This window comes from Microbulbifer elongatus (genome assembly GCF_021165935.1).
GTDB classification, from domain to species: domain Bacteria; phylum Pseudomonadota; class Gammaproteobacteria; order Pseudomonadales; family Cellvibrionaceae; genus Microbulbifer; species Microbulbifer elongatus.
On the sequence record NZ_CP088953.1, the window covers coordinates 1597501 to 2058873 of the forward strand.

Below are 461373 nucleotides of genomic sequence, written 5' to 3' on the forward strand. Positions count from 1 at the left end.
AGCTGGTTCTCCTCGAAAGCTATTTAGGTAGCGCCTCGCGTCTCACCCACGGGGGTAGAGCACTGTTTGGGCTAGGGGGTCATCCCGACTTACCAACCCCATGCAAACTCCGAATACCGTGGAGTGCAATCGCGGGAGACACACGGCGGGTGCTAACGTCCGTCGTGAAAAGGGAAACAACCCAGACCGCCAGCTAAGGTCCCAAATATCAGTTAAGTGGGAAACGATGTGGGAAGGCCCAGACAGCTAGGAGGTTGGCTTAGAAGCAGCCATCCTTTAAAGAAAGCGTAATAGCTCACTAGTCGAGTCGGCCCGCGCGGAAGATATACCGGGGCTCAAACTGATAACCGAAGCTGCGGATGCTCTTTGAGCATGGTAGAGGAGCGTTGTGTAAGCCGCTGAAGGTGAACTGTGAGGTTTGCTGGAGGTATCACAAGTGCGAATGCTGACATGAGTAACGACAAGGGGGGTGAAAAACCTCCCCGCCGGAAGACCAAGGGTTCCTGTCCAACGCTAATCGGGACAGGGTTAGTCGGCCCCTAAGGCGAGGGCGAAAGCCGTAGTCGATGGGAAACAGGTTAATATTCCTGTACTTGCAATTGCTGCGATGGAGTGACGGAGAAGGCTAGGCCAGCACGGCGATTGGTTGTCCGTGTTTAAGGTAGTAGGCTGGGGACTTAGGCAAATCCGGGTCCCTAAGGCCGAGAGCTGACGACGAAGCTTACTTCGGTAAGTGAAGTGGTTGATGCCATGCTTCCAGGAAAAACTTCTAAGCTTCAGGCAATTGCGAACCGTACTCTAAACCGACACAGGTGGTCAGGTAGAGAATACCAAGGCGCTTGAGAGAACTCTGGTGAAGGAACTAGGCAAAATGGTACCGTAACTTCGGGAGAAGGTACGCCGGTTTTGGTGATGGGACTTGCTCCCTAAGCTGAGGCCGGTCGAAGTGACCAGGTGGCTGCGACTGTTTATTAAAAACATAGCACTCTGCAAACACGTAAGTGGACGTATAGGGTGTGACGCCTGCCCGGTGCCGGAAGGTTAATTGATGGGGTTAGCGTATGCGAAGCTCTTGATCGAAGCCCCGGTAAACGGCGGCCGTAACTATAACGGTCCTAAGGTAGCGAAATTCCTTGTCGGGTAAGTTCCGACCTGCACGAATGGCGTAACGATGGCCACGCTGTCTCCACCAGAGACTCAGTGAAATTGAAATCGCTGTTAAGATGCAGTGTACCCGCGGCTAGACGGAAAGACCCCGTGAACCTTTACTACAGCTTTGCACTGAACTTTGAGCCTACTTGTGTAGGATAGGTGGGAGGCTTTGAAACTGTGACGCCAGTTGCAGTGGAGCCATCCTTGAAATACCACCCTGGTATGTTTGAGGTTCTAACTCTGGTCCGTTATCCGGATCGAGGACAGTGTATGGTGGGTAGTTTGACTGGGGCGGTCTCCTCCCAAAGAGTAACGGAGGAGTACGAAGGTGCACTCAGCATGGTCGGAAATCATGCAATGAGCATAATGGTATAAGTGCGCTTGACTGCGAGTCAGACATGACGAGCAGGTACGAAAGTAGGTCATAGTGATCCGGTGGTTCTGTATGGAAGGGCCATCGCTCAACGGATAAAAGGTACTCCGGGGATAACAGGCTGATACCGCCCAAGAGTTCACATCGACGGCGGTGTTTGGCACCTCGATGTCGGCTCATCACATCCTGGGGCTGAAGCCGGTCCCAAGGGTATGGCTGTTCGCCATTTAAAGTGGTACGCGAGCTGGGTTTAGAACGTCGTGAGACAGTTCGGTCCCTATCTGCCGTGGGCGTTGGAGATTTGAGAAGAGTTGCTCCTAGTACGAGAGGACCGGAGTGAACGAACCTCTGGTGTTCGGGTTGTCACGCCAGTGGCATTGCCCGGTAGCTATGTTCGGACGGGATAACCGCTGAAAGCATCTAAGCGGGAAGCCTCCTTCAAGATGAGATCTCCCTGACTCCTTGAGAGTCCTGAAGGGCCGTGGAAGACTACCACGTTGATAGGCTGGGTGTGGAAGCGTTGTGAGGCGTTGAGCTAACCAGTACTAATTGCCCGTGCGGCTTGACCATACAACAGAGATGGTTACTAACGATTACTGATCGAACGAGAGATCAGCGGATTGTGCGCGAGACGAGACATACAGTTCTTGCGGTGTATTACTACAGAATGTTTTACCGACTTATTTGGGGTTATCGCCGATCAGAAAGCTGATCGAGGCAAACAGCGATAACAGGCAGGCCGAGCCAAGTGCTTATAAGACCACGCCAACCCAAGCCAGTTTGCCTGACGACAATAGAGTTGTGGAACCACCTGATCCCTTGCCGAACTCAGAAGTGAAACGCAACATCGCCGATGGTAGTGTGGGGATTCCCCATGTGAGAGTAGGTCATCGTCAGGCTTCTATTCCAAAAGCCCTGATCGCTCACGCGGTCAGGGCTTTTTTCATATGGGATACGATGAAATTCTCTCACTACCTGGCAGCGCGAAGCACTGCTATATTCAAAATCGCCCAGCCAATATGACGTTTTTTTAGACGCTTCTCCAATCCCAGTAACCACGCCACTCACATCCAATATCCCGCACTTACCCACAGCTCTGTCCAAGGTTTCTGTGCGTAACCGGCCTGTGCATAAGTTTTAATTTGTTTATTAAATCAATCGCTAAGGATATGCACAGGTAGTTCCATATTGCCTGTGAAGAGAATACAGACCTGTGAATTGTCTTGCGCTGTGTGATGCACGCGATATATTCACTCACTAAATTGACCACAGAAACTTAGGGAGTCATTCCATGGCGGATATCTTCAACATCCCGGTGCGTACCAGCGAAGGCAAAAAAATGACGCTGGGGGAGTTCGAGGGGAAGGTATTGCTGGTAGTGAACACGGCGAGTCAGTGCGGCTTCACTCCACAGTATCAGGGGCTGGAAGATCTGTACCGCAGATACAAAGATCGAGGACTGATGGTGCTCGGATTTCCCTGCAACCAGTTTGGTCACCAGGAGCCCGGCAGTGATAGCGAGATTCAGGAGTTCTGTACGCTCAACTTTGGAGTGAGTTTTCCGATCTACGCGAAGGTGGACGTCAACGGGAGCGATGTGCACCCGCTATTTTCGCACCTTAAACAAGAGGCTCCGGGGATATTTGGCACTGAGCGAATCAAATGGAACTTTACCAAGTTTCTGGTAGGGAGAGACGGGGCTGTGGTGAAACGTTACGCACCCAAGGATAAGCCGGAGGCGCTGGCGGCTGATATCGAGGCACTGTTGTAAGGCGGTCAGGGGTAGCCGTTCTCTGCCATCAGTAAGTTCCGGACATCGAAACGTTAACCGATATGTCCTATTTTTGATGTTTATATTGGTTGATTTTTTGCTTAAATGCTCAGTGAATACCTGTTTATTAGGATGGGCGTTGATGTGTCGGGGGTGTTGGGTCTATAGTTTGCAGCGTCAGAGTGGGCTACATGTGTAGCCCCTTAGCTGGCAGCTAGTGAACTATTTATTCTGATATACGGATACAGACATGAACCCCAGTCAATCCGCCGGCAATTGGTTGTCGGGCGTACGGCACCGGGTCTCCTGCGTCTTCGCGGAGACGATCCAAACCATCTTTACACGTCATCGCGCTGCAAATTCTCCTGCCCTCCTACGACTAGCAAGCCTGCTACGACTGCTGCAACGCGGCATATAATTTTATCCCCATACCTCTCTACAGAATTCCGTACTTAATTTGAGCAGCGCGTAGACAGCGGCGGTACCGCTGTTTAGCCTCGGGCCAGACTAGGAGAAGAGCCCCAATGAACGCTAAAAAAGATAAATTAGTCATTTTTGATACGACCCTGCGTGATGGTGAGCAGAGTCCCGGCGCTTCCATGACCAAGGAAGAGAAAATCCGTATCGCCTCCATGCTTGAGCGTATGCGTGTGGACGTGATCGAGGCGGGTTTCGCGATCGCCAGTCAGGGGGATTTTGAAGCCGTGCAGGCTGTTGCAGAAACCGTAAAGGATTCCCGTGTCTGCAGCCTTGCCCGCGCGGTCGGCCCGGATATTCTGCGTGCCGGCGAGGCGTTGAAAAAAGCCAATGCCTCGCGTATCCACACATTTATTGCCACCTCTCCCATTCATATGAAGTACAAGCTTCAGATGGAGCCGGAAGATGTGTTGCGACAGGCCGTGGAGGCCGTGAAAACCGCGCGTCAGTTTACCGATGACGTGGAGTTTTCTCTGGAGGATGGCAGTCGCTCGGAACCGGAGTTCATGTACCGCATCATTGAAGAAGTGATCAAGGCGGGTGCGGGTACCATCAATATTCCGGATACCGTAGGGTATGGCGAGCCCGGTGAATACGGGGCCATGTTCAAACGGGTCATCGAAAATGTGCCCAACTCCGATCGGGCCATCTTCTCCACCCACTGTCACAACGATCTGGGGCTCGCAGTCGCCAACTCCCTGTCCGCCGTCATGAACGGTGTGCGGCAGGTGGAATGCACCATCAACGGTCTCGGGGAGCGCGCGGGTAATGCCTCCCTCGAAGAGATTGTGATGGCTGTGCGCACGCGCCAGGATCTGTATCCGGTGGAAACCGGTATCGACACCACTCATATTGTTCCCACCTCCCGCCTGGTGTCCTCGATTACCGGTTTTCCGGTACAACCGAACAAGGCCATTGTTGGCGCCAATGCGTTTGCCCATGAATCCGGAATCCACCAGGACGGCGTACTGAAGCATCGCGAGACCTATGAAATCATGCGCGCGGAAGATGTCGGCTGGGGGCAGAACCGACTGGTTCTCGGTAAGCATTCCGGGCGGGCGGCGGTCAAAGCCCGCTATGAAGAGCTGGGAGTCACCTTTGCAGATCCGGCGGAATTCAACGTGCTGTTCCAGCGGTTCAAAGATCTTGCTGACAAAAAGCACGAGATCTTCGATGAGGATTTACAGTCACTGATATCCGGTGCCGCAGACCCGGTTGAACACTTTCAGCTGGCGGACCTTGAGGTGCGCAGCAAAAGTGGCAGTAACCCGCAGGCCCAGCTGGAGCTGGTGATCGACGGGGAGAGAAAAACCTGCAGTGCCGAAGGTAGTGGCCCGGTGGACGCAACCTTCAAGGCCATTGAATCGGTTGTAGGCAGTCAGGCCGACCTGCAGCTTTACTCGGTGAATGCGGTCACTCAGGGTACGGATTCTCAAGGTAGTGTGACGGTGCGACTGGAGCGTGATGGCCAGCTGGTCAATGGCGTCGGTGCCGATACAGATATTCTGGTGGCGTCCGCCAAAGCCTACCTGGATGCGTTAAACTTGCTCGCCAGTAAAAGCAGTAAGCCAACCGGCGTCTGATTCAGAAGCCAGCGGGGAATCACGTGAACGAGTTACAGCGGACGGAATACCTGATGGCACTGGGCGTGACCAGCTATATGCCCAGGTTCCGTCTGCCACTTGCGGCAGAGCCTAGCCAGGCGCAGCTGCCCCCGCCGGTTCAGCCTGAGTCTGAACCCCGGCCCGCGTCCGCGGACGCGCTGATGCAGTCGATGGGTGCACCGGTGCCGCCCGCCGCCGACGCGCCGGCTCAAGCGCAGGTAGCGCCAGCGACGGTGCCAGTGGAAGTGGAGCGGGTTGTTGGCAGTCTGACCGCGGAGACCAGGGTACCCGCTCCGACCAAAGTGGTGCCCGTGGCGGCGCCGGAGAAGCCGGTATCACCGTTTGTGCTCAGCTGCTGGTGGTTGGGCGAAGAATTACTGGCGGTGGATAGCCGGGAACCGGGTACCGCACTGCCGGTGGAATCCCTGTTTGGTAATATTGTGCGGGCGCTGGGCTGGCATCAGTTGCCTACTGAGCGCGATAAGCTCAAGTGGCCACTGGCCGAAAACCCGTTTGCGACCGCCGCTGGCGCCAGTGACGCGCGGGAGACCTGCGGAAGTTGGCTGGAGGCGGCCTGTGGGCGCCGTTCAGTGAAGCGGATCTGGTTGATGGGGGCGCAGGCACAGGCCTACTGCGCACCCGTACCGCTCGCGGCTGCGGCCAACGACTGGCAGGGAACGTCCGTGGTGGCAATGCCCAGTCTGACGGAGCTACTCAAGGAACCGTCGCGCAAGCGGGACCTCTGGCAGTTGCTGCGCAACCTCTATCCGGAACAGACTCGCAGCCGTTAAGTGCACAGACCCGGCAAACGATTCTTGCTGATCACGGAAGCCGCTCTTGAATCCTCCAAACCCATATACCGCACCCGCTCTGCAAAGGACGTCGCCGTTGGATTTCGAACGCGCCGGCGAGGAGGATTGCGAAATTCTCGCCACACTCGCTCGCAGTGCCCACAGTCACCCCTGGAGCGCCGGGCAATACCGCGATAGCCTGAAGGCCGGCCACCATTGCTGGGTACTGCGCTCTACAGAAGCTGCAGATTTACAGACGAGACCGATTGTCGCCTGCTGCGTAGTGAGCCGCCTGTTTGACGAGGCCGAAATTCTGGATGTCGCCGTGGCTCCCAATTATCGAAATCTTGGTATCGGCGCTCAATTGTTGCAGCATGTCTTCGCGCAATTCCCGGAAGATGTGGCGCGCGTGCTGCTTGAGGTCCGGGCGTCCAACCGACCGGCGCGGGCGCTGTACCGCAAACTCGGCTTTTCGGAAGATGGTCGTCGTAAAAATTACTACCCCAAGCCTGACGGCAGCCGGGAAGACGCGCTGCTGATGAGTCTGGTACTGTAAGTGGCCGTTCAGTTGCCCTGCCGAACGGATAATCCTCACTAACCCCGGAATCTGAATGGCTACCCATCAGTCTCAGCCGTCACTCCTGGAGGGCGCTGTTGCCGCACACCTGCAGCGGCTCGCTCTTCCCATGGTGTGGGGGATTCTCGCTACTATGTCATTCAACGTGGTAGATACCTATTTTGTCTCTCAGCTGGGTGACGGGCCGCTAGCGGCGATGAGCTTCACCTTTCCCGTGGTGATGGTGATCAATGCGCTCGCCATCGGGCTGGGTGCTGGCACCTCTTCGGCCGTTGCTCGCGCCTACGGTGCAGGTGATATGTCGCGAGTGCGCAGGCTGGTAACCGATGCAACATTGCTGGCCCTGCTGCTCGCGGTGTGTGTCAGCGTGCTTGGACTACTTACCCTTGAGCCTCTGTTCCGCCTGCTCGGTGCGCCGGAGAAACTGCTGCCGCTAATTACCGAGTACATGGTGCCCTGGTACTGGGGAGCGCTGTTCGCCGTGGTGCCCATGGTATCTCTGTCGGCGCTGCGAGCCATTGGCAACAGTGCGCTTACCGGTCGCATCATGATGGCGGTGGCTCTGTTCAATCTGATTCTTGATCCATTGCTCATTTTCGGGCTGCTTGGCTTCCCGCGTCTCGAACTACAGGGTGCAGCCCTCGCCACCGTGATTGCACGGGGTGTCAGCTTTTTTATCGCACTGTATGTTCTGGCGCGGCGCGAACAGTTGCTGTCGGTACCAACGGTGAAATGGCGTTTGCTGAAAGACTCCTGGTCGAGCCTGTTGAGAGTGGGGCTCCCGGCCATCGCCACCAACGTCATCATTCCCATATCGGGTGGTGTGGTCGTGGCACTGGTAGCGGCGCACGGTGCGGATGCAGTGGCCGGCCTCGGTATCGCCCTGCGGATTGAGCCTCTCGCATTGATCGTTTTCTATGCGCTGTCGTCGGTAGTGGGGCCTTTTATGGGACAGAATGCCGGAGCGGGAAAACGGCAGCGACTGGACGAAACCATCGCGGTGCTTGCTCGTTTCTGTATTCTGTTCGGGGTTGCACTGGGGGTTTTGCTCTGGCTTGTTGGCGGGCATATCGCGACCTTATTCAGTGACTCGCCGCAAGTGCTCGCGGTGGCCGTGGCTTATTTGAGCCTGGTGCCGTTCAGTTACGCGGGCTATGGGTTTGTAATGTCTGCCAACGCGGCATTCAATGGTCTTGGCCATCCGCTGCCCGGAACGATTATTTCCTTTCTGCGCGTGCTCGGGCTGTATCTGCCCCTGGCCTGGGTGGGTAATTATTTTTGGGGAATTTACGGACTGTTCGTCGCCACGCTTATCGCCAACCTGGCCGTTGGCGCGCTGGCCTGGTGGTGGCTACGCCGTTACCTTGCGGCCAGCACCGAGCGAGCTGAACAGTTGTTAGCGAAATAAAACGGTGAGGTTGACGATGCGCAAGGGGTGCGGGTGGCGAAGTATGTATCGGGCCATGTTGTTGTGGATGGGGTTGGCAGCGCAGACTATCGCTGCTGAAAGCCCGTTTGACCGGTATCCGATCCACTTTACTACGGTGGGGCAAACTTCCATCGCCTATCAGGATATGGGGCCGCAGGACGGTGAGCCGGTCCTGCTGATCATGGGACTGGGCGCCCAGATGCTGCACTGGGGAGACACCCTGGTGCAGGGGCTGCTCGATCAGGGCTACCGTGTGGTGTTGCTCGACAACCGGGATGCCGGCCTGTCGCAAAAATTTTATCGCCTATCGGCTCCTCCGGTGTGGTGGACCATGGTGCGGGCAAAAGTCGGTCTCGCCCCCGCGCCCGCCTACAGTCTGAGCGATATGGCTGCGGACGCCGTGGGCGTATTGCAGGCGCTGGATATCCAGCGGGCACACATTGTGGGTGCCTCGATGGGGGGAATGATTGCGCAGGTTCTGGTGGCGGAATATCCCCAGCGGGCGATAACCCTTACCTCGATCATGTCGAGCTCCGGCGCGCCCGAGCTCAGCGAGCCGCGACCTGAGGCGATGTCCGCGCTGGCTTCCGGGGCAAAATCAGGTCTGGCGCGAGAGCAGGAGTTGGCCAATCGGATCAGTATCGCGCGTACTATTGGCTCACCAGAGTTTTTCTCCGAAGCCTATGCGCGACAGCTTGCGCAACGGGTACTGAATCGCGGCAGTTATGGTCCGGGTACCGTGCGACAGTTCCAGGCTATTCTGGCAAGTGGTGACCGCACCGCGTTGCTGAATACCATCGCTGTGCCTACGCTGGTGCTCCATGGCGAGAGTGATCCTCTGCTGCCTCTGGATCATGGCCGCGATACTGCAGAAAAAATCCCCGGCGCACGATTTGCAGCAATTTCCGGTATGGGGCATGCCCTGGAGCCGGAGGTCAGCCGGCGGGTGCTGGCTGAGATGCTGCCTTTCTGGCGGGAGCGACCGGGTAGCGGTGACCTGAGTGAGGAATCGGACGCACCCGTAGAGAGGGCGCCCAGCCCATCAACCACTGCTGTCACTGCGCCCTGATCGGTGCCGTTGCCGCAACAAGCCAGTCGCGAGTGCTCTCGCTTACCAGCGGCTCCAGCGTCTGGCGTACCTTGTGGTGGTAATCGTTCAGCCACTGGATCTCCTCGGCGGTGAGCAGTGTTGGATCAATCAATTGCTGGTCGATGGGTGCCAGGGTCAATTCCTCAAATTCCAGAAACCCGGGATAGCGACTGCTGTCTTTGATGAAAACCAGGTTCTCGATCCGGATTCCGTATTCGCCGGTTAGGTAAAAGCCCGGCTCGTTGGAAAGAATCATGCCGGGTTCCAGCGCCACCTGAGAGCTGGCTTTGCCGATGCGCTGCGGCCCTTCGTGCACACTGAGAAAGCTGCCGACACCGTGTCCGGTACCGTGCGCATAATCGAGGCCGGCATCCCACAGGGACTTGCGCGCGAAGGCATCGATCTGCTCGCCGAAAGTTCCCTTGGGAAAGCGCAGAGATGCGATGGCGATATGTCCCTTGAGTACACGGGTAAAGTGTTCCCGGGCGCTCGGGGGGAAGGCCCCAAGGGCAAGGGTGCGCGTGACATCAGTGGTGCCATCGGGATACTGGCCGCCGGAGTCGATCAGGTAGATGCCCTCGGCGCGCATCGTCTGGCTGGACTCCGGTGTGACCCGGTAATGGACGATGGCGCCATTGCCGCGATAGCCGGAAATGGAGTCAAAACTGTCGTCGGTGAACCCCTCCCGCTGTTCCCGCTTGCGGCGCAGTAGTTGTACCGCTTCCAGCTCCCCGAAGTCGTCATCCTGCACCGCATTCGGCAGCGCCGCGAGAAACTCACACAGCGCGGCGCCGTCGCGAATATGTGCTGCGCGGCTACCTTCCAGCTCGACGGGATTTTTACACGCCTTGGCGCTGGTGATCGGATCCGGCTCGAGAAATACCTGCATGTCGCGTTCGCGGAATTGCTGCAGGCTCCAGCAGTTGCTGAGTAGTGGGTCTGCCCAGACCCGCTGCACGTGCTGCTGTTCGGCCGCATGGAACAGTGCGCGCTTGTCGTGAACCAGCTTGACGTCATTTCCCAGATGCTGACGCAGGGCATCACTGACCGCCTCCCGGGCGAGATACAGTGTGGCACTGCCATCCCGGTACAGTAATCCCATGGACAGGGCGACCGGCAAGTGGGGGATGTCGCTGCCACGGATATTGAACAGCCAGGCGCAGACCTCCGGGTTTGCAAGCCAGAGTGCGTCCTGTTGGCGTTCGGCAAGTTGGCTGGCAATCCGGGCGCGTTTGTCCGCGGATTCCTCGCCACTGAAGGCCAGAGGATGTGGCCGGGCCGGGCCGCTGGGGGCGGCGGGGCGGTCCGTCCAGATTGCGTCGATGGGATGCTGGTCCAGGGGGCGCAGTTGAATTCCCTGATCCTGCAGCGGTTGGCGCAGGGGCGCGAGACCGCGCTCTGTATGCAGGCGCGGATCGTATCCGAGGGTATCGCCCGCTGTCAGCGTTGTGCATAACCAGCGCGCAATCTCATTGGCGGACAGGTTTTTCTGCGCGATGGACTGATCGCCAATCTGTTGCTGTGCCTGCAGGGTGTAGCGGCCATCAACAAAAAGCGCGGTGCGCTGGTGGGCCACCGCCGCGAGCCCGGCGGAACCATCGAAGCCGGTCAGCCAGGCGAGTCGCTCATCGCAGGGTGGGACATATTCGTTCTGGTACTCGTCACACCGGGGAACCAGAAAACCCTGGACTCCCTGTTCCTGTAATGCCTGATACAGTGCATCCAGCCTTTCCTGACTCATTATTCACCTCGATCACTAATATGCTTTTTGCAGTCTAACAGCCCCCAGAGAAGTGCGCCGCCGTGTATAATGCGCGCCTGTTTTTTATCCAGCTCGATTGTGTGCATTATGGGTCAATCCTCTTCTCTGGCGGGCATCAATGGCCGCCGTACCTTTGCCATTATTTCCCACCCGGACGCCGGTAAAACCACGGTGACCGAGAAATTGCTTCTGTTCGGAAACGCCATTCAGCTGGCGGGCTCGGTAAAGGGCAAAAAGGGGCCTCATGCGCGCTCAGACTGGATGACCATGGAGCAGGAGCGCGGTATCTCCGTGACCTCCTCGGTAATGCAGTTCCCTTACAAGGAGCGTGTGGTCAATCTTCTCGATACCCCCGGGCACGAAGACTTTTCTGAAGATACCTACCGGGTACTGACGGCGGTGGACTCGGCGCTGATGGTGATTGATGGCGCCAAGGGTGTCGAGGACCGCACCATCAAACTGATGAATGTGTGCCGTCTGCGTACCACCCCGATCCTGTCGTTTATCAACAAGCTCGACCGGGATATTCGCGATCCGATCGAAGTGATGGATGAGATCGAGGAGGTACTGGATATCCAGGCCGCACCGATTAACTGGCCGCTTGCTTCCGGCAAACGCTTCAAGGGAGTGTACAACCTGTACACCGACACGATTCATGTGTTCAAGCAGGGGCAGGGGCACACCATCCCGGAAGACCTGCAGATCAAGGGGCTGGATAGTGATGAGGCGACGGCCCTGCTGGGGGACGAGGCCGAAGAGATTCGCGAAGAAATTGATCTGGTGCGGGGCGCCACTCACGAGTTTGACCTGGAAGCCTATCGCGCGGGCAAACTGACGCCGGTCTTTTTTGGTACGGCGCTGGGCAATTTCGGTGTGCGCGAAATGCTCGACGGTTTCGTAGAGTGGGCACCGGGCCCCCAGTCAAGGGATACCAACGAGCGCGAGGTGCAGCCGAGCGAAGAGAAGTTCTCCGGGTTTGTTTTCAAAATTCAGGCGAATATGGATCCCAAACACCGCGATCGCATTGCCTTTATGCGAGTGTGTTCAGGCACCTACAGTCGCGGCATGAAAATGAAACACGTACGGATTGGCAAAGATGTGAAAATTGCCGATGCTGTGACGTTCATGGCCGGTGACCGAACCCATGTAGAAGAAGCGATCGCGGGGGATATTATCGGTCTGCACAACCATGGCACTATCCAGATTGGCGACACCTTCACGGAGGGCGAAAGTCTCAAGTTTACCGGTATCCCCAACTTTGCCCCGGAACTGTTTCGCCGTATTCGCCTGAAGGATCCGCTGAAACTCAAGCAGCTGCAGAAGGGGCTGCAGCAGCTCTCGGAAGAGGGGTCTACGCAGGTATTCTTCCCGCTGGACAACAACGACATTATTGTTGGCGCGGTGGGGGTGTTGCAGTTTGAAGTGGTGGCTTACCGCCTGAAAGACGAATACAAGGTGGAAGCCATTTACGAAAATGTCAATGTGAACACCGCCCGCTGGGTTGACAGTGAAAGCGCGAAGGAGCTGGATAACTTCAAGCGCAAGGCCAGCAGCAACCTGGCCCTGGATGGCTCAGGACACCTGACGTACCTTGCTCCGACACGGGTAAACCTGCAGTTGGCGGAAGAGCGCTACCCCGAAGTTCGCTTCTACGCCACCCGCGAACACTGATTCGTAAAACCATTACGCCCTTAGTGAAAGAGATTGTTGCAGTGACAGCTGTTAAGAAAACAACGATTCCCGCACAACTACCGGAAGAAATGCCGCGCACCGGTAACTGGTTTACCCAGGCCATCGGACTACTGATTGTAAAGATGTTGGGCTGGCAATTTGACGGGGAATTTCCACCCGAGAAAAAACTGATGGTGGCGCTGGCCCCGCATACCTCCAACTGGGACTTTGTGGTGGCAATGCCATTCATCATGGCACTGAAATTGAAAGCTTCCTGGCTGATGAAGAAAGAAGCCTTTTTCTTCCCCTTCAAAGGCTTATTTATGTGGCTGGGTGGGATCCCCACCGACCGTCGTGCGGCGGGCGGCATGGCCAAGCAGGTAGCCAGCCAGTTCAAACACCACGATAAAATGTGGGTTGCCATTACTCCGGAGGGGACGCGGAAGAAAGCCACCAAGTGGAAGAACGGCTTTTTACGGATTGCCCATGCGGCCAATGTACCGGTATTGCTGGTGGCCTGGGATTTCCCCACCAAGCGAATCTGTGTAGATTCACTCTACCGCACCACGGGCAACCTGGACGAAGATATGCGTGAAATCCAGCGCCGTTTCAGCAAGTACCGTGGGCGCAATCCCGAGAACCAGACCGATTTTGTGGATGCGGACTGACTGTCGCTCGGGTGGTCATCCGCTAGCTGATGGAGGTATCACCTGTGACAATCGTCATAACGCTGTGTATTTCATTTGTCGTCTTTGCGCTGATTATCTGGGGGCTGATGCATATGCGCACCCCCCGGTTCAGAATGGAGCGCACACAGTTTCGGCAGGGACTGGAAGACGTGATCGCCGGGCAGGCGGATGACAATGAATGGCGGGTGCTTACCGGTTACCCGATGCGCCACGATCCACCTCTGGAAGCCTTGCGCCTGGCGTGCCTCAAAATCGAAGAAGAGGAATACACCGGCAAAATGCCGTATCTCTTTTCTGACCGCGGGCTCGAAAAGCTGCGCGAGGTGCGTGAGCGCTTACTTGCACTGCCGCCGCAAGACTGACTGCGGGTGCACCGGCTGAATACCTGACAGATACCAAACCCCGAGCACGAAAATAATTTCCACAAGCTGTAACTGGAGAAACCAATGTTGAACCGAGTGTTGAAACCGCTTGCCACCGTCACCGGGAGCCTTACTGCAGCGTTGCTGATCGTCGCGGCACAGGCCGCACCGTTAAAGCAGGAAGATCTGTCTGTTGCGGAAGTGCTGCGCGATCGCGCTCTGGAGTCTTCTGATGCGTACAGTCTGGTGGAGTCCCTCACCGTTGAGGTCGGACCGCGCCGCGCCGGCACCAAGGGCGACGAGCGCGCGGTGGCCTGGGCACAGCAGAAGATGCAGGACCTCGGGTTTGACCGGGTGTATACGGAGCAGATTGATGTAAAGCGTTGGGCCCGCGGTCACGCGCATGCCGAAGTTACCGCACCTTTCCCGCAACCCCTGGTGGTGTCCTCCCTTGGCTACGGCGCCTCGACGCCAGAGGGCGGACTGAATGCAGAGATCGTCGAGTTCGCGGATGTTGAGGCGCTGATGAAAGCGCCGGCACGCAAGGTCAAAGGCAAGATCGCCTTTATCAACAAGCGAATGGAGCGCGCCCGCACTGGCGAGGGGTATGGCCCGGCGGTACAGGGGCGCAGTAAGGGTATGCGTGCGGCTGCAGAGAAAGGCGCCGCCGCCCTGCTGTTGCGCTCGGTGGGCACCGACTCAGACCGGTTTGCCCATACCGGCATGATGTCCATTGACGGTGTGGCCAACCCGGTGCCGGCACTGGCCCTGTCAGCACCGGATGCGAACCTGCTGGAAGCCATGCTCGAGCGGGGCAAGCCGGTGGAGGTCAAGCTGGACGTACATAACGAGCCGCTGGCAGATGGTCCGTCCTTTAACGTGATTGGCGAACTGGTGGGCCGCGAGAAACCGGAAGAGGTGGTACTGATCGGCGCGCACCTGGACAGCTGGGATGAAGGCACCGGTGCTCTCGACGATGGCGCGGGTGTCGCCATCGTGATGGAAACGGCACGCCTGATCTCGGAACTGCCCCAACGCCCCCGCCGTACTCTGCGTGTGGTGCTGTTTGGTGCAGAGGAAATCGGTCTGGTCGGCGCCCGCCAGTATGTGGATGCCCATCAGGATGAACTGGACAACATTATCATGGTGTCAGAATCCGACTTTGGCGCGGGTAAAGTCTGGCGCTTCGACACCCGTATCCCGGAAAGCAAATTTACCATTGCTGACCAGATGATGCAGCTGCTGGCGCCGTTGGGCATTGAACGCGGCAACAACAAATCTTCCGGTGGTCCGGACAGCAGCGTATTTGTCGCCCGCGGTGTACCGGCAATGGGGCTGTACCAGGATGGTACCGATTACTTCGATTACCACCATACGCCCAACGACACACTGGACAAGGTTGACCCGGACAATCTGAAGCAGAATGTTGCGGCCTGGGTGGTTATGTCATTTCTGGCCGCAGAAATGGAAGGGGATTTCGGACGGGTGCCCGCCGAACACTGATATCCGATTCCAGTGCAGCCACTCAAAGCCCTGCTATTTGTAGGGCTTTTTTGTAACCTGAATTCTGCGGGGGTCGATTGACATTGGCATAGTGCGTCGTCATGCTCCGGTTACTTTTAACCGGCAAGTCAAGGAATACGTAAATGGCCAATATCACATTGCAAGGAAACCCGATTACCACCGTTGGTGAACTTCCGGCGGTTGGCAGTGAAGCTCCAGCCTTTACCCTGGTACAGGGTGACCTCTCTGACATCACCCTGCAGGATCTCGCGGGCAAACGCGTGGTGCTGAATATTTTCCCTTCTGTGGACACGTCCACCTGTGCAACGTCTGTGCGCACCTTCAATGAGAAAGTTTCCTCTTTAGAAAACACCGTTGTGGTGTGTGTGTCCGCGGATCTGCCGTTCGCCATGACCCGCTTCTGTGGGGCTGAAGGGTTGGACAATGTAAAACTGGGTTCCGCATTCCGCTCCGACTTTGGTCAGGACTATGGTGTCACCTTTGAAAGCGGCCCGCTCAAAGGTCTGCTATCCCGCGCGGTAGTCGTGATCGATGAAAATGGCAAGGTGCTCTACACCGAGCAGGTTGCCGAAACCGCTGATGAACCCAGCTATGAAGGGGCCATCAGCGCTCTGTAAGCCGCGTTTACCATTCGCCGCACACAAAAACGCCGCGAGAGCTATCGCGGCGTTTTTGTTTTTGCCGGGAGCCGTCTATCAGGCCGCTAAATCAGCGCGCTTCTCCGCGCAAATCCGCTACGGTCTCCTGCAGTGCTTCCGCTTTCACCTCGGCCGCCGCCAGCGGGCTCCCCGCCACCACGCAGACTCGTGACCAGAAACGCCGGGGCAGCGTGCTAAAGGCATTGCCATCCTTGTGGCTGAAAAAACTCCCCCATAACCCACGCAAAGCCATGGGGATGACCGGTACCGGTGTGCGCTGCAGGATTTTCTCGATGCCGGCTTTGAAGGGTTGTAATTCTCCATCTTTGGTCAGCTGTCCTTCCGGGAAAATACACAGCAGATCTCCATCTTTCAGCCCCTGCTCAATCTCTGCAAACGCCCGGGCATAACCTTCCGGGTCCTGCTGTTTCGAGCAGATCGGAATAGCGCGGCTGGTTTTGAAAATAAAGTGCAGTACCGGAATTTCGTAGATCGGTTTATACATGATAAAGCGTATCGGGCGGCGTATTGCCCCGGCCAGCAACAGTGCGTCCACATAGCTCACATGGTTGCAGGCAATAATGGCCGCGCCTTCTGCAGGGATGCGCTCCAACCCCTCATGGTTTACCCGATACATGGTGTGTGACAGCAGCCAGATCAGCAGGCGCATGGCGAATTCCGGCACGCGGGTAAACACGAAGATGGCTACCGCCGCATTCATCAGTGCGATAACCAGGAAGAATTGTGGAATGGTGGCGCCCAGCACATTCAGGAAAACGATGCCGAGGATGGCTGCCACCACCATGAACAACGCGTTCATCACGTTATTGACCGCGATGATGCGTGCGCGGATGGTTGCGTCGGAGCGCTCCTGCATCATTGAGTAAAGTGGCACAATAAAGAAGCCGCCAAAGATACCGATCAATGTGAGATTGATGAGAATGGCAGGTGCGCCTTCATTCGCCCAGAACGCGGCGACCGTGGGCTCTACGGGTGGCTGGTAATTACCGGTGGCTGACGCCAGTAACACGCCGACCACGGTCAGACCTGCGGCGCCAATGGGTACCAGGCCGAGCTCCACCCGTCCCCCGGAAAGGCGCCCGCACAACAGTGAGCCGATGGCGACCCCGATGGTGAAGCAGCACAGTAGAAGAGTAACCAGGGACTCACCGCCGCCCAGCACATTGCGGGTCAGGCTGGGGATCTGGGTCAGGTAGGCCGCACCCAGCAGCCAGAACCAGGAAATACCGACGATCGCGTAAAACACGGCGGGTGTTTTTGCGGCTTCTTTCAGAATGCGATTGGTTTGGGTTACCGGGTTGTAGTTGATCTGCAGATCCGGGGCGGGCGGCACTGCCTGGGGAATGGCGCGACTCACCAGGTAACCGGTAATCGCCGTGACCAGAATCACGGCTGAGATCCACAGTAGCCCGGGTTCCCCTTCACCGGTAAAGCCCGCCAGCAGGCCGCCGACGATGGTGCCGGTGAGAATCGAGACAAAGGTTCCCATTTCCACCAGGGCATTACCGCCCACCAACTCCGCTTTCCGCAGGTGTTGCGGTAGAATGGCGTACTTCACCGGCCCGAAAAAGGCGGACTGGACACCCAGTAGAAACAGCACCAGCAGGCAGAGATAATTGTTGCCGCTGTACAGGGCACCAATTCCAAACAGCACGATACCGATTTCTGCCAGCTTGATCCGGCGAATCAGGGTGCTCTTATCAATCTTGTCCGCTACCTGACCGGCGGTGGCGGAAAACAGGAAAAATGGCAGGATAAACAGGCCTGCGGCCAGGTTGATCAGAAAGTTCGCCTCCGCGGTGGCCAGGCGAAACGCGATCATTACGATCAGGGCATTCTTGAATACATTGTCATTGAACGCGCCCAGTGATTGGGTACAGAAGAAGGGCAGAAAGCGACGGCTGCCGAGTAGTTGGAATTGGTTTTTGTGGGCCATAGGGATCTTTCCAAAGTCCTTTGACGAACTATGGTAAGCCATTCACTCAGCGAGGGGCAGACGGAATTGCGGGAAATATCTGAGGCGAAGTCAATGGACTGGGGCGACACCGCCAAAGCACTGGAATCGTGCTCTGGCGGGCTGGGAATGGAGCGATAGTTACCAGATAACCACTCGCTCCTCTTCCGGCAGGTACATACCGTCGCCTTCTTTCACGTCAAATGCGGAGTAGAATGCTTCGATATTTGGCAGTACGCCCTGAACACGGTATTCCGCCGGGGAGTGCGGATCGGTCTTGAGACGCTCGCTCAGGGCCTCATCGCGCATCTTGCTGCGCCATACCTGCGCCCAGCCGAGGAATACCCGCTGGTCGCCGGTAAAGCCGTCGATCACCGGGGCTTCGTTTCCGTCCAGGGACATTTTGTACGCCTTGTAGGCAATGCCGAGTCCGGACAGGTCGCCGATATTTTCACCCAGGGTCAGCTCGCCGTTTACACGCTCGCCTTCCAGCGGCTCGAAACCATTGTATTGGGCAACCAGCTTTCCGGTGAGCTGCTCGAAATTTTTCAGGTCAGACTCGGTCCACCAGTTGTTCAGGTAGCCTTTCCCATCGAACTTGGAGCCCTTGTCGTCGAAGCCATGGCCAATTTCGTGGCCGATCACACCGCCGATACCACCATAATTGACCGCGTCATCCGCATTCATATTAAAGAATGGGGGCTGCAAAATCGCTGCGGGAAACACGATTTCGTTCATCGCCGGGTTGTAATAGGCGTTGACCGTCTGTGGACTCATACCCCACTCGCCACGATCCAGCGGTTGGCCGAGTTTGGCGCGCTCGTGCTTGGTTTCAAACAGGGTCGCGGCGATGGCGTTGCCCACCAGGTCATCGGCGCTTACCTGCAGCGCACTGTAGTCGCGCCATTTATCGGGGTACCCGATTTTGGTGGTGAAGTTGGCCAGCTTGGTCAGGGCTTCCTTCTTGGTGTCGTCACTCATCCAGGTCAGGGATTCAATGGATTCCTTATACGCTGCCTTGAGGTTGTCCACCAGTTTGACCATGCGCGCCTTGGCTTCCGGCGGGAAGTATTTTTCCACATAGCGCTGGCCCACAAGTTCACCCACGGAACCATTGACGAACTGCACTGCACGCTTCCAGCGGGGTTCCATCTGTTTAACACCGCGGATGGTTGTGCTGTAAAAGTCAAAATCAGTTTGTGCGATCTCGCTATGCAGATAGGGCGCCGCTGCAGAGAGCACCTTCAATTTCAGGTAACGCTTCCAGGTTGCCAGGTCGGTATCGGCGATGATCGTATTCGCCGCTTCCAGATACTCGGGCTGGCCGACCATGAAGCTTTCGGCCTTTTCCAGGTGCGCTTTATTCAGGTAGCTTTCCAGGTCGAGAACCGGTAGCAGCGCCTGCAGCTCGGCGACACTGAGCTTGTTGTAGTATTTGTCCGGGTCGCGGTTTTCCACCCGGGTACGATGGTGTTCGGCCAGGTTTTTCTCCAGCTGGATAATATGGTCGGCATTTTGCTCAGGATTATCCAGACCGGCGATTTTCTGCATTTTGATCAGGTAGTCGCGGTAGGCCTGCTGCAACTTCTGGCCTTTTTCGGACTCATCGAAGTAGTAGTCCCGATCGGGTAGCCCGAGGCCACCCTGCCAGACCACAGTGATGTAGTTCTCGACTTCCTTCAGATCCTGCCAGATACCGGCACTGAACGGGGTGCTGTAGCCAACGGTGTCTGCATAAGCGAAAAAGTCGCCGAGATCTTTGTGTGATTGGATGGCATCAACTTTTGCCAACTCGTCTTCTATGGCGCCCAGGCCTTTCTTTTCAATCAGCTCTTCATTCATGTAGCTGTTGTAAAGGTCGCCTATCTGTTTGGCTGCCGCACTGTTGGCGTGCTCACCGGCTTCCATGATCAGCGCTTTTACTTCTTCGGTGGCCTTATCGCGAAGGATGCTGAATCCGCCCCAGCGGGATTTATCCGCGGGAATTTCGGTATTTTCAATCCAGGTGCCGTTCACGTAGGAATAGAAGTCGTCCTGTGGGCGTACGCTGGTGTCCATGGCGCTCAGGTCGATACCCGAGCTGAGCGTGGCAGTGGCCGTCTGCTCAGCGGATGGCTTGCTCTCGGCACTTTCGACAGCGTCATTGTCAGATTTGGCGCAGCCGCCTGCAGCGGTGATGGCTGTGGCTATCGCCAGGGGTAACAGCAGTTTTTTCATGGTTGGCCTTTTGGGCTTTTATTGGAGGTAGTCCGGATGGCGGGCCGGACGAAGTTTGGATGGTACCCATAGTATGCGGCGGTGGGAGTTGGCGGCAAGCATTGCTGCGGCGAGTGGTTTCTGTCGAGCGACGGAAACTGGCAAATAAAAAAGCCCCGCTGAGCGGTAATGCTGTTCACTTAAGCATTGCAGCCTAAGGTGGGGCCCCGGAAAATCCGGTTTCCAGATCAGGAAACCGGATTTTTTTGTGTCTCTTCAGCAGTCTCTCTTCGATATTGATGCCCTCCAGTCCTTCTGTGACCTGAGTACCTTCACCCAGAACATTCCCGTTGAATGGGTGGATTCCGCTCTGCAGTTATCCTCGCAAGCCACTATTCGCCGCCGTCGACTTCCCGCCGATCAGGTACTCTGGCTCGTGCTGGGCATGGCCCTGTTCAGGAATGAACCGGTCTCAGAAGTTGCCCGCAGGCTCAATATCTGTGCTCAGGGGCTCGCGAACGATAGCCTGTTGGCGCCAAGCGGGGTATCAAAGGCGCGACAGCGTCTTGGTGCTAACCCCGTTCAGTGGCTATTTCAACGTACCGGGGTGCACTGGGGACATGAGCGTTACCCCGAAGATGAATGGCGAGGATTGCAAGTTCTCGCTGTCGATGGCGCGCTGTTGCGCACTCAAGATACTCCTGAGCTGCGAGATCATTTTGGCTCCGGTAACACGAGCACAAACCGGCAAACTCCGTACCCTCTTATGCGCCTGGTTGCTCTAATGAACGTACGTTCACATGTACTTCTGAATGCAGAGCTAAGCCCTTACCGACGCAGCGAAATACGCCTGGCCGATGAGTTTATGAATCAGGTGCCGGAAGCCTCCGTAACCCTGTTTGATAAGGGTTTTTGGAGTGCAGACCTTTTGCTGCGGTGGGCGGATCAGAACACGCAACGCCACTGGCTGATCCCCGAGCGCAAAGGCCTGGTCAGTGAGACAGTGGAGGTCTACAACAAAAATGATCGACTACTGCGAATGAAGGTCTCCCCCCAGGCTCGGAAGCGCAATCCGGCCCTTCCCGAGTACTGGGAAGTTCGAGCAGTGAGCTACAAGCATAATGGCAAAAACAAAACGGTATTTACCTCGCTACCGGCAGATACTTATGGCACTAAAGCCGTTGCGAAGCTCTACCAAGAGCGCTGGGAAATCGAAATCGGCTTCCGTGACATCAAAAGTTCCATGCAGCACAACGCCGTCACCCTACGTAGCAAGACCGTGGAACTGGTTTATCAGGAAGTGTGGGGGCTACTGTTGGCGTACAACGTGATACGTCGAGAGGCAAGCCAGGCAGCGGTCGCTCACGGGGGAAACCCAGCCAGGATACGCTTTAAGTTCGCATGCCAGTATATTGCCGCGCAGCTGATTGTCATGGCCGCGGCTCAGCCATTATCAAGGACTGGAGCGCGCTTATCGGAGCTTAGGGCGGGGATTGGGAACCTGTTTTTAGAGGACCGTCCTCGGCCTTCTAGGCCGAGGACGGTAAAGATCAGCAAAACCCGCTATCCGGTGAATCGTCGTGCTGCTCCGCTTAAGTGAACAGCATTACCGCTGAGCGGGGCTTTGGGGTGAATCGAGCTGGGCTTAGTCCGGAAGGCGGAAGGTAATGGGTACCGAGAATCGATACTTCTCCATCTTCAGCTGTGCCGGAGTGGCAGGGTAGGGCCCCGCGCGTTCCACGGCTTCAAGCGCTTCGCGGTTCAGGCTGGAGTAGCGGGATTCCTGCAGCGTGCTGACATCGGTGACGTTGCCTTTACTGTCAATGGTGACATTCAGGCGCACACTGCCTTCCTGGCCACGCTCCTGGGCGCGTTTCGGGTAGCGGATGTGCTTGAATGTGTGGCGCAGCAGCATGGAATGGTAGATCTGGCGTGCCAGAATCATATCCGCGGTCAGCGGCGCTTCGTCTTCTTCTTCCAGCTCTTCCTCTTCATCCAGCGGCGGGCTTGTCGGGCGCGTGGTGGTCGGGTTCAGTGGTTTAGGCTGGGTTGATGGTGTGGTTGTGGCGACGGCCGGCTTGGGCTCGGTGCGCGCCGGCGCCGGCTTTTCTTCCGCGGGTGCTTCGGTTTTGGCGGCAGGCTGCTGTACCGCGGCGGTGCCTATTGCAGCCAGAGTGGGCGGCGGAATGTCGGCAGTCAGTTTCGGTTTGGCGGTTGCGACCTGCGCGGGCTTGGCGGGTTCGGGCTTGGGCTCGGCGGCAGCTTCTTGCTCGGCCTCTTGTTCGTCAACCATCGCGGCGACCTGGGCCACGCGATCAGCGCCCGGCTGCAGAGACTCGTATGTAGCCAGCAGGCCGGAATCTACCTGACCTGCACCGAGGAGGTTGTCGCGAAACTCGGTCGACGGTGGCACGGGACCAATCCAGGCGCGCAGCAGGGTATTGAAGAACTCTCGGTCTTCAACCATGCCGAGCATGATGTCATTCAGGGAGACCGAGGTGGTGCCAGTATCCGGGGCGTAATCAATGCGCAGATGGTCCCCTCTCATCAGCCGGCCTTTAAAAAGGTTGGCGAAGGTAACCATGTTGTCAGCCTGGCTGGCGAGCGTGTCGCCGGCATTGTTGATCGCGATACCTTCCATCCACTGGTTGCGGAAACGGCGCGCCGAGAGCCGGTCGGCAATGACACGCACCTGCAGGCTGCGCGGCATATTGCTGTCTAACAGCGCGCTGGCATTATCGGAAAGCTGTTCCGAGTAAACGCCGACGATATAGCGGTCTTTATTGAATTGCTGCTCCAGTGCCAGTCCGTTCAGGAGCGGTGCCGCTTTGGCTGTCAGGGCCGAAGCGAACAGCAGCAGGGCAATGACGAGTTTTATCGATTTCATTTTTGCGTTGGTATCTTTTTGTCGCCGGATGGGCAGAAACCGGCAGGTAAAGCACTGAGTCCCCTTCCATATACCCCTGAGGATGGTCAGCTGCTTCGGTCGCACCTTCCCCCCGAAAGGCGCGGCCCGGGCAAAATCCGCACCTTGGTCGCGGGCAAAACACACACCGGGTTCGCCGGTTATAATTTGCCCACCTATAGCGCGATTTTGATCCAGGGTCTGCTCAACTCTACTGCAACTGCAATGGAGTTCAACCCTGAAATGGGTAAAATGTCTCGTTTTTTCAATTTCCCGAAATCCTAGGGCAGACACTCGTCACTTTGCACCTAGAATGCGTCATCGGATAGTGCACGAAAATAACGGTGGTGCGCAGGGGCGGTGCCGGGAACTTCCCACCGCCGCAATTGAAAGTCGACGCAACAGTCAAGATTTACATGGATTACAAGCTGCTTAGCGATTACCCGCGTGACGCCGTGGATCGCCTATTAAATGTTATTCACCTTTTCCGCGATATCCGTGCCACCAGCGAGTGGCAGTACGATGTTTTGCTGAAACGCTCCCGGCTGGTATCCCTCAATCCGGGAGAGGCTCTGCTGCACGCGGGTGACGTGGATCAGTGGGTATATTTTCTATTGCGCGGCGAGCTGCAGGTGCATGTGGATGACACCGCGGCCTCCCGGGGAGACCGCCCCCTGGCGGTGATTCGTCCCGGTGAGGTGTTCGGGGACCTCTCCATGCTTCTGGCCGAGCCTCGCAGTGCGACTATCGTGGCGGCACCGGTCGGACAGGAAATTCAGGTGCTGGCGGTAGACTGCACCCTGTTCGGCGACCTGGAAGACTTCTCGCTGTTACATTTGCCCACCAAGCTGGTGTTTTACCGGAATATGGTGCATTCGCTGCGCTGGAAACTTGAGGTGTACCGGTCCAAATATCCGCATCACGACCTCGCCAACAGTCACCGGCGCCTGAAGCTGTATACCGGTCCCAAAAACTGTAAGGAAGAGCTGGTGGCGCTGGCGGATCAGGCGCGGGACCTGGCGCGGATTCTGCTCGACTGGAATGCAGAGTTCGGTACGGGGCAGCTGGCCACAGAGGAAGCCGACATGTCCGATTTTCTGGAGTCGATCCTCTCCTGACACTCACAGTCTTCTCAGACCGGGCCACTGCCGATCTGGAGTGAACCCGATCCCTCGGTCCGGCGTATCTATGCCGGGCTGCCTGCCGGCGCTGCCGTTGCGCGCAGGTCCTTTCGATCAACGGTATCAACGCCTGTCCTTCATCGACTGTTCTCTGGCCTGAATTGACAGGAATCCGTGACTTTTCCCTGTGGATTTCGTAATTCGGCAGCTTTCGGCACTGCAGTCGTCATGGTTTGTGCATAAAATCCACACTGATTTTTATTTAATAATTGCAGGCAGGAATGCGGCTATGAATTTTCTGTTGGGGCTCTGGCGACAGCGCAACTATCGCGCGGCGATCATTGTAGGGGGGCTGGCCGCAATCTGGCTGCTGAGTGGCCTGTTGGGGACGGAGGACAAACCGTCGGTAAATGAACAGCGGACGCAGAGCGCAATGGCGGCGCCGGCGGAACGGGTCAAGGTGCGGGGCCGATATATCGAAGCGCAGCCCTATACCACCCGTGTCGTGGTGAACAGCCGCACGGAAGCCAATCGCAGTGTGCAGCTGCGCGCGGAGCTGGATGGCGTGGTCGCGGGGTTGCCGGTGGAGGAGGGGCAGCAGGTCCGCAAGGGCGATGTGATCTGCGAGCTGGCCGCGGAAGATCGGCCAGAGAAACTGGCGATTGCCCGGGCGGCCCTGCACAAGGCCGAGTTGGACTTTGCCGGAGCGCAAAAATTGAAAGGGCGTGGCCTGCAATCGGACTCGGCCATGGCGCAACAGCAGGTGGCCCTGTCACGGGCGCGCGCTGACTTGAAGCGCGCGCAGCTGGATGTACAGAATCTGAATATTCGCGCTCCCTTCGACGGGGTGGTGAACAGTCGCGCGGTAGAGCTTGGGGACTTTGTTCGGCGCGGGGAGGAATGTGCAACCATTCTGGACCTCGATCCCATGCTGATCGTGGGAGAAGTTTCCGAGTCCCAGGTTGCTAACCTGATGCCCGGTGCGCAGGCTAGCGCGCAATTGCAACGCGGCCCGGTGATCGATGGAAAGCTCCGCTATGTGAGCCAGCAGGCTCACCCGGTTACCCGCGCGTATCGGGTGGAGGTGGCCGTCGCCAATGGCGATGGCGGGCTGCGCAGCGGGGTGAGTGCGCGTATGGCACTGCCCACCGGTGAGCGGATGGCGCACCGTATCAATTCTTCCCTGCTGACCCTGGACGATGCGGGCTTGCTGGGGGTGAAAGTGCTCGACAGCGAACACCGGGTTGCGTTTCGCAATGTCGAGCTGGTGAGTGATGAAAATGAAGGCGTTTGGGTGTCCGGGCTGCCGGCCAGAACGCTGTTGATCACTGTGGGGCAGGAATATGTCAGCGTCGGTGAAACCGTGGACGTGGCGCTGGAGGATTCCGCTGGCGACCTGCCGCCCCCGCTCGCTGCCGATCCGGAGCAGAAAAATGCCGGGGAGGTAAGGGTGCAGCAGGCGGCTCATCCAGTGCCGCAGCCTGAGGAGTCTGAGCAATGAGACTGTTGGAAGGAGCTGTTGATCGCTTTCGCAGCAGCCTCAGCCTGATGGTTCTGATCGTTATTATGGGAATCGCCGCGCGCGGCGCCATGACGGTGGAATCCAGCCCCGAGGTGAACCCGCCCATCGTCATCGTTCAGGTGATGCACGAGGGAATCTCCCCGGAAGACGGGGTGCGCCTGCTGATTCGTCCTCTGGAGCAGGAGATCCGAGCACTCGAGGGGGTGGAGGAGGTGATGGCCACCGCCCGGGAATCTCTGGTGTACCTGGTAATCGAGTTCGACTCTGCGCTGGATATCGACGCGGCGGTGGACGAAGTGCGCAATGCGGTAGATCGGGCCAAGGCTGAACTGCCGCGGGATGCTGAAGAGCCCATCGTGGAGGAGGCCTCCGCGCAACCTTTCCCGGCGATTGTTGTTACCCTCGCCGGCGAGGGTGCGAGTGAGCGGGAACTGCTGCGCAGCGCACAGACACTCAAACGCAAAATCGAAAATGTCAGTGAAGTACTGAGCGCGGATATCAGTGGGAACCGGGAGGAAGTGGTCGAGGCCATTATTGATCCGGTGCGGCTCGAGCACTACCAGATTACCAGTGGCGAACTGATCAATGCGGTTTTGGGGAACAATCTGCTGATTCCCGCCGGCGAAATGGACGTGAGCAAGGGCCGTTTTTCGGTGAAGGTGCCCGGGCTGATCGAGACTGCCGGTGATGTCTACCAGATACCGCTCAAGCAATCCGACAATGGTGTGGTCACCCTCGGCCAGGTGACGGACATCCGACGCACCTTCAAGGACGCGACCAGTTATACCAGTGTAAATGGCAGGCAGGGGCTTTCCATTAATGTAGAAAAGCGCACCGGAGCCAGTGCTGTCGACCTGGCCGACAAGGTGCGCGCGGTGGTCAACGCAGAGCGCGATTACCTGCCGCGGGGTGTCGAAGTGGATTTCGTGTTCGATCAGTCGGACTGGGCGCGGGACATGGTCAGCGAAATGGAGGGCAATATTCTCACCGCGATGCTGCTGGTGATGATCATTGTGGTATCCGCCCTGGGGTTCCGCTCCGGGCTGCTGGTTGGGCTTGGCATCCCCTTTTCCCTGTTGTTCGGATCCATCATTACCTGGTTTCTCGGCTACTCATTCAACTTCATGGTGATGTTCGGCATGCTGCTGGCGCTGGGGATGCTGATTGATGGCTCCATCGTGATTACCGAGTTTGCGGATCGCAAAATGGCGGAAGGGTTGAGCGCCCGCGCGGCATACTCGATCGCGGTCCGGCGTATGTTCTGGCCGGTCGTTGCATCCACGGGCACCACCCTTGCCGCTTTCCTGCCTATCATATTCTGGCCCGGGGTAGTGGGTGACTTCATGCGCTACTTACCGGTAACCGTATTTGCGGTACTGGCAGGCTCGCTGGTTTACGCCCTGTTTTTTGCGCCGGTACTGGGCTCGGTATTTGGCAAAGGTGCTATGGACCTGCCGACGCAGCAGTATCTCAAGCAGCTGGAAAATGGTAACCCAGCCGAGTTGAGCGGGATCACCGGGCTCTATGCCCGCACCCTGGCGCCTGTGGTACGCCACCCTCTGATCTCCTTTGGCAGCACCATAGTCGTGCTGATCGCCATCTTCATCGCATTCGGCAAGTTCAATCCCGGGGTCGAATTCTTCACCGAAACAGAAGAGCAGTACGGCAATGTAGAAGTGCGTGCGCAGGGCAATCTTTCACTGGAAGAAAAGCGTGCGTTGGTCACCCAGGTGGAAGCCGCGGTGATGGAAGTGCCAGAGGTGCGGGTGGTATATACCGCAATCGGCTCCGGGGGGATCTCGGGCAACCAGGAAAAGGCGCCGGATCAGATTGCCAATCTTCTGGTGGAGCTTCACGCTACCGAAATGCGTGAGCGAAAAAGTCGGGAGATATTTGCGGACATACGTGAACGCACCGCCCATTTTGCCGGGATCAAGACCAGCGCAAAGGCATTCGAGGGAGGGCCGCCGGTCGGTAAAGATATCGTGCTGGAGTTGCGTAGTCGTGACTACGACCGTCTGCTCGCCGAAACCTGGCGTCTGCACCGGGCGCTGGAGAGTGATTTTGAGGGGGTGCGCGATATTGTGAACACGGCGCCATTGCCCGGTATCGAGTGGGAGGTCAACGTTGATCGCGCGAAAGCGGCTCTGTATGGCGCTGACCTCACCGGTGTGGGGCGAGCGGTTCAGCTGGTGACGAACGGCGTACTAATGGCAGAGTATCGTCCGGACGATTCCGATGAGGAAGTGGATATCCGCATCCGGTACCCCGACTACGCCCGCGGAATCACCGCGCTGGACGCACTGAAAGTGAACACGCCAGGGGGCGCTGTACCGGTCAGTAGCTTTGTGTCTACTGTCGCCGGCCCCAAGGTGGATAAGATCGAGCGTATTGATGGCATTACCCGCATGCAGGTCAAGGCAGATGTAAAAGACGGGGTCCTGGCCGATGATAAGGTACGAGAGATCCGGCAATGGCTGGAAAAGCATCCGCTGGATGATCGTGTAGAGCTGCTGTACCGTGGCGCAGACGAAGAGCAGAGCGAGTCACTGGTCTTTTTACAGGTCGCCTTCTCGCTGTCGCTATTTCTGATGTTTATCCTGCTGGTTACCCAGTTCAACAGCTTCTACCAGTCGGCCTTGATCCTCTCGTCGGTAATCATGTCTACCGCCGGGGTAATGCTTGGCCTGACCATCACCCAGAGCACCTTTAGTGTGATTATGACCGGGGTCGGGATTGTGGCGCTGGCGGGCATTGTGGTGAACAACAACATTGTCCTGATTGATACCTACAACCACGTGCGTAAATCCGAGCCGGAACTGGGGGCCGGTGCCGCAGCGGTGAAGGCCGCGGCTCAACGGTTGCGACCGGTCTTTCTCACCACCGCGACAACCATACTCGGTCTGTTGCCGCTGGCTCTGGGGGTGAGTGTGGATATGGTCGGTAGGGATGTGGTGGTCAATGGTGTCATTGCTTCTTTCTGGGTGAAGCTGGCCAGTGCCATCGTGTACGGACTGAGCTTTTCCACTCTGCTGACCCTGATCGTAACGCCGGTGATGCTGGCGCTACCGTCGGCCTTGAAGGTGCTGATTCAGGGGTTACACAGGCGGGTCCTGGCTGGCGCCTAGGTCTGGTCCCAAACGAAAAAAACCCCGGCAAGCCGGGGTTTTTTTCATTCTGCTGGTTCAGCAGTAGCCAATCAGGATTTGGCCTTTGGCGGACGGCCACGGCGAGCCGGGGTCTTCTTGGCGGCAGCCGATTTGGCTGGGCGACCTGGCTTCTTCTTGGCTGCACTTTTGGCCGGACGGCCTGGTTTTTTCTTGGTAGCGGTTGTTTTCGCTGCGCTTTTGGCAGGACGACCTGGCTTCTTCTTGGTGGCAGCCTTGGTCTTGGCTTTAGCCTTTGACGCGGCCTTTTTGGCAGCAGCGGCAGCTTTCTTCTTAGCCGCAGCGGCCTTCTTCTTCTCGGCAGCAGCTTTCTTCTTGGCAGCGGCTGCGGCTTTCTTCTTCTCTGCAGCGGCTTTCTTTTTGGCAGCGGCAGCGGCTTTCTTGGCAGCAGCGGCAGCTTTCTTCTTCTCAGCAGCGGCCTTCTTCTTGGCGGCGGCAGCCGCTTTTTTGGCAGCGGCAGCGGCTTTTTTCTTCTCTGCGGCAGCCAGCTTCTTGGTGATCGCCGCTTCTTCTTTGGCTACGGCCTTGGCAATCTTGGTGGCCAGCTTGTTGTCTGCAGCGATGGTCGCCAGTTTGGCTTTAGCATCAGCGGCAGCAGATTTGGCTGCCGTTGCCGCTTTTTTGGCGGTCGCAGCAGCGGCCTGGGCAGTTTTAAGTTGCTTCTGTTGAGCAGCGGTTTTCTTCTTCGCGCGTACCGCTTTTACCTTGTCAGCGGCAGCTTGTGCCTTTTTGGCAGCTTTGTCAGCTTCTTTGCTGGCCTTCTCTGCCGCCTTTTTGGCTTCAGCTTCCTGGCCGCTACGGGCCTTTTCCAGCTGAGCTTTCAGTGCGGAGAGTTCTGCCTCCAGTTTTGCTACGTTGTGTACGCGAGAAGCGACAGTTTTACGTGCAGCCATAAGATATCCCTGTGTCTAAATCTAGTATTTAGGTGTTATTTTGGATGAGTGGAATTCATCGCGCTAATTGCAGCTTATTTATATACTTGAATGCAAGTGTTTTCAGGGTGTTTTTACTCCGTAATGAATAAATTTAAGGCTTTTTTTACTTTTTTCGCCTTCACATGGCTATTAGTCTGCGGATTCGGTGCGCTGATCCCCTTGTTGGGCAGCGCGACCGTGTCGGAAAAGATTGCCTGGTTGGGGGTAATACTCAATGCGTTAGCGCTGCCGATCTGGATGTTGCTGCGATTTTTGCGGCCAAACAAACTGGAGGGCGATGTGCGCGAACCCATGGCATTTTTTGCGGTACTCACGGGGCTCGCGCTGGCTTTGCTGGCAGATACGCAGCGTGGTTTGCCGATCTACCTGGTGCTTTTCAATCTTTTTGTCTTTCTAATTTATATCTACCACCTGAGTGCGGTATCGCACCCGCAGATGCCGGCGGTCAATGATGTTTTCCCGGTATTATCCGCAGAGGCCGGCCGCCAGTGGCAGATCGCCGATTTTTGTGCGGCCCATGGTCTCTGCGGTGCTTTTGTAATATTCCTTCGGGGGAGCTACTGCGCGGACAGTCGCCGTCAGCTGGTGCAGCTGCGGCAGCTGCGCGGGGAACTTGAGCGCAGAAAGATCGGTCTCGTGCTGTGGAGTGCGCAACCTCCGTCTTCATGGCCAAACAAATTCACACAGCCACTTTCTGGTGCACCCGGGATGCCCGGGGGCGTTTCAACCCTGACCGGGCCCTCTCCGTTTATTGCCTGCCAGGGTGCCCCTCTATTGGTGTATCCCTGGGTTGCGGACGCGGCCCGACCAAGTGCGTGGCTGGTGGATGCTGACGGTATTATTCTGTGGCGAGAGCTTGCGCCGAACTATCGCACCCCGCCGGAAGCGGATTTATTGCGTGCGCAATGCTATCGCTTGCAGGATTGAATGTGACGTTAAACACATTTGTCGCCATGTATTAAATAAAAAGGGCGTATCGAATGTATCGATACGCCCTTTTTATTTCGATGAGCCTGGCTCTTTCGAGCCTGAAGTTTTTTCAGAGCGGCCCGTATGGCAGGTACCGATTGTCAGTATGTTCACGAATCCACATGAGCTGCGCTTTGTTTAACGGTGATTTGCGCTGACGCAATGATTTCGCCAGAGGTATGACCGGTGACTCGGCACCGCCGGGCCAATCGAGGCTCGATTCCGCCAGAGTAAAAAAGCGGATCAGGCCCCAGATCTGTTGTGGCTGCCAGTGCGAGGCTTCCTGCAGCCACTGACTGGTGGGCAAGCCCGCGAGCCAGTGGGCAGACTGGAGCGACGCCGGCAGCGTGGTCGGGTCGAGGGCGGGTGCATGCATCGCCGTCGGGTCCGCTGCGTATTGCAGGTCGGAAGCCTCTTGTGAGTCTGTGGCTGGAGCCGTAGGACACTCCATAAACTCCAGAATCTGCTCCAGCAGAGCGCGGTCAATTTGCTGACCGGATTGATCATTGGAAGCCTGATTGGCAGGCTCCCAGGCGCCGACACTCATAGTAACTCCTATATAAAAGCAGGCCCGGCGTATATGGGCCCGGGCGTGTGAGGCCCGAATTATACATAGGCCGGAGCATTTGGGCCGAAGGCCCGCGTTCCTGCTGGATGGATGCCGGGCGGGGAATTCTGCATAATCCATGTATCCTTTATGGCGCGCCCTGAACCGGAGTGGGTCTGCTATACAATCTGACCAGTTTTTACCTGGGGGTCATATGAACACAATCGACAAGCCGATCGCTGCGCGCAAACGCATAGCACTGGTTGCCCACGACAATCGCAAGCAGGGGTTGATCGCCTGGTGTGACAAGCACCGGGGGGTGCTGGAACAGCACCAGCTGCTCGGCACCGGTACCACCGGCACCCAGATCGAAGCATCCACCGGCATGCCCGTGGAAAAACTGTTCAGTGGCCCGATGGGAGGGGATCAGCAATTGGGCGCCAAGATCTGTCAGGGGGACGTGGATATCCTGATTTTCTTCTGGGACCCTTTTGAGCCCATGCCCCATGACCCGGACGTAAAGGCCCTGTTGCGGATTGCCGCAGTATGGAATATCCCGGTGGCCTGTAACGCCAGCAGCGCGGATATGATGATTCACTCCACTCTGATGTCGCAGAGTTTTGCCCGTGAAGTACCTGACTATCAGGGCTATCTGGCCGCCAGAACCGGTGAAATCACTGTTTAATTTGTAATCTTTCCGCTTGAGCTGCGTCTGTAACTCATTGATTTTTAAGGGCTTAGTGCCTGTAGCTAAGGTTGCACTTGCATTGGTGGGCATTTCCCGGCAATCTTCCCCACCTGATTAGACCGGTGAATCCGGCGAATTCGAATCAAAAACTGTACGGTGTTTTATGAGTAGACGACGCGGTAAGGCCGTAGAAGAAGAAAAAGCGGACATCGACCTGACGCCCATGTTGGACGTCGTATTCATCATGCTGATCTTCTTTATCGTGACGGCATCCTTCGTAAAAGAGAAGGCGCTGGACGTGAACGTCCCGGATCCGGATCAGCAGGTGGAAACGCCGCCGGATCCCGACAAGCAAAACATTCTGATCAGCGTCAACTCCGCTGACGAGATCTGGATGGGTCCGACCCGTATTGACAGCCGCGCCGTACGTGCCCGTATTGCCCAGCTATACGCGGAAAACCCCCAGGCCATCGTGATCATCCGTGCGCACAACAAGTCCAGTGCCGACACCTATGTGACGATCGCCGACGCGGCCAAAGAGGTGAATCCGAACATTCAGGTTTCCCTTGTACCTTACGAAGACTGATCTCCCATAGTGGGTCTTCGTCGAGAGCCCGGCTCTCACAGGATGGAAAAGCCAGCAACTGCTGGCTTTTTTTATGTCTGCGATTTCTTCCTCAGCGCTAGGGGCGCTGCCGGGACGCCTCAGAATTCCGCCCGAATCGCCCACAGGTCGGGAAAAACCGGTTTGAACAGGGTGCTCTGCAGGTAGCCTACACCGCTGGATCCACCGGTGCCCACCTTGCTGCCGATGGTGCGTTCCACCATTTTCACGTGCCGGTAGCGCCACTGCTGCAGGGAGGTGTCGATGTCGACCAGTGCCTCGCAGATCTCACTGACCAATGGGTCGTTTCGGTACACATCGATCAATACCTTCTGCACGGCACTAGAGGGCTCTGCCACCTGGCTGAAATCCCGGGTCAGCTCCGACTGCGGTATATCATGGCCTTCGTGGGCGAGGAACTGCAGGAAGGCGTCCCACAGGGTTGGGGCTTCCATGCGCTTTTGCAGACGTTGGTAGTGATCGGAGCCGGGCGGATAGTTGTCCAGTTTGCGTGCATCTTTGGCGCCAAAGAGGAATTCCAGTTCGCGAAACTGGTAGGACTGGAAGCCACTGGCGGTGGACAGGCGATCGCGGAAGGAGTTGAACTCCAGTGGAGTAAGGGTTTCCAGGATGTCGACCTGCTGAATCAGGGTACGATAGATCGCATCGACCCGTTTCAGGGTGTGCAGAGCGCGATTGCGCTCTCCCGCGTTGAACAGTCGCACCAGAAAGTCCAGTTCATGCAGTAGCTGTTTGAACCACAGTTCGTAGCTCTGGTGGATCACAATAAACAGAAGCTCGTCGTGTTCCGGGCCCTCGGAAAGTGGCTGCTGGCACTTCAGCAACTCGTCGACTTTGAGGTAAGAGCTGTATGTCACTGTCATGATCGAATCATTCCTCTCGGCGCACATGTCACCAACAGCCTGCTGTGAAGCAATAAAGGTAACGTTATCTGGCGTCTTGTAATTGTATTATTGCGCATTCGCGCGATTTATTGGTCACATTATAAGGTGGTAAGTGGTGAATGTGGAAAAATCCTATACGGCTCCTCGGCGGTCGTCCCGTCTGACCCTCGGGATTCGGAATCGGTAACCCAAACTGGTTGAAATGGACCTCGTGCCTGCTGACTTAGTGACTAAACTAGCGCTAACTGTCCTACCCCAATAACGAAGTCAGACTATCGGAGCCCCGTATGCCAAGCCCCTTACAGAGCCCCTGTGCCGAAATTGACGCCCAGTTGATTGATCGGGTGCTGGAGATCACCATCAACCGCCCGGCGCGTAAGAATGCGTTGACCCAGGCCATGTACTCGGCCATGGCGGAGCTGTTGAACGAGGCCGCGTCAAACCCCCAGGTGCGGGCCGTGATTCTCACCGGGGCCGGTGGTGCGTTTACCAGCGGTAACGATCTCGCCGATTTTCTCGGGGGCTCTGCCAGTAGTGAAGAATCTCCGGTATTCCAGTTTATGATGGCGCTGTATCAGTTTCCCAAGCCGGTCATCGCGGCGGTGAGCGGGGTGGCGGTGGGTATCGGTACCACACTGCTGCTGCACTGTGATCTGGCCATTGCCGAGGATGAGGCGGTGTTCCAGATGCCTTTTGTAAACCTCGGACTGTGCCCGGAATACGCTTCCAGTCTGATACTGCCGCGGATCATGGGGCAGTCGAAAGCCGCCGAACTTCTGCTGTTGGGGAACAAGTTTGACGCGCAAACCGCAGCCAGCGTGAATATCTGCAACGAAGTTGTGTTTTCCGGGGAGGCCCTGGGCCGCGCCAGAGCGTACGCGGCGGAGCTGGCGAAAAAAGCACCGGAAGCCGTGCGGCTGAGTAAAAAACTTTTACGCCAGGGCACGTATGAAGCGGGCCTGGCTGCGATTCGTGAAGAGGCGCGATATTTCCAGGAGCGGTTGCAATCAGAAGAGTTTCGCGAGGCGGCCACGGCTTTTATGGAAAAACGTCCGGCGGACTTTTCCCGTTTCGAGTGACTTCCCCGCCCGGTACCCGGTGCGGTGAAGGGAAAATGTCCCGTTACACAGATTTGGCATATTTAACCGGGCAATGCCTGAAAAAGGGTCGTCATTGGCGGCCTTTTTTTCGTTGCACGTCTTTCTGTGGAACATTTTGCTTCGTTTTAATCTCTTTGAAAAATTACAGTCTTTTGCTGCGTGGTTTTTGAGGTTTTGTTTCGAGGCGTGTGGCGGGAGTGAGCCGATCGTTGAGTGATTCTGACCCCGTGAGCCGGTAAACTTCCGAACCAGAACACGGCTTCCAGCGGTAATGGTCCAACCATTGCGCATGGCGCCGACATGTGATTTTTGCCCGGTTTAAAAATAATCTACGCCGGACACAATATTCAGGCGCTTCATGACAGCTCCACAAGTCCACACCGCGGCCTTTTCCCTACGCACCTGCCGATGGCCCCATTGGCAGTGGCGGTGTGCGCCGGCCCTCGTACTGATGCTGCTGATGGCCATGTGCGGTATTTCCGTACAGGCATCGACCGTCGTGGCGGTGGGGGCTGGAGAGGCGGGGGGGCAGCGTACCGGGCAGAGCGCCGTGTGGCATGATCCCAGTGGAGACGCTGGTTTGCAGGCAGCGATAACCGCGCTGCAGGCGGGGCAGTTCAAACCACTGGCGAGCGCCGGCTCCACGGGTCTGAAGAAGGGCAGCTACTGGTCCTTTTTTGAGCTGCACAATACCCGACAACAGCCGTTACCCTTGCGGCTCGAGTATGTCGACCATCAGTTGATCCGGTTGCGCGCGTATGTCCGCGATGCTGGTACCGGCGGAGAATTTCGGGAGATCGCAGATCAGGCTATGGGCGAGCCTTTCGCACGCCGCCCGGTCTTCCATAACCGGTTTGTGGTGCCCGTTACCCTGGATGCGGGAGCAATAACCGGATTTCTGGTGCGTTTCGACTCGGAAGAAGCTGGTTTCGTGTTCCCCTCCATGCGTATCTGGAGCCCGGACGCGTTGAGCAAGTCCCATACCGGAGAAACCGCCGTACTGGCTTTTCTGTTTGGTGGTATTGCGCTGATATCCCTGTTCTCGCTGATCGTGGGGGTAACCACCGGTGATTCCAGTTTCTTTGCCTATTTCGTTTACGGCATCTCCAAGATCATTGCCTGGGGCACGATTCTCGGCTTTACCCATCAGTATGTGGTGCAGAATCATTTCCACTGGAGCTATATGTCGGCAGCGGGTGCCCTCAGTATTTTCTGTGGTGTGGTTTTTGATCGCCTGTTTCTACAGACCCACAAGTACACGCCACGTCTCGACTATCTTCTGCTGCTGATGATGGTTAACGCTGGTGTGCTATTGGTGAGTGCGCTGCTTCAGCTCAAGCAGGTTGCGTTGATCAGTATTACCCTGGCACTGCTGTTCTATCCGCTCATGACGTTTGTCGCGCTGGTGCGCTGGCGACAGGGCTCCAGTGAAGCGGCAGTATTTGCCATCGGCTGGACGCTGTTGCTCACCGGGCTCTTTTACCAGGCCTTGCGAGATCTGGGGCTGGTGGAACACAACCTGCTGAACTATTACCTGCCGCCACTGAGCTCCTTTGTGGAAATGGTCACCATCATGGCGGCAATGGGAATCAAGCTGCGCCGGGTACGTTTGCAGGGGTTGGAATCTGAGCGTCAGTACCGCCGCCACCTGGAGCAATCCAAGGTGAAGCTGGAGGGCCTGGTGCGCGCTCGTACCGAAGAACTTGAGAAGGCCAAGCAGCAGGCGGAAATGGAGGCGCGTACGGATCCCCTGACGGGAATACGCAACCGCCGCAGTTTCCTGGCCGAGGCCGAGCTGTGCCTCAAGCGGGCCTACCGGAAAGGAGAGCCGGTCAGCTTGCTGATGTTCGATATTGACCACTTCAAATCCATCAATGACAACCACGGTCATGGGATCGGCGATGAAGCCCTGCGGCAGTTCAGCCACACCATTCAGGCGAAGATCCGCGAAACCGATGTGTTCGGTCGCCTCGGCGGGGAAGAGTTTGCGTTGTTGATTACCGAGACCAGGCCGGACGCCCTGCACACTGCAGAGCGGCTGCGGGACAATATCGCAGGTATCCGACTCCCCAGTGGGGAAGAGGAGGTACAGTTCACCTCGAGTATCGGCGTTGCCTGCGCCCATCAGACGCAAACTCTGGAACAGCTGATGCGTGAAGCGGATGAAGCGCTATACGCAGCCAAGCAGGGGGGGGCGCGACCAGGTGGTGGAATACGCACAATCCAACGCGGACGCGCATGCCGCGTTGTCCAGGGAAGAGCCGCAGCCGGCCTGATACCGATCCGCATGGACCACTAGTCGTTGTGCAGACTGCGCTTCTGGCGTAGCGCCCGCACCTTGTCCGGGTGATCGGTAAACAGCCCGTCGACCTTTACCTCTTCCAGATAAAAACGCGCGAAATCTTCGAAGCTGTCAAAGCGCTCGGGTACCTGTCCGGGGTCAGCACGAAAAGTAAACGGGTGCACTTTGAGGCCCAACCGCTGCGCCTCGGCTACCAGGGTGTTGACCTGGCCATCTTGACCCAGCAGCATCGGGTGCCACGGTCCAATACCCACTGCATAGGTAGATATTTTCTGCAGGCCTGTGGGGGTGCGCATCCAGTCGTAATCGTAATTGGTCCATCCGCCATCCTCCGGCAGCCGCTTTTCCTCCCATTCTGTTTCCGCGATCAGCTGTACCAGTGGCAGATCCATCTCCAGCGCCGGCATAAGCTCTGCATGTATGCGCTGTAACTCCTCCGCATCGAATGCCTGCAGGAACACCTTATTGTCGCGGCCCGTGTAGCCATAGTGTTTCAACGTCTTCAGTACTGCCCGGGAAATATCTTTCCCTTCGTGTAAGTGGAACCAGGGCTTCTTGATTTCCGGGTAAATCCCCACACCGTAGCCGAGTGACTGATTCAGCCCCTGAATCAGTTCCAGTTCTTCCTCAAAAGTGGCCAGTTCGAAACGGGACTTCCACAGCGGGAAGCGCTGCTTGTACTGTGGCAGTGGGTTCCCAAGTACGGAAACAAAGGGGCCGGTAACCTGCAGTTGCTTCAGTTCTTCAAGAGTGAAATCAATGGTATAGAAGTGGCCATCCTCACGGGCCCGTCCGGGGAACAGGTCGCGCACATTGGTGACATTATCGAGATAGATATCGTGCATCACGATCAGATGGTCATCTTTGCTCAGGACCAGATCCTGTTCGATATAGTCCGCGCGCATCGCGTAGGCCAGAGTTTTGGCTTCCAGGGTGTGCTCTGGTAAGTATCCGGAAGCCCCGCGGTGTGCGATGACAACAGGACTCCTGATCTCGCTGACGGATACCGTCGAAGCCAGGCAGAGCAGGGTGGTGATCAGCAGGGAGAAGGTGGGGCGCATGGCAGATTCAGGCGTGATAAATTTGCCCAAACATACCGCGAGTCGGGAGCCGGTAATATTAAAAAATGATGACAATGTGGGCGAGGCGGTCTGGTGAGGCGAACTCGCGGTCAAGCACACTCGGGTGCTTGACCGCTTGTCATAGGGATGGCGGCTGGTTGTGGCCGGCTACTGAACGATCTTGATCCACTCCCCGGGCTTGGGCTCGCCTCGCGGATAATAGCCATTTAACAGTCGAAGTTGTTCCTCGGCGTATTCACCAATTTCCATGTGTCGCGCCAGGGAAGAGAAGGTGGTTTTCTCGTTGGCCTGTACATAGCGCACCCGTTTGATATCGGGTTTTACAACATCGGTTTTCCGCAATGGACGGAAGCTGCGGATGCTGGTCAGAAACAGGTCGTCGTATGCGGCAACGGCTTTTTCATCATCGGTAGGCTTGGCAATCTTGCCTTCGAGTATGTATTGCCGGCTGCCGTAAAACAGTACCGCCACCCGGTCTGGTGATTCCGCATTGCGTTCGGGCAGCTTGCCCGTATGACCCTCAAGACGGTACTGCTGCAGTGCTTCGTCCTGCTCCAGGCTGCGCACGTCGTATACCCCGCGCAGTGCCATGTCAGCGGGCTGGTTTCCGTCACGTTTCGCCACTTTAATGGTGATACTGGCGGAATTATCCGGTGCCGTGCCCACGATCGCACTGCGCTGGTTCTCTACGTTCCAACCTTCCGGAAACAGTAGTGAGAAGCCGAGGCTCTGATGATTGAAGCGGTTTTTCTCGCTTTCCTGCGCATTCTGCCCGTATACGATTCCTTCGGTCTTCTCGCGATAATATTCCACCTTGGTAATTTTCTTGTCTTCCGGCAGCTCCCCGGCGGCCTCGACCACTTCTCGCAGGCGGATATCATTGCGGGGGTGTGAAGAAAATACACCGTGGTACGTCTGCTGTTTTTTACCCTCGACCCGCGCCCGTCGCCGGGCAAAGGTTTCCTGGTCTTTGAGCAGTGCGATGACGTTGATCATCGACTGCGGGTCGTAGCCCGCGTTGTACATGTACTGGGCGCCAAAGCGGTCTGCTTCGAGCTCCATATCGCGGCCGTAGCCTTTTACTGCGGCGGTGCTCCAGAGATTGGCGACATCGCCCACTACACCACTGCCGGTAACAAGCACTGACAGCACCGAAGCCACACCGGCGCCAGTGGCTGCGGTTTTCTGCCGTACCGCATGACGCGCGGTAATGTGCCCTATTTCATGGGCAAGTACCGCCGCCATTTCGGCTTCAGACTGAAGATAGGTCAGCAGCCCGCGGTTGATATACACATAGCCACCTGGCAGCGCAAAGGCATTGATATCCTGGCTGTCAATAATCGTGAAATGGTAGGTGAGCTCTGGACGATCACTGGCTTTGGCGATTTTCTGCCCCACGTGCTCGACGTAGGCATTCAGTATCGGATCGTTATATACCGGTGTACTGGCAGTCAGTTTTTCATGCATTTCGCGACCGATTCTGATTTCCTTTTCTTCCGACATCAGGACCAGGTCCGGTCGGTTAGTGGCCGGATTAAAGGCACAGCCCGCGGCAGTTGTGAGTAGAATGGCCGCCACGAATTTATTCAATGTGTGCATGAGGGGCTCCTGTTATATGTTCTCCGATCAGAATGAGTACCAGCCGTTTACCCTCAGCGGCTGGCAGATTGAGGGGGGAGTAAAAACTCTTTCAACTGTGCGGCCATGCCTTTACACGCGTTGTTCTGTACCCGGGCAATCAATGGAATGGGGACCACAATAGCCGGCATGTAGGAGGTACCCTGCGCATCGGCACTGATTTTTCCCGACAATTCCTGATCGCGGAAATCCCAAACTGATGCTTCGTAGTCGGATTCCTTGTCCCAGGTGCCGAATCCAAAACAGCCGGCCCCGGCGGTACCGATAGAGCAGCCAATAGAGCCTGCGCTGGAGGTGGTTTCCGTGGAGCCGTCAATCCATACGATGTATTTCACTCCGTACTGCTCCATGCGGCTGCGTACGTCCGGAATATCCATCAGTCTGCTCAGCGACTTGATATGCATGGGCGCTTTACGGGGCTCAAACCAGGGGTAGAGTGCATCTACGAACTGCTGCTCCGGAATCACGGTGACGCCGGACTCCGGATTGTGCAGCGTATCCCCCACACAGTTGATCAGATCCGGCTCGGTTTCGTAGTCACTGGAGTGCCGGCGACCGAGAATGACGACGGAATCGCCCACGGCCAGTTCGCCGGTGCTACGCCGGTACTCGTCAATAACCACCGTGGTGCAGCCTCCGCTGGTAAGCGCTAGGGCGGACAGTGCCAGGGTGGTGACTAATGCGCTCAGCTTTTTCACCGAACTTTCCTCCTTGAGTGGCGCGCTCTGATATGTGGCGCCAGATCCCTTAATCCATTCAGCCGAATGTGTTCGGCACAGTGTCTTTACTCGTCTTCCGTCGAGGTTTTCATGGTCAGTGCACGCTGCTTGTTGGCGATAAATGCCTGTAACTCCGGCACCTGATCGAAGCCTGTGTACAGGGTGGCTCCGGCATCCCGCAACGCGACATTGATCGCCTGAGCCAGCGCGGCCTCCTGTGACTTCAGGAAAGCGGTGGGTGTCTTGCCATAGGCGGTGATTACCCACTCCGCCACAGAGTCACCGCGCTGGTTATACGCGTGCATGTCGTATTTGATCCATACCTCGAATATGTTGACGCGGGTTTCCCGTGGCATGGTAAATTGCAGCTCGCGAACTTCGGGAACGATGACAAGATCAAGGCCCCGGGGCAGATTGCTGGGGTACTGTGCGAGGCTGATGGTTTCGCGGAACATGGAGCCGAGAACCGTTTCGAACAGGTTTTTCTGCGCCCGCCCGGTGTTGATATTCCACTCTTCCCGATCGTCTCGGTTTTCGCTGTAAGTGAACTGGCGGAAGTCGTCACTCAGGTAGACTCCCACCGTGAGAGGGTGCTGGTTTCCTACGGGCGTTGGAAACTCGCCGTCGACCGATACCGTATGTGCACAGGCGGTGAGCAGGGCGACAGCGGTCAGTGCGCCTAGCTTTCCCAGTGTTCTGAATCCCTTTCTCCAGATGCTCATGTTGTGCTCCCGGGCTATCCGTGCCCATCATTAAATCTTAATTTCAGAGTGACCGCTGGTTGTCGTGGATCGACTAGCGAAAGTCATTCAAGCCGACAAAGGTGCCACCATTGCGGTAGGTCAGTTCACGCATTAATGCGGCAAAGCGCAGGCCGGTGGTCTGCAGGTGCAGCGGGCGCGAGAACTGGATCGGGAAACCAATGGCATGGATGCGGACCATCCGCTCATTCTCCCCGCGCTGTGCATTTACCCGGTCCACGGCCATCATCACATTACGAATAGACTTTCCGGTGAATTCATCACCCAGTACATAGATACTGATTTTCTTGTTGGGATCGTAGAAGGTGCGCACGGCCTTCTGGATACCCTCGACCGGGCTGGAGTTACTGAATGGATTCCAGGAGCGCAGGCGGTCAAGCACCGCCTTGCGGCGCCCGGGAGTATCCGGAATCCAGCGATTCCGGTAGTTGGAGAACATATAGTCCCCCATATCGTTCATCACCTGAATACCCTTCACATTGGGGTACAGGTTCAGTGTGTTTACCATCTCATCGATCATTCGGTCCCAACCGTAGTTGAACATACTGCCCGAGGTATCGATGATGAACAGAATGTATTCGCTATCGACAGGAATACCACCAATCACATTATTTTTGCGCTGATAGTTTTCACCGAGCAGGCGTTTCATCTCATCGGTCATGCTTTGTAGGGCAATAGTCAATTCGCCCTTCAGCTTTCCTTCTTCTGTTTCACCTTCGGTCTTGCGGGCATACATGGCCTGCAGGGTTTCCAGTTCACCTTTCAATTTGGCGATGCGCTTGGTTTCGATGTCCAGCTGTTCCTTCTTGGCATTCAGGTCGCGGTTCAGAATGGTGGTCTCCCCCCGAATTTCCGCTAGCTGCTCCTGTAATTCCTGTACCTGGCCATCGAGGTCCAGCTCGGCTTCTTCGAGTACGATGGGTTCCACGGTTTTGGCGATCATCAGCAGTAAAACGATGGCGCCGAAGCCACAGCAGATCACATCGAGAAATGAAATGCTGAATTCTTCCTGTTGCCGTTTGGTTCGTTTGCTCATGGCCAGTCCTTAGAGGGTGCGAGGAAAGAGCCCTGAGTCTCCATGGCCAGCTTCCAGAATTCACTGGCGGCAAAGGGATCGCCTTCCATGGGAGCCAGGACGACATTCACCGGGATGCTTTTCGGTAATGCGTCAACCGCTTTGCGGAATAACTTGATCCGCTCTTTCCCGGAAACAGTGTTACCGCGGGGCGCCTTCATTCCCTGCGTGGGCAGACCGTCAGTAATCAGAATGATGTTGTCCGGGAGCGGAGACATACTGTTCACCGCGTTAAAGATCCGTTCGAGGCTGGTGCCGTTTTCTGGCACCACCTTATCCAGAGCCTTGATGGCTACGTCCATCTGGTCGCGGTCATCCACATTCAACCAGCGGTCTTCGGTTCCGACAATCGCCGCCTGAAAACCCGTGTTGAAAGTGTAGATCTGGTATTGGCTGTCCTGTGGAAACTGGGATACCAGCCAGCTCACGGTCTGCTTGGCGCGGCGCCACTTCTCGGTGTCCCGTTTTACCGAATCGGACATGTTGCGCGTCCGTATGACCTTGATAAGTTCGTCACCCAGCATACTGGCGGAGGCGTCCAGTAGGATCAGAATGCGATCGCCGCCGAGGCGCAGGCCGGTGAGGTACTGTCGGTCGCCATCGCCAACGAACTTGCGCACATTATTGCCAAGTTTGCGATTTTCCTCTTCGAGCTGCTTTTTCGCCTGCTCCAGCTTTTTGAGTTTCTCCTGCAGGCGCGCAATATCCATTTCATCGGTACTGCTGTCGACCTCCGCGATATTGCCTTTGACTTCCTCGATCTGCTCCATGATCCGTCGGGCCAGGCCCTGGGCAGTAGCAAGCTCGTCACTGGTGGTGTCCAGAGTATTTCGCGCGAGCACCATATGTTCGCGTCCGAACTGCACTTCTTCTTCTAGCAGGTTGACCTCTGCTTTAAGGTCAAGATTCTCCGCCTCGATGTCGTGATCGGAACCGTGCTTGATGATCAGAAATATCAATGCCACGGCACCGAACCCGCAGGACATGATGTCCAGGAAGGAGAGGCTGAAGGTGTTAAACCGCCGGTTTTTACGCGCCATATTGATCCACACTGATCGCTGTGATTACGCCGTCGAAATCTGCTACGCCGATACGGTCGCCAGCGGACAGGTTCACCGGGGCGGAAATGGTCTCGCCGTTCAACATCAGTTCGGCGCCGGCGTCCACACGCAAGGCCAGCCGGCCGGCGTGATTGGTGACGGTAGCGGCGGGATGCGTGGGCGGAGTTGGCGTGATATCAAGCTTGCCGTTTACCCAGCTCACAAACAGAGGCTGATGTGCAGCCAGTGCCCGATGGCCATGCAGCAAATGTGTGGCGCCCGCTTCTGCAGCAGCGTTCACCTGCACCGCCACTTCTGTGGCTGGTGCCGCGTTGAGGTTAGTGATCAGGCGCAGGTTACCGGTGTCGCTGTGGATTTCCTGCCAGTGTTTTTCCACCGCTTGCGCGACGGCGTTGTGTGGCAGCAGATGGATGCGCTCCGCCAATTGTGCGCCGCCGGGAATTTCGGCCCAGCGGTGGGATACAAATACCACGCTGTTGGCGTCGCTCAGGTTGTCGATCATGGCGCGCACCCGCGAGAGAATGGGCGTGCTGGCGTCCTGCAGCTGACGCAGGCTCACCTTGGCGGTGCGGTCGTCGAGCTCGGCCATAACCTCACCCTGGCGCATGGCGCGGGCAATCCACTGTGGCAGCAGGTCGTAGAGCTGCTGTTCCGCTTCGGCAGAGTGGAAGGGATCGAACCGGCACTGCATGATGAAAGCGTCGGTAAAGATGCGTGCCCAGGCCTCCTGGAAATGCTGCAGGCCGGCGTCGGTTACGGTCTCTGCAATATCCAGCTCGGTCTGCTCGTGGACTGCGATGCGGCTGACCAGGGTCTGGTGCCGGTGCAATTCAACGTGGAGGTGTACGCCGCGGGGAGCGCAACTGCTGAGGCAGGCACTGGCGCTGTCGACCAAGGCAACCGCATTGAATGGACTCTCTTTGACCACGCCCAGCAACAGGGCCAGTTGCTCGCGGGTGAAGTTACCGGGCACGGCAAGTGCCACTTCATCCGGCAGGTCACACAGGCCCGCAATTTCCTTCAGCTGGCAGAAGGCCAGATCTGCATGGTGGCGGCAGCCGGGGTTATCGGATTTTACCGATTCCAGGCTGAGACGTCGCCAGAACTGGTGGTTGACCTGGGTGGGATGACTGCGGGCGCGCATCAATGCCGCAGTGCCGGTGACGATTTCCCGGTTGTTGATGATGGCCACGCCAGGACTTTCGATTATTTCGTTGGTGCCGTCGAATACGCGCAGTCCGCAATCGTTGATTTCCAGTACACCTTTACTCATGGTCTTTCCTGTATCGTTCGAGGGTAATCATCCTGGTTACCCGGTGTTTCCGGGGCGTCTGTTGGTTTCGGTGGTGCTCAACTTACCTTGAGGAAACGCAGCAGTTTGTTATCGCAGTAATTTTGTGTGTCCAGTACAAGGCGCTCTTGCATCAGCTGCAGCTGGTGGGTGAAAAACATGATGACGATACTGATCACCAGGGCCACAAACGTGGAGTTGAACGCGACACCCAGGCTCACGGTCACTCCCGCAATATCGCCTTCTACCGCCCGATGGGCCTGAGCCAGAGCCTCGCCGATACCACGCACGGTGCCGATAAAGCCGATAGACGGGATAGCCCAGGTGATATAGCGGACCATGGCCAGCTCACTGTCGAGTCGATCGCCTTCGGTTTCACACACCTCTTTGACCGAGTTGGATACTGCTGCGACATTGCGCGTCGATCCGAACCTCTGCAGGGCGGTGAGTAGCGCACGGGGCAGCAGGAAATTGCGTTCATCTTCCGGCAGGGCCTGAATGGGACGGGATAGATCACGGGCGTCTTCAGGCAGTATCGGCGTCCCTTCACTGACATTGAGCAGTGCCTGGTCCAGCAATTTGCGCTCGCGCATGGAGCGGTGTGCTTTCAGCCCCATGATCGCCATGGCCCACAGCATCAGGACAAAACAGGCTTCCTGTTCATAGTCGCGCATGACGATGTACAGGGATCGCTGCTGCGCGTAGGTTTCACCGGCTTCTTCCCGCGCCATCTGTTCCTGGATCAGTGCGTCCGCATTGGGGCGGATGATGGCCACGTAAATGGCGTGTACCAGAATGATGGCGCCGAGAAGGGCGAACAGCTGGAACATAAAATCGGAAGATTTGAATTTCATGGGGTTTCCCGCTTATTTGTGGGCCATTCCATTGGCATCCGGCCCGGTATTACTATTGGCTGTGTGCGAGCGTGTGCTCCGGTATCTCGGGATACCGTTAAATATCTACTGGATACGAGACGGAAAGATCTTCGGAAATTTCCTCCGTCGCCTCGTAGCTGTCGGCTCTCCGGGCACTTTGTGCTTTGATGCTGGGTTGCGTTTTTTTCGCCGGAGTTTTTACTTCCTGCTTCACCGCTACCGGCGTGGTGTTTTCCGTTGCCTGTTCTGATTTGTCTGACTGTGCCTGCGGCTTGCTGTCTTCACTGGAGGACTGCGCCTGCAAGCCCAGTGGCTGTACGCAGAGCGCAACCGCCAGGGTGAGAGCCAGTGTGACCACAACAAAGCGTCGGCTGAACAGGGGGGCTGCCGGTAGTGTTCGTGCCTTTGTCGTTTGATCGCGTGATGATTGGTGCCGTTGCATCTGTTGTTCCTCAATTCACCCAGCGGGCGATACGGAAGCCGATATCGTTCCGCGCCTCAGCGCCATAGTCCCGGTAAGAGAGCCGTAACTCGGTCAGTCCCGCGTGTTTCCAGCTGGAGCCGCGCACCACGTGGTAATCCCCTTCCTGCGGACCCACCGGATTTTCTTCCCGTTTGAGCGACAGTCCGGTACCAATGGTGTAAAGGTCGTGAATCCACTCGGAAACATTGCCGCCCATGTCGTAAAGACCAAGGTGGTTGGCCGGGAAACTGGCGACGGGGGCTGTGGCAGCGTAGCGGTCGTTGTACGTGCGCAGTACCGCGGGAACGATTTGTCCGGCACTGCTATCGGCGTAGTTGCCGGAATTTTTCCCTACCGGCAGTGAGTCCCCCCAGGGAAACTTACGCATTGCGCCCCGCTCATAGCGCGATGCCCAGGCCCACTCCGCTTCGGTGGGCATGCGGTAGCCATTGGCGCTCGCGTCGAAACCCACTACGCGACCACGCTCGGCACGATAGACCTCTTTAAGTCCATCGCGAGCACTCAGCCAGTTACAGAAAAGTGCGGCGTCGTTCCAGCTGATATTCACCACCGGCAGGCTGTCGTTGTCCAGGCTGACGCCACTGGCGTGACTGGAGCTGTGCATGCGCTGGTAGCGACGATATTCGCGATTGGTCACCTCGGTACTGCCGATATAGAACGGGCGGTTCAGAGAAATCTTGCGCAGAACTTCGTTGGCGCGGCGGCCCTGCTCGCGGCGGGAGGACCCCATGGTAAATTCTGCGTCCGGACGCATCAGCAGCATTTTTCCGCCAGCGCCGTGAGTAATTTCTGCGGGGACATTGCTCCAGCGTGCCTGCTCGCCGGTCAGCAGTACCGCCCTTACGGACTGTTTCAACTTGCTGGAGGGGACGATGGTGGTCTGGTAATCCTCATAGCCGGCCTTGCGCACCACAATGCTGTGGCTTCGGGTGGGCAGGGTGAAGGTCTGCCCCGCTGTACCTGCCAGCTTGCCATCGATAAATACCTGGGCATCGGCTGGGCTGCTGGTGATGGCGACTTTGCCAAATACCGGTACCAGCTCCACGTTCATGTCCCGCAGATCCCCGGCGCGGACATCCACGGCGCGCTCGACGGTGCTATAGCCATCCATAAAGAACCGCAGCTGGTGGCGGCTGTTGGATGCCAGTTCCAGATCCATCGGCGTCTGGCCACGGTATTCGCCATCCACCGTGACGCTGGCGCCCGGTGGGTTGCTGACGACGCGCAGCGTGCCATCGGCCGCGGCAAGGTCCACAGTCTGCAGGGTCTGATCGACACCGGCGGTCACCGGTACCGGAACCTGTACGGTTTTGTGTTGGGGCAAGGAGATATCCACGAGACGATCTCCCTGTACCAGCTCGGCGGTCAGCGGAGTGGTTCCGAGCACCTTTCCTTCCACGCTGACGGTAGCGCCTGCGGGGTTACTGGTGATGTGCACATTGGCCCAGGCCGGGCGCAGGCTGGCATTGAGGGTTTGCGTATTGTCGAGGCCCTCGATTTCAACTTCCTTGCTGAAGGGGAGGTATCGCTCGGTGAGTACGGTAATGCGCTTGCGGCCTGCGGGGATGTCCGCGGCCAGGCCGTTGTCACTATCCACCTCGGCACCATTGACCAGAATGCGCACCGGTACATTGGGCTCGGTAACCACCTGCAGATGTCCGGGCAGGCGCTGTAGCGTTACTGCGTGACGGCTGTTGCGATCGCTGCTGACTTCTACCTCGCCGCTTTGCGAGACATACCCGGTGGCACTGATGGTGTAGTTGTAGTGACCGGGCAATACCAGATGGCCGTCACCCAGAGGCAATGCCAGGCCACTGACGGTAACCTTTGCATCCCCTGGCTGGGTTTCAAATATCAGGGAGCGGGCCACCAGCAGGTATACCAGCATCAGTGCGCCAATCAGCAGGCAGCTGACAACCGCGATCGCCTTGGGGGATAGCAGCAGTTTTCTACCGCCAGAAGAAACCGGAGCGGGGGTGAAGCCGATTGGCTGAATGACGGATACTTCTTCTTTGGCCGGCTCGCTGTCGCGTGCGGGTACCGCTTCTTTGGCTGTCATTAGTGATTCCCTGTTACTGCGCACTTATTGATTTTCCGTCGCGGCGATCATCGTTATATCCGCCTTCGGCTCAGCGGGATCATCCTTGGTGGTGAGATACAGAGCCGCGCATTTCAGCTTAGTCTGCTCTCGCCATTGCGGCCTGAGTCACTGGATGATTGGCGTAGCTTTCTCTGTTTTGGCGATACTGAGGCGACAATTTTGTCCACGCCATCCTGTTGCTAAAAGGCGCTGAAATTGACGACTGATACGTGATTGAGTATCGCGAGAGAAGCCGGCGGATCGGTTGCACAACGTGAAAAACCTGTGCATTTGGATCCGATCGCCGGGGCAGGGTTTCGGGTTTCAGGAATTATTGGCGCTGTTGATCTTCTCGGCGCACTGAATGGTAACCACGGGGGACTCTGACTGCGGCTGGACGACGAATTCCCGGCGTACATCCCGGTACCCCTGACGGGTTCCCACGGCGGTGTAACGACCGGGCTTCAGGGCGATCTGGCGCTGTGAGAAGTTGCCCAGTTTGCCCACGTGATAGATAGTGACCTGAGTGCTTGCATCCGACTGTAGCACCACGGTTACTGGAATCAGCGCCTGGGTCAGGGCCGTTTCCAGAGCCTCTACCTGTCCATTGAGTCGCGGTGTGTCTACCTTGAGCGCGCGGGCATCGGCGAGGACTTTGCGTGCGTATTGGTTGCGCTTGGCCTGACTCAGCTTGAGGGGATCCTGCAGCAGTTCCTGCAGCTGGTCGTCGAGCTTGGCACGGGCCTCGCTGCGTGCCTTTCCTGTGACCGCTTCAACCAGACTGCTGTCGACCTCGAGAAGCGCCGAATATTGCTCGGCGGCCTTGTACCAGCGTTCTTCACGTTCATTTTCTGATGCGCTGGCAAACAGCCGGTCTATACGCCCTTGCGCGACCCCATTGGCAGCCTGGCGCAGGCCGGCGTCCGGGTCGGTGGCATTGGGCTTGAGTTTTTTCGCCGTGTTGAAGTGGGATCTGGCTTTCTCGAAATTCCCGTTGCCGATCGCGGTGTAACCGGCAGACATGGCCTCGCTGTAGTCCCGCTCCCGAATGGCCGCTTTGACCTCGGGGAGTAGCGCTTTGGCCGGGGCTGTATCCGCGTCCAGCGCCAGGGCTTTTTCGAGCTCCGCTTTGGCGGTATCCAGCCTGTTTTCGGTAAAGGCCTCTTGGCCTGCGGTAAAGCGCGGCCAGACTTCTGGCAGCTTTTGTGCCCGGGCTTTTCCCTTGACACCCCGTGGGTGATCGTCAGAAATGGTCAGTACCAGATCAAAGGCCCTGGTTGCCGCCTCCTGATCCCCCGTATCCAATGCTTTATGGCCTTCGGCCAGATGCTGCTCGATCCGTTGAGGAATGCTGTCGCGCAGCGCCTGCATTCCTGCCAGCGCTTCCCGGTATTGCTCAAGCGCCTGCATAAAGCGGCGTTGGCGATAGATTCCATCAGCGCCTTCTGCAAGGGTGCGCGCCGCAAAGTACTCTTCCGCCGCCCAGGTTTCTACCCGGCGCTCCAGCAATTCCTCCTGCAACTGCAGAATATCTTGCAGTACTTTTTGCACGTCGCGGCGCTGTTGCATGATCTCCGCCTCGGTATAGGGAGATTCCTGCAGTTTGGGTTCGGCCTTGGAGCTGGTATCGGCGCTGCTGTTACTGGCAATCACCGGTGGCGCAGGGGGCTCCACTAATTGTGGCAGCACCCAGAAGACGCCGATCAGCGCGCTGAACATCCCGGCTCCGAGAGCCAGGGGAAGCCAGCTTGTCCGGTTCCTATTGCCGTTCGTTGTGGACGACCCTGAGCGTTTGCTGTTTGAGTCGGCATCACCGGCACCGGCCGAATCACCAAATGAGAAGTCGGCGGGGCGAATGAACGATGGATCTTTGGGGTCTGAATCGCGGTGTTGCATGGTAATTCCGCTGTAGTCGTCGTTATTTTCCGGAGGCCGATACCGGAAACGGTTTCCGGTATCGGCCTTCCCTGAGTCCCTTGTGACCTGCTGTGTTCCTGGCGTGTCAGATATCCTGCAGGCCGCCGGTTTCTGCCTGGTAGATCTCTTTCAGCAGCTCACGCCATTGCTGGTACTGGTTTTCCACCGAGCCGGATAGGGTAACGGTGCGGTCTTCCAGTTCCACAATTTGTGGCTCCACTTCCGCTTCGATGGAATCTCCCAGTTCCTGCAACGCCTCGATGTGCATCTTGGCTTCCGAGCGGCGGTCGAAACCGCTTTTTACCAGGTAACCGCCACCGGCAACCGCAACATTGGCAGCCTGTCGCGCAGCGCCGCCGCCGGCACCGGCGGTGGCGATACCACCGACGATGGCGGCCACACCCATAATGGTGTTGTTGCGGGCTTTCCGTTTCATTTCACGCATCTGCTTTACTTCTTCGTAGCTCATGGCGCGCCACTCCTGATAGGGCGTTTCCATGGTTTTGACGAAGGTGTCGTAATAGCCCTGCAGGGTGTCCACAAACAGATAGTCCCGCTCGCGGATCTGACGCACCCGCATCAACATGGGATCGTTGTCGGCGGGCAGAGAGGTCAGCTGATAAAGTCCCTCTTGGTCCTGAACCAGATAGCGATCGAAAGCATTGGGTGCAAAGCTTCGCGCAAACTTGATTTCCGAAATGGTCCGCAGCTCAGCGATATATTGATCCGACAGGCGCTGGCGATACATCAACATGTCATTGGAAACACGATTGTAAATACCCTGAAAGGCATCGCCTTCTGTGGGGTGTTTACGATCATAGGCATAATGAGAAGCCTGTTCGGTGTACTCCTTGGTAAACCACAGCTGCCCACGGGAGTCGCGCACGGTCACCGAGACCGTAAGTGTCTCCCCGTCAGACTGTAAAATGGTGCCGGTTACCGTCACGTCGATATTGGTGCGCTCACTGGGAATAACCCGTACAGCGCCCCAGCCCTGGCTGGATTGCAATGCGTCGGCCAGGGTGACCGCGATGTAGCGGGATTCCGCCCGTCGCAGCTCCGGGAAGACGAGCTCGTCTTCATCCAGTTCTTCCTCCTGATCGAGACCGGCATTGAATTGCACAATGCCCACGTCCAGCAGGCGGTTTTCCGCGATGGTCTGATCTTCCACGGTGAGTGGTGTGTAGGCTGTCGTGCGCACTTCGGTGGTGGTACAGCCGGCAATGATCAACAGACCGGTTGCCAGGCTGGCCAGGGCGCTGCGTGCATGTGTAAAAAACATGTCTGTACTCTCTCCCTAGTGTCCCTATATTCCCTGATGGATATTCATCGCTATTTCTGTGACTTTTTATATTTGCGGTACTCTTCCCAGAGTCTTTCGCGCAGTTCCGGGTCGGATTCGCGCATGGCCGCCTCTCGAATCTGACGGGCTACGACATCATCGTCGTCACCGGTAGGTACATCGGCGGGGACGACGGTGGCGCTACCGGTATGGTCGAACTCACCTTTGCGGCCTCTGGTGGGCAGGCCGGGCCCGGTTGCCTGACCACTGGAATTACTCTGCTCGGGCCCCGCGCCACCTTCACTCTGGCCACCGGGTGGCGGCGCAGGCAGTTCTGCCTCGGCAGACTGAATCAGGTCTTCCAGAGATTCTCCGGGCGGAACCTCCTCTTCCATGGCCTCCTGCTCTTCGGCAGAGGCGGGGCGGTTACGCACGTACTCCCGTTCGCGCAGGATCATGCCGTCATAACTTGCCATGGTGGATTCGAACTGACCTTCCAGCTCAGCCACGCGCTCGGCGCTACTCGTGGGGGCTTCATTGGGGGCGCTGCTGCCTCCCGCGGGGCCGGCTGCACTGGCGGTTGCACTGGGTGGCTGACCACCGCTCTGGCCTCCATTTTGCTGGCCGCCGCTCTGGCTTGCGCTCTGTGCAGAGGCGGGTGCACTACTGGAAGCACTAGCGCTGGATGAGGACGCACTGGACGAGGCGCTGGAAGAAGAACTTGACGAGGCGCTGCTTGAAGCGCTGCTCGCGGTGTTCTGCTCTTCAGAGAAGTCGATTTCATCCGGCGGTTCGCCTTCGCTGTTTGACGAAGGGTCCGGAGGCATGCGGGATTCATCCGGCCGGCGGTCAGAGTCGCTGTACACCGGGGTGGACGGATTACCACTGTTTGTCGGGTCTGTTTCACCGCTATTCGTCGAGCGGGACCGACGCTGCGACTCCTGCCCCTCATCGGATGCGCTGCTCGCCTGCTTACTGGAGCGATCACTGGACTCGATGCTGGGGAAGGAGGTATTCGGTTGAGCCTGGCTGCTCGACGTCGACGTACTTGGACTGCTGCGGCTGCTGCTTGGTGAGCTCGGCGACGGCATACTGCTGGCCGTCGATGGGCTCGACGAAGAGGACTGGCTGCTCGATGAACTGGAAGACTGGGACTGTGATTGCGAGGAGCTGGAAGAGCTCGACTGCGATTGTTGCGGTTGTGCGGGAGGCTGCTGCTGTGTCTGTTGGTTTTTACAGCCACTGATCACCGTGGCAAGCACCACCACGGAAGCGAGCGCTTTCCAGTTTACTCGGGACAATTCTTCGGCTGCCGGATTAAAACGGCGCGCAAACTTCCGTAACGTCATTGGCTATCTCCTGATGCGTTCACGGGCCGCAACGTATTCGTTGTGGCCCGCTTGTTCCATGTCTGTTCGACAGTTTTCCCTGGGTGAGGTTTTGAAGCCCGGCGCTATTGCCCGCCAGTTTTCCTAACCCCTCGCCGAAAGGTCCACTTACCTCGATACATCAGTCGAACACTGCCCTAATCATAGGTCGCTTTAGTCAAATACAAAGCGTTGCACTATGCCGGTTGTTTCTACCGGCTCTCCATGCTCGAAGCGCGGACGGAATTTGGCACGCTTCAGAACGTTTCGTACCCGAGATCGGATACTGACTTTGTCTTCCGGACGCGCACTGAGAATACGGATATTGCGCGCTTTACCAAATGCGGTAACGTCGTAGGACACCGTTACATAGGAGTCCGCCAGCGCTTCGCGATCCTCATCCAATAGTGGCAGGCTGGGTAGCGCAGCGGGGTGACCGAAAATCTCGTCGATCTCCTGATTGGTCGCGCCATTATCCCAAAGGGCGCGGTAGGCTTCGCCATAGGTTTCCCGCGCCGAATGCCACTTGTTGAAAAGCATATACCAGTCACCCAGTTCCACTTTCGCCTTGGCGGAAGCGGCCGGCGGTGATGCCGGATTTTTCTGGTAGACATCCATGATCTTGGTAATGGCTGTTTTTCCAGAACTGAAGCTGTTCATCCGGTAATGGTCCAGCTGCGCACGGCGCTCATTGGGCACATTGCCGCCGCCAAAACCGGTATTGATGACAATTGCCTCCTGGGGCTCCCCGGAATATGTGGCCAGATAGTAGTTGGTGGCTTTCAGCCCGCGCAGTGCTTCTACCAGGCGAAGATCATTGGCACCGAAATTCTGCGAGATAATATCGACCGCCAGTGCGTATAGATTGGTGGCATTAATCAGATGCTCGAATAAAGTCGCACCTTTTTCATCAATATAGGCTTGCAGGTGCCAGCTGCTCAGTTGATCAATGATCGGCAGCATGCGCGGATCTTTCTTGCCGTAATTTTTTGCATGTAGCCAGAAAAGATATTCGTGGTTTTCGTTGGCGTCTTCCCATGCATTCAATGCGATCTGGCTCTCAATGATGCGTTCGATCATCGGAACCTGATTGAGGGAGTAGAGCCCCTCATTCACCCGGTTGATCAGCATCGCACGGCGAAACTGAGAGATGGCTTCCTGATGCTGGCCCCGGCGTTGCAATGCATGGCCAAGTCCAAGCAGCTGTTCATCAATCCCTGCACCATAGGCACCGTGCTCGGCTTCCATATCCTCGATGCGCTGCCGGTATTCGTCGATCGCCACAGACGGCCGAAGCTGTCGTTTCGGTTTCTCCAGTGGTTTGGATGCGGCTTCTATATACGCCGCCGGTGGAGCCTTGGCATTGTCGAGCGCAGAAATTTCTTCCGCCGCAACAGAGCCACACAGCAGAGCTGAGGCTGTAAACATCAAGCCGATAGCAATTGCGTTGCTGGTATCTGTCTGTGTCACGATTGAACCACTTCCATTTCATGTTGTGCCAGACCTGCCAATTTCCGCCATGGACGAAAGTTGTCAGGCTCGATATCCACGGGGCGAAGGCTTTTTCTGGCAGCCATATGCCTGCCTGCCGCAAAGTTCGCCGCGCGGAATCTCTCTCCCTGAAGTGTGGTTCGTTCACTTTCCTGCCGGTTGCCCGGTGTGTTGTCGATATCGACGCTGGACTCTGGTGTCGCCGGAAAATCTTTGGCCAGTAGATTGGCACTTGCTTCCCTTGCAATTGGCGTTCGCCGTCCATGTATTTTGAGTATAGCCAACGAATTTTCGCGCTTTGCCTCCTCGCGTTGGCAGGCGCGCCACTGACTACTGGGGTAAATCTGTTCAGTACGATGAAGTGCGCATCCACACGGTGTTTCGCGCGCTTTTGCCTCGGCTGATGCTGGGTGGTTGCGTGTGATATCAGTGCCTGCCGGGTTGCTGGTGTTCGAGGATTGCGCTTCGGTTCCAACAGTCTGGCAGTCTGTGACGGGGTGGGGGGAAGCTCTCAATTATCCCGGTGCCAAAAATTGCCCTTTGCGGAGGGATTCTGACGGCTGTGTACACCCCAGCGGTCACCAACGGACTAGCTTGTCGGGGAGGGCATTTGGGTGGCGAGTGGGCGAATACGATGGTCTCGGCAGAGACGCGGCTCAGTTTTCCGTAATTCTTATCCTAATTTGGCCTTATTTTTGGCTTTTACTTTGCCGTGAAAGGGTTGTTGTTATTCTGGGTGTTTGGAAAAACGGTGTAATACCGCCATAATTCGCTGGATTGACCGCATCGAAAATCAGTGGGAGAGCTTTGTGACGATAAAAATACAACCGGAAGCCATTTCCAGCCTGCGCGGATTCGAGCTCCCCGAGCGACTCGGGTTCGGAACCGTTATGGCGCCGGTCATGTTCCGCGCCCGATACCAGGACGGCCGTTGGAGTGACGGAGAGCTGGTGCCCTATGGTCCGCTGGCATTGGATCCTGCGGCGAAGGTCCTGCACTACGCACAATCCTGTTTTGAAGGCATGAAAGCCTATCGCTGTGGCAGCGGGGTTGGGTTGTTCCGCCCGGAGCGCAATGCCCAGCGTATGGCGCACTCCGCCCGTCGTCTGTGCATGCCGCCAGTGCCGGAATCTCTGTTTCTGAGCGCGGTAGAGACCGTGGTGGCCCACTGCGCCAACCTGATTCCCGGCAGTAGCGGTGAATCCCTTTATGTTCGTCCATTCCTGATGGGTACCCAGCCGGATCTCGCGGTGACCGCGAGTAAGGCGTACGAGTTCTATGTGATCGCGAGTCCTTCCGAGGCCTACCACCCGGGCAATATGCGCCTGTGGGTGGAGCGGGAAGACAGTCGCGCAGCGGTAGGCGGAACCGGCGATGCGAAAGTGGGGGGCAATTATGCCGCCTCCCTGCTGAGTATCGCGCAGCTCAGAGAGCGCGGGTACGACCAGTCGCTGTGGTTGAATCCGGGCAACCGGCACACAGTCGATGAGCTGTCGGGGATGAATTTTTTCGCGGTAATGGACGGCGTTCTACACACCCCGGCGCTGAACGGCTCCATTCTTGAAGGCATCACCCGGGATTCCATACTGACTCTGGCGCGGGATCTGGGTATTGAGGTGCACGAGCGGGAAATCGATATCGACGATTTACTGGCCCTGGTTGCATCCGGTACCTGCAGCGAAGCGTTTGCCTGTGGTACAGCGGCGATCGTCAGCCCGATCAGCGAACTGGGGGACAGCGAGCAGCGTTACCGTCTTGCCCAGGCTCCAGGTCCGGTTGCTCAGCAATTGCGTGCTGCGTTACTGGATATTCAGGAAGGGCGTGCGGAAGATCGTTTCGGTTGGATGCATATGGTGCAAGTGGCGGAAGCCTGACGTGAAAGTGTTCTTTGGCCGGCAGCGGCTGGCGCAGACTTTCTGTTGCGTGTATCAAGCAGTGCCAGAAAACACTGCTGAATAATATTCGAGTGATTCCGTAGCACTCTGGTAAATGCGGTTGTTTCCTGGAGAAACGGCCGCATTTTTATTTGCGCCAATTCTGGTGTCTGCGTTGACTTGCATGACGGAGGTGTTACAAATCTAGAGTGCCCCGCATTTGAGGGTACGGGTAATCCGCCGGATATCCTCGTATCGGGGGCGTGTCTGGTGAGACAAATAAGAAACTGGAACTTCTGGGAAAGGCCTTTGGCGGTATCCCTCACTTTGACAAGTAGTATCCAGATCAAATTGAGACAGCAGAGTCGAATTGCGCTGTGGCTCAGTAAAAAGGTTTTCCCCGCGGCTTCAAGCCGTGTAGTTCCTCGCGAGTGAGGAGAACGGGAATGCTGAATCATCTCTACGGCCTGATGGTGCAACCGCGCAGGCAGTGGCAGGAAATTGCCGGCATGTCTGAAAAAAGCGTCAACCGTCAGGTGCCTTACGTCATCGTTCTGGCACTGGTACCGGCATTGTGCTGGTATTTCGGGACCACGGAAATCGGCTGGAATATCGGCCGCGGTGATCAGGTCCGTACCCTGACCAACAATAGCGCGCTGTCTCTCGTGGCGGTGTTCTATGTCACCATGATCCTTGCGGTAGTCGCAGTGGGTTATTTCATTCACTGGATGGCGAAGACCTACGGCGCGAAAACGCATCCGATGAAAGGTATTGTGATCGCCGGGTTTACTGCCACGCCCATTTTTATAGCCGGTGCAGCGGGGCTCTATCCCATCCTGTGGCTGGATATTCTGCTTGCCACGGTAGCGGTAGCCTATGCGGTATACCTTCTGTACGTGGGAATCCCCATCGTCATGAATGTTTCTGAGGAGCGGGGTTTTCTGTTTGCCAGTGCCGTAGTCACTGTGTGTCTGGTGATGGCGGTGGTGGTCATGGTGGGCACAGTTCTGTTCTGGAGCTTTGTGGCCGGACCTGTGTTCCAGCACTAACTGACATATCCGGTCCCGGGCGCAGGTGTGCTCGGGACCCTCTCTGCCGTTCCCCCCTCTCTGTTCCCCGCATCGACAGTGCCCGGCTCCTCCGGGTAAAGCCCTCACACCAAGTTTCCGACCATTCGGTCATGTTGTCTCTGGTTAAAATGAGACAAAGTTCCACCTGGCGAATTGCCGAGACTCCTACGAGGCGATAGTATCCGACAGCTGGCAGCTAAGTATTTTGCCCGTCTTAATTGGTACATCCGTACCACTTGGGAATGGTGAAGGAAGCCTGGTCACGGTTTTATGTCCGCCAGGCCCCCTCCGCTGCCGTAAATGCATGGATATCACCTCGAAGACCAATAAGAAATTTGGAGAAAAAATGAAATCATCGGCGAAATTTGGCGCGCTCCTGCTGGCCGTACTGGCGACAGCCTGTTCTCAGAAAGAAGAAGCGGGTACGGCGGATAGCGCGGGCAGTGCTGATGCCGCGGCGTTCCAGAAGCAACTGCTCAAGCAATTGATCCAGGCACAACCGGGTGATGTCATTGAAATTCCCGAGGGCCGCTATACGCTGAATCGCAGCCTTTCTCTCAACGTCGATGGTGTGACGATCCGCGGTGCGGGGATGGACAAAACCATTCTCTCCTTTAAAGACCAGATTCAGGGGGCAGAAGGTCTGCTGGTGAATGCCAGCGACTTCACCATCGAAGACCTGGCCATTGAAGACACCATCGGCGATGCGCTCAAAGTCAACGAGGGCAAAAACATCATCATCCGTGACATTCGCGTCGAGTGGACCAATGGTCCGGCGACCGAAAACGGCGCCTATGGAATCTATCCGGTACAGACTGAAAACACCCTGGTGGAAGGTACTGTGGCAATCGGCGCATCCGATGCGGGTATTTATGTGGGGCAGTCGCGCAACGTGATCGTGCGTAACAACCGTGCGGAATTCAATGTTGCCGGAATCGAAATTGAGAACACCATTGGCGCGGACGTATACGATAACGTCGCCACCAACAACACTGGCGGCATTCTCGTATTCAATATGCCGAACCTGCCTCAGCCGGGACACAGCACCCGCGTGTACAACAACAAGGTGTTCAAGAACAACTACGAAAACTTTGGTCATGAAGGGACGCCGGTCGCCGCGGTACCAGCGGGCTCCGGGGTGGTGATCAACTCCAACGATTTTGTGGAGATTTTCAATAACGAAATCTCCGATAATGACACTGCCAACGTGATCGTCAGCAGCTATTTTGCAGCGGGTTACTACAGCGACAAGTCAACACAGGAGAACTTCGACCCCTACCCGGAGGGTATTTATATTTACGACAATACCTTCACCGGCGGTGGCAAGTCTCCGGATGATCTGGAGTTGAAAGCGCTGAAAATAGCCAAGTTCGGCCTGACCGGCAGCCTGCCGGATGTACTGTGGGATGGTGCCGTCGACCAGGCAAAAATGGTAGATGGCAAGCTGCCGGAAAATCTGAAGCTGTGTATTCAGAATGAAGGTGTCGGCATCATCAATGTCGATCTTCAGGGCGGCTACAAAAACATTACCACCGATATCAGTAAACACAGCTGTAGCCTGAAAAAGCTGCCGCAGGTGGTGCTTGATTTCGACAATAAGCAGGAAAAACCTCAGGAAGAGCAACACGCAATCAATGAGGTAACCGATGCGTAAGCTTGCAGTCAGCAGATGGTTCGGGGGTGCAGTGCTGGCCCTGCTGCTCACCGGGTGCGACGCACCCCGTGAGCAGGTAACGGTACATGAACGCAGTGCCGTGCCGGACAATCTGAGTCAGTGGCATGTCGTCGAGGCCATCGACGGCAAACTGTCGCTGAACGCGCGCGTGGTGCCCTATGACCTGAACACAGCGCTGTTCACCGATTACGCGCACAAGCTGCGTACCGTGTGGATGCCGGAAGGCAGCAGTGCACGGTATGGGGAGGCGGACTTCGATTACCCGGTGGGAACCATTATCAGCAAAACGTTCTACTACCCGCTGGGGGAGAACGGCACTGTGGTGCGTACTGACGATTACAGCGGGGACTTTGCCGGATCCGGGTTGGACCTGTCGAAGGTGAAGCTGATTGAAACCCGCCTGCTGGTGAAGCGTATCGACGGGTGGCAGGCTCTGCCCTACGTGTGGAATGACGCGCAGACCGATGCGGTGCTGGAGATTGCTGGAGACGCCAAGCGGCTGCAGCTGGTCAACGCGAATGGCAGCGCAGAAGCGTTTACTTATGTAGTGCCAGACTCCAATCAGTGCGCGGGTTGCCATGCGGACAACCACGCACAGAAAGCGGTGCGTCCCATCGGCCCGCGCGCGCGTCACCTGAACAAAGTGTTCGATTATCGCGACAGCGGGGTACAGGACGGTGCGCAGAACCAATTGCTATTCTGGCAGCAGGTCGGCTATCTCACCGGTATGCCGGACCTGGCGGATGTGCCTCGCAACGTGGCCTATGAAGACACCTCAGCTTCCCTGGAGGAGCGCGCGCGGTCTTACCTGGATATCAACTGTGGCCACTGTCACAATCCCAGTGGTCCTGCAGACACGTCCGGGCTGATGTTGTACGTTGCCGAGCGCGATCGACGCAAGCTGGGTGTCTGTAAGCCCCCGGTGGCCGCGGGCACAGGCTCGGGTGATCGCTTGTTTGCGATTGTGCCCGGGAGCCCGGACGATTCCATTCTCAATTTTCGTGTGGAATCCACTGACCCCGGGGCAATGATGCCCGAGCTTGGGCGCAGTCTCGCACACGAGGAAGGTGCGGAACTGCTGAAAGAGTGGGTTGCTTCCCTACCCGGCAACTGCTCCTGATAAAGTCAGCAGGCGGAAGTCACACGCTTCCGCCTGCTGGCGATCACGGTGACGGCCCGTAAACCAGCGGTGAGTCGATGAAATTCCTCTGTGGCCTTGTTCTGGCCAGCGCCTCGGTGCTGAGGTACGGTGGATAAAGGAAGTCCAGCAGCCGGCCCGTTTCATTGTTTCTCCGCTCATAGTCTTCCAGTAGCGCAACATAGGTGCGAAAGCGCTCCTGAATCTTGCGCACATAATCGTAGGGCTCCTGTCCCCGCGCATAGCCGTAGCGCGCCTTCTCGTAATATTTCTTGTCGGACAGAAGCAGCATCGCGTTTTCGACATTATTGAACCAGACTTTTCTGTCCCAGCCTTTTTCTTCGGCAATGTCCTGTGCGTCGTACACATGACCGAGCCCGGCATTGTAGGAAGCAAGGGTAAACCACATCATGTTTTCCGGGCTGATACCCTTGTCCTCAAACTTTCGGTGCAGCCACTCCAGGTATTTGAGGCCGGCACGTACGCTGCTTTCCGGATCAAACAGATTCCTCTCGCCGACCTGCTTGCCGGTATCCGGCATTACCTGCATGAGCCCGCGTGCGCCTACCCAGGATTTTGCTTTGGGATTGAACGTGCTTTCCTGGAACATCTGAGCGACAACCAGTCGCCAGTCAAAATCATACTCGTCCGCGTATTTTTTTACGTATTCGTCATAGGGGGAAATCGTACCATTGGCATTCAGCTCATCGATTTCCGGGCGGGTGCGTTTCGGCGCATCAAAATACTTGATATAAAGAATGCGCATTTTTTTCTGCGTGCTCTTCTTGGCAAAGAATTTGTTGATGGCCTTCAGTAATTGCGGGTTGTTTTCCCGCACCATCCAGCCGTAGACGTTGTCCTCGATACCCAGGTCAAACAGCACATCCACATTGGTGCGCCAGGCGTGCTCCAGTTTCACTGACAGACGATCGGCAATGGCGAGGTCATATTCGCCGTCTGCAACCCTGTCGATAATCTCCTGGATATTCAGCTCTTCCGGTGCCAATTCAATTTTCACGCCGGGTACTTTTTTCTTGAGATCCTGTGCGACCTGGTAGTGGTTGCTGGACTTGCGCACATGAATCGTGCGACCTTCGAGTGCCTCCAGCGATTCTATGTTGTCGCTGTCCTCACCAACCAATACCACGCGCTCCTTCATGTATGGTGTGGAAAAATCCATGCCGCTGTTATCGCGTTTTTCTGTAGCTGAGAGCAGGGCCGCGGCAATATCCGCCTTGCCATCGCGCAACATGGTAAGTAGGTCGGCGTGGGTGGGAGCGACGATGATCTCAAGACGCAATTTGAGTTTTTTGGCGAACGCCTGGGCCAGTTCAAATTCATACCCCATAATGCGGCCCTTCCACATGTAATAGGTGCCCGGGTGATTGCGCGTGAGTATCCGGATGTAACCCCGTTCGCGAATCTGCTCCAGATCACCAATGGAGCGGTTCACGGTACGGGTCAGCTTGCTATGGCGGATAAAATCATTCATCGCCTGCAGCAGTTCAGGGGAGTTTTTGCGGACCGCCCAGCCCACCTGGTATTTTCCGGGAAAGGTGTAGTTTTCAATAATGTTGTCTTTAAATTGGGAAACCTGATTGAAGATGTGGTTTTCCGCGATGGTGAGGTCGATATGACTTTCCGCCACATCAATGACCAGTTCTACATAGTTTCGTTCGGAAACCTTCAGTTTTAGCCCCGGATGCTTTTCCACGAATTTCCTTGCGGCTGTTTCAAAAACAGTCCCTTTGGTGACCACCAGTGTTTTTCCCGACAGGTCTGTGGACTCTGAAATTGGTTTTGTGTCATCGCGGGAAATCAGAACCAGTTGGGTGCTGGCGGTGGGGATCGAGAAGTCGACCTTTTGCTGGCGCTCTTCATTGATCACCATGTAGTTGGCGATAAGGTCGCCTTTGCCTTCGTTGAGTAGCGGGATCAGTTGATCGAAGTTATTGGCGTAGAGTACGACCGGTTCCAGCCCCAGGCGCGTGGCCAGGCGTTTCGCTTCACTCAGTTCGAGATCCTGGAGGGTGGCCTCCCGGTGCAGTGAATCGCTGTTGGAAATATCCACCAGTATGCGGAGCTTTCCCTGTTTCAGCAGGCCCGGCAGATCACCGGTCTCGGTGTAATTGTCGTAGGCGTGGATGGGGTACTCGCCACTGGTTTCCTGTGGCCATTCCGCTTCGCGGCGCAGGTCTTCCCGGGAGGCGGGGTGCATATGCGGATCATCGGCACCGACCTCTGGGGAAGACTCATCGCTGTCTGCGTCATCGTCATCACTTTCTGCCGGGGTATCAACTGCCACATTTGTCTCAGTGTCCCCGGCAACTGGCGACTCTGGGGCGGCACCTTCATCCTCCCGCTGGCAAGCGACGATGGAGAGAAGGATAACCAGAAGGCAGCAAAACTTACGCCCAAGCACAAACAATCCCATGGTACTTCTGCAGATACATCCGATGTCGTTGTTAAAATTCTAGTCGGCGGGCTGCAGGTGTGTAGCTTGATTCCGCGGTTCGCAGATATTCGTGCGGGTATGCAATAGCGATTGTGTGCCCGGACGCGCCAACCACCGGAGGGGTTTTATCGAGGGCGACAGGTGTGGATGAACGGCGATAGCAGGAGTGGTGGAAGGCGGGCAGGCCAGAAGTTTTTTGGCGTCACGGAAGGTGGTCGGGCCCCGAGTGATGAGATGTCAGGGCCGCGAAGTCGGTAGAGACCGCAGTGTCGGTTGTGGTGGGCTGCTCAGCCTATGCCGTTTGTGTCTGCATGTTGTTCAGTGCGGTTGTGCTTGATGTGGGAATGACGCCTTTGATCATCAGGGTCACTGTACGTTCAAGCAGAGGCGAGTCTACGGAAATGGCGCCGCTCAGAATCTGGAACTCAAGATTCAGAATCGTACCGTGAGCTACCTGGGCCGCAGCCAGCGGGTCTGACAGCTGTAACAGCTCGAAGAATTCGACAATCAGATTTTCTGTGGACTGATTCGCCATGCGTACGGCACGGGTCAACTGTGGGTTGCGCAGCGCTTCATTTCTGAAGGCGAGCTCAATAATCCGGTTGTCGCGACTGCTCGCCTGGGAGCGAATGTGGTTCAACACGAAGCGAGTCAGCTGCTGAATAAGTTGGCGGCGCCCTGTGGAAGAGTGCATCTGTTCCGGCGTGAGCTGGCGAACCGCGGAAAAGCTTTCTTCCTGCAGTGTCAGGGTCTGATCAATATTCTGTTCTACGAAATAAGTGAATGCATCACTGATCAGGTCATCCAGCTGTTTGAAGTAGTAAGTGGTGGCTGCCAGTGGTACCGCAGCTTCTTTGGCGACAGCGCGATGGCGGATGCCACGAATTCCCTCTTTTACAATGAGGCGAAGAGTGGCTTCTAAAATTGCTTTGCGACGTTGGCGGCTGTCGGCACGTTGTGCGCGACGACCCTGGTAGACCAATTCAGACTTTCCGTTGTCTAACGTCATGGTTGCGAGAATTCCTTTGCAGTATGAGGCGAACAGCTATCGGGAATCGGGAAGTGGGTGTTCCAGATGAAAATAGCGCGGTGAAAAAATTGTCGGCAATACAGCCCGTTCATGTATTCCGCTCCCGTCGTGTATTCGTCTTATCTTTATGCCTCCAGTCTACCGAAAGTCACACGGCCATGGCCACGCGTACTTATGACTGACAAGACAGCTTGGGACGGTCGCTCTATTTTATCGATATGAGTCAGGTTAGCCAGCGAGGAATCGCGGATTGTGAGGGAAATCCCATTACGTTTTATTACACGGGGAATTAGTTGAAGAAAACTTCGGGAAAATGGCGAATTTGCGAGCTGAGCCGCGAGAAGCAAGTGATGTGAGTTGCTGTGTGGAAAACGAAGAAGATCCGGTCATGGAATTGAGGACATGGCTTCCGCAAAAAAATACCGGCTCTGCGGCCGGTATTTTTTTGCGGGTCGGGTCGGCACCGGAAAAGCCTGGTGCCGACCCGATCGCCTGTTAGCGGAAAACCCTGCGCAATTCAGGAAATTTTGCCCGTGGTACGCACGCGTTTGCTTCCGCTGACAACGCTGGCATTGGCATTTTTTCGGCGCTCGATACCGGTGTCGATGGCGTTTTTGGCGGCGATCAAAAGCCCGGCCACGAGAAAGGCACCCGGAGGCAGCACTGCCACCAGAAATCCGGAGTAATCCTGCCCCAGTATCGGCAGGGTCCAGTTTGCGGCCACCGGGCCGAGCAGCAGATCCATATCGCTGAATAGGGTACCGCGGCCGATAATTTCCCGCACCGCGCCGATGACAATCAGTACCGCACTGAAGCCGACCCCCATCATCAGCCCGTCCAGCAGAGAGGGCAGCACCGGGTTTTTACTGGCAAAGGCATCCGCACGGCCCAGGATTGCGCAGTTGGTCACAATCAGCGGAATGAAAATACCCAGTACCAGATACAGCTCGTAGGTAAATGCCTTCATCAACAGTTCGGCACAGGTCACGAAAGTGGCGATGATCATCACCGAGGCGGGCAGGCGCACGGTTTCCGGCATCTGGTGACGTACAAGGGATACCGCCAGGTTGGAGCAGGCAAGTACCGCGGTGGTGGCGAGACCGAGGCCAATGGCGTTGACCACCGAGCCGGTAACGGCCAGCAGCGGGCACAGGCCCAGCAGTTGCACCAATGCGGGGTTGTTCTTCCACAGGCCGTTGTGGGTAATTTCGCTGTAGTTGGGTGTCGCCATCAGTTGTCCTCCCCTTGCGTGTTTTGGGGCTGTTCGACTTCGACCGCGTGCTTGGAGACAGGGGCGCTGAAGATTTCCTGCTGATGCTCGGCGACGAAGTCCAGCACCGTGCGCACCTGGTTGACGACTGCCCGTGGAGTGATGGTGGCGCCGGTAAACTGATCGAAGGCGCCGCCGTCTTTCTGCACTTTCCACATATCGCGTCCGGGGTCCTCGAGCGACGTGCCGTCGAAGGAAAGAATCCAGTCACTCTTCTTTACCTCCACCTTGTCCCCAAGGCCGGGGGTTTCCGCGTGGCTGGTGACCCGTACGCCGGCAATGGTTCCGTCACGGTTGACCCCCACCAGCATCTGGATGGGCCCGGAGTAGCCGTCCGGCGCCACCGTGGGGACGATGACCGCATCAATGGTGCCATCGCCTTCCCGCGCCAGATTGATATTGCCCCCCTGTTTCAGCCCGAGCATGGCCCAGTACTGTTTGGGGATGGGATAGGTATCCACCAACAGGTCGTTGCTGTGACGCTCGATGGGGATGATTTCCAGCAGAGCCTTGGCGGCGGCCTCGCGGATAGCCCGCTCGATGGGCTCGCGGGTGGTGATCTGGGTGACTGCCAGGGTGCCGGCGGTGACCAGGGCAAACAGGGCCAGAATGGCGGCGTTCTTCCCGATGGAGCGCTTCAGCATTACTGTTCCTCCAGGTCGGTGGCCTTGCGTGCGGCCTTGTGGCCATAGGTACGCGGCAGAGTGTAGTTGTCGATAAAGGGCGCGGCGAAGTTCATCAACAGCACCGCGAAAGCCACCGCATCCGGGTAGGCGCCCCAGGCACGGATCACAAACACCAGCAGGCCTACACCGGCGCCGAAGATCAGCCGCCCTTTGTTGCTGGTGCAGCCGCTGACCGGATCGGTGACGATAAAGAATGCGCCGAGCATGGTGGCACCGGAGAACAGGTGCAGCAGGGGTGAGCCCTCACTCAGGGAGCTGCCGCCGTCATAGAAGACGGTGGAAAGCAGGGTCAGGGTGGCGAGCATGGCCACCGGCCCGTGCCAGGTAATCAGGCCGCGGAACAACAGGAACAGACCGCCCAGCAGGAAGCCGAAATTGGCCATCTCCCAGCCGAGACCGGCGACGGCGCCCTGGTTGAATACCGGCTCCATCTGGTACAGCTGGGCGAGGATGGTGGATTCATTGTGCCGCACGATCTCCAGCGGCGTGGCGCGGGTGAAGCCGTCCACATTCATATTGCCGAAGATCAGGTCGATGGTCTCACCCAGTCCCGGTGCGCCGTGGATCAGGTCGGCGGGGCCGGCCCAGCGGGTCATTTCCACCGGGAAGCTGATCAGCAGCACCACGTAACCCACCATGGCCGGATTGAACGGGTTGTACCCCATGCCGCCGTAGAGTTGCTTGGCCAGCAGAATGGCGCTCACGCTGCCGATCGCCGGAATCCACCAGGGGCAGTAGGGCGGCAGGGCGATGCCCAGCAGCAGGGCGGTGACCAGGGCGCTGTAGTCTTTCAGGTAAAAGCCCACGGGGCGCTTGCGCAGCTTCATCACTGCCGCTTCGGTGGCCAGTGCCGCGGCCAGGCACAGGGCGATATTGATCAATACGCCGGGGCCAAAGTAGATCACCAGCGCCAGCACACCGGGAATGGTGGCGGCGGCCACCTGCAGCATCACTTTTGAGGTGCTCTGGCCGGAGTGGGCGTGGGGGGAGGTGATTCGCATCAATGACATGGTCTACTCTCCGCTCCCGTTTTGCTCTTGCTGCTGTGCCAGCTTGTCCTGCAGCTTGCTCTGCATTTTTTCCAGTGCGGTCTCGAAGGCGCCGGTATTGGGGTCGTCTTCTTCGCGGGCTTTGGCCAGGCGCGCTTCCGCTTTCGCCACGCGTTTTTGCAGCGCGTCGATTTCCGTGGCGAGTTTTTCCTGCGGGCTCATACTGGCGCGGGCAGCGGCAGTAGCCTTGGCTTTCTCAATGGCAGCGCTGGCGGCGGAAGACGATGCTCCAGCGACAGTCAGCTTGTCTTCGGTTACGCCCGGTGCGGACGAGGGCTTTACGCCTGCGGCGGCAGGTTGTTCCCCGGCTGGGGAGCCGGTCGCCAGTTTTTTGGCTTCTGCCAGTTTTTCCCGGGCCTCTTTCAGCTTCAGCTCGGCGGTTTTCAGCTGGGCTTCCAGTTGTGGCTTCTGCGCCTCTTCCGCCTCGTTCAGTTTGCTCTGCATGCGCTCGACGCGGTGCTCGGCACTGGTGAGGGTACGCTGGGCGCGGGCCAGCTGCTGTTCCGGGGTGGCCTGTTTGGCTTTGACCCGGGCCAGGGCCGCGGCCACCACGTCGGACTCTTCCTTGGCGGCCTTGGCTTCCGGGCTGCTGGCGTCCTGCTCGCGCTTTTTGCGCGCTTCCTCGGCGGCCTTCTTGCGCGCCAGGCGCTTGGCTTCTTTTTCCTGCTCGGCCTTTTCCAGGCGCAGCTTGCGGTACTCGAAGCGCTCGCGGGCGCGGTCTGCTTTTTCTTTTTCCCGGCGCGCCTCGCGGATGTCCCCCTTGGCGGCGCGGTAGTACTGCACCAGTGGGATGCTCGAAGGGCACACATAGGAGCAGGCACCGCATTCGATACAGTCGAACAGGTTGTAGGCTTGGAGTTTTTCCCGGTCTTCCGCGCGCGCATACCAGTACAACTGCTGTGGCAGCAGGCTTGCCGGGCAGACCTCCGCGCAGAGCCCGCAGCGGATACAGGCCTGGGCCGGCGGTGGCGGTGGCAGCTCTTCGTAGGTGGGCGCCAGGATGCAGTTGGTGGTTTTTACCACTGGTGCGTTTTCATCTTCGATGGTGTAGCCCATCATCGGGCCACCGATGATGATGCGCTGCAGGCGCTTGCGGTCGAGGCCGTGCTGCTCCAGAACATGGCGGATGGGGGTGCCGAGGGGTACCTCGATATTGCGCTGGTGTCTCAGAGATTCCCCTACCACCGTGGTGATGCGGTTGACCAGCGGCTCGCCCAGGGTGACCGCGCGGAACACCGCGCGGGCGGTGCCCACGTTCTGGCACACGATTCCCACATGGGCCGGCAGCCCTTCGTTGGGAACTTCGCGGCCGGTCAAAATTTCGATCAGCTGTTTCTCGCCACCGGACGGATACTTGGTGGGAAAAACCACCACGTGGAAGCGGGTGCCTTTGGCGGCCTGCTTCATGGCGGCGATGGCTTCCGGCTTGTTGTCCTCAATGCCGATCAATACCCGTTCCGGGTGGTCCAGCAGGTGTGCGAGTATTTCCACACCTCCGATGATCTCCGCGGCGCGCTCGCGCATCAGCATATCGTCTGCGGTGATATAGGGTTCGCACTCGGTGCCGTTGATGATCAGGGTGTCGATGACCGCACCGCCGCGGGGGTTCAGTTTTACCGCGGTGGGGAAGCCGGCGCCGCCCATACCGGTGATGCCGCAGTCGCGGATCTGCTCCAGTACTTCGTCGATATCACGGTTGGCGTAGTCTTCCAGCGGAGTGAGCGCACACCATTCGTCGCGCCCGTCGGTGCGGATCTGGATACAGTCGGCCACCATGCCGGAGGGGTGGGGGACCGAGAAGGGTTCGATGGCGACCACTTTGCCGGAAGACGGCGCGTGCACCGGACAGCTCACCGGGCCGTCGGCTTCGGCGATCTTCTGGCCCTTCAATACCAGGTCTCCCAGCTTGACCAGGGGAATGGCGGTGCCGCCGATATGCTGGTTGAGGGGCACAATCAGGTCTTCTGCCAGGGGAATTGTGCCGATGGGCTCCCCGGTGGACTGATGCTTGTTCTCCGGCGGGTGGATACCACCGTGGAAATCGTTGATCTTGAGTTCCCGGGACAGGTCGCGGGCTTGTTCACTGGCAATCAACTGGGCCTCGCGGGCCGCGCGGCGCTCGCTGGCGCTCTGTCGATGGTCTACTTGGCTCATGCTGCACTCCGGTCGTCGGTGTGCAGGTCGGGTCTGTCACTGGCGATCAATTGGATACCGTCTTTGGGTTTGTTCGGGTGCCACTGCTGCAGGCTGGTTTCCAGTGGGACCATATCGATGCAGTCCACCGGGCAGGGCTCCACACACAGGTCGCAGCCGGTGCACTCGTCCACGATCACCGTGTGCATCTGCTTGGCGGCGCCCACAATGGCATCGACCGGGCAGGCCTGGATGCACTTGGTGCAGCCGATACACTCGGCCTCGCGGATAAACGCCACCTTCTTGACGTCTTCCACACCGTGCTCCGCATCTAGCGGGGTGGGCTCCACGTCCAGCAGGTTGGCCAGCTCATTGATGGTGGCCTGGCCCCCCGGTGGGCACTTGTTGATGGCCTCGCCGTTGGCGATGGCCTCGGCATAGGGACGGCAGCCGGGGTGGCCACACTGGCCGCACTGGGTCTGGGGCAGCAGGGAATCAATCTGATCCACAATGGGATCCCCCTCGACCCTGAAACGCACCGCGGCAAAGCCCAGCAGTGCGCCGAACACGAGCGCCATACCGCCGAGAATCAGCAGGGGCGTGGATACTTCAGACAGCCATTCCATTGTCGCCTCCTTATACCAGGCCGCTAAAGCCCATAAACGCCAGGGACATCAATCCCGCGGTCATCATGCCGATGGCTGCCCCCTTGAACGGTCGCGGCACATCCGCCACCGCCAGGCGTTCGCGCATCGCCGAAAACAGAATCAGCACCAGGGAAAAGCCCACCGCGGCGCCGAAGCCATACAGGGTGGACTGGAAAAAGTTGTTTGCCTTGAGGGTGTTCTGCAGCGCTACACCCAACACCGCGCAGTTAGTGGTAATAAGAGGAAGGAAGACCCCCAGTACCCGGTGCAGCAGCGGGCTGGTCTTCTCGATAAACATGCGCGCAAACTGCACCACTACCGCGATGACCAGAATGAAGGATATGGTGCGCAAGTACTCCATCCCGAAGGGCTCGAGTAAGTAAGTATTCACAAGGTAGGAGCAGATGGCCGCCAGGGTCAGCACAAAGGTGGTGGCGCCGGCCATACCGATGGCGGTTTCCAGCTTGTTGGAAACCCCCATAAACGGGCACAGGCCGAGAAACTGTACCAGCACGTAGTTGTTCACCAGGATGGTGCTGAGAAGAATGACGGTAAATTCGGTCATAGAGATTCCATTCTGCCCACTGCGCCGGGCCGCGGTTCGTGCAACAGATTCGCGCAGAAATAACAGGCAGGGCTAGGGGTGCCCGCGTCACCAGTGGCCGCATTGCCCGCCTGGCTGGCGTCGAATTTGCTGTGCTGGCGCAAAGTTTGCAGGCTGTTGGTTTGGGCACTGCAGGTCAGTGCTCAGTCTGTGTTGCCTGATCAGGGGGCGGTATTATGGGCGAGAGGGTAGGGGCGTTCAACTGACGCAGCCCGCTCTGAGCCCCGCAACCGCAAGAAAACCGGCACACCGCAATCCCGGCCCAGGCCCAAGTTGCTCACAGGAAAGATGCCCGGCACATGAAGATCGCCATTGACGACCTCTCCGGCCCCACTATCGCGGCCTTTCTACAGGAACATATAGACGATATGCGCGCCACATCGCCTCCGGAGAGTGTGCACGCCCTGGATCTCGCGGGTCTGCGCCAGCCAGGCATTACCTTCTGGACCTTATGGGAAGGCGGGGAATTGCTGGGGTGTGGCGCACTTAAAGAGCTTGCGTCAGATCACGGCGAGATCAAATCCATGCGCACCGGCGCCGCAGCGCGGGGGAAAGGGGTTGGCAGCGCAATGCTGGCGCATATAATTGATGAATCACGCGCCAGGGGTTATACCCGACTCAGCCTGGAAACCGGCTCGATGGCGTTTTTTCATCCTGCCCACCGGCTATACCGGCGCCACGGATTTACGGAGTGTCCTCCCTTCGCCGCATATACAAATGACCCGAATAGCGTTTATATGCGATTGGACCTCTGATTCGCCTTCCCCGATAACGACTCGAGCATGCAAGCCTACCTACAAGCGACCCCGATCATTGACTGGCAGCACCCGGACATCCTCGCCGCCGCCGCCGATCTGAAATGCCGCTCCGGCGCCAAATTTGGCACCGCGCGCAATACCTTTGAGTTCGTGCGCGATGAAATTCGCCACAGTGGTGACTTTGCCCTGAATCCGGTGACCTGCCGCGCATCAGAGGTACTGACCGCGGGTACCGGCTTCTGCTTTGCCGAGAGCCATCTGCTGGCCGCATTGCTGCGCGCCAACGAGATACCCTCTGGTTTCCGCTATCAGCGGTTGCTGCTGGACAAGGCGAGCGGGCGCTACTGCCTGCACGGCCTCAACAGTGTCTACCTTGAACGCTATGGCTGGTTGCGCATCGACGCCCGCGGCAACCGGCCGGAGGCGGGAATCATCGCTGAATTCATCCCACCTCAGGAACGCCTGGCCTATACACCCACCGAGAGTGGCGAGCGTGACCTGCCGGAAAACTACGCAGAGCCGCTGCCGCAGGTGGTCCAGCTGCTGCAGCGCTGTGCCGATTACCAGGCCGTGATCGATAACCTGCCAGACGTTTGAAATTCTCCCCCACCGGCTTACTCTTACGCATCAACCAGAATGCGCTAAGGAGTCACCATGTCGGATGCAAGCTACACCCCGCCGAAAGTGTGGAAATGGGACGCAGAAAGCGGCGGTCAGTTCGCCAGTATCAACCGCCCCATCGCCGGCCCAACCCACGACAAGGAACTGCCGGTGGGCAAGCACCCCATGCAGCCCTACTCCCTCGCTACCCCTAACGGCGTCAAAGCCACCGTCATGCTCGAAGAGCTGCTGGCGCTGGGCCATGAGGGCGCCGAGTACGATGCGCACCTGATCCGCATCACCGAAGGCGATCAGTTCAGCAGTGGCTTTGTGGACATCAATCCCAACTCCAAAATCCCCGCGCTCGTTGATCACAGCACAACGCCTTCCATTCGTGTATTCGAGTCCGGCTCGATCCTGCTGTATCTCGCGGAAAAATTCGGCGCCTTCCTCCCCCATACACCTGAGCAGCGCACCGAGACCCTCAACTGGCTCTTCTGGCAAATGGGCGCAGCGCCTTTTCTCGGCGGCGGCTTCGGTCATTTCTATGCCTATGCCCCGGAAAAATACGAATACCCCATCAACCGCTACACCATGGAAGTCAAACGCCAGCTCGATGTCCTCGACCGCCAGCTGGCCGAGCACCCGTTTATTGCCGGCAAGGAATACACCATTGCCGACATGGCGATCTGGCCCTGGTACGGCGCGGTGGTAAAAAACAAAGCCTACGATGCGGCAGAATTTCTCGAAGCCCACACCTACAAAAACGTAAACCGCTGGGTGGATGAGATCGGTGAGCGGCCGGCGGTAAAACGCGGAAGTATGGTCAACCGTACCTGGGGCGAGCCGGAAGAACAGCTACATGAGCGGCACGATGCCAGTGACTTTGAATTGCGCACGCAAGATAAAATTGGTGATGCCGAAGGGGAGGATTGATCGCCCGAGATATGATCGGAATGCTAAAGCAGACTCAGGGTCTGCTTTAGTGTTTGCCCAATATCTGCATTCAATTTCAGGTCAATCAGATCGTCGGCGCGGGTTTTCCCCAGATTGAGCGTCGCCATTGGCTTGCCCCACTCTTTCGCATAGCGACAGAAGCGAAACCCGGAATACACCATCAGCGACGACCCCACCACCAGCAGACCGTCACTTGCCTGCAGGGTATCCAGCGCCCGCTGCACTCGAGTACGCGGCACATTGTCACCAAAGAACACCACATCCGGTTTCAGAATCCCCGCACAGTCCGGGCAATCCACCACCTGGAAATTGCTGAAATCCACCTCCAGATCCGCATCCCCATCCGGTGCCGCCTCGGCGGTGTAATCGCGGAAGGCCGGGTTCAGCTCGTAGCTGCGATCGTGCACCTGCTGGCGCATTGCCCGGTAATCGCAATCCATGCAGCGGATTTCATCGGCGCGCCCGTGCAGGTCCAAAACCTGCTGGCTCCCCGCGCGCTGGTGCAATCGATCCACGTTCTGGGTAATCAGCAGATTGATATGCCCGCGCCGCTCCAGCTCCGCCAGATGAAAATGTGCCGGGTTCGGCGCCGAATTGCGGATCACCGGCCAACCGATCAGGGCGCGTCCCCAGTAGCGCTGCCGGGTGGCCGCACACTGCATAAAATCCCGGTGGTCCACCGGCGGTTTGCGCTTCCATTGCCCGTTGCGATCGCGGTAATCCGGGATGCCGGAATCCGTACTTACCCCAGCACCGGTGAGCACCGTCAAATGGGGGTGGCGGCGGATAAAATCCGCCAGCTGCTCCGCCGCCTCGGTACTCGAAAACGGCAAATCGGTGACACGATTGCTGTCCGGCCGGGGTGTAGAGGAAAGTGTGCTCAGGCTCATGATTCGGGTCCGTTCGCGGCAACGTTGGGTCCGGTATTGTAACGAGTCTGGCAGCGGAAGGTTGCACCGGCGTGACGCCGTCACCGCGCGGTGCAACCGCGTGGATCAGTAGGTCTTGTAGGGAAGGAATTTGCCAGACATCACCATATTCACCCGGTCGCCTTTCGGGTCTTCTTCCCGCTGGATATCCATGGAAAAGTCGATGGCGCTCATGATGCCGTCGCCGAACTCCTCGTGGATCAGCTCCTTGATAGTGGTGCCGTAGACATTGACCAGTTCGTACAGGCGGTAGATCAGTGGATCCGTTGGTACCGCCGTGGGCAGGGAGCCTTTGTAGGGGGCAATCTGCAACCAGGCAATCGCTTCGTCACTGAGATCAAACAGCTCGCCCACCACCGCGGCCTGTTGCTTGTCCAGGGTCATCTGCCCGAGGCAGGCGGCGGTGGTCCACTCTTTTGACTGGCCAATGGCATCTGCCACCTGCGCCCACTTCAGACCTTTCTGTACCTTGGCAACCAAAATAAGGTCGGTCACTTGCTGGCGGTTATTGATCATAGGAGTTCTCCATTCACAAGAGTTGGGTCAATACAGGGATCAGGTTGCCTGGGAAATCAGGCTCAACAGATAAAAGACAAAAAGCAGCAGCACGCCACTGACGGACTGCCAGAAACGCACCGGGTAGCGTTCCATCAAGGGTGGGCGTGTACTGTGGATGTATTCCGGATTGGGGTGGCGCAGTTCGTAAATAAATTCAGACAGTGCCTCGTGTCGCCGCAGCGGATTCGGTTGCAGTGCTTTTTTCAGTGTCGCATCAATCCATGCAGGTATGGCCCGGGACTCACTCAGCACGGTGCGATAGCGCAGTTTGTGCTGGGCCGCCACCGTGTTGCTGCGGGCTACCTGTGTGCCATAGGGAAATTCGCCGGAGAGCAGGTGATAGGTGAGTACCGCCAGAGAAAACAGATCGGAGCGGGGCGTGCCGCTGTCGCCGAGAAAATACTCGGGTGCACTATACAACGCGGTGCCGAGAATCAACTGGCCATTTTCCTGTGCGGTCTCTGCAATGCCTGCCACTTTTGCCGAGCCAAGATCGATCAGGGTGACGGTGCCGGCCGCGCTGATCATGATATTTTCCGGGCGCAGATCCTGATGCAGAATTTCTGCCCGGTGGAGCGCCTGCAGCCCCCGACCGACCTGCTCGATAATACCTCGCACGGTTTCCAGAGAGGGTTCCGGGTTGTCGGTCATCCACTGGCGCAGGGTCTGCCCCTCTACCACCTCCAGCGTGGTATAGAGAAAGCTGCGTGGGCGCCGGCTCTCTGCTGCGCGCACCACATGAGGGCTGTTTACCCGTCGCGCCAGCCACTCCTCCATCAACAGGCGCTGAAGGTGCGCCGGATCTTCGGACTGCTCCACAGACGGTGCTTTGAGGATCACCGGTGTGCCGCTGTCCCGGTCCGTAGCCAGATACACGTGGCTGCGGTGGCTGGCGTGGATATCCCGCTCGATGGTGTAACCGTCAACGTCGTCGCCGGCACTCAGAATCGGGGGCAGGGGAAGTTCCCCGGCCTCTAGCGCCACGGTGCGCGCGCAATCTGGCAGCTTTTCGACCTGTACCAGCTGCACGGTGAGATTGTCCCTGCTGCCGTTGGCCAGGGCGGCCGCCACCAGGTTCTCTGCGATCGAATCGAGGCCATCGGTGTGCTGCTGCAGAAGCGCGATCAATGCCTGGTGCGAAAGGTGCTCGTGTACGCCGTCGGTGCTCAGAAGAAATAGATCGCCCTGCACGAGTGGCAGGCGGCGGTAGTCGATTTCCGGATCTGTTTCCGCACCCAGGGCTCGGCCCAGATAACTCTGGTGCTCGCCCTGCCAAACGCGGTGATCGTGGGTGAGCTGTTCCAGCGTGTCGCCGCGCAGTCGGTAGATACGCGAGTCGCCGAGGTGGAATAGGTGCGCCTCATGACCTCGCAATATGACCGCACTGAAGGTGCATACATAGCCTTTGTCTTGATCGAAGCGGAAAGGGCTCTGGCGGGTCTGCTCCAGCAGCCAGCCATTGGTGGCCCTGATCACCTGCTCCGCGGCACTCTGCACACTCCAGCCATCGGACGTGCAGTAATAGTCGTCGAGAAAACTCTTGACCGCCGTTTCACTGGCGATTGCGCTGACGCTGCTGGAGCTGATGCCGTCGGCAACAGCGAAGGCGGCACCTTTCACCGCCAGCTGCGGTTCTGTGGGGAGAAAAGCGCCGTAGCTGTCCTGGTTTTCCGGTTTTGCGCCGGCACTGCTGTGCTGACCGACGGTCACTGTGAGGGAGCTGTTCATGGTAGGTGGCAAAGAATAGCCCCGCGGTGTGCGGGGCTATCGGGATCAGGCCATGGCCTCTTTGCCGGCAGTGGAGTTCTGCGCACTCAGCTGGCGCTTCGGCGCCGTCTTGTAGTGGGTGCTGTAGAGGGTCAGGCCGGTAAATGCCAGACCGCCGACCAGGTTACCCAGCGCCGTGGGAATTTCATTCCAGATCAGATAGTCCATGACCGAGAAATCACCACCCATCATGATTGCGGTGGGGAACAGGAACATGTTTACCACGGAGTGTTCGAAGGCCATAAAGAAGAACAGCATGATCGGCATCCACATGGCGATCACTTTACCGCTTACATTGGTGGAGATCATCGCGCCGACAACACCCATGGAAACCATCCAGTTACACAGCATGCCGCGAATAAAAATGGTGAACCAGCCGGCTGCGCCGTATTCCGCATAACCGAGAGTCCGCGCTTCCCCAATGGTGGATAGCTTGGCGCCCACCGCGCCGGGTTCGGTGTTGAACCCCATGGTGAAGACAAAAGCCATCATGACCGCGACGGTGAGTGCGCCGGCAAAGTTGCCGAGAAATACCAGTCCCCAGTTGCGCAGAATGCCGCCCCAGGTGACGCCGGGGCGACGGTCCAGCCATGCCAGTGGTGCCAGGACGAATACACCGGTCAGCAGATCAAACCCCATCAGGTAGAGCATGCAGAAGCCCACGGGGAACAGGATCGAGCCGATCAGGTGGGAGCCGGTCATGGTGCCCACGGTCACGGCAAAGACCGCAGCCAGCGCGAGAATGGCGCCGGCCATATAGGCCCGTACCAGAGTATCCCGCGTGGACATGTAGATTTTCGATTCCCCTGCATCGACCATTTTGGTCACAAACTCGGTTGGAGCGAGATAAGCCATAATCGTTTCCTTTATTGAGTCCTGGAGGCTGCACCACCTTTGCTGCCGTCCGCGACCGGCTGTGCGCTCGGGGGGCGGACATTCGGGCACAAAAAAAGGCGCCCACACGGACCGATCGAAATCGGTCAGTGGTGGACGCCTTTATCCAGAGTATTCTGATTGTTCGGGTGACCCCGTGTGTGCCGCATTGCACCTGCCTGCACAGGTTTCATGTAGCAAACGTGATGCCAATTTTCTCAATGGCGTATCACTGCAGGAAAACGGGCGCCTGGCGTACCGCTGCTGCAAGGATTGCGAGCGGGTTCTCAATACGTGGCCACATCGAGGTGTGTGGGTGCGCCGATCTGGTGCATGCGGGGTGGTTCGCATGAAATTGGTGCAAGTTGCCCGCGTGGCCCGATAGCACACACGGGATATCACCGGCGTCGAGTACCTTGTGGAATATAAATTGCTGGAGTAAGGGCATGTTCGTTGTCGTGAAGTCTCAGTAACAAGGAGTGGCGTGCGGGGGCACTAACATGCAGAACCACAGTGACGATGCGGAAAAATTCCTGCTTGCTGCCAAGCGGGCTGAAATCCAGGCACTGGAGCGACTCGCCGGGAGCTGTGAGCTGGTGACCACCGTTTCCGATCTTGTGCACCAACTGCAGCGCGAACGTGGCATCAGCAATATCTATCTGGTGTCCGCCGGTTTTCGCTTTTCTGAGCAGCGCGACACCCAGATCCAGACCTGCCAGCTCAGCGAAGGGCGTTTTCGTACGCTGTTGCACAATCGCTATCTGCAGAATGATCGCGGTGATACCGCGCCGGATATGCGGTTGCTGAACGGTATTGCCTATTCCCTGCACGGGCTGGATGAACTGGCGGAGTTGCGCAGACACATTGATGCGTTTGAGATAAGTGCGCTGGAGTCCACGGATGCCTACTGCCGTTTGATCGCTGGCTTGCTAAGCGTGGTCTTCGAAGCTGCCGACGTCGCGGACGATCCGGAAGTCACACGACTTCTGGTTGCCCTGTTCAACCTGATGCAGGCGAAGGAGTTCTCCGGTCAGGAGCGCGCCTGGGGCGCGCTCGGATTCGCCAGCAGTCAGTTTGATACCCGGGTGCACCAACGTCTGCAGCAGTTGCAGGACTGCCAGCGGAGCAGTCTTGAGGTTTTTGCGGAATACGCCGGTGAACAGGAAAAGACACACTGGCAGTCGATTGAGGAGAGCCAGGCGTCGCGGGACCTGCAGCGCCTGCGGCTGGTAATCGCGGGCCTGAACAATGGCGAGTCAATTGCCGCGGAGATCAGTGAGGTCTGGTATCAGCTGGCCACCGCACGCATTGATGCCATGCACCGCCTGGAAGACGCCATGGCGGAACGACTGTTGCGGGTAAGCCGTCAGCGTGTGTCTGACGCGCAGGCCGAACTCGGTCAGCATTATGCCCAGTTACAGCAGATGAAGTCCGCGGAGTGGAGCAAACTGCCGGCTCTTGCGGTGCTGTTCGATCCAGAAGTACCCGGTCTATATGGCAGTGTTACGGCCAGTGGTCTGGGCACGTTGCGTAGGCAACCCCTGGCGCACTCACTGTACGACCTGATCCGCACGCAGGTGGCACATATTCAACGGGTGAGTGCGGAGTTGGAAGAAACCCGCAGGACCCTCACCGAGCGCAAGCTGGTAGAGCGGGCAAAGGGCATGTTGATGAAGCGCCTGCGCATGAGTGAAGACGATGCCTATCGCACCATGCAGCAGCGCGCTATGGATATGAATCTGAAACTGGTGGATGTGGCCGAACGGATAATGACCGCCAGTGCGGAACAGCGCCTGGCCTGCGGGGTGCAGGACGCCCACGCAGGCAGCGACCAGGATAGTGTTCCGGCTTAAATCGCCCGTAGCGTCAGGTACCAGTTCACCAGAGAGTGTGCGGTGGGGCGATTGAAAAACCGCTGCAGCACAAAGCCACCGGCAAAGGCGCCGAGCATGGCGGCCGGCAGCGGCACTCGCCGCGCCTGCACCAGGGCGTGCGTTCGCTGCTGCCGCAACAGGGCGGTGGCGCAGTGGCGCTGCTTCAGCATCGCCAGGCTGCGTTGTTCAATCTGCCTGTTTAAAGAGCGCAGTGACATCTTCGAGAGCCTCTTTTGCCTGTCTGCGGGATTCATCAAAGCCCAGTAATTTTTTCAGGTTGTTTGCCGCCAGCAGCAGCCCGCCAATCATCAGGAGCTGCGATATGAGGAATATCCCGAAGCCTGCGTAGATGGACTGGAAGAAGTAATAGCCCAGCAGGCCGAGTCCCGCACAGATACTGACGATCAGGGATATCGCGAGGAAGAACAGGACCAGCAGCATCACCACAATACGTGAGCCTGCCTGCAGGGTGCGCTTGAATTCCAGCTGTACCAGACTGGTGAAGTTCTCTGCCCAGGCCGAAGCGAGGGTCATGGTCGCCTCCGCGCGCTCGCGCAGGGCGTAAAACTCCTGGGTCAGGCTTTCAACCTGATCAGCGCCGGTGTGGGGAGATTCATCCTGATAGGGATCGTGGTGGTCGCTCTGCGGTTCGTGCCATTGCGGCTGTTCTGAGTCCTGCGGGCCCGCCATGCAATGCCTCCAGTGGGTGAGTCCAGTGTAAAACGTGCAAAGGGAAACACCCGGCTAGCGCGCCGGGCATTGTCCGCGTAAACGAGGCAATCCAGCGGTTATTTCAGAATTTTTGCGATCAGCCAGCCCGCGGCAAAGGCGCAGCCGACACTGACCAGCGGATGTGCCTTGATGGAACTCTCCGCTTTTTCAGCGACATCCTGCGCGCGCTGTTTGCCTTTCTCCATCCCGTGCCGGGTGCGCGCTTTCATGGTGCCGGCGGTCTCCCGCGCGCGCATTTTCACGTTCGCGGCGGTATCCTGCGCGGCTTCGCCGGCCAGGTGGTACGCCTGGTGTAGCTTGTCCCGTGTGGTACCTGAATTAGGCGATGTGGAGCCGGAATTCGGGGCTTTTGCAGTTGCCATGGTTTTACCCTCCGATAGCAATCAAGGTGAGCGCGAAGGATAAGACGGGCGCAAGGCACTCCGCAGGGAAAAAGGTGCTTTGGGAAAAAAGAGTATCAGCAGGAGTGGCGACAGATCAGTCAGGTCTAAAAGGTGACTGCTGATGCGTGACGGTCAGGGTTTCAGTGTGCCGGTAATATTGGCGACCACGCCGTCGAGCAGTCGCTGCCGACTCTCACGGCTGATCCACGCATTGTGGGGCGTGATGAGTAGATTGGGTATATCGTCCGCCAGCAGCGGGTGGTCCTGTGGTGGCGGTTCAACACTCAGCACATCCAGTGCGGCGCCGGCGATTTCTCTGCTCGTCAGGGCACTGGCCAGGGCTTTTTCATCGACAAGGCCACCGCGCGCGGTGTTGATCAGAAAGGCGGAGCGCTTCATGGCAGACAGAAATGTCGGGTTCACCAGCCGATCGGTCTGCTCCGTGAGCGGGCAATGCAGACTGACCACATCGGATGCCGCCAGCAATTGCTCCAGCGGCACACGGCCGGGTTTTGATTCTCCGGTAAACGAATCCGCGATCAGAATGCGCATCCCCAGCGCTTCTCCCAGCCGCGCCACCTTGCGACCAAGGTCGCCATAGCCAATGATGCCAAGGGTCTTCCCGTCCAGTTCCATCACCGGATAATCCAGGCGGCAGAAAATCGGCGACTGGCTCCAGCGGCCATCGCGGACATCCTCATGGTACTGGTACCAGCGCGTGGCCAGAGCGAGTATCAGCGCGAGGGTATGTTGCGCGAGAGAAGTCCCGGTATAGCCGGCCACATTTTTTACCGGAATATTTTTCGCCGCTGCCGCGTCCAGGTCGATATTGTTGGTGCCGGTCGCGCAGACGCAGATCAGCTTCAGTCCGGGGGCGCCCTCGATCAGATCCCGGTCGAGAACCACTTTATTGGTAATCACCACATCCGCGTTGGCGATCCGTTCCGCCGTCTGCGTGGGTGAAGTCGTTTCAAAAAACTCCCACTGATCCAGCGAACTTTCCAGCGCGGACGTATCCAGTTCTTCCAACTTCATCGTCAACGTATCAAGAAAAACCCCACGCATAACAAAGTCCTTTTAAAAAATGAAGTTGAAGATAAGGCCCTCAGGGGTAGCCTTCTGCGGAACGATTGCCGATGAGGTTGTGGAGCAGAAGGCTACCCCTGAGGGCCGCCACTGAACCTAAAGATTGGTAGGAGCCTGTGGAGGTTCGCCTGCAAGCAGGCTCCTACATGGTGTGCGATGGTGTGCGGGTTTACATTACCCGCATACCAGGCTGAGCGCCGGCGTGAGGTTCAAGGATCCAAAGGTCCTTCCCGCCGGGGCCCGCCGCCAGCACCATGCCCTCACTGACCCCAAAACGCATCTTGCGCGGTGCCAGGTTGGCCACCATCACCGTGTGCTTGCCGATCAGATCTTCCGGGCGGTAAGCGCTCTTGATACCGGCAAATACATTGCGAGTCTCACCGCCCAGATCCAGAGTCAGGCGCAGCAGTTTGCCCGCACCTTCCACATGTTCCGCATTGGCAATCAACGCAATACGCAGATCCACCTTGGCAAAATCGTCGAACTGAATCTGCTCCGCCAGTGGGTCGTCTGCCAGAGGGCCAGAGGACGCTTTGGTTTCCGCCTGCAGTTGTGCCAGGGATTCCTTCGCCGCCTCCTGCGTGGCCTCGACCTGGGATTTCTCCACCCGCTGCATCAAAGGCTTGAACTTGTTAATGGTGTGACCCGCAAGCGGGGTCGTGGCAGTATGCCAGTCCAGCGTCACACCCAGGAAATCCTCGGCTTTTTTCGCGGTTGCCGGCAATACCGGCGCCAGCCAGGTAATCAGTGCGCGGAACATATTCACGCCCTGAGAACAGATCGCCAGCACTTCGTCTTCCTTGCCTTCCTCTTTCGCCAGAGACCAGGGAGCCTTGTCGGCAATCCACGCATTGGCGGCATCCGCCAGAGCCATGATCTCGCGGGTCGCGCGACTGTATTCGCGCGCCTCGAAAAATTCGGTAATACGCGGCGCCGCTTCCACAAACTGGTCCCACAGGGCCTCGTCCGCGAGTTCGCTCGCCAGCGCACCGCCGGACTTGCTCACAAACTTGGCGGTGCGCGACGCAATGTTCACCACCTTGCCCACCAGGTCCGAATTCACCTTGGCAATAAAGTCGTCCAGGTTCAGATCTAGGTCGTCCACACCCGCGGTCAGCTTGGCGGCGAAGTAGTAGCGCAGATACTCCGGATTCAGATTGTCCAGATAATTGCGCGCGTTAATAAAAGTGCCGCGGGACTTGGACATCTTTTTGCCGTTGACGGTGAGGAAGCCGTGCACGCACACCTTGGTGGGGGTGCGGAACTCGGCGGAGTCCAGCATGGCCGGCCAGAACAGCGCGTGGAAATTGACGATGTCCTTGCCGATAAAGTGATACACCTCGGCGGTGCTGTCTTTTTTCCAGTAGTCCAGCCAGTCCAGGCTATTCGCGTCACAATAGTTTTTCAGGCTGGCCATATAGCCGATGGGGGCATCCAGCCACACATAGAAATACTTGCCCGGCGCATCGGGAATTTCGAAACCGAAGTAGGGCGCATCGCGGGAGATGTCCCACTCCTGCAGGCCGTCTTCCAGCCACTCGGACAGTTTGTTCGCCACTTCGCTCTGCAGGGTGCCGGAACGGGTCCACTGCTTCAGAAAATCGGTGAATGCCGGCAGGGTAAAGAAGAAGTGTTCGGACTCTTTCTCGACCGCCGTTGCGCCGGAGATGGCGGAGACCGGATTGATCAGCTCGGTAGGGCTGTAGGTTGCGCCGCAGACTTCACAGTTATCACCGTACTGATCCTCGGCTTTACATTTCGGGCAGGTGCCTTTGATGTAGCGGTCTGCCAGAAACAGTTCTTTCTCCGGGTCGAATGCCTGGGTAATGGTACGCGAGGCGATATGGCCATTTTCTCGCAGGCGCTTGTAGATCATCGCCGAAAGCTCACGGTTTTCTGCGGAGTGGGTGGAGTGGTAGTTGTCCACACCAATCAGGAAGTCCGCGAAATCCCGTTCGTGCTCCGCCTGCATATTGGCGATGTGCTGCTCCGGGGTCAGTCCCAGCTGCTCGGCTTTCAACATGATGGCGGTGCCATGGGCATCGTCGGCGCACATGTACAGGCACTGGTTGCCACGGGCGCGCTGGAAGCGGGCCCAGATATCCGTCTGGATGTACTCGAGAATATGACCCAGGTGCAGGGAGCCGTTGGCGTAGGGCAGGGCACTGGTGACGAGGATGTTTCTGGGCTGACTGTCGGTGTGAGACATCATGGGTTCCAAAAGCTGCGAGATTAGTCTGTGTGGATTGTTTGAATGGTGCGGCGCCAGGGCCGGAAAAGAGCGCGGAATATAGCAGAAATGGGGGCTGTAAGGCACCCGGCAGCATCACGGGACCGATAGGTCGGGCGCTTGTCATCCGCGCACAGCTTGACCACAATGCCGCCCCAATTCCCATTGCACATCTGTTCTAGCGAGGACACCACCGTGACCGATCACCATCAAGACCACAGCGACCTTTCTCCTGAAATCCAGGCGGGGCTCGAGCGGATCGCGGAGACCGTTGGCGCTCTGGAAGACCCGTCTACCGGCGTGGTCCTCGATGCCCTGGATGCGGACATTGAGGTGGGTTTTGACGACAGCACCGTGTATGTCGGTGTGACCCTTGGGTACCCCTGTGCCAGCCAGCAGCCCCATTGGGCACAGCGGGTGCAGGCGGCCTGTGAGCCGCTGCTCCAGGGGGCACTGGCGTGCAGTGAAATTCAGTTTGATCTGTTTTCTGATATCCAGCGTACAGACGCAGGAGAGGTACCGGACTCCCTTAGGGCGGTGAAGAACATTATCGCCGTGGCGTCAGGAAAGGGCGGTGTGGGCAAGTCCACCACTGCGGTGAACCTGGCGCTCGCGCTGGCCGCCGAGGGCGCTGCGGTGGGGTTATTGGATGCGGATATTTACGGTCCCAGCCTGCCCACCATGCTAGGTACTGAAGGGTTGCGGCCGGAGGTACAGGGCGGCAAGTTTTTTGTACCCATTCCGGCGCAGGGCCTGCAGACCATGTCGCTGGGGTACCTGCTGACTGAAGATACCCCGGCGGTGTGGCGGGGTCCCATGGCCAGCGGCGCCCTGAACCAGATGCTGACTCAGACCCTGTGGGGCGCTGGCAGCGAACACGGTGAGCTGGATTATCTGGTGGTGGATATGCCTCCGGGCACCGGTGACATCCAGTTGACCCTGTCGCAGAAGGTGGCTCTGGCCGGTGCGGTCATTGTGACGACACCCCAGGATCTGGCCCTGGTCGATGCCATCAAGGGAGTCGAGATGTTCCGCAAGGTTTCTGTACCGGTGCTGGGAATTGTGGAAAACATGGCGCTGCATACCTGCTCCAAGTGTGGTCACGAGGAGCCTATTTTCGGCGCCGGTGGTGGCGACAGAATGGCGGCGGACTACGACACCCGTATGCTGGGTCAGCTGCCGCTGGCGATGGCGATCCGCCAGCAGACCGATGGTGGAAGCCCTACCGTGGCCGCGGAGCCCGAGGGCAAGGTCGCGGCGCTGTACCGTGAGATTGCTCGCGCAGCAGCGGCGCAAGTGTGGCTTGGTGCCAGTGACGATGGGATGCCGGAGATTGAACTGGATTGATCGCGTCAACAGGCGCCAGTACGAGGATCAGTCGGAACAATTCCAGCGTGGGGCTATACTCAGTGGCCGCAAATTTCCGGTAGACACTGGGATACCCGACCTGAGGTCGGGGAAACGGCGGTGGAGCGTGATTCTTCGTGAGACGCGCCTCCGCCCTGAATGTATTGGCTCAGGAGAATGCAGTTGGGCTTTCAGGTTCGATTTAACGCAACGACGCGTGTGGTCAGTGCCATCTTTTTCGACCGTGTGGATGCGGCGGAAAAACGTGCGGCGGCCCGCCAGATGGCGGAGAAGTACGGGCACCTGCATCCACTGAATGTGCTGGTGGACGTGCGCCAGGCTGATATTGAAATGTCCGTGGCCGAGCGCGAGGCGTTTGGCACCTACGTGGCCCATCTGCAGGGAGTGAAACACGGGCGCATCGCTGTGCTGCATGCGCCGGAGTACAACGCCAATGTGGTGATTGACGGTGTAGCCCGTGCGGAAGGATTGAATGTACTGGAATTTGTTACCGAGCAGGCGGCGCTGCAGTGGCTGGCGGAAGGCGAAAAGTCGCGCTCCATCACAGGAGAAGTGCTGCGTTGATACCCGGAACGTTGCTCCGCGACTTCCGTGTTCTTTTCACCTATCCTCTTCTCACTTCGCGGACCGGGCCCCGCGCCACCGCGACCTCTGTCTCATTTCCCCACCAAGGTCATATGCCCTGAACCTGACTTGGTACGCACTGTGCAGGAGCTTCCGATACGCCGGAAACGCGTATCCGGCACTGTGATGCGCGTCGCGGTTACTTCATTGGATTCAGGTTGTATACGGATCGGTTTCACAGATTTGCAACGAAGCTTGGTTTTTTGTGCCAATCAAGACGCTTTGTTCGTAGTATTCGACCATTCTTGCTCCAGAAAAAAGAATGAAGCGGTTTTTGCTGTGGCGCTTAGTCGCCCCGCGCGGATACGAGTAGTAGTTGTGAGTTTTCAGTTTCGGTATGACAACCAGAGTCGTGTGGTTTACCTCTTGCTATATGGAGAGGCAACTCTCGACAATCGAATACGGGCAGCGCGTCAACTGGTGGCCAAGTATGGACATCTCAAACCCCTGCGGATTCTCGCGGACGTTCGCAAGGTCAGCAGACTGTCCATGACACTGGATGAGCAGCGGCAATATGGCAGCTTTGTCGCCAGTGTGCCTGAGCTGCGCGCGGCGCGCATCGCGGTGCTCAACAATACGCAGCTGAATACCACCGCTGTTATGCGCAAGCAGGCACGCCAGGGTGGGTTGAATTTTTTCTCTTTTCTGACCGAGGCGGAAGCTCTGCAATGGTTGACCAGCACCGCCGATGTTCCCAGTTGACGCCGGCGGCCCGGTTGCGGGGTAGGGGTAATCAGGCGTTACGCGCCTGCTCTGCCTGCTGGCGTCGCTGAGCCTGTTTCTGCTGGCGTCGGTTGCGTGTGGCGGCCTTGGCATCTTCACCCAGGTGTTGCTCGCCGCGAATCCTGGCCAGTTGAATCTGTTTTTCCCGCTCGCGGAAGCGGGATTTATCCGCTTCGGAAACCTTGTCGTGACAGTGGGGACAGCTGACGCCCTGCTCAAACAGTTCGGAGGCCATCTCGTCCTCAGTGATCGGCATGCGGCAGGCGTTGCATTGGGCGTAGGAGCCGCGTTCCAGGTCGTGGTTGACGGTTACCCGATCGTCAAACACAAAGCACTCCCCTTTCCACAGGGTCTCGTCTTTCGGAACCTCTTCCAGGTACTTGAGAATGCCACCCTGCAGGTGGTACACCTCGTCAAACCCCTGCTCTTTCAGGTAGGCGGTGGACTTTTCACAGCGAATACCACCGGTGCAGAACATAGCCACTTTTTTATGTTTCTGCGGGTCCAGGTGTTGCTTCACATACTCGGGAAACTCGCGAAACGACGTGGTGTTGGGGTTCACCGCGTGCTGGAAAGTGCCCACCTGATATTCGTAGTCATTACGGGTATCGATCAGCAGAACCTCCGGATCGGAGATCAGTGCGTTCCAGTCCTCCGGCTTGACATAAGTGCCCACGGTACGGCGCGGGTCGATACCCTCTACCCCCATGGTTACAATCTCGCGCTTCAGTTTCACTTTACTGCGCAGAAATGGCATCTCCCGGGTGTAGGACTCTTTGTAATCCAGTGGCGCCAGGCGCGGGTCGGACTGCAGGTGTGCGAGCAGGGCATCGATGCCCCCGCGACTCCCCGCTACGGTGCCGTTGATGCCTTCAACCGCCAGAAGCAGAGTGCCGCGCACCTCATGGTCGAGCATGACCTGCAGCAGGGGCTCACGTAGGGATTCGAAGTTTTCAAGGGTGACAAATTTGTACAGTGCGCAGACCACGACGGGCGCGCTTTCGGCAGAAAAAGCGGTCATTTTGATGTCCTTTTGCAGGCCGGAGCGTAAATCCGGGGCATTCGGGGGAAAGCGGTAAAAATTCGCCGCGCATTTTAACAAATTTCTTTCCCTGCAGCGTACACTTTTTCGACAGTGAAGGACGCTGCTTGACGATGGCACACCGGAACGGGTGTCTCTGCCAATCGGCGACTTACTTCCACTTCTCCTAAGCCAGCGAGGTTACCCCATGGCCGAAGACTTCACTTCCCAGGACTCTCCCCTGAGCCGGGCATACAGCGATGGAAACCACACGGTCAGCATCGATATCTACGAAGACGGCGAGGGGGGCTGGCTTCTGGAAATTGTCGATGCGCACAACAACTCTACCGTGTGGGAAGACGTATTCGATACGGACGAAGAGGCCCTGCAGGAAGCGCTGGATGCACTGAAGGAAGAGGGTGTGGGTGCGTTTATTGGTCCGGCGGAGGAAAGTGGGAGTTGGGAAGCGCCCTGATGCCCCGACCCTGTTAGGCGTACCCTGCCAGGTCCTGGTTTGAGGCGCACGGGGAAATAATAGCCCGCTGGCCGGCAGGATTGCCGTGCTCTGCTATGGTTATTTATAGAAGGGAATCGCGACAGTGTAACAGCACTACCCAATCGCGGCGCCGCCAAGGGCAGCAAGGAAAGTTGCCCTGGCGGTGCCAACTGGCCGCGGTCTGCAGATGTATTAAGTGTGGTTGCTCTGCATGAGAATATTCCCTTACTGTCTTCTACTTCCCCTGCTGTGCTTCTCATCGGCGATGCCGGCATTTTCCGGCATTGAGCTGACGCTTTCCGATGATCGGACGATCGATGTGGATCTCGCGGAGGCCGAGCTGATTTCCGAGCTGAAAGGTTATGCCATTATCGCCGGTCGTACCTGTATCGACTGCGACGAGAATACGGCGATATTCCTTGAGAAAATTGATCGGCCCGAGGACGCGCGCCCGACGCGCGACCGGGGTGGTGATGAGCCGCCAGAGCCTGAGAAATTCCCCACGCGGGAAGATCGCGACCTGCCGTCGGCGGAGCGGCAGGACCGCTCGCAGGCACAGTTGGAAGGTAACGAAGATGGTGTACTGAATGCAGACCTTTCAGGGGAGCGCTTTACCTATCCCGGAAAATACCGCGACTACCTTACCAAGCAGCTGGTGGAAAAAACCCGAATGTTCTACGGCAAGTGCCACGAAGATGGCCCGGCCCTGCTCTGGCTGAGTGAGTATCTCACCGACAAAGGGTGGGTAAAGGAAGAGTTCCTGCTGGTTTTTCGCGATGAGGGGATAGAGCACCGCTACAATCAGAGCTATCAGCCGAGTATCTATTACATCGAGAATGAAGGGTGCCGCGAGGTGCCCGGAATAGAGGTCACCACTGAGCCCTGATATCCGGAACAACAAAAAACCCCGCGATCGCGGGGTTTTTTGTTTGACAGTGCTGGCAACTCCCAGGAGCTTCAGTCAATCACTGGTCTGTTACTTCTTGTGGTTCCAGACAATTTTCAGCTTTTTCTTGCCCCATTTGCGGGCTTTCTTGATGTCTTCTTCCATCCACACGTCGATGCGGTTTTTATAGCGCTTGTTCATACGGTCGCGCACAGTGTAGGTGCCGGGCAGACCCTCAATTTTCACTTTGGCGCCGTTGGTCAGACCGTGCTTTTCCAGGTCGCGGGACACCGCAATAATCTTGTCACCGGGACGCAGACGGTTGTTCCAGGCCGCAGTCCAGGGGTCGTCATCGGTCTGGCCTTCAACAGAATTGTAGGCGGTCGCGGTGACGGTCATGGACTTCTTTTTCTTATCCGGGGACTCCTTGATTGCGGCAAAGGCATCGCCACCGGCCAGGGCCGCAAGGGAAGCTGCAAGCACGATGATGTACTGTTTAAGACTCTGTCGCATTGGTTCTATACCTCCGGAAGCTCTCTGGTCACAGACAGTGGATGTCTGCGTGGCTCCAAGTTGATTTCTTCATAAGCGATCAATGTTTGATCAGCGAGGGCCATATTAGGGGGTGGGGGAATTCGCGCAAGGCTGCCCAGAGAACCGCTGAGTCTTCGTAAAGATTCTCGTATTCCCCGAGACGAATAGTCCACACGGTGCGTAGTGACCGAGAATGTTGGGATGTTGTCTCTGATTGTGACCACTTGATGACGAGTGGCGAAACAAACGTTTGAATTTATTGGTAAGGAATTCCTGACCACGGGAACAGGTTGACAGCGATGTCATCTAGGGTTGGTTAAAAAATCAACGACAACGGCGCCGAGAACCCGCAGACCGTAGAACATAATTTTTTTGTGATTATTTGTGACCGGCCGTTCGAAAAAGGCCAAATGTTTTGATCTTTACGCCAGAAAGCGGGTGTGAGGGCTAAATCCCCCGCGCGCAGAGAAGGTTTAGCCTATTAGGCTGATTGAAATCTCTGTTTTTTAGGTCAAACCGTTTGCGCAATATAAGGCTTTGACTAGGGGAAGTTGTACTATCGTCCTATATTCATTTCGGCGCTGTGGGCTGGGAAGGGCTCCGTGACCGCGACTCAGATCGCGGTTTTGCCCACCGGTTGTTGTGGGTTGACCAGTTCCCGCAGGGCGGTCAGGTAGGCCTGATCCTCCTCCAGGTCGGGAAAGCCGTGTTTACGGTCCAGTGCAACCGCTTGCTCCAGCCATTGAATGGCTTCCTCCAGGTTGCCCTGCCACTCGCATACCTGGCCAATATTGAACGAGGTGATCGCCAGGTTCTGCCAGTCCCCTTCAGCACGCAACTGTTCGATGGCACCGGTATACATCTGGTAGGCCCTGCGGAGCAGGAGTGCGCGGCGATTGGGCATCTCCTGCACAGCAGACTCCTGGTGGAAGGTGTGGGCAATGGCTGAGCGTACCCGCGCCGCGGAGTGCTCGAAGGGAATTCCCGGAGACGATTCGATATACAGCAGCACTGCCTCAAACTGCTCCCGCGCCAGGGGGTAGAGATCCGGGCGTTGTGCACCCAGCGCATTGAGAATGATGCCGTAGCGGTAACGCAGCTGGCTCTGCTGATGAGGCTCGGCTTTCAACTGCGCGATAGCGCGTTCGTAGAGCGGGAGTGCCAGGTCATAACTCCCTTCCAGAGCGTACTCTTCTGCTTCCATGATCAGGGGCGCGACATCGGTGCCTGCCTTGGGGGCGTTTTCCTGTGCCACTACGGAGGGCGAGAGTGGCAGGCAGAGAGCGGCTAGCAGGGCGGCGAGGCAAGCAAGCGGGCGCGTGCGGTGTTGGCAGCTGGGCAACATGGGCAGTCCGTATTCGTCGTTGTTTGCGGTGGTGCGGGCACCACCGCAAACAAGTTAGTGATTACTGACAGTAAACCCTGAATCTTCAATTTGTGCCAGTAGTGCCTGCAAGGGGTGGCGTAAATCGGTGTCAGCAAAGCGCTTGCTCTGGCAGCGACAGGAGTAGCCGGTGGCCAGTATGGCACTGGCATCGCCGGTCAGCTTGGGCGCCCAGGACTGCTGAAAGATGGTCCGTGACGTTTCCTTGTTGGCCACTTCGTGGCCGTAGGTACCCGCCATGCCACAGCAGCCCGCGGCCTGGCTGTTGAGCTCCATGCCCAGGGCACTGAACACCTGCTGCCACTGACGGGTGGAGCCGGCAGCGTTGGACTGCTCGGTGCAGTGGGGCAGCAGGGTAAAGGTGCCGGGCTGCAGCCGTTTTCGGTTGCTGGCCAGGTGCTCGGTGTGCCGGGAGAGCCACTCCTGCAGCAGGAGGACTTCCGGCGCTTTATCCCCGAGAAGCTTCCGGTATTCTCCCCGGTAAGTCATGGTCATGGAGGGGTCTATCCCCACCAGCGGAACCCCGCTTTCCGCAAGGCTGTTCAGCATGGCGCTGTTGCTGGCGGCAGTCTGGGCAAACTGGCGCAGGAAGCCGTGCACGTGCAGTGGTTTGCCGTTGGCACGAAAAGGCGCCACCAGCGGGTTGAAGTCCAGCAGCTTGAGCAGGCGCAGGGTGTCTGCGACTACATCCGCGTCGAAATAACTGGTAAACGCATCCTGCACAATCACTACGGATTTGGCCCGCTGTGCCGGGCCCATGGCACGCAGGCTTTCGCGGCTGGCGTAGGGTACACCCAGCTCGCGCAACACTTTGTCCAGGCGGGTGGCGGAAATGCTTGGTGAGTCCGCCAGGCCCAGCCCGCGCTCCATGACCCAGCGCACCGGCTTCAGCTTCAGCGGCAGGTTGTACAGCATTGGCACCCGCGCCAGATGGGGCATCATGAACTCGAGGCCGCCGACAAAGTAGTCCTTCAGTGGGCGCAGATAGCGGCTGTAGTAGAGCTCGAGAAACTTGGCGCGGAAGGTGGGCACATCCACCTTGATCGGGCACTGGCCGGCGCAGGACTTGCACGCCAGGCAGGCCTGCATGGATGCATTCACCTCGTGACTGAAGTCGTATTCGCCACGGGCGCGTGCCAGAGAATGCTTGATTCGGCTGGGCAGGCCGATCAGAAACGACTGCTCACGGCTCTTGCGTGCCACCGCTTCCGGGTCCACAGAGCGTTCGGACAACAGGCGCAGCCACTCGCGGATCAGCGAGGCGCGGCCCTTGGGGGAGTGGATGCGGTTGCGGGTGCCCTTGTAGGAAGGGCACATGGCGTCGTCCGGGTTCCAGTTAAAGCAGGCCCCGTTGCCGTTGCAGTAAACGCCCTCGGAATAGCCCTCCCACACCTGTACCGGGATCTGACGATCGTGCTCGCCACGGGTGGGTACCTCATCAATTTTGAGCAGGCCGGAGGCGGCGCTGGGGGTGGCGATCTTGCCGGGATTCAGCTGGTTGCGCGGGTCGAAGGCGGCCTTGATCTTCTGCAGCTCCGGATACAGTTCGCCGAAGAATTCCGGCGCGAATTCCGAGCGCACGCCTTTGCCGTGTTCACCCCACAGCAGACCGTTGTATTTTTTCGCCAGGGCCACCACTTTTTCGGTAATGATGCGTACCTGCTTGGCTTGTTCCGGGTCTTTCATGTCGATGGCCGGGCGCACGTGCAGTACACCGGCGTCCACATGGCCGAACATGCCGTAGGCAAAGCCGGCTTCGTCCAGGGCGGCGCGGAACTCGGCGATAAAGTCGGCGAGGTTTTCCGGCGGTACCGCACAGTCTTCCACAAACGGGATTGGACGCTGTTCGCCCTTGGCGTTCCCTAGCAGCCCCACGGCGCGCTTGCGCATGCCCCAGATCTTGTTCACCTGGGCGTGGCCGCGGGCAATGGTGTAGCCGAAGCTCTTGCCCGGCTGGCCGACCAGGCTGTCCACATGGGTGGTGAACTTGTTGAGCGCCGCCTCCAGTTCCTCTTCGGAATCCGCGGTGTATTCCACCAGATTGATCCCCTGAACGGGGCGCTCGTCCTGGGGGAAAAACTCGCTCACCTTCTCCCACACGATATCCCCCATGGCCAGCTGCAGCACCTTGCTGTCCACCGTCTCGATGGACGTGGGCCCGGCCTTCATCAGGTCGGTGGCGTCTTTGAGGGCATCCTGGAAGTGGTCGTAATTGAGATTCACCAGTGCTGCGCACTTGGGGATCTTCAGCAGATTGAGCTTGGCCTCGGCGATAAAGCCCAGGGTGCCCTCGGAACCACAAAGAATGTTGTTCAGGTTGAAGCGGCCGTCCTTGCCTTTCTCACTGTCGCGAATATGGGCCAGGTCGTAGCCGGTGAGGCAGCGGTTCAGTTTTGGAAATTTGGCATCGATGAGGTCATTTTTTTCCCGCCCGATACGGTCGACCACCTGGTGAGCCCTGCCAGCACGGGAGTCACTGCTGGTGACCTCTGCCAGTGTTTCATCGTCGATGGCCTGGGAGTGCCAGAGTTCGCCGCCCATCAGCACGGTTTTCAGTTCCAGCACGTGATCGCGGGTCTTGCCGTACAGACAGGAGCCCTGGCCGGAGGCGTCGGTATTGATCATACCGCCAATGGTGGCGCGGTTACTGGTGGACAGCTCCGGGGCGAAAAACAGGCCGTGGGGCTTCAGCGCCGCGTTCAGCTGGTCTTTTACCACGCCGGTCTGCACCCGCACCCAGCCCTCTTCGGTATTGATTTCGAGGATGCGGTTCATATGCCGGGAAATGTCCACCACGATGCCATCGGTCAGGGACTGGCCATTGGTGCCGGTACCGCCCCCCCGGGGAGAGAGCACCACGTTATGAAATTCCTCCCGGTCCGCCAGCTTCATCAGCAGTTGCAGGTCGTGGATGTCCCGGGGATACACCACCGCCTGGGGCAGTACCTGGTAGATGGAGTTATCGGTCGACAGCACCGTGCGGCTGGCGTAACTGGGGCTCGCATCGCCATGGAAGCCCTCCTGCTTGAGTGCTTTGAGAAACTGCAGGTAGAGCGCCTGTACATCGTTGATTTCGCGCAGTGCTGGAATCATTCCGGGCCCCGGGATCTGGTAAGACTGGTATATATAAGAAGGACTGGCATTTTAGCGGCGGTGGCGGGCTGCGCAACAATTACCGGGGAATTCACCGGTTGGCGTTGGATTATTGCGGTGGTGCTCCGGTATCCCGCTCTCATCCGATAAGGCGGCTGCAGCGTAGAGTAGACTTAGGTGGAAGCTTAGAGGCGATTTGGGCTGGAGAGCGGATGAAAATACAGCAACAGAGCCGAAAAATACCCATCGGTATCAGTCAGTGTGCCATGGGCGACCCGGTGCGGTTCAATGGTTGCCACAAGCACAGCAAAATATGTACAGAACTGCTGGGTCAGTGTTTTGACTACGTCCCCCTGTGCCCGGAGGTGGCGATTGGCATGGGAGTGCCGCGCAAACCGATTCACCTGCTGGTAGAGAAAGCGAGTGCGCCGGTGGATGCGGTGCGTGTGGTGGGGGTGGAAGATCCGGAAGTGGATGTCACCGAGCCATTGCGGGCCTATGCGGACTCGGTGGTGCCCCAACTGGAAAAGGTGCGCGGCTACATTTTTATGCAGAACTCCCCCAGCTGCGGCCTGCGGGGTGTGCGCCGCTATCTCGACAATGGTCACGGTATCGACAGTGAAGGCGTGGGCGTCTTTGCCCGGCGTCTGCAGCAGAAGTTTCCCCATCTCCCGATGGAAGAGGTCGGGCGATTGAACAACAGTGCATTGCGGGAGAATTTTCTGACCCGGGTTTTTGCCTACGATGCCTGGTTCCGCTACGTGGAGCTCGAGGGCGGCGACCCGGAGGAAGTGCCAGCGGATGACGCCTCCGGTCCGGTGGCGGCCGCCTCCTATCTGGCGAGGATCATCGAATTCTATACCGCCTACAAGTACCTGCTGCTCGCCCACCATCAGGACAAAACCCGTGCGTTGGGGCGATTAGTGGCCAACGCGAAGTCGTTACCCGAGGACCAGCTGGCGTTTGAAGTGCGTGGTGGGATTATGGATATTCTGTCTCGCCCCGCATCCCGCAAGGACCGCACCAATGCCCTGATGCACAGTGCCGGTCATCTGCGTGAATTTCTGGATAAAGACGAGAAAGCAGAGCTCAGCGCGCTGATCGAGGAATACCGTCTGGGGCGCAAGCCTCTGTCGGCGGTTCTGACACTGCTGCGCCACTATCTGCCGCGTAGTCCGCACAGTTTTATCCACAATCAGGTGTTGCTGGCCGCCGAACCCGCAGAGCTCGGGCTCTGTGATTTTCATTGATCAACCGGCGACTGAGTCCAGTGTATGGCTGAAACAGTGTACCAACGCGGCCTGGTGTGGTTTCGCAATGATTTGCGCATGGCAGACAACACCGCGCTTTACCGCGCAGCGAAAAGTTGCGAATGCGTGGCCGGTATTTTTATCGCCTGCCCGGAAACCTGGCGTGAACACAATGATGGCGATCATGTCGTCGCCATGCGCCTGCGCAGCCTGATGCAGCTCCAGCGCGCGCTCGAGAAAAAACATATACCGCTGTACTTTCTCGAGGTCGCCACCTTTTCTGAGGTGCCTGCGGCCCTGGACCAGATTACACAAAAGCTGAAAATCGATGCATTGTTTGCCAATGCCGAATATCCGCTGAATGAACTGCGGCGGGATCAGGCGGTAAGGGCGCAGCTGAAAAAACGTCGACTTCCGCTGGAGCTGTCTACCGACCGCACCCTCGTCCCCCCCGGCAGTATTACCACCGGCGACGGCGCCGGCTACAAGGTTTTTACACCGTTTAAGCGCGCGTTTATCGCCGCGCACGACAACAGTGGCGAGGCCTTTGCACCATTGCCTGCCCCCCGTTCCCGCAGCGACGATCACGCCGGACAGTGGCCGGAGTGGATCGCGGTGGAGGGCGACAGCAATCTGGTGCGGCGGGTCCCTGACACGGTGGGTGATTACGCCGTGGCGCCCGGCGGGAACCAGCGGGTTCGCGACTGGTCCACGGGAGAAGCTGCCGGCGCCCGGGCACTCAAGGCGTTTGCGGAAATCATCGATGACTACCACCGCTGGCGTGACTTTCCGGCACGGGAAAATACCTCGCGTCTTTCGCCCTATCTCAATTGTGGCGCTGTTTCCATTCGCCAGTGTGTACAGATGGCGACGCAAGCCAACGGCGGCCGCTGGGCCGGAGGCAGTGAAGGGGCCACAACCTGGCTAAGCGAGTTGCTGTGGCGGGAGTTTTACCAGCACCTTGTGGTGAATTATCCGAGAGTGTGCCGGAACAAACCTTTCAAGCCCGAAACCGAAGCCGTGCCCTGGTCTGATCGGGAGCAGGATTTTGCGGCCTGGTGCGAGGGGAAAACCGGTGTGCCGATAGTGGATGCGGCCATGCGGCAACTGAATGAGACCGGCTGGATGCACAATCGGTTGCGTATGATTGTGGCCTCGTTCCTCACCAAAAATCTGCTGACCGACTGGCGCAAGGGAGAGCGCTACTTCATGCAAACTCTGGTCGATGCGGATTTTGCGGCCAATAACGGTGGCTGGCAGTGGGCGGCCTCCACCGGCACCGACGCCGCGCCATACTTCCGAGTATTCAATCCTTACAGCCAGTCAAAGCGGTATGATCCGGATGGCAGGTTCATTCGCACCTATATCCCGGAGCTCGCTGAATTGGGGCATCGCGATATTCATTGTCCACCGCGGGATATCTTCGCAGATCACGGTTACCCAGCCCCAATATGCGATGTGACTGAATCCCGCAAAACCGCAATAGAAGCCTTCGCAAACTTGAAGAAATAGCGATCCTCTGATTTATTTCTTGTATTCATGCGGCAATTTGCCGGGAAAATTGCGCTCGCGGTACAGAATCCTTCTGATAAATGAGTCGCCCAATGCATTATAAAAAACTGGCCAATTTTGCCCTGTTCGTCCTCGGGTGGTGGGCGGCACTGCTGTATGGCAATGCCATGGCCCTGATCGCACTGTTTCTGGTGCTGATGCTGCACTTTCTGATGTGGCGCGACATTCAGGACATCTTCGTGGTCCTCGGGTTCATCTTTTGCGGGTTCGGGGTCGAATGGGCCTTTATGGCCGGTGGTGTTCTGGATTACGGCGCCAACCTGCCGCCCGCCTGGCCAATCTGCATCTGGGCAATGCTGTCCATCACCATACGCCATTCCCTCGCCTGGCTGGTACGCAATCGGCTGTGGTCCGTTGTGACCGGGCTCCTGGTAGCGCCGGCATTTTACGCCAACAGCATTTATTTTGGCCCGGCGAGCTGGGGGCAGCCCCTGTGGCAGAGCCTGCTGATTATCGCCCTGGTGTGGGGCCTGCTCGCCGGATGTATCAGCCAGGTAATGCTGACTTTTGTGGAAAAGGTGGAGCCTGTGCAGAGCGAGGCCTGAGCGACGGTCGAGAGAAATGGAGTGGAGCCCGTTTGACGCGACCAGGGGCAATGCCGCCTGTCGCAACTGACCTATACTTGCCACGAAATTTTGCGAAGGCAAGGAGAGCCCAGTGCTGCGAGACATGGATATATGCCAGGGACCAAGCGGAAAATTGGCGCGGTTGCCAGCGGCGATTGCGCTGGCCGTGGTAGGCGGTCTGTATACCGCCGCCGGTGCGGCGGAAGAGCCGCTGTACGGATCACTGGTGGTCTTTGGCGACAGCCTGTCGGATAACGGCAACGCGGGCGTATTCACCTCAAGCGATCCCGATGGTATTTACCCCCGGCAGCCTGCCGTATCCTTTCTTGCCGACCGTCTCGGTCTACCCAAACTGAATTCCTGCTATGGCCTGGGGCCTGCATTTGGCGGCGCGATTCCCTGTGCGCCCGCAGGGGGAGCACCGGCGCAGCAGCTGCTGCAGATTACCCAGTCGGTGCTGACCAATGGCCCCAACTGGGCGGTTGGCGGCAACCGGACGGCGGATGTGCTGCTGGATCTGGTGGGGCCGCAGCGGTTTCGTCAGTTGTTTCCCAACACCACGGTGGCCGATCACAACACCCTGAGTACCATTTTGCCGGACTCCAGTCGCTGCGGTGCCGACGGTGTCTGCGATCCGGCGATGGGAGAGAGCCCCTACCTGAGTGCGGCGGAAGTTGGCGCTGCGGTCAGCGCATTTAACGACCCGGCGGCTCTGCAGGCACTGGTGGATGACCCCAACAACAATATCACCCTCACCGGTGTGCCCTTCGCTACCGGGCAGGGTTACCTGCCGCAAAATACCGTGCGCTCCAGGGATCTCTTTTTTCTCAATGGGGGCGGTAACAACATTCTCGATGGCGTGCGCAACGGAACCATCACCCGGGACTCTATGGCCCGCGCCGCAGGCTTCCTGGCTGTGGCCGGCCGGGAGCTGCGCTTTGCCGGTGCCAATTATATTGCGATGACCAATGCGCCGCGGATCGGCAACACACCGGCGGTCTATGTGCAGGGGCCCGGGGCAATTCAATACGCCAATATGGGCACCGAGTACTTCAACAACCAGCTGCGTCGACAGGTCAATGACATCGGCAATATTCTGCTGCTGGATATGGAGGGCATTCTGGAGCTGGTGATTGATGACCCGGCGGCCTTTGGCTTCGCCGCCATCAATCAGAGTGCGACCTGCTATACCGACTGCGCGAACCCGCACCCGGTGTACGGGGCAAATGGCAGCAACCCCAATGCGGACATGCTGGTGTTTTACGACAGTATTCACCCGACGCTGGCCGGCCAGCAGCTACTGGCCGACTACTACTACGAAACGCTGACTGCGGCGGTGAACTTCGGGGTGCTGCCCGACCTGGGGTACGAGAATACCCGCCAGCACCGTATCAATATTGATCACCACCTGATCTCCCAACGCTACCGCGATCCTTATACCACCGTCTTTTTCGGGGCCAGTGTGGGCCATACCGAACTGGGCGTGACGCCGGCCATCAACGATGAGTATCCGGCCTGGGATGGCTTTTTCGGTATGAGCTTTGCGGGCTTTGAGCATCTGGAGTGGGGGCTCGGGATGTCCTATGGGGGCAGCGAGTACGAACCCACGGATGTCTTTTTCAAGGCGCGCAATTTCAACCTGAGCGCTTTTGCCCGCTGGGACAACGAGTTCTGGTTTGTCGATGGAGCTGCCACCTATTCGAACATCCAGTATGACGACGTCCAGCGCACCCTGTATCTCGGTGATCGCTTCAGTCACCGCCTGGATGGCAGTACCAATGGCGATGGGTACAGTGCGTTCGTGCGCGGCGGTTTCGATGCCACGCCAAACCTGAGTAGCCGTATGGGGCCTTTTGCCGCCCTGGAGTGGACGCGTATTGATGTGGACGGTTTCCACGAAAGAACTGCGGATCGTTACACCTATCGGGGTGCCTGGGGGCAGCGGCTGGACCCGCTGGGCCTGTGGGTGCGTGGACAGGAGCGGGATTATCGACGGGTGAAGGCCGGCTTTTTCTACAACAGCCCGGAGAGTGTCGATCACCAGTGGTTTGGTGAGGTCTGGCTTGAGCACACCGGCGGCGATGACGACCAGGACCTGGGGATCGGGGTCAATTCCATCTATCTCAACTGGGCGCGGCTGCCGTCTTACCGCAGCCGAAATGAAGGCATCTTTCAGAATGGGGTGGGCGCGATGGTGGGCGTGAGTATCAATGAAAAACTGCGGCTTGCGGCGGACGTGCTGATTCGCCCGGAGGATGCGGTGGGAGGCCTGAGTCTGAACTACCGTTTCTGAGGTGGTGGATGTCGCCGAATTTTCTGCGGCAAACGGTGGCAAATAATCGGGCTGCTGCGAAAACACCTGGGTGTAAGCCAGATGGATTGCTCCACCGGTTGTTACCTTAGAAAGCGTGAATAACAACCACCAACGATGGACCCGATGATGTACACCCCGCGATTCAGTAAACAGAGCCAGGCCCTTCACTCCGCGGATGCCGATGTTTGGGCGGTGAGCGACCGCGCCCATGAACTGGCCGATAAGGGCGAAGATGTCATCTTTCTGTGCGTGGGTGACCCCAACTTCGATACCCCTGAGCCCATCCTCGACTTTGCCCGCGCCCGCCTGGGTGTAGGCCGCACACACTATTCCCCGGCAGCGGGAGAGCTGGTACTGCGTCGTGCCATTGCCGATATTGAAAGCAAGGTCAGCCCTCATCCCTGCGATCCGGACGATGTGGTGGTGTTCCCCGGCGGCACCAATGCGATCTACGCGGTGCTCTCCTGCCTGCTGAATCCCGGGGAACAGATTGTCATTCCTGAGCCCATGTATATTGGCTACGTGCCGATCACCGATGCCCTGCAGCTGGATGTGAGAAAGGTGTCCTGTCCGGCAGACCAGGGCTTTGCGTTCGAGATCGAGTCCATCAAACAAGCCATTTCCGCCGACACCCGTGCGGTCATGATCAATACCCCGGTGAATCCCACCGGCGCCATGGCGACCCCGGAGCAATTGCGCGAACTGGCGGCATACTGCCGCGCGCGCAATATCTGGCTGATCTCCGACGAGATGTACTCCATGATTACCTTTGCCCGGCGCCACACCTCCCTGCGCGCGGCGGCGGAACATCTCGACAATGTGATCGTGATTGACGGTTTATCCAAATCCCACGCGATGAGCGGCTGGCGCCTGGGCTGGGCGGTGGCCCAGGGGGAGTTGGTCGAGCGCCTGATCGAGTACGCCGGTGCCACCATATTTGGCGTACCGCAGTTTATTCAGGAAGCCGCGGCCTTTGCGCTCGAGTTCGACACCTATTTCGTGAAGCAGATGCGCGATGCCTACGAAAAGCGCCGCGACCTGATTATCGACCGCATTGGCAAAATCCCCGGCCTCCGCTGTTACTCACCGGAAGCGGGGATGTTTGTAATGGTGGACGTGTCGGCTGTCGCCGACGATGGCGAAGCATTTGCCGGCGCTCTGCTGGACGCCGAGCGGGTTTCGGTTTTACCCGGTAAGCCCTTCGGCCCCAGTGCTGTCAATCATGTGCGTCTGACACTGGCGGCTGACGAAGTGGAGCTTACCCGTGCACTGAACCGGATAGAGCGGTTTGTGGTGGACGGCTGTCTGAAAGCGGGTTAACGGGCGCAGGAACCATACTGTGTGTTCCCGCGCGGCGGTTTTCCCGTTATGCTGCTTTAAAAATGACCCTATATAATTATTCAGTCGATAAAAATTAGCCGTGAAAATAGATCGTCACAACCTGAAGATTCTGGAAGTTCTGCAGACCAATGCCCGCATCAGTAATTTGAATCTGGCGGATCAGATTGGGCTGTCGGAAAGCGCCTGCCTGGCGCGGGTGAAAAAACTGACCAGTGAGAAGTTTATTCGCGAGTACCAGGCCGAGGTGAATCTGGACAAGGTGCGGCACGCTGAGTTCTACGTAAACGTTGCTCTGAAACGCCAGGACGCCCGCACCAGCGAAAGTTTTCGACGCGCGATCAACAAGATCGAGCAGATTGTCTCCTGCGTCAAAATGTCCGGAGAATTCGATTATATGCTGCGCTTTGTCTGCCCGGACGCGGGGGATTTCAACCGGGTTTCCGAGCAGTTACTGGCCGACGAGGATGCGGCAATTACCCGGATGACTTCACATCTGGTAATCGAGAAAACCAAGCCCTTCAACGGCTATCCGCTGGAACTACTTTTCCAGGAGTGAGTACGGACAACTGCTGTGTAGCGCATGCCTGTCACCTGACCCTGTGCGCCGCTTCATACCACCAGCGCCAGGGTCCGGTCCACCAGCCATAACGCGGAAAGACCTCCGACCAGATAGGCCACCGGCAGTGCCGAGGCGGCAGTGGCGGTGGTACCGGTGCGGATTTCCCAAAGCTGCACCGGTTTAATTCGGCGCAGAAAATACATCACTCCGGCAATTGCCGCGATAAACACCAGCTGGCCCGCCTCGACCCCCACATTAAACAGTCCCAGGGAGACCGGTATCGCGTGTTCCGGGAGGCCAATTTCGGTAAGGGCGCTGGCAAAGCCCAGACCGTGTAACAGCCCAAATCCAAATGCCACCACCCAGGGTTTGCGAATCGCCAGCGTTTTTCGCCCTTCCAGTTTGTGCAGAATCTCGGTGGCAATAAACACGATACTCAGGGCAATTGCCGCTTCCACTGGCGCCTGAGGTACGGACACCACACCCAGTACCGCCAGTGCCAGGGTAATGCTGTGGGCCAGGGTGAACGCGGTGATGGTGGTCACCAGCTGCCGCCCGCCACTGACCAGTACAACCAGTGCCAGCACGAATAACAGGTGGTCGATACCCAGCAGAATATGTTCGACTCCGAGTACGAAATAGGTGCGGGCAATCTCCATGATGCCGCTTTTTTCCTCGACCATAATGCTGGTCTGATCGGGAAGAAGCCGGGCCACCTGTTCGCGGCCATCCTGCCAACGGATACGTACCAGCGCATCGGTCATGGTATCGGCCAGTCCGTCGATGGCGATACGGCTGCCAACCAGGGCCTGTGGGTGAGAAACCTGCCAGCGCTCCACGTAGTAGCCGCCAATCATTTGCGCTGTGGACAGACTGTTTTGGTTAGTGCCCTCGTCAAACTGCACATACAGTGACAGGCGCCTATCCCCGCGGGCGGGTACCCGCCAGGTGACATCAAACTGTTCCGCCCCTGTCTGAATCAGGCTGAGCGAGGCCGGGCGGAGTTCATGGGACAAGGCATGGGCGGAATAGAATAGGGTGACAAGAAGGGACAGCAGACCGAGAAGCGTTTTCATGGTGCTGCTCCCTCGTGGCTGACAGCGGGGGTTGCGATACGAATCCGGTAGTTATCGCGCAGGGTCTGGTATTGGGCTTCGAGAATGCTTTTCTGCTCCTCGAGCTGCCAGTCCCGCAATACGTTGTCGCGGATTTCCCCGAAATCCGGTTGATGCTGGGGGGTGGCGGCGGAAATCCTGACCAGGTGCTCCCCATAGGCCGAGGTGAGAGGACCGTTCCATTGACCGATTTCCAGTCCATCGAACTGCCTGGAAAAGTCAGCGCCAAACAACCGGTCGATCCGCTCACTGGTGACCTGTTCGAATCGGTATTGCAGTAGATTGCTGTCGCCCAGTGATCTGGGATCTTTTCCTGCGGTGAGTTTGGTCAGAACGATACGTGCATCTTCCGCGACTTCGGCACGCTTGTCGCTGTCGAGAAATACCTGTTCAAAGGTGTATTGCGCGGGTGCGGCATAGTGCGCCAGATTGGCGGCGTAATAATCTTCGAGCACCTGTTCCGGCGGGGCGACGGCTTCTACAAGGTCTTTTGCGAGAAATTCCATTTTCATGCGCATTCTGCGGCGGATCACGGTGTCATTCTGATCCAGTCCCATCTTCACCGCTTCGCGGTACAATACCTCTTCCCGCACATAGTCATCAATCAGCCCCTGTAGTTCCTGAGGTTCCGGTGGTCGTTGCCAGCCGCGCTCGAAGATATTTGACAGGTGCTGAATACGATTCTGAGTGACGATTATTTCTTCGCCGTCACCCTCAGCGCCCTGCTGAAAGAAGCTGTTGATCGCAAACAGCAGGACACCAATGACGGTGAACTGGATGCTGGGATCCCTGATCCATTGCACGTTCATGCACGAACTCCGAATTTTTAATGTTATTCCGATGGCTCGTCGAGACTGGATTCCTTCGTCTCACAGGATAGTCCAACAATTGGCGGTTACGGGTTAGTTGCCGCGGGGCTATGCCGAATGGGTGAACTCCAGGTGCGCTCCTGGATACTGGCGGTGCCCTCCACAACGGGTAGATCACAGCGCACGGCGGCGTATGTACTCCGTCGGGGTGTTGGAATTGCGATGGTGCGCAGGATTTTCGCCGAAAAGTGGAGTAATAAGTTCAGAAAAACCGTGGATTTGTGGCGCTGAGTGCCAATCACTACACTGTTATCGCCGCCCGCGCCGCGGTATGGCGCCAGTGCGCTTGTTTGTTTGTGGCGTTTTACTGAGTGGCGTTCAGTTATCCAGTTGCAAAAAGGGGCTTACCTGTGAGAGCTAATCAGTGGTCGTTTATTGTTATCGCAACATTGTTTGCAGCAGCGGTGCAGGCAGATGCTGTGGCGGATAAGTACCAGAAAAGTTGTCATATCTGTCACGACACGGGGGTGGCCAATGCACCCAAAGTACACGACGTGGAGGCGTGGAAGCCCCGCATGGACAAGGGCATGGACGCGTTGCTGAATTCCGTAAAAAACGGGCTCAACGCAATGCCCCCGGGTGGTATGTGCCCGGATTGCAGTGACGAGGACTACAAGGCCTTGATCAACTATATGGCGTCGCCCAAGCCCTGAGGTTGTGGCGCGGCTGGTGGGGGTTTGAGGAACCTTCGTATGGTGGGTGCGGTAGGTTTGCAGGAACCTGAACTACAAGCGAGGTGGTGACTGGGCTAATTGCCTGCAGAGCAGGTCCTGCAAGATCTAGTTTGGTCCACAAGGCGTGATTTGGCTTGCCGCGCACAAAAAATTATGACGGCTAATTGCTCGAGAAGGGGCGCCAGATCATTTTACAAATGTCCGGTTTTCGACTTGTCTCGCGCTTGGCAGTCAATTTTTTACGATGCTGGTAACTGATCCCGGCGATATTCCGTCGGGGTTTTGTCATGCCGGCGCTTGAACGCGGCATTGAACGGGCTGAGGGATCGATATCCGATATCCAGTGCAATACTCAGTACCGGCAGGTGCGCTTCCTGTGGATCTGCCAGTCGGCGGCTCGCCTCATCAATGCGATATTGGTTCAGGTATTCATTGAAATTGCGGAACCCCAGATGCTTGTTGATCAGCGCGCGCAGCACGTGCTCTTTTGCATCCAGTTGCTCTGCCAGTTCCCGAATCGTCAGTCCGGTGCGCCGGTAACCACCCGCCTCCATATGTTGCTGGAGCTGTGACAGCAATGCGCACTGTGCCTCATCCAATGGCGGTTGCGGTGTTTCGTCAGGGTTTACCTGGAGCTCCGCTACCGTGGATTGAGGGAGGGACTCCTCGAGTGCATGGGGTGACAGGGACAGCAGCCAGAAACAGGCGCCGAAGGCCAGCAGGCTGGCAGTGACCGCGTGCAGAGTGGGGACGCCGGGCGGTGTCGGGAAGAAGCCAAATACAAATTCTGCACAGACAACCAGGATCATGTAGCCGCCGATCGCGATCAGCAGGCCGATACGCAATTGCCGGCGTTCCGCTACCAGGTCAGATTGAAACTGCTGCAGCAGGGTTGCCAGTCCTGCGCCGATGATGCCCAGTTTGTATGGCTGTGCCAGCAGATAGAAAAAGTGATGCAAATTAAGGTGGCTCGCCAGGTCCACAGCGATCTGCGTCGCGATTAGCCACCAACCCCACTTGGGAAAGGTTTCCCGATCACTGCACAGCTGGTGGCAGAACAGCCAGAAGGCGCCGGGAATCAGAATGGTGGGAATATCGATAAGGAGGTCGAGTAACGCGCTCTGGTCGTTCAGCAGGGGGCGCAGTAAATAGACAAAAACGCCCCCCAGCAACACCAGCAGCCAGCGGCTGTCTCTGCGTTTGTGGCCTGTTGCGATACGGGTTGCCGCAAGTAACAGTAATCCACAGGCCGCACCGGTAAAGAAACTGTAATCCATCGGTGGCGTACCTCTTGTTCTCTTTTTAACCGGGCGGTCAGGCACTCAGCGCCAGCGCTCTACCCACGCATCCAGTACCTTGCGGCTGTAGGTGTGACGACCGTAACTGCCGTTGTAGTAGGCCAGAGCGTTGGGCATATTGCCCTTGGCTTTTTTTATGTAGTGCTTGAGGATGGTGCAGCCGTAGCGGAGATTGGTTTCCATATCGATCAGGTTGTCTTCCGGACGGCCGATTTCATTCTTCCAGAAGGGCATCACCTGCATCATGCCCTGGGCCCCGACCCTGGATACCGCGTAAGGATCAAAGGCGCTCTCGATCTGAATCACCGCCAGCACGATTTCCGGCTGCAGACCCGCGCGTGTGGCTTCCCGGTGGATGGCCTTGAGCACGCGCATTCGCTCGCTGGGATCCTTGATATAGCGCGCCAGTGGCTGGGACTTGGCCATCAGCCACACTTCTGCATCGAAGCGGTCCACAAAGGAGTCCGCCTCGGTGACGGCGTCCTTCAGTGCGAGCAACAGCTGCGGATCCACCTCCTTGACCTGGGCGGATACCGCGCCGCTGAACAGTGTCAGCAGGAATGTGGCGATGGCTGCGCGGATCAATGGGGGATTTTCTCCAGCAGGATGTCCAGAATCTGGTCTGCGGAGAACTCCTGATTCTCGGAGTCCCGGCGGCCTTTGTACTCGACATTGCCTTTTTCCAGCCCGCGGTCACCCACCACAATGCGATGTGGGATGCCCAGCAATTCCACATCCGCCAGCATGGCCCCGAGGCGTGCTTTCGGCTCGTCCATCAGCAGTACGTCGATACCTTTGGCGGTGAGCGCTTCATAGATGTGCTCGCATTTTTGCTGTACCGCTGCGCTCTTCTGCATATTGATCGGCACGATGGCCAGCTGGAATGGCGCGATGGCCTCCGGCCAGATGATGCCTGCGTCATCGTGATTCTGTTCAATCGCCGCTGCCACCACGCGCGAAACACCGATGCCGTAGCAGCCCATGGTCATGACCTGCTCTTTGCCGTTCTCGTCCAGTACTGTCGCATTCATGGCTTCACTGTACTTGGTCCCCAGCTGGAAAATGTGTCCGACCTCAATACCGCGTTTGATTTCCAGGGTGCCGTGTCCGTCGGGGCTGGCATCTCCGGGAACCACATTGCGCAGGTCTTCGATGCGGGAAATGGCCGCATCGCGCTCCCAGTTCACGCCGGTGAGGTGGTAATCGTCCTTGTTGGCGCCGCAGACGAAGTCCGCGAGATGTGCGGCGGCGCGATCCACGATCACGTCGATGTTCAGTCCAACCGGGCCCAGTGAGCCGATACCGCAGCCCAGTTCGTCGGCGATGCGGGCTTCCGGAGCAAATTGCAGCGGGCTGGCCACCCCCGGCAGTTTTTCCGCTTTCAGTTCATTCAGGTCGTGATCGCCGCGCAGAACCAGTGCGACCAGCGGTGCGGTTGCGCCTTCCTCTTCGGTTTCGCCCAGTACGATCAGGGTTTTCACCGAGGTACTGGCGGGGATGCCGAAGGCCTCTTCCAGGGCGGCAATGGTTTTCTGGCCGGGAGTATGCAGTTCTGCCATCTCTTTGGATGGGGCAGGGCGCTCGCCGGTGGGCGCTATCGCTTCCGCCAGCTCGACGTTGGCGGCGTAGCGGCTCTCGGTGGAAAAGGCGATATCGTCCTCACCACTTTGCGCCAGTACATGGAATTCGTGGGAGTGGGAGCCACCGATGGAGCCGGTGTCTGCCAGCACCGGGCGGTAGTCCAGGCCGATACGATCGAAGATGCGGCAATAGGCATCGTGCATCACATCGTAGGTTTCCTGCAGGGAGTCTGCGCCCAGGTGAAAAGAGTAGGCATCCTTCATGGTGAACTCGCGCGCGCGCATGACACCAAAGCGCGGGCGGATTTCATCGCGGAATTTGGTCTGGATCTGATAGAAATTCGCCGGCAGCTGCTTGTAGCTGTTTACTTCGGTGCGAATCAGATCTGTGATCACTTCTTCATGGGTCGGCCCCAGACAGAAGGCGTTGTCGTGGCGATCCTGGATACGCAGCAGTTCCGGACCGTACTGCTGCCAGCGCCCGGATTCCTCCCACAGCTCGGCTGGCTGCACCACCGGCATCAGGACTTCCAGGGCCCCCGCATTGTTCATTTCTTCGCGCACAATACGCTCCACCTTGCGCAGTACGCGCAGGCCTGTGGGCAGCCAGGTGTAGAGCCCGGAGGATAGACGGCGGATCATGCCCGCGCGCAGCATCAGCTGATGGCTGATGACCACTGCGTCATTAGGAGTTTCTTTCTGGGTGGCGATCAGGTAGCGGGATGCGCGCATAGTGGTTTCTTAATTCTTTCCGGGAAATTTTCAGGGCGGCCATTTTACGCTGCCGAAGGCCCGTTTTGGTAGAGGAGCCGGCGGCAGGGGGCTGCCTAAGGGAGGGGCAGAAACAGAAAACCCCGCAAAAGCGGGGTTTTCGGGGCTGAAAGGCGGCGAGACTCAGGACTCGGCCATTTCTTTCAGCTTCTTCAGCGGGCGAACCTTAACCTGGATGCTCGCAGGCTTGGCCTTGAACATGGTTTCTTCGCCAGTGAAGGGGTTGATACCCTTGCGCGCCTTTTTGGCCGGCTTTTTCACGGTGGTGATTTTCATCAGGCCTGGCAGGGCGAATTCGCCCACCGCACGCTTCTTGATGTGGCCGTGGATCAGGTCGTTCAGTTCGTCCAGAACCGATTGCACCTGCTTGCGGGACAGATCGGTATTTTCGGCGATCTGATTCAGGATCTGGGTTTTAGTGTACTTTTCTTTGATCGCAGTCACTTTCTTGGCCGGAGCGGCCTTGGCTGCTGCTTTCTTGGCTGGAGCCTTTTTGGCTGCAGTCTTCTTGGCGGGGGCTTTCTTAGCTGCGGCTTTCTTCTTTGCGGCCATGTTAGCTTCCTTCCTTATGTAAGTGTTTTTTCCAGTGAAAGTGGGTGTACATCCAGGTTTGCCCGGCTGCGGTGCCAGGGCATACCCAAGTACTGAGCTGAAGTATATCCAGTTTTTTTCCGCGCGCACGGGGGTAAATCAGAAAAAAAGTGCTTTTTTTTAGGGTTGTGGCCGAAAAATGGCCCGTGAACCTCCCGCTCCGGGGGCGTTGTGAGCACCGGGTTGCTCCAGTGAACAGGCTCCTTCTTCCCTCGCAGGTGCTCATGTATAATCTGCGCCCCTTTATATTCCGGGTACTAGCCATGCCTATTTACGAATACCAATGCAAGGCCTGTGGGCACCAGATGGAAGCCCTACAGCGTATGAGCGACGCTCCGCTGACCGACTGCCCGGCGTGCAATCAGGCGGAATTGAGCAAAAAAATCAGTGCCGCCGGGTTCCGCCTCAAGGGTGGCGGTTGGTACGAAACCGACTTCAAAACCGGCAGCAAGAAGAATCTCGCTGGTGATGCCGCCAAGCCCTCCGGCAAATCCGGTGGCTCGGAAGCCAAAGCCAGCTAAGCTGCAAAAGCCGAACAAAGACGATACTACTAAGGGAATAAGACTCCATGCGCACCGACTACTGTGGCGCCCTGCGATCCGCCGATATTGACCGCGAAGTAACCCTGTGTGGCTGGGTAGACCGCCGCCGCGATCACGGTGGGGTGATCTTCATCGACCTGCGCGATCGCGATGGTATTGCTCAGGTGGTCTTCGACCCCGATGCCGCAGAACACTTTGAGCTGGCCGACCGCGTGCGCAGCGAATATGTCCTGAAGGTGACCGGTCGTGTGCGCGCTCGCGCCCCGGAAGCGGTCAATCCGAATATGCAGACCGGTGAAATCGAGGTCTATGGCCTGCAGCTGGAGATCCTCAATAGCGCGGAAACCCCGCCCTTCCAGCTGGACGAGCACACCGCCGTCGGCGAAGACGTACGCCTGAAGTATCGCTACCTGGACCTGCGTCGCAACGAAATGCAGCGCAATCTGCGCTTCCGCTCGCAGATTACCAACGCCATTCGCAACTACCTGGACGGCGAAGGCTTCCTGGATATCGAAACCCCGATACTGACCCGCGCGACACCGGAAGGGGCCCGGGATTACCTGGTGCCGAGCCGCACCCACGCTGGCAAATTCTTCGCCCTGCCGCAGTCCCCACAGCTGTTCAAGCAGCTGCTGATGGTGTCCGGTTTCGATCGCTACTATCAGATCGCCAAGTGTTTCCGCGACGAAGATCTGCGCGCAGATCGCCAACCGGAATTCACCCAGATCGATATCGAGACGGCGTTCCTCGACGAAAACGCCATCATGTCCATCACCGAGAACATGATTCGCAAGCTGTTCAAAGAGCTGAAAGGCGTGGAGCTGGGCGAGTTCCCGCGCATGCCGTTCAGTGAGGCCATGGCGAAATTCGGTTCCGACAAGCCGGACCTGCGTATTCCGCTGGAGCTGGTAGACGTCAAAGACCTGATGACACAAGTGGACTTCAAAGTATTCTCCGGCCCGGCCAACGATCCAAAAGGCCGTGTGACCGCACTGAAAGTCCCCGGTGGCAACGACAAGCTGACCCGCAAGCAGATCGACGACTACACCAAGTACGTCTCCATCTACGGCGCCAAGGGCCTGGCCTACATCAAGGTCAACGACAAGTCCGATCTGGAAGGTGGCCTGCAGTCCCCGATCGTCAAATTCCTGCCCAATGAAGTGCGCGCGGCGATCCTCGATCGCGTACAGGCAGAGAATGGCGACCTGATCTTCTTCGGTTCCGACAAGGCCAAGGTTGTCTCCGAAGCACTCGGCGCACTGCGCTGCAAGCTGGGTGAAGACCTGGACCTGTACGTGGCGGAATGGGCGCCCCTGTGGGTGGTGGACTTCCCGATGTTCGAAGAGAACGACGACGGCAGCGTCACCGCGCTGCACCACCCGTTCACCGCGCCTTCCTGTTCCGCAGAGGATCTGGAAAAGAACCCGCTGGAGGCCCTGTCCCGCGCTTACGACATGGTGCTGAACGGCTGCGAGCTGGGTGGCGGTTCCATCCGTATTCACGATCAGGACATGCAGCAGACGGTATTCCGCGCCCTCGGCATCGACGCCGAGGAGCAGCGCGAGAAGTTCGGCTTCCTGCTGGACGCGCTCAAATACGGTGCTCCGCCCCACGGTGGACTGGCTTTCGGCCTCGACCGCCTGGTGATGCTCATGACCGACAGTGACTCCATTCGCGACGTCATCGCCTTCCCGAAAACCCAGAGCGCCGCCTGTGTGATGACCGATGCCCCGGGAGCGGTGGACGCCAAGCAGCTGCGCGAACTGAGCATCCGTCTGCGCCAAAAAGAAGAGCAGGTAGGTTAAAGGCTGCGTTTTCCCTATCGTCATTCCGGCGCAGGCCGGAATCCAGTGAGTTGGACCCCGGCCTGCGCCGGGGAGACGAAAAGCATGAGTGCGCCAGACCCAGATTTAGATATAGAAGAAAGACCGGAGATTTATCGATGGCAGGACACAGTAAATGGGCCAACATCAAACACCGCAAGGCCGCCCAGGACGCCAAGCGGGGTAAGGTTTTCACCAAGATCATTCGCGAGCTCACCGTAGCCGCGAAGGGCGGTGCCAACCCCGATGACAACCCGGCACTGCGCGCCGCCATCGACAAGGCCCTCGGCGCGAACATGAAGCGCGACACCATCGATAAAGCCATCGCCCGCGGTGCTGGCAATACCGATGGGGACAATTACGAAGCGGTGACCTATGAAGGGTATGGTGTCGGCGGCGTAGCCATTCTGGTGGAGTGTCTCACCGACAACCGCAACCGCACCGTTGCCGAGGTGCGTCACGCGTTTACCAAGCGCGGCGGCAATCTGGGCACCGACGGTTCTGTGGCTTACCTGTTCTCGCGCAAGGGGCAGATGTACTACGAGCCGGGGGTGGATGAAGATGCGCTGATGGAAGCGGCTCTGGAAGCCGGTGCGGAGGATATCCAGACCAATGACGATGGCAGTATCGAGGTGACCACCGAGTTTACCGAGTATATGTCCGTGAAAGATGCCCTGACGGAAGCGGGCTTCAAACCGGACAACGCCGAGATTGCCATGATCCCCTCGACCACCGTGCCTATGGATAAAGAGAGTGCGGAGAAAGTGATGGCGCTGGTGGATATGCTGGAAGACCTGGACGACGTACAGAACGTGTATTCCAACGCCGATATACCAGAAGAGGTAATGGCCGAGCTGGGTTGAGCTGATCCCGGCCACTCCGGAAAAATGCCCCGCAATCGTGGGGCATTTTTGTATCTGACCGGACAGATCCGCTTCCCGCCTTGACGCCCAGTCCTCACCTTGGGAAACTTCCCGGTAACAATTGTATAAATGTACAGGGGGTAGCCCGCCGTGACCCGCATTCTGGGCATCGATCCCGGCTCACGTAAAACCGGTTACGGCCTGATCGACGTGGAGCGCTCCAATGCCCGCTATGTCGCCAGCGGTGTGATCAAACTCCCCGACGGCCCGCTGCCCGAGCGCCTGAAGCTCATATTTGACGCCGTGAGCCAGATTGCCCAGCAGTACCAGCCCCAGCAGATGGCCATCGAAAACGTATTTATGTCGAAAAGCGCCGGCTCCGCGTTAAAACTGGGTCAGGCAAGAGGCGCCGCCATCGTCGCCGCCACCCATGCGGATCTGCCTGTGTCGGAGTACGAAGCGCGCAAGGTGAAACAGGCGGTGGTGGGTAACGGTGGTGCGGACAAGCTGCAGGTGCAGCATATGGTCAAAACCCTGCTCAAACTGCCCGCTTCTCCGCAAGAGGATGCGGCGGATGCTTTGGCCGTTGCCTTGTGTCATATGCATACCATGCAGACTTTGGTTCAGTCTTCGGCTGGGTCGCGGGCCCGGTTTCGGCGCGGGCGGCTTAGCGTAACTTGAGTTTGGCTTCAGTGGTGCGGCGGGTTTCGTGGCACGCAGTCGGGACGTTGGGTGGCGGCTCCGCTACCGGGGACACCTTCGCGGGACACGCCGTAGACCCATCCCTGGGGGCTCTGCACCGCCATCCCTGGCGGTGAAGGTCCCGCGAAGGTGTCCCCGGTATCGAAGCCTTAGCCCTGTAGCACTGCTTGCTTGGCAATCACCGGGTGTACCTCGTGGAGGGATAAACAGCATTGGTAAAAATTTAAGGCGCTGCTGCCGATAAAGGTTTGCCAGACCTTCTGCGAGAGGGACCTCGCAGAAGAGCCCCCATGGATGGGTTCACGGCGTGTCTGGCAAACCTTTATCGGCAGTGGCGCCGCCACAGAATCCTATAAAATACGTACCACCGGACCTCAGGGCCCGGAAAAAATGGAATAAGAATGATCGGAAGACTCACCGGCAAGCTGGCCGCCGTACAACCCCCGCAACTGCTCGTTGATGTGCAGGGCGTGGGCTACGAAGTGTTGGCCCCCATGACCACTATTTTTGAGTTGCCACAGCTGGGTGGCAGTGTGCAATTGCATACTCACCTGGCCGTATCGGAAACCTCGCAGCAACTGTTCGGCTTTATCCGCGAGAGCGACCGGCAGCTGTTTCGCACCCTGATCAAGGTCAACGGCGTCGGCCCCAAAATGGCTCTGGCCATCCTGTCTGGCCTCGACGGCGCCGCACTGGCCCGCTGTGTAGCGGACGATAACGTGGGTGCGCTGGTGAAAGTGCCCGGTGTGGGCAAGAAAACTGCCGAGCGGCTGATTATCGAACTGCGCGGCAAGCTCACCCCGCAATCCGGCGATCTGGGGGATATCCCGCTGATGTCCACCAACGCCGAATCCAAAGTCGATCACAGCGGCGAGGCAGAAAGTGCCCTGGCCGCCCTGGGCTACAAGCCCACCGACGCCACCAAAATGGTCGCCCGCGCCGCCAAAGAGCAGCCCGACGCCGATAGCGCCACCCTGATCCGCCTGGCGCTGAAAAGCATGGCTCCGGCCTGATACTGTATCCATTTGAGAATTGCCCGTGATTGAAGCCGACCGCCTGATCGCCCCCGAACCCCAAGGGCCCACCGGCCAGGAAGAGCAGTACGACCGCGCCGTGCGCCCCAAAACCCTGTCCGACTACGTGGGCCAGCCGGTGGTGCGCGAGCAGATGGAAATCTTCATCCAGGCCGCCAAGCTGCGCAAAGAAGCCCTCGATCACACCCTGGTATTCGGCCCACCCGGTCTTGGTAAAACCACACTGGCGAACATTATTGCCGCGGAAATGGGTGTCGCCATCAAGACCACCTCCGGTCCGGTACTGGAAAAGGCCGGTGATCTCGCCGCGATTATGACCAATCTCGAACCCGGGGACGTGCTGTTTATCGACGAGATCCACCGTCTCAGCCCGCATGTGGAAGAGGTGCTGTATCCCGCCATGGAAGACTATCAGCTGGATATCATGATCGGAGAGGGGCCTGCGGCGCGCTCCATCAAGCTGGATTTGCCACCGTTTACGCTCGTTGGTGCGACCACCCGCGCGGGCCTGCTGACTTCCCCCCTGCGGGACCGTTTTGGCATCGTGCAGCGGCTTGAATTCTACTCCGTTACCGATCTCACCAGTATCGTCGCCCGCTCCGCCGGCCTGATGGGCGTGGATATGGATGAGGGTGGGGCCCACGAGGTGGCCCGTCGCGCCCGCGGCACGCCGCGTATCGCCAACCGCCTGCTGCGCCGGGTGCGGGATTACGCCGAAGTGAAAAGCGACGGTCATGTGTGTGCGGAGACCGCGGACCTGGCGCTGAATATGCTGAACGTGGATGCCAGCGGCTTCGATCAGCTCGACCGCCGCATGCTGCTGACCATGATCGAGAAGTTTGATGGCGGCCCCGTCGGTGTCGACAGCCTGGCCGCCGCCGTGAGTGAAGAGCGCGATACCATCGAGGATGTGCTGGAACCGTACCTGATCCAGCAGGGCTACCTGACCCGCACCCCCCGCGGACGGGTGGTGACCGCGTTGGCCTATGAGCACTTCGGCATTCCCAAGCCCGATCGGGTTTGACGCACAATTGAGTCTGACCACACCTGACGAAGCGGTCTGGTTCCTGTAGCATATCTCACGAGCGCTGGTAGAAATGGTCAACGGCCGTTGAAATCTGCCCGGTGTGCCCCAAACCGCTATCAACAACAAAAAGTCAGTTCGCGGTCGGCGAGTTAAGGACGGTGCGTGTCAGAACCCTTCAGTATTCCCATTCGCGTCTATATCGAGGATACGGACGCTGGCGGAATCGTCTATTACGTCAATTATTTAAAGTATATGGAGCGCGCGCGCACAGAATTGGTCCGTGCGCTCGGCTATGATAAGCCCGCGATGCCGCAGCAGGGGCTGCTGCTGGTGGTGCATTCAGCGGAGGTTCAGTACCGCCGGTCTGCAATACTCGACGACGAGCTCAGAGCCACTGCGGCAGTCGCCAGAGTCGGCCGTGCCGCGGTAACCTTTGTGCAGAAAATCTGGCGCGGCAGTGAAATTATTTGTGAGGGCGTGGTCAAAGTGGCCTGCGTGGACGACGCGAGCCGCAAACCCTGCGCATTCCCCCAACCCATCCATCAAGCTTTGAAGGCAGCGAGTCAACATTCATGAATGCCGGTGAACAACTTTCCCTGTGGGGCCTGATTTCCAGCGCCAGCCTGCTGGTACAACTGGTCATGCTGATGCTGTTACTGGCCTCGGTCATTTCCTGGGTCATGATTATCCAGCGCGGTACCTATCTGTCCCGTGCGCGCAAGTCCATGATCAACTTTGAGCGCAAGTTCTGGTCCGGTGCGGATCTGAACCAGCTGTTCCGCGACGGCAATGCCGCCGCTGAAAAAGGCAAGATTGATGGTGTGGAATCCCTGTTTCGCGCCGGGTTTACCGAATTTACCCGCCTGCGCCAGCAGGGCAAAAGCAGCCCGGCGGCGGTTATGGAGGGCACTGAGCGCGCCATGCGGGTGGCCATGTCCCGGGAGCAGGAGAAGGTGGAGATGAACCTGCCGTTCCTGGCTACTGTCGGCTCCGTCAGCCCCTATATCGGCCTGTTCGGCACCGTGTGGGGGATCATGAACTCTTTCCGCGGTCTCGCCACTATGCACCAGGCCACCATTGCCACGGTTGCTCCGGGTATTTCCGAAGCGCTGGTGGCCACCGCCATGGGGCTGTTCGCGGCGATTCCTGCGGTTATGGCGTACAACCGTTATTCCGCCAAGGCGGAATGGCTGCTATCGAGCTATGAGACCTTTGCCGAAGAGTTCTCCTCCATCCTGCACCGCAAAGTGCACGCCTCCGGTTAAGGCGGCGCTGAACGCAACGCTGTGCAAAGAGCTGAATCATGAGCAATTTTCGCAAAGCCCCGAAGCGTAAGCTGGTCTCCGAGATCAACGTGGTGCCGTACATCGACGTGATGCTGGTATTGCTGATCGTGTTTATGGTGACCGCCCCGCTGCTGATGCAGGGGGTCAAAGTGGATCTGCCGGACGCGCCCTCGGCCCCCATTGATGATACCGATGACGAGCCGCTGATCGTGTCGGTGAAAGCCGATGGCAGCTACTACCTCAACCTTGGTGACGATGAGAAGGTGGCCAAGCCGCTGAAGGAAATCAAGGAAACAGTGGCCAAAGTGCTGCGGCAGAAGCCGAAAACGCCAGTTCTGGTGTGGGGAGATACCGACGCCAAGTACGGTCTGATTGTGGGTGCCATGACGCATCTCCAGCAGGCCGGGGCCCCCAGCGTGGGCCTGGTGACCGAGCCGCCGTCGGAATGAGCTGGAGCCAGACGCAAGTATGAATCGCTCCTACGGCCCGGCCATCATTATCAGTGTCGCTCTGCACGCGTTGTTGATCGCGGTGCTGACGTTTGGCTGGGAGGCGGAACACAAACGCGAACTGAAGCCGATGCCCAAGTTTGTGCAGGCCAAGCTGGTGCAGCTGGAATCCAAGTCGAACCAGCCCAAGGCACCGCCCAAGGTCGACCTGCGGGAAAAGCGGCGTCAGCAGGAACTTGAGCGCCAGCGCAGAGCCGAGGCGGAAAGAAAGCGTAAAGCCGCGGCCGAGCGCAAGAAAAAGGAAGAGGCGGAGAAGAAACGTAAGGCAGAAGAAGCGCGCAAGGAGAAAGAGCGCAAAGAGGCCGAGCGCAAGGAGCAGCTGAAGCAGGAGCGTAAAAGTGCATTCGAAGACGCACTTGAGGACGAAGAGGCTCTGCAGGAGGCCAGCGACGACTCCGCCGCGGTCATGTCCGTTGCGCAGGCCATTCGCCAGCGCATCGTGCAGGTCTGGAGCCGTCCGCCAAGCGCCCGAAATGGTATGGTGGTGGAGGTTCAGATCAATTTTGTACCCACCGGGCGCGTGGTGGCCTCTACCATTACCAAAGGCAGTGGCAATCCCGCGGTGGATCGATCCGTGCTCACTGCGGTCAAGAAAGTAGAAGTCTTTCCGGAAGTGGAGAAGGTGGCGCGCGAGGAGCCGTCACTGTTCGAACGCCAGATTAGAACCACCAAATTGATATTCAGAGTCGAAGGCCTGCGCCAATGATGAAAAAAACAGTCTCTCTTCTCTTTGCCACCCTGCTTGGCTGCGTACTGGCGGTTTCCGCCCGCGCCCAGCTGGTGGTGGAAATTGACGATGGCAATGACAATCCCACGCCAGTCGCGGTGGTGCCATTTGATTGGGCTGGCAGCGGTGTACTGCCAGAGGATGTGTCTTCCATCATTTCCGCCGACTTGCGCCGCAGTGGCCTGATCGCACCGGTGCCGCGGGAGGATATGCTGTCTTTCCCGAAAACGCCGGAGGAAGTCAGCTTTCGAGACTGGCGTATGCTGGGTACCGAGTATGTGGTCACCGGCCGTATGCAGCCTCAGGCCAATGGCTACCTGCTGAGCTTTGATCTCACCAACATCTTCGGCCAGCGCAAGGTGTTTACCAAGCAGGTCACCGGTGGTGCACAGCAGCTGCGGGATATCGCCCACCGTGCCGCCGACGAGATCTTCGAGGCGATCACCGGTATCCGCGGTGCTTTCGGTACCCAGATGGTGTACGTGCAGGAAACCCAGCGCGGCGGGCAGCCCAGCTATGCGTTGATGCTGTCGGATATCGACGGTGCCCGCGCCCGTCAGATTCGCCGGTTCAGCGCGCCGGTAATGTCCCCCAGCTGGTCTCCGAACGGTCAGGAAGTGGCTTACGTGTCCTTCGAGACCGGCCGCCCGGCGATTTTCCGCGAGAATATCCGCACCGGCGCCCGTCAGCAGCTGACCAATTTCAAGGGGCTGAACAGCTCTCCAACCTGGTCCCCGGATGGCTCCAAGCTGGCCATGGTGCTGTCGAAAGACGGAAACCCGGAGATCTATGTGCTGGACCTGGCATCGGGTCGCTTTACCCGGATGACCCGCCACTTCTCCATTGATACCGAACCGAACTGGATGCCGGACGGAAAATCGCTGGTTTTCACTTCTGACAGGGGAGGTAAGCCACAAATTTATCAATTGACTCTTGCCACGGGTCAAGTAGACCGCTTAACCTTCGACGGCGACTACAACGCGCGTCCGCGGGTATCTCCCGATGGCAAAACGCTGGTTATGGTGCATCGTAGCAGGGGGGTATTTACTATCGCTACGATGGACATCGTATCCGGTCAAATGCGTGTCCTTACGGAGACGCGCCTGGACGAATCCCCGAGTATTGCGCCCAATGGCGCGATGCTGATGTACGCCACCAAGCGGGGGAGCAAGGGTATCCTAGCTGCGGTGTCGCTGGATGCCGGAGTGAAATACAGCCTGCCCTCTCAGCAGGGGAATGTCCGCGAGCCGGCGTGGTCGCCTTACTTTGATTGATGCAGTACCTGGCGCATTTCTTATTTTTTTGCGACAAGTGTGAGATCAAACAAATAAGAAGAAGCGAAACCCTGATTTAATCCCGGGTTTTACCCCTTACAGGATTTCCCGATAACACAAAAAGCGGAGTTGTTTATGTTCAAATCAGTAAAAACCGGCCTGGGTCTGGCTTGTGTACTGGCAGTAATGGCCGGTTGTTCCAGCACCGATACCGACGATAGCGCTAACCAGCAAGTAGTTGATCAGACCCCACCTCCGGTGGTTGAAGACACCACTCCTACCGAAACAGCCGTTCCTCTGGACAACGTCGTGTACTTCGACTTCGACCAGAGCCTGCTGAAGCCTTCTACCCGTGAGCTGCTGATCAAGCACGCTGACCGTATGCGCGGCGCCGCTGGCACCGTTCGCCTGGAGGGCCACGCTGACGAGCTGGGTACCCGTGAGTACAACCTGGCACTGGGTGAGCGTCGCGCCAACGCGGTTCGCGACTTCCTGGTACTTCAGGGCGTAAACGCTGCCAACCTGGAAGTCATCAGCTACGGCGAAGAGCGTCCGGCACAAGAAGGCTCCAGCGAGAGTGCACGTGCTATGAACCGTCGCGTGGTGATCAACTAATCTAGAAGCATGCAATTGTCTTTTCTGATTAGAAGTATCGCGATAGCCGCAGCCAGTCTGGCTGCGGCTTCGTCCGTATTCGCGCAGGCTCCGGTGGTGGATCTGTCCCGTGACAGCTCTGTCAACCAGGGTACTGCAACCCCTCCTCCCCCCGGTTACCCACAGCTGGCGGCCCGCACCAATACCTCGGCAGGTAATCTGCAGGCCAACCCCCAGGCTGAGGCCTACTACCAGATGCAGGTTCTGCAGCAGGAAGTCCAGGAACTGCGCGGTGCGGTGGAGGAGCTCCGGCACGAGGTCAAACGGTTGCGCCAGCAGCGCACCGAAGACTACATGAACCTCGATCGCCGCATATCGAAGCTTGATGGCGCGGCACCGGCCGAAGGCGCGCCCTCGGGATCAGCCTCCGGCACCAGCGACTCCGCGCCGGCTGCGGGCGCGGGTTCAGCCTCGGAAGCCAGTGAAAGCGAGCGCGATCGCTACCAGGCCAGCTTCGGCCTGGCGCGCAACGGCGATTACGATGGCGCCAGTAAGGCGTTCAAGAGCCTGCTGGAGGACTACCCCAACGGGCAGTATGCGCCGAATGCCAATTACTGGTTGGGCGAGATTGCCCTGGTGCAGGGTAATATCGAAGAGGCCCGCACCTGGTTTGTAGCCCTGTTGGATGGGTACCCCAATTCCAGCAAGGTATGGGATGGCCGCTACAAGCTCGGGACTGTCTATCACCAGCTGGGTGATAACGCCAAGGCCAAAGAGCTGTTGGAGCAGGTGGCTGCCAGCGATCAGCGCGCCTCCAATCTGGCCAAGCAGTATCTCAAGGAAAATTTCTAGGGCTGCTATCTGAGCGGCCCGGTAACCCCGCCGCTGGGTGGGGGATAAAACCAGCGGTGCTGGTTTTGTGATCAAAAAAACTCTATGATCCCGCGCCCGGAGGGTATTTACCCTCCGGGCGTTTTTGTATGTGCCGGTAGCCGCCAGGGCGTCACCGGCCAATATTTACCATCTGAGCGGTATATGGCGGAACTGAAGACCGAACCGGGCACTGAACAGAAAGGCGGGGAGCTGACCAGTGAGTCTCTTCGCATCAGTGAGCTTTTCTATTCTCTGCAGGGGGAAGCCCGTGACAGTGGCCTACCCACGGTCTTTGTGCGCCTGACCGGGTGCCCGCTACGCTGCACCTATTGTGATTCGGAGTACGCGTTTTACGGCGGCGAGCGCCTGTCGCTGGCCGATATTTTGCAGAAAGTGCAGTCGTACCCCGCGCGGCGCGTGTGCGTCACCGGCGGTGAGCCGCTCGCTCAGCCCAATTGCATCCCCTTACTAAGGGCGCTGTGTGATGCCGGTTATCGGGTTTCCCTGGAAACCAGCGGGGCCATGCCGGTGGACGCGGTGGATGCCCGGGTATCCCGCGTGGTCGACCTGAAAACACCGGCCTCCGGTGAGCAGGGCCGTAATCGGATGGAGAATATTCCCCTGTTGACCCAGGAGGATCAGATCAAGTTTGTGATCTGTGATCGCGCGGATTACGAATGGGCGCGCTTTACCCTGGACCAGTACCAGCTGGTGGAGCGGGTAGGTGAGGTGCTCTTCTCCCCGAGTTATGAGCAGTTGGCCCCCCGTCAGCTGGCGGGGTGGATTCTGGAAGATGGGCTGCCGGTGCGTATGCAGATGCAGCTGCACAAACTGCTCTGGGGCGACATCCCCGGCGTGTAACCCTATCGAATACGCTTCTCTCTTTAACTGAACCCAATTGGCAGACTTATGAGCAGCAAAAAAGCCGTTGTACTACTCTCCGGAGGCCTGGATTCCGCCACCGTCCTGGCTATGGCCCGGGCAGAGGGCTACGAGTGTTATGCCCTCGGGTTCGATTATGGCCAGCGCCACAGCGCCGAGCTGATGGCGGCACAGCGCGTGGCTGCGGATCTGGATGCCCGCGAACACAAAGTGGTAAAGCTGGACCTACGGGTCATTGGTGGCTCCGCACTCACCGATGACAGTATCGATGTGCCGGAGGAGGAGACCTCCGGGATACCCGTCACCTACGTGCCCGCGCGCAATACCGTGTTTCTGTCAATTGCCCTCGGCTGGGCGGAGGTTCTGGGAGCGCAGGATATTTTTGTGGGCGTGAACGCGGTTGACTACTCTGGTTATCCGGATTGCCGCCCGGATTATATTGATGCCTTTGAGAAAATGGCCAACCTGGCCACCCGTGCGGGTGTAGAGGGCAACAAGCTGACCATCCACGCACCACTGATGAAGATGAGCAAGGCGGATATTGTCCATCGAGGTACTGAGCTGGGTGTGGACTACAGCCTGACGGTAAGTTGCTACCAGGCCCTGCCCAATGGCGCGGCCTGCGGGCGTTGCGACAGCTGCCGCCTGCGCGCCGCGGGTTTTGCCGAGGCCGGTCTGGAGGACCCCACGGTATACGCCTGAATCGGTGCCAGCCCGGCGGGGATTTCCCAGGTATAAACCGGCCGGATACCGAGCCAGGCCGGGGATCTAACCCCTTATATTTGTTAGAAATTTTTTTGTAACCGGGACTTGTGTTTTCGGATTAGATCCGTAAGATACGCAGCTCCTCAGGTAGAGGGGTTAAGGGTCGTTAGCTCAGTTGGTAGAGCAGTTGGCTTTTAACCAATTGGTCGCTGGTTCGAGTCCAGCACGACCCACCATCTTCCCTCCTGTGCCGGTAGTCCGATATCTGATCGAGCCGGTGCTTATTAAAAAACGCGTAGCAACTACGGGTTATACAAGCAGTTTTGCCTTCCTCTGTGAGAGAAGGGCAGTCTTAAGGGTCGTTAGCTCAGTTGGTAGAGCAGTTGGCTTTTAACCAATTGGTCGCTGGTTCGAGTCCAGCACGACCCACCATTTCCTTAAGTTCCCCCTCAATTGATACCTTTCGCGCGCCCGGGGCCACCCTGTTCGCTGCATCGCATCCGCATTTGCGCCACCTTAAAATACCACTGACCGCAGGGTGTACCGCGGGATTAAGGGGCGAAGATCGGCGAACGGGGTCTGTACCGGTATAATGCCGGCCTTTTCCGTCAGCACGCAGAAACCTTACGTGGAAACTATGACAGACAGTAGCGAAAAAATTGCTTCCAACGCCCCGGCTCCCAACGCGATCGATGCACGGGATTTTGTGCAGGATCATCTTACGCACCCGGGTGCCCACGAATACTCCGCGGAAGAGCTGGCGCTGTGGCGGGAGCGTATCAAGCGCCTGCTAAAAGAGCAGAATGCGGTACTGGTGGCCCACTACTATACCGACCCGCTGATTCAGGCGTTGGCGGAAGAAACCGGTGGTTGCGTTTCCGACTCTCTGGAGATGGCCCGTTTCGGATCGCAGCATCAGGCGGATACGCTGATTGTGGCCGGTGTGAAGTTTATGGGGGAAACGGCCAAAATCCTGACTCCGAACAAACGCGTGCTGATGCCTACCCTGGAAGCCACCTGTTCGCTGGACCTCGGTTGTCCGATTGAGGAGTTTTCCGCTTTCTGCGACCAGCACCCGGATCGCACCGTGGTGGTTTACGCGAACACGTCAGCGGCGGTAAAAGCGCGTGCAGACTGGGTTGTCACCTCCAGCATCGCACTGGATGTTGTGGATCACCTGGATAGCCAGGGGGAAAAAATCCTGTGGGCGCCGGATAAACACCTGGGGAGCTATGTGCAAAAGCAGACCGGGGCCGACGTATTGCTGTGGGACGCCGCCTGTATTGTGCATGAAGAGTTCAAGGCCAAGGGTGTGGCTGATCTGAAGGCCATGTACCCGGAAGCGCTGGTGCTGGTACACCCGGAATCCCCTGCGGCGGTAGTGGAGCTGGCGGATGTGGTGGGTTCCACTTCGCAGATCATCAATGCTGCAAAAACCCGCCCAAACAAGCAGTTTATCGTCGCGACTGACCAGGGCATCTTCTACAAGATGCAGCAGCAGTGCCCGGACAAAGAGCTGATCATCGCTCCCACCGCGGGCTCCGGTGCGACCTGTCGCAGCTGCGCCAATTGCCCATGGATGGCGATGAACTCCCTGGAGAATCTGTATGGTGTACTTGAGCGCGGCGACAACGAGATCGTTGTGGATCCGGAGCTGGGCAAGCGGGCGATGATACCGCTGCAGCGGATGCTGGATTTCCGCAAGCCCCTGGATTGAGGCTTGCCTAGTGGTTTTAAAGCTGGTCCGGTGGCGGCAAAGCACCGGGTATCTGTTTTTGAAACCGCTGTGAATACATCCTTGTACGCTGCGTCGGCGACGTCCCTGTCGCCGACGCTTTCAAAAACAGATCCCCGCCACTTTGCCTTCAGTCAAAACTATTGAGCTTCGAACTTAAAGCTCCTTAGCTTTCTCCTGCATCTTGATCACATCTTTCATACGCTGTTCCAGAATCGCGTGGGTCTGGTAATCGTTTTTCGCCAGACGGACACCGTGGCGCAGGTGCTGCAGTGCCTTGTCGAACACGCCGTTCAGGATGTAATACTCCGCACGGGCCTCGTGCACACCAACAATATCCCCAGCCAAACCGTGAGTTTCCGCCAGCAAATACCAGACCGCCGGATCCTTGCGGCGCATACGGCTGTGTTTTTTCAGAATGCGCTCCGCGGCCAGATAGTTACCCGCCTTAAAGTGCGCGTTGGCCAGGCCCATGATCAGGGCGTGGTTTTTCGGACTGTCGTCCACCGCCTTCTGCAGACGCTTGGTGGCGCTGGTGTAATCCTGACGGCTCAGGTCGATATCCGCCCGGGCGAGAATGAATGCGTCCTTGTCGGGCTCTTTTTCCAACAGGGGTTGCAGCGTGTCGATGGCGGAGTCCGGCTTTCCGGCGGCGGTCTGGGCCAGGGCCAGGCCGTAGCGGGCGGCGTCTTCGTTATCGTTGATGCCGCGCAATTCCGCCTGGAAGCGTTTCACCGCCTGCTGGGGGGTGGCCTCGGCGGCAACGCGGATACGCGCGCGCATCAGGTGGTATTCACGGCTGTCCCGCAGGGGCACCTTTTCCATGCGGTTGGCACGCAGCTTGGCGTCGGCAATCCGTTTCTCGGTCACCGGGTGAGTGAGCAGGAATTCCGGTGGGCGGCGGTAGTAGCGGGTGGCCTTGAGCATCTGCTCGAACATTTCGCCGGCGGCCTGGGGGTCCATGCCGGCTTTGGCCAGGGTTTCAATCCCCACCCGGTCCGCTTCCTGCTCGTTCTGGCGGGAAAAACGCAATTGGTTATCCAGTGCCGCGGCCTGGGTGGCGGTCATGGCCGCGAGCCCTGCATCACCCCCGGCGGTCGCGGCCAGTACCAGGGCGCCCAGCATACCGGCGAGGGTGGGCAGGGTACTGTTGCGTTGGGCCTCCAGGGAGCGGGCGTAGTGGCGCTGGCTCAAGTGCGCGAGTTCGTGGGCGAGTACCGAGGCAAACTGGTCTTCGTTCTCCGCAAACAGGAACAGGCCGGTGTGCACACCCACCACGCCACCGGGAACGGCAAAGGCGTTCATGGTGTCGTTATTGACCACCACCACGTCCAGGGATTTGTCCTCCAGCGGGCTGTATTCCGCCAGGGATTTGAGTGAGTTTTCCACATACTGCTGGAGGAGGGCGTCGCTGGAGGTGCGTACCTGGCTGCGGAACATCCGCAACCACATGCTGCCCAGTTCTTTTTCCCGCGCGCGCGACACCAGGCCACTGCTGGAGTCGCCAAGCATCGGCAGCTGGATATGATGGTCGTCCTGGGCCGTGGCGGCGATCGGCGCGGCGGTCAATACCAGGCCGGTAGCCACGCTGGCGGCGAAACCGGCGGCGCACCGGCGCAGGCGCGCGCAGCCGAGTCGGATTCGGTGTCTGAATACTTTGAGGTTCTCGGTCATAATCTAACTGCGCCTGCCGGGTTTCCTACGGCTAACACTATACGTAACCCTGTGAGACTGTCGAGGTTTTGATCAATTCTGGGGCAAAAGGTTCTGCCTCATGACCCATTGACCAGGCGTCGCCGTTATAATTCGCGGCATTAACGGTTCTTTACCGCATTTTTATGACCACGACCACACAACAGGCCACACAGCGCCAGGATGTCCATTGGGAGGATGCCTTAAGGGTAGATGCCCGCGGGCTTCCCTGCCCGCAGCCTCTGCTCGCCATGCGCCGTGCATTGAAGGAATTGGCGCCGGGAGCGCTGTTGCACCTGATTGCCACCGATCCGGCATCGCAGCGGGATATTCGCAGCTTTTGCGATCTGAGTGGTGTACCTTTGGCGCGTGTCGAAACGGATGGCGAGTCCTTCCATTTCTGGTTGCGGCAGATTTAATGCGCTGAACCAATGGTCACTTTGCCGGGAGAAGCCCTCCCGCACCGACCCATCAGACAACCAAACACACTTCTACCGGAGTCTCGAGAGAACAGCTTTTATGTATGCGATTGTAAAGGGGTGGGTAAATCGCTATTTCGGTCAGGAAGAAGTGGTACTGCTGGTACTGCTGCTGTTGGCCGCCATGATCGTCCTCGCCACGCTCGGCGGTGTGCTCGCACCGGTGCTTGCAGCGCTGGTGATTGCCTTTTTGATGCAGGGTATGGTGCAGCGGCTGGAGTCGTGGAAAGTCCCCCACTGGTTGTCGGTGACCATCGCCTGCCTGGTGCTGGTGGGCACCATTGTCGGCCTGTTGTTTGTAGTGATGCCGATTATCTGGCGCCAGACCGCGCGGTTGTTCGCGGAACTCCCGAATATGATCGCCAGCGGCCAGGACCTGCTGATTCTGTTGCCAGAGCAGTACCCACGGCTGGTTACTGCCCAGCAGATCGACGAGATTTTCAACACCATCGGCAGTGAGCTGGGCAACCTGGGGCAGACGGTGCTGACTTTTTCCCTGGCCAATATCCCGGTACTGGCGGCGGTACTGATCTATCTGGTGGTGGTGCCGATTCTGGTGTTCTTCTTTCTCAAGGACTCCAACAAGCTGCTGGGCTGGTGTGCGTCCTTCCTGCCCCACCAGCGTCCGATGCTGCGCCAGATCTGGTATGAAATGAATGATCAGGTGGCCAACTACGTGCGCGGCAAGGTGATTGAAATCGCTATTGTGGCGGTGGTGAGCTACATCGCCTTTCTATTGCTGGGGGTGAATTACGCGCTGCTGCTGGCGGTTGCGGTGGGCCTGTCGGTACTCATTCCCTATATCGGCGCGGCGGTGGTCACCATTCCGGTGGCCGCCATCGGCCTCTTTCAGTGGGGGTGGAGCAGCGAGTTTTTCTGGCTGATGTTTGCCTACGGCATGATCCAGTTGCTGGACGGCAACGTGCTGGTACCGATTCTGTTCTCCGAAGCCGTCAATCTGCATCCGGTGGCGATTATCCTCGCGGTACTGGTATTTGGCGGTATTTGGGGATTCTGGGGCGTGTTCTTTGCGATTCCCCTGGCGACCCTGGCCAAGGCCATCCTCAATGCCTGGCCCACCAGCGAGCATCAGAAGGAGTGGGCGCGGGGAACGTCGGGCAGCAGCATCGAAGAGCACTGAACCGACGGGCGGACAACTGTCTCAAAAATCCCCGATTTGCTAGAATCCCGCGCCTGAAATTCCGGCCCCGCTTTCGCGGGGCTCTTATCTATTATCTGTCTGTATCCGTATTACGGCATAGGAAAGCCCATGAGCCTTGCTGACAAAGTCCTGGCGGTAAACAACGACCTGCCCATCCGTACCGATAAGCCCGTGCACAGCGGCAAGGTCCGCTCCGTGTACTGGCTGACGGAAGCCGACAGCGCTCGCCTGATCAGGGAGAAAGATTACCCGGTGGCGGCCGATGCGCCACTGGCGGTCATGGTGATTTCCGATCGCATGTCCGCTTTCGACTGCATCTGGAAAGGCGAGAATGGTCTGCGTGGTGTACCCGGCAAGGGGGCGGCGCTGAATGCGGTGGCCAACCACTGGTTCAAACTGTTCAAGGAGCAGGGACTGGCGGACAGTCATATTCTGGATATCCCACACCCGGCGGTGTGGATCGTACAGAAAGCCCGCCCGGTGATGATCGAAGCTATTGCCCGCCAGTATATTACCGGCTCCATGTGGCGCGCCTACAGCAAGGGCGAGCGGGAGTTCTGCGGCATACAGCTACCCGATGGCCTGGACAAAGACCAGAAGCTGCCGGAGCTGCTGATCACCCCCTCCACCAAAGGGATTCTCAAGGGGATCCCGGGCGTCCCGGAGGCGGACGATGTAAATATCACCCGCCGCAACATTGAAGAAAACTTCGCCGCCTTCCATTTCAGTACTATTGAAGACATCGCCCTCTACGAAGCCCTGTTGAAAGAAGGTTTCGACGTTATATCCACAGCACTGGAGAAACTGGATCAGGTGTTTGTCGATACCAAGTTCGAGTTTGGCTACGTGACCGATGCCGACGGCAACGAGAAAATGATCTACATGGATGAGGTGGGTACGCCGGATTCTTCCCGTATCTGGGACGGCGCCGAGTATCGCAATGGCCGGGTTGTGGAAAACTCCAAAGAGGGGTTTCGCCAGGCTCTGCTCAATCATTTCCCCGACCCGGATATCCTGCTGAACAAGGAGCGCTTTGGCGAGCGTGTTGCGTTGGCCCGGGATAACGAGCTGCCTGAATCCATGCTGATGGATGTCTCAAATACCTATGTAGGGATTGCGGAAAAGATTATCGGTGACAAGCTGGTAATCTCCGACAACCCCAAAGCGGAGATTGTGCAGGTGCTGCGGGACGAGTATGGACTGATCGACTGATCCATTACTACGCGTAGTTTTTAAACCGGCCTCTGCGCCGGTTTTTTACTTTTGTGCCGCGCTAACATTCGCTCCGCCACATTTCGTCATATTTGACCTCCAGTCCGCCCGATTTCACCCCGCCCGCTGCCCGATTGCCTGTGTGTAATGCCTCCATCAACCAATCTGGAGGCTCCCGTGAACCGACCCTTTTTCCACGCGCCACGCATCGAGCGCGATCTGCTGATACTCCCCACCGATGAATACTACCGGCGCCGCTACCGCAAAAATCGCACCGGCAGCTGGATGTTGCTGGTGGTTACCGCACTTGCGGTGTTGCTCGCGGCGCTCGGAGCCAACGGAGCCAAGGCATCAGAGGGCGTGAATACAGAATACGAACCGATAACGCTGGACGATGCCGGCAGCGGTGACCTTCTGTTTTCTGGCGATGTGCCGGGTCAGTATGTGCCGGCGATTCACCTGGGTACCGAAGTGGATATTCGCGTGCGTGGGCTGGTGGCCGAGGTGCATATCCAGCAGTTCTTTTCCAATACCAGCAACGACTGGCAGGAGGCGGTGTACGTGTTGCCGCTGCCGGAAAATGCCGCGGTCAACGGAATGGAAATCGTCGTCGGCGAGCGCCGCATTGTGGGCAAGGTACGGGAGCGGGAAGCCGCGAAAAAGGTCTACCGGCAGGCGAAGGCGGAGGGCAAACGCGCCGCACTTCTGGAGCAGCAGCGCCCCAATCTGTTCACCAGCCGGGTTGCGAATATTGCACCGGGTGAAAAGGTAGCGGTGGAAATCCGCTACCTGCAAACACTGCGCTTTGACAGCGGCCAGTTCAGCCTGCGCCTGCCCAGTACACTCACCCCGCGCTATATGCCCGGTACGCCCATGGCCTCGCAACAGGATGTAGCATTAAATGCGCACGGCTGGTCGCTGCCCACTGATCAGGTCCCTGATGCGGATCGGATTTCCCCCACCATGGTGCCCATGCCCGAGCTGCAAGCGCGCGGCAGCCACCAGATGTCCATTGCCATCGATCTCGGTATGGGATTGCCTCTGGCGGATATTTTCAGCCCCTATCATGAAATCAATTTTCATCGCCAGAGTGACCACCAGTATCAAATCGAACTGAAAGAGGGTTCCGTTCCCATGGATCGGGACTTTGCCCTGCATTGGCGGCCGCAAACATCCGCCATGCCATCCGCGGCAGTTTTTGCGGAGCAATCTGTCGATGCTTCCGCGCAATATCTCCAGTTGTTGCTGCTGCCTCCACACCAGTCTGCGGCCACACAAAAGCTGCCGCGTGAGGTGGTCTATGTGGTGGACACATCCGGGTCCATGAGTGGCGTTTCCATTCGGCAGGCAAAGGAGAGTCTGTTGTTGGCGCTGTCCCGGCTGGACGCTGCGGATCGCTTCAACGTGATTGAATTCAACAGTCGCCACCGCTCTTTTTATCCCCGTCCGGTAGCCGCGACCCCCGGTAATATCCAGCGCGCGCGGGACTGGGTGGAGTCCCTCGAGGCGACCGGCGGCACCGAGATGGCTCCCGCATTGAAGGAAGCGCTTTCCCAACAGCTGGACGAGCAGGCCGGCGAACTGGTGCGGCAGGTCATATTTATTACCGATGGCGCTGTAGGCAATGAGCGCGCGCTGTTTGAAATCGTGCGCCAGCGACTTGGTCAGGTGCGCCTGTTTACCGTAGGCATAGGTTCCGCACCCAACAGTTTCTTTATGACCAAGGCTGCGGAGTTTGGCCGCGGCAGTTTTGTGCAGATTGGCGATCTCGGTGAAGTACAGACCAAAATGGGCCAGCTTTTTGAAAAGCTGGAAAATCCACTGGTCACCGATCTCCAGGTGGAATGGCCGCAGGGCATCAAGGTAGAAACCTATCCAAAGCAGCTGCCGGACCTGTATCGTGGCGAACCGGTGCGGCTGGTGGCACGGGTTGAGGGCCAGCAACTGGGTAATCCTTCCAGTGGTGAAGTCGTGGTCAGCGGCCGCCTGGCGGGCAAGCGATTTTCCCGGACTATTTCTCTGGGCCAATTGGCCGTCGATAGAGGCGGGCGTGAAATTGGCAGCCTGTGGGCACGCTCGAAAATAGGTGCGCTGCGTGATGAGCAGCAACAGCGTGGCCCGCTGACGTCGTCAACAAGAGAGGGCGAAAAGGCCGAAGACCCGATCAAGCAGGAAATTATTGGCCTCGCACTGGCCTATCAGCTTGCCAGCCCTTACACCAGCTTTGTTGCGGTCGAGGAAACGCCCGTGCGTCCGGCTTCAGAGCGCTTGAAGTCTCATGGTGTGCCTAACGCCGTAGCGCAAGGACAGGTGCTGCAGCGTATGACCTATCCCTCAACCGCTACCGGCGTTTACGGTCAACTGCTGACGGCACTGCTGCTACTGGGATTGGGCGGCGCGCTGCGTGTTCGCGCACAAGTGGTGCGCGCTGCTCGCCGCATACTGCGTCGGTGCATACCGGACGTGCGCTGCTGCCGGACTCACCTCGATCAGTTTCTGGCGCGACGTCTGACGGTTGCTGCATTGAAATACCGCGAAGCGCCTGTACGCACCGGCAATGCCCGCCCGGTGGAGGTTTGAGATGATGGCGCTGCGGATTCTGAAACACTGGCTGCCGGTTATTCTGATGGGCGCGGGTATCTGGCAACTGGGTAGCGGCGGCTGGATTCTGGCCAAAGCCGAACTGGCCCAGTATCTGATCAGCGATGCCTGGCACCGACAGCTGGCCAGTGGCGAAATCCATAAGCCTTGGCCCTGGGCGGATACATGGCCGGTGGCACAAATAAAAATGGGAGAGGATAAACCGCTGATGGTATTGCGCGGTACCAGTGGACAGGCGCTGGCGTTTGGCCCGGGTATGCTGGATGGTGCGGGCGAACCCGGGAAGTTATTAGCACCGCGCACGACCGTGGTTGCGGCGCACCGGGATACCCACTTCAAAAATCTCGATAAGTTGCAGCCGGGCCATGTGATTCAACTTCAGGATCAAAGCGGACGCTGGCACAGCTTCCGAGTCAATGGGACAAAAGTGGTTGATAGCGAAAAAGAACGTTTGCCCATCGTTGCCGCGCCGGACCTGCTGCTAGTGACCTGTTATCCGTTTAACGCGATGCGCGCTGGTGGGCCTTTGCGCTATCTGGTGCACGCTGAATATGTAGAGCCGGAACCCAGGGGGCAGACGTCGACCGTACATCTGTAAAAATACACACAAAAAAAGCCCCGGCGGAAGCGCCGGGGCTTGATCGATCTGAACCGAATGATTTCAGCTCAGTTCTGTTGGTACACTACCCGAAGGATTAGCGAATCACACGAAAACGACGAGCCAGTCCGAGCATGGCAAGAAGTCCAAGCAGGAAAGTACCGGTGGAACCGCCTTTCCGTTTCTTCTTGGGTTCTTCTGGCTTAGGTTCTGGTTCCGGCTGAGGCTCCGGTTCCGGATAAGTACAGCTTTCGTCATCTACCGTGGCATTTTCGTCGTAGTTGTCCGCTTCAATATCGGTACACCCCGGCTCTTCACCGTCGGACGCCACCGTCATCATGAACGACTGGCTCGACTTGTCGGCAGGTACCTGCTCGTCGGCAACGGTTACCGTCACTTCGGTCTCACCATACCAGTTGCTTTCCGGGGTGATGGTAATCACGGAGCCGGATGCGTGACCGGAAACCGTCGCGGAAATGTGTTCGCCGCTCACGGAGATCAGGTTTGGCGCCTGGTCCTTATCGATATAGATCACTTCAATTTCCACCGGGGTGTTTTCCGCAGTGGTCTGGTCGGCGATCTCTACCAGAGTCAGGTTGCTCGGTACCACGATGATCTGGCTCTTCACTTCCTGGGCCATACCGTCGATATCACTGACGAAGGCCAGCTCCAGATCCTGCCCGGCCGCAGTTTCCGCCACACGCACCTGGAAGCTCAGGTCAAACTGGGTGGATTCCGGACCTACGTAGTCGTAGCAGACCACGAGATCTTTCTTCAGTCTGCTGTCCAGGTCGTTGTGGGCAAAGCTCTTGCCGACTTCCTGCTTGAAGTAGAACGGATAGCCCTGAACATCCAGCGGGCCGTAGTGGCCGTGCAGGCCGATAGAACCACCACCGGGCTCGCCGGCAAAATCCAGGTCACCGTAGGCCATGGTAAATTCGTATTCACCCTCGCCGTAGCGGTAGCCTTCGTGCACGATCAGGTTGAAGTTGTAACGGTCAGACTTCTCGCTGTTCAGGGTACCCCCAGACCAGCCGATATCGAGGTTCTGGGTACGGGCGTTGACCCACTCGATAATAATATCGTTGATATTATTTTCCGGGTCCTGGGCCCAGGCCAGTGCGATACCGGAACCTTCGGTTTTATTGGCTACCTGATTCAGCGGTGTGCCGAGTGCATCGACGTTGGCACCGAACCAGCTCTGGGAATTTACCGTACCTCTCCAGAATGCCCCGACAAAAGGCGTATAGGGTGCGGAGTAGTAGGGGAATTCCCTGTGCGCGATATGCGCAGCACTATCGTACTGAGCTTCCAGCGCGACGTAGCCCTGGGGTGACACTACCAGCGAGGGATAGGAGCGGTATTCCTTGTTGTTAAACAGGTTGATAGTCGCGTTCTCGCCCCAGAAGCGGCTCAGCTGAATCTGGAATTCCGGGTTCACAAAGTCGGTGGCATTACCACCAATCTCCGGAATGAAACCGTAGTTCTGGAACAGGCCAATAAAGCCACCGTTGCTGGCGCCACCGTAGTTGGGCGTGCGACACATCTGGTCCGTTTCACTGGTAGTGATTTCGTAATCGGGTTTCCAGTCGCCGGAATTTTCCTGCACGCCGTTCACGCGGATGAGATCGCCATCCACGGTGAGATTGTCGCGCATGCGCGGGTTGTTGATCTTCACCGAGCCTTCCACCAGGGTCAGGCCTTCCGGCATCTGGCTGATCAGGTCGATCTCGCGGTCGATACCGGAGTTGTTTTCCAGTACATGCACCGAGACATCGATGATGTCGCCACCGATCGCCTGGGTCTGGCTGGTGGTAATGCTGACATCGTCGGCGCCGCGGGTCAGTTTGACCGGTACGAAGCCCACACTGCCGGGAGCATTGGAGGTGCCGATATCGAAGCCTGCATAGGCTACGTCACCTTCTTTGAGATCGCTCAGGGCCCAGCTCAGATCCACACCTACGGCTTTGCTGCCGTCGGTGCTGGTCGGCCCTTCAACCTGCAGGCCTCCTGCATCGGCGGGCACAATGGCAGTGGCGACTTTGTAGGTGTCCACCAGTTCGAAGCCGTCGTACTCGGTGTTGTCTGCTGCCTTCATGCGGACGTTTTCGACCATTACCCAGTAGCTGCCGGCATCCGGATTGGTAATGCTGCAGTAGTTGAGCTCGATCTGGGTAGACGAGGCGCACAGCAGTTCAGTGTCAATATCCACTTCACCATCAGCGTCCGCATCACGGCCGATGAACACGGTGGCCCACCCGTCGAGGTAGCGTCGCTTGGCCTCGTTCCAGCCCGGTCCGCTGACATTTTCCAGTACTTCGACCACCAGGCGTGCCGTGTTTTCCGGCACCTCGAGCATGGTCACACGGGTGTGGCCCGGCCCGTGGTCTCCATCCATGTAAATGGGGTAGTGGTTGTTATCCTGGGGCAGGGTAACTTCCTCGACCTCGGCTTTTACCGGGGTATAGCCGCGGTAGGCGATGCTGTTCATCGCCGGCAGAGGCAGATCTTTCACATGGTAGCTGCCGTTGTCGCGATGGACTTCGACATTCACCATGCTCGGCAGGCCGGCGCGGTCGAAATTGATCGAAACCGGCCAGTGGGCATCCGGGATGCTGCTATCGGTGGATTCGAAGCGCACTTCACTCCACATTTCCACTTCCGGCTGATCCTCGACGTCGAGTACGCCGTTCCATTCCCACTGTACGTCGGTCAGATCGGCGCGGAATACGATGGTCTGGGTCTCACCCGCTTTCAGGCTGAAGCTCGACGGGAAGGCCGCGATTTTTGCGCCCTGAACCGGCCGTTCACCCTCGCCGGAATTCCATACATCGTAGGTCCAGTCGCCGTTGCTCACGGTCCAGTTGCCGTCGCGGGTGGCGCGCACGGTACGTATCCAGGAACAGTTGCGACGGCAGTTGTTATCCACCAGTTGTGGCAGGTTCAACTGATTTACATCGCCGCCATTTTTCGGGTTGGCGAATTCAAAGTTGGCTGCGGTTTCGTCCATCACCAGACCGGCGTCGACGGCGGCGGCCACATCGATGCGACCGGCACCGGCGCGGTAGGTATGGGCCGGGCGTGGGTCGTTATAGGCGTCGATGGGTTCGCGCACGGTCTGTGCTGCGGTCATCAGCAGTGCGGATTGCACTTCGGCTGCGGTCCAGTCCGGGTGCGCCTGGCGCACCAGGGTCAGGGCACCGGCCACATGGGGGCTAGCCATGGAGGTGCCACTGATCATGGTCCAGTCTTTGGCGAGGCCACCGGTGAACGGCTGCTCATCGGCGTAGGCAGCGAGAATATTCACGCCGGGTGCGCTGATGTGCGGTGCCAGGCTGCCGGTGAAGTGGGTGGCCGGGCCGCGGGAGGAGAAGTCCGCGAGCAGGTCGCCGGCACTTTCATCCAGGGTGCGGGTAATGCTGCCACCGGTGATGGTGATGCTGTGATCGGTGCCGCCATCGTTGACCCAGTTGACCAGTTTGGTACCCGGGTAGCTTTTGATATGCAGACCCGGCAGTGGGTAGATATCGTCGTAGACCTGGGTCTCTTCATTGCTCATACCGGGGTAGGAGTCGTTGTACAGAATAAAACCGCCGGCGCCGCCAGCCTGTACGTTGAAGGCCTTGTCGACGCGGGCGTTCTGGCCGCGTTTACAGATCACGATCTGATCGCTGGTAAAGGTATCGGCAGCAAACTCGTTCAGGCACATTTCATCGCCGAAATCCGCGGCGAGTACCGGTGTGCCGGTGACGCTGCCCTGAGAGAAGCCGGCGATGTCGTCGCTCTTGGGGTCTGTCTCGCTGACCCAGAAAGACGGGGGCGTAGTGGCGCCGCCGCTCATCTCGATTCTGTTGGCGGTAACGTCCATCACGCGGTCAGTGGTGCTCGCGGCCACCACGGTGTACCAGGGTGCGGTGTGGGACAGGGTGTAGAAGCCCTTGCCCGCGTTGCCGGCGGACGCCGCTACGGAAATACCCGCTTCACGCGCGGACAGGAAGGCCATGGCCGTGGCGTCTTCCCAGGGGAAGCGATCGCCACCGCCGATGGAGAAGTTGATAACGTCAACGCCGTCCTGGATGGCCTGGTCGATTGCCTTCAGCATGACCTCGCTGGGACAGCCGCGGTGATCCGGGAAGCAGACCTGGTAGGAAATGATGTTGGCGTGGGGGGCGACACCGGCTGCCTGTTCGAATTCGAAGCCGGTGGGAATACCGTCGCCGACGCTCGGCGTGCCGCCCAGGTAGGGCACATTGTGCACCACGTTACCGGCGGCGGTACTGGCAGTGTGGCTGCCATGACCGTTGTAGTCTTCACCGCTGGCCGGGCGCACACCCTCATAGGTGTCGGTGATAAACGGCCAGCTCCACACGCCGATCAGTTTATCGTTACAGGTGGATGTGCCGGCGGCACAGTCGCCTACGTAATTGCCACTGCCCCAGGGGTTGGTGTGGTCATAGCCGTCGTCACCCACGTCAGCGAAGGAAACGTGGTCGGTGTTGATACCGGTATCCAGGATACCGACGATCATGCCTTCGCCTTTCTGCTCCAGGCTGCTGGCACTGGTCTCACCGTTCCAGATCTTGTCCGCACCGATAAATTCCGGACCGCGGTCGGTGTGCAGTTGCAGCATATCGGAGCGTTGCACGAAGGCTACTTGCGGCAGCTTCGCCATTTCCTTCGCCTGCGCCTGGGTCATCGCCATGGTGAAGCCGTTGATGGCGTCGGTGAACTGCAGGCGCGGGGCGCGCTTCACGCCCAGGGCGCGGGCTTCCTGTACCACCGCCTGCTGCTTGTCCATAAGATAATTTTTATAGCCAACGGCGCGGTTCTGCTGGACGGTCTCCAGTCCACGGGGGCCGCGCGGTACCGCGAGTAGGCCCTGTTCCGCTTCGGCGCGCAGCACGCTCTTCGAGGTAGCGGCGTAGCCCTTAACGCGACCGTCGTAGGTGGCGACCGGCAGATCCTGCAGGCGAATGATGTACACATCCTCGCCACTGCGCGGTGGTTCCTGGGCAAATTTGTCTTCGGCTGAAGCCGGGCGAATCTGCTGGTTTACGCCGCCCGGTCGACGCGGTTGCGTTAGCACGGGGTTGTGCTGCTGTTGTTGAGCGGATGGCTGGGCGAGATCGTCGAGCTGGGCGGCTCGAATCTGCTGTATCCCCGGTGGGGCGTGACTGGCGACCGCCGCCGCGACACTGCTGGCGCAGATCGCAGAGGCGATGACCGTTGCGAGGGTTTTAACTTTCAACGTGATACTCCCGATGCATGGTTACTTATCGTTATTAGCTCCGTGGCCCCGGTGGGCTGCACGGAGGGGTCAACATGAGTATCACGGTCGCTGCGTGCTATCTGTCCTAAATTGTCTCGCTTGGTGCGTATATGGCCTTCGGGGCTGCCTGTGTCGCGAAATGATTGGTTCGTGGCGTGAAATGAAAAATGATCGGTAAACCGTTTGGATAGAATCCGGGGCTGTGGGCATTTGAGTCCGCAGTTTTTCGGATTATTGGATATGCGCGCTCAACGAATTCTATTGATCGAAAGCAATCAGCGGATTGCGCGGCGGATTTTTGGCTGCCTGCAGGATAAGGGGTTTATCGTGTGGCACGATGAGCGTGGGGAGGACATCACCCGCAGCCTTGAACACCAGGTTTTTGATGTTGTCCTCAGCAGTGTGAATACGCCAGGCGACTTCGAGCGAGTCAGTTTGATTCGGCAGGTTTTTCCCGGTCCCCTGTTGGCCATGTCCGACTTCGACGGCCTAAATACGCAGTTGCGCGCCTACGAGCTAGGGGTGGATGACTTCATTGTAAGGCCCGTCGACCTGCGAATTTTGCTGGCCAGGATCGGTGCTGTCCTGCGCAGATACCTTCCGGAAACTTCCTCGGAGCAAGTCGCCAGCGCAATACGGGTTAAAAACCTGACTATCGACCGGAAAAACCAGCGTGTCTTTATCAAAGATACGCCGGTGGCATTTTCTTCCGGTGAATTTGAATTGTTGTGGACCCTCGCTGCGCATCCGCAGCAGGCCTTATCTCGTGAGTACCTGTTCACGCACACGCTCGGGCGCCCCTATGACGGACTGGACCGCACCATCGATCGGCGCGTGAGTCGCCTGCGCAAAAAGCTCGACGCGCGCAGCGATGTGTCACTCACCGTGCGCACGGTATGGGGCAAGGGGTATATGCTCGCGGGGAAATGATCCTAACTTTCCGCCAGGTAGCCGCTTTTCTTCGACGAGCGGATTAACAAAGTGCGCAATATGCGCGGGGAAACACGACCGAGCCAGCCAGCCAGGCTTGCCATTGGGCCGGTAGGAATATGCGCGCGCCCGGAGGTTACACCGCGCACAATATCCCGAGCCACCACCTCGGGGTCTGCACCTGTTTCGCGGTAATAATGCTGCAGTTTATCCAGCTGTCGGGAGGAAATGTTTTCCCCCACCGAATGGATACCGCTGACGATAGCGGTGTTGATGATCCCGGGATAAACACATTGCACCACCATGTCACTGCCGTGCTGCTCCATCGCCAGCACTTCCGTGAAATTACGCACCGCGGCTTTTGAGGCTGCATATGCACTCATGTTCGGTGCGGGCGCCAGCGCCGCGACGGAGGCGATATTCACAATATGCCGGGGGCCACCGGCCTGCTTCATTGCCGGCAAAAATGCCTGCACGAAATGCACGACGCCCATGACGTTCACCCGGTGTATTTTTTCCCACTGATCCAGCGGATGCTCTACGACACCGGCGAGGTAAGCGATCCCGGCGTTGTTGATCAGAATATCCAGCGGGCCCTGTGCCCGGTGAATATCACCCGCAAGATTTTGGACACTATTCCAGTCAGAAACGTCGCACGGATACGTCACACAGTGCCCACCGCGAGACTCTATTATTTCACGCGCCTTTTCCAGTGCCGCCTCACTGAGATCCACCAATATGATCAGGGCACCCTGGCGGGCAAAAGCCTCGGCCGTCGCCAGACCGATACCGGCGGCACCGCCGGTTATCAAGACTTTCTTGTGCTTCAGGTTGCTGTTCGTCATGGCGGTACTTCTCGTAATGGCTCTTCATGGGGTGTCGTACGTAAGGCCTGTGGGTTTCACGGCAACTGGTAATCCTTGAATTGCTCGCGCAGATCCCGCTTCTGGATCTTTCCGGTCGCGGTGTGCGGCAATTGCTCGACCAGCTCCATTGCATCCGGCAACCACCATTTGGGCACCTTGTCGCCGAGGTAGTCGTGCATCGACGCGAGCGTTGGTGGCGTCTGCGGATCCCGCGGCACGATCACTAGAAGCGGACGCTCGGCCCATTTCTCCGAGGACACGCCAATCACCGCGGCTTCTGCTACCAGCGGGTGACCAATGGCGGCGTTTTCCAGGTCGATGGAGCTGATCCACTCGCCGCCGGTTTTGATCACGTCTTTGGAGCGATCACAAATACGCATGTAGCCGTCTCTACTGAAGCTGGCAACATCACCGGTACGGAAGAATCCTTCGCGATCAAACTTGTCTTCGTCTGCCTCGGCATCTTCGTAATAGCCACTGGTGATCCACGGGCCGCGCACCCACACCTCGCCGATGGCTTCACCATTGTGAGGTTGGACTTCGCCGTCGTCGTCCACCAGTTTCATTTCCACACCGAACACTGGCAGGCCCTGGGTGACTCGCACCGCGGAGCGCGCTTCGCGGTCGCTGTCTAACAGGTGGGACTTCAGCTTGCAGATGGTGCCTACCGGAGACATTTCGGTCATGCCCCACGCGTGGATAAATTCCACTCCCTGTTGCTCCTCGAAGTACTCGATCATGGAGCGGGGTGCCGCGGAGCCGCCGACGATCATGCGCTTCAGCGATTCCAGAAACAGGCTGTTATCGCGCAGGTGGTTCTGTAGCGCCAGCCAGATGGTGGGTACGCCAGCGGTGACCGTGACTTCTTCCTCGGCGATTAATTTGTACAGGCTTTCACCGTCGAGTTTCGGGCCGGGTAGCACCAGCTTGGCACCGTTTAACAGTGCGCTGTAGGGAATGCCCCAGGCATTGACGTGAAACAGGGGGAACACCGGCAGTACTGCATCGTGCAGGCCGATATTCAATGCATTGGCGCCGGTCACGGCCATGGAGTGCAATACCGTGGAACGATGGCTGTAGAGGACGCCCTTTGGATTGCCCGTGGTACCGGAGGTGTAACAGAGCGAGGAAGCCGAATTTTCATCCAGCTCCGGCCAGGTGACCTGTTTGCTGTGGCCCGCGATAAACGCTTCGTAGTGGGTTGTGTCGATTTCACTGGATTGGCGATCTTCATCGCCGAGCCAGATCAATTGCCGCAGGCTCGGTGCGCCGCCAGCAATGGGGGAAATCAGATCGACGAACGCCGGATCGGCAAACAGCAGGACGTCGTCGGCGTGATGGACGATATATTCCATCTGCGCGGGAAACAGACGCGGATTGATTGTGTGGCAGACGGCACCGATACCGGAGATCGCGTAGTAGAGTTCCAGGTGGCGGTGATCATTCCAGGCCAGGGTCGCCACGCGATCACCGGGTTTTACACCGGCGGCTGTCAGCGCGTTGGCCAGCTGGCAAACCCGTTCACCAAACTCGCGGTAGCTGTAGCGGAAATTGGGCTTGCCTGCGCAGACAGAGACGATAGTCTGCTCGCCATGAAATTGTGTGGCGTATTTAAAAATACGAGAGACCAGCAACGGCCACTGCATCATTTTGCCAAGCATGAGTGCTCCTAAAGTGAGTTGTGTGGCGATTTAACCGTTGATTCAGGCGTGGCTCAGATCTTTCGGTGCAATATCGTTGGCATGGCAGTACGCCAGGTAGCGATCCATCGCGCTTTTCCAGTTTTCAATGGCACAGACCTGGTCGTTTTCATCCAGGTACAACAGATCACCGGTGGTGATCTGGAAGGTAATGATTTCATCGCCATAGCCCTCGACCCCGACGGGAGTGTGGGAGCTGCCGGCTGTTTCCAATACCACGTCACCGGGTTTGGCAACCCAATCGTGCTCCAGGTATTTCCAGGCACCGGCGATGGTGTACAGCTGGACGGTGCCGGAGTGATGGTGCTTGGGTAGTTGCATGCCCACCGGTGCACGCAGCATGGTGACGGTTTCACCTTTAACCGGGTCGACGCGCAACAGTTTTACGTGCACTTCATCGGTGTAGGGAGTAAAGGGTGTCCAGGGCAGATCGTTGGGATCGATACAGGCGGTGTCGATGGTTTCAAAAAACATTTTGCTCATGGTGGTCTCCGTAGTTCTTCACTCGGTGGCCGGGGCTTATGGATAAACGTGAACCTGCACCCGGCTGCATGAAAAGTGGTCGAGTAAACGAGGAATGGTCAGTCAGCTCGCCCTGTTGTCGAAGTGGCCGTTCGGTCTCGTTTGCACATTTACGATCTCCTCAATATCCGGACAGTGCGTACACAGTCGCTATGGCGTCAGCGGTGAGGCTGACGGGTTACCGTTATGGGGTGCGCAGGCTAGGGTATTCTCAAGGAAGGCACTTCACCCTTTGTTATGATTTTGGAATGAAGTACTGGGTGTTTTAGCTGCATAGGCGTACCGGCTCCGCAGGCGTGACGGTGCGAACAGCGAGAAGCGACGAGGGTTGAGAGGTGTAATGTCGCCTCACTCCTTAGGGTGAGGCGACAGAGTCTGGCCCCTGATTAAATACCTGGCGATGTATAGCTCCCGTCGCCCCGAACGGAGAACTCGATGGTCTCTGGCACTGAAAATACTTTCGGCTCCCCGGCCCTGATCGCCACGCGCATGGCACCACCGCGGCTGGCGGATGGCAGTGTGCAGCGGGAGCGGCTGCTGCGGCGTGTCTGTAGCCGAAAAGGGCCGGTCGCGCCACTGTGTCTGGTTACGGCGCCTGCGGGCTATGGCAAATCGACGTTTATGGCGCAGTGTCTGCGCCACCTGGAAAATCTGGGCGTGAGCACCGGCTGGTTGACGCTGGAGGCGGACGACAATGAGGGGGAGACGTTCTTCTACTACCTGAGGGCGGCGTTCGGCCGGCTCAATCCGTCTTTTTCCCGCAAACTCGGCGCCCCGCCTCTCGATCTCGACACGCCCGCTGGGGTGCGACGGCTGGTCACTGAATTCCTCGGTTCACTGAAGGCCAACAAGCGCTACGCGCTGTTTCTGGATGACTACCAGCAAATTGAAAGTCCGCAGGTGCACGCGCTGGTGCAGTATCTGCTGAAGCACCTGCCGGACAACCTGGGCGTCTTTATCGGCTCCCGCAGCCTGCCCCCAATTCCCTTGTCGCGCCTGCGGGCAGCGGGCGAGCTGCTGGAAATCGACAGCCGTGCGCTCGGATTCGGCGACGACGAGACCGGTGCACTTTTGCGCGAGGCCAATCAACTGCAGGTGAGTGACGATGAAGTGGCACTGTTGCTGTCCCGTACCGGCGGCTGGGCGGCGGTGTTACAGTTGGCGGCACTGTCTATGCGAGGCTCTCCGGATCGCGGTCGATTTGTCAGTGCCTTTTCCGGCAATCACGATTCCGTCGCGGACTTTCTCGCCGAAGAGGTTGTGGTACAGATGCCAGCGGCGCTCGCCGATTTTCTGCGCCGTGCCGCCATTCTCGAACGTTTTTGCGCGCCCCTGTGTGAAGCGGTCACCGGCGACCGTCAGCACAGTGTTGATCTCGCCCGCCTGCGCGACGCGCGGCTGCTGGTGCAGAGCCTGGATGAAGTCGGTTACTGGTATCGACTACACCCGTTGTTTCGCGATTTTCTGTTGCGCCAGCTGGCGTCTGCGGATGCCAGCGAGCACGCAGAATTGCACCGCAGGGCCAGCGTCTGGTTTGAGGAGGAGGGTCTGATCCCGGAAGCCATTCAGCATGCCATCAGCGCAGGAGACCACGGTCGAGCCCTGGACCTGCTCGACGAGCAAGGGGTCAGCCAGATTGCGCAGGGGTATATGTTCCAGTTGCTCGGTCTGATCCGCCGTCTGCCAGAAGCGCTGTTGGGGGACAGCCTGAATGTGTTGATTCAATTGACCTGGCTGCAGGTGCTGAGCAATCAGTTGCACCAGGGACGACGTATGCTGGATGAATTGAAAGCGCGCAGCGCCACGCTCGATCTGGCGCAGAAAGTGGAAGTGCACCTGATCGAGGCCAATCTATACACCATCGACGATCAGGTAGAAAAGGCCGGACAGCTGGCTGAACAGTGGCTGCCACAGGCACCCGCAGATCCGGTATATCTGCGGCCTACTTTTCGCCTGATACAGGGGTTTGTGTGTTATCACCGGCGGGATTTCGCTGGCGCACAGTCGGTGGCACAAGAATTACTGGCAACCGCGACAGAGGCCGACCTGGTCTACAACCAGGCCTACGCGAGCTGTCTCGACGCTCTGGTTTACCTGGTTGGCGCCAGGCTCAAGCAAGGCGTGGACGCGATGGAAGTGCAGTTGCGTAACTTACTGCGCTTCGTTTTGCCCAGCTCGCAATTGATCGCTTTGGTGGAATCCATGCTGGGGGTGCTGTATTACTATCGCGGCGATCTGCAGCGGGCTGAGAGTTCCTTTCAGCGTGGCCTGGATGCGCAGCGTGTCATCGCTACGTTAGACCTGGTTATTGCCGTCACCCGCGCGCGCGTTCAGCTGCTTTTCAGGCAGCAGAAACACGAGGCCTTGCTGGACTACTTGCGGGAGACAGAGCAGCTGGCGCAAGCGCGGGGCTGGAAGCGGCTGCTGGCGTGCCTGATTCACGAGCGGGTGCGCATTCTGCTGGCACTGGGCGAACTGCCCCAGGCGCGAAGCCGATTTGATCAGTGGCAGCGCGAGCGGGCGACGTTTGACGGACTTCCCGGGCATACCAGGGATAGCCTGGACTACTGGTCGAGTGTTGCAGATGCGCGCCTGCGCCTTGCAGAGGGCGATATCGAGGGCGCCGAGGTTCAGCTGCAACCGGTTTTGCGCGAGTTTCTTAATGGCGAGAACCGGTTTCGCGCCATGGAATTGCATTTATTACTGGCCCGCATCCGCCTGGCAGCCAAACGCGATATGCTGGCGAAGCAGTCGCTGGAAAGTGCCCTCGCTCTGGATACCGATCACAGTACGGTGCAGCTCTTTCGCGATGAAGGCGAGGAAATTATTGGCGCGTTGCAATCCCTGAAAATGGACCTGCAACAAGCGCCGGATAACTCCTGTCACCAGATCTGGCAACGACAGATCGAAACGATCATTACCCCCTTCGAGGGTGCGCCCTCCGCGGGTGTTCCGGGGCGTCCCACCGAGCTTGCTGAAACCACTTCGGTCAATGAACTGACCAAAAAAGAACTGGCGACACTTGCGCTACTGGTGGAGGGGCTTTCGAATAAAGAAATTTCAGATCGCCTGTGCGTTTCCATCAATACGGTGAAAACCCATTTGAAATCCGCCTATGGAAAGCTTGGCGTCTCAAGGCGCACACAGGCGGTGCGCACGCTAAAACGTCTGGGGGTATTCGAGTAAGTTCGTTTCTGTGAAGGGCGCAATTATTATTCGAGACCAAGTCAAAATATCTGCACTACCCGCTCGCAAAACCAGAAGGTTGCCAGACAGCCGATTCCATAGGTGGTGGCCGTCAGTGAATGCCGTCTTGCGGTATCCAATGCGCTGAAGCGGCGGGCCAACGCAATACTGCCGAGCACGATGGCAATAAATATCAGCTGACCGAGCTCCACGCCGAGGTTAAAGGTAAAAAGGGCCAGCGGAATATCACCCTCTGGAAGCCCGAGCTCATTTAGCGCGCCGGCAAACCCGAATCCGTGAAGCAGGCCGAATGAGAAGGCGACCAGCCAGGGCCAGCGCGCGGTGGCGCTGGGCTTGCCTTCCCGCGCGCGAATAATCTCGGTTGCCAGCAACACAATACTCAGCGCGATCACAGACTCCACCGGGATGGAAGACAGCCGCACCACACCCAGGGTGGACAGTGTTAGGGTGATCGAATGCGCAAGGGTAAAGGCGGTGACAGTCCACAGCAGGGTGCGGGTATTGCGCACAATCAGCAGAATAGCCAGTACGAACAGCAGGTGGTCAAATCCAAACAGAATATGATCGACCCCATGGCGAAGGTAGCTGATCGCAATACCTGTGGTGGATTGTGGTTGTGGTATCTCTACCCAGGGTTGGCTGGGTTGTACCAGCGCGGTGGACTGGGAGCCATCGTGATACTGAACGCGCACCAGCACATCGGTAATGGTCGCCTGCAGTCCATTGAAGTCGATACGCTCTCCGGCGAGGCCGGCAGCGAGGCGGATACGGCGGCGCTCGATCAGCGAATCCTGCAGGTGCTGGGTAACTGGCTCACCGAGTGGTTGTGTATTTTCTGGCAACCCCAGTGCGACCGGTAGCAGGCGCCCGGATTTTACCGGCGTGCGCCACAGCAGGGTGTATTCGCCAGTGGCCGTTTCGTCGCATTGCAGATAGGCGGGGCGGGCGTCGTGCGCCGCCACCGAGCCGGCGAAACAAAGCAGCAGAAGAAGAAACAGTGTGTTGATCAGTTTGCGCATCATGACTTGCATTATTGGCCGCACTCCGTCAACTATTCGGCCGCGAGCTGCGGCGCTGGCTCGGGGAGTACGACTTCATACTTCTCACGCATTGCCTGATAGGCGGCCTGCTTGAATACGTCGCGCTGATTGGCTGTCCAGTCCGCTTTTACTTCTGCGAATACCTCCTCAAATTCCGGCATCCGCGCCGGCGTTAGTGAATCAATATGAATCAGATGCCAGCCGAACCCGGACTGGATGGGCCCGGCCCAGATATTATCCCTGTGCTCGAACAAGTGCTGGGAAAAGTCTGGCCCGAATACTGAGGAAATCTGTGCGGGTGTACGTTCCGGATAATAGTCCTGGAACATAAATGGATCGCCCACAGGCGCCTCATCCGCGCGATTATCGAAATCGGCGAGCGCCTGAATGGCATCCTGTTGCGCTCGTTCACCCCGTGTATCGAAAGCAAAAAACACATGGCGAAAGGTGATTCGCGCAGGCAGGGAAAACTCGTCCGGGTTCTCCCTGAACCATGCTTGCAACTCTTCTCGGGTGGGTTGGCGCAGGGTGGAGAGGTCTTCCGCGAGGAAGTCCATTTTCTGTGCCATGCGGCGCTTGACGATAGTGTCGCCCTTGTCGAGCCCCATGGCCAGCGCTTCCCGGTAGAGTACTTCCTCGCGCACTTTGGCTTCGATCAGGTTCTGGAACTGGGGCGAGTTTCTCGGCGGTAGCTGCGTGGTACGCAGCGCCACCTGCATCTGTAGCAGATCATCCTGGGTAATAAAGATCTGCTGTGGAGTGTCGTCAACGCTCTTCCGGTTGAGGGTGCTGTCAGCGGCGAATACCAGAACCGCTACGGCGAAAAAATGTACCAGCGGTTCCCGTAGCCAATTTTTTAAGGTGTCTGCTTTCATGGTTTCCTGATCGTCAGCGCGCTTGCGGCGCACCGATTTTCTGTCGTTATTGTGAGATAGAAATATTTTTTGTTGTCAGAGTGTCGCGTGGCTGATCACGAGTGGGTGCCGGTCTGGAAACCCACTCGTGATCACTGCGCTATTTGCGTTTGACGTCATCGAGATCGATTAAGTGCTTCGGTGTCTTGATAATCTCATAATTGGCAAAACCGAATTCATCGCTGCGAGACAGTAGAGTTCTATCGCCGGTTTTGAATACGGTCCACGCCATGGGGCCATTGCCGAAGTCTTCGACAATCTGGTTGTCCTTGATTTCATAGTGAGTTGGCAGGCCAAGATAGGAATCTTTACTGGCAAAGCCAAAATGTTGCGGAATGGGATCGGAAGGATTGATATTCCAGAATGTCCTCTGACCATTTTTCTCCCAGACTATGCGGAAGGTCGAACCGGTCACCAGGTTTTTCAGCCAGGTGCTTTTACCCTCGATCAGCGTTTTCAGCTCCGCATCGGTCAGCATTTTTCCGCCCTGCTGCTTCAGGTCGGCAATCCGCGTACCGCCTGTCTTCGCCTTTTGACGGAACTCGTTGGTAGGGGTGTACCAGATGGGTGAGCTCCAGGCGCGCTCCTGAACTGTGGCGGGTACGTTGGTCGGCGGCGTGATACCCAGCTCTTTTGCCTGAATGGTGGTCCAGCGCGGTGTGGGAATCTCCAGTGCCCGCGCGTAGTAAAAGGCATCCAGCGAGGGGTCGAAATCCGGATCCGTCCAAACCGTTTTCAACTCCGTTTTACCAATGGAGTTCTTGTAGCTGGCCTCCATGATATTCACCGTAGAACCGATGGCGGGTACCTTACCTGTAATAACGTCCGGCGAACGGTCACCGGCCCACACCACGTCGTACACCTTTTCAAAGGCCTGACCATCTTTGGACCAGCCCTTGACGATCTGTATCCGGTCGAGATTGCCGGCTGTAGGATCTTTCACCGCCCATACAATAAAAGCGGGCGCCTTACCGGACTCTGCCGCCGTCAGATCTCCGCCCATGGGCACACCCTTGGCGTAGGCGCCTTTTACCCACTCGCGGCCGTCGACTGCGTTTTTATCGAAATCCCACCCGCCGAAGAAGCGCAACTTCAGCCGAGTACCGCTGGTGGCAAAGGTTTCTTTGCGCTTCATGCCTTCGAACAGGGATGCGCGGGTGTTTTCTCCGGCCCAGATCGCCGTCAGGCCCGCGGGGTTAAGCAGTCGAGTATCCAGCCCCGCAAACAGGTGGCCCCGCATGCGCTCTTTCAGTCCGCCATCGGCCTTGGCGTGGCCGCCAAAAAAATTGTCCTGGCGGTAGGGGGCGGCACCATTGTGGGAATCGGAACCGCCGACAACCCCGGTTTTATACGGGTTGTAGCCGCGGGTGCCCTGCATCGCGATACCACTTTTCAGCCCGTCGCGCACGTAGCTGCCGGGGATCTTGGGGAACTTTCCAGGGGGGTCGCCCAGCAGATAGGAGAATATTTCGTAGTCGGCAAATTCGTCATTTGGGGAGAGCAGGGGGTGCGTCTCCGACTGTCCCTTGATCTGCTTGATCTCGGTCAGCGGTTCATTGCGCATACGCGCTTCGGCCCAGGCCTTGTCAATCGGGCGACCCTTGAAATTGACTTCCATGGGAAACATCAGGCCGTCGGATACATCCGCGTTGTGGGAGATAGCTAACAGTTCAACACCCTGCGCGCGCTGTTTGTCCATCCATGCCCAAAGATCTTCCGGTGCCTGAGAGTCAAAAGAGGAAAACGGCATTTTGGGCAATTTTTTGCCATCTTTAAAATATACGTTTCGGTGCAAATTGGCATTGTTGGGGGTCGACGTCCATTCATAGGCGTTGAACGCGGTAAATTTCCCCGGTTCATTCGCCGCGTCGGCGGCCTCATTGTTTTTGTCCCAGATCGTGGAAGCAAGTTTTGGTGCGACCAATTCCGGGAACGGCTTGTTGTCGATCATGGAGCGGCCAAGCAATAGATAGATACGCTGGATATCCGATGCATCATGCACGATCAGCTTTTTGCCGAGCTCGGTCTTCGCAAGCGCTGATCCCGGTGTATTTGCCGCCTGGATAATGCCGACATATTCGGAGTGGTCGGTCACGCCCAACCAATCCAGTGGCTGGGAGATCTTCATCTCGTATCCCAGGGCGTGCATCAGAGGCTTGCCCTTGGCGTATTCGTAAGCCTGAGCCGGGGTGGATTTGGTATTGCCGAAGATATAGGCGTCAAAAGACCAGCTGGTATGGAGGTGTTGCTCGCCATAGAACACCTCTCTTTTAGCGGGGTCTTCCGCTCCGTATCCGTTAACACTGATCGAAAGCAGTACTGAAAATGCTGCGCCGACAGGCACTGACCTGAGTCTTGAGTTCATTGAGCTTCCCCGCCCCTTTCTCTGGGTTGATCCTTGGCGGGATCAGTATAGTCAACCACTGGCGTGCCTCAGAGGTTGCTGGCGTTACTTTCCCTTGGTTAACGGAATGTTTATTGTCATGAAAATGTCACCCCCTTCAGGGCGATGCTTGGTAGAGAATTCGCCATACCCCCGCAAATTTAGAAATATGGAACGACTGCCGGCCTGGAAGGTGTATCCGATCTGCGGGCCTACGGCAAAGGTCCGGCTTTTGAAATCCCCCAGCGCAGGAGGCTGCCCACTGTCAGGTGTGAGCTGCATATAGGCGTAGCCGACAAGGCCGACAAAAAACTGCTCGGTGAGTGAGCGAGACAGGCCAAGGTCGAGATGGGAGTCGATACCACTTTGGTAATGCGTGTCAGAATTTTCAAGGTTGTAAGTAAACCCCGCGGTGGCGGAAAACTCCCACCCGCTTTTCGTATTCATATAGGTATAGCCACCTCCGATATCCACAGCACCGTGGCCAATACCCAGGTTGGAAAGGCGGTTGGGATTGTAGGACCCAACTGGAATATCCCCCGTAATGTACGTCATCCAGTTGTGTGTGCCGTGGTTCCAGAAGAGCTGCAATGTAGGATAAAGGTCTCCAAAGCCGCTTACCGAGTCACTCTGTCTTTGCCGGAATAGCTCCGTGGCGACAACTGCCGAGGTGTCGGCGTAGCCTGGGAATAGCGCGAGGGAAAGGCTGGGGCGCGCGCCCAGAATCTGCTTATCCGGAGAATAGGTAGGCACCAAGAACTGGGCGGCGAAATCGGTGTCCAGGCCAAAGGAAAGCAGGTTTCCGCGAGTGAGTGCCCGTGTCGACTCGGCACTGCCGGAGTAGTAATAGGTCTGCATGGGCAGCGACCACTCCGAGGTCGGTGCAATAGCGGAAAAACTCGCGTATTGCCCCGGTAGCCAGAAGCTGACGCCACCTTCGTCAGCGCGCAGCGGCAGCGATAGGCTGAGAATTCCCACAGCGGATACCCCCAACAAATGAAATAATTTTTTCATAATGGTCTTTTCCTAAAGTTGCTGCGGAATTTTTTTGCGGCCAGGTTCTGCACTCCAGATTGCTACGTAAACCTCGGCCATGGGTTATACCCTATTGAGCTTAGACGTTGAGCCCATGGGTGATTTGTGAGCCATGGCCCCGCCAATATCCGTCTACATTCAGGGATCCCTGCACTGCGGGTTTATCGGTGATCGAGCGCTGGCGCTGGTGGTTGGTAGTGACTTGAAAACTCAATCGGAATTGGAATCTTCGGCTACAATAAATGCAAAATTTTTTCCGTTTTCCAGCAATCAATCCTTAATCAATAACGAGGAATAACATGGATCCGTTTATTTCCTTGATGGCCGTTGCGCTGTCCGGCTCGCCCGACACACTGGAAGCGGAAGCCAATACTGCATCACTGGAAGAAGTGTCTGTGCTCGGCCGGCGCCTGAACCTGACCGGGGAGGCTATCTCCGCGTCTCAGGGTGAGGTGGGGCCGGCGGAGATCGGCAGCTGGCCTTTGCTGCGCACAGGCGATCTGATGGAATTTGTGCCTGGCATGGTAGCCACGCAACACTCCGGAAGTGGCAAAGCCAATCAGTATTTTCTGCGGGGGTTTAATCTGGACCACGGCACCGACTTCGCCACGTTTGTAGACGGCATGCCGGTGAACCTGCGTACCCATGGGCACGGCCAGGGTTATACCGATCTCAACTTCGTGATTGCAGAAACCGTTCAGCGGTTGCGTTATCGCAAGGGGCCCTACTACGCGGACATCGGAGACTTCTCCTCCGCAGGGGCGGCGGAGTTCACGATTGCCGACCAGTTGCCACAGGGTTTAGCCGAGGGTAGCGTTGGTGAGTACGGCTGGCGTCGGGGCGTCATTGCGGACTCCGCGGAGGTTTCCTCGTCGCAACTGCTGTACGCTGCGGAATGGCAGACGTATTCCGGCCCCTGGAGTGATATCGATGAGGATGTGGGCAAGCTCAATCTTCTTGCGCGCCTTTCCGGTGATCTCGGCGTGGGCCGTGGACGTGTAACCCTGATGAGCTACGACAATCAGTGGAACTCACCAGACCAGATTCCCGCCCGCGCGGTAGCCTCGGGTAAGATTGATGCCTACGGCTCCCTGGACCCGACGCTCGGTGGTGAGACCAGTCGTCATAGTCTCTCCGCGGGCTGGGACGCCCCCCTGGCCGGTGGCGATTTCAGCGCCAGCGGCTACATGATTGACTACGAGTTTTCCCTTTGGTCCAACTTCACCTACCGGCTGGATAATCCGCAACAGGGGGATCAGTTCAAGCAGTTTGACGATCGCCGCATCTACGGGTTTGATCTGGCGCAATCCTGGGATGGGGAGCGGGGAGGTTGGCAGCTGGGCCTACAGGGGCGGCGGGATGATATCGCCCAGGTGGGCCTGTACCGCACCAATCGTCGTGCCCATGTTTCTACCGTGCGCGAGGACGCGGTGGAGGAGGACAGTCTCGGTATCTACGCCGCGCACCAGTATCAGCTGACGGATACGGTGCGCAGTTATCTCGGCCTGCGCTATGACCATTTTGATTTCGATGTGGACGCGTCGCTGCCGGTGAACAGTGGCACTCGTTCCGATGGCGCCTCTTCGGTGAAGGCAAGCCTGGCCTGGCAGCCGCTGCCGGTGGCCGAATTTTATGCGAGCTTTGGGCAGGGGCTCCACTCAAACGATGCCCGTGGCACCGTAATACAGGTCGATCCTAACAGTGGCGATCTGGTGGATTCTGTGGATCCACTGGTGGCGTCGACCGGTTACGAGCTGGGTGCGCGGGTGTTCGTGACCGATCAGCTGCACGGAACACTCGCGGTGTGGGATCTGGCGCTGGATTCGGAACTGTTGTTTGTCGGTGATGCCGGCAACACCGAGGCCAGTCGACCCAGCGAACGCAGTGGGGTTGAACTGGGAGTTTACTGGTTCGTCACCGATGCGTTGAATACCGAGCTGGAGCTGGCGTATACCGATGCGGGTTTTGCGGATCGAGATCCGGCCGGTAGCGACATTCCCGGTGCCATTCCTTTTGTTGCCAGCGCGGCGGTGAATTACAACGGGCAGAATGGTTGGTTTGCGGCATTACATCTGCGCCACTTCGGCCCCTACCCTCTGATTGAAGATGGCAGCGTGGAATCCGAAGGTGCATCCATGGTCAATCTGCGGGTGGGGCGCGAGTTCAGTGACTGGCGCATCCAGGTGGATCTTCTGAACGCTCTGGATTCCGATGACCACGATGTCGACTACTTCTATGGGTCACGTCTGCCGGGAGAAGCCATGAGCGGGGTGGAAGATGTGCACTATCACATTTTCGAACCCCGCGCGCTGCGTGCATCCGTCCGGTACCGCTTCTGACGGGCTGACGAAAGCCCCTGGTTCATTTGCGAAAAGGCGTGAACAGACACTTCCGTCAACCTGGTCAACTTGATGTTGAGACGATCGAAAGTAGAACCCCGGTCTACACAGGCAAGTTGCCTGTGTAGACCGGATGGGACTATCGAGCCCCATTTTTCTCAATCACCGGTGGCCACCAGCTTCCGTCCAGTACTGATGGCGGGTTTGGTTTCGGCCAGTACAGACGGAACATGGGGATGAACTTCGAATCTGGTGCGGGCAGCCAGTTCGACTCTTTTTCCGGGCCTGGGTTCTCCTTCTGCAGGTACATGGTGATGGAACCATCCGGATTCTTCTTCAGCTTGTTGCGTTCGCTGAGGGTGTATCGGTTGAGTGGGTTTTCAATAAAGAAATACCCCTCGTCATACATGGTCAGAGACCAGAAGCCATTGGCCGGTGGCAGATCCTTTTCTGACTTGAAGTTAATGACGTAGTTGTACTTTGAGCTATCCAGCGGGTCGCCATCGGCGTCGGTCTGACCCACAGGGTAGACGGCATCCTTGGGCGGATTGGCAGGGATCCCGAACGCCGCGAGCCAGGCGCGGGCCATATAGTCGGTACCGTAGTGGCCAACTTTCAGGTTGATCAACCAGCCGTTTTTAATTTTTCCGGAATCTTTGGTGTAGGCGACAATCTGTTGCCAGGCGGTTTTGGGTGTCTGCTTGATGGCATCGGCGACTGCCGGGTCCATTTTGCTCAGGTCAAATGGTTTGCCCGGTTCCAGTCCGATTTTTTTCATCTTCGCCACCATCGGTGCATCTTCCGAAATCGGTGGGTTGTTTTTCATCAGTGATGCCATCCAGCTAAAATACTCTTCGGCATTCAAGGCGTTGACCTGATTACGCACCGCGGTTTTCATGTCGATCTTCGGGTCTACCTTGCCCGCGGGCGGGTTGTATTCCTTGCCCCAGTAACTGAGCGGGTACAGTTTGTACTGGTCCTGTAGCGCCCACACTTTCTTGTAATCTTCCGGGGTTCCGGTGGAGTAGGTGCGAGCCATGATCCACACGGTAGCGGTGGGCGATTTCAGTTCTTTCACCCCGTCAGGCAGTTTTCCGCTCCAGCCGGGGCCGGTGATCGCGTAGGCCTGTGCCTTCTGACCGGTGCTCCGGGATCCCGGGCTCATAATCACTGGTACCCAGGCGTCATAAAACTCCCAGACGTAATAGCGATCGCCCATATCGGGCCAGCTGACGATCCAGGGTTCTTTGGAGACATCGACGAAGGCATTGGAATAGAGTGTGTCCGCATTGGGTGCGGTGACGTCGCGGAATTTTGCCGTAGGGTATTCCCGCAAATTGGCAAACTGCCCCATGGGCGCATGTTTCGAGGTGGGCTTGGCAACGTTGGTCATCACCTGCCGGGTCATTTCCACCGACATTAGTGAGTAGCCATAAATATAGGCGTCAATCGCGAGCTGTTTTGCTTCGGCCGGAGTCAGTTTTGACTCGGCAGACACACTGGCTGTGGAAAAACTCACAGTGAGACACATTGCGGCGCTGATTAGGGTGCGCCAGATCATCGATCGACTCATAGGGGGCTCCTTAGTCGCTCATTGAGGGGGCAAGGTTAATCGATAGGGATTCTGGGAAAATGGTGGTGTGGGAAAGCCTCCACTTCTGAAAGTCTAGACGCCGAATACATTGCCGCAATAAAAAAGCCCCGACCGGTTGGGCGGGGCTTGAAGCAACGAACATTACATTCGTATTACACACAAGGTCTTGTCAGGCGAACCCGTCAGAGTTTCGCGGACACGCGGCGCGAACGGCGCACAACGCCCAATGCAATCAACAGTCCAATCAGAATGGTGCCGGTAGAGCCACCTTTTCTCTTTTTCTTCTCTGGTTCTGGCTGAGGCTCCGGGTAGACACAACTGCCGTCATCCACCGTAGCGTTTTCATCGTAGTTGTTGGCCGCCATATCGATACAACCCGGCTCCTCACCGTCGGAGGCGACAGTCAGCATAAAGCTAGTGCTGGCCGTATCGGAGGGCACCTGCTCGTCGGCAACGGTTACGGTGATTTCCGTCTCACCGTACCAGTTGGCTTCCGGAGTGATGGTGACCATGGAACCGGATCCGTGACCGGAAACCTCTGCCGCAATATGCTCGCCACTCACCGAGATGAGATTGGGTGCTGCGTCTTTATCCAGGTAAACCACTTCCAGGTCCAGGCTGGTATTTTCCGCAACTGACTGGTCGACAATCTCCGCGAGGGTCAGGTTGCCCGGTACCACGATGATCTGGGCCACGGCTTCCTGGGCCATGCCATCGATATCGCTGACAAAGGCCAGTTCCAGGTCCTGCCCGGCTGCGGTTTCCGCCACGCGCACCTGGAACTTCAGGTCAAACTGGGTGGATTCGGGGCCCACATAGTCATAGCAGACCACCAGATCCTGCTTCAGTTTTTTGTCCAGATCATTGAAGGCAAAGCTTTTGCCTTTTTCCTGATCGGCCCAGAAGGGGTAACCATAGATGTCGTGTGGTCCGTAGTTCCCGTGCAGGCCGATGGAGCCCTGTCCCGGTTCGCCGGCGAAGTCCAGCTTGCCGTAGGCCATAGTGAATTCGAATTCACCTTCGCCGAAGCGATAGCCCTTGTGTGCGATCAGATTAAAGCTGTAGCGATCAGCCTTGTCCTCCTGGACCACCAATTCCCAGGTCAGCGGATCCTGCCCGACCACCTGGGTGCGCGCGTTGTTCCACTCGATAATAATATCGTCGACATTGTTTTTCGGGTCGTAGGCGTAGCCCATGACCATGCCGTCACCCTGTGACGGATCCAGCGGTGTGCCCAGTAAGTCGGCGTTGATCTCGAACCAGGTTACGCTCTTGTCGATACCTTTCCAGAATACGCCGAGGAAAGGCGAATAGGGATCGGCGAAGTAGGGGAATTCCTGGTGTACGAAATGCTGGTTAGGGAACCAGTCAAACTGATCCAGAGTGACGTACCCCTGCGGTGACACATACAGGTTCCTGTACGAGCGGTAGTCCTCATTGTGGAACAGGTTGGTACCTGCATCTTCGCCCCAGAAACCACTCAGTGGAATGGTAAACTCGGGGTTGGTCCACTCGGTGGCGGTACCGCCGAAGTCTGGGGTCAGGCCGAACCGCTCGTACAGGCCGACAAAACCGCCATCACTGCTCAGGCCGTTGGAACTGTAAATTGGCGTGCGACACGCCTGGTCGGTTCCACTGTTGGTAACCTTGTAGTCCCTTGCCCAGTGCTCGGAGTTTTCCTGCACACCGGTGACACCGATGAGGTCACCGTCCACGGTAAGACCGTCGCGCATGGCCGGGTTGGTGATGCTCGCGGAGCCTTCCACAAGCGTCAGGCCTTCTGGCAATTGACCGAGTATTTCGATCTCGCGATCGATACCGGAATTGTTCTGCACCATATGCACAGTGACGTCGACAATGTCGCCGCCTTTGGCGCGGGTCTGGCTGGTGGTGAGGCTGATGTCGTCGACACCACGTGTTAGCTTAAGCGGTACAAAGCCGACACTGCCCGGCGTGCTGCCAGCACCGATATCGAACCCGGCGTAAGCAACGTCGCCTTCTTCGAAGTCAGTGAAATTCCACTTCACATCTACACCGACCTTGCTGCCATCGGTGCTGGTCGGTCCTTCCACCTTCAGGCCGGTGGCGGTTGCCGGTACCAGCGCGGTGGCCACCTTATAGGTGTCCTCCAACTTGACCCCTTCGATATCGCTATAGTCGGGTGCATTAATACGGTGATTATCAACCACGACCCAGTACATACCCGGGTCCGGGTTGGTGATACTGCAGTAGTTCAACTCGATTTCTGTGGAGGAGGCGCACAGCATTTCGCTGTCGAAATCGGCCTTGCCGTCGGCATTGGCATCGCGACCAATGTAGACGGTCATCCATCCGTGTAGCGGACCGTACCACTCGTGCCAACCGGGACTTTTCACATTCTCCAGAACTTCCACCACAAAGCGTGCGGTGTTGTCAGGGATTTCGTGCAGGGTTACGCGGGCGTGGCCGGGCTCGTAGTCGTTGTCATCGCGCACCGGGATATGGTTGTTATCCTGGTTGAGCGTGATTTCCTCGACACTGGCCTTGACCGGGCCGAAGCCGCGATACAGCAGGTTGCTCATTGCAGGCAGCGGCAGGTCCTTCACATGGTAGGCCCCGTTGTTGCGGTGCACATTCACATTCACGGTACTGGGCAGGCCGCCGCGGTCGAAGTTGATGGACACCGGCCAGTGGGCCGCGGGGATGTCAGTGTCCTCCGGGGTAAATCGCACCCGGCCCCACAGCTCGACCTGATCCAGTTCCTCCAGACCACCGATCACAGTATTGCGCTCCCACTGCACGTCATCCAGATCGGCGCGGAAGATGATGGTCTGGGTTTCCCCCGCCTTGAGTGTAAAGCTGGACGGGGTGGCTTCGATCCTGGCGCCGCTGATCGGCGTTTCGCCTTCACCGGTATTGAACACGTCGTAAGTCCAGTCGTCACTGCTTACTTTCCAGGTGCCATCACGAGTTGCGCGCACGGTGCGGATCCAGGAGCAGTTGGTGCGGCAATGGTTGTTCACCAGTTGCGGCAGGTTCAGCTGCTTCACATCGCCGCCATTGTTGGGGTTGGCGTACTCGAAGTTGGCCGCGGTCTCATCCATCACCAGGCCGGCATTTACTGCCGCTGCCACGTCGATACGTCCTGCACCAGCGCGGTAGGTGTGGGCTGGGCGCGTATCGTCAGACCAGAGGCTGATTTTCTCACGCACTGTCTCTGCGGCAGTCATCTGCAGAGCAGATTGTACTTCCGCGGGTGTCCAGTCCGGGTGTACCTGTCTTATCAGGGCCATGGCGCCGGCTACGTGGGGGCTGGCCATGGAGGTGCCGCTGATCATGGTCCAGTCCATTGACTGGGCGGAATCCGGGTGGAAGGGGTGATCATCCGCGTAGGCCGCGAGAATATCCACACCGGGGGCACTGATATGCGGTGCCAGGCTACCGGTAAAGTGTTGCGCGGGGCCGCGGGACGAGAAGTCAGCCAGCAGGTCGCCCTGTTCCGGGTTGAGGCTGCGATCAATGCTGGCGGGAGTGATCGACAGCTTGTGGTCGGTGCCGCCGTCGCCAACCCATGTGAGCAGGGCTTCCCCCCGGTACTGGTCAATATGCAGTCCCGGCAGCGGGAAGATATCGTCCACCAGTTTTGAATCGGCTTCGTTGCCGGCGTTATATAGAATAAAGCCACCGGCGCCGCCGGCCTTGACGTTAAAGGCTTTCGCCACCCGGGCGTTTTCACCGCGCTTGCAGATGACGATTTCATGGCTGGCAAAAGTGCCCGCCGGGAATTCATTCAGACACAGTTCGTCGCCGTAGTCCGCGGCGATAATCGGGGTGCCGTCGACAATGCCGGAAGCGGAAATACCGGCGATATTGTCCCACTCATCATCGTGATTCACGTAAAAATTGGGCGGCTCGGTGGCGCCACCACTTAGGGTAATGCCATTGCCGGTCACGTCCATCTGGCGATCGGTGGTGGTTGCGCCAACCACCGTGTACCAGGGCGCGGTATGGGACAGGGTATAGAAACCTGCGCCGGCATTACCCGCCGAGGCGGCTACGGATATCCCCGCTTCCTGCGCGGACAGGAAGGCCAGGGCTACCGCGTTGTCCCACGGGAACTCGTCGCCACCGCCGATGGAGTAGTTGATGACATCCACCCCATCCGCGATGGCCTGATCGACGGCTTTCAGAACCGCTTCCGTCGGACAGCCGCCATTGGGAATACAGACCTGGTAGGAAATGATGTTTGCGTGGGGCGCGACACCGGAGACCTGCTCGAATTCGAAACCGGACGGAATGCCGTCCCCTTCGCCCTGTGAACCGCCCAACAGCGGAACATTGTGCACCACGTTACCGGCGGCGGTACTGGCGGTGTGGCTGCCGTGGCCGTTGTAGTCCTCACCACTTGCCGGGCGTACACCGGCATAGCCATCGGTGATGACCGGCCAGCTCCACACGCCGATCAGCTTGTCGTTACAGACCGAGGCGCCGGTGGCGCAGTCGCCGGTGTAGTTGCCTTCGCCCCAGGGATTGGTGTGGTCGTAGCCATCGTCACCGAGGTCCGCAAAAGAGACGTGATCGGTATTGATGCCGGTATCCAGGATACCCACAATCATGCCTTCGCCCTTTTGTTCCAGACCGGAATTGGCATCGGTATTTCCGTTCCAGATTCGGTCCGCGCCGATAAACTCGGGGCCGCGATCGGTATGCAGTTCCAGCATATCGGAGCGCTGGATAAAGGCCACATTGGGGGACTCCGCCAGCTTCTTCGCCTGGGCCTGCGTCATCTTCATGGTGAAGCCGTTGATGGCGTCGGTGAACTGCAGGCGCGGGTTGTGTCTGATACCGAGTCCCCGGGCCTCCTGGACCACCGCCTGCTGCTTCTGTTGCAGGAAACTCGAATAGCCCTGTGCACGGTTGTGCTGGATGGACGCCAGCCCGTTGGGGCCGCGCGGGGCTGCCAGGGTGCCCTGGTTCACCTCGGTGCGCAGTGCGCTCAGGGAGGTGGCCGCATAGCCTTTAACGCGACCGTCATAGGTGGCAACCGGCAGGTCATTCAGGCGCACGATGTAAACATCTTCGCCACGGCGCGCCGGTTCATGGGCAAACTTGTCCGCCGCGGATGCCGGGCGGATCTGCTGGTTGACGGCCCCCGGGCGGCGCTGGGCCAGGTTCGGTGCGGAATTATTTTTCTGTTGCTGCACGCTGACCGGCGCGTGCCCGGCCAATTGCGCGGCCTTGATCTGATGGAGACCCGGTCCCGGATGACTGCTGACGGATGCCGCCACGCTGCTGGTACACAGCGCGGAGGCGATCACCGTCGCTAGGGTTTTTATTTTCAAGTTTCTTCTCCCTCGAAAGGAATGATTATTGGTTTGGCTGCGGTGAAATACCGCAATAGCCGTTTTCGTATACCAAAGGGGGAGCGGCGAAACTGTGCAAAATTGTGGACAGACAGGCGCTATCCCGCGACATAGCGCGGTTTGCGAATTGTGCAAATTTGTACAAATCACCCGAAAGGGTCTTTTACCGTTGAGGGGGCTCCGATAGATTGGCCGAAGAACCGGATGATGGATTTACAGAAGGGCAAAGTGGTTGTCGGCAGCGGTAATTTCAAACAGAACCCGCACTGTGTGCGAAAAGGGGACTTTCTTTCGCGGGCTGGTCACTGCACTACTGCTGTTGGGCATTGCGGTGGCTATGCCGGGGGGAACCGCCGCTGAGGCGGCGGAGCCGGTTGCCGATGACTCCGACTATATGCGAGCCGGCAGACTGCAGCTGGCACTGGCGGTGGGGCGTGGCGTTCTGCAGAGTCCGCTGAACGACGCGAATGATCTGGAAGTGGTCGCCATGCCACGGGTGCGCTATTACGGCGAGCGTTTTTACCTGGAAGATACAGCGCTGGGGTATAGCCTGTACGAGACCCGGAATTTTGCCTTCGATATTGCCGGGCGGCTGAATGCCGACGGCCTGTTTTTTCCTCACAGTGGCAGCGAGCTCGGCAAAGGCTTTGCTCTGGCGGGGCGGCTGATGGGCGTGGACGAACCAGCGATGAAACTGGATCCCCCCAAGCGGCGCCTCTCGTATCTCGGTGGCATCGCCGCACACTGGCAGGGGCCCGTGACGATCGGTCTCGGGGCTTACCGGGATGTCACCGATGTGCACGGCGGCGATGAGATTCCTTTGGCCCTGAGCAAGCAGATTTCATTGGGGCGCCTGTTGCTGGGCGCCGAGGTCGGGGCCACCTATCAGAGTCGCAAGGTGCTGGATTATTACTACGGTGCAAAAATGCCCGGGCCGGGGGGATCCATTCTCCCCCTCTACCAGCCCGGCGCAGCGCTCAATACCCACGTCACGCTGGAAGCAAAATATCCGCTTTCCGGCCAAATGGACTTTATTGTGGCGGGGCGCATCGACTGGATGGACGATGCAATTCAACAAAGTCCTTATGTCACAGACGCCAGCCCCAGAGCTTTTTTTGCCGGCGTGCAGTATAGCTGGAAGTAAACCGCGTATGGCAGGCCGCAGTGTGTTGACAGGCATGGTACTGGCACTTGGCGCAAAAGCTTCAGCCGCTGTGCCGTCAGGGAGTAGTGCCCATGCCGTCGAGTATTTCGATGTGACACCGCGCAACTGTATCGTCAAGCAGGGTGACACCTGCCGGGCAAAATTTGTTTTTTCCTGGGGACTGTCGGCTCCTGCGGAGGTGTGTATTTGGGGCGCCGGTAAAAGCGATCCGCTGTACTGCTCAGAGGCAGTGGCTTCCGGTCGAGTATCCCTGGATATGGCGCTGGAAAAAAACACCCGCTTTGAACTGTCCGTCAAGCAAACCCCGGCTTCCGTGGCGACGGCCTCGATCAAAGTGCTGGGCATTGGCCGTCATGTCCGGCTCAAACGACGGCATCTGTGGAGTTTCCTGTGATGGCGGGAAGGCGCATCCTGCTGATTGAAGATGACCAGCGGCTGGCGCGGTCCGTGGTTCAGTTTCTTGAGGGGCAGCAGTTTGTAGTGCGCCATCTGGCGGACGGAATCGGCGTTAGCCAGTTGCTCCGCACCGAAGTCATTGATCTCGTGTTGTGCGACATTATGCTGCCCGGGCGGGATGGCTTCGAGATTATTCAGGAGGTGCGGACGGTGTTTGACGGTCCCTGTCTTTTCCTGACCGCGTCCAGTGAGGTGCCAGTACAGCTGAAGGCCTTTGAAGTAGGTGCAGACGATTTTATTGTCAAACCCGTGCACCCGGATATTCTGCTCGCCAGAATCGAGGCGTGCCTGCGCCGCAACTTTCCGACCAACCAGAAAAAATCTGTATTACAGATCGGCAACCTGCTGATTGACCGCAGTGGGCGCAAAGCGTGGGTCAATGATGAGGAAATTCGTCTGTCGCCGGGCGAGTTTGACCTGCTCTGGCTGCTGGGTGCGAATCCCCAGCAACCCCTGAGTCGAGAGTTTCTTTTTATCAACTCACTTGGGCGCCGCTACGACGGCCTGGATCGAACCATTGACGGGCGTATCAGCCGGCTGCGTAAAAAAATGGAGCGGTACTCCAGCCTGGCCCTGACGGTGAGAACCGTGTGGGGCAAGGGCTACATGCTGGCGGAAGTTCGATGAGCCGGTATTACTTGCGCTATCTGATCGTTGTACTGCTGTGTCTGTCTGCATCGGTATGGTTGGCCGATCAGGTGTATCTGAATCAGCAGCAGAAAGCGGTGGCCGCGGAGCCCCTCGAAGTTTCCCTGCGGCAACTTCTCGACCGGCTGTGTGATCTAGGCGCCTGCACACCGAGTGCACCGGGCCAGCCCGGGGACATCCGGGTATTACCGGTAACCCAGCTGGCATTGCCCGAGGCGGAACTCGACTATCTCAATCGGGGTGGACTGGTGCGGGCAGAGGATGAATACGGCTCCCAGCTGTTGTATATGCGGGCCGGTGATTACATTGCCCAGCTTGGCCCATTTGAGGATGCGCTGTCGGGCGTGCACCAATGGTATACCCGCTTCTTTTATTTACTGCTCGGTCTCTCCATTGTGGTGTGCCTGTGGCCACTGATTCGCGACCTGCAAAAGCTCAAGGACGCCGCCGCGCGTTTTGCCCGCGACCGGAACCCGGTGCACTTTCATTTTTCGCACAGCAGTTTTTTCACTCCGGTATCGGATGCCATGGTGTGGATGAGCCAGCGCCTGGCCCGCTCAGTAGCGTTGCAACAGGAACTTTCCGCAACCCTGTCCCACGAGTTGCGCACGCCGATTACCCGGTTGAAATTTGTCGTGGCCTCTTTGCCCGATACCTGTGGTGAGCAGATGAAGCGGGAGCTCCAGCAGGATCTGGAAGAACTGGAGACACTGGTTGATGAGTACCTGACGTTTGCCCGCCAGGAGCACGAACGGCCGCTACTCGACTTTGTCCCCGTCAATCTGCTGGATCTGATTTCTCCGCGCTTTCAGCAGGTGGCCCATATCAGCGGTCGTGAAGCGCAGCTTGAGGTGTCCGGTCAGGTGGTCGCGCGCGCCGATCGCCGCTCCCTGGTGCGGGTGTTCAATAACCTCATCGATAACGGGGTTAAATATTCCGCCAGTGTGGTGCGATTGCAGCTGTACCGGGACGGCGAGGAGGCGGTGTTCGTCATCGAAGATGACGGGCCGGGGCTTGCGGGAATCGGCTTCGAGGATATTTTTCTGCCCTACGCGCGGGAAGCGGGTGTCCAGGAAATGTCTGGTTATGGGCTCGGGCTGGCGATCGTACGCAAGGTGGTCGACTGGCATGGCGGCGGAATATCTGCCGGTGCTTCCCCTTCCTTTGGGGGCGCGAGATTTGAGCTGCGCCTACCTGCGACGCCGGAGTGCGACCACGAGCGCGGGTCGGCACCGGCCTGAGGGGCAGGATGTCCCGCGCCTCTGCGGGTTATTCGTTGGTACACACGTCCGGTATTTGCCTCCTGTGCCGCGCCGGGTCCGCGGATTTCGTGACCAGAACTCTATTTCTGGACTCAATTTTTTAACAGAAACTACCCGTAAAGCCACAATATATTTCGGTAATTGCGCCATTCGGCAAATAATTGTTTTACATATTGGTTTTATTTGTTACTAATCGTCCTGTCTGGAAAAACGCTTGTAGTAATACTACAATCGCCCCCGCTTACGCACTTGCAGCCGGTTAATTGAGGGCATTTGAATACGCCGTAAGGCGTCTGCTCTCCAGTTGACGGGCCGAGAATTCAACGCCGAATTCAAAGTCGAGCCGGTATTAACGAGCCCTGCAACAGGCTCTTTATGGCCGGCGGTATTCAGGTCGCACAGTCCTCTCTGTTTCAAGTTGTTTCATGCTGCACCCTCTGCCGTGCTGCTGAAATATTGATCAGGGTTCGTTGCTTTTCCGCCACTTCAGGCGGTGATCTGGCGAACCCGACGGCAGAACCCGGGGGAAACTCCGGTGATTGCGGTACTGTTGCGCAGCAAAAAATTCTGACCATAAAAAACACCGACTCGACGTCGTATATTCGCCGAGGAGCATTTGATGCACGAAGAAACCGACATTCAGGAAACGCAGGAATGGCTGGACGCGCTGCAGGCGGTCATCCGCCACAGCGGCAAGGAACGCGCTGCGTTCCTGATCAAGCAGCTGTCTGACCGCGCCACCAATACCGGCGTACAGCTGCCGGCTGCCATCACCACCCCGTACCGCAACACCATTCCGCCGGAAGCGGAAAAGCGTATGCCGGGTGACCTGTTTATGGAGCGTCGTATCCGCTCCCTGATCCGCTGGAACGCGCTGGCCATGGTGGTTCGCGCCAACTCCAACAGCGACAGCCTCGGCGGCCACATCGCCAGCTTCTCGTCTGCCGCGACCCTGTACGATGTTGCCTTCAACTACTTCTTCCGCGGTAACGAGGGTGAAGAGCGCGGCGACCTGATTTTCTTCCAGGGCCATAGCGCGCCGGGCATCTACGCCCGTTCCTACCTGGAAGGCCGCTTCGATGAAGAGCAGCTGGACAACTTCCGCCGCGAAGTAAACGGCAACGGTCTGTCCTCCTACCCACACCCCTGGCTGATGCCGGACTACTGGCAATTCCCCACCGTATCCATGGGCCTGGGCCCCATCCAGGCGATCTACCAGGCGCACATCATGCGCTACCTGTCTGCCCGCGGCCTGTCTCCGCGCGGCGATCGCAAGGTGTGGGCATTCCTCGGTGACGGTGAGTGTGACGAGCCGGAATCCCTCGGCGCTATCGCCCTGGCGGGCCGCGAGAAGCTGGAAAACCTGGTGTTCGTGGTCAACTGTAACCTGCAGCGTCTGGACGGCCCGGTACGCGGCAATGGCAAGATCGTGCAGGAGCTGGAAGGCGTATTCCGCGGTGCCGGCTGGAACGTGATCAAGGTCCTGTGGGGCCGTCTGTGGGATCCGCTGTTCGAGAAAGACGAAAAAGGTCTGCTGCAGAAAGTCATGGACGAGACCGTCGATGGCGAGATGCAGAACTTCAAGGCCAACGGCGGCGCTTACACCCGCGAACACTTCTTCGGTAAATACCCGGAGCTGGCGGAGATGGTCAAAGATTTCTCCGACGAAGAGATCATGAAGCTGAATCGCGGTGGCCACGACCCCTACAAGGTCTATGCAGCCTACGCCGAAGCCATGGCCAGCAAGGGCAAGCCCACCGTGATCCTGGCGCAGACCGTTAAAGGCTACGGCCTGGGTGCCGCCGGTGAAGCGGCGATGGACACCCACAATGTGAAGAAAATGGACACCGAGGCGCTGAAGCGCTTCCGCGACCGCTTCGCGATCCCGATTACCGACAAGGAAATCGAGGAAGTTCCCTATTACCGTCCTGCGCCAGACAGCCCCGAGATGAAGTACATGGCCGAGCGCCGCAAGGCACTGGGTGGTCCGGTACCCTCTCGCAGCACGGAAGTCGAGAAGCTGGAAATCCCGGATCTGGACGCGTTCAGCGCGTTGACCAAAGGCTCCGGTGACCGCGAAATCTCCACCACCATGGCGTTCGTGCGCGCACTGTCCGTGCTGGTGAAAGACAAGAAAATGGGCAAGAACGTCGCGCCCATCGTGCCGGACGAAGCCCGTACCTTCGGTATGGAAGGTCTGTTCCGTCAGCTGGGTATCTACTCTTCCCAGGGCCAGAAATACACCCCGGTCGACCACGGCCAGATCATGTATTACAAGGAAGACAAGAAAGGCCAGGTGCTGGAAGAGGGTATCAACGAAGCCGGCGCCATGTCCGCTTGGATGGCCCTGGCGACTGCCTACAGCAACCACGGCGTGCCGATGGTGCCTTTCTACATCTACTACTCCATGTTCGGTTTCCAGCGCATTGGCGACCTGGCATGGGCTGCCGGCGACATGCAGGCGCGTGGCTTCCTCGTGGGCGCCACCGCTGGCCGTACCACCCTGAACGGCGAAGGTCTACAGCACCAGGACGGCCACAGCCATGTGCTGTCTGCCACCATCCCGAACTGTAAGAGCTACGACCCGGCCTATGGTTACGATCTGGCAGTGATCATGCGTCACGGCCTGAAGGAGATGTACGAAGAGCAGAAGAACCTGTTCTACTACATCACCATCGAGAACGAAAACTACCTGCAGCCGGAAATGCCGCAGGGCGTTGAAGAAGGCATCATCCGCGGTATTTACAAGCTGGACAACAACTCCCGCAAGCCCGGCAAGGGCAAAGCAGCGAAGAAACACGTTCAGCTGGTGGGCGCCGGCTCCATCCTGCGCGAAGTACTTGCCGCAGCGGACATCCTGGCGGACCAGTTCGGTGTGACCTCCGACGTGTGGAACCTGACCTCCGCCACCGAAGCTTCCCGCGAAGCCCAGGACGTGGCGCGCTGGAACATGCTGCACCCGACCGAAGAGGCGCGTAAATCCTGGATTGGCGAGCAGTTCGAAGGCAACGAGACGCCGGTGGTGATCTCCACCGACTACATCCGCGCTTACGTCGAGCCGCTGCGCGAATTTATCGACGGCGATGTGATTGCTCTGGGCACCGACGGCTTCGGTCGTTCCGACAGCCGCGAGCAGCTGCGCCGCTTCTTCGAAGTGAACCGCAACTACGTGGTGATTGCCGCGCTGAAAGGCCTGGCGGATCAGGGTGTGATTGATGCGAAAGAGGTGGCTGACGCCATCAAGAAGCTGAACATCGACCCGGAAAAAGTAAACCCGCGTCTGGTCTAAGGCCCGCTGAATAAGGAAGGTAAAGACATGGCTAAGCAAGTCATTAAAGTGCCTGATCTCGGCGGCGCCGATCAGGTAGATGTAATTGAAATCGCCGTTGCCGTGGGTGACACGGTGGCGGAAGAGGACGCGCTGATTGTAGTGGAGGGCGACAAAGCCTCCATGGACGTCCCCGCACCGGTTGCCGGTAAGATCCTGAGCATCTCCGTAAAGGAAGGTGACAAGGTGTCTGAGGGCGACGTTATCGGTGAAATGGAAACCGAAGCCGGTGGTGAGGCTGCTGAAGAAGCAGCGCCTGCTCCGGCAGCGGAACCTGCGCCGGCCCCCGCCGCTGAAGAAGCGCCAGCACCGGCCGCTGCAGCAGGCGTTGAGAAGGAAGAGGACATCGTGGTTCCGGATCTCGGCGGTGCCGAGTCCGTAGACGTGATTGAAATCTCCGTCTCCGCTGGCGATGAAATCGAAGAGGGCGATGCCCTGATCGTGGTGGAAGGTGACAAGGCGTCCATGGACGTCCCGTCTGCCGCTTCCGGCACCATCGTTTCCATCTCCGTGAAGGAAGGCGACAAGGTGTCCACCGGTGATGTGATCGGTGTGATCAAGACTGTCTCTGGTGGCGGTGCGGCCCCCGCACCGGCCGCTGCAGCGCCTGCTCCCGCTCCGGCGGCGGCTCCTGCTCCTGCAGCTTCTGCTACGCAAGAGCCGCCTGCGGCTCCGCAGAAAGATCCACACGTAGAGCGCGACCACACCCCGTCCGCGGAAGTTTACGCCGGCCCCGCCGTGCGCAAACTGGGCCGTGAACTGGGCGTGACGCTGAACAAAGTTAAGCCTACCGGTCCCCGCGGCCGAGTGACCAAAGACGACCTGCACGCCTATATCAAGGAGCAGGTGAAAAAGGCCGAAAGCGGCGCAGCCGGTGGCGTTGGTGGCAACATCGGCATCGCGCCCATGCCGGAAATTGACTTCAGTCAATTCGGCCCGGTACGTGTTGAGCCGATGAGTAAGATCCACAAGCTCACCGCAGCGAATATGGTGCGGAACTCGCTGACCGTGCCCCACGTCACCCAGTTCGACGATGTGGACATCACCGACCTGGAAGATTTCCGTAAGGCAATGAAAGCCGAAGCGGAAAAGCGCGGCGTGAAAATTACGCCAGTGCCGTTCCTGCTAAAGGCTGCTGCTGCCGCATTGCGTGAAGTGCCGAGCTTCAACGTATCCTTGCATAACGATGGCGAGCACATCGTCAAGAAGGACTATGTGCATATTGGTATGGCGGTAGATACACCGAAAGGCCTGGTGGTTCCGGTGATTCGGGATGTGGATAAAAAGGGCCTTTACGAGCTGGCAGAAGAAGCAACCGCTATGGCCGTTGCTGCCCGCGACGGCAAGTTGAAGCCCCGCGATATGCAGGGTGCCTGCTTCACCATTTCCAGCCTCGGCGCCATCGGTGGCACCGGATTTACCCCGATCGTCAATGCGCCGGAAGTGGGTATCCTCGGTGTATCCAAGCTGGCGATCCGTCCAGAGTGGAACGGCAGTGAATTCGTACCGCGCAAGATGCTGCCCCTGGCACTGTCTTACGACCACCGCGCTGTAAACGGCGGTGATGCGGGCCGTTTCCTGACCTATCTGGCGGGCGTGCTGGCTGACGTGCGCAAGCTGCTGCTGTAATTTTTGATCGCAAGATCAATGCAGCGTTAGAAAAAGCGCCAGAGGGTTTCCCCTCTGGCGCTTTTTTTGTGTGCGCTTTTTGCTCATCTGCTGTGGGTTACTTCACGGTTTTTGAGGGTTTAGCCCGCCAGGGGGTGGTCGCCGTCGCCGCATTCTTTCGAGCGTTGAATCCCGCGTATTTAATTTTGATTAAAACGTGAACAGCGTCGTCGAACCCCTCCTGCGCGCTAAACTGAAATTAACAGTGAGTGGATGTTGGGAAAGTGGAGTTCCCGACTGGGGTCAGGTAGTGATCAAGTTGCGAGGTAGGTGAGTCATGAAGCGCACAGGGATTACAGCTGTGGCGATGGGCGCCACACTGTGTATGCAGGGTTGTATGTTCGTGCCGTACGGAAACGAAAATAGCTACGATCCATTTTTCTTTAACCCCGATGATCAGAGTCAGAGTGCGGACTTTGTCGAAGTGGGGAATTATCTGCCAAACGCCGCAGCACCGCCAGCGGCCAGTCGCCAGTGCTCGACCGAGACGGAACATACCCGTGTCGGCTCTGCCTGCTGGTTTTTTCCGGTAATGCGGGTGTACTGAGTTACCGGTAATTTACCGGGTTGTGAAATGAAGGTTAAGGAGGCCCCATGCGCAAACGAGTGATGATGTTATCGGTGATGGCGGCGGCAACGCTGTTGTCAGCCTGTGGTACCAGTAGTGTGCGCGATCAGGTGGTCTACCCTAACAGTGCGCCCATCCCCCGCGCACCGGCGCACGCGGAACAGAGAACCAATTACGACGGTTGCCCGGGGGATGCGGAAGAACTGGCGCCGGGCTCGATTTGCCCGGCCACCGCCCAGTGCTACGAAATTTCCGGTGGACGCCGCTGTATCGTTTACGAGAAGTAAGTTCGATCAAGCGGGTGCCGCCGCAACCTTCGCGTCAGCCACAGAGGATGTGATATGCAGCTGCGCCTGTTTTTGGCTTCGTTGATTCTTCTGGCTTCCGGATGTGCCAGTACCCCCGGCAACGGGGTGGGTGATGGCCTGGAAAACACCGCCCGCCTCGATGGCTTCTGGTGTGACCTTACCGGCACCCCAGCTACCTATTACCAGCGGCCTCAGCCTGCCAACCTGATACCTGCGTATCCGCGCAACTGTTTTGCCGGGGATACACAGGTGCCCACCGCCAATGCCTGCCTGATGGGCGACTCGGTGTGTTACCAGTTGGATACCGGTGCCTGGTGTACTGCCGGTATCGCGCCCCAGTGCCCTGCGGGAAGTGCGCCGCTGACTATGGACGCGCCTTGTCCGGAAGACGGCCGTTGTCGGATTTATAGTGAGGGTCTGCGCTGCTATTCCTCAGGTGCCTGATTGGTTGTTACTGCCCGGATAGCTCGACCGCGGCCGCCAGTTCCCGGGCTGTTTCCCGCGGCGGCATCTCTTCGCTCTGGGTTTTTCGATGCCCGGTGAGCGAACGCAGGGCCACGTAAAACACCGGCGTCAGCAGCAGGCCGAATAGCGTCACACCAATCATGCCGGTAAACACCGTGATACCCATGGCGTTGCGCACTTCAGCGCCGGCTCCGCTCGCCAATACCAGTGGTACCACGCCGGCAATAAAGGCGACCGAGGTCATGATGATTGGCCTCAGCCGCAGGCGGCAGGCCTCCAGCGCGGCGCGCATTGGATCCAGTCCTTTTTCCATTTCCAGCTCGCGGGCAAACTCGACGATCAGAATGGCGTTTTTACACGCCAGGCCCATCAGCACCACCAGACCCACCTGTACGAACACATTGTTGTCGCCATCCGTCAGCCATACGCCGAAAAGTGCGGCCAGCAGGCACATGGGTACGATCAGGATCACGGCCAGCGGTAGCACCCAGCTCTCGTAAAGCGCCGCCAGCACCAGGAACACTAGTAGCAGGGCCAGTGGGAACACCAGCATGGAAGCATTGCTGCGGTTGACCTGCTCGAAACTCAGATCTGTCCACTCAATGGTCATACCCGGTGGCAATGCCTGCACTGCCACCCGCTCCACGGTTGCCAGCGCCTCGCTGGAGGACAGCATCGCGGGGTTGGACTGGCCGAGCAGGTCCGCGGCGGGATAGCCGTTGTAACGGATCACTGGATCGGGCCCGTAACTTTGCTTCAGCTGCACCATGGTGTTGATCGGCACCATCTCGCCACGATTGTTGCGGGTGTAGAGGTGGTCGATGTCTGCAACTTCATTGCGGAAAGGGGCGTCCGCCTGGGCCATGACCCGATAGGTGCGGCCGAACAGGTTGAAATCGTTGATATACAGCGAGCCGAAATACAGCTGCAGGGTGCCGAACAGATCATCCAGGCGCACTCCCTGAGCTTTGGCCTGCAGGCGATCCACTTCCGCATCCAGTTGCGGGACATTGGCCTGGTAGGAACTGAAGGGGTAACTGAGTCCCGGTGTTTGGCTGAGTGCACCGGCGAGTTCGTTGGTGGCAGTCTGCAGGGCGCCATAGTCGGCCCCGGAGCGGTCCTGAACATACAGGGAGTAGCCGGAGCCGGCGCCGAGGCCGAAAATCGGCGGCGGCATAAAGCTGATCGCGAATCCCTCTTTGATATTTGCCAGCTTGCCATTCAGCTCAGCGGCAATTTCACCCGCGCTGCGATCGCGCTCGCTGAAATCGTCGAAGAGCACGAACACGGTTCCCACGTTTGGGGTGTTGGTGCGTTGCAGGGCATTGAAGCCGACAAAAGCCGCAGCGTGAGATACGCCCTCCGTGTCCAGTGCCAGTTCACTCACCCGGCGCGCGACAGCTTCGGTTCTATCCAGCGAGGCGCCCTCTGGCAGGCGGATACTGCCCACCAGGTAAGTCTTGTCCTGGGTGGGGATAAATCCGCCCGGAACCTGGTTGAACATGAACACGGTACCGACCAGAAGCAGGCTATAGACGGCAAATACGAGGCCGCGCCGATTCAGACTGCGACCGACAAACCCCTGATAGCGGTTGGCACTTCGATTGAAAAAACGGTTGAACGGGCGGAAAACCCAGCCGAACAATCGATTAATGATTCGCGCTGGCAGATCCGGTGTGGCGCCGTGGGGCTTCAGTAGCGTCGCCGATAGTGCCGGTGACAGGGTCAGCGAATTAACCGCAGAAATTACCGTGGCGATCGCGATGGTCATTGCGAACTGGCGATAGAACTGCCCGGTGATACCGTCGAGGAACGCCATAGGCACGAACACCGCACATAGCACAAGGCTGATGGCGACGATCGGGCCACTCACTTCCCGCATGGCCTGGTGGGCGGCTGCCAGCGGGCTCAACCCCTCCTCGATATTGCGCTCCACGTTTTCCACTACCACGATCGCATCGTCCACCACGATACCAATCGCCAGTACCATGCCAAATAATGTGAGCGTATTGATGGAAAAACCCAGCAGGTGCAGTACCGCGAAGGTACCGATAATCGAGACCGGAACCGCCAACAGGGGAATCAGGGATGCGCGCCAGGTCTGCAGGAACAGGATCACTACCAGTACCACCAGTAGTACGGCTTCCAGCAGGGTTTTTATCACCGCTTTGATGGAGGTGCTGACGAACACCGTCGGGTCATAGGCAATTTCCCACTCCAGTCCCTCGGGAAACTGATCGTCCAGTTCGGCCATTTTTTCCCGAATCGCCTGCGATACTTCCAGAGAGTTGGAGCCGGGTGCCTGGAAGATCGGCAGGGCGACGGCCTGGCGTCCGTTCAGCAGTGCGCGCAGGGTATCTTCGGAAGCGGCCAACTCAATTCGCGCGACGTCGCTCAGGCGGGTGATTTCACCGTCGTTGCCGGTCTTGATTACTACATCACCAAACTCCTCCACACTCGTCAGTCGCCCCTTGGCGTTGATGGAGATCAGAAAATCGTTCTCCCCGGGCATCGGCTGGGCGCCGATCTGACCGGCGGACACCTGTACATTCTGTTCGCGCACGGAATCCACAATATCGGCGGCGGTGATATCGAGGGCTGCGGCTTTCTGCGGGTCCACCCACAGGCGCATGGCGTAGTCACCGGCGCCAAACAATCCCGCCTGACCAACCCCAGGAATACGGGCAAGTTCGTCGCGGATATGCAGCACCGCGTAGTTGCGGATATAGGTCGCGTCGAAACGATCACCCGGCGACGTCAGATGTACCGCCATCATCAGGTTGGGGGACTGTTTCTGTGTGGTGACACCCTGGCGGCGCACATCCTCCGGCAGCCGTGGTAGTGCCTGGGAAACCCGGTTTTGTACCTGCACCTGAGCCTGATCGGGATCGGTTCCCAATTTGAAAGTGACGGTCAATGATAGAGTGCCATCGCTGCCGGCAACGGATTTCATGTAGATCATGTCCTCCACGCCATTGATGGCTTCTTCCAGTGGCGTGGCGACGGTTTCGGAGATGGTCTTGGGATTGGCGCCCGGGTAGCGCGCTGTTACTGCGACACTCGGTGGCACTACATCGGGATATTCACTTACCGGCAGCACCGGAATACTGATCAGCCCGACCACGAAAATGATGATCGACAGCACCGAGGCAAAGATAGGTCTGTCGACAAAAAAACGGGAAAAATTCATACGCTGCTACCCCGTGTGCGATGGTGATCATCACACCAGAAACTCAAACTGAAGAAATAACCGAATTGGAACTGGGTGGGCGTAACGGAGCCTGTTCAGCGCCCGGCGAGTTGTGGTGTGGTTGCCTCCACACGCTTTTGTACTGGCTGTGGTACTACCGGCATGCCGGGGAACAAGATTTTTTGCAGGCCATTGACCACCACCTGTTCTCCGGGCTCGAGGCCCTCGCGGATCAGTATCATTCCCCGCTGTTGCGGGCCGGTTTCCACGTCGCGGCGCTCGGTAATATTTTGCGCGTTTACCACGTACACATAGCGCCGATCCTGATCGGTGAGTACCGCCTTGCGATTGAGGAGCAGCGCGTTATCCAGTTGTTCGGTGGGCATCTGCACGCGCGCGAACTGCCCCGGCTTTAAATGTCCTTCCGGGTTGGCGACGACCGCACGGAACTGAATGGTGCCGGTGTGGCTGTTGAGGCGGTTGTCAACGAAGTCGAGCTTTCCGAGGTGTGGATATCCGTCCTCGCCAGCAAGTCCGACGTGGACCTGCGGGCGCTGCTCGGGCGTAAAGAAACCGCGGTTGCCGGCGAAGCTGACCTGATCACTCTCGAAATAGACGTACATGGGGTCGACGGAAACCAGCGTCGTGAGCAGCGTCTGGTCGGCGCTGGCCAGGTTGCCTCGGGTGATTTCGGCGCGCCCCACGCGACCATCGATAGGGGATCTGACCTGGGTAAACTGCAGGTCGAGCTGTGCACTCTCCAGTGCTGCCTGGGCCGCGTTTACCGCAGCGCGGGCGGACTCCTGCGCTGCCTGTCGTTGGTCGTGGTCCTCGCGGGATATCGCGTGGCTCGCCAGCAGCTGACGGGCCCGTTGCGCGCGGCTTTCACTCAGTGCCAGCTGGCTCTGCGCACGTGCCAGCGCGGCCTGCGCGGCGCGCTCGCGGGTCCGGTAGGGGCGCGGGTCAATCTGGAATAACAGGTCCCCGCGCTTGACCAGCTCGCCCTCGGTAAACGCCACCTTGTCGATGTAGCCGCTCACCCGTGCGCGCAGTGCTACCGTTTCGGGCGCCGCAACCCGGCCGGTAAAGTCGCCCCACAGGGTTGCCGGCGCGCCGGTCACCTGCACAACCTCCACGGGTGTGGGCGGCGGTCTCTGGCCATCGGTGTCGCCGGTATTGCAGCCTGCGAGTATCAGGGTTGCCAGACCGATCAGAAATTTTTTTGTCATTGGGTACTTGCTCCTCTGCTACGGGCGAGTAAACCTCGACCCATCGGGGGCGTACCTTAGCCGAGCACAACCGGAAGACGGTATCCGGTTACTGTGCGCTGCTTGCCTGATTCTACTTCCGTTGAGAATGAGGGTGGTTGAGCGGAGATCTGCCGCGGGGGCGCGTACATCCATTTGTCATCAGTCTGTAGCTTCCGAACTACCTGCACCGTTATGTTGCGCTGCCCCGCGCTAGTCGATTGCATATTCCTGTCGGGTACTTGCCCAATTCTGCAAAGTTCTAATTGGCTTGCCCAAAACTCCGTATACTGGCCGACTGTTAAGCCGGTAACCGGAGGGGATATGTCGCAGGATCCAAAGCGCAGTGATATTTCACGAGAAATGGAATCTGCCCGCAAAAAGCTTGTGCGCACTGTTTTGCGATGGGCGCCAGAGGAAGGTATGCGGGAGTTCTCCGAGTGTGGGGTCGGCCTGATCCGCTCCGACATGGCCACTGCCAGCTGTGTTTCGGGTGTGTACGAGCCTTCGCTCGGTTTTATCGTGCAGGGCGAGAAAGTCTTGCAGTTGGGTGATCGGGAAATCTCGTACGGCCCGTTGAGCTACCTGGCGTCCTCGGTGCACCTGCCGGTACAGGCCCAGGTGGTGAACGCCTCACCGCAGCAGCCGTATCTGGCCATCAAACTGGTACTGGACCCTCAGGAAGTGACCGATCTGGTTCTCGAACAGGGCGGGCAGGCGCGGTCGCCGGTTGTGGAAAACTGTTCCAGCCAGGAAACGAATTGTGGGCTTTGTATGGCGCGCATGGACATGGGGTTACTGAATGCAGTGAGCCGTCTCGTCGAATTGCTCGACAGCCCTGAGGACATGCCGGTACTGGCGCCGTTGGTGCGCAAGGAGATTCTCTACCGGGTGCTGAGGGGGGAGATGGGGCCCCGTATCCGCAAATTTGCCGTCACCGACAGCCAGGCAAACCGCATATCCCAGGTTATTGCTCTGCTTCAGGATCGCTTTGCAGAACCACTGCGGATTAGCGAACTGGCGGAGCGGGCCAACATGAGTGAGTCGGCCCTGTTTCACAGCTTTAAACAGGTTACGCGCATGTCTCCATTGCAGTTTCAAAAAAAACTGCGACTGCACGAAGCACGCCGTCTGATGCTGAGTGAGGGGTTGGAGGCCGCCTCCGCCAGCTACCGAGTGGGTTATGAAAGCCCGTCACATTTCAGCCGTGAATATAGCCGTATGTTTGGTGCGCCGCCCCGTGCGGACGTGAACAAACTACGCGGTGATCAACGGGTGCCGGCGTAAGGCACTGGCTGGTTGTTGCATAGGACGCCGGCGGTGAGGACGCACAGACTGTGTTCCTGTTGTACGCCGCCTGTGTTCCGCTGCGCCGTGAGATTATTCCTGCGGATGATGTCCCTGCCACGGCAGCCAGAGACTCACCTGTAAACCGCCCTCGGCGCGATTGTGCAGTTGTATTTGTCCGTTGTGCGCGTCGATGATTTCCCGGCATAGGGCCAGACCGAGGCCGACGCCCTGAGGCTTGGTCGAGTAGAATGGCAAAAGCGCCTGTTGCAGTACCTTATCGCTCATACCGGTACCGCGGTCTCTAACCGTCAGCAACTGACCGTGCGTATCCGTTGCAACCTGGAGAGTAATGTCTTCTACCGCGCTACCGGATTCGGCGGCATTCTTCAGCAGGTTCAGCAACGCCTGTTCCAGTTGCGTTGGATCGAAATAGCCGGGGCGCGAGGGTAAGCTCCCGTGGATTTGAAATGGATGCAGTGGCTGCAATCTTGTGATCAGCCCGGACCAGGGCACCTCCTCACACACCGGTGGTGGCAGCTTGGCGAAGCGCGCGTAGCCTTGAGTAAATTCCGTCAGATGGCGGCAGCGCTCTGCGATGACATCAAATACCCCGGCCAGTTGCTGGGAATCGATTTTTTCCGACAGTAATTTTCCACTGTGTGCCATGGAAGAAATAGGGGCGAGTGAGTTATTCAGCTCGTGGCTGATCAGACGGATCACTTTTTTCCACACCTGAACTTCCGCTCGGGTCAGTTCCCGGGTCATTTCCCGCAATAAAATCAGGCGATGCTTTTGTGAATTCAGTACGAAGGTGCTGTTGCTGATATGCAGGGTGTGGCTGCGTTCGCCATCGAGATAACTGGTGAGACCATCCTGTTTCTGTTCAATGGCCTGTGCCAGTTCCGGTGGGCACAGCGGCAGAATTTGTCCCAGCAAATGCCCCTGCAAGGGTTTGCCATCGTGCAGCATGTGCCGTGCACTGGTATTGGCATAGATGATGTGTTCGCTCTGGTCGATCAGTAGTAGTGCCAGTGGCGAGCTCTGAATCACCGTGTCCAGCAGCAGTTCGCGCTGGTGAATATGGGCTCTTTCCCGCCGCAGAATTTCTCCCACTTCGTTGTACAGTTCCGCCAGCTGTCCCAGTTGATCATCGCGGTTGAGAGCCAGTGATATGGAAAAATCCCCATCGCGAAAATTCAGCAGGCCGCCTTCCAGGCTTTGCAGTGCGCGGTTCAGGTTGCGGGTAATGGGACGCAGGAGGGCGAAGGCCAGAATCAGAGCCAGTAACAGGCCTCCACTCCATGCGAGTATCGGGTGTGCACCCAGCCGTAACAGTCCAAATGGGATGCTGGTACCGAGTGCCACCGAGAGTAAAACGGTAGCAAACAGTTTTCCTTCAATGGAGGTTCTGGGGCTAGGGCCGCTTGGCATTAGTAGGGAATTCCGTATTTATCCAGCCTGCGATACAGGGCCTGTCGACTCAGCCCCAGTTCGCGGGCGGCCTGGGCGATAATACCGTTGCAGTTGGCGAGGGTCTGCTCCAGCAGTTCGCGGCTGGGTTCAAAGCTGTGCTCCGGGACCTTGAGTCGGGTGTCTTCCGGCAATGCCAGGGTCACCTCGTCGATGGTGTCGCCCTTAGTCAGTACCGCAGCACGCTGCATCACATTCTGCAGTTCGCGCACGTTACCGGGCCAGCTGTAGCGCATCAGGCATTGCTGTGCCTGCGGGCCAAGTTGCTTGCCTGTCTTGGCGAGGAAGCCGCGGGCCAGTGGCAGAATATCTTCCGGACGTTCACTCAGCGGCGGCAGTTTCAGCTCGATCACATTCAGCCGGTAAAAGAGGTCCTGGCGGAAGCTGCCATCGTCAATCATCTGTTGCAGGTTGCTGTTGGTGGCGCTGATTACGCGCACCCGCACCTTGCGGGTCTGGCTGCTGCCGAGGCGCTGGAATTCGCCGGTCTGCAGTACCCGCAACAGTTTGACCTGGCCACTGGCGGAAAGCTCACCGATCTCATCGAGGAACAGGGTGCCGCCGTCAGCGGCCTCAAATCGACCCTGGCGCACCTTGTTGCCGGAGCCGGTGTAGGCGCCGGCCTCGGCGCCAAACAGTTCCGCTTCCATCAGCTCTTCCGGCAGGGCGCCCACATTGACCTTGATGTAGGGGCCATCCTTCACACTGGAGTTGGCCTGGACTATATCGGCAATTTTTTCCTTACCGGCGCCATTCGGGCCGGTTATCAGAACCGGGACATCGGAGTGGGCCACCTGGGTGGCCATTTCCAGCAGCGTCTGCACGCTCTGGCTGCGGTAGACAATCTCCTGCAGGTCGAACTGTTGCCGGAGCTGTTCCCGCGCCTGCTGCGCACGGCTCTGGGACTGCCGTTGCTGCTGTTGCAGGTCATGCAGCTCCAGCAGGTTTTTAATGGTGGCGATCAGTTTGTTGTCGTCCCAGGGCTTACCGACATAGTCGGCGGCACCGGCCTTGACCAGCTCCACCGCCATTTCCAGCTGGGTCCAGGCAGTGAGCAGAATGACGGGAATATCGGGCTGTATTTCACGTAAGGCAAAAAACAGTGCGCGGCCTTCTTCACCGGATGTGGTGTCCGCAGTGAAGTTCATGTCCTGGATGACGAGGCCAACATCCGGGTTTTCCCGCAACAGTTGCAGGCCCGCCTGTGGGGTAATGGCGGAGAGGGTCTGGATCTCGTGCAGGGACAACAACAGGGATAGGGCCGAGATGATGCCGGCGTTGTCGTCGATGATAAGTACTTTGTCCAACTCGCGCATCCTGTTGCGGTGGCAATGTTAAAGAGTTGTGGCGGTCCTGCACCCGATAGAGGGTTGCGAGACACGCCGTAAACCCATCCATGGGGGCTTGTCGAAAAGGTCCCTCTTTTCGACAGTCCCGCAACCCTCTATCGGGCGCAGAACCTTCGCATCAAAGTGTTTACTTCGTAGCGCTTAAACGCTGCGTGTCGCCATCGCCGGCGATATATTCGCAGCACGCATGGCCGGCATCAACGCGGCAGCAACACTCACGAGCAACAATACTATCGCACACACGGCAAGCAGCGGTAATGTAAGAGCAGGTTGTGAAAATTCGCTCACCATCAGTTGATTGATGATCAGTGCGCCCGCGGTGCCCAGCCCCAGGCCGGTACCGGCAATCAGGGCGTTCTCGACCAGAAAATAGCGGCTGATATTGGCGCGGGTGGCACCCAATGCACGGCGGATACCGATTTGTTTGGTGCGCTGGTTGATCCAGAAAATGGTCAAACCGATGATACCGAGAGCGACAATGAAGGTAAGCAGGGCCATGACCAGAGAGAGCACTTTGATCATTATGTTGTCGCTGATGTAGGTACGCTGCACATTTTCACTCAGGGTTTCTACCTGCACGACACGCTGGGGGTCACGGTTGTTGAGTAAATCCTCCACTTTTTTGAACACCTCGTCCCGTTGCCCTGGTTCGGTTCGGATCAGGTAGCGCTTGTGGTTGCCAGTGACCAGCAAGGGGAAGAAAACCACGTTGCCGGCGCGGGACCAGCCCGGCCAGGCACCCAGGTGCTGCTCTACCACGCCGATGATTTCTACCGGGTTATCATTGGCTCCGCTATAAAAAAACTTTCCGATAGCCGATTCGCCAGGATACAGCTTTTCGGCAAACTGCTTGCTGACCACGGCCATTTTGCTGTGATACTGGTCATTTGGTCCGATAACGTGTTCATCGGCAGGAACAAAACTGCGACCTTCGATCAGATTGAGACCAAGGGTGTTAATAAAGTGTGAGTCCACCTGATAGTAGTTGGCGTTTTCGCCACCGATCTCCTGATTGGGCTCAGTGAAATAGGTGCCCGCAGAACCGGATCCGGACAGTGGAATCTGGTTGGTTACCGAGGCGTCCACAACACCTGGTGTACTGCGCAGTAGATCGAGGTCAGCTACGACGGCTCCTGCCATATCGTATTCCGTGGGGATGGGCATATAGGCTACGGCAATAATGTTTTCCACATCCATGCCGGTGGGGCGCGCCACCTGTTCCATACGATCTTTTACGATCGCGCTGGCATTACTCACAATGGCAAGAGTGAGTGCAAGCTGCAGGGCGATCAGCAATGCGGATACCTTGTTGCGCCAGAGGGCGGACAACATGGGTTTTAGCTCGAACATGTTCTTTTCCTTTTCTCTGGGTTACTGGGTCTTCAGGTAAACGGATGGGTTGGTGCGGCTGATGCGCCAGGCCGGGTAAAGGCCGGCGAGAATGCTCGCGAAGATGGCGAGGCCGACAGCGGCCAGCATCATTTCCCAGTTCATGGTGGCGATCTGGTCTACCTGGCCCATCGCCAGTGCGCGAATACCGGTCAAACCGGCTAGCGCGAGGACGATACCCAGCAATCCGCCAAGCACACCGATACAGCTGCTTTCGATCAGGTGCTGGGTGAATATGGCGTTACGACTTGCGCCCAGCGCCCGGCGCACGCCGGCCTCCGGTGCTTTGCGCAAAAATTTTGCCAGCAGTAGGGCAACAGCATTGACCACGCACACTAACAGGAAGGCCAGCGATGCCCAGCCCAGTACCCGGTTGTCGTTATCCAGTACTTCATTTAGAACCAGCCATTCAGACGGGTGCGACAGGGCGAACTTCAGTGGACGTTCAAAGCGGCCCTGTTCTTTCTGCTGGCGGATATAGCCGGTGAGGAACTGCTCGTACGCTTCCTTCTGCTCAGCGTTGTCCAGTTCTACCCAAAATTGAATCCACACATGTTCTCCGAGCAGGAATCGCTCGTAGCCTTCGGCGCCCTCCGGTGCGCTGCTTGTCCAGCCATTGGTGTTGCCCCAGCTGTAGATTTCATACTTGCGGTGCAAGCCGAAGGGGATATACAGCTCTTCGGCGTCTGCGAAGGGGTTGTTGTTCAGGTCGTAAATTTTGGGTGATGGGTTCCAGTGCTTGAGCACACCGACGACGGTGAAGGGTTCGCCGTTCAGCTTTACAACCTTGCCGATACTGTTTTCACCGCCAAACAGTTTTTCATTGGTTTCTTTACTGAGCACCACAGATTGCACGGCAGCGCTATCCGCCTCCTTGTTCCAGGTGCCGCCGTATTCAAATGGTACGTCGAACAGGGAAAAGAAATCCCGGGTGGTTACGCGGGTATTGGCGGTAAACGGGCGCATGTCGGATTCGTCGAGATTGACGGTAAATCCAAAGCGGTGCATGGCCACCTGACGGGTGGGAATATCCGAGCGCAGTAGGGCAACGGCGTCGGGGTAGGTGAGCTGCCAGGGAATTTCATTGGCGGTATCCGCAGCCTGGTTTGGATCCCAGCTATCCAGCTGTACGGCATAGAGGACCTTGTCTTTATGCTCCAGGGCGTTCTGCGACATCATATAGTTCAATGTCAGTACGGTCATGGATGCACCCACGCCAACGGCGATGGCGGCGATCATAAGCGCGCTCAGGATAGGTGTTCCCCGCAAGCTGCGTATGGCGAGGCTGATGTAGTAGCCGATCATTTCGGTGTCCTTTTCTCTTATTCAGCGATGCGAATTCAGCTTATGCGGTGGCGGTTTCGGGCTGCGCAATGTTCTGGCGAAGATCGGAAACCTGTCCATCAACGATCTGGATATTACGCTGCGCACGGCGGGCGAGATCAGGGTCGTGGGTGACCATGACGATGGTGGTACCCCATTCGTTGATGAATTCCAGTAGTTCCATGACCTGGCGTGCCATCAGGGAGTCGAGGTTGCCGGTGGGTTCGTCTGCAAGTAGGAAACGGGGTTCGCCAGCGAGGGCGCGGGCGATGGCGACGCGCTGTTGCTGACCGCCGGATAGTTGTGCGGGCAGATGTTTGGCGCGGGCGGAGAGGCCGACCTGTTCGAGGGATTTTTCGATACGACGACGGCGTTCTTTGGCGTTGAAGCCACGATAGCGCAGGGGCACGTCGATGTTGTCGAATAGGTTGAGATCCGGGATCAGGTTGAAGCCCTGAAAAATAAAGCCGATTTTTTCATTGCGCAGTCGCGAGCGGTCGCGGTCGGACAGGTTGCCGACTTCCTGTCCGTCGAGCAGGTACTGGCCGCCGGTCGGGGTTTCGAGCAGGCCGGCGATATTGAGGAAGGTGGTTTTGCCGGAACCGCTGGGGCCGGTAACGGAGACAAATTCCCCTTCATTGACTTCGAGGCTGAAGTCACGCAGTGCGTGAGTTTCAATGGTATCGGTGCGATAGCTTTTACGGATATTGTGCATTTTGAGCATGGTGGATTTCCTTGTCTTGGTAGCCTTGTGTTCGTGAGTTCTTTCAAATTTTGGGGCGGCTCTGCTACCGATTGTTGTGTGCGAGACACGCCGTGAACCCATCCATGGGGGCTCTTCTGCGAGGTCCCTCTCGCAGAAGGTCTCGCACACAACAATCGGTATCAGCGCCTTCGCATCAGAGTTCAGTTTGTTTGATCAGTCTTTCAGCGCAACCAGCTGCGCCTTATCCAGCTCCTCCGCAGAGGAAGTAATGATCTGGTCCCCTTCCTCCAGGCCGGAAACAATCTCGACCTGATTCAGCCCTAAAGCGCCAATGGTGATGGGTACTTTTACTGCCTGCTGCTGATCGTTCAGTTTCCACGCGAAGCGGCCACCGGTTTGATCAAGAAAAGCACCGCGTTTTACCAGCATGACGTCCGGGCGGTTTTCCAGCAGAACCCGGGCGGTCAGGCGCAGGTTCTGGCGAAGGTTTTCCGGTTGGCCGTTGGTGAAGCGCACGCGGGCGGTGACCTGGTTGTTGATAACTTCCGGGGCGATCGCTGTGATTTCGCCGGGCAGCTTTTTACCACCCATATTGATTTCTACATCCATGGCGAGGCCCAGATCGTCGGCGTAGTTTTCCGGGACCGCGGCTTCCAGCTCGAAGCTGGTGAGGTCCACCACGGTGAGCAATGGCGCATTGGCGGCGACAGCGGAGCGCTGAGTGGCCGCCAGGCTGCCGATGGTGCCGTCGACAGGAGATACGATCTGCAATTCGTTGACCTTGCGCTGCAGTTCCTCTACCTGAAGTTGCTGCTGATCTACCTGCAGTTGCAGGGTCTGGGTCTCGAAGGCAAGGGCTTCGTTTTCCAGCTGGGAATTCTGCACCGCCTGCTTGTACTCCAACTCCGCCCGGGCCAGATCGTCGCTGGCCTTCTCGAAGTCCAGCTGCGAGATGATCTGTTTCTCCATGGAAATTTCCGCACGCTTCAGCTCCCGCTGTGCTGCGGTCAGGTCCACCTTGGCGAGATCCGCCTTCTGAGTGTTCTCCAGGCGCTGACGCTTCGCCTGGATCTTCTGCCGTGCCAGTTCCACACTCAGCTTGTTATACAGGGCGCTTTCCTGGGCCAGCTGGTTCTGCAACTGCGGACTGTCGACTTCTGCCAGCAGCTGCCCCTTTTCAACCGCATCACCGGCCTTCACCGCAAATTTCACAATCCCCTGCGCCGGGCTGAACAGGGTAGGGCTATTGGCCGCAACCACCTTCCCCTGAACCACCAGATCCCGCACCAGATCCCCGCGCTCCACCGCCGCGATATTGATCCGCGACAGCGACACACTCGCGTCCACCGCATTCGTGCTCTGCCAGCTCATCAACCCCCAAACCACAAAAGCGGCCGCGCCAATACCGAGTCCGGCGCGCTTCAACAGTCGCGGGTTCTTCCACGGGCTCTGTGGAGTGAGTTGGACGTCCTGCCCGGAGGTATCTCTGATCATGTTGTTCCCAAGTGCTTCGAAACTGTGCTTCTGCCACTTTGATGCGCGCGTTCTCGCGTCCGGATGCAAAGCGGAATTTGTGGATGCAGCGGCCTTATCGCAATTGCCGTGCCAAGGCGTTTTTTAAATGTAAGTGGTTGATATATATAGAAAATAAAGTTTCAGAAAATTTTTGGATGGCGGGTGAGGTGTCCGCAAAAAGTGTCCGGACAGGCTGTGTCCGTGGGGGCGGACAGGAGTGGGAAAGTGCGACACGAGACCCGAGGAAGATGTGACTGAGCCTGATGCTAAGGCGGTGATGCCGGGTACAGCTATGCAAGACCTTCCGCGAGAGGGACCTCGCGGAAGAGCCCCCATGGATGGGTTAAGGGGGGGCGCCTAGCTCGTGTCTCACCAAGCTGTACCCGGCAGCGCCGCCGCCCCGGAGCTAGATCAATACCTCCAAACCACTGAGTGTTCTTTAGCCAGAACCCGCGAAGTGGTAGAATCCGCGCCCCGATTCAGGGCCTCGAAAAAGACTTCCCAGACAGGCTTTCCAAGATATGCAGTTCTCCAACACCCTGTTGTCGTCCACCAGAAACGACTGGTTCGGCAACATCCGCCGCGACGTACTCGCCGGCCTCGTCGTCGCCCTGGCCCTCATCCCCGAGGCCATTGCCTTCTCCATCATCGCCGGCGTCGACCCCCGGGTAGGCCTTTACGCCTCCTTCTGTATCGCCGTCGTCATCGCCTTCGTCGGCGGCCGCCCGGGCATGATCTCCGCCGCCACCGGCGCCATGGCGCTGCTCATGGTCACGCTGGTCAAAGAGCACGGCCTCCAGTACCTGCTCGCGGCCACCTTGTTAACCGGGGTATTGCAGATCATCGCCGGCTACCTGAAGCTCGGCAGCCTGATGAGCTTTGTCTCGAGGGCCGTGGTCACGGGGTTTGTGAATGCGCTGGCGATCCTGATCTTTATGGCTCAGCTGCCCGAACTCACCGACGTCACCTGGCATGTTTATGCCATGACTGCCGCCGGACTCGGCATCATCTACCTGTTCCCCTATGTGCCGGTGATCGGCAAGGTCCTGCCATCGCCGCTGGTGTGTATTCTGGTGTTGACTGCGGTGGCGGTCACCCTGGGCATGGATATCCGCACCGTGGGCGATATGGGTGATCTGCCGGACACTTTGCCGGTGTTCCTGTGGCCGGACGTTCCACTGAATTTCGAGACCCTGAAAATCATCTTCCCGTACTCCGCCGGCCTCGCCGTGGTGGGCCTGCTGGAATCCCTGATGACGGCGACCATTGTGGATGATCTGACGGATACCAACAGCGACAAAAACCGCGAGTGTAAGGGCCAGGGTATCGCCAATATCGGTGCCGGTATGCTTGGCGGTATGGCGGGCTGTGCGATGATTGGCCAGTCTGTGATCAACGTGAAGTCCGGGGGCCGCGGCCGCCTGTCTACCCTGGTAGCCGGTGTCGGCCTGTTGACGTTGGTGGTATTCCTGAGCGATTGGGTGGCGGTGATCCCGATGGCGGCGCTGGTGGCGGTGATGATCATGGTGTCTATCGGTACCTTTGACTGGAGTTCGATCCGCAATCTGAACAAGTTGCCGTTGTCGACCAATCTGGTGATGCTGTCGACGGTGATTGTGGTAGTGTTTACCCATAATCTGGCGTTTGGCGTGTTTGTGGGGGTGCTGCTGGCGTCTCTGTTCTTCGCCAATAAGGTGAGCCACTTTATGTATGTGAGCTCGGAGCTGGATGAGGAGACAAGTTGCCGCACCTATACTGTGGTGGGGCAGGTGTTCTTCAATTCGGCGGACAAGTTTGTGGCGGCGTTTGATTTTAAAGAGGCGCTGGACAAGGTGGTGATTGATCTGAGCCGGGCGCACTTCTGGGATGTGTCCGCGGTGTACTCCCTCGACAAGGCGGTAGTGAAGTTCCGCCGCGAGGGTGCCGAGGTCGAGCTGATTGGCCTGAACGAAGCCAGCTCCACCATCGTTGACCGCTTTGGTGTTCACGACAAGCCGGAAGAGATTGAGAAGGTATTGGGGGGACACTAAGCCCAGAGCTTCGCACCGGGAGCTCTGTTTGGGCCCCGGTGGCGCCGAAACCCTGGGTGGAAGTTTTTGAAATCGCACAAGTACATCCCTGTATGCTCCGTCGGCGACGTCCCTGTCGCCGACGGTTTCAAAAACTTCCACCCAGCATTTCGGCTTCTCCCCTATCTCTATACTTCGTAAGTAGCCTGTATTACTTGGTTTATTCAGTTGGATAGCGATAGAGAGAAAATAATAAATGGCCGAACAGAAAGACCCCCTCGTACTCACCTGCATCGATGGCTCCCGCTACAGTGGCGCCGTCTGCGACTACGCCGCCTGGATCGCCAGCCGCGCCTCCGCCCCCGTCAAACTTCTCCACAATATCGAACGCGTGACCACGCCCGCGGTGGCGGACCTGTCCGGCAGTATCGGCCTGGGTAGTCAGGAAGAGCTTCTCGAAGAGCTGACCAGCCTGGAGCAGAAGCGCTCCAAGTTACTGTTGGAGCAGGGCCGGCAGATGCTTGAGAGTGCGCGGGAGCGGGCGGTGACGGCGGGGGCCGAGCGGGTGGTTACCTGTCAGCGGCATGGGTCGCTGATCGAGTCTCTGGTGGAGCTGGAAGATCATATCCGCGTGCTGGTGCTCGGTATTCGCGGTGAGGAGCACGGGGAGTCGAACAAGGGCCTGGGGGCGCAGCTGGAGTCGATTGTGCGCTCGCTGCACAAGCCGATCCTGGTGGTGAATCGGGAGTTCAAAGTACCCCATTCGATCATGCTCGCCTACGACGGCAGTGAGTCAGCCCGCAAAGCGCTGGATATGGTGGCGACAAGCCCGGTGTTCAAAGGTGTCGACTGCCATCTGGTATATGTGGGTGACGACGGAGAGTCAGTTTTGAGTGAGGGCGCGGAAGCGCTGAGTAATGGTGGGATCTACGTGACCAGTGCCAACCTCGAAGGCCGTACTGTGGCCTCTCTGGTGACCTACCAGCAGGAGCACAATATCGACCTGACGGTGATGGGGGCGTTCAGCCACAGCAAGCTGCGCGACCTTCTACTGGGCAGTGTTACCGCGAAGATGTTGCTGGAAACCAATCAGCCGTTGCTCTTGCTGCGTTGAGTTTCTGTATCGTCTAAACGAGAAAGCCTGTGGCAGGGAACTGCCACAGGCTTTTTTGTTTTGCGTTCTGAGTTCAACTAATTTGGTTTCAGATAATAACTGCGACTAGCCGGCAAGCTTGTTGGCTTGCGCGGTGGAATTTGCCGCTTGCGCGACGGTCATGCCAGCCTTTTTGTGCGGCGTTGGTTTGCCCTCGGCATCCAGTGCCACAAACACAATCCGCTCAACCCGGACAATCAACTCCCGCGTCAACTTGTTGCGCATTTCGCAATGCACCGTCAGCGAGGTACGGCCGATGTCGGTTACCTCAAAGCCAAACTCCACGATATCCCCGCAGACCGCCGAGCTGACGAAATCGATCTCCGACATCAGCTTGGTCACAATGTTTGCGGTGCCCATCTGACACCCCGCGAAAATGGCTGCCTCCTCATCTATCCACGCCAGTGCCTGGCCGCCGAACAGACGTTGTGCTGGGTTCAGGTCGCCGGGTTTTACGAAATGACGTGAGTAGTACTTCATGAGTGTTTACCTCGCTGGTTACCCCTTGATTGGGAATAAAAAACACCGCTTTCCATGGCGGTCCCAAAACATGAAGTGCATTAAGTGTGCCAAGGGTCACTCAGAGAATCGCAGTCGAACAGGTCGACTGAAGGTGAGGTGGGGTGGGAAACCATGGGGCTAGTAGTAGTCATAAGTGTGTAGTAGTCATAAGTGTGCAAAAAGTAATCGGGGTGCACCGTTAAGGAGCAGGGTGGAAGTGTGAATCTTGGCTAAACTGGCCGCCACCCCCGAAGTTCTGGCCACCGGTCTCACCAACGGTGACCTGCCGCTATGGGCGTTGCCCGCAAACGCCATTAGAATGTCCCGCTTTATGGCCGGTCAGTCTGTTGACCGGGACTGACGACAAGACCGAAGAATCACCCAACGGAGAGCCCGGCATGATCATCAAGCCGAAAGTACGCGGATTTATCTGCACCAACGCCCACCCGCAGGGCTGTGCCGCCAACGTGCGCGAACAGATCGAATACATCAAATCACAGCCTGCGATCGAAGACGGCCCGAAAAACGTCCTCGTCGTCGGCGCCTCCACCGGCTATGGCCTCGCGTCTCGCATCACCGCCGCCTTCGGCAGTGGCGCCAACACCCTTGGCGTCTTCTTCGAAAAGCCGCCTACGGAAAAACGCACTGCCTCTGCCGGCTACTATAACTCCGCCGCGTTTGAGGAAGAGGCACACAAGGCCGGTCTGTATGCGAAAAGCATCAATGGCGATGCCTTCTCCAACGAAGTCAAAGCCCAGGCCATCGACCTGATCAAACAGGATCTTGGCAAGATCGACCTGGTCATCTACAGCCTCGCCTCTCCCCGTCGTACCGATCCGGAAACCGGCGAGCTGTACAACTCCGTGCTGAAGCCGATTGGCGAATCCTACACCGCCAAAAACCTCAACACCGATAAACTGGAAATCTCCGACATCAGTGTTGACCCGGCCAGCGAAGAAGAAATCGCCGCCACCGTCAAGGTCATGGGTGGTGAAGACTGGGAATTGTGGTTGAAAGCCCTGGGCGATGCCGGCGTGCTGGCCGACGACTGCAAAACGGTCGCCTACACCTACATCGGTGAAAAACTCACCTGGCCGATTTACGGCCACGCCACCATCGGAAAAGCAAAAGAAGATCTGGACCGCGCCGCCAAAGCCATCAGTGACAGCGGCAATGCCAGTGCCAACGTCGCGGTGCTGAAAGCCCTGGTAACCCAGTCCAGCTCCGCCATTCCGGTGATGCCACTGTATATTTCCCTCGTCTACAAAGTGATGAAGGAAGAGGGCACCCATGAGGGCTGTATCGAACAGCTGTACCGTCTGTACACAGAGGGGCTGTACACGGATACCCCACGCCTTGACGATACCAATCGTTTCCGTATGGACGAAAAAGAACTTCGCCCGGAAACCCAGGCCAAGATCGAAAAGCTCTGGCCGGAAGTGACCGAGGAAAATCTGTTCGAGCTCACCGACTACAAGGGGTATGCCGACGACTTCCTCAAACTGTTTGGTTTTGGTGTCGAAGGCGTCGACTACGAAGCCGACACCAGCCCACTGGTGGAAGCGGACTTCAAGTAAGTCGCTGCTACCGCAGTAAAACGCCGGGCCATTGCCCGGCGTTTTTGTTTTTTGCGCCGGCGCTTGCCGAATCGGCATAATGCGGCCACAGCGTGTTCAGGAGAAGGATATGGAAACCCGCAATCTCGGTAAAACCGATATTCAGGTCAGTAAAATCTGTCTTGGTACCATGACATTTGGCGAGCAGAACAACGAAGCCGAAGCATTTGCGCAGCTGGATTATGCCACCGCGCACGGGGTGAATTTTATCGACTGTGCGGAAATGTATCCGGTACCGCCCCGGCCTGAAACCTATGGCCGTACCGAGGAAATCGTCGGCAACTGGTTACAGCAGTCCGGCAAGCGCGGTGACCTTGTTGTGGCGACAAAAGTGACCGGGCGCAGTGCGGCGAATTCCGGTGTCGGTCATATTCGCGGCGGCCCGCGCCGGGATCGCGCGCAGATCCTCAAAGCCTGCGACGAATCCCTGACGCGACTGAAGACGGACTATATCGATCTGTACCAGGTGCACTGGCCGGAGCGGCAGGCCAATTTCTTCGGCAAGCTCGGCTATCAGCATGGCGACGACGATGGCGTGGCGATCAGCGAAACACTCGCCGCCCTTGAAGAGCTGGTTAAGGCGGGCAAGGTGCGGCATATCGGTTTGTCGAACGAGACCCCCTGGGGCATGCACCGCTATCTGCGCCTGGCCGCCCATGGCAACCGCCCGCGGGTCGCTTCTATCCAGAACCCCTACAGTCTGCTGAACCGCACCTTTGAGGTGGGGCTCGCGGAAATGGCGATACGCGAAAATTGCGGGCTGCTGGCCTATTCGCCGTTGGCTTTTGGCACCTTGAGCGGGAAATACCTCAATGGTGCCCGACCACAAGGGGCCCGCCTGACCCTGTTCGAACGGTTCCAGCGCTATACCGGTGCGCGGGCGCTCGCGGCCACCGAATCCTACGTGGCGCTGGCCCGGAAATTTGGCCTGAATCCTGCGCAAATGGCGTTGGCGTTTGTTACCCAGCAGCCGTTTGTGACCAGCAATATCATTGGGGCGACGACCCTGGAGCAGCTGCGGTCCAACATCGCCAGCGCCGAGCTGACCCTGAGTGATGAGATCTTGCACGCCATTGGCGAGATTCACGACCGCAATCCAAATCCGGCCCCTTGAAATCGCCTGCGTTCGCCTGCACCCCGTATGGAGAGGGCAGCCTGTCGGAAGCGCGGTAGCTGACGGCAGCAGGCCCGCGTGGCGCCGGATTATCTATACTGGACAGTATGTGTCGGATTATCCGGCCCGAGGCCAGCGGCCGTGCTGCAGGCAGTTCAATACTGGCAATTCACACCAAGGGGAAAGGCTATGGAAACCGGACATCACACGCTGAATGATCTGTTCGCCCAGTTGGGACTGGGGTCTGATAACGAGGCCATCGAAGATTTCCTGACCCGTCACCACCTGTCCGGGGAGGAAAAGCTGGCGGGCGCCGCATTCTGGACCGACAGTCAGCGCAAGTTCTTGCGCGAAGCGATTCTCGCAGATTCGGACTGGTGTGAGATTGTCGACGAGCTGGACGTTTTGCTGCGCCACTGAATCGCCGGCGGCAAGCGGGGGCCGCCAGACAGAACCGGCGGGGCGAATCTGTGATCCTCTGGGCAGAGCCTGGTTTCGGCTATATCCGGCAACGGGACTGCGCGGCTATAATGCGCCGCTTTGTTTCGGCTGCCATTGCGGCCGGGCTCCCTGTTTCCGATCGCAGTTATCCGCTTTTTATGGAAAAACCCCATTTTCGCGTTGCATTATTGCACCCTCGTTACTGGCTGACCTGGTTCTTGTTTGGAATCTGGTATCTGGTCGCGCAACTGCCCTATGGCTGGCAGATGTCCCTGGGGCGGCTTATTGGCCGCCTGATGCTCCGCTTTGCCCATAGCCGCCGCCTCATTGCCGAGCGCAATCTGGCGCTGTGCTTTCCCGAACTCCCCTCCAAAAAGCGCGAGCAGCTGTTGCGCCGCAACTTCGCCTCCAACGGTATCGCGCTGATGGAAACCGGGATGGCCTGGTTTCGTTCCAGCCGCTGGCTGCGCCGCCGCTTCACCATTGAGGGACTGGAGCATCTGCAGCAGCCCTACGAGCAGGGCCAGGGTGTGGTCTTGATGGCAATGCACTTTACCACCCTGGAAATTGGCGCTGCCTTTATGAGCATGAGCCGCCCGGTGGACGGCATGTACCGGCCGCATAAAAACCCGGTCTATGACTACATGCAGCGCAAAGGGCGCGAGCGCCACGGGGAAAGCTCCAACGTCCTGCAGCGCAAGGATGTGCGCGGCATGCTGCGCGCGCTGCAGAAGGGCCGTGCGGTATGGTATGCCCCGGACCAGGATTACGGCATCAAACAGGGGGTGTTTGCTCCCCTGTTCGGTATCCAGACCGCCACCGTGACCGGCACTTCCCGGTTTGCCCGGGTCGGTCGTGCCAAGGTGGTGCCCTATACGGTGACCCGCCTGGAAGAAAAAGGGATTTACCTGGTCCGAGTACATCCGCCGATCGACGAAATCCCCTCCGGCGACGAATACCGGGATGCGGTCCTGGTGAACCAGTTTGTGGAAGCCCGTATGCGGGAAAACCCGTCGCAATACATGTGGGTGCACCGGCGCTTCAAAACCCGCCCGGAAGGGGAAGAGAGTTTTTATCCTCCGCGGAAAAAACGGCGGAAAAAGCGCAAAATTTAACCGATTGTGCCCGTGTCAGCGTCCCTGTGGCGGGATGACTTTTTTGCGCTGGCATCGAACTGGCACGCTCAGTAACATACCGCATTCATTTTTAGGTGGTATCAGCCGGCCTCCGGTCGGTTAGAGAAGGAGTTGCAATGATTTCCGGCAGTATGGTGGCGCTCGCCACACCCATGTTTGCAGATGGTGGCCTGGATTGGGACAAGCTGCACGATCTGGTGGAGTGGCATATTGAGCAGGGCACCCGCGCCCTGGTGGCGGTGGGTACCACTGGCGAATCCGCGACCCTGGATGTCCACGAGCACCTGGAAGTCATCCGCCGCGTCGTGGATCAGGTAGCGGGGCGTATCCCGGTGATTGCCGGTACCGGTGCCAACTCCACCACCGAAGCCATAGAGCTCACCACCACCGCCGCCAAATGTGGCGCGGATGCCTGTCTGTTGGTAACCCCCTACTATAACAAGCCCACCCAGGAGGGCCTGTACCAGCATTTCAAAGCCGTTGCCAAAGCCGTCGCCATCCCTCAGATCCTCTACAATGTGCCCGGGCGTACTGCCGTGGACATGGTACCGGACACCGTGGCCCGTCTGAGTGGCATCAGCAATATCGTGGGCATCAAAGAAGCCACCGGCGACCTGGAGCGTGCCCGCGCAGTGATCGATCTGGCCCCGGAAGGCTTTGCCGTCTACTCTGGTGACGATGCTACCGCCGTGGAACTGATGCTGCTGGGTGGTCACGGCAATATCAGTGTTACCGCCAATGTTGCCCCGGCTGCGGTGGCGCAAATGTGTGAAGCGGCCATCGCCGGCGATGGGGAAACCGCCCGCGCCATTAACCAGCGCATCGAAATATTGCACAAAACGCTGTTTGTGGAGTCCAACCCGATACCGGTGAAATGGGCGCTGAAGGAAATGGGCCGTATTGACGGTGGAATTCGCCTGCCCCTGACCGGTCTGTCTTCCGAGTATCACGGTGTGGTGCGTGACGCACTGCGCAGCGCCGGGGTGCTCTGACGGCTGAGCGCACGCGTGCGTGCCCCGCTTGGGCGCGTACCGCTGTAACTGGACTAACGTGATCGCGACTGATTCGACAAGGTACGAATAATGACAAAATTGACTGCCGGAGCCCTGCTGTGCACCCTGGTTTCCACCCTCAGCGGCTGTGGCATTTTCGGTGACGACGGCTATTTCCGCGACCGCGGCGACGACTACCAGCTGGCCAACAGCCTGCCGCCGCTGCAGATGCCGGAAGGGGTCACCGCCAAACACCAGGAAGAACTCTACGAAGTCCCTCACATCAGCGCCGATGTGGACCGCGGTGAATTTGTGGTGCCACGCCCGCAGGCACTTTCAGTAAATGTGGGCCTCGACCGGGTAAAGATCCAGAAGCTGGGCAACCGCCGCTGGGTGCTGGTCAATCAGCCGCCGGATGAGGTCTGGCCGCAACTGCATTACTTCCTGCGCAGCACCGGCCTGCAGCTGGCCATGTCTGACGCCGGCGCGGGGACCATGGAGACCACCTGGCTGACGTTTGGTGAAAACCCGGAAACCAAAGACAAATACCGATTGCAGGTGGAATCCGGTGTGCAGCCCGATACCACGGAAATTCATGTGCGCCACCTGTCTGCGCCCCTGCAAGCACCGGCCAGTGTTGCGGTGGAGTGGCCCGCGCAGTCCAGCAGCACCGAGCGCGAGGGCTGGATGATCGACGAAATGTCCTCGGCTCTGGCTGCGGATAACAGTGGCGCTTCCGCCTCTCTGGTGGCGCAGGCCATTGGCGGTGGCAAGGTAAAAGTGCAGGTGATGGAGCCTGCGGGTAAGGAACCGTTTATTGCCCTGGGGCTGGCCATGAACCGCGCCTGGGCAACGGTTTCCCACGCGCTCAACACCGGCGCCTACCGCCTGCACCAGGAAGATTCTGACATCGGTATCTTCTATGTTACCTACGACGCCGACCGCGAACTTTCCGACGAGGACGATGGTTGGTTTTCCAGCTGGCGCTCTGGCACTGGAGAAGACAAACTGGCCAAAGAAGCCGAAGCCTACAGTCTGCAGCAGGTATTGGCCAACATCGATCTGAATACCCGGGTTGAGCCGGCTCTGTTCAGCAACCTTCAGGGCCTGGGCGGCGCACCGGATACCGATATTCCCGGTTATCTGGTGGTGCTGCGGGGCGTGGATGACGCCATTGAAGTGCGCGTGCGCTCTACGCGCGGCTTGCCGCTGTCGCGCAACAAAGCGTCTGAGCTGCTGATGGCAATTCGCCAGAACCTGATCTGATCGGGCCGCTCAACGATGGCGATCCGATTTGCCTCCCTGGGAAGTGGCAGTAAGGGTAATGGCACTCTGGTGGCCTGTGGTGATCACTTGCTGCTGGTTGACTGCGGCTTCACCATCAAGGAAACCGAGCGGCGCATGGCGCGGCTCGGTGTCTCGCCCGCGGACCTCTCCGCAATCCTCGTTACCCACGAACACAGTGATCACCTGGGCGGTGTTGGCCCGCTGGCGCGCAAGTACCGCGTGCCGGTGTACCTGACTCCGGGCACCCTGCGCGCCCGGGATATCGGCACGCTGCCGCAAGTGCAGTTGATTGAGGGGCACCAGCCGTTCGCGATCGGGGATATCCAGGTCACCCCGGTGGCCGTGCCGCACGATGCCCGCGAGGCGGCGCAGTTTGTGTTTCGCAGTCGCGGCAGCAGTCTGGGGCTACTCACTGACCTCGGCACCATCACGCCCCACGTGGAGTCACACTTTGGCGACTGCGATGCCCTGGTGCTCGAGGCCAATCACGATCCGCAGATGCTGGCCCAGGGGCCATACCCACCCTCGCTGAAGCGCCGGGTGGGCGGTGCCTACGGACACCTCAGCAACCAGCAGGCCGCCGGGTTTCTGCAGCGGGTCGGCAGTGCGCAGTTGCAGCACCTGGTGGTGGCGCACATCAGTGAAAAGAACAACAGTCTGGAGCTGGCCCGCGCGGCACTCGCGGAAGTGGCGGCGAAAGCGGCGAATTGCATCTACGCCTGTCAGCAGGAAGGATTTGACTGGCTTGAGGTCGAGGCTCGCTCCCGGCAACCGGCGCGTGGCATCGCGCCGTCGATAGAAAATGCCCCGCTGGAAGCGCTAGACTAGTCGCTCGCATTTCCGGCGATCCCTCCCCCCAATCGAAAATGGAGTTTCCCTGTGGCAGCACTCGACTATCTCACTCGTACTGACAGCGGCGCCCTCTACGGTAAGCCAGGTCTGGATCTGCTGGTGGTGGAGACAGGCCTGTGCCGTGCGGTGATTGCACTGCAGGGCGCCCAGGTGCTGGAGTTTACCGCCCGCGGGCGGGCACCACTGCTGTGGCTGAGCCCTTCTGCGTCCTTTACGCCAGAGGCGGCGGTGCGCGGTGGTGTCCCCCTGTGCCTACCCTGGTTTGGCGAAAACCGCAGTGATCCATCCAAGCCCAAGCACGGCCTGGTGCGCGCCCGCCTGTGGACCCTGGAGGGCAGTGAAGAGCAGGCGGATGGTGAAGTGCGATTAACATTTTCCTTCGAACACGGCGGCGACGCCCTGTTTGCGGACAGTTTTGCCTGTTCTCTGACCATCGGTCTGGGAAAGTCCCTGACCTTCGCCCTTGAACTGACCAACACGGCGGAGCGGGCTGTGGAATACAGCTGGGCGCTGCACAGTTACTTTGCGGTGGCGGACGTCAAAGACGTTCAGGTCGAAGGGCTCTCCGGTGTGGAATATCTGGATAAGACCCGGGACTTTGCCCGCGACCAACTGGAGGGTAATCAGGCCTTTACCGGCGAGGTGGACCGGGTGTTCGAACAGGCGCCTGCGGAGCAGACCATCATCACACCCAACCCGATTAAGGCCCGCAGTGAAAACTGTCACACGGTGATCACCTGGAATCCCGGGGCCGAGCTTGCCGCCACCACTGGTGATATCGGCGCTGACTACACCGGGTTTGTCTGCGTGGAGCACGGTAACGCGTTTGCCGACAGCTGGCGCCTGGATGCCGGCGAATCTGCCAGCGCCCGCCTCGAACTGAGCCGCTAAGGCGGGCACTGATGCAAGCAGGCCTTATTCATGCCTATTTGCTCGACGGTGAGGGGCGTGGCCGCCGCCTGAGCTGGGCCGAGGTGGAGACCTGGGACGCGGCGCAGGGCCGCCTGTGGGTACACCTGGATTACACCGTGGCCGAGACTCGCGCCTGGATCTGCGAGGGCGCCGGCCTTGACCCTCTCGTGGCAGAAGCACTCCTTACCGAGGAAACCCGCCCGCGCTCCACATCCGTGGACAATGGCCTGCTGATTGCCCTGCGTGGGGTCAATCTCAACCCGGAATCGCAACCGGAAGACATGGTATCGATCCGGCTGTGGGCGGAGGAGGCGCGGGTCATCAGCACACGCAAGCGCCAACTGCTGTCTGTGGATGACCTGTGCCAGCAGCTGGAAAATGGCCGGGGGCCGCGCTCAACCGCCGGGCTGGTGGTGGAGCTGGCGGACCTGCTGGTATGGCGAATGAGCGATACTGTGGACACCTTTGAAGATACCATCGACGATCTGGAAGATCGGGTGGTAGCCGGCGCCAGTGGCAGTCTGCGGCTGGATCTCGCGGTGCTGCGCAAGCAGACCATTACCCTGCGACGCTACCTTTCTCCACAGCGGGAAGCCCTGGCGCGGTTGATGGCCGAGAAGCTGACGTGGATCGCCGAGCAGGACCGATTGCAGTTGCGGGAAGTGAGTGACCGCTTGCTGCGGCATATCGAAGATATCGACGCGGTACGCGAGCGGGCAGCGGTGACCCAGGAGGAGTTGATGAGTCGCATCTCCGAGCAGCTCAACAGCCGTATGTACGTGCTGTCGATTATCGCTGCGATCTTCCTGCCGCTGGGCTTTTTTACGGGGCTGCTGGGGATCAACGTCGGGGGGATCCCCGGTTCCGAGAATCCCCAGGCGTTTGTAATCTTCAGTGTGTTACTGGTTATAACTGTGGCAATTCAGTTAGTCGTCTTCCGCTGGAAGAAGTGGCTGTAAGTCCGGCCAAACAGATCATCCGAAAATAGTGGCCGTCTGGCGGGAGAGGGCAATTAGTTGCCCGTTTGAATCCCACAGGCGTGCGGCAATTACCGCGTAACCGTCATCGGCCTGTTCCACCTCTGCCAGATATTGCCACCAGTCGTGGGGGCTGGCGGTTGTTCCGTGGGCCGCGGGCATCCACTCTACGGTCCAGGTCAGAGAGCTGGCCGGGGCCAGAGTCTTCAGCATCGATAGCGCCGCCGGTGGCCATGCATCGATCAGGGCCAACACGTGACTGGTGGTGACCGGTGATGTGGCCTGAGCTTCCCCGTCCGATTTGAATCGGATCCAGCCACCGATCCGCCCCTCGCCACTGCCGCTAAACGGCAGGGCGCCGGCGCCCAGTCGATAATCAAATTTCTGGGTGAACTCAGGCACCAGTCCTTCGATATAGGGCAGCGCCTGACAGTCATCGGGCGCGGGAAATTCCGGGGCCTGATCCGTGCTGACAGAAACCACCGATTCCCGCGGTTTGCCAAAGCTGGCCAACGCCGCTGTGGTTACCTGCTCGCCCTGGCTACCGTGAGCCTCGATTTGTACCGCGGAGCGGCCAGCACGCAGTACCCGTACCGCGGTATCCAGGTTACCCGCCTCCGCCGGTGCCACAAACGAGAAGGTCAGTGAACGCAGCGGTGTCTGCTGTACCTCTTCACCGGTGGCCTTTTCCAGTGCAGCCTCGACGGGTTGATACAGCATGGCGGCCATCAGCCCGCCAAACGTCGCACGCCCCTGGCTCCACCCTGTGGGTATGTGTACCTGCGCGCTATCCCGCGCGTCGCGGATAATGCTCTCGAAATCCATACTGCCTGCCTGTTCTCGGGTTACTTTTTTACGCGTGAATTCCTTAGCGAAAGCTGTGGGCATCGTCCGGAAATACCCCGTTCTTTACATCTTCCGCGTACTTGCGCAGGGCGCCGGGAATATCGCCGGCTTCCTCTAGGAAATTCTTGGAAAACTTGGGTGGCTTTTCGGTGAGGCCGAGAATGTCGTTGATCACCAGAACCTGGGCATCGGTATGCGGGCCGGCGCCGATACCGATGGTGGGCATGGTGACGGTGTCGGTGATGCGTCTGCCCAGCTCTGAGGGAACGCACTCCAGCACCAGCAGGTCGGCACCCGCCTCATCCAGTTGCACGGCGTCATCGAGAATTTCACCGGCGCGTTCGTCGTCGCGCCCCTGTACGCGGAAGCCCCCCAGCTTGTGAACGGATTGCGGGGTAAGCCCAAGGTGCGCGCACACCGGGATACCGCGCTCGGTAAGCATTTTGACGGTGGGTGCCAACCAGGCACCGCCCTCGATTTTCACCATATGGGCACCGGCCTGCATGATGCGGGTCGCATTGGTGAGTGCCTGCTCCGGCGTGGCGTAGGTCATAAAGGGCAGGTCCCCCATGATCAGGGACTTCTTATTGCCCCGGGCCACGGCTTCCACATGGTAGATCATCTGCTCCATGGTGACGGGGATCGTGCTGTCGTAACCGAGCACCGTCATACCCAATGAGTCGCCGATCAGCAAAGTTTCCACGCCGGTTTTCTGTGCCATCGCCGCCATGGGGGCATCGTACAGGGCGACGCAGATAAACTTTTCTCCATCGGCTTTCATTTTTCGCAGGGTCTGAACCGTAACGGGTTTGCTGAGTTCGCTGGTTCCGTAAGGCATGGTGTGTTCTCACGTTGTGGGCGTTGGGCCCTGAATTCTGAAAGAGTCGCCGCGGCACCTGCGGGTACCGCGGATTGCACCGGAAGGGTGGAGTTTTATTTACCCGGGTTGTAGTAGTGGCGGCCGCTTTTGACGTTCAGCAGATATTCCACCAGCTGCAGGTAGTCACTCTGCTCATCGACAATATCGATTTCCGCGCAGTTGACGATCAGCAGGGGTGCCTGATCGTAGTAGTGGAAAAAGTTGGTGTACGCCTCATTCAGCGTCGCCAGATATTCGTTGCTGATGCTGCGCTCGGCAGCGATACCGCGCTTGTGTATTCGCTCCTGCAGTACGTTCAGCGGCGCCTGCAGATAGATCACCAGATCCGGTTTCGGCGCTTCCAGGGTGAGGTGCTGATACACCTGACGGTAGAGCTGAAGTTCGTCGCTGTCGAGGGTGACCTCCGCAAACAGGTGGTCTTTTTCGATCAGAAAGTCTGCCACCCGCACCGGCTTGAACATATCGTCCTGGCGCAGCGCCTGTATCTGCTGGGAGCGCTGCAGCAGAAAGTGCAGCTGGGTGGGTAGCGCGGTACTTTTGGGGTCGCGGTAGAAGCGTTCCAGAAAGGGGTTGTCTTCCGGGAGTTCGAGCAGGGTATCGTAGTTGAAGGTGGCGGCGAGTTTTTTCGCCAGCGTGGTTTTTCCCACACCGATGTTGCCTTCCACCGCGATAAAACGCGGCAGCTCGCGGCCATTGAGATCCAGTTCGTGTGAGAGGTTTTCTGCTCGGTAGTCTTCGCCTGCAGGCGTGTCCGGGGCGGAAAGTGGGGGCACCGAGATTACTCCTTGTTTTTCCCTGGTTACAAAGAACCGTTACAGTCGTTGTAGCCTGTTCTCAGGACACTGCTGAAGCAGTGTCTGCAGCGGCGTGCCGTCGGGCATGATCAGGTCCGGCGCCAGGTCGGCCAGGGGCACCAGAACAAAATTGCGCTCCGGGATACGCGGGTGCGGTACCGCCAGTCGCTCGGTAGACAGGGTGATGTTGCCAAACAGCAGTATATCCAGATCCAGAGTGCGTGCGCCCCAGCGCACGGAACGCTCGCGGCCGTGGCGGTTCTCGACGGCTTGTAGCGCATCCAGCAGTGATTCTGCCGGTAAATCGGTATCGAGTGCGGCAACCGCGTTCACATAATCCGGCTGTTCACCGGGGCCGACCGGTGCACTGCTGTAAAACGGTGAGCAGGCCATCAGCCGCGTTTCCGGAATCAGAGTAATGGCGTCGAGTGCGCGGCGCAATTGCCCGGCCGGGTTCGCCAGGTTACTGCCGAGGCCAATATAGCAGCGAGTCACTTGGGATTTCCGCTCAATCTGCCGGGCGATGCGCGCCGCTGTCGGGGCGCTTGTTGCGATTCCGATTGCGTCCACCGCGATTGCGGCGCCCCCGACTCTTACTGCCGCGGGGGCCGTTGCGCGGTACGTCGCGCACCATCTGTAGACGCTGTTCTTCATCAGCCTGCTGGAAATCCGTCCACCACTGGCCGAGGCCGGCGGGGATTTCGCCGCTGTCTTCCCGCAGCAGAAGGAAATCATAGGCGGCGCGGAAGCGGGGCATTTCCATCAGTCGGAAGGCGCGCTCGCCGCCGCGGCGGGGCAGGCGGGACTGCATATCCCAGATCTCTCGCATAGGCATGGAAAAACGCTTGGGAATGGCGGTATGCGCCAGCTGTGCGCTGGTGATCTTCTGCGCGGACTGGGCCAGCGCGGGTACTGGTGGAATACCTTTGCTTTCGAGAAATTTCTGTTCGCTGTTGACCGCAGGCCACAGCAGCGCCGCGTACAGGAATGCCGGGGTTACGCGCTGGTCCGAGCGGATGCGGGTGTCAGTGTTGCGCAGGGCCTGGCGGGTGAGGGCCAGAGCCTCCGGGTGCTCCAGCATGCGCGCGTTGTCCGGGAACAGGTGCGGCCACAGCGCGTGTTCACGCAGTAGCTCGAAGGTGCGTTCGCCGTAGCCGCTCATCAGCAGCTTCAATACCTCATCGAACAGCCGTGCCGGGGCAATATTGCGCAGCAGCGGGGCGAGAGTGCGCAATGGCGCGGCAGTACTGGGCTCGATGTCGAAATCCAGTTTGGCCGCGAAGCGCACGGCGCGCAGCATTCGTACCGGGTCTTCTTTATAACGGGTTTCCGGGTCGCCGATCATACGGATCAGGCGCTGTTCGATATCCTGGATACCGCCGGTGTAATCGTGGATCTCAAACCCATTTGTGGTGTAGTACAGCGCGTTGACGGTGAAGTCCCGGCGCACCGCATCGCTTTCCAGGTCCCCGTACACATTATCCCGTAGCAGCATGCCGTGTTCGGACTGCTGTGCTTCATGGGCTTCGCCATCGCTGTGATGGCCACGGAAGGTGGTTACTTCAATGACCTCGCGGCCGATGCGCGCATGCAGAATCCGGAAGCGGCGGCCGACGATCCGGGCCCCGCGAAACAATTGCTTGGCCTGCTCCGGTGTGGCGTCTGTGGCCACGTCGAAATCTTTCGGGTGGCCGCCCAGCAGCAGATCGCGTACGCCACCGCCCACGATGTAGGCCTCAAAACCCGCTTCCTGCAGACGCTTCATGACGGTCAGCGCCGCGCGGCTGACATCCCGTCGTGACAGGCAGTGATCACTGCGGGGGACCACGGTGCGGGAATGGCTGGAAGGTGATGTGGGTTTGCGGTTGGGGCGCGGGGGGCGGGAGTCGGAAGAAGGAGACTGACCGGAATCGGATTGGCCCGAGTCTCCATGGGCTTCGCCTGCGGAGGCTTTGGACTTGTTGTGCCAGCGCTTGATGCTGCTGATCAGGGTGTTGAACATACGCCTATCTATATTGTCCGCGGCCCTCTGGAATGGGGCGGCTGTAATCTTTATCGGTGTACCTTCTCTCTGCCTCCCGCTCGGCGTGTGTGGCGTCGGGTGCGCGCTGGTCGAAGATACCTGAGTGGAAACCGGAGTGTTCCGCATGCGGGCTATCAGAAGCCTGGCGGCGGACGCGGTGTCGGTATGAGGGCGGATTCTATCACATGCAGCACAATGCACAGCTGCCGGACCCACTCCTGTGGGGACCAGCATCCCATGTGCATCGATTGAGAAGAAAGAAAAGAAGGGAATTATTCTTATTCGGTATGAAGGCAGCGGCTTCCTTGCGCTATCAATTTGCTTTTCAGCAAACCCTCTCCCAGGCACAATCAGTCAGTTTGTCACGTGCTTGTCGTTATTTTTGTTGTCTTCTACAAATTATTGTTTTTGTTATTTCTCTTTATTCTTATTGTTTATTTTTATTATTAGCTTTGTGTGGTACCCGAAGGTAACCGTTTTTCATTTATTTTTATTGTTGTTCTGAGCCTTATTATTGTTATTGGCTCTGTTTTGCTCCGGAATCGATCGCTTTGGCTTTTATTGTCGATCTGCCCGTTATTATTTTTATTGTGTTGCGCCCGCTTATTGTCAGTTGTTATTAGGGCTTAAACAGTCATTTATTTTTATTCTTGGCTGTTCTTGTTGTTTGACCTATACAAAGCAGATAGCGTGCCAACTTTGAAAAAGCCTTATAAATCAATGGTTTAACTTTTTTGGGAACTTTTTTGTGGCGCTGAAATACAGCGATCCGTTACACATGGTGCGCTTGTTGTTACTTGTCTGCGGTGGGGGGTAACACTTTCAGTTGTTACCAATTTTGCGGGGTGTTACCGCTCCGTTACAGGCCCGTCACGGGGCGTGCGGGCCCTCGGGGTCGGCGGCTAAGTCGTTGAAAGGTATGGGGTTTTCCCGGAATTAAAAAAGCCCGGGCTGGCAGGCCCGGGCTTTGCGGCAGTAGGTGGTCGGGGGGCGCTCAGGCCTCCGCCAACCGTTTGGCTTTTTTGCGGGGGATGCCCAGCTTCTGGCGGCGCTCCCACAGACATTTGCGGCTCACCCCAAGTTTCTTGGCCAGTTCGGTCTCGCTCATGGTCTCCTGGTGCTCGAGAACGAAACGGGCAAAATAGTCTTCCAGCGACAGGTCCTCCCGCGGATCTTCCCGCAGGCTGTTGCGCGGACGCCGTTCCGGGTCGGCTTCGTCGATGGGAACCAGGTCCAGGTCGATATCCAGCGTGCGGTGGTCGATCTCGGTGGTGTCGTCGGTGAGAATCACGGCCCGCTGAATCGCATTCTCCAGTTCGCGCACGTTACCCGGCCAGGTGTAGGTGGTTACCGCCTGGATCGCTTCCGGTGACAGCTTCAGGGTTGCGCGGTTGACCTTGGCACAGAATTTTTCCAGCAGCTTTTCCGCAATGCTCAGGACATCTTTGCCGCGCTCGCGCAGTGGTGGCAATGTCATCTGCACGACATTGATCCGGTAATAAAGGTCTTCCCGGAATTTGTGCTCAGCGGCCAGTTGACGCAGATTTCGGTGGGTGGCGGCAACCAGTCGAACGTTGACCTTGCGGGACTCGATGGCGCCAATCGGGCGAACTTCGCCCTCCTGAAGGACCCGCAACAGCCGCGCCTGGGCTTCCAGAGGTAATTCGCCAATTTCGTCGAGAAACAGGGTGCCACCATCGGCGGCGGTGATCAGGCCCTCGCGGGCCGTCTGGGCGCCGGTAAACGCCCCTTTCTCATGACCAAACAGCTCGGCCTCAATCAGGGTCTCGGGAATGGCGGCGCAGTTCACCGAGATCAGAGGCTTGCCGTTGCGCTTGCTCTCCTCGTGGATCGCCCGCGCTACCAGTTCCTTACCGGTGCCGGTTTCGCCGTGCACCAGTACCGTGGCATCAGTCGGTGCCACCTTGTGGATGCGCGCATAGAGCTCGCGCATCACCGGGCTGTCGCCGATCATTCCGGATATGGCCCGGCCCTCGGCCTTGCTGTCTGCGGCAGCGGCGCCGGCGGCGCGGTTCTGCTCAGCCTTGCCGATGACCCGGCGCACGGTGGCCAGCATCTCGTCGTGATCGAAGGGCTTTGCAATATAGTCGGCGGCGCCCATGCGCATGGAGTCCACCGCAGAGCGCAGACTGGCGTAACTGGTCATGATCAGCACCGGTACATCCCCCGCCAGCTTGAGCAGGTCGGTACCCGGTGCGCCCGGCAGACGCAGGTCTGAGATGATCAGATCCATATCCGCCAGGCGATACTTTGTGGTGGCCTCGCGGACCGAGCCGGCTTCACTGATCTTGTAGCGGTGCCGCTCCAGCAGTTTGCGCAAGGCAGTGCGGATAATGGCTTCATCTTCTACGATCAGAATGTGGCTCATGTGTTACGCCTGGTTACAAAGTGTGCAGAGGGGGCTAAGTTTTACCTTTTGGGCGTTTCGATGCAACCCAGAGTCGCCCCTGCGGTTAAAAAACGCTCAAATATTGTTGTCTATTCGTAACCATCCGGTCACAAGTGCTTCCGCCTCGGCGTAGCCCGACTCGTGATTCACGCCGGTAGCAGTGGTATCTGCACGATAAAGCGCGCCCCGCGGCCTGTCTCCGGATGGGCCGGGCTGACCAGCTCCAGCTGTCCCCCGTGCTCTTCCACGATGCTGTACACCATAGCCAGGCCCAGTCCGGTTCCCTCACCTGGTTCCTTGGTGGTAAAGAAAGGTTCGAGGATGCGTTCCCGGTGCGCCGGGGAGATACCCGGGCCGTTGTCGGTGACCGCAATACAGGCGAGCCCGGTGCGGGTATACCCTTCTACCTCAATATGCCCGCCGTCCGGGCTGGCATCGCGGGCGTTGCTCAGCAGGTTGATGAAGACCTGGATCAGGCGCTGATTATCCCCCAGGCCTATCAAGCCTTCGGGCACCTGGTTGGCGAAGGTCACCTCGGTTTTATCCCGCTGTAGAGACAGCAGTTGCACCGCCTCCTCCACGCAGGCGCGCATATCCACCGGGGCCTTTTCCGTTTCCTGGTTGCCGCTGTGAGAGAAGCTCACCAGGGAGTGCACAATGCGGCTGATCCGCTGGGTCTGGCTCAGAATCTGGTCTGCGGTCTCCAGCACTTCTGGATTGTCGGAATCGAACTGGAGATTCTGTGCCAGGCAGGCAATCCCGGTAACCGGGTTGCCGACTTCGTGCGCAACCCCAGCTGCGAGGCGGCCCACCGATGCCAGCCGCTCACTGTGCATCAACTCCTGCTCCAGAAGTTGCGTTTCAGTAATGTCTTCCACCAGCAGCATCTGCCCGTCACCGCGGTTGTCTCGGCTGCGGCTTTCTTTGCTGCGATTGCTGTTGTCGCGGCCGTACTTGCCAACACGCTGCTTGAGGCGTGTCTTGTGCAGGTTCAGCCAGTGGCTGGCCCCCTCGATGTCGACCTGCTGCTTGAACTGGCTGTCCTCTTCTGAGCGTGCAAACTCCGTCAACAGGTCGCGCCAGGGTGCCGGCAGGTATTCGGGCTTGGAGCCGATCACTTCGCTGGCCGTGATACCGGTGAGGTCGGCCATGGCGTAGTTCCACAGTAATATCTCGCCATCGCGGCCGAGAGAGCAGGCGGCCATGGGCAGTTCTTCCAGCATCTGCCGGTGGTACAGGCGCAGGTTGTTGAGCTCTGCCGCGAGGCCGGTGAGCTGATTTTTGTAGCGGCTGAGGCGGGTCTCGATCAGGTTGATGTCTTTGTTAGCGGGCTGGTCGCCGGTAACAAAGGGCAGGTGCCGGTCGAGAATCTGGCCGGCCAGTACCCGTCCCAGCAGGCCGGATAAATTGGCTTCCAGTCGGTCGCGCAACTGGCGCAGGGCGTAAGGGCGTCGCTCTTCTTCGGTCAGATTCAGCTGGCGCAGAGCGCGGCCAACCTCCTGGCTGGCGGTGGCGGCGCCAAGGCTTTCGGAAAGCCGCAGGCGGAATTCCGCGGCGGTCTGAACATCCAGTTCCAGACGCAGGGCCTGGCTGATGGAGTCGTCGCTACACAGATCCGCGGCGTAGCGCTCCAGGCTGGAGGTACGGGTGAAAATCGACAGGCAGACAAACAGCAGAATGTTGGCCGATAGCGACAGGGTGGTGACCTGTGGCCAGATTTCCATTCCCAGGGGCACACGGTAGCCGCCGACAGTGATGCCGCTGTTGCCGACCATGGCCGGAAACAGCAGGCCCGCGGCCCAGATCAGCATTCCGGCCAATAGCCCCGCGATAAACCCGCGGCGGTTACCCTGCGGCCAGTGAATCACGGCAAAGATACCCGGCAGAAACTGCAGCGAGGCAATAAACGCAATAATTGCCAGGTCGGAAAGTGACAGCCGGTTATTCAACAGCAGATAAAAGGCAAATCCCGCGAGGAATAGTGCCGCCACCAACGCCCGGCGCAACCAAAGCAGTTGGCGGTACATGTTGTCATCCGACTGCCAGCGGGTGCCGGGCAGCAGCCAGTGGTTCATCACCATGGTGGCCAGTGCCAGGGTGATCATGATCAGGGCGCCGGTGGCGGCGGAAAGACCACCGATAAAGGCGAGAATCGTCAGGGTGGCCGAGCCGCTGGCGCGCGGTACTGCCAAAGTGAAATATTGCACCGGCTCGGTGACATCCAGCGCAAACCCTGCCCACATGATCGGGAAGATCGGCAGTGCCATCAGCAGCATAAACAGGGGGAAGCCCCAGCTGGCGGTGCGTAGCCCCTGGGTGGCGGGGCGCTCGGCAATACTCAGATAAAAAATGTGCGGCATGGCGACCGCGGTGGCAATAAACACCAGCAGCAGGGTGTGGGAGGAGCCCTGTTTAATGGGGGAGTAGAGTAGCTGTTGCATATCGCTGTTGTCGGCCAGCCAGCTGTCCAGCCCATCCAGTCCACCGAACACCCCATATACCGCGTAGAGCCCCACCGCCAGCAGGGCGACCAGTTTGACCACCGACTCCAGCGCCATGGCGCTGGCGAGGCCGGCGCGGCGTTTGCGCGAGGCGCCGTAGGTGCTGGTGAATACGGCGAGCAATACGCAGTAGAAAAAGGCGATGAGGTCTTTGCTGGTGACGCCCGTGTCCGGCAGGGCCAGGGCGGCGACGTTGTCCCGGGACAGCAGTGCGAGGGTTTCCGCAACGGCCTGAATCTGCAGGGCGATCAGTGGTAGCAACCCAAGCAGCATAAACAGGGTGGCGAGGGTGCCGGCTTCGCGGCTGTGGTAGCGGAATACCAGCAGGTCGGCGGGGGAGGTGAGCTGGTAGCGCTGCGCGAGTTTTGCCAGGGGTTCCAGTGCTACGGGGGCAAACAGGAACATGGCGCCAGTGCCGAGGTGGTAGGCGAGAACGCCGTACCCGTGCTGCCAGGCGAGGTCGATGATGCCGTAGTAGGTCCAGGCGCTGAGGGAAACGCCGAGGGACAGGACATAAAAAAACGGGTGGCGCACCCAGTTGGTGGGCAGCCAGCCTTTGGAGGTAGCGAAGGCGACGAAGAAGAGGGCGAAGATGTAGGCGACGCCGATCAGCGCAATATTGACGATCTCAAAGGTCATCGGGTTTGCGCCTCCGCTGTATAAATATGGCCAGCAGGATCAGGACGAACCAGAGGATAAAGGGGCGATACCAGGCGCCGGTGGGGTTGATCATCCAGGTGAATACGGTGGGGCTGAATACGTAGCCCACCAGTACCAGCAGGATTAACAGGGTGCGGTTGCTCATTGATGGCCTGTTGCGGGTGTCCTGCGGTGAGGCAGATCGATCTCGTGAAAACTGGCGCAAAATGTTAAAGCGCGGTTGGGGTGGAGTTCAACTTTTGTGGATCTTTTGGGTGTAGTGGCGGCGCCGCTACCGGGTGAAGCTTTGTAAGACACGAGCTAGGCGCCCCCCCGTTAACCCGTCCTTGGGGGCTCTGCACCGCCATCCATGGCGGTGACAAAACGATAGTTTTGGACGCCGGAGGCGCCCGAAGGGTGAGCTTGCGAATCTACGTCTTGCAAAGACATACCCGGTATCGACACCTTATCCCTGACCACGTTGAGCCATTGATTGCTAGTCGAGCAATCGGTTGCGAATATCAACGGCTTTTCTATGCCAGCGCGCACTGGCCCACGAAAGCACACGCGCCGGCGTTTCGGATTCGAGCCCCGGAGGCGGATGAAACCCGAGAAAACCCAGCGCCTGAACAAGGTTTTCCGAGGCCCTGTCGTCATCCAGCGGCGCGGCGTGGTTCTGTTTACTGAGCTTCTGACCGCCCTCGTTCATCACCAGTGGCAGGTGGCCGAACTCGGGTGGCTCGGCGCCGAGGGCGCGGAAGAGTTGGCGTTGCACACCGGTGCAATCCAGCAGGTCGGCGCCGCGCACCACGCAATTCACACCCTGTGCGATATCGTCGACGACGACTGCGAGCTGATAGGCGTAGAGGCCGTCTTTGCGTTTGAGGATGGGGTCCTCGGTAACTGTCTGGGTCTGTTCGCCCTGCCAGATATCGTGAAACTTTTCGGTAGCGCCGGCGCAGTGGAAGCGCAGGGCGTGGGGGCCCTGTTCGCCGATGCAGTTGGCGCGGCGGTGGCCGCCGGCCTTGCGTACCTGTTCGCGGGTGCAGGAGCAGGGGTACACAAGATCCTGTGCGCGCAGCGCGTCGAGCGCCTGTTGATACAGGGCGTGGCGTTGGCTTTGCCAGACAACGGGGCTGTGGCTGTGCAGGCTGTGGGTGTGCAGGGATTTGAGGATACGGTCGGCGGCGCCGGGCATTTCCCGGGGTGGGTCCAGGTCCTCCATGCGTACCAGCCAGTGTCCGCCGTGGGCGATGGCGTCGAGGTAGCTGCCGAGGGCGCAGACCAGAGAACCGAAATGCAGTGGGCCGGTGGGGGAGGGTGCGAAGCGGCCGATATAGGAGGGGGAAATCATTAGTTCGGTGTATGGCGCCTAGCGATCGGGCGGCGCTGCGCAGGAGGTTCGTACACAGGAAGCCATCCATGATGCACTGCCTGACCCGGCCATCCTTGGCAGGTCGTGAATTCGCGCAGCGAGCAGTGCTCGCTACGCGCGCGAATTCACCCCGAGATCTGCTTCTCTTTGATCTCCGCCAGGGTTTTGCAGTCCACGCACAGGGTTGCGGTCGGACGGGCTTCCAGGCGGCGGATACCGATTTCGACGCCACAGGCCTCACAGAAGCCGTAGTCGTCCTGATCGATCAGCTCGATAGTGGAGTCAATTTTCTTGATCAGCTTGCGCTCGCGATCGCGAGTGCGCAGTTCCAGGCTGAACTCTTCTTCCTGGCTGGCGCGATCCGCAGGGTCCGGAAAGTTCGCAGCTTCATCTTTCATATGAGATACGGTGCGATCCACCTCTGCCATCAGTTCGGCCTTCCAGGCCAGCAGCAGCTTGCGGAAATGCTCCTGCTGCTTCTCATTCATGTACTCCTCGCCCTTCTGTTCCTGATAGGGCTCAAAGCCGTGCAGAGAATCGGATTTCGCAGCAGTATTGGGCATAGTCATTGCCTCTCTCGTAAATCGGGCCCTACTTAATAGGGGCACTACAACCAAATTCAAGCCTGGCAGGCATAACGCCTGGACCGCAGGCTGTATTCTCTGGCCGCTTCCGCGACCAAGCCGTGGAAACTATCAAATCTCTCCGGACAGCGCCACAAAATGTTGCCGTACCGGCCTGCCGGCGACGATCCTCCCACAATGAATGACCCGGTTGGTGTATTCTGGCGGCCAAAATTTCCCCAACTTGTCGTTCACATCTACAAGTGATGACTTTTTGAGCAAAAAAGCGAGAAGTCCCCGTGAAACTCAGCCCTCCTCTGGCTCAGGGCAAACTCCTGCGCCGCTACAAACGCTTTCTGGCCGACATTGAATTACCGAATGGTGAAATTTTAACCATTCACTGTCCCAACACCGGCTCCATGAAAAACTGCTGGGAAGAAAACACCCCCTGCTGGTACTCCGACTCCGGCAACCCCAAACGCAAGTACCGCCACACCCTGGAAATCAGCACCACCCCGGAAGGTGCCCGTGCCGGCGTGAATACCGGGCGTGCCAACCACCTGGTGGAAGAAGCCATCCACAAGGGTGTGGTGCAAGAGTTACAGGGTTACGACACATTGCGTCGGGAAGTGAAATATGGAGAGGAAAACAGCCGCATCGACTTCCTGCTCAGCGGCGAGCAGGGCGACTGCTATGTGGAAGTGAAAAATGTCACTCTCGCGGAAGGCAACCGGGGACTCTTCCCCGATGCCGTCAGCGCCCGCGGCAGCAAACACCTGCGCGAACTGCAGAAACTCGCCCAGAGCGGTACCCGCGCGGTACTGTTTTATTGCGTCCAGCACACCGCCATCGAAACCGTAGAAGCTGCGGTGGAAATAGACCCGGCGTATGCCGCCGCGCTGCAGGAAGCAGTCAGTGCGGGCGTTGAAGTCATCGTCTATCGCGCCAAGCTCGACGCAGATGAAATCCGTCTTATCGAGCCAATACCCTACCGGCCTGCCACATAACCCAGAGAATCAATCAGTCCGCCAGCAACACATAGAGCCCGTCCTGCGCATACTCCACCGGCACCGGCGTCAGTGCATCCCCGGCACAGGGCCCGGCAATGCACTCCCCGGTGCTGATCTCGAACAACGCACCGTGGGACGCGCACTGGATCAGCGCCTTCTCCGAATCGAGAAACTGGTCCGGCTGCCACTCCAGATTAATGCCCCGGTGCGGGCAAACGTTCTTGTAGGCGTATACCTCGCCGTCTTTCTTCACCGCAAACACATTGTCCATGCCCGCGCTTTTCTCACCCAGAGAAAAGCCTTTGGAGTCGCCTTCGTTGAGGTCTTCGTAGCCGCAGAGGAAATGTTTTTGCATGGTAGTTCGCAGATTTTCGAGGTTGCTTTGGAATTCAGCAGGCGAGTGTACAGAAATTGAATAGTGCTGCGAAATCCGATGCGAAGGCGGCGATGCCGGGGAAGAGGGGGCAAGACCTTCCGCGAGAGGGACCTCGCGGAAGAGCCCCCATGGATGGGTTCACGGCGTGTCTTGCCCCCTCTTCCCCGGTAGCGGCGCCGCCACTGAGTCAGGCCCGTAGCCCTCGAACCTCGTTAAGGCGCCGCCAGAACAAGCGAAGTCTGATATGCCTCTCCGTCCCGCAAGTAGTCCACCCGCACCCGGTCCCCGGGACGCCGGTTCTCCAGCAGGTTCATCAAATCATCGTAATTATTCACCGGCTGGCCATCGATCCCCACAATCACATCACCCAACTGCCAGCCCCCGCGACTGCCGCGATAAACCCCGCGCAGCCCCGCCTTCTCCGCCGGCATCCCCGGCGCCGTGCGCAGCACCGCCACACCGGTAAAATCGTAACGGCTCGCCCACTGGTCCGGCGCCGACTCAATCCCCAGAATCGGCCGTACCAGACGACCGTGAGCAATCAACTCCGGCACAATCTTCTTCACCGTATCCACCGGAATCGCAAAACCGATCCCAACGCTCGCCCCACTGGGACTGTAAATCGCCGTATTCACCCCGATCAGCCGCCCACTGCTGTCCAGCAGAGGGCCACCGGAATTGCCCGGATTGATCGCCGCATCCGTCTGGATCACATTGCGAATCGTCCGGTTACCCGCCGCCTCGATCTCCCGCCCCAAGGCGCTCACCACCCCAGTGGTCAGCGTCGTATCCAGACCGAACGGATTGCCAATGGCCAGCACCTTGCGGCCCACCGCAAGGCCCGCAGATTCACCGGCCACCAGCGGCTTCAGCAACTTCCGCGGCGCATTGATCTTCAGCACCGCCAGGTCCTTCTCCGGCGCCGATCCCACCAATTGCGCGGGCCACTCACTGCGATCCTGCAGGGTAATGGTGATCTTGCGTGCCTTCTCGATCACGTGGAAGTTCGTCACCACATGGCCCTGTTCGTCCCAGATAAAGCCACTGCCGGAACCTTTGGGCACCGAGTGCAGGCGCAGGGTCCAGCGGTCTCGCACCAGGGTTTCATTGGTGACAAACACCACCGACGGACTGGCGAAATTGAACACCTGCATGGTGTTGGTTTCATCGTCCGTGGCGAACTGGGGGACGCGGGAATCGGCGCTGGCGCCGATAGCGAGGCAGGTAAGAGCGAGGGTAATGGCGAAGCGGGAGAAAAAATCGATCACAGTCATAGCGAAGGCGGATTCCTGCGTGAATTATTCAATTGGCCGCAGGGCCGGATCAAAAGGCGTGCCCGCTGGGCACGCCTGAAAAATTGCGGTCAACGAGCAGAATTTTGCAGCGCCAGGATCCGATCCTCAAGAGGCGGGTGGCTGGCCAGCAGGGCGGCCATGCTGTTGCCGTAGATGCCGAACGCCTTCATGTTGGCGGGCAGCGGTTCCTCGCGGCCCGCTTCGGACTCGGCCTTGATGCGCGCCAGCGCGGCGATCATCGCATCGGGGCTGGCCAGGTGGGCGCCAGCGGCATCTGCACGGTACTCGCGGCGGCGGCTGAACCAGGCGACCACCATCATCGCGAAGACACCGAACACCATGTCCATCACGATGGACGTAATGTAGTAACCGATACCGAGGCCCTGTTCATTGCGCAGCAGTACCCGATCGACGAAGAAGCCGACGAGGCGGGCAAAGAACATGACAAAGGTGTTCACCACCCCCTGAATCAGCGCCAGGGTAATCATATCGCCGTTGGCCACGTGGCCAACCTCGTGCCCGATCACCGCGCGCGCCTCGTCCCGGTTAAAGCGCTGCAGCAGGCCGGCACTCACCGCCACCAGCGCGTTGTTGCGGTTCCAGCCAGTGGCGAACGCATTGGCCTGGGGCATCGGGAAAATCCCCACGTCCGGCATGCCGATACCCGCTTTCTGGGACAGTTCCCGCACGGTCTCTACCAGCCAGCGCTCGTCCGCCGTTTGCGGCTGATCGATGACCTGTACTTTCATCGTCATCCGCGCCATAAACTTCGACAGCAGGAGCGAGATAAACGCGCCGCCAATGCCGAAAATAGCGCACATCAGCAAGAGTCCGGGAAGGTTCAGGTTGACGCCGTTGGCATCGAGGATTCCCTGGATCCCCAGCAGGTTAAAGATGATGCCAACCAGCACCATCACCGCCAGGTTGGTAAGCAGGAAAAGCCCTATTCGCAGCATGTGCATTCTCCGAAGGGTAAGCAGAAACCGAATAATAAGGTGAAACCATCCGCCCCACCGGCGCTTGAGACCGCGCAGTGGGGATAGAGGTTCCGGGGGTGATCCCGTGGCAGGATCCTGCTCTAAATAGGGTCGAGCCGGGCCAATTACAAGTTGTGCCTGGATAAAATTGACCGGGGGAGAGTGTAAGGGTCAGGCGCTGTCTTTGCGTGCCAGCAGTTGCTCGGCTTCATTGACCAGGTTGGCTTTCAGGTCCGGGTCCAGGTCATTCCAGTGCACATCGAGAATGGCGCCCTGTAAGGCGTAGAGAAGAACCCGTGAGGCGTTGATACCGCGGCGACGGATACTGGCGAACGCTTCCGCGGGGCCGACGCGGTGCAGGTCATCCAGCGTGCGGATGCCAATGGAATGCAGGATGTTTACGGAGGCAAGTCCCAGGTTTTTCAGTTTCAACAACTCTGACTGACTTGGGTGCATAAAATTCTTCCCTGAACTTTTTGACAGTGTGGCAACCGCGAGTCCTTTTTGCGCCTGCCCGATGGGGTCCGGAGAACCTTTTCTTCTTCAGGTCTTCACTCGGGACCAACTTTAGCGGCCGTTCAACATAGCACAAAAGAATAAAAGGCCAAACCGTCGCCTGCGGTGAACGGGTAGTCCGCGTTCGACCGCTGTGCGGCGCGAAATGGGACTGGCTGGCGCCTGACGCACCTTAACAATTGCAGTACAGTGATGACACTTCGCCGTTGGTCTAATTTCATCAGCGGGTAATATTGTGCTATTTAGTCAGGCCTGTTGAAAAAGCCTAGTCTGCATTGCGGCTTTTTGCAGGTCGCCCGTTTCTGTTTCGAGCCGTCACCCGCGGGAACACATGGGTTGTGGCGGCTCCAAGGTTGAGAAATCGATGCACCGATTATTGCGTGACATGCTGTTTGGGCTTACCGATGCCCATGTCATCCTCGAGCCTGTGTCGGGGCAGCTGATGCACCCGGAAGCGCTTAGCGCATTCGACCAGTTGCGGCGCGATGCGCGTGATGCGGGCTTCGAGCCCAAAGTGGTTTCGGGGTTTCGAGGTTTTGAGCGCCAGCGGATCATCTGGAATGCCAAGGCCTCCGGTCAGCGGCCAGTGCTGGACAACGCCGGGAGACCTGTCGACCTCACCCGGATGTCGCCCGATGACATCGTCTTCGCTATATTGCGCTGGTCCGCCCTGCCAGGAGCGTCCCGCCACCACTGGGGGACAGACTTCGATATCATTGACGCCGCCGCCGTCGGCGAAGATTACCAGGTGCAGCTGACCCCGGATGAAGTTGCGGACGAGGGCGTATTTGGCCCCTTCCACTGCTGGCTGGATGAGCGTATTGCGGCGGGTGAAAGTCGCGGGCTGTTCCGGCCTTACGCGGAAGATCGCGGCGGTGTGGCGCCGGAACGCTGGCACCTGAGCTACGCCCCTCGCGCACGGGAACTTCAGGACCTGCTGAGCGAACAGGCGCTGGTGGACCTGATTCTCGATTGCGCACCGGACCAGCAGGTAGCTCTGAGCGAGTGTATCTGCGCGCGGATGCCGGAAATCTACGCACGGTTTATTGCTGTGCCGGAATCCGCCTACCCGACGAACATCACACGACTGTAAAAACAGGGCGTGAGCAAAGGAGTGAAACCCATTTCTCTGAATAATGTGAATGCCCGCGCGCTGAAACAACGGGATATCTGGTCGGCAATGCGGGCAGAGGCTGCCGCCGCGGCATCCGGCGAGCCGGTGTTGGCCAGTTATTTTCACAACACGGTACTGCGCCATAACAGTATCGACCGCGCTCTGGCCTATCAGCTGGCATCGGTGCTGGATCACGCGGCACTGACCGCCACCGCCCTGCAGGAAGTGATTGCCGCGGCCCTCGCCGACGATCCGACCATTTCCCAGTGTATGCAGGCCGATATCTGCGCCTGGTACGACCGTGACCCGGCCTGCGACCAGTATCTGATGCCCTTTCTGTACTTTAAAGGCTTTCACGCCCTGCAGTCCCATCGTATCGCCCACTGGCTGTGGAAAAAGGGCCGTCACACGCTGGCCCTGTATTTTCAGAGCCAGGTGTCGGAGCAGTTTGCGGTGGATATCCACCCCGCCGCCCGCTTTGGCTGCGGCATCATGATCGATCACGCCACCGGATTCGTGGTGGGGGAAACCTGTGTGGTGGAAGATGATGTATCGATTCTGCACTCGGTGACCTTAGGGGGAACTGGCAGTGGCGGCGGCGATCGCCACCCGAAGATTGGTCGCGGGGTCATGATCGGGGCCGGGGCCAAGGTACTTGGGCCAGTGAAGATCGGTGAAGGGGTAAAGGTTGCCGCGGGTAGCCTGGTATTACGCGACGTACCGGCCCATTCCACGGTGGCCGGTGTGCCGGCGCGGGTAGTAGGCGGTAAATGTGAAGGTGCTCCGGCTTACACCATGGATCAGACACTGGATTCTGACAGCTAAATTGGTTTGAATGGCGATTACTCACGCCAGCGATGCCAGCAACCGCAGTGGCCGACGAGGAACGCGGCAACACTATCGAGATGATCAATGAGGTAAGGCTATGACCGAATCGACGTACAGCGTAATTTTCCGCGGCGATCTGGAGCCCGGGTACACGGTAGCGGACGTAAAAGCCAACTTCGCGCGCCTGTTCAAAGCTGGCCCGGACACCGTGGAAAAGCTGTTCAGCGGTCGTCCGCTCGCCATCAAGAAGGGGTTGAGTCAGGCGCAGGCCGAGCAGCTGCAGGCCACCCTGTCCCGTCATGGCGCGCTGTCTTCCCTCAAACCGGAAGGTGAGCCGCAGCAAGCTGCTCCGGCGCCCAGCCCCGCACCACAGCCCCAGCCGCCCGCAGCCGAGAAGGTGGATTCCGAAAGCGGTCTCTCTCTGGCCCCGATGGAGGGATATCTACTCAAGGACCACGAGCGCGCCAAGGTGGATCCGGTTCAGGTGCCGGTGAGCCATCTGAGCCTGAAGCCCGCCGGTGGAAATCTGGTTGAGGCCAGTGAGCAGCCGGCGCCCCCGTCTGTACAGGTTCAGGTGCCCAACTGGCAGCTGGGCAGTCACATCAGCGGCAAGGCGTCGTTCAAGCTACCGGACTGAAGGTCGTTTAAAGCGTTTTCTCGCCTTGTCGACCGCGCTGCGGGTCACGCAGCCTTGCACATGGTCATTGATCAGTCCCATCGCCTGCATAAATGCGTAAATGGTGGTGGGACCGACGAACTTCCAGCCGCGTTTTTTCAGATCTTTGGAAATGGCTGTCGAGACGTCAGAGGTGGAAACACTCTGCGGCGCGGTATCTGTAGATTCTTTTGGTTCAAACTGCCAGAAATAGGCGGCCAGTGAGCCTCCCTGTTTCACCATTTCCCGGGCGCGCTGGGCGTTGTTGATCACCGCTTCGATTTTGCCCCGGTGCCGTACTATCCCCGCATCCTGCAGCAGCCGCTCAACGTCCTGTTCGGAAAATTTCGCCACCTTGTTGAAGTCGAACTGCTTGAAGGCTGCGCGAAAGTTTTCCCGTTTGGCGAGGATGGTTCGCCAGCTGAGCCCGGACTGGAACCCCTCCAGACAGATCTTCTCGAACAGGCGCTGGTCGTCGTCCACCGGAAAACCCCACTCGTTGTCGTGGTAGGGGAAGAAGTCATCGGTGGCGGCACACCAGCCGCAGCGGGGCTTGCCGTCGGGGCCGTTGACGGTATCTGGCATGAAAGCTGCTCCGGAAATATTGATGAGGCTATTTAACGGGCACAAAAAAGCCGGCGCAAGGCCGGCTTTCGGAAAGATCAGGTGATCGCCAGTGGGGATCAGCCCTCTTCCTTCAGGTAGCGCTCGCGGGAGGCCATCACTTCTTTGCGTGCGGTGTCAGCGTCGGCCCAGCCGTCTACTTTCACCCACTTGCCTGCTTCCAGTGCTTTGTAGTTTTCGAAGTAGTGCTCGATCTGCTTGATCAGCAGCTCCGGCAGGTCGCCGATTTCGTTCACGTGGTCGTACAGTTTGGTCAGCTTGGTGTGCGGTACCGCCAGCAGTTTGGCGTCGACACCGGATTCGTCGGTCATGTTCAGAACGCCGATCACGCGGGAGCGGATGACGGAGCCAACCATTACCGGGTAAGGGGCTACAACCAGCACGTCCAGGGGGTCGCCGTCTTCAGACAGGGTCTGGGGTACGTAGCCGTAGTTGGCCGGGTAGAACATGGGGGTAGCTACGAAACGGTCTACGAATACCGCGTCTGCGTCCTTGTCGACTTCGTATTTGATCGGATCGTGGTTGGCCGGGATCTCGATGATTACGTTGATATCGTTGGGCAGGTCTTTGCCTGGAGAAACCTTGTCGAAGCTCATTGCTGGTCCTGACTAATGTGTGATCGGAAAATTTGGAGGCCGGATTATATACCCTGAGCGGTCGCTAACATAGTCGTGAATTTGGGGCACAGTGGCGGGGCCGCTCACGGGTAAAGCCTTGCAAGACACGAGCTAGGCGCCCCCCCTTAACCCATCCATGGGGGCTCTTCCACGAGGTGGCCCGGCCGTTCCAGGCATTCACGGCGCCTTCGGCCCCTCTCGCGGAAGGTCTTGCAAGGCTTTACCCGCAATCGCCCCCTTCGCACAGCACATCGCTGCGTTGACTATGCTTGAGGGCAAGAATCCACCTGCCTTGATCGCATGACGCGGTGGTCACAATAACGGAGCTTCTCATGGACGAGTCCACCGAACTGCCGCCTTCCTCGCCGGCATCCGTCACCACATCGGTCTCTGCCCCTTCCCCCGCGGCCAATGGCACGCCCCGGGCGCTGAATCCCCGCGAGGTGCGCACGGTGGCCGACGCCAGGCGGATTGTGGAAGCGCGCAACCTGACCCATGTAAAGGTGGGGCTGTTTGATAACGACGGGGTGATGCGCGGCAAGTATATGAGCCGGGAGAAGTTTTTCTCCGCCCTCGACAAGGGCTTTGCCTTCTGCGATGTGGTGCTGGGGTGGGATATCCAGGATCAGCTGTACGATAACGCGCGCTATACCGGCTGGCACACGGGCTATCCGGATGCGCCGGTGCGGATTCTGCCCCATAGCTGCCGCGAAGTGCCGTTTGAAGACGGTATGTTGCTGTTTCTGGCGGAGTTTGAGGGGGCGGCGGAGGCGGTGTGTCCGCGGGCTCTGTTGCGCAGGGTTATCGAGCGCTGCGAGAAGGCGGGGTTTGTGCCGTTTGCGGCGCTGGAGTACGAGTTTTTCCTGTTTGATGAGACGCCGGATTCTGCCCGCGCCAAGGGATATCGGGATCTGAAGCCGTTTACACCCGGCTGGTTCGGTTATTCCACGATTCGCAATTCGGTGCACGCGGATCTGTACCACGAAATTCTGGCGTTTGCCGAGGAGATGGATTTTCCCATCGAGGGGCTGCATACAGAAACGGGCCCCGGGGTGCTGGAGGCGGCGATCACGGTGGATCACGCGGAGGCGGCCGGTGACAAGGCGGCGCTGTTCAAAACCTTTATCAAGGTACTGGCGCAACGGCGCGGTTTGATGGCGACGTTTATGGCCAAATGGTCCAACGATTACCCCGGCCAGAGCGGGCATATCCACGTGTCGCTGCGCAATAAAAGCGATGACACCTCGGCGTTTTTTGCCGAGGGTCAGCCCCATTCCATGAGCGATATTCAACGGCATTTTCTGGCCGGGCAGCAGCGGCTGATGCCAGAGCTGTTGTGCATGGTGGCGCCCACCATCAACAGTTACCGGCGCATGATCCCCGGTTTCTGGGCGCCGACCGATGCCACCTGGGGTGTGGAAAATCGCACCGCGGCACTGCGGGTCATCCCCGGCAGTGATCAATCCCAGCGTCAGGAATATCGCCTTGGTGCCGCCGATGCCAATCCTTATCTCGCTCTCGCAGTGGCGCTGGGCTCCGGTCTTTACGGCATCGAACAGCAGTGGCAGCCGGGCGAGGCGGTGGAAGGGAATGCCTACGAGAGCGAACACCCCGATGAACTGGCACTGCCGCGCACTCTCTGGGACGCGGCACAGCGGCTCAAGCAGTCTGCCGCGGCGCGGGACCTGTTTGGGGAGGCGTTTGTGGAGCATTTCGCCGCGAGCCGGGAGTGGGAAGAGCGCGAATACCGCAAACATATCGGCGACTGGGAATTGCAGCGGTACTTCGAGATTATCTGATTCCAATTTTTATTCAGGCAGGAAGCCCATAGATTTATGCAAAAACTCCAGTGCATTTCCCCCATCGACAACCGGGTTTATGTCGAGCGCCCACTGGCCACGGAATACGAGATTCAGAACGCGCTCAGCGGCGCGCAAGGTGCCCAGCAGCACTGGCGGCAGGTGCCGGTTTCCGAGCGCGCCGCACTGGTGCGTGCCGCGGTAAAAAACCTGCAGCAGAAAAAAGCGCAACTGGCGGAAGAGATCTGCTGGCAGATGGGCCGCCCGATTCAGTACGCCGGCGGTGAAATTGATGGCCTAGCGGAGCGTGCGCTGTATATGGCGGATCTCGCCGAGTCTGCGCCGGGGCCGCTGGGGGATATCCCGCTACCGGAGAAGTCGGGCTTCACCCGGTTTATTCGCCGGGAGCCACTGGGTACCAGCTTTGTGATCGCGCCGTGGAATTACCCCTACCTGACCGCCATCAATGCGATCGCGCCGGCCATTCTCGCCGGCAACAGTGTCATTCTGAAGCACTCCGCACAGACGCCGCTGTGCGCCGAACAACTGGTGGCCGCCTTTACCGAAGCGGGACTGCCGCCCGGGGTGTTCCAGTATCTGCATCTGGATCATCGCGATGCGGAGCAGGTTCTGATCAACGGTGGTGTCCAGCATGTGGCATTTACCGGCTCGGTGGCCGGCGGCGCCGCGGTAGAGAGTGCGGCAGCCGGGCGCTTCCTCTCTGTCGGGCTGGAACTGGGTGGCAAGGATCCGTCCTATGTGCGCGCCGATGCGGACCTGGAATATGCCGTGGCGTCCATTGTGGACGGCGCTTTTTTCAATTCCGGTCAGTCCTGTTGTGGCATAGAGCGGGCTTACGTCCACGAATCCCTGTTTGATGAATTTGTGCAGCGGGCGACGGCGCTGATTCGCGAATACCGTCTGGGCCGTTCCGATGAACAGTCCACAACACTGGGGCCGTTGGTGCGCGCCAGTGCCGCGGATTTTGTGCGCGACCAGATTGACGAGGCCCTGGCCCAGGGCGCGCAGGCGCATATTGATGACGGTGACTTTGCCCTGGATCAGCGCGGCAGTGCTTATATGGCGCCGCAACTGCTCACCAGCGTCAATCACAATATGCGGGTGATGAGCGAGGAATCCTTTGGCCCGGTGTTGGGGGTGATGCCTGTGGCGGACGACGGAGAAGCGCTGGCACTGATGAACGACAGCGAGTACGGCCTCACCGCCGCCATTTACTCCGCCGATGCCGAGGCCGCGCTGGCGCTCGGGGACCAATTGCAAACCGGCACCGTATTTCTGAACCGCTGCGACTATCTCGACCCGGCCCTGGCGTGGACCGGGGTCAAAAATTCCGGTCGCGGCTGCACCCTGTCCGGCGTCGGCTTTGAACACCTTACCCGGCCGAAATCTTTTCACTTCAAACTTGAGCCTTGAGACAGACCATGTCCGACAATCCATTTTTTACCAGCTGGAACTACCCCACCGCCATGCGTGTCGGGCCCGGGCGTGTCTGCGAGTTGCCGCAGCTGTGCCGCGAGATGGGGATGGCATCACCGATGCTGGTGACCGATCCCGGCCTCGCGGCACTGCCAATAATTCAGGGTGTGGTAGAGAACTGCCTGGTGGCCGGGGTGCCGCTGACGGTGTTCAGTGACATCAAGGGCAACCCCACCGGCAGGAATGTGAGCGACGGGGTTGCCGTCTTCAGGGCTCATGGCTGCGATGGTGTGATTGCGTTCGGCGGCGGCTCTGCGCTGGATGCGGGCAAGGCGATTGCCTTGATGGTCGGGCAGACCCATCCCATCTGGGAATTTGAAGATGTGGGAGACAACTACCTCAAGGTCAATACCCGGGGCATGGTGCCGGTAATTGCGGTGCCCACCACTGCCGGAACCGGCTCGGAAGTGGGGCGCTCGTCAGTGATTACCGACGAAGACGCCAAATTAAAGAAAATCATTTTTCACCCGCGCATGCTGCCGGAAATTGTTCTGCTCGACCCCGAGCTGACTCTGGGGCTACCGGCACCGATTACCGCGGCGACGGGCATGGATGCACTGTCCCACAACCTGGAAGCCTTCTGTACGAATAACTTCCATCCCATGGCGGAGGGTATTGCCCTGGAGGGGATGCGTCTGATCAATGTGTACCTGCCGCGGGCGGTAGCCGATGGCAATGATCTGGAGGCGCGAATGCAGATGCTGGTGGCTTCCAGTATGGGCGCCACCGCCTTTCAGCGCGGGCTCGGTGCCATGCACGCGCTGGCCCATCCCCTGGGTGCCCGGTACGACAAGCACCATGGCCTGCTCAACGCAATCCTCATGCCCTATGTACTGAGCGCCAATCAGGTTGCGATTGAGGAGCCGATGAGCCGGCTGTCCCGCTATCTGGCGTTGCCCACTGCGGGCTTTGCGGGGGTGTTGGACTGGGTACTGTTTCTCCGCCGGGACTTTGGCATTCCGCATACGCTGGCGGAAATCGGTATTGGTGAGGAAGACGCGGATCTGGTCGCGGGTATGGCCGCCGCGGACCCATCGGCGCCGGGCAATCCGTTGCCATTTTCTACAGATGATTACCGCGGTCTCTTTCTAAAAGCCTGTCGCGGTGACCTTTGAGGGGCGGGGAATCAAACCAGTTCTGCTGTCAGGGCACGGATTTCCGATTGCAACGCCGCCGTCGACAGGGGTGGTGACGCTTTGCCGTTGCGTTGAACCCCGTACCAGAGAATCGACAGATAGCGGTACACCTGCTGCCACCGCTGGAGTTTTTCCAAATCCCCATCTTTGACAGGGCGTTGTAAATACCCCTCGAGTAGCGTCTGCTGCTGATCATTCTTCATTTCAAACCCGAGGGTTACCGTGGCCAGATCGAAAAACCGGTGGCCACAGGCCGCGTATTCCCAGTCGATGGCGCGCAGCACGCCGGTGTTATCCACAAGCAGATTGCCGGGCAGCAGGTCGTTGTGACACAGGCAGTGATTGTCTGTCTGCTGGCTGCAGTGGATTAGCCGCGGCTGTATTTTTTCCCGCAGCTGTTTTAGCGACGCACGCAGAGGGTCGCTCGGTTGGATTGATTGCCAGTAGGTTTCGGCTTTCGCGGCGTAATCAAGATGGGTGCCAGTCTGTGGCAGTCGGTGTAATTGACGCAGCAGACGTGACAGATCGGCGATCGCGTTCGGCCGTGTCAGTGTCAGCGGGGTGGCGTCAATAAAGCGGGTGATCAGGTAGCGATGGCCCGGGTCGCTATACACCAGCGGAGCACTCAGATTGGCTTTACTGGCGTGGGTGAGGGCTTCCACCTCTGCGCTGCGGTTCAGGTCCAGTGCGCTGGAATTGGCAGCATTAATGCGCAGTACCAGTCTGTCGCTGCCGGTCTGAATGAGAAAACTGTGATTGGTCAGCCCGCCCCCAAGAGGGCGGATGTATCGCGGTGGCTGGTCGCTCCAGTGTTGCCATTCTTCGGCGAGGAGTGTGTCGACCAGATTCTTCATGTGGCGAGGGCTTGTTCTGGCTCAACCTTTTGCCGGCGGTAGAGCGCGTACCACTGGAAAAAGCCGATAACGACGAGCACCACGTAGAGGACGAACAGCAGGGCGGTGAGATACATGCCGCGGTCGACATACAGATAGATGGCGGCGCCGTCGATGACGATCCAGTAGAGCCAGTTTTCCAGCACCTTGCGGGTCACCATGTAAGTGGTGATCACGGCTCCCCAGGTGGTGAAAGAATCCAGATAGGGGAGGGCGGCGCTGGTGTAATTGTCCAGCACATAGCCGAAGATCAGCGTGAGTGCGCCAACCCCCGCGAAGGCCCCAAGGTGCATGGCTGCAGACCAGCGGTGGATATGCAGCTTTTCGCCGTCTCTATTGCGATGCCGCCACTGCCACCAGCCGTATACGGCGATTACCAGATAAAAAATCTGCAGTGCCGATTCCATCAACAGACTGACATCCCAGAACAGGAACAGGTAGATTCCGGTACTGGCAAAGGCGGCGTACCAGCACAGGATGTTTTCCCGCATGGCGAGCAGCAGGTAGGCCAGTGCCAGTACCACCGCGGCCACTTCCCACAGGGACATGGCAGCCATGGATTGGGCGATGGCTTCGCGAATTTCCGGGGAGAACATGGATCAGAGCCCGATATTAGGGTTGAGATCGCCGTCGATAAATTTACACACGAAAATCGCGCGCCCGAACTGTTCCCAGGATTTGCGCATTTCCGCTTTCAGTACGTCCATCACTACATCGTAGTCACCGAATACCTGGGTGCTCATGGTGTTGGAGATCACCTGCAGCTGCGGCTGCTCATTCAGGCGCTGGATAAAATCCTTGATCGCCGGGATGTACTCGTCTTTCAGTGGGTACATGCTGATTTCTACGGAGAGTTGCATATCAATATTCCCAATTAAAAGGTGTAGCTGCCGGAGATGCCCGCGGTGCGCGGTTCACCCAGCTGGTAGTAGGCTTCCGGGGCATAGCCGTTGGCCGGGTTGTTGCCGAACTGGTTGCTGAAGTAGAAACCGCGAGTGTAGATCACCTCGTCGGTCAGGTTTCTGCCCCACAGGGAAAGATCCCAGTTGTCGCCGCGATAGGTAAGGCGCGCATTGACCAGTTCATAGGCGGTGGATTTTTCATTGTGGCTGTTGGAGAAATAAAAATCGTCCTTGCCTTCCAGTTCCACCCGTCCACTCAGATTGCTGGTGAAGGCGTATTCGGCACCGGTAACGTACTGGTAATTCGGCGCGTGTGCCAGGTCGCGACCGTTGAGATCTACCGGTGAAGTGTCGCCGGTGTTGTCATCGCGGCCGTCAACGTGCGTGCTGCTGACAAAGTCTTCGAATTCCGCATTCAGCCAACCAATGGTGGCGAAGAGTTGCAGGGCATCGCTGGCCTGGAAGTTGATTTCTGCCTCAATACCGGTGCTGTGACCGCCGGCGGCATTGGCCAGATAGTCGTCGAAGGAAAAGTCTTCCGGGTTGAAAATGGATTGCTTGGCCTGAACATCGCTGCGGTCCTGGTAGAAAGCGGCGAACTGCGCCTGCAGGCGGTTTTCCAACCAGTCACCTTTTACGCCGAGCTCATAGTTCAGCATGCTTTCGGTATCGAACAGGAAGGTCTCGCTGCCGATGGCCGGGTTGTTTTCCGACGCCGAAATAATGCGGCCGTTGACGCCGCCGGCTTTGTAGCCGCGGGACAGGGTGCCGTAGAGCATGGTGTTGTCGGTGGCGCTGAACTGCAGGGTGATATTGCCGCCCCACAGGTCTTCGCGGGTGTCGCTGGCGACTTCGAGATTGTCATCGTAGTCCGCGCGGCGCTGTTCCAGTCGCAGGCCGGTAATCAGTTCAAGGCGGTCGCTCAGTGCGGTATTCAGCTGCCCGTAAATAGCGGCGTTATCGGTATCGAACTGGCTGGCAAAGCGGGCATTGCGCTCCAGTGCCTCTTCTTCGGTGCGCAGATAGACACCCGCCACCCAGCCGGTGCTGTCGCCAAACAGGCGACTTTCTTCAGTGGATACCAGGCGCACATCGGCGCTCAGGTTGTCGCGGTCACGCAGGTAGTTGTCGGTGGAGACGTATTCCCAAGGGTGGAAGCCTAGATAAGACCAGTCTTCGTCGTAGCCGTATTCGGTATCGGAGCTGGCGGCACTCAATACGGAGTGGACGGTAAATAGTGTGTTGCCGCTCCACTGGGCGCTCACCGCACCGGCCAGGGTTTCCTGGCGGTCGTGGCCGGGCTGGTCGGACTGGGTGGTGCGGCTGTTGTCGAAGCTGAAGGCGTCGTAGCCGTTGTCCGCATCCAGGTAGAAGAGGGTGAAGTCCAGTTGCAGGTCGTCGCTGGCCTGGTAGCGCAACTTGCCGCGGGCCACGGTCTCGTCGATATTGTTGGTGTCTTTGCGATCCAGGTAACGGTTGTACACATAGCCGTCGGACTGCTGGTTCTGCACCGCAAAGCGGTAGCTCAGTTGTTCCGAGAGGGGGCCGCTGGTGATTGCGGACACCGTGTGGGCGCCATAGCGCGCGGCTTCGGCGGATATCTTGCCGGTGTGCTCGGCAGTCGGCGCATTGCTGGTCATGCTCACCAGACCGGCCAGCGCGTTGGCGCCATACACGGTGCCCTGGGGGCCGCGCAGGATTTCCACCTGCTGCATATCCAGGGTGCTGGCGGCGAGGCCGAGGCCGGTAAAGTCGATACCATCGACGATCAGTCCCACGGAGGGATTCACCGGGTCGATAAACTGGCTGCGCTCGCCGATACCGCGGATCTGTACAAAGCGTCCGCGGGAGGCACCGCTGGAGAAGTTCACATTGGGCGCCAGGTTCAGCAGCTGCTCAAGGTTGCTGGCGCCGCGGGTCTCGATGGCGGCGGCGTCCAGTACACTCACACTGGTGGGGGTGTCGAGCTGGCTGCTGGCGCGCAGCTGACTGGTGACCACCACTTCCTCGATCGCGGTGTCCGCGACCGCGGTGGCGCTGATCAACGCGGTTACCACACCAATAGCGTGGGCAAGGGTATGGGCGAGTGGTTTAAAAGCGTTATTGGTTTTCATGGCTCTCTCGTACATATCGGTGAGAGACCCGGAGCGCGACGTGAAGTGGGGAGCTGGAGGACTACCTATTCCTACGCCGGTATTAGCCGGATCAGGTTCAAGGGTTTCCTGCAGAATCGTAAAAGATCCCGCAGCATCTCAGGCTTTCGCCACCCCTTAGGTTGTGCAGTAGGTTTTGCGGGCGCGATCCTATCAGATAAGCGAAGTGGCAGGAACTGTGGTGTGCGTGGCGAACAGGTTCGCTACGATGGTCATATCTGAACCCTCCTTTGCGCCAGCTTGCGCAAGGCCAAACGCGTACAGGAGTTGATATGCGCGCTTTTTCACTGCTGGATCTATCCCCCATTACCGAGGGGAGTGACGCCCGCACGGCATTGTTGAACTCTCTGGATCTGGCACGCCACGCCGAAGGTGCCGGTTACTGCCGCTACTGGATGGCAGAGCACCACAATATGACCGGCGTGGCCAGTGCGGCGACCGCGGTGGCGCTCGGCCATATCGCCGCGGGTACCAGCAAGATTCGCGTTGCCGCCGGCGGGGTGATGCTTCCCAACCACGCGCCGCTGGTGATTGCGGAACAGTTCGGCACCCTGGCGGCACTCTACCCGGACCGGGTGGATCTGGGGCTGGGGCGGGCACCCGGTACCGATGGTGCCACCATGACCGCCCTGCGTCGGGATCCGTTGCACGCGGCGGACCAGTTTCCGGAGGACGTACGCGAGTTGCTGCACTACTTCGCCCCGGAAACACCCGGCCAGCGGGTACGGGCCGTGCCGGGGGCCGGATTGCAGGTGCCCATCTGGTTGCTGGGCTCCAGTCTCTACAGTGCGCAGCTGGCGGCGGCCATGGGACTGCCGTTTGCCTTTGCCTCTCACTTTGCCCCCGCCATGCTGGATCAGGCGTTGCATCTCTATAGAACACAGTTCAAGCCGTCGGAATCGCTGGCAGAGCCCTATGCGGCCGCGGCGATCAATGTGTTTGCTGCGGACGACGCGGTTGAGGCGCGCAAGCTGATGACGTCCATCGAGCAGCAGTTTGTCGCCCTGCGCCGGGGCACCCCCGGTAAAATCAAACCGCCGGTGGACGATCCGGAATCCATCGCCGCTCCCGCCGAGCGCATGCAGGTGGCGCAGGCACTGGCGGAGAGTGCGGTGGGCACGCGCGACACCGTCGCCGAGTGGATTGATGGATTTCTCGAACGCACCCGGGTGGACGAGCTGATTGTTACCGGCGCGATTTACGATCACCGCGCGCGGCTGCGCTCCTTCGAACTGGCGGCGGACGTATTGCGGGAGCGGGTCGATGGTTGATACGGACCCCATGGATCGAGCGGTGCACTGGCGGTGGTTTCTCGCCCACTTGCTGTTTGTGCTGGTGGCCTGGACGCTGTTTATTAAATACCTGTTTCCCATCGCTGTGGCCCTGTCCAGCGGCACCCCCTGGCACAGCCATGTGTACTGGGATCTGTGGCCGCTGGCCCATCTGTGGCTGGGCTGGGCGCTGCTCAGACAGCCGGGTTACCTGCGCATCCTGGCGATCGCGATGGCAGCGATCGAAATCGTGATTATCGTCACCAAGTTTGCACTGTTTCTGGCGGAGCCCCAGTGGGATATCTGGCGCACCAACTGGTTCGTTAACAAGGTCTTCGTACTCAGCTGCTTTGTTCTGGTTCTCGCTACCGCAGTGGCGCGGCCGCGTGCATTGAGCGCTCAACCGCGCGATTCCCGCGAATACGCGGACGGCGCATATAAATGAAAACATGACCGCCGGCGCGTATGGGGGAAACCTTCTGGCCGCTGCAGTAAGTATCGGTATTTTCCTGGTTGCCCTGCATGGCTGGGCCCGGTGGCTGGCCTGCCTGGTTCGGATCATTCTCTCCGCCCTTACCCTGCAGGTACTGGGCGCTCCCTGGTGGCCGGCCCTGGTTGCGGTAGCTGCAGCGGTGATGGGCGGACTGCTTGGTGATTTGCGGTCACTAAATTCCCGAACTTGAAAATTTTGGCTTTGCAGTGCTGCCTTACCGGTTTTTATTAATCGGCCAAACACATATAATCCCGTAACTAAAAATTCGCCCGCATCGGCCCGTTCTGTTCGAATTTTGATCGGCTGTCGATGGCGATCCCTGTCCACCCGTCCTGTCACCGCCAGAGTCGGGGTCAACCGGAGACCAAATAATGAAAATCGCACTGATGAATGAATTCAGCCAGGCATCCAAAAATGCCGTGGTCCTGAAAGAGCTGCAGGATGTTGCCGGCGAGCTGGGCCACACCGTGTACAACACCGGCATGAGCGACGACAACGATCACCGCCTGACCTACATCCACCTTGGGATCATGGGCAGTCTGCTGCTGAATTCCAAAGCCGTGGACTTCGTGGTGAGCGGCTGCGGTACTGGTCAGGGCGCTTTGATGTCCCTGAATGCCTATCCGGGCGTGACCTGTGGCTATTGTATCGATCCGGCAGACGCCTTCCTGTTTGCCCAGATAAACAACGGCAACGCACTGGCCATTCCGTTCGCCAAGGGTTTCGGCTGGGGCGCGGAACTGAATATCCGTTATATTTTCGAAAAAGCCTTCACCGGCGTAAAAGGCCAGGGCTACCCGCCAGAGCGCAAAGAATCTCAGGTGGCCAACGCCGGCATCCTGAATCACATCAAGGAAGCCACCGGCAAAGCCTATCTGGACGGTCTCAAGGCCATCGATCTGGAGCTGGTAAAAACCGCCGTCACTGGCGAGCGCTTCCAGGCCTGCTTCTTTGAAAACAGCCAGGACCAGGAACTGACCGACTTCGTACGCAGTGTGTTGGATTCCTGAGTGAAGCTGCGCTGACAACCGGCGCAGTTTTCAAAAGGCCGCCGCGGAAACTCCGGGGCGGCCTTTTTTGTTATAGTCGCTCCTTACTTTTCGTGTCTGGCGAGGGACCTGCGCAGATGTCTGAAAGAAACCAGAATACGACCGTGCCCTACGTGCAGGAAGGCGAACGGGTTTTCCTGTTCGACGGGGTTTGTCGGCTGTGTTCCTTCTGGGCGCGCTTTCTGCTGAAGTTCGATCGCCATCGCCGCCTGAAACTCGCCACCGTACAGTCTGATGAGGGGCAGGCGATCCTGTCGTTTTTCGATATGCCCCTCGATGAATACGAAACCCTGCTTCTGGTTGAAAATGGCCAGATGTATGTAAAGTCGGACGCGATACTGCGTATTCTAAAACTGCTCCCATTTCCCTGGCCGGCACTCAGCTGCTTTCGACGGATACCACTGTCGGTGCGCGACTGGATTTACGACCGTGTCGCGCGGAACCGGTATCGGTTGTTCGGGAAAAATTCGGTGTGTGCCGCGCCTCGCGCAGAAGATGAATCGCGTTTTATCAGCAAAAAAAAATCCCTCTTAATGGAAATACGCGAAGCATTACAGACGGACTTTGAGCAAGTCTGGCCCATCTTTTACCAGGTGGTCAGCGCCGGTGAGACATACGCCTACGCGACGGAAACCTCGCGGGAGGAGGCGTACAAGATCTGGATGGAAGCGCCGCGCAAGACCTTTGTCTGCGAGGAAGATGGGGAAATTCTGGGTACCTACTACCTGAAAACCAATCAGCCTGGCCCTGGTGCGCATGTGTGCAACTGTGGCTATATGGTGGCAGCCAATGCCCGCGGCAGAGGGCTGGCTTCCGCCATGTGCGAACACTCGCAAAAAACAGCGCGCGAGCTGGGGTACCGTGCGATGCAGTTCAATTTCGTCGCCGTCACCAATGAGGGGGCGGTGCGCCTGTGGAAAAAGCTGGGGTTTGCTGAGGTGGGCCGCCTGCCCGGTGCGTTCAATCATCCCTCCGCTGGGTATGTGGATGCACTGGTGATGTACAAGAGGCTTGTCGATTGAAGTGAGCGAGGTAAAACCAGAGGGACTGGTGATAAATGGAGTTTACGATGGATCAAGGCAGGTTGCAGGAGGGTGCGGCTAAATGCTGCTGTGTCTGTGAAGAGCCTATTCCGATTCACCTGCGGTACACAATGGCCTCGAAAGATTGGCCTCACTGTGGTGCCCACGACTGCTCCCGATTGCTTTCACAGCAGGAAAGTATGCCGGAACCGTTGTTTCTCGCTCGGCTGTCCGCGTTAAAGTCGCAAACCCGAGAGCGCAAGGTTTACCGGCAGGACCGGGAACGGCGGATTCTCGCGCGGGTCGAGGCAGAAGAGGAGGAGAACCAACACCAGCTGGACTCCCTTCTGGCCACACGCACTGACCTGGATCGCGGTGACGTTCATCGGATGGTGATTCCTGCAGGACGCCGTAACGCGGTTCCACTCTCCAGCGCGCGTGTCGAAACGTATCGCGAACACCTGTTGGCGGTGGCCGCGGAAGCCGAGAATTACCTTTCGGTGGCGGACGTTTCTGAGGACCGGAATCTGCGCTCCGCCGCCATGTGCGTTCAACACGAAGAAGCGTTCTCGCCGGATTCCCGGGTGCAGAAAATCAGCGACCACATCTGCGGTACCTGCCGGGGAGCATGCTGTTCCTCCGGCGGTGAGACGGCGTACCTGTCGCCATTGAGTGTGCGTAAGGCAAGTGCCCTCTACCCGGATCTGGATAAGGACGGGATCATTGAGTTGTATCTTTCCCGCGTGGCGCCGGTGACCATTGAAAACGCCTGTATCAATCAGACCCCCGACGGCTGCAGTCTGCCGAGAGAACTGCGCTCGGACATCTGCAATGCGTATTTTTGTGATCCGTTGCTGGAGTACCATCGCGAAAGTGCCGAGCAGTCACCCAAGCCGGCGGTGTTGGCGATTCAGCGGGAGGCCACCTTTGGCGGCACTCTCGATCCCGACGCGTCAAATGCCATACTCGATGTGGTTCTGGTGACTGAAGACGGGGTGGAGCGCGCCTAGCAACCAGCGCTGTGGAAACAATACAAGTTCGAGCGGGGTAGCTTCTTTACGGGAGTATTTGCTTTACACTGCGTGCCTCAATTTCATTCCCTGGCGAACCTTGTGGAGCCTGTATGAGTCAGTCTGATGTGAATAACTGGCTGGATAACCTGCCCGAAGCCTTCCTCGCCTATCTGAATGGCCGTCGCCTGGATGAGGTCGAGTGCATTGTCCCGGATCTGAATGGCATGTCGCGGGGCAAGGCGATGCCGCTGAACAAGTTCTCCCCTGAAACGCCGATCTTCCTGCCTATCTCCATCTTCTACCAGACCATCACCGGCCAGGATGTGGAGATGGATATCGAAAACCAGTGGGCGGAAAGCGATATGGCGCTGGTGCCGGATATGTCCACCGCCATGGCGGTGCCCTGGGCAAAAACGCCGGCACTGCAGATTATTCACGACCTGCAGGATCTCGACGGCAACCCGATTCCCTGCGCGCCGCGCAATGTGCTGAAGCGGGTGATTGCCATGTACCGGGCGCGGGGCTGGCAGCCGATTGTGGCGCCGGAGCTGGAGTTCTATCTGACCCGGCCGAATGTGGATCCCAACGAACCGATCCAGCCGCCCATCGGTCGCAATGGTCGCTCGGGCACTTCCCTGCAGTCCTATTCCATGACCGCCATCGACGAATACGGCCCGGTTATCGATACCATTTATGAGTTTGCCGAGGCCGCGGGCCTGCATATCGACTCGGTGATTCAGGAAGACGGCGCCGGCCAGGTGGAGTTCAACCTGCCTCACGGCGATCCGCTGCTGCTCGCCGACCAGGTGTTTTACTTCAAGCGCATCATCCGCGAGGCGGCGCTGAAAAACGGTATGTTTGCCACCTTTATGGCCAAACCCATGCGCGATCAGCCCGGCAGTGCCATGCATATTCACCAGAGTGTGGTGGACGTCCATACCGGCGGCAATGTGTTCTCAGCGGAAGACGGCAGTGCCTCGGACCTGTTCCGCTACTTTATCGGTGGCACCCAGAAACATTTGCGGGAAATCATGCCGTTTATCGCGCCGAACGTGAATTCCTACCGCCGCTATGTGCTGTCGGACAATTCCAGTGCGCCGACCAATATCGGCTGGGGCTACGACAATCGTGCCACCGGCCTGCGGGTACCCAATTCCGGAGCCCAGGATCGCCGTCTGGAAAATCGCGTGGTCGGGGTGGATGCCAACCCGTATCTGGCAATTGCCGCGAGCCTGGTGTGTGGATACCTGGGGATGATCAACGGTATCGAGCCGAGCGCCCCGGCGGCGTCGGAGCTGGATGAGGCTCAGGAGGAAAGTTTCTATATCCCGCTGACCTTTGATGAAGCGTTGCGTATCTTTGACGACGCGGACGAGCTGCGTCAGACCCTGGGGGAGGATTTCTGTCAGTTGTACGCGGCGGTGAAGTACGAGGAGATGCGCCTGTTCCACCGGGAGATTTCCCCCTGGGAACGCCAGCACCTGCTGTTGAACGTGTAGCGGGTCGCCAGAACAGAAAAGGCCCCAACCGGAAACCGGTGGGGCCTTTTTTATTGCGGGAGCCTGTGACGGTTAAACGTCGAAGCCTTCCTTCAGTTTCTTTTCCACCAGGGCCTTTTTCAGGCGGGCGTACTGGGGGACGCCGTTCTTGTAGGGTGGGTAGTCCTCGCCCTGGATCAGTGGCTCGAGGTAGTCGCGACCGGCCTGGGTGATGCCGAAACCATCCTCGGAAATGAATTCCTTGGGCATGAATTTTTCCACATTGGCCACCTCGGAAAGCGGCGCCTCACCGATGCTCCAGCTGTAGTCGGCGGCACCCGTGCCATTGCGCTCGATTGTCGGCATGATGGCATTCTTGCCGGCAGCCGCCGCTTCCACCGCGGCTTTCCCCACCGCGTAGGCCTGCTCCACATCGGTGGCCGAAGCAATATGGCGGGCGGCACGCTGCAGGTAGTCAGCCAGGGCCCAGTGGTACTTCAGACCCAGCTCGTCTTTGACCATCTTGGCCAGCGTCGGCGCCACACCGCCCAGCTGCTTGTGGCCGAATGCATCCACACTGCCGGCGTCTGCCAGGAAGGTGCCGTCTTCGTACTGGGCGCCCTCGGAGGCAACGATCACACAGTAGCCTTTGTCGTCGACAGTCTGCTGCACTCTGGCGAGAAACTTTTCTTTATCGAAAGCGACTTCGGGCAGCAGGATAATGTGGGGGGCATCGCCTTCCTGTTCCTGAGCGAGAGCACCGGCGGCGGCGATCCAGCCGGCGTGACGGCCCATGACTTCGAGGATAAAGACCTTGGTGGAGGTGGCGCACATGGAGGCCACGTCCAGTGCTGCTTCCCTGGTGGAGACGGCAACGTATTTGGCCACGGAGCCGAAGCCCGGGCAGTTGTCGGTGAACGGCAGGTCGTTGTCCACGGTTTTGGGAATGTGGATCGCCTGGATGGGGTAGCCCATCTTTTCCGACAGCTGGGAAATCTTGAGGCAGGTATCGGCGGAATCACCGCCGCCGTTATAGAAGAAGTAGCCAATATCGTGGGCCTTGAACACTTCGATCAGGCGCTCGTACTCGGCGCGATTCTGTTCCAGGCTTTTCAGCTTGTAACGGCAGGAGCCAAAGGCTCCCGACGGTGTGTGGCGCAGGGCGGCGATGGTGTCGGTGGATTCCTGGCTGACGTCGATCAGCTCTTCCTTGAGGGCGCCGACAATGCCGTTGAGGCCGGCGTAGATGGTGCCGATCTTGTCGCTGTGCTGGCGGGCGGTCTCGATGACTCCGCAGGCGGAGGTGTTGATAACGGCGGTGACGCCGCCGGATTGCGCATAAAAAGCGTTCTTCTTCGACATGTCTATCCTATGGCTTCTCGTCAAAAGTCACCCGTAGCGTGGGGTGTTTTCGGCGGGCGGCTCTTGGCGGCTACCTCACGCGGCGCGAAGTCTAATGTATTCATATGGCAATTGCATGGAATTGCGGGCATTCGACACTTACTGTGGTAAAAGGCCGTGATAAGCTTGCGCGTCGTCGATTTTTCGAGCACTGCTGATACTTCCTGCCGTGGACCAGAGCAGAAGCAAAAAGCGCGCCGGGCCGCAGATGGCCTCGGATATTCCCGCAAGCGTGGAGATTGATTGCGTGAATGGGCAGTCTCAGGCGGCACCACGTGCGGCCGTGTGGGCCGGCGCTGGCGCGCTTCCGTATTGAATAGAGTGAACAACTGGCATGCATATACATATTCTAGGCATTTGCGGCACTTTTATGGGCAGCCTTGCGCAACTGGCCGTGGCCGAAGGGCACAAGGTCACCGGCTCCGATGCCAATGTGTACCCGCCCATGAGTACCCAGCTGGAAAATGCCGGGATCCTGCTGACCGAAGGGTACGACCCGGCCCAACTGGATCCGGTCCCGGATCTGGTCATTATCGGCAACGCCCTGTCCCGGGGAAATCCGGCGGTGGAAGCGGTGCTGGAAAAAGGGTTGCCCTATACCTCCGGCGCCCAGTGGCTGTGCGATCACTTCCTCGGTGGGCGCTGGGTGCTGGCGGTGTCCGGTACCCACGGCAAAACCACCACCGCGAGCATGCTGGCCTGGGTTCTCGACTACGCGGGGATGGACCCCGGGTTTCTGATCGGTGGCGTGCCGCAGAACTTCGATGTATCGGCGCGCCTGGGCAGCACGCCCTTTTTTGTGGTGGAGGCGGATGAATACGACACCGCCTTTTTCGACAAGCGTTCCAAGTTTGTCCACTGCCGCCCGCGCACGCTGATCATCAACAACCTCGAATTTGACCATGCGGACATCTTCGAGGATCTTGCTGCCATTCAGAAGCAGTTCCACCATCTGGTGCGCACCGTGCCCGCCAGTGGGCTGGTCATCGCCGCCCGGGAAGATGCGGTATCCCAGGTGCTGGAAGCCGGCTGCTGGAGTGAAGTGCAGCGCTTTGATGTCGAACACGCCGATGGTGTGCGCCTGGGGGACTGGTGCGCAGTGAACGTGTCGGCGGACGGTGGACACTTCGACGTGCAGCTGGAGGGCACCACCGTGGCCAGCGTGCAGTGGGAGCAAACCGGACTGCACAGTGTGAAGAACGGACTTGCGGTCATCGCTGCCGCGCGCCATGTGGGCGTCGAACCGGCCACCGCCGCGGAGGCGCTGGGTCAGTTTGGCGGAGTGAAGCGGCGTATGGAGTGTCTGGGGGAGATCCAGGGTATCCGGGTCTACGACGATTTCGCCCACCACCCCACAGCGATTGAAACCACCCTCAATGGGCTGCGGGCGAAGGTCGGCAGTGAAAAAGTCATTGCGCTGATTGAACCGCGCTCCAATACCATGCGTATGGGACACCATCAGAATCAACTGGCCCGAGCCTGCTCGGGGGCGGACCTGGTGCTCTGGTACCAGCCCGAAGGGATGAACTGGTCCCTGGATGAGGTGGTTCACCATTCCACCGTACCGGCAAAGGTTCTCCACAGCATCGACGCTGCGGTAGAATCCGTGCTCGAACTGTCTGGCCCCGGTAGCCACATCATTGTGATGAGCAACGGTGGCTTCGGCGGTGTACACCAGCGATTGCTCCACGCGCTGGAGCAGAGATACGGCAAATAGCCCCGCGCGGGGGCGGAAACGGATACCTCATTGGCTGAGTCCACTTTTCCCAAAACAGTAACCCTGGCAATCACCGGCGCGTCCGGCGCCCAGTACGGCCTGCGCCTGTTGCAATGCCTGCTGGCGGCGCGGGTGCGGGTGTGGCTGCTGCTGTCCGATGCCGCGCGCATCGTGATCGATACCGAAACCGACGTTTCCCTGCCGGAAGACGAGGGCCGCACGGAAGATTTTCTGCGTGCACTGTATGCGGCAGAAGCGGGGCAGTTAACCCTGTTCGGCAAGCGCGACTGGTTTTCCCCGGTAGCGTCCGGCACCGGCGCCGCCAGCAGTTTGGTGATTTGCCCGGCCAGCGGCGGCACCCTGTCTGCCATCGCCACGGGCGCGTCCAACAATCTGATTGAACGCGCAGCGGATGTGGCCCTGAAAGAGCGCCGGCAGTTGATCCTGGTGCCGCGGGAAGCGCCGTATTCGCAGATCCATCTGGAAAACATGCTGAAGCTCACCCGCATGGGAGCGGTCATTCTGCCGGCCAGCCCGGGTTTTTATCAGAAGCCGCAAACCGTGGAGGATCTGGTGGACTTTGTGGTCGCCAGAATCCTGAGTCAGTTACACATCGAACAAACTCTGTTACCCCCCTGGGGAAACTGCTGAGAGTCCCGAGTTATGGACAAGACCATCACCATCCATTACTGCGTGCAGTGCAACTGGATGCTGCGCGCCACCTGGATGACCCAGGAGCTGCTGTATACCTTCGCCGAAGATCTGGATCAGGTGGCTCTGAAACCGGGCAGTGGGGGTGTGTTCGAAATTCACGTGGGGGATCGGTTGATCTGGGAACGTAAACGGGACGGGGGTTTTCCCGGGCCAAAAGAACTGAAACAGAAAGTGCGGGACGTCCTGTTTCCCGAGCGCGACCTCGGGCACGTGGACAAGTAAACGGGATTTACGAAATGTCGGCAGTGCGAAACGGAATCAAAGGCCGCGCGCTGCCTGATTTCTATCAGAACAAAGCGAATTGATTATGCTGTTGGGCTTGAAGACCTGGTACGAAAAGCTGGTTCTCGGACATCCGAAAATGGTGCTGGCTCTGGTGGCGCTGCTCACCATTGCCGCGGCAGCCGGGCTGCCGAATTTCAAATTGGATGCATCGGCAGATTCCCTGACCCTGGAAACCGACGATTCACTGGATTTTTTTCGCGAGATTTCCGAGCGCTACAACTCCGGCGATTTTCTCGTGGTGACCTATCGCTACAAGCAGGGCGACCTGTTCAGCGATGACTCTCTGGCAACCATGCGCCGCCTGCAGGACGAGCTGGCGATGGTCGATGGCGTTACCGGGGTGCAGTCGATCCTCAATGTGCCACTGCTGTACAGTCCCAAGCTATCCATTACCGAAGTGGCTGGCGGAATCCGCACACTGTCGAGCCCCGGTGTCGACAAGAGCCTGGCCCGCCAGGAATTTCTCGAAAGCCCTATCTACAAAGAGCTGATTCTGAGCCCCGATGGCGAGACCACCGCCTTGATGCTCAACCTGACGCTGGATAAGGAAGGGCTCGACCTGGTGCGTGAGCGCGATGCGCTGCGTCGCCTGCGCAACGAGCAGGGGTTAAACACGGAACAGGCAAGCCGCCTGCAAGCGGTGAGTGCGGAATACCTGAAACACCGTACTGCGCAGGAAACTGCCGCACGGGAGCGCGTCGACGAGGTGCGCCAGATCCTCACACATTACGAAGAGAATGCCGAGTTGTTCCTCGGCGGCCTCACCATGATCACCTCGGATATGATCGCGTTTATCCAGAGTGACCTGATGGTGTTCGGCGCCGGTATTCTGATCTTTATCGTGGTCACCCTGCTGCTGATTTTCCGCCAGCCGCGCTGGGTACTGCTGCCGCTGATAACCTGTGTGACCACTGCCGTAATGATGCTGGGGCTGTTGTCCTGGCTCGACTGGCGTATGACCGTCATCTCTGCCAACTTCGTCGCGCTGTTGCTGATCATTACCCTCGCCATCACCATCCATCTGGCGGTGCGCTATCGCGAATATTTTTCCCAGTACCCGCAGTGGGATCGATTGCAATTGGCCTCCGCCACCGTGGCTTTTATGGCCAAACCCTGTCTGTACACCGGTCTCACCACCATGGTTGCCTTTATCTCCCTGGTGGTCAGCGGCATCCGCCCGGTGATCGATTTCGGCTGGATGATGACCATCGGTGTCACCATGGCACTGGTGCTGTCGTTCCTGATCATTCCTGCCAGCCTGATGCTGCTGAAAAAGCGCGATAGCGGTCAGGGGGCCGACAACTCCCACGCATTCACCCAGGTGTTTTCCCGCTTTGCGGAGAACCACAGAGGTATCGTGCTCGGCGTCGCGGTACTCGCCGCCATCATCAGTGCTGTGGGTATCTCCCGCCTGAAAGTGGAAAACCGTTTTATTGACTATTTCGATGATTCCACCGAGATTCATCAGGGTATGCTGGTCATCGACCAACGCCTCGGCGGCACCATCAATCTGGATGTGATTCTCAACAAACCGGAAGAAACCGCCCCGGCGTTTGATGGCGAAGAAGACCCCTTCGGTACCGACTTTGGCGGCGACGAGACTGTGGGCGAGGTAGCGGGGGAGGAAGCCGACCCATTTGCCGCCGAAGACCCCTTCGCGGCGGACGACCCCTTTGCATCGGGCGATGGCGCAAGCCAGGCCCCGGACGCCTACTGGTTTACCGTTGCCGGCCTCAATCAGATCGAGCAGCTGCACGACTTTCTTGAAGCTCAGCCGGAAATCGGCAAGGTGCAGTCCCTCGCCACCCTCTACAAAGTGGCCCAAGACCTGAACGACGGCGGCCTCAACGACTTCGAACTGGCCGTTGCCCGCCAGAGCCTGCCGGACGAAATCAATCAGGTACTGATTAACCCCTACTGGTCGCCGCAAGCGCAGCAGGCGCGTATTACCATGCGCGTCATGGAGACAGATCCTAATCTGCGCCGGGATGAGCTGATCCAGCGTATCTACACCTACGTGCAGGATGAAATGGGCATCGCCCCGGAGAACATTCGCCAGACCGGTATGCTGGTACTGTACAACAACATGCTGCAGAGCCTGTTCAAGTCCCAGATTCTCACCCTGGGCGCCGTCTTCGCCGGCATCCTGCTGATGTTCCTGGTGCTGTTCCGCTCGCTCTCCATCGCGATCATCGCCCTGGTGCCCAATATGCTCGCCGCCTGTGTGGTCCTCGGTGGCATGGGCCTGGCAAATATCCCGCTGGACATGATGACCATCACCATCGCCGCCATCACCGTCGGCATCGGCGTCGACCACGCCATCCACTACCTGTACCGGTTCCGCGAAGAATTCGCCAAAGACGGCGACTACATCGCCACCATGCACCGCAGCCACGCCACCATTGGCCGCGCCATGTTTTACACCGCCATAACGATTATCGCCGGCTTCTCGATATTGGCACTGTCCAAATTCGTGCCCTCGATTTACTTCGGATTGCTGACCGCACTGGCCATGTCGGCAGCCCTGCTGGGCTCACTGACACTGCTGCCGTTGCTGCTGGTATTGTTCAAGCCGCTGAAGAATCCAGCGGAGGGGAGTGAGCCGGGAAAGCCGCTAACGGCTGAAACCTGCCCGGGTTGAAGTCGGGAATTGCTTAACTACCTCAGAGTTTAAAATCGAAGGCAAGACGCTGGGGATGGGGTTTCAAATGCGGCGGCGACAGGGACGTCGCCGACGCAGCTTACAGGGATGTATTTACAGCGGTTTTGAAAACCCATCCCCAGTGGCTTGCTGCCACAGGAGTTTCCAAGTGCTTTCGGAGTGAGGGCCGAAGTCCCGTTCAGTCCGCCTGCATAAAAAAGTCCCGCAAGTAGCGAAACAGTTTTCGCTGGTTGGTCGGGGCTTTTTTATTGGCGATCTCTTTATTGGACTCGCGAATCAGCGTGCGCAACTGCTGGATATCCACACCCGGGTGCGCATCAAAAAACGCACTCTGGCCTTCCTTACCCTCCGTCAGCAAACGCGCCCGCCACTCCTCCGCCATCCGATCAAAGCGCAAATGCTGGTGATCCTGTTCCTTGTGCTTCTCCAGCACCGCCTCAATCGCCTCCACATCCGCCTTGCGCATCAGCTTGCCGATGTACTGCAACTGGCGTCGCCGTGCCTCCCGCGACTTGATCCGATGGAAGGTCGCAATCCCCTCCTCAAGGGTCGCATCCATCGGCACCTCCGCCAACTTCGCCGCATTCAGCTCCGTCAAACGCTTACCGAGCGCCTGCAGCGCATGCATCTCCTCCTTGATCTGAGTTTTGCTTTTCGGCAAATCCTCATCAAACTCATCATAGGGATTACTGTCATCAGAATTGTGCATAGGAAATCTCGAGATCTGAACTCAATCAATAATCGCAGCGGCCGCTGGATCGGGTGCCCGATGATCAGGCAAAAAATATGGTCGCCAGTCCAAGGAATGACATAAAACCCACCACGTCCGTCACTGTCGTCAGCGCCACACCGCCAGCCAGTGCCGGATCGATACGCATGGCCCGCAACGCCACCGGCAGAATCGCCCCCGCCAGCGCCGCGGTAATCAGGTTAATCACCATCGCCGCAATGATAATCCAGGCAATCCGCGGATCCCCGAACCAGAGCGCCGCAATGGCTCCCATCACCGCCGACCACAGCATCGCATTCAGAGCGCCGCTGCCCAGCTCCCGCGACAACAGCCAGCGCAGATTACTGCGGCCCACCTGGCCCAACGCCATACCGCGAATCACCACCGTAAGCGTCTGGCTGCCGGCAACACCGCCCATACTGGCCACGATCGGCATCAGGACCGCCAATGCCACCACCTTATCAATGGTCCCCTGAAACAGATTGATGACCCAGGAAGCGAGCAGTGCCGTAAGCAGATTGATGCCCAGCCAGATAGCCCGGCGCGGTGCGGTTCGCCGGACCGTGGCAAAAGTGTCCTCTTCCTCATCGAGCCCCGCCAGACTCATCAGCGAGTGGTCCGCGTCCTCGCGAATCACATCCACCACATCATCAATGGTAATGCGCCCCAGCAGATGGCGTTTGTCATCGACCACCGGGGCGGTAATCCAGTCATACTTGGCAAAAAGGCGCGCTACTTCATCGTCCGGCATATCCGCGGGAATGGGTTCGATGTCGGTCACCATAATCTCCCGTACCGTCACCGAGGGATCTGTCGTCAGCAGCTTGGTCAGCGGCAGCAGGCCGATAAAGCGGTCCTTACGGTTGACTACAAAAATGTTATCGGTGGATTCCGGCAGCTGCTCGTGGCGGCGCAGGTAGCGCAGCACCACATCCAGGTGCAGATTCGGCCGCACCGACACGATCTCCGTGTCCATCAGGCCACCGGCAGTCTCCTCATCGTAAGAGAGGACGCTCTCCACCCGCTGGCGATCGCGCTCGCTCATTGCCGAGAGCACTTCTGCCATTACCCGGTCTGGTAACTGCTGCAGAATGTCGGCCACATCGTCCGCGTCCAGCCCCTCCATCACCGCCACCATTTCCTCGGTGTCCATGGTGGAGAGAATCTGGCTCTGAACCTCGTCGGGCAGCTCCTGCAGTACTTCGCCTTCAACCTCGCGGTCGATCAGCTTCCACAGTACCTGGCGAATTCGCGGTGGTGAGCTCTCCAGTAACTGCGCGATACTCGGCGGAGAGAGGGAGGCCAGCATGCGCTGGACTTCACGCCCGGTGCCGCTATCCAGCGCGGCGTACAGCTCACCGAGCTGGTTCTGGGCGCGGAAATTGATATCGGCGTTCGCGGGCTTGGGCACAGAGGTTCCTGACGTTGGGTGGTTTGATGGGCGGTGTGATGAGAGGTGTCACAGGTGCCGGCATTATAGTGCGAAACCGGTGAATGGCAGCCTGTTTGCCCTTCCGGTTGGGGCTGGCATTGCGTAAACGCGGTGTTCCAGCGCTGTTACGGATTCACCGGTTACTCACCCTCGCCGAAGCGGTCGTTGATCAGCGCGCAAATGGCCTCGTGCGCGGCCTCTTCATCGCGCCCTGTTACTTCCAGCTCCAGCTCCACGCCTTTACCGGCGGCGAGTAGCATCAGCGCCATGACACTCTTGCCGTCTACCGCCTTACCCTGGCAGTGGACTTTTACATCGGACGAATAGCGGGCGCAGGTCTGAGCGAGTTTGCTCGCGGCACGGGCGTGCAGTCCGAGTTTGTTGATGATGGTAATGCGGGTTTTCGGCATGCTGGGTAATCTTCGATTTGTTTTTTTAGCTTGCGCTCGGGATTGCGCAGCCGCACGGCTCAGGGGCGGCTCTTTTCCTGTTCCCGGTGGCGAACCTGAATGTTTTCAAAGGTGTTGGCGAAGTGTTTGGCCAGTTGTTCCACCATATACACCGAGCGATGCCGGCCACCGGTGCAACCGATGGACACCGAGGTGTAACTGCGATTGCTCTGCTGGTAGCTGGGCAGCCAGCGCTCCAGGAACGCGGTGATGTCCCGCTGCATATCTTCCGTTTGCTGGTGGGAGCGCAGGAAATCCGCTACCTCGGGGTCCTTTCCGGTTTTCTCCCGCAGTTCCGCCACCCAGTAAGGACTGGGCAGGCAGCGCAGGTCAAATACCAGGTCGGCGTCAACGGGCACTCCGTGCTTGAAACCGAAAGACTGGAACAGCACCGCCATACCCGGGGAGTCCTTGCCGACCACCCGGGTTTTAATCTGATCGCGCAACTGGTGCAGGCTCAGACTGCTGGTATCGATCACCAGGTCGGCCATGGCCGCAAGGGGGGCGAGGACCTCCTTCTCCCGGTTGAGGGCTTCCAGCAGGTGAGTGCGGCTGTCGCTCAGGGGATGCTTGCGGCGGGTCTCACTGAAGCGCTGAACCAGTACCGGCGAGCGTGCGTCGAGATACACCACGTCGCACTCGATCCCGCTTTCGCGCAGGTCATTGATGACCTGGGGAGCCTGGCGCACATCCTGCCAGAGGTTGCGGGCATCAATGCCGAGGGCCAGCTGGGTATCTTCACCGGGTTCCGGGGGTGTCTGCTCTCTGACCCGGCGAACCAGCTCCGGTAGCAGGCTGGCGGGCAGGTTGTCGATACAGTTGAATCCGACGTCTTCCAGCAACTGCAGGGCAGAACTCTTGCCCGAGCCGGAACGGCCGCTGATGATGACCAATCGCATTACACTCGCGCTCCTTGCAGGTTGAGCAGGCTCTGTTTATTCGTCCGGCCAGTATAAATCAGTCACCCCCGTAAGCGGGGATGAAATACGCGCCATTGAGCGTTAGCTCAAAAAATCAGGCCGCGGCGGCGCTGTTTATGGCCAGCGCGTAGAGTTCATCGCTGCTGGTTGCGTCGCGCAGTTTTTCGCGCACGCGGCTGTCGCTGAACAGGGCGGCAATCTCCGCCAGAGTATCCAGGTGCTCCTGTTCGGAGTCCTCGGGTACCAGCAGGGCAAACAGCAGATCCACCGGCTGGCGGTCGATTGCGTCGAAATCCACGGCAGGGGAGGTGGTGCAGAGAACACCGATGGGTTTTTCACAGCCAGGTAGCCGGCAGTGGGGAATGGCGACACCTTCACCGATCCCCGTCGATCCCAGGCGCTCCCGGGCTACCAGCTGGTTGAATACCGTGTCCGTATCCAGGTCGGGGTATTGTTCCGAGATCGCCTGGGCGATATTGAGCAACAGCTTCTTCTTGCTACTCCCCGCCAGATGGCAAAGGCTCAGGCGGGGAGAGAGTAATGCTTCCAATGTCATAACGTACAGATGATCTAGCGGTGCGAATCAGCCGTTGACTCGTGTTGGTTTGAGTCTAGCGGTGACCGCGTAACTTCTCTTTGTGTTTCAGCAGCTGCCGGTCGAGCTTGTCCGTGAGCGAATCGATCGCCGCGTACATATCTTCAGACTCTGAATCGGCAAAAATATCCTTGTTGCCGTTTACGTGCACACGGGCTTCGGCTTTTCGCATCAGGTTGTCGACGGACAGGATAACCTGCGTTGTGGTGATCAGGTCATTGTGGCGGGAGAGCTTGTCCAGTTTGGTCAGGCAGTAATCGCGAATGGCCGGGGTAACGTCTACATGGTGGCCACTGATATTGATCTGCATGGATTTCTCCTCATCGGGTACAACACAATCTGGCCGCACCCCCGCACAGGGCGGCAACCCTACTAGGAAGTGCGTCAGAATGGAAGGATACACTCGCCGCCTGGCTATTGGTTGCCCAGAAAATGATCGCAGCCCGGCTGCGTCGGTGTGGGGGAGGAGGAATAGGGCGAAAATTGACGGAGCGCACGCCACTTTTGTGACTCAGACTGCTAAACCAGTCGCTTGCGCTCACTGGAAGAGGGGATGCCCATGGACTCACGGTATTTGGCGACGGTACGACGAGCGACCTTGATACCCTGGGCATCCAGCTCCTGTGTGATCTTGTTGTCAGACAGCGGCTTGCGCGGCTGCTCGCCGTCGATCAGTTTGCGGATCAGGGCGCGGATGGCTGTAGACGAGGCATCTTCGCCGGAATCGGTGCTGACGTGGCTGGAGAAAAAGTATTTGAGTTCGAACACGCCCCGTGGAGTGAGCATGTACTTCTGCGTCGTAACCCGGGAAATGGTGGACTCGTGCATACCGATGGTCTCGGCGATGTTTGCCAGTACCATGGGTTTCATGGCCTCGGGGCCCTGCTCGAAGAAGCCCTGCTGTTTTTCCACAATGCTGCTGGCCACTTTCAGAAGCGTTTCATGGCGGCTCTGCAGGCTCTTCAGAAACCAGCGCGCTTCCTGCAGATTGTCGCGCAGGTAATTGTTTTCACTGGAGTTGTCCGCCCGCTTGATCATGGCCGCATAGGCGTCGTTGATGCGCAGCTTGGGGGTGGTCTCCGGGTTGAGTTCCACTACCCAGCGGTCCTGCTTGCGGCTGACGATCACGTCGGGCACCACGTACTGGGGCTCCTCGCCCCCGAAAGCCTCGCCGGGATAGGGGGTAAGCGTCTGGATGAGACGCATGACCTCACCCAGTTGGGCTTCGCTGAGGCGTGTGCGGCGGCTGAGCTGGCGGAAGTCCCGTTTGCCCAGCAGGTCCAGATGCTGGCCCACGACGGTGACAGCCTGGACCAGCCAGGGGGTGTCTTCCGGCAGTTGCTGGAGTTGCAGCAGCAGGCTTTCACGCAGGTCCCGCGCGCCACAGCCTACGGGCTCGAGTTGCTGGATGGTTTTGAGAACCGCCATCACTTCATCAATCTCGAGCTCCATGGATTCCGCCAGCTCTTCGATGGGGGTATCCAGGGAGCCGTTGGGGGCGATGGCGTCGATCAGCGCTTCCCCGATCAACTTGTCTTCGATGGTCAGTGGGGTGAGGTTGAGCTGCCACATCAGGTGGTCCTGGAGGCTCTCGGATACCGCGTTGCGCTGCTCCAGCGCATACTCGTCCCCTTCGCTGCCGCTGTGGCTGCCACCGGAGGAATATATGTCATCCCAGCGGGTGTCTACCGGCAGGTCGTCGGGGATATCACTGTTCCAGTCACCCTCGGCGGCGGATTCGCTCTGGGCCTCTGTGGAGCGTTCTGGCGTTTCTTCCTTGCGCTCGGCGGGGGTGTTTTGATCCTGGTGCGATTCACCGGCGTGCTCGTCGAAATCGGACTCCAGCAGGGGGTTGCTGTCGAGCGCAGACTGGATTTCCTGCTGTAAATCCAGCGTCGACAGCTGCAGAAGGCGGATGGCCTGCTGCAGCTGCGGCGTCATCGTCAGCTGGGTGCCGAGTTTTAACTGGAGTGACTGCTTCATAGGGGTATGCCGGCAGAAAAATCTGGCGTGAATCCGCTACGGAGAATTTTATCTTCTCGTCGGCGGGGTAAAGCTCATTTCCTGCAGACTACCCCGGGGCGGGGCATATGACAAGGGAGCGGTTAAGCAATAAGTGTGCCGAAAAAATCGGGGTATTTGGTCACAGAGAAATTCCTGTGAATTATGTCCGCACTATTGCCAGAAACCGGGAAGTTGTTCCGCATAAAGTGTTAAATGGTGAACTCGTGTCCCAGGTAGACGTCTTTCACCTGTTGGTTCTCGGCAACGTCACGGGGGGCGCCGGAGGCGATAATATGGCCTTCGCTGACGATAAATGCGGTCTCGCAGATATCCAGGGTTTCCCGCACGTTGTGGTCGGTGATCAGCACGCCGATACCGCGGTCCTTCAGGTGGCGGATGATCTGTTTGATGTCATTGACGGAGATGGGGTCCACCCCCGCGAAGGGTTCATCGAGAAGCACGAACGCCGGGTTGGTGGCCAGGGCGCGGGCAATTTCCACGCGGCGGCGCTCGCCGCCCGACAGGGCCATGCCAAGGCTCGCGCGGATGTGGGTGATGTGGAACTCTTCCAGCAGAGCCTCCAGTTGCGCTTTGCGCTGGCTGCCACTCAGATCCTTGCGGGTCTGCAGGATGGCGAGAATGTTGTCCTGTACGGACAGGCGGCGGAATACGGAGGCTTCCTGGGGCAGGTAGCCGATACCCTTGCGCGCGCGGCCATGCATCGACAGCCCGGTAATATCTTCATTGTCGATCATGACCTGGCCGGCATCTGCCTGCACCAGTCCTGCAATCATGTAGAAGCAGGTGGTTTTACCGGCGCCATTGGGGCCGAGCAGGCCGACGACCTGTCCGCTGGACACGCTGACAGAAACATCCTGTACGACTTTGCGCTTTTTGTACTGCTTGGCGAGGTGCAGGGCCCTGAGCGTTGGCATCATTCAATTCCGGCTGGCGGGCGGCTGGGTGCCGCCTCAAAAAATCTGCTGTGCGGTGGCGGTCCGGGGGCGGGCCCGGTTTGCGCCACTACTCTGTTTACTCTTCGTTGCTTTCTGATTGCCCCTCGGGCTTCCAGATCATTTCCACGCGTTTTTTCTCGGACTGGCCGCGGGCCTTCATCTGTTCGCTGTTGAGGTCGTAGTCGATGCGTTCTGCGGAGAGGGTATTGCCGTCGCGGTCGACAAACGCTTCGCCGGTCAGCTGCAGTGCGTCACTGGCCACCAGGAACTCGATACGCGCTGCCCGCGCCTTGACGGGGGTGGTGCTCTCTTCCACCTGCTGCTGAAAGTGGGCAGGCTTGCCGGTGGCGATCACTTTGTTGATCTCGCCTTTGGTGTTGCCGTGCACTTCAACGCGGTCCGCGCGAATCTGCAGGGAGCCCTGACTGATCACCACATTGCCGCTGTAGACCGAAAGGTTCTTGCTGCGGTTGGCTTCGAGGTTGTCGGCGGAAACTTTCACCGGCTGCTGGCGATCGTCCGGCAGTGCCTGGGCCGAAAGGCCCGGCAGTGCGCAGGCCAGGGCGAGCGCCAGTGCGGGCAGTCGGCGGCGGGAATTAACGGATTTCATAGCGGCTTTCCACATCGGACAGTATTTCTACCTTGTCTTTTTTCAGATCGGCGCGCAGACCTTTGCCGGTGGTCAGGTTGGGACCATCGGCAATGGTAACAACTTTGTCGGTCTCGGCGAATTCTTCTCGCGGCCGGATCTCTATTTTGGGGGTGCGCAGGGTAGTGCCAGGCTGCGGCAGCTCCATAATCGAGACGTCGCCTTCGAGCACCACTTTCTGGCCGTTGTCGTAGGCGACGCCAGAGCGGGACTCGGTGCGCCACTTGGTGTCGTCCCCCTGGTAAAACATCATGCGGGGCTCGGTCAGGTCTGCACGGTCGCGGCGGGCAAACTGGAAGAAGGTAATGCGCTTGGCATCGACTTCGTACGCCAGGTCGCCATCGATGCTGTAGTGGCGCGTGCGCGCATCCCGGATGATCAAATCCGCTGCGCGATTGTGCTGTTGCTGGGTGGGGCGCTTGCCCAGTAACTGCTCCGGCGGGCTCTCGGTAAACCAGAGTCCGAGCGAGACAAGGGCCACCACAATCACCAGGGGAAACCAGGTGCGCATCCGATGTTTCTTCCTTTTTTCCTGTGTCAGAGCTCTGACGTGTAAAACGGTTACCGGGCTATATAGGGAGCCAGAGCGGCTCCAAAGGTTCCCTGTGCCTGCATGATGCGGTCGCAGACTTCCCGCACCGCGCCCAGCCCGCCTTCGCGTTTGGTGACAAACAGGGCGCGCTCCAGCACTGGTTGGGCGGCGTTGGGGACCGCTATGGGGCAGCCCACGCGGGTCATCAGCTGCAGGTCAGGATAGTCGTCCCCGACGTAGGCGATGTGTTCCAGGTCGTAGGCTTCCCGGGCGAACAGCTCCAGGAACGCCGTGTATTTGTCTTCGCGCCCCTGAATCAGGCGGGTGATTCCCAGGTCATGTGCGCGCTTTTCAACCAGTGCACTGCGGCGGCCGGTGATGATAGCAACCGCGACACCGGACTGTTGCAGCATTTTTATACCGTGGCCGTCCAGGGTGTGAAACGTCTTCTGTTCATTGCCCTGGTTGTCGAAATACAGGCGGCCGTCGGTCAGTACGCCGTCCACATCGAGGATCAGGTGGCGTACCTTACTCAGTTTTTCCTGAATCTGCTGATCGTTTTCGGGGGGGTGGCTCAAGAGTCTCTACCTTTTCAATCCGTTCTATCAATTCCACGATGGGCTCAGATGACCCCGGCGCGCAGGATGTCGTGCATATGCAGCAGGCCGATAGGGTGATGCTCGGGGTCTTCCACTACCAGCGCAGTAATCTTGTTGTCTTCCATGATGCGCAGGGCTTCTGCGGCCAAGGTGTGGGCGCTGACGGTCTTCGGTCGGCGGCTCATCACCTGTTCCATTGTGGCAGTGTCCATCTCCAGCTTCTGGTCGATCACCCGGCGCAGGTCGCCGTCGGTGAATACCCCCAGTAGATGGCCGCGATCATCCACCACAGTCGTCATGCCAAAGCCCTTGCTGGTCATTTCCAATAATGCCTTGGAGAGTGGTGTCTGTGGGGTCACCTGTGGGAGTTCATCACCGGCATGCATCACATCTTCCACCTTCAGCAGTAGCTGCCGGCCCAGCGCGCCGCCGGGATGGGAGAAGGCGAAATCCTCAGCGGTAAAGCCGCGCGCTTCCAGCAGGGCCACCGCCAGGGCGTCTCCCATAACCAGTGTGACCGTGGTGGAAGAGGTGGGCGCCAGGTTCAGTGGGCAGGCTTCGGTTTCCACGGCGATATCAAGGTTTACATCGGCAGACTGGGCCAGAGGAGAGTCCGGTTTTCCGGTCATGCTGATCAGCGGAATACCGAGGCGTTTGAGTAGCGGCAGTAGTGTCAGCACCTCGGCGGATGTGCCTGAGTTTGAGATGGCGATCACCAGGTCCTGGCGCGTGATCATGCCCAGATCGCCGTGGCTGGCCTCACCGGGGTGCACGAAGAAACTCGGGGTGCCCGTGCTGGCGAGGGTGGCGGCAATTTTACGCCCGACATGGCCCGACTTACCCATGCCGGAGACGATGACGCGCCCCGGGCAGTTGAGGATCAGTTTGCAGGCACGGTGAAAGTCTTCCCCGATGCGCGGCTCCAGCGCCGCCACGGCGGCGGCTTCCATGGCGATGGTTCGGCGTCCGGCCTGGATAATCAGATCTTTACCCATGGTGTGTCTCGCTTAGGCTCCACTTGGAAAGCGCGGGTGGCTGTGGCGGACCCGCGTGCAGGGAGGATATAGGTGCTAACCTATTAATACTGGTTCAAAAAACGGCGCCTCGATGCAAAGTGACCCAGTGCCGCTTGTCCGGAGGGCCGCCATGGTATAGTTTGCCGCCGCTATTGTCAGCTGTGGAGCTCGGGTGACGTGAGCTTTGTCGGTTCCGCCACTGCCAGCATGATTTTTTCGGCGTCCCACGACACTTTTTGACACTGTGGGTATCCAAGGGACGAATTGCCAATGGGAGATAATCTGTGAGCGCACTCACTTCTCGTTTCACCTCTACCTCTAACAGTACCGCAAGCGTTTCCGGTACTGCAGGCGCGCGCGTCGCGCGTAAATTCGCTTTGTGGATATCTGCCGCCGCCCTGTGCATCCTGGCGCCCATGGTCTCTGCGGCACAAAACCCCTACGCCATGATCGAGGGGGTTTCCGGACAGTTGCTCAATGTCATCCGGACCGAGGGCAAAAACCTGAACGCCAATCCGCAGCGGTACTATTCTGCGGTCGACCGGGTGCTGGAACCGGTGGTGGACTTCGATTTTATCGCGCGCGGCGTCATGGGCTCCTATGCCAAGAAGGCGACCCCGGCCCAGCGCGCCAAATTTGCCAGTACTTTCCGTCGTGATCTGGTGGCAACCTTCGCCCGGGGGGTTGCGACTTTTGGCAATCTGGATGTCAAGGTTATCAATCCGGGGTCTACCCCCAGTGGAAACCGCGTCAATGTTTTGCAGGAGGTGCGCAGCAAGGAAGGCTTGACCAAAGTCTCCTACACTCTGGTGCGCAACCGCAGCGGGCAGTGGAAGCTGATCAATGTGATCCTGAACGGGGTCAACCTGGGCAAGACTTTCCGCGGACAGTTCGCCCAAGCGATGCAGGCCAATAACGGCAATATTGACAAAGTGATTGCCGGTTGGTCTGCCGCCGACAAGGTTGCCGGTAACTGATTCGAATGTGAAATTGTGCGCCGGTGCACAGTGGCAGTATCGCGGCTGCGCACCGGTGGTGATTCCAGTACACTTGCGCGCTCTTTTTTAGCCGATAAGTAGTCCCACCTATGCAACCAGATCAGATCAAGTCCCTGATTGAAGGGCAAATTCCCGGTAGTCAGGTAGAAGTGGCGTTTGAGGGCAGTCACCTGCAGCTCACCGTGATCAGCGACGCGTTCAATGGTCTCAGCCGCCTGAAAAAACAGCAGCTGGTTTACGGCGCTCTCTCTGACAAGATTGCCGATGGCACCCTGCATGCGGTGCAGATGAAAACCCTCACCCCGGAAGAAGCGGGCCAATAACCAGGCACTTGCAACCGGGGGTTTTGCTGACCCAGTGATTTTTGCACCGTCTTTTAGGAATACCAGACCGAATGGATAAACTGATTATCGAAGGGGGCAGCCCCATTTCCGGAACCCTGAAGATTTCCGGAGCCAAGAATTCCGCGCTGCCGATTCTGGCGGCGGCGCTGTTGGCGGATGGCCCCGTGCAGATTCACAATCTGCCGCACCTCAACGATATCACCACCATGATCACCCTGCTGCGGTGCATGGGAACCGAAATCACCATCGATGAAAAACTGGGGGTAGAGATTGACCCGCGCTCGGTCAATGAACTCACCGCCCCCTATGAGTTGGTGAAAACCATGCGCGCCTCCATTCTGGTGCTGGGCCCACTGCTCGCCCGCCATGGCGTGGCTAATGTGTCTTTTCCCGGCGGTTGCGCCATCGGCAGTCGCCCGGTGGATATCCACCTCAAGGGGCTGGAGGCGATGGGCGCCGAGATCACCATTGATGAGGGCTTTATCCGTGCGCGCAGTAACGGCCGCCTGAAGGGTGCCGACATCGTGATGGAGAAAGTTACCGTCGGTGGCACCGAGAACCTGCTGATGGCGGCGGCCCTGGCAGAGGGCACAACGGTGTTGCAGAACGCCGCGCGGGAGCCGGAAATCGTCGACCTCGCCGAATTCCTGATTGCCATGGGTGCGGAGATCGAGGGCGCGGGTACCGATACTATTCGCGTACAGGGTGTTTCGCGACTGCATCCGTGTACCTTCTCGGTCATGCCTGATCGCATTGAGACCGGAACCTTCCTCGCTGCGGCCGCGGCCGCTCGCGGCAAGGTGCGTTTGACCCATACCCGGGCAGACATCCTCGATGCGGTCCTGGTGAAGTTCGAAGAGGCCGGTGCGCATCTGAGCATTGGTGATGACTGGATCGAGCTGGACATGAAGGGGAACCGCCCCAAGGCAGTGAGCTTCCGCACCGCACCCTATCCGGCGTTCCCGACGGACATGCAGTCGCAGTTTACCGCCATGAATGCGGTGGCCGAAGGCACCGGGACCGTGGTGGAGACCATTTTCGAAAACCGCCTGATCCAGGTGCACGAGCTCAATCGTATGGGCGCAAACATCGTGCTGGAAGGGAATACGGCGATTGTCACCGGCGTAGAGAAGCTGAAAGGCGCACCGGTAATGGCTTCAGACCTGCGCGCCTCTGCCAGTCTGGTGATTGCGGGCATGGTGGCCGAAGGCACCACTATGGTGGATCGCATCTACCATATTGACCGTGGCTACGAGTGTATCGAGGAAAAACTGCAGCAACTGGGGGCGAATATTCGCCGGGTACCTGGCTGACTGCCCCTGTTTTCCTTCGCTGGAGGCGGGCGTTCACCCGTTTCCTTCTAGCGCTATTCTAGAACTGTATTGGCATGGTTCGAAAAGAGCCGATAAGCTCCCGGGGGATTTGGGGCTAAGGCCCGTACATTTTGGCCCGTAGACCGCGGGCGGATATCACACAATCATAAACGCTATGCAGATCACTATTGCCCTGACCAAGGGACGAATTCTCAAGGAAACTCTGCCGTTACTGGCGGCCGCAGGCCTGCAGCCAGCGGAGGATATCGCCAAGAGCCGCAAACTGATTTTCCCCACCAACCAGGAAAATGTCCGCCTGTTGATCCTGCGAGGATCGGATGTGCCCACCTATGTGCAGCATGGCGCTGCGGATATGGGGGTGGCGGGCAAGGACAACCTGCTGGAGCACGATGACAGCAATATCTATGAGCCCCTGGACCTGAATATCGCCCGGTGCCGGCTGATGACGGCCGGGATCAAGGGGGCTCCTCTGCCCAGTGGTCGTATCAAGGTGGCCACCAAGTTCGTGCAGTCTGCCAAGCGTTACTACGCGGCCCAGGGGCGGCAGGCGGACATCATCAAGCTGTATGGGGCGATGGAGCTGGCGCCGTTAATGGACCTGGCTGACGAGATTGTCGATATCGTGGATACCGGTAATACCCTGAAAGCCAATGGTCTGGAGGCGCGGGATCAGATTGCCGATATCAGCAGCCGCCTGATCGTCAACAAGGCCTCCATGAAAATGAAGTATGGCCCGATCAGTGCGCTGATCGAGCAGTTGGCCGAGGCGGTGCGCACACGGAGCGCCGGGTAATTGCCATGAGTGAGTTTTCCGTACGCCGGCTGGATGCCGGAAATCCCGATTTTTCCTCCGATCTCGATGGGCTACTGGCGTGGGAGTCCGTGGCGGATACACAGGTTGAAGCGACGGTGGCTGGCATCCTTCAGGATGTGAAAACCCGTGGTGACGGGGCAGTGATTGAGTACACCAATCGTTATGACCGCCGCCAGCTAACGCAGGCCACAGACTTTTGCCTGCAGGCGGCAGACCTGCAGGGGGCACTGGAGCGTATTCCCGCTGACAAGCGGGCCGCGCTCGAGTCCGCAGCCGAGCGTGTGCGTGCTTATCACGAACACCAGCTGCAATCCTCCTGGCAGTACCAGGAAACCGATGGCACCGTGCTGGGCCAGCAGATTACCGCCATGGAACGTGTCGGTATCTATGTGCCCGGCGGCAAAGCCAGCTACCCTTCCTCGGTGTTGATGAACGCCATTCCCGCGCGGGTTGCCGGCGTGGAAGAAGTGTTGATGGTGGTGCCGGCACCGGACAATCAGCTCAGTGACCTGGTGTTGGCCGCCGCCGCGATTGCCGGTGTGGATAAGGTCTTTACCATTGGCGGCGCCCAGGCCGTTGCGGCATTGGCTTTCGGAACAGAGACCATTGCCCGTGTCGACAAGATCGTTGGTCCGGGCAATATTTTCGTCGCCTCGGCCAAGCGCGCTGTCTTTGGTCAGGTGGCAATCGACATGATTGCCGGACCCTCGGAAATTCTGGTTATCTGTGATGGCAAGACCGATCCGGACTGGATTGCCATGGATCTGCTCTCCCAGGCGGAGCACGATGAGCAGGCCCAGTCGATTCTACTGAGCCCGGATGCCGGATTTCTCGATGCGGTAGCCGCGTCTTTGCAAAAGCTGCTTGCCGATCTGCCGCGAGAGGCCATTGCCAGCCGCTCTATTGCCGAGCGTGGTGCCTTGATTCTGGTTCGCGATATTGCGCAGGCGATCGAGGTCTCCAACCGCATAGCGCCGGAGCACCTGGAGGTGTCTGTGGATAACCCGGAACAGTATCTCCCGCAGATCCGTCACGCCGGGGCGATCTTCCTTGGGCGTTATACCGCCGAAGCGCTGGGAGACTACTGTGCGGGGCCCAACCATGTGCTGCCCACCAGCGGTACCGCGCGCTTCTCTTCGCCCCTGGGCGTCTATGACTTCCAGAAACGCAGCTCGATTATCTATTGCTCTCCGGAAGGTGCGGATACGCTCGGGCGCGTAGCGGCCACCCTGGCCAAGGGGGAAGGGCTGGATGCCCACGCGCGCTCTGCGGAATACCGGGTGCGCAATTCCGCAGACTGATGTTCCGCCGGCCGACACCGTATGGATGGTTGTGACCGGCGGTGATTGCCGAAGGTTACTGGCTGGCGGGGGCGACCGCTGGAATTTTGGTTGCCTGCCAGGCCAGTGCCCGCCACTCCCCATTACGCTTGATGAAAGTGCCGGTGTTGAAGAACTCCATCTTGCTGGCACTGCGGTCGGCGCTGGGCTGAGGCTCGGCGATCAGGCGAAAGGCCACGATGGCGGTATCCCCCAGCAGGCGAATGTCGGTCGCCTCGGCGCGATAGTGCATCGCCGCGGAATCAGTCTGCGACTCTTCTTGTGTTGCTTTGTCGGCCGCGTTTTTTTTCATTCCCGCGAGAATCTCGGCTTTGCCAAACCGCTGACCTGATGAGCTGGTGTAAATAAGGTCGTCGGCCCAGAAGCGCTGGTGCACCTGGATATCGTCGGCGGCACCCGCCAGAAAGCGGTTGAGCAGGCGATTTAGGTTCGCGCGCTCATCGGCGAAGGTGCTGGGCTGAAACAGTGTCAGTATCACCGCTACAGTGCACCCGAGCGTTCTAGATTTCATGGTTGCTGGCTCCTCTTTTCTCCGTTCTCCCTTTCCCTTTTCCCTTCGCCATTCTCATTCACCGGTTTCGCTAGCCGGGTTTGGATATTCGGGTCTGGGCACCAGGTCAGCGGTGCGGAACGGATCAACCGCCGTTCTGCGGCTGGCCGTCTTCTGCCTGAGGTCTCTCCGAGACGGTTGCCTGGGTGGCCAGGGTTTCACCGTCGCGGATATAGGTGATGGTTACCACTTCACCGGGGCGCAGAGTGGCCATCGCGGCGTTGCCGTGCTTGCCATCATTGATGGGGGTGGCGTTGATATGGGTGATCACGTCCCCGGGCTGCAGTCCCGCCTGGTGCGCGGGACCACTTTTGTAGATTGCGGTAATGATCACACCGTTGGTGGATGCCAGGTTGAAAGCGCGCGCCAGCAGCGGGTTGAGGTTTTCCGCTTCCACGCCCAGCCAGCCGGGAACCACCCGGCCAAACTCGATCAGATCCTGCATGACTTTGAGGGCGATGGTGGCGGGAATCGCGAAGCTGATGCCGCCGCTGGTGCCTGTCTGGTTCAAGCCGGTCTGGTTCAGTACCGACGTGGTGTTGATGCCGAGCAACCGTCCGCGGGAGTCCACCAGGGCGCCGCCGGAGTTGCCGGGGTTGATGGCCGCATCGGTCTGCAGAAAGTTCTGCAGGTAGCCGCCTACGCCGGTATTGCCCACGTCTCTGCCGGTTGCGCTGATAATGCCCTGGGTGACGGTTTGCCCGACCCCGAACGGGTTGCCGATGGCCAGTACCACATCCCCGACCTGGGCTCTATCCGGGTCGCCCACCTCGATCGCGGTCAGGTTGGGGAGGTCAATTTTCAGGACCGCCAGGTCAAAGTCTGCATCGGATCCCACCAGCTGTGCGCGCGCCTCGCGACCATCCGCCAGTACCACGGCAATCTGTTCCGCTCCGGAAATGACGTGATAGTTGGTCAGTACGTAGCCGGAGTCGTCAACGATAACCCCGGAGCCCAGGTTCTGCTGCATGCGCTCCCGTTGCAGCGGGGTCATCTTGTTCAGGTAGTAGGGAAACAGGGGGTGGCTGGCCAGCGGGTGATTGCGCAGCGCCCGCTTGCTGAACACGTTGACTACCGCAGGGCCGGCCAGGTTGACTGCGCTGGCATAGGATTCTGGGGCGGAGATGGCTTGCGGGGTGTCGGTTCCCGTGCTTTCGCGCAGGTGGGGGAAGAAAAAAAGTAGCGCTGCGGCCATCGCCAGGCCGATCGCGGCGGGAATGGCCCAGTCTTGCAGAAATCGTTGTAATGACACCTGAGGCTCCTTGGTTTGGGGCCATTATACGTCTTTCGGTTCTGGTGTCCTCACCAGATGATCTAACCCCGGTCACGCCCGGCGCTTGGTGTGTGAGGGGTTATCCGTATAATGTGGCGCTCAAAATTTTCCTCAGAACCCTCTTTCACAGAACTACCGCAGGAGTGTCTATGTCCCTGGTTCGTCCACACGGCAGTGTCGAGCTGCAGCCCCGCTTTGTTTACGACAGTGAGCGCCACCACCAGCTGGCTCATGAAGCGGAATCCCTGCCATCCATCGTGGTGAGCTCCGCAGCAGCGGCCAATGCGGTAATGCTGGGTGCCGGCTACTTCAATCCGCTGCATGGCTACATGAACCTGGCGGACACGCTGAGTGTGGCGGAAAGCCTGCGTACCGTTGATGGGCTGTTCTGGCCGGTGCCGGTGGTGAATATGGTGGAAGATACTTCTGCTATCGCCGGTGCCAAGCGTATTGCCCTGCGCGACCCCAATGTCGAGGGGAACCCGGTACTCGCCGTAATGGACGTGGATGCCATCGAGACCGTTTCCGACGAGCAGGTGAATACCATCGCCGAGCATGTATTCGGTACTCTGGATGACGCGCACCCGGGCGTGGCGACCTTCAAGGCTGCCGGCCGCCAGCTGATTTCCGGCTCCATCGAAGTGCTGAACTTCAGCTATTTCCAGGCGGACTTCCCGGATACCTTCCGCACCGCGGTGGAGATCCGCAATGAATTTGTGGAGCACGGCTGGAGCAAGGTCGTGGCTTTCCAGACCCGCAACCCCATGCACCGTGCCCACGAAGAGCTGTGCAAGATGGCGCTGGAAGCCGTGGACGCCGATGGTGTACTTATCCACATGCTGCTGGGCAAGCTGAAGCCCGGTGATATCCCCGCGCACGTGCGCGATGCCTCCATCCGCAAGATGGTGGAAGAATACTTCCCGAAAAACACCGTAATGGTGACCGGCTACGGCTTCGACATGCTCTACGCCGGCCCGCGCGAAGCGGTGCTGCATGCAGTGTTCCGTCAGAACTGTGGCTGTAGTCACCTGATCGTCGGCCGTGACCACGCCGGTGTTGGCGACTACTACGGTGCCTTCGATGCGCAGACCATTTTTGATGAGAAGGTACCGGAAGGTGCGCTGGAAATTCAGATCTTCCGCGCGGACCACACCGCTTACTCCAAGAAGCTGAATCGCGTGGTGATGATGCGCGATGTGCCGGATCACACCAAGGATGATTTCATCCTGCTGTCTGGTACCAAGGTGCGCGAGATGCTGGGTAACGGTATTGCACCGCCTCCGGAATTTTCCCGTCCGGAAGTGGCCCAGATCCTCATGGACTACTACCAGAGTCTGTGATCAGGCGGTAAGGGCGGGCTGGATACATCTCCGGCTTGCCACCGTAAGGCATTTGCCACAAAAAAAGGCGGGGTGATAGTCCCGCCTTTTTTTGTGCCTGCCCGTGGCAGAGGGAATCAGCGGTTAACCGCGGTTTCCGAGGTTGGTGCGGGGGCAGGGGCTTGCGCTTCTTTCTCCAGTCCAAATTCTTCGGACAGAGTACCTTTGGCACCGGGCTCCTTGGGTGCCCAGTCGCGGGGAGGCAGTACGCTCAGGTTTTCATCGTTGTCGCTCAGCTGGCCGCTTCCGGCTTCCAGCATCTGGCGGCCGATGTCCTGGCTGGACAGTCGCATGGCGCTGTTGGCCAGATATTCGTGTACTTCCCGGTAGCTTTGGGTGAGGTTGTTCACCAGCTGGGATGTCTGGTCAAAGTGCTCGTTGACCTCCTGCTGGAAGTCTTCGAGTTTGCTGTTGGCTTCTTTCAGCCGCAGCTCCAGTTCCTGGGTGCGGTCAGTGCTCTGGCGGCTGCGGGTGGCCAGGAAAGCAAGCAGGGCACCTAGGGCCAGGCCGACGACGCCGACCAGAATTAAAACCGAAGTTGAGTGCACGATACATTCTCCTCAAAGTAAAAGTGGCACCAGCCCATCCGTGGTGGTGAGCCTATTATACGCGATTCCAGCCCGGACGTTGCCCCCGGTCGGTTGCAAGGCTCACCGGATTTGTGCCAAGGCGTGATGGATTTGGTAAAGTGCGCGCCAATCGGCCTCCGCTCGAGCGCCAAATCCCGCCCGGCACTGTCGCCACCACTTTAATGAACGGTTTCTATTAGATGGTCACGGATCAGCACCAGACTGGCTCAGTTTCGACATCCACGCCCCTGTCACCCATGCAGCGTTACGAGCGGGATCTGCAGCGTCCGGATTTTGTGGAGGATCCGGCGCAGCGCGCGGCGGTGGAGGCCTTGCAGGATCTGTACGAGCGACTGCTGGCTGCGCAGGGTGCGGGCGGCTTGCTCGGCGGCCTGCGCCGCCTGTGGAAAAAAACGGATACGCCGGAGAAAGGGCTGTATTTCTGGGGTGGGGTCGGACGCGGCAAAACCTACCTGATGGATGCCTTTTACGAGGCGCTGCCGTTCGAGCGCAAGCAGCGCACGCATTTCCACCGTTTTATGCGCGATGTACATCGCCAGCTGAAAAAACTGGCGGGTGAGAAAAACCCCCTGGAAAAGGTGGCCGACCGTATCGCCGGGCGCGCCCGGGTGCTCTGTTTTGACGAGTTTTTCGTATCGGATATTACCGACGCGATGATTCTCGCCAACCTGCTGGAGGCCCTGTTCCAGCGCGGGGTCACCCTAGTGGCTACCTCGAACATCATTCCCGAGGGTCTATATAAGGATGGGTTGCAGCGCGCCCGTTTCCTGCCCGCCATTGACCTGCTGCTGGCCCATACCAAAGTGGTGAACGTGGATAACGGGATTGATTACCGGCTGCGCGTGCTGGAAATGGCGGAGCTTTACCACTACCCGTTGGACGCAGAGGCGGACGCCAGTCTGGAACGTTCGTTTAATAGCCTGATGGTGGAAGGGGCCGAAGTGCGCGAGCAGGTTGCCCTGGATATCGAGGGGCGCCCGATTGTCGCGACCAGAGTCGCCGACGACGTAGCCTGGTTCGAATTCTCCGAGCTCTGCGACGGCCCCCGGTCCCAGAACGACTACATAGAGCTGGCGCGGGAGTTTCATACGGTACTGTTGGCCAATGTGCCGCGCTTTGACGAGCGCAGCGAGAGTCAGGCGAGGCGCTTCATCAATCTGATCGACGAGTTCTATGACCGTTGCGTCAACCTGGTGATCTCCGCCGAGGAACCGGTAGAGTCCCTGTACGGCGGTCGCCATCTGCGCTTTGAGTTCGAGCGCACCGTGAGCCGGTTGCAGGAGATGCAGTCGCGGGAGTATCTGGCGCGGCAGCACCGGGTGGATTGATGGTCGAATGAGCGGAACGGGTTGTTCACAAGTTGCTCAACTTTCTGCTTGAAAAGCCCAGGGCGCTTATGTAGTATTCGCGCTCTTTTCGTGGGACGGCCCCCATTTCGGGAGCCATATACAGGTGTTTTATAACATGAAGACTTACAGTGCCAAGCCGGAAGCGGTCACTCGCGACTGGTACATTGTTGACGCTGCGGACAAGACTCTCGGCCGTATTTCCGCCGAGATTGCTCACCGCCTGCGCGGCAAGCACAAGCCTGAATATACGCCCCACGTGGACACCGGTGACTACATCGTAGTAATCAACGCCGAAAAGGTCCGCGTGACCGGCAATAAGGCCAAAGACAAGATCTACCACAGCCACTCCGGCTACCCCGGTGGTCTTAAATCCATCAGCTTTGAGAAGCTGATCGACAAGGCGCCTGAGCGCACCATCCAAAGCGCTGTGAAAGGCATGCTTCCCAAAGGCCCGCTGGGTCGCGCCATGTTCAAGAAATTGAAGGTGTACAAGGGTAGCGAACATCCTCATGCGGCCCAGCAGCCGATTGAACTGTCGATCTAAACGGAATCATTCTCATGGCAACTACTCAATACTACGGTACCGGCCGCCGCAAGACCTCTACCGCTCGCGTATTCATCGCGCAGGGTGAAGGTAAAATCAGCGTTAACGGTCGTTCCCTGGACGAATACTTCGGCCGCGAAGTGGCGCGCATGATCGTGCGTCAGCCGCTGGAAATGGTCGACATGGTCGAGAAATTCGACATCAACGTCACTGTGAAGGGCGGTGGTTCCTTCGGTCAGGCGGGTGCGATCCGTCACGGTCTGACCCGCGCTTTGATGCAGTACGACGAGTCTCTGCGTCAGCCGCTGCGTGCAGCAGGTTACGTTACGCGCGACGCTCGTGCTGTTGAGCGTAAGAAAGTCGGTCTGCGCAAAGCGCGTAAGAAGCCGCAATTCTCCAAGCGTTAAGCGAGAATTACTTTTTCTGGCCCGGCAACTGCCGGGCTTTTTTTTGCCTGTGTCCCTGGTTGGGTGCAGGTGCGCGTTTTGTGATCTGTTTAAAATCCCGCCAGTTCGCTGCGTGATTGCCGACGTTCGCTCCGGCATTCGCCTTGTATCGATTTGGCATTTTCTTTAACATTGCGCGAATTTCTATCCGCTTGCACTTGGGGTTTGGCCAATTTGTTCTAGGGTCAGGCGAGCGGGCCAGTTGTAGGGGAGTTTCTGTTCAAGTCTCTGATTTCGCGGCAATAGGTGTTTACTGTTGTTGCGCGGGTGCTCTGTTCTCTCTGGTTTTTGGCCACTGAGGTTGCACCGTTGCTACCGAATTGCGGTGATCCCTGGATTACCGCAAAGGGTGGCTATTGGATACTTGGCAGAGGTTTTCCGGAATTTTGGGTTTGGGCCAGTCAGTTTCGGGGTTGCGAATGCGCAACTCACGAGACGCTGTGATGGGAGATCTACGTCATGAGTGATGACGGTGTAAATGTGGGGCGTCGTCGATTCCTGACCGCCGCTACCTCCGTAGTAGGTGGTGCCGGGGCGGTGGGAGTTGCTGTACCTTTTGTCGCCTCCTGGAATCCGAGTGCCAAGGCGAAAGCCGCCGGCGCGCCAGTTAAGTACAATATTGCCAAGCTGGAGCCGGGCCAAATGGTGACCGTCGAATGGCGTGGCAAGCCGGTGTATGTGGTTCGCCGCACGCAGGAAGTGTTGGATAACCTCGTCAAAGTGGATCCGTACCTGCGCGATCCCAACTCTGAAGCCTCTACCCAGCCTTCCTACGTCGACCCGGAAAATCGCGCGATCAAGCCGCAGATTCTGGTGCTGGTTGGCCTGTGTACCCATCTGGGCTGCGCGCCCATGTACCGCCCGGAAGTGGGCACTGCCGATCTCGGCGGTGACCAGTGGCAGGGTGGCTTCTTCTGCGCCTGTCACGGTTCCAAATACGATCTGGCCGGCCGCGTTTATACCGGTGTACCTGCGCCGTACAACCTGGAAGTACCTCCCTATTCCTACGAAGGGGATGACGTAATCGTAATCGGCGTGGATCAGGAGGGCAGCGCATGAACTGGCTAACCGCACTGGGGGACTGGGTCGACCAGCGACTGCCGATCTACCGCGCGTGGGATACCCATATGGGTAAATACTACGCGCCCAAGAACTTTAACCTGTGGTACTTCTTTGGTGTGCTCTCCATGCTGGTTCTGGTGAACCAGCTGCTGACCGGTATCTGGCTGGTCATGAGCTACTCGCCCACCGCAGACGGCGCCTTCGCCTCTGTGGAATACATCATGCGCGATGTGGAAATGGGGTGGATCATCCGCTACCTGCACTCCACCGGTGCCTCCGCTTTCTTTGTGGTGGTCTACCTGCACATGTTCCGCGGTCTGATGTACGGCTCCTACAAGCCGCCCCGTGAACTGGTGTGGATCTTCGGTATGTGTATCTATCTGGTGCTGATGGCGGAAGCCTTTATGGGCTACGTACTGCCCTGGGGCCAGATGTCCTACTGGGGGGCCCAGGTGATCGTATCCCTGTTTGGCGCCATTCCGGTGGTGGGTGAAGATCTGGTGCAATGGATTCGCGGAGATTACCTGATTTCCGGTATTACTCTGACGCGCTTCTTCTCCCTGCACGTGATCGCACTGCCGCTGGTACTGGTGCTGCTGGTAGTGCTGCATATCCTGGCGCTGCACGAAGTGGGCTCCAATAACCCCGACGGCATCGAGATCAAAAAGAACAAAGACGAAAACGGTGTGCCGCTGGATGGAGTCGCCTTCCACCCATACTACACCGTGCACGACCTGGTGGGCGTGGCGGTATTCCTGTTCGCCTTCTGCGTGGTGGTGTTCTTCTTCCCGGAAATGGGTGGTTTCTTCCTCGAGTACGCCAACTTTGAAGAGGCGAACCCGCTGAAGACACCGGAGCATATTGCCCCGGTATGGTATTTCACCCCGTTCTACGCGGTGCTGCGCGCGGTGACCATCGATATCGGCCCGCTGACCGCCAAATTCCTCGGTCTGGTGGCCATGGGTGCGGCCATCGCGATCCTGTTTGTGCTGCCGTGGCTGGATAAGAGCCCGGTGCGCTCCATCCGCTACAAAGGCTGGCTGCCGAAAGTACTGCTGATGGTGTTTGCGGCGATCTTCATCATTCTGGGTTACCTGGGTGTGAAATCTCCGACTCCGGGGCGTAACTTCCTGGCGCAGGTCGCGACCCTGTTCTACTTCGCGTTCTTTGTGACCATGCCGATCTGGACCAATCCGACCACCCGCAAGGGCCTGGCCTCCTGGATTGTGAGCGGCGCCTTCGGTTTCCTGTTCCTGTGGATGGCAGTGGTCAACTTCAAGGCGAGCCTGTTTGTATTCGCCATGGCCATGGTGTTTGCGGTGTTCTTCGCGATTCTGCCGTGGCTGACCAGCCGTGATGTGGTACACCCGGAGCCCGCGCGCGTTACCAGTCCGTCCAGCACCAAATCGTTCATTCTGTTGATGACCGGTATCATTTCTGTGCTGCTGCTGACGTTTGTTCCGATCAAGGCGGTGGGTGCGGAAAGCTCTGTCGAGCTGGATTACATCAAGACCGACCTGACCGACAAACCCTCGCTGCAGCGTGGTGCCAAGTACTTCGTCAACTATTGCATGGGGTGTCACAGTGCCAACTTTTCCCGCTGGGAGCGGGTGGCCACCGACCTGGAGATCCCCAACGAGCTGATGCTGCAGAATCTGGTTCTGGGTGACGACAAGATCGGCGATCTGATGGAGATCGCCATGAAGCCGGAAGACTCCAAAGTCTGGTTTGGTGCCACTCCGCCGGATCTGACCCTGGTGGCCCGCGCCCGCTCACCAGAATGGCTGTACACTTACCTGCGGAGCTTCTACAAAGATGACAGTCGGCCGCTGGGTGTGAACAACAAGGTGTTCCCGAATGTCGGTATGCCCCATGTACTGATGGAGTTGCAGGGGTTGCCAGAGTGCGCCCCGGGCCCCAAGCGCGACCACGGTAAGATCGTGCGCGACGAAATGGGCAACCCGATCATGGATGCCAACTGCGGCAGTCTGAAAGTGGGGGATGTGAAAGGCTCCATGACCGACGTGGAGTACGACCAGGCGGTCTATGATCTGGTCAATTTCATGGAATACATCGCCGAGCCGATGGCAGAGACCCGCAAGCGCGTCGGTTTCTACGTACTGGCGTTTATTCTGGTGTTCTTCATCTTCGCCTGGTTGCTGAACCGCGAATATTGGAAAGACGTGCACCACTAAGCGCAAGCCAGTGACATTTCCGGGTGGTGGGCCGCCGGTATACCGGCATCAGTCCGCCGCCCGTTTTCCGTTTTGTATAGTTGGCCTGGAATCGTTCCGGCCAGTAGATTGAGGTAGTTCCATAATGGGTGTGCCGACCAACAAGCGCTCCTCCATGACCTTCTTTTCTGACGGTCGTTGTCACTTCAGCCATCGGGTACGTATCGTCCTGGCGGAAAAAGGTGTTTCCGTAGAGATCATCGACGTCGATCCCGATGACAAACCGGCGGAACTCGCCGACCTCAACCCCTATAACTCCCTACCCACCCTGGTGGATCGCGACCTGGTGCTGTTCGAGACCAAGGTCATGATGGAGTACCTGGACGAGCGTTTCCCGCATCCTCCACTGCTGCCGGTCTATCCGGTTGCCCGAGCTCAGAGCCGCCAGATCATGCATCGTATCGAGCGCGACTGGTGCCCGCTGGTGGACAAGATTCTGGCAGGGGGCAAAGATGCCGCAGCGGCGCGCAAAGATCTGCGTGACAGCTTTGTGGGTATCGCGCCGATGTTTACCGACCTGCCGTACTTCTTTAACGAGGAGTTCTCGCTGGTCGACTGCTGTATGGCTCCGCTGCTGTGGCGCCTGGACCAGCTGGAAATCGCCCTGCCGAAAACCAAGCAGGCCAAGCCACTGCTGGACTATATGGATCGTCTGTTTGAGCGCGAAGCCTTCCAGCAGAGCCTGACCGAGTACGAACGCGAAATGCGCGCCTGAGGTGCTGATTGAATAAGCCGCCGATGACCTCCAACCGCCCGTATCTGTTGCGGGCGTTTTACGAGTGGATCACCGACAACAAGTGCACACCCTATCTGCTGGTGGACACCCACCTGAATGGCGTGCTGGTACCCCAGCAGCACGTCAATGAGGATGGGCAGATTGTGCTCAACGTGTCGGAAACCGCGGTGATGGGGCTCACCATGGATAACTATGCAATCCGCTTTAACGCGCGTTTTGGCGGAGTGCCTACCGACATTCAGGTGCCGGTAGGTGCGGTGGTGGGGATCTATGCCCGCGAAAACGGTCAGGGAATGGTGTTTGAGCCCGAAGAAACGCCGGAACCACCAGAACCCACGCCGCCGACCACCCTCAAGAAGCCCTCGAAAAAGCCTGCCCTGCGCGTCGTCAAGTAGCGCATCGGGGTGCCGGTCGATACTCCCGTGGGAGGGTCGGCCGGTTCGGCTCTCCTCCTAAATGTCCATTTTTGTCGCCAAATCCCCGACGGGGTGAACTCAATCGCGCACTGGCGTAAAAATTGACGCAGGAATCCTGTTATGCATTGGTGAATTGACCGGGCCCTTCCGATACTGCAATCAAGCGGTGTACAGGAGGACCCCAAGTGAAATTACTGAGCCATACCATTGGCATATTTACCAATCCTGACAAAGAGTGGCAGTCCATCCGCGCGGACAAACACTCGTTTCTGCAGGTTTTTCTGAGCCACGTTCCGATCCTGGCACTGATCCCGTGTATCGCCGGCTATATCGGCGTGACCCAGGTGGGTTTTGAGCTGGGGGGGCATGTGTCCAAACTGACCCCGGCCAGTGCCGGCAGTCTCGCGGTTGTGACCTACCTGGCGTTGTTGATCGGGATTTATCTGGTTGGGGAATTTATCAACTGGATGGCCAAGGCCTACGGTGTCGAAGGGGATGAGCCAACCCGTCACTATGAGGGCACTGCGCTCGCGGTCTTTGTTACCACACCGGTGCTGTTGTCAGGAATTGTGATGATTTATCCCCACCTGTGGCTGGTGGTGTCGGTGATGGGACTGGCAGCGATCTACTCTGTTTACCTGCTGTATGAGGGTATCCCCATTCTGATGAACATGAGTAAAGAGCGCGCATTCCTCTACGCCAGCGCGGTACTGACCATTGGTCTTGTTGGCATGGTCACAATCATGATCTGTTCGGTGATCATCTGGACCATGGGCGTAGGGCCGGTATATCAGCATCACTATCAATGATGCGGATTCCGGGTGGGAGCACACAAAAGCCGGCATTTATGCCTAATGCTGTTCACTTAAGCGGAGCAGCACGACGATTCACCGGATAGCGGGTTTTGCTGATCTTTACCGTCCTCTAAAAACAGGTTCCCAATCCCCGCCCTAAGCTCCGATAAGCGCGCTCCAGTTCTTGATAATGGCTGAGCCGCGGCCATGACAATCAGCTGCGCAGCAATATACTGGCATGCGAACTTAAAGCGTATCCTGGCTGGGTTTCCCCCGTGAGCGACCGCTGCCTGGCTTGCCTCTCGACGTATCACGTTGTACGCCAACAGTAGCCCCCACACTTCCTGATAAACCAGTTCCACGGTCTTGCTACGTAGGGTGACGGCGTTGTGCTGCATGGAACTTTTGATGTCACGGAAGCCGATTTCGATTTCCCAGCGCTCTTGGTAGAGCTTCGCGACGGCTTTAGTGCCGTAAGTATCTGCCGGTAGCGAGGTAAATACCGTTTTGTTTTTGCCATTATGCTTGTAGCTCACTGCTCGAACTTCCCAGTACTCGGGAAGGGCCGGATTGCGCTTCCGAGCCTGGGGGGAGACCTTCATTCGCAGTAGTCGATCATTTTTGTTGTAGACCTCCACTGTCTCACTGACCAGGCCTTTGCGCTCGGGGATCAGCCAGTGGCGTTGCGTGTTCTGATCCGCCCACCGCAGCAAAAGGTCTGCACTCCAAAAACCCTTATCAAACAGGGTTACGGAGGCTTCCGGCACCTGATTCATAAACTCATCGGCCAGGCGTATTTCGCTGCGTCGGTAAGGGCTTAGCTCTGCATTCAGAAGTACATGTGAACGTACGTTCATTAGAGCAACCAGGCGCATAAGAGGGTACGGAGTTTGCCGGTTTGTGCTCGTGTTACCGGAGCCAAAATGATCTCGCAGCTCAGGAGTATCTTGAGTGCGCAACAGCGCGCCATCGACAGCGAGAACTTGCAATCCTCGCCATTCATCTTCGGGGTAACGCTCATGTCCCCAGTGCACCCCGGTACGTTGAAATAGCCACTGAACGGGGTTAGCACCAAGACGCTGTCGCGCCTTTGATACCCCGCTTGGGGCCAACAGGCTATCGTTCGCGAGCCCCTGAGCACAGATATTGAGCCTGCGGGCAACTTCTGAGACCGGTTCATTCCTGAACAGGGCCATGCCCAGCACGAGCCAGAGTACCTGATCGGCGGGAAGTCGACGGCGGCGAATAGTAGCTTGCGAGGATAACTGCAGAGCGGAATCCACCCATTCAACGGGAATGTTCTGGGTGAAGGTACTCAGGTCACAGAAGGACTGGAGGGCATCAATATCGAAGAGAGACTGCTGAAGAGACACAAAAAAATCCGGTTTCCTGATCTGGAAACCGGATTTTCCGGGGCCCCACCTTAGGCTGCAATGCTTAAGTGAACAGCATTACGGCATTTATGCCGGCTTTTGTGTTTTTCGTACCGGCTCAGATCACAAGCCGGTAGCGCTTTTGCGCGTCATCAGCTGGCGCTGGCCGTTTCAGTGGTCGGCACGCCCCCGGCTTGCGGCCGAGACGACGTAAAACATTCGGGAATCGGGGGCATGGGGCAGTCCAGGCAATCGGCCAGGGCCCGGAGCAGTTCCACTTCATTGCCGCCGATTACCCCATCGTGGGCGAGAGTGGTGGCCAGGGCTTTGAGGAGCCCCGGCTTGTGCAGGGGAGAGGTATCCCGCGCGATGGCGACCGCCTTGTCCAGCCGCTGCAGGGAGATGTCTGCGCGAGCGGGCAATGGGGCGGGGGACAGCTTCAGCGCGCTGCAGCCTGCCTCAAACGCGCGCTTCGCGTGCAGATAGTTATCGCAATCGGCGTGGGCCATGGTCGCCAGCAGAAACTGTTGGGCGTCTGCAATGGCCTGGCTGGAGCCTTTGCGGTTACCGAGCTTGCGGTGTTGATCCGGGTTCGTCTCCAGTCCGTGCATCAGAACGCGGTACAGTGCCCACTCCCAGATTTCCACTTTGCCGTCGGCGCGCAACAGCTTGATGACATTGCGTTTGAATATATGAAACTGCTGCGGTGCAAGCGACTTGAGTGCGGGAATGCACAGGTCAATCAGCGGCAAGCGGTAGTGTTGCGATGTGCTGGCGAGTACCGGGGCGAGCTTGTGGAATTCCCGGAGTACCGCGGGGTGGGCAATCTGCGTCAGTAGGGTGCGCTGCGCTTCGCGGTGTGCGCATTGCTCCTCACTTGAACCGCTGTTGCTGGCGTGATCCATCAGCAGGCCGTATACCAGTGCGCGGGCGGAAAATGGATCGTGTGCGGCGGCCTTCAGTGGCGCCGGGATATCCGCCAGTATCGCCTGCCCCAACACATGTTGCTGATGGGTCGGCTGGGCAATGTTGTTGTCAACGACCTCCAGAACTTTCTCCAGCCGCGCCTGATAGCTTTCACCGGATCCGCTGCCTGTGCCCCCATGCATCTGGGAAACCTGTGCCGCGGCATCACCACGCAACGTGGCCGCTGCGGGGGTGGGCGTCGGGCTTCCATCGCCGCTGCCACTCCATTGGGGATCCAGGCGCGAGATACGGGCGTCCAGCGGCGGGTGGGTGGCAAACAGGCCGAGCAGGCTGCTTTTCAGTCCGCTGGCAAAATACATGTGGCTGAACTCGCTGGCATTGGCGGCCTGCAGGCGGGACCCTCCGCTGTGCTGCCCGATTTTTTTCAGGGCGCCGGCAATGCCCCGGCTATTGCGGGTAAATTGCACGGCAGAGGCGTCCGCCAGGTATTCGCGCTGGCGGCTGACCGCAGATTTGATCAGGTTGCCGAAGAAAGTGCCGGTATAGCCAATGACCACCAGCCCGGCGCCAATGCCGAACAGCGCCGCACGGCCCCGGTTATCTCTGCCGCTGCTCCAGTAGCTGCCTCGCAGTAGCCAACTGCCCAGTAAACCGATAATCAGGATGCCGTGCAGGAGGCCAACAATGCGCAGGTTCATACGCATATCGCCATTGAAGATATGGCTGAACTCGTGCGCCACTACACCCTGTAATTCATCGCGGCTCAGCTGCTCGATGCAGCCGCGGGTGAGCCCCACCACCGCATCGCCCTGGGCATAACCTGCGGCAAAGGCGTTGATGGCATCGTCTTCGAGGATGTAGACGTCCGGTACCGGAGTGCCGGAGGCCAGTGCCATTTCTTCCACCACATTGAGTGCCCGCTGCTCGGCGGGGTTTTGCGGGGAGATGTTGATCTTGCGTCCGCCGAGAGACTCTGCAATGGCCTGACCGCCGGCGGACAGCTGGCGCAGCCGAAACAGGCTGGCGAGACCGATAATGGCGGTAATGGTAATCGCGATACCGGCGATGGTGTCCCAGCCCAGGTTGCCGAGCATCGACATCAGCGATGTGTCGGTGGCCGGATTGCGCAGGTCAGAGTAGCCGGTAAGCATCGCCACAAACAGGGTTGTGATGGCAACCAATCCGACGACGGCGGCAAAAAACAGGGCAATCAACAGGGTGCTGTTGCGTCTGGCGCGGTCCTGATATTCGAAAAAGTTCATGGGCGGTACCAGTCCCTGCTCAGAACTCTACGCGCGGAGCGGTCTGAATAACCTCGGAATCTGCAAACTCCAGCAGTTCGCCATTTTCCCGGTGGCCAAAAAAGCCGGCAAAAAAGACGGGCGGGAAGCTCTGGCGAAAGATGTTGTAGCTGGTGACTCCATCATTGAAAGCCTGGCGCGCGAAGGCGACCTTGTTCTCAGTGCTGGTCAGCTCTTCCATCACTTGCTGGATGGTCTGATTGGCCTTCAGGTCCGGGTAGGCTTCCATGACCACATTGAGTCGCCCCAGGGCGTTGCTGAGCAACCCTTCCGCGTTCCCCAGGTCGGCAATGGCCGATGCACTGCCGGGATTGTTTGCGGCCGCCTTCAGGCCGGCGAGGGCGGAGTTGCGCGCGGCAATCACTGCTTCGAGGGTTTCGCGTTCGTGCTTGAGGTATCCGCGGGCGGACTCCACCAGGTTGGGGATAAGATCGTAGCGGCGTTTCAGCTGTACTTCGATCTGGGCAAACGCGTTTTCGTAGCGGTGCTTCAGTGACACCAGCTTGTTGTAGATGCTGATCACGTAGAGTACCAGCGCGGCAATGATTACAAGCCAGATGATGGTTGAAATGTCCATGGGATTCCGGATTCCAGATTGTAGAGATAAAGCCGGTGGAGGGCGCAATTGGCAGATCGGTCAGTGGGATTGATCTGTATCGGTTTATTCCACCATTGCGCCAGATACTACCATGAGCAATACAACGAAGGGTGGATGGTCATCTCATGGTGCACCTGGGTTATAATTCACCACCAAATCTGGACTTGGCGCAATAGTGGTCAGTCATTTGCGGCGATTTCCGTTAAATATGGAGAGAAAACAGCATGAGCGAGCAATCAAACGACCCTGTGGTCATCGTAGGTATCTCCCGCACCCCGATGGGGGCGATGCAGGGGGCCTTGTCCGGGCTCAGTGCGCCGGAGCTGGGTGCAGTGGCGATTCGCGGCGCCCTTGCTGACGCCGGCGTGGATGCGGCACAGGTGGACGAAGTGCTGCTGGGCTGTGTACTGCCGGCGGGCCTTGGCCAGGCGCCCGCGCGCCAGGCTGCACTGGGAGCCGGGATCCCAGAGAGCACACCGACCACCACTGTCAACAAGGTCTGTGGTTCTGGGATGAAAACGGTGATGATGGCGCGGGATGCGCTGCTCGCCGGCGATGCCAAGGTGGTGGTGGCCGGCGGCATGGAGAGCATGAGCAATGCCCCGTACCTGCTGTCCAAAGCCCGCGGCGGTATGCGCCTGGGGCACGGGGAAGTGCTCGACCACATGTTTACCGATGGATTGGAAAACGCCTACGACGGGCAGCTGATGGGCAATTTCGCCGAGAGTACTGCGGACAAGTACGGCTTTACCCGGGAGGCTCAGGACGCCTTTGCCATCGAGTCTCTGGCCCGCGCCAGTGCGGCAATTGAGTCCGGCGCGTTTGAACGTGAAATCTCGCCGGTTACGGTAAGCACCCGCAAAGGTGACCATGAGGTTTCTGTCGATGAAGGCCCGGGTAATGCCCGTCCCGATAAAATTCCGCAGCTGCGCCCGGCTTTCCGCAAAGATGGTACTGTCACCGCAGCCAATGCCAGCTCCATTTCCGATGGCGCCGCTGCTCTGGTGCTGATGCGCGAGAGCGAGGCCAAAGCGCGCGGGGTTAAAGTGCTCGCAGTGCTGCGCGGCCAGAGCCAGTTCGCCCACGCGCCGGAGTGGTTTACCACGGCGCCGGTCTCCGCAATGCACAATCTGCTGGAAAAGGCCGGCTGGCTTGCCGCAGACGTGGACCTATTTGAGATCAACGAGGCCTTTGCGGTGGTCACCATGGCGGCCATGCAAGAGCTCGATATTCCCCATGAAAAGGTGAACGTAAACGGCGGCGCCTGCGCACTGGGGCACCCGCTGGGGGCCAGTGGCGCGCGGGTGATCGTTACCCTGCTGGCGGCACTGGAAAATCGCGATCTCAAGAAGGGGGTGGCGAGCCTGTGTATCGGTGGCGGTGAGGCGACGGCGATCGCGATTGAGCGCCCGTAACGGGTTCGCTCGTTAGAAACAAAAAACGGAGGCAATGCCTCCGTTTTTTGTTTTCGGTACTTACTCTTCTCTAATTTCTTTTCTCTGCTTGAGAAAGTCAGTCGATATACTCCACCGCTTTTACGACTTTCTGCACACCACCCACGGTGCGGGTTTTTTCCGCTGCATTTTCCGCTTCCTGCCGGGTGAGTAGACCCATCAGGTAGACCACGCCATTCTCTGTCACCACCTTGATGCGCCCACTGTCGATTTCCTTGTCGGTCAGCAGCACACTTTTCACTTTGGTGGTCAGCCAGGTATCGCTGGTTCTCGCCAGTACCGATGTGGTACCGCGTACCTGGATCTCATTGTAAACCTGGCGTACGGAATGCACCTGCTGCGCGGTGCGCCCGGCCAGGTTGCGCAGGTCGTTGTTGGATACCTGCCCGGTGAGCAGAATGACACCGTTGAAGCTGGTTACGTCGATATTGGATTCTTTCAGCTCCGGGTGCGCTTTGCGCAGGTTGACCTTGGTGATGGTTTCCAGCTGCTGGTCATCAATATAGGTGCCAAAACTGCGCTCACCGGGATCGGGCTGGATCGGACCGTCGTGGGTGGCATCCAGTACGGTGGCACAGCCGCCCATGACGGCTAGGAGACCGCTGGCCAGGGCCAGCTTCAATGTGGTGGACAGGTTTTTATTGGTGCTCGGTTGCATGGATTACTCCTCGAATCCGCCAAACAGACTGCTATCAATCAGGTCGCACAGGCAGAACAGAATCAATAGGTGTACCTGGTGTACCTCCGGGGCCACCGGCGAAGGTACGCGCAATTCAATATCGTGCACATCGAGCAGTGCGGTACAGTCGCCATCGCCCTCGCCGCCGGTCAGCGCCAGTACCCCCATATCCCGGTCGTGGGCGGCGCGGATTGCCTGCACCAGGTTGGAATCCTGGCCGTCGGTACTGATTATGACCAGCAGATCCCCCGGTTGCCCTAGTGCGCGAATTTGCCGGGCGTAGGATTCCGCCCGGCCCTGCTTGCGTGCGACGGTACTGGTGGTTACCGCATCGCCATTAAGTGCGATGGCGGGCAATCCGGGACGTTCACGCTCGAAGCCGCCCATCAGTTGCGCAGAAAAGCTCTGCGCCAGTGCGCCACTCAGGCCGTTGCCACAGATCAGGAGTTTGTTTTCTGCCAGCAGGGTGTGCACGATCATTTCGCTGGCTTCGGCAATGTAAGGTGCCAAAAGTTCACCCGCATTCATGGTTGCTTCAATGCTGTGGTGAAACAGCGTTACCACTCTCTGTTCCATTTACTGTGTAGTTTCCTGTGGGTGAACGAAGGGTGAGCCTATTGCCCGAAGGCGCCTTGTATCCAGTCGAGTTTCAGTGTGTTGTTGTACCGGTCCTGCTCGATGGTGATGACATCGAAACGGCAAGGGCAGTCCAGACCGCGCATCTGCAGATAACCATTCGCTGTGAGCAGCAGTTTGCGCTGCTTGCGATGATCCACGGAAATTCCAGCGCCGCCAAACATCCGGTTGCGTCGGTAGCGCACTTCCACAAACACCAGTGCATTGCCGTCGCGGGCGATGAGATCGATCTCACCAAAACGCCCGCGAAAATTCCGCTCCACAATGCGCAGGCCTGCGGCAATCAAGTGCCGTTCTGCCTCCGCTTCCATCTGCTTGCCAATGCTTGTGGTGTCCATACGCGTTTTCCAGGCTTTCCGGATCCGTGGAAAGCGATCTTGTTTTCGCCCCGATTAAAACAGGGGTGCGATCGGTTTTACAGGGCTCAGTTGCGCACGCTGCCGTCAGAGAGCCGTGATGGGGCCTGATTCGTGGTGATCGGCACCGGCGCGCCGTTGTCGATTTTTGCCCAGATCTGCTCTCGCACAATCCGTCCATCTGCGGTCAGGCTGAGCGCGCCGGTCAAGCCGTAAACCTGCTGGTCCGGGAACTGCCGCAAAATTGGCAAGCGCGGGTACAGGCGGAAAGCGTCAGCACCGAGCGCATAGAGGCGCGCAAACGCGGGGGCTGGCGCTGCCTGCTTTACAATATTCTGTTTGGTCTGGTTGTCGTCTTCAAAGAGCCAGGGCAGAGCGGTAAACCGCACACCGTTGATATCCCGATCGCGCTGGCGATCCACGTTGCCGGCAAAAACCTGCGAGGTGGCGTACACCGGCAGCTCGCCCGCGTAGAAGAATGACAGCATGGGTTTGATCTGCCGCGCCTGTTGGGGTTGCGCCAGCACAAAAAGCATGTCCACATCGCCGCGGCGGCGCGGGGTGAATTTCAGTGGCGTGGCCAGTTTGCTGCGCAGTGCGCGCTCGCGCTCCTTGCTCTCCGGGATCAGCAGTGCATCGCTCACCAGCTGGGAAAAATTGGTGCTGTCCTTGTAGTTGCGGCTGACACTGACGCTGCCACCGAGGCGGTTCCACTCTTCGGTAAACGCCTGCAGACCCCGTTGCCCCCAGCCGGACTCCGGGGCCAGGATCATGGCCTGGCGATGCCCCTGACGGTAGGCCTGCTGTGCCACCTGCCGGGCTTCATCCTCAATCGCGAGACCGAACTGCACCAGATCATCGGTCAGGCGGCCTTCATCCCCATAGTTGAGCGCAAGGGTGGGGACCGGCAGGCTTTCCGTGGCCAGCAGGTTGGCTACCTTGCTCTTGTCCAGTGGGCCGACAATCGCCTGGGCGCCGTTGTTGATGGCGGTCTGGTAAATCTCTTCAAATGGCTGCTCGGTACCGGTGTCGTAGACCTGTACCTGAGGCGTGGGCGCACCGGCATCCAGGGCGCTGTAGTAGGCGGCCATAAAACCGTCGCGAATAGCGTGGCCGGCAGCCCCAAGGGGCCCGGACAGTGGCAGCAGCAGTGCGACATTCTGCGCCGGCTGCGAAGCCAGCTGCTCCAGTAGCTGCAGAGCCTGAGGCGGATGCTGCACCGCCGTATGCGCCGGCCATTGCTGGCGCCAGCGGCTGAGTGCGGTCAGTTGGGTGCTGATATCGGCCTGGGTGTCGCGCCCCAGGAGCGCCAGTTGGTACCAGGCGCGCATTTCCGGCGATAGGCTCTCTTCTGCGCGCAGGCGCAGCTCTTTGGAGGGCAGCTGGGTCAGCAGCTGCCAGAGGCCGTCGTTATTGGTGTAGGTTGCCTGCTCATCGAGTGGCAAGCCGGCAATGCGCTGGCGTTCCTTGATGCCGCTGTCGATGTCCCCCATCAGGCTCCACAGGTCGGCGCGCAGGTTGCGCAGGGGCAGAGCGGTGGTCGCCGGGATCTGGAACCAGGATTGCTCCAGGCGGGGGGCACTGACCAGATCCAGCGCGGTGAAAAACTCGTCGTCCGCGGCCAGCGCGCTGCCGTAGACATGCGCGTACTGGGCGTACTCGGAATCGGTCAGCTGTTCCGGGTCAATGTTGCTGGCGGTGTCCCTGACCGTCGCGTTATCGCCCAATCCGTATAGAATGGCGGCCGCCTGCAGCTGGGTCTGGTCTTTTTGCGGGGACGGCAGCTGGCGCGCCTCGCTGATCAGGCGCATGGCGCTCTGGCGGTTGGCGGTCAGAGCATCGCCGGGGGCCGCCGGAACCTGCGCGCCGGGCTGGGTGCTGGGTGTCTGACAGCCGGCCAGCGCCAGCGCCAGAGTGCCTGCGGCCAGGCTATTTAAAATGAAGGGGATGCGCCGGGAAAGGGCGGACATATTCTTCTCCCACAAAACTTATTCTGGAGTGAACTATGGGGCTTGATACAGCGGTGCTTTATATCGTCGCGACGCCCATTGGCAATTTGGCGGATATGGTACCGCGAGCCGTTGAAGTTCTACAATCCGCGGATCTCGTGGCGGCAGAAGACACCCGTCACAGTCAGAGACTTTTTTCCCACTTTTCCATCGATACGCCGCTGGTTGCCTACCATGACCACTCGGACGACATTCGTACCGGCAAGATTCTCGATCGCCTCGCCCAGGGGCAGACCATCGCGCTGATCTCCGATGCCGGCACCCCGCTGATCTCCGATCCCGGCTACCGCCTGGTGCGCGAGGCCCGCGAGCAGGGCTTTCCGGTGGTACCCATTCCCGGCCCCTGCGCGTTCGTCGCCGCCCTGTCTGCGGCGGGGCTGCCCAGTGACCGCTTTACCTTCGAGGGTTTTCTCCCAGCCAAGTCCCTGGCGCGGCAGAAAGCGCTTTCTGCGCTGGCCAGTGAAACCCGCACCATGGTGTTTTATGAGGCCCCACACCGGGTGCTGGAGACCCTGGAGGCGATGACCGAGAGCTTTGGTGGGCAGCGCGAGGCGGTGATTGCACGGGAGCTGACCAAGGCATTCGAGACGATTCAGCTGCTGCCATTGGCCGAGCTGGTGGAGTGGGTGAGGGCGGACAGCAATCAGCAGCGTGGCGAGATAGTGTTGCTGGTGCGCGGCGCGGAAGCGGCAAAGGCCTCGGCGTTGGACGGTGAGTCCGAGCGGGTCATGAAGCTGCTATTGGCCGAATTGCCGCCCAAGCGGGCGGCGGCGGTGGCTGCGGAGATTACCGGGGTAAACAAGAAGGTTCTGTACAACTGGTCGTTGTCGCAGAAGTAGCGAAGTGCGACTGCGCTTGGATGCGAAGGTGCTGATGCCGGGTATCGCCTTTTGAGACCTTCGAAAACAGGGATGTTTTCGCAGAGCCCCCATGGATGGGTGCACGGCGTGTCTCAAAAGGCGATACCCGGGAGCAGTGCCGCCACAGGCTCTTTTCGAAGTCGTTAAGGGATTTGGCTTGCATCCTCAGTCAGCGCTCATTAACCTTCGCGCCCGAGTCAGCCAGACAATCGCTGTTTTACTGCTTTCGGGCGGTGAGATGGAGGAAAGTCCGGGCTCCATAGGGTGGGACGCCAGGTAACGCCTGGGGGGCGCGAGCCTACGGAAAGTGCAGCAGAGAGTAGACCGCCGATGGCCCGCTTTTGCGGGTACAGGTAAGGGTGAAAGGGTGCGGTAAGAGCGCACCGCGCGGCTGGTAACAGTCCGCGGCACGGTAAACCCCGTTCGGAGCAAGACCAAATAGGCCCCCGATAGCGCAAGCTTGTAGGTGTGACCCGCACTGGGGGCGGGTAGGTCGCTTGAGGTGTCTGGTGACAGGCATCCCAGATGAATGATTGTCCGCGACAGAACCCGGCTTATCGGCTGACTCGACTTATTTCTCTACAGCGGTGACGCGATTGTGCTGCTGGTTCAATCAAGCGGCGGTGGTACTTGAAAGGCCCGGTGGCGGTGCTGCTACCGGGTATGGCCTTGCGAGACACGAGCTAGGCGCCCCCCCTCAACCCATCCCTAGGGGCTCTTCCGCGACATCCCTGTCGCAGAAGGTCTCGCAAGGCCATACCCGATATCAGCCCCTTCGCGTCGACTATTGGGTGTTACTTCTGTAGCAGCAACCCACACTCACGATGCTCCTCACCCTTCGTCGGGTCGAAGTACACATCGTTGTCCGGCAGATCGTTCTCGTAAACATACTCTTCCACATCAATCTCCCTGAGGTGGAACATCGGCGCTACGCGAATGGTGCCGTGGTTGCCCTTGGTGAACACATCCAGCCCTTTGCGGTGAGCGTTCTGGTCGTGGCGGATGCCGTTGAGCCAGACGTCCGGCTTCAGCTCCTGCATGGCGCGGTTGAACGGCTCCAGCTTCACCGTGCGGGAGAAGAAGTCGTGCTCCGGGGTATCCAGCGGCGGGATGCCGCCGTACACCGCGTTGTAGTGGGCTGCGGACATTTTTGGCGAGTAGGTGTACAGGTTCAGGTCCAGCAGCTTGATGACCTTCTCGATATGGCGGTAGGTCTCCGGCGTGTTGTAGCCGTGATCCACCCAGATTACGGGAATATCCGGCTTGGCGCGGGTGACCAGGTGCAAAAAGGCGATGGCCAGGGGGCGGAAGTTGGTGAAGACCACGGGATTTTCGGCTTCCGCAATGGTGAAAGCCATGATCTCGCTGGGCTTGCTGTCTTTAAAGCGCTGGTTGAGCGCGTCCAGATCGGCACCGTGATGGAAGGTGCGCGTGGGAGCGCTCTGTTTGCTCAGTCCGGCGGATAGGCCCATGTCGATCAATTCCTGCTGAATTTTGGATAGGGCAAAGCTACAGCGTGTCGAAGTCCATTAAAAATAATAAAAGCTGATTTTTATATGCCTCTCTGTTCTATCCGTGGTTGCACCCCGGCAAAACCGCTTCTGTCGGTCCAATGATAGGGCGTGGCGCCCGAGTCCGCGATTGGCGCAATTTTCCCTTGCGTGCAGAGGTGGTTGGCGGGTTCCTGTAAGTGTCTGCTCACTTTTGTGGTTTTCGAGGCTGCTCATGGGGCTCGCGGCGGAAGTTAAAGTGAATTATCAAGTTGGCAAAGTAAGTGCTTGCTTTGCTGCTGTTTTGCACAGTTTCCCCTCTGTCTGAAATGTGAACACTTCGCCTGCAGGCCGCGAAAATACTGGGTCTTTTCCGTGTTTATCCCTTCTATTTCCTTGACTTTGTTGCGTCCAGATTTATAGTGTCGTAGGTGGAGAAAAGTGGAAGTTTGTGGGGCAAAGTGGGGCGAATGTGGTGGTGAGTGGTTATTTACGCATTCTCACGCCGCCCGGTGGCAAAAAGTGCCAGCCCGCAAGAACAACATTGGTTACCAACTGAGTAAACGCTGATCCATGTATCTGGGCAGTCACGCAATCAATATGGACGCCAAGGGGCGTCTGGCGATTCCGGCGCGAGTGAGAGACTCGCTGCTGGAAGATTGCGGTGGTCGCCTGGTTGTGACGGCGCATACGGAAGAGCGCTGTCTGCTCGTCTATCCTGATGCCCAGTGGCGCGAGATTCTTCCAAAGATCGAGGCGCTATCCAGCTTTAACAAGGTGGCGCGTCGCGCCCAGCGACTTTTGATCGGTTATGCCTGTGAGCTGCAGGTGGACGGCAACGGCCGCGTACTGATCCCGCCCACCCTGCGTGAGTATGCGGGGCTGGAAAAGAAGTTGATGCTGGTGGGGCAGGGGAAAAAGCTGGAGTTGTGGAGCGAGGACCGCTGGATGGACTGGCTCGACGACAGTGAGGGGGATGGTGAGATGCCAGAAGAGATGGCTTCTCTCTCCCTGTAAACAAATTCAATCAATCGCAGGAGAACGGGGTGTCCCAGGATCTGCATCGCAGTGTGTTGTTGCGCGAGGCTGTGGACGCCCTGGTGGTGGATCCGGGCGGCTTGTATATCGATGGCACGTTTGGGCGCGGTGGTCACAGTGCGCTGGTGCTGGAGCAGTTGAGCGATGCCGGCCAGCTGGTGGCGGTGGATAAAGATCCGCAGGCCGTTGCGTTTGCCCGCGAGCGCTTTACCGCAGAGCCGCGTTTTTCCATCTGGCACGGCTCTTTTGCGGACATGGATCAGGCGGTTGCCGATCGTGCGGGGCAGGTAGCCGGAATTCTGCTGGATCTCGGGGTGTCGTCACCCCAGCTGGACCAGGCGGAGCGCGGCTTCAGCTTTATGCAGGACGGCCCGCTGGATATGCGCATGGATACCAGCCGCGGGATGAGCGCCGCGGAGTGGGTGAACACCGAGTCCGAAGAAGAAATGGCGCGGGTGTTCAAAGAGTACGGCGAAGAGCGGTTTGCGCGGCGTATGGCGGGGGCCATTGCGCGGCGGCGGGCGGAGCGACCATTTACGCGAACGCTGGACCTGGCGGAAGTGGTGAAAGCGGCAAACCCGGCCTGGGAAAAAGGCAAGCATCCGTCCACTCGGGTATTTCAGGCGATTCGCATCCATATAAATGGAGAGCTGGACGACCTGTATCAGGCTCTGGACAAGTCGTTGACACTGCTGAAGCCCGGTGGTCGTCTGGTGATTATCAGCTTCCATTCACTGGAGGATCGCATTGTGAAGCGGTTTATCCGTGATCAGGAAAAGGGGCCGCAGCTGCCCCGTGGTCTGCCGGTGATGGACAGTCAGATACGCAAGACACTGCGCTCCATCGGCAAAGCGGTAAAGGCCGAAGCGGAGGAAGTCGGTGAAAACGTCCGCTCACGCAGCGCCGTGATGCGGGTTGCCGAACGGTTGGCGGATTGATCATTGGCAATGGTGGCGCGCACAGGTAACAGGTGGTGGATAGTCAGCCTCTGGGGGCTGGTGATGGTTTCCGCTCTGGGGGTGGTGCACACCACGCACCAGAGTCGGGTGCTGACGGCGGAGCTCGAGCAGGCGCAGCGTTATCGGGACGAACTGCGCTATGAGCAGGAGCGCCTGCTTCTGGAGCGGGGCGCCTGGTCGGCATACAGCCGCATTGAGCAGGTGGCGAAAGAACAACTGAATATGCATGCGCCCAAACCATCGGAGCGTGTGTTGGTCACTGCGAATTAGTCGCAAGCAATCGGATAAGAAAAGGGAATCAGGGAAGCCTCAAGCATGGGTGCCGTGAAAAAGCAGCAGCAACAACAGCAGCAGGGGATCGCCCGCTGGCGCTTCGCGCTGGTGGCGGGGCTGCTGTGCGCGCTTGCCGCAGCACTTGTGGTGCACCTGGCCGGTTTACAGGTGCTGCCGGAGCAGGACCGGGGATACCGCTTCCTGCAGGACCAGGGGCGCGCCCGAACCATCCGCACTGAAGAGATCGCCGCCTATCGCGGCAGCATTGTGGATCGCAATGGCGAGTTACTCGCCGTTAGTACTCCGGTGCACACCATCTGGGCCAACCCGCAGCTACTGAAGGAGGCGGATGCGGCGCAGCTGCGGAATCTGGCTGCTGCGCTGGATACACCACCGGCACGGCTTGCCAAGCGTCTGGAAAAGTATCGCAACAAAGGGTTTATGTACCTGCGTCGGCATATGACGCCCGAGGGCGCACAGAAAGTGCTCAGTCTGGATCTTGCCGGGGTCTACAGCAAAAAAGAATACCGTCGCTTTTACCCTGCCGGTGAAGTCACGGCGCAGTTGCTGGGCTTTACTGATATTGACGATCTCGGGCAGGAGGGGCTCGAGCTGGCCTACGAGCAATCGCTTGCGGGGGAACCCGGTAAGCGGCAGGTCGTCAAGGATCTGAAAGGTCGCACCGTGCGGGATCTGGCGGTGAAGCAGGAAGCGCGCCCGGGGCGCGATCTGCAACTCACGATTGATATGCGTCTGCAGTATCTGGCGTACCGCGAGCTGAAAAAGGCGGTTGCGGAAAACGGCGCGGCCTCCGGCTATATGGTGATTCTGGATACCCGAACCGGTGATGTGTTGGCAATGGCCAATCAGCCCTCGTTCAACCCCAATAACCGCGCCGGGGTCAAAGCGGCCGCCATGCGCAACCGCGCGCTGATCGACCAGTTTGAGCCGGGCTCCACCATCAAGCCGCTGACCGCTCTGGCCGCGCTGGAAACCGGGCGCTGGCAGCCGCATACCCGGATCAATACCAGTCCCGGCTATATCCGCCTGCCGGGTAAGACTCTGCTGGATCCCGTGAACTATGGCGAAATTGACCTGACCCGGGTCATCACCAAATCCAGCCAGGTGGGGATTACCAAGGTGGCGATGGATCTCGAGCCGGAAACCCTGCGTGGGTTGTTTTACCGGTTGGGGCTGGGCGAAGCGGTTGGCAGCGGATTCCCCGGGGAGGCGCCGGGAATATTGCCAACCCGGGGACGATGGCACCCCATTGAGCTGGCCAACTTTGCTTTCGGCTACGGTTTAACAGTGAACGCAGTGCAACTGGCGCAGGCCTACAGTGTCGTCGCGAACGCCGGGCTCAAACGCCCGGTTTCGCTGATTCTGGAACCCGGAAAAACGCCTCAGGACGCTGACCGGGTGGTGGAATCCGAGCTGGCAAGGGAAGTCACCGCCATGCTCGAAACGGTAATCGGCCCGGAAGGAACCGGCCGGCACGCAGCGGTAGAAGGTTACCGGGTGGCCGGTAAAACCGGCACCGTACACAAGGTAGGCAGCGAAGGTTACGCGGACAACCGCTACCGCTCGGTGTTTGCGGGGTTTGTGCCGGCGGATAACCCGCGCCTGGCGGCGGTGGTGGTGATCGACGACCCCACCAGCACCAAATACTACGGCGGTGAAGTCGCTGCGCCGGTGTTTGGAAAAGTGATGACTGGCGCCATGCGTTTGCTGCAGGTGCCACCGGAGAAAATCGCGCCGGCTGAGCAGCAGTTGGCGACGCAGCTGGACGAGAGAGGTACTACATCGTGACCCAGCGGAATCAGACACAAAATGGCGCCGTATCCCTGGCTACCCTGGTGCCGGGCTATGCCGGTATCCCCGATATTGCCGTCACCGGCGTCGCTCTCGATAGCCGTCAGGTACAGGCGGGCGATGTATTTATGGCGTTGCGCGGTACGGTGGTGGATGGGCGTGAATTCATCGACAGTGCCATTGCCGCAGGCGCCGCCGTGGTTCTGGCGGATGGCGAGACGCTCGGTAGCGAGGAGCGCAATGGTATTCAGATTGTGTCCGTACCCGGCCTTGCGGCCCGGGTCGGCGAAATAGCCGCGCGTTTTTACGGGAATCCCAGTGCTTCCATGTATCTGGTCGGGATAACCGGTACCAACGGAAAATCCACCTGTGCATATCTGACCTCGCAGCTTTTGGCGGCACACTTTGGTCGTGCTGCGGTCATGGGCACGATCGGCAACGGTGTATGGAAAGACGGCGACGTCGAGCTCGTGGATACCGGCCTGACTACCCCCGACCCCGTGCGTCTGCAGAAGGATTACGCCGAATTCTATGTCCAGGGTGCCCGCGCCGGTGCCATGGAAGTGTCTTCCCATTCCCTGGCTCAGGGGCGTGTGCACGGGCTGGAATTTGATACTGCGGTATTCACCAACCTGACACGGGATCACCTGGATTACCACGGCAATATGGCGGCTTACGGCGCTGCCAAAGAAAAGCTGTTTGGCCTGCCAAAGCTAAAGCGCGGCGTAATCAATATCGACGATCCATTCGGAGCGCAGATGGTGGAGCGCTGCAAGCTGCGCGGTCTGAAAACCATTACCTACGGGCTGCAGTCCGGCGACTTGCAGATCCGGGATCTGAAACGTCTGGACAGTGGCTTTTCCGTGCACCTGATCACCCCGTGGGGCGAGGGTGAGCTGAGAGCGCCCTTAATCGGTGACTTCAATATTCACAACGCGCTGGCGGTTGTCGCCGCAGCGGGTGCGGCAGGTATGCCGCTGGAAGCAATTCTGACCGCTTTTGCAGACATTCGGCCGGTGCCGGGGCGCATGGAGCGTGTGGTAGTTGATGGCGCGGAGCAAATCAGTGTCCTGGTGGACTACGCCCATACCCCGGATGCACTGCGCGCAGCGCTGGAAGCGGCGCGCCCTTACTGCCGCGGAAAATTGTGGTGTGTGTTCGGGTGTGGCGGCGACCGGGATACTGGCAAGCGTGCTCCCATGGGGCGAATTGCGGTGGAGCTGTCCGACCGGGCAGTGGTGACCAGTGATAACCCGCGCAGTGAAGATTCACAGAAAATTATCGACGATATCCTGCAGGGTACCGATGGCCTGCAAAACGCGGCTGAAACTACCTGCGCAGTGAAAATCGACCGCGCGGAAGCTATCGCGTATGCCATCGCGCAGGCTGCGCCCGGCGACATTGTCCTGATTGCCGGCAAGGGGCACGAGGACTACCAGCTGGTTGGTGGTGAAAAGTTGCATTTCTGCGATCGCGAGCAGGCAACTGCCGCACTGCAGCAGCGCATCACCGCAGGGAGCGAACAATGATCGCGCCACTCTCACTGCAACAGCTGCAACAGCGTTTCGGCGGCGAGCTGGTCAATGGCTCGGTGTGCTTCGATGCGGTGTGCACGGATACACGCAAGCTGGATGCCGGGGCCCTGTTCGTGGCGTTGCGTGGTGAGAACTTCGATGCACACGATTTCCTTCCCGCCGTAGACGGAAAGGTGCTCGGTGTCGTTACCGAACAGCGCCTGGAAAACTCCACCATGCCCCAGTGGATTGTGGCGGATACCAGTATTGCACTTGGACAGATTGGTCGTTTGTGTCGAGAGCAGTTCAACGGTCCGGTGATCGGTATTACCGGATCCTGTGGAAAAACCACAGTGAAAGAAATGATGGCGGCGATTTTCGCTCAGCGCCACCGGGTGTGTGTGACAAGAGGCAACCTGAACAATCACTTCGGTGTGCCCATGACCCTGTTTTCCCTGTCACCGGAACACGAAGTTCTGATTGTGGAAATGGGAGCCAGCGGCCCCAATGAAATTGGCTACCTGTGCGGGATTGCCAGGCCCGGCATCACCGCGGTCAACAATGTGATGCCCGCGCACGTGGAAGGTTTTGGATCCGTGGATGGTATTGCGACCGCCAAGGGGCAGATCTATACCACCCTCGATCCAGGGGGCGTGGCGGTATTGAATGCCGATGATAACTACGCGGATTACTGGCGCGGTGAAATGCCCGAAGGGGTGCGCGCCCTGGAGGTGGGCTTTGGTCACCAGTGTGCAATTCATCCGGTCAATATCCAGATGGATGCACTGGGGTGCGCAGCCTTTGACCTTGTGGTCGAAGGCGTGTCCCATCCGGTGAAACTGCAGGTGCTGGGTGAACACAATGTACACAACGCTCTGGTGGCAGCGGGCTGCGCTCACGCGGCCGGAATCCCGGTTGCGGAAATCGCCAGTGGCCTGAGCGCGGCCAGCGGTGTGGGCGGGCGGATGCAATCACTCCCAGGCCGCAAAGGAGCGACAGTCATTGATGACAGTTACAACGCCAACCCGGGTTCGGTCAGTGCGGCGATTGAGCTGCTGGCGCAGCGCAATGGCAAAAAGGTCCTGGTGCTCGGGGATATGGCAGAGCTGGGGCCCGAAGCAGACAGCGCCCACCGGGATATGGGCAGACTGGCCCGGGAGCGCGGTATCGATCAGTTGTTTACCCTGGGCACTTTGAGCGGCGCCGCGAGTGTGGAGTTCGCCGCCGGTCGTCAACACGGACAAAGAAATTTTTCCGAACGCGAGCCGCTGATTGAAGCGCTGGCCTCGGAACTGGATGAAAGCACCACTGTGCTGGTGAAAGGTTCCCGCAGTGCGCGAATGGAACTGGTTGTGCAGGCACTGACCAACGGGAATCAAGAGAAGGTTTAACCCATGCTGCTTTGGCTGGCTGAATATTTACAACAATTCGAAAAAGGCTTCGCGGTCTTTGACTACCTGACCGTGCGCGCAATTCTCAGTGCTCTGACGGCGCTGGGAATATCCCTGTTGGTAGGTCCTCGCATGATTACCTGGCTCAACCGCCTTCAGGTCGGTCAGGCGGTGCGGGATGATGGACCGCAATCCCACCTGAGCAAATCCGGCACACCCACGATGGGTGGCACCCTGATTCTTGCGGCGATTTTTTCCGGAGCCTTGCTCTGGTCTGACCTGAGTAACCGGTTGGTGTGGGTCACCTTACTGGTGACTTTCGTGTTTGGCGCCGTGGGCTTTGTGGACGACTACAAAAAAGTGGTGGAGAAGAACTCCCGGGGGTTGATCGCCCGCTGGAAGTATTTCTGGCAGTCGGTTGCCGGCCTGGGTGCTGCCATCTATCTGTACATGACGGCCACCTCGCCTGCGGAAACCCAGTTGTTTGTACCTTTTTTCAAGGACGTGGCGATTAACCTGGGGCCGGTCACATTTATTCTGCTGACGTATTTCGTCGTGGTGGGATCCAGTAACGCGGTAAATCTGACCGATGGCCTGGACGGCTTGGCCATCATGCCTTCGGTAATGGTCGGCGGTGCTCTGGGTGTCATTGCCTATCTGGTAGGCCATGTGGAATTTGCCACCTATCTGCATATTCCGTCCATTTCTGGTGCGGGTGAGCTAGCGGTGTTCTGTGCTGCACTGGGCGGTGCCGGGCTCGGGTTTCTCTGGTTCAACACCTACCCGGCACAGGTATTCATGGGGGATGTAGGCGCTCTCGCACTGGGTGCTGCCCTCGGCATTATCGCGGTCATTACTCGCCACGAGATCGTGTTGTTCATCATGGGTGGTGTTTTTGTGATGGAAACTGTGTCGGTCATCCTGCAGGTCGCATCTTTCAAATTGACCGGTAAGCGCATCTTTCGCATGGCGCCACTCCACCACCACTTTGAATTGAAAGGGTGGCCGGAGCCGCGCGTGATCGTACGCTTCTGGATTATCACCGTGGTACTGGTGCTGGCTGGGCTGGCAACGCTCAAATTACGTTAAGCAAACACATTCGGGAATCGCGGAAAACATAAAAAGCCAATGAGCCTTATTGCAACTTCGGAGAAAAAAGTGGTGATCGGACTGGGCGCTACCGGGCAATCGGTGGTGCGCTATCTGCTGCGCCAGGGAATTGCTCCGGTGGTTGTTGATAGTCGCGAGGCCCCGCCCGCGCTGGCGCAGTTCCAGGCTGACTATCCGGAGGTCGCGGTGGAGTGCGGTCCGCTGAACCGGGAAACCCTGCTGGGGGCCAGCGAAATTATCGTGAGCCCGGGTATTGGTGTCGCTGAGCCCGCAATTGCGGCGGCGGTAACTGCAGGTATCCCGGTGGTCGGCGATATTGAGCTTTTTGCCCGGGAGATCGCTCGTGCTGAGGTAAAGCCAAAGGTGATCGCGATCACCGGGTCCAACGGTAAAAGCACCGTCACCACCCTGATGGGAAAAATGGTGGAAGCCGCGGGAATGCGTGTGGAAGTGGGGGGCAACATCGGCATCCCGGTTCTGGACATGCTAGAGCGCTGTGGCCAGGCACTGTCGGATGTTTTCGTATTGGAGCTGTCCAGTTTTCAGCTCGAAACGACTTATTCACTGGCACCGGACGTCGCAACCATTCTGAATATCAGCGCCGATCACATGGATCGGTACGCCAATATGGCGGCCTACCATCAGGCGAAGCAGAGGGTATACCGCCACGCGGAGCAGCTGGTGGTCAATCGTGCAGACGCGCTCACCCGTGGGCCATTGGGCAAAGACCGGATGGAGTGGAGTTTTGGTCTCGACCGGCCGGATCTGCGTCAGTTTGGTGTGATTGTCGATGCAGCCGGGCAATGGCTGGCCAAGGGCTCGGAAAAGCTTATGCGCACCAGCGACATGGCCATGGTGGGGAGCCATAACGTGGCCAATGCGCTCGCGGCACTGGCGCTCGGCAATGCGGTGGGCATCCCCCTGGCGCCGATGCTTGAGACACTGCGCAGTTTCACCGGGCTGGCGCACCGTTGTGAGCGGGTGGGTGACCAGGGTGGAGTCATTTACGTGAACGACTCCAAAGGTACCAATGTTGGCGCCACGCGGGCCGCACTGGACGGACTGGCGGAAGACGGGCGCAAAATCGTGTTGATCGCCGGTGGCGATGGTAAGGGGGCTGATTTTGCGCCCCTCGCAGAAGCCGCGAATACCCTGCGTGGCCTGGTGACCATCGGTGTGGATGGGCCGCAAATCGCGCGGGTTTTTGCCGACAGTGTTGCCCACGCCTCCGCCAGTGATATGCCGCAAGCGGTGCAAAAAGCCAGTGCCCTGGCACAAGCCGGTGATTATGTGCTGCTTTCTCCGGCGTGTGCGAGTTTCGACATGTACCGCAATTTTGAGGCGCGCGGTGAAGACTTCCGACGCGTGGTCCAGCAGTTTTTGTCGACTGAGGGCGCGGGTGCCCACCATGCCGCGAAACGGAGCGAGCCATGAGCAAGTTGCCGCTGACCGCTGCCAATCAGGAGACGGATCCCTACGCCTGGGTGCTGCCATTCTGTGTCGCCGCTCTGGCAAGTATTGGTGTCGTCATGGTCGCTTCTGCGTCGGTCGCCTACGCCGCGGATCTGTATGGGGACCAGTGGTACTTCCTCAAACGGCATCTGGTGTTTCTGGCTGTGGGGGTCTCCGGTGCCTTTGTACTGAGTCGGGTTTCACTCAGTACCTGGTCCAACCTGTCGTGGACATTATTGATTTTTGCCTGCGCCATGTTGTTGGTGGTCTTGATCCCCGGTGTGGGGCGTGCGGTCAACGGCAGTATGCGCTGGATAGCCCTGGGGCCGATAACCGTGCAGCCAGCAGAGATTGCCAAGTTCTGCTGTCTGGTATTTTTTGCCAGTTTCCTGACCCGTCGTCAGGAGAAGTTGCGGCACTGGAGCAGCTTTATGGTGCCAATTTCCGTATTGGCCATTGTGGCAATTCTGTTGCTGCTGGAGCCGGATTTTGGCTCTGTCGTCGTGATCGCGGGGACCGCTCTGGCGATGGTATTTCTTGCGGGGGCGCGATTGCCGCATACATTCATGCTGGTAGCGCTGGCGGCCTGCGGGTTGGTAATGATGGCGATTTTCAGTCCATACCGACTTCAGCGTCTCACCACATTCTGGGACCCCTGGGCGGAGCAGTACGCGGCCGGTTATCAGCTTACGCAGTCCCTGATTGCTTTCGGTCGTGGTGAGTGGTTTGGCGTGGGGCTTGGTAACAGCGTGCAGAAGCTGTTTTACCTGCCGGAGGCGCACACCGACTTTGTGTTTGCGATTCTCGCGGAAGAGTGGGGGCTGGTTGGGGGCTTGCTGGTAATAGCCCTGTACAGTGCGCTGACCTGGTCATTGTTGCGACTGGTGCGCAGAGCGCTACAGAAACAGGCGTACTTTGCGGCCTTGCTGACCTTCGGTATTGCGGTACTGCTGGCCGGGCAGGCCTTCGTGAATATGGGGGTGGCATCGGGGCTTCTGCCGACCAAAGGGCTGACACTGCCGTTTGTCAGTTCCGGTGGTTCCAGCCTCGTGGTGTGCTTTGGACTGTTTGCACTGGCCTGGCGCGCGCAGAAAGAACTGAATAGTGAACAGGGTGACGACGAAGGTCGTCTTGCTCGAATCAGCCAGCTGCCGATATTCAATCCACTACAGCTGGGTGATCGAAAAACCGGGGAGGCGGCGTGATGAGCGTAGATGAAGCAGCCAAGCCTTTTGCCGGCAAAAAAATTCTGATGATGGCCGGCGGTACTGGCGGCCACGTGTTTCCGGCACTGGCAGTGGCCAATGCCTTGCGGGAACAGGGCGCTGCGATTGAGTGGCTGGGCACCAGGCGCGGAATCGAATCGCAATTGATTCCTGCGGCCAATATTCCGCTGCATTTCATTACCGTGGAAGGTATTCGCGGAAAGGGAAAAGCGGCCCTGCTGAAAGCGCCATTGCAGATCAGCAAGGCGGTATGGCAGGCCCGCAAGGTAGTAAAAGCGGTGGCGCCAGATGCCGTTCTGGGCTTTGGTGGTTTTGCCACTGGCCCCGGTGGCGTGGCCGCGCGGCTCGCCGGAGTGCCCCTGATTATTCATGAGCAGAATGCGGTAGCCGGTACTACCAACCGGCTGCTGGCAAGAGTGGCGAACCGTGTACTGGAAGCTTTCCCCAGCGGCCTGCCGAACGCGGAAGAAGTGGGCAACCCGGTCCGCGAGGAAATTTCCCGGTTGCCCGCACCGGCTGAACGGGTGGGAACAAAACAGCCACTGCGCCTGTTGATCCTTGGTGGAAGCCTGGGTGCCGTGGCCATCAACGAGCTGGTGCCGCAGGCGCTGGCAAAAATACACGAGGAAGAACGACCGCAGGTCGTTCATCAGGCGGGCCAACGGCATCTGGATGTGGCAAAGGAGGCCTACGAGCGGGTCGGGGTGGCGGCGGACGTCGTTCCATTTATTGCCGATATGGCAGCGGCCTACAGTCAGGCGGATCTGGTGATCTGCCGGTCTGGCGCGCTGACCGTATCGGAAATCGCAGCGGCGGGGCTGGGCGCGATTCTGGTGCCCTTCCCGTTTGCGATTGACGATCACCAGACAAAAAATGGCGAGTGGTTGCAACAGGCGGGCGCCGCCCAGGTGATCCAGCAGGATGACCTGGAGGCAGATCAATTGGCGAGTCAGTTGCAAAGTCTGTTTGCTGATCCGAAAACATTACTGGCCATGGCCGAAGCCGCGCGTCGCGTGGCCAAGCCCGATGCGACTGCGCGGGTACTGTCGGTGTGCCGTGAAGAATTGGGGTGCTGAGATGTCCAAGCAAAGTTCAGAGAGCACCGAATCAGGAAAAGTTATGAGTGAAACCGGTGAGCGTCATTACCACGTCCCCGCCATGCGCCGCATTCGCCGCATCCACTTCATCGGCATAGGCGGTGCGGGTATGAGCGGTATCGCGGAGGTACTGCAGAACCAGGGTTATGAAGTGTCCGGCTCGGACCTCCGCGAAAGCAAAGTAACCGACCGGCTGCGCAGCCTGGGCGTTACGGTACAGATCGGTCACACTGCGGAAAATGTCCGCGACGTGGATGTGGTGGTGAACTCCTCGGCCATTTACGGAGATAACCCCGAGTTGACTGCAGCGCGGGAAAACCGGATTCCCGTGGTGCGCCGTGCAGAAATGCTCGGTGAGCTGATGCGCTATCGCTACGGTATTGCGGTGGCGGGTACGCATGGGAAAACCACCACGACCAGCCTGATCGCCTCGATCTTTGCGGCGGATGGCAAAGACCCCACGTTTGTGATCGGAGGATTGGTAAACAGTGCCGGTGCGAATGCGGCACTGGGTGAAAGCCGCTACCTGGTAGCGGAAGCCGACGAGAGCGATGCATCGTTTCTGCACCTGCAGCCGATGGTTACAGTGGTGACCAATATCGATGCGGATCACATGGAAACCTACGGTGGAGATTTCGAAAAGGTAAAGCAGATCTTTATCGATTTTATCCACAACCTGCCGTTCTACGGTCTGGCGGTCATGTGTGGCGACGATGGCAACGTGCAGGAGATTATTCCCCGGCTGGCGCGCCCGGTTGCCACTTACGGGTTTGAGGGAACCAACGATTTCCACATTCGCAACGTGCGCCAGGAGCCCCTGCGCAGTTTCTTCGATGTCCTGCGTCCGGATGGCAGTGTGATCGACGTCTGTGTCAATGTGCCCGGGATTCACAATGTCCTGAACGCGACCGCAGCCATTGCGGTGGCCTCTGAAGAAGGGGTAAGTGACGATGCCATTCGTGAAGGGCTGAAAGGATTTCAGGGGGTCGGGCGACGCTTCCAGATTTATGGCGAGTATCCGGTCAGCGACGACAAAGATGCGGATACTGTGATGTTGGTGGACGATTACGGCCACCATCCGCGGGAAGTGGACGCCACCATCAAGACGGTCCGGGACGGCTGGCCAGAGCGACGCCTGGTGATGGTGTACCAGCCGCATCGTTACACGCGGACCCGCGATCTGTTTGAAGATTTTGTTCAGGTACTTTCCCAGGTCGACAAACTGGTTCTTCTGGATGTATACAGCGCGGGTGAAGCGGTAATCCCCGGCGCCGATGGGCGGACGCTGGCGCGCAGCATTCGCAACCGAGGACAAGTGGATCCGATTTTCGCGGAAACGGTGGATCAGGTACCGCCAATTCTCGCGGATCTGCTGGAGCCGGGGGACATCGTACTGACCCAGGGGGCCGGCAATGTCGGTGGCCTGGCCCAGCAGCTGTCGGAATGGCGGCTTGGTGACAAATAGCGGGCGGCGGTAATCGACGGTGGCCAGAGAAAAAAAATCGCCTCGTGGACAGGGGGCGAAGGGCAGAAAGCCGAAAAAGCCAGTGCGCGGAGCAAGGGCGCTGCCCGATCCCGATCAGGCATCCGCACCGGGCGTTCTGCGGATTCTGGGCATGGTGTGCATGCTGTTGCTGGTTGCCGGCGGTCTGGGCTATAGCGCGCACTGGCTTTGGCAAAAGGCGCCGGCGGTCGAATTGAGCCGTATGGACGCCCTGGAAAATGTTCGCGTGAAGGCCCCGTTTCGCGCCGTGAGTGAAAAGGCAATCGAGGACATCTTGTTGCCGCATCTGCGGGATGGTTTTTTTGCCATGAACATCGACGAGATGCGCGAGGCACTGTTGGCGGACCCATGGATTGTCAATGCATCCGTGAGCCGCCGCTGGCCCAACGGCGTGGAGGTGGTGGTCGAGGAGGCCGAGCCTCTGGCCATCTGGGGGGAGGACCAGCTTCTGATTGCCAGCGGTGCTTTGTTACCGCGACCGGAAAATTTGAACGATCTGCGGCTGCCGGAGTTGGCCGGGGACGCAGATCTGGTGGACCGCATCATGCTGCAATACCAGGCCCTGGCCGGGTTATTGACCACCAAGGATATGGAAGTGCGCCGCCTGTCATTCGATGATCTGGCGGGCTGGCAGCTGGAACTGGTGAGCGGTATTCACCTCCAACTTGGGCACGATGAACTGCTGGAGCGGGTTGACCGTTTTCTCAGTTTGACACGCGGCGTGCTGGCGCCGCATCTGCAGAAAATTGCGGGCGTCGATGCCCGCTATAACAACGCAGTTGCGGTGCGGTGGAAACCAACGGAAAACAAACAGAACTGACAACAAAACAGGCAGATAAAAAGCGGTACCTGGCCCTGATCCGACATGCACAATGTGGATCGGCGCAATGTCCCGCGAGGTTGAAATACGAATGACACAATCCTCAGAACCACGCATGATCGTCGGGTTGGATATCGGTACATCCAAGGTGGTGGCGATCGTTGGTGAAGTTTCCGGAGACGGCGAATTGAATATCGTCGGTATCGGCTCTCACCGCTCTACCGGTATGAAGCGGGGCGTGGTGGTGAATATTGAATCCACGGTGCAGTCTATCCAGCGCGCTGTGGAAGAAGCCGAACTCATGGCGGGCTGTGAGATCCACTCGGTGTACGCGGGGATTGCTGGAAGTCATATTCGCAGTCTCAACAGCCACGGCATCGTGGCAATCAAGGACCGCGAAGTGACCCAACAGGATCTGGACCGTGTGATTGACGCGGCGCGGGCGGTGGCGATCCCGGCGGACCAAAAAATACTGCACACCCTGCCTCAGGAGTATCTGATCGATAGCCAGGAGGGGGTGAAAGAACCTCTGGGGATGTCCGGTGTGCGTCTCGAAGCCAAAGTGCACCTGGTGAGTGGCGCGGTGAATGCGGCACAGAATATCGAGAAGTGTATTCGCCGGTGTGGCCTGGAAGTCGAAGACATCATTCTGGAGCAGTTGGCATCCAGCTATGCAGTGTTGACCGATGACGAAAAAGAGCTGGGTGTGTGCATGGTGGATATCGGTGGTGGTACCACCGATATCGCGGTGTTTACCGGAGGCTCCATTCGCCATACCGGAGTAATTCCGATCGCCGGTGATCAGGTCACCAACGATATCGCCATGGCCCTGCGTACGCCGACCCCTCATGCGGAAGACCTGAAAATCAAATATGCCTGCGCCCTGGCAAAGCTGGCGCGTGAAGGGGAAACCATCAAGGTGCCGAGCGTGGGTGATCGGGCACCGCGGGACCTGTCGCGACAGGCGCTTGCGGAAGTCGTGGAGCCCCGATACGACGAACTGTTTACTCTGGTGCAGGCGGAGTTGCGCCGCAGCGGCTTCGAAGACCTGTGTGCAGCGGGTATCGTACTGACCGGCGGCTCTTCGAAAATGGAAGGCGCGGTCGAACTGGCCGAAGAAATTTTCCATATGCCCGTGCGCCTCGCAGTGCCGCAGGGCATTGCCGGGCTGACCGACATTGTCAGTAACCCCATCTATTCCACTGGGGTGGGTTTGCTGATGTACGCCATCAAGGCTGAAGAAAACAAGGGTAGTCAACCCCGAGTCAAAAATGACGAAAACCAGTGGTGGGACAAGGTGAAGCACTGGTTCAGAGGCAACCTCTAGCAGGGCGCCCCAAGGCCGAAAATAAATACCCGTACAAATTAATAAATTTGGACATGAGCAAAAAAGGGGAACAGCAATGTTCGAACTCGTAGATAGCGTACAGGATAAGCCTGTCATTAAAGTGATTGGTGTGGGCGGCGGCGGCGGCAACGCCGTGAAGCACATGATCGCCAGTGAAGTGGACGGCGTGGATTTTATCTGTGCCAACACGGATGCGCAGGCGCTGAAAGATGTGGAAGCGCAGACCATTCTGCAACTGGGAAACACCATTACCCGCGGCCTGGGTGCTGGCGCGAATCCGGACGTGGGGCGCCAGTCCGCTCTGGAAGACCGCGAGCGCATCGCCGAGGTGCTGACCGGCGCCGACATGGTATTTATTACTGCGGGTATGGGCGGCGGTACCGGCACCGGTGGTGCACCGATTGTGGCAGAGATCGCCAAGGATCTGGGTATTCTCACCGTTGCCGTGGTAACCCGCCCGTTTATGATCGAAGGCCGCAAGCGCACCACCGTGGCGGAAGAGGGGATTCTCGAGCTGCGCGATAAAGTGGACTCGCTGATCACTATTCCCAATGACCGCCTGCTGGAAGTGTTGGGCAACAAGATCACCATGAAGGCAGCCTACAAGGAGGCCGACAATGTACTGCTGGGCGCGGTACAGGGGATCGCCGATCTGATGATCCGTCCGGGCATCATGAACGTCGACTTTGCGGACGTGCGCACTGTGATGTCCGAAATGGGTATGGCGATGATGGGTTCCGGCTCCGCGGTGGGTGAAAACCGCGCCCGTGAAGCGGCAGAAAAGGCGGTGCGCAGTCCGCTGCTGGACAATGTCAACCTGCAGGGCGCTCGCGGTATTCTGGTGAATATCATTACCGGAAGCGAAGAGTCCGGCTGTCAGGAGCTGACACTGGGCGAGTACTCCGAAGTGGGTCAGATTGTTCAGGAGATTGCCTCTGACGACGCCACCGTGGTGATCGGTACCGCCGTGGACGACAAGCTGGGTGACGAGATGCGTGTTACCGTTGTTGCCGCCGGTCTCGGTGATGCGGGTGCCCAGGTCGCTCGCCCGACCAAGGTAGTGGACAACACCCGCCGTGCGGAACCTCGAGAGGCGACGCGCCCGGCGGCGCCGGCGGAAGCTGCCCGTGAGACGCAGGAAGTACGTTCCAGCGCCCGCGCCGACGTGAAGCGCGAGCGCGCCATGCCGTCTCTTAACCCGGATCAGGATATGGAATACCTGGATATCCCCGCGTTCCTGCGCCGCCAGGCGGACTGACGCCACTCGGCTCTCCGGGATCTGCAGGGTGCCCGGCACCCCGAGGCGATCTCGCCAGAGCAGCGGCGGCATCTGCTCATGTCTATGTCCGGTGTAATGCCGGGCATTCGCCCACTCTGGCGAGGGCGGCGGAGCCTTCCAACCGTGAGGCTCCGTCTCCCTGGGGGCTGAAAGCGCAGCTTTCGGACGACAGTTGGCAGGGAAGAAATAGGCAGTACACCGCAGGAAGGCGGTGGTATTCAGGGGGAATTCAGCAACCCGACCATAAAATGGGGTGACCATCAGGTTTTTGGGCGTAAGTTAACACTTGTTAACCGCCGGCAGCCTGGGAAAGGCGTACAATTAACACCAGTTTGTTTCCGGCCTGTGCGCTGATCTGGCGCAAGAGTCTTCTCAGTGGGCTATGCTTTCGGGAAGCAGGGTGGAAATGGTGTGCCGCAACTGCAGACAGCTCGGAAAGTGACCGAACGGGTTTCTGTGGTTTTGGCGTATATTTTCTGTTACTATCGCCGGCTCGCTGCGGTTCGTGCGCAGCTCACCGATTGGGAACCTAGATATAGATGATCAAACAGCGCACTCTCAAAAACGCTATTCGTGCCACTGGTGTTGGCCTGCATACCGGTAAAAAGGTCATTTTGACCCTGAAACCGGCGCCGGTGAACAGTGGTATCGTATTCCGTCGGGTCGATCTGGATCCGGTGGTTGAGATTGAAGCGCGTGCTGAAAACGTGGGCGACACCCTGCTCTCCACCACGCTGGTGAAGGGCGACGTGCGCATCGCCACGGTCGAGCACCTGCTCTCCGCCATGGCGGGCCTTGGGATCGACAATGCGATTGTCGAACTGTCCGCGCAGGAAGTGCCGATCATGGACGGCAGTGCCGGTCCTTTCGTGTTTCTGATTCAGTCTGCAGGCATTCAGGAGCAGGCCGCTCCCAAGAAGTTCCTGCGGATCAAGAAGCCGGTTACCGTGGAAGAGGGCGACAAGGTTGCCAGTTTCCTGCCGTTCAACGGCTTCAAGGTGTCCTTCACCATTGATTTTGATCACCCGGTCTTTGAGGGGCGCAATCTCAGCTCCTCGGTAGACTTCTCCAGCACCTCTTTCGTGAAAGAGGTCAGCCGTGCGCGCACCTTCGGTTTCATGCACGAAATCGAATACCTGCGGTCCAAGGGCCTGGTGCAGGGCGGTAGTGTGGATAACGCGATCGTTATCGACCAGTACCGTATCCTGAATGAGGGCGGGCTGCGCTACGAAGACGAATTCGTCAAACACAAGATTCTCGATGCCATCGGCGACCTGTACCTACTGGGTACCAGTGTCATCGGTGAGTTCAAAGCGTTCAAATCAGGCCACGCGCTGAACAACAAATCGCTGCGCACCTTGATGGCTCAGGAAGATGCCTGGGAAATGGTCACCTTCGAGGACGAACAGGAAGCGCCAATCTCTTACGTCAAACCCATTCTGGCGGTGTAAGAGGCGCTTAACGCAAAAGCCGGCACGAAAATTGCCGGCTTTTTTGTTTGTGGCGCGCGATGATTTGTGCGCCAGTATTCTTATTTCGCCGCCAGTGCATGTTACATTGGGCGGCAGTTGCCATGAGGATGGCACCGGGGCGAGCAGGATGCGGCAGTCCCGGTCTCGACAACCTTTGCGGAAAGGGCCAAATATAAGTGGCTCACTCTGTGCAGGCCGGATGTTTCCGGTCGCTGGACGGTTGTCGACGGCCGAATATTAGAACAACAATTTGTCGCAAACCCAGCACGTCAGAAATGCGCCTGAAATGAAAGTTATCCTCGTCAATGACCGCGGCGGTGTGTCGCGCACTTTCAACTTCGGTGGCCTGAGTAAAGCTTTGCTCGGCCTCTGCCTGTTGGGCCTGCCTGTTGGTGCATTTTTTATCGGCGCCAATCTCCCTACCACGGAATCCGACGTGTTCGACTCCCGCGCAGTCAAAGCGTGGAATAAGGCGCTGCGCAAGCAGCAGGACCAGATTCAGGATGCGGATCAGCAGGCCCGGGAGCAGCTGACAGCCCTTACCGTCAAGCTTGCTGAAATGCAGGCACGCCTGACCCGCCTCGACGCGCTCGGCGAGCGTCTCACCACCATGGCCAAGCTGGATGAAGGCGAGTTTCAGTTTGGCAGTATGCCCGCAGTGGGTGGCCCGGAAGATCCAGGCATCAGTGGCGCCAGCGAGCTACCCTATCAGCCCCCCGAATTCCTCGAAGTCATCGGTGACCTGTCGGATCAGATTGAAGATCGCCAGATGCAGCTGCAGACCCTGGATAACCTGATGGCGCGCCGTCAGCTGCAGGATGAACAGTTTATCGCCGGACGTCCGATTACCCGTGGCTGGATGTCCTCCCGCTACGGCTACCGCACCGACCCCTTCAGTGGCCGTCGCTCCTGGCACAAGGGCGTGGATTTTGCCGGTAAGAAGGGCTCTGATGTGGTCTCTGTGGCCGCGGGTGTCGTGACCTGGGCGGAAGACCGTTACGGCTATGGTCAGCTGGTGGAAATCAACCACGGAAACGGCTACAAGACTCGCTACGGTCACAACAGTGAGCTCAAGGTCAAAGTGGGCGATGTGGTCAAGCGTGGCCAGGTCATTGCCCTGATGGGGTCCAGTGGCCGCTCCACCGGCCCCCATGTTCACTTCGAGGTGTATAAGAACGACCGTCCGGTCGACCCCGCTACCTATATCCGCCGCACCGGCAGATAACAACTATCCTCTATTCTTGCGCACGGGACCCTTGTAATCCCGTTGTGGCGCCCGCAACTCTGGTGTTTGCACCAGGCATGACTGTTGCGGCGCCGGGCGCCTTCCTGTTTACTTGCACTCTTTCTGCGCAGTGGCTCCGTTACTGGCCCTGTGAGCAAAATCGGCATTAATGTGGTTTCTGAATAATGATTGGCAAACTGATAAAAACGGTCTTCGGCTCAAAAAATGACCGCGAACTCAAGCGTATGCGCAAAGTGGTCGCGAAGATCAACGCACTGGAAGATGAATACAAGGCGCTGGACGACGCCGCACTCAAAGCCAAAACCGACGAGTTCCGCCAGCGCCTGACGGACGGAGAAACCCTCGACAAGATTTTGCCGGAAGCGTTTGCTGCAGTGCGTGAGGCCAGTGATCGTGCCCTGGGAATGCGCCACTTCGACGTGCAGATGATTGGTGGTATGACCCTGCACGAAGGCCATATTGCGGAAATGCGCACCGGTGAGGGTAAAACCCTGGTGGCGACCCTGCCCGCCTACCTCAATGCTCTGGAAGGCAAGGGCGTACACATCGTAACCGTGAACGACTATCTGGCCAGCCGCGATGCCAACTGGATGCGCCCGGTTTATGAGTTCCTCGGCCTGACCGTTGGAATCGTCGTTTCCCAGCAGCACCCGGAAGACAAAAAAGCCGCCTATCAGGCAGACATCACTTACGGCACCAACAACGAATTCGGTTTCGATTACCTGCGCGACAACATGGTGCTGCGCAAGGAAGATCGCACCCAGCGCCCGCAGAACTTTGCCATCGTGGATGAGGTGGACTCCATCCTGATCGACGAGGCCCGTACACCACTGATCATTTCCGGTGCTGCTGAAGACTCCTCCCAGCTGTATATGGCGATGAACAAGCTGGTGCCACAGCTGGAGCGCGGCGAGGAAGGCGGTGAAGGTCACTACACCGTGGACGAAAAGAGCCGTCAGGTAGAGATGACCGAAGACGGCCACCAGCTCATCGAGGACCTGCTGACCCGCAACGGCCTGCTGAAGGAAGATGAATCCCTGTATGCGCCGGGGAATCTGGGGCTGCTGCACCATGTCAATGCCGCCTTGCGTGCCCATGTACTGTTCAATCGGGATGTGGATTACATCGTGCAGAACGGTCAGGTGGTGCTGATTGACGAGCATACCGGTCGCACCATGCCCGGTCGCCGCCTGTCCGAGGGGCTGCACCAGGCGCTGGAGGCGAAAGAAAACGTCCAGATTCAGAGCGAAAGCCAGACGCTCGCCTCCACAACCTTCCAGAACCTGTTCCGTTTCTACCCCAAGCTTGCCGGTATGACCGGTACTGCGGATACCGAAGCCTTTGAATTCCGTCAAATCTACGGCCTGGACGTGGTGGTTATCCCCACCAACCGCGAGAAGCAGCGGGAAGACCTGAACGACCTGGTGTACCTCACCAAGGATGAAAAGCTTGAAGCCATCATCGAGGACATCAAATACTGTCGCGATAAAAAGGCACCGATACTTGTGGGTACCGCGTCCATCGAGACTTCCGAGGAGATGTCCCGCCTGCTGCAGAAAGCCAAGATCGAGCACCAGGTACTGAACGCCAAGTTCCACGAAAAAGAAGCCCAGATCATCGCCCAGGCTGGCCGCCCCGGCACCGTCACCATCGCCACCAATATGGCGGGTCGTGGTACCGATATCGTACTTGGGGGCAACTGGGAAGCGGAAGTCGAGGAGCTGCAACAGCGCGAAGGCCGTGAAGCCACGGAAGAAGAAGTCGCCAAGATCAAAGCGGACTGGAAACAGCGCCACGACACCGTGATCGAGGCCGGTGGCCTGCATATCATCGGTACCGAGCGTCACGAATCCCGTCGAATCGACAACCAGCTCCGGGGCCGTGCCGGCCGTCAGGGGGATCCCGGGGTCACCCGCTTCTACCTGTCGCTCGAAGACAACCTGATGCGTATTTTCGCCTCTGACCGGGTGAAGAACTTTATGCAGATGCTGGGGATGGAGCGCGGTGAAGCCATCGAGCACCGTATGGTGTCGAACGCCATCGAAAAGGCCCAGCGCCGTGTGGAAGGCCGCAACTTTGATATCCGCAAGCAACTGCTGGAATACGATGATGTCGCCAATGATCAGCGCCAGGTCATTTACTCACAGCGCAATGAGCTGCTGGAAGCCGAAAATATCAGTGACACCATTACCGCGATTCGCGACGATGTGGTCAATGAACTGATCTCGGCGCACGTGCCCCCGCAGAGTGTGGAAGAACAGTGGGATATCCCCGCGCTGGAGCAGCAGCTGGCCTCGGAGCTTGGGCTGCAGCTGCCGGTCCAGCAGTGGCTCGACGAAGACCGCACCCTGCACGAGGAGAGTCTGCGGGAAAAACTGATCGAAGAGTCACAGAAGGCTTACCCGCAGAAGCTCGCGCGTATTGCAGAGAGCACTGGCGACGAAAACCTGATGCCGACCATCGAGCGTCAGGTGATGCTACAGGTACTGGACCAGCTGTGGAAAGAGCACCTTTCGAGCATGGACCACCTGCGTGCCGGTATCGGGCTGCGCGCGTACGCCAACAAGAACCCCAAGCAGGAGTTCAAGCGCGAGTCCTTCCAGCTGTTCCAGACACTGCTTGAAAACCTGAAGCACGAAGTGATCCGGGTACTCGCCCATGTAGAGCCGATGACCCGCGAGCAGATGGAAGAAATGGAACAGCGTCGTCTGGAAGCCCAGCGTCGCCAGCAGCTGGAGTTGCAGCACGCCCAGGCATCGGCACTACCGGAAACCGAAACCGCCACGGCAGAAGCCAACCCAGAGCCGGTGCGCCGTGGTCCTCGCGTGGGCCGCAACGATCCCTGCCCCTGTGGATCCGGCAAGAAATTCAAGCAGTGCCACGGCAAGCTGACCTCCAGTACTCCCAGCTGAAAACCACTGCGCGGTAGTTACTGGCAAGGTAATTACTGACAGGGTAATTTCTGCAAAGGCCCGCCCTTACCCGGCGGGCCTTTTTATTTATAATCCGCGCATTATCCGCTTCTGTTCAAGGACGTTTCCTCATGGCGCAGCCACTTCCTCCAGTCCCCGGAATCCGCCTTTCTGCCGTTCCCGCCAGGATCAAAGACTGGCAGCGCGACGACCTGCTGCTGATCGAAATCGCCGAAGGCGCCAGCGTTTCTGCGACCTTTACCCAAAATGCCTTCTGTGCGGCGCCGGTACTGGTAGCGAAGGCGCATATCCGCCAGGGCGATATCCGGGCGCTGTTGATCAATGCCGGCAATGCCAACGCCGCGACCGGCGAGCGAGGACTGAAAACCGCGCAGCAAAGCTGCGAAGGTGTCGCGGAGGAACTGAGTATCCAGGCGCGTCAGGTCTTGCCGTTCAGCACCGGCGTCATCGGTGAGCATTTGCCGGTACAGAAGATTCTCGACGCCTTGCCGGGGGCTGTGGATAACCTGCAGGCGGGCGCCTGGGACACTGCGGCCCGGGCCATCATGACCACGGACACCCGTCCCAAGACCGCCAGTCGCACCCTCGACATCGCCGGCGAGACCATCACCATCGCCGGGATCGCCAAGGGCGCGGGCATGATTCAGCCAAATATGGCGACCATGCTCGCCTACGTGGCTACCGACGCGCGCATAGCGCAACCGGTGCTGGACAACCTGGTGAAGGAAGCGGTGAGTGCATCGTTCAACCGAATCAGTGTGGATGGCGATACCTCCACCAACGATGCCTGCGTGCTGATTGCCAGTGGCGCCACCGGCGGTGCAATTGCGCCGGATAGCGAGGCTTATGCACAGCTGAAGGCCGCACTCATCGATGTACATATCGAGCTGGCCCAGGCCATCGTGAAAGACGGTGAGGGAGCGACCAAGTTTGTTACCGTGCAGGTCAACAATGCGGCCAGCTCCGAGGAAGCGTTGCGCATGGCCTTTGAAATTGGTGAATCACCGCTGGTAAAAACGGCACTCTACGCTTCGGATCCCAACTGGGGGCGTCTGGTAATGGCGATCGGCAATGCCGGGGCGGAAAATCTGGATACCAGCAAGATCAGCGTGTTTCTGGATGAAGTGCAGATTGTGGAAGCCGGCGGTCGTGCGGAGAGTTATACGGAAGAGGCGGGGCAGAAAGTCTTTGAGCAGTCGGCGTTCACCATTACTGTCGACCTGCAACGGGGTGATGCCAGCGAGCATATCTGGACCTGTGATTTCTCCCACGAATACGTGACCATCAACGCAGAGTACCGCACCTGATGGGCGCGTCGGTAATCAAGCATATTCACGTTGCAGTCGGTGTCATTCTCGGCGTCGACGGTCGAATCCTGTTAGCCAAGCGACCCGACCACCTGCATATGGGTGGCCGATGGGAGTTTCCGGGCGGCAAGGTCGAGGACAACGAGACCATTCAGCAAGCGATGATGCGCGAGTTGAAAGAAGAGCTCGATATCGAAGTGAAAGCCATGGAGCCGCTAATCGAGGTTCGCCATGACTACGGGGATAAACAGGTGTTTCTGGATACCTGGTTCGTTACCCGGTTCAGTGGAAAAGAGCGTGGTGTTGAGGGGCAGGAGCTGGCTTGGGTTTCTGTTTCGGAGTTATCTGATTTTCATTTTCCTGATGCCAATCAAACTATTGTTGAAGCGCTACAAAAGAGCGACCTTCTTGGTTCGTAAAAGTCCGAGGTTCCGCTAGTTGGGTTTCGGGCAGTAAAGCAAAACCGAGCTAGGCGCCCCCCTTCAATACATCCCTGTACGCTGCGTCGGCGACGTCCCTGTCGCCGACGCTTTCGAAAACGAATCCCCGCTACTTTGCTTTCGCTTCAGCCTCTGCGCATTGTTCGTTCAACTATGCAACCTTTTCAAAAGCGAGAATCTCAAATCTAAGACAAAGTGCTGGGTGTGGGTTTTCAGGATCGTCGCAAACAGGATGTTTGCGCCGAAGCGCCCAGGGATGGGTTCACAGCGGTCCTGAAAACCCACACCCAGTGCTTTGTCGCCACCGAGCTGTCTCAGTGGGGCCCCGAAACTCAAGGGCTAATAAAGATCCCACGCTTGAACAAGAACCGCAGCACCAACCACTGCAGCAAAATCACGCCACAGGCAATTACCAAAATCCCCGCCGCTTCCGGCAAGGCTGAAGCAATCCCACCGAACACACTCTTACTGGAATATGCCCAGTTCACGAGGCTGGTACCGAGATACACCAGAATCGCGTTGCAACCAATCACCGAGAAAAAGTAGGTGAAGGTTTTCCAGTGCCACATATCCACAACCAGGTAGAAAATACCTAAAAGAAGCAAGCAGCAACCGCAAGTGATCAGTACAAACGAGCTGGTCCACAGTTCCTTGTTTACTGGATAAATCCAGTGCCATAAAAAGCCGGCCAACAGGCAGGCTGCGGCTCCGATAAACAGGCCTTTGAGAATGGCCCCGTGATCACCCGCATTCCTGCTGAGCCAGCGGCCCGCGACGACGCCGAACATGGCATTGGCAATGGCCGGGACCGTGGAGAGAACACCCTCTGGATCGTAGGCGCGGTTCTGATAAGTGATACCCGGCAGAAAATGTTGATCTACCCAGGCATTGATCGATCCTTCCGGTGTGTAATCGCCAGCGACAGCCTGAATCAGCCAGTACCCCAGCAATATACCGGCAGTAATCGCGTACTGCGTGCGGAAGCCACAATGCCAAACGATCATCGCGGCAAAAAACCAGGCAAAACCGATGCGAGCCAATACGCTGGCGTAGCGGATTTCCCCCGGGTCTGCCGGAATGCCGGTACCCCAACCGTGGTTGTAAAGAACCCCCAGCAGTATCAGTAAAAACAGGCGCTTGATCGCCTTTCGGTAAACCGGTGCCCGCTGGCTGATCGGCAGCCCCTGCAAAGATTTGTTGGCCAGGCCGAGAGTGACACCGGACAGAAATATAAACAGAGGAAAGATCAGGTCGTAAAAACTGAATCCGTGCCACTCGGTGTGCTGCATCTGCCCATGACCAAACTGGAAAATGGACCAGCCGGTGAGCGCAAACAGCGGCAGGAACAGCGCCTCGCCCCCGATAATCCAGAACATATCGAAGCCGCGCAGGGCGTCTACGGATGCAAGTCGTTGTTTTTTACTGACCATGATTGTTACTGCAAATCAAAATGCTGAACCAGATTCACTTCGGCATCCTCGGTCAGTGGTTTGGCCGGGGATGGTCGAGTGAAAACGAAAAAAGCCCCGACCGGAGCCGGGGCGAACATAGGAGCAGATCCTGTACAGGAGTTCCTATTCATCACAACGCAGAGAGAGAATTTTTAATAATGGCGTGTTGCTATTTCCCATCCTGTGAGATAGGCCGGCGCTGTGCCGCCGGCCCGGTTAGTCTGGTTATCTGTCGGGCTTACATATTGCAGACGAAGCTCCAGCTTCCATCTGCAGTGCCCGGCTCGGATTGAGTCCACCACTTGGCTTCAAAAACGCTGTCGTTGTGGATGATCTGGTCACCCCCGGCAGCGTGATTGCCGCGTGGCCATTCTGGGTAGGTGACCAGGTTACTGGTATCCACGCCCGCGTCACTACAGCTCTCGCCACTGCCGCCACCTGAGCTGCCACCGGAAGAGCTGCCGCCACCGCTACCGAGCTCGGCGATTGGCAGATCGGGGTACTCGAACGCCAGAGCGTAGGTGATTCCGTTGACCGTCGCGGTGTAGGTCTGAGGACCGGAAACCGGGAGGTAGTAGTTCAGCGTCATATCCCAGGACTCACCATCTGCCAGGTCCTGCCACTCCGGAAGGCTGAAGCGTACCCGGTGGAATTCGTTCTCCAGGCCGCCCACGTTACCACCACCGGTGTTGGCACCATCTTCGATCACTTCCAGCCCGGCACCGCTCTGGTCGGTGATGATGTTGGACGTGGAGGTGGGCATGTCGAACTCGAACACGGTGCCGCCGGGCAGAACGCCCCCGGTGTTATTGGTGATAAACAGTTTCGGGTTCAGCGGATAGTTCTGATCGCCGAGTTTGAAACCGGTGATCTCAATGCCGATATCCAGTGCTTCTTCCGGCACTGCGCGATCGGTGCGCAGGTGACGGTAGTCAGTGGCATTGGCGAACTTGTCATAGGCGAGGGTGGTAAGGGTATCACCCATAAAATACTCGCCTTTGGATGCATCCCAGCCGTAGTCGCCGGCCAGCTCCCAGAACATGATGCCGCCGACGCCCTCGTCGATGACGTATTGCACCTTGGCATCCATGGACTCTTCATCTTCCGTGGAAATAAAGACGCTCTTCTGAGCATTCCATAACCAGGGCGCTTCGGAGACACTGTCGTAGTTGCGCGTGTAGGTGCCTACCAGGGCATCTTCGGGGTCGTTGGTCGGGTCCAGACCATAATCCGCGAGATAGCTGCCGAGAATGCCGTTTTCCAGGTTCTTGGCATGCCACATGGGGTTGGAACCCGCCCCCATCTCTTCACCAATACTGTTTTTGTCATGCCACATATTGTCGATGCCGACGGCACCGTTGCCGCAATCGGAAGCGCCACCAGTACCCTCAGGGCATTCTGACTGCGTCGGCAGTGGTGCGGAGCCGCCGAGACCATTGGTTCCACCGGAAACCCCCTGCCAGCCGCGGGTATAGTAGGGGATGCCGATATTGATCCGGCCTGCGGGCATCGAACCGCGGAAGTACTTCACCGCCCAGTCGATGTTCAGGTAGCCGATACCACCGTACTGTGAGGTGCTGTAGACGCTCGCTGCTGCCAGCTCCGGATCATTGCCGTTGTCGAACAGCGCGGAGTTGTGACCGACATATTCATTCCAGGCCCCGTGCAGGTCATAGGTCATGATGTTGACGTAATCCAGGTACTGGGTGATCTGCATGGTCTCCATGCCGCGCAGCAGGTAGCCGGAAGATGGCGATGCGATGGTCAGCATGTAGTGGGTGCCGTCCTGCTCACCGGCCTCGTCCAGCTTTTCCCGCAGAACGCGCATCAGCTCCACATAGGACGCCATCAGGGCGCCGCGCATGGGATTGGAGATGCCAAAGTCCAGCGGGTTACCTGCATCTTTCATGCTGGTGGGGTATTCGTAGTCGATGTCGACACCGTCGAATCCGTACTGTCGAATAAAGTCCACAGAGGAGTTGGCGAAGGCTTCGATACCCTGGTAGTTGATGCTGCCATCCCCGTTGGTGGTCATGGTGTAGAAACCGCCGTCGGCCACACGGTCGCCGTTCTCATTGAAATGGCCACCGGTCTCTGCCCAGCCGCCTACGGATACCAGAGTTTTGACGTCTGGGTATTGTTCCTTGAACTTGGACAGCTGGTTGAAATGCCCCTTGTAGGGGTAGTCGGGGTCTGTCTCCGCGCCGGCAACACCCGGCCATTCCATCCCGGTAGCGGGGTTGCCGGGGTCACTGGTGTTGCCCACCGATACGGAGTAGTCACTGCCCACATGGGCGAACGCGTAATTGATGTGGGTAATCTTTCCCCATGGAATGTCTTTTACCAGATAGCTGGGCTGCCCGTTGGCACCGTTCCGCCAGCTGGTGAAGTAGCCGATGATTCGGCGGGGGTGATCAGGACCCATGTCTTCGCGGCCCTCTGCGTCGTATATGGCACAGTAATTGGGCGCGGTGCCCGGGGTGGTGTAGAGCCCGTCCGGGCGGCAGGGGTGCGCACCCACCACAACCGGTTCATCTTCCACACTGATCGCGGCTTCCGCCGAGGTTTCCAGCGCATCATTGTCTGTGGCGACTGCGGAGAGCGTATGGCTGCCGAGGGTTGCGGTCCACGTTGCTGCGTAGGGTGCGCTGGTATCGGTGCTGATCAGATTGCCGTCCACATAGAAGGCTACCTGGCTCACTGTTCCATCGCTGTCCGAGGCGGTGGCGGCGATGGTCAGAGTGTCACCAGTGGTATGGGTAGAGCCATCTGCGGGCGCGGTGATGCTGATCTCGGGAGCGGTCGGTCCAACGACCACTTCCTCTTCCACGGTGAAGGTGACTGGGGCCGTGGTTACAGAGAGGTTGTCACTGTCGGTGATACGGGCGGTGAGGGTGGGTTCGCCGGTTACCGCAGTCCAGGTGGTCTCCCAGGGTGCGGCGGTGTCGGTGGCCACCAGGGCACCGTCGATAAAAAATTCAACCGTGGTGACGGTACCGTCCGCGTCCGAGGCTGAAACCGTGAAGACAACGCTGTCATCTTCGCTGTGGGTAGATCCGGCGGTCGGCGCGGTGATCGAACCCTGGGGTGGTACCGGTGGGGGCGGATCACCATCCTCACAGGCGCCGAGCAGGCTCCACTCCTGGTAGGGACCGGAGTGCTGTTCCGGGTCCTGATTCTGTGTCCACCAGTTCGCCTCATAGGCATTGTCGTTGTGCTGGACTTCCGCGCCGCCGGAGTAGGCGGTAGCGGCCTCCCAGACCGGGAAAGATGTGCAGTCGACAGCGGCGTAGCCGTGTCCTGCAGAGAGCATGGCAGCGGTCACCAGACCGAGCCTGAGCTTTGTGCTGATCATAGAATGTTCACCTTGCGGCAGATTATTTTTATTAAATTACGACGCTGGAACCTCGGCGCCGCCAAATGACATCGCTGTCAAAATAGCAACGGGAATCCATGGAGGCAACACCCACGTTTCATAAAGTGGTCACAATCGAGCTTTTAACGCCAGAAACTACCAGTGAAACCGGAGGGGGAGGAAACAGGCGCCCGGTGGCACCCCTGCCACACCGATGTCCAGGGGGGGGGAGCAAAGAGGCGGACAGCGCGATACCGGTTTGCCGCGGTGGCACTGCGGTATCGCGGCAGGCGGCTACATATCCCAGAGGGAGTTTGTGGCCATGGACAGGGTGATACGTTCCTTGTCCTGAATGTGTTTCAGATTCTCAAAGACTTCTTTGACTTCCACTGACTCAATGGCGCCGTAAACGGAATGGTACAGTTCGGAAAAGTAGCGATCCACTTCCTGGCCAAGCTTGTTGATCTCTTCGATGGACGGTTTCTCGCTCAGGTCGAGGTTTTTCAGCAGCTCTCCGGCGGACTCCTCGTGGGTGTACTGTAGCCAGGTCTGCATGACTTTCTGTTCTGCCACCGCACCGTAATTCTTCAGGTTATTGGCCATGCGTAGTTCGTGCTCATGCAGGTGTTTGAGCAGCAGCTGGGTGCGGTTGTCCTGGGCATTTTCCAGCAGTTGCTGGTAGACACCGGCCATATCCAGGTGAAATTTCTGGGCGTCCTTGAGCACTTCGTGGGCCTGTTTGAACGTCTTCATCAATAGCGCCTTCTCGTTGATTGATGTAATTATAGTTTTCCTGGTTGCGCGGGAGTGCGATCTTTCTCTTATGGTTATAGTGCATATCCCTCGGCGTTCAAGTCATCACCAGTGATCGATGTCCGGAATAAAAAAAGGCGACCCGTAGGGTCGCCTTATGTGCTTAGACAGCGGCCGGGGCCAGATGGAACTGCTCCATCATGATCTGCAACCGCTTGCGCTGCATTTTCAGGCTGTATTCCAGCTCCTTGACGCGGGTGCGGATGGTGGCGTTTTCCCACTTCTCCACCAGACGCTCGCGGGCACTTTCGTAGCGTGTCTGCTGTAGTTCTTTCCACTCCGCGAGGGCGGCAGAAAAGTCCTGTGCTTCCCGCTCCAGCAACTGTTTCCAGCTTTCTTTATGCTTGGAGTTCTCCAGTTTCTTCTCCGCGCGTTTGAACTGCATGGTCAGCATGGCGCGCTGAATGCGCATTGCGGGCACGGTTTTCAGGTTGCGTGCCAGCCCCAGCCAGCTGGCGGTCTTGATCAGCCACTTGGTGGGGTCCCACTGGTACCAGCGAATGCCGTTGCGGTAGTCGGTCTGAAAAATGTGGTGGTAGTTGTGGTAACCCTCGCCAAAGGTGAAAAACGCCAGCAGATCGTTATCGCGGGCAGTATTTTCATCGGTGTAGGGGCGACGGCCCCAGATGTGCGCCAGGGAATTGATAAAGAAGGTGGTGTGGTGGTTCACCACAATGCGCAGTACACCGGCCAGCAGCAGCATACCCCACACATCACCAGTCAGCAGACCGAGTACCAGAGGAACGCCAAGGTTCATGGCCAGGGTAATGGGCACATAGTGGTTGTGCTGCCACATGACGATCTTGTCCCGCTGCAGATCCTTGGCGTTGTCAAAGTCCACCGCACCGCTGGGGTAATCCCGCAGCATCCAGCCGATATGCGAGAACCAGAAGCCGCGCTTGGCGGAATAGGGGTCGTGATCGTTGTCGTCGCAGTGGCGGTGATGGCGGCGGTGACCGGAACACCAGATCAGTGCACTGTTCTGAAGCGCGGCGGCACCGAACAGGGCGTAAAAGAGTCGCAGGGACCAGTGTGCCTCGTAGGTACGGTGAGACCAGAGGCGGTGATAGCCCGCTGTGATGGAGAAACCGCAGAAGGCACCCAGTACGGCGAATGCCAGCCACTGGTACCAGTGATAACCAACCAGGAAGTCATACAGAGGTACCAGGGTCACGGCGACCAGCGCGGTACTGGCGAACAGTACGGTCGTGAGCCAGATACGGGGGGCTTCGGGAACTGCTTTCATACTTTAAAACCTTATTTAAGCCTGCCGATTTCGGCGCCCACACCCGGGGCGGGCGTCGAAAGGGAAATGCTACCGCAGATGCCGCCCCGGGACACGTTATTAGAGGGCGCTCGTCCGGCTATTTGGTGGATATGAGACCTCTTTTTTGCCCCACGGTTCTCCGTTGGACTGTAAGGATAGAGTGCCATTGTACATTAATTGCCCACTGAAAACCGGAAAGTCACGATAGTGCGGTTAGATCTATTTGTGCGTTGTTTTGGTGCGTTAGTGGAATTTTGCGTTCAATCTTGGTTCAAGCGCTGTCATTTATCCTTAATATAGGGATTATTAGCACAGGGTTTTCGCTTGTGTGTGCCGAGCGTGATTATTTTTTGAACTGTTTTCCGGTGTTTGGCGTGGGAAAGTTATTTTTTTACGTTTTTTTAAAAGTTGGCACACCGGTTGCAATACCTTAAGCGTGGGCCGCGAGGTCCACGCTCCGGGAATCCATCACGGGTTATGGCAAATGTAATAATGCGTGACTTCCCGTTTTCTCTCATCATCGCTATTTTGGGCCCCGCACTGCGGGGCCTTTTTTTATCTGGCGATAAGTGATTCACTAGCCGTATTCCGGCTGCCCAGGCGGCCTTTCCTCAAGATCAGCTGCACGGCAATACGGTGTCGAAGACGACCCCCATACACTCCAGTCCATTTGGCCTGTACCTCGCAACCCCGGATGAGCTGGAAGGCTTGTCACCGGCGCAGTCGTTGAATCAGGCGCAGTACCTGCATAGCCTGCTATTGAGCGCGAATCAGGGCATCTGGGAGTGGCACCCGGAAACCGGGGAACAGCGTGCTATCGGGAGTTTCTGGCTGCAATTGCATCAGGAGCCGGATCTGGCACTCGCCGGCCTGTGGAGCGGGGATCTGGATCTGGTCCACTCCGATGATCGCGATGGGCTGCTGGCACTGCGCAATCGGCTGTGCCAGCAGGGCGCTTTTGCCGATACCACCTTTCGGGCCTATGCGCGCGACGGGCAGCCCGTATGGCTGCGACTGTGGGCGCGCGTGTTCAGCGATCCTGCGGGACAGCGATTCTTCCTTGGCGGCTGTACCGATTACAGCGAACCGCTGGCAGTGGGCCCACAGTCCAACTTCTCTGGCGAGCGCCTGCAGCAGACCCTGGATGCCATTGGCGATGGCCAGTGGGAGTGGGACCTGCGGGTGGACGAAGTCGTACTGGATAACACCTGTTGGAATATGCTGGGGTACGCCCGGGGGCACAGTGACCCGGATGTGCGTGCGGCCCTGGCGCGCTGGAAAACCCATATGTTTCCGGACGACTATCCGGACGTCAAACAGGCGATGGAGGATAACGTGCGCGAGCGGCTGCCGCTGGATGTGGCCTTTCGTCTGAAGCACCGGGATGGAAATACCATCTGGGTGCGGGCCCGCGGCAATGTGCAGACGAACAGCGCCGGTCGTCCGATCCGGGTACTCGGCACCCTGGAAGACATCACCACCGCGAAGAAAAAGCAGATGCGCGCGAAAGAGGAGCTGCTGCGGCTGAAACAACAGAACCGCGACCGCAGCGAATTGATTTCCAGCCTCGGGCACGAGCTGCGCACCCCGCTCAATGCCATTCTCGGCTACAGCCAGATGGTTGAGCTCGATCAGAGTCTGAATCCCAACCAGCGACTGCGTATCGCTGAAATTCGCAAAGCGGGCCAGCACCTTCTGCATCTGGTGGGGGATGTAATGGAACTGACCCGGATCGACAGCCAGCGACTCGCACCGTCCATCGAGCCGATTCAGCCAGCAGACCTGGTCGCAGACTGCCGACAGCTACTGGAGCCGCTTGCAGACACCCGTAAAGTCAGTCTTACCTTTGAGCCGCTCGGCTGGGAACGTGCATGCATCCTTGCAGATCCGGTGCGATTCAAGCAGGTTGTACTCAATCTGGTGGGCAATGCGATCAAATACAATCGCGAGGGCGGTCGCGTGGTCATTTCCCTGGCTCCCCAGGCTGAAGGGTGGTTGCGGTTGAGTGTACTGGATACCGGTAGCGGCATTGCTGCATCCAAGCAGTCACAGGTGTTCGAACCATTTAACCGCCTTGGGGCGGAGCTGGGCAAGATAGAAGGCACCGGGGTTGGCCTGGCCATTGCCAAGCAGTTGACCGAAGCCATGGGTGGGCGCATTGGGTTTGACAGTGAAGAGGGCCAGGGTTCGGTATTCTGGATCGAGTTCATGATGAACGATGCCCCCAACGAAGTATTGAAAATGGCGGCCCGTCCAGACTATGCGCAGATGCTTCCCGCATGTCGTCTACTTTACATCACCGGGCGAACCGCCAATGCCAGCCGTCTGAAAGTGGTGCTCGCATCTGTGCAGCAGGCGCAGGTGGAAACCTGTAACGATGCGATGCGGGGGATCTTTCTTGCTCGCACCGGACGGCCGGATATCATTTTGATCGACAGGGACTTGCCCGGTGTTTCCCTACAGGATTTCGTCAGCATTCTGCGGAGCGATCCGACCACCGCGCATATACCCCTGGTGGGCATTCTCGATCAGCGCAGCGAGCAGGTGGATATTTGCGTGCCTGCGAGTTATGACCTCGCCACTCTCGCGGAAGGATTGCGCTATGGGCTGTCGCTCGGCCGCCTCAATGTGGATGAAGTCGAGGGCGGGGACCCGGCCCGATAAAAATACCGGTGCCCGTCCCGCGGGTTCGTCGGTGAACGCACTGCGTTTGACGCATCAGGAATAACGATACGATAGTGAAAGGATATACTGCGTGAAAGCGCCAGCGCCCGATTCGGGAATTGCCGATCAGAATAACGTAGGGGTGCGGGGGTTGGAGGCACCGGCAGGGCTGCGATTTACCCACAGCGAGCATGCCACCGCGTCTACGCGGACGGTTTTACTACTGGCCATCTGCGCATTCAGTCTCGCGTATCTGTGCAAGCAGTTTCTCGACGTCAGTGATGGAATTGCCACTATCTGGCTTGCGGATGCGTACACTATCGCCATCCTCTACCGACACGCTTTCCGCTCCTGGCCGGTGTTATTGTTGTCGTCTTACCTGGGGTCGTTCTGTGCTGCGTTGATCGGTGATGTGGCGCTGGCGAATGCGTCCCTGTATTCCCTCGCTGGCGTGGTGGAAGCCAGTGTCGCAACGACCATGTTGCGATTTTTCTGTCCCGGCGGAGGTTTTTTTGATGGGGCCGGCTGCTGGCTGCGTTTTCTCTGTTTTGGTGCGCTAATCCCGACCTTGTTTGGGGCCGGGTTTGGGGCGCTTGTGGCGATGGTCTTTGCCGGATTGCCACCGCTCGATGTGTTTGCAGTCTGGTATCTCGCAGATGTTGTCGGAATCAGCATCTTTTTCCCTCTTGTATACCTGTTTTCACTGGGGACCGGCTTTGCGGCGCTTTCTACACGTGCCATCTTCCGGCTGGCCCTGGTATCAGCCATCGCACTGAGCGGTGTCTTCGGTATTCTGCTGTATCTTCCCCACCCTTTTGTCTTCACTGTACTGCCACTGATCTGGGCGGCGTCTCGTCTCAACCTGATACAGACGTTGCTGCTGGTGTTTATTGCCGTGGTTGCGCAGCTTGCGGTGTTCACCAACGCGCAGTTCTGGCTGCCCGCCGAGCTGCAAAAGCTCACCGCGGCGCTGGATTTTCTGCCTCTGTACGCGGCGGTGTTTCCCGCCTACATCATGGCGGTGATTTCCCGCGTCGAGCGTAAACGCAGCTCGCGTATTGCCGAAGTGGAGAGCAGCTTTCGCGCCGCCATGGCCTCCTCACGCATCGGCATGCTTCTGGTAACCCTGGACAATCGCATTCTTCAGGCAAATGCGAGTTTTTGCCGGTTTATCGGATTCAGTGAGGTGGAGTTGCGTGGGTTGCGAGTGGCGGAGGTAGTGGCGTTGCCTATGACCGCGGAGGCGGGTTCCACATCGGGGGGGCGCTCCTACCAGCGCCCGCCACAGGATTTTGAGTTCGGATATGTGCAGGACGCGGAATGGCAGTTTGTGCGCAAAAATGGTGAGCGGGTATGGGGGCACTGGTCCTGTTCCCTCGCAAGAGGGTCGCGCAATGAGCCCCTGTACGCGGTGGTGCAGGTCGAGGATGTCGACTGGCGCAAGCGCAGCGAGGAACAGCTGGCACGGGCAGAGGAGCGTTGGAAATTTTCCCTATCGGTCACCGGCCAGGTGGTGTATGACTGGGATCTGGTTACCGGAAAAACATTCTTTTCGGAGTGGTTGAGCAGCGGCATGGGCATCGATGCCAGCAGACTTGCCAGTCGTTCGGATTGGATAGCGCGGGTAGCCCAGGCCGACCGCACACGTTTGCTGGAAGCGCAAAAAGCGCATATTGAGGGGGACGCCCCGGATATTGACTGTCAGTACCGGGTAAAAACCGACGGAGGGCAGTGGCGCTGGGTGCATGAACTGGCTCATGTGATGGAGTCGGGAGGGGATCGCGGCAAGCCGGTGCGGCTGATCGGTGTCCTGCGCGACATCACCGAAAACAAACAGATGGCCGAATCCCTGGAAAAGGAGAAAGAGCACCTGCAGGTAACGCTCACCGCAATCGCCGACGCGGTGATTGCGACCGATGAGCACCAGCGGATCACGTTTATGAATCCGGTAGCGGAGCAGCTGACCGGGTGGAAGCTGTCGGAAGTGAGCGGTCAGGCGGTGCGGGAGGTGCTGCGCTTGTCCTGCGGACGCGACGGCGCCCTGGTCGCCAGCCCTGCGCAGGACTGTCTCAGTATGAACCTGCCGGTGATGTCACCAGAGGGCACGGTATTGCACCACCGGGGTGGAGACTGCTACGACGTGAAATGCTCGGCATCGCCGCTGCGCACCAGTGGTGGCCTGGTACTGGGTGCGGTCCTCGTATGCCAGGATATAACGGAAACCCGCCAGCTGATTCAGCAGTTGCGCTACAAGGCGAGTCACGACCATCTCACCCACCTGCCCAACCGCGAAGCCTTCCGGCGGGAATTGCTGGAAGCGGTGAGTACGGTGCGCAATACCGAGCGGGTGCATGTACTGGCGTATATGGATCTGGACCGTTTCAAGGTCATCAATGACAGTGCAGGCCACCAGGCCGGTGATGCACTGCTGAAAAATGTAGCGCGCTTCCTGCGCGGGCATCTGCGCGAATCCGATTGTGTGGCGCGGTTGGGCGGCGATGAATTTGGCATTCTGTTGCGCGACTGCGACAAAACCCGGGGGCTTGCCCGCTGTGAACAACTGGTGCGAAAAATTATTGCCCTACGCTTCCCGTGGAGCGGCAGAATTTTTGATGTGGGTGCCAGTGTGGGTGTCACGGAGATCTCGCACGGCAATAGCCAGGTAGCGGATTTGATGAGTCAGGCGGATGTTGCCTGTTACTCCGCGAAGCATGCGGGGCGTGGTGTGGTGATGTTGTACGAGGCCGACCGCAGCGCTGCGGCGGAGCAGCACCGGGAAATTCATATGGCCTCACGCATCCGCACAGCACTGGATGAGGGGAGTTTTCAGCTGTATGCACAACCGATCGCCAGCGCCGGTGACCGAACCCGAATTCATCACTACGAAGTGTTGGTGCGCATGCTGGATAACAACGGAAAGCGGATTCTGCCCGGGGCTTTTATCCCGGCCGCGGAGCGCTACGGTCTGATGCAGCAGATTGACAGCTGGATTGTGCGCGAGCTGTTCCAGAACCAGGGCGCGGCAGTGGCTGCCAGCGGACTCAAATTTGCCCTGAATCTTTCCGCAGACGCCCTGGGTGACAGCCTGTTCCAGCGCCAGTTCTTCGGGTTGCTGGCAGAGTCCGCGATACCACCCCAGCGGCTGGGAATGGAAATTACCGAAACCGCAATGATCAACCAGATGGATAGCGCCAGCCAGTTTGTATCGGATTTGCGGGCTATGGGATGTACGGTCGCCCTGGACGATTTTGGAAACGGGTTGAGCTCGTTCAATTATCTGAAAAATTTCGCCATCGACTACATCAAGATCGACGGCAGTTTTGTTCGGCAGGTGGATTCCAATTTCGTCGATCTGATGATTGTGGAGTCCATCAATCAGGTGGCACATCGCCTGAAGGCGCAGACAATAGCCGAATTCGTTGAGGATCAGGCGACGGCCGAAAAGTTGCAGACCATCGGGGTCGATCTGGTGCAGGGCTACCATATCGGGCGGCCGCGGCCACTACAGGAAGTACTCGAAGAGGCCTCGCTATCGGAGGTCGAGGAAGGAAGTGCGGTATTCAGCCCCTAGGGGCTGATGATCCGGATGGCGGCGCGGCGATGGCCTGCTGCCATCACCGCTGACACCATCCGCAGCGTGTTTACTGGCGAATATTGCCCAGATGCTTGCCGACGATCTGCAGTAGCGGCTTGAAGGTTTTGGGGGTGGCGCAGACCAGATTGCCGGAGTCGAGGTAGCTATTGCCCCCGCGGAAGTCACTGATCAGGCCGCCGGCCTCTTTTACCAGCAGTGATCCTGCAGCGATATCCCAGGTATTCAGGTACATCTCCCAGAAGCCGTCAAAGCGCCCGGCGGCCACGTAGGCCAGGTCGAGGGCGGCGGCGCCCGGGCGGCGGATGCCCGCCGTCTGGCCGGCGATTTCTTTCATCGCCCCGAGGTAGCCGTCGATATTGTCAAATGAGTCCCCGTTGAACGGGATGCCGGTACCGATCAGCGCACCGTTCAGTCCCTGGCGGTTGGAGACGCGGATTCGGCGGCCATTGAGCGCGGCGCCGCGCCCGCGGCTGGCGGTAAATTCTTCTCGTTTGATGGGGTCCAGTACCACCGCGTGCTCGATCTGGCCCTTGTGTTTACAGGCGATCGAAATGGCGAAGTGTGGGAGGCCGTGGATAAAATTGGTGGTGCCGTCCAGCGGATCGATGATCCACTCGTATTCCGGCTCGGCGCCTTCCTGGATGCCGCTTTCTTCGGCGCGAATGCTGTGCTTGGGGTAGGCCTTGCGCAGGTGGTAAATGATTTCCTGCTCACTGGCCTTGTCCACTTCCGTCACGTAATCGTTGCGGCCCTTCTCTTCAAACTTCATCAGGTCGCCGCGCTCCCAGGCGCGTTCGATCAGTTCACCGGCCTTGCGCGCCGCGCGCAGGGCAATATTCAGCATGGGTTCCATAGGAATTCCGCGATCAGTAGTGGATTGTGAATGGTAAAAAGCAATGTCAGGCCTGCCGACGGGCGCGATTGTAGGGATTCCCGTTCAATTTTGCTACACTCCGCGCCCGTTTTATAACAGGCAAGTGTAGAGTGACCGGGCAGATGCATGCTACCCGGGTTTCCCTGTCTCCACGCTGCGCCCGATGCGGCCTCAATTCAGTTCTATACCCGGATTCACCATGGCGACCTCTCCTTCGGCAACCTCAACCCAAATGGCTTCCCAGTCAGCTCTCGCGGCACTGGATAATATCCGTGTGGTGCTGGTGAACAGCGCGCATCCCGGCAACATCGGTGGTGCTGCGCGCGCGCTGAAGAATATGGGACTGAGCCAGCTCTATCTGGTGCAGCCTCGGGAGTTTCCCGCTGCCAACGCGGTCTGGCGTGCGGCGGGTGCGGCGGAGCTGCTCGATACCGCGGTGGTGGTCGAGACTCTGGAAGAGGCGGTGGCCGATTGTGGTCTGGTGGTGGCGACCAGTGCCCGCGAGCGCCGTATCCCCTGGCCGCTGCTGACACCGCGGGAGTGCGGCGTGCGCGCCGTGGCGGAAGCCAGGGCGCACCCGGTGGCGCTCGTGTTCGGCCGCGAGGACCGCGGTTTGACCAACGAGGAGTTGCAGGCCTGCAACTATCACGTACATATCCCCGCCAATCCGGAATACAGCTCCCTGAACCTGGCCACTGCGGTACAGGTGCTGGTGTATGAGGCGCGCATGGCGGCGCTGGAGGCGGACAAGGGTGAAGCGCTCAAATTCACCGATTGGGACAGACCGCCGGCGAAAGCCAACGATATGGAGCTTTACTACGAGCACCTGGAGCTCGCACTGGCGGAGCTCGGATTTATCGATCCGGACAATCCCCGGCAGACCATGACCCGCCTGCGCCGACTGTTCAGTCGCGTGCGCCCGGACGATATGGAGCTGGGGATCCTGCGCGGTATGCTGACCGCTATCCAGAACCATATTCACCGCAGTGGTGGTAAGGGGCGCCCGGACTGACCGGGGGCCCCGGATATGACCGGTTGGTTAACAGTGATAACCAACCGGTCTAAGTAACCGCCAAATACCCGACCGCAACACTCGGCTATATACTTGACTGAAGTAGTGGGTTATTCCATACTCGCGCCCCGAATCAGTAGTACCGGTGAGGGTTGCAGGGCATCCGCGGATGCCGGGCGCATACCTTGTCCGGACTGCCAGGTGCGACTTTCCAGGAGAGGGTATGCGGTTAACAACCAAAGGGCGGTATGCGGTCACAGCGATGCTGGACCTGGCGTTGCACGCCGAACGCGGTCCCATCAGCCTGGCGGATATTTCCAAGCGCCAGGAAATCTCCCTGTCCTACCTGGAACAGCTTTTTTCCCGCCTGCGCCAGTCTGGCCTGGTGTCCAGTGTACGTGGCCCCGGTGGTGGTTACCGTCTGGCGCGACCCGCTGCGGAGATTTGCGTGGCGGAAATCATTGATGCGGTCAATGAGTCCGTGGATGCCACCAGCTGTGGCGGCAACAGCGACTGTTCCGGCGGTGAGCAATGCCTCACCCACTACCTGTGGACAGATCTCAGTCACCAGATTCACAGCTTTCTCAACGGCATCAGTCTCGCGGACATGGTCGCACGTGCGGAAGTGCAGGAAGTGGCCCGTCGTCAGGATGGGCGCGGTGCCGCGATGGGTGACACCATAGAGCAGAAAGTAGCGATTATCGGCGGCTTGCAGTAAGGTGCCGGCCGCTCGGTCAGGCTCGGCGGTCTGACCACAGCAACATAGAACGCAATTTTAGCGACAGCAGTAAGGCGTCGACGGAAATCGGCGAGTGGAGACAAGAGATTATGAAGCTTCCCATTTATCTGGATTATTCGGCAACTTGCCCGGTAGACCCCCGCGTCGCCAGTAAAATGGCGGAGCAGTTGACCATGGAAGGCAACTTTGGCAACCCGGCCTCCCGCTCTCACCTGTTCGGCTGGAAAGCGGAAGAGGCGGTGGAAGATGCCCGCCGCCACGTGGCGGAACTGGTCAATGCGGATCCGCGCGAAATCGTCTGGACCAGCGGCGCGACCGAATCCGACAACCTCGCGATCAAGGGCGCTGCGCACTTCTATCAGGGGCGCGGCAAGCACATCATCACCTCCAAGATCGAGCACAAAGCGGTGCTGGACACCTGTCGTCAGCTGGAGCGTGAAGGCTTTGAGGTGACCTACCTGAATCCGAAGGAAGACGGCATCGTCTATCCGGAGCAGGTGGAGGAAGCGCTGCGCGAAGACACCATTCTGGTGAGCCTGATGCACGTCAATAACGAGATTGGCGTGATCAACGATATCGCCGCCATCGGCGAACTGCTGCGGCCGAAAAAGATCATTTTCCACGTGGACGCCGCACAGAGTGCCGGCAAAATCGATATCGACCTGGCGGAACTGAAAGTGGACCTGATGTCCTTCTCCGCCCACAAGGTTTACGGCCCCAAAGGTATTGGCGCCCTGTACGTACGCCGCAAGCCGCGCGTGCGTATCGAAGCCCAGATGCACGGTGGTGGCCACGAGCGCGGCATGCGTTCCGGCACCCTGGCTACGCACCAGATCGTCGGTATGGGGGAAGCTTTCCGGATCGCCAAAGAAGAGATGGCGGAAGAGGCCAAACGCATGATTGCCCTGCGCGACCGCTTCTGGAGCCAGATCAGCGATATGGAAGAAGTGCACATCAACGGCTCTGCGGAGCAACGCGTACCGGGCAACCTGAACGTAAGCTTCGCATTTGTGGAAGGCGAGAGCCTGATTATGTCCCTGAAGGATCTGGCGATTTCTTCCGGTTCCGCCTGTACTTCCGCAAGCCTGGAGCCCAGCTATGTGCTGCGCGCCCTGGGTGTGAATGATGAGCTGGCCCACAGCTCCCTGCGCTTCAGCTTTGGCCGTTTTACCACGGAACAGGACGTGGATACTGCGGCCAAAGAAGTAAGGAAGGCAGTGGAAAAACTGCGCGAGCTGTCCCCACTCTGGGATATGTACAAGGATGGTGTTGATCTCAGCACCATCGAATGGGCAGCCCACTAACGCACTGCCGAAATCAGGAATTTTTGAGAGGGTATAGTCATGGCCTATAGCGATAAAGTAATTGACCACTACGAGCACCCCCGTAACGTTGGTCGTCTTGACGACAAGGCGGACAACGTGGGTACCGGCATGGTCGGCGCCCCGGCCTGTGGTGACGTAATGCGTCTGCAGATTCAGGTAAACGACAACGGCATCATCGAAGACGCCAAGTTCAAGACCTACGGGTGTGGTTCTGCCATCGCCTCCAGCTCCCTGCTCACCGAATGGGTGAAAGGTAAGTCTCTGGACGAAGCGGCGCAGATCAAGAACACCGAGATTGCCGAAGAGCTGGCGCTGCCGCCGGTGAAAATTCACTGCTCGGTACTGGCGGAAGACGCCATCAAGGCGGCGGTGAGCAATATCCGTGAGAAGCGCGGTGAGAAGAGCGGCGAGGCCGCAGAGCAGGCTGCCGGATAAGCTCTGGTAACTGGTTGAGAAGCAAGAAGTAAGGAGTAGCACCGATGGCAATTACCATGACCGAAGCGGCCCGGGCACACGTTGCCAAACAACTGGCCAGTCGCGGTAAAGGTATTGGTATTCGCGTGGGCGTGAAGACCGCCGGCTGCTCCGGTATGGCGTACGTGCTCGAGTTTGTCGATCAGGCGGAAGCGGAAGACGAGGTGTTCGACGCGGGCGACGTGAAGCTGATCGTCGATCCCAAGAGCCTTGCTTACCTGGACGGCACCGAGCTGGATTTTGTCAAAGAGGGGCTGAATGAAGGTTTTGCCTTCAGGAATCCCAACGTCAAGAATGAGTGCGGTTGCGGCGAGAGTTTCCACGTTTAGGGCGCAAGCGCAGCAGCAACAAGGCCGGGTGCGCGACTGCATGCCGGCCTTTTTGTTATCTGGCGCTACTTTCTTGATTGGCCCCGCCCGGTCGCACCTGATTGCAGAAACGCGCAGTGAACACTATGCAACAGAATTACTTCGAAATTTTTGGTCTTCCGGTCTCCTACACGGTGGATCGCCAGGCATTGGCGCAGCGCTACCGCGAATTGCAGCAGGAATTTCATCCGGACCGCTTTGCCGCCAAATCTGAGCGCGAGCAGAGGCTGGCCATGCAGTACGCGGCGCAGATCAATGAGGCCAATAATACGCTGAAAGATCCGGTTGCCCGCGCCGCTTATCTGCTGCAATTGGCGGGGGTGCAGATCAACCCCGAACAGACCACCGCCGATGGCGAATTCCTGATGCAGCAGATGATTCTGCGCGAGCGCCTCGAAGAGGTGCGCGACGCGGCAGACCCGGAAGCGGAACTCGAAGACCTCGGTAGCGAAACCGCGCAACTGTTCAACGCTCAGGAGCAGGCATTTGCGCAGGCACTTGAAAATAACGCGCTGGAAGATGGCAAAAATGCGCTACTGAAACTGCAGTTTCTCGCCAAACTGCAGCGCCAGATTGAAGAGCTCGAAGAAGATTTACTGGATTGATACAGAACTATGGCTTTACTGCAGATCTCCGAACCCGGCCAGACCCCCGAACCCCATGAGCGCAAGCGCGCGGTGGGTATCGACCTAGGCACCACCAACTCCCTGGTGGCAACGGTACGCAGCGGCTCTGCGGAAGCGCTGCCCGCGCAAGATGGCAAGGTCATTCTGCCCTCGGCGGTGCGTTATACCGAGCAGGGTGTGGAAGTCGGTTATGCAGCCCGCGCTGCGGCGGGTGATGACCCCTACAACACCCTGATCTCCATCAAGCGATTTATGGGGCGCGGCATCGCTGATATCAAACACTTCGGCGAGCAGCTGCCGTACCGCTTTAGTGAAGACAGCTCCGGCATGCCGTCTATCGAGACGGTGGCCGGTACGGTAAACCCGGTGCAGGTGTCCGCGGAGATTCTCAAGGTTCTTGCCCAGCGCGGGGCCGAATCCCTGGGCGGCCCGTTGGACGGAGCGGTCATTACCGTGCCGGCCTACTTTGATGATGCCCAGCGTCAGGCCACCAAGGATGCCGCCAAACTGGCGGGGCTGAATGTGTTGCGTCTGCTCAATGAGCCTACCGCCGCCGCGGTGGCCTACGGTCTCGACAAATCGGAAGATGGCAGTGACGCCGCCGACAAAACCATCGCGGTCTACGATCTGGGCGGCGGCACTTTCGATATTTCTATTCTGCGTCTGTCCAAAGGAGTATTTGAGGTACTGTCCACCGGTGGCGACAGCGCCCTGGGCGGGGACGATTTTGACCGAGCCATCGCCGAGTGGATGGCGGCGGAAGCGGGCCTCGGCACCGACCACGATGCGGGCACCCAGCGCAAACTGCTGAATGCGGCCTGCGCGGCCAAAGAGGCACTGGCGAGCGATTCCGTGGTAGACGTCACCTACGGCGACTGGTCTGCACAACTGGATCGCGACAAATTGGCAGAGCTGCTCGACCCGCTGATCAGCAAAACCCTGCGTGCCTGCAAGCGCGCCCTGCGCGATGCGGACCTCAGTGCCGAGGATGTTCAGGAAGTGGTACTGGTGGGCGGTTCCACCCGCACCCTGCGTGTGCGGGAAAAAGTGCAGGAATTTTTCGGCCGTGCGCCGCACGCGGATATCGACCCGGATCAGGTGGTCGCCATTGGCGCGGCGATTCAGGCAGATGTGCTGGTGGGCAACAAGTCCCGCGAAGATCTGTTGCTGCTCGACGTGATTCCGCTGTCTCTGGGGATCGAGACTATGGGGGGGCTGACCGAAAAGCTGATCCATCGCAATACCACGATTCCGGTGGCCAAGGCCCAGGAATTCACCACTTTCAAAGACGGCCAGACCGCCATGGCCATTCACGTGGTGCAGGGCGAGCGCGAACTGGTGAGCGATTGCCGCTCCCTGGCCCGCTTCGAACTGCGCGGAATCCCGCCCATGGTGGCCGGTGCCGCGCATATTCGCGTGACCTACCAGGTGGATGCCGACGGACTGCTGTCGGTGACCGCGATGGAAAAGAGCAGCGGTGTGCAGGCGGAAATTACCGTCAAGCCGTCCTACGGCCTTGAGGATTCCGAGATCACCCGCATGTTGCAGGACTCCTATGCCAACGCCGAGGAAGATATTGCCGTGCGCGCCCAGCGCGAGGCGCAGGTGGAAGCGGAGCGCACCCTGGAGGCGATGATTGTCGCCTTGCAGGAAAATGGTGCGGAGCTGCTCAGCGAGCGCGAGCTGGACGAACTGGAGCGCGCCATGGAAGCCCTGCGCCTGGCCCATAACGGCGGCACTGCGGAAGAGATCCGCGCCCGTATCGATGAGCTCAATGCGCTGTCCGAGCCCTTCGCCGCGCGCCGTATGGACGCCTCCATCAAACGCGCCATGCAGGGCCATAGTCTGGACGAATTTGACAAGCCCTGAGGGGCGGTCGCCGATCAAGAGAAATAAGTTATGCCGAAAATTGTATTCCTGCCCCATGAAGAACTGTGCCCCGATGGCAAAGTGATTGAAGTGGAACCGGGCATCAGTGTGTGCGACGCCGCGCTGAAAAACGGTGTGGACATTGAGCACGCCTGTGAAAAGGCCTGCGCCTGTACCACCTGTCATGTGATCGTGCGTGAAGGCTTTGATTCCCTGGGGGAGCCGGATGAGCTGGAAGAGGATCTGTTGGATAAGGCCTGGGGCCTGGAGCCGGAGTCCCGCCTGTCCTGTCAGGCAATCGTGGACGAGGAAGATCTTGTGGTCGAGATTCCCAAATACACCATTAACCAGGTTTCCGAGAAACACTGAGGGCTGCCGGAATGAAATGGACCGACATTCACGATATTGCCATTGATCTCAGCGACACCCATCCGGACGTAGACCCCCTGCGGGTCAACTTCGTCGACCTGCGCAAGTGGGTGATGGATCTACCGGAGTTTGACGACGACCCCGAGCGCTGCGGCGAGAAGATCCTCGAGGCCATCCAGGCCGCCTGGATCGAAGAAAACGAGTAAAGCCCGTCAGCCGGCACCGGATCGAGTTCGGCGTGACAAAGCGATCCGGCATCCAGGGCCGTAGGGTGGATAAGCGCAGCGCATCCACCAATTCAAATGGTACAAACTTCACCTCAACACGCGTATAATCCGCGCTCCGCGAACCTGGTTTGGTTAAATAATCGACAGTTTGCGCGGTGAGGGAATTCAGGGAAGAGCAACCTGGGCCTACTCTCTTGAAATACGATGGCCGCGACGGAGACCGTTTTGTCGCAAGCCAAGGCGCTGTGAGTGCGGTGTGGTTATTCCACATAAGCGAACAGCAACGCGGGATTGCGGCAAAACGGTCCCGTCCCTTCGGGTTGCGCCCCAAAACGGGCCATGCAGCGTTGCTCGTCGCTCATTTAGCCCGCTAAACCACGCTCCTTGCGCCTTGCCTGGCCCGTTTTGGGGCAGCAACGCGGCTATCGAATTCCAAGAGAGTAGGCCCTGAGTTGCTCTTTTCGTATCTTTATTAAGACAATTTTTTTGCAAAACCTAGAAATGGAGAAAATCATGGCCGTGGAACGTACCCTGTCCATCATCAAGCCGGACGCCGTTGCCAAGAACGTTATCGGTGAAATCGAGAGCCGCTTTGAGAAAGCGGGCCTTCGCATTGTTGCCATGAAAATGGTGCAGCTGTCCCAGGAAAAGGCGGAAGGTTTCTACGCCGAGCATAAAGAGCGTCCTTTCTTCAAAGATCTGGTTGAATTCATGACTTCCGGTCCGGTTGTTGTGCAGGTCCTGGAAGGCGAGAACGCCATTCTGGCCAACCGCGACCTGATGGGCGCCACCAACCCGAAAGAAGCCGACGCTGGCACCATCCGTGCAGACTTCGCCGAGAGCATCGATGCCAACGCCGTGCACGGCTCCGACTCCGCTGCTTCTGCCGAGCGCGAAGTGAGCTACTTCTTCTCTGCAGAAGAAATCTGCGCGCGCTAATCAGCCCGCAATCGTCATCCCGGGCCTGGCCCGGGATCCAGCCCGCTGGATGCCGGATCGCTTTGTCACGCCGGACTCGATCCGGTGCCGGCATGACGGAATGTTCGAATATCCGCACCGCAATCGGTGCAAGGTGAATCCATGACCGAAGTACAGGCCGTAGAGGCTGAAACCAAGCAAGCCGAAAAAGTGAACCTGCTGGGTCTGTCCGTAGACAAGCTCGCGGATTTCTTTGCCGGTTTGGGTGAGAAGCGTTTCCGCGCGGTGCAGGTCCTCAAGTGGATTCATCAGAACGGGGTGGACGATTTCGAGCAGATGACCAATGTCAGCAAGGCGATGCGTGCCAAGCTGTCGGAGATCGCCGAAGTTCGCGCTCCTAAAGTCCTCAAGCAGATGGACTCCGCCGACGGTACCCGCAAGTGGCTGATCGAAGTCAGCGGCGGCAATGTGATCGAGACTGTCTACATTCCCGATGGCGATCGCGGCACCCTGTGTGTTTCCTCCCAGGTGGGCTGTTCCCTGGATTGCAGCTTCTGTGCCACGGGCAAGCAGGGCTTCAACCGCGACCTGACCGCGGCCGAGATCATTGGCCAGGTGTGGATCGCGTGCAAATCTTTTGGTCAGTTGCAGCCCCCTCAACCGAAACAAGAGCGTCCACGCAAGGTGACCAACGTGGTGATGATGGGCATGGGAGAACCCCTGCTCAATTTCGACAATGTGGTCGATGCCATGAACCTGATGATGGAAGACAATGCCTACGGCATTTCCAAGCGTCGGGTGACCCTGAGTACCTCAGGAGTGGTGCCCGCCCTGGACCGTCTGGCGGAAGTGACCGATGTCAGTCTGGCGATCTCTCTGCACGCGCCGAATGATGAGCTGCGCAACGTGCTGGTGCCCATCAACAAGAAGTATCCCATCGCCATGCTGCTCGACAGCGCCAAGCGCTATATCGAGAATATGCCGGACAATCACCGCAAGATGACCATCGAGTACACCATGATCCGGGAAGTGAATGACCGCCCGGAACACGCCGAGCAGCTGGCGGAGTTGTTGCGAGATGTGCCGGTAAAGATAAATCTGATACCCTTCAACCCGTTCGAGCTGTCCGATTATCAGCGGGTCAGCAACAACGCTTTGCGACGTTTTCAACAGATTTTGTTGGACAAAGGCTATACCGTAACCGTGCGTACCACCCGTGGCGATGATATTGCTGCGGCCTGTGGCCAGCTGGCCGGCCAGGTAAACGACCGCACCCGCCGCTCCGAGCGTTATCGCAACGCGGAGCGCCCGGTGAGAATTGTGGGTCAGGCTTAACGGCTTCGATCGCTTCCGGGCATTGCCGAATGGATTTGGCGTGCGAGGTTGTACGCACCCCATAACCATAAGGTGAGGCTAGTGTTAGCAAGAACTTCCCATCCGGCCCTCCTTGCCGGGTTACTGATTACCCTGTTACTGGGGGGCTGCGTCACCACCGGTCCCGGTGGTAAGCAAATCGATCTCGACAAGGCCCGGGAGACCCATATTCAACTCGGGCTGCGCTATCTGCAAAGTGGTAGCGACAACCGCGAGATGGCCCGCCACCACTTCCAGGAAGCCCTCAAACTGGGCAAAAGAGATCCGCGGGCTCATCACGGCATGGCCCTGCTGTATCAGGCGGATGGCGAGCTGAAAGTAGCCGAGTCTCACTTCGAGAAAGCGCTGCGCTACGACCGCAAATTTTCCATGGCGCGGGTGAACTACGGTGTGTTTCTGTACCAGCAGGAGCGCTATCGGGACGCCCGGGAGCAATTCAAGATCGCCTCCGAAGACCTGTCCTACAACCGCCGTTCCTACGCGCTGGCCAACCTCGGCCGCGCCGAGCTCCGCTTGCACGAACTGGAGAGTGCCGAGCAGGCGTTCACCAAGGCGCTGGCGCTGAGCCCCGGTCTGCCGGTGGCACTGCTTGAACTGGCCGAGCTCAAATTCGAAAAGCAGGACTACACCCAGGCCAAGCAGTACCTGGATCGGTTTACCGAGAGCAACCGGCAGGTCCCCCAGTCCCTGTGGTTGGGTATTCGCATTGAGAAAATCTTTGGTAATCGCGACAAGGAAAGAAGTTACGCCCTGGCGTTGAAAAACCTCTTTCCCTATTCAGCGGAAACACTGAAATACCAGCAGATGATGGCCGAAAATGAGCAGCAGTGATCCGATTTCAGAGCCGGCAGAGCGGGCCGGTGAATCCGTATCCGTTGGCAGCCAGTTGCGCTTTGCTCGCGAACAGGCTGGGTTGGGAGTGGATGAGCTGGCGCGCCGCCTGTGTATGACGCCGGACAAGCTGGAGGCGCTGGAGCGGGACGACTTCGAGCGCCTTGCCGGCGCTACCTATGTCCGTGGATACATCCGCAATACCTGTAAAGAACTGGGGCTGGATTCTGCCCCGGTTCTGCAAACCTTTGAGCAGCAGATGCCTGCAGCAGCGGCGGTGCACGTACCGGAAATGCCCCGTGGCGCGGTAATGGCGCGCGGCGAGCAGGGTGGTGGTGGCGCGCTGTTTGGTCCCGCCGTGCTGGTGCTCGCGCTCGCTGCCGCGGGTGGCTACTGGTGGTTTGGCCTGCAGCAGGGGAATACATCGCCGGCGGTTGATCCGGCAATGACTGACGTCAGTACCGACAATTTATTTACCACCGAGGCCGCGCCCGCATTGGCGGGCGAGGCGGCCCGCGGGGATGACATCCTGGCGACTGCCCCAGCGGAACCCGGCGATGTCGAAGTGCCGGTTGCGGACTTGACAGAAACCGCTGCCGAGGTGGCACCTGCACAGGACGCGACGCAGGCGGCTGAGGAAAATACTCAACCGTTGGCTGCGGCGATCGAAGCGGCCTCGCCAGAGGTTGCGGCGGAGCCAGAAGTGGCCGAACCCGTTGCAGCCCAGGCGCCTTCCGTTGCCGAAGAGCCCGCTGCCGGTGCTGTGGGGGGCGTGCCTGCACAGGGGTTGTCGCTGGCCTTCAGTGAGGAGTCCTGGGTGGAAGTGACCGATGCCACAGGCAATAAACTGCTGGCCAAGCTGCAACCGGCCGGGTCTACGGTAGAGCTGACCGGTGAGGCGCCTTTCAGCCTGATGCTGGGTAATGCCGCCGCCACCACCGTCAGCTATGCCGGTGAGGTGGTCGACAGTAAGCCGATCGGCAATCGCCGTACTCGCAAGCTGACTGTGGGTGGTTGACCGGGCTGTTTGAATCAATCCATCTATCTAGTAGGAGCCTGCCCCGCAGGCGGGCAGAAGTAGCTCCGGCGCGGACCGCTTGCAGGGCAGGCGCCTACCGACACAGCGACTCCCAAGGCTCGCAGGGTGGATTTTCACCCGTACCCTGTAGGTTTCCCGCCAACCTATCTATAATCCGTCCCGTTTTTACTATCCATCAACCGGCAAAAACCAACGCAGGTTCCGTTATGCAGTTTGAGTCACCCATAGTCCGCCGCGTGTCACGCCAGATCATGGTGGGCAATGTACCGGTCGGCGGTGGTGCCCCCATCTCCGTGCAGAGCATGACCAATACCGAGACCTGCGATGTGGCCGCCACGGTGGATCAGATCCAGCGCTTGGAGCAGGCCGGGGCGGATATTGTGCGGGTATCGGTACCCTCCATGGACGCGGCGGAAGCCTTCGGCGAGATCAAAAAGCAGGTGTCTGTGCCGTTGGTGGCCGATATCCACTTCGACTATCGCATTGCCCTGCGTGTGGCCGACCTGGGTGTGGACTGCCTGCGTATCAATCCGGGCAATATTGGCCGGGAAAAGCGCATCCGCGCGGTGGTGGACAAGGCCCGGGATCTGAATATCCCGATCCGCATCGGCGTAAACGCCGGCTCCCTGGAGAAGGACCTGCAGAAAAAATACGGCGAGCCCACCCCGGATGCCCTGGTGGAATCCGCCCTGCGTCACGTGGACATCCTGGATAGCCTGAACTTTCACGATTTCAAGGTGAGTGTAAAAGCCTCGGACATCTTTATGGCCACCGCGGCCTACCGCAAACTGGCGACCCAGATCGAACAGCCCCTGCATCTGGGGATCACCGAAGCGGGTGGCCTGCGCTCCGGCACCGTCAAATCTGCCATCGGCCTCGGTGCTCTGCTGTTGGACGGCATTGGCGATACCCTGCGGGTGTCTCTGGCCGCGGATCCGGTGGAAGAAGTCAAAGTCGGCTGGGACCTGCTGAAAAGCCTGCGCCTGCGCACCAAGGGTATCAACTTTATTGCCTGCCCCAGCTGCTCGCGCCAGAACTTCGACGTGGTGAAAACCATGAACGAACTGGAAACCCGTCTCGAAGACATCACCACCCCGCTGGATGTGGCGGTGATCGGCTGTATCGTAAACGGCCCGGGCGAAGCAAAAGAGGCGGACATCGGTCTCGCCGGTGGCACCCCGAGCCACGCGATTTACGTGGATGGCCAGCCGGACCGCAAATTCAAGAACGACAACCTGGTGGAAGACCTGGAAAAACTGATCCGCGAAAAGGCTGCGGCCAAAGCGGCCCAGGAAGCGAGCATCATTGCCAAGGAAACCACCGGATAATTTAGGCATCCCGTCATCCCGGTACCGGATCAAGTCCGGCATGACAAGGCGATCCGGTATCCAGCTCCAAAACTGGATACCGGCATTCGCCGGCATGACGGCACAGCAGAATTTTAGATACATCGTCATCCCGGACTCGATCCGGGATCCAGCTCCGAAACTGGATACCGGCCTCCGCCGGCATGACGACAGAAAAGACGTTAAGGACACCCGTTGAAACAACTTCGCGCCATCCGCGGCATGAACGACCTGCAGCCCACCCAGTCTCCGGTGTGGCAATACGTGGAAAGCACCCTCAGCGAACTTTTCGCGCGCTACGGCTACAGCGAAATCCGCACACCCATCCTGGAAGCAACCCAGCTGTTCGCCCGCGCGGTGGGTGAAGCCACCGACATCGTCGAAAAGGAAATGTACACCTTCGACGACAAGAGCGGTGACAGTGTCACGCTGCGCCCGGAGGGCACTGCCGGCACCGTCCGCGCGGCGATCCAGAACAACCTGCTGATCCAGCCCCAGCGCCTTTGGTACTTCGGCCCCATGTTCCGCTACGAGCGCCCGCAAAAAGGTCGCCTGCGCCAGTTCCACCAGTTCGGTGTCGAGGTCTTCGGTATTCAAGGCCCGGATATCGACGCTGAAATTCTGATGATGACCGCGCGCCTGTGGAAGCAGCTGGGTGTGTCCGAGCATGTCTCCCTGCAGTTGAACTCTCTCGGTAATAGCGAGAGCCGCGCCGCGTATCGCGATGCATTGGTAGCGTACCTGTCAGAGCGCAAGGATCAGCTGGATGAAGACAGTCAGCGCCGCCTGGACAAGAATCCGCTGCGAATCCTCGACAGCAAAAATCAGGACACCCAGGCGCTGTTGGAAGGGGCTCCCTGCCTGCTGGACTTCCTCGACGACGAATCCCGCGCCCACTTCGACCAGTTGCGCGCATTCCTGGATGCCGCAGGGGTAGCCTATGAGGTAAATCCGCGCCTGGTGCGGGGGCTCGACTACTATGGCAAGACGGTTTTCGAATGGGTCACCGACAGCCTGGGGGCCCAGGGCACCGTGTGTGCCGGCGGCCGCTACGATGGCCTGGTGGAGCAGATGGGTGGCAAGCCCACCCCGGCGGTGGGTTTTGGCCTCGGTGTAGAGCGCCTGGTACTGCTGCTGGAAACCCTGGAAGTGCTGCCGGAGGCCCTGGATCAGCAGGTGGATGCCTACCTGGTTGCGGTGGGTGATGTACAATCAGCCGCCCTGGCGGCCGCCGAGCAGCTGCGCAGTGATCTACCCTGGCTGCGACTGCAGACCCACTGTGGAGGCGGCAGTTTCAAGAGTCAGATGAAGAAGGCCGACAAGAGCAATGCGGAATACGCGTTGATCGTCGGCGAAGACGAGGCTGCAAATGGGCAGGTGGCGGTGAAATCCCTGCGTGCAGACGTCGAGCAGCAGACGGTTGCGGTCTCTGAGCTCGCCGCGCTGTTACAGAATTGATAGGCCGTGCGCGCAGCGCACAACGACAAGATTGAACTTTTCAAGACCTGGTATCGGGAATAAGGCAAATAACAAATGGCAGACCATCTGACAGAAGAAGAACAGATTGAATCCATCAAGCGCTGGTGGAAAGAAAACGGTACCGGCATCGTTACCGGTGTTGTCCTGGCACTGGCCGCCTATTTTGGCTGGCAGTGGTGGCAGGGCAAAGAGCGTGGCGAAGCGGAAGCGGCCTCCAATATGTATCAGAGCTTTGTCGAAGCGGTTTCGGCCAACGAAGGCAACCCCGACACCAAGCAGGTAACCACGGCCAAGTCCCTGGCGCGCGAGCTGAAAGACGACTATGGCAATCGCATCTACGCTACCCAGGCCTCTCTCGAGCTGGCTGCGCTGGCGGCCAAAGAGAATGACCTGGAAACCGCTGCCAAAGAACTGCAGTGGGCGCTGGATAATACCGGTGACGAAGCTCTCAAGCTTGTCGCCAAGCGCCGCCTGGCAGCCGTAAAAGCCGCACGTGGGGAAACCAAAGAAGCACTGAAACTGCTGGAGGGCGATGTACCCCCGGCGTTTGCTTCACTCTACGCAGAAACCCGCGGTGACATTCTGGTCCAGCAGGGCGACACAGACGCCGCGCGTACCGCGTATCAGGAAGCGCGCGCACAGATCCTGCCGGAACAGGCCGCCAACTCCCGCTTGCTGGACCTGAAAATTGAGAGCCTGGGCGAAGCCCCGGCCGGTGATTCGCAAGCCAATGAAACCATTGATGAAACCAAGGAAGATGCGCCGGTGTCTGAGTCCGACAACGATTCAGGCAATGCAGAAATGGAGAACAACGCGCAATGATAAGCACGCACACCGGTAACCAGTTCGCCACGGGCAAGACGCTCAACCGATTTCTTGCCGTGGCCCTTGCTGCGGTGATCAGTGCCTGTGCTTCCAATGAAGAAAAGGAAGACACAGACCCGGTGGAACTCACGGAGATTCATGAAAGTGTACAACTGCGTGAAGTGTGGTCCACCAATATCGGTGATATTGATGCCCTGCGCTACGCCATGCTGAAGCCGGGCATTATTGACGGCAAAGTGATTGCCGCCAACAGCGACGGTGACGTGTATGCGTTGGACCGTGCTACCGGCAAGCGCCTGTGGCGAACCGACATCGATCAGTCTATCGGTGGCGGCGTGGGCGTCGGGCTGGGCATTGCGGTGGTCGCGGATTTTCGCGGCCGGGTTGTGGCGCTCGATCTGAACTCCGGTGAGCAACGCTGGAGTACCCAGCTCAGTGGTGAGGTTGTCGCGACCCCGGCCGTTGGTGCCGGCATGGTGGTGGTACAGACCGTAGACGGCAAGCTTCTGGGACTGGATGCCAGCACCGGAGAGCAGCGCTGGCGCCACAATACCACCTTGCCTGTACTGACCCTGCGCGGTACCTCCAGCCCGGTCATCACCGGCGGTGTGGTCTTTGCGGGCCTGGATAACGGCAAGCTGATCGCACTGAGCGCGAGCGACGGCCTGACCCGCTGGGAACAGCGCGTCGCTATCCCTCAGGGGTCGGCGGAGCTGGAACGGGTGGTGGATATCGACGGCGCGCCGCTGGTGCGCGGTGAACTGGTCTTTGCCGCCAGTTATCAGGGCCGCGTGGTTGCGCTGTCCCGCGAAGACGGCCGTGGCCTGTGGGCGCGCGACGCCTCAACCAACCACGGTGTAGCCGTGGGCGCGGGGCAGGTGTTCCTGAGCGGCGCCGACGGTAGTGTGCACGCCTACAATGTGGGTAACGGGCAGATTCAGTGGACCAACAGCGAGCTGTTGCGCCGCGAGCTGAGTGGCCCAGCGTATTTTGGCGATGTGGTTGTGGTGGGTGATCTGGAAGGGTACCTGCACGCACTGGATCCGAGCTCTGGCCGCTTCGTCGGTCGCACCCGTATCGACCGGGACCCGATCCGGATTCCGCTGCTGGCTGACGGCGATCTGCTGTTCGCCCTGTCCGATGACGGTGAACTGGTCGCGCTGCGCCTGGAGCGCTGATTTCGAATCTCGTCTTACCGACGATTTTGTCAGGCCGCTCCCGGGTCGAGCCCGGGATGCCGACGACAAAGCCACACCGGTTTTAAACAATCGCCCGCATTCCGCGGGCGTTCGTATTTCTGGTCGGGCCCAAAACAACCCGCCAGTTTTTGAGTATATTTGAATTATGTTGCCTGTAATCGCCCTGGTCGGGCGCCCCAACGTGGGTAAATCCACCCTGTTTAACCGCCTTACCAAGAGCCGTGACGCCCTTGTGGCGAACTACGCCGGTCTTACCCGTGACCGCAAGTACGGCGAGGCTGAGTTTGACGGCCGCAAGATGATCCTGGTGGATACCGGTGGTATCAGTGGGGGCGAAGAGGGTATTGACGCCGCCATGGCTGAGCAGTCCATGCAGGCCATCGAAGAAGCCGACTTTGTTCTGTTCCTGGTGGACTGTCGCGCAGGTCTCACCCCTGCCGATGAAATGATCGCCGAACGTCTGCGTACCCGCTCCAAACCCACCATACTGGTGGCCAACAAAGTCGACGGGGTAAACCCGGATATCGCGCTGGCGCCATTTTATGAACTGGGGATCGGCGAGCTTTTCCCCACCACCGCCACCCACGGACGCGGTGTGCGTTCCCTGATGGAGCGCCTGGTCGACGATCTGCCGGAAAATGTGGAAGAGGAGCAACCGGACGAAGCCACCGGTATCAAGATCGGTATTGTCGGTCGCCCCAATGTGGGCAAATCCACACTGGTAAACCGCCTGCTGGGCGAAGACCGCGTCGTGGTATTTGACCAGCCCGGCACCACCCGTGACAGTGTGTATATCAATTACACCCGCGATGAGAAGCCCTACACCATCATCGACACGGCGGGTATCCGTCGGCGTAAAAACGTCAAGGAATCCGTGGAGAAATTCTCCATCGTCAAAACCCTGCAGGCGGTGGAAGACGCCAATGTGGTGGTGCTGGTGATCGACGCCAGCGAAGGTCTGGTGGACCAGGATCTGCATTTGATGGGCACGGTGATCCAGTCCGGCCGCGCGCTGGTTGTGGCCCTGAACAAGTGGGATGGCCTGGACCCGGATCACCGGGACTATGTGAAAACCGAGCTGGAACGCCGCCTGCGCTTTGTGGATTTCGCCGATATTCATTTTATTTCCGCGCTGCACGGCACCGGTGTCGGCAATCTGTACCAGTCCATCGAGGCCGCGTACCAGTCGGCTACCGACAAGCTGTCTACCAACCATCTGACGCGTATTCTGCAGTGGGCGGTAAGTGAGCACCAACCGCCACTGGTCAATGGTCACCGTATCAAGCTGCGCTACGCTCACGCCGGGGGCCAGAACCCGCCAGTGATCGTGATTCACGGCAACCAGACCGCGCAGGTGCCCAATCACTATGTACGCTACCTGGAGAAAACCTACCGCAAGGCCCTGGATCTGCACGGTACCCCGGTGAAAATCGAGTTCCGGACCGGCGATAATCCCTACGCCGGCAAGAAAAACAAACTCAGCGATCGTCAGAAAGCGAAGAAACGCCGTCTGATGAAGTTTGTGAAGAAGAAAAAATAACAGCACGGTTGAAGCGGCACGGGGGCGCCGCAATACCCGTAAGGTAAGGGCAAAGAATTCTGCGCAAGACTAAACTTGCCGGGAATTCCATGGTGGATGCGCCTTCGGCTTATCCACCCTACACAAACTCGTATTACCGAACCCGTAGGGTGGATAAGCGAAGCGCATCCACCAATCTACTCGTAGGAGCCTGCTTGCAGGCGAACCCAAAGGCACAAGGACCCCCACGTGATAAACCTTAAAAAACCCGATCTCCTACGCAAACAATCCTATATTAACGGCCAGTGGACAGACGCCGATTCGGGCAACACCCTCGACGTCACCAACCCCGCCAACGGTGAGACCCTCGCCACGATCGCCAGCCTTGGCGCAGAGGAAACCCGTCGCGCCATTGAAGCCGCAAACGCAGCCTGGCCAGACTGGCGAAATCGCACCGTTAAAGAGCGCGCCAGAATACTGCGCGACTGGTACAACCTGATTATTGAACACGTCGATGATCTCGCGGCCATTCTGACGGCGGAGCAGGGCAAACCGCTCAGTGAGGCCAAGACCGAAATCACCTACGGCGCCAAATATCTGGAGTGGTTCGCTGAAGAGGCGAAGCGTGCATACGGGGACGTGATTGCACCGCCCTCGGACGACAAACGTATCGTCGTGATCAAACAATCCGTTGGTGTGACCGCATCGATCACGCCGTGGAATTTCCCCAGCGCCATGATCGCGCGCAAGGTCGCCCCGGCACTGGCCGCCGGCTGTACCTTTATTGCCAAGCCCGCCTCGGATACCCCGCTCTCCGCGCTGGCGCTCGCGGTGCTCGCGGAACAGGCGGGCATCCCCAAAGGCGTGTTTAACGTCGTGGTGGGCAAGAGTTCCCGAGAAATTGGCGCGGAGATGACCTCCAACCCCCTGGTGCGAAAATTTACCTTTACCGGTTCCACCGCCGTGGGGAAAAAGCTCGAAGCCCAGTGTGCCGAAACCATGAAGAAGACCTCCATGGAGTTGGGCGGTAACGCACCGTTTATCGTTTTCGATGATGCGGATATCGACGAAGCCGTCAAAGGCGCGATCATCTGCAAGTACCGCAACGCCGGGCAAACCTGTGTCTGTGCCAATCGGATCCTTGTGCAGGAGGGGGTGTACGATGCATTTGCCAAAAAATTCTCCGCCGCTGTCAGCCAACTGAAAGTGGGCAATGGCACTGAGGAAGGCACTGAAGTCGGCCCCATGATCAACTCGGGTGCCGTAGACGATGTGAAAGCCCTGGTGGAAGATGCGCTGAGTAAAGGGGCCAAAACCCTGAACGACGGCGGCCCCAGCGATATGGGCGAGTGCTTCTATATCCCAACCGTATTGGGCGATGCGGATGACACCATGCGCCTGTTCAAGGAAGAGATTTTTGGCCCGGTGGCACCGCTGTTTAAATTCAAAACCGAAGAAGAAGCCATTCGCCTGGCCAACGATACCGAGTTCGGTCTTGCCTCTTATTTCTATTCGCGAGATATCGGTCGTATCTGGCGCGTTGCCGAAGGTCTGGAATACGGTATGGTGGGTATCAACGAAGGCATCATCTCCAACGAAATGGCCCCCTTCGGCGGTATCAAGGAACCCGGCAGCGGTCGTGAAGGCTCCAAGTACGGCCTGAGTGATTATCTGGAAATCAAATACCTGTGCATGGGGGGGATTTAGCGCTCCCTATACCAGCGTGTCATACCGGCGAATGCCGGTATCCAGTGCGTTGGCACCGAGGCCGCTTCGTACCACCCACACTGGATCCCGGATCAAGTATGGGATGACGTAAAAAATAGAATGAACATTGCTCCCATCGCCACTACCCACTCCTGTTTCACCGAAAAGTTCGGCATTCCCCGCCAGCCCCTGCTGGCGGATGCCAGTCGTGCATGTATCGAACTCCTGCCGCCGTACAGTGACCCGGAAGCGGTCGCAGGCCTGGAGCAGCACAGCCATTTGTGGCTCACCTGGCAATTCCACCAGGTGGCCGGGCAGTGGTCCGCGAAAGTGCGCCCACCGCGCCTTGGGGGCAACAAAAAAATCGGTGTATTTGCGACCCGCTCGCCATTCCGTCCGAACAATATCGGGCTATCTGTGGTGCGCCTGATCCAGGTGCGACTGCACCCGAGGGTGGAACTTATAGTGGCCGGCGCCGACTTGCTCGATGGCACGCCCATTCTGGATATCAAACCCTATATCCCCTACGCCGATAGCCTCCCGTCGGCAACCAGTGAACTCGCCGAGAGACCGCCATCACCGCTTACGGTGGATATTCCGGAGCACATACTGCGGCAGGCCCGTGAGTATCGCGACGGGATGGGAACCGATCTGCCACAACTTATTCAGCAAGTGCTTGGCCAGGACCCCAAACCCGCCTATCAGAAACCGGACCCGGAACGTATCTATGGCATGAAACTCTGTGGGTTCGACCTGCAGTGGTGCTATCGGGACGGAGCAATTCAGGTGGTAGGGCTCAATGCATTAGACGAGGGCGAAGACCGGTGAGCGCGAAACGGGTACTCGGGTCGTTGGCAAAATTTATTGTACTTGCCGCACTGGTGGTCAGCGCCATCTCCTGGTACCACAGCCACCATATGCCCAAAGGTCAGGCCCCGGAGCTGTTAGCGCCAGACATCAGCGGCCGCATTATCAGCCTGCAGAAAATGACTGGAAAGGGCCCGGTGCTTATCTATTTCTGGGCTACCTGGTGCGGCTACTGCCGTGTCGTCTCTCCTGCAGTTTCCGAGTTATCCACAGAACACCAGGTCATCACCGTCGCGCTCCAGTCCGGCACTCCGGAAGAAGTGGCCAGTTACCAGCAAAAACATAACCTCAAGTTCCGCACCATCAACGACCCCGCGGGTGCACTGAGCGCTAGCTGGGGGCTACAAGTAACCCCCACCATCGCAATCGTCGATACCGAAGGCAATGTCAGTACTGTCACCTCAGGAATGACCTCAAGACTTGGATTAAAAACAAGGCTCTGGTTAGCCAACTGAGCCCCAACACTCGTCATGCCGGACTAGATCCGGCACCCAGCACCTCAGGCCCTCCCGACACCACTGGATCCCGGGTCAAGCCCGGAACGATGAGGTGGCATCAATGGCGCGTCTTGCCAGGATCCAAATCCTCACTCATCACATCATCAAACACAGGCTGCCCCGGAATCTTGTGTCCCTCACTGGCCCACTCCCCCAAATCGATTAACTTACAGCGCTCACAGCAAAACGGCCGATAGGGGTTGGCTGGGCTCCACTCCATGGGCTTCTTACAGGTGGGGCAGGCTACGGTGGGTTTATCAGACATAAAACAGCTATTGCGACGACTATTGAGGGTGAACCGCCAGTTGGAGGTACTGCTGGTGCAGGGCATCCACCTGGGCGTATAGGGATTCAAGCAAGCCGCTATTATCCAGAATATCGTCCGCCCTTGCACACCGCTCCGCCCGTGGCATCTGCGCGGCCATAATCTTGCGGATCTGATCCACCGAATTGGCATCCCGGGCACTGGCGCGGGTCAGTTGCACGTCTTCCGGTATATCCACCACGCAAATGCGCTGCACCAGTTCTGACTGGCTGGTTTCCAGTAGAAGCGGGGATTCAAGAATTGCGTAAGGCGCAGGGTGGGTTTCTGCGCTTGCCGTCAGAGAGGCGATAATTTCTTCTCGGATCAGCGGGTGAGTCAACTGTTCCAACCAGCGCCGCTCTGCAGGGTTATCAAACACCAACTTGCGCAGGGCCGCTCGATCCAGCCCGCCTTGGGGTAATATGACGCTTTTACCAAAATGCTCCGTAATTGCAGCCAGGGCGGGTTGCCCCGGCTCGACTACGATCCGTGCTGCCTGATCCGCATCGACCACCTTGACACCGTGATGTCGGAAGCGAGCCGCAGCAGCAGATTTGCCGCTACCGATACCGCCGGTCAACCCAACAGTAAACATGCGTTCAGCTGCTCAACCCGGAAACACGAAAATACCACCCCATAATCTGCTCACCCCACAACATGGCAATCCACGCCGCGCCGGCAAGGTAGGGGCCGAAGGCGATGGGGAGGTTTTTGTCGCGCCCGGAGATCAGTGTCCAGGTAATACCGGCAAGTGCGCCAACAGCGGCAGAAAGCAGAATCACCAATGGCAATACCTGCCAGCCAAACCAGGCCCCAATGGCCGCCAGAATCTTGAAATCCCCCGCGCCCATGCCTTCCTTGCCGGTCACCAACTTAAAAATATGAAACACGCTCCACAGGGCCAGGTAACCGGCAATAGCCCCGATCACCGCATCCTGCAGTGGGGCAAATACGCCCCACAGGTTAATCAACAGCCCCGCCCACAATAGGGGAAGGGTGACGCTGTCTGGCAGCAGTTGTTTGTCAAAATCAATCCCGGTCAGCGCCACCAATGCCCAGGTAAAAAATACCCCGGCCAAGGCCTGCCAGGTAAAGCCCAGTTGCCATACCACCACCGCGGTAAGAATACCGGTGGCCAGCTCCACCAGTGGGTAGCGTTTTGAAATGGCTGTACCACAATTGCCGCATTTTCCGCGCAGCAGCAGGTAGCTGATGATGGGGATGTTCTGCCAGGGCTTGATTTCTTGCTTGCAGCCGGGGCAGTGGGAGTGGGGGAGGATCAGATTGTAGGGCTGCGCCAGTGCTTTCTGTTCTTCTGGGGAAGGCGTTTTCTCAAAGTAAGCGTAAAAGTCCCGCTGGTATTCCCGCTCCATCATGATGGGGAGGCGGTGGATGACTACGTTTAGGAAGCTGCCGATTAGCAGGCCTAAAATAAAAGCGCTGCTTATTAGCAGCGCTGGGTGGGAGTTGATGGTTTCTAACATTTTAATTTCTATTATGTTTACACCACGTTGCCCAATTGGAAAATCGGGAGGTACATGGCAATCATCAGGCCGCCGACGAGAATTCCAAGGATTGCCATGATCATTGGCTCTAGCAGCGTGGTAAGGTTATCTACCATGTTGTCCACTGCCTCTTCATAGAAGTCGGCAGCTTTAGAAAGCATCTCATCCAGTGCACCGGACTCTTCACCAATTGCGGCCATCTGAACTAGCATAGTTGGATAAAGCCCCGATGCTCTCATCGCACCATTCAGTGGGACACCAGTAGCGACTGAGTCTCTTATTCTCAATGTATCCTTTTCATAAACCACATTGCCGGTAGCTCCAGCAACCGACTTTAATGCATCAATTAATGGTACGCCCGCGGCAAACGTGGTTGACAACGTTCGAGCAAAGCGAGCGGCGATTGAGTTGTAAGTGATTTGCCCAAGGATTGGGAGGCGTAACATTAGCTTGTCGAAAAAATTTGCGACTTTCTTATTGCGCTTTTTAGCCTCCAAGGTTCCGCCGACTCCAATTACAATTGCAATAAAGGCTAAAAGCCAGTTGTTTTGCATCCATTCGGAAATGCTCAATACAAACAGTGTAAATGCCGGCAGATCAGCACCAAAGCTGGAAAAGGTATCGGCAAATTGAGGCACCACTTTAACGAGTAGAATTGCAGTCACCACGACAGCTACTACCAAAACAGCAATCGGGTAAGTCATCGCCTTTTTGATTTTGGCTTTTAAAGACTCGGTTTTTTCTTTATATGTGGCGATACGCCCGAGCATGGTTTCTAGCGCACCCGACTGTTCACCAGAGGCAACAAGGTTACAGAACAAGTCATCGAAATAAAGAGGATGCTTGCGTAGAGCATCGGCGAACGCCGTGCCCGAAGCGACATCATCACGTATTTTGTAGATGAGATCTTTTAGACCTTCATTATCCAGACCGTCGGCGACGATTTCAAAACTTTGCACCAAGGGTACACCGGCTTTCATCATGGTTGCCATTTGCCGTGTGAACACGGCGATATCACCGGGCTTGACTTTTTTATTGCCGCCAAATAATGGCTTTGGCTTTTTTTGTACCTTATTGGCAATAATTCCCTGACGGCGAAGCTGGGCTTTAATCAGGGCGGGGTTGGCACTGTTTACTTCCCCTTCAACCTTGTTGCCCTTGGCATCCACACCCTTATAAATATAGGTCACTGCTGTAGCGGCGGCTTTGGCCATTGTAGTAATCCCGGTTTCTTATCGTTTGGCTGGTTTAATCGTTGGTAACCCGGTTGGCTTCTTCCAGGCTGGTGACTCCCATCACCACTTTGCGCAGAGCCGAGGTTCTGAGGTTGTTGAAGCCTTCTTTTTGCGCTTGGTCAGCAATCTGAATGGAATTGCCACCTTCCATTATAATGCGCGAAATTCCGTCGGTGATGCGAACTACTTCATACACACCTACGCGCCCTTTGTAGCCTTTGGAGCAGTGTTCGCAGCCTACGGGCTGGTATATCTGCCACTCGGTTTTAGGGATGGTAACGGCTTCGAACCCTTCTTCTTGTAAAACTTCTTCCGGGAGCTCGGTCGGTTTTTTGCATTCGCCGCATAGTCGCCGTGCTAAACGCTGGGCGATAATGACACTCACTGATGTAGCAATATTGAAGGTTGGGACCCCCATATTCATTAATCGCGTTAGCGTTTCCGGGGCGGAATTAGTGTGTAAGGTAGAAAGCACCAAGTGACCGGTCTGAGCAGCCTTGATCGCTATTTCTGCGGTTTCAAGATCTCGGATCTCGCCCACCATTACGATATCCGGGTCTTGGCGAAGGAAAGAGCGCAAGGCCTCGGCAAAGTTTAATCCTACCTTGTTGGAGACGTTAACCTGGTTGATCCCCTCCAGGTTGATCTCAACAGGGTCTTCTGCCGTGGAGATGTTGCGCTCTGGTGTATTTAGGATGTTTAGGCCGGTATACAGCGATACGGTTTTACCCGAACCGGTTGGGCCGGTAACCAATATCATCCCTTGGGGTTGTCCTAGTGCGTCTAAGTAAATTTTCTTCTGCTCTTCCTCGTAGCCCAGCGCGTCAATACCCAGCTTGGCCGAGGAAGGGTCGAGAATCCGCAGTACGATCTTTTCTCCCCACAGGGTAGGAAGGCTGTTGACCCGGAAGTCGATGGCCTTGGTTTTGGACAGCTTCATCTTGATACGGCCATCCTGGGGTACACGGCGTTCAGAAATATCCATCTTGGACATTACTTTGAGGCGCGCTGAAATTCTTGTGGCGAGTTGAATCGGTGGACGGGCCACTTCGTGCAGCACACCGTCGGTACGCAGTCGTACTCGGTAAGCCTTTTCATAGGGCTCAAAATGAATGTCTGATGCACCCGTACGGATCGCATCCAGCAGTACCTTGTTAACGAATCGAACAACCGGAGCTTCATCACCCCCGACATCTCCCTCGTCGTCACGTGTCTGATCGCTCGCATCTACATCTAGACTGTCCAAGTCATCGTCATCAAGCCCTTCCAGTCCTCCACTGATGTCGCCGCTATTTGAGAGGAAACTCTCGATAGCTTTGGAGAGCTTATCTGCTTCTACAAGGACAGCCTCGGTATTGAGTCCGGTATTAAAGTTGATCTCATCAAGGCCCGCGAGATTAGTAGGATCTGCCACCGCGATAAAGAGCCTGCTTCCCCGCTTATACAGTGGCAGTGCAAAGTGCTTGGTGATTAATTTTTCATCAACCACATCTTTGGGTAAAAGGTCAAAATTGTAGCAGGAGAGGTCAAATAGCGGAGAGCCAAACGCTTGGCTGGCAATATTAGCAAGCTCTCGACTCTTGATCAGCTTGGCCTCCACAGCGTGCTGAGCAAAGCTGTGCCCTTCCCGCTTGGCTGCTTTTACAGCTGACTGGGCTGTAGGTTCGTCCAAGGCTTTGTCGATAACTAATCGCTTCGCAAGTCCACTGAGGGAGGTACTGCTCATTAGAATTTATTCGCAATGGTTGTTTTATGATCTATGCTGGCGGTTTATTGCACGGGTGCGCCAATCTCACAATATAACGAAATAACATGCGACCGCCAATTGCTGAAAAGACAATTGGATCACAGCCTTAATGGAGAAACTTAAAGATGTGTATTAAGCAACATGTTAGTAGTTCATTGGAGTTAACTGGTGCGCGGGCGAAGGGCTGACAATATGTGTCACCAAGAGATGAGTTTTGGTTGAAATTTGACCTTTGTGCTTTAATTTCGTTCTTTTGGGCTGGTAAAGTCTGCCTCAAAGTTACTACCTGGGGGGCAGTTCACGCTTGCGCCTTTTGCCACAAACCCGGTATTGTAATAGCCGACTTCCTCACGGGATTTCTTTCAAAAACAACAGTCTGTATGGAGACGGTTACAATGAAAAAGCAACAGGGCTTTACTCTTATTGAATTGATGATCGTGGTTGCGATCATTGGTATTCTGGCCGCGGTAGCACTGCCGGCGTACCAGGACTACACCAAGCGCTCGCACGTGACGGAGGGGCTAGCTCTCGCTTCTGGTGCTAAAGCTGCGGTGCAGGAATATTTTTCCTCAGAGGGAGTGTGGCCAGCAAATAACAGTGCCGCAGGTCTGGCTTCCAAGACTCTTATCGCTGGTACTTCCGTAAAATCTGTGGAAGTGTTGAATAGTCAGATCACTGTTACTTTCAATGCGAAAGTTACTGATGACGCAACTCTGATTCTGACCGGAAGTGATACAGGCGGCTCAATTTCTTGGGTATGTAACGACGGTTCGTTGGATCCGAAATACCTGCCTTCGCGCTGCCGGTAAGATCTCGCACCATGGAAAGGGGCTTTTAAAGCCCCTTTTTTTATTTTTGAAAGAAAGATAATGATCAAGTTGTTTTCCCGTCCAACGCTAGTCAGCATATTTTTGGTTTATGTATACCAACTATTGGTAGTGCTCAGTAAAGCCGGTCCAAGTGGCGACCTAGCCTCCAATTTACTCACCACCCTGTCTGTACCAGCTTTATGGTTTGATCTCACGTGGTTTGTGTTGGCAAATATCGTCTTGCTTGTAGTGTGGAATTTACTGCTGTGCTTTTCCTTTTTGGGGCTAGGCCGAATATTTCCCGGTTTGCGGAAGCCGGTCCTTGTCATTATCTGCTTTGCAGTTTCACTTTGTTTTATTTTCTCCTTAAATGCATATATGTTTCCTCTTTCCACCTTCACGTGGGAAGTGGCAACAAAGCTATACCCTTATGTGGCTTTAGTTACAGGCGCTGTTTGGGTGTTTTTAGTGGTTGGTGGCGTTGTAGTAAGCTGGAGCCATGCTTATAAGGTGAAATGGGCTTCCGTGTTGCTATTGGGGTTCCCCCTCTATGTTTCCATTTCTAATGCGCTTACTAGTCAGGAGTCGTTGGGCGCAGAAACGCTCTCTCAGCCAAACATCTTTGTTATCGGTGTGGATGCTTTACGCCCAGACTATGTGGGTGCTTACGGTCGCTCGCCCTCGGTTACGCCAAATATTGATCGGTTATTGGCCATGGCGGAAAGATTTCCGAACGCATACTCTCCGATGGGACGTACACATGTTGCTTGGTATTCGATGTTGCGTGGCGAGTACCCCGAGAGCCATGGGCTACGCTTCAATCTCGGTGACAAAGACTTGATCGAGCGAAAAATTCCTCTGTTACAGGAGTTAAATAGTGCCGGTTATCACACAATTTGGGCGATAGATGAGCGACGTTTCAATAACTTTTCAGAAGAATACGGGTTTTTGGAATCAGTTGGGCCGAAATTGGGTGCGGCCGACTTTATTTTGGGGTTCCTATATGATAACCCGCTGAGCAACTGGTTAATTAATTCCGAAATGGGGAGTTGGTTGTTCCCGTTTGTTCACTCAAATCGGGCAATGTTCAAGGTTTATAACCCCTACACGTTCGTTAATAAAGTTTCCGATAGGGTTGCTGCCGTATCTTCCAAACCCGTGTTTCTTGCAGTGCATCTAACCATGCCCCACTACCCGTTTCTTAACCATATGATGTCTGACCCTGTTGGCTATAGGTTTAGCGGAAAAACGGATCCTGCCGAATATCTATATATGTCCATGCTGCAGTTGGTCGATAAACAAGTGGGAAGTTTGATTCAGCAACTAAAGGCTATGGGTAAACTGAATAACAGTATCGTTTACTTGGTGTCAGACCATGGCGAAGGGCTGTCGATAGATGCCGAGCAGCTTGAAGGTCGCAATCCGTATGCCTCATTAGATTTAACAGTGGCCGGCCATGGGACAAATTTGCTTAACACGGTACAGAACAAGGTAGTTTTATCGAGAGTGGACTTTAGGAATCCAGCCTCTTTAGTGGATGAGAGTTTGCGAAGCTTAATCGATGTAGGGCCTACTATAGCGATTGATGCAGGGGTTTCGCCGATTGGTGGGAAAGAAGCTAAGCCATTGACTGCCGCAGTTGCCCCTGATCGAACATTGGTAATGGAAAGTAGTTTTTATGTCGATGCTCTCAATCAATCGGCAATAAATGAATTCATGGTGGCGTTGGAGAGCATGGAATTTTACACAGTGGATGTTCAAGCCCGTGTTCATTTAAAGGATAAGGTTCTCCCTCTTTTGATGAAGTCCAAGCAGTATGCCGCTATATCTGAGGGGTACTTACTGCCTTTATTGCCATATATGTCGGATGACGCAATTATATTGGATGTGTCTAAGAATAATTGGTGGCCTATGTCTGCTCATGGAGGAGACCTTGATGGAGTCGATTACGATAAGCTTTTAATGGTCGCTTGTGACTATCGCTCTAGAAGTGAAGTGGAGCCTTTAGAGGTCTGTGATAAGGCTGGTGAATTATGATTTTAATGAAGAATAAGCGCTGGGTAAGTGGAGTAAATCTCACGTTGTCCCAAAGGATGGCCATTCTACTGCTATCTGTGTCAGTCGGTTCTTTTTACTTCGCCCTCCAAGTGCTTTTCGCTCCCCACCTTCCATTAGTTATGGATGAGTTTCAAGGTGCTAGTGCAATTTATCAGTCTGTGAGCTCTATCCCCTATCTCAACTTTGTTCCATACAAGCCAGTATTGGGTTATTGGTTTCAGTCTATTTTTGCTGGAAGTTATGAGTCCGCTTCTCAATATATTGTCGATCTGAAGTTTGGGGTTCGGTTGGTCAATGCATGTTGTCTCGGAATACTTTGTTGGCTTCTATTAAGGATGGAAGACGTATTCGCCAGTTGGTCAGTAGTATATTCACTAGTTGTGGTTACTTTGGTGTCCACTTTTATTGAGCGGAGTGCGGAGCTGAGAGTAGACATGCTAACTGTTTGGGTCGGCATGTTTTCAAGCATACTTTTTGTTAAGCAGCGATATCTTTTTGCGGGAACGCTAATTGGATTAGGTTTTCTCGTTTCACAGAAAATATACTTCTTTGGTGTTGCGTGGGCAGGGGCATTATCACTCTATTGGGTTCTAAAAGATCGAACCTATTCGCTGCTGAAGTATGGCAGCTTTTCCGTAATCGGATGTGCGATAGTGATATTGCTTTATATTCTTGTATTCGGTGTGATTTCTGGGTCATTCGAGCGGGTAGTGGATGCACTATTTTTCACGCACGCAGATATCGCATTTGGGGATCTGTATGGTGATTTGTCAAGGTTTTGGTATCAATCAATCGAAAGGAACTTGCTGTTCTATTGCTTTGTATTTTTTTCCCTTGGCAGCGCAATACTTAACCTTAATCGTTTAAGTGATGAGCATTGGAAGTTAGTAGTTTTCTCGCTTATATACGTTTTGCTCTGTCTGTCACATAAACAACCATGGCCCTATTTCGTTCCTTTCCTGCTGATGTCGGCACTCTTTATGTTTCCAGTCGCTTCAGAGATATGGAAGGGTTCTCCCGGCTTCGTTTTTTTCTCGGTGTCGTCGCTCTCTATCAGGGTTGTGTTGCCTACGATCGTTATGTGAAGGTCCAGTCAAATCCCAGTGTAGCCTCTTACCAGTTGCACCAGTTAGACGTGATGGAAGATATACTTGGCCAGCAGGAATATTACTTGGCTGGGTTGAATTTGCTACCACGCAAAGAGCAACCGAAGTCGATGCGTTGGCTTGATGCAATTGGGTTGGAAAGTCTGAAAGGTGTCAATCCGTCCACCATCATTAGTGAATTGCAGCATGCATCACCTGTTGTTGTGCTTGATAACTACAGAATTAGATCACTCCCTGAAAAAGTTGTTGAGTGGATAGACGAGAGGTATGTACATTATTGTGGAAGTGTGTACGTAGCTAATACTCGTAGGGATATCCTCGATGTTCACAATGCTGGAAGTACAAGTTGTGAAAAAAAACACTTTTTTAAAAATGTTTATAGCTACTAGTTTCTGAAGTTTTGATTATCAGCCTTGCAGCTAATTTAGAGGTTATGTGAACATATGAGCTTAGCGCTTGCGCCAACTGAGAAAGTTGTAAATCGAGAAGATGGATTTCTTGTTATTGATGTTTCAATTGTTATTCCATGTCTCAATGAGGTGGAAACTATTGGTTCAGTGGTTGAAAATGCCCGGTCTGCTTTACGCTTGATCCAGAAGAAATACGAATTAAGTGGTGAGGTTATTGTTGCTGATAATGGTAGTACTGACGGGAGTGTTGAACTGGCTCAAAAATCTGGAGCCCGAATTGAATACGTAGCTAAGAAAGGTTATGGGGCTGCAATACGAGGTGGCATTGCTGGCTCTACAGGGCGTTTTATCATCATGGGCGATGCGGACGGTGCCCATAACTTCCATGATGCAGTCCCTATGATTGGTAAGCTGCTTAGTGGAATTGAGCTATGTATGGGGTCGCGCTTTAAAGGTCATATTTCTCCTGGAAGTATGCCGTTTTGGAATCGCTATGTCGGAAACCCTTTGTTGACAGGTGTGTTGAATGCACTTTTTAGAAGTGGCATGTCTGATGCTCATTGTGGACTTCGCGCTTTTACTCGGGAAGCTTTTGGTAAGTTAAAGCTTAGCTCCTCGGGAATGGAGTTCGCGAGTGAAATGCTGATAAAAGGATCTCTATTGAAGATGCGCTTTGCGGAATTGGCCGTGACGCAACATGTCGAAGGTCGAACACGCGAGCCACATCTTCGTCCTATTCGAGATGGTTGGCGACATTTAAAATATATGCTTTCGCTGGCACCAACCGAAGTTTTCTTTCTTCCGTCTTTATTTTTTTTCATTCTCGGTGTCGCGATTTATACAATTCTTATCTCTGGCGCTAGTGACTCGATGCAGACTACTCTTGGTTTGAGTTTTGGGGATCATTGGGTGGTGCCAGCGTCAATGTTTTTATCGCTCTCACATACATTATTTTTGACTGGAGCGGCTTCTTACTTCTACTCTTTGGCGAGCGGGTATAGGGAAGACTCTCGAGGGGCCAACCTGTTGAAATACTTATGTAGGTTGGAGTTTATGCTAATACAAAGCATCTTTTTATTGGTCTCGGCATTAGTTGCCCTCGTTTGTATACTTCATGGGTGGAGTGATCAGGATTATCAAAATCTAAATGCGATCAGGGAGCTTTCGTTAGTTGGTGCGCTATCATTAGTTGCATTTCAACACTTTTTTTGCGCGTTCCTGCTTAATTTATTCGATAACTAAAGTAATGTGCCAATAATATTGGTTCATGCTTCCAGGGTATCAATATGAATTCCCCAACGGTTTCTGTGATAATGCCATGCTTTAATTCAGTGGAATACCTCCCTCAGGCAATTGAAAGCATTTTATGTCAAACCTTCCGTGATTTTGAACTGATAATTGTTGACGATGCATCTACAGACGGTAGTTCAGAATTTGCGCTAGCCGCGAGCCGGGTAGACCCTCGTGTTCGTTACTATCGTAACAGAGTCAATAAAGGCGTTATTTACTCTCGAAATTTCGCTCTTTTGAAAGCTCGAGGTCGCTTCATTGCATTACAGGATTCCGATGATGTGAGCTTTCCAAAACGGTTAGAGCTGCAAGTCAAAACATTTAATAGATTTCCCGATGTTGTAATTTGCGGGGGCAATACGCAAATAATCGATGGTGAGGATAACGTCCTCGGCTTTCGGAGTTATCCTAGAAGCGCAGAAAAAATTGAAAAGTCGCTTCTGTTGGCGAACCCATTCGCGGCTTCTGCTGTGATGGTTCGAAGGGAGGTTTTAGTTGCAGTCGGTGGGTTTGGTAGTTCTGGAGAGAGTACTGTTGAAGATTACTGGGCTTGGATCCGTGTGCTCCAGAATGGAAATGGTAAAAACCTAAATTCACATTTAATCAAATATAGAGAGCATTCGTCGGTAGTTCGCGACTCAGTTCGAAGAAAGCTATGGAATACGATACGTTGTAAATTACCCTGGATTTTCACTAGGAAATATTTTTCATTTCTGGGTCTACTAATTGTTTTTGTGGAACTTTCTTTTATGTTCGTTCCTCAGTCACTTGTGTATCGAGTCTTCTCGTTAGTTAAATACAAAAAACCATTGCGTGGCCTGATGGGATGCTAATTTTTAGGGGGCGCTTAAGTGTTGTTAAATTTGGTCGACGAGAGCGCTTCTTTCTGGAGGTTGGTAGATCCTATTCTTTCCAAGCTTTATCTGCTATATCTACTCTTGCTCTCACTATATTGATTGCAAAAATGCTGCCCATTGAGCTAGCTGCATTTTCCTTCAAAGTTTTGGCGGTGGCAGCTTTGCTAAGCAGCTGCCTTCGATTTGGTGCTGATAATTACCTTGCTAAAAGAGTTGCAGAGGTATCATTCTCCGACTCTGGTGTGATAGCTGCTTCGATGTATTTTTCCTATTTCTTGTTTTCGCTGTTATCATACTTATTGTTTTTGGGCTTGATTTTTATTGCTTGGCAGGGTTCTCACTTCTTTAGTTGGCCCTTGGAGTTTCCGGTATTTTTCTTGTACGGTGTGGCATTAGCTTTTCCATTTTCAATCCACTGGTTAGCCTCACTTGTTTTTCACGGCTTTGGGTGGTACTCATCTAGAAGCTTATTTCAATTTACGCTATTCAATGTATTGGTTTTGGTGGGGCTCCTGTATCTTCATTTTCGATATCTTACACTAACGGAACATATCATCGGGGGTAGTATTGTTTTCTCTTCGTGGCTAGTGGCGGTGCTATCGCTTGGGTTGCTTCATAAATCAAGGTTGCGGCTGCTATCATTGCAGTCCTTGCAAGCCAGCTTTAAGTCTTTCAAGCAATCTTGGTTGGATCTTTTGCGGCAATCTTTTCCTCTGTTGGGCGGCGTTGCATGTCTTGCGGCAATTAACGCCTTAGGGGTGTTTTCACTTTCAATTTGGTCGGATTCTGAGGATGTTGCAATTTTTTCAATTGTGCAGAGGGTGGCAGCAATAGTTTTAATCGTTCAAATGCCAATTGTTGCTGTTTTTGTTCGGAATGCGGCTGTTCTCAGGGCGAAAAAAGTTCCACCCAAAGTCTTAACGATTCTTCTTCTTAAGTGCATGGGAGGAGCTGGTGTGATGATGTTCTGTGTCGCGTTGTTCATGCTTTTCTTTGGTCGATATTCAATTGCGGTGTTGGTGCCTGATTACGTTGGCTTGGGCTTCGGCGTGGGCTTGCAGTTATTATTGGTGGGTATGGTTCTATACGGGTTGAGCGGATTTTTTGTCGCACTTTTGACTGTTCTGGAAAAGCTGCGAATTGTACTGGTTATTAATGTTAGTGCACTTTTTGTTCTGGCGGTTAGCTTGGCCTTGTTGGTGCCAAAGTTTGGTGTATTAGGTGCTGTAGTCTCGTATATAGTTTCTTTCTCGGTGTTATTTGCTTTCGGGGCTTCTGCTACAAAAGCTTCTTTTAATTATTAATCGTGGTACTGTTAAGTATAAATGATTGACTTTGTTATCACTTGGGTGGATGGTGAAGATCCGAGTTGGGTGCGAGACTTGGAATATTTTAAGAGAGTAGAAGGCTCAGGGGATTCTTCATCAGCTAGGTATCGGGATATAGGAGTATTGAAGTATTTGCTTCGGAGTATTGAAAAGAATGCCAGCTGGGTGAATAAAGTATATTTGGTGACAGAGGGACATATCCCGCACTGGTTAGATCCTGCTTGCCGTAATTTAGTTTGTGTTCGGCATAGTGATATTTTTACTGAATTGGCGGCGCTTCCGGTTTTTAATTCAAATGCCATTGAGATGAATTTGAGCAAAATTGTGGGGCTAAGCGAAAAATTTGTGCTTTTCAATGACGATTGCTTGTTGGTCAATCCGGTCAAGGAGTCAGACTTTTTTAACGGCGCGTTTCCGTGTGATTTTTTTATTGACAACCCCTTTAAGGCTCTCGCGATCAAACTCCTAGGATTGGCGGAGGCAGATAGTACTTGGTTTTCTTGCATTAGGCGAAATCATGCTCGCTTGAATTCAGTGTACGAGAAACGTTTATCAGAATTATTTCTAACAGGTAAGTACTTGGATCGGTCCTATGGTTTTTGGGGGAATTTTTGTAATTTCCTGTCGCTCTTTTTTGGGCGCTTCTTGTTTATTGAGCATTTTCACCATCCCCAGCCCTATTTGAAGTCTACGTGGGAGTTGGCGCTACGAAAGTTTTCTGAAGATGTAACGAGAACAACTTTTCAAAAGTTCAGAGGTGGAGAAGACGTTACACATTATTTGTTCAGATATGTTCAGTTGGCGTCCGGCCAGTTTTATCCGAAAGTTCCACCGAAATGTAATACGTTCAACTTGGCCAGTTTGCGCGATGCTGAGTTTTGCGTGGCGCATATCCAAAAATACACCCACGTATGCATAAATGATACACCTGATTTACCCGAAAGCAGCTTTTTTGCTGCTCGGAGTTTGATTGTTGATTGTCTTGATTCTTTGTTTCCTGAAAAATCCCGCTTCGAAAAGTGACGCAAGCGATCAGCAATCCGGTGTTTGTCAAAGAAGATGTCGCGCTCACCGGTTAAGCAGCCTGTAATTTCGTCCCGTCAGCAGGCTGCTCTTCTGCTGCAGGATTCAGCCAGACACCTCCCATAGGATTCCAGTTCCTGGTCTGGCACGGCCACCGTCTCGGATTCTTTCGTTTCGCCTCTTCTCGTACACGGCTTCACGGTGCATTAATATTTCAATCTTTCGTAAGCGCTCAATAAAACCCTTCTAAAATCCCAGTAAGCGATCAGTCTTCCCCACCCTGGAGAGAAGTTCGAGCTTCCTGTGACTCAGCAGCTCTGACATTCCACGGCAGCAGTGCCTCGAATGAAACTCTTAAGCTTTTGCCCGGTTATATTGATGTAAGCGCTCAATAAACCCCATCTAAAATTCAGAATTTCTTCCCGGTACGCTCCTGATTTTTAACGATCAGGAGATCCACATGACCAACCAAAGAAAATCCGAATTCTGGTAGAAGCATATCGCGGACTGGCAAACCAGCGGGCTATCGCAGATAGCCTACTGTGAGCAGCACAATCTCAAGCTCAGCACCTTCACCTACTGGCGCAGCAAGCAGAGTAAATCTCGGCCAAAGCTGATGCCGGTAACGATGCCAACAGTCACCGAGCTGGCTGAGCTCTCACTGCCGGGCGGCATCCACCTTCAGCTTCCGGTCTCCGCCCTGGAGCAAACATTACAAGTACTGTGGCGCATGCTGCGAGAACAGAGCACATGCTAAGGCCAGCGCAGTCCGCTCTAGTCTACCTGTACATGGAGCCCGTGGATATGCGCAAGTCCATTGATGGGGTCGCGGCGCTGGTGGAACAGGAGATGGACCTATCACCTGCGCTAGAAGCTATCTTCGTGTTCTGCAACCGCGGCCGCGACAAGATCAAGCTTCTGTACTGGGAGCGCAATGGCTTCGTGGTCTTGTACAAGCGGCTCGTCTAGGGGTCAAATCTTGACATAACAGTATTCAGGTCTACCTTTATGACATGAGCAGACCTTTACGACTGGAATACCCCGGAGCTTGGTATCACGTGATGAATCGCGGCCTGGCCCGGCAAGAAACCTTTCTCAGTGCGGATTGCTATTCCGCGTTTCTCGACACGCTGTCTGAGTCCCACCAGCGGTTTCAGGTTCATGTACACGCCTATTGTTTGATGGGCAATCACTACCATCTTCTTCTGCATACCCCGCAGGGCAATCTCAGCCGGGCGATGCGCCATATCAATGGTGTTTACACGCAGCGCTTTAACCGGCTGCATGGGCGGGATGGCCCTTTGTTTCGGGGGCGCTATAAGGCAATTCTGGTGGAGGCGGATCAATATCATCTGTCGCTAACCCGATATATTCACCGCAATCCCATTGAGACACGCCGTCCGCTGGCGGATCAGTTGGAGGAATACCCCTGGTCCAGTTATCCCGCGTACCTAAACCTTTGCAAATCCCCGGGCTGGTTGTATCGGGATTTTACCTACGCGGCGTTGGGCCGCCGGGACAAGTACCGGGGCTACCGGCAGTTCGTGGAGCAGGGTGTGGATGAGGAGGTGGCGGCATTTTACGAGCGTCAGCGGCAGTCGCCATTTCTTGGCGGTGAGGTGTTCCAGGAGGAAATGCGCTCACGGCTTGGTGAGATACCGCCCGAGGTGAGCGGCGTGGCCGGTGACGGCGACACTTCGGTTGGGTATGTGACGATTGTGGAGGTTGTTGCAATGGTCTTTGAGCGGCAGGCTGATGACCTTTATAAGCGCTCGGCGCCTGGGCGCTCTGGCGCGAATCCGGCGCGTGCGGTGGCTATGTGGCTTTGTCAGGATCTGGCGGGGATGACGCTGCCAGAGATTGGCGAGGTGTTTGGTGGTGTGCATTACAGTGCGGTGAGTCAGGCGGTGCGGCGGATAAAGGAGAAGGTGAGGGGAAGCGCCGAATTGAGTCGCCTGTTTGAAGCAGCAAGGGTTAAGGTTTCGGGACGCGGGTTGTGAGATTGACTTTGACCTGTGAGTCATGATGCCGTGTGTCGGCTTGAACCCGTTGTGACTAAGTGAGCAAGCACTATAATCGGCCGGAAGGTGATTTTTATGACTCTTGGAAGGGAAAATGACTCTAAACGTGGATCATCTGTGCCGGACGGTGGATACACTGGCTGTTGCGCTCGAAGAGTTGGGTAAGGTATCGCCGGGCAGTGTTCAATACGATCTGTTTCGTAATGCCGCCATCAAGAGTTTTGCGCTGTCGCTGGAAACATCAGGAAAGTTGTTGCGTAAGGCGTTGAAGGCATTTTCTGGGAGCCCGCGACAAGTTGATAGGCTGGTTTTCAATGATGTACTGAGAAACGCTGGGACTCATGGTTTGCTGAGTATAGGTGAGGTCGAGCGTTGGCTCGAGTATCGCGCCGACCGGAACACCACGGCGCAGGACTATGGCGAGCAATTCGCTAATGAAACGTTAGTGCTCTTACCCCGTTATGTTGAGGATGCCAGGGCGCTAGCCAAGGTATTGTCGGAGATGACTGATGGCACCCAAGCTTGATTTGTTACCGCGATACGCGGAAGGCGTGTTGCGTATTCTCGATGAACAGGTTCCGGAGGCTGAAGTCTGGGCATTCGGTAGCCGGGTGGTGGGCGGGGCTCATGAAGGCAGTGACCTGGATCTGGTGCTTCGCAACCCTGGTGATCTTACTGCGCCCTTATCTGGTCTAGGGGCACTCATAGAGGCCCTGAGCCAAAGTACTATTCCGATTCTGGTTGAAGTGCATGATTGGGCTCGGTTACCGGATTCATTTCACGAAGAAATCGAGAAAAAAAGCCTACTTTTTCGGGTGCCCGTAAAGCCCGCGGCTTGAATAATTCACTGGCGTCAGGCCTTGCCATCACATTGGTATAGTGTAGTGGCACACTGAATTTGTGCCATGAGGGATATGATGGGCTTCAAAGTTTGTCAATCATTGAGGTGTAGCCCTACGGTCGGCGCTTGTCGTGCGTCTATGGGTTAGTCGGTGCTGCCGCAAAGCAGCTCGCAACAATGCTCCACAAAAAGACCAACCTTTTTGTATTTCTGTTCTTCCAGCACGGCTCTGATTAGCTCCCAGTCCAGGTTGAGGTAGTCGTGCACGATGGCATTGCGCATGCCTACAGCACCCTTCATTTCTTGTGCGCTCACGTTCGTCAGGGGGTGGTGTTCCAGTAGCTGGGCGATGGCGCTCGCGGCTTCACTTCGAGCGGGGTAATTCAGTTTCTTGTTGGCATGTTTGGTTGCGCCGATAGCGGCTTCTATCAGTATTTGCAGGCTGCGCTCTGCGGCTGTGCGCTCTAACAGACCAGTTTCCGGTGTGCTTCGGATGGTATCCAGTAGTCGCTCGTGGACTTTTGTTTGCTCAATGAGTGCTGTGCAATATGCCTGGTAATTCATTACTTGGTGACCTTTTGTAGTGATTCCAGGTGCCACCGCTGGTCTGCCCATAGCCCTTCTATTCGGCTGATTTCTTTGCAGTAGCGGAGTTCGTCGAGGATTAATAGCGGTGTGCCGTCCTCGATCACATTTATGGCTAGCGGTATGGGAGCGAGGTTGATATCGATTACTTGAACAGGCACATGGAATTGCTGTGTTAAGTCTATAGCGATGGTTTCAGGTAATAGCCGCCTTTCAGCATAGGATTGCTGAAAGTTGTTCACCGCGATAGCGATATCGTAGTCGCTATCTTCGGTTTGTTCGCCTCTGGCTCGCGAGCCATAAAGCCAGGCTGCAGCGAGGTTGTCCACCGATTGCAGGTGATTTTTGATGGCGTTGATTGTTTGGACGTCATTTGCTGAGGTCATAGACGTACGGCATTGGTTGGGATTGCTGTACCCGGCACTGTACCGCGAACCCCGGAGTACTTCTACTGCGCGTTGAGGATGGCGTCGAATAGAAGAGGAGTAAGGCAACTTTCTCCCAGCCTTTGATACTCGGTCACTTATGCCTACTCCACTCTAAAAGTCTCCACCATCGCCGGCACCCCCGGAAACATCCCAATCGCCAACATCACAACACACAGCAGAGCAAAAACAATCCCGGGAATTATCCAGCGGCCAGTGTGCCCAAGCTCCTTCCCACGTTCCTTACACCCAATCAGCCCCAGATTGTCCAGCAGTACCGTCAATGACCAGCCAAACACTGGGTTGACGATGGCGGAGGAGAAAATGACCACGGCGGCGGATTCGGTAGTCTTGCCCTTACGGGTCATCTGCATGCCGGCCTCCAGCAGTGGCAGGAAGACGCCGACGATGAGGGCAATGCTCAATACTGGCGGCCATACGGCGAGATCCATGGGGTACCCAAGGATGGCTGTGGCGATACACAGGATACCGGTGAGCACGGCGCCGCCGGGGATTGGCCGTTTGGCGATTGCCGCCGGCACGATATAGGTGCCCCAGGATGAGGTGATATTGGCGCCCCCCAGTACACTGCCGACCATCTGCCGGGATGCGGCGCCGATCATGGTGTCGTCGATATTCATGATTACCCGGTCGGTGTTTTTCGGGTAGTTGAGTCGCTGGAACACCTGGTGGCCGAGGAAGTCCGGGGACCACATGGCGACGGCGAGAATGGCGAAGGGGGTGACCGCCAGAAACGCCTTCAAGTCCGGTAAACCCAGTTGCCAGCCGGTGGATTCTCCCCACCAGTACGCCGGGTTCATGTTCGGCAGGCCGGGTTCGGTAGTGAATTCGAAGGGCGCCCCCAGTGCAAAAGCTATCAGGCCGGCCAGCAGACAACCCAGCGGAATGGCGAGCCAGCGTTTGCGGAAGTGCTCGAGCAACGCGTACATGACAATGGTGGCCAGCAATACGATGAAGGCGATGTGCCCTTTGTCGAAGCTTTCCGCCCAGCTGAACAGGCGACCCACCTGGCTGGTGACGCCAATAAACCCGAGATAGAGTAGCAGCCCGCCCGTTACTCCATTGCTGGTCAGTCGCGTCAGCAGGCTTCCGCCCTTGGTGATACCCAGTATAAAGCCCAGTATCCCGATCATGATTCCCAGCGCCATAGGGTGCCCACCGGAGGCGACCACCAGTGGGATCATGGGAATGAGCGGGCCGTGGGTGCCGGGCAGGTTGGCGGTGGGGTTCAGAAATCCGGAAAGGAAGAAGGCGAACAGTACCGCGGCGATCAGCATCTCGAAGCGGATATTCTCCGTCATAAATTCCGCGGACAGTCCCAGTGGGGTGGCGAAGGCTGCGACGATAGCCGCCACCATGACGACCTTGCCGATCGTGGCGGCCATGGCGGGAATCCAGTCTTCCCACTCAAAGCGGTAATCGCGAAACGGATAATTGGGGGCCCAGCGGCGCGGGGCCATGACTTGCAGTTCGTGTTCCAGGTAGGCTTCGCGGGTGGCAAACGCGGCTCTCGGCTTGCGCTGTGCTCGGTAGCTGTTCTCGTGGTGAGGCTCTGTCATTAAGGTGTCCTTGGCCAGCTCCGCAGGCGTTTCGCTAACTATAGACTCGGGGCAGTGCGGGGTCGGGAAGGAGGGGCGGGAGAATTACCCGCAGGTTGTGGATAATGTGGAGCAGCCTGTGTCGACACTAGAATTAAGGGGTGATCCTCCACGCCAATAGGAGCCTCAGCTAATGACCATGCGCACCCTGGAAACCGAATTCCCCGATCTTGCCGACAGTATCCGCCACCTGGTTCAGGACAGTATTCAATACAAAAGCGCCCACGATGATTACCACAAGCTCGACAAGACCATTCGCGGTCTGGAGGAGCGAGGCGTGGCCACGGACGATCATCACTTCCGGGCCCTGAAGACCAAGCGCGCGCGCCTGAAAGATCAGCTATATCAACAGGCCCAGCAGGCGAAAGAGCAACCGCACTGAGTCGATTAAACCGATAGCCGATTAAAACTGAGAGAGTGTATCCCGCAGATCTTGCTCGAGATCTGTGGGCTCGGTGATCCACACGCTGTTGTCTGCACCGGGGAAAACACCCACTTCAATGCTGTCTTTGTTCAGTCCCGGCAGCCAGCGGTTGAGAAACTGCGGTAGTGGGATGCTCTTGGGCTTCAGGTCACTATCGTTGGTGGCGTAAGCCTCGGCAAATTCCTGAGTGGGCCAGACGGGTAAATACTCATAGCCCCCATCTTCGTCGCTGTGCAGTTTCAGGAAGTGCTGTTCACTGTTGATCAGTATCCAGATTTCCCGTTCTTCACCCACCGCATCGAGAAAATATTCGTAGCGTTCCTCGCAGGTTTGTTCCAGCATGTGGTCTATGTTTTGATCGCTCATGGTAAATACCGCCCTGAATTTCCGGAACAATAGAGGAATGGATATGAAAACACCAATCTTGTTGGCGCTACTTTGCGCGTTTACCAGCGTGGTAGCGTCTGCTCAGGAGATCAAGCTTCCCGAGAAAATGCCGGAACTGGCCACCACCGAGCAGGCTGATCTCGGCTCTGCAGATACCGGGTTACAGCAGGGGGACAAGCCCGCGGATTTTACCGTGCGTAACCACGAGGGAGATGAGGTTTCCCTGCGCTCCCTGGTCGCCTACAAGGCGCCGATACTGGTTGTTTTCTACCGTGGTGGCTGGTGCCCCTACTGCAATGTGCAGATCCGCCAGCTGGCCGAAGCCTGGCCTGAATTTGAAAAGCGTGGGGTAACCCCGGTACTGATTAGCGCGGATAAACCGGACGCCGGCGCTATGGCCAAGGCCACCTACGAGATTCCCTTCCCGGTACTGTCCGACCCGGATCTGAAGGCCCATGAGGCATTTGATGTAGTGGTACAGATTGACGACGCCACGGCAGAAAAATACAAGACTTACGGTATTGTGCTGGAGGACTGGTCCGGTCGGGATCATCACAAGATCGCTGCACCAGGCATCTTCCTTGTGAACAAAGAGGGCGCCGTGGAATGGGCCCACGTATCCAAAGACTACAAAACCCGCCCCAGCGTCGCGCAATTGTTGCAGATGCTGGACGGCCGCAACTAACGCTTGTGCCCGGTCACCCAGAAAAGAGCCGGGCTGGTGTCAGCCGGCCTTGAGCCCGCTGGGCGGCTGGATCTGTTCCGCCAGTACTTCGACGGTTTTGGCGGCGTTGTAGTCCATGATCAGCTGGGGTTCATCGGTAAATACCCCGTCTGCACCCATGGCGACCACCAGCGCGAGGTCGTGGGGGTGGTTGACGGTAAAGACGTAGCTCTTCAGGCCGCGCTGATGGCCATCGGCGATGATTTCAGGGCACACGAAGTTGAGACTGTGATGCACGGAGTAGGCCTGTAGCGGCTCCGCACAGGCGGCGAGGTCCAGTGGCACGCCGTCGATCAGCACGCCCCGGCGCACCTGAGGAATCCGCTGCAGGCACTCGTAGATCTGGCGATGGTCGAAAGACGAGAGGATGTACTGTTCATAGCTGGCGCCGTTATCGCGAATGTAGGACTCCAGCTCCCGGGCGGCGAGCGCGGCGCAGTCGGGGCCCTTCAGCTCGATGTTCAGCTGCACGTGATTGCCGATCAGTTCCAGCACTTCCCTCAGGGTGGGTACCTGTTCGCCCCCGGGCAGCAGCATTTTGCGCAGGGCACCGGGTGCCATATCCGTCAGCAGGTCCTGCCCCGCCAGCAGGCGACCCAGGCGACGGTCGTGTTTGACGATCAGCTCGCCCCCCACATTCCATACGTCGATTTCAACCCCGTCGATATCAAATTCCAGGGCGTGGGAGATCGCCTGCAGGGTGTTCTCCGTGGCCCGCTTGGGATAGCCGCGGTGAGCAAAGCAGAAGAGGGTATCGGCTGATCGCATTTCGACGTCCACGGTGGCGGAGGTCTCCCAATGATGATTTAAAAGTATGACTATCAGGTGACAGGGTCACAATGATACCGGGGGATTTTGGGGCGGATTCTTAGATTATTTGGTGTGAATATGTTGCGGGGTTATAACGGAATGGGGCCTGTGGCCGCTTGGGGAAACCGGGCCATTGCGGCCCGGCGACTGGTCATTCGCGCTATTCCCCTGCGAGGGCGCGGTAGCGCCCGCGGTGGAAGATCAGCGGTTCGCCACCGGCGGCGGAGAATTCCAGCACTTCACCCAGCAGGATGGTGTGGTCCCCGCCGGCAATATTCTGCGCACGGCGGCAGTGGAACAGGGCCGCACAATCGTCCAGTTGCGGGATGCCCTCGGGGCCCCGGTGCCATTTCACCTGGCCGAATTTATCGGCGCCACGGCCGGCAAACAGGTTGGAAACGTGCTGCTGGTCACCTTTCAGTACATGCACCACAAAGCGCTCGCACTCGGTAAACGCACTGTAGCTCAGGGAGCCGCGGTCGATACTCCAGAGAATCAGCGCCGGGTCCAGGGAGACAGAGTTGAAGCTGTTGACGGTCATGCCCACGGGCTGGCCGGCGGCATCCAGAGTGGTAACAACGGTAATGCCGGTGGCGAACTGGCCAAGGGTATCACGCAGGGCACGGGCTCGGTCGGCGCCGGCCTGGGCGGCTGCCGGGCTGGCTGGGGAAGGGGCGGAATTAGAGGATGCCGTCATACTTCATCAATTTGTGGTCAAAATTTGTGCTGGCGGCCATTCTACGGGAAAAGCGCCGCCGTTGCGTGACTTTCTTTATGTATGCCGGTTTAGCGGCTGCCGGGTTTCAGTCCTGTGCGGCCATCAGGGGCTGGCAGCGCTGGCTGAGCGCGTCCCGTTGGGCGATGCCACTGCCGGTGAGGGCGAACCCTTGGAGCTGGCCGCTGCTGTCCACATATTCCGCGACAATGCCATCGCTCAGCCTGGTGACCTTCCAGTCCCCAGAGTTGTGCCCGTTTCTGGGTGGGCAGACGACGGTGGGGCGCAAGGTGGTTTTCACCGCCACCGGCAGGCAGCCGTACTCTACCGGGGTTGGTGTGCCGGCCAGTGTCTGTGCGAGCGCACGGGCGCTCTGGGTGAGCGGGGCAACATACAACAGGTTGTGTCCATCGACTTCCGCGCAGTCTCCCAGGGCGAAAATATCCGGGTCACTGGTCTGCAATTGGCGGTTGGTAACGATGCCGCGACCGGTTTCGAGGCCTGCCACCTCTGCCAGACCGGTGTTGGGCGCCAGACCGAGGGCGGCGAGGGCGATATCGGCCTCAATGGTGGTGCCGTCGCTCAATTGCGTGCGAATACCGCCTGCCTGCCGGTCCAGTTGACGGACGCTGTGGCCAAAATGGAAGCGCACACCGGCGCTCTCCAGTGATGCCTGGATATCCCGGCCAGCAGCCTCCGGCAGCAGGTTGGCCAGGGGCCAGGGTTGCAGGTCTACAACTTCCACGGTGAAACCCGCCTGAATCAGATCATTGGCAAATTCGCAGCCGATCAGGCCTGCACCAATCAGCAGCACACGCTTGCGGTTCGCCAGCGCCGTGCGGAAGCGGTGGTAATCCGCCAGGCTGTTGACCCGGAACAGGCGCGACTGACCATCGCCCTCGATGGGAGGCAAGGGTGCGCAGTTGGCGCCGGTGGCCAATACCAGCCGTGCGTAGGCGAGCTCGGCAGTGATGCCGCCACTGTCGGAGACCAGGGACAGGCGTTTGGCGGCGCGGTCCAGGTCGGTGACGTGGGTGTGTACCAGAATTTCTGCATTCAGCTCTTTGGCCATCTCTTCTGCCGTGGCGGTGGCCAGCTGCTGCGGGGATTTGCCATGGGCGAGGGACGCGGACAGCAGCGGTTTGGAGTAGAAGGTGCCGTCGTCCCCGGTGATCAGTACCAGTGGCGTGCGCTGGTCCAGTTTGCGGAATTCACGGGCCAGGTGGTATCCGGCGAGGCCGGTACCGATAATGACGATGGGCAGTGTATCGTCGAGCAGCGGGCGGACGTGTTCAGCGGGCTGTTCTGATGGCTCCTCAGCGTCTGGCTGGCTCACCAGCACCATATCGAAATCTTCTTTGCTGACACCGCACTCCGGGCAGGTCCAGTCGTCGGGAATGTCTTCCCAGCGGGTGCCGGGAGGAATGCCTTCTTCCAGCGCCCCCTTGGACTCGTCGTAAATCCAGCCGCACACCATGCACTCCCAGATGCGACCTGCGGCCGTCTTTGGGGCCGCGGAGCTTACTGACTGGGGGGCTGTCGCCTGATCCTGACTGGCGTCGACCGCGGGCTGGTGCCCTGGTGCAGAGCCCACTACCGCAAGCATTTCGAACTCGTCTTTGGTAGCGCCACATTCCGGGCAGACCCAGTCATCGGGAATGTCTTCCCAGCGGGTGCCCGGGGGGATACCGTCGTCCGGCGAGCCTTTGGCCTCGTCGTAAATCCAGCCACAGATCTGGCATTCCCACACACGGAAGTCGGACATGATTACCCCTGGAAACAGCGTTATTCGTTAAGGTCGAGTGGTCGACTTTGAAGGCTGTGGAGTTTAGGGAAAAACGCGGGGAAAGTTAAGGAAGTGGCACGCTGGTGTGTTTACCAGGGTAAAGGCAGGCAAGGGCTAGTCTTTGCCTCTTTGTGCGATGCTGGTCAGTGCCCGGTGATACATCTCGGTGATCTGCTCCGTACTTTCTACGGTAATCTGCAGGTCATTGATCAGCCCGTTGGACAGGCCGTAGACCCAGCCGTGTACCGATAGCGCCTGACCGTTTTCCCATGCGTCGCGCACCGGGGTGGTCTGGCATACATGAATCACCTGCTCCAGCACATTCAGTTCACACAGAAGGTCGACGCGATCCTGCTCTTTGAACAGCTCGATCAGGGTATGGTGCTTGTCGCGCACGTCCTTGATATGCCGCAGCCAGCTTTCGATCAGCCCCAGGCGGGTGTCCTCCAGCGCAGCCTTCACGCCACCGCAGCCGTAGTGCCCCACAACCATGATGTGCTTGACCTTGAGCACTTCCACGGCGAACTGGATAACCGACAGGCAGTTGAGGTCCGAGTGGACAACCACATTGGCCACATTGCGGTGGACGAACAACTCCCCCGGCAACAGATCGACGATCTGGTTGGCGGGCACGCGGCTGTCGGCGCAGCCAATCCACAGGTATTCCGGGGTTTGCTGCTCGGAAAGCTTGAGAAAGAAGTCGGGCTTTTCCTTGCGGGTGGTTTCCGACCAGGAGCGGTTCTTTTCCAGCAGGTCTTGGAGTTGGGACAAGGCAATCATTCCATTGGTGTGCGGTGACTGCGCAGAATATCCTGTTTGGAGCAGGCGTGGAATGCCTGTGGCATATTGCGGTCGGGTGATTTTCGCCGGTTTCCGGGTGGGGCCCGGGGCGTCACTGCACTGGTAATCACCTTCGGTTACCCTGCGCCATTCCACGGCAGTTCGCGCTCTTTACGCTTTTACCAGAGATTGATCATGGGATTTCGCAGAACCAGTATCCGCCGCCCGCGCCGCTTCAACAAACACAACGCCGCTCTGACGCGACGGCGGAAAAAAGTGCGCTGGCTGTTGGCGCAGCGGGCGCGGGTACGAAATTACCGCCGTTTTTTCCAGACGCAGAGTGCGCTGGTGACGCGGGCAGAAGCGGCGCGAGCGAATAGCTGAACAAAATGCCTGTGAGGAAGAACCGGAAGAGGGAGCATGGTAGGAGAGAAATTGAAGAACAAGGTAGAGACGGTAATTGCGGACTATGGTGATCCTGAGCAGGGGGCAGATCTGCTGACGCTGTTGAATGAGTATGCGCTGGATCCCTGTGGCGGTGGCGAGGCCCTGCCGACAATCTGTCACGAGGAACTGCTGCAGCGCCTTGCGGCGTTTCCCGGTGCGTTTTCCGTACTGGCGTATCAGGGAGATAAGGCGGTAGGGCTGGTGAACTGCTTTATGGGGTTTTCCACCTTTATGTGTAAGCCTCTGGTGAATATCCACGATGTGACCGTGAGCCCCTCTGCGCGAGGCGAAGGTATCTGCACATTGATGTTCGAGAAGGTGGTGGCGGAGGCCAGGGCGCGCGGCTGCGGCAAGATTACGCTCGAGGTGCTGGAGAAAAACCTGCCGGCGCAGGCGGCCTACCGCAAGGTGGGGTTCAGACCCTACGCCCTGGATGAAGAGTTCGGCCGTGCAGAGTTCTGGCAGCGCTACCTGTAATACAGGGGCGCTGCCGTCAGTACTAACTAGTCGGTTCTATCGGTTAGTCGGTTCTATCGGTTCAGAAGCCCTTTTACGGCGTTGGGCAGGTCCGCCGGCAACAGGATGTTCTTGGCGTTGGCCGAGGTGGAAAGCTCCTCGAGCGCGTTAATGTAACGCTCACCCAGCAGATACATTACCGGCATTTCCTGGTCGCCAATGGCCTGGGTGACGCGCTCGATGGCTTCACGGCTGGCGTCCGCCAGTACCACCTGCGCCTTGGCGTCTCGCTTGGAAGCTTCCAGGCGGCCGTCGGCTTCCAGAATGGCAGCCTGTTTTTCCCCTTCTGCCCGGGTAACCGTGGCGCGGCGCTGGCGTTCGGCCGCGGCCTGTTCTTCCATCGCTTTCTGCATGGTTGTGGAAGGGTTGATGTCCTGAATTTCCACGGTTTTCAGGTTGATACCCCAGTCCGCGATATCGTCGGAGATGGCTTCTTTCAGTTTGGCCTTGATCAGGTCGCGGGAGGACAGCGCTGAGTCCAGAGACATTTCACCAACAATGGAACGCAGGGCGGTCTGCACCAGGTTCTGGATGGCAATTTCGTAGTCTTCAACGCCGTACACGGCTTTTTCTGGTGAGACGATATTGATGTAGGCCACGGCATTGGCAATGATGGTGGCGTTGTCCTGGGTGATCACTTCCTGCGATGGAATATCCAGTACGATATCTTTGGTGGTGACTTTGTAGGGCACCTGATCGACATAGGGGATGATCACATTCATTCCGGGGTTCAGGGTGCTGTGGTATTTACCCAGGCGTTGCACGATATGTTTGGAGCCCTGGGGCACAATGCGTACCCCCATGCCTACGGTAATAATCACCAGCACGACCAGTGCCAGTACTACGGATAATCCTTCCATTTAAATTTCCCCAAAATAAGGTGTGTGTTTGGATTGAAAGCGGTGGTGTCAGAGCGGGCTGACTACCAGCGTGTTACCGGAAATATTCGTCACCTTGACCCGCTCCCCCACGGCTATCTCGCTGGTGCTCATAAACATCCATTCGTCTTCGCCGAGAATGGGCGCCGGGAAGCGCATGCGCCCGCGCGCTTTGCCAATATTCGAATCAATGACCGAGCCCACCTGTCCGGTGAGCGCTTCCATGGCCATGCCGGATGTGGTGCGATCTTTCCAGTTGGGCTTGATGAATTTTTGCCAAAGAAACACCAGCCCGATGGACAGTCCCGCCCAGATCAGCAGCTGGGCAGTAATCGGCATGCCCACGAGCATCAGCAGGACCCCCATAAACACGGCCGCGAGCCCGAACCAGAACAGGATGAAGCCGGATACAAAAATCTCGGCGGTGACCAGCAGTAGCCCCAGTACCAGCCAGTGCCAGTAGGCAATATGTGCGTTCAGCCATTCCAGCATGATGGCTTTTCTCCTTGTGTTATACGTTGAATCTTGCTGCCAAATTGAATGAGCAATTTCGTGATTATGCCTTAAAGCATTAACGCGCGCGCGGGATAGGCCATGGAAGGGTACGTGGGTGAAAAGTGGCCGCCCGATAAAATGTGGTTATCCTGCCCGGGCAGGGGGATTTGCCTAAAAAATAGTTCCATAAAATTTCGTAAAAATTTCATGAAAGCGCAGCAAATTTGGGGGGCTGTGCAATACTTTTTGCAGGTGCCTGCGTGTCTTGTCGGCCGGCATCGAAAAAGTTCCCCACAAGATGCTGAAGCCGTATCTGCACATCCGAGTTCTCCAACGAACGAGCAGAAAATATGCATCAATTTTGTGCGCTTGCACCCGGGTTATCCCCGAAAGTACCTCGCGAAATCATGGATGAAGACGATATGCGAATGACCGCTAACCTCGCTCAGGGCCGCTACCAGTACAGTTGTGATGGCAGAGTCATGCCGGTACAGGACGAATGGCAGCTGGGGCGCGATGAGCAGGGCCGGCAACTGCTGATCAGTCGCAGGCTGGTGGGTGAGCAGGGGCACGGTATTGAAGTGCGCGCGCTGATGGACGCGGGTCTCGTCACCGAGTGTCTGGTGAACTGGAAAGACGAGGTAGACGAGGTGAATGCCCACTATCGCCTCGTCCCGAGGGGGGACGCCATGGCTGCCATGGGGGATCCCATCGAGGCGGATTGGACCGGCCCCAATGGCCCCCAGCAGATGGTGCTGGAAGGCGACAACAGGCTGTTGTTTCCGCTGATGCGCATTTTTATGGGGCCGCTGTTGCAGCGTCTGTGCGATATGGAGTATGGCTGTGAAGTGGTTGCCCCGGATATCGTAGATCCCTCGCAGCGTGGCAAGTTACTGTCGCCACGGGTGAGCCATCGTCGCGCCGAGGTCATGCCCGGTGATGCCAATATTCAGGGGGTCCACGATCTCGGCTCCGATATTACCGTTTTTTCCTATCAGGGCGATGAAGCTGAACGGGACGCCCACTGCTTCGTCGACCCGCGCGGTCTGCTGGTGGGCTATGACTGGCCCAGTAGCACCGGCCGCCTGTGGCAGGTACGCCTGCGTGACCTGGAGTGGTCGGCGGAGCTCGCTTCCCTGATGTGAGTGGCAGTGAGCAGCTGGCTGACTCACCGCACACTATCGGTTCCCAAACCATGTAAACTGGCGCTCTTTGATGATTCAGGAGCGCCATTTTTGTTTTCTGTTGTATCTGTCCCCGATTTCCCCGTGTGGCCCCTTATCCGGCGCTTTGCCGCGGCTTTTCTGTTGATGCCGGGGCTGGTTTACGCCGAAGAGATATCCGTGGACGATGAGTCTGAGGAAATCGAGATTCTGCAGACGGATGACTCCCTGCAGAGTGAAGAGCGGCGCCAGCAGAACTGTCTGCGTGAGCAGTTACTTACCGCCCCCGCCAATATCACGCTGGAGGAAATGCGTATTCGCTGCGAACTGGCGGTGATTCGCGAGGGCCGCCGTGTGGAGGAAACGCCGGTTTTCGCGACCACCCCGGAAGTTGCCACGCAGGATTCCGCCGAGGCGCTGGTCAGTGAGCGCGCCCAGGCGATCCGTGATGCCGCACAGAACCCGTTCACGCTCGCCTCCCACAAAACCAACTATCTGCTGCCGGTGACCTACAACCCCAAGCCCAACAAGGGGGGGCTGGAAGACTACGACACGGAAAGAGGAACCGATCTGGACTCCATCGAGGTGCAGTTCCAGCTCTCGGTGCAGGTACCGGTATGGCGGGGTTTTCTTGGCAAGGCCTCATTTATGAGCTTTGCCTACACCAACCGCTCCTTCTGGCAGGCCTACAACTCCGATGATTCTGCGCCATTTCGCGAGACCAATCACGAGCCGGAGCTGATCATGACCTGGCTCAATGACTGGACCATTTTCGGCTTCCAGAATGTGGCAAACCAGATCGCCTTCAACCATCAGTCCAACGGTCGCAGTGAGCCGCTGTCACGCAGCTGGAACCGGATCTACGCCAATTTTGCGTTTGAAAAAGACGATGTCTATTTCACCGTGAAGCCCTGGTACCGCATCCCCGAAGACAGAGAAGACGACGATAACCCGGATCTGGAGTTCTACCTGGGGCACTTTGAATTGGTCGGCGGAATCGAGCGGGGCGACCACAATATCTCGATCATGGTGCGCAACAATCTACGCTCTGACAACAAGGGCGCCGGTGAGCTGCGCTGGAGTTTTCCCATGGGTAACCGTGTGCGCGGTTATGTGAAGTACTTCAATGGGCATGGTGAGAGCCTGATCGACTACGATGAATCGGTACAGACCCTGGGGATTGGTTTTGAGCTGGCCCGGGGGACCGGAAACTAAACGGCGCGGTCAGAACCGGCGGCGGGTGCGCCGGGCGGCGACGCGGTCTGCACGGTGCCGGGAATGACGGAAAAGGTCCAGGGATGGGATTTGACGACACCTACAAACTGAGCGCTCATGCGGTCATCACCAACGAGGCCGGAGAGATACTGCAATTACGCGCCACCTACGCGGACAAAAGCTGGGGATTGCCCGGTGGTGCCCTGGACCTTGGGGAGACGATTCACGAGGCCCTGCACCGGGAATGCCGGGAAGAGCTGGGCCGGGAAATTGTCATCGACTATCTGAGTGGCGTCTATTACCACCGGGTATACAACTCTCACGTATTTATTTTTCGTGCCCACCTTAAAGCCCATGGCGTGGGCAACAGTAACGGCGATATCACGCTGTCGTCTGAGCACTCTGCTTTCGATTACTTCCCCCTCTGCGACCTGTCCCCGGTGCAGCGTGTGCGTGTGCTGCACTGTTTGCAGTTTAACGGGGAAGTTCAGAGCGCAAAATTCTAATGTGATCACATTTTTCGATCATTGATTTCGTATCCCCACCGCTTTCTGGTGCATATCGCCAATTTCAGCCGCCCCCACCTAAACGGCGCCAGCGTCATTTAGTATCTGTCTCCTATGCTGAAAGATAAGAAGAAATGTTATGGGTGTAGAACTGACCATGCCTGATCTGGGCAATCTCTGCGAACAGCGCCAGCCTCTCGAATGCCGTGTAGCGCTGGTCAGTAATGACCGCGATCTGAGCAGCAGCTGGGTCAGCGCGCTCAATGCCACCGCCGCGCAGCATGAGAACCCCTATGGCCTGCGGTTTGAATCCGTGGCCACCAGTGCGCTGGAGAAATGCCTGCGGGAGGAAGACCAGTTGCAGGCCCTCATCATTGACGGTGGCTGCAACCCGGATGAACTCAAGGCCGCGGAGCAGCTGGCGGACCGGATGCACGCCCTGCGCGCGCAGTTGAACGTGTTTCTGGTGGCGCAGGATTCGTTCTTGAACGACCAGGGGGGAGCCCCCGCCTCGGTGCGCAAGCGCTTTGATGAACTGTTCGACCGCCGCGAATGCAATTTCAATCATATGTTCCGCCTGGTGCAGGCTTTTATCGCCCGTCGCGCCTCGACCCCGTTCGCAGACACCCTGAAAGAGTATGTGTTCTCCGCCCGGGATGCCTGGCATACCCCCGGCCACTCCGGCGGTGACAGCCTGCGCAACAGCCCCTGGGTCGGTGATTTCTACCGCTTTATGGGGGAGCATGTGTTCAACACCGACCTTTCCGTATCGGTACAGGTGCTGGACAGTCTGCTGGAGCCCCACTCGGTGATTCAGGAAGCGCAGGATCTGGCGGCCCAGGCGTTTGGTGCGGAGCAGACCTTTTTCCTCACCAATGGCACCTCCACCGCGAACAAGGTGGTGATTCAGCAGATTCTGGGTGGAGGCGGCAAGATTATTGTCGATCAGGCCTGCCACAAATCCGTCCATCACGCGATCGTGATGAACCGGGTGGAGCCGGTGTATCTCAAGTCCACCCTGCACCCGCAGTTCGGTATTTATGGCCCGGTATGCCGTGCAGACATCGAGCTGGCACTGGACGAGCATCCGGATGCCGGCCTGCTGGTGATCACCTCCTGTACCTACGACGGGCTGCGCTATGACCTCAAGCCGATCATCGACTACGCCCACGAGCGCGGCGTGAAGGTGTTGATCGACGAGGCCTGGTACGCGCACGGATATTTCCACACCGAATTGCGCCCGACCGCGCTGGAGTGCGGCGCGGACTACGTCACCCAGAGCACCCACAAAATGCTGTCGGCCTTTTCCCAGGCCAGCATGATCCATGTTCAGGACCCGGATTTCGACGAGTTCCGCTTCCGCGAAAACCTGAATATGTACGCCTCTACCAGTCCACAGTACTCGATGATTGCGAGCCTGGATGTGGCGCGTAAGCAGATGGTAATGGAAGGTTACGGCCGCCTGCGTCACTGTGCGCAGATGGTGGCCACTCTGCGCCGGGAAGTGGACGCCACTGGTGTGTTTCGTGCGCTGACTCTGGATGATCTGGTTCCGGTGGCGCTGGCCCAGGACAATATTCGCCTGGATCCCACCAAGGTCACCATCGACGTATCCGGCAGCGGCTACTCCGGTAAAGAGATCCAGGTCAAACTGTTCGACCAGTTTGGTATTCAGGTGGAGAAAACCACCTACAACACCGTGACCGTGCTGGTGACCCTTGGCAGCACCGAGAGCAAGCTGCTGCGCCTGGTGCATGCGCTCAAGCAGCTGGCGCGACAACCCCGCAAGCGCAGCCATGTGTGCAGTACCCGGCAACTACCGGAATTTACGCATTTAAGCTGCCTGCCGGCGGACGCGTACTTTTCTGAAACGGAAGAGCTCCCACTGATGGATAACGGTGTGGCAGCCGAGAAAAAACTGGTCGGTCGTACCAGCGCCGATGAAATCGTGCCCTACCCCCCGGGAATTCCCGTACTCGTGCCAGGACAGGAAATCTCTGCGCAGATTGTGCAGTTCCTCCAGCAGCTGTTGCAGGGGCAGAATGCCACGGAAATTCACGGGCTCATCTTCCGCTCGGATGAGCCGATGTTGCGGGTGATGCAGCAGACCGGGAAAGCTTCACCGGAAAACAAGGTCAGCAACGCCGGGAACCGCTCGAAAAAATAGTGCGGCGCAGCCGGCTCGAAAACGGTAATCACAGGGAAGGCAGGTGGACAGGAAAGCCGATGCAGCAAGCCGGAAATCCAGCACCAGAGTGTATTCTCCTCGCGGGCGTGGGCGGTGGCCTTGGCCGTGCACTGGTCGGGCAGGTTGCTCGGCGCTACCCCCGGGCACAACTGCTCACGATCAGTCGCGCGAATAGTGCGGCGCCGGTGGATGCGCAGAACCATCTTACCCTCTCCCTCAGTGATCCGGCGGCTACCCCCGCCGTGAAAGACTGGCTAGGCGCGAGGACACTTCCCAACTGGGTGATCGTCTGCAACGGAGTGCTGCACTGGCAGAATCACCGGCCGGAAAAAAATGTGCAACAGTGCACCGATGAGGCACTGTTGCAGAGTCTCTCGATCAATGTGCTGAGTCATGTGCACCTTGCCCAGGCGGTAGCGCCGCTGTTGCAGCGCCGATCGCCATTCACCTGGGCCTCGCTTTCGGCAAAGGTTGGCAGTATCGAGGACAACCAGCTGGGTGGTTGGTATAGCTACCGGATGAGCAAGGCGGCGCTGAATATGCTGGTGCGCAACCTGTCGATTGAGTGGGGGAGAAAGCTCGATTGCTGTCGCGTGGTGGCCGTTCATCCGGGAACGACCGATACCGCACTTTCCAAACCTTTTCAACAGAATATCCCTGCAGGTAAACTGTATACACCGGCGCAGAGCGCCGACAGAATTGTTTCTGTACTGGAACAATTGAGCGATGCTGATTCTGGCAAGTTGTTGTTCTGGGATGGAACGCACATACCCTGGTAACGGAAGGTGGATACGGTTGGACTGGAAGAATCACTACGCGGCGATCTGGCGCCCGAAAACGGCGAGCCTGAAGCCGGTGCGCCGGATAGACCCGATATCTGCCGAGCAGTTACTGGGTATCGATACCCAGAAACAGCTGCTGTTCGATAACACCCGCCGTTTTTTGCGTGGAGAGCCGGCTAACCACGCGCTGTTATGGGGCAGTCGCGGCACGGGCAAATCCAGTTTGATCAAGGCTTTACTGAATGCGTTTGCCGGGGCGAGCCTGCGCTGTGTGGAAGTCAACTTTCACGACCTCGGCGACATTCCCGAGATCATAGATCTGTTGGACCACGGCGATGCGCGGGATTACCGGTTTATTCTTTTTTGCGACGATCTGGCCTTTGACCGCGGCGATGCCCGCTACAAAGCGCTAAAAAGTATTCTTGAAGGCTCTCTGGAGCTCCCCCCGGAAAACGTATTGCTTTATGCAACCTCCAACCGGCGTCACCTGTTACCGGAGGATGCGTCGGCGAACCAGGATACGCGTATTGTCCATGGCGAGCTGCACCACGGCGATCAGGTTGAGGAGACCCTCTCTCTTGCGGATCGCTTCGGGCTCTGGCTGAGTTTTTACCCCGGCGACTGGGAAACATACCTGCAGATGGTTGATCAGTTATTTTGCGATTATGAGGGCGATCGCGCGGCGCTACACACCGCTGCGAAACAGTTTGCCATGCTCCGGGCCAGCCACAGTGGGCGAACGGCGGAGCAGTTTTTTAAAAGTTATTCGAATTGAGCGGGTACACGTAGGAGCCTGCTTTGCAGGCGATCGTCAGAGGTTCAGTGGGTTACCACGCTCTATAATTGTTTGGACATCGATATCCACCGGCAGGGTACCTGTGTTGTGCGCGCCCTGAGCGCCAAGCCTGGAAGCAATAAACCCTTCCGCAACCGCAGTATTGCCCGCCTGTATCAACAAATGGCTCTGCATGGTCAGCGCCAACTGGTCAATAAGATGGCGCGCGCGGTATTCCATTTGATCCAGATCAGCACATTGGTTTTTCAGCTGTGCCAGGGCCCGGTCAAAGCGCAGATCGCTGCCTTTACTTCTTTCCAGCTCATCAAACCAGTTGGTTAACACCACTGGAGTTTTGGCGATTGCGCGTAGCGCGTCCAACGCCTGGATATTGCCGGAGCCTTCCCAGATGGCGTTGATCGGTGCATCCCGGTAAAGACGGGCGGTAATAAAGTTCTCAATCACGCCGTTACCACCCAGGCATTCCATAGCCTCGTAAGCATGGTGCGGGGTGCGTTTACAGATCCAGTATTTCCCCACTGCGGTGCCCAGGCGCATCAGTAGCTTCTGTTGCTCGTCGTCGAGATGATCCATGGCCTGGGCCATGCGCATGGTCATGGCCACCGAGCCTTCCACTTCCAGCTGTAAATCCGCGAGTACGTTCTGCATCAATGGCTGGTCGATGAGAGGTTTTCCAAACGCACAGCGCTGACTGGCGTGGTAGATCGCCTGCAGGGTGGCCTGCCGCTGGCCACCGGCAGAGCCGATCATACAGTCGAAGCGGGTGGTGGAGACCATTTCGATGATGGCCGGTACACCGCGGCCTTCCTCGCCCACCAGCCAACCGAGCGCGCCGCGCAACTCGATTTCTGACGAGGCGTTGGAGACATTGCCCGCCTTGTCTTTCAGGCGCTGTATCTGAATGGGGTTTTTCGTCCCGTCCGGGCACCAGCGGGGCACCAGAAAACAGCTCAGTCCGGCATCGGTCTGCGCCAGCATCAAAAAGGCATCGCACATGGGCGCGGAGGTAAACCATTTGTGGCCAACGATCTCGTAAGCGCCGTCACCAGTGGGGGTGGCTGTGGTGGTGTTGGCGCGCACATCGGAGCCCCCCTGTTTTTCCGTCATTCCCATACCGATGGTGAGCGCGGATTTTTCCGTGTACGGGCGGTTGCTGGGGTCGTAACCGCGATCGGTAATTTTCCGCAACCACACTTTTGCCAGCGCGGGCGTGAGGTTGATCGAAGGGACGGAGGTAAAGGTCATGGTGATCGGGCAGCCGTGGCCGGATTCCACCTGACTGTGCAGGTAGTACTTGGCGGCGCGCACCACGTGAGCACCGGGTTTTGGGTCCGTCCACGGCGACGAGTGCAGTCCCTCACTTTTCGCCAGCTGCATCAGTTGATGGTAGGCGGGGTGGTAATTCACCTGATCGATGCGGTTGCCCACCCGGTCGTGGGGTTCAAACTCCGGCTTATAGCGGTTGGCCTGGAAACCGCGCTCGATCCACTCGGGACGGCCACAGACTTCGCCGTAGCGCTGCAGATCATCTTCACCCCAGTGACCGCCGTTGCGCGCTACCGCCTCTTTCAACGCGGCGTCACCAGCGTAGAGATTATGGCCCTGTAGCGGCGCGGGCTGGTTGAGCACCTGATGGGTGGCGGCGAGGTCGGCTGTCGTTGTTTTATTCGTCATGACTGGTTTTTGCGCGGGCCGGTGGCCGTTGGAATGTGGCTTCCCGAATATCCTAGCGGCTTGGCAGAGGTGAGGCTTGTCGGGACACACCGGAATACTTGGCTTGCCGCGCCAAAGTGGAATCTGTAGGAACCTGGAGCTGTCACACACCTCTTAACAGCGTTGTCACCCTGCTGTGTAACAGGATAGGATTCGGGCTGGCCGCTGCGGCCCCTAGCTGTGAGCGACAAAAATAATTGAAGGAGAGTACCCAATGAAAAACTGGCGGCGTTGGTGTGGTTTGTGGCTGGCTATGGCGGGCAGTGCGCTGGTGGCAGCGGAAATCCCGAAAGCCCCTCCGGTCAGTGCGAACGAGCTGGTTGTGATGGGCTACTACACCGGCGATGGGAAAGACCTGCAGCGCTACGACTTCAACAAGCTGACCCATCTGATTTACAGCTTTGTGTATCTGGAAGGAAATGAACTGGCGTTCCGTGACCAGGCTGCGGAGGCATCTTACCGCCGGCTGTTGGCCCTGCAAGAAACGTATCCACATCTCAAAGTGATGTTGGCCCTGGGTGGCTGGGGTGGCTGTGAGCCCTGCTCGGAAGTCTTTTCTTCGGCGGAAAACCGCCGCGCCTTTGCGCAGTCGGTGAAGGTGGCGCTGGACGAGATTGGCGGCGACGGCCTGGATCTGGATTGGGAATATCCTGCGATTGCCGGGCACCCTGGACATCCTTACAAGGCGGAGGATCGTGAAAATTTCACCGCGCTGGTTCAGGCACTGCGTGAGGAGCTTGGTGAGGAATACCTGATCACCGTCGCTGCGGGCGGGTTTGATGAGTTCCTGCAAAAGTCGCTGGATTGGCAGGCGGTGACGCCGTTGATCAACAGCATTAATCTCATGAGCTATGACCTGGTGAATGGCTTCAGCACCGTGACCGGTCACCATACACCACTGTACTCAACGGACCAGCAGACGCAGTCCACCGACAATGCGGTGCGCTATCTATTGGATGCCGGTGTGCCCAGTCAGAAAATCGTGATTGGGGCGGCGTTTTATTCACGCGTCTGGGACGGAGTGGCCGCGGAAAATACGGGACGTTACCAGAAGGGCAAGCATGTTCCAGGCCTGAAGTATCGTGAGCTGAAATCCGCTTACAGAGCGGAGTCCGGCTTCGAGCTGGCGTGGGATGATGATGCTAAGGCTGCGTTTGCGTATAACCCGCAGCAGCAACGGTATGCGACCTTTGATACCCCAAAATCGGTAAAGTTGAAAATGGCGTACGCAAAGCGGTTGGGGCTGGGGGGGATTATGTTCTGGGAACTTCCCGGCGATAGTGATGATGGCGAACTACTGGATGCAATCTATTCGGTCAAGTCCGCAGAGTAACTCCCTGTAGGAGCCTGCTTGCGGGCGAAAGAATCGGAGCGTTGTTCGGTTCGTTGGCAAGCAGGCTCCTACAGGGGGATCGTGATTAGATACTGCGTTTGCCGGAGAGGTTGAGGGTCAGTTCCAGCAGCCCTGCCCAGGGATCCATTTCCTTGCCACCTTTGATGGCGTTATCCACGGCTCTTGCGCGCATCAGGAAGTTTTCCAGGTGGCGGGGGCGCAGGCGTTGGCAGGCAGCCTGGACCAGTGGCTGGCGCTTCTGGATGCGTACCAGGCGATTGATCGGCTGGCCCTGGTCGAGTTTCTGCTGGGTTTCCAGCAGCGTGCGGATTTCCCGGGCGATGGCCCAGAGCACCACGGGCGCTTCTACGCCCTCGGCGCGCAGTCCCTGCAAGGTGCGCACGGCGCCGGCGGCATCACCGGCCAGTGCTTTGTCGATCAGGCCGAAGACGTCGTAGCGGGCAGAGCTGGCGACGGCGTTGTTCATGGTGTCGGCGGTGATCACCGAGTCCTGCGCCAGCAGCTTCAGTTTCTCGATTTCCTGGCTGGCGGCGAGCAGGTTGCCTTCCACCCGCTCGGCGAGTATCTGGATGGCTTCCGGTTCCGCATCGAGACCGTTTGCGCGCAGTCGTTGATGAATCCAGCGGGGCATTTCGGAGGCGTCCACGGGCCAGATCTGGATCAGTACCCCTTTGGCTTCCAGCGCCTTGACCCATTTGCTGTTCAGTTGCGACCGATCGAGCCTGGGCAGTACCAGGAGCAGCAGGGTTTCTTCGTTCGCCATGCTGGCGAATTCCTGCAGGGCTTTGCTGCCCTTGTCGCCGGGTTTGCCGCCGGGCAGGCGCAGTTCGATGATTTTTTTGTCGGCGAACAGGGACAGGCTGCCGGCGGCGGACAGCAGTTGGTCCCAGTCGAAGTTGTGTTCGCCGTGCAGCAGGTCGCGTTCGTTGAAGCCGTGATTGCGTGCGGCTTCGCGGATGCTATCGCAGCATTCCTGCACCAGCAGGGGTTCGTCGCCGGTGACGACGTAGATGGGGGCTAATCCCTGGCGGAGGTTCTGCGGGAGCTGGCGCGGGTTGATGCGTGGCATATCAGGGAAGCGCCGGGTTGTCGCGGACGGGGGCGTTGATTTCGATGCGGCGCAGACGGTCGATGATCCGGCCGATCAGTTCGCGGCGCATTTCTTCCCGCTGCAGGCGCTCTTCTTCCCCCTTGCTGACGACTTCGGCGTCGTCCCATTCGAGGGTGCGGTAGACGTCGGCGCGCGCCTGGGTGAGGAGGTCGCGGCCGGTGTTGTCACGTACGCTGTATTCGGCGCTGGTGATGAGTTCGTATTCGGAGGCGCGGCCCTGGGCATCGACGGAGACGGTACGTTTTTGTTCGATCTCTTTGTGGATGGTGAGGGTGAAGTCGGCTTCGCTGGGTTCTTCTGCCAGGGGCAGGCCGCTGGTTTGCAGCAGGCGGGTGATGCTTTCGGCCAGTTCGCTTCTGGGATCTTCGGTGGTGATGTAGAGCTTGCTGCCCGGAGGGAAGTTTTTCGGTGCGCCGCGGAGGTGCCAGCCACAGGCTGAGATTGTGATGGCCAGGAGTATAGTAATTATGCGGAGCACGGTATTTTTCATCTTGGTCCGGTGGTTTTTTGTCGTGTGGCGGTCGGGCACCGGGTACAGGTTTTCAGGACCGCTGTAGACCCATCCCTGGGCGCTGCGGCGCAAACATCCTGTTTGCGACGCTCCTGAAAACCTGTACCCGGCACCCGCCCTTCGCGTCGGGCTTTATTGCTCCGAAGCGAGTTGGGTTGGTTAGTTGGCGACGATGTTGACCAGCTTGCGTGGTACCACAATCACCTTGCGCACGTTTTTACCTTCGGTAAATTTCAGTACGTTTTCGTCTGCCAAGGCCATTTTTTCAAGGGTTTCCTTGTCGGCGTCTGCGGGCGCTTCGAGTTTTGCGCGCAGTTTGCCGTTGACCTGAACCACCAGGGTGATGCTGGAGCGGACCAGGGCTTTCTCGTCCACTTTCGGCCAGGGGGCGTCGACCAGTTCGCCGCGGTTGCCCAGCGCTTTCCACAGTTCGTGGCTGATGTGCGGGGTGACCGGGGCGAGGAGCATGACGGCAGCTTGCAGGGCTTCGCGTTCTACGGCGAGGCCGTTGGCGGAGTCGCGCTCTGCGGTTTTGGTGATTTCGTTCAGCAGCTCCATGACCGCGGCAACGGCGGTGTTGAAGGTCTGGCGGCGGCCGTAGTCGTCGCTGACTTTCTGGATGGTCTCGTGGGTCTTGCGGCGCAGTTGCTGCTGTTTGTCGCTGAGGTTGTTTACGTCAATCTCGCTGCTGCCATCGCCGGCTTGGATATGGCCGTGGACGGTTTTCCACAGTTTGCGCAGGAAGCGGCTGGCGCCTTCCACGCCGGAGTCGTGCCATTCGAGGGTCTGCTCGGGGGGCGCGGCGAACATGGTGAACAGGCGTACGGTGTCGGCACCGTATTCCTTTACGGCAGCGTGGGGGTCAATGCCGTTGTTCTTGGACTTGGACATTTTGACCACACCGCCGGCGATGACTTCTTCACCGGTGGCGCGCTCGATGGCTTTGATCGGCTTGCCCTTGTCGTCGCGCTCTACGTCGACGTCTGCAGGAGAGATCCAGGTTTTGTGGCCGTTGTCTTCTTTGTAGAAGGATTCGGCCAGTACCATGCCCTGGCACAGCAGGCGCTTGAAGGGCTCGTCGCTTTTTACCAGGCCTTCGTCGCGCATCAGTTTGTGGAAGAAGCGCGCGTACAGCAGGTGCAGGATGGCGTGTTCAATACCGCCCACATACTGGTCTACCGGCAGCCAGTAGTTGGCGCGGTCCGGGTCGAGCATGCCTTGTTCGAAGTCGGGGCAGGTGTAGCGGGCGTAGTACCAGCTGGACTCCATAAAGGTGTCGAAGGTGTCGGTTTCACGCTCGACGGCTTCCCCGTTGTGTTCGTCTTTGCGCCACTCGGGGTCGGCCTTGATCGGGGAGGTGGTGCCGTCCAGGGTGACGTCTTCCGGCAGCAGGATCGGCAGTTTCTCCGCCGGTACCGGAATTTCGCCGCCGTCTGCCAGGTTGAACATGGGAATCGGTGCACCCCAGTAACGCTGCCGGGAGACACCCCAGTCGCGCAGGCGGTAGTTGGTGGTGACGCGGCCCTTGCCGGCGGCTTCCAGACCGTCGGCGATGGCATTGAAGGCGGCGTCGAAGTCGAGGCCGTCGAAACCGCCGGAATTCACCAGCACGCCTTTTTCGGTGAAGGCTTCTTTTTCCAGATCGATGGATTCATCGCCGGTGGGGGCGATCACCTGCTTGATCGGCAGGTCGTATTTTCTGGCAAATTCCCAGTCGCGCTGGTCGTGGGCGGGTACCGCCATCACGGCGCCGGAGCCGTAATCCATCAGCACGTAGTTGGCGACCCATACCGGCACTTCTTCGCCGGTAAGCGGGTGGATGGCCTTGAGGCCGGTATCCATGCCTTTTTTGTCCATGGTGGCCATATCGGCCTCGGACAGGGACTGTTTTTTGCACTCGGCAATAAACGCCTTGAGCTCGGGATTGGATTCCGCCAGCTCCTGGGCGATCGGGTGCTCCGCGGCCAGGGATACATAGGTCACGCCCATGAGGGTATCCGGGCGGGTGGTGTAGACGTCGAAGTGGTCGACACCGGCAATGGTTTTCGGCAGGGCGAAGGCCAGTTCCACACCTTTGGATTTGCCGATCCAGTTGCGCTGCATGGTGCGCACCTGTTCCGGCCAGTCCGGCAGCTGGTCGAGATCCTTGAGCAATTCTTCGGCGTAGTCGGTGATTTTGATAAACCACTGAGGGATTTCCCGGCGTTCGACCAGGGCACCGGAGCGCCAGCCGCGGCCGTCTTCCACCTGTTCATTGGCCAGTACGGTCTGGTCTACCGGGTCCCAGTTCACCGTGGCCATCTTTTTGTACACCAGGCCTTTCTTGTACAGGCGGGTGAAGAACCACTGCTCCCACTTGTAATAGCTGGGCTGGCAGGTGGCCAGCTCGCGGGACCAGTCAAAGCCGAAGCCCAGAGACTTCAGCTGGCCCTTCATGTAGTCAATATTGGAATAGGTCCACTTGGCCGGTGCGGTCTTGTTCTGGATGGCGGCGTTTTCCGCCGGCAGGCCGAAGGCGTCCCAGCCCATGGGGTGCAAGACGTTCTTGCCCTGCATGCGCTGGTAGCGGGAGATCACGTCGGTGATGGTGTAGTTGCGCACGTGCCCCATATGCAGCTTGCCGCTGGGGTAGGGGAACATGGACAGGCAGTAGAACTTGTCGCGGCTGGGGTCTTCCTTTACCTCGAAGCTTTTCTGCTCGGCCCAGTGCTCCTGGGCGGCGGCTTCGACTGCGGAGGGGTTGTACTGCTCTTCCATCGGTGGGGAACCTATACTCTGTGACTCGATCTATTGGGATGTTCTGGCCGGTGGTTTAAGGTCCGGCGGGAAAACGGCGAATTATAGGAGGGATAGGGTGAGTAAGAAACCTAAAGAGGCCGGTAAGGTCACGAATCCCGATCTGCCCGAGGAAGATGGCAAACTCTCCACCGAGGCCAAGCGCGAGCTGGAGAAGCTGGTGGGCGAAGAACTGGACGTGGAACAGTTCACCGCGCGCAAGGCGGCCTTCCTCAATGCCTGGATCAAGGATGATGTTCACCGTGCAGAAGACTACCTGCAGGACCTGGGCGGCGAGCTGCTGACTCAGGAAGAGCGCGTCGGAGAGTGGCTACTGGACGCTGCCGACCCCACCAGGACCGTTTGGCCGGCAGTAATGGCCTGCATCAAGCGAGGGGATCCCTGGGCACTGGCGGGAGAGACCGTCGGTGAGGGCGAGGAATTGCAGTGTCTGGCCTGTGGCTACCGCGCCTTGCCGGACACCGGGGTGGAAGTGACACCCTGCCACCGCTGTGGTTATGGCTGCTTTCGGCAGATCGTCGCCAGTTCCGGCGACCAGCAGCCATAAAGGACAAAGCCCGGCGCGCGCCTCTGCGGCGAGGGGGCGCCCGGGGACCCACTTACCGAAACGGATCGCGGGCACACGCAATAATGGAACTGCAAACTGCACTTACAACGCTGGTCATGCCACCATTTGCACCTCTGGCCGGGATGTTGCTGGCACTCATTCTCTGGTTCTTCCCCTCTTCGTCCGCTCTCGCCAAGTTATCAGTGCCCCTGGCAATCCTGTGTTTTCTTACCTTGTGGATTTGCGCGACGCCGGCATTCTCCGGATGGCTGGGGGAACGCCTGGTGAAACAGATGCCTGCGGCCCCGGAGAAGGCGCCAGCGGCCGTGGTCATTCTCGGTGGCGGACGCTACCGGGACAGTGCAAGCGGGGTCGAGCGGTTATCGGCGGCGAGTCTCGAGCGGGTGGCCTGGGCAGTGGCGGAAGCGCCACCAAAGCTGCCGATTCTGGTAACCGGTGGCCGCGTATTCACCCATGAGAAACTGCCGGAGTCCGACCTGATGGCGGACGCGCTGGAGAAACTGTTCGGTCGCAGCGTAACCTGGCGTGAGAATTGCAGTCGCAACACGGCGGAGAATGCCTCCAATTCGGCGGCACTTCTGCATGATTCGGGAGTCGAAAATGTGCTGCTGGTTACCCACTGGTGGCACATGCCCCGGGCGGCGGAAACCTTCGCCCGCGCCGGCCTGCAGGTGCAACCACTGGCTGTGGGCGGCCCGGGAGAGCTGGTGCCCCGGGGCGAGAGTGGCTTGTTGCGTTGGTTGCCCAGTGCCGCGGCACTGATACGCAGTCAGGTGTACTGGCGTGAGTTGCTGGGCCTGCAGTGGTACCGGTGGCGGTCACTGCCAGCGCGCAGGCACTGTTGACTGGCGCGTGGTGCGTCGGGCTGACCGGAACGGAATCGTGAGTTCTGGGTAGTGGGTGAGGTTGCCGGTAGTTTCAGATAAAACTAATATGGCTGCCGTCGCCGCCGGGCTGCGGGTTTCCCGAGAGGAAGCCGGTCGGAGGCGTTTCAGGCTACCCAGCGAATAACAACAAAAAAGTTTGAGGTACGGATTGATGTCAGAGTTTCCTGCGTCATTTTCCCCAATTCAGTTGCACAACCGGCTGAACCGTCCTGTGTGGGTCGGTTTTAAAATTGCCCGGCGCGGCAGTCGTCAGCTGGTCATGTTGTCCGCAGGCGCCGACAGTGGTGCCAGGCTCAATAAGAATTTTGAAACGTTTGTCGGTCAGATTGTGCGCGAATTCAAGCTGGATCCGGAGCACACCGATTTTGTTGAACTGCGTCAGGAAAAGGCGGAAAGCGAGGGCGCGGCCGCTGGAGCCACGCACAGCTGGTTTCGCTGGCATGCGCAGTGGGTGGGGTCTGCGCCAATGGAGTGCAAGGCCGATCCAGTGACTTCCGAGTCTGCGCGCAGTTACCTCGACGAAGTACTGCTGCGAAGTGACGCAGCGGCGTAACGCCCTTCAGTGTCCGCGCGATGAAGCGTGGGCATTGCCATTACTGCCCGCGGGCGCCAGCAGGTCTTCCAGGGCTTTTTCCAGCGTGGGGTATTGAAAACTGTAGCCGCTGTCGAGCGCGGTACGCGGTTCCATGCGCTGGCTTGCCAGCAGCAACTCCTCCGCCATTTCCCCAAGCAGGATTTTCAACATCCACGCGGGCGTGCGTACCAGACACGGCCGGTGCAACTGTTTTGCCAGCAGGCGCGAGAAACTGTTGTTAGTGACCGGTTCCGGTGCACAGGCATTGAAGGGTACGCACAGATGGCGCTCGATGGCGTGTAGCATCAGGCCGACGATGTCCGCTTCGTGAATCCAGCTCATCCACTGCTCGCCACAGCTCATCGGGCCGCCGAGTCCGGCCTTGAACGCAGGTAGCATCTGTTTCAGCGCGCCCCCCCGGGTGGAGAGGACAATGGCGGTGCGCATGGTGCCCACACAGATACCGGCCTGTTGCAGGGGCAGGGTAGCGGCCTCCCAGTCGCGGCAGAGCTGTGCGGCAAAGCCTCCGCCCGGGCCGCTGCTCTCTTTCAGGAGATCGCCGCCGCGGTCGCCGTAATAGCCGACCGCGGAGCCGGACAAAACATACCGGGGGTGTTGTGGTTGCGACAGAACCCAGCGCACCAGATCGGCGGTGGTGTCGAGGCGCGAACGGCGGATCTCCTGTTTGCGGGACTCGGTCCAGCGTTTTGAGATGGTTTCGCCGGCGAGGTTCACCACCACATCGACGGGGCCTTCGACTTCGCTGAGATCGCTCACGCCGCGGGCGGACTCGCCGCATATACGGTGAACTTTTTCTGGGCTGCGGCTCAGTACCGTCAGTTGGTGTCCCCGCTCCAGCCATTTCCCGCTGAATTGGCGACCGATCAATCCGGTGCCGCCGGTCATCAAGCAATGCATATATCTGGCATCCGTGCCGCACTTTGTCTGCCGGCGCCGGTGGGTGATAGCGGCGCCTGGAAAAGATCTGTGCAGTAAAAAAAGTGCAAATTTATCTCGTTCCCGCTGCGGCCTGTGACACTTCCTGTGCCGTGGCATTCGGGGGCGCTGGCAGCCGCCAGGCCTGCGGGCGTGTTACCCGGTGAATATCTCACGATAATAGCAGTCGCAAGTCGCTTGCGGTGGATTCTCGGGGAATATCCGTTAGAGAGGTGAAACCCGGCGGCAAATGAGGGCAATTGCCGCCGGGGTGCGAGGGCGGGCCGGCGTGGAGTCAGTCGGACGCCCGCGGAAGCGCGCCGGTCCCTTCACTGGCGGAGCCCTCGGTGGCGGTGTCGGGGCGGCGTTGCAGCAGTACCGCCGCCAGTAGCATCAGTAATGACAGTGCCAGCAGACCCCATACGCCCATGAGCATAAATGGCGTGAGGCCGCTGCGCCCCTGTACTTCGCCAATCAGGGTGGTCTGTTCAAATTGCGGCAATTGCTCGGTGATACTGCCGTCGGGCGCGACGATGGCGGTAACGCCGGTGTTGGTGCCGCGCACCAGGTAGCGTCGGGTTTCCAGCGCGCGCATCTGCGCCATCTGCATGTGTTGCAGTGGGCCGATGGATCTTCCGAACCAGGCATCGTTACTCAGGGTGAGCAACACCTGGGCCTCGCCACTACTCTGGGAAACCAGCTGAGGGTAAACGATTTCGTAGCAGATCAGTGGTGCCCAGCGGAGCCCGCCGGCATTCAGTGGCGCCTGGCCTTCTGGGCCCGGGCGGATAAACGACGTCGGCAGATTGAAAAATTCGATGGTGCCGCGAATCCAGTCTTCCAGCGGAACATACTCGCCAAAGGGTACAAGGTGGCGCTTGTGGTAGAGCTGCTGCTCACTGCCGAAAACCGCGGCCGAATTATGGATCACCCGGCGGTAGTCCTGCTCGGTGTCGTACAGAATCCCCGTAATCAGGTCCGTCTCCGCGTCCCTTGCGTTGTTTTGCAAGGCCTCCATCAGGTTGGGGGCATGATGGTAGAGCAGGGGCAGGGCGGCCTCCGGCCAGATGACAAGATCGACGCCCCGCTGGTGCAGCTGCTCGGTGGCCGACTGGTAGCGACGGATGGTTTCCCCGCGAAATTCGGGCAACCATTTTTTGTCCTGGGGGATATTGGCCTGCACCAAACCTACGGTGCGCACGGTCGCTTCGGTCTGCGTCCATTCGAGCGACTTCAGCAGAAGTCCGGCGGGCCAGATCAGAAGCGCAGCGATTGCCAGTAATAATGCGCTGCGGAAACTTTTCCGGGTAAATGCCCTGCGCAGGAACAGTGCGGCCACCGCACCGGTAAATGCCAGCAGCAGACCGATCCCGTAAACACTCAGAATCGGCGCCCAGCCGGCCAGCCAGGTATGGATATGCCCATAACCGGCAAACAGCCAGGGGAAGCCGGTAAACATCCAGGTGCGGCACCACTCGCTGATAAACCATAGCGCGGCAAACGCGAGTGCGAAGGACACCGGATGCGCGCGGAACCGCGCCAGCAGAATAAACGGCAAGGCGAACAGCAGCGCCATGATGCCCACAAAGGCACCGGTGAGTATGGCCCCGAGTAGCGGGGACGAATTACCGAAATCGGTGATGGAGACATAGACCCAGGAACCGCCGGTGGCGAACAGGCCAAAGCCATAACACAGCGCCAGCCAGAAGGTCTGTTTCCCCTGCAGCGCGCGGGCACTCTGTCCCGGTGCCAGCAGCCAGGCGAACAGCCCGATCGAAAGCAGGCCGCACCACCAGAGGTTGTAGGGGGCAAAGGAAAGGGTCAGCAGGCCGCCCGCAATCAGGGCGGCTACCGAGGGCAGAACCCTCGAGAAGAGCAGAGAGTCACGCATCAGCCATCTTCTTCAGCGGGCCTGTCGAACCGACTTACACGCAGCAGATGGATCTGCCGGTTGTCGGCGTAAAGGACGCGGAACTGGAATTCCCCGAGCTTGGTCATCTCATCGCGCCCTGGCAAGTGGCCGAAGGACTGCATGATCAGACCGCCGATGGTATCGAACTCGTCATCGCTGAACTCACACTCGAAGTATTCGTTGAAGTCCTCGATGGGGGTGAGCGCTTTCACCACAAAGTCGTTGTCGCTCACTTTGCGGATAAAACTGTCCGCTTCTTCCTCGTCGGTCTCGTCTTCAATTTCGCCGACGATTTCCTCAAGGATATCTTCAATGGTCACCACGCCCGAGACACCACCATACTCGTCGATTACGACAGCCATGTGATAGCGGTTTTCACGGAACTCCCGTAGCAGGATATTCAGGCGCTTGCTCTCGGGAATGATATTGGCGGGGCGGATATGGTCTTCCAGGCGGAAGTCGTCCACGCCTTTCAGCACCAGCGGCAGCAGGTCTTTGGCCAGCAGGATACCGCGAATATCGTCGATGCTCTCGCCCACGACCGGGAAGCGGGAGTGGCCGGATTCGATGATCTTGGGGAGGAAGTCTTTGGGGCAGTCCTCAATGCTGACCACCACCATCTGCGAGCGCGGAATCATGATTTCCCGCACCTGTTGGCTGGATACATCCAGCGCGCCCTCGATGATGGACAGGGCTTCCGCATCCACCACCTTGTTTTCGGCGGCGTCTTTGATGATGTCCAGCAGCTCATCGCGGGATTTGGGTTCTTGTGAGAAGGCACCCAGTATTTTCTCCAACCAGTTTTTCTCCCCCGATCGGGGGCGGTTGGAAGAGGAGCTACTTGGGGGTTCGTCGGTGGTCATGGAAGTGGCCATACTCCGCGTTACTCGTCGGTTCCGTTGGTCGTTTTCTCGGCCCGCGCATCGTGCGCCGGCGCGTCAGCTGATTCTTCTGCGGGCAAATAAGGGTCTTTGATTCCCAAGCTGCCCAGTATCCGGGTCTCCAGATTTTCCATGATCTCGGCCTCATCGTCCTCGATATGGTCGTAACCCAGAAGATGCAGTGTGCCATGGACCACCATGTGTGCCCAGTGTGCGGACAGGGCTTTGTGCTGCTGTTCCGCTTCCCGCGCCACGACAGGCGCGCAGATGACCAGGTCGCCGAGCAGGGGCAACCCCAGCTCCGGCGGGATATCCGCTGGGAAGGAAAGCACATTGGTGGGTTTGTCTTTGCCGCGATACTGGTGGTTCAGGGCCTGACTCTCGTCTTCGTCGACGATGCGCAGGGCAATCTCGGCGTGCGCCCGGTGCTCGCCCACAGCGACTGATGCCCACAGGGCAAGATCGGTATCCGCGGGGAGCTGGGAGCAGGAGGTGGCCCGCTGCACATCCAGAAGGACGTCAGCGGGCGAGCGCGACTGGCTCTCGGACAGGTTGGCGTTCATGGGCGCGGCCTCAGGCCGCATCTTCTCCACTGCCGCTGGCGGCTTGCAGGGCCGCAGCCTTGCGCGCAGCGCGCTCCGCTTCCTGCTGGGCTTCCACTTCCGCTTCGTGCTCGCCGTAAGCCTCCACAATCCGCTGTACCAGCGGGTGGCGAACTACGTCTTTGGCGCCAAAGTGAGTAAAGCTGATCCCGTTGACGTTGCTCAGCACCTCGATCGCGTGTTTCAGGCCGGAGGCCTGGCCGCGGGGGAGGTCGATCTGGCTGGGGTCACCGGTAATCACCGCGGTAGAGCCGAAGCCGATCCGGGTCAGGAACATCTTCATCTGCTCGCGGGTGGTGTTCTGGCTCTCGTCGAGAATCACAAACGCGTTGTTCAGGGTACGGCCGCGCATATAGGCCAGCGGGGCCACCTCGATCACGTTGCGTTCGATCAGCTTGCCCACGGTCTCGAAGCCGAGCATTTCATACAGGGCGTCGTACAGGGGACGCAGGTAGGGGTCGACCTTCTGGCTCAGGTCACCGGGCAGGAAGCCAAGCTTCTCACCGGCTTCCACCGCCGGGCGTACCAGCAGAATACGCTCCACAGAATCCTTGAGCAGGGCTTCTACGGCGCAGGCCACGGCCAGATAGGTTTTACCAGTACCGGCGGGGCCTATGCCGAAGTTGATATCGTTGGTCTGCACCGCGCGTACGTATTTGCGCTGGTTGATCCCTCGCGGGCGCACGGAACATTTCTTGGTGCGGATCAGTACTACCTGATCGCCTTCCCCTTCTTCGATTTGCTGCTTTCCGCTGACCAGCTCTTCCACTCCGGACTCCTGCAGGGCAAGGTGAATCTGCTCCGGAGTCACTTCGTCGTTGGCTCCGGATTCCTGATACAGGTTGTTCAATATCTCGCCGGCGGCGCGGGCGGACTTGGCATCGCCGTAGAAGGCAAACTGATTGCCGCGATTGCGGATTTCGATATCCAGTCGCTGTTCTATCTGGCGCAGGTGTTGATCAAATTGGCCACAGAGGTTGGCCAGGCGGCGGGCGTCGTTTGGCTCAAGAGTGATACTGTGAGCGAGGGCTTGTGTTTCCAAATTGGGTTCCATGCACCTTTGTCTGATGGTTCAGTCTGTAGGTTATACCCATTTCACCGGTATGGGAAAGGCTGGTTTGTGACGAATGGGTTCTAACCGGTCTAGCGGCTTATAACAGGGGAGTATGACGGTTTTAGGTCGCTTCTGGAATTCGGTGCTTCGTAGGTGGTGGTGTGGCGGCCCCGCTACCGATAGCCCTTTGTGAGACACACCGTGAACCCTTCCCTGGGGGCTCTTCCGCGAGGTCCCTCTCGCGGAAGGTCTCACAAAGGGCTATCGGTATCGGCGCCTTAGCCCCGAGTTCCCGGTATTTTCGCCCCTGAACAGGTCGAAAATCACAGTTGTCAAAAGCTAAGGCGCTGATGTCGGGATTCGTTTCCGGGACCGTACGCGGCCATGGATGGCCGTGTCCGAGCGCACATGGATGTGCTTGTAGCGTGTCCCGGAAACGAATCCCGACAGCAGGGCCGCCTCGGGGCCTACTATTCGGTTGCCCCGAAGGTTAAATCAGCTCAGCGGCCCATCCAGCTCAGAAGCCACCAAAGTCCCACGCAGGGAGTTCGGCAGTGCTTCTTCAATCAGCACATCGGCAAACTTACCGATCAGCTCCAGCTGGTCACAGCGGAAATTGACCACTCGGTTATTTTCGGTGCGACCCTGCAGCTGGCCCGGGTCTTTCTTGGAGACGCCGCTGACCAGGACCCGTTCCACGTTCCCCACCATCCGGCGCGCGATTTCCGCGGCCTGCTGGTTGATGCGGTGTTGCAGCAGTTGCAGGCGGTGTTTTTTCACCTCTTCCGGGGTGTCGTCCGGCAGGTCCGCCGCCGGGGTGCCGGGGCGGGCGGAGTAGATGAAGCTGAAGGAAATATCGAAACCCACATCCTGGATCAGCTTCATGGTGGCCTCGAAGTCGCGCTCGGTTTCACCGGGAAAACCGATAATGAAGTCGGAAGACAGGCAGATATCCGGGCGGATCGCCTTCAGGCGGCGGATCTTGGACTTGTATTCAAGTGCAGTGTGGCCGCGCTTCATCGCCATCAGGATGCGGTCGGAGCCGCTCTGTACCGGCAGGTGCAGGTGGTTTACCAGCTCCGGCACTTCCGCGTACACATCGATCAGCGCATCGGAAAACTCCACGGGGTGCGAGGTGGTGTAGCGGATGCGGTCGATACCTTCAATGGCCGCAACATAGGTGATCAGCTCGGCGAAATCCACCATCTGGCCGTCTTCGCCGGGCGCGCGGTAGGCGTTTACGTTCTGGCCCAGCAGGTTGACCTCACGGACTCCCTGGTCCGCCAGGTGTGCCACCTCTTCCAGAACGTCCGCCACCGGGCGGCTGACTTCTTCACCGCGGGTGTAGGGCACTACGCAGAAGGTGCAGTATTTGGAGCAGCCTTCCATGATGGAGACAAACGCGCTCACGCCGTCCGCTTCCGGCTGCGGCAGGCGATCGAATTTTTCGATCTCCGGGAAGGAGACGTCCACCACGATCGCGCCGCTCTGCTGCTTTTTGGTTTCCATCATTTCCGGCAGGCGGTGCAGGGTCTGCGGGCCGAACACCAGATCCACATAGGGGGCGCGTTTGGCGATGGCCTCACCCTCCTGGCTCGCCACACAGCCGCCAACCCCGATGACCAGATCTGGGTTCTTTTCCTTCAAGTGCTTCCAGCGGCCCAGTTGGTGGAACAATTTTTCCTGCGCTTTCTCGCGGATAGAACAGGTGTTCACCAGCAGCACGTCCGCGTCTTCCGGATCGTCGGTCGGGACCATCTGATGGGATTCGCCCAGCAGATCCCGCATGCGCGCAGAGTCGTACTCGTTCATCTGGCAGCCGTGGGTCTTGATAAAGAGCTTCTTCACCGGCTTTTCGGTCGGTTCGGAGGGCTTCTCGGTGGACAACTCAATAGACATGGTGGGCCTGGTTAAAAACTGGTCAATTCAAAAAGGTGGGGCATTATACCGGCCGCGTTTGGGGCTGCATAGACGGGGCGCTTTGAGAGTGCTAACCTTCCGCGCTTTTTCGGGCCCAGCCCGCCTGTACACTAGAATATCCGGGGCTCTCGTAACTTTCTGCAAGTCTCCGCCCCCCTCATTGAGCGATCTATGGCAAACCCAATCTACAAAGTCATTTTCCACAACCAGAATCAGGTGTTCGAGCTCTACGCCCGTGCCATCTATCAGAGTGAGATGTACGGCTTTATCGAGGTGGAAGAGTTCGTATTTGGGGAGAAGTCCCAGCTGGTGGTGGATCCCAGCGAAGAAAAGCTGAAGACCGAGTTCTCCTCGGTGAAGCGTTCCTATATCCCCATGCACAGCATTGTGCGTATCGACGAGGTGGAGAAAGAGGGCGTCGGTAAGGTACATGAAGTGAAGGGGGACAAGGTGGCGCAGTTTCCGTTTCCGACCCCCATGCGCCATCCGACGGATTCCGACTGACGAGATGTCGGATGCGGTTGCAAAAACGGGCCACTGGCCCGTTTTTTTATGCCTGGAATTTGGGGCGGGTGTGTGGTGGGGAGGGGGCAATATCCGCCGGTGGGTAGAGGCGGGCGACACAGCCGTTAAATTCTGGCGCGCCAATTTCTATGTGAGCGCCATTTGTCGCATCGGGGGTGCCGTCGAAACACTGCCAGCTATGCTGAATAAGGGACCCATTTCTCCCCAAACCTAAAATGTAGTGGAAGTTTTTAGGTGACAGCATGACCTCGATTCCGGCCACCAAAGCCGCCATCTCTGCCCTTAAAATCGAACAGCGTGTCGAGCGCGATGTGAAAGCGGGCATTCCCGAACTCGATCGCCGCAACCATACCGAGAGCGAAGAGAGTATGCGCTCATATGTGGTGCGGGAAATAATCGGCCGGGTGCATGAGAACCGGCAGCGGGAACTGGACAAGGAACTGGCGGACCGCAGTGCGGTGGATATTCGCCAGCTCCATCAGGAAATGAAAAATACCGAATCCCTGGTGGAGAAGAGCACGGCTGGCCGCCTGGCAAACCTGGTCAGCGGTCTCAAGCAGCGGGCTCAGGAGTACGCCGCTCTGCGCATGGATCTGGAAATGTTCCGCCAGCGCAATGGGCTTACCCGCGAAGCGATTTATCGTGAGTCGAAATTGCTGCACTACGCCCTGATCTTTTTTATCGTGATCATGGAAACGGTGCTGAATGCGTTCTTCCTGTCGAAGGGCAGCGACCTTGGACTGGTGGGTGGCTTTTTTCAGGCGTTTATCATTTCCATGATTAACCTCGGCTTCGCCGTGTTTCTGGCGTTTTCCCTGCGCCACTGTTTTCATCAGAACCCGCTGAGAAAAATCGGCGCCGGCACCCTGTTCCTTGGGGTGCTGGTTACCGCCATCGTCTTTGTGCTCGGTGTCGGCCATTATCGCGAGGCACTGGAAGCCAACCCATTTACGGCTTCACAGGTGGCGATGACGACCTTGCAGGCGCAACCACTGGGGATTCAGGATTTTAATTCGTGGATTATGGTGGTGGTCAGCGGCATCGCACTGGTTCTGCTGGCGGCCAAGTTTTTTGTGGTGGATGACCGCTACCCCGGTTACACCGCCATAACCCGTCGGGTCAAACAGCAGCAGCGGATGTGGCGGGAAGCCCATGAAGATGCGATCGAAAGTGTAAACGAGATGGCGGAGGATATTCAGGAATCCATTTCCGAGACGGAAAAAACCATTCGCGCCCAGTTTATCCAGTTCAAGGCGAGTATTGAGCGCAGTGAGGAAATCCATCGTCATTACCACGAAGACATCATCAAAGCGCAAGGGTTGCTGGATGAGCTGGTGCGTTACTATCAATCCTACTCCGCGCGCATGATGAATCGGCGCTCCGCCTATTTCGGCGAACTGTTGCGGTTTGAGCTGGATAAACTGCCGCAGTTGAACACCACCGGGCTGGCCCAGCACAAGCGGGACCTCGCGACCTTTGAGGAAGTGATGGATGCGCTCGATCAGAGCTACCGTGAAGCGCTGGGGGTCGTCAACCGTCGCTGTGAGTCGATACAGGCTTCGCTGGCCGCCCTTGTGGATACGCTGGAGCTGGACCACGGTCTGCGGAGAGCATGATGGGAGGGATGTATCGTCGCCGCTCCCGTCGCAGTCGCGGCCGCAGTCGTATTTGGAGCCAATTGTCCGCCGAAGACAGAAAAGGCACATGGATTTTTGCCCTGGGGGCCCTGATCCTGGCGGCATTGCTTGTGTTTGCCCTGCAGGTCGTACGCTCCCCTGCGCGGGATTTCGACAAGGTCACGCTGTGTAACCCGCACCTGCCGCGGTTCGCTCAGCACCTGGTCGTGATTGACGCTTCGGATACGCTTTCGGCCCACCAGACCCACTTTCTCAAAACCCACCTCTCGGGTCTGCTCGAGTCGGCAGCGGTCAACGATCGTTTTTCCATTTTCGTGCTGGACGATCACTACAACGGACTTTCCGAACCGGTCATTAACCTGTGCAAACCGCACTCCGGGGAAGATGTCAGTGCCCTCACCGCCAACCAGCAGTTTGTACAGGCGTTGTACAAGCAGCGCTTTGAGCAGCCTCTGGATCACGCCATCAGCCGCGCGGTTTCCGGGGGCGAGCAGCCGGTATCGCCCATTTACGAGGCGCTGTCGGATGTGGTGGCACTCAACCACCTGGATCCGGCCGCCGAGAATGTGCACCTCACGATTGTCAGTGACATGATTCAGAACTCCCGCGCCGGTTCCGTATTCAAGCGTGGTTCCGCGGCCATTGACCAACTGCCCTTGATCGATTTGCGCCGCGCACGGACGCGGGTTTACTGGCTGGATCGCGAGAAGTACCAGCGCTACCAGACCGCGGAACTGGAGGCCAGCTGGCAGGATTACCTGGGCAGTGTTTCGCGGCTGGAAACCATTCAGCGGGTGCGCAACTGAGGTCGCTGACCACACCGTTATTCCCCGGTACAGCACTTTTCGTCACTATTTTCCTCCCTGTGGCCGGTTTGCAATAGAAGCTTCAAGAAACAGCCGCCGGTTTGTAAGAAAACTCAAGCAAAGTTTTATCCATCTGAAGTAGTCCGAACCCCTGATGGAATCTGGATGGAACTTGCCAATGAGTAATCGATATCGCGCCCTGTGGATTTCCGATGTTCACCTGGGCAGTCGGGACAGCGAGCCGCAACGGCTGGCGGATTTCCTCGCCCAGAATACGGCAGATACCGTGTATCTGGTGGGCGATATCTTTGACATGAAGGCCATGTCCCAGGGCAAGGGCAGCTGGTGCAAGGCTTCCAGCATGTTGCTGGAAATGTTGTCTGAACTCAGCACCCGCGTACCGGAAATCATCTACGTGCCCGGCAATCACGATGCCCCCATGCGCAGCTGGGCCGGCAAGCGCCTCGGCAATATCCGTGTTGAACGTGAGTGGACCCATACCAGTGCCGATGGCAAGCGCTATTGGGTGACGCACGGGGATCAGTTTGAACACGATATCGAAATCAATCCCGTCAGTTACCACATCGGTGACCAGAGCTACTACCTGATGTTGCGGATCAACCGCTGGATCAATTACTGGCGCAGTCGTTTTGACAAGCCCTGGTGGTCCCTCGCCAACCACGTGAAAAATCGGGTGAACGCCGCCCGGCGAATGATGAACAAGTTCGAGGAAGTCGCCATTCGTGAGACCGGGCGCCGTGGTTACGATGGCGTGATCTGCGGACACATTCACCGCGCGGGAATCCGTCACAGCGCCTCTCAGGAGAACGCGGTGACCTATGCCAATTGTGGCGACTGGGTGGATTCCATGACCGCCATTGTGGAAGAGAAAAATGGCGCCCTGAACGTACTGCACTGGCACCGGACACCGAAGATTGCACGCATTATGACAGAGGCGGTAGCCGCATGATCCAGCTCGAAAATCTGCTGCAGAAAAATCCCTGGTACAGCGCCGCGCCGAAAAGCCCCACACGCCGGCTGGTTTCCGCCACGGTAAAAAAAATCTGCTGTGAGCAACAGCTGCAGCAGTTTGGAAAAAATTTTCCGCACCTGGGTGGTCTGGATTTTATTCGCCAGGTGTTCCGCTCCTTTGACTTCCACTACGACGTCAATCTCGCGGAGCTGGAGCGGATTCCCACATCCGGCCCGCTGGTGATCGTGTCCAACCACCCCCTGGGCAGTCTCGATGGGCTGGCCCTGATCGACATGGTGGCGCGGGTGCGCAAAGACGTGAAAGCGGTGGCCAGTCAGCTGCTGTGGAATATCGAACCCCTGCGCGGCTATCTGCTGCCGGTGGATAACTTTAACGGTCGTACTCGCCGCGAAGATGTCGAAGGTATTTACAGCCACCTGCGTGCTGGCGGTGTGATTATCGTATTCCCCGCCGGCGAGGTCTCGCGCCTGACTCCTCAGGGCGTGCGGGATGGTCGCTGGAACCCCGGCTTTATCCGCTTTGCGGACAAGACCGGTGCGCCAATTCTGCCGGTACAGGTACGCGGACGAAATTCCCTGTGGTGGTGTGGTCTGTCGATGGTGAACAAGCCGCTGTCGACGCTGTGGCTGATTCGCGAAATGTTCAAGCAGGTCAGCAAAGGGATTGATATCCGCATTGGCACACCGGTAACCCCGGAGCACTACCGAGACTGGCCTATGGCGCCCCGCGCGCAGGCCAAGCTGTGGAAGAAACAGGTCTACCGCCTGCACAAAAATCCCCAGGGATTGGCGCCGGAGCCAATCGCCGCAGCGGAAGCCGCTCCCGAAGTAGCGGCGGTACTGGGCGACTGTGAGACGCTGGTGGCACAGGGTGAGTTTGAGGTAAAACTCTACCGCCAGCGCCCGGATTGCCCGGTGATGCGGGAGCTGTCCCGTCTACGGGAGATCGCCTTCCGCGCGGTGGGCGAGGGTACCGGCAACAGCCGCGACTGGGATGCGTTTGACGCCTGGTACGATCACCTGTTGCTATGGGACAAAGAGCGCCAGCAAATAGCCGGCGCTTATCGCCTGGTAAGTACCGATGGTCTCACCGCAGACAAGATATACAGCACCACCCTGTTCAACTATTCCCGTTCGCCGGAAGAGTGCCTGCCGGCATCGGCGGAGCTGGGGCGCAGCTTCCTGCTGCCGGAGTACTGGCGCAGCCGTGGCCTGGATCTGTTGTGGTGTGGTATCGGTCAGTGGATTCTGCGCAACAACCGCCGCTATCTGTTCGGGCCGGTCTCCATGCCCGGCAACTTTTCCCGCCGCGCCAAGTCCGCCATTGTGCGCTATTTCCTGCACCATTTCTCCACCAGTCAACCCATGGGTAACGCGCGTCTGCCCTTTATTGAGGCCCGTGCAGACCTGCCGGAACTCAGTGGTGATGCCACTGGCGACATGCTGCAGTTGAAACAGATTCTGAAAGAAGAGGGCGTTGTACTGCCGCCGCTTTTCAAAAAATACACCGCAGTGACCACCCCGGGCGGCACCAGTTTCCACGCATTCAATATCGATCCGGATTTCTGCGATTCGGTGGATGGTCTGGTGGTAGTGGACCTGGAGAAAATGGACTCCAAGTTTGCCAGGCGGTATCTGGCGGCAAGTTAAATAGTCAATCCATATTGCCGGTTGCGATCTATAAACTCGCCGCAACCGGCGCGCTTTTCCCTGCCCGCTTCTGCGATTCTGTTACGCTTGTGTTTCCTGTTCTTTCGCACCCGGGATAACACCGATGAAACAGTGGTGTCCGAAAGCGGTACTCGCCTGCCTGCTGCTGATTCTGGCGCAGGCGTTTTCTATTGCTGTGCTTTCTCAGGAAATAGAGGGGGCTGCCGAGCCCGAACTCGAGAATCAGCCGCACATCGCGCAACTGTCCATCAATGGCCCTATCGGCCCCGCCACCACAGATTATCTGGTTCGCACCAGTGAGACGGCGCAGGAAAATGGCGCGCGACTGATTATCGTCAATATGGATACCCCGGGGGGGCTGGATGCCGCGACGCGGGACATCATTCAGCATATTCTTGCTTCGGAAATCCCCTACGTCACCTATGTCACGCCTGCCGGTGCCCGCGCCGCCAGCGCCGGCACCTATATCCTCTACGCCAGTCATGTAGCGGCAATGACACCATCCACCACACTGGGCGCGGCGACACCGGTTCAGATGGGCGGCGTGCCCGGGCAACAGGAGGCTCCGCAGAAAACACCCGACAAATCGCCGAAAGACAGCGATGGTGGTGAAAAAGCGGACGCGGGTGATCAGCGCGGTGGTGAAAGTGAAGACAGCAAGCCCGCAAGTGCCATGGAACGCAAGGTGATCAACGATTCCGTGGCTTATATCCGCGGTCTGGCGCAACGCCACGGACGCAACGCCGATTGGGCGGAAAAAGCGGTGCGGGATGCCGCCACGTTGACTGCGCAGGAAGCATTGGCAGAAAACGTGATTGATGTGGTGGCGGAGAACCAGCAACAGTTGATGAAACAGTTGCCGAATCGCGAAATTGTATTGGACGGTAAAAAACAGCCGATCGCAGGCGATGTCGCTGAGCTGCCGGCGGTGGCTTACGAACCCGACTGGCGCAACGAATTGCTGTCGCTGATCACCAATCCCCAGATCGCCTATATCCTGCTGCTCATCGGTATATACGGCCTTATCTTTGAAGGCTATAGCCCCGGCGCCATAGTGCCCGGCGTGGTCGGTGTGATCAGCCTGCTGTTGGCGTTTTATGCACTGCAGGTGCTGCCGATCAATTACGTAGGGCTGGCGCTGATTATCGTGGGTGCGTTGTTGATTGCTGCGGAACTGTTTGTGCCGAGTTTTGGGGCGCTGGGTATTGGCGGCGTTATTGCGCTGGTGATCGGCTCAGTGATGCTGATCGACAGCGATGTGCCGGGTATGCGGGTTTCCAAGGCGTTGATTGGTTCTATTGCCGCGATCAGCGGCTTGGGGCTGCTGGGCCTGTTGTACGCCGTCGGCCACAGTCTGCGCAAACCCAAGGTGGCCGCGAATAAAGCCATGGTGGGGCGCACTGCGGTGGTGATCGATGTGGAGCCGGAATTACTGGTGAAAATTGACGGCGAAATCTGGCGCGCCTGCTGTGACAACCTGCTGACCGAAGGCCAGCTGGTGACCGTGACGGAGGAGCAGGGCCTGATACTGCAGGTTCGACCGGAGTAAGTCACCCACCGCGGTGGTCCATTCCACCCTATTTCACTCCAATCCAAAAAGGGAGCGTTGCTCATGATCAGTTACTTTGCCAGTCTGTTGATACTGGCGATCGTATTTATTGTGATGTATGCGATCCGTATCCTGCGGGAATACGAGCGGGCGGTGGTGTTCTTTCTGGGGCGCTTCCAGTCGGTAAAGGGGCCGGGCCTGATCATCATCATTCCAGTGATCCAGACCATGGAGCGGGTGGATTTGCGGGTGGTGGTGATGGATGTGCCTACTCAGGATGTCATCAGCCGCGATAATGTTTCGGTCAAGGTCAATGCGGTGGTGTACTACCGGGTAATTGATCCACAGTCGGCGATTATCAATGTGGAAAACTACCACGAGGCGGTGAGCCAGCTCTCCCAGACGACCTTGCGTTCGGTACTGGGTAAACACGAGCTGGATGAAATGCTGTCAGAGCGCGATAAGCTCAATGTGGATATCCAGAAAATCCTCGATGAGCAGACGGATGCCTGGGGGGTGAAGGTCACCAATGTGGAGATCAAGCACATTGACCTGGACGAAAGCATGATCCGCGCCATCGCCCGTCAGGCCGAGGCGGAACGTTCACGGCGGGCGAAGGTGATTCATGCGGAAGGGGAGGCGCAGGCAGCGGTAAAACTGACGGAGGCGGCGGATCAGCTTTCCAGGAACTCGAATGCGATTACCCTCCGCTACATGCAGACCCTGATCGATATCGCCGGAGAGCAGAATTCGACGATTGTATTTCCGTTGCCCATGGACTTGATCAAGCCGCTGCTGAAAGGCGGCCAGACCGGTGGCGAAGGAACCCCCTAATGGGATTCCCTCGATACTTCGTCACCGGAGGCTCCAACCAGAAAGTCCAGGTCGGCGCCCTGGTCTGCCTGTAAGACCGTATCGATATATAGTTTTGCGTAGCCCCGTTGATAGGTTGGTGCGGGTCGATGACTGTTCCAGTGCCGCAGGCGGTCTTGCAATTCCTCATCCGAAATTTTGAGGTTGAGACTGCGCGCTTCGCCATCGAATTCGATCAGGTCGCCGGTCTGCACCACGGCCAGCGGGCCACCGGCGCTGGCCTCCGGGGCAACGTGCAGAATCACCGAGCCAAACGCCGTGCCACTCATGCGCGCGTCAGAGATCCTCAGCATATCTTTGACCCCTTTTTCCAGTAGTTTTTTCGGTAGCGCCATATTGCCCACTTCCGGCATCCCCGGATACCCCTTGGGGCCGCAGCCTTTCAGCACCATGATGCTGTGCTCGTCGATTTCCAGTTCCGGCAGGTCCTTGCGCGCGTGATAGTCCTCAATAGATTCGAAGACGACCGCGCGTCCCGTGTGCTTAAGCAGCGCCGGTGAGGCGGCATTGGGCTTGATGATGGCGCCACGGGGGCACAGATTCCCTCGCAATACCCAGATCCCGGAGTTTTCCGTCACCGGGTTGTCCAGGTTGCGGATAACGGTATCGTTGTAGCACTCGGCTTCTTCAATCTGTTCACCGAGGGTGTGGCCACTGACCGTCACCGCGGACAAATCGAGATGACTGCCAATCTTTTTCATCACTGCGGGAAGGCCACCGGCATAGTGGTAGCCCTCCATAAGGAAGCGGCCCGACGGCATCAGGTCGACCAGCAGTGGCAGGTCGCGACTGTAGCGGTCAAAGTCTTCCAGTTGCAGGTCAATCTTCAGACGCCCGGCCAGAGCCAGCAGGTGCATGACCGCGTTGGTCGAACCACCAACTGCCGCGTTCACCTTGATCGCATTGATCAGTGCGCTGCGGGTGACGATATCTTTTATGCGCACGTCATCCTGCACCAGTCGCACGATTTCGCGCCCGCTCATGTGTGCCATCGCCTGGCGGCGTGCGTCCACCGCGGGAATCGAGCTGTTGTACGGCAGGCACAAACCCATGGCTTCCACAAGATTGGATACCGTAGATGCGGTGCCCATGGTCATGCATACCCCCCGGGAGCGGGACATGCCGCTTTCCGCAGCGATGAAGTCCTCCTGGCTCATTTCACCGGCGCGCACTGCCTCAGAGAATTTCCACACGTCGGTGCCCGAGCCGATATCGCGACCGCGAAACTTGCCATTCAGCATCGGGCCGGAGGAGACCACAATTGAGGGAAGGTTGACGCTGGCGGCGCCCATCAGCTGGCCCGGGGTGGTCTTGTCGCAGCCACCGAGCAGTACCACGCCGTCAATGGGGTTGCCGCGGATGGATTCTTCCACGTCCATGGCGAGCAGGTTGCGAAACAGCATGGCGGTGGGCCGCATCTGGGTCTCGCCCAGACTGGTGACCGGAAATTCCAGCGGTACGCCGCCCGCTTCCCAGACACCACGCTTCACATACTCAGCGATCTCCCGCAAGCCGGAATTGCAGGGTGTGATTTCGGACCAGGTGTTGCAGATGCCAATGATGGGGCGGCCATCGAAAATATGGTCCGGGTAGCCCTGGGCCTTCATCCAGGAGCGGTGGATAAAGCCGTCTTTATCGGATTTGCCGTAACTCAGCTGGCTGCGGCGGGGAGGGTGGCTCTTACCGGGGGTCTTGTTATTTTTCTTCATGCAATGCGTACTCGAAATGGCGTGCTAGAGAAACTGTGTGCTTGAGTGGCGCAACAGGGCCGCGTCACGGGGCGGCCATTGATAAGACGGGCAAGCCGGTGAAAACTGATACTGTCGATTCAAGCGTCAGTTTTCACGGTGGGGGACGCAGTGGGCGGGGAGGTCCGCCCGGTTTGCGGGGTTATTTGTTCAGCAGGCGTCTGAACAGTGCGGCGGTTGAGCCGTCCCATGTCTCCGGGATACCGCTATCCATGGCCTGGTGAACGCCATTGCCAAGGATTTTGCCCAGCTCCACACCCCACTGATCAAATGGGTTGATATCCAGCAGGCAGCCAAAAGTAAACACCTTGTGTTCATAGAGCGCCAGCAGACTGCCCAGGTGGAACGGGTCCAGCTTTTCCACAACCAGAGTGTTGCTGGGGCGGTTGCCCGGCACCACCTTGTGGGGGGCCAGCTGGTGCACCTCTTTGTGGGTGTGGCCAGAAGCCTCCAGCTCCTTGCGCGCCTCTGCTAGGGACTTGCCCTGAAGCAGTGCCTGGCTCTGGCTCAGGCAGCAGGAGAGCAGCCATTGGTGTTGTTCCTTGAGCTCAGAGGTGGGCTCCTTGATCGCGATAAAGTCCGCCGGGATCATGTCGGTGCCCTGGTGCAGCAACTGATGGAATGAGTGCTGACCGTTGCTGCCCTCGGCACCCCAGATAACCGCGCCGCTCGGGTAGGGGAGCTGCTCGCCACCGCGGGTCACACTCTTGCCCAGGCTCTCCATATCCAGCTGCTGCAGCCAGGCCGGGAATTTGGCCAGGCGCTGGGCGTAAGGCAGTACCGCGAGGCTGCCAGCACCCCAGCACTGGCGATACCAGAAGTGGATCAATGCCATGAGTACCGGCAGGTTTTGCGTAAACTCCGCCTCGGCAAAATGGCGATCCATGGCATTGGCGCCTTTCAGCAGGTCGTTGTAAACGTCAAATCCACAGGCCAGGGCAATCGGCAGGCCGATGGCAGACCATAGAGAGTAGCGGCCTCCCACCCAGTCCCACATGGGAAAAATATTCTGTGCCGCGATCCCGAAGTCCTGGGCGGCGACGATATTGCTGCTCACCGCTACAAAGTGTTTTTCCAGATCGGACTCCGCACAGCCCGCGTCGAGCACCCACTGGCGCGCTGAGAGGGCGTTCTGGCGGGTTTCCAGGGTGGAGAAGGACTTGGAGGCGACGACGAACAACGTCTCGTCAGCGGGCAGGAGAGCGGTGGTATCGCTCAGGTCGGCACCGTCGATATTCGCCACAAAGTGCACGGCCAGCTCTGGATTATGCCAGGGGCGCAGTGCTTCCCACACCATGCGCGGCCCCAGATCCGACCCGCCGATGCCGATATTGACCACGTGGCGGATGCGCTTGCCGCTAAAGCCGGTCCAGGTTCCGCTGTGGATCTGTTCAACGAACTTGGCCATCTGCGCGCGGCAGTCGGCTACCGCCTGCTCATGTTCGGTCTGGGGCTCGCCCTGAAAGCGCAGTGCTGTGTGCAGGGCCGGTCGGTGTTCCGTGTTGTTGATGTTGCTGCCCGCAAGCAGGGCATCGATACGGCTTTTGAGTTGTGCGGTATCGGTGTAATCCAGCAGCTGTTGCAGTGTTTCTGCGCTCAGCAGGTTTTTACTGTAGTCCAGGTAAATACCGGCAGCTTCCGCGCTGAAGGTCTGCGCGCGCTCCGGGTCAGTCGCGAACAGATCGCGCAGGGACCAGCGCTGTTGGTCTTTGTGTTGTTGCAGAGAGGCGATGGCGGCAGACAGGGGGAGAGCATCCATGGTCAAAATATCTTCGCTGAAAGTGTTATGTTCGGCAGGAAAGTTGCTGATATTAGCGACAAACGATCGTCGCGGCCAGTGCGGCGCAGATTGGGAATACCTGTGCAATTCAGGTGCAGGAAAACAGCAACCTGTTACAAAAATGGTGCTCTGGTAGTGGATCGCCTTTGGGGCGCGGAGGGCTGGTAACGGAGGGTGCAGGAAATCGCGGGCGTGATTTTTCGGGATCCAGAATGCAAAATGCCGCTTCGAAAAGCGGCATTTGCATGAACCTGTCAGAGAGTGATTATTTAACCACTTTCATACAGCGAACATTATCGGATGCCATCCAGCAATCCGCGTCCGCAGGACAAGCCATGGAAGTCGGAATTTGCTCTGATCCTGGAGGGCAGGCGGCCGGCATCGGAGCCGGTGCACAACAACCTGCGAGGACCAGTGCACAAATAATTCCGGTTAAGTACTTGGCTGGAGTGAAATTCATCCCCTAACTCCTTTCCGTTGATGTTAGTCAATAGCATAGACAATAAAACGTCACCTGTTTGGTGTGCTTTGTAAAAATCTTTTCTACAAACATACCGCCCAATGGAGTGTAATAGGCGCGCGGTTAAAATAGCCGCCACAGGTGAATTCAGGATAAAAACGCCGCCAGTTTGTCGTCCCAGTGGGCCTGAATTTAAAGGGTTAAACGCCAAATTACGTTTAACAGCCACACTGCATCATTGCAGAGTGGGTATTATTTTTTTTCAGTAAAGTGAAAAAGAATTTTTTTTCCTTCTTTGAGCGGAATTCGCGAAGAAGGCGGCGCCAGAAAATACTGGTTGGCTGGGCAGGGGCTGGGGAAGGACTGGTTTTCACCCGTCGATTTTCGCGCATTTTTTCACGCGCGCACCAGGTGCGCGCTCTGTGGGACATTCATTTTCCGGGCGGGAGAGAGGAATCGACGGTGGCTCAGGTTCCGGATTGCAAAAACCGGCCGAACGAAAGGGCCACCGATTCCTGACGCTGTGGGTCGCGCAATACCCCCAGCAGCACATTGCGCAATTGCGGAAGGAACAGCAGGTCGCTCAGCAGCAGGTTGAAGGTTTCCTGGGGCTGGCTTGCGCTGAGGCGTTCCAGCCAGCTTTTGGCCAGCACCGCTTGCGACAGATCCTCGTTGCAGCGGCTGCCAATTGCCGCGAGTACTTCCGGCTGGGTGGCGGCTCCAGCGGGGTTCTGCTGCAGAATCCAGCGTAGAAACTGCTGCCGCATTCCCGTTGCCGGGCTGTGGGAGATACCGCGAATCACCGCAATCACCAGGGCGAAATCCGGTGTATCGGACTCCAGAGATTGCCTGGCTCGGGCAATCAGTGGTTCCACCAGCTGGTGTTCAATGGCTTCGCTTTCAAAGCCCTGACTGAGGGAAATAAGTGCTGGTGCGGCGAAGCGAGTGAGGTTTGCCGCCAGGTTTTCCTGCTCTTTGTCCCAGCGCACCGCCAGATCTGCCAGCCCCTGCAGTGCCAGCTGCTCCCAGGGAAACGCAGCGGGATCTTTGGCGTAGGCCTTGGCGGCGGGATAGTGGTTACTGGGCGGGTGCCCGAGTAGCTTTGCCGCTTGCGCGTGAAACACCGCCCGCTTGTCGGTTGCCGGCGTAAACATCAGCCCGCTGTTTTCCAGTGCCTGTTGCAGTGCCTTGGCGGGGGCCTGACCGTTACTTGCCGCCTCGTTGGCAGGGTGCAATGCCTGGTGCAGCGCTCGCAGGAAACGATCGCGGATTGGCAACAGCAGTTTGCCCTGCTCATCCAGTGGCAGGCGCAGGAACCACACGGCGGGTTCGTCGGCGCTGTTTTCATTTTCAGTGCGTCGCGGGGTCAGCAGCAGTCCGCACCAGGCCTGGCGCAGATAGGGGTGCGGCCAGGGGCTGGCACCATCCTCAAACGCTTGCGCGGCTTTTCTGGAAACAGGGCGCACCCGGCGCCCCAGGTCGAACCAGCGCAGATCAAAATCCGCATCGGTAATCAGGTCGGTCAGGGTGTTGGCCATCGGATACTTCAGGCTTTTTCTGCATCTTGTAGGGGTTGCTGTGCGCCCAGTGGCATCTGCTTGAAGTGCAGCCAGCCATAGGCGATGGCGAGCAGTGGACAGATGATATTGAACAGGGCGAAGGGGGCATAGGTAAAGGTGGCGATACCCAGGGTGGCGCTCATGTAGGCACCGCAGGTATTCCAGGGGATGAGTACCGAGGTGATGGTGCCGGAGTCTTCCAGGGTGCGCGACAGGTTGAGGCCGTGCAGCCCTTTACCTTCAAAGGCTTCGCGGAACATACGACCGGGAATGATGATCGCCATGTACTGGTCGCCTGCGGCGGCATTCATGCCGAAGCAGGTGAGTACCGTAGAGGTGATCAGGCTACCCACGGTTTTCACACCAGACAGAGCCCAGTTGACAATGCGCTCCAGGAAACCGGCGCGCTCCATGACACCGCCGAACGCCATGGCGGAAATAATCAGCCAGATGGTGTTGAGCATGCTGCTCATGCCGCCCTTGGACAGCAGTGAAGCCACCGCTTCGTTACTGGAGGTGGATTTATAACCATCGAACAGACTGTGCCAGGCGCCTTTCAGCAAGCTCAGTGGCCCTTCACCGCCGGCCAGCTGACGGGTAGCGTTGGGTTCGAAAATCATCGCGATCATACAGCCAACCAGCGCGCCGATAATCAGCGTCGGGTAAGCGGGTACTTTCTTCCACGCCATGGCGAGCAAAAGCACCAGTGGCAACATACTGACGATCGATATGCTGAACTCTTCCTGCAGGGCTCCCAGCAGGGTCTGGATGTCTTCCGCGGAAGCGTGGCCGGTATTGGAGCTGAGTCCGATGACCGCAAACACGACCAGAGCGATGGTGAAAGCCGGGATGGTGGTCCACAGCATATGGCGGATGTGCAGGAACAGGTCGTTGGAGGTGACTGCGGCGGCCACATTGGTGGTATCGGAAAGCGGCGACATCTTGTCGCCGAAGTAGGCGCCGGAGATCACCGCGCCGGCGGTAATTGCCGGGTTCAGGCCGAGGGCCGCAGCAATACCCATCAAGGCGACGCCGAGGGTGCCCGCGGTGGTCCAACTGGAGCCAATACTCAGGCCGACAATGGCACAGATAATACAGCTGGCGGCGTAGAACCACTGGGGAGACAGCATCTGTACCCCGTAATAGATCATCGACGGCACGGTGCCGGCGAGAATCCAGCTGCCGATCAGCGCGCCCACCGCCAGCAAAATCAGGATGGCGCCAAACACCAGACTCATGCCGTGCAGCATGCCGCCTTCCATTTCCTTCCAGGTAAAACCGTTTTTCATGCCCACGAGTGCGGCGACCCCGGCACACAGCAGCAGGGCAATCTGATTGGGGCCGTAGGAGGAATCTGCGCCGTAGAAAAAGACCGACAGGGACAGCAGGGCGATCAGGATCAGGAGCGGGATCAGGGCATCCAGCAAACTGGGGGTACGGGAGTCGTGGTGCGACTCGCTGGAACTGGTGTGACTCAAGGCAGTCTCCTAGTGGCAGGCAAGTATCCGACTCCCAGCTTGTGACCGGGGAGCCAGGTCAGTTTCTTGTTATAAAGCGGCCTATTCTCGGGGGCGGATTCCCATATGTCTATAGTGATGCCGGTGAGGTCGGCAGTGGTAAACAGGCGCGGGTTACCCGGGAGTCGGCGTTGGCGCTGGCAGTTCGTCGCCGCATCCGGTATGTTCTGCGCCGGTTTCGCCCGGCAATCCCCGAAACTGGTATCGGGGGGCGCGCACTGGGCCAAAATAAGAAAGCGCCAGAGCGTGGCGGGCCCGAATCCTCGGCGCGCTGAAGTTGGCAGGTAGCACTACTCCATGAATGCGAGAAATATCGACCCCAGTCTGTTTGATGAAATTCGCCCCTACCGGGACGACGAGGTGCGCGCGGTACTGCGCCGCCTGGTAGAAGATCCGGAAATGTCCCGGGTTGTGGCCCATTCCCTCCTTCCCGGCGCGGCCAGCAAGCTGGAGCGCCCCCTTGCCTGGCTGGTACGCCAGTTTGTGCGCTTTGAGTTTCGCAATGCCAGGGATGTGCGCGGTGTACAGGAGGTGATCGCCAAGTATCTGGAAAAAGCGGTCAACCGCACCAGCTGTGGGCTGACCATTTCCGGTCTGGATACTCTGCCGCGAGATCGCGCCTGTCTGTTTGTCAGTAATCACCGGGACATTGCCATGGACCCGGCGCTGGCGATTCTCGCCATGTTCAAGGAAGGGCACGAGACCTCTCGCATCGCGATTGGTGACAATCTGCTGTCCAAGCAGTTTGCCACCGATATCATGAAGCTCAACAAGTGTTTTGTGGTGAAACGCAGTTCCGGCAGCCGCCGGGAGAAGCTGATGGCCGCGACCACCCTGTCGAACTACATCCACCACTCCATCGTCAACGACAATGAGCACGTGTGGATCGCCCAGCGTGCCGGCCGTGCCAAAGACGGGCTGGACCGCACCAACCCGGCGCTGGCGGCAATGTTCGCCATGGCCAAGCCCAAGGAGCAGCCGTTCGCCGATTTCTGGCGGGAACTGCATATTGTGCCCCTATCCATTTCCTACGAGTGGGATCCCTGTGATCGCTACAAGGCGCGGGAGCTCTATATCAAGGAGCACAAGGACGAATATCAGAAGGAAGCCCACGAGGATCTGGGTAGCATCGGTAAAGGGGTTGTGGGCAAGAAGGGACATGTCCATGCCGCCTTCGGTACCCCGATTGAAAAGGACTTCAATGACGTGGCGGCGCTCGCCGACGAGATCGATCGTCAGATTATCGGCAATTATGTGCTGCACCCCACCAATCTCATCGCCTATCAGATGATTTACGGAGAGGCGCCACAGGTGCCGGTGGGGTATCCCCCCAAGCCCTGGCACCCGGACGAGCATCAGGAGATCCGCGCCCAGTTCGAGCAGCGTATGGCCGCCATAGACGAGCGCTGGCGGGATAAGGCCATCCAGGGCTACGCCAATCCGGTGGTTTCCCGTCTCGCTTTTGAACAGTGAGCCGAAAGCCGATTGGCGCTCCCTTGAGCAAGCGTGGATAATGGCCGGCTGATTTCCCCATCATTTGTAGGTTCAGCCGGTCCCCAGTGCTCAGCGATAAAGACAAAGAATCCATCCAGACTGCCTATCGTCAGTTTCTCAACGGCCGCGAGCTGAAAGCCCGCTACGGCCAGAAACTGATGATTGCGGCCATTGCCCGTGCGTTGGGCGGTATCGAGCGCAACGGTGCCGGCGAACGCGATCACAGCAAGACCGACGGCCAGCATATCTGCGTGGTCGAGGCCGGCACCGGTACCGGTAAAACCGTTTCCTACCTGTTGGCGGCCATTCCCATGGCCATCGCGCACGACAAAACCCTGGTGGTGTCCACGGCGACCGTGGCCCTGCAGGAACAGATCATCCTCAAAGACCTGCCGGAGCTGGTGCGCCACTCGGGTCTCAAGTTCGACGTTGCCCTCGCCAAGGGGCGCGGGCGATATCTGTGCCTGTCAAAACTGGACCAGTTGCTCACCGAGCTTACCTCCAGTGGTGTCGGTGCCTCCCTGGCACTGTACGAAGACGAAAAGCCCCAGGTGGATGAGGCCGGGATCAAACTCTATCGGGAAATGGCCGACGAGCTGGCCAGTGGAGGCTGGGATGGCGACCGCGACAACTGGAAAGACACCCTGGAAGGGGAGGACTGGAGCCGGGTCACCACCGACCACCGCCAGTGCAGCGGCCGCCGCTGTCCCCATGTCAGCGGCTGCAGCTTCTTCCGCGCCCGCGAGAGCCTCGGCAAGAGCCGCGTAATCGTTGCCAACCACGACCTGCTGCTGGCGGACCTGGCCCTGGGGGGCGGCGCGATTCTGCCGGCGCCGGAAGATTCCATCTATGTACTGGACGAGGCGCACCACCTGCCGGACAAGGCGCTCAATCACTTTGCCCACCACAGTCGTGTCGGCGCCACCACTGGCTGGCTGGATCAGGCCAATAAGAATCTGAGCCAGCTGCTGGGGGAGATTGGCGATGGTGGCGAGCTGGATCGCGCCGGTGAGGACCTTCCGGCACTCTTCACCTCCGCCAAGCAGAAGCTGGAAATGGCCTGGCCGCTGATCGAAGATCTGTGTGAATTCGAGGAGGAGCGCGGCCGCGGCGGCCAGCAGTCCCGCAGTGCCCGCCACCGCTTTGAAGGCGGCGTGGTGCCGGAGTCCCTGATGCAGATCGCCGACCAGCTGCGCGAGGATTTCGACGAGATGGAGGCGCTGCTGGGCAAGATGGTGCAGGTGGTCCAGCGCATGATGGAAGATGCCCATAGCCCGGTGCCGATTGTGGATCTGGAGCGCTGGTATCCGGTACTCGGTGGCTGGCACGGCCGCGCCGAGGCCAACCTGCAACTGTGGGCCAATTATTCAAGAGAGGATCAGGGCTCTGTGCCCCAGGCGCGCTGGATCACTCTGGTGGACTGGGGTGGTTCCTTTGATTTTGAAGTGTGCAGCTCGCCCATTCTCGCCGGTAAAACCCTGGAATACAGCCTGTGGCGCCGCTGTTACGGCGCCGTACTGACCTCCGCCACACTGACGGCGCTGGGACGTTTTGACCGCCTCAAGATGCGCGCCGGTACCCCGGATAACGCCAGCTACGAGGTTGTCCCCAGCCCGTTTGATTTCTCCCGCGCGGAATTGCGCGTGCCAAGAGATGCGGTGGAGGCCAACAATGCGGATCTGCACACCGATGCGGTGATCGAGGCGCTTCCGGCGCTGCTGGATTCGGAGGAGGAGGGCGGGGCCCTGGTGCTGTTTGCGTCGCGGCGGCAGATGGAAACCGTCTATGAATCCCTGCCGGGTACCTGGCGCAACCGCATCCTGATGCAGGGGCAGCAATCCCGCCAGCAATTGCTGGACAGTCATAAGAAAAGTGTCGACAAGGGCGGACGCAGTGTGCTGTTCGGCCTCGCCAGTTTTGCCGAAGGCCTCGATTTACCCGGGAACTACTGCCGCCATGTAATCATTGCCAAGCTACCCTTTGCGGTGCCGGATGATCCGATTGAAGCGGCGCTGGCGGAGTGGATTGAGGCCAAGGGTGGCAATTCGTTCATGCAGATCACGGTGCCGGATGCCGCCCTGAAGCTGGTGCAGGCCTGTGGCCGCCTGCTGCGCACCGAGAAAGACAGCGGCACGATCACGCTGCTGGACCGGAGAATTGTCACCAAGCGCTATGGCCGCGCCATGCTGGACTCACTGCCGCCGTTTCGACGCGCCATCAACTAGATTTGTTTTGTTATGAAATCCATTTATTCGGACATCGCTACACTGTTGCTGGAGCTCGAGGCGGAGTTGCGCGCACTGGACCTGTGGGAAGACACTCCGCCTAGTGCCGAAGCCCTGGCCAGCACCCAGCCTTTTTGTGTAGATACCCTGACGTTTCCGCAGTGGCTGCAGTTCGTGTTTCTCACGCGTATGAGTCATCTGGTGGAGTTTGAGCAGCCCTTGCCGCAGCAGTGTGGCATTGCGCCTATGGCCGAGGAACACTTCCGCGGTAGCAGCCAGACGGGGGCGGCTCTGGTTGCCAAGCTGACTGAAATTGACGAGCGACTGGTTCGCGGCTGAGTCCCTTCCGCGCCGGGTTTCGCCGATTGTCGCTTGATTCGTTGTGACCAGTTGGTACCATCGCGTCTCGCCGTTTAGCGGCTACCCTGTTCCTCATCTGTACGCCACAACACTGAAAAAGGGTGATGGGGCCCCCGGTGCAGTTGTGAAGTGGATAAGGTAATATCCGGGCTTTGCAAAATTCAGGGTACATGGAGTACCCGTTGCCATACCGCCAGGATTACTTGATAACAGTGCAAAGGGCCAACCCCGCGCCCTAAGGTAGTAATAAGAACAGATGCGGTTTTTGCCTTGTATTTCCCTGTTGCTGCTTGTTCAGCTGCTCGCCGGTTGTGAGACGCTGCGCCTGTCGCAACCAGCTCCCCCGGAATCGCCCAATGTGTTTGAGGAAACGCCCCCGGCCCAGGCGGCTCCCGATGCAACCGGTCAGTGCCCGCCGGTTGAAGCGGTGGTGTGTGCCGAGCCCGAAGTCAAAGTGGTGGAGCGGGTGATCGAGCGCAAGTTCGAGACGATCGTCGAAGTACCGGTGGCCAAAGACAAGCTGGTGTTGGGGTCGGAAGAGTATTTCGTCATCGAGCCCGGCGCTTTGCGCCTGAAGGCGCTGGTGGATACCGGGGCTGCAACCTGCTCCCTGAGCGTCAGTGATATGACACCGTTCGAGCGCGACGGTAACGACTGGGTGCGCTTCAACCTCTCTGATGGTGGCGATGCAGAGCCACTGAAAATCGAGCTGCCCATCAAGCGCCATGTGCGGGTGGCGCGCCCGGGGTTCGAGCGCCAGCGCCGACCGGTCGTGAATATGAGTCTTTCCATCGGTGAGGTGACCCACATGGTGGAAGTCAACCTGGTGGAGCGGGGGGAGTTTGAGTTTCCGCTTCTGGTGGGGCGCAACTTTCTCAAAGATGCCGCAGTGGTGGATGTGAGCCGCAAACTGGTGCAGGGCAACGGCACCGCACCGGCGGTTGGCAAGTAAACACGAAACCTCGGAAATGTGGCGCCGTTACTGGCAGAACGCGCAGTAATCGGCAAAATACGCGGCCAAAAGCTGCAATCCATTTTGAAACGGGGAATGGCGAATGTCGCCACGGGCTCAGGTCTATATTCTCGCCGCGATACTCGCCCTGATGGGCGCCGGCCTAACCATCTACAAAAATGTCGAACTGGGCTTCCCGCTATTGCCCGGGGAATACCGCACCGTCTGGACGATCGAGGCCAAGGTGCGCTTCAATGCCGATAGCGGCCCCGCCAAGGCAGCGCTGACTCTGCCCCGGGAACAGCGCAATATGGAAGTCCTAGGAGAAACCTTCAGCTCTTCCGGCTACGGTTTCAATATCATTAGCGAAGACGACGAGTATCGCGCGGTCTGGGCCAAACGCCAGGCCAGCGGCGTGCAGTCGCTTTTCTACCAACTGGATGTGCACCAGACACCGGGTGCCGCTCTGGAACAGCCGCTGGATCTCAGCACTGAGGTGGTCAAACCGCTGCTCAGTGCCGCTGAGCAGGAAGCGGTACGTCAGGCTATCTACTCCCTGGTCGGCAGCGCGCGCGAACGCTCCTCTGATACCAGCACCTTTACCTCGGAGCTGCTCACCGCACTGAGCGATAACCGCAATCAGGACAGCAATCTGATCTTCGGGTACTACAAAAATCGCTCGTATGTGGATGTGGCACTACTGGTGCTGGCCGCTGCAGATATCCCGGCGCACCGTATTCGCGGTTTGTATCTGGAAGACGACCGCCGCCGCTTGGATCCGGAAGACCTGCTGGAAATCTACGACGGTGAGCGCTGGATAGTGTTCGAGCCGCAGAGCGGCTCACCGGGCGTGCCGAAGAATTTCTTTATCTGGCAGCGCGGTGGCAAGAGCCTGCTGGATGTGGAAGGCGGCCGCAACTCTGGCGTGACCTTCTCGGTGATTTCCAATGATGTACCGGCCCGCGACGTGGCCATGCTGAGTACCAGCCAGGAAAAAGAAGCCCTGGTGGATTTTTCCATCTACAGCCTGCCTATCGAACAGCAGAGTATCTTCAAACTGATCCTGCTGGTGCCGGTGGGCGCGCTGGTGGTGGTGCTGCTGCGGGTGTTTGTGGGGCTGCGCACATCGGGCACCTTTATGCCGGTGCTGCTGGCCATTGCGTTTATCGAGACACAGCTGTTCACCGGTCTCGCTATTTTCGTGCTGATTCTGATTCTCGGCCTGTGGATCCGCTTCTATCTGAGCCGGCTCAACCTGCTCCTTGTGGCGAGGATCGCCGCCGTGGTGGTCACGGTGGTGATTCTGATGGGTGCCATCAGTGTGGTGAGTTACAAGCTCGGCATCGAGCAGGCGCTGACGGTGACCTTCTTCCCGATGATTATTCTTGCCTGGACCATCGAGCGCATGTCTATTGTGTGGGAAGAGGACGGCCCCTATGAGGTAGTGGTGCAGGCCGGGGGCAGTCTGCTGGTGGCGGTGATCGCCTGGTGGGTGATGACCAACCGCTACATCGAGCACTGGACCTTCAATTTCCCCGAGCTGTTACTGGTGCTGCTCGGCTTTATCATGATCGTCGGTAACTATACCGGTTACCGCCTCGGTGAACTGGCGCGGTTCCGCCAGCTGGTGCGCTGATGCATCTGCCGACTTTTTTTCGCGGTGGCCTGGTCTCGCCTTTTTCGCTGCGGAAGCTCGGCGTACTGGGCATGAATGCGCGTAATGTGCACTACATTGCGCGCTACAACGATCGCGATAAATACCCCATCGTCGACGACAAGCTCAACACCAAGCGCCAGGCCAAGCGCTACCGGATTCCCGTCCCGGAACTGATTGCCGCCTTCGAGACCCAGCCCAGCCGCAAGCGGGTGATGGAGGTCATCGAGCCGCTGGAAAAATTCGTGATCAAACCGGCCCGCGGTTCCGGTGGAAAGGGCATTCTGGTGATTGTCGGCCGCGACGGTGATGAATATCGAAAACCCTCGGGCAGCAAGGTCACTGCCCTGGATATCCAGCGCCATGTGAGCAATATCCACAGTGGTCTCTACAGCCTTGGCGGTAAGCCCGACCGGGTAATGATCGAGGCGCTGGTGGATTTCGACCCTGTCTTCGACAAGTACTCGTTTGAGGGGGTGCCGGATATCCGTGTGATCGTTTTCCGCGGCTACCCGGTCATGGCCATGTTGCGTTGCTCCACCCACGATTCCGACGGAAAAGCCAATCTGCACCAGGGCGCAGTGGGGGTGGGCGTGGATCTCGCCACGGGCAAGGCTGCCCACGCGGTGCAGCGGGGGATGCGGGTGGAGATTCACCCGGATACCCAGATGCCCTTCGCCGATCTGGAGGTGCCGGACTGGAAAGAGCTGGTGCGCCTGGCGGCCAGCTGCTACGAAATGACCGGGCTTGGCTACCTCGGCTGCGATATCGTGCTGGACCGCAAACGCGGGCCGCTGCTACTGGAAGCCAATGCGCGCCCCGGGCTCGCGATCCAGATTGCCAATGGGGTGGGCTTGCGCACGCGCCTGGAACATATCGAAGGTATGGATCTGGAGAAGTTGGAGAAAAACGTGGATGAGCGGGTGGCGTATTCGATGGATTATTTTGCGGCGAAGCCCTTAGCGCTATAACAAGCCCTTAGCGCTATAACAAGCCTTTCGCTTGATGGCAGGGCTTTAGCCTAAAGACGTCATACCGGCGAAGGCCGGTATCCAGTACTGAGTTTGGGCACCGTGCAATTCTGGATCCCGGCTCAAGGCCGGGATGACGGGCGGGAATATATACGGCCCATGGAAATGCCTACATAACATTCCACATGGGCCTTGCGGCGGAACAACCGACCCGGTTACAGATTCTTCAGCGATTCCAGCTGCTCGACAAAGCGCGTACGGGTGCTTTCCAGATCCGCCAGTCTCTGCTTCTCTTTGTTCACCACCGCTTCCGGTGCTTTATCCACGAAGTTCGGGTTCTGCAGTTTGCCGGCAACCTGTTTCAGGTCTTTGTCCAGCTTGTCCAACTCCTTCTGAACCCGCGCGCTTTCCGCTTCCACGTCGATCAGGCCTGCCATGGGCACCAGCAGTTCCAGTTCGCGCACAAAGGCGGTGGAGGAGGCCGGTGCTTCAGCGCCTTCTGCCAGCCAGTCGATGGATTCCAGGCTGGCCAGTTTGGTGAGCAGACTGCGGGTCTGCTTGAGCAGGTTTTCGTCCTGCTCGGAACCGTTGCGCAGAATCAGTGGGATCTTTTTCGCCGGAGAAATATTCATCTCGCCGCGAATATTGCGCACACCTTCGATCACATCCTTCAGCCAGGCGATCGCCGCTTCGGCATTTTCGTCCATGCGGTGCGCATTGGCTTCCGGGTAGGGCTGCAGCATGATGGTGTCGCCGGCCTTGCCCGCCAGATCTTTTACCCGCTGCCAGATTTCTTCGGTAATAAACGGCATCAGCGGGTGGGCCAGGCGCAGGATGGTTTCCAGTACGCGGATCAGGGTACGGCGAGTGCCTTTCTTGATCGCATCGCTGGCGTTGTCGTCCCACAGGACCGGCTTGGACAGTTCCAGATACCAGCTGCAGTACTCGCTCCACACGAAATCGTACAGGGCCTGGGAGGCCAGGTCGAAGCGGTAACTTTCGATGGCTTCCTTGACCGAGATCTCGGTGCGCTGCAGCTGAGAGATGATCCAGCGGTCCGCAATGCTCAGTTCGAAATCTTCGCTACCGTCCTGTCCGCAGTCGTGGCCGTCGCAGTTCTGCAGCACGTAGCGGGACGCGTTCCAGATCTTGTTGCAGAAGTTGCGGAAGCCTTCAATCCGGCCCACATCAAACTTGATGTCGCGACCGGTGGAGGCCAGCGAGTAGTAGGTGTAACGCAGGGCGTCGGTGCCATAGGCGGCGAGACCTTCCGGGAACTCCTTGCGGGTCTGCTTTTCAATCTTCTCGCGCAGGCGCGGCACCTGCATGCCCGCGGTGCGTTTGGTCACCAGGCTTTCCAGGTCGATACCGTCGATCAGGTCGATAGGATCCAGTACGTTGCCCTTGGATTTGGACATCTTCTGGCCCTGGCTGTCGCGCACCAGACCGTGTACGTACACGGTCTTGAACGGCACTTCTTTTTTGAAGTAGAGGGTCAGCATCATCATACGCGCGACCCAGAAGAAGATGATGTCGAAGCCGGTAACCAGTACCGAGGTCGGGTGGAACGCCGCCAGCTCCGGGGTTTGTTCCGGCCAGCCGAGGGTGCCGAAGGTCCACAGGCCGGAGGAGAACCAGGTGTCGAGTACATCTTCATCCTGACGCAGTTCGATCTCGCCGAGGTTGTACTTCTCCCGTACTTCTTCTTCGCTGCGGCCCACGTAGACCTTGCCGTCGTTGTCGTACCAGGCCGGGATGCGGTGGCCCCACCACAGCTGACGGGAGATACACCAGTCCTGAATGTCGCGCATCCAGGAGAAATACATGTTCTCGTAATTCTTCGGCACGAACTCCACGCGCCCGTCTTCCACCACCTTGATGGCTTCGTCTGCCAGCGGCTGGGTTTTTACGTACCACTGATCCGTGAGCCAGGGCTCGATGACGACACCGCTGCGGTCGCCACGGGGAACCTTTAAGGTGTGCGGTTCGATTTTCTCCAGCAGGCCCAGGGCATCCAGGTCTTCCACCACCTGCTTGCGCGCGGCAAAGCGCTCCATGCCCTGGTATTTTTCCGGCACGTTTTCGTTCAGGTTGGCGTCCTGGTCCAGGATATTGATCATTTCCAGATCGTGGCGCTGGCCCATTTCGTAGTCGTTGAAATCGTGTGCCGGGGTGATCTTCACGCAGCCGGTACCGAATTCCAGATCCACGTAGTCGTCGGCGATGATCGGGATTTCACGGTTCGCCAGGGGCAGAGTGATGGTCTTGCCGATCAGGTGCTTATAGCGCTCGTCTTCCGGGTGCACCGCCACGGCGGTATCGCCGAGCATGGTTTCCGGGCGGGTGGTGGCGACCACAAGGTGGCCGGAACCATCGGTGAGCGGGTAGCGGAAGTGCCACAGGCTGCCCTGTTCTTCCTCATTCAACACTTCCAGATCGGAAATCGCGGTGTGCAGTTTCGGATCCCAGTTCACCAGGCGCTTGCCGCGGTAGATGAGGTCGTCTTCGTACAGGCGGATAAACACTTCCTGCACCGCCTTGTAGAAGCCGTCGTCCATGGTGAAGCGCTCACGGGACCAGTCCGGGCTGGCGCCGAGGCGACGCAGCTGGCGGGTGATGTTGCCGCCGGACTCTTCCTTCCACTCCCACACTTTTTCGATGAACTTGTCGCGGCCCAGCTCGTGACGGTTTTTGCCGTCCGCGGCCAGCAGGCGCTCCACCACCATCTGGGTGGCAATACCGGCGTGGTCGGTGCCCACCTGCCACAGGGTGTTGTCGCCCTTCATGCGGTGGTAGCGGATCAGCGCGTCCATGATGGATTCCTGGAAGCCGTGGCCCATATGCAGGCTACCGGTCACGTTGGGCGGCGGAATCATGATGGAGTAGGGGGCGGCCTGGGTGTCGCCGGAGGGCTTGAAATAGCCGTTCTCTTCCCAGGTTTTATACCACTGCTGTTCGATGGCGTTGGGCTGATATGTCTTGTCCATGCGCGGGGGAATGCCTTGCGTTGTCTGGGATGGCCGCCCGGTCACCATGGCTTCCGGGGGCAGTGAATAAATAAAAGGGGCGGAATTATACCGCTGGGGTGGAAGAGGGCAAAAGTGTCGTGCAATGAGGCGGTGTAGGGGTGCTGACGGCTCAATCTTCTTCCGGATAGATCTCGTCGACCAGGGCGGTGATATTGGCGCGCAGCTGGCGTTCCAGTTCGGGTAGCTGTTCGGCCATCAATTGCTCGATCAGCTGCTCGCGTATGCCGGGCTCACCTTCTGGCGCTGCTACCGCTGTGTCTTCGGCGTCGGGCTGCGGCTCTGTCGCATCCATCGCCTCTACCGCAGGCTCTGGCTCCGGTTTCGGGATGCGCCCACCGGTGAGACGCGCGCGGATATGCGGTGGCAGAAATGGGTTTTCGGATGCCGCCCGGGCCAGTGGGGGTTGGGCCGTTGTCGCCTTTTCTGGTGCGCTCCCTTCAGGCGCTGCCTTCTCCACAGGTTTCTGTGCTTTTTCGGTGGCGTGGGAGCTGGCTGAAGTCGGCTTATCGGGTGATTCCGGAGGTTTTTCGTCCGTTGAATCCTCCTTGGCCACCGCCTGCTTGCGCGGCGCGTCGAACAGACCCGGCTGGAACTCCGCGCGGGCCTCAGCCTTCTTCTCGGGAACTGTTTCCGCAACCGGTTCCGGCTCAATCAGCGCTTCCGTTGGGGGCACGACTTCTTCGATATCGCGGACCGGCGTGCGTGGAAGGTCCTGCAGTGGGCGCAGCAGCGCCTTGTCGGCTTCGCTGAGAGCTGGCGCGTACTCTTCGGTCAGCTCTTCATCGATAGGGCTGAACAGAATCGGCAGATCGGCTTCTTCCAGCGGCGGTGGCGGGGCCAGTGGTGCGTGTACCTGCGGGCCACCGGCTTTGCGGGGCTCTTGAGGTTTCGGTGCCGGGGGTGTCGTTTTTTGGCCGCCGTTGGGGCTGGCCACCTGATCCAGCAGAGGAATGTCCGCTTCCATGTCACTGCCGAGCAGCTCGTGCAGCGAGTTGAGTTCGCTGAGCAGTTCGTGCGGCGGCTGAGATTGGCCGTGGCGGTGCTTTCTATTCTTCTTTCGGCCGGACATGGCGCTTGGCTCGGGCTCTGGTCAATGGGCGATTTTATGGGATTGTAACGGATATCCCCTGTCGCGAAAGTGACTGTATCGCGTTCTTGAGCGGGCGAGGGAATCCGGTTGTTGGCAGACGATTTCGGCGAGCCGGTCGAACTGGCTGAACCAACTGGGAATCTCTGCACAAAGGTTGATCAGGAGCCCGTGGTGCTGGCCGGGATCTTCGCCGCTGTTGATCTCAATCGCGGCCTGCTGATCGAGGTTTTGTGGTGCGTGGGGGAGGAAGCTGTCTTCTCTGTAAGTCCACAGCAGGTCGTCCAATTGTGCGGCCTGCGTTTCGTTATCCACAGCAATCAGTACACGCAGACCGTTCCGGAATGCTTTCTCGGCCAGGCGGCAGGCAAAGTTCTGAATCTCATCCGGATTCTCGGAGGCCAAAACATAGAAGTCGATACGGGTCATCTTCAATGCACAATCGGTCGATGCGAAGACGCCGCTGCCCGGTAAACCCTTGTGAGACCTTCAAAAACAGGATGTTTTTGCAGAGCCCCCAGGGATGGGTTTACGGCGTGTCTCGCAAGGGTTTACCGGGCAGTGGCGGCGCCACCTGATCAGGAAAAAGCGCTGATCCTGGATAGGTGGCGGCCCTGCTACCGATAACGGTTCACAGGACACGCCGTGAACCCATCCCTGGGGGCTCTTCCGCGAGGTCCCTCTCGCGGAAGGTCCTGTGAACCGTTATCGGTATCAGGACCTTCGCCCGAAGTTAATTACTTCGATTTAAGTTGTGTTTACTTTTTATTCAGAATGTATTGCAGCAGCAGCGGAACCGGACGTCCGGTGGCGCCTTTGGCGGCGCCGGATTTCCAGGCGCTGCCGGCGATATCCAGGTGGGCCCAGTTGTAGTCTTCGGCGAAGCGGGCAAGGAAGCAGGCTGCGGTCACGGAGCCGGCTTCACGGCCGCCAATGTTCTGCATGTCGGCGAAATTGGAGTTCAGCATGGGCTGGTACTCGTCCCACAGCGGCATGCGCCAGGCGCGGTCACCGGCGGTTTCGCCGGCGGCGATCAGGTCTTCAGCCAGTTTGTCCTGGTTGGCGTAAAGGCCTGTGGCGTGGTGGCCGAGGGCAATAACACAGGCGCCGGTGAGGGTGGCCACGTCGATCACCACGCTGGGCTTGAATTTACCCGCCCAGGTCAGGGCGTCGCACAGCACCAGGCGGCCTTCCGCATCGGTGTTGAGAATCTCGATGGTCTTGCCGCTCATCGAGGTGACGACATCCCCCGGCTTGCTGGCACGGCCGCTAGGCATGTTTTCCGCCGCGGCGACAACACCCACCACGTTGACCGGGGCGTTCATTTCCACCAGTGCATTCATCACGCCGAATACACTGGCGGCACCGCACATGTCGAACTTCATCTCGTCCATCATGGCACCGGGCTTCAGGCTGATGCCGCCGGTGTCAAAGGTGATGCCCTTACCGACAAGCACAATCGGCTTCTGGCCGGTTTTGCCGCCCTTGTAGTTCATGGCGATCATCGCCGCCGGTTCGTCACTGCCCTTGGCCACGCTCATGAAAGCGCCCATGCCCAGGGATTCCATTTTCTTGTTATCCAGTACCGTGGTAGTGAGCTTTGTGTGTTTTTTCGCCAGCGCCTTGGCCTCACTCGCCAGGTAGCTCGGGGTGCAGATGTTGCCGGGCAGGTTGCCCAGTTCCCGCGCCACATTACTGCCGAGGGCCTGGCCGCCGCCGAACTCCACGCCTTTCTGCAGGGCTTTCAGCTGCTTTTTTTCCGGTGCGTGGGCGGTGAACTTGGCCAGTGGATTGGGTTTGGCGTCGCTGTGGCAGCGCGTGAATTTGTAGCTGGCGAGGCCAGCGGCGAGGGCGAGTTGCGCACCCTGCCAGGTGATGTCAGCGTCTTTTACGGCTACTTCCGTCAGGTACGAAGTGGCGTCTTTCAGGGATTTGATGGCGCGCGCGCTGTTGTTGGCCAGCTTGCGGAACTCTGGCTGGGAGATGGGGGCCTTGCTGCTGCGTACCAGCAGTATGCGATCACAGCCGCTCTCCAGGTTCGGGACCATCAGGGTGCTGCCGATGGTGCTGCCCAGGTCGCCGCGCTTGAGGAGTTTGGCCAGGGCGCCGTCGTTCGCCTTGTCCAGCGCGCTGCCACTGTCGGTGAGGCGGTTCTTGTTGTCGACGGCGATGATCGCGCAGGCAGTGCGCTGCTTCAGAATGTCGGTGACCTTGGCGGTAAACTGCATGTATTCGGTTCCTTGGTGGTTTTTTCGCGTGCCGCGGCGTCAGTGCAGACGAAATGTTTGGCCCCAAAATCGAGGGCTCAGTAGTGTCTTGCTGTCAGCAGGCCAGAGAAACAGTGGTGGGCCGAGACATTGCCGGGCTTTTTGGTGATAATGCGCCGCACAAGTTTAACCCGAGTCGCATCGCTTTGCTCGGGAACCTCTGATCAGGTGTTCTACTCTGACACCCGACGATGCCAATAAACCGGAATCGCATTTCCAATCGTCCAATCCAAACAGTGCAATCAGGGAAGCTGGTCGTTCAGTGATTATTTTCCGCTACCTCTGCCGCGAGTTACTCGGTGCCACCCTGGCGGTCAGTGCCGTGTTACTACTGATGGTCATGAGTGGCCGTTTTGTGAAGTATCTGGCGGAAGCTGCGGCGGGTGATCTTTCCGCGGGTATTCTGTTCTCTCTGATGGGTTTCCGCCTGCCGGGATTCCTTGAGCTGGTGATCCCACTGGGCTTTTTTGTGGGCATTCTGCTGGCCTACGGCCGCCTCTATATCGAAAGTGAAATGACGGTACTGCACGCCTGCGGGTTCAGTGAGCGCCAGTTGCTGCGCTATACCCTGGTGCCGGCACTGATGGTGGCGGCCTTTGTGGGGGCCATGAGTCTGTACCTGACGCCCACCGGGATCGAACGGACCTCCCACCTGCTGACGGCGGACAAAACCCGCAACGAGTTTGATCACCTGGTGCCGAAGAAATTTGTCGCCACCGGTGGCGGGCGCGCCGTTTACTACGCCGAGGGGCTGAGCGAAGACCGCTCCACCATGCATAAGGTGTTCCTGGCGGAGCTGGGTAATTCCCGTGGAGACACCGAGACGGACCACCAGATCGTCACCGTGGCCCGGGAAGGTGTGCAGCAGATAGACCCGGAAACCGGTCTCCGCTATCTGGTGCTGCGGGATGGCTATCGCTACGAGGGCGTACCCGGTCAGAGTGATTACCGGCAGATGGCGTTTTCCAGCTACGAGGTGCTGCTCGAAGTGCCACGCCTGCGCTCCAAGGCCAGTGAAAAGCTGCAATCCATGTCCACCGCGGCCCTGTGGAAAAGTGAAGACCCGCGTGAGCGGGTGAACCTGCACTGGCGCTTCAGCCTGCCGGTGCTGGTGCTGGTGGTTGCGATTCTCGCGGTGCCGCTGAGCCGTACTAACCCTCGCCAGGGGCGCTACGCCAAAATGATACCGGCAGTGCTGCTGTACATCATTTATCTGGTGGCGCTGCAGGGTGTGCGCGGTGCGATCGAGGATGGCAAGATCGAACAGGCTTGGGCCATTTGGCTGGTGCACCCGCCATTTTTGATCCTCGGGCTGTTCCTGTTGGGCGGGCGTAAACTGAAAAAGCCACGCAAGCGCGGTGGCGATGGTGCCGATAAAGGAGGTGCCCATGTCCCTGCTTGATCGCTACATCGCCCGTACCGTGACGCTGGCAATTCTCGCGGTGCTGATGGTTATCCTTGGTCTGGATGTGATTTCCGCCATCGTCGATGGCCTGGGAGATCTGGGGGGGGACTATCAGTTTGCCGATATGCTTGAGTATGTGGTGTGGACGCTTCCGGAGCGGATTTACAGCCAGCTCGGCTTTTCGGCACTGGTGGGCTGTATGGTCGGCCTCGGTACACTGGCCGGGACCAGCGAGCTGACAGTGATGCGTGCGGCGGGGATATCCATCGGCCGCATTGCCTGGGCGGTGATGAAACCGGTGCTGGTGTTGATTGTGTTGGGGCTGGCACTGGCGGAGCTGGTGATTCCGTATACGAACCAGACGGCCGAAAGCCAGCGGGCGATTGCCCAGGGTGAGCTCGATAATGCGGGGCTGGAGCAGGGATTATGGCTGTTCGAGGGCGGAGAGTTTGTGCATTTCAATGCGGCGCTGCCGGGCGGTACCCTGTTTGGTATTACCCGGTACAAGTTCGATCAGGATCAGCAGTTGGAGCAGGTGGTGTTTTCCGAGCGTGGGCACTTTGCCAATGACCGCTGGGAGCTGCAGAACAGCCGCCAGACAAGCCTGACCCCGGAGCGTGCCAGCAGCACCCGTGAAGCGCAGTCCACCTGGGACTCCGATATGTCACCGGATCTGTTCTCGCTGGTTGTGCCGCTGCCGTCGGACCTGTCGCCGCGCAACCTCTGGTCCTATGGGCGTTTTCTCGACCGCAAGGGCGAGGAGTCTGCACGCTACTGGCTGGCCTTCTGGAAAAAGATTCTGCAGCCGCTGACGATTGCCGGCCTGGTGATGATGGCGATCTCGTTTATTTTTGGCCCACTGCGGGAAGTCACCACTGGCTTGCGGGTATTTACCGGGGTGATTGTGGGGATCGTGTTCCAGACGGTTCAGGATATGCTCGGGCCGTCTTCAGTGGTGTTCGGGTTTCCGCCGTTTATTGCGGTGATGGTGCCGATCCTGGCGAGCTTTTTACTGGGGTGGGCGCTTTTGAAGCGGGCGAGATAAACCTCGCTGGCGGAATACTATCCAGTCTGGTGGCGTGGTGCCGCTATCGGGTGCCCCGAGAGGCACCTTCGCACTTTGCTACTGTACGGGTCTCAGGTCTTACTCTTCTTCTTTTTCGGCAGCTGCCGCACTTCGGTATCCGATGCCAGGTCATGCCAACTGGCGCGGTCTGCACGAAAATATCCCCAGAAGTAACCCAGGCCAAAACAGGCCACTGAGAGCGGGCCTACCAGTGCGCGAATGAAGCACTGGTACCAGCTCAGCTGCACCCCGTTGTTGTTGGCCACCATCAGGCGCCACGCGCGCATCCCGATGGTCTGGCCCGCGGCGCGCCAGGACCAGAAGAAATAGCCCGCGGTCACAGCGAAGAGGCCAAACTGATACAGCGGGCCACCCACGCAGGGGGTGTAATCTACATGTTCCGGTTGGCAGTGCAGCCCGCCAAAGGTCGAGGCTACCAGCATGGCGAAGAATCCGTACACCATCCACAGCCCGGCGAGGATCATCCCGTCGTAGAGCAGGGCGATCAGCCGCGGGACCACGCCGGCGCGGGGGAGTTGGTTGAACTGGGTCGGGGTATTGACGGTGTCGGACACGGGAATCTCCGCCTGTGAAAAACGTGGCGGAGATTCTAGCAGGTTAGCGGGAAGAATCAGGCCGGACTTCAGAACTCGTATTCGACCGAGATTTTGAACTTGTCATCGGACAGGCGGACATCGTAATCCAGTGCGTCATTGAAGTTGAACTTGCCGCCGCCCTGGGTATAGCGCAGTAACGGGTGCTGTTTACTGCGTTTGTGTTGCTCCATGTACGTTTTGAAACCCATTTTCAGGATCTCGTTAACCGCGCGGCCACCGGTCTTATCCACATATTCACTGGGGCGGGTGTGCTGCTCCAGCCACTGATGGTTCAGGCGGCGGTGGATCATACCCATGGAGTTGTTGAGCAGGTTTTCCGCGGATTCGTACAGCGCGTTGTTGTCCATGCCAAAAGCGCTGTCGATGAAAAAGGCGTTGTCGGCCTGAAGATTCAGAGCGCTGTTGGAATCGGGGATAAAAATATCGTCGGCGAGGAGGGTGGAGGAAAATGGAAGCAGAAGCAGGCCAAGCACCGCTGGCAGGGCACGAGCCTGGCGCTTAGAGGAAAGATACCGAGTACTGCGAGAATCCATTTTTCCACCCCGGGGAGTATTTGCTTGGCTCAGTTGGTTACTGAACAACCACTGAATTTATTATGGCTCACCCTGAACATGACGTTGTATCTCACAAAATCCGGAAAAGTGCCAATGCTGGTTGTGAATTCTATGTGAAATATGGTCATTTCGCTGCGAGCCCCGCCAGTGCTGGATGTATAGAGTTTTGCCCAGTTTGCGGGGGCTGCGGGGATGATTCCGCCAATGTTTTTTAATATAAAAACCATATGGTCACGGTGTCACTTATAAAAACATTGTCTAGTGACGGAAGCGCGGAATCATTAGTGAGAGGAGAAATCTGGACCGTGGTTCCCCGGTCGGATACGTTTGGCGCAGAGTTGGTCATCTTTGAGCCCTGACCCCCGATGTGGCTATCGCACCGTCTGTCGCGGTAAGGATCCGGTGTACGGGCAGGCTGTTCCCGGTAAGTCGGGTATCGTGTTGACAGCGCTGTCTTTTTCGCTATTGTGGTGCACTGGCCGGATTCTGAAGTACCGGCATACCCGATCATCCACGATAAGAATCCACGGGCGCCTTTCCGGTTTGCGAGAGCGGCGAGGGCCCATCAAAATAGAGATCATCCATGAGACGGATCCCACTCTTTGCCAGCCTGGCCCTGTCCACATTGATTGCTTCCTGCGCTGAGCCCGAGTCCAGTCAGCCTCCGGCCGCCGATGCCCAACTGTCTGCACCGGAGCGCATCGCCGCCAACTTTGACGTTACCCAGGAAGTGCTGCTCAACTTTCAGGGGGTGGATGACGCGCTGCGAGCGCAGTGCAAACAGGCCGGCGGCAGTGCTGCGACCTGTTCTACCTATCGGATCAGCCTGATCAACAACGGCCCTGCGGTGGCCGCGGATGAGCGCGACTGGACCCTCTATTTTCACAGTGTGCGCCGCTCCCTGGCGCTGCTGAATACGGACGCGTTCACGCTGGAAAGAGTGAATGGCGACCTGCACCGCCTGATTCCCAACGAGCGCTTTACCGGCATTGGCTCCGGTGAAACTCTGCAGCTGGACCTGCTCGCAGAGAGCTGGATGCAGTTCGAATCGGACTTCCAGCCTCGCCTGTTCGTGGTCGATGGTGACGGTGCCCCCCACATCATCCGTTCCACCGATACCGATGACCTTTCGGATATTGTCCTGCCGATTACCAAAAACCATCCCGACAACTGGAAACGTGTGGCGGAGGATGCCAATACACTGGCCACGGCCGATAGCCGTTTCCAGCAGTTCACTGCCGATGTGGAAGCGGTGGATGCGCAGGAATGGCGCGGCCGTATTATCCCGCAACCGGCTAATGTGCAGTTGACGGACGCGCCGCTGATTCAGCTTGACGCCGGTATTGCGCTGCAGGCGGAAGGCCTGGATGCCGGCAGTGTGGCTGCACTGCAGCAGCGTCTGGCTACCCTGCAGCTGTCCGCCAGTGGTGATGAGGCGTATGGGGTTTCCGTGACCATCGACCCAGGCGCCTTCAGTAAGCGGCCGGCGGGAGCCTACCGCCTGAATGTGGCGGAACAGGGCGCCGAGGTGGTCGGTGTGGATGCCAGCGGTGCCTTTTACGGGGTGCAGTCTCTGCTGGCCCTGGTGGACCTGAAAAGTGGCAGTCTGCCCCAGGTGGTTGTGGATGACGCCCCGCGCTTTCCTCATCGCGGCATGTTTGTGGACGTGGGCCGCAACTTCCACAGCAAGGAGGTGATTCTCAAGCTGCTGGATCAGATGGCGGCCTACAAGCTCAATCGGTTTCATTTCCACCTGTCCGACGATGAAGGGTGGCGCCTGGAGATTCCGGGGCTGCCGGAACTGACCGAGATCGGTAGCCAGCGCTGTTTCGACCTGGAGGAGAATCGCTGTCTGCTGCCGCAACTGGGTTCCGGCCCCTTCGCAGATAACTTCGGTAGTGGTTTCTACAGCGTGGACGACTACGTGGAGATTCTGCGCTATGCAGCGGACCGCCATATCGAAGTGGTCCCGGAGTTTGATATGCCGGCCCACGCCCGTTCCGCGGTAGTGGCGATGGAGGCCCGTTATCGCAAACTGAAGGATGCTGACCCGGAAGCGGCGTCTGCCTACCGTCTGATTGACCCACAGGACGACACCCGGTACCTGTCGGTGCAGTTCTACAACGACAGCTATATCAATCCATGTGTGGACTCCACTTACGCGTTTGTCGGCAAGCTGATTGGCGAGGTCAAAGCCATGCACGACCGCGCTGGCCATCCGCTGAAAACCTGGCACTTCGGAGGTGACGAGGCGGTGAATATCCTCGCTGCGGATGCCTTTGAAGTGGGGCCGGGCGAAAACCCGGAGAAGGGCGATGTCACGGCGGAACAGCGCAACAAACCGTGGACCAATTCTCCCCAGTGCCAGAAGCTGATTGCCAGTGGTGAAGTGAAGGCGATGGATGAACTGGGCGAATTGTACGCCAAACGGGTCAGTCGACTGGTGGCCGATGCGGGCATTCCCACCATGGCGGCGTGGAACGACGGGGTAAAGAAAATCAGCGATGCCAGTGCCGAGCTGGCAACCCCTAACAACTATGTGAATTCCTGGGCACCGCTGTTCTGGGGCGGGGGTGACGAGAGTGTGCACTTTGCCGAGACCGGCTTTGACCTGGTGCAGTCCCACTCCGACTTCCTGTACTTCGACATGCCCCAGGAAGTCGATCCGAAAGAGCGGGGTTATTACTGGGCGTCCCGGTATACCGATACGCGCAAGACCTTCAGCTATGCGCCACTGAACACCGCGCAGCTGGCGGAACTCTACCGGAATCGAGATGGCCAGAATTGGGAGGCGACCTCCCCGAGTGCGCACTTCGCGGAGAGTGTGCGCGGTATCCAGGGGCAGCTCTGGAGTGAAGTGGTGCGCACCGATGAAGCGGTGGAATATCAGGTTTTCCCGCGCCTGCTGGCACTGGCGGAGCGCGCCTGGCACCAGGCGGACTGGGAATTGCCGTTGCAGGAAGGACAGAGTTTCCATGCTGAGTCCTCGTTTGTGAACAAAGCGGCGCTGGCGTCAGACTGGTCCGGTTTTGCGGCAGCCCTGGGTAACAAGGAGCTGCTCAAGCTGGATCGTGCCGGTATCGGTTACCGGGTGCCGGTGCCGGGTGCTGTGGTCGAGGACGCGCGAGTGAAGACCGCACTGCCTTACCCGGGACTGACCGTGGAGTATTTTGATGGCCAGCAATGGCAGTCGCTTACCGGCGAAGTGTCGGCAGAAGCGGTCCAGTCCGTTCGCGCCCGCAGTGCCGACGGTCAGCGTGCCGGTAGGGCCGTGGCGCTCTAAATCACCTGAGCCTGCACTGTCGCCAAGGCAGTGCTGACGGAATAGGGGGCAGCCGTGCACGGCTGCCCCCTTTTTTTGTGGGGTGCCTGCGTTGCGTGTGCTCCCTCCTGCTCTGCAACGGTCGGTTCCCCCGTCGCGCCGCGCGCGAAAGCCGCGCTGTTCCGGGTCTACAATTGCTGGATTGACTGCAGCTGCTGCCGGCATATCTCTCACGGATTTCGGAATTGCTCGTGTTTTTCCCGTGGATCAAGGCATGCTGACGAACGTTCGATGCTAGATTGGGCGCCACCAACCCTTGAACCGAGCGAGTGGCACCATAACAAGCATAAAAAGAGAGAAGACCATGGCGAGAAGCAAAGTGTATGACTACGTGATTGTCGGGGGCGGATCCGCAGGCTGCGTGTTGGCCAACCGTCTCAGTGAAGATGAACAGAATCGCGTCTGCCTGCTGGAATCCGGTCCGTCCGATCACAACCTTCTGATTCAAATGCCCGTGGGGATTGGGTATCTGGTCCCGGGAAAGCGTTTCAACCTGCATCACTACACCGAGCCCCAGGCCAATCTGGATAACCGCCGTCTGTTCTGGCCGCGCGGCCGTGTCCTTGGCGGTAGCAGTGCTATCAACGCCATGCTGTACATCCGCGGTAACGCCGGGGATTACAACGCCTGGGAAAAGGCGGGGAACCCCGGCTGGGGATGGGACGGGATATTGCCGTATTTTCTGATGGCGGAAGTCAATCAGCGCGGTAGTGATGCCTGGCACAGCGGGTTTGGCCCCTTGTCGGTGTCTGACCTGAAGTGGAAGTCCCCCGCCGGACGCGCCTTTGTCAGCGCCGCCCAGGAGGCGGGGCATCGCCACAATCAGGATTTCAACGGTCATCAGCAAAATGGTGTGGGCTTCTATCAGGTGACCCAGCGCGCGGGCCGTCGCTGCTCTTCTGCCACAGCGTACCTGTACCCGGCCAAGGCGCGCCCCAATCTAAGTCTCTATACCAGCTCCCTGGTAGCCGGGCTGGAGTTCAAGGGGGATCGCGTGTGTGCGGTTACCCTGATCAATGGGCAGCGTGTGGTAGCCAATAAAGAGGTGATTCTTTGCGCCGGTGCCATTCAGTCGCCACAACTGCTCATGCTCTCGGGAATCGGCCCGGAAGCGGAACTCAAAAAGCTCGGAATCGTGCCCCAGTGCCACCTCCCTGGTGTGGGTCGCAATCTGCAGGATCACCTGGATATTACCCAGGTCGTCGAGACGAATAGTGCGGTTGGCTTCAACGACGCATTCCTGTCAAAGCTGGGCGCGGCCATGCATTTTCCGGAATACCTGCTGCTGAATCGCGGCAAGCTGACCAATAATGTGGCTGAGGCGGGTGGCTTTGCCAGCTCGAGTCTCGCCGGTGAGCACCCGGATATCCAGTTTCACCTGAGTGCGGTGCCGCTGTTCAATCACGGCCTCGACAAGCGTCCGGGCAATGGCTACTCCCTGCACGCCTGTGCGTTGCGGCCAAAAAGTCGTGGCCAGATTACGCTGGTGTCCCGTGACCCGCGAGCGCTGCCCGCTATTCAGCCGAACTATCTGGCAGAGCCGGAAGATCTGCAGGTGCTGATCGAGGGCTTTGAAATGGCTCGGGAAATTATCCAGCAGCCCGCCCTGCAAAAACTGCACAAGCGCGAGTGGCTGCCGGAGCAGCCCCTTACCACGAAAGGGGCGATTGCCAATTTTATCCGGCAGAAAGCCGAGTCGATTTATCACCCGGTAGGGACCTGCAAGATGGGGCAGGACGAGCTTGCCGTCGTGGACAGCGAATTGCGCGTACGTGGGGTGGATGGACTGCGTGTGGTGGATGCCTCCATAATGCCCACCCTCATCAGCGGTAACACCAATGCACCGGTGATCGCCATTGCAGAAAAAGCGGCGGAGCTGATATTGAACAAGTCGACGATGCAACCATTACAGGAAGTCAGCGAAAGCGCATGATCTGGCAGTGTCCCCATTGCAGAGAACCCCTTCACCTGGAGCAGCGAAGCTGGCGCTGCGGCAACGGCCACAGCTTCGACCAGGCGAAGGAAGGCTATGTGAATCTGTTGCCGGTGCAGCAAAAGCGCAGCCGCGAACCGGGGGATTCGGCGGAGATGCTGAATGCACGGCGCCGCTTTCTGGAGGCCGGTCATTACCGGCCGCTGGCGGAGGCCATCGGTGCACAGTTGTCTTCGCTCGCATCGGATGATGGTGCGCAGGTATTGATGGATCTCGGGTGCGGGGAAGGCTATTACACACGGGCGCTGGAAAGTGGTGGCTGGCCGGCATCATCCCTTTACGGCATTGATATCGCCAAAGCCGGCGTGCGGCTGGCGGCGAAAAAGCAGCCCCAGGCACACTTTGCCGTGGCCAGTAGCTTCCATTTGCCGGTGGCCGAGGCCAGTGTGGATGCGGTGCTGCGCGTGTTCGCGCCGGGCCCGGCGACGGAGCTGTGCCGTGTTCTGAAGCCGGGCGGCGTCCTGCTTGATGTCTCCCCCGGGCCCGACCATTTGTGGAGTCTGAAATCCCGGCTCTACGAGAAACCACAGCAGCATAGTGTCCCGGCGGCAATTACCGGGTTTACCCTGCAAAACGAAATGCGCTGTGAATTTCCCCTGCGGATTGATGGGGCTGAGGCGGTAAAGGATTTTCTGACCATGACGCCTTTTGCCTGGAAAGGAAATAATGCTGCGCGACTGCAGCTGGAAGCAGAAACATCGCTGGAACTGGAGGCAGATTTTCTGTTGCGCAGAATGACCAGAAATCAGGACTCTTAACCGTGGCAACACCGCGTGATTATATGTTTATGCAGCAGGCGCTGGGGCTGGCTGCCAAAGCTGCCGAACTGGGCGAAGTTCCGGTGGGCGCGGTCGTGGTGTTGGATGGGCAAGTGATCGGTGAAGGTTTCAATCAGCCAATCTCCGCGTCCGATCCCAGTGCCCACGCCGAAGTCATGGCGTTGCGCGCCGCCGCCCGGCACCAGCAGAATTATCGACTGCCCGGAGCCACGTTATATGTCACCATCGAGCCCTGCACCATGTGTTTCGGCACCCTGGTGCACGCGCGTATCGCGCGACTGGTCTACGGTGCCGCCGAGCCTCGCGCCGGCGTGGTAGCCAGCCAGTTACAGCTTCCGGAACAGACATTTTTCAATCACCGGGTGCTGGTGGAAGGCGGCGTACTGCAGGACGAGGCCGCGACGCTGGTACGGGAATTTTTTCAGAAACGACGTTGAAATGCTGGTAGCAATCCTGATCAATGCGTGCCTGGTCGCATTCGCGGTGGTGATCCATCACGAAGCATTGAACGCACTTTTCTGGGTGTCACACCGCTGGAAATTCCGTCGCAATGTGACGGTTCTGATCGGTGTGTTCGGTGCCCTTGTGGCCCATGTGGTGGAGATCTGGATGTTCGCGGTAGGGTACTATTTTATGTACCACTCGCCACTGTTCGGCACTTTGACCGGCAATTTCAATGGCGCCATGCTGGACTGTGTCTACTTCTCTTTCACCAATTACACGTCCCTCGGTTATGGCGATATCGAAGCCCATGGCGCCCTGCGTTTTACCGCAGGGCTCGAAGCCCTGACCGGACTGGTGATGATCACCTGGACCGCTTCTTTCCTGTTCCTGAAAATGCAGCGTTTCTGGGTGGTCCGGGAGGAGGGCTAGCCCTCCATGCCGACCTCAGGCGGCGTTGGTGGCCCCGCGGGATTCGGTCTCGATCGCGCGTAGGGTGTCCTCTACCAGTGTGCGCAATTGCGCAGTTGCCGTTGCATCAACCAGCCGACCATCGGCGAAGGCGGTCATTGACGACGGCACTGCCAGCATGGTCGGCGCTATCCAGGTACCGAGGGGCTGAAGAATATCCCGCAGGTGATTCAGCCCGCGCATGCCCCCCAGTCCCCCCGGCGAGGTGGCAAACAGTGCCGCGCGACGTCCCTGGAAGACCTCCGCGCGTGCAAACTGCCCGTCCGGGCGCGACACCCAATCGATCAGGTTTTTCAACGCCGCGGTGATCGAGCCATTGTACTCGGGGCTGGCGATCAGAAATCCATCCGCGCTGGCAAACAGTTGCTTCAGGCGGCCTGCCGATTCCGGCACACCGGCCGCCTCAATATCCTCGTCAAACAGCGGCAAGGGAAAGTCGCGCAAGTCGATCTCGGTTACCTCGGCACCGCCTGCGCGGGCAAAGGATGCCGCCGCGGCGGCCAGTTGGCGATTCCAGGAATCTTTGCGCAGGCTACCGGACAGGGCCAGCAGGTGGGGTGTGGATCGGGTGTTCATAGGCTCTCCTGTAACAATAGGGCCCCGGGGGGCGGGCATGGGCGTATTCTGGAGAATCTGTGAGGGAACAGAAATGATGTTTTTGCAATGGTTCTGTGCGATTTTGCACAGAGGGCCCGGCGCGGCTAGAGTGCCGGGCAGGTGTCAGAGCGGATACGGAGCGTAGGAGGCAACGGGTGACGGGGAGCTCGGTCAAGGACTGGAATAATCTGCATTACGCCCTCGCGGTGGCCAAAGCGGGCACGTTGTCCGGCGCCGCGCTGGAACTGGAAGTGTCCCATTCCACGGTGCTGCGGCGTATCGACGCCCTGGAAAAGGCCCTGCAAACCCGTCTGTTTATCCGTCACCCGCGGGGTTACGTGCCCACCGAGGCCGGGCATATGCTGATGGGGGCGGCAGAAAACATGCAGGACCAGCTGGATCTGCTGGTGGGGAAAATACAGGGGGTTGAGGAAACCCTGCAGGGCTCTCTGGTGATCACCACCGTCAACACGCTGATCCCACTCTTGATGCCGATGATCCGCGGCTTTCAGCGAGACAATCCGCAGGTGTGTATTGAGCTGGTAGCGGACCGGCGGCATCTGCGCCTGGAACACGGCGAGGCGCATATCGGCATCCGCCCCGGCGCCAAGCCCACGGAACCGGACTATGTAGTGCAGCCCGGCATTTCGCTGAACAGCGCACTTTATGCCTCCGCCGAATACCTGCGCGAATGCGGGCCCTTCAACGGGCTGGATGCGCTCGCCGGGCACCGGTTTATCGGCCCCACCGAAGCCTACGATTTTATCCCCAGCCTGCACTGGATCACCCGGCAGGTCCCGGACGAGCAGATCGTTTTGTGCTGCAATGAGTTCTCCGGGTTTGAAGATGCGGCCCGCTGTGGCGTGGGGATCGCGGCCCTCAATCAGTGGTGCGCGGAAGCCCGCCCGGGATTGCAGCGGTTGATCGAGCCGCCACCGGAATGGTGCACTAACCTGTGGTTGGTCACCCACCGGGATATGCACCGTACCCGCAAGGTGCAACTGTTTCTGCGCTGGATCAAGCAGGAGCTGGCGCGGCTATCGCCGGAAATCGGAAAGCTGGTGTAATACACGCCCTATTCACAGGTAATGATACGAGGGAGAGTGGTGAAAAAAATAATCGGTATTCTGACGTTGGGGCTTGCGCTTGCCACACTGGTTGCCTGCGAACGCCAGTCTGATGAAGACAAACCCGCTCAGCAGTCCCCCTCCGCGCAACGGGGCGGGGCGCCCACCGAGGCCGCAACAGAACAGACGCCGGAAGCGGATGACGCGCTGGATGCACTGGCAGAGCAGTACGTGCGGTTGGTGCTGACGCTCGGAAATCACGACAAGAGTTATGTGGACGCCTACTATGGGCCGGCCGCATGGAGGGCGGAAGCCGGCGAGGACCGCGCTTCACCAGCGGAGCTGGCCAACCGCGCCGAGCGCCTGCTGGCCCAGTTGCCGGACGACAGTGAGCCGGCCGGCGATCTGCAGACCTTGCGCCGGCATTATTTGAAAACCCAGCTGAACGCCGTCGCTGCCCACGCCCACCATATTGCCGATGCCAGCTTCCGCAATTTCCAGAAAGAAGCCAACGCACTGTACGACACAGAGCCACCGGTGCAGCAGTACACGGACTTCGAGCCGGTACTCGCGGCACTGAACCAAGCGCTTCCGGGTGAAGAACCATTGCACCTGCGGGTGCAGGCATTCCGCGAGCAATACCGGATTCCCGAAGACAAACTGGAATCGGTATTCAAAGCCGCCATCGATGAATGTAAAAAGCGCACCGAGGCCTACATCCAGTTACCGCCGAAGGAGAGCTTCCGGCTGGAATACGTCAAGGACAAACCCTGGAGTGGCTACAACTGGTATCAGGGGGATGCCCACAGTCTGATTCAGATCAATAGCGGTCTGCCCATTCATATCGACCGTGCCGTGGACCTTGGTTGTCACGAGGGCTACCCCGGCCACCATACCTACAACGCCTTGCTGGAAGAGAAGCTGGTCAACGATCAGGGGTGGGCTGAATACAGCGTCTACCCGCTGTTCAGTCCCCAGTCACTGATTGCCGAAGGCAGTGCCAACTACGGCATTGAACTCGCCTTCCCCGGTGACGAGAAAACCCGCTTTGAAAAAGAAACACTCTATCCTCTGGCCGGCCTGGATCCCGCAGGTGCGGAAAAATACCAGCAGGTGCTGGATCTGCTGGCAAAGCTGAAGTTTGCGGAAAATATTGTCGCCCGTGAATATATCGATGGGGAAATCGATCGCGACGAAGCGATTGAGCGCTTCCAGAAGTACACCGCCATGAGCCCGGAAAAAGCCGCCCAGCGGGTAAAATTTGTGGACACTTACGGTGCCTACGTCATCAACTACAACTGGGGCAAGCAGCTGGTAAAAGAGTATGTAGAGAATGGGACAGGTTCACAGGATGAGCGCTGGGAAAAAATCGCGCGCCTGCTGTCCTCTCCACGCCTGCCTTCGTCTTTGAACTGGTAATTTCGGAGAGCGACGATGTGCAGCGTATTCGACGTCGATGACGATGCGGGTGTCGAGCGCTTTCTCGAGGAGTACGGGGTCCACCATCCCCAGAATATGATCTTCGGGCGCCGCCGGCGCCCCACCACCAAGGTTAGTATCGTTACTGCGCGATGCGGTGAACCGGAAGTGGAGAATGCCATCTGGCACCTGTATCTGGAAAAATCCACCGATGGCTGGAAGCCCCACAAAAAATACTGGTCCATCAACAGTAATTGGAAAAAACTCGGCCAGCGCCCGGAGTACCGCAAATCCCGCTGCCTGATTCCCGCCACTGCCTGGGTGGAAAGCCAGCACGGCAAGAATCCGGTGGAGTTTCGTTTCGATCGACCCTTCTTTTTTTGTGGCCTGTACAAGACCTGGGGAGACGTGTTGAGTTGCTCGATCATTACTCTGGCGGCGCACCCGGATACGGCACGGTTTCACGAAAAAAGTTTTCCCATGATTGCGCCGCTGGACTCGGCGTTCGTCACCCGTTGGCTACAGGGTGGTGAGGATACCCAGCCATTTGAGCCTTACCTGCATCCGGATATTCGGCTGGGTGAATCGGACCTGCTGGTGCAACCGCTGAACAGAGCCATGCAGTTGGCGTATACGGGGGAAGTACAACGGGTCGATCGGTATAGTCCTTAACCGGTGGTCTGCTTTCCGTGCGCGCTTTACCGATGGGGTGGGGAGGCGCAAAGTCCGCCGAATCAGGTATCATGCGCCCAATTGATGGCCGCACCCGGATGTGAACCGAATCGGGCGGCCTGCCAGTAGAACACTAGGAGTAGTCGTGGAAGAGTATATCGTCGATGTAACCACCCAGAACGCACAACAGGTTCTGATCGAAGAGTCCATGAAGCGGCCGGTGGTGGTGGATGTATGGGCCGAGTGGTGCGAGCCCTGCAAGCAGCTGATGCCGGTGCTGGAAAAGCTGGCCAAGGAGTACGCCGGTCAATTCCTGCTGGCCAAGCTCAACGCGGATACCGAACAGGCGCTCGCGGGTCAACTCGGGGTGCGCAGCCTGCCCACAGTGATGGTGCTGAAAGATGGCCAGCCGGTGGACGGCTTTGCCGGTGCCCAGCCGGAAAAAGAAATCCGCGAAATGCTGGACAAGTACCTGCCGAAGGCCTGGGAGCTGCAGTTCCAGCAGGCGCAGAAGCTGGTGGGAGAAGGCGAGCTCGACGAAGCGCTGCCGTTACTGCGCCAGGCCTACGGGGATTCCGGGGAGCGCGCGGATATTGCCAAGCAATACGCTGCGGTGCTGCTGGAGAAAAACCGCACCAAGGATGCGGAAGAGGTGCTGGGCAAAATCCTGATGGCGGATCAGGATTCGGACTATCAGCAGCTGATGGCCCAATTGGAGCTGAAGCTGGAAGCGGCGGATTCCCCCGAGATCAAGGCCCTGCAACAGGCGCTGGCGGAAAACCCGGAAGACAGTGAGGCGGCCTACAAGCTGGCGGTGCAGCTCAGCCAGGCAGACCGCCACGAAGAGGCGCTGGAAATCCTGTTGAACCTGTTGCGCAAGGATCTGGGCTTTGCCGATGGCGCTGCCAAACAGGTCTACCTGGATATCGTCAAGGCGCTGGGTGCCGGTGACCCGGTGGCCACCACTTATCAGCGCAAGCTGATGACGCTGATGTTCTGATCGCTGGATGATAAGAAGGCGATATGTACAAACTGTGCTTTTACATTCCCGAATCACACCTGGAGCCGGTGAAGCAGGCGATCTTCGCCGCCGGCGCCGGGCGTATCGGTGACTACGACAGCTGCTGCTGGCAGGTGCTCGGCACCGGCCAGTTTCGCCCGCTGGATGGCAGCCAGCCATTTATCGGGCAACAGGGCGAGGTGGAAAAGGTATCCGAATATCGGGTGGAAACCGTCTGCGCGGACGACGTGGTGGATAAAGTACTGGCGGCAATGCGCGGCGCTCATCCCTACGAGGAGCCGGCGTTCGATCTGTGGAAGCTGGACGACCGCTGCGGCTAGCATTTCTGTCATCCCGTCATCCCGTCATCCCGTCATCCCGTCATCCCGTCATCCCGGCGAAGGCCGGGATCCAGTTCCGGAGCGCAAGCTCACAGCTTGCGCTCAATCACCCCCCGGTGCAGCCCAAAGGCCCCTTTTTCCCGATCGCTGAAATAGTGTTTCAGCGTCTGCGTCATCACCGGAAATGCCATCTCTTCCCAGGGGATATCCCCCTCGTCAAACAGTGCCACCTCCAGTGATTCCGGCCCGGCACCGAAGTTGGTGTCGGTGAGTTCGCCACGGTAAATCAGGTACACCTGGTTGATATGGGGAATGTCGTAAACGGAAAACAGCTCGTCCACACGCAGGTTGGCGCGGGCCTCCTCCCAGGATTCACGCAGTGCACCCTGCTCGCTACTCTCGCCATTTTCCATAAACCCCGCAGGCAGGGTCCAGAGTCCGTAGCGGGGTTCAATGGCGCGTTTGCATAGCAATACCTGATCCCCCAGATAGGGCAGGGTGCCGACGATGACCCGGGGGTTTACGTAGTGGATGGCCCCGCAATCGTGGCACAGGTGCCGGGGGCGGTCGTCCCCGGCGGGGATCTCGAATACAACGGTGTGGCCGCAATGGCTGCAAAATTTCATGGCGCAAGTATACCCTCGGTCGCAGGGAGCGCCAGTCTGTCCGCCATCTTCCTTCTATAGTGGTAAGTAGGATTTTTGTGCGGTAGCGATGGCTGATTTTCCATGGCGCGTTTTCTCGTTTTTGTGATTGCCATTCTTGTGTCGGCCTGTGGCAAGCAAGAAGAACAGGCCAAGCCCAAACCGCCCCCGGTTGAAGTACTGGCGGTGCGCGCGCATCAGGTGGTCCCCCGTTACGAGTATGTCGGGCGGGTGGAAGCGACGGATGAATACAAGGTGCGCCCCCGGGTAGAGGGGTATATCGAGACGCGCAATTTCGTGGAGGGGCAGCTGGTACAGAAAGGCGAGCTGCTGTATCAGATTGATCCCAAGCCGTTTATTGCGGCGCTGGATAACCAGCGCGCCAACCTGGCACAGGCGCGCTCGGCCCTGCAGGTGGCACAGCGCAATTACCGGCGCGGCAGAGAGCTGATTAAAACCGGCGCCATCAGCAAGATGCAGATGGATGAGCTCACCGGCAATTTCGAAGAAGCGGAATCCAAGGTGGCCGCGATCCAGGCGGATGTGGAATCCGCCCAGCTCAATCTTTCCTATACCGAAATCCGCGCTCCGCTGACCGGTCTTATCGGCCGCACGGAGTATACCGAGGGCTCCCTCGTCGGGCCCAGCACTGAACCGCTGACCTCTATCGTGCGCATGGATCCGATCTACGTCACCTTCGAGGTGCCGGAGAACCGTCTGTTTGCGGTACAGGAGGAAACGGAGCGGCGGCGTCAGCAGGGCTTGGCGCCGGTAAAACGGGAAGTGCGTATCAAGCAGCCGGACGGAAAGCTTTACCCGTACCCGGGTCTGGTGGTGTTTGTGGATAACCAGATCGACCAGGCGACCGGTTCCGCGCTGGTGCGGGCGCGCTTCCCCAACCCCGAGCGCCTGCTGGTACAGGGGCAGTTCGCCCGCGTCGTGATCAGCGTGTTTGCCGGCGCCGAAGCGGTCAAACCGCTGGTGCCCCAGGCGGCTGTGCTCGAGGATATGCAGGGGCATTTCGTATACGTGATCGACGACAAGAATATTGCCGAGAAACGTTTTCTCAAACTCGGACAGCGGGAAAACGCGCTGTGGGCGGTGGAAGACGGCCTCAAACCGGGGGAGCGGATTGCGGTCAATGGTCTGCAGCGGATCAGCAATGAGCAGCCGGTAGCACCGCAGAATGTGGCATTGGATCCCTATAAAGGCATCAAGACCGAGCGCCCTCCCACCCAGACCAGCCCAGTGACCGAGTTCCGTGAAGGCGAGGTTTCTCCCCGGGAACGCCGCCAGTCCGGCGCGTCCGGCACCGGCTCTGATCTGCAGCAGATCGAGGCGGAAATGCGGGATGGCAGCGGGCAGAAATTACCGGAGCCGGACAGTGAACACGGCGACCCCCTGGGGCAGGAACAGGAACCGGATGCCTATTTTGATGGCAAGTAATTTTCCTGGCCCCCGAATCAGGGGGGTGACGCAATGATCAGTGCGACGTTTATCCGGCGTCCGCGTTTTGCGCTGGTGATCTCGATCCTGATCACCCTGGCAGGCGTGCTGTCGCTGCCGCTGCTCCCCATTGCCCAGTTCCCCGACATCACCCCACCGACTGTCGTGGTAACCGCCTCCTATCCCTGCGCCAGCGCGGAGGTGATGCGCGACAGTGTTGCCGAGCCCATCGAGGCACAGGTGAACGGGGTGGAGGGCATGAAATACATGTCGTCCACCAGCAGCAATGACGGCACCTATACCCTGACCGTGACCTTTGAAAGCGGTTATGACGGCGACATTGCCCAGGTCAATGTGCAGAACCGGGTACAGCAGGCGACACCGAGCCTGCCGGATGAGGTGACCCGCAGCGGGGTCACTGTGGAGAAAAAGTCCAACACCATATTGCTGGTGGTCAATCTGCTGTCAAAGGACGACAAGTTCGACACACTGTTTCTCGCCAACTATGGCGACATCTTTGTCAAAGATGAGCTGTCTCGGATCGATGGGGTCAGTGACGTACAGATTCTTGGGGCGCAGAATTACGCCATGCGCCTGTGGTTGAATCCGGACAAAATGGCCGCCCTGGATGTCACCGCGAATGATGTGATCGCGGCAATCCGCGCGCAAAACCTGCAGGTGGCCGCGGGCAAAATCGGCGCGCCACCCATCAAGCAGGATCAGCAGTTTCAATACAGCATTCTCGCCCAGGGACGTCTGGAGAGCGTCGAGGAGTTCGAGAATATCAGCATTCGTTCCAGACCGGATGGCGGTATTGTGCGGATGCGGGATATTTCCCGCGTGGAACTGGGTAGCCAGAGTTATAGCGCCTACGGGGAACTGGATGGACAGCCTTCCGCGGTAATGGCGATCTATCAGTTACCTGACGCCAACGCCTTGGATGTGGCGAATAAAATCCGCGAAAAAGTGGATCAATTGGCGCGACATTTCCCGGAAGGCCTGGAATCGGAGATCATCTACGACACCACCGGGTTTGTAAAAGCCTCCATTGAGGAAGTGGTGGAAACACTGGTCATTGCACTGTTGCTGGTGATCCTGGTGGTGTTCGTGTTCCTGCAGGACTGGCGCGCCACACTGATTCCCGCCATCGCCATTCCGGTGTCACTGATCGGTACCTTTGCGGTGATGCTGGCGCTGGGAATGACCATCAATACGGTCACTCTGTTTGCGTTGATTCTCGCCATTGGCATTGTGGTGGATGATGCCATTATCGTGGTGGAAAACACCCAGCGCCTGCTGGGAGAGGGACTGGAGCCCAAAGAAGCGGCCATGGAATCCATGCGCGAGGTTACCGGCCCGGTCATTGCCACTACCGCTGTGCTCTTTTCCGTGTTTGTGCCGGTGATGCTGATGCCGGGGCTGACCGGGAAAATGTATCAGCAGTTTGCCTTTACTATTTCGATCGCGGTTTTTATTTCCTCTGTAAATGCCCTTACTCTGAGCCCCTCGCTTAGCGCTGTTCTGCTACGGGCACCGACAGGAGAGGGCGAGCACGGTGAGAAACTGACGGGCGTATTCGGATTTTTCAACCGCTTTTTACAGCGTGCGACCCAGTTTTATATGCGTATCGTGCGCTTTTTCGTGCGCGTGCCGCTGCTTGGGATTGCCACGATTGTTGGTGTCGGCGTGCTGTGTTTCGTTTTATTCCGGGTGGTGCCCACGGGATTTATTCCCAATGAGGATCAGGGATACTTCATGATGAACGTGCAGCTTCCCGATGGTGCCTCCCTGAAGCGTACCGCGCCGGTAGTGGAAAAACTGAGTGCGGAGATCAACAAGCTCGACGGGGTCGCCCATGTGATGGCAGTGCCGGGCTACAGTCTGCTGTCCAACAGTCTCGCATCCAACACCGCCTTTATGATTGTGATTCTGCACCCCTGGGAGGAGCGGGCCGCACCGGCACTCAATCAGTTCGCGATTCTGGACAAGGTTCAGAAGCTGGGTGCGGCGGTACCGGAAGCGCAGGTACGCGCCTTCCCGGTGCCCGCGTTGCCGGGGCTGGGTACCATCGGTGGTTTTGAGTTTGTGCTGGAAGACCTGCAGGGGCGAGACATTCAGGAGCTGGCGGGGGTGCTCTACGCTTTGCTCGGTGCGGCAAATCAGCGCCCGGAAATTGCCCAGGCGTTTACCACCTATCAGGCTGCATCGCCGCAACTGGAACTGCACCTGGACAAGGACAAGGCGCATATTCTCGGTCTGCAGCTTTCCGATGTCTATCTCACCCTGCAGACTTATCTGGGCAGTTACTACGTCAATGATTTCAATCGTTTCGGTAAAGTGTTTCAGGTGCTCGCCCAGGCGGATGCGGAGTACCGCGACAGCGAAGAAGATCTGAGTGGCTTTTTTGTGCGCGCTAACAGTGGTGGCCTGGTACCGGTCAGTTCGGTTGCCGAGGTGAAACCCATCGTCGCGCCGCAAACGGTACAGCGGTACAACCTGTACAACAGTATTACCATCAACGGCGCCGCTGCGGCGGGGTACTCCAGTGGTGAGGCCATGCAGGCCATGGAATTGCTGGGGAATCACTTGCCCGAAGGTTATGGTTACGAGTGGACCGGGTCGAGCCTGGAAGAAATCAGCGCGGGCAACCTGGCGCCCATTCTGTTTGCACTGGCGATCGTATTCGCATACCTGTTTCTGGTGGCGCAGTACGAGAGCTGGAGCATTCCCATCGCGGTGCTGCTCGCGATTCCGATTGCTATCGGCGGTGGCCTGCTGGCCAGTTTTGTGATGGGGCGCGACAGCGACCTTTACACACAGATCGGGCTGGTACTGCTGATTGCGATGGCGGCCAAGACCGCGATTCTGATGGTGGAATTTGCAGTGTTGCAGCGGGACACCGGACTATCCGTGGAAGAATCGGCGCTGCAGGCCACGCGTCTGCGCTTTCGCGCGGTGCTGATGACGGCACTGGCGTTTGTGCTGGGTATTTTTCCTCTGGTGATCGCTACCGGTGCCGGCGCCGCCAGCCGCGTGTCCCTCGGCCTTGCGGTATTTGGTGGCATGCTTGCTGCAAGTATTTTCTCTACTTTCCTGGTGCCCATCTATTACGCGCTGGTGCAATCCCTGCGCGAGAAAGTGAAAGGCGGCCACCAACCCATGGATAAAGGGCAGGGCGAAAGCAAACCGGTGCACAAGCCGGATGCTGGCTGATTCTCTGAACGGGGGTGGGATTCGGTGTATAGTGAAAAAGATACCGTGAGCTGGAGGCAGCACTCAAACAGCCATGTTGAAAACCATAGAAAAGAAATTTTCTGCAGTCAGGGATGAGCTGCAGGCACGGGTTCCCCAGGGGCCGGATTTACACGGCCACGCGGCGGTTCTGCTGGCGCTGACGGACGAGCCCGACCCGCAGGTCATTCTGACGCTGCGCTCGCAGCAACTATCGAGTCATTCCGGGGAAGTCTCCCTGCCCGGTGGGCGCTGGGATGATACTGACCCCTCTCTTGAATACACCGCACTCCGCGAAACCCATGAAGAGATCGGCCTGCCCGCGGATCAGGTGCGTATGCTTGGCCCCCTGTGGACCCGGACTACACGCTGGCAGGTGGAAGTGACGCCCTGGCTCGGTATTGTACCCGCCGATGCGCCGCTGACGCCCAACCCCGGTGAGCTGGACGCCATTTTCCGGGTGCCGCTGGCCTGGTTTTTCGATGATCCACGTATCCGTACCGACCGTATCACCATCGACCAGACCCGCATCTACCTGCCCGCCTATGAATACGAGGGTTACGAGATCTGGGGGTTCACCGCCGGGGTGCTGACGGAATTTCTGGTTCGGGTACTGGATGTCCCCATTGGTCGCCGGGACGACGTGCCAGTCCGGGCCCTGAGCTAATGCGCTACTTGTAGGAGCCTTCAAGGCACCTACAGAAAGTGCGGGCCACGGTCAGGTATACTGCGCCTCTGAGTTACCGAGACAGACCATGCCCAGACCCAAGTCCGCCGTCGCTCTGCAAGATGTCCACTGGAGTGCGCTCAAAACCCTGTTCCCCTATCTGCTGGAGTTCAAGCGTCCGGTTATTCTGGCGCTGCTGTGCCTGGTGGGTGCCAAGGCCGCCAGTGTCGGGCTGCCTTTCCTGCTCAAGCATATTGTCGATGACCTGGACGGTGCCGGCGGTGTCGCGTCGGCCATGGCGTTGCCACTGGGGCTGCTGCTGGCCTATGGCTTTGTCCGGTTTTCCTCGGTGCTTTTCGGCGAGCTGCGGGACACGATTTTCGGGCGCGTGACCGAGCGCGCCCAGCGCCGGGTCGGGCTGGAAGTATTTCAGCACCTGCACCGGCTGGATCTGGATTACCACCTGAATCGCCGTACCGGTGGCCTATCTCGGGATATCGAGCGGGGCAATTCCGGCATTGGGTTTCTGATGCGGTTTATGGTGTTCAACATCGTGCCCACACTGGTGGAAATCCTGATGGTGGTGGGGTTGCTGTGGTGGAATTACAGCGTCAGTTTTGCGCTGCTGGTACTCGGTGCTGTCGCCGCGTACATCGGCTTCTCGGTGGTTGCAACGGAGTGGCGCACGGGATTTGTTCGGGAATTGAACCAGGCGGAATCCCGCAGCAGTAGCCGCGCAGTGGACAGCCTGCTGAACTACGAGACGGTAAAATATTTCGGCAACGAACAGCACGAAGCCCGCCATTACGATCGCGAGCTGGCCACCTGGGAGAAAGCGCGACGCAAGAACCGACTGTCCCTGCTTGGACTGAATGCGGGGCAGGCTTTGATTATCGCCGCGGCCATGTGTGGCGCCATGGTCATGGCCGCTGTCAATGTCACCCGCGGCGACATGACCATCGGTGACTTTGTGCTGATCAATGCGGTGATGATGCAGATTTTCATTCCACTCAATTTTCTTGGTTTTGTGTATCGCGAAATGAAAGGTGCACTGGCAAATATCGAGAAAATGTTTTCCATTCTCGAAGTGAAGCCGGCCATCGAGAATGCGCCCAGGGCCAGTGAACTGGATATCCAGCGGGGCGCCATCGAATTTCGCGATGTCCATTTTGGTTACACCCCGCAGCGGGAGATTCTGAAGGGGGTCAGCTTTCGTGTGGCGCCCAAGCAGAAGGTAGCGATTGTGGGAGCGAGTGGCGCCGGTAAGTCCACCCTGTTCAAGCTGCTTTTCCGGTTCTATGACGTCGACCGGGGCAGTATTCTGGTGGATGGACAGGATGTGCGCGAGGTCTGTCAGGAGTCTCTTCGCAGCGCCATCGGCGTCGTGCCGCAGGATACGGTGTTGTTCAATCAGTCCATTCTGGAAAATGTGCGCTATGGCCGTGTGGATGCCACGGACGACGAAGTCCGGGAAGCCATTCGCCACGCACAATTGGACAGTTTTATCGCACAGCTTCCCGAAGGCGTGCACACCACCGTCGGTGAGCGCGGCCTGAAACTCTCGGGGGGCGAAAAACAGCGTGTTGCCATTGCCCGCGCCATTCTCAAGCATCCCCCGATTATGGTATTTGACGAGGCGACCTCCAGTCTCGACAGTCATTCGGAGCAGGGCATTCTGCACGCCCTGCAGGAGATCGCCAGGGAGCAGACCACTCTGGTGATTGCGCACCGCCTGTCTACCGTGGTGGATGCGGATCTGATTCTGGTAATGGATCAGGGGCAGGTGGTGGAGCAGGGGAGCCATCGGGATCTGATCGCGGCAGAGGGGCACTATGCCACACTGTGGCGGATGCAGCAGCAGGAAAGGGCGGCACAGATCGGGGAGGACGCGACGCCGCAGGTTACCTGATGCCTCTCCTGTGGCACCCGAAAGCATACTTTGGCGCCATATGTTTTTCTCTGCCGGAAAGGTGCCACGTATTTTTCTATCCTTGCCCATAATTGCAGTCAAATATCCGGCGCCCGCCCGGTGAAATGGCGCGCCTGGACATCTTTCGTGGCCACAATTAATGTGGCTCGCGCTATCCAATAAAACAACAGGCAGGAACCTGAATGAAATCTGCATTTTTTGCCGCATCGGCTCTGGCGCTGGCCATGGTTGCCGGCTGTTCTTCTGACGAAAAATCCACCGCTACTTCGGAATCCGCAGTACCCGTAGAGAGTACTGCACAACAGGGAGCCGACGCCGGGCAGAAAATGGCTCAACCGGACACCGGTCCCCAGGCTGGTGGTATTGCAAAAGGCGTGGACCCTTCCCGCTTCAACATTTACGCGCCGGTGGAGTTGAATGCAGATCTCTCCGCCCTGTCTGACAACCAGCGTCAGATGATCGGCAAGCTGATCGATGCCAGTAAAATCATGGATCAGCTGTTCTGGTTACAGTCCTACGGTCCGGCCCAGGAGCTGCTGAGTGGCATCGACGATAGCGCCGCACGCAAGTTCGCCGACATCAATTACGGCCCCTGGGATCGACTCAACGACAACAAGCCGTTTATTGAAGGCTACGGTGACAAACCGCTGGGTGCCGAGTTCTACCCGGAAGACATGACCAAACAGGAATTTGAGAACTGGAAGCAGCCGGGGAAAGAAGGCCTTTACTCACTGGTACGTCGCGACAGTAACGGCAAGCTGATGCTGGTGCCATACAGCGAGGCCTACAAGACCGAGCTGGAGAAAGCCTCTGCGCTGCTGCGTGAAGCGGCGGAGCTGGCGGAAGATCAGGATTTTTCCGCCTATCTGAAACTCCGCGCCGACGCGCTGCTGGACGACCAGTTCCGTGACAGCGATATGGCGTGGATGGATATGAAAGACAACCGCATCGACGTGGTGATCGGTCCCATCGAAAATTACGAAGATCAACTCTTTGCCTACCGCACAGCGTACGAGTCCTATGTGCTGCTGAAAGATATGGCGTGGAGCGAAAAACTGTCCAAGTTCGCCGCCTTCCTGCCAGAGTTGCAGCGCGGCCTGCCGGTAGACGACAAGTACAAGGCGGAAACCCCGGGAACCGATTCCGATCTGAACGCTTACGACGTGCTCTACTACGCAGGCCACAGTAATGCCGGCTCCAAGACCATCGCCATCAACCTGCCGAACGACGAAGAAGTCCAGCTGAAAAAAGGTACCCGCCGCCTGCAGCTGAAGAACGCCATGCGCGCGAAGTTCGACCAGATCCTGGTGCCCATCAGCGGCGTGTTGATCGCGGAAGACCAGCGTAAGCACATCACCTTCGATGCCTTCTTCGGTAACACCATGTTCCACGAAGTGGCCCACGGCCTGGGCATCAAGAAAACCGTCACCGATGGCGCCAATGTGCGTCAGGCCCTGAAGGAAACCTCGTCCGCGCTGGAAGAGGGCAAGGCGGATATCCTCGGTCTTTACATGATCACCAAGCTGCACGAAAAAGGGGAGATCGAAGAAGGTGAACTGATGGACAACTACGTCACCTTTCTCGCCGGTATTTTCCGCAGCGTCCGCTTCGGTGCCGCCAGTGCCCACGGCAAGGCCAATATGATGCGCTTCAACTTCTTCAAACAGGAAGGCGCGTTTACCCGCGATGAAGCCACCGGGCAGTACAGTGTCGACTTCGACAAGATGCAGGCGGCGATGACCAAACTGTCAAACCTGATCCTGACCATCCAGGGTGACGGCGACTACAAAAAGTCCAAGGACCTGCTCGATAATATGGGCGTGGTCGGTGCCGAGTTGCAGGCGGATCTGGATCGACTGAAAGACGCCAATATTCCGGTGGATGTCACCTTCATTCAGGGTAAGGAAGTGCTGGGTATCCAGTGATACGGTTTGCGTAAATCGTGCAAGGCGGGCCCCGGTGGCCCGCTTTTTCGTTGTGGGAAGATTGTGGGAAGAGTGTTTGTGGCACCTGCCAGCCAGTTCCGAATCTGACTAGTCTGTGGGCGGTTGGGCCCATACACTGGAGGGCACATACACCACCAGTGACCCGACCGTGCGACCTGATCCAGACCTATGCCACAGTGCGCGCCTCGCCCGCGACAAGCGCTTTGACGGGCGCTTCTATACCGCGGTGAAGACCACCGGAATTTTCTGCCGCCCCATCTGCCCGGCGCGCCCGCCGCTGGAAAAGAATGTGGAGTATTTCGCAACCGCCGCAGAAGCGGCAGCGGCGGGGTATCGTCCCTGTCTGCGCTGCCGGCCCGATGCAGCCCCCGGAAGTCCGGCCTGGGGACTGGTTTCCACCACCGTGCAGCGGGCGCTGAAACTGATGCGCGGGGAGAGGGAATCTCTGTCCGTCGAGCAGCTCGCCGCACGTCTTGGTATCACCAGCCGGTATCTGCGCAAACTTTTTTCCGAGCATGTAGGGCTCAGTCCGCTGCAGGTGTGGCAGACGGAGCGGGCGTTGTTTGCTTTCGGCCTGTTGCGGGATACCAGTCTGCCGGTGGGGGACATCGCCTTTGCCGCGGGTTTCAATAGCCTGCGACGCTTCAATGGGGTATTCAAGGAGATCTATCAACGTACGCCGAGCGAGGTTCGTCGCGAATCGGCGTCAGCGAAGCCCCGCGAGCGGGGTGTCAAATCTATCCGGTTCTATCTGAGCTATCGGCCCCCGTTTGACTGGCCGGCGCTGCTTGCGTTCTTTGCTGCGCGTACCCTCCCCGGTGTGGAGCAGGTGAATATCGCCGATGACCCGGAGCGGGGGGAGTACCAGCGCAGTTTCGAGCTGCTTGGCCAGCGCGGCCTGTTGCGGGTGGCGCACGAGCCGGAAAAAGGGCGCTTGCGGGTTAGCGTGTACGGCGACGGTTGTGGTGCGGTGCTCTATCCCCTGCGGGAGAATCTGCGCCGCCTGTTTGACCTGGATGCGGACAGTGATCAAATCCGCGGTCATCTGGAGGCGGACCCGTTACTCAAAGAGGTATTGAAGACGGCGCCCGGGGTACGCCTGCCAGGTGCCTGGGATCCGTTTGAGTACACGCTGCGTGCGATCCTCGGCCAGCAGATTTCGGTGGCCGCGGCCACCACCATTGCCGGGCGGGTGGCGAGCCGCTACGGCGAGCCATTCAGCGGGCCCGAGGGAGAGCCGCTGTTGTTGTTCCCTACTGCGGAGCAGCTGCGCGACGCGGACTTCTCCGATATCGGTGTCACCCGCGCACGGGCTAACACCCTGCAGACGTTTGTTGCGGCCACATTGAATGGCGAAATCGATTTCACTGTGCCGGATCTCGAGACATTCTGCGAGCAGATGACCGCACTCCCCGGCATCGGCGACTGGACCGCCCATTACACCGCCATGCGCGGCCTCTCCATGCCGGACGCCTTTCCCGCATCGGACCTGGGAATCCTGATCGCCCTGGGTAAAGCCGAGGGCGGCGAGGAGCGCAAGGCTACGCGGAAACAGGCCCTGGCCCGCGCCGAAGCCTGGCGTCCCTGGCGGGCCTACGCCGCACTGTTGCTGTGGCAGTCCCTCAAGGCCAAACCTCAAACGAAACCCAAACCTAAACCCAACCCGAATAAGAGGTCTTGCAAGTGATCTGCTACGAAATCTACCCCAGTACCTTTGGTGAACTCGGTATCGCTGCCAGTGAATCCGGGCTGGTGGGTATTGACCTGCAGGCGGGCAAGCGACCGCTGCCGGTGCGGGATGGTTGGCAGCGGGGGGCGAGTGCATTGACGGACAGGGCCGCCGAGCAGCTGGCCGCTTATTTTGGTGGTGAGATTCAGGCGTTCGATCTGCCACTGGACGCCGGCGGTACTCCGTTTCAGCAGTCCGTGTGGCGGGCGCTCTGCGCCATCCCCTATGGCGAGACCCGCAGCTACCGGGAACTGGCGGCGGCGATCGGCAATCCCAAAGCCGTGCGCGCGGTGGCGCGGGCCAACGGAGCCAATCCGCTGTCGATCGTGGTGCCCTGTCACCGGGTGATTGGCGCAGATGGCACGCTGACGGGCTATGCGGGCGGGCTGGAGATGAAGGCGCGCCTGCTGGCATTGGAGGGGGCGTTGATTGGCTGACCTGTCCGGCTGGTCAGGGTGGTTCTAGGGTGGCAATCGGGGGCCTTGGGCGGGATAATGCCGGGCTGAATTTCACCCCTTTTCCGCTTTTACTCACACCATTCCTGGGAGGTTAAATGCTGTACAGGTTGGGCGATAAGCAGCCGACCCTTGAAGGCGAGGGCCATTACATTGCGCCCGGTGCTCGGGTGATTGGCGATGTGCGGATGCTGCCCCACAGTTCGGTGTGGTTCAACGCGGTGATCCGCGGGGACAATGACCGGATTACGATTGGTGAGCGGGCGAATATCCAGGACGGTTCTGTGTTGCATACGGACCCGGGTGTGCCATTGACGGTGGGCACTGGGGTGACGGTGGGGCACAAGGTGACGTTGCACGGCTGCCAGATTGGTGAGTATTCGCTGGTGGGGATGAATGCGGTGGTGTTAAACGGGGCCAAGATTGGTCGCTGTTGCATTATCGGGGCGAATGCGCTGGTGACGGAGAATGCGGAGGTTCCGGATTTTTCGCTGGTGCTGGGGAGCCCGGGTAAGGTGGTGAAGACGCTGGATGAGTCGACGTTTGAGTTGCTGAAGGCGAGTAGTGAGATTTATGTGGCCAACGGTCGGCGGTTTGCGGAAGAGTTGGTCGAGGTCTGATTGATGGCCGAGAGTGATTGGAGCAAGGTGAAGGACAAAGAGCCGGAGGCTGCGTTTGCGTTTCCGGTGAAGTCGCCCTGTGTTTCCGTTTGTGCATTGAATCGCGATGATATCTGTGAAGGGTGTTTTCGTTCCGGGACTGAGATCAGTCAGTGGGGGCGGATGTCTAACGCTCAGAAAAAGCAGGTATTGAGTTTGTGCCATGAGCGGGCGGTGGAAATGAAGCGGGTATGGTGGTCGGACTGACCGTTTGTGGTCCGTTTTTTTCGGCTCTCTGGCGGCGGATCAGCAGGTACGAGTTTTCAGGACTGCTGTGAACCCATCCCTGGGCGCTGCGGCGCAAAGTGTCCGGCCGCTTCAACGCGGCGCCTGCGGCCCTGTTTGCGACGCTCCTGAAAACTCGTACCCGCTGCTCCGCCTTCGCTTCGGCTACAGTACTCCGTCAGAAATTATTGGGAATCAGGCTGTCTCGAACTGCTTGGGCTTACGAAGTAAAAAATTACCAGAATTGCACTAAGCACCGAGGGGCGGTAAGCCCTTCCGGGACCTTCGCCGACAGGGATGTCGGCGCAGAGCTACATGGATGTACTCCCGGGGGGCGCCTAGCTCGTGTCCCGGAAGGGCTTACCGCCCCTCGGTGCGTTCCCGGAACAGAGCTCCATAAAACCTCCGGGCTAAAATTAAATAGAACAGAATATGACCCAACCCTTCGTACATTTAAGAATCCACACCGAATATTCCCTGATCGACGGCCTGGTGCGTATCAAGCCATTGGTTGCCCGTGTTGCCGAGCTGGAGATGCCGGCGGTGGCGATTACGGATCAGACGAATTTCTACGGCCAGGTGAAGTTTTATAAAGGCTGTATGGGCGCCGGGGTGAAGCCGATTACCGGGGCCGATTTCTGGTTGAAGGAGGGTGGGGAAGAGCAGCCTACGCTGTTGACGCTGTATGCCATGAACACCACGGGCTACCGCAATATTACCGAGCTGATTTCCCGCGCCTGGATGGAAGGGCAGTACCACGGGCATGCATTCGTGGAGCGGGAGTGGATCGAGGAGGCATCGGAAGGTGTGTTGATGCTTTCCGGGGCCAAGTATGGCGATGTGGGCCGGGCGTTGATTGCCGGGCGGAACGCGCAGGCGGAGTCCCTGGCGCAGGAGTGGGAGCGAATTTTCCCGGGGCGTTACTACCTTGAACTGCAACGTACCGGACGCTCAGGGGATGAAGAGTATTTGCACGCGGCGGTTGCGCTGGCGGGCAAGCTGAATCTGCCGGTGGTGGCGACCAATGATGTGCGGTTCCTGGAAGACAGCGAATTTGAAGCCCATGAGGTGCGGGTGTGTATCCGTGAGGGTCGTGCGCTGGATGATCCCCGCCGGGAGCGTCGCTATTCATCCGAGCAGTATCTGCGCACACCGGAAGAGATGCAGGCGCTGTTCAAGGATATTCCGGAAGCTCTGGAGAACACGGTGGAAATTGCACGCCGTTGTTCCGCGCCGATCCAGCTGGGTAAATACTTCCTGCCACAGTTCCCGATTCCGGAGGGGATGACGGAGAACGAGTTCTTCGAAAAGATTTCCTTCGACGGTCTCTACGAGCGCCTGGAATTTATCCTCGACAAGAATGCGCCGGATTACGAAGCGCGTAAGAAAGTTTACGAAGACCGCCTGCGCTTCGAGCTGGATATCGTTATCCAGATGGGGTTCCCCGGTTACTTCCTGATCGTGATGGACTTTATCCAGTGGGCCAAGGATCACGATATTCCGGTGGGCCCGGGGCGGGGTTCCGGTGCGGGTTCGTTGATTGCCTACTCACAGAAAATTACCGACCTGGATCCGCTGCAATACGACCTGCTGTTCGAGCGATTCCTGAACCCGGAACGGGTTTCCATGCCCGACTTCGACGTCGACTTCTGTATGGAGAAGCGGGATCAGGTCATCAGCTACGTGGCGGATCATTACGGCCGCGACGCGGTGAGCCAGATCATCACCTTCGGTACCATGGCCGCGAAGGCGGTGGTGCGGGATGTGGCGCGGGTGCAGGGCAAGTCGTACGGGCTTGCGGACAAGCTCTCGAAAATGATTCCGGCGGATCCGGGGATGACTCTCGCCAAGGCGTTCGAGCAGGAAGAAGTGCTGCGGGAGTTCCTCGAAAACGACGAGGAAGGCCAGGAAATCTGGGAGATGGCGCTGCAGCTGGAAGGTGTGGCGCGGAACGTGGGTAAGCACGCCGGTGGTGTGGTGATCGCTCCCACCAAGCTCACCGATTTTGCCCCGCTCTACTGTGACGAGACCGGTGCGGGTCTGGTGACCCAGTTCGACAAGAACGACGTGGAAGACGCGGGCCTGGTGAAGTTCGACTTCTTGGGGCTGCGGACCCTGACCATCATCGACTGGGCCAAGGCGATGGTGGACGAGCAGCGCGCACGGGAGGGCAAAGAGCCACTGGTGATCGAGGCGCTGCCCCTGGACGACCCCGAAACCTACGCCATGATCAAGCGCGCTGAGACTACCGCGGTATTCCAGCTGGAATCCCGGGGTATGAAGGACCTGATCAAGCGCCTGCAGCCGGACAACCTTGAGGATATGATCGCCCTGGTGGCCCTGTTCCGCCCGGGCCCGCTGCAGTCGGGCATGGTGGACGACTTCATCAACCGGAAACACGGCCGCGCGCAGGTGGCCTACCCGGATGCGAAGTACCAGCACGAGAAACTCAAGCCGATCCTGGAGCCCACTTACGGGGTAATTGTTTACCAGGAACAGGTGATGCAGATCGCCCAGGAGCTCGCAGGCTATACCCTCGGCGGCGCGGACATGCTGCGCCGGGCCATGGGTAAGAAAAAGCCCGAAGAGATGGCCAAGCAGCGTGCCACCTTTGAGCAGGGAGCGAAAGAGCAGGGGGTAGACCCGGATCTGGCGATCAAGATCTTCGACCTGGTGGAAAAATTCGCCGGCTACGGTTTTAACAAATCCCACTCCGCCGCCTACGCCCTGGTGTCTTACCAGACCGCCTGGCTGAAGGCGCACTACCCGGCGCAGTTTATGGCCGCGACCATGTCTTCGGATATGGACAAGACCGATAAGGTGGTGACCTTTATCGAAGAGTGCCGGGCCATGAAGCTGGACCTGGTGCCGCCGGATGTAAACCTGGGTACCTATCAATTCTCAGTGGATGTGGATAACCGCATTATCTACGGTCTCGGTGCGATCAAGGGGCTGGGTGAAGGCCCCATCGACAATATTATTGCTGAGCGTGAACAGAATGGACCCTTTACCGATCTGTTCGATTTCTGTTCCCGTATCGACCCACGCAAGGTGAACAAGCGCGCGCTGGAGGCACTGGTGCGCTCCGGTGCCCTGGACAGCATCGGCCCGGATACTCACAGCGCGGACGGTCTGGATTATTCCCGCGCGGTGCTGTTTAACGCGCTGGATGAGGCGGTGAAGTCCGCCGAGCAGCAGAGCAAGAACGACAGCGCCGGTATGATGGATCTGTTTGGCGAGGTAGTACGCTCCGCATCCGACGGGGATGTGTACGAGGATTTCCGCAGCGCCCGTCCGTGGAGTATTCGCGAGCGCCTTGAAGGGGAGAAGAACACCCTTGGCCTGTATCTCACCGGGCACCCCATCGATGAGTATGAGGATGAGCTGAAACATCTGGTGAAGGCGCGCATCGCGGATCTGAAGCCGGGTCGGGAAAACCAGAAGGTGGCCGGCCTGTGTGTGGGCATGCGGGTGATGAAGACCAAGCGCGGCGATTCCATGGCGATTGTGACCCTGGATGACCGCAGTGCGCGGATCGAGGCGGCGGTGTTCAGCGAGGCATTTGGCGAGCACCGGGAAAAGCTGGTCAAGGACGCGCTGTTGGTGCTGGAGGGCTCTATCTCTCACGACGATTACAGTGGCGGTCTGAAGATGAGCGTGAACAGTGTGTCCACGCTGGATGACCTGCGCAGGGGCAGTGTGATCGGGGTGACCCTGAAGATCGACAGTGCCCAGGCGTTGCCGAAGATGGGGCAGCGTTTGAGTGCCTGCCTGCGTCCCTATGTGGGCGGCTCCTGTCCGGTGCTGGTGGAAGTGGAGCGTAGCGACGCTCGCGGCACATTCCGCCTAGCGGATGAGTGGAAAGTGGAGCCAAATGACCAGCTGATCCAGTCCCTGCGGGAGGTGATCGGCCGGGAGCGGGTACAGCTCAACTACAATCAACGGCAGTAATTTTTAGTGGTTGGCTGTTCGAAAGATTTGGTGGCGGTGAGGTGCCGGGGCGAGTATTCAGGCTATCCGGTACTGTCGAAATTTCGTCAAGTGAACGCATGCACTCGACTGAGTGGTCCTATCCCGGTAAGCTAGCCGCCATTTTCAGTAGACGAGGCCTGTTTGCGACCGTTCGGGGTAGTTTGGTCGCATTTTCCAACATTTGGCAGGCCCACAGAATTATCAAGGCGCGAATTAAATGAACTTCAGTTTTCTCGAGTTTGAACAGCCGATTGCGGAACTGGAAAGCAAGATCAAGGAGCTTCAGCACGTCGGGGACGACAACGATCTGAACATTGCGGAAGAGATCACCCGTCTGCGGGAAAAGAGCGAGAAGCTCACCGAGTCGCTGTATTCCGACCTTTCTCCCTGGCAGATCGTGCAGGTGGCCCGCCACCCGCAGCGTCCTTACGCCAAGGACTATATCGAGCGTATTTTCACCGATTGGGATGAGCTGCACGGCGACCGTCACTTCGGCGACGACAAGGCGATCATCGCGGGTATCGGCCGCCTGGAAGGCCGTCCGGTGGCGGTGATCGGTGAGGAGAAGGGCCGCAGTGTCAACGAGAAGGTGAAGCGCAACTTTGGTATGCCGAAGCCCGAGGGTTACCGTAAGGCACAGCGCGTCATGGAGATGGCGGAACGCTTCAAGATGCCGGTGCTGACCCTGATCGACACTCCGGGGGCCTATCCGGGTATCGACAGTGAGGAGCGCGGTATCTCCGAGGCGATTGCGAAGAATCTCGCGGTGATGTCTCGCCTGCGCACGCCGATCATCTGTACGGTGATTGGTGAGGGCTCTTCCGGTGGTGCGCTGGCGATCGGTGTGGGTGACCAGCTGAATATGCTGCAGTACTCCACCTACTTTGTGATTTCGCCGGAAGGCTGCGCGAACATTATCTGGAAGACTGTGGAGAAGGCGCCGCTGGCGGCGGAGGCCATGGGGGTGACTTCCAGTGTGCTCGAAGAGCTAGGCATCGTGGATGAGACGCTGCCAGAGCCGCTGGGCGGTGCGCACCGGGACCCGGATCTGATGGCGGCGCGCCTGCGGGATCGTCTGTCAGAGCAGCTGGACAAGCTTACCGCTGTGCCTCTGGATGAGCTGCTGGAAAAACGCTACCAGCGCCTGATGAGTTACGGCAACGTGGTGAGCTGAAACCAGTCGCTGTTTGTGGATATAAAAAGACCGGCATTTATGCCGGTTTTTTTATGCTCGCATCCTTTCCTGTCCTTAAATGACCAGCTTCGGGCCTGCGACTACTGGGTTTGACCCTGTCCCGCCGCGTAGACTGGCGACTTCTGATAATCCGAATAACCATCATTGTCGAGGTCTGCGTTGGGGGAGCTGGGGGAAGTATTCAGTCTGGTTTCCAGTCAGGTCTCTGGGGTGACACTGGCGCTGTTGCTGCTGGTGTGTGTGGCCAGTGCGTTTATCTCCGCGGTCACTGGCGGCGCCGGCGGTATCCTGATGTTCGCCGCGCTCAACGTGGTGATCCCACTGCGTGCCCTGGTACCGATTCACGGCGCGGTCCAGCTGATGAATAACCTCGCACGTGTGGTTTATGTGCGCGAGCATATCCGCTGGGACCAGTGCATTCCGTTCTTTGTCGGTTGCACCCTGGGTTCCGCCGCCATGACGCTGGGGCTGGCCAATCTCGATTGGCAACAACTGCCACTGGTGCTGCTGGCGGTTTTGATTTTCTACACGGGGTTCAAACCAAAAAAGCTCCCGGAAATCCGCCTCAAGCCGCGCAATTTTTTCTGGGTAGGCATTGCCACCGGCACCCTGGGTATTGTGGCCGGCGCCGTAGACCCGCTACTGGCCGCGTTCTTTGTGCGCAAGGATATGACGCCGAAAGAAATCGTGGCGAACAAATCCGTCATGCAGGCCTGGTGCCACGCGCTGAAAGTGCCGGCATTTATTTATCTTGGCTTCGCCTTTTCCGAACACCTGGGGCTGATTCTGCTGCTGACCATCGCCGCGGTGGTCGGCACCCGTATCGGTATTGCTCTGTTAAACCGGATCAACAGCCACGTCTTTTTCAATCTTATGCGTGCGGCACTATTGATTGCCGGTGCGCGCATTGTTTATCAATTAGTTGCCCCTGCGGTATAGACACAGTAAAAGTAGGTACACACCATGGCCGACTATCAGATTATCAACCCGTATAACGGCGAACAGATCGAAGCCTACGATTTCCACAGTAAAGAGCAGGTGGAGCAGTCTATCCAGACCCTGGTTGCCGGCCGCGAAATCCAGCAGACCACCCCAGCATTCGAACGCTCCGGCATTCTGATGAAGCTCGCCCAGCTGATACTGGAGCGCAAGGAAGATCTGGCGCGCCTCATTTGCGAAGAAACCGGGAAAACCATCAGCGACAGCCGTATTGAAATTGACCGCGCCTACAACACCGCCCTGTCCAGCGCCATGGAAGCCCACAATATTAACGGCGAAGCGCTCGACTCCGATGCCTTCCCGCCCATGCGCGAGAAAATCGGTGTGGTTCTGTGGAAGCCCCTCGGCACCGTACTGTGTATCACCCCGTTCAATTTCCCCGTCAACATTGCCGTGCATAAAATCGGCCCGGCCTTCGCCGCCGGCAACACCATTCTGTTCAAGCCGGGCCCGCAGAACAAACGCTCTGCAGAATTGCTGGTCGAACTCTGCTACCAGGCGGGCATGGAGAAATCCGTGCTGCAGATGCTGATCCCGGATATCGAAGCCACCAGTTACGCTGTTTCCCACCGGGAAATCCAGGCCATCAACTTCACCGGCGGCACCGCAGCGGCCAACGCCATCGCCAGGAACGCCGGCTATAAAAAAATGCTGTTCGAACTCGGCGGCAACGACCCATTGATCGTCATGCCCGACGCCGACCTCGACGCCGCGGTCAACGCCACCATCAATCAACGCTTCGCCACCGCCGGTCAGCGCTGCACCGCCGCCAAACGGCTGTTCGTGCACAGCGACGTATTTGACTCCTTCAGCAACAAACTCATTATCGCCACCTCCAATCTCAACGTCGGCGATCCAATGCAGGACGACACCTTCATTGGCCCACTGATTCACACCGCCGCTGCCGACGAAGTGGAGGCGCGCATCGAATCCGCAGTAAAAGCAGGCGCTCGGGTACTGTATGGCCACAAACGCGAAGGCAATATCCTCTGGCCAACCATCCTCGACAGCGTCCCCGACGACGCAGAACTGGTTGCGGACGAAACCTTCGGCCCGGTAGTGCCGCTGCGGAAATTCGACGATGAAGCGGAACTGATCTCGCTGATCAACAGCTCCCCATTTGGCCTGCAGGCCGGCGTATTCACCCAAAACCTCGCCCTTGCCAAACGCCTCTACAACCAACTGGACGTAGGCCTGCTCGCCGTCAACGACGGCCCGGGTTTCCGCGCGGAGCACTTCCCCTTCGGTGGTGTAAAAGAAAGCGGTGTGGGCCGGGAAGGTGTGAGTTACGCCATCCGAGAAATGAGCTACCAGAAAACATTGGTGATCTAACCACTACGAAGCCAGATGGTGAAATCGAAGTCAGAAGTCTGAATCGAAGGTCGGGCGCTGGGTAGTAGCTTTCAGGAGCGTCGGCGACATGGACGTCGCCGACGCAGCGTACAGAGACGTATTTACAGCGGTCCTGAAAGCTACTACCCAGTGGCCGGGCGCCACTAGGAGTGCTACGAAGTACAACGGACCTCCCTGCCGCGACAAACCTAATTCAGGGCGCAGAACCACACCTCAAATTCTCTAAGACTTGTCCTTCCGGTCAAATTACCACTATACTCGGCCCCAACTTGTCGGAGTGCCTTTGGGCTGAGATCGCTGTTGCGAGATCCGTTGAACCTGATCGGGGTAACCCCCGCGTAGGGAACAAGATCTGAATTCGCTACTTTTTCGCGCGCTTGTTAAATGTCTTTGCGCCCGAACGCCTCTCTCCTCACTGGTACCCCCGGCAATCCACTCATGGATTAGATCGTCAAGCAATGACGCAAGGGGTCAGCATGTCTCAAGTCGCCGAACCGCAAAATAAAGCCGACAAAAAAAGCCGCGCCGAGCAGCAGAAAAACGCCAAAGAATTTCTCGACAACCTCACCGCCCAACAATTTCCCAACTCCCGAAAAGTGTATCTTCAGGGAGAGACCGAAGGCGTCAAGGTCGGCGTCCGTGAAATCTGCCTCGGTCAGAGCCTCGTCGGTGGCGACGAAGAAAACCCCGTGTTCGAACCCAACGAACCCCTACAGGTTTATGACACCGCTGGCCCATACTCCGACCCCGACTACACACCCAACGTCCGCGACGGCCTGCCCAAACTGCGCCAACAATGGATCGAAGCCCGCGGCGACACCGAAATTCTCGACACCCGTCAGGCTGCCTACAGCCAGAAACGCATGGCCGACCAGGGACTCGACCATATCCGCTTCGACAACCTGCCCGCCCCACGCAAAGCCAAGCCCGGTAAAAACGTCTCCCAGATGCACTACGCTCGCCAGGGCATCATCACCCCCGAGATGGAGTTTATCGCCATCCGCGAGAATATGGGCCGCGCCCAACTGGCCGAGCAGCTCTCTGAAGCGGACTACCAGAAAGCCCGCGACGGCATTCATATCCCCGAGCAGATCACCCCGGAATTCGTCCGCCGCGAAGTCGCCGAAGGCCGCGCGATTATTCCCGCGAATATCAACCACACAGAACTGGAACCGATGATTATCGGCCGCAACTTCCTGTGTAAAGTGAATTCCAACATCGGCAACTCCGCCATCACCTCCTCCATCGAAGAAGAAGTGGAAAAACTCGTCTGGTCCATCAAATGGGGCGGCGACACCGTCATGGACCTCTCCACCGGCCAGAACATCCACGAAACCCGCGAGTGGATCCTGCGCAACAGCCCGGTCCCCATCGGCACCGTACCGATCTATCAGGCCCTGGAAAAAGTGAACGGCATTGCTGAAGACCTCAACTGGGAAGTCTTCCGCGATACCCTCATCGAACAGGCCGAGCAGGGCGTCGACTACTTCACCATCCACGCCGGCGTACTGCTGCGCTACGTACCGCTCACCGCCAAACGCGTCACCGGCATCGTCTCCCGCGGTGGCTCCATCATGGCCAAATGGTGTCTCGCCCACCACAAGGAAAACTTCCTCTATACCCACTTCGAGGACATCTGTGAAATCCTCAAGGCCTACGACGTCAGCTTCTCACTGGGCGACGGCCTGCGCCCCGGCTGTATTGCCGACGCCAACGACGAAGCCCAGTTCGGCGAACTGCGCACCCTCGGCGAACTCACCGAAATCGCCTGGAAACACGACGTCCAGACCATGATCGAAGGCCCCGGCCACGTGCCCATGCACAAGATCAAAGAAAACATGGACGAGCAACTGGAACACTGTCACGGCGCCCCCTTCTATACCCTCGGCCCACTGACCACCGACATCGCCCCCGGCTACGACCACATCACCTCCGGCATCGGCGCCGCCATGATCGGCAGCATGGGCTGTGCCATGCTCTGCTACGTAACCCCCAAAGAGCACCTCGGCCTGCCCAACAAAGAAGACGTAAAAGAAGGCCTCATGGCCTACAAAATCGCTGCCCACGCCGCCGACCTCGCCAAAGGCCACCCCCGCGCCTACAAACGCGACGACGCTCTCTCCAAGGCGCGTTTCGAATTCCGCTGGGAAGACCAGTTCAACCTCGGCCTCGACCCTGAACGCGCGCGCATGTACCACGACGAAACCTTGCCCAAAGAATCTGGCAAAGTCGCCCACTTCTGCTCCATGTGCGGCCCGAAATTCTGCTCAATGAAAATCACCCAAGACGTTCGCGACTACGCGGCAAAACAGGAAGCAGAAGCCAACAAAGGAATGGAAGAAATGTCCATCAAGTTCAAAGAGCTAGGCGCCGAGATTTACCACAAGGGTTAAGTTTACCAAGTGCGATAAAGGTAAAAGTGAAGGTGCCGATGCCGGTGAACCTTTGCGAGACCTTCTAAAACAGGGACGTTTTAGAAGAGCCCCCAGGGATGGGTTTACGGCGTGTCTCGCAAAGGTTCACCGGCAGCGGTTCCGCCTAGGACTTTCCAAGTGCGCCGCAGGACTATCAGTGAGCACCAAATCGTTTTTTAATATCGGAATTGCCGGAGCTGGTTTATTGGGGCGGCTTTTGGCTTGGCGTTTATCCGAAAAAGGCCACCAGATAAGTCTATTCGACTCCGGCTGTCTCGAGAAACCTGCGGGCGCCTGCCACACCGCCGCCGGCATGATCTCGCCGCTGTCCGAACTGTTCCACTGCCCACTCCCAATCTACCAATTGGGCATGCAAAGCCTGCAACACTGGCCAAGCTGGGTAACCCAACTGGAACAAACCACCGGTACCAAAGTCGATTATCGCGAGAAGGGCAGCATCCTTATCGCCCACCCACAAGACCGCAATGAACTCCTGCAATTCCAACAGGAACTCAACGCAAAACTGGGCCCAGAAAACCGCGACCAACTGCAATGGCTGGATAATAGTGCCCTGCGAAACCTGGAACCCGAACTCGACCGCTTCGACCAAGGCCTCTACCTCTCTTCTGAGGCCGACATCGACAACCGCAAACTACTGCCAGTACTACACAAAGTACTCAAGCAAAACAAAATCGAAATCCGCGAAAACACCGCGGTAGATTGCACCCCCGAAGCAATCCAAACCAAAAACGGCAGCGAACGCTTCGAGCTGGTGATCGACACCCGCGGCATCGGGGCCAAACAACAGATCAAAGGTCTGCGCGGCGTCCGCGGCGAAGTCATGGTCGTAGAAACCCCCGAAGTGCAACTAAACCGCCCCGTGCGTTTACTGCATCCCAGGTACCAGCTCTACGCCGTACCCAGAGCCAACAACCAGACCGTCATCGGTGCCACCGAAATCGAAAGCGAAGATAGGAGTCCCATCTCCCTGCGCTCCACCATGGAACTCTCCAGCGCACTCTACTCGATTCATCCCGCCTTCGCAGAAGCCCGCGTGATCGAAACCCGCGTCAACTGCCGTCCGGCCACCATGGACAATCTGCCGGTAGTGGAAAGCGAACCGGGCTTGATCCGCATCAACGGCCTGTTCCGCCACGGCTACCTGCTGGCCCCTGCACTGGTAGTACAGGCCGAAACTGAAATTTCCAGATTAACCCAAACGACAGAACAGGTGACCTGATGCAACTACTGGTCAATGGCGAGCCAAAGAATTTTGACAGTGCACAATCATTATCCGAAGTATTGCAACAACTGGGCTATCGCGGCGATACCTTCGCCGTTGCCGTCAACGGTGACTTCGTTCCCCGGGCAACCTACGAACAGACAGCGCTGAACCCCGGTGACAGTCTGGACATCGTCGCCCCGGTAGTAGGGGGCTGATAGGAGAGAGCACATGGCCGACAAACTGAAACTCTACGGCAAAGAATTCGACAGCCGCTTGCTGGTAGGCACCGCACTCTATCCGTCCCCGGCGATCATGCGCGAATCCGTCGCCGCCTCCGGGTCGGAAATCATCACCCTGTCCCTGCGCCGCCAGAGCCCTGAGCAGCAGCAGGGCAAAATGATCTGGGACTATATCCAGGAATCCGGCTGCCAGTTGCTGCCCAATACCGCGGGCTGCAAAACCCCGAAAGAAGTGATCGCACTGGCAGAAATGAGCCGGGAAATTTTCGGCACCGACTGGCTAAAACTGGAAGTGATCGGCGACGACTACAACCTGCAACCGGATCCCTTCGGCCTGATCGAAGCGGCGCGGGAACTGGTGCAGCGGGGGTTCAAGGTCCTGCCGTACTGCACCGACGATCTGGTGGTGTGCCGCAAGCTGCTGGATGTGGGCTGCGAAGTGCTGATGCCCTGGGGCTCCCCCATCGGCACCGGTCGCGGCCTGATGAACAAATACAACCTGCAGACCCTGCGCGAGCGCCTGCCAGACACCCCGCTGATTATCGATGCCGGTATCGGCGCACCGTCCCAGGCCAGCGAAGCCATGGAAATGGGCTTCGATGCAGTACTGCTCAACACCGCCATCGCCAAAGCCCAGAACCCGGTACTGATGGCGGAGTCGTTCAAGCTCGCGGTGCAATCCGGCCGCGCCGCACGCAATGCGGGACTGATGCTCAAACGTCAGACTGCCAGCCCCAGTACACCGACGCTGGATATGCCGTTCTGGCAGCAGTCGATCACCGCAGAAAATGGGGAGAAGGCATGAGCGGTGCAGAACACCATCGGCCCATCGTATGGACCATCGCCGGCAGCGATTCCGGCGGCGGCGCGGGTATTCAGGCGGACCTGCTCACCATGCACGATCTCGGCGTGCACGGCTGCAGTGCCATTACCGCCAATACGGCCCAGAACACCCTCGGGGTACCGGCGATCAATGCGGTATCTGGTGAGGTACTGCAATCCCAGCTGGACGCATTACTCGCCGATCTCAAACCCGCTGCCATCAAGATTGGTCTTCTCGCCAATGCCGGGCAGGTTCGTCTGGTGGCCGATTTTCTGCGCAACCTGAAGTCCGCTACAGAAGCCATTCCTGTGGTCTACGACCCGGTGGCCGTCGCCACCAGCGGCGCCCAGTTGACCGAAGACAGCACCGGCGCCGCGGTGCTGACGGAACTGCTGCCGCTGTGCGATCTGATCACACCCAACAGTATCGAGCTGGAATGGCTGGCGGGAACTGACGCAGACAGCGCCGAAGCCATTCTCAAAGCCGCGCATCAAGTGCGAGGTAATCACAGCGCTGCACTGTTGGTGACCGGTGGCCACTTTGAAATTGAGCCGGGTACCACCGCCGATCTGTTGTGCGCGGGATCAGATGAGAATGCCAGCAACGACTGGCTGATCGGTAACAAAATCGATACGCCCAATGCTCACGGCACCGGCTGTACCCTATCGTCGGCCATCGCCTCGCTGCTGGCGCTGGGCTATCCACTGAAAGACGCCTGTGTGGTGGCCAACGCCTATGTGCGCCGCGGACTGCGCCAGGGCGACAGCGATCATATCGGCGCGGGCCCCGGCCCGGTGGGGCACTGTGGCTGGCCCGTAGAGCTGCAGGATTTTCCTGAGATACTGGTGGCCGGCAGCGAGCGGGCAGAATCATTCGGCGTCTTCGATAAGACAGCGGCGGCGAATTTTGCCGCGGAGTTCGCACAACCGGACTCGCACCGCCTTGGCCTTTACCCGGTGGTGGAGACCGTGGAGTGGATCGGGAAGCTGGCGCAAGAGGGGGTGCGCACCCTGCAATTGCGTATCAAGCACCCGGGTAGGGACCTGAAAGAACAGATTGAGCGCGCCGTCGCTATTGGCCGCCGCCACGACCTGCGCCTGTTTATCAATGACCACTGGCAGCTCGCCATTGAGTGCGGGGCCTATGGAGTGCACCTGGGGCAGGAGGATCTACAGAGCGCGGATCTGACGGCGATTCAGCAGGCGGGCCTCAAGCTCGGTATCAGCACCCACGGCTTTTTTGAGCTGCTTTATGCCTATCAATTCCGCCCCAGTTATCTGGCGATTGGTGCCATCTATACCACCAGCACCAAGGATATGAGCGGACAGTTGCAGGGGCCCGAGAAACTCGCGCGCATGGCCGCGCTGCTCCCGGGATATCCGCTGGTGGCCATTGGCGGCATCAGTCTCGAGCGGGCACCGGCGGTGGCTGCAAGCGGCGTGGGGAGTATCGCGGTGGTGACCGCCATCACCCAGGCCCCAGACTACCGCACCGCTGTGGCACAATTGCGCTCAGTCATTGATTAGCCAGAAACCGATCGAGAGAAGCCGAGCCGTGTTGAGTCGTAAACAGCTACAGCGCTATAGCCGCCAGATCATGTTGCCGCAGATCGGCGAAGCGGGGCAGGAGAAGCTGAATAACGCCCGGGTACTGATGGTTGGCTTGGGGGGGCTTGGCAGCCCGGCGGCGCTCTATCTGGCCGCCGCGGGCATCGGTGAGTTGCATCTGGTGGATGGGGACAAGGTGGAAATCTCCAACCTGCAGCGTCAGGTGCTGTACAAAACCAACCACCGGGAGAAAGACAAGGCGCAGGTGGCGGCGCAGCAGCTGACCGCTGCCAACCCGGAGATCCGCCTCCACGCCTACTGTCGCATGGCCGACGAGGGCTGGCTCACCGATTTGTTCTCCCAGCAGTCTTTCGATCTGGTCCTGGACTGCACCGACAATCTCGATATCCGCCACTCCATCAATCGGGTTTGTCGCGCACACAAAATCCCGGTGGTGATGGCCTCGGTGCGGGGATTCTCCGGGCAGCTGGTCAGTTTTGATTTTCGTACTCAGGCGAGCCCCTGCTACGCCTGCCTGTTTCCGCCGGCCGTTGAGGCGAGTGACCTGCCGGAAGCGGAAAACTGCTCCACGGTGGGGGTCATCGGCCCCGCCCTGGGGATGATGGGAAGCGCCCAGGCTCTCGAGGCAATCAAGTTCCTTGTGGGACTGCCGGTAAGCAGCCTGAACAGGCTTCAGCTGTTCGAAGCGGCGAGTCTGGAATGGCGCGCCCTCAGCCTGGCTGAAAACAGCACTTGCCCCGTTTGTGGATAACCAGTAAAACGGAGCATCACAGATAAAAAGAGGGGTGTATCTTGTCTACATACAATCTTCCGCGTGTATTTGCCGCACTTGCGTTTGGTGCTTTGTTGTTCGGGTGCACAGAAAAGTCTCAGGAAGTCGTTGAGGTACCTGAGGAGCCCGCGCAGAAAGCGGCGGTTCAGCAAGTGACTGCTCATGAAGTGGAGAGCCAGCCTGTTACCGAGGTGGATACAGCGCATATCTCGCCGGAACTGCTGGAAACCTACCAGCAAACCTGCGGCAGCTGTCACGAGAAGGGGCTGGTTGGTGCGCCGAAAACCGGCGATGTGGAAGCCTGGAAGCCGCGCCTGGCCAAGGGGATGGACACCATGGTGAAGCACGCCCGGGATGGCTTTAATGCCATGCCACCGGCCGGCCTTTGCTACCACTGCTCTGACGAAGATTACGCAGAGCTGATTACCTACATGTCTACTGCCCGGTAGCGTTTCCTGGCCGCGTTTCCTATTCGTTCGGCACAGGCCCGCTATCAGCGGGCTGCAATTTCCACCGCGTTCAGTAGTTGCGCATACTGACCGGTAATCACATTCATATTGCGCAGCATGATGTCGGTGGTGCCGGTGATGACATGGATCTGCCGGGCCTCTGACATCTGCATCTCCCCATCGAAACCGCGACTGGCGTAACTCAGGTGTCCCTGGGTCTTTCTCAGGTTGCGTGTGATATCCGGCGTATTCAAGGGGCTTTCCAGCAGAAAGGTGAGCATCTGCTCGAACTCTGCCAGGTCCTCATACAGCAAACGGGTGCCCTCACTGCCCGCCACGCCCCAGTGCTGGGCCACATAATTTTTTGCGATACGCTGAGACAGCATCCGCTGCCGGCCGGATACATTCACCAGTTCCGCGCTGCTGTGATTGGCCAGCGCCTGCAGGCGCATTACATAAGTATGCGCTGCGGGTAACAGTGTGTTGCTGCGCTGAAACAGTTCCGCTGCGGTAGATTTACTGACCGGCTGGCGGGCAATATCGGCAAAGGCCCTCCACTCCTCCTGAACCAGCTGCAATGTGCTGATAATCGGCGCTGCAGGTTTGAAACTGGCCAGTTTCGCAAGGTTGCGCTCGAACTCCGTCATGGAGCGTTCGAACACCTGGCGGTGCTTTTCTACCGATGGCTGTATCCCCTGGAGAATGTAAGATTGGGTAATCCGCTGGGACAGCATACGCTGTCGCCCGGCGATATTGATGGCGTCGCCCATACTGAATCCGATGGTTGTCGCCGCATCTCGCACGTCTGCCTTTGTGGCGAAAACTGGTGTACTACAAAACAGAAATACCAGCAGTAGGGGTAAAGTGTATTTCATAGGCGCTTTCCTGAATGGAAAATGGGGAGGAATTCGAGAGGAAACCGAAAGAAGAAAAAGCCCCGGCCATGCGGCCGGGTAAATACTCAACGAATGATCTCTGGCTTTCCAGGCAACACATCAAGGTTCGTTGCGCTGGGTTCTCGTTATTAAAACCCTGTGAGTGGTTTCTTCCCGTTAGAACTTTGCTGCGGCAGTGAGCCAGAGCTTGTCGGTGTCTACACTGAAGTCGTCGGCACTGAAACTACTGTATTTCACGCTCAGGTTTACCCCTGCCAGCTTGCCCGCCACCAGGAATCCCGCCTCGCTTCCCAGTTTGTCCATACCGGATACGCCGCTGTCATCAGAGCTCAGTTGGTGATAGTTGAATGCGACCTTGACGCCAGCCAGAGTGGTGCCCACAGACAGGTAGACGTCTTCGATACCGCCGGCGATATTACCGGTGCCGCCACCGAGGAATTTGTCGGTCCACCCCTGGAATTTATGCAGGGTGGCCAGCGGGGTAATGAACTGACCATCGGCGCCGTCGGCACCCAGTAGCTCATAGCCGCCAGAGAGAGTGACCGCACCCAGCTTGTAGCTGCCTTCTGCCAGTAGATAGTCCGCATCGTAGTCGGCAGGGTTGTTCGCCGCGGAAGACTGCATGGCGTATTCCAGCGCATAGGAGAGGTCGCCCTGACCACCGGCAAAGCGCACGCCGTAGGTGTCGGTGGAGAAGGCCGCGGCGTCCTCATTATCGATCAGGTAGGCGTAACCGCTCAGGGTGCCTGCAGGCAGCCCGGCATACTTGCCATTCAACAGGTAAGTGTCATTGGTGTGGTCGCCTACCGGGCTGTCCTCACCAAAAATTCGGTTGACGTTGCTGACCCGCGCCAGGAACAGAGTGGTATCGGCAAGGCTGGTATTGGTCACGCTGAAGGCGTCGTAGGTCTGTTCGTTCTGACGGAAGCCGACACCGCCGACAAAGCGCTGGTTGTCGAGAAGAATGCGCTGACGCCCGTATTTGAAGGTAGTGCCACCGGTGGCGTAAGCCAGATAGGCCTGATTGACTTCGGTGCCTTCGGGGTCGCCCACACCACCCTCAAAATCAGTCATGTGCGTAACATCGTCCATTTCGATCAGCGTGCTGAACCCTTCGTAGGCTGCGGAAGTAAAGGTCAGGCGGGTCTGCAGGCTGGTCAGGTCCACATCGGTGCCGTCCACATCCACAAACTCCGAGCGGGCACGGAAGCCGAGGGTCACGTCCCCCTGAGACAGGGCGTCCGCGAAGCTGTTCACTTCCGGTGCCTGCTGCTCGGACATTTCCTGGGCGAACCCAGGTGCTGTAGCGATGATACTTACGGTGAGCGCGAGCAGGTTCTTGCGCAGTGAGAAATGGGAAAAAGGATTCTGATTTTTCATATTGTTTTCCTGTTGCGGAGATTAAAAGCCGGGTCAGCAAGGCGCAATAGAATCAGGCGGCGTCTTCCACCGCTTCGTTCTGTGTGTGGCCTGTTGTGGTGTTTTCTGTCGTCTGCATGGGTTTGGCGGCGGCCTTTTTAACGGGAACGTCGGGCTTGCTGTGCCGTTCGTGCAGGAACTTCAGCACCTTGGTTCGGTACTGGTTGTAGAGCGGGTCGTCCGCCAGTTCCAGGCGGTGGCGCGGGCGCTCCAGGTCAACGTCGAGAATCTCACCGATGGTGGCGGCGGGGCCGTTGGTCATCATCACAATGCGGTCTGATAACAATACGGCTTCATCCACATCGTGGGTGATCATGATCACCGTGTTGTTCAACTCCGCCTGGATCTCCATCAGGGAGTCCTGCATATGTGCGCGGGTCAATGCATCCAGGGCGCCAAAGGGTTCATCCATCAGCAGTACCTTGGGCTGCATGGCCAGGGCACGGGCGATACCCACACGCTGCTTCATACCGCCGGAAATTTCATCCGGGCGCTTGTGCAGGGCGTGGCTCATATGCACCAGATCAAGATTGTGTTCGATCCACTCGCGCATTTCGGTTTTGGATTTGCTGTTACCAAAAACCTGTTTGACCGCCAGCTCCACATTCTCATAGGCGGTGAGCCAGGGGAGAAGAGAGTGGTTCTGGAAGACCACTGCGCGCTCCGGGCCCGGCTCGGCTACTTCCTTGCCATTGAGAATCACGCCGCCGCGGGTTGCCTGGTAAAGGCCCGCAACCACATTCAGGACGGTGGATTTGCCGCAGCCGGAGTGGCCGATCAGGGAGACAAACTCTCCCTGGGCAATTTTCAGATCGACATCCCGCAGAGCGGTAAACGGGCCCTTGGGGGTCGGGAATTCCATATCGATGTGGCTGATGTCGAGAAGTACGCTCATTGGTTCATTCTCCGTAAAATTTGTGACCGGGTACAGTTTGTTACTGGTTCGGAAGGGGTTACTGGTTTGCCGATTTATCCCAGGAGACCAGTTTCTGCAGGGTGAGCATGCCGCGATCCAGCAGGAAACCGATCACACCGATCACCAGTACCGCGGCCATGATTCGCGCCAGGGAGTTGGAGCTGCCGTTCTGGAATTCATCCCATACGAACTTTCCGAGGCCGGGGTTTTGCGCCAGCATTTCTGCGGCAATCAGTACCATCCAGGCCACGCCGAGCGACAGACGCATACCGGTAAAAATCATCGGGACCGATGCGGGTAGTACGATTTTCTGTACATGGCGCAGGGCGGGCAGGCGCAGTACCTTGCTGACATTCACCAGGTCCTTGTCGATACCGGCAACACCCACGGCGGTATTGATGACCATGGGCCACAGGCAGCACAGGGTGACGGTAATCAGGGAGACCAGGAAGGATTTGGCTACCACTGGATCGGGCGTTGCGTAGAGCGCGGAAACCACCATGGTGACCAGGGGTAGCCAGGCGAGTGGCGATACCGGTTTGAACACCTGAATGATGGGGTTGATCGCATTGTTGAGCGGTTTACTGAGACCAATGGCGATGCCTAGGGGAATGGCAATGGCTACCGCCAACAGAAAGCCGCTCATCACGGTTACCAGACTGGTAATAATCTGATCGAGAAAAGTTTCCTTGCCGGTATAGGCGCGGATTCTGGGTTCGTAGCTCGGGTCCTTGGCTACACGCTCTGCGTTACGTTTTTCCTGGCGTTCATAAAACGCCTGCTCCTTCTCTCGTGAGCGTTGATGTTCGTCGTACAGGGCATTGAACTGCTCCATTACCGCCGCCGGGCCGGGGAATTTCCCGAGGGATGTGTCAATATTCTGTGCGGTGATCGACCACAACAGCAGAAACGCGAGGATGCCGGCGAGTGGTAATGCGACCAGTCGGATGGCGCTGCTGACAAGAGCGCCAGTGAGTAGCTCGCTCAGTTGCGGCAGCTTGAAGCCCGATATTTTTTCGGCATTCACCGTGGTGGTATTCATTCCTGTTACCTCTGCACACGAGTTGAGTATTTTTGAGAGGGGGGTGAGCGTATCGTTTTGTTTTGGCGATGCTGACCGGGACGCCCGGTCAGCACCCTGCTCATATATCGGCGAAAAAGTGCGTTACAGTTTCTGACCGGACTTCAGCCCAATCGCGAACTTCTCAATGTATTCGTTGGGTTTCTGGCCGTTGTAGACGATACCGTCGATAAAATGCGTTTGCGGGTTGCGGAAGCCATCCTCTGTTTCAAAATCCGGGAACTGATCGGCGGTGGCCAGCTCTTCTTCGATCAGGGACTTGGCGGCAGCGGCGTAGATGTCAGGGCGGTAAACCTTGGCTGCGAGATCCTTGTACCACTGATCCGGTTTGTCTTCAGAGATCTGGCCCCAGCGGCGCATCTGGGTGAGGTACCAGATAGCATCGGAGTAGTAGGGATAGGTTGCGTTATAGCGGAAGAAAACGTTGAAGTCCGGAACTTCGCGCTTGTCCCCTTTTTCGTATTCGAAGGTGCCGGTCATGCTATTGGCAATCACATCGTAGTCCGCCCCCACATAGTTGGACTGGGACAGGATCTTCACGGCTTCCGGGCGGTTCGCATTGTTGTTCTCATCCAGCCACATGGCGGCGCGGATCAATGCACGGGTGACACGTACGGTGGTGTTAGGGTATTTCTCGGCGAACTCCCTGGTGATTCCGAATACTTTCTCCGGGTTGTCTTTCCAGATCTCGTAGTCGGTGACGACCGGCACGCCGATGTCCTTGAACACCGCCTGCTGGTTCCAGGGCTCGCCGACGCAGTAGCCATAGATGGTGCCCGCTTCCAGGGTGGCCGGCATTTGCGGTGGTGGGGTTACCGACAGCAGCGCGTCGGCATCGATCTGACCGGAGGTATCGCCTTTATGCGGAGCGTAGAAGCCTGGGTGAATGCCGCCCGCGGCCAGCCAGTAGCGCAGTTCGTAGTTGTGGGTGGATACCGGGAACACCATGCCCATGTTGAAGGGCTTGCCATCGGCCTTGTACTTCTCGACCACCGGCTTCAGCGCATCCGCCTTGATCGGGTGTACCGGGCGGCCGTCTTCCATCTTGGGGATATTCGGCTTCATCTCTTCCCAGATGGCGTTGGAGACGGTGATGCCGTTGCCGTTCAGATCCATGGAGAAGGGGGTGATGATATCGGCCTTGGTGCCGAAACCCATGGTGGCAGCGATAGGCTGGCCCGCCAGCATATGGGCGCCGTCAAGGCGGCCATCGATTACACCGTCCAGCAGCACTTTCCAGTTGGCCTGGGCCTCGATGGTGACGTAGAGACCTTCGTCCTCGAAAAAGCCTTTCTCATAGGCAATGGCGATGGGGGCCATGTCGGTGAGTTTGATAAAGCCGAAGGTGAGCTCTTCTTTTTCGGGGTAGCCCAGTTCTTTCCCACTGGCCGGCGTGATGGTGAAACCCACCGCCAGTGCAAGCGATGCAGCGAGTGTTTTTACGGGTTTTTTCCAGCTCATAATTTTTATGCTCCAGGTTCCTGTTTTCGATTTTTTCTGTGTTCCGTATACCCGTTGATCGCAGTTGATACCGCAGTTGCTACCAAGGCAGAAAAAAGTGCAAAAAAAAACGCTCACCAAACGCCCGTTGCCTGGAACGGGGTTGGTGAGCGCCTCTGCTCAGGGGCAAGCGCCGGTGCGCTGCCAGACTGTTTTTTATCGGAGCCGCCAAGGGCTCTATCAACGGAGATGAATTTCGTACTTGAGCGTGATCCGATCTGGTGCCTACTGTGGTCGCCGGTCTGGATCGCTGTTAAAGGTCGTATTGCAGACTCCGTGCCAACTTTTGCTGCACAGCTTTTGCGGAAGGGGCGGGGCGCAGTCGCGCAGGTTTACCGTAGCGGGGCGCCCGGTGTAGGCGGGCTTTACGCTAAGTGGTTGTATTTCAACGGGGTTTTTGGGCGTTGCTGGCAATCGCCTGGGCTGCCGGTGGTGTGTTTGCATGACGCCGAGAATGCCGGAGGAAAAAGGCTACTGGCGCTAAATACATGGTAAACGGGCATTGGATTCCGTGCTCCGGTGCGCTGGCGGATTGTTGTTCCGGTGTATCGTGGTGCACATTCGGTGCGCAGATCCGAATTGTTTTGGTGCGCTGGCATTATCGTGAGGCAATAAAAAAGCCGGGTGTTACCACCCGGCTTTGCATGAACCTGCGTCTGTCCTTTCGGGGATCAGAAGCTGTAGTTCAGGCCAACACCTGCAATCCAGGCTTCCAGGTTGGTGGTGCCGCCATCAAAGTAGGTGTTGAGTGCGCCGCCCAGTGCCGCAACCGGCAGGCTGGAAAACTCCTGGATCGGTGCATCGTCACCCCAGATATACGCAAGGCCGCCATCGATGCTCAACTGGTTGTTGAATTTGTAGGTGCCGCCAAAGGTTACCCACTGGCGATCGTTGTCTGGAATAGACAGCGTACGCCAGGTGATATCACGGCCTACCAGTTCACTTTCTTCGGTGTAGAGACCATCACGGGCAGCACCCTCGTCATAGGCATAGCCCATGCGCCAGGTTACTTCTTCACAGGGGTAGTACTCCAGACCTACGCTGTAACGCCAGCCGGTCTTGAAGTTCTCTTCCTTGATGTGCAGCGGGTTGTACGGCAGGTAGGGCTCGCCGCCAACAGTCTGGTCAGGGAAAAACGCTTCCAGGCGCTCAAAATCGTCCCAGTCGGTCCAGGTGGCGCCCACCGCCAGGCCCCACTCCTTGTT

Annotated in this window: 395 protein-coding genes, 2 tRNA genes, 2 rRNA genes, 1 other RNA gene, 1 pseudogene and 2 riboswitches (2 of these 403 cut by a window edge); of the genes and pseudogenes, 239 read left to right on the plus strand and 162 right to left on the minus strand. The window is 58.2% G+C overall.

Translation table 11 applies throughout. The annotated features are described in order from the left end of the window. The 8 genes from LRR79_RS06510 to LRR79_RS06545 all read left to right on the plus strand — a co-directional run. Positions 1–2095: ribosomal RNA gene (locus tag LRR79_RS06510) — 23S ribosomal RNA — on the plus strand; it begins 787 nt to the left of the window's first position. Positions 2096–2308: 213 nt separating this feature from the next. Continuing rightward, positions 2309–2424: ribosomal RNA gene (gene rrf / locus LRR79_RS06515) — 5S ribosomal RNA — on the plus strand. Positions 2425–2816: 392 nt separating this feature from the next. Beyond that, complete coding sequence (locus tag LRR79_RS06520) at positions 2817–3296, plus strand: glutathione peroxidase (protein ID WP_231759562.1); 480 nt, start codon at positions 2817–2819, stop codon at positions 3294–3296. Positions 3297–3820: 524 nt separating this feature from the next. Continuing rightward, positions 3821–5356, plus strand: coding sequence for a 2-isopropylmalate synthase (locus LRR79_RS06525; RefSeq protein ID WP_231759563.1), 1536 nt, complete (start codon positions 3821–3823; stop codon positions 5354–5356). 23 nt (positions 5357–5379) lie between these two features. Further along, on the plus strand, positions 5380–6168 hold the full coding sequence (locus tag LRR79_RS06530) for a hypothetical protein (RefSeq protein WP_231759564.1): 789 nt from the start codon (positions 5380–5382) through the stop codon (positions 6166–6168). A 97-nt stretch (positions 6169–6265) separates the two neighbouring features. Beyond that, complete coding sequence (gene rimI, locus LRR79_RS06535) at positions 6266–6724, plus strand: ribosomal protein S18-alanine N-acetyltransferase (protein WP_231759565.1); 459 nt, start codon at positions 6266–6268, stop codon at positions 6722–6724. A 55-nt stretch (positions 6725–6779) separates the two neighbouring features. After that, entirely contained in the window at positions 6780–8153 is a 1374-nt protein-coding gene (locus LRR79_RS06540; RefSeq protein WP_231759566.1) for an MATE family efflux transporter, read from the plus strand. A 43-nt stretch (positions 8154–8196) separates the two neighbouring features. Continuing rightward, positions 8197–9243, plus strand: coding sequence for an alpha/beta fold hydrolase (locus LRR79_RS06545; RefSeq protein WP_231759567.1), 1047 nt, complete (start codon positions 8197–8199; stop codon positions 9241–9243). On the opposite strand, the gene LRR79_RS06550 is transcribed toward LRR79_RS06545, so the two are convergent. Beyond that, positions 9230–11005: an aminopeptidase P family protein gene (locus LRR79_RS06550; RefSeq protein WP_231759568.1), complete on the minus strand. Its 1776-nt coding sequence runs from the start codon at positions 11003–11005 to the stop codon at positions 9230–9232. The genes LRR79_RS06545 and LRR79_RS06550 overlap by 14 nt on opposite strands. A 108-nt stretch (positions 11006–11113) precedes the next feature. Between LRR79_RS06550 and LRR79_RS06555 the strand changes: the two genes are divergently transcribed. From LRR79_RS06555 to tpx, 5 genes are all read left to right on the plus strand, one after another. Then, the gene (locus LRR79_RS06555; RefSeq protein ID WP_231759569.1) at positions 11114–12697 is read left to right on the plus strand and encodes a peptide chain release factor 3; all 1584 of its coding nucleotides are present in this window, start codon (positions 11114–11116) and stop codon (positions 12695–12697) included. Between the two features lie 41 nt (positions 12698–12738). Then, on the plus strand, positions 12739–13365 hold the full coding sequence (locus LRR79_RS06560) for a lysophospholipid acyltransferase family protein (protein ID WP_231759570.1): 627 nt from the start codon (positions 12739–12741) through the stop codon (positions 13363–13365). Positions 13366–13409: 44 nt separating this feature from the next. Beyond that, positions 13410–13748 (plus strand): hypothetical protein, encoded by a 339-nt coding sequence (locus LRR79_RS06565; protein ID WP_231759571.1) that lies wholly within the window; start codon positions 13410–13412, stop codon positions 13746–13748. A gap of 84 nt (positions 13749–13832) precedes the next feature. Further along, positions 13833–15251 carry a M20/M25/M40 family metallo-hydrolase gene (locus LRR79_RS06570; RefSeq protein WP_231759572.1) on the plus strand — a complete coding sequence of 473 codons (1419 nt, stop codon included), beginning with the start codon at positions 13833–13835 and terminating at the stop codon, positions 15249–15251. A 143-nt stretch (positions 15252–15394) separates the two neighbouring features. Continuing rightward, positions 15395–15889 (plus strand): thiol peroxidase, encoded by a 495-nt coding sequence (gene tpx / locus LRR79_RS06575; RefSeq protein WP_231759573.1) that lies wholly within the window; start codon positions 15395–15397, stop codon positions 15887–15889. Between the two features lie 91 nt (positions 15890–15980). Here the strand turns inward: tpx and LRR79_RS06580 are convergent, their stop codons facing one another. Together LRR79_RS06580 and LRR79_RS06585 are read right to left on the minus strand one after the other, a co-directional pair. Then, positions 15981–17867: an MFS transporter gene (locus tag LRR79_RS06580; protein WP_231759574.1), complete on the minus strand. Its 1887-nt coding sequence runs from the start codon at positions 17865–17867 to the stop codon at positions 15981–15983. Positions 17868–18026: 159 nt separating this feature from the next. Next, on the minus strand, positions 18027–20102 hold the full coding sequence (locus LRR79_RS06585) for a M13 family metallopeptidase (RefSeq protein WP_231759575.1): 2076 nt from the start codon (positions 20100–20102) through the stop codon (positions 18027–18029). A gap of 274 nt (positions 20103–20376) precedes the next feature. Here LRR79_RS06585 and LRR79_RS06590 point away from each other — a divergent pair, with 274 nt between their 5' ends. Further along, entirely contained in the window at positions 20377–21681 is a 1305-nt protein-coding gene (locus LRR79_RS06590; RefSeq protein WP_407665239.1) for an IS4 family transposase, read from the plus strand. A 45-nt stretch (positions 21682–21726) separates the two neighbouring features. On the opposite strand, the gene LRR79_RS06595 is transcribed toward LRR79_RS06590, so the two are convergent. After that, positions 21727–22968: a TonB family protein gene (locus LRR79_RS06595; protein ID WP_231759576.1), complete on the minus strand. Its 1242-nt coding sequence runs from the start codon at positions 22966–22968 to the stop codon at positions 21727–21729. A 434-nt stretch (positions 22969–23402) separates the two neighbouring features. Here LRR79_RS06595 and LRR79_RS06600 point away from each other — a divergent pair, with 434 nt between their 5' ends. The 3 genes from LRR79_RS06600 to LRR79_RS06610 all read left to right on the plus strand — a co-directional run bounded on the left by LRR79_RS06600 (position 23403) and on the right by LRR79_RS06610 (position 28757). Continuing rightward, complete coding sequence (locus LRR79_RS06600) at positions 23403–24104, plus strand: cyclic nucleotide-binding domain-containing protein (protein WP_231759577.1); 702 nt, start codon at positions 23403–23405, stop codon at positions 24102–24104. A gap of 292 nt (positions 24105–24396) precedes the next feature. After that, entirely contained in the window at positions 24397–25608 is a 1212-nt protein-coding gene (locus LRR79_RS06605; protein WP_231759578.1) for an efflux RND transporter periplasmic adaptor subunit, read from the plus strand. Continuing rightward, a complete protein-coding gene (locus LRR79_RS06610) occupies positions 25605–28757 on the plus strand; it encodes an efflux RND transporter permease subunit (RefSeq protein WP_231759579.1) in 3153 nt (1050 codons plus the stop codon). The genes LRR79_RS06605 and LRR79_RS06610 overlap by 4 nt, the downstream gene beginning before the upstream one ends. 71 nt (positions 28758–28828) lie before the next feature. On the opposite strand, the gene LRR79_RS06615 is transcribed toward LRR79_RS06610, so the two are convergent. Beyond that, complete coding sequence (locus tag LRR79_RS06615) at positions 28829–29689, minus strand: hypothetical protein (RefSeq protein ID WP_231759580.1); 861 nt, start codon at positions 29687–29689, stop codon at positions 28829–28831. A gap of 219 nt (positions 29690–29908) precedes the next feature. Between LRR79_RS06615 and LRR79_RS06620 the strand changes: the two genes are divergently transcribed. Beyond that, positions 29909–30658, plus strand: a complete 750-nt coding sequence (locus LRR79_RS06620) for a hypothetical protein (RefSeq protein ID WP_231759581.1) — start codon at positions 29909–29911, stop codon at positions 30656–30658. Positions 30659–30770: 112 nt separating this feature from the next. On the opposite strand, the gene LRR79_RS06625 is transcribed toward LRR79_RS06620, so the two are convergent. Then, entirely contained in the window at positions 30771–31247 is a 477-nt protein-coding gene (locus LRR79_RS06625; protein ID WP_231759582.1) for a hypothetical protein, read from the minus strand. Between the two features lie 214 nt (positions 31248–31461). On the opposite strand from LRR79_RS06625, the gene LRR79_RS06630 reads away from it, so the two are divergent. Together LRR79_RS06630 and LRR79_RS06635 are read left to right on the plus strand one after the other, a co-directional pair. Next, on the plus strand, positions 31462–31932 hold the full coding sequence (locus LRR79_RS06630; RefSeq protein WP_231759583.1) for a methylglyoxal synthase: 471 nt from the start codon (positions 31462–31464) through the stop codon (positions 31930–31932). A 166-nt stretch (positions 31933–32098) separates the two neighbouring features. After that, positions 32099–32521: an ExbD/TolR family protein gene (locus tag LRR79_RS06635; RefSeq protein ID WP_231759584.1), complete on the plus strand. Its 423-nt coding sequence runs from the start codon at positions 32099–32101 to the stop codon at positions 32519–32521. A 119-nt stretch (positions 32522–32640) separates the two neighbouring features. On the opposite strand, the gene LRR79_RS06640 is transcribed toward LRR79_RS06635, so the two are convergent. Then, positions 32641–33423, minus strand: a complete 783-nt coding sequence (locus LRR79_RS06640) for a tryptophan 2,3-dioxygenase (RefSeq protein WP_231759585.1) — start codon at positions 33421–33423, stop codon at positions 32641–32643. Between the two features lie 308 nt (positions 33424–33731). On the opposite strand from LRR79_RS06640, the gene LRR79_RS06645 reads away from it, so the two are divergent. Then, a complete protein-coding gene (locus LRR79_RS06645; protein WP_231759586.1) occupies positions 33732–34523 on the plus strand; it encodes an enoyl-CoA hydratase in 792 nt (263 codons plus the stop codon). A gap of 379 nt (positions 34524–34902) precedes the next feature. After that, positions 34903–36843, plus strand: coding sequence for a sensor domain-containing diguanylate cyclase (locus tag LRR79_RS06650; RefSeq protein ID WP_231759587.1), 1941 nt, complete (start codon positions 34903–34905; stop codon positions 36841–36843). Here LRR79_RS06650 and glpQ read toward each other — a convergent pair. The 15 genes from glpQ to LRR79_RS06725 form a co-directional block, all read right to left on the minus strand. Next, positions 36840–37907: a glycerophosphodiester phosphodiesterase gene (gene glpQ / locus LRR79_RS06655; protein WP_231759588.1), complete on the minus strand. Its 1068-nt coding sequence runs from the start codon at positions 37905–37907 to the stop codon at positions 36840–36842. The genes LRR79_RS06650 and glpQ overlap by 4 nt on opposite strands. 168 nt (positions 37908–38075) lie before the next feature. Next, positions 38076–39527: a M48 family metalloprotease gene (locus tag LRR79_RS06660; protein WP_231759589.1), complete on the minus strand. Its 1452-nt coding sequence runs from the start codon at positions 39525–39527 to the stop codon at positions 38076–38078. A 53-nt stretch (positions 39528–39580) separates the two neighbouring features. After that, complete coding sequence (locus LRR79_RS06665) at positions 39581–40264, minus strand: hypothetical protein (protein WP_322790441.1); 684 nt, start codon at positions 40262–40264, stop codon at positions 39581–39583. An 86-nt stretch (positions 40265–40350) separates the two neighbouring features. Beyond that, positions 40351–41007, minus strand: a complete 657-nt coding sequence (locus LRR79_RS06670) for a hypothetical protein (protein WP_231759590.1) — start codon at positions 41005–41007, stop codon at positions 40351–40353. A 73-nt stretch (positions 41008–41080) separates the two neighbouring features. Continuing rightward, positions 41081–42082, minus strand: a complete 1002-nt coding sequence (locus LRR79_RS06675) for a vWA domain-containing protein (protein ID WP_231759591.1) — start codon at positions 42080–42082, stop codon at positions 41081–41083. Further along, the gene (locus LRR79_RS06680; protein WP_231759592.1) at positions 42079–43161 is read right to left on the minus strand and encodes a vWA domain-containing protein; all 1083 of its coding nucleotides are present in this window, start codon (positions 43159–43161) and stop codon (positions 42079–42081) included. Before LRR79_RS06680 ends, LRR79_RS06675 begins: the two co-directional genes overlap by 4 nt. Continuing rightward, positions 43151–44455 carry a hypothetical protein gene (locus tag LRR79_RS06685; protein WP_231759593.1) on the minus strand — a complete coding sequence of 435 codons (1305 nt, stop codon included), beginning with the start codon at positions 44453–44455 and terminating at the stop codon, positions 43151–43153. The genes LRR79_RS06680 and LRR79_RS06685 overlap by 11 nt, the downstream gene beginning before the upstream one ends. Before the next feature lie 77 nt (positions 44456–44532). Next, entirely contained in the window at positions 44533–45327 is a 795-nt protein-coding gene (locus LRR79_RS06690) for a MotA/TolQ/ExbB proton channel family protein (RefSeq protein WP_231759594.1), read from the minus strand. Positions 45328–45424: 97 nt separating this feature from the next. Next, entirely contained in the window at positions 45425–45790 is a 366-nt protein-coding gene (locus LRR79_RS06695; protein WP_231759595.1) for a hypothetical protein, read from the minus strand. Positions 45791–45800: 10 nt separating this feature from the next. Beyond that, complete coding sequence (locus LRR79_RS06700) at positions 45801–47891, minus strand: SUMF1/EgtB/PvdO family nonheme iron enzyme (protein WP_231759596.1); 2091 nt, start codon at positions 47889–47891, stop codon at positions 45801–45803. Positions 47892–48236: 345 nt separating this feature from the next. After that, positions 48237–49631, minus strand: a complete 1395-nt coding sequence (locus LRR79_RS06705) for a tetratricopeptide repeat protein (RefSeq protein ID WP_231759597.1) — start codon at positions 49629–49631, stop codon at positions 48237–48239. Between the two features lie 283 nt (positions 49632–49914). Further along, the gene (locus LRR79_RS06710; protein ID WP_231759598.1) at positions 49915–51111 is read right to left on the minus strand and encodes a hypothetical protein; all 1197 of its coding nucleotides are present in this window, start codon (positions 51109–51111) and stop codon (positions 49915–49917) included. Between the two features lie 50 nt (positions 51112–51161). Next, positions 51162–52460, minus strand: coding sequence for a hypothetical protein (locus LRR79_RS06715; RefSeq protein ID WP_231759599.1), 1299 nt, complete (start codon positions 52458–52460; stop codon positions 51162–51164). 192 nt (positions 52461–52652) lie between these two features. Then, complete coding sequence (locus tag LRR79_RS06720; RefSeq protein WP_231759600.1) at positions 52653–53948, minus strand: hypothetical protein; 1296 nt, start codon at positions 53946–53948, stop codon at positions 52653–52655. Beyond that, a complete protein-coding gene (locus tag LRR79_RS06725) occupies positions 53945–54253 on the minus strand; it encodes a hypothetical protein (protein WP_231759601.1) in 309 nt (102 codons plus the stop codon). Before LRR79_RS06725 ends, LRR79_RS06720 begins: the two co-directional genes overlap by 4 nt. 525 nt (positions 54254–54778) lie before the next feature. Here LRR79_RS06725 and LRR79_RS06730 point away from each other — a divergent pair. From LRR79_RS06730 to LRR79_RS06745, 4 genes are all read left to right on the plus strand, one after another. Next, entirely contained in the window at positions 54779–55843 is a 1065-nt protein-coding gene (locus LRR79_RS06730; RefSeq protein WP_231759602.1) for a branched-chain amino acid aminotransferase, read from the plus strand. A gap of 446 nt (positions 55844–56289) precedes the next feature. Beyond that, complete coding sequence (locus LRR79_RS06735) at positions 56290–56892, plus strand: Yip1 family protein (protein WP_231759603.1); 603 nt, start codon at positions 56290–56292, stop codon at positions 56890–56892. Positions 56893–57259: 367 nt separating this feature from the next. Next, positions 57260–58567 (plus strand): parallel beta-helix domain-containing protein, encoded by a 1308-nt coding sequence (locus tag LRR79_RS06740; protein WP_231759604.1) that lies wholly within the window; start codon positions 57260–57262, stop codon positions 58565–58567. Continuing rightward, positions 58560–59708, plus strand: a complete 1149-nt coding sequence (locus LRR79_RS06745; RefSeq protein ID WP_231759605.1) for an SO2930 family diheme c-type cytochrome — start codon at positions 58560–58562, stop codon at positions 59706–59708. Before LRR79_RS06740 ends, LRR79_RS06745 begins: the two co-directional genes overlap by 8 nt. Positions 59709–59751: 43 nt before the next feature. Here LRR79_RS06745 and LRR79_RS06750 read toward each other — a convergent pair whose 3' ends face one another. The 8 genes from LRR79_RS06750 to rsxA all read right to left on the minus strand — a co-directional run bounded on the left by LRR79_RS06750 (position 59752) and on the right by rsxA (position 69561). Then, on the minus strand, positions 59752–62031 hold the full coding sequence (locus LRR79_RS06750) for an MltF family protein (protein ID WP_231759606.1): 2280 nt from the start codon (positions 62029–62031) through the stop codon (positions 59752–59754). A 442-nt stretch (positions 62032–62473) separates the two neighbouring features. Then, the gene (locus LRR79_RS06755) at positions 62474–63190 is read right to left on the minus strand and encodes a TetR/AcrR family transcriptional regulator (RefSeq protein WP_231759607.1); all 717 of its coding nucleotides are present in this window, start codon (positions 63188–63190) and stop codon (positions 62474–62476) included. Between the two features lie 538 nt (positions 63191–63728). Continuing rightward, a complete protein-coding gene (locus LRR79_RS06760; protein WP_231759608.1) occupies positions 63729–64442 on the minus strand; it encodes an electron transport complex subunit E in 714 nt (237 codons plus the stop codon). Then, on the minus strand, positions 64442–65125 hold the full coding sequence (gene rsxG, locus LRR79_RS06765) for an electron transport complex subunit RsxG (protein ID WP_231759609.1): 684 nt from the start codon (positions 65123–65125) through the stop codon (positions 64442–64444). The genes LRR79_RS06760 and rsxG overlap by 1 nt, the downstream gene beginning before the upstream one ends. Beyond that, complete coding sequence (rsxD, locus tag LRR79_RS06770) at positions 65125–66177, minus strand: electron transport complex subunit RsxD (RefSeq protein ID WP_231759610.1); 1053 nt, start codon at positions 66175–66177, stop codon at positions 65125–65127. Before rsxD ends, rsxG begins: the two co-directional genes overlap by 1 nt. A gap of 3 nt (positions 66178–66180) precedes the next feature. Then, positions 66181–68370: an electron transport complex subunit RsxC gene (gene rsxC, locus LRR79_RS06775; protein WP_231759611.1), complete on the minus strand. Its 2190-nt coding sequence runs from the start codon at positions 68368–68370 to the stop codon at positions 66181–66183. Further along, on the minus strand, positions 68367–68975 hold the full coding sequence (gene rsxB, locus LRR79_RS06780; RefSeq protein ID WP_231759612.1) for an electron transport complex subunit RsxB: 609 nt from the start codon (positions 68973–68975) through the stop codon (positions 68367–68369). The genes rsxC and rsxB overlap by 4 nt, the downstream gene beginning before the upstream one ends. Before the next feature lie 10 nt (positions 68976–68985). After that, a complete protein-coding gene (gene rsxA / locus LRR79_RS06785) occupies positions 68986–69561 on the minus strand; it encodes an electron transport complex subunit RsxA (protein ID WP_043317662.1) in 576 nt (191 codons plus the stop codon). A gap of 338 nt (positions 69562–69899) precedes the next feature. On the opposite strand from rsxA, the gene LRR79_RS06790 reads away from it, so the two are divergent. The 3 genes from LRR79_RS06790 to yghU are packed head-to-tail and all read left to right on the plus strand — an operon-like array spanning position 69900 to position 71894. Then, positions 69900–70355 carry a GNAT family N-acetyltransferase gene (locus LRR79_RS06790; RefSeq protein WP_231759613.1) on the plus strand — a complete coding sequence of 152 codons (456 nt, stop codon included), beginning with the start codon at positions 69900–69902 and terminating at the stop codon, positions 70353–70355. A gap of 27 nt (positions 70356–70382) precedes the next feature. Next, entirely contained in the window at positions 70383–70955 is a 573-nt protein-coding gene (locus LRR79_RS06795; protein WP_231759614.1) for a transglutaminase-like domain-containing protein, read from the plus strand. 57 nt (positions 70956–71012) lie between these two features. Next, positions 71013–71894, plus strand: coding sequence for a glutathione-dependent disulfide-bond oxidoreductase (yghU, locus tag LRR79_RS06800; protein ID WP_231759615.1), 882 nt, complete (start codon positions 71013–71015; stop codon positions 71892–71894). Positions 71895–71917: 23 nt separating this feature from the next. Here yghU and LRR79_RS06805 read toward each other — a convergent pair whose 3' ends face one another. The 4 genes from LRR79_RS06805 to LRR79_RS06820 all read right to left on the minus strand — a co-directional run bounded on the left by LRR79_RS06805 (position 71918) and on the right by LRR79_RS06820 (position 76024). Then, complete coding sequence (locus tag LRR79_RS06805) at positions 71918–72805, minus strand: NAD-dependent protein deacetylase (RefSeq protein WP_231759616.1); 888 nt, start codon at positions 72803–72805, stop codon at positions 71918–71920. A gap of 105 nt (positions 72806–72910) precedes the next feature. After that, on the minus strand, positions 72911–73360 hold the full coding sequence (gene cynS, locus LRR79_RS06810; protein WP_231759617.1) for a cyanase: 450 nt from the start codon (positions 73358–73360) through the stop codon (positions 72911–72913). A 39-nt stretch (positions 73361–73399) separates the two neighbouring features. Beyond that, a complete protein-coding gene (locus tag LRR79_RS06815; protein ID WP_231759618.1) occupies positions 73400–75130 on the minus strand; it encodes a bifunctional protein-serine/threonine kinase/phosphatase in 1731 nt (576 codons plus the stop codon). 45 nt (positions 75131–75175) lie between these two features. Next, positions 75176–76024 (minus strand): formate/nitrite transporter family protein, encoded by an 849-nt coding sequence (locus LRR79_RS06820; protein WP_231759619.1) that lies wholly within the window; start codon positions 76022–76024, stop codon positions 75176–75178. A gap of 518 nt (positions 76025–76542) precedes the next feature. Between LRR79_RS06820 and LRR79_RS06825 the strand changes: the two genes are divergently transcribed. Next, entirely contained in the window at positions 76543–77895 is a 1353-nt protein-coding gene (locus LRR79_RS06825) for a nitrate regulatory protein (RefSeq protein WP_231759620.1), read from the plus strand. Here LRR79_RS06825 and LRR79_RS06830 read toward each other — a convergent pair. The 5 genes from LRR79_RS06830 to metG form a co-directional block, all read right to left on the minus strand. Next, positions 77892–78086, minus strand: coding sequence for a hypothetical protein (locus LRR79_RS06830; RefSeq protein ID WP_231759621.1), 195 nt, complete (start codon positions 78084–78086; stop codon positions 77892–77894). The genes LRR79_RS06825 and LRR79_RS06830 overlap by 4 nt on opposite strands. Positions 78087–78102: 16 nt before the next feature. Next, positions 78103–78606 (minus strand): hypothetical protein, encoded by a 504-nt coding sequence (locus LRR79_RS06835; protein WP_231759622.1) that lies wholly within the window; start codon positions 78604–78606, stop codon positions 78103–78105. A 98-nt stretch (positions 78607–78704) separates the two neighbouring features. Then, positions 78705–79010: a hypothetical protein gene (locus LRR79_RS06840; protein ID WP_231759623.1), complete on the minus strand. Its 306-nt coding sequence runs from the start codon at positions 79008–79010 to the stop codon at positions 78705–78707. Positions 79011–79163: 153 nt separating this feature from the next. Further along, entirely contained in the window at positions 79164–80096 is a 933-nt protein-coding gene (locus tag LRR79_RS06845) for a D-2-hydroxyacid dehydrogenase (protein WP_231759624.1), read from the minus strand. 190 nt (positions 80097–80286) lie between these two features. Further along, on the minus strand, positions 80287–82326 hold the full coding sequence (metG, locus tag LRR79_RS06850; RefSeq protein WP_231759988.1) for a methionine--tRNA ligase: 2040 nt from the start codon (positions 82324–82326) through the stop codon (positions 80287–80289). 216 nt (positions 82327–82542) lie between these two features. Here metG and apbC point away from each other — a divergent pair, with 216 nt between their 5' ends. The 3 genes from apbC (at position 82543) to LRR79_RS06865 (ending at position 85041) form a co-directional block, all read left to right on the plus strand. Then, the gene (gene apbC, locus LRR79_RS06855; RefSeq protein ID WP_231759625.1) at positions 82543–83694 is read left to right on the plus strand and encodes an iron-sulfur cluster carrier protein ApbC; all 1152 of its coding nucleotides are present in this window, start codon (positions 82543–82545) and stop codon (positions 83692–83694) included. 177 nt (positions 83695–83871) lie between these two features. Beyond that, positions 83872–84279, plus strand: coding sequence for a hypothetical protein (locus tag LRR79_RS06860; RefSeq protein WP_231759626.1), 408 nt, complete (start codon positions 83872–83874; stop codon positions 84277–84279). Positions 84280–84657: 378 nt separating this feature from the next. Then, the gene (locus LRR79_RS06865) at positions 84658–85041 is read left to right on the plus strand and encodes a hypothetical protein (RefSeq protein WP_231759627.1); all 384 of its coding nucleotides are present in this window, start codon (positions 84658–84660) and stop codon (positions 85039–85041) included. 31 nt (positions 85042–85072) lie between these two features. On the opposite strand, the gene trhO is transcribed toward LRR79_RS06865, so the two are convergent. Beyond that, positions 85073–86083, minus strand: a complete 1011-nt coding sequence (gene trhO / locus LRR79_RS06870; protein ID WP_231759628.1) for an oxygen-dependent tRNA uridine(34) hydroxylase TrhO — start codon at positions 86081–86083, stop codon at positions 85073–85075. A gap of 208 nt (positions 86084–86291) precedes the next feature. On the opposite strand from trhO, the gene LRR79_RS06875 reads away from it, so the two are divergent. Both LRR79_RS06875 and LRR79_RS06880 read left to right on the plus strand, forming a co-directional pair. After that, positions 86292–86558, plus strand: coding sequence for an RNA-binding protein (locus tag LRR79_RS06875; protein WP_231759629.1), 267 nt, complete (start codon positions 86292–86294; stop codon positions 86556–86558). Between the two features lie 232 nt (positions 86559–86790). Continuing rightward, positions 86791–87465 carry a hypothetical protein gene (locus LRR79_RS06880; protein WP_231759630.1) on the plus strand — a complete coding sequence of 225 codons (675 nt, stop codon included), beginning with the start codon at positions 86791–86793 and terminating at the stop codon, positions 87463–87465. A 90-nt stretch (positions 87466–87555) separates the two neighbouring features. On the opposite strand, the gene LRR79_RS06885 is transcribed toward LRR79_RS06880, so the two are convergent. The 3 genes from LRR79_RS06885 to ydiJ form a co-directional block, all read right to left on the minus strand. Beyond that, positions 87556–87978, minus strand: a complete 423-nt coding sequence (locus LRR79_RS06885; RefSeq protein ID WP_231759631.1) for a 3D domain-containing protein — start codon at positions 87976–87978, stop codon at positions 87556–87558. A gap of 634 nt (positions 87979–88612) precedes the next feature. Continuing rightward, positions 88613–89344, minus strand: a complete 732-nt coding sequence (locus tag LRR79_RS06890; RefSeq protein ID WP_231759632.1) for a tetratricopeptide repeat protein — start codon at positions 89342–89344, stop codon at positions 88613–88615. A 54-nt stretch (positions 89345–89398) separates the two neighbouring features. Continuing rightward, a complete protein-coding gene (ydiJ, locus tag LRR79_RS06895) occupies positions 89399–92476 on the minus strand; it encodes a D-2-hydroxyglutarate dehydrogenase YdiJ (RefSeq protein ID WP_231759633.1) in 3078 nt (1025 codons plus the stop codon). Between the two features lie 212 nt (positions 92477–92688). Here ydiJ and LRR79_RS06900 point away from each other — a divergent pair, with 212 nt between their 5' ends. The 6 genes from LRR79_RS06900 (at position 92689) to LRR79_RS06925 (ending at position 100075) form a co-directional block, all read left to right on the plus strand. Then, entirely contained in the window at positions 92689–93726 is a 1038-nt protein-coding gene (locus LRR79_RS06900; protein ID WP_231759634.1) for a YbgA family protein, read from the plus strand. A 24-nt stretch (positions 93727–93750) separates the two neighbouring features. Continuing rightward, positions 93751–95238, plus strand: coding sequence for a cryptochrome/photolyase family protein (locus LRR79_RS06905; protein WP_231759635.1), 1488 nt, complete (start codon positions 93751–93753; stop codon positions 95236–95238). Between the two features lie 92 nt (positions 95239–95330). After that, on the plus strand, positions 95331–95843 hold the full coding sequence (locus LRR79_RS06910) for a DUF2878 domain-containing protein (protein WP_231759636.1): 513 nt from the start codon (positions 95331–95333) through the stop codon (positions 95841–95843). Between the two features lie 112 nt (positions 95844–95955). Then, complete coding sequence (locus LRR79_RS06915) at positions 95956–98157, plus strand: autotransporter outer membrane beta-barrel domain-containing protein (protein ID WP_231759637.1); 2202 nt, start codon at positions 95956–95958, stop codon at positions 98155–98157. A 144-nt stretch (positions 98158–98301) separates the two neighbouring features. Further along, positions 98302–99498 carry a pyridoxal phosphate-dependent aminotransferase gene (locus LRR79_RS06920; protein ID WP_231759638.1) on the plus strand — a complete coding sequence of 399 codons (1197 nt, stop codon included), beginning with the start codon at positions 98302–98304 and terminating at the stop codon, positions 99496–99498. A 100-nt stretch (positions 99499–99598) separates the two neighbouring features. After that, positions 99599–100075 carry an Lrp/AsnC family transcriptional regulator gene (locus tag LRR79_RS06925; protein WP_231759639.1) on the plus strand — a complete coding sequence of 159 codons (477 nt, stop codon included), beginning with the start codon at positions 99599–99601 and terminating at the stop codon, positions 100073–100075. Between the two features lie 53 nt (positions 100076–100128). On the opposite strand, the gene LRR79_RS06930 is transcribed toward LRR79_RS06925, so the two are convergent. From LRR79_RS06930 to LRR79_RS17370, 3 genes are all read right to left on the minus strand, one after another. Next, positions 100129–101154 (minus strand): HupE/UreJ family protein, encoded by a 1026-nt coding sequence (locus LRR79_RS06930; RefSeq protein WP_231759640.1) that lies wholly within the window; start codon positions 101152–101154, stop codon positions 100129–100131. Further along, positions 101151–102002 carry a peptidyl-prolyl cis-trans isomerase gene (locus LRR79_RS06935; protein WP_231759641.1) on the minus strand — a complete coding sequence of 284 codons (852 nt, stop codon included), beginning with the start codon at positions 102000–102002 and terminating at the stop codon, positions 101151–101153. Before LRR79_RS06935 ends, LRR79_RS06930 begins: the two co-directional genes overlap by 4 nt. 86 nt (positions 102003–102088) lie before the next feature. Next, on the minus strand, positions 102089–102304 hold the full coding sequence (locus tag LRR79_RS17370) for a DUF3604 domain-containing protein (RefSeq protein ID WP_407665230.1): 216 nt from the start codon (positions 102302–102304) through the stop codon (positions 102089–102091). 108 nt (positions 102305–102412) lie between these two features. Here LRR79_RS17370 and LRR79_RS06940 point away from each other — a divergent pair, with 108 nt between their 5' ends. Then, on the plus strand, positions 102413–102715 hold the full coding sequence (locus tag LRR79_RS06940) for a c-type cytochrome (RefSeq protein ID WP_269455106.1): 303 nt from the start codon (positions 102413–102415) through the stop codon (positions 102713–102715). Positions 102716–102975: 260 nt separating this feature from the next. Here LRR79_RS06940 and LRR79_RS06945 read toward each other — a convergent pair whose 3' ends face one another. The 4 genes from LRR79_RS06945 to LRR79_RS06960 form a co-directional block, all read right to left on the minus strand. After that, the gene (locus LRR79_RS06945; RefSeq protein WP_231759642.1) at positions 102976–104013 is read right to left on the minus strand and encodes a helix-turn-helix transcriptional regulator; all 1038 of its coding nucleotides are present in this window, start codon (positions 104011–104013) and stop codon (positions 102976–102978) included. Between the two features lie 45 nt (positions 104014–104058). Next, positions 104059–104616 carry a lytic transglycosylase domain-containing protein gene (locus tag LRR79_RS06950; protein ID WP_407665240.1) on the minus strand — a complete coding sequence of 186 codons (558 nt, stop codon included), beginning with the start codon at positions 104614–104616 and terminating at the stop codon, positions 104059–104061. Next, positions 104616–106346, minus strand: coding sequence for a proline--tRNA ligase (locus tag LRR79_RS06955; RefSeq protein ID WP_231759644.1), 1731 nt, complete (start codon positions 106344–106346; stop codon positions 104616–104618). Before LRR79_RS06955 ends, LRR79_RS06950 begins: the two co-directional genes overlap by 1 nt. A gap of 162 nt (positions 106347–106508) precedes the next feature. Then, positions 106509–106937, minus strand: coding sequence for an HU family DNA-binding protein (locus tag LRR79_RS06960; protein WP_231759989.1), 429 nt, complete (start codon positions 106935–106937; stop codon positions 106509–106511). 302 nt (positions 106938–107239) lie between these two features. On the opposite strand from LRR79_RS06960, the gene LRR79_RS06965 reads away from it, so the two are divergent. From LRR79_RS06965 to nadA, 18 genes are all read left to right on the plus strand, one after another. Continuing rightward, complete coding sequence (locus LRR79_RS06965; RefSeq protein ID WP_231759645.1) at positions 107240–107497, plus strand: FmdB family zinc ribbon protein; 258 nt, start codon at positions 107240–107242, stop codon at positions 107495–107497. A 47-nt stretch (positions 107498–107544) separates the two neighbouring features. Next, positions 107545–109323, plus strand: coding sequence for an aspartate--tRNA ligase (gene aspS / locus LRR79_RS06970; RefSeq protein WP_231759646.1), 1779 nt, complete (start codon positions 107545–107547; stop codon positions 109321–109323). A gap of 137 nt (positions 109324–109460) precedes the next feature. Beyond that, positions 109461–110204: a YebC/PmpR family DNA-binding transcriptional regulator gene (locus tag LRR79_RS06975; protein ID WP_231759647.1), complete on the plus strand. Its 744-nt coding sequence runs from the start codon at positions 109461–109463 to the stop codon at positions 110202–110204. A 150-nt stretch (positions 110205–110354) separates the two neighbouring features. Further along, positions 110355–110885, plus strand: coding sequence for a crossover junction endodeoxyribonuclease RuvC (ruvC, locus tag LRR79_RS06980; protein WP_231759648.1), 531 nt, complete (start codon positions 110355–110357; stop codon positions 110883–110885). 422 nt (positions 110886–111307) lie between these two features. Further along, a complete protein-coding gene (ruvA, locus tag LRR79_RS06985) occupies positions 111308–111919 on the plus strand; it encodes a Holliday junction branch migration protein RuvA (RefSeq protein WP_231759649.1) in 612 nt (203 codons plus the stop codon). 25 nt (positions 111920–111944) lie between these two features. Beyond that, positions 111945–112964, plus strand: coding sequence for a Holliday junction branch migration DNA helicase RuvB (gene ruvB / locus LRR79_RS06990; RefSeq protein ID WP_231759650.1), 1020 nt, complete (start codon positions 111945–111947; stop codon positions 112962–112964). A 165-nt stretch (positions 112965–113129) separates the two neighbouring features. After that, positions 113130–113543, plus strand: coding sequence for a tol-pal system-associated acyl-CoA thioesterase (gene ybgC, locus LRR79_RS06995; RefSeq protein ID WP_231759651.1), 414 nt, complete (start codon positions 113130–113132; stop codon positions 113541–113543). Beyond that, positions 113540–114232: a protein TolQ gene (gene tolQ / locus LRR79_RS07000; protein ID WP_231759652.1), complete on the plus strand. Its 693-nt coding sequence runs from the start codon at positions 113540–113542 to the stop codon at positions 114230–114232. The genes ybgC and tolQ overlap by 4 nt, the downstream gene beginning before the upstream one ends. A 38-nt stretch (positions 114233–114270) precedes the next feature. Next, positions 114271–114702, plus strand: coding sequence for a protein TolR (gene tolR, locus LRR79_RS07005; protein ID WP_231759653.1), 432 nt, complete (start codon positions 114271–114273; stop codon positions 114700–114702). Positions 114703–114721: 19 nt separating this feature from the next. Next, positions 114722–115468, plus strand: coding sequence for a cell envelope integrity protein TolA (gene tolA, locus LRR79_RS07010; protein WP_231759654.1), 747 nt, complete (start codon positions 114722–114724; stop codon positions 115466–115468). Further along, a complete protein-coding gene (tolB, locus tag LRR79_RS07015) occupies positions 115468–116763 on the plus strand; it encodes a Tol-Pal system beta propeller repeat protein TolB (RefSeq protein ID WP_407665241.1) in 1296 nt (431 codons plus the stop codon). The genes tolA and tolB overlap by 1 nt, the downstream gene beginning before the upstream one ends. A 135-nt stretch (positions 116764–116898) precedes the next feature. After that, entirely contained in the window at positions 116899–117378 is a 480-nt protein-coding gene (locus LRR79_RS07020; RefSeq protein WP_231759656.1) for an OmpA family protein, read from the plus strand. 15 nt (positions 117379–117393) lie between these two features. Continuing rightward, the gene (gene ybgF / locus LRR79_RS07025; RefSeq protein WP_241301459.1) at positions 117394–118209 is read left to right on the plus strand and encodes a tol-pal system protein YbgF; all 816 of its coding nucleotides are present in this window, start codon (positions 117394–117396) and stop codon (positions 118207–118209) included. A gap of 183 nt (positions 118210–118392) precedes the next feature. Further along, positions 118393–119091, plus strand: coding sequence for a 7-carboxy-7-deazaguanine synthase QueE (queE, locus tag LRR79_RS07030; RefSeq protein WP_231759658.1), 699 nt, complete (start codon positions 118393–118395; stop codon positions 119089–119091). Positions 119092–119139: 48 nt separating this feature from the next. Further along, entirely contained in the window at positions 119140–119814 is a 675-nt protein-coding gene (gene queC / locus LRR79_RS07035; protein WP_231759659.1) for a 7-cyano-7-deazaguanine synthase QueC, read from the plus strand. Positions 119815–119977: 163 nt separating this feature from the next. Then, positions 119978–120053: transfer RNA gene (locus LRR79_RS07040), tRNA-Lys, on the plus strand. A 120-nt stretch (positions 120054–120173) separates the two neighbouring features. Continuing rightward, a tRNA-Lys gene (locus LRR79_RS07045) sits at positions 120174–120249 on the plus strand. A gap of 205 nt (positions 120250–120454) precedes the next feature. After that, a complete protein-coding gene (gene nadA, locus LRR79_RS07050; RefSeq protein WP_231759660.1) occupies positions 120455–121534 on the plus strand; it encodes a quinolinate synthase NadA in 1080 nt (359 codons plus the stop codon). 174 nt (positions 121535–121708) lie between these two features. On the opposite strand, the gene LRR79_RS07055 is transcribed toward nadA, so the two are convergent. Further along, complete coding sequence (locus LRR79_RS07055) at positions 121709–123226, minus strand: M48 family metalloprotease (RefSeq protein WP_231759661.1); 1518 nt, start codon at positions 123224–123226, stop codon at positions 121709–121711. Positions 123227–123390: 164 nt separating this feature from the next. On the opposite strand from LRR79_RS07055, the gene LRR79_RS07060 reads away from it, so the two are divergent. The 5 genes from LRR79_RS07060 (at position 123391) to LRR79_RS07080 (ending at position 129296) form a co-directional block, all read left to right on the plus strand. Then, positions 123391–123663, plus strand: a complete 273-nt coding sequence (locus LRR79_RS07060) for a sulfurtransferase TusA family protein (protein ID WP_231759662.1) — start codon at positions 123391–123393, stop codon at positions 123661–123663. A gap of 100 nt (positions 123664–123763) precedes the next feature. After that, positions 123764–124864 (plus strand): AI-2E family transporter, encoded by a 1101-nt coding sequence (locus tag LRR79_RS07065; RefSeq protein ID WP_231759663.1) that lies wholly within the window; start codon positions 123764–123766, stop codon positions 124862–124864. A gap of 129 nt (positions 124865–124993) precedes the next feature. Beyond that, positions 124994–126097: a phosphoribosylaminoimidazolesuccinocarboxamide synthase gene (locus tag LRR79_RS07070; protein ID WP_231759664.1), complete on the plus strand. Its 1104-nt coding sequence runs from the start codon at positions 124994–124996 to the stop codon at positions 126095–126097. Positions 126098–126274: 177 nt separating this feature from the next. Beyond that, positions 126275–128677, plus strand: a complete 2403-nt coding sequence (locus LRR79_RS07075; RefSeq protein ID WP_231759665.1) for a marine proteobacterial sortase target protein — start codon at positions 126275–126277, stop codon at positions 128675–128677. A gap of 1 nt (position 128678) precedes the next feature. Further along, positions 128679–129296 (plus strand): class GN sortase, encoded by a 618-nt coding sequence (locus LRR79_RS07080; protein ID WP_231759666.1) that lies wholly within the window; start codon positions 128679–128681, stop codon positions 129294–129296. A 97-nt stretch (positions 129297–129393) separates the two neighbouring features. Here LRR79_RS07080 and LRR79_RS07085 read toward each other — a convergent pair whose 3' ends face one another. After that, positions 129394–134544: a S8 family serine peptidase gene (locus LRR79_RS07085; protein ID WP_269455107.1), complete on the minus strand. Its 5151-nt coding sequence runs from the start codon at positions 134542–134544 to the stop codon at positions 129394–129396. A 261-nt stretch (positions 134545–134805) separates the two neighbouring features. Here LRR79_RS07085 and LRR79_RS07090 point away from each other — a divergent pair, with 261 nt between their 5' ends. Further along, a complete protein-coding gene (locus tag LRR79_RS07090; RefSeq protein WP_231759667.1) occupies positions 134806–135495 on the plus strand; it encodes a response regulator transcription factor in 690 nt (229 codons plus the stop codon). A 2-nt stretch (positions 135496–135497) separates the two neighbouring features. Here LRR79_RS07090 and LRR79_RS07095 read toward each other — a convergent pair whose 3' ends face one another. The 3 genes from LRR79_RS07095 to LRR79_RS07105 are packed head-to-tail and all read right to left on the minus strand — an operon-like array spanning position 135498 to position 138544. Then, positions 135498–136340 (minus strand): SDR family NAD(P)-dependent oxidoreductase, encoded by an 843-nt coding sequence (locus LRR79_RS07095; protein ID WP_231759668.1) that lies wholly within the window; start codon positions 136338–136340, stop codon positions 135498–135500. A gap of 56 nt (positions 136341–136396) precedes the next feature. Further along, the gene (locus LRR79_RS07100; RefSeq protein ID WP_231759669.1) at positions 136397–138022 is read right to left on the minus strand and encodes a long-chain fatty acid--CoA ligase; all 1626 of its coding nucleotides are present in this window, start codon (positions 138020–138022) and stop codon (positions 136397–136399) included. Positions 138023–138064: 42 nt separating this feature from the next. Continuing rightward, the gene (locus tag LRR79_RS07105; RefSeq protein WP_231759670.1) at positions 138065–138544 is read right to left on the minus strand and encodes a 2,4'-dihydroxyacetophenone dioxygenase family protein; all 480 of its coding nucleotides are present in this window, start codon (positions 138542–138544) and stop codon (positions 138065–138067) included. Positions 138545–139018: 474 nt separating this feature from the next. Between LRR79_RS07105 and LRR79_RS07110 the strand changes: the two genes are divergently transcribed. Further along, entirely contained in the window at positions 139019–141769 is a 2751-nt protein-coding gene (locus LRR79_RS07110; RefSeq protein ID WP_231759671.1) for a LuxR C-terminal-related transcriptional regulator, read from the plus strand. A gap of 41 nt (positions 141770–141810) precedes the next feature. Here LRR79_RS07110 and LRR79_RS07115 read toward each other — a convergent pair whose 3' ends face one another. From LRR79_RS07115 to LRR79_RS07130, 4 genes are all read right to left on the minus strand, one after another. Further along, positions 141811–142821, minus strand: coding sequence for a HupE/UreJ family protein (locus LRR79_RS07115; RefSeq protein WP_231759672.1), 1011 nt, complete (start codon positions 142819–142821; stop codon positions 141811–141813). 20 nt (positions 142822–142841) lie between these two features. Further along, entirely contained in the window at positions 142842–143738 is an 897-nt protein-coding gene (locus LRR79_RS07120; protein ID WP_231759673.1) for a peptidyl-prolyl cis-trans isomerase, read from the minus strand. Positions 143739–143844: 106 nt separating this feature from the next. Beyond that, on the minus strand, positions 143845–146109 hold the full coding sequence (locus LRR79_RS07125) for a DUF3604 domain-containing protein (RefSeq protein ID WP_231759674.1): 2265 nt from the start codon (positions 146107–146109) through the stop codon (positions 143845–143847). A gap of 84 nt (positions 146110–146193) precedes the next feature. Continuing rightward, the gene (locus tag LRR79_RS07130; RefSeq protein WP_231759675.1) at positions 146194–147141 is read right to left on the minus strand and encodes a SphA family protein; all 948 of its coding nucleotides are present in this window, start codon (positions 147139–147141) and stop codon (positions 146194–146196) included. A gap of 320 nt (positions 147142–147461) precedes the next feature. Between LRR79_RS07130 and LRR79_RS07135 the strand changes: the two genes are divergently transcribed. Then, positions 147462–149501: a TonB-dependent receptor gene (locus LRR79_RS07135; RefSeq protein WP_231759676.1), complete on the plus strand. Its 2040-nt coding sequence runs from the start codon at positions 147462–147464 to the stop codon at positions 149499–149501. Positions 149502–149640: 139 nt separating this feature from the next. Here the strand turns inward: LRR79_RS07135 and LRR79_RS07140 are convergent, their stop codons facing one another. Beyond that, positions 149641–151074 carry a DUF1254 domain-containing protein gene (locus tag LRR79_RS07140; RefSeq protein ID WP_231759677.1) on the minus strand — a complete coding sequence of 478 codons (1434 nt, stop codon included), beginning with the start codon at positions 151072–151074 and terminating at the stop codon, positions 149641–149643. A 203-nt stretch (positions 151075–151277) separates the two neighbouring features. Then, complete coding sequence (locus LRR79_RS07145; protein WP_269455108.1) at positions 151278–156416, minus strand: S8 family serine peptidase; 5139 nt, start codon at positions 156414–156416, stop codon at positions 151278–151280. 289 nt (positions 156417–156705) lie between these two features. Here LRR79_RS07145 and LRR79_RS07155 point away from each other — a divergent pair, with 289 nt between their 5' ends. The 9 genes from LRR79_RS07155 (at position 156706) to LRR79_RS07195 (ending at position 166284) form a co-directional block, all read left to right on the plus strand. Next, the gene (locus tag LRR79_RS07155) at positions 156706–157581 is read left to right on the plus strand and encodes a MipA/OmpV family protein (protein ID WP_231759678.1); all 876 of its coding nucleotides are present in this window, start codon (positions 156706–156708) and stop codon (positions 157579–157581) included. Positions 157582–157588: 7 nt separating this feature from the next. Then, positions 157589–157996 carry a DUF3019 domain-containing protein gene (locus LRR79_RS07160; RefSeq protein WP_231759679.1) on the plus strand — a complete coding sequence of 136 codons (408 nt, stop codon included), beginning with the start codon at positions 157589–157591 and terminating at the stop codon, positions 157994–157996. Next, the gene (locus LRR79_RS07165) at positions 157996–158685 is read left to right on the plus strand and encodes a response regulator transcription factor (protein ID WP_231759680.1); all 690 of its coding nucleotides are present in this window, start codon (positions 157996–157998) and stop codon (positions 158683–158685) included. The genes LRR79_RS07160 and LRR79_RS07165 overlap by 1 nt, the downstream gene beginning before the upstream one ends. Then, the gene (locus LRR79_RS07170; protein WP_231759681.1) at positions 158682–159947 is read left to right on the plus strand and encodes a sensor histidine kinase; all 1266 of its coding nucleotides are present in this window, start codon (positions 158682–158684) and stop codon (positions 159945–159947) included. Before LRR79_RS07165 ends, LRR79_RS07170 begins: the two co-directional genes overlap by 4 nt. 640 nt (positions 159948–160587) lie before the next feature. Next, positions 160588–163257: a pyruvate dehydrogenase (acetyl-transferring), homodimeric type gene (gene aceE / locus LRR79_RS07175; protein ID WP_231759682.1), complete on the plus strand. Its 2670-nt coding sequence runs from the start codon at positions 160588–160590 to the stop codon at positions 163255–163257. A gap of 27 nt (positions 163258–163284) precedes the next feature. Beyond that, a complete protein-coding gene (aceF, locus tag LRR79_RS07180; RefSeq protein ID WP_231759683.1) occupies positions 163285–164925 on the plus strand; it encodes a dihydrolipoyllysine-residue acetyltransferase in 1641 nt (546 codons plus the stop codon). Between the two features lie 316 nt (positions 164926–165241). Then, positions 165242–165511, plus strand: a complete 270-nt coding sequence (locus LRR79_RS07185) for a hypothetical protein (RefSeq protein ID WP_231759684.1) — start codon at positions 165242–165244, stop codon at positions 165509–165511. Between the two features lie 47 nt (positions 165512–165558). Next, positions 165559–165819, plus strand: coding sequence for a hypothetical protein (locus LRR79_RS07190; RefSeq protein WP_231759685.1), 261 nt, complete (start codon positions 165559–165561; stop codon positions 165817–165819). A gap of 54 nt (positions 165820–165873) precedes the next feature. Continuing rightward, entirely contained in the window at positions 165874–166284 is a 411-nt protein-coding gene (locus LRR79_RS07195; RefSeq protein ID WP_231759686.1) for a hypothetical protein, read from the plus strand. 7 nt (positions 166285–166291) lie between these two features. Here LRR79_RS07195 and LRR79_RS07200 read toward each other — a convergent pair whose 3' ends face one another. Continuing rightward, positions 166292–169495 (minus strand): efflux RND transporter permease subunit, encoded by a 3204-nt coding sequence (locus tag LRR79_RS07200; RefSeq protein ID WP_231759687.1) that lies wholly within the window; start codon positions 169493–169495, stop codon positions 166292–166294. A 95-nt stretch (positions 169496–169590) separates the two neighbouring features. Next, complete coding sequence (locus tag LRR79_RS07205; protein WP_231759688.1) at positions 169591–170724, minus strand: efflux RND transporter periplasmic adaptor subunit; 1134 nt, start codon at positions 170722–170724, stop codon at positions 169591–169593. Between the two features lie 342 nt (positions 170725–171066). Here LRR79_RS07205 and LRR79_RS07210 point away from each other — a divergent pair, with 342 nt between their 5' ends. Next, a complete protein-coding gene (locus LRR79_RS07210; RefSeq protein ID WP_231759689.1) occupies positions 171067–172029 on the plus strand; it encodes an AraC family transcriptional regulator in 963 nt (320 codons plus the stop codon). A gap of 93 nt (positions 172030–172122) precedes the next feature. On the opposite strand, the gene LRR79_RS07215 is transcribed toward LRR79_RS07210, so the two are convergent. The 6 genes from LRR79_RS07215 to LRR79_RS07240 form a co-directional block, all read right to left on the minus strand. Further along, positions 172123–173463 carry a sensor histidine kinase gene (locus LRR79_RS07215; protein WP_231759690.1) on the minus strand — a complete coding sequence of 447 codons (1341 nt, stop codon included), beginning with the start codon at positions 173461–173463 and terminating at the stop codon, positions 172123–172125. Further along, entirely contained in the window at positions 173463–174809 is a 1347-nt protein-coding gene (locus LRR79_RS07220) for a sigma-54-dependent transcriptional regulator (protein ID WP_231759691.1), read from the minus strand. The genes LRR79_RS07215 and LRR79_RS07220 overlap by 1 nt, the downstream gene beginning before the upstream one ends. A gap of 183 nt (positions 174810–174992) precedes the next feature. Continuing rightward, the gene (locus LRR79_RS07225) at positions 174993–176201 is read right to left on the minus strand and encodes an ABC transporter permease (protein ID WP_231759692.1); all 1209 of its coding nucleotides are present in this window, start codon (positions 176199–176201) and stop codon (positions 174993–174995) included. 21 nt (positions 176202–176222) lie between these two features. Next, the gene (locus LRR79_RS07230) at positions 176223–177545 is read right to left on the minus strand and encodes an ABC transporter permease (protein ID WP_231759693.1); all 1323 of its coding nucleotides are present in this window, start codon (positions 177543–177545) and stop codon (positions 176223–176225) included. A 40-nt stretch (positions 177546–177585) separates the two neighbouring features. Beyond that, entirely contained in the window at positions 177586–178287 is a 702-nt protein-coding gene (locus LRR79_RS07235) for an ABC transporter ATP-binding protein (RefSeq protein WP_231759694.1), read from the minus strand. A 195-nt stretch (positions 178288–178482) separates the two neighbouring features. Beyond that, the gene (locus LRR79_RS07240) at positions 178483–179763 is read right to left on the minus strand and encodes an efflux RND transporter periplasmic adaptor subunit (RefSeq protein ID WP_231759695.1); all 1281 of its coding nucleotides are present in this window, start codon (positions 179761–179763) and stop codon (positions 178483–178485) included. A 542-nt stretch (positions 179764–180305) separates the two neighbouring features. Here LRR79_RS07240 and LRR79_RS07245 point away from each other — a divergent pair. Further along, positions 180306–181814, plus strand: coding sequence for a SulP family inorganic anion transporter (locus tag LRR79_RS07245; protein ID WP_407665231.1), 1509 nt, complete (start codon positions 180306–180308; stop codon positions 181812–181814). 235 nt (positions 181815–182049) lie between these two features. Beyond that, on the plus strand, positions 182050–182907 hold the full coding sequence (locus tag LRR79_RS07250; RefSeq protein WP_231759696.1) for a universal stress protein: 858 nt from the start codon (positions 182050–182052) through the stop codon (positions 182905–182907). 105 nt (positions 182908–183012) lie between these two features. Here the strand turns inward: LRR79_RS07250 and LRR79_RS07255 are convergent, their stop codons facing one another. Continuing rightward, positions 183013–183426, minus strand: a complete 414-nt coding sequence (locus LRR79_RS07255; RefSeq protein ID WP_231759697.1) for an acyl-CoA thioesterase — start codon at positions 183424–183426, stop codon at positions 183013–183015. 247 nt (positions 183427–183673) lie between these two features. Between LRR79_RS07255 and LRR79_RS17295 the strand changes: the two genes are divergently transcribed. The 10 genes from LRR79_RS17295 to zntB all read left to right on the plus strand — a co-directional run bounded on the left by LRR79_RS17295 (position 183674) and on the right by zntB (position 192756). Further along, a complete protein-coding gene (locus LRR79_RS17295; protein WP_269455109.1) occupies positions 183674–183808 on the plus strand; it encodes a hypothetical protein in 135 nt (44 codons plus the stop codon). A gap of 37 nt (positions 183809–183845) precedes the next feature. Then, positions 183846–185024 carry an enoyl-ACP reductase FabV gene (gene fabV, locus LRR79_RS07260; protein ID WP_231759993.1) on the plus strand — a complete coding sequence of 393 codons (1179 nt, stop codon included), beginning with the start codon at positions 183846–183848 and terminating at the stop codon, positions 185022–185024. Between the two features lie 109 nt (positions 185025–185133). Beyond that, the gene (locus LRR79_RS07265) at positions 185134–186177 is read left to right on the plus strand and encodes an NADP(H)-dependent aldo-keto reductase (protein ID WP_231759698.1); all 1044 of its coding nucleotides are present in this window, start codon (positions 185134–185136) and stop codon (positions 186175–186177) included. A gap of 189 nt (positions 186178–186366) precedes the next feature. Further along, complete coding sequence (locus LRR79_RS07270) at positions 186367–186597, plus strand: DUF2789 domain-containing protein (protein ID WP_231759699.1); 231 nt, start codon at positions 186367–186369, stop codon at positions 186595–186597. A 110-nt stretch (positions 186598–186707) separates the two neighbouring features. Beyond that, entirely contained in the window at positions 186708–187733 is a 1026-nt protein-coding gene (gene lpxL / locus LRR79_RS07275) for an LpxL/LpxP family Kdo(2)-lipid IV(A) lauroyl/palmitoleoyl acyltransferase (protein WP_231759700.1), read from the plus strand. Positions 187734–187870: 137 nt separating this feature from the next. Continuing rightward, positions 187871–188746 carry a 4-hydroxy-tetrahydrodipicolinate synthase gene (gene dapA / locus LRR79_RS07280; RefSeq protein ID WP_231759701.1) on the plus strand — a complete coding sequence of 292 codons (876 nt, stop codon included), beginning with the start codon at positions 187871–187873 and terminating at the stop codon, positions 188744–188746. A 90-nt stretch (positions 188747–188836) separates the two neighbouring features. Continuing rightward, complete coding sequence (gene bamC, locus LRR79_RS07285) at positions 188837–190012, plus strand: outer membrane protein assembly factor BamC (protein ID WP_231759702.1); 1176 nt, start codon at positions 188837–188839, stop codon at positions 190010–190012. Positions 190013–190027: 15 nt separating this feature from the next. Next, positions 190028–190861 (plus strand): MBL fold metallo-hydrolase, encoded by an 834-nt coding sequence (locus tag LRR79_RS07290; RefSeq protein ID WP_231759703.1) that lies wholly within the window; start codon positions 190028–190030, stop codon positions 190859–190861. Positions 190862–190912: 51 nt separating this feature from the next. Further along, on the plus strand, positions 190913–191776 hold the full coding sequence (locus tag LRR79_RS07295; protein WP_231759704.1) for a D-hexose-6-phosphate mutarotase: 864 nt from the start codon (positions 190913–190915) through the stop codon (positions 191774–191776). Between the two features lie 11 nt (positions 191777–191787). Beyond that, positions 191788–192756, plus strand: coding sequence for a zinc transporter ZntB (gene zntB, locus LRR79_RS07300; protein WP_231759705.1), 969 nt, complete (start codon positions 191788–191790; stop codon positions 192754–192756). A gap of 15 nt (positions 192757–192771) precedes the next feature. Here the strand turns inward: zntB and LRR79_RS07305 are convergent, their stop codons facing one another. From LRR79_RS07305 to dksA, 10 genes are all read right to left on the minus strand, one after another. Then, positions 192772–193599 carry an acyl-CoA thioesterase gene (locus LRR79_RS07305; protein ID WP_231759706.1) on the minus strand — a complete coding sequence of 276 codons (828 nt, stop codon included), beginning with the start codon at positions 193597–193599 and terminating at the stop codon, positions 192772–192774. Between the two features lie 43 nt (positions 193600–193642). Continuing rightward, complete coding sequence (panB, locus tag LRR79_RS07310) at positions 193643–194458, minus strand: 3-methyl-2-oxobutanoate hydroxymethyltransferase (protein ID WP_231759707.1); 816 nt, start codon at positions 194456–194458, stop codon at positions 193643–193645. A gap of 95 nt (positions 194459–194553) precedes the next feature. Next, entirely contained in the window at positions 194554–195204 is a 651-nt protein-coding gene (locus tag LRR79_RS07315; RefSeq protein ID WP_277608570.1) for a deoxynucleoside kinase, read from the minus strand. Positions 195205–195312: 108 nt separating this feature from the next. Beyond that, the gene (folK, locus tag LRR79_RS07320) at positions 195313–195789 is read right to left on the minus strand and encodes a 2-amino-4-hydroxy-6-hydroxymethyldihydropteridine diphosphokinase (RefSeq protein ID WP_231759709.1); all 477 of its coding nucleotides are present in this window, start codon (positions 195787–195789) and stop codon (positions 195313–195315) included. Positions 195790–195802: 13 nt separating this feature from the next. Further along, the gene (gene pcnB, locus LRR79_RS07325; protein ID WP_231759710.1) at positions 195803–197296 is read right to left on the minus strand and encodes a polynucleotide adenylyltransferase PcnB; all 1494 of its coding nucleotides are present in this window, start codon (positions 197294–197296) and stop codon (positions 195803–195805) included. Between the two features lie 1015 nt (positions 197297–198311). Beyond that, positions 198312–199706: a sigma-54-dependent transcriptional regulator gene (locus tag LRR79_RS07330; protein WP_231759711.1), complete on the minus strand. Its 1395-nt coding sequence runs from the start codon at positions 199704–199706 to the stop codon at positions 198312–198314. 167 nt (positions 199707–199873) lie between these two features. Next, positions 199874–202867, minus strand: a complete 2994-nt coding sequence (locus LRR79_RS07335; protein WP_231759712.1) for an ATP-binding protein — start codon at positions 202865–202867, stop codon at positions 199874–199876. Beyond that, positions 202857–203033 (minus strand): hypothetical protein, encoded by a 177-nt coding sequence (locus tag LRR79_RS07340; protein ID WP_197023780.1) that lies wholly within the window; start codon positions 203031–203033, stop codon positions 202857–202859. Before LRR79_RS07340 ends, LRR79_RS07335 begins: the two co-directional genes overlap by 11 nt. Positions 203034–203363: 330 nt before the next feature. Beyond that, positions 203364–204221, minus strand: coding sequence for a tRNA glutamyl-Q(34) synthetase GluQRS (gene gluQRS / locus LRR79_RS07345; protein WP_231759713.1), 858 nt, complete (start codon positions 204219–204221; stop codon positions 203364–203366). 146 nt (positions 204222–204367) lie between these two features. Continuing rightward, positions 204368–204805, minus strand: a complete 438-nt coding sequence (gene dksA, locus LRR79_RS07350; protein ID WP_231759994.1) for an RNA polymerase-binding protein DksA — start codon at positions 204803–204805, stop codon at positions 204368–204370. A gap of 299 nt (positions 204806–205104) precedes the next feature. On the opposite strand from dksA, the gene sfsA reads away from it, so the two are divergent. After that, a complete protein-coding gene (gene sfsA / locus LRR79_RS07355; RefSeq protein ID WP_231759714.1) occupies positions 205105–205812 on the plus strand; it encodes a DNA/RNA nuclease SfsA in 708 nt (235 codons plus the stop codon). A 13-nt stretch (positions 205813–205825) separates the two neighbouring features. Here the strand turns inward: sfsA and LRR79_RS07360 are convergent, their stop codons facing one another. From LRR79_RS07360 to LRR79_RS07375, 4 genes are all read right to left on the minus strand, one after another. Further along, entirely contained in the window at positions 205826–206170 is a 345-nt protein-coding gene (locus LRR79_RS07360) for a Rieske (2Fe-2S) protein (protein ID WP_043317498.1), read from the minus strand. A 233-nt stretch (positions 206171–206403) separates the two neighbouring features. Beyond that, on the minus strand, positions 206404–207465 hold the full coding sequence (locus tag LRR79_RS07365) for a S1C family serine protease (RefSeq protein WP_231759715.1): 1062 nt from the start codon (positions 207463–207465) through the stop codon (positions 206404–206406). Positions 207466–207554: 89 nt separating this feature from the next. Beyond that, a complete protein-coding gene (gene htpX, locus LRR79_RS07370; protein WP_231759716.1) occupies positions 207555–208442 on the minus strand; it encodes a protease HtpX in 888 nt (295 codons plus the stop codon). A 192-nt stretch (positions 208443–208634) separates the two neighbouring features. Next, entirely contained in the window at positions 208635–208919 is a 285-nt protein-coding gene (locus LRR79_RS07375; protein ID WP_231759717.1) for a TfoX/Sxy family protein, read from the minus strand. Positions 208920–209343: 424 nt separating this feature from the next. Here LRR79_RS07375 and LRR79_RS07380 point away from each other — a divergent pair, with 424 nt between their 5' ends. The 3 genes from LRR79_RS07380 (at position 209344) to LRR79_RS07390 (ending at position 211558) form a co-directional block, all read left to right on the plus strand. Next, positions 209344–210072, plus strand: a complete 729-nt coding sequence (locus tag LRR79_RS07380; RefSeq protein ID WP_231759718.1) for a M15 family metallopeptidase — start codon at positions 209344–209346, stop codon at positions 210070–210072. A 21-nt stretch (positions 210073–210093) separates the two neighbouring features. Further along, positions 210094–210918, plus strand: a complete 825-nt coding sequence (gene cysE / locus LRR79_RS07385) for a serine O-acetyltransferase (RefSeq protein ID WP_322790442.1) — start codon at positions 210094–210096, stop codon at positions 210916–210918. Positions 210919–211018: 100 nt separating this feature from the next. After that, positions 211019–211558 (plus strand): hypothetical protein, encoded by a 540-nt coding sequence (locus LRR79_RS07390; RefSeq protein ID WP_231759719.1) that lies wholly within the window; start codon positions 211019–211021, stop codon positions 211556–211558. Here the strand turns inward: LRR79_RS07390 and LRR79_RS07395 are convergent. After that, on the minus strand, positions 211547–212161 hold the full coding sequence (locus LRR79_RS07395; protein ID WP_231759720.1) for a DNA-3-methyladenine glycosylase I: 615 nt from the start codon (positions 212159–212161) through the stop codon (positions 211547–211549). The genes LRR79_RS07390 and LRR79_RS07395 overlap by 12 nt on opposite strands. A 98-nt stretch (positions 212162–212259) precedes the next feature. Continuing rightward, positions 212260–212796, minus strand: coding sequence for an inorganic diphosphatase (gene ppa, locus LRR79_RS07400; protein WP_231759721.1), 537 nt, complete (start codon positions 212794–212796; stop codon positions 212260–212262). A gap of 353 nt (positions 212797–213149) precedes the next feature. On the opposite strand from ppa, the gene LRR79_RS07405 reads away from it, so the two are divergent. Genes LRR79_RS07405 through LRR79_RS07415 form a run of 3 tightly spaced genes read left to right on the plus strand, consistent with a single transcriptional unit; the run spans position 213150 to position 217228 of the window. Continuing rightward, positions 213150–214616, plus strand: coding sequence for a glutamine synthetase family protein (locus tag LRR79_RS07405; protein WP_231759722.1), 1467 nt, complete (start codon positions 213150–213152; stop codon positions 214614–214616). 36 nt (positions 214617–214652) lie between these two features. Further along, complete coding sequence (locus LRR79_RS07410; RefSeq protein ID WP_231759723.1) at positions 214653–216050, plus strand: aldehyde dehydrogenase family protein; 1398 nt, start codon at positions 214653–214655, stop codon at positions 216048–216050. 8 nt (positions 216051–216058) lie between these two features. Then, positions 216059–217228 (plus strand): iron-containing alcohol dehydrogenase, encoded by a 1170-nt coding sequence (locus LRR79_RS07415; RefSeq protein ID WP_231759724.1) that lies wholly within the window; start codon positions 216059–216061, stop codon positions 217226–217228. 11 nt (positions 217229–217239) lie between these two features. On the opposite strand, the gene LRR79_RS07420 is transcribed toward LRR79_RS07415, so the two are convergent. From LRR79_RS07420 to LRR79_RS07435, 4 genes are read right to left on the minus strand one after another with little or no spacing between them, the layout of a single operon-like run. Then, positions 217240–218103 carry a choline kinase family protein gene (locus LRR79_RS07420; protein ID WP_231759725.1) on the minus strand — a complete coding sequence of 288 codons (864 nt, stop codon included), beginning with the start codon at positions 218101–218103 and terminating at the stop codon, positions 217240–217242. Next, the gene (gene pnuC, locus LRR79_RS07425; protein WP_231759726.1) at positions 218100–218738 is read right to left on the minus strand and encodes a nicotinamide riboside transporter PnuC; all 639 of its coding nucleotides are present in this window, start codon (positions 218736–218738) and stop codon (positions 218100–218102) included. The genes LRR79_RS07420 and pnuC overlap by 4 nt, the downstream gene beginning before the upstream one ends. A gap of 3 nt (positions 218739–218741) precedes the next feature. Further along, on the minus strand, positions 218742–219002 hold the full coding sequence (locus LRR79_RS07430; RefSeq protein ID WP_066966529.1) for a YkoF family thiamine/hydroxymethylpyrimidine-binding protein: 261 nt from the start codon (positions 219000–219002) through the stop codon (positions 218742–218744). Positions 219003–219016: 14 nt separating this feature from the next. Beyond that, positions 219017–221158 (minus strand): TonB-dependent receptor, encoded by a 2142-nt coding sequence (locus LRR79_RS07435; RefSeq protein ID WP_231759727.1) that lies wholly within the window; start codon positions 221156–221158, stop codon positions 219017–219019. A gap of 51 nt (positions 221159–221209) precedes the next feature. Beyond that, a riboswitch (TPP riboswitch) is annotated at positions 221210–221325 on the minus strand. 144 nt (positions 221326–221469) lie between these two features. On the opposite strand from LRR79_RS07435, the gene LRR79_RS07440 reads away from it, so the two are divergent. The 7 genes from LRR79_RS07440 (at position 221470) to LRR79_RS07470 (ending at position 227544) form a co-directional block, all read left to right on the plus strand. Next, positions 221470–222468, plus strand: coding sequence for an LLM class flavin-dependent oxidoreductase (locus tag LRR79_RS07440; protein WP_231759728.1), 999 nt, complete (start codon positions 221470–221472; stop codon positions 222466–222468). Next, the gene (locus LRR79_RS07445; RefSeq protein WP_231759729.1) at positions 222461–222913 is read left to right on the plus strand and encodes a hypothetical protein; all 453 of its coding nucleotides are present in this window, start codon (positions 222461–222463) and stop codon (positions 222911–222913) included. The genes LRR79_RS07440 and LRR79_RS07445 overlap by 8 nt, the downstream gene beginning before the upstream one ends. A 4-nt stretch (positions 222914–222917) precedes the next feature. Further along, positions 222918–223151 carry a hypothetical protein gene (locus LRR79_RS07450; RefSeq protein ID WP_231759730.1) on the plus strand — a complete coding sequence of 78 codons (234 nt, stop codon included), beginning with the start codon at positions 222918–222920 and terminating at the stop codon, positions 223149–223151. A 181-nt stretch (positions 223152–223332) separates the two neighbouring features. Continuing rightward, positions 223333–223971 carry an RpiB/LacA/LacB family sugar-phosphate isomerase gene (locus LRR79_RS07455; RefSeq protein ID WP_231759731.1) on the plus strand — a complete coding sequence of 213 codons (639 nt, stop codon included), beginning with the start codon at positions 223333–223335 and terminating at the stop codon, positions 223969–223971. Between the two features lie 116 nt (positions 223972–224087). Beyond that, positions 224088–225032 carry a GNAT family N-acetyltransferase gene (locus tag LRR79_RS07460; protein WP_231759732.1) on the plus strand — a complete coding sequence of 315 codons (945 nt, stop codon included), beginning with the start codon at positions 224088–224090 and terminating at the stop codon, positions 225030–225032. Positions 225033–225232: 200 nt separating this feature from the next. Continuing rightward, complete coding sequence (locus LRR79_RS07465) at positions 225233–226042, plus strand: hypothetical protein (RefSeq protein ID WP_231759733.1); 810 nt, start codon at positions 225233–225235, stop codon at positions 226040–226042. 113 nt (positions 226043–226155) lie between these two features. Next, the gene (locus tag LRR79_RS07470) at positions 226156–227544 is read left to right on the plus strand and encodes a glutamine synthetase family protein (RefSeq protein ID WP_231759734.1); all 1389 of its coding nucleotides are present in this window, start codon (positions 226156–226158) and stop codon (positions 227542–227544) included. 72 nt (positions 227545–227616) lie between these two features. Here LRR79_RS07470 and LRR79_RS07475 read toward each other — a convergent pair whose 3' ends face one another. Beyond that, entirely contained in the window at positions 227617–228885 is a 1269-nt protein-coding gene (locus LRR79_RS07475; protein ID WP_231759735.1) for a 6-phosphofructokinase, read from the minus strand. A 373-nt stretch (positions 228886–229258) separates the two neighbouring features. On the opposite strand from LRR79_RS07475, the gene mpl reads away from it, so the two are divergent. The 4 genes from mpl (at position 229259) to LRR79_RS07495 (ending at position 234281) form a co-directional block, all read left to right on the plus strand. Beyond that, entirely contained in the window at positions 229259–230641 is a 1383-nt protein-coding gene (gene mpl, locus LRR79_RS07480; RefSeq protein ID WP_231759736.1) for a UDP-N-acetylmuramate:L-alanyl-gamma-D-glutamyl-meso-diaminopimelate ligase, read from the plus strand. A 30-nt stretch (positions 230642–230671) separates the two neighbouring features. Beyond that, the gene (locus LRR79_RS07485; protein ID WP_231759737.1) at positions 230672–231292 is read left to right on the plus strand and encodes a flavin prenyltransferase UbiX; all 621 of its coding nucleotides are present in this window, start codon (positions 230672–230674) and stop codon (positions 231290–231292) included. 12 nt (positions 231293–231304) lie between these two features. Beyond that, entirely contained in the window at positions 231305–231577 is a 273-nt protein-coding gene (locus LRR79_RS07490; RefSeq protein WP_231759738.1) for a SelT/SelW/SelH family protein, read from the plus strand. An 85-nt stretch (positions 231578–231662) separates the two neighbouring features. After that, complete coding sequence (locus LRR79_RS07495; protein ID WP_231759739.1) at positions 231663–234281, plus strand: efflux RND transporter permease subunit; 2619 nt, start codon at positions 231663–231665, stop codon at positions 234279–234281. 199 nt (positions 234282–234480) lie between these two features. Here LRR79_RS07495 and yjgA read toward each other — a convergent pair whose 3' ends face one another. The 12 genes from yjgA to LRR79_RS07555 all read right to left on the minus strand — a co-directional run bounded on the left by yjgA (position 234481) and on the right by LRR79_RS07555 (position 244163). Continuing rightward, positions 234481–235011 carry a ribosome biogenesis factor YjgA gene (gene yjgA, locus LRR79_RS07500; RefSeq protein WP_231759740.1) on the minus strand — a complete coding sequence of 177 codons (531 nt, stop codon included), beginning with the start codon at positions 235009–235011 and terminating at the stop codon, positions 234481–234483. Between the two features lie 64 nt (positions 235012–235075). Continuing rightward, on the minus strand, positions 235076–236419 hold the full coding sequence (mgtE, locus tag LRR79_RS07505) for a magnesium transporter (RefSeq protein WP_407665242.1): 1344 nt from the start codon (positions 236417–236419) through the stop codon (positions 235076–235078). 185 nt (positions 236420–236604) lie between these two features. Beyond that, a complete protein-coding gene (locus tag LRR79_RS07510; RefSeq protein WP_231759742.1) occupies positions 236605–236874 on the minus strand; it encodes an HPr family phosphocarrier protein in 270 nt (89 codons plus the stop codon). A 59-nt stretch (positions 236875–236933) separates the two neighbouring features. Beyond that, positions 236934–237812: an RNase adapter RapZ gene (gene rapZ / locus LRR79_RS07515; RefSeq protein ID WP_231759743.1), complete on the minus strand. Its 879-nt coding sequence runs from the start codon at positions 237810–237812 to the stop codon at positions 236934–236936. 115 nt (positions 237813–237927) lie between these two features. Beyond that, positions 237928–238389 carry a PTS IIA-like nitrogen regulatory protein PtsN gene (ptsN, locus tag LRR79_RS07520; RefSeq protein ID WP_231759744.1) on the minus strand — a complete coding sequence of 154 codons (462 nt, stop codon included), beginning with the start codon at positions 238387–238389 and terminating at the stop codon, positions 237928–237930. A gap of 55 nt (positions 238390–238444) precedes the next feature. After that, positions 238445–238738: a ribosome hibernation-promoting factor, HPF/YfiA family gene (gene hpf, locus LRR79_RS07525; protein WP_231759745.1), complete on the minus strand. Its 294-nt coding sequence runs from the start codon at positions 238736–238738 to the stop codon at positions 238445–238447. Positions 238739–238947: 209 nt separating this feature from the next. Continuing rightward, positions 238948–240411, minus strand: a complete 1464-nt coding sequence (locus LRR79_RS07530; protein ID WP_231759746.1) for an RNA polymerase factor sigma-54 — start codon at positions 240409–240411, stop codon at positions 238948–238950. A gap of 230 nt (positions 240412–240641) precedes the next feature. Continuing rightward, positions 240642–241367 carry an LPS export ABC transporter ATP-binding protein gene (gene lptB, locus LRR79_RS07535; protein WP_231759996.1) on the minus strand — a complete coding sequence of 242 codons (726 nt, stop codon included), beginning with the start codon at positions 241365–241367 and terminating at the stop codon, positions 240642–240644. 97 nt (positions 241368–241464) lie between these two features. Further along, entirely contained in the window at positions 241465–241998 is a 534-nt protein-coding gene (gene lptA, locus LRR79_RS07540; RefSeq protein WP_231759747.1) for a lipopolysaccharide transport periplasmic protein LptA, read from the minus strand. After that, positions 241985–242548 carry an LPS export ABC transporter periplasmic protein LptC gene (lptC, locus tag LRR79_RS07545; protein ID WP_231759748.1) on the minus strand — a complete coding sequence of 188 codons (564 nt, stop codon included), beginning with the start codon at positions 242546–242548 and terminating at the stop codon, positions 241985–241987. The genes lptA and lptC overlap by 14 nt, the downstream gene beginning before the upstream one ends. Before the next feature lie 50 nt (positions 242549–242598). Next, on the minus strand, positions 242599–243147 hold the full coding sequence (locus tag LRR79_RS07550; protein ID WP_231759749.1) for a KdsC family phosphatase: 549 nt from the start codon (positions 243145–243147) through the stop codon (positions 242599–242601). A 44-nt stretch (positions 243148–243191) separates the two neighbouring features. Further along, the gene (locus LRR79_RS07555) at positions 243192–244163 is read right to left on the minus strand and encodes a KpsF/GutQ family sugar-phosphate isomerase (RefSeq protein WP_231759750.1); all 972 of its coding nucleotides are present in this window, start codon (positions 244161–244163) and stop codon (positions 243192–243194) included. Between the two features lie 305 nt (positions 244164–244468). Between LRR79_RS07555 and LRR79_RS07560 the strand changes: the two genes are divergently transcribed. From LRR79_RS07560 to hisD, 5 genes are all read left to right on the plus strand, one after another. After that, positions 244469–245161 (plus strand): MlaC/ttg2D family ABC transporter substrate-binding protein, encoded by a 693-nt coding sequence (locus LRR79_RS07560; protein ID WP_231759751.1) that lies wholly within the window; start codon positions 244469–244471, stop codon positions 245159–245161. A gap of 110 nt (positions 245162–245271) precedes the next feature. After that, positions 245272–245505: a BolA family protein gene (locus tag LRR79_RS07565; RefSeq protein ID WP_231759752.1), complete on the plus strand. Its 234-nt coding sequence runs from the start codon at positions 245272–245274 to the stop codon at positions 245503–245505. A gap of 71 nt (positions 245506–245576) precedes the next feature. Beyond that, the gene (gene murA, locus LRR79_RS07570; RefSeq protein ID WP_231759753.1) at positions 245577–246839 is read left to right on the plus strand and encodes a UDP-N-acetylglucosamine 1-carboxyvinyltransferase; all 1263 of its coding nucleotides are present in this window, start codon (positions 245577–245579) and stop codon (positions 246837–246839) included. A 175-nt stretch (positions 246840–247014) separates the two neighbouring features. Further along, complete coding sequence (hisG, locus tag LRR79_RS07575; RefSeq protein WP_231759754.1) at positions 247015–247653, plus strand: ATP phosphoribosyltransferase; 639 nt, start codon at positions 247015–247017, stop codon at positions 247651–247653. A 5-nt stretch (positions 247654–247658) separates the two neighbouring features. Beyond that, entirely contained in the window at positions 247659–248975 is a 1317-nt protein-coding gene (gene hisD / locus LRR79_RS07580; protein WP_231759755.1) for a histidinol dehydrogenase, read from the plus strand. Positions 248976–249030: 55 nt separating this feature from the next. On the opposite strand, the gene LRR79_RS07585 is transcribed toward hisD, so the two are convergent. Both LRR79_RS07585 and LRR79_RS07590 read right to left on the minus strand, forming a co-directional pair. Next, entirely contained in the window at positions 249031–249525 is a 495-nt protein-coding gene (locus LRR79_RS07585; RefSeq protein ID WP_231759756.1) for a nuclear transport factor 2 family protein, read from the minus strand. A 124-nt stretch (positions 249526–249649) separates the two neighbouring features. Continuing rightward, complete coding sequence (locus LRR79_RS07590; RefSeq protein ID WP_231759757.1) at positions 249650–250816, minus strand: S1C family serine protease; 1167 nt, start codon at positions 250814–250816, stop codon at positions 249650–249652. A 170-nt stretch (positions 250817–250986) separates the two neighbouring features. On the opposite strand from LRR79_RS07590, the gene sat reads away from it, so the two are divergent. Then, positions 250987–252177 carry a sulfate adenylyltransferase gene (gene sat / locus LRR79_RS07595; protein WP_231759758.1) on the plus strand — a complete coding sequence of 397 codons (1191 nt, stop codon included), beginning with the start codon at positions 250987–250989 and terminating at the stop codon, positions 252175–252177. Positions 252178–252293: 116 nt separating this feature from the next. Here sat and LRR79_RS07600 read toward each other — a convergent pair whose 3' ends face one another. Beyond that, the gene (locus LRR79_RS07600; protein ID WP_231759759.1) at positions 252294–252764 is read right to left on the minus strand and encodes a YhcB family protein; all 471 of its coding nucleotides are present in this window, start codon (positions 252762–252764) and stop codon (positions 252294–252296) included. Positions 252765–252985: 221 nt separating this feature from the next. On the opposite strand from LRR79_RS07600, the gene zapE reads away from it, so the two are divergent. The 8 genes from zapE to LRR79_RS07640 all read left to right on the plus strand — a co-directional run bounded on the left by zapE (position 252986) and on the right by LRR79_RS07640 (position 260402). After that, positions 252986–254134 carry a cell division protein ZapE gene (zapE, locus tag LRR79_RS07605; RefSeq protein WP_231759760.1) on the plus strand — a complete coding sequence of 383 codons (1149 nt, stop codon included), beginning with the start codon at positions 252986–252988 and terminating at the stop codon, positions 254132–254134. A gap of 136 nt (positions 254135–254270) precedes the next feature. Then, a complete protein-coding gene (rplM, locus tag LRR79_RS07610; protein WP_010132512.1) occupies positions 254271–254699 on the plus strand; it encodes a 50S ribosomal protein L13 in 429 nt (142 codons plus the stop codon). Between the two features lie 14 nt (positions 254700–254713). Then, positions 254714–255106 (plus strand): 30S ribosomal protein S9, encoded by a 393-nt coding sequence (rpsI, locus tag LRR79_RS07615; protein WP_043317418.1) that lies wholly within the window; start codon positions 254714–254716, stop codon positions 255104–255106. A 498-nt stretch (positions 255107–255604) separates the two neighbouring features. Beyond that, on the plus strand, positions 255605–256204 hold the full coding sequence (petA, locus tag LRR79_RS07620; RefSeq protein ID WP_231759761.1) for a ubiquinol-cytochrome c reductase iron-sulfur subunit: 600 nt from the start codon (positions 255605–255607) through the stop codon (positions 256202–256204). After that, positions 256201–258402, plus strand: a complete 2202-nt coding sequence (locus LRR79_RS07625; protein WP_231759762.1) for a ubiquinol-cytochrome c reductase — start codon at positions 256201–256203, stop codon at positions 258400–258402. The genes petA and LRR79_RS07625 overlap by 4 nt, the downstream gene beginning before the upstream one ends. Positions 258403–258526: 124 nt before the next feature. Continuing rightward, complete coding sequence (locus LRR79_RS07630; RefSeq protein ID WP_231759763.1) at positions 258527–259156, plus strand: glutathione S-transferase N-terminal domain-containing protein; 630 nt, start codon at positions 258527–258529, stop codon at positions 259154–259156. A gap of 23 nt (positions 259157–259179) precedes the next feature. Continuing rightward, positions 259180–259572, plus strand: coding sequence for a ClpXP protease specificity-enhancing factor (locus tag LRR79_RS07635; protein ID WP_043317410.1), 393 nt, complete (start codon positions 259180–259182; stop codon positions 259570–259572). 206 nt (positions 259573–259778) lie between these two features. Then, positions 259779–260402 (plus strand): Yip1 family protein, encoded by a 624-nt coding sequence (locus tag LRR79_RS07640; RefSeq protein WP_231759764.1) that lies wholly within the window; start codon positions 259779–259781, stop codon positions 260400–260402. Positions 260403–260454: 52 nt separating this feature from the next. On the opposite strand, the pseudogene LRR79_RS07645 reads toward LRR79_RS07640, so the two are convergent. The 3 genes and pseudogenes from LRR79_RS07645 to LRR79_RS07655 form a co-directional block, all read right to left on the minus strand. After that, positions 260455–261760 (minus strand): annotated as a pseudogene (locus LRR79_RS07645) (IS4 family transposase). Between the two features lie 152 nt (positions 261761–261912). Continuing rightward, complete coding sequence (locus tag LRR79_RS07650; protein ID WP_231759765.1) at positions 261913–263949, minus strand: M48 family metallopeptidase; 2037 nt, start codon at positions 263947–263949, stop codon at positions 261913–261915. 19 nt (positions 263950–263968) lie between these two features. After that, the gene (locus LRR79_RS07655; protein WP_231759766.1) at positions 263969–264565 is read right to left on the minus strand and encodes a LemA family protein; all 597 of its coding nucleotides are present in this window, start codon (positions 264563–264565) and stop codon (positions 263969–263971) included. Between the two features lie 245 nt (positions 264566–264810). Here LRR79_RS07655 and LRR79_RS07660 point away from each other — a divergent pair, with 245 nt between their 5' ends. Beyond that, the gene (locus tag LRR79_RS07660) at positions 264811–266001 is read left to right on the plus strand and encodes an acetyl-CoA C-acyltransferase (RefSeq protein ID WP_231759767.1); all 1191 of its coding nucleotides are present in this window, start codon (positions 264811–264813) and stop codon (positions 265999–266001) included. A 97-nt stretch (positions 266002–266098) separates the two neighbouring features. On the opposite strand, the gene LRR79_RS07665 is transcribed toward LRR79_RS07660, so the two are convergent. From LRR79_RS07665 to LRR79_RS07680, 4 genes are all read right to left on the minus strand, one after another. After that, on the minus strand, positions 266099–266698 hold the full coding sequence (locus LRR79_RS07665; protein ID WP_231759768.1) for a BON domain-containing protein: 600 nt from the start codon (positions 266696–266698) through the stop codon (positions 266099–266101). Between the two features lie 3 nt (positions 266699–266701). Further along, positions 266702–267295, minus strand: a complete 594-nt coding sequence (locus tag LRR79_RS07670; RefSeq protein ID WP_231759769.1) for an SIS domain-containing protein — start codon at positions 267293–267295, stop codon at positions 266702–266704. Positions 267296–267333: 38 nt separating this feature from the next. Continuing rightward, positions 267334–267693, minus strand: a complete 360-nt coding sequence (locus tag LRR79_RS07675; protein ID WP_231759770.1) for a YraN family protein — start codon at positions 267691–267693, stop codon at positions 267334–267336. 86 nt (positions 267694–267779) lie between these two features. Further along, complete coding sequence (locus tag LRR79_RS07680) at positions 267780–269681, minus strand: penicillin-binding protein activator (RefSeq protein WP_231759771.1); 1902 nt, start codon at positions 269679–269681, stop codon at positions 267780–267782. Between the two features lie 35 nt (positions 269682–269716). Between LRR79_RS07680 and rsmI the strand changes: the two genes are divergently transcribed. Together rsmI and rnpB are read left to right on the plus strand one after the other, a co-directional pair. After that, positions 269717–270559: a 16S rRNA (cytidine(1402)-2'-O)-methyltransferase gene (rsmI, locus tag LRR79_RS07685; protein ID WP_231759772.1), complete on the plus strand. Its 843-nt coding sequence runs from the start codon at positions 269717–269719 to the stop codon at positions 270557–270559. Between the two features lie 214 nt (positions 270560–270773). Further along, positions 270774–271153, plus strand: an RNA gene (gene rnpB / locus LRR79_RS07690) — RNase P RNA component class A. A 221-nt stretch (positions 271154–271374) separates the two neighbouring features. Here the strand turns inward: rnpB and LRR79_RS07695 are convergent. After that, positions 271375–272052 carry a phosphoadenosine phosphosulfate reductase domain-containing protein gene (locus LRR79_RS07695; protein WP_231759773.1) on the minus strand — a complete coding sequence of 226 codons (678 nt, stop codon included), beginning with the start codon at positions 272050–272052 and terminating at the stop codon, positions 271375–271377. Between the two features lie 591 nt (positions 272053–272643). Between LRR79_RS07695 and mraZ the strand changes: the two genes are divergently transcribed. The 19 genes from mraZ to mutT all read left to right on the plus strand — a co-directional run bounded on the left by mraZ (position 272644) and on the right by mutT (position 296270). Further along, entirely contained in the window at positions 272644–273087 is a 444-nt protein-coding gene (mraZ, locus tag LRR79_RS07700) for a division/cell wall cluster transcriptional repressor MraZ (protein ID WP_231759774.1), read from the plus strand. Between the two features lie 29 nt (positions 273088–273116). After that, on the plus strand, positions 273117–274046 hold the full coding sequence (gene rsmH / locus LRR79_RS07705) for a 16S rRNA (cytosine(1402)-N(4))-methyltransferase RsmH (RefSeq protein ID WP_231759775.1): 930 nt from the start codon (positions 273117–273119) through the stop codon (positions 274044–274046). A 9-nt stretch (positions 274047–274055) separates the two neighbouring features. Further along, a complete protein-coding gene (gene ftsL / locus LRR79_RS07710) occupies positions 274056–274337 on the plus strand; it encodes a cell division protein FtsL (RefSeq protein WP_231759997.1) in 282 nt (93 codons plus the stop codon). Between the two features lie 45 nt (positions 274338–274382). Further along, complete coding sequence (locus tag LRR79_RS07715; RefSeq protein WP_231759776.1) at positions 274383–276149, plus strand: peptidoglycan D,D-transpeptidase FtsI family protein; 1767 nt, start codon at positions 274383–274385, stop codon at positions 276147–276149. Beyond that, positions 276146–277681, plus strand: a complete 1536-nt coding sequence (locus LRR79_RS07720; protein WP_231759777.1) for a UDP-N-acetylmuramoyl-L-alanyl-D-glutamate--2,6-diaminopimelate ligase — start codon at positions 276146–276148, stop codon at positions 277679–277681. Before LRR79_RS07715 ends, LRR79_RS07720 begins: the two co-directional genes overlap by 4 nt. Continuing rightward, positions 277678–279057 (plus strand): UDP-N-acetylmuramoyl-tripeptide--D-alanyl-D-alanine ligase, encoded by a 1380-nt coding sequence (locus LRR79_RS07725; protein WP_231759778.1) that lies wholly within the window; start codon positions 277678–277680, stop codon positions 279055–279057. The genes LRR79_RS07720 and LRR79_RS07725 overlap by 4 nt, the downstream gene beginning before the upstream one ends. Before the next feature lie 3 nt (positions 279058–279060). After that, a complete protein-coding gene (gene mraY / locus LRR79_RS07730) occupies positions 279061–280146 on the plus strand; it encodes a phospho-N-acetylmuramoyl-pentapeptide-transferase (protein WP_231759779.1) in 1086 nt (361 codons plus the stop codon). A 39-nt stretch (positions 280147–280185) separates the two neighbouring features. Then, a complete protein-coding gene (gene murD, locus LRR79_RS07735) occupies positions 280186–281601 on the plus strand; it encodes a UDP-N-acetylmuramoyl-L-alanine--D-glutamate ligase (RefSeq protein ID WP_231759780.1) in 1416 nt (471 codons plus the stop codon). Further along, positions 281598–282824, plus strand: a complete 1227-nt coding sequence (gene ftsW / locus LRR79_RS07740; RefSeq protein WP_231759781.1) for a putative lipid II flippase FtsW — start codon at positions 281598–281600, stop codon at positions 282822–282824. Before murD ends, ftsW begins: the two co-directional genes overlap by 4 nt. Beyond that, positions 282824–283921: an undecaprenyldiphospho-muramoylpentapeptide beta-N-acetylglucosaminyltransferase gene (gene murG / locus LRR79_RS07745; protein ID WP_231759782.1), complete on the plus strand. Its 1098-nt coding sequence runs from the start codon at positions 282824–282826 to the stop codon at positions 283919–283921. The genes ftsW and murG overlap by 1 nt, the downstream gene beginning before the upstream one ends. A gap of 43 nt (positions 283922–283964) precedes the next feature. After that, positions 283965–285407: a UDP-N-acetylmuramate--L-alanine ligase gene (gene murC, locus LRR79_RS07750; protein WP_231759783.1), complete on the plus strand. Its 1443-nt coding sequence runs from the start codon at positions 283965–283967 to the stop codon at positions 285405–285407. A gap of 82 nt (positions 285408–285489) precedes the next feature. Next, positions 285490–286266 carry a cell division protein FtsQ/DivIB gene (locus LRR79_RS07755; RefSeq protein WP_231759784.1) on the plus strand — a complete coding sequence of 259 codons (777 nt, stop codon included), beginning with the start codon at positions 285490–285492 and terminating at the stop codon, positions 286264–286266. Positions 286267–286357: 91 nt separating this feature from the next. Next, positions 286358–287593 carry a cell division protein FtsA gene (ftsA, locus tag LRR79_RS07760; protein WP_231759785.1) on the plus strand — a complete coding sequence of 412 codons (1236 nt, stop codon included), beginning with the start codon at positions 286358–286360 and terminating at the stop codon, positions 287591–287593. 76 nt (positions 287594–287669) lie between these two features. Then, complete coding sequence (gene ftsZ / locus LRR79_RS07765; protein WP_231759786.1) at positions 287670–288872, plus strand: cell division protein FtsZ; 1203 nt, start codon at positions 287670–287672, stop codon at positions 288870–288872. A gap of 560 nt (positions 288873–289432) precedes the next feature. Continuing rightward, the gene (lpxC, locus tag LRR79_RS07770) at positions 289433–290344 is read left to right on the plus strand and encodes a UDP-3-O-acyl-N-acetylglucosamine deacetylase (RefSeq protein WP_043317379.1); all 912 of its coding nucleotides are present in this window, start codon (positions 289433–289435) and stop codon (positions 290342–290344) included. 307 nt (positions 290345–290651) lie between these two features. Then, positions 290652–291590 carry a M23 family metallopeptidase gene (locus LRR79_RS07775; RefSeq protein WP_231759787.1) on the plus strand — a complete coding sequence of 313 codons (939 nt, stop codon included), beginning with the start codon at positions 290652–290654 and terminating at the stop codon, positions 291588–291590. Positions 291591–291775: 185 nt separating this feature from the next. Beyond that, the gene (gene secA / locus LRR79_RS07780; protein ID WP_231759788.1) at positions 291776–294523 is read left to right on the plus strand and encodes a preprotein translocase subunit SecA; all 2748 of its coding nucleotides are present in this window, start codon (positions 291776–291778) and stop codon (positions 294521–294523) included. Between the two features lie 131 nt (positions 294524–294654). Next, the gene (gene argJ, locus LRR79_RS07785; RefSeq protein WP_231759789.1) at positions 294655–295851 is read left to right on the plus strand and encodes a bifunctional glutamate N-acetyltransferase/amino-acid acetyltransferase ArgJ; all 1197 of its coding nucleotides are present in this window, start codon (positions 294655–294657) and stop codon (positions 295849–295851) included. Further along, complete coding sequence (gene mutT / locus LRR79_RS07790; protein WP_231759790.1) at positions 295851–296270, plus strand: 8-oxo-dGTP diphosphatase MutT; 420 nt, start codon at positions 295851–295853, stop codon at positions 296268–296270. The genes argJ and mutT overlap by 1 nt, the downstream gene beginning before the upstream one ends. 353 nt (positions 296271–296623) lie before the next feature. Here mutT and nagX read toward each other — a convergent pair whose 3' ends face one another. From nagX to LRR79_RS07810, 4 genes are all read right to left on the minus strand, one after another. Beyond that, a complete protein-coding gene (nagX, locus tag LRR79_RS07795) occupies positions 296624–297721 on the minus strand; it encodes a transmembrane glucosamine N-acetyltransferase NagX (RefSeq protein ID WP_231759791.1) in 1098 nt (365 codons plus the stop codon). A gap of 259 nt (positions 297722–297980) precedes the next feature. Further along, positions 297981–301097: a glycosyl hydrolase family 18 protein gene (locus LRR79_RS07800; RefSeq protein WP_231759792.1), complete on the minus strand. Its 3117-nt coding sequence runs from the start codon at positions 301095–301097 to the stop codon at positions 297981–297983. A gap of 294 nt (positions 301098–301391) precedes the next feature. Beyond that, positions 301392–301850 (minus strand): hypothetical protein, encoded by a 459-nt coding sequence (locus LRR79_RS07805; protein WP_231759793.1) that lies wholly within the window; start codon positions 301848–301850, stop codon positions 301392–301394. A 163-nt stretch (positions 301851–302013) separates the two neighbouring features. Continuing rightward, complete coding sequence (locus tag LRR79_RS07810) at positions 302014–303156, minus strand: acyl-CoA desaturase (RefSeq protein ID WP_231759794.1); 1143 nt, start codon at positions 303154–303156, stop codon at positions 302014–302016. Positions 303157–303813: 657 nt separating this feature from the next. On the opposite strand from LRR79_RS07810, the gene LRR79_RS07815 reads away from it, so the two are divergent. Further along, positions 303814–305841 (plus strand): hybrid sensor histidine kinase/response regulator, encoded by a 2028-nt coding sequence (locus LRR79_RS07815; protein ID WP_231759795.1) that lies wholly within the window; start codon positions 303814–303816, stop codon positions 305839–305841. A gap of 91 nt (positions 305842–305932) precedes the next feature. Continuing rightward, positions 305933–309412: an EAL domain-containing protein gene (locus tag LRR79_RS07820; protein ID WP_231759796.1), complete on the plus strand. Its 3480-nt coding sequence runs from the start codon at positions 305933–305935 to the stop codon at positions 309410–309412. A gap of 70 nt (positions 309413–309482) precedes the next feature. Here the strand turns inward: LRR79_RS07820 and LRR79_RS07825 are convergent, their stop codons facing one another. Then, positions 309483–310289 (minus strand): inositol monophosphatase family protein, encoded by an 807-nt coding sequence (locus LRR79_RS07825; RefSeq protein ID WP_231759797.1) that lies wholly within the window; start codon positions 310287–310289, stop codon positions 309483–309485. A 253-nt stretch (positions 310290–310542) separates the two neighbouring features. Between LRR79_RS07825 and trmJ the strand changes: the two genes are divergently transcribed. The 21 genes from trmJ (at position 310543) to LRR79_RS07930 (ending at position 330878) form a co-directional block, all read left to right on the plus strand. Then, complete coding sequence (gene trmJ, locus LRR79_RS07830; RefSeq protein ID WP_231759798.1) at positions 310543–311322, plus strand: tRNA (cytosine(32)/uridine(32)-2'-O)-methyltransferase TrmJ; 780 nt, start codon at positions 310543–310545, stop codon at positions 311320–311322. Positions 311323–311545: 223 nt separating this feature from the next. Then, positions 311546–312040, plus strand: coding sequence for a Fe-S cluster assembly transcriptional regulator IscR (gene iscR / locus LRR79_RS07835; protein ID WP_231759799.1), 495 nt, complete (start codon positions 311546–311548; stop codon positions 312038–312040). Between the two features lie 110 nt (positions 312041–312150). Further along, positions 312151–313365, plus strand: a complete 1215-nt coding sequence (locus tag LRR79_RS07840) for an IscS subfamily cysteine desulfurase (RefSeq protein ID WP_231759800.1) — start codon at positions 312151–312153, stop codon at positions 313363–313365. A gap of 39 nt (positions 313366–313404) precedes the next feature. Continuing rightward, the gene (gene iscU / locus LRR79_RS07845; protein WP_231759801.1) at positions 313405–313821 is read left to right on the plus strand and encodes a Fe-S cluster assembly scaffold IscU; all 417 of its coding nucleotides are present in this window, start codon (positions 313405–313407) and stop codon (positions 313819–313821) included. A 44-nt stretch (positions 313822–313865) separates the two neighbouring features. Next, the gene (iscA, locus tag LRR79_RS07850; protein WP_231759802.1) at positions 313866–314189 is read left to right on the plus strand and encodes an iron-sulfur cluster assembly protein IscA; all 324 of its coding nucleotides are present in this window, start codon (positions 313866–313868) and stop codon (positions 314187–314189) included. Between the two features lie 125 nt (positions 314190–314314). Continuing rightward, on the plus strand, positions 314315–314833 hold the full coding sequence (hscB, locus tag LRR79_RS07855; protein WP_231759998.1) for a co-chaperone HscB: 519 nt from the start codon (positions 314315–314317) through the stop codon (positions 314831–314833). A 9-nt stretch (positions 314834–314842) separates the two neighbouring features. Then, positions 314843–316723, plus strand: a complete 1881-nt coding sequence (gene hscA / locus LRR79_RS07860) for a Fe-S protein assembly chaperone HscA (RefSeq protein ID WP_231759803.1) — start codon at positions 314843–314845, stop codon at positions 316721–316723. Positions 316724–316753: 30 nt separating this feature from the next. Further along, the gene (gene fdx, locus LRR79_RS07865) at positions 316754–317092 is read left to right on the plus strand and encodes an ISC system 2Fe-2S type ferredoxin (protein ID WP_231759804.1); all 339 of its coding nucleotides are present in this window, start codon (positions 316754–316756) and stop codon (positions 317090–317092) included. A gap of 11 nt (positions 317093–317103) precedes the next feature. After that, positions 317104–317298 (plus strand): Fe-S cluster assembly protein IscX, encoded by a 195-nt coding sequence (gene iscX / locus LRR79_RS07870; protein ID WP_231759805.1) that lies wholly within the window; start codon positions 317104–317106, stop codon positions 317296–317298. Positions 317299–317832: 534 nt separating this feature from the next. After that, on the plus strand, positions 317833–318258 hold the full coding sequence (gene ndk / locus LRR79_RS07875; RefSeq protein ID WP_231759806.1) for a nucleoside-diphosphate kinase: 426 nt from the start codon (positions 317833–317835) through the stop codon (positions 318256–318258). Between the two features lie 141 nt (positions 318259–318399). Next, entirely contained in the window at positions 318400–319572 is a 1173-nt protein-coding gene (gene rlmN, locus LRR79_RS07880; protein ID WP_231759807.1) for a 23S rRNA (adenine(2503)-C(2))-methyltransferase RlmN, read from the plus strand. An 81-nt stretch (positions 319573–319653) separates the two neighbouring features. Next, positions 319654–320442, plus strand: a complete 789-nt coding sequence (gene pilW / locus LRR79_RS07885) for a type IV pilus biogenesis/stability protein PilW (protein ID WP_231759808.1) — start codon at positions 319654–319656, stop codon at positions 320440–320442. Continuing rightward, entirely contained in the window at positions 320429–321460 is a 1032-nt protein-coding gene (locus LRR79_RS07890; RefSeq protein ID WP_231759809.1) for a RodZ domain-containing protein, read from the plus strand. Before pilW ends, LRR79_RS07890 begins: the two co-directional genes overlap by 14 nt. Before the next feature lie 227 nt (positions 321461–321687). Further along, the gene (ispG, locus tag LRR79_RS07895; RefSeq protein ID WP_231759810.1) at positions 321688–322809 is read left to right on the plus strand and encodes a flavodoxin-dependent (E)-4-hydroxy-3-methylbut-2-enyl-diphosphate synthase; all 1122 of its coding nucleotides are present in this window, start codon (positions 321688–321690) and stop codon (positions 322807–322809) included. 213 nt (positions 322810–323022) lie between these two features. Beyond that, the gene (hisS, locus tag LRR79_RS07900) at positions 323023–324285 is read left to right on the plus strand and encodes a histidine--tRNA ligase (protein WP_231759811.1); all 1263 of its coding nucleotides are present in this window, start codon (positions 323023–323025) and stop codon (positions 324283–324285) included. Between the two features lie 75 nt (positions 324286–324360). Further along, positions 324361–325128: a YfgM family protein gene (locus LRR79_RS07905; RefSeq protein WP_231759812.1), complete on the plus strand. Its 768-nt coding sequence runs from the start codon at positions 324361–324363 to the stop codon at positions 325126–325128. Then, positions 325125–326309, plus strand: coding sequence for an outer membrane protein assembly factor BamB (gene bamB, locus LRR79_RS07910; protein ID WP_231759813.1), 1185 nt, complete (start codon positions 325125–325127; stop codon positions 326307–326309). Before LRR79_RS07905 ends, bamB begins: the two co-directional genes overlap by 4 nt. A 166-nt stretch (positions 326310–326475) precedes the next feature. Continuing rightward, positions 326476–327870, plus strand: coding sequence for a ribosome biogenesis GTPase Der (gene der, locus LRR79_RS07915; protein ID WP_231759814.1), 1395 nt, complete (start codon positions 326476–326478; stop codon positions 327868–327870). Positions 327871–328098: 228 nt separating this feature from the next. Continuing rightward, positions 328099–329556, plus strand: a complete 1458-nt coding sequence (locus tag LRR79_RS07920) for an NAD-dependent succinate-semialdehyde dehydrogenase (protein ID WP_269455110.1) — start codon at positions 328099–328101, stop codon at positions 329554–329556. A 120-nt stretch (positions 329557–329676) separates the two neighbouring features. Beyond that, positions 329677–330384 carry a tRNA (N6-threonylcarbamoyladenosine(37)-N6)-methyltransferase TrmO gene (gene tsaA / locus LRR79_RS07925; protein ID WP_231759815.1) on the plus strand — a complete coding sequence of 236 codons (708 nt, stop codon included), beginning with the start codon at positions 329677–329679 and terminating at the stop codon, positions 330382–330384. Positions 330385–330407: 23 nt separating this feature from the next. Next, a complete protein-coding gene (locus LRR79_RS07930) occupies positions 330408–330878 on the plus strand; it encodes a protein disulfide oxidoreductase (RefSeq protein ID WP_231759816.1) in 471 nt (156 codons plus the stop codon). A gap of 100 nt (positions 330879–330978) precedes the next feature. Here LRR79_RS07930 and yacG read toward each other — a convergent pair whose 3' ends face one another. The 5 genes from yacG to pilB are packed head-to-tail and all read right to left on the minus strand — an operon-like array spanning position 330979 to position 335690. Next, the gene (yacG, locus tag LRR79_RS07935; protein ID WP_407665232.1) at positions 330979–331251 is read right to left on the minus strand and encodes a DNA gyrase inhibitor YacG; all 273 of its coding nucleotides are present in this window, start codon (positions 331249–331251) and stop codon (positions 330979–330981) included. Beyond that, entirely contained in the window at positions 331205–331819 is a 615-nt protein-coding gene (coaE, locus tag LRR79_RS07940; protein WP_231759818.1) for a dephospho-CoA kinase, read from the minus strand. The genes yacG and coaE overlap by 47 nt, the downstream gene beginning before the upstream one ends. A gap of 4 nt (positions 331820–331823) precedes the next feature. Continuing rightward, complete coding sequence (locus tag LRR79_RS07945) at positions 331824–332708, minus strand: prepilin peptidase (protein ID WP_231759819.1); 885 nt, start codon at positions 332706–332708, stop codon at positions 331824–331826. 17 nt (positions 332709–332725) lie between these two features. Next, positions 332726–333943: a type II secretion system F family protein gene (locus LRR79_RS07950; protein ID WP_231759820.1), complete on the minus strand. Its 1218-nt coding sequence runs from the start codon at positions 333941–333943 to the stop codon at positions 332726–332728. A gap of 34 nt (positions 333944–333977) precedes the next feature. Then, positions 333978–335690, minus strand: a complete 1713-nt coding sequence (pilB, locus tag LRR79_RS07955; protein WP_231759821.1) for a type IV-A pilus assembly ATPase PilB — start codon at positions 335688–335690, stop codon at positions 333978–333980. A 416-nt stretch (positions 335691–336106) separates the two neighbouring features. On the opposite strand from pilB, the gene LRR79_RS07960 reads away from it, so the two are divergent. The 13 genes from LRR79_RS07960 to LRR79_RS08015 all read left to right on the plus strand — a co-directional run bounded on the left by LRR79_RS07960 (position 336107) and on the right by LRR79_RS08015 (position 347452). Beyond that, positions 336107–336520 carry a pilin gene (locus LRR79_RS07960; protein ID WP_231759822.1) on the plus strand — a complete coding sequence of 138 codons (414 nt, stop codon included), beginning with the start codon at positions 336107–336109 and terminating at the stop codon, positions 336518–336520. A gap of 60 nt (positions 336521–336580) precedes the next feature. Continuing rightward, the gene (locus LRR79_RS07965; RefSeq protein ID WP_231759823.1) at positions 336581–338557 is read left to right on the plus strand and encodes a sulfatase-like hydrolase/transferase; all 1977 of its coding nucleotides are present in this window, start codon (positions 336581–336583) and stop codon (positions 338555–338557) included. Next, positions 338554–339663, plus strand: a complete 1110-nt coding sequence (locus tag LRR79_RS07970; protein WP_231759824.1) for a hypothetical protein — start codon at positions 338554–338556, stop codon at positions 339661–339663. Before LRR79_RS07965 ends, LRR79_RS07970 begins: the two co-directional genes overlap by 4 nt. Positions 339664–339713: 50 nt before the next feature. Next, a complete protein-coding gene (locus LRR79_RS07975; RefSeq protein WP_231759825.1) occupies positions 339714–340073 on the plus strand; it encodes a hypothetical protein in 360 nt (119 codons plus the stop codon). A 54-nt stretch (positions 340074–340127) separates the two neighbouring features. Continuing rightward, positions 340128–341336: a glycosyltransferase family 2 protein gene (locus LRR79_RS07980; protein ID WP_231759826.1), complete on the plus strand. Its 1209-nt coding sequence runs from the start codon at positions 340128–340130 to the stop codon at positions 341334–341336. 44 nt (positions 341337–341380) lie between these two features. Further along, complete coding sequence (locus LRR79_RS07985; protein ID WP_231759827.1) at positions 341381–342217, plus strand: glycosyltransferase family 2 protein; 837 nt, start codon at positions 341381–341383, stop codon at positions 342215–342217. 131 nt (positions 342218–342348) lie between these two features. Then, complete coding sequence (locus tag LRR79_RS07990) at positions 342349–343545, plus strand: lipopolysaccharide biosynthesis protein (RefSeq protein ID WP_231759828.1); 1197 nt, start codon at positions 342349–342351, stop codon at positions 343543–343545. Positions 343546–343566: 21 nt separating this feature from the next. Beyond that, positions 343567–344592: a Stealth CR1 domain-containing protein gene (locus LRR79_RS07995; RefSeq protein WP_231759829.1), complete on the plus strand. Its 1026-nt coding sequence runs from the start codon at positions 343567–343569 to the stop codon at positions 344590–344592. Between the two features lie 532 nt (positions 344593–345124). Then, positions 345125–345349, plus strand: coding sequence for an IS66 family insertion sequence element accessory protein TnpA (gene tnpA, locus LRR79_RS17375; protein WP_407665243.1), 225 nt, complete (start codon positions 345125–345127; stop codon positions 345347–345349). Positions 345350–345381: 32 nt separating this feature from the next. After that, entirely contained in the window at positions 345382–345561 is a 180-nt protein-coding gene (tnpB, locus tag LRR79_RS08000; RefSeq protein WP_269455115.1) for an IS66 family insertion sequence element accessory protein TnpB, read from the plus strand. Positions 345562–345653: 92 nt separating this feature from the next. Then, positions 345654–346592: a helix-turn-helix domain-containing protein gene (locus LRR79_RS08005; protein ID WP_231760000.1), complete on the plus strand. Its 939-nt coding sequence runs from the start codon at positions 345654–345656 to the stop codon at positions 346590–346592. A gap of 115 nt (positions 346593–346707) precedes the next feature. Next, complete coding sequence (locus LRR79_RS08010) at positions 346708–347139, plus strand: nucleotidyltransferase substrate binding protein (RefSeq protein WP_231759831.1); 432 nt, start codon at positions 346708–346710, stop codon at positions 347137–347139. After that, positions 347123–347452: a nucleotidyltransferase domain-containing protein gene (locus LRR79_RS08015; RefSeq protein ID WP_231759832.1), complete on the plus strand. Its 330-nt coding sequence runs from the start codon at positions 347123–347125 to the stop codon at positions 347450–347452. The genes LRR79_RS08010 and LRR79_RS08015 overlap by 17 nt, the downstream gene beginning before the upstream one ends. Positions 347453–347598: 146 nt before the next feature. Here LRR79_RS08015 and hepT read toward each other — a convergent pair whose 3' ends face one another. The 3 genes from hepT to LRR79_RS08030 form a co-directional block, all read right to left on the minus strand. Continuing rightward, positions 347599–348018: a type VII toxin-antitoxin system HepT family RNase toxin gene (gene hepT / locus LRR79_RS08020; RefSeq protein WP_231759833.1), complete on the minus strand. Its 420-nt coding sequence runs from the start codon at positions 348016–348018 to the stop codon at positions 347599–347601. Then, on the minus strand, positions 348018–348425 hold the full coding sequence (mntA, locus tag LRR79_RS08025) for a type VII toxin-antitoxin system MntA family adenylyltransferase antitoxin (protein WP_231759834.1): 408 nt from the start codon (positions 348423–348425) through the stop codon (positions 348018–348020). The genes hepT and mntA overlap by 1 nt, the downstream gene beginning before the upstream one ends. Positions 348426–348568: 143 nt before the next feature. After that, the gene (locus LRR79_RS08030) at positions 348569–350044 is read right to left on the minus strand and encodes a DUF3360 family protein (protein WP_231759835.1); all 1476 of its coding nucleotides are present in this window, start codon (positions 350042–350044) and stop codon (positions 348569–348571) included. A 172-nt stretch (positions 350045–350216) separates the two neighbouring features. Here LRR79_RS08030 and LRR79_RS08035 point away from each other — a divergent pair, with 172 nt between their 5' ends. After that, positions 350217–350465, plus strand: a complete 249-nt coding sequence (locus tag LRR79_RS08035; protein ID WP_231759836.1) for a YdcH family protein — start codon at positions 350217–350219, stop codon at positions 350463–350465. Positions 350466–350486: 21 nt separating this feature from the next. Here LRR79_RS08035 and LRR79_RS08040 read toward each other — a convergent pair whose 3' ends face one another. Next, positions 350487–350873: a DUF2750 domain-containing protein gene (locus tag LRR79_RS08040; RefSeq protein WP_231759837.1), complete on the minus strand. Its 387-nt coding sequence runs from the start codon at positions 350871–350873 to the stop codon at positions 350487–350489. 43 nt (positions 350874–350916) lie between these two features. Here LRR79_RS08040 and LRR79_RS08045 point away from each other — a divergent pair, with 43 nt between their 5' ends. After that, positions 350917–351579: a peroxiredoxin-like family protein gene (locus LRR79_RS08045; RefSeq protein ID WP_231759838.1), complete on the plus strand. Its 663-nt coding sequence runs from the start codon at positions 350917–350919 to the stop codon at positions 351577–351579. Positions 351580–351618: 39 nt separating this feature from the next. Here the strand turns inward: LRR79_RS08045 and LRR79_RS08050 are convergent, their stop codons facing one another. The 4 genes from LRR79_RS08050 to can all read right to left on the minus strand — a co-directional run bounded on the left by LRR79_RS08050 (position 351619) and on the right by can (position 355700). Next, positions 351619–352386 carry a glycerophosphodiester phosphodiesterase gene (locus LRR79_RS08050; RefSeq protein ID WP_231759839.1) on the minus strand — a complete coding sequence of 256 codons (768 nt, stop codon included), beginning with the start codon at positions 352384–352386 and terminating at the stop codon, positions 351619–351621. A gap of 202 nt (positions 352387–352588) precedes the next feature. Next, the gene (locus LRR79_RS08055) at positions 352589–353125 is read right to left on the minus strand and encodes a flavin reductase family protein (RefSeq protein WP_231759840.1); all 537 of its coding nucleotides are present in this window, start codon (positions 353123–353125) and stop codon (positions 352589–352591) included. A gap of 106 nt (positions 353126–353231) precedes the next feature. Next, entirely contained in the window at positions 353232–354908 is a 1677-nt protein-coding gene (locus tag LRR79_RS08060) for an FAD-dependent oxidoreductase (protein ID WP_231759841.1), read from the minus strand. Between the two features lie 135 nt (positions 354909–355043). Next, entirely contained in the window at positions 355044–355700 is a 657-nt protein-coding gene (gene can, locus LRR79_RS08065) for a carbonate dehydratase (RefSeq protein ID WP_231759842.1), read from the minus strand. Positions 355701–355904: 204 nt separating this feature from the next. Between can and LRR79_RS08070 the strand changes: the two genes are divergently transcribed. Together LRR79_RS08070 and LRR79_RS08075 are read left to right on the plus strand one after the other, a co-directional pair. Further along, positions 355905–356093 carry a hypothetical protein gene (locus tag LRR79_RS08070; RefSeq protein ID WP_231759843.1) on the plus strand — a complete coding sequence of 63 codons (189 nt, stop codon included), beginning with the start codon at positions 355905–355907 and terminating at the stop codon, positions 356091–356093. Between the two features lie 51 nt (positions 356094–356144). Continuing rightward, entirely contained in the window at positions 356145–356633 is a 489-nt protein-coding gene (locus LRR79_RS08075; RefSeq protein ID WP_231759844.1) for a GNAT family N-acetyltransferase, read from the plus strand. A gap of 53 nt (positions 356634–356686) precedes the next feature. Here LRR79_RS08075 and LRR79_RS08080 read toward each other — a convergent pair whose 3' ends face one another. Together LRR79_RS08080 and LRR79_RS08085 are read right to left on the minus strand one after the other, a co-directional pair. After that, positions 356687–357532, minus strand: coding sequence for an SPFH domain-containing protein (locus LRR79_RS08080; protein ID WP_231759845.1), 846 nt, complete (start codon positions 357530–357532; stop codon positions 356687–356689). 48 nt (positions 357533–357580) lie between these two features. Then, positions 357581–358042 (minus strand): NfeD family protein, encoded by a 462-nt coding sequence (locus LRR79_RS08085; RefSeq protein ID WP_231759846.1) that lies wholly within the window; start codon positions 358040–358042, stop codon positions 357581–357583. Between the two features lie 431 nt (positions 358043–358473). Here LRR79_RS08085 and LRR79_RS08090 point away from each other — a divergent pair, with 431 nt between their 5' ends. The 6 genes from LRR79_RS08090 to LRR79_RS08115 all read left to right on the plus strand — a co-directional run bounded on the left by LRR79_RS08090 (position 358474) and on the right by LRR79_RS08115 (position 364674). Next, positions 358474–359190 carry a hypothetical protein gene (locus LRR79_RS08090; protein ID WP_231759847.1) on the plus strand — a complete coding sequence of 239 codons (717 nt, stop codon included), beginning with the start codon at positions 358474–358476 and terminating at the stop codon, positions 359188–359190. Between the two features lie 123 nt (positions 359191–359313). Further along, a complete protein-coding gene (locus LRR79_RS08095; RefSeq protein WP_231759848.1) occupies positions 359314–360423 on the plus strand; it encodes a phospholipase A in 1110 nt (369 codons plus the stop codon). A gap of 83 nt (positions 360424–360506) precedes the next feature. Then, a complete protein-coding gene (locus LRR79_RS08100; protein WP_231759849.1) occupies positions 360507–360929 on the plus strand; it encodes an NUDIX hydrolase in 423 nt (140 codons plus the stop codon). 139 nt (positions 360930–361068) lie between these two features. Then, entirely contained in the window at positions 361069–363096 is a 2028-nt protein-coding gene (locus tag LRR79_RS08105) for an aminotransferase class I/II-fold pyridoxal phosphate-dependent enzyme (protein ID WP_231759850.1), read from the plus strand. A 59-nt stretch (positions 363097–363155) separates the two neighbouring features. Beyond that, the gene (locus LRR79_RS08110) at positions 363156–363896 is read left to right on the plus strand and encodes an SDR family NAD(P)-dependent oxidoreductase (protein WP_231759851.1); all 741 of its coding nucleotides are present in this window, start codon (positions 363156–363158) and stop codon (positions 363894–363896) included. 16 nt (positions 363897–363912) lie between these two features. Further along, positions 363913–364674, plus strand: a complete 762-nt coding sequence (locus LRR79_RS08115; RefSeq protein ID WP_231759852.1) for an ATP-binding protein — start codon at positions 363913–363915, stop codon at positions 364672–364674. Positions 364675–364710: 36 nt separating this feature from the next. On the opposite strand, the gene LRR79_RS08120 is transcribed toward LRR79_RS08115, so the two are convergent. Then, positions 364711–366369, minus strand: a complete 1659-nt coding sequence (locus LRR79_RS08120) for an acyl-CoA dehydrogenase family protein (RefSeq protein ID WP_231759853.1) — start codon at positions 366367–366369, stop codon at positions 364711–364713. Between the two features lie 253 nt (positions 366370–366622). On the opposite strand from LRR79_RS08120, the gene LRR79_RS08125 reads away from it, so the two are divergent. Then, entirely contained in the window at positions 366623–367741 is a 1119-nt protein-coding gene (locus tag LRR79_RS08125) for a glycoside hydrolase family 18 protein (protein ID WP_231759854.1), read from the plus strand. An 85-nt stretch (positions 367742–367826) separates the two neighbouring features. Here LRR79_RS08125 and holA read toward each other — a convergent pair whose 3' ends face one another. From holA to leuS, 3 genes are all read right to left on the minus strand, one after another. Then, complete coding sequence (holA, locus tag LRR79_RS08130) at positions 367827–368831, minus strand: DNA polymerase III subunit delta (protein ID WP_231759855.1); 1005 nt, start codon at positions 368829–368831, stop codon at positions 367827–367829. A gap of 1 nt (position 368832) precedes the next feature. After that, on the minus strand, positions 368833–369456 hold the full coding sequence (locus tag LRR79_RS08135) for an LPS-assembly lipoprotein LptE (protein ID WP_231759856.1): 624 nt from the start codon (positions 369454–369456) through the stop codon (positions 368833–368835). Positions 369457–369543: 87 nt separating this feature from the next. Beyond that, entirely contained in the window at positions 369544–372141 is a 2598-nt protein-coding gene (gene leuS / locus LRR79_RS08140; protein ID WP_231759857.1) for a leucine--tRNA ligase, read from the minus strand. 97 nt (positions 372142–372238) lie between these two features. On the opposite strand from leuS, the gene LRR79_RS08145 reads away from it, so the two are divergent. From LRR79_RS08145 to LRR79_RS08155, 3 genes are all read left to right on the plus strand, one after another. After that, positions 372239–372727, plus strand: coding sequence for a zinc ribbon-containing protein (locus LRR79_RS08145; protein ID WP_231759858.1), 489 nt, complete (start codon positions 372239–372241; stop codon positions 372725–372727). A gap of 83 nt (positions 372728–372810) precedes the next feature. Continuing rightward, the gene (locus LRR79_RS08150; RefSeq protein WP_231759859.1) at positions 372811–373593 is read left to right on the plus strand and encodes a YdcF family protein; all 783 of its coding nucleotides are present in this window, start codon (positions 372811–372813) and stop codon (positions 373591–373593) included. 193 nt (positions 373594–373786) lie between these two features. Then, entirely contained in the window at positions 373787–374188 is a 402-nt protein-coding gene (locus LRR79_RS08155) for a hypothetical protein (RefSeq protein ID WP_231759860.1), read from the plus strand. Between the two features lie 6 nt (positions 374189–374194). On the opposite strand, the gene LRR79_RS08160 is transcribed toward LRR79_RS08155, so the two are convergent. The 6 genes from LRR79_RS08160 to miaB form a co-directional block, all read right to left on the minus strand. After that, positions 374195–375115 carry a TIGR01777 family oxidoreductase gene (locus LRR79_RS08160; protein WP_231759861.1) on the minus strand — a complete coding sequence of 307 codons (921 nt, stop codon included), beginning with the start codon at positions 375113–375115 and terminating at the stop codon, positions 374195–374197. A 325-nt stretch (positions 375116–375440) separates the two neighbouring features. After that, a complete protein-coding gene (gene lnt / locus LRR79_RS08165; protein ID WP_231759862.1) occupies positions 375441–377036 on the minus strand; it encodes an apolipoprotein N-acyltransferase in 1596 nt (531 codons plus the stop codon). Then, positions 377036–377932, minus strand: coding sequence for an HlyC/CorC family transporter (locus LRR79_RS08170; protein ID WP_231759863.1), 897 nt, complete (start codon positions 377930–377932; stop codon positions 377036–377038). Before LRR79_RS08170 ends, lnt begins: the two co-directional genes overlap by 1 nt. Positions 377933–377940: 8 nt before the next feature. Beyond that, positions 377941–378501, minus strand: coding sequence for an rRNA maturation RNase YbeY (gene ybeY / locus LRR79_RS08175; protein ID WP_231760001.1), 561 nt, complete (start codon positions 378499–378501; stop codon positions 377941–377943). A 10-nt stretch (positions 378502–378511) separates the two neighbouring features. After that, entirely contained in the window at positions 378512–379594 is a 1083-nt protein-coding gene (locus LRR79_RS08180) for a PhoH family protein (protein ID WP_231759864.1), read from the minus strand. Positions 379595–380089: 495 nt separating this feature from the next. Beyond that, positions 380090–381493, minus strand: a complete 1404-nt coding sequence (gene miaB / locus LRR79_RS08185) for a tRNA (N6-isopentenyl adenosine(37)-C2)-methylthiotransferase MiaB (protein ID WP_231759865.1) — start codon at positions 381491–381493, stop codon at positions 380090–380092. A 192-nt stretch (positions 381494–381685) separates the two neighbouring features. On the opposite strand from miaB, the gene LRR79_RS08190 reads away from it, so the two are divergent. The 7 genes from LRR79_RS08190 to LRR79_RS08220 all read left to right on the plus strand — a co-directional run bounded on the left by LRR79_RS08190 (position 381686) and on the right by LRR79_RS08220 (position 389529). Continuing rightward, positions 381686–382018: a DUF1820 family protein gene (locus tag LRR79_RS08190; RefSeq protein ID WP_231759866.1), complete on the plus strand. Its 333-nt coding sequence runs from the start codon at positions 381686–381688 to the stop codon at positions 382016–382018. A 263-nt stretch (positions 382019–382281) separates the two neighbouring features. Next, positions 382282–383655, plus strand: coding sequence for an ABC transporter permease (locus LRR79_RS08195; RefSeq protein ID WP_231759867.1), 1374 nt, complete (start codon positions 382282–382284; stop codon positions 383653–383655). Beyond that, positions 383652–384482 (plus strand): hypothetical protein, encoded by an 831-nt coding sequence (locus LRR79_RS08200; protein ID WP_231759868.1) that lies wholly within the window; start codon positions 383652–383654, stop codon positions 384480–384482. The genes LRR79_RS08195 and LRR79_RS08200 overlap by 4 nt, the downstream gene beginning before the upstream one ends. Positions 384483–384660: 178 nt before the next feature. Then, entirely contained in the window at positions 384661–385452 is a 792-nt protein-coding gene (locus tag LRR79_RS08205; protein WP_231759869.1) for a UDP-2,3-diacylglucosamine diphosphatase, read from the plus strand. Further along, positions 385449–387125, plus strand: a complete 1677-nt coding sequence (locus LRR79_RS08210) for a lysophospholipid acyltransferase family protein (RefSeq protein WP_231759870.1) — start codon at positions 385449–385451, stop codon at positions 387123–387125. The genes LRR79_RS08205 and LRR79_RS08210 overlap by 4 nt, the downstream gene beginning before the upstream one ends. A 124-nt stretch (positions 387126–387249) precedes the next feature. Beyond that, complete coding sequence (locus LRR79_RS08215; RefSeq protein WP_231759871.1) at positions 387250–388695, plus strand: NfeD family protein; 1446 nt, start codon at positions 387250–387252, stop codon at positions 388693–388695. 63 nt (positions 388696–388758) lie between these two features. Next, positions 388759–389529, plus strand: coding sequence for a slipin family protein (locus LRR79_RS08220; protein ID WP_231759872.1), 771 nt, complete (start codon positions 388759–388761; stop codon positions 389527–389529). Here LRR79_RS08220 and LRR79_RS08225 read toward each other — a convergent pair. The 4 genes from LRR79_RS08225 to nhaC form a co-directional block, all read right to left on the minus strand. After that, complete coding sequence (locus tag LRR79_RS08225; protein ID WP_231759873.1) at positions 389526–391277, minus strand: IlvD/Edd family dehydratase; 1752 nt, start codon at positions 391275–391277, stop codon at positions 389526–389528. The two genes, LRR79_RS08220 and LRR79_RS08225, sit on opposite strands and share 4 nt — an antisense overlap. Positions 391278–391458: 181 nt before the next feature. Then, a complete protein-coding gene (gene pgi / locus LRR79_RS08230; RefSeq protein WP_231759874.1) occupies positions 391459–393075 on the minus strand; it encodes a glucose-6-phosphate isomerase in 1617 nt (538 codons plus the stop codon). Positions 393076–394023: 948 nt separating this feature from the next. Then, positions 394024–395094 (minus strand): DUF3549 family protein, encoded by a 1071-nt coding sequence (locus LRR79_RS08235; protein ID WP_231759875.1) that lies wholly within the window; start codon positions 395092–395094, stop codon positions 394024–394026. Positions 395095–395102: 8 nt separating this feature from the next. Beyond that, entirely contained in the window at positions 395103–396593 is a 1491-nt protein-coding gene (gene nhaC / locus LRR79_RS08240) for a Na+/H+ antiporter NhaC (protein WP_231759876.1), read from the minus strand. Between the two features lie 336 nt (positions 396594–396929). On the opposite strand from nhaC, the gene LRR79_RS08245 reads away from it, so the two are divergent. The 6 genes from LRR79_RS08245 (at position 396930) to LRR79_RS08270 (ending at position 404288) form a co-directional block, all read left to right on the plus strand. Further along, on the plus strand, positions 396930–398105 hold the full coding sequence (locus LRR79_RS08245) for a 1-acyl-sn-glycerol-3-phosphate acyltransferase (protein WP_231759877.1): 1176 nt from the start codon (positions 396930–396932) through the stop codon (positions 398103–398105). 86 nt (positions 398106–398191) lie between these two features. Further along, positions 398192–400351 carry an ATP-dependent DNA helicase DinG gene (gene dinG / locus LRR79_RS08250; RefSeq protein WP_231759878.1) on the plus strand — a complete coding sequence of 720 codons (2160 nt, stop codon included), beginning with the start codon at positions 398192–398194 and terminating at the stop codon, positions 400349–400351. Positions 400352–400363: 12 nt separating this feature from the next. Beyond that, positions 400364–400690: a YqcC family protein gene (locus LRR79_RS08255; protein ID WP_231759879.1), complete on the plus strand. Its 327-nt coding sequence runs from the start codon at positions 400364–400366 to the stop codon at positions 400688–400690. A 277-nt stretch (positions 400691–400967) separates the two neighbouring features. Then, positions 400968–401663: an ATP-dependent zinc protease family protein gene (locus LRR79_RS08260; RefSeq protein WP_231759880.1), complete on the plus strand. Its 696-nt coding sequence runs from the start codon at positions 400968–400970 to the stop codon at positions 401661–401663. A 103-nt stretch (positions 401664–401766) separates the two neighbouring features. Next, positions 401767–403299: an inactive transglutaminase family protein gene (locus tag LRR79_RS08265; RefSeq protein ID WP_231759881.1), complete on the plus strand. Its 1533-nt coding sequence runs from the start codon at positions 401767–401769 to the stop codon at positions 403297–403299. After that, complete coding sequence (locus tag LRR79_RS08270) at positions 403299–404288, plus strand: alpha-L-glutamate ligase-like protein (protein ID WP_231759882.1); 990 nt, start codon at positions 403299–403301, stop codon at positions 404286–404288. Before LRR79_RS08265 ends, LRR79_RS08270 begins: the two co-directional genes overlap by 1 nt. A gap of 215 nt (positions 404289–404503) precedes the next feature. Here the strand turns inward: LRR79_RS08270 and LRR79_RS08275 are convergent, their stop codons facing one another. From LRR79_RS08275 to LRR79_RS08290, 4 genes are all read right to left on the minus strand, one after another. Next, positions 404504–407275: a valine--tRNA ligase gene (locus tag LRR79_RS08275; protein ID WP_231759883.1), complete on the minus strand. Its 2772-nt coding sequence runs from the start codon at positions 407273–407275 to the stop codon at positions 404504–404506. A gap of 151 nt (positions 407276–407426) precedes the next feature. Continuing rightward, positions 407427–408386, minus strand: coding sequence for a hypothetical protein (locus LRR79_RS08280; protein WP_231759884.1), 960 nt, complete (start codon positions 408384–408386; stop codon positions 407427–407429). Between the two features lie 21 nt (positions 408387–408407). Continuing rightward, entirely contained in the window at positions 408408–408833 is a 426-nt protein-coding gene (locus tag LRR79_RS08285) for a DNA polymerase III subunit chi (RefSeq protein ID WP_231760002.1), read from the minus strand. A gap of 329 nt (positions 408834–409162) precedes the next feature. After that, positions 409163–410632 carry a leucyl aminopeptidase gene (locus LRR79_RS08290; RefSeq protein ID WP_231759885.1) on the minus strand — a complete coding sequence of 490 codons (1470 nt, stop codon included), beginning with the start codon at positions 410630–410632 and terminating at the stop codon, positions 409163–409165. 301 nt (positions 410633–410933) lie between these two features. On the opposite strand from LRR79_RS08290, the gene lptF reads away from it, so the two are divergent. Both lptF and lptG read left to right on the plus strand, forming a co-directional pair. Next, positions 410934–412073 carry an LPS export ABC transporter permease LptF gene (gene lptF, locus LRR79_RS08295; RefSeq protein ID WP_231759886.1) on the plus strand — a complete coding sequence of 380 codons (1140 nt, stop codon included), beginning with the start codon at positions 410934–410936 and terminating at the stop codon, positions 412071–412073. Then, positions 412060–413121 carry an LPS export ABC transporter permease LptG gene (gene lptG, locus LRR79_RS08300; protein WP_231759887.1) on the plus strand — a complete coding sequence of 354 codons (1062 nt, stop codon included), beginning with the start codon at positions 412060–412062 and terminating at the stop codon, positions 413119–413121. The genes lptF and lptG overlap by 14 nt, the downstream gene beginning before the upstream one ends. Positions 413122–413213: 92 nt before the next feature. Here lptG and LRR79_RS08305 read toward each other — a convergent pair whose 3' ends face one another. Both LRR79_RS08305 and LRR79_RS08310 read right to left on the minus strand, forming a co-directional pair. Then, entirely contained in the window at positions 413214–413717 is a 504-nt protein-coding gene (locus LRR79_RS08305) for an RDD family protein (protein ID WP_231759888.1), read from the minus strand. 68 nt (positions 413718–413785) lie between these two features. Further along, positions 413786–414292, minus strand: coding sequence for a hypothetical protein (locus tag LRR79_RS08310; protein ID WP_231759889.1), 507 nt, complete (start codon positions 414290–414292; stop codon positions 413786–413788). A gap of 604 nt (positions 414293–414896) precedes the next feature. On the opposite strand from LRR79_RS08310, the gene LRR79_RS08315 reads away from it, so the two are divergent. From LRR79_RS08315 to LRR79_RS08335, 5 genes are all read left to right on the plus strand, one after another. After that, positions 414897–417596, plus strand: coding sequence for a family 20 glycosylhydrolase (locus LRR79_RS08315; RefSeq protein ID WP_231759890.1), 2700 nt, complete (start codon positions 414897–414899; stop codon positions 417594–417596). A 343-nt stretch (positions 417597–417939) separates the two neighbouring features. Further along, positions 417940–419568 carry a GMC family oxidoreductase gene (locus LRR79_RS08320; protein ID WP_231759891.1) on the plus strand — a complete coding sequence of 543 codons (1629 nt, stop codon included), beginning with the start codon at positions 417940–417942 and terminating at the stop codon, positions 419566–419568. Further along, positions 419565–420386, plus strand: a complete 822-nt coding sequence (gene rlmA / locus LRR79_RS08325; protein ID WP_231759892.1) for a 23S rRNA (guanine(745)-N(1))-methyltransferase — start codon at positions 419565–419567, stop codon at positions 420384–420386. Before LRR79_RS08320 ends, rlmA begins: the two co-directional genes overlap by 4 nt. Before the next feature lie 2 nt (positions 420387–420388). After that, complete coding sequence (gene tadA / locus LRR79_RS08330) at positions 420389–420844, plus strand: tRNA adenosine(34) deaminase TadA (protein WP_456085666.1); 456 nt, start codon at positions 420389–420391, stop codon at positions 420842–420844. Position 420845: 1 nt separating this feature from the next. Next, positions 420846–421280, plus strand: coding sequence for an ion channel (locus LRR79_RS08335; protein ID WP_231759893.1), 435 nt, complete (start codon positions 420846–420848; stop codon positions 421278–421280). A gap of 15 nt (positions 421281–421295) precedes the next feature. Here LRR79_RS08335 and LRR79_RS08340 read toward each other — a convergent pair whose 3' ends face one another. Continuing rightward, positions 421296–421895, minus strand: a complete 600-nt coding sequence (locus LRR79_RS08340; RefSeq protein WP_231759894.1) for an NADPH-dependent FMN reductase — start codon at positions 421893–421895, stop codon at positions 421296–421298. 176 nt (positions 421896–422071) lie between these two features. On the opposite strand from LRR79_RS08340, the gene LRR79_RS08345 reads away from it, so the two are divergent. The 5 genes from LRR79_RS08345 (at position 422072) to LRR79_RS08365 (ending at position 426415) form a co-directional block, all read left to right on the plus strand. Beyond that, positions 422072–422983, plus strand: coding sequence for a LysR family transcriptional regulator (locus LRR79_RS08345; RefSeq protein ID WP_231759895.1), 912 nt, complete (start codon positions 422072–422074; stop codon positions 422981–422983). A 39-nt stretch (positions 422984–423022) separates the two neighbouring features. Then, a complete protein-coding gene (locus LRR79_RS08350; protein WP_231759896.1) occupies positions 423023–424402 on the plus strand; it encodes a hypothetical protein in 1380 nt (459 codons plus the stop codon). A gap of 15 nt (positions 424403–424417) precedes the next feature. Beyond that, the gene (locus LRR79_RS08355) at positions 424418–425074 is read left to right on the plus strand and encodes an SOS response-associated peptidase family protein (RefSeq protein WP_231759897.1); all 657 of its coding nucleotides are present in this window, start codon (positions 424418–424420) and stop codon (positions 425072–425074) included. A 145-nt stretch (positions 425075–425219) separates the two neighbouring features. Next, the gene (gene trxA, locus LRR79_RS08360) at positions 425220–426074 is read left to right on the plus strand and encodes a thioredoxin (RefSeq protein WP_231759898.1); all 855 of its coding nucleotides are present in this window, start codon (positions 425220–425222) and stop codon (positions 426072–426074) included. Between the two features lie 23 nt (positions 426075–426097). Beyond that, on the plus strand, positions 426098–426415 hold the full coding sequence (locus LRR79_RS08365) for a Nif3-like dinuclear metal center hexameric protein (RefSeq protein WP_231759899.1): 318 nt from the start codon (positions 426098–426100) through the stop codon (positions 426413–426415). An 89-nt stretch (positions 426416–426504) separates the two neighbouring features. On the opposite strand, the gene LRR79_RS08370 is transcribed toward LRR79_RS08365, so the two are convergent. Continuing rightward, on the minus strand, positions 426505–427041 hold the full coding sequence (locus tag LRR79_RS08370; RefSeq protein WP_231759900.1) for an NUDIX hydrolase: 537 nt from the start codon (positions 427039–427041) through the stop codon (positions 426505–426507). A gap of 102 nt (positions 427042–427143) precedes the next feature. Here LRR79_RS08370 and LRR79_RS08375 point away from each other — a divergent pair, with 102 nt between their 5' ends. From LRR79_RS08375 to LRR79_RS08470, 20 genes are all read left to right on the plus strand, one after another. Continuing rightward, on the plus strand, positions 427144–428505 hold the full coding sequence (locus LRR79_RS08375; RefSeq protein WP_231759901.1) for an efflux RND transporter periplasmic adaptor subunit: 1362 nt from the start codon (positions 427144–427146) through the stop codon (positions 428503–428505). A 33-nt stretch (positions 428506–428538) separates the two neighbouring features. After that, positions 428539–431718 (plus strand): efflux RND transporter permease subunit, encoded by a 3180-nt coding sequence (locus LRR79_RS08380; RefSeq protein ID WP_231759902.1) that lies wholly within the window; start codon positions 428539–428541, stop codon positions 431716–431718. 73 nt (positions 431719–431791) lie between these two features. Further along, complete coding sequence (locus LRR79_RS08385; RefSeq protein WP_231759903.1) at positions 431792–432403, plus strand: NUDIX hydrolase; 612 nt, start codon at positions 431792–431794, stop codon at positions 432401–432403. A gap of 88 nt (positions 432404–432491) precedes the next feature. Continuing rightward, positions 432492–434312 carry an ABCB family ABC transporter ATP-binding protein/permease gene (locus LRR79_RS08390; protein ID WP_231759904.1) on the plus strand — a complete coding sequence of 607 codons (1821 nt, stop codon included), beginning with the start codon at positions 432492–432494 and terminating at the stop codon, positions 434310–434312. 203 nt (positions 434313–434515) lie between these two features. Next, entirely contained in the window at positions 434516–436258 is a 1743-nt protein-coding gene (locus tag LRR79_RS08395; protein ID WP_231759905.1) for a dipeptidyl-peptidase 3 family protein, read from the plus strand. Positions 436259–436427: 169 nt separating this feature from the next. Next, complete coding sequence (locus tag LRR79_RS08400; RefSeq protein ID WP_231759906.1) at positions 436428–437966, plus strand: DNA-3-methyladenine glycosylase 2; 1539 nt, start codon at positions 436428–436430, stop codon at positions 437964–437966. Next, complete coding sequence (locus tag LRR79_RS08405) at positions 437963–438445, plus strand: methylated-DNA--[protein]-cysteine S-methyltransferase (RefSeq protein ID WP_269455111.1); 483 nt, start codon at positions 437963–437965, stop codon at positions 438443–438445. The genes LRR79_RS08400 and LRR79_RS08405 overlap by 4 nt, the downstream gene beginning before the upstream one ends. A gap of 116 nt (positions 438446–438561) precedes the next feature. Continuing rightward, on the plus strand, positions 438562–439083 hold the full coding sequence (locus tag LRR79_RS08410) for a gamma carbonic anhydrase family protein (protein WP_231759907.1): 522 nt from the start codon (positions 438562–438564) through the stop codon (positions 439081–439083). A gap of 3 nt (positions 439084–439086) precedes the next feature. Beyond that, positions 439087–439329 (plus strand): DUF1289 domain-containing protein, encoded by a 243-nt coding sequence (locus tag LRR79_RS08415; protein WP_231759908.1) that lies wholly within the window; start codon positions 439087–439089, stop codon positions 439327–439329. A gap of 450 nt (positions 439330–439779) precedes the next feature. Beyond that, positions 439780–443298, plus strand: a complete 3519-nt coding sequence (gene dnaE / locus LRR79_RS08420; RefSeq protein WP_231759909.1) for a DNA polymerase III subunit alpha — start codon at positions 439780–439782, stop codon at positions 443296–443298. 238 nt (positions 443299–443536) lie between these two features. Further along, positions 443537–444493, plus strand: a complete 957-nt coding sequence (locus LRR79_RS08425; protein ID WP_222250417.1) for an acetyl-CoA carboxylase carboxyltransferase subunit alpha — start codon at positions 443537–443539, stop codon at positions 444491–444493. 165 nt (positions 444494–444658) lie between these two features. After that, the gene (locus LRR79_RS08430; protein WP_231759910.1) at positions 444659–445453 is read left to right on the plus strand and encodes a sulfite exporter TauE/SafE family protein; all 795 of its coding nucleotides are present in this window, start codon (positions 444659–444661) and stop codon (positions 445451–445453) included. 24 nt (positions 445454–445477) lie between these two features. Further along, the gene (gene safD, locus LRR79_RS08435) at positions 445478–446845 is read left to right on the plus strand and encodes a sulfoacetaldehyde dehydrogenase SafD (protein WP_231759911.1); all 1368 of its coding nucleotides are present in this window, start codon (positions 445478–445480) and stop codon (positions 446843–446845) included. A 284-nt stretch (positions 446846–447129) separates the two neighbouring features. Beyond that, positions 447130–447228: riboswitch (TPP riboswitch) on the plus strand. 114 nt (positions 447229–447342) lie between these two features. Further along, positions 447343–449259, plus strand: coding sequence for a phosphomethylpyrimidine synthase ThiC (thiC, locus tag LRR79_RS08440; RefSeq protein ID WP_231759912.1), 1917 nt, complete (start codon positions 447343–447345; stop codon positions 449257–449259). A 178-nt stretch (positions 449260–449437) separates the two neighbouring features. Next, positions 449438–450520: a glycine oxidase ThiO gene (thiO, locus tag LRR79_RS08445; RefSeq protein WP_231759913.1), complete on the plus strand. Its 1083-nt coding sequence runs from the start codon at positions 449438–449440 to the stop codon at positions 450518–450520. Beyond that, entirely contained in the window at positions 450520–450720 is a 201-nt protein-coding gene (thiS, locus tag LRR79_RS08450; protein ID WP_231759914.1) for a sulfur carrier protein ThiS, read from the plus strand. The genes thiO and thiS overlap by 1 nt, the downstream gene beginning before the upstream one ends. A gap of 13 nt (positions 450721–450733) precedes the next feature. After that, positions 450734–451549: a thiazole synthase gene (locus tag LRR79_RS08455; RefSeq protein ID WP_231759915.1), complete on the plus strand. Its 816-nt coding sequence runs from the start codon at positions 450734–450736 to the stop codon at positions 451547–451549. After that, the gene (thiE, locus tag LRR79_RS08460; RefSeq protein WP_231759916.1) at positions 451546–453093 is read left to right on the plus strand and encodes a thiamine phosphate synthase; all 1548 of its coding nucleotides are present in this window, start codon (positions 451546–451548) and stop codon (positions 453091–453093) included. Before LRR79_RS08455 ends, thiE begins: the two co-directional genes overlap by 4 nt. A 28-nt stretch (positions 453094–453121) precedes the next feature. Continuing rightward, a complete protein-coding gene (locus LRR79_RS08465) occupies positions 453122–453886 on the plus strand; it encodes a HesA/MoeB/ThiF family protein (protein WP_231759917.1) in 765 nt (254 codons plus the stop codon). Positions 453887–453927: 41 nt separating this feature from the next. Then, positions 453928–454356: a c-type cytochrome gene (locus LRR79_RS08470; RefSeq protein ID WP_231759918.1), complete on the plus strand. Its 429-nt coding sequence runs from the start codon at positions 453928–453930 to the stop codon at positions 454354–454356. Positions 454357–454400: 44 nt separating this feature from the next. On the opposite strand, the gene LRR79_RS08475 is transcribed toward LRR79_RS08470, so the two are convergent. The 6 genes from LRR79_RS08475 to LRR79_RS08500 form a co-directional block, all read right to left on the minus strand. Further along, entirely contained in the window at positions 454401–455231 is an 831-nt protein-coding gene (locus tag LRR79_RS08475; RefSeq protein WP_231759919.1) for a type IV pili methyl-accepting chemotaxis transducer N-terminal domain-containing protein, read from the minus strand. 177 nt (positions 455232–455408) lie between these two features. Next, complete coding sequence (locus LRR79_RS08480) at positions 455409–456632, minus strand: alginate export family protein (RefSeq protein WP_231759920.1); 1224 nt, start codon at positions 456630–456632, stop codon at positions 455409–455411. Between the two features lie 52 nt (positions 456633–456684). Beyond that, complete coding sequence (locus LRR79_RS08485) at positions 456685–457566, minus strand: ABC transporter ATP-binding protein (protein WP_231759921.1); 882 nt, start codon at positions 457564–457566, stop codon at positions 456685–456687. 58 nt (positions 457567–457624) lie between these two features. Further along, a complete protein-coding gene (locus tag LRR79_RS08490; protein WP_231759922.1) occupies positions 457625–458629 on the minus strand; it encodes an ABC transporter permease in 1005 nt (334 codons plus the stop codon). Positions 458630–458752: 123 nt separating this feature from the next. Next, a complete protein-coding gene (locus LRR79_RS08495; RefSeq protein ID WP_231759923.1) occupies positions 458753–460129 on the minus strand; it encodes a CmpA/NrtA family ABC transporter substrate-binding protein in 1377 nt (458 codons plus the stop codon). A 710-nt stretch (positions 460130–460839) separates the two neighbouring features. Then, positions 460840–461373 carry the end of an OmpP1/FadL family transporter gene (locus LRR79_RS08500; protein WP_231759924.1) on the minus strand. 870 nt of this gene lie beyond the right edge of the window, so the window shows 534 of its 1404 coding nt (coding positions 871–1404); its start codon lies off the right edge, out of view; its stop codon occupies positions 460840–460842.

Excerpts from the sequence above, each read along its gene's own strand:
- LRR79_RS06640 (WP_231759585.1), bottom strand. The coding sequence starts at position 33,423 with ATGACAGTGACATACAGCTCTTACCTCAAAGTCGACGAGTTGCTGAAG.
- tolR (WP_231759653.1), top strand. The coding sequence starts at position 114,271 with ATGAGCAATTTTCGCAAAGCCCCGAAGCGTAAGCTGGTCTCCGAGATC.
- LRR79_RS08060 (WP_231759841.1), bottom strand. The coding sequence starts at position 354,908 with ATGTCCGACTTCCGTGTGTGGGAATGCCAGATCTGTGGCTGGATTTAC.
- LRR79_RS07965 (WP_231759823.1), top strand. The coding sequence starts at position 336,581 with ATGATCAAGTTGTTTTCCCGTCCAACGCTAGTCAGCATATTTTTGGTT.
- iscU (WP_231759801.1), top strand. The coding sequence starts at position 313,405 with ATGGCCTATAGCGATAAAGTAATTGACCACTACGAGCACCCCCGTAAC.
- LRR79_RS06975 (WP_231759647.1), top strand. The coding sequence starts at position 109,461 with ATGGCAGGACACAGTAAATGGGCCAACATCAAACACCGCAAGGCCGCC.
- murC (WP_231759783.1), top strand. The coding sequence starts at position 283,965 with ATGAGTGAAACCGGTGAGCGTCATTACCACGTCCCCGCCATGCGCCGC.
- LRR79_RS07070 (WP_231759664.1), top strand. The coding sequence starts at position 124,994 with ATGAGCCTTGCTGACAAAGTCCTGGCGGTAAACAACGACCTGCCCATC.
- LRR79_RS08195 (WP_231759867.1), top strand. The coding sequence starts at position 382,282 with ATGACCTCGATTCCGGCCACCAAAGCCGCCATCTCTGCCCTTAAAATC.
- LRR79_RS08160 (WP_231759861.1), bottom strand. The coding sequence starts at position 375,115 with ATGACCGGCGGCACCGGATTGATCGGTCGCCAATTCAGCGGGAAATGG.
- LRR79_RS07630 (WP_231759763.1), top strand. The coding sequence starts at position 258,527 with ATGGGTGTGCCGACCAACAAGCGCTCCTCCATGACCTTCTTTTCTGAC.
- LRR79_RS07990 (WP_231759828.1), top strand. The coding sequence starts at position 342,349 with ATGCTGCCCATTGAGCTAGCTGCATTTTCCTTCAAAGTTTTGGCGGTG.
- rsxA (WP_043317662.1), bottom strand. The coding sequence starts at position 69,561 with ATGACCGAATTTACCGTCATTCTTCTCAGCACCATCCTGGTGAACAAC.
- LRR79_RS08105 (WP_231759850.1), top strand. The coding sequence starts at position 361,069 with ATGGGTGTAGAACTGACCATGCCTGATCTGGGCAATCTCTGCGAACAG.
- LRR79_RS07495 (WP_231759739.1), top strand. The coding sequence starts at position 231,663 with ATGCTGTTGGGCTTGAAGACCTGGTACGAAAAGCTGGTTCTCGGACAT.
- lpxC (WP_043317379.1), top strand. The coding sequence starts at position 289,433 with ATGATCAAACAGCGCACTCTCAAAAACGCTATTCGTGCCACTGGTGTT.
- LRR79_RS06830 (WP_231759621.1), bottom strand. The coding sequence starts at position 78,086 with ATGCTGAAGCAGCGCCACTGCGCCACCGCCCTGTTGCGGCAGCAGCGA.
- LRR79_RS08270 (WP_231759882.1), top strand. The coding sequence starts at position 403,299 with ATGCATCTGCCGACTTTTTTTCGCGGTGGCCTGGTCTCGCCTTTTTCG.
- LRR79_RS08220 (WP_231759872.1), top strand. The coding sequence starts at position 388,759 with ATGATCAGTTACTTTGCCAGTCTGTTGATACTGGCGATCGTATTTATT.
- mraY (WP_231759779.1), top strand. The coding sequence starts at position 279,061 with ATGCTGCTTTGGCTGGCTGAATATTTACAACAATTCGAAAAAGGCTTC.
- ppa (WP_231759721.1), bottom strand. The coding sequence starts at position 212,796 with ATGAGCTTCGACAAGGTTTCTCCAGGCAAAGACCTGCCCAACGATATC.
- LRR79_RS07945 (WP_231759819.1), bottom strand. The coding sequence starts at position 332,708 with ATGTTAGAAACCATCAACTCCCACCCAGCGCTGCTAATAAGCAGCGCT.
- mraZ (WP_231759774.1), top strand. The coding sequence starts at position 272,644 with ATGTATCTGGGCAGTCACGCAATCAATATGGACGCCAAGGGGCGTCTG.
- LRR79_RS08275 (WP_231759883.1), bottom strand. The coding sequence starts at position 407,275 with ATGGACAAGACATATCAGCCCAACGCCATCGAACAGCAGTGGTATAAA.
- LRR79_RS08150 (WP_231759859.1), top strand. The coding sequence starts at position 372,811 with ATGGAACTGCAAACTGCACTTACAACGCTGGTCATGCCACCATTTGCA.
- LRR79_RS08100 (WP_231759849.1), top strand. The coding sequence starts at position 360,507 with ATGGGATTTGACGACACCTACAAACTGAGCGCTCATGCGGTCATCACC.
- LRR79_RS08255 (WP_231759879.1), top strand. The coding sequence starts at position 400,364 with ATGAAATCCATTTATTCGGACATCGCTACACTGTTGCTGGAGCTCGAG.
- LRR79_RS08125 (WP_231759854.1), top strand. The coding sequence starts at position 366,623 with ATGAAAAACTGGCGGCGTTGGTGTGGTTTGTGGCTGGCTATGGCGGGC.
- LRR79_RS08335 (WP_231759893.1), top strand. The coding sequence starts at position 420,846 with ATGCTGGTAGCAATCCTGATCAATGCGTGCCTGGTCGCATTCGCGGTG.
- LRR79_RS06525 (WP_231759563.1), top strand. The coding sequence starts at position 3,821 with ATGAACGCTAAAAAAGATAAATTAGTCATTTTTGATACGACCCTGCGT.
- hisG (WP_231759754.1), top strand. The coding sequence starts at position 247,015 with ATGCAGATCACTATTGCCCTGACCAAGGGACGAATTCTCAAGGAAACT.
- ftsL (WP_231759997.1), top strand. The coding sequence starts at position 274,056 with ATGGTGGCGCGCACAGGTAACAGGTGGTGGATAGTCAGCCTCTGGGGG.
- LRR79_RS07080 (WP_231759666.1), top strand. The coding sequence starts at position 128,679 with ATGATGGCGCTGCGGATTCTGAAACACTGGCTGCCGGTTATTCTGATG.
- LRR79_RS08210 (WP_231759870.1), top strand. The coding sequence starts at position 385,449 with ATGATCCAGCTCGAAAATCTGCTGCAGAAAAATCCCTGGTACAGCGCC.
- LRR79_RS08235 (WP_231759875.1), bottom strand. The coding sequence starts at position 395,094 with ATGGCCAACACCCTGACCGACCTGATTACCGATGCGGATTTTGATCTG.
- LRR79_RS06705 (WP_231759597.1), bottom strand. The coding sequence starts at position 49,631 with ATGTTCAGCGCGCTGATCGGCGTCTTCTGGGTGCTGCCACAATTAGTG.
- LRR79_RS06955 (WP_231759644.1), bottom strand. The coding sequence starts at position 106,346 with ATGCGCGCATCCCGCTACCTGATCGCCACCCAGAAAGAAACTCCTAAT.
- LRR79_RS07095 (WP_231759668.1), bottom strand. The coding sequence starts at position 136,340 with ATGACGAACAGCAACCTGAAGCACAAGAAAGTCTTGATAACCGGCGGT.
- lnt (WP_231759862.1), bottom strand. The coding sequence starts at position 377,036 with ATGCGTGACTCTCTGCTCTTCTCGAGGGTTCTGCCCTCGGTAGCCGCC.
- LRR79_RS06520 (WP_231759562.1), top strand. The coding sequence starts at position 2,817 with ATGGCGGATATCTTCAACATCCCGGTGCGTACCAGCGAAGGCAAAAAA.
- rsxG (WP_231759609.1), bottom strand. The coding sequence starts at position 65,125 with ATGCTGAAGCGCTCCATCGGGAAGAACGCCGCCATTCTGGCCCTGTTT.
- dksA (WP_231759994.1), bottom strand. The coding sequence starts at position 204,805 with ATGCCCAATACTGCTGCGAAATCCGATTCTCTGCACGGCTTTGAGCCC.
- LRR79_RS06885 (WP_231759631.1), bottom strand. The coding sequence starts at position 87,978 with ATGCGACAGAGTCTTAAACAGTACATCATCGTGCTTGCAGCTTCCCTT.
- LRR79_RS06540 (WP_231759566.1), top strand. The coding sequence starts at position 6,780 with ATGGCTACCCATCAGTCTCAGCCGTCACTCCTGGAGGGCGCTGTTGCC.
- LRR79_RS07415 (WP_231759724.1), top strand. The coding sequence starts at position 216,059 with ATGTCCGACAATCCATTTTTTACCAGCTGGAACTACCCCACCGCCATG.
- LRR79_RS07255 (WP_231759697.1), bottom strand. The coding sequence starts at position 183,426 with ATGAAGTACTACTCACGTCATTTCGTAAAACCCGGCGACCTGAACCCA.
- LRR79_RS07715 (WP_231759776.1), top strand. The coding sequence starts at position 274,383 with ATGGGTGCCGTGAAAAAGCAGCAGCAACAACAGCAGCAGGGGATCGCC.
- LRR79_RS07135 (WP_231759676.1), top strand. The coding sequence starts at position 147,462 with ATGGATCCGTTTATTTCCTTGATGGCCGTTGCGCTGTCCGGCTCGCCC.
- LRR79_RS08395 (WP_231759905.1), top strand. The coding sequence starts at position 434,516 with ATGAAATCTGCATTTTTTGCCGCATCGGCTCTGGCGCTGGCCATGGTT.
- LRR79_RS07995 (WP_231759829.1), top strand. The coding sequence starts at position 343,567 with ATGATTGACTTTGTTATCACTTGGGTGGATGGTGAAGATCCGAGTTGG.
- LRR79_RS07205 (WP_231759688.1), bottom strand. The coding sequence starts at position 170,724 with ATGACAAAAAAATTTCTGATCGGTCTGGCAACCCTGATACTCGCAGGC.
- thiC (WP_231759912.1), top strand. The coding sequence starts at position 447,343 with ATGTCTCAAGTCGCCGAACCGCAAAATAAAGCCGACAAAAAAAGCCGC.
- tolQ (WP_231759652.1), top strand. The coding sequence starts at position 113,540 with ATGAATGCCGGTGAACAACTTTCCCTGTGGGGCCTGATTTCCAGCGCC.
- rsxC (WP_231759611.1), bottom strand. The coding sequence starts at position 68,370 with ATGAGCCAAGTAGACCATCGACAGAGCGCCAGCGAGCGCCGCGCGGCC.
- sat (WP_231759758.1), top strand. The coding sequence starts at position 250,987 with ATGTCCCTGGTTCGTCCACACGGCAGTGTCGAGCTGCAGCCCCGCTTT.
- tolA (WP_231759654.1), top strand. The coding sequence starts at position 114,722 with ATGAATCGCTCCTACGGCCCGGCCATCATTATCAGTGTCGCTCTGCAC.
- LRR79_RS07670 (WP_231759769.1), bottom strand. The coding sequence starts at position 267,295 with ATGGAACAGAGAGTGGTAACGCTGTTTCACCACAGCATTGAAGCAACC.
- LRR79_RS06745 (WP_231759605.1), top strand. The coding sequence starts at position 58,560 with ATGCGTAAGCTTGCAGTCAGCAGATGGTTCGGGGGTGCAGTGCTGGCC.
- LRR79_RS06735 (WP_231759603.1), top strand. The coding sequence starts at position 56,290 with ATGCTGAATCATCTCTACGGCCTGATGGTGCAACCGCGCAGGCAGTGG.
- rsxB (WP_231759612.1), bottom strand. The coding sequence starts at position 68,975 with ATGGAATGGCTGTCTGAAGTATCCACGCCCCTGCTGATTCTCGGCGGT.
- LRR79_RS07460 (WP_231759732.1), top strand. The coding sequence starts at position 224,088 with ATGTCTGAAAGAAACCAGAATACGACCGTGCCCTACGTGCAGGAAGGC.
- LRR79_RS08180 (WP_231759864.1), bottom strand. The coding sequence starts at position 379,594 with ATGGAACCCAATTTGGAAACACAAGCCCTCGCTCACAGTATCACTCTT.
- LRR79_RS07060 (WP_231759662.1), top strand. The coding sequence starts at position 123,391 with ATGACCACGACCACACAACAGGCCACACAGCGCCAGGATGTCCATTGG.
- pilB (WP_231759821.1), bottom strand. The coding sequence starts at position 335,690 with ATGAGCAGTACCTCCCTCAGTGGACTTGCGAAGCGATTAGTTATCGAC.
- LRR79_RS08245 (WP_231759877.1), top strand. The coding sequence starts at position 396,930 with ATGAATGCGAGAAATATCGACCCCAGTCTGTTTGATGAAATTCGCCCC.
- LRR79_RS07410 (WP_231759723.1), top strand. The coding sequence starts at position 214,653 with ATGCAAAAACTCCAGTGCATTTCCCCCATCGACAACCGGGTTTATGTC.
- coaE (WP_231759818.1), bottom strand. The coding sequence starts at position 331,819 with ATGTTTACTGTTGGGTTGACCGGCGGTATCGGTAGCGGCAAATCTGCT.
- LRR79_RS06845 (WP_231759624.1), bottom strand. The coding sequence starts at position 80,096 with ATGCGTGGGGTTTTTCTTGATACGTTGACGATGAAGTTGGAAGAACTG.
- LRR79_RS07160 (WP_231759679.1), top strand. The coding sequence starts at position 157,589 with ATGGCAGGCCGCAGTGTGTTGACAGGCATGGTACTGGCACTTGGCGCA.
- LRR79_RS08390 (WP_231759904.1), top strand. The coding sequence starts at position 432,492 with ATGCCCAGACCCAAGTCCGCCGTCGCTCTGCAAGATGTCCACTGGAGT.
- LRR79_RS08155 (WP_231759860.1), top strand. The coding sequence starts at position 373,787 with ATGTCAGAGTTTCCTGCGTCATTTTCCCCAATTCAGTTGCACAACCGG.
- rsmI (WP_231759772.1), top strand. The coding sequence starts at position 269,717 with ATGGGGCTTGATACAGCGGTGCTTTATATCGTCGCGACGCCCATTGGC.
- iscR (WP_231759799.1), top strand. The coding sequence starts at position 311,546 with ATGCGGTTAACAACCAAAGGGCGGTATGCGGTCACAGCGATGCTGGAC.
- LRR79_RS08480 (WP_231759920.1), bottom strand. The coding sequence starts at position 456,632 with ATGAAAAATCAGAATCCTTTTTCCCATTTCTCACTGCGCAAGAACCTG.
- LRR79_RS07165 (WP_231759680.1), top strand. The coding sequence starts at position 157,996 with ATGGCGGGAAGGCGCATCCTGCTGATTGAAGATGACCAGCGGCTGGCG.
- yghU (WP_231759615.1), top strand. The coding sequence starts at position 71,013 with ATGTCGGATGCAAGCTACACCCCGCCGAAAGTGTGGAAATGGGACGCA.
- rsxD (WP_231759610.1), bottom strand. The coding sequence starts at position 66,177 with ATGTCATTGATGCGAATCACCTCCCCCCACGCCCACTCCGGCCAGAGC.
- LRR79_RS06600 (WP_231759577.1), top strand. The coding sequence starts at position 23,403 with ATGGATTACAAGCTGCTTAGCGATTACCCGCGTGACGCCGTGGATCGC.
- LRR79_RS08010 (WP_231759831.1), top strand. The coding sequence starts at position 346,708 with ATGACTCTAAACGTGGATCATCTGTGCCGGACGGTGGATACACTGGCT.
- murD (WP_231759780.1), top strand. The coding sequence starts at position 280,186 with ATGAGCCTTATTGCAACTTCGGAGAAAAAAGTGGTGATCGGACTGGGC.
- LRR79_RS08415 (WP_231759908.1), top strand. The coding sequence starts at position 439,087 with ATGGCCGAGAGTGATTGGAGCAAGGTGAAGGACAAAGAGCCGGAGGCT.
- LRR79_RS07055 (WP_231759661.1), bottom strand. The coding sequence starts at position 123,226 with ATGACCGAGAACCTCAAAGTATTCAGACACCGAATCCGACTCGGCTGC.
- pcnB (WP_231759710.1), bottom strand. The coding sequence starts at position 197,296 with ATGTTCAACACCCTGATCAGCAGCATCAAGCGCTGGCACAACAAGTCC.
- LRR79_RS07555 (WP_231759750.1), bottom strand. The coding sequence starts at position 244,163 with ATGGGTAAAGATCTGATTATCCAGGCCGGACGCCGAACCATCGCCATG.
- LRR79_RS07170 (WP_231759681.1), top strand. The coding sequence starts at position 158,682 with ATGAGCCGGTATTACTTGCGCTATCTGATCGTTGTACTGCTGTGTCTG.
- LRR79_RS06710 (WP_231759598.1), bottom strand. The coding sequence starts at position 51,111 with ATGTTTTTTACACATGCACGCAGCGCCCTGGCCAGCCTGGCAACCGGT.
- LRR79_RS07680 (WP_231759771.1), bottom strand. The coding sequence starts at position 269,681 with ATGTCCGCCCTTTCCCGGCGCATCCCCTTCATTTTAAATAGCCTGGCC.
- LRR79_RS08080 (WP_231759845.1), bottom strand. The coding sequence starts at position 357,532 with ATGGAAGGATTATCCGTAGTACTGGCACTGGTCGTGCTGGTGATTATT.
- hepT (WP_231759833.1), bottom strand. The coding sequence starts at position 348,018 with ATGAATTACCAGGCATATTGCACAGCACTCATTGAGCAAACAAAAGTC.
- LRR79_RS06555 (WP_231759569.1), top strand. The coding sequence starts at position 11,114 with ATGGGTCAATCCTCTTCTCTGGCGGGCATCAATGGCCGCCGTACCTTT.
- LRR79_RS07240 (WP_231759695.1), bottom strand. The coding sequence starts at position 179,763 with ATGATCAGAGATACCTCCGGGCAGGACGTCCAACTCACTCCACAGAGC.
- LRR79_RS06630 (WP_231759583.1), top strand. The coding sequence starts at position 31,462 with ATGAACACAATCGACAAGCCGATCGCTGCGCGCAAACGCATAGCACTG.
- queC (WP_231759659.1), top strand. The coding sequence starts at position 119,140 with ATGAGCAGCAAAAAAGCCGTTGTACTACTCTCCGGAGGCCTGGATTCC.
- LRR79_RS08040 (WP_231759837.1), bottom strand. The coding sequence starts at position 350,873 with ATGAGCGATCAAAACATAGACCACATGCTGGAACAAACCTGCGAGGAA.
- LRR79_RS06960 (WP_231759989.1), bottom strand. The coding sequence starts at position 106,937 with ATGGCCGCAAAGAAGAAAGCCGCAGCTAAGAAAGCCCCCGCCAAGAAG.
- LRR79_RS06945 (WP_231759642.1), bottom strand. The coding sequence starts at position 104,013 with ATGGATTACAGTTTCTTTACCGGTGCGGCCTGTGGATTACTGTTACTT.
- LRR79_RS07065 (WP_231759663.1), top strand. The coding sequence starts at position 123,764 with ATGTATGCGATTGTAAAGGGGTGGGTAAATCGCTATTTCGGTCAGGAA.
- LRR79_RS07950 (WP_231759820.1), bottom strand. The coding sequence starts at position 333,943 with ATGGCCAAAGCCGCCGCTACAGCAGTGACCTATATTTATAAGGGTGTG.
- yjgA (WP_231759740.1), bottom strand. The coding sequence starts at position 235,011 with ATGCACAATTCTGATGACAGTAATCCCTATGATGAGTTTGATGAGGAT.
- LRR79_RS06685 (WP_231759593.1), bottom strand. The coding sequence starts at position 44,455 with ATGAGTAAAGGTGTACTGGAAATCAACGATTGCGGACTGCGCGTATTC.
- LRR79_RS06605 (WP_231759578.1), top strand. The coding sequence starts at position 24,397 with ATGAATTTTCTGTTGGGGCTCTGGCGACAGCGCAACTATCGCGCGGCG.
- LRR79_RS07100 (WP_231759669.1), bottom strand. The coding sequence starts at position 138,022 with ATGCTTGGCAAAATGATGCAGTGGCCGTTGCTGGTCTCTCGTATTTTT.
- LRR79_RS08290 (WP_231759885.1), bottom strand. The coding sequence starts at position 410,632 with ATGCAGTTTACCGCCAAGGTCACCGACATTCTGAAGCAGCGCACTGCC.
- lptB (WP_231759996.1), bottom strand. The coding sequence starts at position 241,367 with ATGCCAACGCTCAGGGCCCTGCACCTCGCCAAGCAGTACAAAAAGCGC.
- LRR79_RS07490 (WP_231759738.1), top strand. The coding sequence starts at position 231,305 with ATGGACAAGACCATCACCATCCATTACTGCGTGCAGTGCAACTGGATG.
- nadA (WP_231759660.1), top strand. The coding sequence starts at position 120,455 with ATGACAGACAGTAGCGAAAAAATTGCTTCCAACGCCCCGGCTCCCAAC.
- LRR79_RS07970 (WP_231759824.1), top strand. The coding sequence starts at position 338,554 with ATGATTTTAATGAAGAATAAGCGCTGGGTAAGTGGAGTAAATCTCACG.
- LRR79_RS06825 (WP_231759620.1), top strand. The coding sequence starts at position 76,543 with ATGCAGAACCACAGTGACGATGCGGAAAAATTCCTGCTTGCTGCCAAG.
- LRR79_RS07960 (WP_231759822.1), top strand. The coding sequence starts at position 336,107 with ATGAAAAAGCAACAGGGCTTTACTCTTATTGAATTGATGATCGTGGTT.
- LRR79_RS07230 (WP_231759693.1), bottom strand. The coding sequence starts at position 177,545 with ATGATCGGCTACTACATCAGCCTCGCCATACGCAGCTTGCGGGGAACA.
- LRR79_RS06890 (WP_231759632.1), bottom strand. The coding sequence starts at position 89,344 with ATGTTGCCCAGCTGCCAACACCGCACGCGCCCGCTTGCTTGCCTCGCC.
- hscB (WP_231759998.1), top strand. The coding sequence starts at position 314,315 with ATGCAACAGAATTACTTCGAAATTTTTGGTCTTCCGGTCTCCTACACG.
- ftsW (WP_231759781.1), top strand. The coding sequence starts at position 281,598 with ATGAGCAAGTTGCCGCTGACCGCTGCCAATCAGGAGACGGATCCCTAC.
- tolB (WP_407665241.1), top strand. The coding sequence starts at position 115,468 with ATGAAAAAAACAGTCTCTCTTCTCTTTGCCACCCTGCTTGGCTGCGTA.
- rlmA (WP_231759892.1), top strand. The coding sequence starts at position 419,565 with ATGATCTGGCAGTGTCCCCATTGCAGAGAACCCCTTCACCTGGAGCAG.
- LRR79_RS07130 (WP_231759675.1), bottom strand. The coding sequence starts at position 147,141 with ATGAAAAAATTATTTCATTTGTTGGGGGTATCCGCTGTGGGAATTCTC.
- LRR79_RS07420 (WP_231759725.1), bottom strand. The coding sequence starts at position 218,103 with ATGAAGAATCTGGTCGACACACTCCTCGCCGAAGAATGGCAACACTGG.
- LRR79_RS07435 (WP_231759727.1), bottom strand. The coding sequence starts at position 221,158 with ATGAAAACCAATAACGCTTTTAAACCACTCGCCCATACCCTTGCCCAC.
- LRR79_RS06625 (WP_231759582.1), bottom strand. The coding sequence starts at position 31,247 with ATGAGTGTCGGCGCCTGGGAGCCTGCCAATCAGGCTTCCAATGATCAA.
- cynS (WP_231759617.1), bottom strand. The coding sequence starts at position 73,360 with ATGATCAATAACCGCCAGCAAGTGACCGACCTTATTTTGGTTGCCAAG.
- LRR79_RS07335 (WP_231759712.1), bottom strand. The coding sequence starts at position 202,867 with ATGACCTTTGAGATCGTCAATATTGCGCTGATCGGCGTCGCCTACATC.
- fdx (WP_231759804.1), top strand. The coding sequence starts at position 316,754 with ATGCCGAAAATTGTATTCCTGCCCCATGAAGAACTGTGCCCCGATGGC.
- LRR79_RS07440 (WP_231759728.1), top strand. The coding sequence starts at position 221,470 with ATGCGCGCTTTTTCACTGCTGGATCTATCCCCCATTACCGAGGGGAGT.
- zapE (WP_231759760.1), top strand. The coding sequence starts at position 252,986 with ATGGTCACGGATCAGCACCAGACTGGCTCAGTTTCGACATCCACGCCC.
- LRR79_RS06615 (WP_231759580.1), bottom strand. The coding sequence starts at position 29,689 with ATGGCTGCACGTAAAACTGTCGCTTCTCGCGTACACAACGTAGCAAAA.
- LRR79_RS06875 (WP_231759629.1), top strand. The coding sequence starts at position 86,292 with ATGGCCGAAGACTTCACTTCCCAGGACTCTCCCCTGAGCCGGGCATAC.
- LRR79_RS07625 (WP_231759762.1), top strand. The coding sequence starts at position 256,201 with ATGAACTGGCTAACCGCACTGGGGGACTGGGTCGACCAGCGACTGCCG.
- zntB (WP_231759705.1), top strand. The coding sequence starts at position 191,788 with ATGCAAGCAGGCCTTATTCATGCCTATTTGCTCGACGGTGAGGGGCGT.
- LRR79_RS08055 (WP_231759840.1), bottom strand. The coding sequence starts at position 353,125 with ATGACGGCATCCTCTAATTCCGCCCCTTCCCCAGCCAGCCCGGCAGCC.
- bamB (WP_231759813.1), top strand. The coding sequence starts at position 325,125 with ATGATAAGCACGCACACCGGTAACCAGTTCGCCACGGGCAAGACGCTC.
- LRR79_RS06820 (WP_231759619.1), bottom strand. The coding sequence starts at position 76,024 with ATGGCTTATCTCGCTCCAACCGAGTTTGTGACCAAAATGGTCGATGCA.
- panB (WP_231759707.1), bottom strand. The coding sequence starts at position 194,458 with ATGCCTTACGGAACCAGCGAACTCAGCAAACCCGTTACGGTTCAGACC.
- LRR79_RS06695 (WP_231759595.1), bottom strand. The coding sequence starts at position 45,790 with ATGCAACGGCACCAATCATCACGCGATCAAACGACAAAGGCACGAACA.
- ptsN (WP_231759744.1), bottom strand. The coding sequence starts at position 238,389 with ATGACATTGGAAGCATTACTCTCTCCCCGCCTGAGCCTTTGCCATCTG.
- LRR79_RS08365 (WP_231759899.1), top strand. The coding sequence starts at position 426,098 with ATGTACAAACTGTGCTTTTACATTCCCGAATCACACCTGGAGCCGGTG.
- LRR79_RS08030 (WP_231759835.1), bottom strand. The coding sequence starts at position 350,044 with ATGACAGAGCCTCACCACGAGAACAGCTACCGAGCACAGCGCAAGCCG.
- LRR79_RS07330 (WP_231759711.1), bottom strand. The coding sequence starts at position 199,706 with ATGAGCCACATTCTGATCGTAGAAGATGAAGCCATTATCCGCACTGCC.
- LRR79_RS08070 (WP_231759843.1), top strand. The coding sequence starts at position 355,905 with ATGGGATTTCGCAGAACCAGTATCCGCCGCCCGCGCCGCTTCAACAAA.
- leuS (WP_231759857.1), bottom strand. The coding sequence starts at position 372,141 with ATGGAAGAGCAGTACAACCCCTCCGCAGTCGAAGCCGCCGCCCAGGAG.
- aspS (WP_231759646.1), top strand. The coding sequence starts at position 107,545 with ATGCGCACCGACTACTGTGGCGCCCTGCGATCCGCCGATATTGACCGC.
- LRR79_RS07090 (WP_231759667.1), top strand. The coding sequence starts at position 134,806 with ATGCGCGCTCAACGAATTCTATTGATCGAAAGCAATCAGCGGATTGCG.
- lptC (WP_231759748.1), bottom strand. The coding sequence starts at position 242,548 with ATGCGCACCTGGTTTCCCCTGGTGATTGTGGTGGCCCTTGTCTCGCTC.
- LRR79_RS07775 (WP_231759787.1), top strand. The coding sequence starts at position 290,652 with ATGAAAGTTATCCTCGTCAATGACCGCGGCGGTGTGTCGCGCACTTTC.
- LRR79_RS08035 (WP_231759836.1), top strand. The coding sequence starts at position 350,217 with ATGACCATGCGCACCCTGGAAACCGAATTCCCCGATCTTGCCGACAGT.
- LRR79_RS08280 (WP_231759884.1), bottom strand. The coding sequence starts at position 408,386 with ATGTCCGGCCGAAAGAAGAATAGAAAGCACCGCCACGGCCAATCTCAG.
- LRR79_RS08355 (WP_231759897.1), top strand. The coding sequence starts at position 424,418 with ATGTGCAGCGTATTCGACGTCGATGACGATGCGGGTGTCGAGCGCTTT.
- LRR79_RS06740 (WP_231759604.1), top strand. The coding sequence starts at position 57,260 with ATGAAATCATCGGCGAAATTTGGCGCGCTCCTGCTGGCCGTACTGGCG.
- LRR79_RS06965 (WP_231759645.1), top strand. The coding sequence starts at position 107,240 with ATGCCTATTTACGAATACCAATGCAAGGCCTGTGGGCACCAGATGGAA.
- LRR79_RS07565 (WP_231759752.1), top strand. The coding sequence starts at position 245,272 with ATGCAACCAGATCAGATCAAGTCCCTGATTGAAGGGCAAATTCCCGGT.
- aceE (WP_231759682.1), top strand. The coding sequence starts at position 160,588 with ATGCACGAAGAAACCGACATTCAGGAAACGCAGGAATGGCTGGACGCG.
- LRR79_RS07365 (WP_231759715.1), bottom strand. The coding sequence starts at position 207,465 with ATGACTGTGATCGATTTTTTCTCCCGCTTCGCCATTACCCTCGCTCTT.
- lptA (WP_231759747.1), bottom strand. The coding sequence starts at position 241,998 with ATGAAATCCGTTAATTCCCGCCGCCGACTGCCCGCACTGGCGCTCGCC.
- LRR79_RS08205 (WP_231759869.1), top strand. The coding sequence starts at position 384,661 with ATGAGTAATCGATATCGCGCCCTGTGGATTTCCGATGTTCACCTGGGC.
- ndk (WP_231759806.1), top strand. The coding sequence starts at position 317,833 with ATGGCCGTGGAACGTACCCTGTCCATCATCAAGCCGGACGCCGTTGCC.
- secA (WP_231759788.1), top strand. The coding sequence starts at position 291,776 with ATGATTGGCAAACTGATAAAAACGGTCTTCGGCTCAAAAAATGACCGC.
- bamC (WP_231759702.1), top strand. The coding sequence starts at position 188,837 with ATGACAAAATTGACTGCCGGAGCCCTGCTGTGCACCCTGGTTTCCACC.
- LRR79_RS07980 (WP_231759826.1), top strand. The coding sequence starts at position 340,128 with ATGAGCTTAGCGCTTGCGCCAACTGAGAAAGTTGTAAATCGAGAAGAT.
- LRR79_RS06635 (WP_231759584.1), top strand. The coding sequence starts at position 32,099 with ATGAGTAGACGACGCGGTAAGGCCGTAGAAGAAGAAAAAGCGGACATC.
- LRR79_RS07445 (WP_231759729.1), top strand. The coding sequence starts at position 222,461 with ATGGTTGATACGGACCCCATGGATCGAGCGGTGCACTGGCGGTGGTTT.
- LRR79_RS07650 (WP_231759765.1), bottom strand. The coding sequence starts at position 263,949 with ATGAACTTTTTCGAATATCAGGACCGCGCCAGACGCAACAGCACCCTG.
- LRR79_RS07265 (WP_231759698.1), top strand. The coding sequence starts at position 185,134 with ATGGAAACCCGCAATCTCGGTAAAACCGATATTCAGGTCAGTAAAATC.
- der (WP_231759814.1), top strand. The coding sequence starts at position 326,476 with ATGTTGCCTGTAATCGCCCTGGTCGGGCGCCCCAACGTGGGTAAATCC.
- LRR79_RS08475 (WP_231759919.1), bottom strand. The coding sequence starts at position 455,231 with ATGAAATACACTTTACCCCTACTGCTGGTATTTCTGTTTTGTAGTACA.
- iscX (WP_231759805.1), top strand. The coding sequence starts at position 317,104 with ATGAAATGGACCGACATTCACGATATTGCCATTGATCTCAGCGACACC.
- LRR79_RS07290 (WP_231759703.1), top strand. The coding sequence starts at position 190,028 with ATGGCGATCCGATTTGCCTCCCTGGGAAGTGGCAGTAAGGGTAATGGC.
- LRR79_RS07380 (WP_231759718.1), top strand. The coding sequence starts at position 209,344 with ATGCACCGATTATTGCGTGACATGCTGTTTGGGCTTACCGATGCCCAT.
- mpl (WP_231759736.1), top strand. The coding sequence starts at position 229,259 with ATGCATATACATATTCTAGGCATTTGCGGCACTTTTATGGGCAGCCTT.
- LRR79_RS06935 (WP_231759641.1), bottom strand. The coding sequence starts at position 102,002 with ATGAACGTGCAATGGATCAGGGATCCCAGCATCCAGTTCACCGTCATT.
- LRR79_RS06645 (WP_231759586.1), top strand. The coding sequence starts at position 33,732 with ATGCCAAGCCCCTTACAGAGCCCCTGTGCCGAAATTGACGCCCAGTTG.
- LRR79_RS07675 (WP_231759770.1), bottom strand. The coding sequence starts at position 267,693 with ATGGACACCACAAGCATTGGCAAGCAGATGGAAGCGGAGGCAGAACGG.
- tpx (WP_231759573.1), top strand. The coding sequence starts at position 15,395 with ATGGCCAATATCACATTGCAAGGAAACCCGATTACCACCGTTGGTGAA.
- LRR79_RS07405 (WP_231759722.1), top strand. The coding sequence starts at position 213,150 with ATGGACGAGTCCACCGAACTGCCGCCTTCCTCGCCGGCATCCGTCACC.
- LRR79_RS07225 (WP_231759692.1), bottom strand. The coding sequence starts at position 176,201 with ATGTTCGAGCTAAAACCCATGTTGTCCGCCCTCTGGCGCAACAAGGTA.
- LRR79_RS06585 (WP_231759575.1), bottom strand. The coding sequence starts at position 20,102 with ATGAAAAAACTGCTGTTACCCCTGGCGATAGCCACAGCCATCACCGCT.
- LRR79_RS07695 (WP_231759773.1), bottom strand. The coding sequence starts at position 272,052 with ATGGGCCTATCCGCCGGACTGAGCAAACAGAGCGCTCCCACGCGCACC.
- LRR79_RS08310 (WP_231759889.1), bottom strand. The coding sequence starts at position 414,292 with ATGGATTCTCGCAGTACTCGGTATCTTTCCTCTAAGCGCCAGGCTCGT.
- miaB (WP_231759865.1), bottom strand. The coding sequence starts at position 381,493 with ATGTCTATTGAGTTGTCCACCGAGAAGCCCTCCGAACCGACCGAAAAG.
- LRR79_RS08320 (WP_231759891.1), top strand. The coding sequence starts at position 417,940 with ATGGCGAGAAGCAAAGTGTATGACTACGTGATTGTCGGGGGCGGATCC.
- LRR79_RS07985 (WP_231759827.1), top strand. The coding sequence starts at position 341,381 with ATGAATTCCCCAACGGTTTCTGTGATAATGCCATGCTTTAATTCAGTG.
- LRR79_RS06795 (WP_231759614.1), top strand. The coding sequence starts at position 70,383 with ATGCAAGCCTACCTACAAGCGACCCCGATCATTGACTGGCAGCACCCG.
- LRR79_RS07475 (WP_231759735.1), bottom strand. The coding sequence starts at position 228,885 with ATGTCGAAGAAGAACGCTTTTTATGCGCAATCCGGCGGCGTCACCGCC.
- LRR79_RS07660 (WP_231759767.1), top strand. The coding sequence starts at position 264,811 with ATGAGCGAGCAATCAAACGACCCTGTGGTCATCGTAGGTATCTCCCGC.
- LRR79_RS07455 (WP_231759731.1), top strand. The coding sequence starts at position 223,333 with ATGAAAATCGCACTGATGAATGAATTCAGCCAGGCATCCAAAAATGCC.
- ruvA (WP_231759649.1), top strand. The coding sequence starts at position 111,308 with ATGATCGGAAGACTCACCGGCAAGCTGGCCGCCGTACAACCCCCGCAA.
- rpsI (WP_043317418.1), top strand. The coding sequence starts at position 254,714 with ATGGCAACTACTCAATACTACGGTACCGGCCGCCGCAAGACCTCTACC.
- LRR79_RS06930 (WP_231759640.1), bottom strand. The coding sequence starts at position 101,154 with ATGAAAACGCTTCTCGGTCTGCTGTCCCTTCTTGTCACCCTATTCTAT.
- mntA (WP_231759834.1), bottom strand. The coding sequence starts at position 348,425 with ATGACCTCAGCAAATGACGTCCAAACAATCAACGCCATCAAAAATCAC.
- LRR79_RS08380 (WP_231759902.1), top strand. The coding sequence starts at position 428,539 with ATGATCAGTGCGACGTTTATCCGGCGTCCGCGTTTTGCGCTGGTGATC.
- LRR79_RS06860 (WP_231759626.1), top strand. The coding sequence starts at position 83,872 with ATGCAGTTGGGCTTTCAGGTTCGATTTAACGCAACGACGCGTGTGGTC.
- ybeY (WP_231760001.1), bottom strand. The coding sequence starts at position 378,501 with ATGAACGCCAACCTGTCCGAGAGCCAGTCGCGCTCGCCCGCTGACGTC.
- LRR79_RS08375 (WP_231759901.1), top strand. The coding sequence starts at position 427,144 with ATGGCGCGTTTTCTCGTTTTTGTGATTGCCATTCTTGTGTCGGCCTGT.
- LRR79_RS06760 (WP_231759608.1), bottom strand. The coding sequence starts at position 64,442 with ATGGCGACACCCAACTACAGCGAAATTACCCACAACGGCCTGTGGAAG.
- pgi (WP_231759874.1), bottom strand. The coding sequence starts at position 393,075 with ATGGATGCTCTCCCCCTGTCTGCCGCCATCGCCTCTCTGCAACAACAC.
- fabV (WP_231759993.1), top strand. The coding sequence starts at position 183,846 with ATGATCATCAAGCCGAAAGTACGCGGATTTATCTGCACCAACGCCCAC.
- hscA (WP_231759803.1), top strand. The coding sequence starts at position 314,843 with ATGGCTTTACTGCAGATCTCCGAACCCGGCCAGACCCCCGAACCCCAT.
- dnaE (WP_231759909.1), top strand. The coding sequence starts at position 439,780 with ATGACCCAACCCTTCGTACATTTAAGAATCCACACCGAATATTCCCTG.
- lpxL (WP_231759700.1), top strand. The coding sequence starts at position 186,708 with ATGCGCCGCTTTGTTTCGGCTGCCATTGCGGCCGGGCTCCCTGTTTCC.
- LRR79_RS08085 (WP_231759846.1), bottom strand. The coding sequence starts at position 358,042 with ATGCTGGAATGGCTGAACGCACATATTGCCTACTGGCACTGGCTGGTA.
- murA (WP_231759753.1), top strand. The coding sequence starts at position 245,577 with ATGGATAAACTGATTATCGAAGGGGGCAGCCCCATTTCCGGAACCCTG.
- LRR79_RS07340 (WP_197023780.1), bottom strand. The coding sequence starts at position 203,033 with ATGAGCAACCGCACCCTGTTAATCCTGCTGGTACTGGTGGGCTACGTA.
- nagX (WP_231759791.1), bottom strand. The coding sequence starts at position 297,721 with ATGGTCAGTAAAAAACAACGACTTGCATCCGTAGACGCCCTGCGCGGC.
- LRR79_RS08190 (WP_231759866.1), top strand. The coding sequence starts at position 381,686 with ATGGCAAACCCAATCTACAAAGTCATTTTCCACAACCAGAATCAGGTG.
- LRR79_RS08260 (WP_231759880.1), top strand. The coding sequence starts at position 400,968 with ATGCGGTTTTTGCCTTGTATTTCCCTGTTGCTGCTTGTTCAGCTGCTC.
- LRR79_RS07375 (WP_231759717.1), bottom strand. The coding sequence starts at position 208,919 with ATGCACCCAAGTCAGTCAGAGTTGTTGAAACTGAAAAACCTGGGACTT.
- LRR79_RS06835 (WP_231759622.1), bottom strand. The coding sequence starts at position 78,606 with ATGGCGGGCCCGCAGGACTCAGAACAGCCGCAATGGCACGAACCGCAG.
- LRR79_RS08170 (WP_231759863.1), bottom strand. The coding sequence starts at position 377,932 with ATGGCCACTTCCATGACCACCGACGAACCCCCAAGTAGCTCCTCTTCC.
- LRR79_RS06910 (WP_231759636.1), top strand. The coding sequence starts at position 95,331 with ATGCATTATAAAAAACTGGCCAATTTTGCCCTGTTCGTCCTCGGGTGG.
- LRR79_RS07105 (WP_231759670.1), bottom strand. The coding sequence starts at position 138,544 with ATGAGCAAAATGTTTTTTGAAACCATCGACACCGCCTGTATCGATCCC.
- LRR79_RS06580 (WP_231759574.1), bottom strand. The coding sequence starts at position 17,867 with ATGGCCCACAAAAACCAATTCCAACTACTCGGCAGCCGTCGCTTTCTG.
- LRR79_RS07530 (WP_231759746.1), bottom strand. The coding sequence starts at position 240,411 with ATGAAGCAGTCACTCCAGTTAAAACTCGGCACCCAGCTGACGATGACG.
- LRR79_RS08490 (WP_231759922.1), bottom strand. The coding sequence starts at position 458,629 with ATGAATACCACCACGGTGAATGCCGAAAAAATATCGGGCTTCAAGCTG.
- LRR79_RS07185 (WP_231759684.1), top strand. The coding sequence starts at position 165,242 with ATGAAGCGCACAGGGATTACAGCTGTGGCGATGGGCGCCACACTGTGT.
- LRR79_RS07450 (WP_231759730.1), top strand. The coding sequence starts at position 222,918 with ATGACCGCCGGCGCGTATGGGGGAAACCTTCTGGCCGCTGCAGTAAGT.
- ydiJ (WP_231759633.1), bottom strand. The coding sequence starts at position 92,476 with ATGATTCCAGCACTGCGCGAAATCAACGATGTACAGGCGCTCTACCTG.
- LRR79_RS08110 (WP_231759851.1), top strand. The coding sequence starts at position 363,156 with ATGCAGCAAGCCGGAAATCCAGCACCAGAGTGTATTCTCCTCGCGGGC.
- LRR79_RS08410 (WP_231759907.1), top strand. The coding sequence starts at position 438,562 with ATGCTGTACAGGTTGGGCGATAAGCAGCCGACCCTTGAAGGCGAGGGC.
- tsaA (WP_231759815.1), top strand. The coding sequence starts at position 329,677 with ATGAACATTGCTCCCATCGCCACTACCCACTCCTGTTTCACCGAAAAG.
- LRR79_RS07585 (WP_231759756.1), bottom strand. The coding sequence starts at position 249,525 with ATGAAATCTAGAACGCTCGGGTGCACTGTAGCGGTGATACTGACACTG.
- LRR79_RS07825 (WP_231759797.1), bottom strand. The coding sequence starts at position 310,289 with ATGGAACCCATGCTGAATATTGCCCTGCGCGCGGCGCGCAAGGCCGGT.
- LRR79_RS07890 (WP_231759809.1), top strand. The coding sequence starts at position 320,429 with ATGAGCAGCAGTGATCCGATTTCAGAGCCGGCAGAGCGGGCCGGTGAA.
- LRR79_RS07905 (WP_231759812.1), top strand. The coding sequence starts at position 324,361 with ATGGCAGACCATCTGACAGAAGAAGAACAGATTGAATCCATCAAGCGC.
- LRR79_RS08225 (WP_231759873.1), bottom strand. The coding sequence starts at position 391,277 with ATGAAGAAAAATAACAAGACCCCCGGTAAGAGCCACCCTCCCCGCCGC.
- LRR79_RS06675 (WP_231759591.1), bottom strand. The coding sequence starts at position 42,082 with ATGAGCAAACGAACCAAACGGCAACAGGAAGAATTCAGCATTTCATTT.
- LRR79_RS07190 (WP_231759685.1), top strand. The coding sequence starts at position 165,559 with ATGCGCAAACGAGTGATGATGTTATCGGTGATGGCGGCGGCAACGCTG.
- dapA (WP_231759701.1), top strand. The coding sequence starts at position 187,871 with ATGATTTCCGGCAGTATGGTGGCGCTCGCCACACCCATGTTTGCAGAT.
- LRR79_RS06700 (WP_231759596.1), bottom strand. The coding sequence starts at position 47,891 with ATGACAGCCAAAGAAGCGGTACCCGCACGCGACAGCGAGCCGGCCAAA.
- LRR79_RS08120 (WP_231759853.1), bottom strand. The coding sequence starts at position 366,369 with ATGACGAATAAAACAACGACAGCCGACCTCGCCGCCACCCATCAGGTG.
- pnuC (WP_231759726.1), bottom strand. The coding sequence starts at position 218,738 with ATGTTCTCCCCGGAAATTCGCGAAGCCATCGCCCAATCCATGGCTGCC.
- ftsA (WP_231759785.1), top strand. The coding sequence starts at position 286,358 with ATGACACAATCCTCAGAACCACGCATGATCGTCGGGTTGGATATCGGT.
- LRR79_RS08090 (WP_231759847.1), top strand. The coding sequence starts at position 358,474 with ATGACCGCTAACCTCGCTCAGGGCCGCTACCAGTACAGTTGTGATGGC.
- LRR79_RS06880 (WP_231759630.1), top strand. The coding sequence starts at position 86,791 with ATGAGAATATTCCCTTACTGTCTTCTACTTCCCCTGCTGTGCTTCTCA.
- LRR79_RS07800 (WP_231759792.1), bottom strand. The coding sequence starts at position 301,097 with ATGATCAGCACAAAGCTCAGGCTCGGTCTGGTGACCGCTGCCATGCTC.
- LRR79_RS06840 (WP_231759623.1), bottom strand. The coding sequence starts at position 79,010 with ATGGCAACTGCAAAAGCCCCGAATTCCGGCTCCACATCGCCTAATTCA.
- trhO (WP_231759628.1), bottom strand. The coding sequence starts at position 86,083 with ATGACCGCTTTTTCTGCCGAAAGCGCGCCCGTCGTGGTCTGCGCACTG.
- LRR79_RS08485 (WP_231759921.1), bottom strand. The coding sequence starts at position 457,566 with ATGAGCGTACTTCTCGACATCAGCCACATCGATATGGAATTCCCGACC.
- LRR79_RS06690 (WP_231759594.1), bottom strand. The coding sequence starts at position 45,327 with ATGAAATTCAAATCTTCCGATTTTATGTTCCAGCTGTTCGCCCTTCTC.
- aceF (WP_231759683.1), top strand. The coding sequence starts at position 163,285 with ATGGCTAAGCAAGTCATTAAAGTGCCTGATCTCGGCGGCGCCGATCAG.
- LRR79_RS06545 (WP_231759567.1), top strand. The coding sequence starts at position 8,197 with ATGTATCGGGCCATGTTGTTGTGGATGGGGTTGGCAGCGCAGACTATC.
- LRR79_RS07470 (WP_231759734.1), top strand. The coding sequence starts at position 226,156 with ATGAGTCAGTCTGATGTGAATAACTGGCTGGATAACCTGCCCGAAGCC.
- LRR79_RS07360 (WP_043317498.1), bottom strand. The coding sequence starts at position 206,170 with ATGCAAAAACATTTCCTCTGCGGCTACGAAGACCTCAACGAAGGCGAC.
- LRR79_RS08285 (WP_231760002.1), bottom strand. The coding sequence starts at position 408,833 with ATGACCCGTATCGACTTCTATGTTTTGGCCTCCGAGAATCCGGATGAG.
- LRR79_RS08050 (WP_231759839.1), bottom strand. The coding sequence starts at position 352,386 with ATGCGATCAGCCGATACCCTCTTCTGCTTTGCTCACCGCGGCTATCCC.
- LRR79_RS07840 (WP_231759800.1), top strand. The coding sequence starts at position 312,151 with ATGAAGCTTCCCATTTATCTGGATTATTCGGCAACTTGCCCGGTAGAC.
- LRR79_RS07215 (WP_231759690.1), bottom strand. The coding sequence starts at position 173,463 with ATGCCAAGCGGCCCTAGCCCCAGAACCTCCATTGAAGGAAAACTGTTT.
- LRR79_RS06570 (WP_231759572.1), top strand. The coding sequence starts at position 13,833 with ATGTTGAACCGAGTGTTGAAACCGCTTGCCACCGTCACCGGGAGCCTT.
- LRR79_RS07430 (WP_066966529.1), bottom strand. The coding sequence starts at position 219,002 with ATGCAACTCTCCGTAGAAATCAGCATGTACCCACTGAAAGACGAGTAC.
- LRR79_RS08015 (WP_231759832.1), top strand. The coding sequence starts at position 347,123 with ATGGCACCCAAGCTTGATTTGTTACCGCGATACGCGGAAGGCGTGTTG.
- rlmN (WP_231759807.1), top strand. The coding sequence starts at position 318,400 with ATGACCGAAGTACAGGCCGTAGAGGCTGAAACCAAGCAAGCCGAAAAA.
- LRR79_RS08385 (WP_231759903.1), top strand. The coding sequence starts at position 431,792 with ATGTTGAAAACCATAGAAAAGAAATTTTCTGCAGTCAGGGATGAGCTG.
- gluQRS (WP_231759713.1), bottom strand. The coding sequence starts at position 204,221 with ATGATTTCCCCCTCCTATATCGGCCGCTTCGCACCCTCCCCCACCGGC.
- hisD (WP_231759755.1), top strand. The coding sequence starts at position 247,659 with ATGAGTGAGTTTTCCGTACGCCGGCTGGATGCCGGAAATCCCGATTTT.
- LRR79_RS08200 (WP_231759868.1), top strand. The coding sequence starts at position 383,652 with ATGATGGGAGGGATGTATCGTCGCCGCTCCCGTCGCAGTCGCGGCCGC.
- LRR79_RS07200 (WP_231759687.1), bottom strand. The coding sequence starts at position 169,495 with ATGAATTTTTCCCGTTTTTTTGTCGACAGACCTATCTTTGCCTCGGTG.
- LRR79_RS06790 (WP_231759613.1), top strand. The coding sequence starts at position 69,900 with ATGAAGATCGCCATTGACGACCTCTCCGGCCCCACTATCGCGGCCTTT.
- petA (WP_231759761.1), top strand. The coding sequence starts at position 255,605 with ATGAGTGATGACGGTGTAAATGTGGGGCGTCGTCGATTCCTGACCGCC.
- LRR79_RS06715 (WP_231759599.1), bottom strand. The coding sequence starts at position 52,460 with ATGACGTTACGGAAGTTTGCGCGCCGTTTTAATCCGGCAGCCGAAGAA.
- thiE (WP_231759916.1), top strand. The coding sequence starts at position 451,546 with ATGAGCGGTGCAGAACACCATCGGCCCATCGTATGGACCATCGCCGGC.
- LRR79_RS08315 (WP_231759890.1), top strand. The coding sequence starts at position 414,897 with ATGAGACGGATCCCACTCTTTGCCAGCCTGGCCCTGTCCACATTGATT.
- LRR79_RS06755 (WP_231759607.1), bottom strand. The coding sequence starts at position 63,190 with ATGACGTTAGACAACGGAAAGTCTGAATTGGTCTACCAGGGTCGTCGC.
- LRR79_RS07305 (WP_231759706.1), bottom strand. The coding sequence starts at position 193,599 with ATGGATTTCGAGAGCATTATCCGCGACGCGCGGGATAGCGCGCAGGTA.
- LRR79_RS06900 (WP_231759634.1), top strand. The coding sequence starts at position 92,689 with ATGAAAATACAGCAACAGAGCCGAAAAATACCCATCGGTATCAGTCAG.
- LRR79_RS08495 (WP_231759923.1), bottom strand. The coding sequence starts at position 460,129 with ATGAGCTGGAAAAAACCCGTAAAAACACTCGCTGCATCGCTTGCACTG.
- LRR79_RS07210 (WP_231759689.1), top strand. The coding sequence starts at position 171,067 with ATGTCGCAGGATCCAAAGCGCAGTGATATTTCACGAGAAATGGAATCT.
- LRR79_RS07110 (WP_231759671.1), top strand. The coding sequence starts at position 139,019 with ATGGTCTCTGGCACTGAAAATACTTTCGGCTCCCCGGCCCTGATCGCC.
- LRR79_RS06610 (WP_231759579.1), top strand. The coding sequence starts at position 25,605 with ATGAGACTGTTGGAAGGAGCTGTTGATCGCTTTCGCAGCAGCCTCAGC.
- LRR79_RS06650 (WP_231759587.1), top strand. The coding sequence starts at position 34,903 with ATGACAGCTCCACAAGTCCACACCGCGGCCTTTTCCCTACGCACCTGC.
- metG (WP_231759988.1), bottom strand. The coding sequence starts at position 82,326 with ATGTCTCACACCGACAGTCAGCCCAGAAACATCCTCGTCACCAGTGCC.
- lptG (WP_231759887.1), top strand. The coding sequence starts at position 412,060 with ATGTCCCTGCTTGATCGCTACATCGCCCGTACCGTGACGCTGGCAATT.
- LRR79_RS06815 (WP_231759618.1), bottom strand. The coding sequence starts at position 75,130 with ATGAACAGCTCCCTCACAGTGACCGTCGGTCAGCACAGCAGTGCCGGC.
- LRR79_RS07725 (WP_231759778.1), top strand. The coding sequence starts at position 277,678 with ATGATCGCGCCACTCTCACTGCAACAGCTGCAACAGCGTTTCGGCGGC.
- LRR79_RS07115 (WP_231759672.1), bottom strand. The coding sequence starts at position 142,821 with ATGCAAGTCATGATGCGCAAACTGATCAACACACTGTTTCTTCTTCTG.
- LRR79_RS06595 (WP_231759576.1), bottom strand. The coding sequence starts at position 22,968 with ATGAAATCGATAAAACTCGTCATTGCCCTGCTGCTGTTCGCTTCGGCC.
- LRR79_RS07195 (WP_231759686.1), top strand. The coding sequence starts at position 165,874 with ATGCAGCTGCGCCTGTTTTTGGCTTCGTTGATTCTTCTGGCTTCCGGA.
- htpX (WP_231759716.1), bottom strand. The coding sequence starts at position 208,442 with ATGCTGCGAATAGGGCTTTTCCTGCTTACCAACCTGGCGGTGATGGTG.
- LRR79_RS06670 (WP_231759590.1), bottom strand. The coding sequence starts at position 41,007 with ATGAGCATCTGGAGAAAGGGATTCAGAACACTGGGAAAGCTAGGCGCA.
- LRR79_RS08265 (WP_231759881.1), top strand. The coding sequence starts at position 401,767 with ATGTCGCCACGGGCTCAGGTCTATATTCTCGCCGCGATACTCGCCCTG.
- argJ (WP_231759789.1), top strand. The coding sequence starts at position 294,655 with ATGGCGCAGCCACTTCCTCCAGTCCCCGGAATCCGCCTTTCTGCCGTT.
- thiS (WP_231759914.1), top strand. The coding sequence starts at position 450,520 with ATGCAACTACTGGTCAATGGCGAGCCAAAGAATTTTGACAGTGCACAA.
- glpQ (WP_231759588.1), bottom strand. The coding sequence starts at position 37,907 with ATGCGCCCCACCTTCTCCCTGCTGATCACCACCCTGCTCTGCCTGGCT.
- tnpB (WP_269455115.1), top strand. The coding sequence starts at position 345,382 with ATGGAGCCCGTGGATATGCGCAAGTCCATTGATGGGGTCGCGGCGCTG.
- queE (WP_231759658.1), top strand. The coding sequence starts at position 118,393 with ATGGCGGAACTGAAGACCGAACCGGGCACTGAACAGAAAGGCGGGGAG.
- LRR79_RS08005 (WP_231760000.1), top strand. The coding sequence starts at position 345,654 with ATGAATCGCGGCCTGGCCCGGCAAGAAACCTTTCTCAGTGCGGATTGC.
- LRR79_RS06550 (WP_231759568.1), bottom strand. The coding sequence starts at position 11,005 with ATGAGTCAGGAAAGGCTGGATGCACTGTATCAGGCATTACAGGAACAG.
- rplM (WP_010132512.1), top strand. The coding sequence starts at position 254,271 with ATGAAGACTTACAGTGCCAAGCCGGAAGCGGTCACTCGCGACTGGTAC.
- LRR79_RS07805 (WP_231759793.1), bottom strand. The coding sequence starts at position 301,850 with ATGAAGACGTTCAAACAGGCCCACGAAGTGCTCAAGGACGCCCAGAAA.
- LRR79_RS07125 (WP_231759674.1), bottom strand. The coding sequence starts at position 146,109 with ATGAACTCAAGACTCAGGTCAGTGCCTGTCGGCGCAGCATTTTCAGTA.
- trmJ (WP_231759798.1), top strand. The coding sequence starts at position 310,543 with ATGGCTTCCCAGTCAGCTCTCGCGGCACTGGATAATATCCGTGTGGTG.
- LRR79_RS07810 (WP_231759794.1), bottom strand. The coding sequence starts at position 303,156 with ATGAAAGCAGTTCCCGAAGCCCCCCGTATCTGGCTCACGACCGTACTG.
- LRR79_RS08455 (WP_231759915.1), top strand. The coding sequence starts at position 450,734 with ATGGCCGACAAACTGAAACTCTACGGCAAAGAATTCGACAGCCGCTTG.
- LRR79_RS07020 (WP_231759656.1), top strand. The coding sequence starts at position 116,899 with ATGTTCAAATCAGTAAAAACCGGCCTGGGTCTGGCTTGTGTACTGGCA.
- LRR79_RS07395 (WP_231759720.1), bottom strand. The coding sequence starts at position 212,161 with ATGCCAGATACCGTCAACGGCCCCGACGGCAAGCCCCGCTGCGGCTGG.
- LRR79_RS07235 (WP_231759694.1), bottom strand. The coding sequence starts at position 178,287 with ATGCTCAAAATGCACAATATCCGTAAAAGCTATCGCACCGATACCATT.
- mutT (WP_231759790.1), top strand. The coding sequence starts at position 295,851 with ATGGGCGCGTCGGTAATCAAGCATATTCACGTTGCAGTCGGTGTCATT.
- LRR79_RS07245 (WP_407665231.1), top strand. The coding sequence starts at position 180,306 with ATGCAGTTCTCCAACACCCTGTTGTCGTCCACCAGAAACGACTGGTTC.
- LRR79_RS08370 (WP_231759900.1), bottom strand. The coding sequence starts at position 427,041 with ATGAAATTTTGCAGCCATTGCGGCCACACCGTTGTATTCGAGATCCCC.
- LRR79_RS07510 (WP_231759742.1), bottom strand. The coding sequence starts at position 236,874 with ATGCCGAAAACCCGCATTACCATCATCAACAAACTCGGACTGCACGCC.
- LRR79_RS07665 (WP_231759768.1), bottom strand. The coding sequence starts at position 266,698 with ATGCAACCGAGCACCAATAAAAACCTGTCCACCACATTGAAGCTGGCC.
- hpf (WP_231759745.1), bottom strand. The coding sequence starts at position 238,738 with ATGCAGATCAATATCAGTGGCCACCATGTAGACGTTACCCCGGCCATT.
- yacG (WP_407665232.1), bottom strand. The coding sequence starts at position 331,251 with ATGCCCTGCACCAGCAGTACCTCCAACTGGCGGTTCACCCTCAATAGT.
- LRR79_RS07655 (WP_231759766.1), bottom strand. The coding sequence starts at position 264,565 with ATGGACATTTCAACCATCATCTGGCTTGTAATCATTGCCGCGCTGGTA.
- LRR79_RS06660 (WP_231759589.1), bottom strand. The coding sequence starts at position 39,527 with ATGCACACATTGAATAAATTCGTGGCGGCCATTCTACTCACAACTGCC.
- LRR79_RS06680 (WP_231759592.1), bottom strand. The coding sequence starts at position 43,161 with ATGGCGCGTAAAAACCGGCGGTTTAACACCTTCAGCCTCTCCTTCCTG.
- LRR79_RS08215 (WP_231759871.1), top strand. The coding sequence starts at position 387,250 with ATGAAACAGTGGTGTCCGAAAGCGGTACTCGCCTGCCTGCTGCTGATT.
- LRR79_RS07465 (WP_231759733.1), top strand. The coding sequence starts at position 225,233 with ATGCCGGAACCGTTGTTTCTCGCTCGGCTGTCCGCGTTAAAGTCGCAA.
- LRR79_RS08425 (WP_222250417.1), top strand. The coding sequence starts at position 443,537 with ATGAACTTCAGTTTTCTCGAGTTTGAACAGCCGATTGCGGAACTGGAA.
- LRR79_RS06805 (WP_231759616.1), bottom strand. The coding sequence starts at position 72,805 with ATGAGCCTGAGCACACTTTCCTCTACACCCCGGCCGGACAGCAATCGT.
- safD (WP_231759911.1), top strand. The coding sequence starts at position 445,478 with ATGGCCGACTATCAGATTATCAACCCGTATAACGGCGAACAGATCGAA.
- LRR79_RS07250 (WP_231759696.1), top strand. The coding sequence starts at position 182,050 with ATGGCCGAACAGAAAGACCCCCTCGTACTCACCTGCATCGATGGCTCC.
- LRR79_RS07635 (WP_043317410.1), top strand. The coding sequence starts at position 259,180 with ATGACCTCCAACCGCCCGTATCTGTTGCGGGCGTTTTACGAGTGGATC.
- LRR79_RS07270 (WP_231759699.1), top strand. The coding sequence starts at position 186,367 with ATGGAAACCGGACATCACACGCTGAATGATCTGTTCGCCCAGTTGGGA.
- ispG (WP_231759810.1), top strand. The coding sequence starts at position 321,688 with ATGCAGTTTGAGTCACCCATAGTCCGCCGCGTGTCACGCCAGATCATG.
- murG (WP_231759782.1), top strand. The coding sequence starts at position 282,824 with ATGAGCGTAGATGAAGCAGCCAAGCCTTTTGCCGGCAAAAAAATTCTG.
- LRR79_RS06920 (WP_231759638.1), top strand. The coding sequence starts at position 98,302 with ATGATGTACACCCCGCGATTCAGTAAACAGAGCCAGGCCCTTCACTCC.
- holA (WP_231759855.1), bottom strand. The coding sequence starts at position 368,831 with ATGCCACGCATCAACCCGCGCCAGCTCCCGCAGAACCTCCGCCAGGGA.
- LRR79_RS06905 (WP_231759635.1), top strand. The coding sequence starts at position 93,751 with ATGGCTGAAACAGTGTACCAACGCGGCCTGGTGTGGTTTCGCAATGAT.
- LRR79_RS08340 (WP_231759894.1), bottom strand. The coding sequence starts at position 421,895 with ATGAACACCCGATCCACACCCCACCTGCTGGCCCTGTCCGGTAGCCTG.
- iscA (WP_231759802.1), top strand. The coding sequence starts at position 313,866 with ATGGCAATTACCATGACCGAAGCGGCCCGGGCACACGTTGCCAAACAA.
- LRR79_RS08045 (WP_231759838.1), top strand. The coding sequence starts at position 350,917 with ATGAAAACACCAATCTTGTTGGCGCTACTTTGCGCGTTTACCAGCGTG.
- ftsZ (WP_231759786.1), top strand. The coding sequence starts at position 287,670 with ATGTTCGAACTCGTAGATAGCGTACAGGATAAGCCTGTCATTAAAGTG.
- LRR79_RS07140 (WP_231759677.1), bottom strand. The coding sequence starts at position 151,074 with ATGAGTCGATCGATGATCTGGCGCACCCTAATCAGCGCCGCAATGTGT.
- rapZ (WP_231759743.1), bottom strand. The coding sequence starts at position 237,812 with ATGCGATTGGTCATCATCAGCGGCCGTTCCGGCTCGGGCAAGAGTTCT.
- LRR79_RS07390 (WP_231759719.1), top strand. The coding sequence starts at position 211,019 with ATGACCGAATCGACGTACAGCGTAATTTTCCGCGGCGATCTGGAGCCC.